Genomic DNA, 461,373 nt, shown 5'->3' with positions numbered 1-461,373 from the left:
TGACAGGGCAGGGCCGTTTGCCATTGCATATGCCCCGCCGGAACAGGCAGTATCGGCCTGACGAGAAGCGCCGCCTAAGGCGCCCGTCAAATACTCGGGAGGGAACTATGGCTGACGGTAAGAAACTGTCGTCGCTGGACGCGTCGTTTCTCTATCTGGAAACGCCGGAAATGCCGATGCATGTCGGGAGCATGGCGATCTTTCGCCTGCCGGACGACTACAAGGGCGACTTCTTCGAAGATTTCAAGGCGATGATCGTCTCGCGCCTGCACATCGCGCCGATCCTCAAAGCGCGGCTGGAGAAGGCGCCGCTCGACATCGATCATCCCTCCTGGGTCGAGGACGACCAGTTCGACATCGACCGTCACATCTTCCGCGCCAGCCTGCCGCAGCCGCGCGACCGCGCCACGCTCGAACGTATCGTGGGCTGGATGCACGCCAAGCTCTTGAATCGCGCCCGTCCGCTCTGGGAGTTCTACGTGTTCGAGGGCATGAAGGACAATGAGGTCGGGCTCTATTCGAAGATGCATCATGCCGCCATCGACGGCGGCGCCGGTGCGGCGCTGACCAACATGATCTACGATATCTCGCCGATCCCGCGGAAGGTCGATGCGCCGACCGCGGGAGCGAAGCCCGGGCAGGAGCCGCGCGACATCGCAGCGAACCTGGTCGATTCCTACCAGCAGCTTTTCACCCAGCCGCTCGATGCATCGGCGGCCGCGAAGAACCTGCAACTGCCGCGCACCGGCAAGAGCGACATCGGTTCGATCCTGTTCGACAATGCGATGTACCAGATCGAGAGTGCGGTGCGCTTTGCCGGCAACATCCCGACCATGGTCAAGAGCGTCTCGGACGTGCTCGGCAAGATATCCGATCCAAAATCGCGCGAGAGCCTTGCCAGCATGGTGTCGCCGCCGACCATGCTCAACAAGTCGATCTCGTCCGAGCGCAGTTTCGCCGGCGTTTCGATCTCGCTGTCGCGATCCAAGGCGCTGGCCAAGCAGGCCGGCGGCAAGCTCAACGACGTCGTGCTGGCGCTCGCCTCCGGCGTGGTCCGGCGCTACCTCCAGCAACACGGAACGCTGCCGGCGAAGTCCCTGACCGCTGCCGTGCCGATCTCGCTTCGCGAGGAGGGCAACACCGAGGCCAACAACCAGGTGTTCGGCATGATCTGTTCGATCGCGACCAACATCGACGATCCCAAAGCACGCCTGGAAGCCATTATCGCGCAATCGACCAAGTCCAAGGAGATGTCGCATCCGCTGCGGGCACTGATGCCGCAGATCTCCAACATCTCGATGCTGGGCGCGCCGATCGTCGTGCAGATCATGGCGTTGCTCTACAGCCGCTCCGATTTGTCGAATGTGCTGCCGCCGGCTGCGAACATCACGGTGTCCAACGTGCCGGGGCCGCGGCAGACGCTCTACGCCGCGGGCGCGGAGCTGTTGCACATCTTTCCGGTGTCGATCTCGACGCACGGACAGGCGCTCAACATCACCGTGCAGAGCTATCGCGACCAGCTCGATTTCGGCTTCATCGTCGGCGCCAACATCATTCCGCACGTGCAGGTGATGTGCGACATGCTGCCGGAAGAATTCGCCGCGCTGGAGGCGGCCTATGCTTTGCCCGCCGCGGACATCAAGGGCGCCGCTGAGTAGGAATGTTTCGATGATTGAAATGCCACCGCTCAAGTTCGTGCAGACGAACGGAATCCGCATGGGCTATTACGAGGCGGGCCCGGTCACAGACAAGCCGCCGATGGTGCTGTGCCATGGCTGGCCCGAACTCGCATTTTCCTGGCGCCACCAGATCAAGGCGCTGAGCGAAGCCGGCATCCGGGTGATTGCGCCAGACCAGCGCGGCTACGGCGCGACCGACCGGCCAGAGCCGGTCGAGGATTATGACATGGAGCATTTGACCGGCGATCTGGTCGGGCTGCTCGATCATCTCGGGATCGACAAGGCGATCTTCGTCGGCCACGACTGGGGCGGATTCGTCGTCTGGCAGATGCCGCTGCGGCATCCTTCGCGCGTCGCCGGTGTGGTCGGCGTCAACACGCCGCATTGGGACCGCGCGCCGATCGATCCGATCGCGCTGTTCCGCCAGCGCTTCGGCGATCAGATGTACATCGTCCAGTTTCAGGATCCCGCGCGTGAGCCGGACAGGATCTTCGGCAGCCGCGTCGAGCAGACGTTCGACGCGTTCATGCGCAAGCCGCTGGCGCGGCCGGCGGAGAAACCGGAGGGGCCGCCGATCGCGGGTGTCGGCGCCTCGTCGAAGACCAATCTGGCATTCCCGCAGATGATCGCAGCCTACGATGCAAAGCACGATCCGCGCACGCCGATCCTGTCGGCCGACGAGAAGAAGGTGTTCGTTGATACGTTCACGAAAACCGGCTTCACCGGTGGCATCAACTGGTATCGCAACTTCACCCGCAATTGGGAGCGCGCGAAAGGCCTGGACCATCACGTGCACGTGCCGTCATTGATGATCATGGCCGAGAACGATGCCGTGCTGCCGCCGTCTGCGGCCGACGGCATGGAGACGCTGATATCTGATCTGGAGAAACATCTTGTGAAGGACAGTGGCCATTGGACGCAGCAGGAGAAGCCAGAGGAGGTCAGCGCCAAGCTGATCGAATGGCGTAGAAGGCGGTTTGGCTAGCTGATCATTGCGAACTCGTCATTGCGAGGAGCGAAGCGGCGAAGCAATCCAGGGTGGCTCCAAGGATATATTTCTGGATTGCTTCGCTTCGCTCGCAATCACGACGTTGAAGCAGGGGGACTACATTTCGATGTCATCCAAGAACCGTCTGGACCCGATCCCGCAGCCGCCGACCAAGCCGGTGGTCGGCAATATGCTGTCACTGGATTCGGCTGCGCCGGTGCAGCATCTGACCCGGCTTGCCAAGGAACTGGGACCGATCTTCTGGCTCGACATGATGGGCTCGCCGATCGTGGTCGTCTCCGGCCACGATCTCGTCGACGAGCTCTCGGACGAGAAGCGTTTCGACAAGACGGTGCGCGGTGCATTGCGGCGGGTGCGCGCAGTCGGCGGCGACGGCCTGTTCACGGCCGACACCAGGGAGCCGAACTGGAGCAAGGCGCACAACATCCTGCTTCAGCCCTTCGGCAACCGCGCCATGCAGTCCTATCACCCGAGCATGGTCGACATCGCCGAGCAGCTCGTCGGTAAATGGGAACGGCTCAACGCCGACGACGAGATCGACGTCGTCCACGACATGACGGCACTGACGCTGGATACGATCGGCCTGTGCGGCTTCGACTACCGCTTCAATTCGTTCTACCGGCGCGACTACCATCCTTTCGTCGAGTCGCTGGTGCGCTCGCTCGAAACCATCATGATGACGCGCGGCCTGCCGTTCGAGCAGCTCTGGATGCAGAAGCGGCGCAAGACGATGGCTGAAGACGTCGACTTCATGAACAAGATGGTCGACGAGATCATTGCCGAGCGCCGCAAGGGAGGCGAGGCGACCGACGACAAGAAGGATATGCTTGCGGCGATGATGACGGGCGTCGATCGTTCGACCGGCGAGCAGCTCGACGACGTCAACATCCGCTATCAGATCAACACGTTCCTGATCGCAGGCCACGAGACCACCAGCGGCCTGTTGTCCTGCACGCTCTATGCGCTGCTCAAGCATCCCGACATTCTCAAGAAGGCCTATGACGAGGTCGACCGCGTGTTCGGTCCCGACGTCAATGTACGGCCGACCTATCAACAGGTCACGCAGCTCACCTACATCACACAGATCCTGAAGGAGGCGCTGCGGCTATGGCCGCCGGCGCCGGCTTATGGCATCTCGCCGCTGAACGACGAGACCATCGGCGCCGGCAAGTACAAGCTCAGGAAGGGTACGTTCACCACCATCCTGGTGACCGCGCTGCATCGCGATCCCTCGGTCTGGGGTCCGAACCCGGACGCGTTCGATCCGGAGAATTTCAGCCGGGAGGCGGAAGCCAAGCGGCCGATCAATGCCTGGAAGCCGTTCGGCAACGGCCAGCGCGCCTGCATCGGCCGCGGCTTCGCCATGCACGAGGCTGCGCTCGCGCTCGGCATGATCCTCCAGCGCTTCAAGCTGATCGACCACGAGCGCTACCAGATGCATCTGAAGGAAACGCTGACGATGAAGCCGGAAGGCTTCAAGATCAAGGTCCGTCCGCGCGCCGATCGCGAGCGCGGTGCCTATGGCGGACCTGTGGCGGCGTCGTCGGCGCCGAAGGCCCCGCGTCAGCCCACCGCGCGTCCCGGCCACAACACGCCAATGCTGGTGCTCTACGGCTCCAATCTCGGCACCGCCGAGGAGCTGGCGACTCGGATGGCCGATCTTGCCGAGATCAACGGCTTTGCCGTGCATCTGGGGCCGCTCGACGATTACGTCGGCAAGCTGCCGCGGGAGGGTGGCGTGCTGATCATCTGCGCCTCCTATAACGGCGCGCCGCCGGACAACGCGACGCAATTCGTCAAATGGCTCGGCGACGAGCTGCCGAAGGATGCGTTTGCCAATGTGCGTTACGCGGTGTTCGGCTGCGGCAATAGCGACTGGGCCGCGACCTACCAGTCGGTGCCGCGCTTCATCGATGAGCAATTGTCGGCGCATGGTGCGCGCGCGGTCTATCCGCGCGGCGAAGGCGATGCGCGCAGCGATCTCGACGGCCAGTTTCAGAAATGGTTCCCGGCGGCCGCCCAGGTCGCGACCAAGGAATTCGGCATCGACTGGAATTTCACCCGTACCGCGGAGGACGATCCGCTCTACGCGATCGAGCCGGTCGCGGTGACCGCCGTCAACACCATCGTCGCCCAGGGCGGCGCGGTGGCGATGAAGGTGCTGGTCAATGACGAGCTTCAGAATAAGGCCGGATCCAATCCGTCGGAGCGTTCGACGCGCCACATCGAGGTGCAGCTGCCGTCCAACATCAATTACCGCGTCGGCGACCATCTGAGTGTGGTCCCGCGCAACGACCCGACGCTGGTGGATTCGGTTGCCCGTCGCTTCGGCTTCCTGCCGGCCGACCAGATCAGGCTTCAGGTCGCCGAAGGCCGCCGCGCGCAATTGCCGGTCGGCGATGCCGTGTCGGTCGGCCGTCTGCTCAGCGAGTTCGTCGAGCTCCAGCAAGTGGCGACGCGGAACCAGATCAAGATCATGGCCGAGCACACGCGCTGCCCGGTGACCACGCCGAAGCTGCTGGCCTTCGTTGGCGAGGAGCCCGAGCCGCTCGAGCGCTATCGCAGCGAAATTCTGGCCAGGCGGAAATCGGTGTTCGATCTGCTGCTCGAATATCCGGCCTGCGAACTGCCGTTCCACGTCTATCTGGAAATGCTCTCGCTGCTGGCGCCGCGTTATTATTCGATCTCGTCTTCGCCGTCGGTGGACTCGGTTCGTTGCAGCGTCACGGTCGGCGTGGTTGAAGGGCCGGCCGCCTCGGGCCGCGGCACCTACAAGGGTATTTGCTCGAACTATCTCGCCAATCGACGCGCGGGCGACGTGATCCATGCCACCGTGCGTGAGACCAAGGCCGGCTTCCGGCTCCCGGACGATCCCTCCGTGCCGATCGTCATGATCGGCCCGGGCACGGGACTGGCGCCGTTCCGCGGCTTCCTCCAGGAGCGCGCTGCGCGCAAGGCGAAGGGCGCCGCGCTCGGCCCGGCCATGCTGTTTTTCGGCTGCCGGCATCCCGATCAGGATTTTCTTTACGCGGACGAGCTGAAGGCGCTGGCGGCGAGCGGCATCACCGAGCTGTTCACGGCGTTCTCGCGCGCGGAGGGCCCGAAGACCTATGTGCAGCACGTCCTCGCCGCGCAGAAGGACAAGGTCTGGCCGCTGATCGAGCAGGGCGCGATCGTCTATGTCTGTGGCGACGGCAGCAAGATGGAGCCCGACGTGAAGGCGGCGCTGGTCGCGATCCATCGTGAGAAGAGCGGCAGCGATGCCGCCACAGCTGCCCGCTGGATCGAGGAGATGGGCACGAAGAACCGGTATGTGCTGGACGTGTGGGCAGGTGGATAATCCAGCGGCCGATCGTGCTAAAGCTCTCGCATGATTCCCTGGGAAAAGATCGATACCGCCAAAATCCCCGGCTCCGATGAAGAGCTTCGCCTGATGCGGCGAGGCAAGGAGTTTTCCATCAAGCTCGGCACCAACGAGCTGATGAACAACCGCCTGTCGGGCTCGGAGGCCGCGCTCGCCACGCTCGCGGCGAAGCAGATCGAGACGGTCGCAAAACCTATCATCCTCATCGGCGGCCTTGGCATGGGTTTTACGCTGCGTGCGGCGCTTACCGTGCTGGGAGGCAAGGCGAAGATCGTGGTTTGCGAGCTCGTGCCGGCGGTCGTCGCCTGGGCGCGGGGCCCGATGGCGCAGGTGTTCGGCGACAGTCTCGATGACGTCAGGGTGAGCATCCGGGAAACCGACGTCGGCGAAACCATCCGGGCGCAGCGGTCGGCATTCGATGCCATCCTCCTCGACGTCGACAACGGGCCGGAAGGGCTGACCCGGAAGGGCAATGATGCGCTCTACAATGCGAGCGGACTGAAAGCGGCGAAGACGGCGCTGCGGCCCGGAGGCGTGCTCGCTGTTTGGTCCTCGGGGCCCAATCCGGCCTTCACCAAGCGGCTTGGCAGCGCCGGCTTCGACGTCAACGAAGTCAACATTCGCGCCACCGGAAGAGGCGGTGGCGCGCGCCACGTGATCTGGCTGGCCAGGAAGAGCTAGGCGGCTATTTGTAGCCCGGATGAGCGCAGCGAAATCCGGGACGGGCGATCCGCGCAAGAACCCCGATTGCGCTGCGTTCCATCCGGGCTACGGCTCCGAGCTAGAACATCGTGTTGTTGTTCGCCGGATTTTCCGGGATTGGTTGCACCACGTCCCAGTGTTCGACCACCTTGCCGTGCTCCAGCTTGAAGATGTCGACGATCGCGTTGCCCCTGCTGCCGGGCTCGCGAACCGCGTGAACGTGCAGGATGACGTAGTCCCCATCCACGAAGCTGCGCTTGATCTCGCTGTGCGAGTTCGGGAATTTCTCGCGCAGGAAGCCGATGAACTTTCGGAAGCCGTCCGGACCATCGGCTGCGTTTGGATTGTGCTGGACGTAGCGGTCGCCGACATGGGCGAGGGCTGCATCGGCGTCCTTCTGGTTGAGCCCCTTCTCATAGAACGCAAGCACAGTTTTGCGATTGGCTTCTTCTTGCGCGCTACCCGCCATCGCGGCGCCGCCGGCGAGGGACAGCGTGAGGACTGAAGCGGCGACGATTGCGGCTGATCGGACGATGAGATGCATGTGAACTCCGAGAGGCCGCAGCCTCTTTGGCGATTGAGGGTCTTGGCGATTGAAGGAAGCCTGTATAGCTTTCGCACCGGCTCGCGTTAAGAGAGTAACCGGCAGCTCACATGGTCACCGTGAGGAGACCTTCTGCGTCGGTTTACGCCGCCTGCGCTGCCGCGCCATGTGCGTGCTGGGCGATGGCGCCGATGATCTCCGGCCAGAACCGCATCGGCAGCGCGTGGCCCATGCCTTCGATCATCAGCAGCTTTGCGCCAGGAATTGACTCTGCCGTATCCTTGCCGCCCTCGGGGCGGACCAGCGGATCGACGGTGCCATGGATCACGAGCGTCGGTGTCTTGACGCCGTACAGTCGCTCCTTGCGGCTGCCGGAGGCGAGCACCGCCCGGAGTTGCCGGCCGACGCCGGCCGGATTGAGCCCGCGCGCGAACACGCGTTCGGCACGACCGGGATCGAGCGCCTCTTCCTCCGGGAAGGACCCGGCCCGCAACACGTTCCAGGTCTGGCCGTAGCGGACGATGAACTCCTCCTTGCTGCGCGGCGGCGGCGCCATCAGCATCGCGGCGGCCTCGCGTGTCGGGGGCGGCACGCGCGGATTGCCGGTCGTCGACATGATCGAGGTCAGCGAGCGCACGCGCTCGGGAAACGACAGCGTCACTTCCTGCGCGATCATGCCGCCCATGGACGCCCCGACCAGATGCGCCGACTTGATGCCGAGCGCATCCATCAGCCCGACCGTGTCTTTCGCCATGTCGATCAGCTTGTAGGTTGCGGCCACGGGAATCCTGAGAAACCGAAGCTTCAACAATTCGAGCGGCGTCAGACGCTTGCCGCCGGTGAGATGGCTCGACTTGCCGATGTCGCGATTGTCGAACCGAACGACGCGAAAGCTCTGCGCTGCGAGCTGCTCGCAGAACGCATCGTCCCAGTGGATCATCTGGGCGCCTAACCCCATGATCAGCAGCAGCGGCTCGGCACTGTCATTGCCGAAAGTTTCGTAACAGATGTCGATGCCGTTGGCGTGGACGGTTTGCGGCGGATGATAGGCGTTCACGGCTGCGTTCCCTCGGCTTTTGATCAATACTGTATCGCACGGTTTCCCCTCGCAATGAAGCCGCGTCCGCGACACCGGACCCGCTGCTTGCCGGTTGACCGACACCGCGCAACGGTGTGGTATGGCGAAAAAGGAAGGGCATCGAAGCTCTCGAGTTCAGGAGGACGCCGATGACCGACAAGAGCAACGATCCTATTGCCATGTGGCAGAAGATGGTTGGCGAGATGGAGAAGGGGTTCAACTCCTTCGCCAATCAGGCCATGTCGTCGCCCGAGTTTTCGCAAGCCGTGAACCGGGCCGGCGGCGTTGCTGCAGGTGCTCAGAAGCAGCTCGGCGACCTCATGGAAAAGTATCTGGTCTCCATGAATCTGCCGAGCCGGGACCAGGTCACCGGCCTTGCGGAACGGCTGCAGTCCATCGAAGGACAGATCGGTGAGATCAAGTCGATGCTGAGCCAGATGGCGGCGAGTTCCGGCATTTCTCAGGGCTCCGACACTGCATTGCGCCCCCCGCGCACCAAGCGCCCGCCGTCTGAAGGCGGAGAGCAGACATGAATGCACCCGCCGGATTAGACCTCGCAGGGATCCCGGAGCGCATCCAGTCCGAGGTGCAGCGCGCCATCCAGCGCAGCATCAAGGGCGTCGAATATTTTTCGACCTCCGGTCCCACGCTCGGCTCGACCCCGAAGGACGTGCTGCATTCGCGCGGCACGATGAGCCTCTACCACTATCGTCCGATGTCCGACGAGATCTACCGAATTCCGATCTTGATCGTGATGGCGACCACCAACCGCGGTTACATTCTCGACCTCGTGCCCGGCCAGAGTTTCATCGAGTTCCTGTTGAAGCGTGGTTACGACGTCTACATGCTCGACTGGAGCGCGCCGCGGCCGGAGGAGAAGAGCCTCCGCATGGAGGACTATGTCCTCGACTTCATCCCGGATTGCATCCGCCGCGTGCAGCAGGATTCCGGCGAACAGGACGTCTCCGTCATCGGCTATTGTTTCGGCGGCGTGCTGTCGCTGCTCTACGGCTCGATCCACAGGGACGGGCCGATGAAGAATTTGATCTGCTTCACCACGCCGATCGACTTTCGCGAGATGAAACTGTTCTCGAACTTCTCCGACCGTCGCTATTTCGACGTCGATCGCCTCGTCGACAGCGTCGGCAACGTGCCGCCCGAGATGATCCTGTCGTCATTCGAGATGCTGCGCCCGGCCTCGCGCACCGTCAGCCAGATCCAGCTCTGGGAAAACATCTGGAACGACGAGTTCGTTAAATCCTACCGGATGTTCGACCGCTGGGCGACCGACACGCTGCCGCTGGCCGGCGAATATTTCCGCACCATCACCAAGGACCTGATGTGGGACAATAAGCTGTTCAACGACACCATGTCGGTCGGCGGCCGTGCGGCGAAGCTCGACGACATCAAGGTGCCGTTCCTGCATGCGGTGGCGGAACACGACCACATCGTGCCGTATGAGGCGGCAAAGCACCTGATCGCCAAGATCGGATCGGAGGACAAGGAGGAGGTGATGCTGAAAGGCGGTCACGTCTCGCTCGTCGCCGGCGCCAATGCGGTGAAGCGGCTATGGCCGAAACTGGATTCCTGGCTGGGGAAGAGATCGACATGAGTGAGCAGCGTTCCTATCCGCGTCATGTGAAGACGGACGCGGGCGATATCGAGATCCGCCTGATGTCGCCGGCGGACGAAGCCGCGGTGCTCGCCTTCGGCAAGGGCCTGCCGACCCACGACCTGTTGTTCCTGCCGCGCAACATCAGTGAGCCGAAGGTGCTCTCCGCCTGGGTCAAGGAGATCGAGCGCGGCGCGATCAGGAGCCTGCTCGCGGTCAGGGGCGGCACGGTCGTCGGTTGCGGCACGCTGGTGCGTGACCCGCACTCCTGGTCGCCCCATGTCGGCGAGATCCGGATGGTGGTTTCGCTCGATGTGCGCGGAAAGGGGGTGGGTCGGACGCTGTCGCAGGAGACCTTCGCACTCGCGCTCGGCGCTGGCCTCGAGAAGCTCTCGGTCCAGATGACGGTCGATCAGCAGGCCGCGATCACGCTGTTCGAGAGCCTCGGCTTCAAGGCCGAGGCACTGTTGCGCGATCATGTCCGCGACATCGACGGCAAGACCCACGATATCGTCGTGCTCGGGCACAACATCGCGCAGGTCCAGGCCCAGATGGAGGCCTATGGGCTGCCTGGCGCCGTCCAGCATTGAGAACCGCTGGACGGGTGTTCGGGAACTGGATGGTCAGGGAGGCGCCAGAATGCCTCCCATTAAGGCTATTCACGGTTTCGTGATATCGCACTGCAATATCGATATTGCATCGCACAATTAACTATGCCATATAAGCCGTGCCCCGGGCCAAAACCGGACGGGGTGAGCCCATAGCTCAACCAATGAGGATGGAGAGACCCCAATGACCACCGAAACCAATACCGCTTTCGAAGGCTTCAAGGACGCGTTCAAGAACATCCAGAACCTGGAAGTTCCCGAGGCCGCTCGCGAGTTCGTCAAGAAGTCTGCCAATACCGCTAAGGACCGTGCTGCCGAAGTGTTCGCTGGCTCCGAGCGCGTGACCGCCGCCGTCGAGAACGCGGTGACCGAGTCCGTCACCGAAGCCGGCAAGATCAGCCGCAACATCCAGCAGGCGATCTACGAGGACGCCGAGGCGTTCTTCGCGGGCATCGACAAGCTCGCGTCCGCCAAGTCGTTCAGCGAAGCTGTCGAGATCCAGTCCGGCCTGCTCCGCTCCCGCGGCGAAGCGTTCGTCTCGCGCGCCAAGGCGACCACCGACTATTTCGGCAAGCTCGCCGCCAACGGTGCGAAGTCCGCTCAGGACAATTTTGCCAAGGTCTACAACAAGACCGCCTGATCTGCCTGAGACGAGAAACTGAATTTGAGGCCCGCTTCGGCGGGCCTTTTGTTTTTCCGCCGCAGCCGTCATTGCGAGCCAACGGGTCCGCGCGAAGCGCGGCCCGATGACAGGCTCCGCGAGGCAATCCAGTCTGCCTCCTTGGAAAGACTCTGGATTGCTTCGCTTCGTTCGCAATGACGGATAGTGTGATGCTGTGATGACTCCATCAGGCGCCTTCTCTTTCGACACTCCCGGCGACGCAGAACGCGCGGCCGAATTGCGCCGCGTGAAAGCGCTGGCGACCATGGTGCTGGGTTCGACGCTTGTCCTGTTCGTCGTCGCGAAATGGCTGCTGCCGGTGCATCCCGTGTTCGGATTCATCGCGGCCTTCGCGGAAGCCGCGACCATCGGCGGGCTCGCCGACTGGTATGCGGTGGTCGCGCTGTTCAAGCGGCCGCTGGGTCTGCCGATCCCGCACACCGCGATCATCCAGAGCAATCAGGCCCGCATCGCCGACAAGCTCGGCGAATTCATTCAGGTGCATTTCCTCGAGGCTGCTCCCGTCGAGGCCAAGCTGAACGAGATCGATTTCGGCTCCTTCGTCGCCGACTGGCTGCGTGATCGTAAGCGCAGTGACGACCTTGCGCGCTTTGCGCTGCGCCTGCTGCCGGAGGCCGTCTCCGCGACCGAGAGCTCCGGTCTGATGACCTTCATCATCCGGCGCATGTCATCGCAGCTCGAGGCGATCGACCTCGCGCCGCTCGCGGCCGGCACGCTGCGCGGCTTCGTTGCCGAGGGGCGTCACCAGATCCTGTTCGACGATCTCCTGCGCGTGATGCACGAGACGCTGAACCAGACCGAGACGATGGCGATGATCCGTGAGAAGGTGCGGGCGGAATTGCCGACCCTGCTCAGGCTCTATCGCGCCGACAAGTTTCTGGTGAACAAGATCGTGGCCTCCGCCACCGCGTTCTTCAATGAAGTGCGCAGCGATCCCAAACATCCGTTCCGCGGCGAGTTCGATCGCATGGTGCTGAGCTTCGTCGACCGGCTCGGCACCGACCAGGCCTATATCGACCGCATCGACGGTTTGAAACGCGATCTGCTCGCGCGTCCCGAGCTCGCCGATCTCGCCCGCACCGTGTGGGCCAACACGCGGTCCTTCATCGAGCGTAGCGCAAGCGGCGAGACGCAGGTGCTGCAGCATCATCTCGCCGGTATGTGTGTCGCGGCCGGCGAAGCGCTTGCCGGCGATGCCGAGCTGCGCGGCGAGATCAACAAGGGCCTGGTCGCGGTGCTGCGCAGTTTCGTCGCGGACCAGAAGAGCGGCGTTTCGACCTTCATTTCCGACCAGGTCAAATCGTGGGACATGGCGCAGCTGATTTCGCTGATCGAAATCAACATTGGCCGCGACCTGCAATACATCCGATTCAACGGTTCGCTGATCGGCGGGCTCGCGGGCCTTGCGCTTTACTCCGTAGAATTCCTGCTTCGATTGTTGTGACTTTTGCGTCACGGACGCCAGCATTAGCGCCCCGGCCTATTGTGGCCCGGTGTGTCTCCCGCTTGAATGTCGGGAACCCGCTGCCTAGCTGATTCATGCTGCGTTGCGGAACGATCAAGAAGCCGGCGTGTTGGAATCCCATACCCATTTGCCGGCAAACAACCGGTGGCCTTTTCAGCAATTCTCCCAAGGGGACCATTGATGACTGCTACTGCCCAGACGCTGAGCCCGCCGTCCCGCACCCTGATGTTCCTGGAAGGGCGAGCGATCCACGAGTTCGGCGCATTCCTTGGCGCGCTGCCGCTGCTCAGCCTCGCGCCGCGCGGTGATGGACATCCGGTGCTGGTACTGCCGGGCCTCGTGGCCTCAGACTCATCCACGCGCGCGTTGCGCACGTTTCTGTCGGGCAAGGGCTACGCGGTGAGCGGCTGGCGCCAGGGCCGCAATTACGGCCTGCGCGATGGTGTGCAGCACGCGATGGTGGATCTGGTTCAGGAGCTCAGCGACAGGCACAGCCGCAGGATCAGCCTGGTCGGCTGGAGCCTCGGCGGTCTCTATGCGCGCCAGCTCGCCAAGATGATGCCCGACCGCGTACGCCAGGTGATCACGCTCGGCAGCCCCTTTGCCGGCGATCCGCATTCGACCAATGCCTGGCGCGTCTATGAATGGGCGAGCGGGCGGAAGTCCGACGAGGTCGATCCGCAGTTCGGCGGCGATCTCGCCGTTCCGCCGCCGGTGCCGACCACGGCGATCTTCAGCCGCACTGACGGCGTCTGCGCCTGGCAGGGCTGCATGGAGAAGTCGGGCGCGCAGACCGAGAGCATCGAGATCGAGAGCAGCCATTGCGGCATGGGCCATCATCCCGCCGCTGTCTTCGCGGTGGCTGATCGCCTTGCGCAGAAGGAAGGCAGCTGGCGGCCCTTCGACCGCAGCGGCTGGCGCAGCGTGGTCTATCCCGATCCGCATCGGTAGGGCTCTTCTTCACCTCGCCCCGCTTGCGGGGAGAGGTCGGATCGCATCGGACATGCGATCCGGGTGAGGGGGACTCTCCGCGAGTCCAACTCCCACCGTTTCTGAGGAAGCAGCCCCTCACCCCAACCCTCTCCCCGTAAGGACGGGGAGAGGGAGAAGCAAGACCGTCGCACCCGTCCATTGTCGCGCCGGCACCAAACGCGCTATGCCTCGCACATGGCGCATCCGTTATCCCGCATCATCGAGCAGCTCAAGCGCGAGCCGTCGCGCACCGGCTCCATCGTCATCACGGTGTTCGGCGATGCCATCGTGCCGCGTGGCGGCTCGGTATGGCTAGGCACCCTGCTGGAATTCTTCGAAAGTCTGGACATCGACAGCGGCGTGGTGCGTACCGCGATGTCGCGGCTTGCCGCCGATGGCTGGCTGACGCGCGAGAAGGTCGGCCGCAACAGCTTTTATCGCCTGGCCGACAAGGGCCGCCAGATCTTCGAGGCCGCGACACGCCATATCTACGATCCGCCGCCATCCGACTGGACCGGCCGCTTCGAACTGCTTCTGATCGGCAATGGTGAGGATCGCGACGCCTCGCGCGAGGCGCTCCGCAATGCCGGCTTCGGCAGCCCGCTGCCGGGCGTGTGGGTCGCGCCGTCAGGCGTGCCAGTGCCGGACGAGGCCGCGGGCGCTATCCGTCTGGAGGTCTCGGCCGAGGATGACAGCGGTCGCCGGCTGCTCAGTGCGAGCTGGCCGCTGGATCGCACCGCGGACGCCTATCTGAAGTTCATGAAGACGTTCGAGCCGCTGCGCACCGCGATCGCGCGCGGCACGGAGCTGTCCGAGGCTGACGCCTTCACGGCGCGCATCCTCCTGATCCACCATTATCGCCGCGTTGTGCTGCGCGATCCGCTGCTGCCCGAAAGCCTGCTTCCGGCGAACTGGCCAGGCAAGGCCGCCCGCGCGTTGTGCGGCGACATCTATCGCGCGCTGCTTGCCCCATCGGAACAATGGCTTGATGGCCACGGAACAAATGAAAAGGGGTCATTGCCGCCGGCGCGAAAACTCCTGGAACGGAGATTCCAGACTTGATTATTATGTTACAGAAATATCTTGCATGATATAATTCTTGTTATATATTGCCTCTCAATAAAATGGGAGGATGCGCATGTATACCCAGGCGCTGAACACGACCGAGGCGGATGACCGCAGCCTCGAGGACGCAGCTAAGGCGGCGCAGTTTCAGGCCCGCATCGATGCCGAGGAGCGCATCGAGCCGAACGACTGGATGCCGGCGGCCTATCGCAAGACGCTGACCCGCCAGATCTCCCAGCACGCTCATTCCGAAATCGTCGGCATGCTGCCCGAAGGCAACTGGATCACGCGCGCACCGTCGTTGCGCCGCAAGGCCGCGCTGCTCGCGAAGGTGCAGGACGAGTGCGGCCACGGGCTTTATCTCTATGCCGCGGCCGAGACACTCGGCACCTCGCGCGAAGAGCTGGTCGACGCCATGCTCGCGGGCAAGGCAAAATATTCCTCGATCTTCAACTATCCGACGCTGACCTGGGCCGACATCGGCACCATCGGCTGGCTGGTCGACGGCGCCGCGATCATGAACCAGATCCCGCTGTGCCGCTGCTCCTACGGCCCCTATGCCCGCGCGATGATCCGCGTCTGCAAGGAGGAGTCGTTCCACCAGCGCCAGGGCTATGAGATCATGCTGACGCTGTGCCGCGGCTCGGACGAGCAGAAGGCGATGGCGCAGGATGCCCTGAACAGATGGTGGTGGCCGGTGCTGATGATGTTCGGCCCGCCGGATGCCACCAGCCAGCACAGCGACACCTCGACGAGATGGAAGATCAAGCGCTTCTCCAATGACGAGCTGCGGCAGAAATTCGTCGATGCCACCGTGCCGCAGGCGCAATATCTCGGCCTCACGATTCCCGATCCCGGCATGATTCAGGATGCGGATGGGCACTGGCGCTACAGCGAGATCGACTGGACCGAGTTCAAACAGGTGCTCGCCGGCAATGGCCCGTGCAACCGTGACCGGATGGCTGCGCGCCGCAAGGCGCACGACGAGGGCGCCTGGGTACGCGAGGCGGCAGCTAGCTATGCCGCGAAGCGGGCGCAGCGTCGAACTGCACAAGCGGCAGAGTAGGGAGATCACGATGGCCACGCCGAACACGCCGCTGTGGGAAGTCTTCATTCGCAGCCGCAACGGGCTCGCGCACAAGCATGTCGGCTCGCTGCATGCGAGCGACGCCACGATGGCCCTGCAGGCTGCCCGCGATATCTACACGCGTCGCGGCGAGGGTCTTTCGATCTGGGTCGTGCCGTCGACGGCGATCACCGCAAGCGATCCCGCCGAGAAGGGCATGATGTTCGAGCCAGCGGAATCGAAGATCTACCGGCACCCGACGTTTTACGAGGTGCCTGAAGAAGTGGGGCACATGTGATGGCGAGCGCCAACACCCAGGTCTCCGAAACGCCGCTGGTGCTCTACGCGTTGCGCCGCGCCGACGATGCGCTGATCCTCGGCCACAGGCTGTCGGAATGGTGCGGGCACGCGCCGATGCTCGAAGAGGATATGGCGCTCTCCAACATCGCGCTCGACCTCATCGGCCAGGCCCGCGAGCTCTACACCTACGCAGCCAAGGCCGAAGGCAAGGACAACGACGAGGACAAGCTCGCCTACCTTCGCGATGTCAGGCAGTATCGCAATCTGCTGCTCCTCGAGCAGCCGAACGGCGACTTTGCCCAGACGCTGGTACGGCAGTTCTTCTATTCCGCCTTCGCCGATCTCTACTGGCGCGCCATGATGATCTCGCGCGATACGACGCTCGCTGCGATTGCCGCGAAGTCGGAGAAGGAGAGTGCCTATCATTTGCGGCATTCCTCGGAGTGGATCATCCGACTCGGCGACGGCACCGACGAGAGCCATGCCCGTGCCCAGGCTGCGATCGATCATCTCTGGGCGTTCACCGGCGAGATGTTTGCCGTCGACGACGGCGAGCGCGCCTTGATCCATGCCGGTATCGCCGTAGACCCAGGGACCTTGCGGGGTCGCTGGCTGACGACACTCTCGGATGTGATCGGCGAAGCCACGCTCAAGCTGCCGCAGAACGACTGGATGCAGCAGGGCGGCCGCATGGGTCGGCACAGCGAGCACCTCGGCCAGCTTCTCGCAGAGCTGCAATCGATGCAGCGCACTTTCCCGGGGCAGACATGGTGACGGTGCTGGAGCCCCATAGCGAACTGCGCCAACGGGCCTGGGATGCCGCGGCGAGCGTGGTCGATCCCGAAATCCCGGTTTTGACCATCGCCGATCTCGGCGTGCTGCGTGATGTCGTACTCGACGGCGATCAGGTCGAGGTCGCGATTACCCCGACCTATTCGGGCTGCCCGGCCATGAACATGATCGCGCTGGAAATCGAGGTCGCGCTGGAGCGCGCCGGTTTCCGCAGTCCAAAGGTCCGCACCGTGCTGTCGCCGGCCTGGACCACGGACTGGATGAGCGAAGAGGGCCGCCGCAAGCTGCGCGCCTACGGCATCGCGCCGCCGCAGGCTTCGAATTCACGCCGCGCGCTGTTCGGCGAACAAGCCGTTGCGTGCCCGCAATGCGGCTCGGCGAATACCGAGTTGCTGTCCGAATTCGGCTCCACCTCCTGCAAGGCGCTCTGGCGCTGCAGGGCCTGCCGCGAACCCTTTGATTATTTCAAGTGTCATTGACCATGTCAGCAGCCGCACCACGCTTCCATCGCCTGGCCGTCAACGACCTCCGCCGCGAGGCGTCGGACGCCGTATCGCTGACATTCGCCATCCCGGCGGAGCTTGCGACCGACTACGCCTTCACGCCCGGCCAATACCTCACGCTCCGCACCATGCTGGATGGTGAGGAAGTGCGCCGCTCCTATTCGATCTGCTCCGGGCCCGACGACGGTGAGATACGCATCGCCGTCAAGAGGGTTGATGGTGGCGCGTTTTCGAGCTGGGCAGCGGACGATTTGAAGTGCGGCGACGCGCTGGACGTGATGACGCCCACGGGACGCTTTGGTGTGATCCCGCCGGCCGGCGCCGGGCGTATCCATGTCGGCTTTGCCGCCGGCTCCGGCATCACGCCGATCCTGTCGATCGTCAAGGGCACGCTTGCGCGCGAGCCGGACAGCCAGTTCTTCCTGTTCTACGGCAATCGCACCACCGACAACATCATGTTCCTCGAGGCGCTCGAAGAGCTCAAGGATCGCTTCATCGATCGGCTCTCGATCTTCCACGTAATCTCGGGCGAGGAGCAGGACATTCCGATCCTGCACGGCCGGCTCGACGGCGACAAGGTGAAGGTAATTGTTGCGTTCGCTGGTGCCGGCGGAAAGCGTCGATCACGTCTTCATCTGCGGTCCGTCCGGTATGAGCGAGGACATCGAGGCGACTTGCCGAGGGCTCGGCATCGCGGAAGAGCGTATCCATGTCGAGCGCTTCGTCTCCGAGTTCGGTGGCAAGCCGCGGCCGAAGAAGATGGTTGCGCCGGACGCGCCGCCGAAAGCGATCGCGTCGCTGATCATCGACGGCAAGCGCCGCGACGTGCCGGTTGCCGAGGACGAGGCGATCCTGGATGCCGCGCTACGCGCCGGCGTCGATCTGCCGTTCGCCTGCAAGGGCGGCATGTGCTCGACCTGCCGTGCAAAACTGGTGGAAGGCGAGGCGCCGATGGACATCAACTACTCGCTGGAACCTTGGGAGCTGAAGGCTGGCTTTGTCCTGACCTGTCAGGCCAAGCCATCGTCGGAGCGGGTCGTGGTCGACTACGACCACGTTTGACAGTTTTAGCCAGGCAGCAGAACATCGTGTCCAAACAATCGGACGGGAGAAGCGCGTGAACGTCAAAGCCGCCTTGTCGCCCGAGGATGTTGCCCGCGCCTGCGCCGATGCGATGTGGGCGGAGGACGATGCCTCCAAGGGACTCGGCATGGAGATTGTCGAGATCGGACCGGGCTATGCGACGCTGGCGATGAACGTGCGGCCGGACATGGTCAACGGTCAGCGCATCGCCCATGGCGGTTTCATCTTCACGTTGGCAGATTCCGCTTTCGCTTTCGCGTGCAACTCGCACAACGACCGCGTCGTGGCGGCGCAGGGCCAGATCACCTTCATCAAGCCGGGCAAGCTCGGCGATCGCCTCGTCGCAAGAGCGCGCGAGATCACGCGCGGCGGCCGCTCCGGCATCTATGACGTGCGCGTCACCGCCGGCGATACAGTCATCGCCGAATTTCGCGGGCATTCGCGGGTCATTCCCGGCAATTGGCTGCCGGCGCAGGATCAATAAAGAAAAGCAATGATGCGGGGAAACGAGGATGGCTCTGACGAGGCTCAAGGAAGGTGGTAACACCTATCGCGCCGAAATGGATGCGCATGAGCGCGCATCGCGCGACGAGATCAAGGCGCTCCAGACGGAGCGGCTGGCCTGGTCGTTGAAGCACGCCTACGACAACGTCGCGCACTATCGCAACGCCTTCGACGCGGCCGGCGTGCACCCGTCCGACTTTCGAGAGCTCTCGGACCTTGCGAAATTTCCGTTCACCGTGAAGACGGACCTGCGCGACAATTATCCCTTCAACATGTTTGCCGTGCCCCGTGAAAAGTTGGTGCGCGTGCACGCGTCCTCCGGCACGACGGGCAAGCCGATCGTGGTCGGCTATACACAACGCGACATCGACACATGGTCGGACGTGATGGCGCGCTCGATCCGCGCCGCCGGCGGTCGAACTGGCATGATCATCCACAATGCCTATGGCTACGGTCTCTTCACCGGCGGGTTAGGGGTGCACTATGGCGCCGAAAAACTCGGCTGCACCGTGGTGCCGATCTCCGGGGGCATGACCGAGCGGCAGGTGCAGCTCATCAACGACTTCCGGCCCGACATCATCACGGTGACGCCGAGCTACATGCTGGCGATCCTCGACGAGTTCAAGCGCCAGAAGCTCGATCCGCGTCAATGCTCGCTCAAGGTCGGCATCTTCGGCGCGGAGCCCTGGACCAATGCGATGCGCGGCGAGATCGAGGACGCCTTCGACATGGATGCGACCGACATCTACGGTCTTTCCGAGGTGATCGGGCCCGGCGTTGCGCAGGAATGTATCGAGAGCAAGGACGGCCTGCACATATGGGAAGACCATTTCTATCCTGAAGTGATCGACCCCGACACCGGTGCGGTGCTGCCTGACGGGGAGAAGGGCGAACTGGTGTTTACCTCGCTCACCAAGGAAGCCTTTCCGGTGATCCGCTATCGCACCCGCGACCTGACGCGGCTTCTGCCGGGCACGGCGCGGCCCGGCATGCGACGGATGGAGAAAGTGACGGGGCGCTCGGACGACATGATCATCCTGCGCGGCGTCAACCTGTTCCCGACCCAGATCGAGGAGGTTCTGCTCGCCACCGACTGGTGCGGAGGGCATTTCATTCTGGAACTGACCCGCGAAGGCCGCATGGACGAGTTGACCATCATTGCCGAGGCGCGGCCGGAGAGCTGGGACGGCCGGGGCCTTCTCGACCATGCGAGCCGGATCTCGACGCACATCAAGAACACCATCGGCATCAGCTCCAGGGTGAGCGTGGTTGCGCCGGCCACGCTGGAACGCTCGCTCGGCAAGGCCAAGCGCCTCTACGACAAGCGGCCCAAGGATTAGGTCCCCTCATGGTGAGGGGGCGCGTAGCGCCGTCTCGAACCATGCAGGCCAGGATGCTGCAACGCGGGCCTTCATCCTTTGAGACGCTGCTGGCGCGGCTCCTCGGGATGAGGGGAGGCAGGTTGACTTGGGTCTCTCCAAGGGCGACAAGGCCGGCGAGAAATCGCGGGTCTTTCCATGTCAATAGCCGATCCCAAAGCCGTCGATGCGCGCTGTGTGCGCCTCACCGCGAAGGCCGAGAACGCGGCTGCGGTTGCGCCGGTGGTTGAGCCTCACGCGCTTGTTCGCGGCCCTAACGATCTGCTGATCGAGGTGAAGGCCGCCGCCGTCAATCCGTCCGATGTCAAGGCCGCGACCGGGCTGATGCCCTATGCCGTCTTCCCGCGCACGCCGGGTCGCGATTACGCGGGTGTAGTGATTGACGGGCCGGCCGGTATGATCGGCCGCGAAGTGTTCGGCTCCTCCGGCGATCTCGGCATCCGTCGCGACGGCACCCACGCCAGCCATCTCGTCGTTGAATCTGACGCGGTTGTCGACAAGCCGAAAACCGTATCCTGGGAGGAGGCCGCCGGCATCGGCGTGCCCTTCGTCACCGCCATGGAGGGCTTTCGCCGCGCCGGCATTCCAAAGCCCGGGGAAACGGTGCTGGTATTCGGCGTCAACGGCAAGGTCGGTCAAGCGGCGGTGCAGATCGCGACCTGGCAGGGCGCGCGTGTCATCGGCGTGGTGCGCAAAGCGGAAGCTTATGAGGGCCATACCAACGCGGCCATCGAGGTGATCGACGCTTCCGCGACCGACGTCGCCACACGCGTGCGCGAGTTGACCGGGAGTAAAGGTGCCGACATCGTCTTCAACACGGTCGGCGATCCCTATTTCCAGGCGGCGCACAAGTCGCTCGCGCTTCGCGGCCGCCAGATCCTAATCGCCGCGATCGACCGCATCGTGCAGTTCAACATCCTCGAATTCTACCGCGGGCAACACACCTATGTCGGCATCGACACGCTCGGCCTCTCGTCGATCGCGACAGGCGCTGTGCTGCGTGACCTCGGCCCGGGCTTCGCGAGCGGGCACCTGAAACCGTTCGCGATCAAGGCGAACGCCGTCTATCCGCTCGAACGCGCGAAGGAGGCCTATGTCGCCGTTGCAGGCTCGTCGCGGGATCGCGTGATCCTGAAGCCTTGATCATGGAATCGTCCACCCAACTCGTCATCCTCGCGGGTCTCGTCATTGGCCTGGTTTACGGCGCCGTCGGCCTGCTCAGCGGCTTCTGCCTGATGAGCAGCATGCGCGGCTGGCTGGCGAAGGGGGATGGGCGGCTGGTACGCACCTACGCGTTGGCGATCGCGGTTGCGACCGCCGCGAGCCAATTCCTCGCCGGCAACGGCATGGTAGATCTCGGCAAATCGATCTACCTGCAACAGTCCTTTTCGGTGCCGGTGCTGTTTCTCGGCGGACTTCTGTTCGGCTACGGCATGGTGCTGTCGAACGGCTGCGGTTCGCGCGCGCTGGTGCTGCTCGGTCGCGGCAATCTCCGCTCCTTCGTCGTGGTGGTCGTGCTCGCGATCGCCGCGCAGATGACGCTCAAGGGCCTGATCGCGCCGGCGCGCATCGCGCTGGTCCAGGCCTCGCAAACCACGGTCAATTTGAATTCGCTGCCGTCACTGTTGGCGACGTTCGGTCCAGCAGAAGCGGTTTCGCGCGCGATGGCTGCTGCTGTCGTCGTCGTTGCGCTGATCCTGTTTGCTTTCGCGCACCCGGCGTTCCGGCGTTCGCCCGGCCAGATCGCAGCCGGTGTCATCGTCGGTCTCCTCGTCGCCGGCGGCTGGCTCGTCACTGGCTATCTCGGCGCGGACGATTTCAACCCCGTCCCAGTGACCTCGCTCACCTTCATCGCGCCGATCGCGGACAGCCTGCAATACGCCATGCTCTCGACCGGCCTGACGCTGAATTTCGGCATCGCGACAGTTGGCGGCGTCTTCGTTGGCAGTCTGGTCACCGCGCTTGCTACGGGCCGTTTCCATCTCGAAGGCTATTCCTCGCCACGCCACATGCTGCGATCGGCGGGTGGCGCCGCGCTGATGGGCATCGGCGGCGTGATGGCGTTCGGCTGTTCGATCGGGCAAGGGCTCACAGGCGTGTCAACGCTCGCGCTGGGCTCCTTCGTCGCCGTCGCCGGCATCCTGCTCGGCACGACGGCGGGCTTGCGCGGGGTCCTGCGCGTTCAGCCGTTCGCGGTAGCCTGACGGCGCAGCATACGATCGCCGAGCGTTGCAAAGCCAATGCCAGCGATGATCAGTCCGGCCGCAACGGCAAGACTAGTATCAATAGGCTCGCCCAGCAGGATCGCAGCGCAGGCGATCCCGACGAGCGGCGTTCCAGTGGTTCCGAGCGCCGTCGTCAGAGCCGAGATGCTCTTGTTGACCATCGACATGGCCCAATAAGCCAGCGCCGTCCCGATCAGACCGGAGTACAGGAACAGCAGGACGAGTTTCCATGACCATTCCGCGTGCGGCAGCCCCTCCACGATCATCGCAGCCGCTGACAGCACGATCGTGGCAACGAGCACTTGCCAGATTAGGAGCTGAAGTGGCGATGCGATCCAGCGATGGGCCCGAATATAGATGATATTCGCCGCCCATGAGATCGCGGCCAGGATCACCATGCCTGCGCCGAGCACGACGTTGGTGTTGGTCCAGTCGATCGATGCCGGATTCAGGATCACGGCAAGGCCGATCAGCCCGAGCAAGGCGCCGGCCAGCTTTGGCGCGGTCAGCGTGTCCTTCCCGAGCAGCGGCGCGGCGATCGCGACCCAGAGCGGCGTGGTGTAGCCCAGCACGATGGCCTTGCTCGCGGGCAGGAAGCGCACACCAGTCGCAACCAGCACCGAGAACACCGTCATGTGCAGCAGTGCGACGCTGAGGATTACCGGAACGTCGCGCCGCTCCGGGATCACCAGATTGTTGCTCAGTCCGAGGATCGCGAACAATCCGGCCAGCGCGATCCAGCTGCGGATTGCCGACGTCCACAGGGGTGGGAGGAACTGGACGAGCTGCTTCGTCACCGACCAGTTCACGCCCCAGGCCAGCACGACGATGAGAAACAGGCCGACGGCCGCGCGGGGTGAGAGGGAGTTCATCGCAAAATCCTTGAAGCAGTTCTATCAGGCGAATAGCATCCTGTTTGGCACCTGAAAAAGTGCCAGATCGGAAAGGATTAAGGTGCCAGTTCCGGACAGCATGATTTCCGCCCTGATCGACCTGAACCGGGCCGACGACGACGGACTGGTGGCTCAGCTGACGAGCCAGCTCCGAAGCTTGATCGCGACGGGCCGCCTCAGCAAAGGCCGCACGCTGCCGTCGAGCCGCCGGCTTGCGAGCGATCTCGGCGTCTCGCGCAACACCGTCAGCTATGCGTTCGAGCAGCTCGCCGCCGAGGGATATCTCGAGGCCTCGCACGGCCGCCGTCCGATGGTCACGGTCGAGGGCGGCGAGCGCATTGCAGAGGCGGGCGCCGTTGCATCTCGCATGCGCCTTGGCAGGCCGCGGCTTTCGCCTTGGGCTTCGAACCTCACGCAGACCGACTGGCCGATGTCTTATCAGGCGCGACTGAGACCCTTGCGTCCCGGGCACGGCGATTTCCGGGAGTTTCCGAACGAGGTCTGGGGCGCGTTGCCTGCGCCGCAGCGCCGTGCGCGCGGCGAAGCGCGAGCTCGGACCGGTCAACCGGACGCGCCTGCGCGAGGCGCTGGCGCATTATCTCGCGGCCAGCAGGGGCGTGCGCACGACGGCGGATCAGATCCTGATTCTGCCGAGCGCACAGGCGGCGCTGACCTTGATTGCGGCCGCCCTCATCACGCCCGGCGACGACGTCTGGGTCGAGGATCCCGGCTACCCCGGCGCCGCAGCCGCCTTCCGCGCGTCCGGTGCGCGCGTGACCGGGATCAGGTTGGACGAGCAGGGCATGCAGCGGATTCCGGGGATAGCGACCCCGACATTGATCTTCATGACGCCGTCGCACCAGCACCCGACCGGTCGCCTGATGTCGCTCTCGCGCCGCACGGAATTTCTTGGCCTGAGCAGGCCCGGCAAGACCTGGATCGTGGAGGACGATTACGACGGCGAATTCCACTATGATAGCCGGCCGGTGCCGGCCTTGCAGGGACTCGATGCCCATGGCCGCGTGTTCTATGTCGGCACGTTCTCCAAGGCCATGACCTCGGACATCCGGCTCGGTTACCTCGTCGTTCCGCCGGCGCTGGTCAACACCTTGGAGATCGCACAGCGGCACATCGGGCTGATCGCCCCGAGCCACGTCCAGGAAGCGCTGGCCGAGTTCATTGCCGACGGGCATTTCCTGGCGCACCTGCGCCGGATGCGCCGGATCTATCACGCTCGTCGCGATCACCTCGTCGACGGACTCGAGCGTCATCTCGGCGAGGTACTCTCTGCCGAAGTGCCCCCGGGCGGCATTCAGCTCGTCGCGCGTCTCAAGCGCGGTCGCGCCGACCAGGCGGCGGTCAAGCGGCTGGTCGAAGCGGGCGTCGAAACGCGCGCCCTGTCCGGCTTGGCAGTGGGCAGGCCGCGCGATCACGGCCTGCTGCTCGGCTTCGCGGCCTGGCGCGAGAGCGAGATCACCGCGGCGTTGCGAACGATGGCGTCGTGCTTCTAGCGCCAGCGTCCTAGGCCACAGCCCTGGTCACGATCCGGATTTCCGAGGTCAGCGTCCGGTGCACCGGGCATTTGTCGGCGATCTCCATCAATTTCTTGCGCTGCTCGGGATCGAGCGCGCCGTCCATCGCGATGTCGCGCTCGATCTGGTCGAGCATGCCATCGCGCGTCTCGCATTCCGCGCAGTCTTTTGCATAGATCTTGGAATGCTTCAGCGAGACGGTGACACGGTCGAGCGGCAGCGACTTGCGGTCGGCATAGAGGCGCATGGTCATGGAGGTACAGGCCCCGAGGCCAGCGAGCAGGAGATCGTAGGGACCAGGGCCGGCATCCTCGCCGCCGGCGGCGACCGGCTCGTCCGCGGTCAGGTGATGCGGACCGACGGAGATGGTCTGGTTGAACTTGCTCTTGCGGGTCTCCTGCACCACGACCCGGCGCTGTGCCTCGGGGAGATCCATTGCCTTCGCGGGTTTGGCTGTGTCGATGTACCGGCTTGCCCAGGCGGCGATCATGTCGGCTGCGTAGAGCGCATCGGCCGGCTTGGTCAGCAGATGATCCGCGTGATCGAGCGAGACGAAGCTCTTGGGATGCCGGGCTGCGACGAAGAGCTTCGTCGCATTGTCGATGCCGACGGTATCGTCGACCGGAGAATGCATCACCAACAACGCCTTGTGCAGGCCGGTGACGTCTTTCATCAGCTCGTGCTCGGCGATGTCGTCGAGGAATTCGCGCTTGATCCGGAACGGGCGTCCCGCAAGCGAGACTTCAACCTCACCTTGCGTGCGAATGTCGTCGAGATGCTCTTTGAACAGACCGGTGACGTGCGCGGGATCGGATGGTGCCGCAATGGTCACAACCGCCTTGGCTTCCGGGATTTGTCCTGCTGCCGCAAGGATCGCAGCGCCGCCGAGGCTGTGACCGATCAGGATCGACGGCGCCTTGCGAACGCTACGCAAATGATCGGCGGCGCGCACGAGATCGGCGACATTGGAGGAAAACGTCGAATTGGCAAAATCCCCTTCACTGGAGCCGAGCCCGGTGAAGTCGAAGCGCAGCACCGCGATGCCCTTGGCGGCGAGCGCGACCGAGATGCGTTTGGCGGCCAGAGTGTCCTTGCCGCAGGTGAAGCAATGCGCGAACAGCGCGAAGGCGGCAGGCTCGCCGTCCGGCAGTTCGAGCGCGGCCGAAAGCTGATGGCCGCCTTCGCCGGTGAATTGAAAGCGTTCCGTCGGCATGGGCATCCCCCCGTCCTTGCTTAAACCTAATCGCCCGAATAGCGCTGCTCGGCCCAGGGATCGCCGCGGTTATGGTAGCCGCGGACTTCCCAGAAGCCCGGCGCGTCCTCGGTCAGGAACTCGATGGCCTGGAGCCATTTGGCGCTCTTCCAGAAATACAGATGTGGCACCACCAGCCGCACCGGGCCGCCATGTTCGTCCGACAATGGCTCACCGGACCAGCTATGGGCGAGCAATGCATCCTCGGCGGCAAAGTCGTCCAGCGCGAGGTTGGTGGTGTAGCCGTCATGGGAATGCAGCACGACGAAGCGCGCGTCCTCGCGCGGCTGGCAGGCCGCGAGCAGCTCGCGCGTAGCGAGCCCCTCCCACTCATTGTCGTAGCGCGACCAGGTGGTGACGCAGTGGATGTCGGAGATGAACTGCGCCTGTTTCTGGGCGGCGAACTCGGCAAAGGTCCAGAACACGGGGTTCTCGATCGCGCCGTAGACGTCGAGCCGCCAGCGCTCGCGCGAAATCGGCGGCACGACGCCGAGATCGAGCACCGGCCAGTCTTTTGTCAGATGCTGGCCGGGCGGCAGGCGCTGATCTTCCGGGCGCGTGACCTTGCCGGTCAAAAAGCGGCCTTCGCGCGCCCATTTCTCCTTGGTGCGCGTCAGCTTGCTGTCGGGGCGCTCGTTGTCTTCGGCCATCGGCTACTCGTGTCGGTGCATCGCGGAGGCGTGCTTGGTGTCGCGCATGGTGGAATAGATGATCAGTGACAGGCAGATGATGCCGGCGAGATAGTAGTAGAACCACTCCTCATGCCCGATGCTCTTGAAATAGAGAGCGATCGCCGGCGCCGTGCCGCCGAACAGCGAGACGGTGATCGCATAGGGCAGACCGACGCCGAGGGCGCGGACATTGGTCGGGAACAGCTCGGCCTTCACCACGGCGTTGATCGAGGTGTATCCGGCGACGAACAGCCAGGCGCAGCAGATCAGGATGAACGCGATGAAGGGCGACTTGGTCTCCTTCAGCGTCATCAGGAGCGGCACGGTTGCGAGCGTGCCGGCGACGCCGAAGAAGATCAGCAGCGGCTTGCGGCCGATCTTGTCGGAGATGGCGCCATAGATCGGCTGCAGGATGGTCGCGAAGATCAGCGTGCCGAAGATCACGAACGTGGTCTGGTCCTCGGTCAACCCCACCGAAAGCTTGACGAAGGTCTGCATATAGGTGGTGAAAGTGTAGAACGCCGCAGTGCCGCCCGCGGTCAGGCCGACCACCAGGAGCAACTCGCGGGGATAGCGCAGCAAATTGGTGAGCGAGCCGGTCGGCTTCACCACCTTTCTGGCTTCTTCGAAGGCCTCGGTCTCGTGCAAGCCGCGCCGCATCACCGCAGCAAAGATCGCGAGCGCCGCACCGATCGCAAACGGGATGCGCCAGCCCCAGGCTCTCAGTTCCTCCGGCGTGAGGAAGATCTTTTGCAGAAGCAGCAGCACGATGATCGCGGTGAGCTGGCCGCCGATCAGGGTGACGTATTGGAAGCTCGAATAGAAGCCGCGGTGCTTGGGGTCGGCGACCTCGCTGAGATAGGTGGCGCTGGCGCCGTATTCGCCGCCGAGACTCAAGCCTTCGATGACGCGGGCGAGCGCCAGGATCACCGGCGCGGCGAAGCCGATCGTGGAGTAGGTCGGCGTCAACGCGATGATCAGCGAGCCGAAGCACATGAAGACGACCGACAGCGTCAGCGAGATGCGCCGCCCGTAATGATCGGCGATATAGCCGAACAGCCAGCCGCCCAGCGGCCGCATCAGGAAGGTCGCCGCGAAGACGACGGCGACATTCAATTGCTGCACGACGGGATCGTTGCCGGGAAAGAAGGCGGGAGCGAAATAGAGCGCAAACGCGGTGTAGGCGTAGAAGTCGTACCACTCGACGAGATTGCCGATCGAGCCGATGAAGATCGCCTTGATCCGGCGCTTGGCGTCGGCGACGTCAATGTGGTCGGAGGCCGGTCGGGTTATTTGTTCAGTCACGTCCGGCCTCTCCGTGTGTTTGGAGAGGTCTACATCGCCTTTCCAAGCAAAAATGGCAACTGGCGGGGGCCTCTGACGGTTCCCTGGGACCAGGTCACCGTGCCTGCCGGATCGAGGGCGAAGTCCGGAATTCGCTTCAGCCATTCCTCCAGCGCAACCTGCATCTCCATGCGCGCAAGGTTCGAGCCGACGCAGCGGTGGATGCCGAGGCCGAAGGCGGCGTGGCGGTTCTCGCGGCGGTCAATCACGACCTTGTCAGCATCCGGAAACATTTTCGGGTCACGGTTGGCGGCCGGGAAGGACAGCAGCACCATGTTGCCCGGCTTGACCGGGCAGCCTGAGATCGTGGTCTCCTTGACCACTTCGCGCGCCATCGTCACCGGCGAATAGGCGCGCAGCAGCTCTTCCACCGCGGTCGGGATCAGCCCGGGCTCGGCGACCAGGCGCTCGCGGTCGGCGGGCGTCCGGGCGAGGTGCCAGAGCGAGGAGCCGATCGCGCTCCAGGTGGTGTCGATGCCGGCAATCAGGAGCAGGCGCAGCGAGCCCAGCACGTGCGAATCCTCGAGTGGATTGCCGTCCTTGTCCCTTGCATTCATCAGATAGGAAATGAGGTCGTCGGTCGGCTTGCTCTTGCGCGCCTCGATATGGCCGCTGAAATAGACGGTCATCTCCTGCACCGCCTGAAGCAGCGTGTTTTCGTCCTTGATGCCAAGTTCCAGGATCATGTGGATCCAGCGGATGAAGAGATCGCTGTCTGTCTCGGGGATGCCGAGCATGTGGGCGATCGCGCGAACCGGAATGTGCTTGGTGTAGCGCTCTGCCGCGTCCAGTCGGCCTTCAGTGATAAAACCGTCGATCAACTCGTTGCAGATCGCGCGTACCCGCGGCTCCAGCTTCTTCATCGCGTCCGGCGTGAACGGCGGCAGCAGCAATTGCTTGGCTGGCTTGTGCACCGGCGGATCGGACGTGATCGGCGGGGCGGAGTTTCTGCTGGTGATCTCCGGCCGAACGTCGCGGACGATGATGCGACGCGAGGAGAAATGCTCGCTGTCGTTGGCGATCTGGCGCACCGCTTCATAGGTCGTCGGCAGGTAGCAGCCGAGGAAGCGGTCGGTATGCACGACCGGGCTTGCGGCGCGCAGCTCGTCCCAGATCGGGAAAGGATCTTCCGTCCATTGCGGATCGGTGTGGTCGAAATCGTGGACCCAGTCGGTCACGGGCGGATGGGCGGCGGGCTGGCTGACGTCGGACATCTCGAAATCCCTTGGGGCTCGTGTTCGCGGAAGGCTCGCGGGGCAGCGGCTGCGCTACTCCTCGATCACGTCGATCGCGATTTCCGGACAATTGGATTTGGCAAGCCAGGCCTTGTCTTCGAGGCCGGATGGGACGGTGCCGTCGCCTGCTTCGTGGGCGTTGCCGTATTCGTCCAGCTCGAACAGCTCCGGCGCCAGCGCCTTGCAGCGTGCGTGCCCTTGGCATTTGTCCGGATCGACGCGAACCCTCAGTCGCTCTGTCATGGCGGCTTCCTCGGTCGTATGCGCTCCGGCCCGAAGGCGGCGCGCGCTCCCATCTGAGTTCTTATTCAAGTTATAGGATATTACATTCGCGGCGGGCTTCCCCTGTCAAGCGCAAACTTATAGGCTCCGCGCAACATGCGTTCACAACTTTCCCGCAAGCCCGAGAATACCTACCACCATGGCGATCTCCGCGACGCCTTGATCAAGGCCGCGCTGCGCGAAGCCGAGCAAGGCGGGACGGAGGCGATCAGTATCAAGGCGCTGGCAAAGCACCTCGGCGTCTCGCAGCCGGCGCCCTACCGGCATTTTGCCGATCGCGAGGCGCTGCTTGCGGCGGTGACGGCGGAGGCGTTTCGGCAGCTCAGCGGGATCTTGCGGGCGGCGATGGCAAGGCCGTCGAAGCGGTCGAAGCTGTCGCTGCTGGCGCAGGCAACGCTGGATTTCGGCTTACGTCGCAACGGTGTCTATCGCTTGATGTTCGCCTCGCGCACGGTGTCGTGTGCGGCGAAAGGCAGCGAGCTGCATGAAGCGACCCGCGAAACCTTTGCGCTCGTGATCGAGGCGCTGGAAGCTCCGGCAGTTGATTACTTGCGCGAGCGGCAGGCGCTCAAGATCTGGGCGGCGGTGCACGGCGTGGTGATGCTGGCTGAGCAGGGACTGTTCACCGGCGAGGCGGCCCATGCCACGCGCGAAGACCTGGTCGAGGACTTTGTCAGCGAAACCAAGGCGGCGCTTGCGGCGGCGATCAAGGGCGCGCGGCACCGGAAAAGGGCCGGCGCTTAAGCCTTTGCCGCCAACAGCTTCCTCAGCTTCTCGACGGCGCTGTCAGGCGTGGTCACGACGGGGCGGCCGGTAGCTTCTCCCACGACGGGCGCCGTTGCTGCGATGCTGAACTGCGCGAGCGCGATGACGTCGCAATCGCGCAAATCGCGTGAGGCTTCCACGATCAGCCGGTCATGCGTAGCGCGGTCGCCGCGGTCCAGCGCGGCAAGCGCGCCTTCGGCTAGTTTCGGCACGACCTGGACGGAGGAAGGAAACTCCGGCGGCATCGAGGCCAGCGTCGGCGCGAAGGTCGAGAGCAGGCCGATGCGCCGGCCCATCGTCACCGCCCGTTCGATCATGGCTTCGTTCGGCTTCAGCACCGGCATCGGCGCATGCGCGCGCGCAACCGCCTCGATGCAGGGACCGAACGCCGAGCAGGTGAACAGGATCGCATCCGCGCCGGTCGCCGCGGCGTAGCAGCCGAGCGCAAGAAAGCGCTCGGTCATGGCATCGTTGAGCTTGCCGTCACGCGCCAGATCCGCCGACAGGCTGTCGTCGAGCAGGTTCATCAGCCGCGGTTCCGGCCACGCCTTCGCGAACGCAGCTTCGATCGGGGCGACGGAATGCTTGAGGGCGTGGATCAGGGCGATGCGCATTGGGTTCGGCGTTTCTTCTCCCTCTCTCCCGTTCTTACGGGGAGAGGGGTGGGGTGAGGGGCTCTATCCACGTTGGCGGTGAGAGTTGAACTCGCGGAGAGTCCCCCTCACCCGGATTGCTGTGCAATCCGACCTCTCCCCGCAAGCGGGGAGAGGTGAGGCGCCTTTTACTTGAAGGGCACCGCGTACATCAAGCCGCCCTTGCTCCAGAGGCCGTTGAGGCCGCGCTCGAGCTTGAGCGGGCTCGCCTTGCCGACATTGCGCTCGTAGATCTCGCCGTAATTGCCGGTGGCCTTGATGGCCGTGACCAGCCATTTGTTGTCGAGCCCGAGCCGCGAGCCGAGATCGCCGGAGGCACCGAGCAGGCGCTGGATCGCGGGCGTCTGCGACTTCGCCATCTCGTCTACATTACCTTGTGTGACGCCGAGCTCTTCGGCCTCGATCAAGCCGTAATGCAGCCAGGTGATGATGTCGCTCCAGACCTCGTCGCCATTGCGGGTGAAGGGGCCGAGCGGCTCCTTGCTGATGGTCTGCGGCAGCACGACGTAGTCGGCCGCGTTCGGCGCCGCGGTCGTCACGGCGCCGGCGAGCGCGGAAGCGTCCTGGGTCATGGCATCGCAACGCCCGCCGAAGAAGGTCTGGTACATGGTGTCGACGCGGTCGAACACCAGCGGCTTCCAGTCGATGCCGTTGGCGCGGCCGTAATCGCCGAGCGTGACCTCATGCGTGGTCCCCTGCGCGACACAGACGGTGGCGCCCTTGAGATCCCTGATCTCCTTCACGCCGAGGTCCTTCTTCACGACAAAGCCCTGGCCGTCGTAGAAGTTGACCGGTCCCTGCCGCAGGCCCAGCGTGACACCGCGCAGATAGGTCTGCGTCGAGTTGCGGTAGAGCACGTCGATCTCGCCGGACTGCAGCGCGGTGAAGCGGTTCTGCGCAGTCAGCGAGACGTAACGCACCTTGCTGGCATCGCCGAGCACGCCGGCGGCGAGCGCGCGGCAATAATCGACGTCGAGACCCTTGTAGTTGCCTTGCGAATCCGGCGCGGAGAAGCCGGCAAAACCGGCGCTGACGCCGCATATCAGCGTGCCGCGGCTCTTCACCGTATCGAGCGTTGCCGCCGACGCGACCACAGTCGATGCCGCGAGCACGCCGGCTACGATAACCACTTTCCTCATCATGCTATTCTCCCCTCAGTGATTGACACGACGCAATACGTTGTCGACAGCCGTGCCGAGCTTGTCGACGATCAGATCGATCTCCTCCGCGGAGGTGATATAGGGTGGCGCCAGCAGCACGTGGTCGCCACGGACGCCATCCACGGTGCCGCCGCCGGGATAGCAGCCGAGGCCGTTGGCGAGGGCCTCCGCCTTGATCTTCTGGTTCAGCTTCAGGGCGGGATCGAACGAGCTCCGGCTGGCGCGATCGGCGACGAGCTCGATCGCCCAGAACAGGCCGCGGCCCCTGATGTCGCCGACATGGCGGTGATTGCCGAAGCGCTCCGTGAGCCGCTGCTCGAGCTGCTTGCCGCGCTCCTTGACCCGGTCGAGCAGGCCGTCCTCGCGGATCACGTCCTGCACCGCGAGCGCAGCAGCACAAGCGAGGGGATGCGCGAGATAAGTGTGGCCGTGCAGGAAGGCGCCCGAACCTGAGCGGATTGTGTCGATGATCCTGCCGCTTGCCAGCATTGCACCGATCGGCTGGTAGCCGCCGCCGAGACCCTTGGCGATCGCCTGGATGTCGGGCGCGATCCCTTCCTGCTCCCAGGCGTGCGTGGTGCCGGTGCGGCCCATGCCGCTCATGACCTCGTCGAGAATGAGCAGCGCGCCGTGGCGGTCGCAGATCTCGCGCACCGCCTTGAAGTAGCCGTCCGGCGCCGTCACGGCACCTGCGGTGGCGCCGACGACGGGCTCTGCGAGAAACGCCGCGACCGTATTGGGACCGAGGCGCTGAAACTCGGCTTCGAGCTCGGCCGCGAGCCGGACGACGAATTGCGCGTCGGATTCACTCTCGTGCTTCTCGTGATAAGCGAAGGCCGGGGTCACATGGCTGAAGGCGTCGGAGAGCAGCGGCGCGTAGGGCGCGCGGCGCCAGGCATTGCCGCCGGCGGCCAGTGCGCCGAGCGTATTGCCGTGATAGCTCTGCCGCCGCGCAATGAAGTGCTGCCGCTGCGGCTCGCCGCGCTCGATGAAATATTGCCGCGCGAGCTTGATGCTGGCCTCGATCGCCTCCGACCCGCCGCTGACGAAATAGGCGTAGGCGAGGCCGCCGGGCTCATGACCGACCAGCCTCTCCGCCAGCGCCTCCGCCGGCTCGGACGAGAAGAAGGATGTGTGGGCATAAGCGAGGGTCGAAGCCTGCTTCGTGATCGCTGCGATCACGCGCGGATGCTGGTGGCCGAGACAGGAGACCGCAGCTCCGCCGGAGGCGTCGATGATGCGGCGCCCGTCCTCGGCGAAGAGATAGACGCCTTCGCCGCCGATCGCCTTCGGCGGCGTTTCGCGCAGCGAGCGATGCAGCACGCGGCTGGTGCGAGCGGGCATGGGTCAACCTTTCTCTGAAACGTAAGTTGAGGCCGCGGCCAGCCGCGCCTCGGTATTCTCCAGGCGCTTCTTGGCGGCCGTGCCGCCGAGCGAAAACGTCACTGCGGCGAGCGATTGCGCGATCGCAATGGCGCCGGTGAGACTGGGGAAAAAGCCGGGAGAGGAGGCCGCCTCGAACAGCAGCACGTGGTCGGCGCCTTCGGCCATCGGTGCCGAAGGGCTATCGGCGATCGCGATCAGGGCCGCGCCGGCACGATACGCGGCCTGCGCGACGCGGACGCTCGCATGGGTGTAGGGCATGAAGCCTATGACGATGACGGCCTCGCCAGGCCGGAACGCGCCCATGTCGAGATCATCGGGGCCGGACGCGCCGACGAGTTGCACCTGTTCGAGACGAAACAGCCGGAGCTCGTAGTTGAGCAGCTCCGCGACGCTGCGGCAGCTTCGGTAGCCGGTGATCCATACTCGCTTGGCATCGTGGAGCGCGAGTGCCGCCTCCGCAATCGGCAGGGCCTGGATGCGCGGAAGTCCGGCGGCCTCGGCCTCGAGCTTTTCGGTGACGAGGGCGACATCGGCGTTCGGGCCGTGACGGCGGCTCCTGGCGCGGCCGGAGAAGGGCGCTATCTGCGAGGGCCGCCGCGCCTCCGTCAGTGCCGCGCGCAATTCGTCCCAGCCGGAATAGCCGATCGCCTTGGCAAGCCGCGTGAAGGCGGCGGGATCGGCGCCGGCAACGGCTGCGAGATCGCGCATCGAACGCGTGGTGGCGTCGTAATCGTTGGCCGCGACGAAACGCCCGACCTCCTGCAATCGCATCGGAAGCGATGGCAATGCAATGCGCAGTTCGCTCAGCGGCGAGGATTTGGCGGGCTCGGCCATGAAACATTTGTTGCACGAAGTAGAGTTTGGTGCAACAGTTGACGTACGCTGCCGGAAATCGCCGTCTTGAGAAGGATTTTTGTGCTGTGACGTCAGACGCTCCGAGACCGCCGCCGCGCCGCCGCTTCTTGGGCGCTTTCGGACAACGCGAGCTGAAAGGCCTGTTCTGGCAGGCCCTGGTGGTCGGGATCGCAGTCGCGGTCATCGTCTTCCTCTGGTCCAACACGGTCACCAATCTCTCCACGCGCCGCATCACGACCGGTTTTGCCTTCCTCGGCCGGGAGGCCGGCATGCCCATCGCCGACAGCCTGCTCACCTACAATCCGAGAGACTCATATCTCTGGGCCTTCGTCGTCGGCATCGCCAACACCCTGCGCGTCGCCGTGATCGGAATCGTGCTTGCAACCATCCTGGGCACGGTGATCGGCATCTCGCGGCTGTCGGCCAACTGGCTGCTGTCGCGGCTAGCCGCGGTGTATGTCGAAATGCTCCGCGACATCCCGCTGCTGCTCCAGCTCCTGTTCTGGTACGTGCTGATGCAGGCGCTGCCGGCCGCGCGCGCGGCATGGCGGCCGATCGAGGGCGTGTTCCTGTCCAATCGCGGATTGATCCTGCCGGCGATTCCGATCGGGACGCCGCAGCTTTGGGTGCTCGGCACGGCGGTGCTCGGGCTTGTCGTGTTCTATGTCATCCAGCGGCGGCTCATCGCGCAGCAAATGCGCGACGGCAAGCCGCGGCCGGCCTGGCCGTTTGGACTCGGGTTGCTCGTTGGGCTGCCTGCGGCAGTGTCCGTGCTGCTCGGCGTATCCTGGACGATCGAATGGCCGGAGTTGCGCGGCTTCAACTTCGTCGGCGGGCTGACGCTCGCGCCGGAATATTTCGCGCTGCTGATCGCGCTCGTCACCTACACCTCGGCCTTCATCGCCGAAATCGTGCGCAGCGGCATCCAGTCGGTGCCGCGCGGGCAGTGGGATGCCGCCAATGCGCTCGGACTGCGCCGCAGCTTCATGCTGCGGCAGATCATCCTGCCACAGGCGCTACGTGTCATCGTGCCGCCAATGACGAGCCAGTACCTCAACCTGACCAAGAACTCCTCGCTCGCGGTGGCGATCGGCTATCAGGACGTGGTCTCGATCGCCAACACGACGCTGAACCAAACCGGTCAGGCGATCGAGGCCATTGCCTTGATCATGGCGGTGTTTCTGACCATCAGCCTCGGCATCAGCTTTTTCATGAATTGGTACAATTCGCGCATCGCGCTGGTGGAGCGCTGACCATGACGGCGATCGCCGACATTCCGGAAGTACCGCGCTCCGCCCGCCGCCCGCAGATCGGCAATCCGGTGCTGCGCTGGCTGCGCACCAATTTGTTCTCGTCGATCCCGAACGGCATCCTCTCGGTGGTGTTGCTGGCAGTGCTCGCAAAGGGCCTCTTCAGCTTCGCGCAATGGGGCATCGCCAATGCGGTCTGGCTCACCCCGGCGAACGATTCCAGCGCATGCCGCGCGGTGCGCGGCGTCGGTGCATGCTGGGCGATCATCCCCGAAAAATACCGCTTCATCCTGTTCGGCACCTATCCGTTCGACGAGCAGTGGCGGCCGGCGTTGGCGGTGCTGCTGTTCATCGCCCTGTTCTATCTCTCCAGCCGCCGTGCCTTGTGGCGGCGCGAACTGGCCTATCTCTGGATCGGAGCGCTCGCGCTGATCAGCGTGCTGATGTGGGGCGGCATATTGGGCTTGTCGTTCGTCTCGCAGGACCGCTGGGGCGGTTTGCCAGTGACGCTGATCCTGGCGACCTTCGGTCTGGCTTTCGGCTTCCCGCTCGGCGTCCTGGTCGCGCTTGGCCGGCGCTCAAAACTGCCGGCGATCCGCTCGCTCAGCGTGCTTTATGTCGAGCTGATCCGTGGCGTGCCGCTGGTCAGTCTGCTGTTCATGGCGAGCGTGATGTTTCCGCTGTTCATGCCGAACGGATTCAACATCGACAAGCTCCTGCGCGCGCAGGTCGCGATCATCCTTTTCGCGGGTGCCTATCTTGCCGAAGTCATTCGCGGTGGCCTCCAGGCCGTGCCCCGGGGACAATACGAGGCGGCCGACGCACTTGGTCTGTCCTACTGGCGCAAGAACCGGCTGATCGTCCTGCCGCAGGCGATCCGCCACGTCATCCCGCCGCTGGTCAACACCTTCATCGCCTTCTTCAAGGACACCAGCCTCGTCCTGATCATTGGTATCTTCGACCTGCTGACGACGGCCAAGACCGCGATCATCGATCCGGCGTGGCAGCAATTCTCCGTCGAAGTCTACATCTTCATCGCCGGTATCTATTTTGTCTTCTGCTTCGCGATGTCGCGGTATAGCCGGAGTCTGGAGGCGACGGACGGAAGGTGATGCTTCTTCACCTCGCCCCGCTTGCGGGGAGAGGTCGATCGCGAAGCGATCGGGCGAGGGGAAATCTCCGCGAGTTGAACTGCCACCGTCTTCACGGAAGCAGCCCCTCACCCCAACCCTCTCCCCGCAAAAGCGGGGCGAGGGAGTCTACCGAGCCCGCCGCGCCTTGTTCGTTCTAGCTCTTCACGCGCGGATCAATCGGCGTCGTGCCGCGCAGGCCCAAAATATCCTCCAGCACCTTGGCGCCGGCGATCACATGCGCATCCGCGCGTGGAGCCCCGACGACCTGCAGGCCGACCGGCAGTCCCGATGCGGTGAAGCCGCACGGCAGCGACAGCGCGGGACAGCAGGCGAGCGTGATCGCATAGACGATGCCGAGCCACTCGACGTAATTGTCGAACGTCGTGCCGGCGCATTCGGCGACATAGCGATGCTCGATCGGGAAGGGAGGCACGATCGTGGTCGGTACCAGCAGCAGATCGTAGCTCTTGAAGAACTCGACCGCACGCGCGGTCATGCCGACGCGCTGCGCCTCGGCGCGTTCGATCTGCTCGATCGTGAGCTTGAGGCCTTCTTCGATGTTCCAGATCACTTCGGGCTTGAGCAGGTCGCGCTTGGTGCGCAACAGATTGGCCTTGCTGATCGCAAAATCGAAGGCGCGCAACGTGTGGAAGCACTCGTGCGCCTCGCGCCAGTCCGGGTGCGCCTCCTCGACGATGGCGCCGGCTTCGGCGAAGCGCTCAGCCGCCTTGCGTGTGATCGCTTTGACTTCGGGATCGACCGGCGTGATGCCGAGATCGGGCGAGTAGGCGATGCGCTTCGGTTTCTTGCCTGATTGTGCCGCTGACAGGAATGAGGTCGCAGGCGCGGGAAGCGACAATGGATCGGCTGCATAGTCGCCACTCATGGCGTCGAGCAGCAGCGCGAGATCCTCGACGTTGCGTGCCATCGGACCGACGACGCCGAGATTACGATCGATGGCTGATTTTGGTGTATGCGCGACCCGGCCGATGCTCGGGCGCATGCCCACGACGCCGCAGAAAGCTGCCGGACTGCGCAGACTGCCGCCCATGTCGGAGCCTTGCGCGAGCCAGGCCATGCCGGTGGCGAGCGCAACGGCCGCGCCGCCTGACGAGCCGGCTGCCGACTTGGACGTATCCCAGGGATTGAGAGTTGCGCCGAACACCTCGTTGAAGGTGTTGGCGCCGGCGCCGAACTCCGGCGTGTTGGATTTGGCGTAGACGACCGCGCCGTTGGCCTCGAGATTTTCGACCAGGATGTCGGACGTCGCCGGGATGTTGTCCTTGAAGATCGGTGAGCCCTGGGTGTTCAGCACGCCAGCAACATCGGTCAGGTCCTTGATTGGCACCGGCAGACCGGCGAGCAATCCGCGCGCACCCGCCGGCTTCCGCATCAGCGCCTTTGCGCTATCCCGCGCGCGATCGAAGCACAGCGTCGGCAGCGCGTTGACCTTGCCATCGACTTCGCTGATGCGCTTCTCCAACACATCCAAGAGCTCCAGCGGCGAGACATCGCCGGACCGCAGCTTGTCGACGACGGTGCAAGCGGTTTCGCGGATCAGGTCTTGAGACAACTATTTTACTCCTGTGCTTGTTCTAGGCTCCGTCATTGCGAGGAGCGAAGCGACGAAGCAATCCAGACTTTTGCCGCAGACACATTTCTGGATTGCATCGCTTCGCTTGCAATGACGTGGACAGACCTAACCCCATCCCGCGCTGATTCCGCCATCCACCGTATAGATCACCCCTGACGTATAGCCGGCGCGATCCGACGCCAGGAACGCCATGAGGTCGCCGATCTCGCGCGCATGCGCAGGCCTGCCTAAAGGCAAGCTCTTCTGGAACTCCCTGTAGCGGCTCTCGTCGCCGAACTGGTGCTTTGCCCGGGTCTTCAGCAAGGTGACGTGGCGGTCGGTGCCCACAGGGCCGGGATTGATGCCGACCACGCGGATGTTGTCGGCGAGGCTCTTGCCCCCGAGCGCGCGGGTGAAGGCCATCAGCGCCGCATTGCCGGCACTGCCGCAAATGTAGTTGGCGTCGAATTTCTCGCCGGCGGCGCCGATGTCGTTGACGATCACGCCGCCGCCCTTCGCCTTCATCTGCGCATAGATCTGCCGCGTGAGGTTGATGTAGCCGAACACTTTCAATTCCCAGGCGTGCCGCCAGGTCGCCTCGTCGATCTTGTCGATGGAGCCGCCGGGAATGTCGCCGGCATTGTTGACGAGCACGTCGATGTCGGCGGCTTCCTTGGCGAGCCGCGTCAAATCCTCGCTCTTACGCAAATCGACGATGCTCGTGGCGGCATCAATCTGGTGCGCCGAGCGCAACCGCTCGGCCAAAGCCTTGAGCTGATCGCCGTTGCGGGCGGCGAGGAGGAGATGGCAGCCTTCCTCGGCAAAGGCCTCGGCGGCAGCTGCGCCGATGCCCTTGGACGCGCCCGTGATCAGGACGCGCTTGCCACGCAGATGCAGATCCATGGGAGTTACTCGCAGGAGAGGAACGGGAATAAAATCAGTAGGCGGTCGGCCGCGCCATGGTCAACATTGCAGTGCAGCGTTGCACTGCCGCCGCGTTTGGTCCATTGCAGTGCGGTCAAAAAGGCGGCGGCTGCCGGAGCAATCAAGGACGTTCTCGATGAGCAAGAAACAATACCGGATCGCGGTCATTCCTGGCGACGGCATCGGCAAGGAAGTGATGCCGGAGGGTCTGCGCGTTCTGGAGACCGCGGCGAAGAAGCACGGGGTGTCCCTTCATTTCGATCATTTCGACTTCTCGTCCTGGGACTATTACGAGAAGCACGGGCAGATGATGCCGGACGATTGGAAGGAAAAGATCGGCAAGCACGATGCGATCTATTTCGGCGCGGTCGGCTGGCCGGCCAAGATTCCGGATCACGTCTCGCTCTGGGGCTCGTTGATCAAGTTCCGCCGCGAGTTCGATCAGTATGTGAATCTGCGCCCGGTACGGCTGATGCCGGGCGTTCCGTCCCCGCTGGCAAACCGCAAGCCCGGCGACATCGATTTCTGGGTGGTGCGCGAGAACACCGAAGGCGAATATTCCTCCGTCGGCGGCCGCATGTTCCCGGACACCGACCGTGAGTTCGTGACGCAGCAGACGGTGATGACCCGCATCGGCGTCGATCGCATCCTGAAGTTCGCGTTCGAACTCGCGCAGTCGCGGCCGAAGAAGCACCTGACCTCGGCCACCAAGTCGAACGGCATCTCCATCACCATGCCCTATTGGGACGAGCGCGTGGAGGCGATGGCGAAGAAGTATCCAAGTGTGAAGTGGGACAAGTACCACATCGACATCCTGACCGCGAACTTCGTGCTGCATCCGGACTGGTTCGACGTCGTGGTCGGCTCCAACTTGTTCGGCGACATCCTGTCCGACCTCGGCCCGGCCTGCACCGGCACCATCGGCATCGCGCCGTCGGGCAACATCAACCCCGAGGGCAATTTCCCGTCGGTGTTCGAGCCGGTGCACGGCTCGGCGCCCGACATCGCGGGGCAGGGCATCGCCAATCCGATCGGCGCAATCTGGTCCGGCGCGATGATGCTCGAACATCTCGGCGAAAAGGAAGCCGGCAAGTCGATCGTCGATGCGATCGAGCGCACGCTGGCGGAGCGCACGCTCCGCACCAAGGATCTCGGCGGCAACGCTGACACCACGGCTTGCGGCAAGGCGGTTGCGGATATGGTGGATTAGAGCACTGCTTTCCCTCCCCCCTTGTGGGGGAGGGTGGTTTCGATGCGAAGCATCGAAGACGGGTGAGGGGTTGTCTCCGCGGAGACAGACCTCTCAATTGTGCATTTCTCTTCGCGGACAGAACCCCTCATCCGGCGCTCGCGCCACCTTCTCCCACAAGGGGAGAAGGGAAGAGCACCGTGCTCCGCCTCACTACCCCGCGATCTTCTCGATCGCCGCCTGATCCAGCCCGAATTTCTTCCCGGCCTCCAAGATCTCGTGCCAGGTGGTCGGATCGACCGGAATGCCTTCAGCCAGGCGCTTCTGCTTCGTCTCGCGCTCGGGCTCGCCGGCGATCTTCACCTTATCGACGCCGGCGGCCGGAGGTGAGCCGGTGTGCCAGGCGACGAAGCTCTCGACTTCGCGCGCGAGATTCTCCGCGGTGCCGAGCTTGGTCGGATCGATGATGATCGAGAGCATGCCGTTGAGGACGTTGTACTTGCCATCGGACGGGCCCTTGACCACCTGCCCGCCGGAGAGCGCGCCGCCGAGGATTTCGCACACCAGCGCGAGCCCTGAACCCTTGTGCTCGCCGAACGGCAGGATGGCGCCGTGCGGCGGAATCACGGTGTAGCGCGGGTTGGTGGTCGGCTTGCCCTCGTTGTCGATGATCGTGCCGGGCTCGAGCTCGACGCCCTTGTTGTGGGCGACGCGGGTCTTGCCCTGCGCGATCCTGCTGGTGGCGAAGTCGAGCACGATGGGGTCCTTACCCGCGCGCGGGATGCCGACGCAGAACGGGTTGGTGCCATGGCGCCCATCGCTGCCGCCCCAGGGCGCAACAATCGGACGCGAGATCACGTTGACGAAGTGGATCGACACCAGCCCGTGGTCGATGCATTGCTCGGCCCAGTGGCCGATCCGTCCGATATGGTGCGAGTTGGAGAGGCCGACGAGACACACGCCATTGCGCTTGGCGCGCTCTGCCGCCAGTTCCATCGCTTCATGGCCGATCACCTGGCCGTAGCCGGTGAGGCCGTCGAGGGTGAGCAGCGGACCGGTGTCGAGCACGATCTTGACGTGCTGGTTCACGGCGAGGCCGCCCGTGGTGACGCTCTGGACATAGCGCGGGATCATGCCGACGCCGTGGGAGTCGTGTCCCTTGAGATTGGCCTCGACCAGATTGGTGGATACGAGCTCGGCCTCGCGGTCCGTGGAGCCGCCGGCCTTGACGATGGCACTGATGGCTTCGATGAGCGGCTGTGCCTTGATGGTGCGATAGTCGGCCATTGTTGGTGCTCTTATCCCTTTACGATTCTGCGGCAGTGCTCCCACGCCGCATGAATGAGGTTCTCGCTCGCCTCCGGGGTCCGGAATGCCGAATGCGCCGACAACGTCACGTTCGGCAGTTTTGTCAGCGGATGATCGCCGGGCAGGGGCTCGATGTTGAAGACGTCGAGGCCGGCATGGCGGATGTGGCCTGACTTCAGCGCATCGATCATGGCGGCCTCATCGACCACGGCGGCGCGGGCGGTGTTGATGAGGATGACGCCCGGCTTCATCTTCGCGATCATCTCGCGGGTGATCATGCCGCGCGTCTCGTCGTTGAGCAGCAGATGCAGCGATACGACGTCTGCTCTCGCCAACACCGAATCGAGATCGACGAATTCCACGCCCGGATAGCTCTTCGGCGAGCGGTTCCAGGCGATCACCTTCATGCCGCTGCCCGATGCAATGCGCGCGACCTCCGCGGCAATACCGCCGAAGCCGATCAGGCCGAGCGTCTTGCCGGTGAGCTGCATGCCGTCCTCGCGCAGCCAGTTTCCGCCGCGCATCTCGCGGTCCATCATCGCGATGACGCGGCTCGAAGCCCACATCAGCGCGATCGCGCATTCCGCGACCGCCGTGTCGCCATAGCCCTTGATCAGGTGCACCGAGATGCCGAGCTCAGCGAGCTCCTCCGGGTTCATGTAACTGCGTGCACCGGTGCCGAGGAACACGACATGCTTCAGGCCTGTGCACTTCCTCGCGACTTCGGTCGGCAGCGCTGTGTGGTCGACGATCGCGATCTCGGCGCCGTCGAGGATTTCAGGATATTGCTCGGGCTTGATGTCGGGATCCCTGTGGATCCGCACCTTGGGATCGCCTGATAGCTCCAGCCGCTCCATGATCACGGCCAGGGCTTCGTTGGCGTCGACGAAAACTCCGCGCATGACTCTCTCTCCGGTCAGGATGCGACGCCGGCGATCGCCAGCACCGTGTGCATGAGGACATTGGTGCCCGCGGCACAATCGGGCTGCGTGGCGTCTTCCAGCTCGTTGTGGCTGATGCCGTCCTTGCAGGGCACGAACACCATTGCGGCGGGCATGATCGTATTGAGATTGCAGGCGTCGTGGCCGGCGCCGGAGGTGATGCGGCGAGAGGAGTAGCCGAGCGTCTTCGCCGCGTTCTCGACCGCCGCAATCAACTTGGGATCGAAATGCGTCGGCGGCTTGCGCCAGACCAGGTCGATCTTCACCTCGACCTTGCGGCGGGCGGCGATCTCGGCAATCGCGGTGCGCAGGTCGCGATCGAGCGCATCCATGATCGCGCCATCGGCGCTGCGGCAATCCATCGTGAAGGCGATCTCGCCGGGAATGACGTTGCGCGAGGGGTTTGCGATCACGGCCTCGCCGATGGTGCCGACTGCCTTCGGCCCGTGCTTGCTCGCGATGGCTTCCATCGCCAGCACGATCTCGGACAGCGTCGCCAGCGCATCGCGCCGCAGCGGCATTGGCGTCGACCCGGCATGGCTCTCGAAGCCGGAAATCTTGCCGTCGTACCAGAGCACGCCCTGGCCGGAATCGACCACGCCGATGGTCTTGCCTTCGGCTTCCAGGATCGGGCCCTGCTCGATGTGCAATTCGACGAAGCAGCCGAGCTTCTGGAAGCCGACCGGCTTGTCGCCGCGATACCCGATGCTATCGAGCGCCTGGCCGACGGTGGCGCCATCGGCGTCCTTGCGCGACAGGATGTCGTCCGTGGTGAAGTCGCCGACATAGGCGGCGGAGGCCATCATCGCGGGAGCGAAGCGCGAGCCCTCTTCGTTGGTCCAGTTGACGACGCAGATCGGCGCCTCGGTCTCAATGCCGGCGTCGTTCAACGTGCGGATCACTTCCAGTGCGCCGAGCGTTCCCAGAATGCCGTCATACTTGCCGCCGGTGGGTTGCGTGTCGAGATGCGAGCCGATGCCGACAGGCGGCTTCGACATGTCGCGTCCCTTGCGCAGGCCGAACTGCGAACCGAGCGCATCGGTGTGCACCTCCAAGCCGGCGTCCTCGCAGGCCTTGCGGAACCAGTCGCGCACCTGCTTGTCCTCCGCGCTCAGCGTCAGCCGCCGCACGCCGCCCTTGGCCGTCGCGCCGAACTGCGCGGTCTCGTGGATGGAGCCCCAGAGGCGGGCGGAATCGATTTGCAAATTGGTGGCGGCTCGGCTCATGCGGTCAGTCTCTCAATTGTCCGGCGCCTGTTTCAATGACGCGCCGGCGCGGGCGCGTCAACTGTAAGGCTGCCCTGCGCAATCTGACATGCAAGCTCTGCGACCCGCTCCACCGCCACGACGTCGGGCGAGGCGAGCCAGCTGGCGGTGAATGTCAGCGGCGCGATTTTGAGATCGGTGTCGAGCAGTTGCAGCCGCCCGTCTGCGAGCTCGCTCTCGACGATGGCGTCGGGGATCACGGCGATGCCGAGGCCCTCGACCGCCATGTGAATCACGGTCGCAAGCGAGGCGGAGGCATGCAGCCGGATCGGCGGCAGCTCCGGCCGGTCGAACACTTCGCGCACGACCTCGTAGGGCCGCGTCTTCCGCGGAAATGTAATGATCGGAAACCGCGCGAGCTCGGCCCGCGTGACCGGTCCATGGCCGAGGCCCAGCGAGGGGCTGGCGAGAAAGCCGATCGGATAGTCGGCGAGAACGCGATTGTGCACCCCGGAGGCCGAGAGCGGACCGACGACGAAAGCAAGCTCGATCTCCTGTGCGAGCAGGCGCGCGGTCAGGTTCGGCGTGATGTCGACCTCGATCTCCAGCGACAGGTTCGGGTAGACTTGGTTCATGCTCTTCACCAGCCGCGGCAGCCAGGTGTGCACGATGGTCTCGGCGACGCCGAGCCGCATCACGCCGCGCATTGCGGAGCGATCGCCGATCTCGGCGATCATCGCAGCGCGCAGGCCGATCAGCTTCTCCGCGTAGACCATCATCTGCCGGCCGCTCGGCGTCGGCGAGGCCACGCGGTGGTCGCGGTTCAGGAGCTTCACCCCCATCTCGCGCTCGAGCTGGGCGATGCGCTGGGAGATCGCCGGCTGGGTCGTGTTGAGGCGTGCTGCGGCGCCGCGAAAGCTGCCGAGCTTCACAACCCACAGAAACGTCTCGATCGATCTGAAGTCCAGCATTGGAAGGATTTTCCTGTCCGATAAATGAAATTTATCGATATTGATTAGAAAGGAAGATTAGACTTTATAGCACGCGTGGTGTTGGCTTGTCTTTGTCGAGTTTATAGGCAGGTCGATCCCATGACTGTTTTGGTGGCAGTGCAGCAAACTGAAACACCCGACACGCTCCCGAGCCGCAAGGCGCGGCTCGCCTACCGCGAAGGGCTGGTCGCCTCCACTGCCGGCGTCGCCCCGGGCTTCGTCCAGGGCAATCTGGCGATCCTGCCGGCCGAATATGCCGGCGCCTTCCACCGCTTCTGCCAACTCAATCCCAAGCCGTGCCCGATCATCGGCATGTCCGATGTCGGCAGTCCGCACATCCCGGCGTTGGGCGCCGATCTCGACATCCGCACCGACGTGCCGCGCTACCGCGTCTGGCGCGACGGCGAGGTCGTGGACGAGCCGACCGATGTGACAAAGCATTGGCGCGACGATCTCGTGACCTTCGTGCTCGGCTGCTCGTTCTCGTTCGAGGAGGCGCTGCTCGACGAGGGCATGCCGATCCGCCACATCGAACACAATGTGCGCGTGCCGATGTATCGCACCAACATCGCCTGCGGCGCGTCCGGTCCTTTCGCCGGCCCCATGGTGGTGTCGATGCGTCCGTTCAAGCCGGCGGATGCGATCCGCGCGGTGCAGATCACCTCGCGCTATCCGGCCGTGCACGGCGCACCCGTGCATCTCGGCCATCCGCACCTGATCGGTATCAAGGACATCGCCAAGCCCGACTACGGCGATCCGGTGCCGGTCGCCGACGACGAGATCCCGGTGTTCTGGGCCTGCGGCGTGACGCCGCAATCGGTCATCAATGCTGCAAAGCTGCCGTTCGCGATCACGCATTCGCCGGGTCTGATGCTGGTGACGGATCTCAAGAACAGGACCATGGCCGTGATTTAGTGGGCAGCGTTTGCTGCTTCTTCGAGCTTTACCGCATCCATCAATCGCTTCATTCGATCAGCCGAAATTCAGTAACAGGGGACTTTGCCATGACGATCACTCGCCGCGACGTATTGTTGGGAGCCACCGCTACGGCCGCGCTGGTACCGCTGGCCGCCCGCGCACAGACTTCGGAAGTCGTGATCGGCGTGATCTATCCGTTCTCCGGCGGCAGCGCGCAGCAGGGCGTCGATGCGCAGAAGGCCTATGAGACCGCGCTCGAGGTCATCAACAAGGCCACGGATTTCGACCTGCCGCTGGCCAAGGGCGAAGGCCTGCCGGGTCTCGGCGGGGCAAAAGTGCGCCTCGTCTTCGCCGACCACCAGGCCGATCCGCAGAAGGGCCGCGCCGAGGCCGAGCGCCTGATCACGCAGGAGAAGGTCTGCGCCATCATCGGCACCTATCAGAGCGCGGTCGCCGTCACCGTCAGCCAGATCTGCGAGCGCTACCAGATCCCGTTCGTCTCCGCCGACAATTCCTCACCCAGCCTGCACCGCCGCGGCCTCAAATATTACTTCCGCGCCTCCCCGCACGACGAGATGTACTCGGCCGCGATGTTCGACTTCTTCGATGCCTTGAAGAAGAAGGGCACCAAGATCGAGACGCTGTCGCTGTTCCACGAAGACACCATCTTCGGCACCGATTCCGCCAATGCCCAGGCCAAGATCGCCGGCGAGCGCGGCTACAAGATCGTCGCGGACATCAAGTATCGCGCCAACTCGCCCTCGCTCTCGGCCGAGGTGCAGCAGCTCAAGAGCGCGAACGCCGACGTGCTGATGCCCTCGAGCTACACCACCGATGGCATCCTGCTGGTGAAGACCATGGGCGAGCTCGGTTACAAGCCGAACGCGATCGTGGCGCAGGACGCCGGCTTCTCCGAGAAGGCACTCTATGACGCCGTCGGCGACAAGCTCGAAGGCGTGATCTCGCGCGGCACCTTCTCGCTCGATCTCGCGCAGAAGCGCCCGATGGTCGGCAAGATCAACGAGATGTTCAAGACGCGTTCGGGCAAGGATTTCAACGATCTCACCTCGCGTCAGTTCATGGGTCTGATCATCCTCGCAGACGCCATCAGCCGCGCCAAGTCGACCGACGGCGAGAAGATCCGCGACGCGCTCGCCGCTACCGACATCCCGGGCGAGCAGACCATCATGCCCTGGAAGCGCGTCAAGTTCGACGAGATGGGCCAGAACAACGATGCTGACCCTGTGCTGCTGCAATATGTCGGCGGCAAGTTCGTCACCATCTTCCCGCCACAGGCCGCCATCGCCGAGGCGATCTGGCCGATGAAGTAAGCGCTGCGGGAGCAGGGAAGCAAATCGAGATCGTCGCAAGAGCCTCGTCATTGCGAGGAGCGAAGCGACGAAGCAATCCAGACTGTCTCCGCGACGAGATTCTGGATTGCTTCGCTTCGCTCGCAATGACGGAGCAAACGATGATATTTCGAGCGGGGGACCACCGGTGACAGCCCAAACCATTATCCAAAGTCTCGCGAGCGGCCTTCTCATGGGCCTGCTCTACGGACTGATCGCCGTCGGCCTCGCGCTGATCTTCGGCTTGATGGACGTCGTGAACTTCGCCCATGGCGAGTTCCTGATGATCGCGATGTATGTGAGCTTCTTCCTGTTCACGTTCTTCGCCATCGACCCCTTGCTGTCGGCGCCGCTGGTGGCCGCCGCGCTGTTCGTATTCGGAGCGGTCGTCTATTTGTTGATCGTGCGCTTCGCCATGCGGGCCAAGGCCAATGCCGGCATGGTGCAGATCTTCTCCACCTTTGGCCTCGCCATCGTGATGCGCGGCCTCGCGCAATTCTTCTTCACGCCTGACTATCGCAGCGTTCCGCAGTCCTGGCTCGGCGGCAAGACGATCTCGATCGCCGGCGTCTTCCTGCCCGAGCCGCAGCTCATGGGTGCGCTGGTTTCGATCCTGGCCTTTGCCGGCCTTTACTTCTTCATCCACCGCACCGATTTCGGTCGCGCGCTGGAGGCCACCCGTGAGGATCCCGGCGCGGTGGCCCTCGTCGGCATCGACAAGAACCGCGTGTTCGCGCTCGGCTGGGGGCTTGGTGCCGCGCTGGTCGGCCTCGCCGGAGCGATCATGGCGAGCTTCTTCTATATCTATCCCGACGTCGGCGCGTCCTTTGCGTTGATCGCCTATGTCACGGTCGCGCTCGGCGGCTTTGGCAGCGTGTTCGGCGCTTTCGCCGGCGGGATCATCGTCGGCCTCGTTGAGGCCACCACCGCGCTGGTGCTGCCGCCGTCGCTGAAATCGGTCGGCATTTACGCCGTCTACCTGCTGGTCGTCTTCATCCGGCCGCGCGGCCTGTTCGGATCGATGTGATGGACAAGGATTTTGCCGCGCGGCGCCGCCGCGACCTCGTCATCGCCGCGGTGCTGACCGCTCTGGCGGCGCTCGCGCCGCTGTTCATCAAGGACGTCTACGTCCAGAACATCCTGATCCTGACCTTAATGTATGCGGCGCTGTCGCAGAGCTGGAATATTCTCTCCGGCTATTGCGGGCAGATCTCGCTCGGACATGCGCTCTATTTCGGCATCGGCGCCTACACCACCGAGTTGCTGTTCACCAAATTCGGCGTGCTGCCATGGTTCGGCATGCTCGCCGGCGGTGCAGTCGCGGCCGCGATCGCGATGGGGCTCGGCTATCCCTTCTTCCGTCTGCGCGGCCATTACTTCGTGATCGCGACCATCGTGATCGCCGAGATCGGGCTGCTGCTGTTCCAGAACTGGGAATGGGCGGGGGCCGCGATGGGAATCACCATTCCGGTGCGCGGCGACAGCTGGATGAAATTCCAGTTCATGCGCAGCAAGCTGCCGTACTTCTACTTCGCACTGGTGCTATGCAGCCTCGCCTGGTTCGTCACCTGGTGGCTGGAGGACTCCAAATGGGGCTTCTGGTGGCGCGCGGTGAAGGACAATCCGGAAGCGGCCGAGAGCCTCGGCGTCGTCGTGTTCAACTCCAAGATGGGCGCGGCCGCCGTCTCCGCCTTCCTTGTTGCCATTGGCGGCGCCTTCTATGCGCAGTTTCTGGCCTATATCGATCCTGAAAGCGTCATGGGCTTCCAGTTCTCGCTGTTGATGGCGTTGCCGGCCGTGCTCGGCGGCATCGGCACCCTCTGGGGGCCCGTGTTAGGAGCGGCCATCCTGATCCCGATGACGGAGCTGACGCGCTCCTATATCGGCGGCTCCGGCCGCGGCGTCGACCTGATCGTCTACGGCACGCTGATCGTGCTGATTTCGCTCGCCCTGCCGCAGGGTCTGGTGAGCCTGTTCTCTCGTGCGAAGCGGAAGGGAGCCACGCGATGACCCCGCTGCTTGAAACCCGCGGCGTCTGGCAGCGCTTCGGCGGCCTCGTCGCCAACAGCGACGTCTCGATCTCGGTCGGCCGCGGCGAGATCGTCGGCCTGATCGGGCCGAACGGGGCCGGCAAGTCGACGCTGTTCAATCTCATCGCCGGGGTGCTGCCGCCGACGCAAGGCTCGATCTGGTTCGATGGCGAGGATGTCACCAGCATGCCGGCCGCCGAGCGCTGCCAGCGCGGCGTCGGGCGCACCTTCCAGGTCGTCAAGAGCTTCGAGACCATGACCGTTATCGACAACGTCATCGTCGGGGCTCTCGTGCGCAACACCGTGATGCGCGAAGCACGCCGCAAGGCGCATGAGGTGCTGGAGTTCACCGGCCTTGCCGCGCGCGCCAACGTGCTCGCGAGCGACCTCGTGCCGGCCGAAAAGCGCCGCCTCGAAGTCGCGCGCGCGCTTGCAACAGAACCGAAATTGCTGCTGCTCGACGAAGTCCTCACTGGTCTTACGCCGACCGAAGCGCAGACAGGTGTGGCGCTGGTGCGCAAGGTGCGTGACGCCGGCATTACCGTCCTGATGGTCGAGCACGTCATGGAGATCGTGATGCCGCTGGTCGATCGTGCCATCGTGCTCGACCTCGGCAAGGTGCTGGTCGAGGGCAAGCCCACTGAAATCGTCCGCGATCCCAAGGTGATCAGCGCATATCTGGGAGATCGTCATGCTGTCGGTGCGTGAAGTCACGACCGCCTATCAGGGCCTGGTCGCGATCTCCGCGGTCTCGATCGAGGTCCAGAAGGGTGAGATCGTCTGCGTCGCCGGTGCCAACGGCGCGGGCAAGTCAACGCTGCTGAAATCCATCGCCGGCGCCGAGCGCCCGCGTTCGGGCACGGTGACGTTCGATGGCAAGCGCCTCGACGGCATGGCGCAGCACCACATCACAGCCACCGGCATCGCCTATGTGCCGGAGAACCGTCGCTTGTTTCCGCGCCTCTCCGTGCGCGACAATCTGCGCCTCGGCAGCTATCTCTACCGCGGCGAGGCCGATCGCGAGAGTCCGCTCGATCTTGTGTTCAAGCTGTTTCCGCGTCTCTCCGAGCGCCTGGAGCAGCGCGCCGAGACGCTAAGCGGCGGCGAGCAGCAGATGCTCGCGATCGGCCGCGCGCTGATGACGCGCCCGCGGCTGTTGATGCTGGACGAGCCCTCGCAGGGCATCATGCCGAAGCTGGTCGACGAGATCTTCCAGGCTGTGAAGCGCATCCGCGACGCCGGCATGACCGTCTTGATCGTCGAGCAGCGCATGGCGGAGTGCCTGGAAATCGCAGACCGCGCCTACATCCTGCAAACCGGCCGCGTGCTGATGCAGGGCGCGGCAAGCGAGATCAAGGGCAATCCGGACGTGCGCAAGGCCTATCTGGGGCTGTAGCTGCAAGCACACTACCGTAGCCCGGATGAGCGAAGCAATATCCGGGGCAAGTGGTCCCGCATGTCGCTTCGCTCATGCGGGCTACGATCGCGGGGGCTGTAGCGGCAATGACGAGGTTGGAGCCAGACTCAATGCTCGTGCCCGTGCTCCGGCACCGATACCCCAAACACCTTCACCAGATCCGTCACCTGCTCCGGCGACAAATACCGCGGGTTCATCCCGCGCAGCAGGAGATACAGCTTCGCCGTCTCCTCCAACTCCTCGGTCGCGAACACCGCTGCTTGCAGCGTGTCGCCCGCGACGACCGGGCCGTGATTGGCGAGCAGCACGGATGAGTATTTTCCCGCCAGTCCCCTGATCGCATCGGCGACCGCGGGATCGCCAGGGCGGTAATAAGGCACGAGCGCGGTGGCGCCGCATTTCATCAGATAATAGGCCGTCATCGGCGGCAGCGCGGCGCGCGGGTCGATCTCCGGCAGCATCGACAGCGCAACCGAATGGGTGGAATGCAGATGCACGATCGCCCTTGCGCTCCCGCGCGTGGCGTAGAGCGCATTGTGCAGCGGAACTTCCTTGGTCGGCGCATCGCCCGAAACCAGTCGGCCCTGATCGTCCAGCCGCGACAGTTTTGCGGGATCGAGAAAGCCGAGCGAGGCATTGGTCGGCGTCACCAGCCAGCCGCCACCGTCCAGCCTGACGCTGATATTGCCGGAGGAGCCGGGCGTCAGCCCACGCTCGAACAGCGACCGTCCGAAGCGGCAAATGTCTTCGCGCAGCAATGTCTCGTTGCTCATGGCCGTCATGTCCGTTTGTCTCACGCTTTGGCAGCGCGGCCAAGCCGTGTTATTCGGTTGCCAAGCTGCCGCAAAGGGTGGCCCTCCGGGAAACGTCGCAAGGATCAGTTGCATGTCCGCCTCCACGTCACAGAATCAGCGCATCGCCGTCATCGGGCTCGGCTCGATGGGGTTTGGCATGGCGACCTCGCTGAAGCGCGCCGGTCATGTCGTCACCGGCTGCGACGTCTCGGCTGATGCGGTCGCGCGGTTCGTGACCGAGGGCGGCGCGGGCGCCAAGACGCCGGCTGAAGCTGCCAAGGGCGCCGACATCGTCGTCAGCGTCGTCGTCAATGCCGCGCAGACCGAGACGATCCTGTTCGGCAAGGATGGCGTCGCCGAAACCATGGCCAAGGACAGCGTCTTCCTGTCGTCGGCGACCATGGATCCCGACGTGGCGCGGCGTCTCGCCAAGCAGTTGGAGGCGACCGGCCGGCACTATCTGGATGCGCCGATCTCCGGCGGGGCGCAGCGCGCAGCGCAGGGCGAGCTGACGATCCTCGCGTCCGGCAGTCCAGTTGCGTTCGAGAAAGCGCGGCCCGCGCTCGATGCTATGGCCGCAAAGCTGTACGAGCTTGGCGATGCCGCAGGCCAGGGCGCCGCCTTCAAGATGATCAATCAGTTGCTCGCCGGCGTGCATATCGCCGCCGCCAGCGAGGCAATCGCGTTCGCGGCCAAGCAGGGTCTCGACATCCGCAAGGTCTACGAGGTGATCACGGCGTCCGCCGGCAACTCCTGGATGTTCGAGAACCGCATGCCGCATGTGCTTGACGGCGATTACACGCCGCGCAGTGCGGTCGAGATCTTCGTCAAGGACCTCGGCATCATCCAGGACATGGCACGCAGTGCCAGATTCCCGGTTCCGGTCTCCGCCGCGGCGCTCCAGATGTTCTTGATGACGTCAGCCGCCGGCATGGGCCGCGACGACGATGCGTCGGTGGCGCGGATGTATGCGCAGGTCACCGGCGTCAAGCTGCCCGGCGACAAATAGACAAGAGGATTCCGATGCCCCGTTTTGCCGCCAATCTCTCGATGATGTTCACCGAGGTGCCGTTCCTCGACCGCTTCGACGCCGCTGCCGCAGCCGGCTTCACCGCAGTCGAGTTTCTCTTTCCCTACGAGCATTCGGCCGAGGCGGTCGGCGAGCGGCTCAAGCGCAACGGCTTGACTCAGGCGCTGTTCAACCTGCCGCCGGGCGACTGGAATGCCGGCGAGAAGGGCTTTGCGGCACTCCCGTCGCGATTCCCCGAGCTCAAGGCGAGCCTGGAGACCGCGCTGCCCTACGCCAAGGCGACCGGCGTCAAGCGGCTGCATTTGATGGCGGGCATCGCCAACCGCGGCGAGCGGGTTGCCATCGAGGCGTTCTACAAATCGGTGGCGTGGGCCGCCGAGTTCTTTGCGCCGCACGGCATCGACATCGTGCTCGAGCCGATCAATGCGCGCAACGTGCCCGGCTATTTCCTCAACGATTTCGGCTTCGCGCGCGACCTGATCCAGGAGCTGCGGCTTCCGAACCTGAAACTCCAGTTCGACATCTATCACTGCCAGATCATCCATGGCGACGTCACGATGCGGCTGCGCGATATGATGCCGGTGATCGGCCACATCCAGATCGCCAGCATTCCCTCGCGCAACGAGCCCGACGGCGAGGAGCTGAACTATCCGTTCCTGTTCGACGAACTCGACCGGCTCGGTTATGCCGGTTTCGTCGGCTGCGAATATAATCCGCGCGGCAAGACCACCGACGGCCTTGCCTGGTTCAAGCCTTATGCGGGAGTGAAGCCGTGACACTTGCAGCGAAAATATCTCTTGGCTGCATCGCCGACGACTATACCGGCGCCTCCGACCTCGCCAATACGCTGACGCGCGCGGGCCTGCGCACCGTGCAGACCATCGGCGTGCCCGCGGACGATCTCGCGCTGCCCGAGGTTGATGCGGTCGTGGTGTCCTTGAAGAGCCGCTCGATCGAGTCCGGCCTCGCCGTGTCGCGCTCGCGCGCGGCCGAGACATGGCTGCGCGGCCGCGGCGCTAGCCACGTGCTGTTCAAGATCTGCTCCACCTTCGATTCCACCGATGCCGGCAATATCGGCCCGGTGATGGACGCGCTTCGCGCCGATTGTGGCGAGGCGGCCGTGCTGGTGACGCCGGCGTTTCCGGAGACCGGCCGCACCGTCTACCAGGGCAATCTGTTCGTCGGTGCCGTGCCGCTGAACGAGAGCCCGCTGAAGGACCATCCGCTCAACCCGATGCACGATTCCAACCTGGTGCGGGTGCTGGCGCGCCAGAGCAAGACGCAAATCGGCCTCGTCGACCTTGCCACCGTCACGCGCGGCGCGGATGCCGTGCGGGCGCGGCTGGCCGAACTCGCGGGCAAGGGCATTGGCGCGGCGATCATCGACGCCGTGTTCGACCGCAACCTCGAGACCATCGGCCTCGTCGCTGCCCAGCATCGGTTGTCGGTCGGCGCCTCCGGCATGGGCCTTGGGCTAGCGCGGGCGCTGGTCTCGACAGGCAAGGTCACATCGAGCGCGGCAAGCAGCGAGGCGGGGGCAGCGGTCGGCGGACCGGCGGCGTGCCTGGCCGGAAGCTGCTCGCATGCGACGCTTCAGCAGATTGCCAATGCCGAGCGTGTCATGCCGGTGCTGCATCTCGATCCGGACCGTGTTACTACGGGCGAGGACGAGGCGCAGCGCGCACTGGCCTGGGCGAAGCCGCGACTGGCGGACGGTCCGGTCCTGATCGCATCGAGCTCGACGCCCGATCAGGTCGCCGAGCTCCAGGCGCGCCATGGTCGCGACGCGGCCGGTCACGCCATCGAGCAGGCGATGGCCGACATCGCCGAGGGTCTGGTGCGGGCCGGCGTCAAGCGCCTGGTCATTGCCGGCGGGGAGACATCCGGTGCCGTGGTCGACCGCCTGAAGATCCCCGGATTTCTCGTCGGAGTAGAGATTGCGGCGGGCGTCCCGGTGCTGCGCGCGGTCGGTGCTGAGAAAAGCGACATGTTGCTTGCCTTGAAGTCCGGAAATTTCGGCGGGCCCGAGTTTTTCTCCGATGCGCTTAGGCTCATGCGCTGAGCGCAGGGCATTTTTAGCGTCGTGTTCACTTATTTCAGGCTTCCGTACTCGTACGGAGTCGTCGTTAACGTCTGCTCAGGTGCTCTGGTGTTGGATGTCGGTGCTGCTCCCTTAGGTTGATTCGTAGATTTCCGGACGCGCCGCCGCGCCAGCACAAAGAGACTCCATATGCTCGCCACCATTTCCATCCGCGCCAAGATCATCAGTGTCGTGGCGTTCCTGCTGGTCGCGATGGCCGGCATGGGCCTGCTCGCCGTCGTGAAGATGCGGTCGATGAATGCCAACACCGTCGACATCACCACGAGCTGGATGCCCAGCGTGCGCGTGCTCGGCGACCTGCGTGCCGGCGTCATCACTTACCGCAACGTCATCCGAGAGCACATGCTGTCGGAAACGCTGGACGAGAAGCTCGCGGCAGAGAAGACGCTTGCGACCGTGATCGAGGCCAACACCAAATTCCGCAAAACTTACGAGGACATGATTACCTCGCCTGAAGAACGGGCACTCTACGGTGAATGGTCCAGGTTCTGGGACGATTACAAGAAGGGCACCCAGGAGGTCATGGCGCTGTCGCGCAAGGAGGCCGGCAAGGTCCCGCACGAGGCGCATGAGCTGAACACCAAGACGGTCAACAAGATCGGGCTTCAGGCCGACGAGGTTCTGCGCAAGGACATCGAGCTCAACACCAAGGGTGGCGACCAGGCCGCGCAGGATGCCGCCAACAGCTACTATTATGCCTTCATGCTGGTCGCGATCATTCTCGGCGCCGCCGTCCTTGTCGGCTCCGGCGTTGGCTTCTACCTGGTGCAGGACGTCTCGAACGGCATCAACTCGATTACCCAGCCGATGCAGGCACTCGGCAAGGGCGACCTTTCCGCCGAGGTTCCGCACCGTGGTGAGAAGACCGAGATCGGCGCCATGGCCGACGTGCTCCAGATCTTCAAGGACGCGCTGATCGCCAAGAAGGCCGCCGACGAGGCTGCCGCCGCCGATGCCGAAGCCAAGATCGAGCGCGGCCGCCGCGTCGACAACATCACCCGCGAATTCGAAACGATGATCGGCGAGATCGTCCAGACCGTGTCGTCGGCCTCGACCCAGTTGGAGGCCTCCGCCTCGACGCTGACCTCGACCGCCGACCGCTCCCAGCGGCTGGCGACCACGGTTGCCGGAGCGTCGGAGGAGGCCTCGACCAACGTGCAGTCGGTGGCCTCGGCCACCGAGGAGATGGCCTCATCGGTCGGCGAGATCAGCCGTCAGGTGCAGGAATCTGCGCGGATGGCGGGCGACGCCGTCGGCCAGGCGCGCACCACCACCGAACGCGTCAGCGAGCTCTCCAAGGCAGCCTCGCGCATCGGCGACGTCGTCGAGCTCATCAACACCATCGCCGGCCAGACCAACCTTCTGGCGCTGAACGCGACCATCGAAGCCGCACGCGCCGGCGAAGCCGGCCGCGGCTTTGCGGTCGTCGCCTCCGAGGTGAAGGCGCTCGCCGAGCAGACCGCGAAGGCGACCGGTGAGATCGGCCAGCAGATTTCCGGCATCCAGGCGGCGACCAACGACTCGGTCGGCGCCATCAAGGAGATCTCGTCGACCATCGAGCGTCTGTCGGAGATCTCATCGGCGATCGCGGCGGCCGTGGAAGAGCAGGGCGCGGCGACCCAGGAGATCGCCCGCAACGTACAGCAGGCGGCGCAGGGCACCCAGCAGGTCTCCTCCAACATCACCGACGTGCAGCGCGGCGCGACCGAGACCGGCACGGCCTCCTCGCAGGTGCTGTCGGCGGCGCAGATGCTGTCGAACGACTCGAACCGGCTCAAGACCGAAGTCAGCAAGTTCCTGACCAACGTCCGCGCGGCCTAGGCTGGCAGGCACGGAATTCCTGAAAGCGGCGTTCGCGGGCGCCGCTTTTTTTACGCGGGGAACAGCGGCTTCTGTCATCTTTCGGGCCTGAGCTGCATATCTGGAATGCGATTTCGCAGTGCGATAGCAGGGAAGTTACCGCAGGTGCCGCAGCGTCGTTGGCCATTTGTGCGGTCTTCAGGTAAATCAGCCGAGGAACCCGCGGGGGCGGTGTTTCCGGTCCCTGATCTGGAATTGCCCAACGAATGATTGCTCTGGTCCGTATTGCCCTGAGCCGGCCCTACACGTTTGTCGTGCTCGCGCTCCTGCTTCTGATCATCGGACCGCTGGCGGCGCTGCGGACGCCGACCGACATCTTCCCGGACATCCGCATCCCCGTGATCGGGGTGGTCTGGCAATACACCGGCCTGCCGCCCGACCAGATGTCGGGTCGCATCACCACGCCGTTTCAGCGCGCGCTGACGACGACGGTCAACGATATCGAGCACATCACCGCCAATTCCTATAACGGCTTTGGCATCATCAAGATCTTCTTCCAGCCGAACGTCGACATCCGCACCGCCAATGCGCAGGTCACCGCGATCTCGCAGACGCTGATCAAGCAGATGCCGCCGGGCGCGACGCCGCCTCTGATCCTGAACTACTCCGCCTCCACCGTGCCGATCGTCCAGGTGGCGCTGTCGGGTGACGGCCTGACCGAGCAGAACCTCGCCGATATCGGCATCAACCAGCTCCGTACTCCGCTGGTCACCGTGCCGGGTGCTGCGATCCCGTATCCGTTCGGCGGCAAGCAGCGCCAGATCCAGATCGACCTCGACCCGACCGCGCTCCAGGCCCGCGGCCTGTCCGGCCAGGACGTCGCCAACGCGCTCGCGGCCCAGAACCTGATCACGCCGGTCGGCACCCAGAAGATCGGGCAGTTCGAATACAACATCCAGCTCAACAATTCGCCGCTGAAGATCGAGGAGCTCGGCAATCTGCCGATCAAGACCGTCAACGGCGCGATGGTCTATGTGCGCGATGTCGCGACTGTGCGCGACGGCAACCCGCCGCAGACCAACATTGTCCATGTCGACGGCAACCGCTCGGTGCTGATGATGGTGCTGAAGGCGGGCGCGACCTCGACGCTCGACATCATCGCAGGCATCAAGCAGAAGGTGATCGACGTCAAGGACCAGCTGCCGGACGCGCTCAAGATCGGCTTCATCGGCGATCAGTCGGTATTCGTCCGCGGCGCCATCGAAGGCGTCGCGTTCGAGGGCGTGATCGCGGCGCTGCTCACCAGCGTCATGATCCTGCTGTTCCTCGGCAGCTGGCGCTCGACCGTGATCATCGCGGTCTCGATCCCGCTCTCCGTGCTCGGCGCCATCATCATGCTGTCGGCGATCGGCGAGACGCTGAACATCATGACGCTCGGCGGCCTGGCGCTCGCCGTCGGCATTCTCGTCGACGACGCCACCGTCACGATCGAGAACATCAACTACCATCTGGAGCAGGGCAAGCCGGTCGAGCAGTCGATCCTCGACGGCGCCAACCAGATCGTGACGCCAGCCTTCGTCTCGCTGCTCTGCATCTGCATCGTGTTCGTGCCGATGTTCTTCCTCACCGGCGTGGCGCGCTTCCTGTTCGTGCCGATGGCGGAAGCGGTGATGTTCGCGATGATCTGGTCGTTTCTGCTGTCGCGCACGCTGGTGCCGACCATGGCCAACTATCTGTTGCAGGCACATGTCCATCACGTGGACGGTCCGCCGAAGTCGCGCAATCCCCTGGTCTGGTTCCAGCGCGGTTTCGAGGCTCGCTTCGAGCGTATTCGCGGCGGCTACCACAATTTCCTCGGACTCGCGCTCGCGCACCGTCCGGTGTTCGTGATCGGCTTCCTCTGCGTGGTCGGCGCGTCCTTCGCGCTGGTGCCGTTCCTCGGGCGCAACTTCTTCCCCGCGGTCGATGCCGGCAACATCCTGATGCACGTCCGCACTCAGGTCGGCACCCGCGTCGAGGAGACCGCGAACCAGCTCGCCGACGTGCAGAAGGCGATCCGCAAGCTGATCCCGGGCGAGATCGAAACGCTGACCGACAACATCGGAATGCCGATCTCCGGTATCAACATGACCTACAACAACACCGGCGTGATCGGCCCGCAGGATGGCGACATCCAGATCAAGCTGAAGGAAGGCCACAAGCCGACCGAGGAGCATGTGCGCGTGCTGCGAGAGCAACTGCCGCGGCTGTTTCCCGGCGTCAGCTTCGCCTTCCTGCCGGCCGACATCGTCAGCCAGATCCTGAATTTCGGCGCGCCGGCGCCGATCGACCTGCAGATCCGTGGTGGCAATCTCAGCGCCAACTTCGCTTATGCCAACAATCTGCTGGCCAAGGTCCGCAGGATTCCCGGCGTCGCCGATGCGCGCATCCAGCAATCGCCGAACAATCCGACCTTCAACATCGACGTCGACCGCACCCGCGCGCAATATGTCGGCCTGACCGAGCGCGACGTCACCAACAGTCTCGTGGTCAACCTTGCTGGCTCCTCACAGGTGGCGCCGACCTACTACCTCAATCCGGATAACGGCGTGTCCTATTCGATCGTGATGCAGACGCCGCAATACCAGATGGATTCGCTCAGCGCGCTTCAGACGCTGCCGATCACGGCGGCCGGCAATTCGCAGTCGCCGATCCTCGGCGGCATCGCCGACATCAGGCGCTCGACCTCGAGCGCAGTGGTCTCGCAATACGACATCCAGTCGATGGTGCAGATCTTCGCCACGACCTCGGGCCGGGATCTCGGCGCGGTCGCGACCGACATCCGCCAGGTGATCGCCGACACCGCCAAGGACGTGCCGAAGGGCTCTTCCGTGGTCCTGCTCGGCCAGGTGCAGACCATGAACAGCGCCTTCACCGCGCCTGCTGTTCGGCCTGCTCGGCGCGGTCGTCCTGATCTATTTCCTGATCGTCGTGAACTTCCAGTCCTGGTCCGATCCGTTCGTGATCATCACCGCGCTGCCCGCAGCACTCGCCGGCATCGTCTGGATGCTGTTCGCCACCGAGACGACGCTGTCGGTGCCGGCGCTGACCGGCGCCATCATGTGCATGGGCGTTGCCACCGCCAACAGCGTGCTCGTGATCTCGTTCGCGCGCGAGCGCTACGAAGAGCTCGGCGATCCCATCGCCGCGGCGCTGGAAGCCGGCTTCGTCCGGTTCCGCCCGGTGCTGATGACCGCGCTCGCCATGATCATTGGCATGGCGCCCATGGCCCTTGGGCTCGGCGAGGGCGGCGAGCAGAATGCGCCGCTCGGCCGCGCCGTGATCGGCGGCCTGATCTTTGCAACCTTCGCCACGCTGATGTTTGTTCCCGTGGTGTTCAGCATGGTACACAAGAAGCAAGGCGCCAAAGCCGCCGCCCTCCCTGGAGACCCCGCATGTCGCCCACTGAATCCCGCTCCCCGGTGTCGCACCGGAAACTGGGCATCTTCGGCGTGGTGGCGCTGATCGCGGCGGGCCTGGTCGTGGGCACCGGCATCCGTGCCCGCGAGGAGCAGGGCTCCAAGCTGAAGGCCTGGACCGATGACCAGGCCATTCCCAGCGTCGCGGTGACGCTGCCCAATGCCAAGGCTCTCAATGCGACCATCGACTTGCCGGGCCGTCTCGAAGCCTATTATCGCGCGCCGATCTTTGCCCGCGTTCCCGGCTATCTCAAAAGCTGGAGCGCCGACATCGGTGCGCGGGTGAAAGCCGGTCAGGTGATCGCCGAGATCGAGGCGCCCGACCTCGACCAGCAACTGCTTCAGGCCCGCGCCGACCTCGCCAGCCAGCAGTCCAGCGCCAGGCTGTCGGAAGCCACCCTCAACCGCCGCAAGACGCTGGTCGCCTCCAACTTCGTCTCCGCGCAGGAGATCGACGAGCGTACCGCCGATCTCTCCAACAAGAACGCGGCGGTTCGCTCGGGCCAGGCCAATGTCGAGCGGCTCGAGGCGCTGGCCGGTTACAAGAAGATCACCGCTCCGTTTGACGGCGTGGTCACGGCGCGCGACACCGACGTCGGTGCGCTGATCAATTCAGGCGGCGGCTCGGGCCCGGCGATGTTCGTGGTCTCCGACATCACCAAGCTGCGCGTCTACATCAACGTGCCCCAGAACTACGTGCCCGCGATCAAGATGGGGGCCAAGGCCGCCATCGTGCTGCCGGAGTATCCGAACCGGACCTTCCAGGCGACGGTGGAGGCCTCCTCGCAGGCGGTTGACGTCGCCTCCGGCACGACGCGCATGCAACTCGGTCTCGACAATTCCTCAGGCGAGCTGATGCCCGGCGGCTACGCCAGCGTGAAGCTCAGCCTGCAGCGCGACTCCGCGCCGCTCAGCATTCCCGCCAGCGCGCTGATCTTCAACGGCAGCGGCCTGCGCGTCGCAACCGTCGGTCCGGACGACAAGGTGCTGTTCAAGCCCGTGACCATCGCCCGCGACCTCGGCCGCGAGATCGAGCTTGCCTCGGGAATTGCAGCGGATGATCGCGTCATCACCGCACCACCGGACGGCCTTTCCGACGGCGACCAGGTCCGCGTCACCGGCACCGGCGCCAAGGGCAAGCCGGCGACCGCGTCGGAGAAGCAGGCGCCGAAGGGGTAGGGCGAGTTTGTAGGGTGGGTTAGCGAAGCGTAACCCACCACTGTTCGTCTTCGCGCAAGCAAAAGAGGTGGGTTACGCCTTCGGCTAACCCACCCTACGAGACTACGCCACCCGCCACTCCGGCACGCCATCCGCAGCCATCGCGATCTCGCCGAGCGAGCCCACCGGCGTGCGGTCCATGTTCAGCAGATGCGCCAACGTCGCGGTATCGCTCGCGGGAATCCGCGCCAGTGTGCGCCTGTCATCTTCCGTCCGCAGCATCGCCACGCCGTGCTCGACATCGCCGGCCCGGCCGTAGAGCACCGTAAAGCTCTCGACCTTGCCTTTGCCCGAGACATCCGTGACGAACTCCGGCACCGCGCGCCTGTTGCCGTCCGCCGCCGCCTGCACGCTCGTCTCCTGTGCCAATGCTTCACGCGGCGGCACTTTCGACACCACCAGCGCATGATGCTTGGTGACGAAGCCGCCCTGGCCGTAGAGCAGGCCGAGCGTTGCGCCGTCGCGCACCCGCCGCACCATCGCGCAGGCGGCATGGGTCATGTAGGTGTTGAGCGGCGCACCGAAGAAGGTGAGGCCGCCTGTCACGGTCGGCTGCACGTCGGCACCCAGGCCCAGCGTCCGCCGCGCCATCTTGGGCACGCACGGGAAGCAGCTATAGAGCTCGATCGCATCGAACGTCTTGCCGTCGCCGCCGGCGAGATCCATCACGGCCTTCAAGACGGCATTCTGCGAATGGCTCTCGTAAAACTGGTCGCGCAAGAGATAGTCGCGCGGCTCCTCGGCCGAGGCGCCGCCGAGCGGGTAGACGAGCTTGTCCTCGGCGATGCCGGCCGCACGCGCCCTGGCGAGGCTGGTGAGCAGCAGCGCGCCGCCCATGTTGACGCCGGGGTTTGCGACCATGAGCTTGTTGTAGGGCCAGGCGATCAGGCGGTTGTCCGCGGTCGGCGTCGTGATTTCGTCGGGCGCATAGCGCCGCTTCAGCCAGGCATTTGGATTTTGCGCGGCGGCTTCCGAATAGCGCGACCACAGCACGCCTGACTCCGCCATCGCCTCGCGCGGCGTCTGGCCCCAATGGGCGGATGATGCCGCTTCATAGAACGGATACACCGTGACCGGCCGGAACACGCCGAGCTTCACGGCCAAGGGTTTCTGGAACGCTGCGCCGCGCTTCGGCTCCTCGACGTCATGGGCGAACGGCGTCCATGGCAGCTTCGTGCCGGCGCGCTCCGCCTTGGTCGCCGTCGACTGTGCCTCCGCGCCGCAAACTGCGGCAACACTGCATTCACCGCGCGCGATGCGCTTTGCGGCTTCGTGGATGTAGCGGATCGGGCTCTCGCCGCCGACCGGGCCGTAATAGCAATGCGACGGCGAGATGCCGAGCCGTTGCGCCAGCAGCTGCTCCGGATCGCGATATCGCCAGCTCAGGAAGTTGACGACGTCGAGCGACTGCACCTCGCCGAGCAGCTTTGCGCCGGCATCAGCTTCCGCGCGCAGCAAGGCCTGTTCGAGCAGATCGAGCGGCTCGAGGCCGTCGGTAATCTCCTTTGGACGGTCGACGATCTCGCCGATGCCGACGATGACGGGGATTCGGTCTGGGGGGATGCTGCTCTTGTCGGTCATGGCCTCAATTCACAATGTCAGTTGTTTCGTCATTGCGAGCACAGCGAAGCAATCCAGAATCTTTCCGTGGGCAGCAGTCTGGATTGCTTCGCTGCGCTCGCAATGACGGTGTGTGGCAATCACTCCGCCACCAGCGCATTCATGTGCTCGACGGCTTCGGCAAACTCTTCCTTGAACTCCTGCACCACCGCGCCGGCCGACTTCACGCTGTCGATCAGCCCGACGCCCTGGCCGACGAAGTAACTCACGAGATCGCGCGCTTTCGCGTTGCCGCCCGCAGCGGCGCGGTCGATCGCGTTGAAGGCGTCACGGCTGACGATGCTTTGCAACGGCATCGGCAATGCGCCGGGGCTCTCGGCTGCGCGGTCCCAGGCGTCGGTCCAGACCGAGCGAAGTTGCCGCGCCGGCTTTCCGGTGCGGCCCTTCGAGCGCACCGCATCGCGCGACGACGCCGCGATCATCTTCTCGCGAAAGATCTCCGTGGTCTCGGCCTCGACGGTGGCAAGCCACACCGAGCCGGTCCAGGCGCCCGCGGCACCCATCGCCATGCAGGCCGCCATCTGCCGTCCCGTCATGATGCCGCCGGCCGCCAGCACCGGCACGTCGCGGATCTTCTTGATCGCCTTGATCACCTCCGGCACCAGCACCATGGTCGAGACCTCGCCGCAATGGCCGCCGGCTTCGGTGCCCTGGACCACGAGGATATCGACACCGGCCGCGACCTGCCGCAGCGCGTGCTCCTTGGCGCCGACCAGCGCCGCGACCGGCACGCCGTGCTTTCTGCCCATCTCGATCATCGCCTTCGGCGGCACGCCGAGAGCATTGGCGATCAGGCGGATCGGGTGCTTGAACGAGACCTCCAGCAGCTCCAGCGCGGTCCTGCCATCGAACGGCTGCGGCTGGTTGTCAGCGACCTCGGTGGTCGTGAGTTCGATGTCGTATTTCTTCAGGAGATCGCGCGTGTAGTTGCGGTGCTCCTGTGGCACGCGTGCTTCAAGGCTCTTCCAGGTGACGTTCTTCTCGCCCGCAGTCGAGATGTTTTCGGGGATCAGAACGTCGATGCCGTAAGGCTTGCCGTCGACGTGCTCGTCGATCCATTTCAGCTCGCGCTCCAGCGTATCCGGCGTGTGCACGGTCGCACCCAACACGCCAAAGCCGCCGGCGCGGCTGACGGCGGCGACGACATCGCGGCAATGGCTGAAGGCGAGCAGCGGGAAATCGATGCCCAGCATGTCGCAGATCGGCGATTTCATCGTTCTCTCCCGGCGGCCTCGCGTTGCTGTCATTGCAATCTTGAGCGAAGGCTCATCGACGCTAGACCATCGTCTCGCGCCATGCCAATCCGGATTTGGCGTCGCATCTTGCGTGCACACGCCGTGTTGCGCGAAGCCGTACGCCTGGCTCGACAGATGCGGGCTCTGGTGCAGGTCGTCCGCGGCGATGTCGAATGCATGACGCGGTCGCGAGGCCCGCGCCGGACGCAGGGCCGGCAGGGCTTGCCATCGGCCGTCCGTGGGCTAATTAATGCAAGCGCATCTTTTTCGCCGGAGCCCTTCACATGACCGACACCCCCGCCTACGTGCCGCCCAAGGTCTGGACCTGGAACAAGGAGAACGGCGGACAGTTCGCCAGCATCAACCGTCCCATTGCCGGTCCCACCCATGACAAGGAGCTGCCGGTCGGCAAGCATCCCTTCCAGCTCTATTCGCTGGCGACGCCGAACGGGGTGAAGGTCACGGTCATGCTGGAGGAGCTTCTGGCGCTCGGCCACAAGGGCGCGGAATACGACGCCTGGCTCATCAAGATCGGCAACGGCGATCAGTTCGGCAGCGGCTTTGTCGACATCAATCCGAATTCCAAGATCCCGGCGCTGATGGACCGCTCCGGCCCGGAGCCGATCCGGGTGTTCGAGTCCGGCTCGATCCTGTTCTACCTCGCGGAAAAGTTCGGCGCCTTCCTGCCGAAGGACATCAGGAGCCGCACTGAAGCGATGTCGTGGCTGTTCTGGCAGATGGGCAGCGCGCCTTATCTCGGCGGTGGCTTCGGCCACTTCTACGCCTACGCGCCGACCAAGATCGAATACGCCATCGACCGTTTCGCGATGGAGACCAAGCGCCAGCTCGACGTGCTCGACCGCCGGCTCGCCGACAACGAATATCTCGCGGGCAGCGAATACACCATCGCCGACATGGCGGTGTGGCCCTGGTACGGCGCGCTCGCCAAGGGGCTGGTCTATGGCGCCGGCGAATTCCTCTCGGTGCAGGACTACAAGCACGTGCAGCGCTGGACCGACCAGATCGCCAAGCGCCCTGCCGTCAAGCGCGGCCGCATGGTCAACCGTGTCTCCGGCGATCCCGCCAGCCAGCTCCACGAGCGGCATGATGCCGGCGATTTCGACACCAGGACGCAGGACAAGGTCGGCGAGGCCGCCGCGTCGTAGTCCCTTCGCCTCTCCCCGGAATTTGCGCAAGCAAATTCCCGGTGAGGGGGACTCTCCGCGAGTCCGACTGACAGCATCCTCGCGGAGACTCCCCCTCATCCCAACCTTCTCCCCGCAAGCGGGGAGAAGGGGAAGAAGATCACCCCATGCTCAGCTCGTGTCGTCCCACCACCATCCAGTGCACCTCGTCCGGACCATCCGCAAAGCGCAGATGGCGGACGTCCTGGTACATTTCGGCGAGCGGGGTCCAGTGCGAGATGCCGGTGGCGCCGTGCATCTGGATCGACTGGTCGATGATCTTGCAGGCGCGCTCCGGCACCATGGCCTTGACCATGGAGACCCAGACGCGGGCCTCCTTGTTGCCGAGCACGTCCATGGCCTTGGCGGCCTTCAGCACCATCAGCCGCATCGCCTCGATCTCGCAGCGCGCCTGCGCGATGATCTGCATGTTGCCGCCGAGATGGGCGATCTTCTTGCCGAAGGCTTCGCGGGTGAGGCCACGCTGCACCATCAAATCGAGCGCCTTCTCGGCCTTGCCGACGGTGCGCATGCAGTGATGAATGCGGCCCGGGCCGAGCCGGAGCTGCGAGATCTCGAAGCCGCGGCCTTCGCCAAGCAGAATGTTCTCCTTGGGTACGCGGACGTTGTTGAAGCGCATGTGCATGTGGCCGCGCGGCGCGTGGTCCTGGCCGAACACGTACATGGGGCCGAGCACCTCGACACCGGGCGTGTCGCGCGGCACCAGGATCTGCGACTGCTGCTTGCTCGGCGCCGCATCCGGATTGGTCTTCACCATCACGATGAGGATCTTGCAGCGGGGATCGCCGACACCGGAGATGTAGTACTTCTCGCCGTTGATGACCCATTCGTCGCCGACGAGCTTGGCGGTGGTCGAGATGTTCTTGGCATCGGAGGAGGCGACGTTCGGCTCGGTCATGACATAGGCGGAGCGGATCTCGCCGTTCATCAGCGGCTTCAGCCACTTCTCCTTCTGCTCCTTGGTGCCGACGCGCTCCAGCACCTCCATGTTGCCGGTATCAGGCGCCGAGCAGTTCATGCTCTCCGAGGCCAGCGGGCTCTTGCCGAGCTCGGATGCGATATAGGCATAGTCGAGATTCTTCAGGCCCTGGCCGGTCTCGTCGTCGGGCAGGAAGAAGTTCCAGAGGCCTTCCTGCTTGGCCTTGTTCTTGGCCTTCTCCAGCACCTCGAGTTGCTTCGGCGTGAAGCTCCAGCGGTCTTCCTTGCCCTCGCCGGCCTTGGCGAACTCGATCGACATCGGCTCGACGGTGTCGCGGATGAACTTCCTGACGTGATCGTAGAGCGGCCGCACCTGGTCCGACATCCTGAGGTCGTTAAGCTCGTCGCCGGGATTGAGGGTGTAGTTGGTGGTGCGGGGAATATAGGTGTGTTTTGTCATTGTTCCTCCCGGGGTCGCTGAGCTCGTTGGAGCCGGAGAATAGTCGCAGCGTCGCCAAAGTGCGAGCGCGCATTTTCCAATCCGAGCCATGCCATGCGATGGAATATCGCGAGGGCGTTTGAAATGTTGTTTGAATGGGCTGTTGAGGAGCCGTAGCCCGGATGGAGCGCAGCGCAATCCGGGACAGAGCGAGCGTTGCGCAACCCCGGATTACGCTGCGCTCCATCCGGGCTACGACCGTGCGTGTGTGGCTAGTTCGCCATCCGATGCATCGCGCAGATCTTGTTGCCGTCGAGGTCGCGCAAATAGGCAATATAGAGGTTGACGCCGGGGCCCTGGCGGATGCCGGGAGGATCTTCGCAGGGAACGCCGCCAGCGGCGATGCCGGCCGTATGCCATGCATTGACCTGCTCGGGCGAGTTGGCGGCAAAGCCGATGGTGCCGCCATTCGCAGGCGTCGCCGCTTCGCCGTTGATCGGCTTCGTCACCGAGAACACGCCGGTCTTGGTGATGTAGAAGATGCGGTGGCCATCGACGCGCGCCGGCCGCACTTCGAGCGTGGACAGCAAATTGTCATAGAAGGCCTTGGCCTTGTCGAGGTCGTTGGTGCCGATCATGATGTGCGAGAACATTGCCCATTCCCCTCAGAGTTTGTAGCCCGGATGGAGCGAAGCGTAATCCGAGTCTTGCTTACTTTTGAAAATCCCGAATTGCGCTGCGCTCCATCCGGGCTACGAGACTCAAAACGCCGTATAGCCGCCGTCGATCACGAACGTATCCGCGGTGTGGTACGACGACGCCTTGCTCATCAGATATACCGCGATGCCGCCGAAATCGCTGGCCTCTCCGAAACGCCGCACCGGAATGCGCGGCATCACGTTGGCCACGAACTTCTCGTTGGCCATCAGGCCCGAGGTCATGTCGCTCTTGATCCAGCCGGGCAGGATCGCATTCGCGGTGACGCCGTGGCGCGCCAGCTCGACGCCGAGCGCGCGGACCAGCGCGTTGATTGCGGCCTTGGTCGCGGCATAGTGCTCGTTGCGCGCGGTGCCGAAGATCGAGGCGAGGCTCGAGGTCGCCACCAGCCGGCCGAAGGGATCGCCCGCCTCGGCGCGCTGGGTCATGTGTTTTGCGGCCGCCTGGAACGCGTGGAACACGCCGTCGAGATTGGTCGCAAACATCGTGCGCCATTCGTCCTCGGTGCGCTCGATGAAGGAGCGACGGCCGCCGCCGCCGATACCGGCATTGGCGAAGCAGCCGTCGACCCGGCCGAATGTGTCGAGCGTGGCCTTCATCGCGGCATTGACCGAGGCCGGGTCGGTGACGTCGCAGACCCGCGCGTCGACCTTGCCTGATAACCCCGCCAGGCTCGCGGCAGCGGCCTTGTTCTTGTCAGGATTGCGACCCCAGATCGAGACATTGCAGCCCTGGCCGGCGAGCGCGTGTGCGATGCCGAGCCCGATGCCGCCATTGCCGCCGGTGATCACGGCGACCCGGCCTGAAAGGTCGAAAAGGTTCATGGCGCGTTTCCTTGTTTTTGCTTGGCGCGCATCAGCCGCTGCGCGCAAGATTGCTTGCTATGCTCCGATCACCATGGACAAGACCGCGCCAAAAATCAAATATGCGCCCCGGCAAAAGCAATTCCGGTCTGCGAAACTGACACAGGCCGCAACTCACGAGGAAACCATGCGGTTCAAACACGTCACGCTCGATCTCGATGGTTCGGTCGCGATCCTCAAGCTCGACCATCAGGAGGTGATGAACGCGGTCTCCGTGGACATGCTGGGCGGTCTCGCGGAAGCGCTCGACGCGATCGAGGAGAAGAAGGACGAGGTGCGCTGCGTCGTGCTGACGGGCGCGGGGCGGGCGTTCTGCACCGGCGCCAATCTGCAGGGCCGCAACAACCAGTCGAAGAAGACCAAGGCCGGCCTGACGCTCGAGACCGGCTTTCATCCCTTCCTGCGCCGCATCCGCAATCTGCATTGCCCGATCGTGACTGCGGTCAACGGTCCGGCGGCCGGCGCCGGCATGAGCTTCGCGTTGCTCGGCGACATGATTTTATGCGCGCGCTCGTCCTATTTCCTGCAAGCCTTCCGCCGTATCGGCCTCGTGCCGGATTGCGGCTCGACCTGGCTCTTGCCGCGGCTGATCGGCAAGGCGCGCTCGATCGAATTGTCGCTGATGGGCGAGCGACTTCCCGCCGAGAAGGCGCTGGAATGGGGCCTCGTCAACCGCGTCTATGATGACGGCGTGCTGATGGAGGAGGCGATGAAGCTTGCGCGCGACCTCGCCAGCGGCCCGACGGTCGCGCTGTCGCTGATTCGCAAGCTCTATTGGGACAGCCCGGAGAATTCCTTCGAGGATCAGCTCAATCTCGAATTCCAGTGCCAGCTCCGTGCTGGCGACACGGATGATTTCCGCGAAGGCGTCGGCGCGTTCCTGGAGAAGCGCCCTGCGCAGTTCAAGGGCAAATGATCGAGGCTGAGCTTTCCCGCAGCGTTGCGCGCTGGTGCGAGGGGGCGACCGGCGTGACCGGCGCGGCCAAGCTGTCCGGCGGCGCCAGCCAGGAGACCTGGCGCTTCGACATCATGCATCCCGATGGGCCGATCGGTGCCATCTTGCGCCGCTCGCCGAAAGGTTATGGCGCGGCGCCGACGCGCGCGGCGGGTCTTGCCGCCGAAGCGCAACTGATGCAGCTCGCATTCGAGGCCGGCGTGCCGTCGCCGCGCGTGATGCATGTGCTGACGCCGGACGACGATCTCGGCACCGGCTTCATCATGCAGCGCGTCGAGGGCGAAACCATTGCGCGCAAGATCCTGCGCGACGACGAGTTCGCGGCAGCGCGGCCGCTTCTCGCACGGCAGATCGGCGGCGTGCTCGCGAAGCTGCACAGGCTGCCAGGCGACAAATTGCCCGAGCTGCGCAGCCGGTCCGCGACAGAGGAGATCTCTGAGTTCGAACGCGACTATCGCAGCCTGGACTGGCCCAAGCCTGTGTTCGAGCTGGCGCTGCGGTGGCTGCGCGACCACGATCCGGGCCCGTCGGCCGAGACCACGCTGGTGCATGGCGATTTCCGCAACGGCAATCTCATCATCGGTGCCGACGGCGTGCGCGCGGTGCTGGACTGGGAGCTCGCCCATCTCGGCGATCCCATGGAGGATCTCGGCTGGGTCTGCGTGAACTCCTGGCGCTTTGGCGAGATCGACAAGCCGGTCGGCGGCTTTGGCTCGCGTGAGGAGCTGTTCGCCGGCTATGAGGCGGCTGGGCGCAAGGTCGATTCATCGCGTGTCAAATTCTGGGAAGTGATGGGCACGCTGCGCTGGGGCATCATGTGCGGCGGCATGATGCAGCGCTTTCGCGAAAGTCCGGACCATTCGATGGAACGCGCCATGATCGGCCGTCGCGCTTCGGAGACCGAGATCGATCTGTTGCGGCTGCTGGCGCCGCGGGGGAGTTGACCATGCAGGACGAGCCGACCCCGATCGAGCTGACCAAGTCAGTCGCCGATTTCCTCCGCAACGACATCACGCCGCTGATCTCCGGCCACCAGGCCTTCAAGCTGCGCGTCGCCATCAACATCCTCGATCTCGTCACACGGCAGTTGACGCGGGAGGAGGGGAGCGAAGCTGCGGAGGTGGAGCGGCTGCGTGCTCTGCTCGGCCTGGACGGGTCGGTCACGGACCTGAACCGCGCACTCGCCGAGCGCATTGCCACGGGCGAGGTCGATCTCGCGACGCCGGGCCTTGCCGAGCATCTGTGGCAGACGACGATGGACAAGCTTGCGGTGGATCAGCCGAATTACGCGTCGTACAAGCGCGAGCTTTCAAGAGACGGGTAGGGCGCAGTCCCATCCTCCGTCATTGCGAGCGCAGCGAAGCAATCCAGAGTCGTTCCGCGGAGACAGTCTGGATTGCTTCGCTGCGCTCGCAATGACGAGGAGAGAGGAGGTCCTACTTCCCCATCCATTTCGGCGGCCGCTTCTCGGAAAACGCCTTCGGGCCCTCGATGTAGTCCTGCGAGGCCACCATCGCCTTCACCGCCGGATAGTCGCGCTGCTCCTCGATCGCCTGCTCCAGCGAGACGCCGAGGCCCTTCTGGATCGCCTGCTTCGAGGCGCGGATCGACATCGGCGAATTCTTGGTGATCATCTCGGCCCAGCGCAGCGCGGCCGCGAGCGCCTCGCCCTGCGGCACCACCTCGTTGACGAAGCCGAGTTCGAGACCCTCCTTGGCGCTGACATGGCGCGCGGTGAGGATCATGCCCATGGCGCGCTTCAGCCCGATCTGGCGCGGCAGCCGGTGCAGGCCTCCGGCGAGTGCGGCCAGCCCCACGCGCGGCTCGGGCAGGGCGAAGGTCGCGTTCTCCGAGGCAATGATGAGGTCGCAGGCGAGCGCGATCTCGAAACCGCCGCCCATGGCGACGCCGTTGACCGCGGCGATGATCGGCTTGTCGCAGTCGAAGCGCGCGGTGAGGCCGGCAAAGCCGCCCTTGTCCCAGCCGCGCTTGCCGCCGGCCGCCTGCCACTTCAGATCGTTGCCGGCGCAGAACGCCTTGTCGCCGCTACCCGTGACGATCGCGATCCACTGCTCGGGATCGGCGGAGAAATCGTCAAATACCTTTTGCAGCTCGAAATGCGCGTCGGTGTGCAGCGCGTTGTAGACCTCGGGCCGCGACAGCGTGACGATCGTGATCGCCCCCTTACGTTCCACCTTGGAAAATTTCAGCTCCATCGCGCGCTCCCGCAGTTTCTCGTGAAGGAATATCGCCGGAATACTACCGCGCCTCCGCGCTAGAGCACCATCGAATTGCGCAATGCGCCCTGCGCATTCGGCACGCCTCCCATTGCTTGACTTGCGCGCGCTCTTCTCACCTTAATCGTGCGAAGCAAAGCTGCGCCCAGCGCCTTAACGCAAAACGAAAAAACACCCGGGAGAGAGCCGTGGATTTCTCATTGCCTGCCGATCTCGTCGCCTATCTCGCGGAGCTCGACCGTTTCATCGAACGCGAGATCAAGCCGCTGGAAGAGGCCGATGATAATATCCGCTTCTTCGATCATCGTCGCGAATGGGCGCGCACCGATTTCGAGAATGACGGGCTGCCGCGCCACGAATGGGAAGCGTTGCTGCGCAAGGCCAAGGATCTCGCGGACGCCGCCGGTCATTTGCGCTTTGCGGTGCCGAAGCAATATGGCGGCAAGAATGGCTCCAACCTCTGGATGGCGGTGATCCGCGAGCACTTTGCCGCCAAGGGGCTCGGCCTTCACAACGATCTCCAGAACGAGCATTCCATCGTCGGCAACTTCCCCGTCGCGACCATGCTCGATCGCTACGGCCGCGAGGATCAGAAGGCGATGATCGACGGCTCGATCAAGGGCAAGTATCGCATCACCTTCGGCTTGACCGAGCCGCAGCACGGCTCGGATGCGACCCATATGGAAACGCGCGCGGTGCCGGCGACCCGCGACAACGTCAAGGGCTGGATCATCAACGGCGAGAAGATGTGGACGACCGGCATGCACGTTGCCACGCATTGCGCTCTGTTCGCGCGGACGTCAGGCAATGACGGCGACGCGCGCGGCATCACCTGCTTCCTGGTGCCGGCCAAGAGCCATGGCGTTAAGATCGAAGAGTACATGTGGACCTTCAACATGCCGACCGATCATCCCCGCGTCAGCTTCACGGACGTGTTCGTTCCCGAGGATGCGCTGTTCGGCGAGGTCGGCCGCGGCCTGTCGCTGGCGCAATGTTTTGTCCATCAGAACCGCATTCGGCAGGCGGCGAGTTCGTTGGGGGCAGCGGTCTACTGCATCAACGAGAGCGTAAAGTATGCGCGCGAGCGAAAACCGTTCGGCAAGGCGCTGGCCGAGAACCAGGCGATCCAGTTCCCGCTGGTCGAGCTTGCGACCCAGGCCGAGATGCTGCGGCTGCTGATCCGCAAGACCGCCTGGGAGATGGACAAGCTCACCGAGGAGCAGATCGAGCGCACGCTCTCCGACCGCGTCTCGATGTGCAATTACTGGGCAAACCGCCTCTGTTGCGAATCCGCCGACCGCGCCATGCAGGTTCACGGCGGCATGGGCTATTCACGCCACAAGCCGTTCGAGCACATCTACCGCCACCACCGCCGCTACCGCATCACCGAGGGCAGCGAGGAGATCCAGATCCGCAAAGTGGCGGGATTTTTGTTCGGCTATATGGGGCCGGGGAAGCATTGAGGGATTGTTGCGAACTATCTCTCCACGTCGGGCTATCTCTCCACGTCGTCCTGGCGAAAGCCAGGACCCATTACCCCAGGGAGAAGTGGTCGAGGCAGGCTGGCAACACGAGTCTTCGCCAAACCACTCCTTGGGGTAATGGGTCCTGGATCGGCGCTTCGCTGCGCTACGCTTGTCCAGGACGACGAGGCTAGCTAATTCACCCTTCTATCCTTCCCTGCCCAATACGGCTCCCTCAATTGCCGCCGCAGAATCTTGCCTGACGGATTCCTCGGCAGCGCCGGCAAAAACTCCACGCTCTTCGGCGTCTTGAAGCCGGCGATACGCTCGCGGGTGAAGTTGATGATGTCGGTGGCGGTCGCCTGCTTGCCGGGCTTCATCACCACGACGGCCTTCACCGCCTCGCCCCATTTGTCGTCGGGGATGCCGATCACGGCAGCTTCCGCGACGTCGGGATGATCGCACAGCGCGCTCTCGACCTCGGCCGGGTAGATGTTCTCGCCGCCAGAGATGATCATGTCCTTGATGCGGTCGTGGATGTAGAGATAGCCGTCTTCGTCCATGTAGCCGGCATCACCCGTGCGCAGCCAGCCGTCTTCGCGCAGCGTCGCGGCGGTCGCTTCCGGCAGGTTCCAGTAGCCGGCCATGTTGGAGCCCGAGCGCGTGGCGATCTCGCCGACCTCGCGCGGCGGCAGCGGCTTGCCGTCGACATCGAGGATCGCGATCTCGATGCCCGGCAGCGCCCTGCCGGCCGAGCGCATCCGCTCCAGCCCCTCGACATGATCTTCCGGCGGCAATGCGACGATGGTGCCGGTGGTCTCCGTCATGCCGTACATCTGCACAAAACCGCATTTAAAGATCTCGATGCATTCCTTCAGCAGCGCGGCCGGAATGGGGGAGGCGCCGTACAGCATGTATTTCAATCGGGAGAAATCGACAGTCCTCGCGCGCGGCTGCCGCACGACGAACTGCATCGCGGCGGGCACCATGAACAGCTTTGTGATGCCTGATAGCTCGAAGAAGTCCAGCACCTTGGTCGGATCGAACTCGCGCGCGATCACGCCGCGGGCGCCGTGGTAGAGTCCCATCACGCCCCAGCCGGAGCCGCCGATGTGGAAGATCGGCATCGCGACCAGCGACACGTCGTCGGTCGACCACCGGTTCCACTCGGGTTTGTCCTCGGCATTGCCGGTTTGCACGAGGTTGAGGAAGTTCGCATGCGACAGCATCGCGCCCTTCGGCTTGCCTGTCGTACCCGACGTATAGAGCTGGATCGCGATGTCCCGGGTCGCGATCGGCACCTTGGGATCGTCGCCACTCTGTGCATCGCGCCACGCCGCAAAGTCCTGCCATTCCGGTGCGCCGCCTTCGGTGGTGATGACGCTACGCACGCCCGGCAACTGGTCCTTGATCTGGCGGACCTGGGTGATGAACTCAGGTCCCACGAACAGCACCGGCGCCTTGCAATCGCTCACGATGAAGGCGACCTCGGGGCCCGCGAGCCGCCAGTTCACCGGCGCCATCACCATGCCGGCCTTCATCGCGCCCATCAGCAGCTCGAAATAGATGTCGCTGTTCTTGCCGAGATAGGCGATGCGCTCGCCCTTGTTCACACCCATCGCGATCAGCGCATTGGCGACGCGATTGGTCTTGATGTCGAATTCGGCGAAGCTGGTGACACGACCTTCGAACTCGAAGGCGATCGCATTGCCGCGGCTCTTGGCGCGCTCGCGCACCATGTCGGCGAGGTCAGCCAATGGCTGTGTGGTGGACATGTCTCTCCCGTGACGTCTTGTTTTTATGGTGCGGAGTGTGGCGTCATCCGCGGGCGATGACAAGACGGGAGAGGGTCGTTCGCTCTCTCAACATTGTCGTCCCGGCGAAGGCCGGGATCCATAGCCACAAAACGCAATTTGGCGAAGACTGGTCATGACCAATCTTCGCCAAAAAACATTCGGTGGTAATGGGTCCTGGCTTTCGCCAGGACGACTACGTCACCCCCGCTTCGCCCGATCCTTTTCATTCTGCGCCATGATGCTCTCGCGCGCGGTTTTCCAGTCGTCGTCGCTCCAGTCGCGGAGCTGGTAGAAATTGCCGCCCATGGCGAGCGCCTGTGCGCCGTCCATGGCGATGGTCTCGCCGCTGATCCAGTCGCAACCGCCGGAAATCAGGAACACCGCGACGTTCTGCAATTCCTCCATGGTGCCGACGCGGCCCATCGGGTTCATCGCCTTGGTGCGCGCGCCGGCCTCATCACCCGGCTTGATACGCTTGCTCATGCCCTCGGTCGGGATCTCACCCGGCGCGATCGTGTTCAGCCGGATGCCGTAGCGGCCCCATTCGGTCGCAAGCGACATCGTCATGGCATGGATCGCCGACTTGCTCATCGCCGACGGCACCACGTAAGGCGAGCCGTTGCGCACCCAGGTCGTGGTGATCGAGACGACGTTGCCGGGCTGCTTCAACGCGATCCAGCGCTTGCCGACCGCCTGCGTCACGTAGAACGTGCCGTGCATGACGATGTTGGCGACGGCGTCGAAGCCGCGCGGCGACAGCTCCTCGCTGCGCGAGATGAAATTCCCGGCGGCGTTGTTGATGAGGTCGGTGAGGGGGCCGTCGCGAAAGATGGTCTCGATCATCTCCTCGACCGCGAGCGCGTTGCGGATATCGACGCCGTGGCTGGTGACGCGGCCGCCATACTCGGCCATCAGCTCGGTCGCGGTTTCGTCGCAGACGATCTTGCGCCGGCCGCAGATGTGCACCTCTGCGCCGAGCTGCAGGAAGCGCGCCGCCATCGACTTGCCGAGCCCGGTGCCGCCGCCGGTCACGAGGATGCGTCGTCCCGCCAGAAGATTTTCCTTGAACATGGCTGTTTCCCCGGTCGCGATTGTCGGTTAATTGATCAATTGACTAAATCCGGCTGCCGTCGTCCTGTAAAGCGGCACCGAACAAGAACAGCAGGGAACCAGGGGAGAATTCATCCATGGAAGAGCGCGTCTCGATCTCGATCTCGGAAGGCGTCGCCGACGTGCGCCTAGTGCGCGCGGACAAGATGAATGCGCTGGATCAGGCCATGTTCGAGGCCCTTGTCGCCGCAACCGATCGGCTTTCGAAGGAAAAAGGTGTGCGCGCCGTCGTCCTGTCCGGTGAGGGCCGCGCCTTCTGCGCCGGTCTCGACATGGGGCGTTTTGCCGCCATGAAAGAGAAGGGCGGCAACGGAATTCCGGGTGGCGAAAATCGCGATCTCACCAAGCGCACGCACGGCCAAGCGAATTTTGCGCAACAGGCAGTGTGGGGCTGGCGACAGCTTCCCGTGCCGGTGATCGCCGCGATCCAGGGCGTCGCCTTCGGCGGCGGCTTCCAGCTCGCGCTCGGTGCCGACATGCGCTTCCTCACCCCGGATGCGCGGATGTCGGTGATGGAAATCAAATGGGGTCTGGTGCCCGACATGGCGGGCACGCCGATCCTGGCCTCGCTCGTGCGCGACGACGTCTTGCGCGATCTCACCTACACCGGCCGCATCTTCTCCGCGCAGGAGGCGATGGCTTACGGTCTCGCTACGCGCATCTGCGACGACCCGCGCGGGAGCGCCCTCGACGTCGCGCGCGAGATCGCGGGAAAAAGCCCCGATGCGATCCGCGCCGCGAAACGCATGCTCAACAATCTCTCGGTCGATCCGGGCCCCGCGCTACTCGCCGAGTCCGTCGAGCAGCAGAAGTTGATCGGCAGCGCGAACCAGACCGAGGCGGTGCGTGCCAATCTGGAGAAGCGCGCGCCGAAGTTTGCGGACTGACAAACTCTCCGTCATGGCCGGGCAAAAGCGCGAAGCGCGTCTTCGCGCTAGATGTCCCGGCCATCCACGTTCTTGGTACGAAGCGGCAAGCAAGAACGTGGATCACCGGGACAAGCCCGGTGATGACGACTAACGGACATCGTCGCTAAACAACAAAGAAAAACAAATGAGCGAAACGTCAAATTTCCTCGGCATCGTCTCCGGCGGGCGCAGCCGCTCCCATGCCGAGGTTGCTGATCGTGCCGACCGCATCGCGAGCGGTCTCAGCCAGATCGGCGTCAGGCAGGGCGATTGCGTCTGCATGCTGATGCGCAACGACATCGCCTTCGTCGAAGCCGCTTACGCCGCGATGCGGCTGGGCGCCTATGGCGTGCCGATCAACTGGCACTTCAAGCCGGAGGAGATCAATTACATCCTGAACGATACCGGCACCTCCGTGCTGATCGGCCATGCCGACATGCTGCATGCCTTGCGCGATGCGATCCCGAAAGGCGTCACCGTGCTCAGCGTGCCGACGCCTCCGGAGATCCTGTCCAGCTACAAGATCGATCCCGATCATCTGAAGACGCCGGACTTTGCGATCGATTTCGAATCCTGGCTTGCGCGATTCCAGCCCTATGACGGCCCGATCGTGCCGCAGCCCATGAACATGATCTACACCTCGGGGACGACAGGCCATCCCAAGGGCGTACGGCGCAATGCACCGACGCCGGAACAGGCGGCCGCCGGCGAGCGCATGCGCGCGATGATCTACGGGCTGAAGCCCGGCGCCCGCACGATCCTGCCGGGTCCACTCTATCACTCCGCGCCGAACTCGTTCGGCATCCGCGCCGGCAAGCTTGGCGGCGCACTGGTGCTGATGCCCCGCTTCGAGCCCGAGGAATTTCTCCAGCTGATCGAGCGCTTTGAGATCGACACCATCTTCATGGTGCCGACCATGTTCATCCGCCTGATGAAGCTGCCGGAGAACGTGCGCAAGCAATACGACGTCTCCTCGCTGCGCCACATCATTCACGCCGCAGCGCCTTGTCCGGCGGACGTCAAGCGCGCCATGATCGAATGGTGGGGGCCGGTGATCTACGAATTCTACGGCTCGACCGAATCCAGCGCCGTCACCTTCGCGACCTCCGAGGACGCGCTGAGGAAGCCCGGCACCGTCGGCAAGATATCGCCCGGCGCCGAGCTACGCTTCATCGGCGATGACGGACGCGTGCTGGGCGTGGGCGAGATCGGCGAGATCTATTCGCGCATGGCAGGGATGGCCGACTTCACCTACCACAACAAGCCGGAGAAGCGCGCCGAGATCGATCGCGACGGCTTCATCACCTCGGGCGACGTCGGCTATATCGACGAAGAGGGCTACGTCTTCATCTGCGACCGCAAGCGCGACATGGTGATCTCGGGCGGCGTCAACATCTATCCGGCCGAGATCGAATCGGTGCTGCATGCCGTCCCCGGCGTGCATGATTGCGCGGTGTTCGGCATCCCCGATGCCGAGTTCGGCGAAGCCTTGATGGCCGTGGTCGAGCCGCAGCCGGGAATCGCGCTCGACGCCGGTGATATCCGCGCGCGGCTGAAGGCGTCGCTCGCCGACTACAAAGTCCCAAAGCACATCGAGATCCGCGCCGGGCTGCCGCGCGAAGATTCCGGCAAGATCTTCAAGCGCCGCCTGCGCGATCCCTATTGGGAGCAGGCGGGGCGGAAGATCTGACGGTACGTAGTGCGTAGCCCGGGTGAGCGAAGCGATACCCGGGATAATAAGATCCGGATGTCGCTTCGCTCATCCGGGCTACACGAGCCCGCGAATACGTGAGCGGCTTCATGGACCGCAACCTCGCTCATCGTGCTATATAGACGGGATCATCGTCTCGCGGATCATCCCATGGCTCCCGTTTCCATCCTGCTCAACCTGCTCTGGATCCTCATCGGCGGCGCCTGGATGGCGCTCGGCTGGCTGGTCGCCGCGGTCATCATGGCGATCACGATCATCGGCCTGCCCTGGGCGCGGGCGGCGTTCAACATCGCAGTCTACACGCTGATGCCGTTCGGCTCGCGGGCGGTCAACCGCTATGAGGTCACCGGTGTCGAGGATATCGGCACCGGCCCGCTCGGGGTGATCGGCAACATCATCTGGTTCGTGCTGGCCGGCTGGTGGCTGGCGCTCGGCCATCTGCTCACCGCCCTGGCCCTCGCGATCACCATCATCGGCATCCCCTTCGCCTGGGCCCATCTGAAGCTCGCAGGCATCGCGCTCTGGCCGATCGGCAAGGTGATCGTACCGGCTTAGGGGAGCTTGTAAGCGTCCCTGCGGCACATCCTTCGAGACGCCCGCCGCTGGCGGGCCCTCAGGATGAGGGCGGAGCAGGTGGCTGCACCTGCAACGAATCCCGACGCAGCTCAGCCTCATCCTGAGGAGACCGCGAAGCGGTCGTCTCGAAGGACGAGGCGCTTGCTCAGCTCGTAGAATGGGTAGAGCGCCAGCGAAACCCATCAAGCCGGAAGCATGCTGAGTTTCGCAAGGGTCAAGCTATCCTGCCCGTGCTGCTTTCAACGTGGCATCAGTATCCCGCCCTCCGCAATGCGTTAAATTTCATTGCAACTTTTTCCCGGCTTCATTGTTGAAGAACGGGAGCGAACGCGGCCGTAATGTGCCGCGGCTGACTGGCCCTTGGTTTCATTCTTATCGGGAGGCGATTGCATGAAGTGGCTTTGCTTGGTCGGCGTTGTGGCGGGAGCCGTTGCTTCGATACCTTCACCTTCTGCTTCGGCGATGCCCGTTGCCAAGCCGGACGCACTGGGCGCGTCTCAGACTGACACCATCGAGGTCAAGGGCGGCCACGGACATGGCGGTGGCCACGGGTGGGGTCATCGCGGCGGCCGTGGTCATCATTACGGTTGGGGCAGAGGCCGAGGCCATCATTATGGCTGGCGGCACCATCACCACTGGTAAGCGTCAGTTTTGTCCCGAGATCGGAGTTGGTGATCACGTTTAATTCGGACCGCGAATCACATCCGGGAGCTTGATCACCAACTAAGCTCGCAGGATGGGTAGAGTGTCAGCGAAACCCATCACCGTCCGTCGATGCCGATGCGGGATGCTTTCGCAAGGGCTCTACCCGTCCTGGCCGTTGCGCCGGCTCATGACCCGAAACGGCCACAATACATCCTTCAACTCAGCGGCGGAACACGTGAGTTGCTGCATGTAAGGTTGCGAGGGTCGGTGGGCTCAATGAATATCGAACGATTGTCCTCATGTTCGTTCTAGCGGTGTTGCCGTCTGATATATGGGCCCAGTCATCGGATCACATCATACCGGAAACGTCGCCGCTTCTCTGGCGTGACGGTTATGTCAACTGGCGGGGCAAACTCGTAAAGCCGGATTGGCAGGTGATGAGCGCCGACGACGGCACTCAATTCGCAGTTGATTTGAGCAAGAAGGCCGCCCATTACGTCACCGCATACATCATGGACGGCGAAATTTTCAACAAGAGCAATCTGTTCGAGCTTCACTTTGACTGTGCCGCCAAGGTCTCCGAGGTAATGACCAATATGGACCTGAAGCGCGCTCAAGCCTTGCTATCGAAGGTGCATCAATTGGTCTGCGACGAAGCGCGAAAAACTCTCTGATGAGTTTTGCTTGAACGCCTGGGGAGCCAGTCCATTGAGAGCAGCTATTTTGATCTTGCTTCTGACGTTGTCGCCGCTGTTATCCGCGCAGGCGCACAGTGAAGAGCCGCCATCGGTTTCCGGCTTCCGCACTTGTGTGCGTAGCCATGCACATGATGCGCAAGCGGCGGGGGTTCGGACACTTGAGGACGCCGCAAGCTACGCGATGAGGGCGTGTCTGCCGCTGTTTGGGATTTTCCTTGACCCCAACGCCTCCTCGAAAGGAAAGGTCGCCGAGGAAGCGCTACCACCCGGAATCTTTCGCGCAGTCCTCAGGGAGGAATGGGGCAATTTTCTTGGGCAGAGAAACAGTCCATAGCCCGCTGGATGGGTAGGCGAAGCGAAACCTATCAGTCCGTTTGCCGATGCCGAAGCATGATGGGTTTCGCAAAGGCTCCAGATTAAGACGACGAGACGATCCCTTTTTCCAGCAACACTCTGGCTGCCTCGCGATTAGCCTGGACGATGGCGGGATCACGCGTTGACTGTGCGATCACGAGCGAGCCTTCAAACAGCGACAGGATCTGGATCACGGCCCTTTCGGGTTTGCTCAATGACAACGGCTCAATGAGTGACGCAACGAAGTCGTGCAACTTTGTAAAATACGCTGCGATGGTCCCCTCTACGCCCGGCGAGTTTGCCTCCGGGCCGAATTCGGCCATGCCTTTCGCGAACGGACAGCCGCGGAACGAAGGCGAAAGGAGCGGTTGTTCGAGTGCGTCGAAAACAGCGAGAACGCGTTCCACTGGCGTGAGACCGGCTCGCTCGGTGGAGGTCGAAAGCATCTGAAACCAGACGGCGCTCTTGTAGCGCAGGTAGGTGGCGATGAGGTCGGCCTTCGAGGGAAAGTGCTTGTAGAACGTCATCTTGGCCACGCCGCTTTCGGCGATGATCCGGTCGATTCCGACAGAGTTGATGCTGAACCGGTAAAACAGGTCTGACGCCGTCTTCAAAATGCGCTCGCGCGGGGCGAGCGCATCGAGCGGTTGAATATCCACGTCCACGAAATCAAGCACCGTGCCCATCGATGGTCCTTAACCCAGCCGTTTGCGTCACTGGACAGACTATTCTGTCAATTTAGAGATTGCAAAGACATACAGGTCTGTCTATAGCTTCCGTCGTCCATTGGATTTCAGAGAAAGATCGTGAGATGAGCGGAAAAGTTGTGGTCGTGACGGGTGCGAGCAGTGGTTTTGGAAAACTCACCGCCTTGGAACTCGCAAAGCGGGGTCACACGGTGATCGCTGCCATGCGCGAAGTCGCAGGGAGAAATAGCCGTGCTCGCGACGAGCTTGTCGAAGCGGCGAAGGCCGAAGGGGGTGCGCTCCAGGTCCTCGAGATGGACGTTGCCGACGAACAATCCGTCAACACCGCGATCGCGGCTGTCATCCGGCAGCACGGCAGGGTCGATGCCCTGGTCAACAACGCGGGAATGATGCCCGTCGGCGTCACGGAAGCTTATACCGTCAAGGATATCGAAGCGCAGTTCGCCGTGAACTTCTTCGGCGCCGTTCGCACCGATCGTGCCGTTCTGCCGCACATGCGGGCCGCCGGCAGCGGCGTCCTCATCCACGTCACGTCGCTCATGGGTCGGGTGGTCTTCCCATTCTTCGGTGTCTATTCCGCCAGCAAGTTCGCGCTCGAAGCCCTCGCGGAAGCCTACCGCTACGAGCTTTCGAGTTTCGGCGTGGATTCGGTCATCGTCGAGCCAGGCCCGTTCCCGAGCAACCTTCTTCCATCCAGCCCTGAACCATCCGACCAGGCCGTGCTGAAAACCTATGGCGGTGTTGCGGCGATCCCAGGTCAGATCAAGCAGCACTCCAACGATGGAAACGATCCGCAGAATCCGCCACAGCCCCAGCGCGTCGCGAATGCAATCGTGCAGCTGGTCGAGGCCACGGAACGGCGGCCTCTGCGGACGGTCGTGATGCCCGAAGGCATGGATTTCGGTGTCGAGCGCCTGAACGAGGCCGTCGCCCCGATCCAGAACGATCTCCTCCGCGCGCTCGGCATGGCGAGCATGATTTGACGGGAAGGCGATAAGCACACTGTCAGTTCGTAGGAAGGATAGAGCGTGAGCGAAACTCATCAATCCGTCCGCCGATGACGGGGCATGATGGGTTTCGCAACGGCTCAACCCACCCTACGCGCTGCAATTTCAACGAAACCCGACGTGGCTCAGCCTCATCCTGAGGAGACCGCGAAGCGGTCGTCTCGAAGGACGAGGCGCTTGCTCAGCTCGTAGGACGGGTAGAGCGCATGCGAGAACGTTCTACCTTGAACGACGCGCGACTTGGATTGCTGTATCGATCAGAGATGCTGCAACTTCCTTGCCGAACGTGTTGATGGTGATTGGACCGTCATCGGGCACGCTAACATCAAAGAGCACACCCCCGTCGTCCGAAAGGATTTCCATACGAATGCCGTCAAAGTCGACATCGCTCGCCCATCGATATTTCACAGTTCGGTTCTCGACTGTCAGCGTTCCCATGCTGAGTGCTTATCAAAATGCGCGATTCAAGCAAATCCGTGGGGGACGGGCCGCTTGGAAATGGCAGAGTGGGAGATTGCAGCTTCACAGTACCAGAGCCGACACACGCTCAGGCACCGCGTCCACCATCCCTCGCGCTGCCTGACGGGCAAAACACGCCACATGCAGGTCAAGCACAAGACCGTCTAATATTCTGATTGACCGAATTCATCTCTTCGGGTAAACCGCAAAGCATCCCGGCCCGCTAAAAAGGGCGTTTCGCGATCGTCACGATACGTGAGCCGGGACGCGATGGACGCGGCAGCGCCGGCGCGTGACGAGGTGGCAGGGCGGGCTATGCCCGTGAGCCATCGCGACCCGCGCGAACGACCCGGCGCGGTCACAGCGGTTCTTTTCGGCTTCGGTGGCGAGCACGCGCAAGCTTCCGGAGCTCCGGGGAGGGACGTCCGCGGACGGCAAAAGCGTGTGGTCCTGACGCCCGGGGGTCTGTGCGTCAAGGCTTGCGGTGATGTGCGGCCCGACCGGGTGCGCGCATCGATCATCCGCAAGGCGACGGGGGCAATAGTGCATCGCTCCCCGGGGAGAGCGCGCCATAAGCCGTAAAACCATTGCGCAGGGAAGGCCGGATGTTCCGGCATCACCTGTGGTCACCCCCGCGTGCGTTTTTCGCGTGCGGACCCTGGGTGCCAGCCGGCGCCCGGCCTTCCCTGCGCCCTTTCTTTGCGATGAGGGCGAAACGGACAGCAAAACTCGGGCGCTCGCGCCGCGAGACCGCGAATGTATGTCTGCGCCCGTCAGCAAGGCGCATTCCCGCCCATGATCGGTGATGTTGCCGCGCCGCCCCCAACTTCATCTTGCGCTGCGGCAAAAAACTTGCACACTCGGCTGAGCCGGGCAGTCAAGTGAGCTCGACAAGGGGAGCGAGCCAATGTCCCTCCAGACCATATCGTCCGACAGCGCCGACCAACGCCCCAACCGCCCCGAGGATGTCCTGGCGCTGGAGGCAGATGCGCGGCTGCGGGACGATATCCGCCTGCTCGGGCGCATCCTCGGCGACACCGTGCGCGACCAGGAGGGGCCTGAATTGTTCGATCTGGTCGAGCGCATCCGGCAGACCTCGATCCGATTCCACCGCGACGAGGACCGGCTCGCCCGCCGCGAGCTCGAGCAGATCCTCGACAGCATGTCGACCTCGGAGACGGTGCGGATCGTCCGCGCCTTCAGCTATTTCTCCCACCTCGCCAACATCGCCGAGGATCAGAACAACATCCGTCAGATGCGCGCCAACAAAGGCGGCGGCTCCGGCGTGCTGGCCGAGACGCTTGCCCATGCCAGGGCTGCGGGCATCGGCGCCGATGCCCTGCGCAACTTCTTCAAGAGCGCGCTGGTCAGCCCGGTGCTGACCGCGCATCCGACCGAGGTCCGCCGCAAGAGCACGATGGACCGCGAGATGGAGGTAGCTAGCCTGCTCGATCGTCGCGAGCGCGTCGCGTTGACGGCGGAGGAGGCCGCCGCAAGCGACGAGCAGCTCCGCCGCGAGGTATTGACGCTGTGGCAGACCAATCTGCTGCGCCGGACCAAGCTCACCGTGCTCGACGAGGTCGCCAACGGCTTGTCGTTCTACGATTACACGTTTCTGCGCGAGGTGCCGCGGCTGGTCAATACGCTGGAGGACCGGCTGGAGGAGGGCGGCGAGCCGGCGGCTGGCGAGCTCGCCTCGTTCCTGCGCATGGGCAGCTGGATCGGCGGCGACCGCGACGGCAATCCCTTCGTCACCGCCGACGTGATGCGCGGCACGCTGCGGCTGCAGTCGAGCCGGGTGATGCAGTTCTATCTCAATGAGCTGCACGTGCTCGGCTCCGAGCTCTCGATCGCGGCGCATCTCGCCGACGTCTCCGAGGAGCTGCGCACGCTGGCGGAGCGCTCGCCCGATACCTCGCCGCACCGGAGCGGCGAGCCCTATCGTCTTGCGGTCTCCGGCATCTATGCGCGCCTGACTGCAACGGCCGAAATGCTTCAGGTCGAGATCACGCGCCGACCGGTCGGCAAGGGCGCGCCGTATGACAGCGTCGGGGAGCTCAAGGCCGATCTCGACGTGCTGCACCGCTCGCTGATCTCCAACAACGCCGGCGTCATCGCCCGCGGCCGGCTGCGGCTGCTGCGGCGTGCGGTGGACTGCTTCGGCTTCCATCTGGCGCGGCTGGACATCCGCCAGAACTCTGCGGTGCACGAGCGCACCATCGCCGAGCTGATGGACGCCGCCAATCCCGGCATGTCCTATCTCGCGCTCGGCGAGGACGCGCGCATCTCGCTGCTCACCAACGAGCTGCGCTCGACGCGTTCGCTGGTGTCGCCGTTCGTCAAGTACAGCGACGAGACCATGGGCGAGCTCAATGTCTTCCATGCGGCCGCGGAGGCGCATGCGAAGTTCGGCTCGGATGCCATCCCCCAATGCATCATCTCGATGTGCAAGAGCATGTCCGACATGCTCGAGGTCGCGGTGCTCTTGAAAGAGGTCGGCCTCGTCCATCCCTCCGGGCGCAGCGCCATCAATATCGTGCCGCTGTTCGAGACCATCGAGGATCTGCAGGCGTCCTCCACCATCATGGACCGCATGCTGTCGCTGCATGATTACCGCCGGCTGGTCGACAGCCGCGGCAGCGTGCAGGAGGTCATGCTGGGCTATTCCGATTCGAACAAGGATGGCGGCTTCGTCACCTCGGGCTGGGAGCTCTACAAGGCCGAGATCGGCCTCGTCGACGTGTTCGAGCGCCACGGCGTGCGCCTGCGTCTGTTCCATGGCCGCGGCGGTTCGGTCGGCCGCGGCGGCGGCCCGAGCTACGATGCCATCATCGCCCAGCCCGGCGGCGCGGTGAACGGCCAGATCCGCATCACCGAGCAGGGCGAGATCATCTCGTCGAAATATTCCAACGCCGAAGTCGGCCGCAACAATCTGGAGATCCTTGCCGCCGCGACGCTGGAGGCGAGCCTGCTGCATCCGCGCCAGAGCGCGCCGCGCCGCGAATATCTGACCGCGATGGACGAGCTTTCAAGTCTCGCCTTCAAGGCCTACCGCGGCCTCGTCTACGAGACCGACGGCTTCGTCGATTATTTCTGGGCGTCCACCGTCATCAACGAGATCGCGACGCTCAACATCGGCAGCCGCCCGGCCTCGCGCAAGAAGACTCGCGCGATCGAGGACCTGCGGGCGATCCCCTGGGTATTCTCCTGGGCGCAATGTCGCCTGATGCTGCCCGGCTGGTACGGATTCGGCAGCGCGGTCGAGCAATGGATCGCGGAGCATCCCGACAAGGGCATGCCGTTCCTCAAGGAGCTCTACAAGGAATGGCCGTTCTTCCGCATGCTGTTGTCGAACATGGACATGGTGCTGGCGAAAAGCTCGATCGCGATCGCCTCGCGCTATGCCGAGCTCGTGCCCGACGAGGCGCTCCGCGAAAAGATCTTCGGCCGCATCCGCCGCGAATGGCATTCCTGCATCGAGACGCTGCTGGACATCATGGGCCAGGACCGGCTGCTTCAGGGCAACCCGCTGCTGGAGCGCTCGGTGCGTCACCGCTTCCCCTATCTCGACCCTCTCAACCACGTGCAGGTCGAGCTGCTGAAGGAGCACCGCGCGCAGAACCCGGACGAGCAGGTGCTGCGCGGGATTCAGCTCACGATCAACGGGATTTCGGCGGGGCTGAGGAATACGGGGTAGTTCACGGCGGCCACATCCTCAGCCGTCATGCCCGGGCTTGTCCCGGGCATCCACGTTCTCAGTGCTCCGCGTCAAGTCGTGGATGGCCGGGACAAGCCCGGCCATGACGCGTGGAGAGGGCGGTGTCCCCTCAACAGAAATGCGCGCCTTGCGTCTCCACATACACCGCATAGAGCGACTGGCTCGCGGTCATGAACAGGCGGTTGCGCTTCTTGCCCCCGAAGCAGACATTGGCGCAGGTCTCGGGAAGAAGGATCTGCCCGATGCGCGCGCCGTCGTTTGGCGCGAACACCTGCACGCCGTCATAGCCGGGTCCGACCCAGCCGGCGCCGACCCAGATGTTGCCCTCAGTGTCGACGCGCAGGCCGTCGGGGAAGCCTGACTTGCCGTCGAGCGTCATGTCGATCAGCTTCTTCGGGTTCGAAAGCTTCGCCCCATCGATGTCGTACGACCACACCACGTTCTTGGCTTCGGGATAATGCGTGATGCCGGTGTCGCAGACATAGAGCTTCTTGTAGTCGTGACTGAAAGCGATGCCGTTCGGCTTGAACGGCTCGTCGGCCACCTTCGCGACCTGGCCGCTCTGCGGATCAATGCGATAAACCGCTTCCTTCTGATGCGGCTGCAGCGAACCGGTATTGGCAAGCTTGCCCTCGTAGATACTGATCGCGCCGTAGCCGGGATCGGTGAACCAGATCGCCTTGTCGTTGGGATGCACCACCATGTCGTTCGGACCGTTGAGCGGCTTGCCGCCGGCCTGCTCGGCCAGCGTCGTCACCGAACCGTCGTGCTCGTAGCGGACGAGCCGGGTGCGCTCGGCGCTGAGCTGGCGCCCCTCGGTATCGAACGAATTGCCATTGGCCTCGTTCGACGGCTTGTGGAACTGCTCGGAGATGTGGCCGTCGTCGTCGAGGTAGCGCAGCTGCCGGTTGGCCGGGATGTCGCTCCAGACCAGATATTGCCCTTGCGCATTCCACGCCGGCCCTTCCGCCCACAGGCAGCCGGTATAGAGCCGCTTGATTGCGGTGTTGCCGACCTTGGCCTTGAAGCGCTTGGGATCGATGGCGATGATGTCAGGGTCGGGATAGCGCTGCGGCTCGGCGTTGGCGCCGAAGTCGCGGGCGTCCGCACGTGAGGCGAGCAGGGCGGATGCGGCGACGGTCGCGGCGCCCTTGAGCAGAGTGCGGCGGGCGAGGCCGCTGCTTGCAGTCGTGTCGTCGGAGTTGGTCAATATTCTTGTCATGGTTTCCTCCCAAAGTTGTGTTGGGAGGAAATGATCCGCCAGCAATCGGGCGTAAAGCGGAGCGATCTCCGGACTCAGATAGCCGGAGATCGCAGGGCAGAAATGCCGGAAATGCGGCCAGGCGGGATCCTTACACGGGATCCCACGGGAAGATGTCGGCGGAGCGGTCGAGCTTGTAGAACGAGCCCTTCAGCGCCGGCATGCCGTGTTCCGCGATCGATTGCGGCGTCCAACCTTCGCTCCGATGCACCGAGCGCAGCGGACGGTTCTGGCTGAACAGGAACAGCTCGTTCATGCGTGCGCCGAAGATCTGCCCGGAGACGTCCTTGGCGGCATCGGAGAGCAGATAGGCGCAGACCGGCGCGATCTTCTCCGGTCCCATCTGCTTGATCTTCTCGACCCGCGCCTTCTCGGCTTCGGTCTCGGTCGGGATGGTGCCGATCATGCGGGTCCAGGCGAACGGCGAGACGCAGTTGGAACGGACGTTGAAGCGACCCATGTCGAGCGCAATCGACTTCGACAGGCCGACGATGCCGAGCTTGGCGGCGGCGTAATTGGCTTGGCCAAAGTTGCCGATCAGGCCGGAGGTCGAGGTGAAGTGCACGAACGATCCGGACTCCTGCTCGCGGAAGATTCGCGCTGCGGCGTGGCTGACGTAGAACGAGCCCATCAAATGCACCTTGATGACGGCCTCGAACGCTTCCACGCTCATCTTGTGGAAGATCATGTCGCGCAGGATGCCGGCATTGTTGACCACGCCGTCGAGCCGGCCGAAATGATCGGTCGCGGTCTTCACGATCTTGCTCGCCGGGATGGCTTCGGCCACCGACTCGAAATTGGCGACGGCGGTGCCGCCGCGCTTCTTGATCTCCTCGACCACCTCCTCGGCGGGCGCGGCGCTGGTGCCGGCGCCGTCAGCGGCGACGCCGGGATCGTTGACGACGACCTTGGCACCCTCGCCAGCGCAGAGCAGCGCGATCTCCCGCCCGATGCCGCGGCCTGCGCCGGTGACGATGATGACCTTGTCTTGCAGTGATTTGCTCATGTGGATTCTCCTGTTGTCTTACCTCGCCCCGCTTGCGGGGAGAGGTCGGATCGCATCGAAGATGCGATCCGGGTGAGGGGGGGACTCTCCGCGAGTCAGAGTGTGTGGAAGCAGCCCCTCACCCCAACCCTCTCCCCGTAAGAACGGGGAGAGGGAGAGGCGAGCAGCTCATTACCTCTCGTTCGTAAACACGATCGTGCCCGACGCGGCGAACATGCCGCCGACGCCGTGGCACACCGAAATCTTCGCATTCGCCACCTGCGCCGGCGCAATGCCGCGCATCTGCCGGACACTCTCCTGGAGCGCGTACATGCCGTACATGCCCGAATGCATGTAGCTCAAGCCGCCGCCATTGGTGTTGAGCGGCAGCTTGCCGCCAGGCCGCGTGTTGCCGTCCGCGATGAACTTGCCGGTCTCCTCATGCGGCATGAAGCCGAGATCGCCGAGGCCGAACAGCGGCAGATGCGCAAACGCGTCGTAGATCATGAGATGGTCGACGTCCTTGTGCGCGATGCCGGCTTCCTTGAAGGCGAGAGGACCGGCGGTCTTGAACGCGCGCGAGGAATTAAAAGTCTCCATCTGGCTGACCATCGGCGTCTCCACGCTCTCGCCGGTGCCCATGATGTAGACCGGCTTGCGCGGGAAATCCTTGGCACGGTCGGCCGAGGTCAGGATCAGCGCGCCGCCCCCGTCGGTGACGAGGCAGCATTGCAGCAGGCGGAACGGATAGGCGATCATGCGCGAGTTGAGGACGTCGGCGACCGTGATCGGGTCCTTCATCATCGCGCGCGGATTCTTCGCCGCCCATTCCCGCTGCACCACCGCGACCGCGGCGAGCTGCTCGTGGGTGATGCCGTAGGTCTTCATGAAGCGCAGCACGGGGATCGGGAACATGCTAGGCGGTCCGTAGACGCCGAACGGCGCCTCGAACTGGCCTTGCAGGCTGTCGGCGGGAATCGAGCGCGGCGCCTTGCCGATCATCGACTTGCCGCTCTCGGCATGGGTGATCAGCACGGTCTTGCACAGGCCGGCCTCGATCGCCGCGGCGGCATGGCGGACGTGCAGCATGAACGAGCAGCCGCCGACCGATGTGCCGTCCACCCAGGTCGGCTTGATGCCGAGATAGTGGCAAACCTGTTGCGGCGTTTCGACCGCGGTGGCGAAGCCGTCGATGTCCGACAGCTTCAGTCCGGCATCGGCAATGGCATTGAGCGCCGCGTCCGCGTGAAGCTGGAGCTGCGAGGCGTTGGGGATGACACCGAGCTCGGTGGTCTCGGCCGCGCCGACGACGGCAACTTGGTTGCTGCGCATGGGCTTACCCCTTCGCCGGACGGAATACGGGAAGGGTGATCTTGTCGTCGAGGGCCTCGAAGGCGACCTCGAGCTTCATGTCGAGCTCGAGCGCCTCCGGCGTCTGCGGGCAGTCGATGATGTTGCTCATCATCCGCGGCCCCTCGTCGAGCTCGACCACCGCGATGGCGTAAGGCGGCGTGAAGCCGGGCGCGGCGGGACGGTGGTTGATCACGTAGCTGTAGAGAAAGCCCTTGCCGCTCGCTTTGAAGATGCTGACCTTGCGCGAGGCGCAGGACGGGCAGAACGGGCGAGGCGGGAAATAGACATGCGCGCAGGCGTCGCAGCGCTGCAGGCGCAACTCGCCCGCTCTGGTGCCGTCCCAGAAATGCTGGGTCTCGGGCGTCGGTTTCGGTCGCGCGCGCTGCGGTTCGGCCATCTCGGCAGGTCCTCCCAAGGCCAAGCTTAGCCCGGCTCTTGCGATCTTGATGCGACAATCGACCATGGCGCGTCAACGGTCCAGCAATGCGCATGCATGCCATCATGCGCACAATGCTTGTGTCGAAGTGAGGCAGCGCTATACATTGCGCGCAAATATTCCGTGAGACAGACATGCCTGATTTTTCGACACTGACGAAGCTCGCCGAAGACCTCGAAAGCGGCCGCACCAGCTCCCGCAAGCTGGTCGAGGCTTGCATCGCCAAAATCGCCGATCCGGCCGGCGAGGGGCAGCGCGCCTTCATCCACGTCGACAAGGATGCCGCGCTCGTGGCGGCGGATGCGATGGACGGTTTGCGCAAGGTGAAGGCGGCACCGTCGCGCTACGCCGGTATCCCGGTCTCGATCAAGGATCTCTTCGACATCAAGGGCCAGGTGACGCGCGCCGGCTCCCGCGCGCTCGACGATTCCTCGCCGGCCGAACAGGATGCCCCCACGGTGGCGCGGCTGCGCAAGGCCGGCTTCGTCGTGATCGGGCGCACCAACATGACCGAGTTCGCCTATTCCGGCATCGGCATCAATCCGCATTACGGCACGCCAAAGGGCGTCTGGAACCGGGCCGAGGGCCACGTGCCCGGCGGGTCGTCCTCGGGCGCCGCAGTGTCCGTGCTCGACGGCATGGCGCATGGCGCGCTCGGCACCGACACCGGCGGCTCCTGCCGGATTCCGGCGGCCTATAACGGCATCGTCGGCTACAAGCCGACGCAGCGGCGCGTGCCGCTCGACGGTGCCGTGCCGCTGTCGTTCTCGCTCGACAGCATCGGGCCGCTGGCACGATCGGTCAGTTGCTGTGCCATTCTCGATTCCGTGCTCGCGAACGAGCCGATCGCTCCGCTGAAGCCGCGCCCGGTCAAGGGCATGCGGTTGGCGGTGCCGACCACGATTGCGCTGGACGATCTCGACGCGGCCGTGGCCGCGACATTCGAGCGGGCGCTCAAGAGCCTTGCCGATCACGGTGCGATCATCGAGCGCATCGAGATGGCCGAATTCCACGACATCGGGCCGATGAACGCCAAGGGCGGCTTTGCGGCTTCCGAAAGCTATGCCTGGCATCGCTATCTCCTCACGTCCAAGGGCGACGTCTACGATCCCAGAGTCTTCGTGCGCATCATGCGTGGCGAGGCGCAGAGCGCGGCGGACTACATCGATCTCCTCCACGAGCGCCGCTCGCTGATCGCCCGCGTCAATGCGCGCGTCGCGCCCTATGACGCGCTGGTGCTGCCGACCACCGCCAACACGCCGCCGAAAATTTCGGACCTTGCCGACGACAAGGCATTTACCAGGGAAAACCTGCGGGCGCTCCGCAATTGCACCCTGATCAACATGATCGACGGCTGCGCCATCTCGCTGCCTGCGCATCGCGAGGGCGAGATTCCGGTCGGCCTGATGCTGGCGGGCGCGGGCGGATCGGACCGCCGTATCTTCGAGCTTGCTGCCGGCATGGAGGCTGTAATTCGTGTTTGACCTGACTTTCACCGTCGACGCCCAGGACACCACCACGCCGCTGACGCTGGCGATCGACCAGATGGTCATCGCCGGCTGGACCGGCCGCGATCCGGTCGCGCGCGACAAGCACATTGCCGAGCTGCAGGAGATGGGTATCGCCCCGCCGGCCTCGACGCCGATCTACTACCGTGCCTCGGCGCGGCGCCTGACAATGGAAGACAGCATCGAGTGCACTGGCGGCGATTCCAGCGGCGAGGTCGAATTCGTGCTGATCGGCTGGCAGGGCCGTATTTTCGTCGGTTGCGGCTCCGACCACACCGACCGCAAGGTCGAGGCCTACAGCGTCACGGTGTCAAAGCAGATGTGCGACAAGCCGATCGCATCTACACTGTGGGAACTCGAGGACGTCATCGGCCATTGGGACAGGATGATCCTGCGCTCCTGGGCCACCATCAAGGGCGAGCGCGTGCTCTACCAGGAGGGCACGCTCGACGCGATGCTGCCGGTCGCTGACTTGATCGCGCGTGGCTTCGAGGGAGGGAAATTTCCCGACGGCTGCGCCATGTTCGGCGGCACGTTTGCGGCGAAAGGCGGTATCCGCCCCGCCGACCGTTTCGATTTCGAGTTGGAAGACCCCGTGCTGAAGCGCACGATCAAGCACGGCTACGACGTGGTGACGCTGCCGGTGAGGGGCTGAAGTCTCTCCGCCGTCATTGCGAGGACCCCTTGCGACGAAGCAATCCAAACTGGTTCCGCGGACGGAATCTGGATTGCTTCGCTTCGCTCGCAATGACGGGGGGAGAGACGGGAATCGGGTGGTAGAGGACGGGGCGGTCCTGCGAAGGTCAGAACCATGACAGCAACAGCACGCAAATCGCCTCAATCCCCGACAGCCGACCTCGCCGCCCATGTCGATACCCTGGACTGGCCCCAGATCACCGCCGAACTCGACACCCACGGCTGCGCGCTCCTGAAGGGCCTGCTCACGCCGGACCAATGCCGCGCCGTCGCTGCGCTCTATCCCGGCGACGCCAACTTCCGCAGCCGCATCGTCATGGGCCGCCACGGCTTTGGCCGCGGCGAGTACAAATATTTCTCCTACCCGCTGCCCGACCTGATCGCGCAATTGCGCCCGGCGCTCTACGCGCATCTCCAGGGCATCGCCAATCGCTGGAACGAGGCGATGGGGATCGACATCCGCTATCCCGCCGAACACGCGGCGTTTCTGCAGCGCTGCCACCAGGCCGGGCAGGCGCGGCCGACGCCGCTGCTGCTGCAATACGAGGCGGGCGATTTCAACTGCCTGCATCAGGATCTCTATGGCGAGCACGTGTTCCCGCTCCAAGTCGCGATCCTCTTGTCCGAGCCCGGCCGCGATTTCACCGGTGGCGAGTTCGTGCTGACCGAGCAGCGCCCGCGCATGCAGTCCCGCGCCGAAGTGGTTCCGCTCGCGCAAGGCGACGCGGTTGCTTTTGCCGTGCATCATCGCCCGGTCCAGGGGACACGCGGCACCTACCGCGTTAATCTCCGCCATGGCGTCAGCCGGATTCGCTCTGGCCAGCGCCACACCCTGGGTGTGATCTTCCACGATGCGAAATAAACGCTGCCGCTGATGGCGGATTTGTTCGACAATGTCGCCGAAGCCCAGCCGTCGCGCGAGCAGATCGCCGACGGCGCTGTGCTGTTGCGCGGCTTCGTCAAGCCGATCGAGAGCGAACTGATCGAAGCCGTACGCGCCATCGTGGCGCAATCGCCGTTCCGCCGCATGACAACGCCCGGCGGGCATCTGATGTCGGTCGCCATGACCAATTGCGGCGAGCGCGGCTGGATCACCGATCATACCGGCTATCGCTATGATCCCATCGACCCGCGAACCGGGGCGCCGTGGCCGGCGATGCCGCCGGTGCTCCGCGATCTGGCGTTGCGCGCCGCGGAGCAGGGCGGCTTTACAGGCTTTGCGCCCGATGCCTGCCTCGTCAACCGCTACGAGCCCGGCACGCGGCTGTCATTGCATCAGGACAAGGACGAGCTGGATTATTCCGCGCCAATCGTCTCGGTCTCGCTCGGGCTGCCTGCGACCTTCCTGTTCGGCGGCCTGGCACGCAACGACAAGCCGCGCCGCTTCCGGCTGATCCATGGCGATGTCGTGGTCTGGGGCGGGCCGTCACGGCTCGCCTATCACGGCGTCGCGCCGCTCGCCGACGGCGAGCATGCGTTGCTGGGGCGGAAGCGGATCAATTTGACGTTCCGAAAGGTCCGCTGACGCGTTTCCTCGCAGCCGCCGCTCGTCTAAGCTTCCGGCGGGGGAGACGGCGATATGGCGACCACACAGCTCTCGGCCGGCACTGGCGCGGCCAACCGTACCGGCTTGTATCTGGCCGTGCTGCAACTGGCGTTCACGCTTGGCTGGACCACCTACGTCATCTATCTGCCAAAGCTCGCGGCTGAGGTCGGCATCGCGCCATCAGCCGTCATCCTCATCCTGATGCTGGACCAGGCGATCTTCACCATCGCCGACACCGCGATGGGGATCGCCGCCGACAAGATCGCTCCCCATCTCGGCAGGCTTGGCCTGTTCGTCGGGCTCCTGGCCGCGATCTCCTGCGGCGCGTTCGTCGCGCTGCCGTTCGTCGCAGGGCGCGGCGTGGCCGCGCAGGGGTGGTTCATTGCCCTGATCGTGGTCTGGTCGATCACCTCGTCCGCACTGCGCGCGCCGCCGCTGACCCTGCTCGGCAAATACCGCGCCCGGCCGCAGGTGCCGTTCCTCGCCGCGCTCGCGATGCTCGGCTATGGCGTCGCCGGCGCAGTCTCGCCCTATCTCGGTGTGGTGATGCGCGAGCACGATGCGCGGCTGCCGTTCGTGCTCTCCAGCGTCGTGCTGCTGCTCACGGCGCTGGGACTGTCTCGGATCGAACACGATGTTGTGCGGGACACGTCGTCGCCCCTGCCGGCCGAGGCGGCAAAGCCGCTCGGCATGACGTCCATTATTTTCATCGTCGCGATGGTCGCGCTGGCGCTCGGCTATCAGCTGCACTTCGCTCTGAACAGCGCGCCGTTCTATCTGCGCTTTGCCAAGCCGGATGAGCTGCAATGGCTGATGCCGGTGTTCTGGATCGGTTTCAACATTGCGATGTTTCCGGCAAGCCTCGTCGTCAAGCACCGTGGCGGCGTGATCGTGATGGGCGCGGCCGGACTGCTTGGTGCGGTCGCGATTGCTGCGGCCGAATTCGCCGGCAGCCTCAACACGCTGATCATCGCGCAGTTTCTCGCCGGAGCGGCGTGGGGCTGCATGCTGATGAGCGCGATCTCGGCTGCGTTGGCCATCGGCTCGACCGGCGCGGAGGGAAAGGTGACCGGCCTCGTTTTCTCGGCGCTCGCACTCGGAACCTTCGCGCGGATGGCGGCGGTCGCCGGCGGCTTGCAGAAAATGCCTGACTACGCGCCGCTGCTGCACTGGGCCCCGGTCGCCTGCTGGGCGGTCGCAGGCGCGGGCTTGCTGGTTATCGCGGCAGCGCGGCTACAGGGCGGCGTTCACCTCAAGGCTTCGGCGGGTGAATGAACGCCCACGGGCTGACTTCCGAGTCGCGCGTCACTTCCACCGAGATCAGATACGGCCCGCCATGCGCCAGCGCCTTCTCCATCGCCGCCTTGAACTGGTCCGGCGCGGTGACGCGCGCTGCCGCGACACCAAAGGACTCCGCGAGTTTGACGAAATCCGGATTGACCAGATCGGACGCCACCACGCGGCCGTCGAAGCGCTCGCGCTGGTCGCGGCGGACATTGCCGTAGGCGTTGTTGTTGAACACCAGCGTCACCACGCCGATGTTGAACTGCACGGCGGTGGCGAGCTCCTGCACGCCGAACATGAAGCCGCCGTCGCCGGTGATCGCCACCACCGGCTTGTCGGGATTGGCGACCTTGGCGCCGAGCGCGGTCGGGAAGCCCGAGCCGAGCGTGCCCTGATAGCCTGATGTGATGAAGGTGCGCGGCTCGTAGATCGGAAAACCGTACCAGGAGGCGAAACCGAACTGAGACAATTCATCTGTCACGATCGCGTTCGCCGGCAGCACCTCGCGCAGGATATTGAGATACGCCATCTGCGGCTGGATGCGCTGGATCTCGGCTTGCGCCGCCGCAGTCGCCTCGCGGATCTCTCCCCGCCGGCCGCTGGTCCTGGCATAGCCGGCCTTCTTCACGGCTGCGACGAGATCGGCCGTGCCGGCTTTGGCGTCGGCGACGATAGCGACATCGGAAGCGAGCCGGCGCATCTCGGCCGGATCGATATCGACACGAATGGATTTCAGCCCCTTCGGCTGATACGGCCAGCGGAAGCCCGACGCCGGCAGCTCGGCGCGCGTGCCGATTGCGATCATCAAATCGGTTGTCGGCCACAGCTTGTAAGCTGCCGCCATGGTCAGTCCAAGCTCATGTGCATTGGAGACGATGCCGCGGCCGCTGCGGAAGGCGACGACGGGCGCGTCGATCATCTCGGCCAGTTCGAGAATCTCCTCGCGCGCCTCGATTGCGCCGCTGCCGACGAAGATCATCGGCGCCTTGCTGTTCCTGATCAGCGCGGCCGCCTGCTTGATCATATCAGGGTCGGGCTGCGGCGCGGGCAAGGGCTCCAGCACCTTTGCGGCGGCCGTATCCGCGCGCTGGGTGAAGACGTCCCAGGGCATCTCGACCGAGGCGGGGCCACGCCGTCCGGATGTCATCTCCTGGAAGGCGCGCGCGACGGTGGTCGGCGCGTTGCCGGGATATTCGATCCGGTCCGCCCATTTCACATAGGTGCGCAAGGTCGCGAGCTGGTCCGGCATCTCGTGCAGATGGCCGCGGCCCTTGCCCAAAAACTGCGTCGGCACCTGGCCGGTGACGCACAGCACCGGCTCGTTGCAGCCGAAGGCGGTGAGCAGTGCGGCGCTGGCGTTGAGCACGCCGGGGCCGGGCACCACGCTGAACACGCCGGGCCTGCCGCTGGAACGCGCGTAGCCGAACGCCATGTAGCCGCAGGCCTGCTCGTGTCGCGCGCCGATCACTTTGAGTTGGGCCTGGTGGAACGCGTCGAACAGGCCGTAGACCTGCGCGCCGGGCAGGCCGAACACGGTGTCGACGCCATGGGCGACGAGGCCGCTTACGATCGCTTCGCCGCCGGTGAGGGTGGTCATGGCATTATTCCATTTCGATTATTGTTCAGGCTTCGTCGACGACGCCGTTGCGTAAAGATCCGATGCCCTCGGCCGCGACTTCGATAACATCGCCGGGCTTCAGATAACGCGGCGGGTCGAACCGCGCACCGGCGCCGGTTGGCGTGCCCGTGACGATGATATCGCCGGGAACGAGCGTCGCGAAGGTCGAGATATAGCTGATGAGATAGCGGAACGGAAACATCAATCGGCTGGTGCGGTCGTCCTGCCGCAGCTCGCCATTGACGTACGTGGTGAGGCGGATGTCGGCGACCTGCGATTCCTGCGTGTAGGGCACCAGCCACGGGCCGAGGCTGCCGCTGGAATCGAAGTTCTTGCCCTGCGTGACGTTGAACTTTGCATGGCGCAGCCAGTCGCGCACCGAGCCTTCATTGCAGAGCGTGAGCGCGGCGATGTGCTCGAGCGCAGAACTTTCCGCAATGTGCCGGCCGGCCTTGCCGATCACCAGCACGATCTCGCCCTCATAGTCGAGCTGCGCTGAGGCGCGTGGGCGCACCAGCGGCGTGTCGTGGCCGACGAAGGAGCGTGGGCTCCGCATGAACATGCTCGGATATTTCGGCGCGTCCTGGCCGTCCTTGTACTCGGCATTGCGGTCGGGGTAGTTGACGCCGATGCAGATGATCTTTTCCGGCGCCGGCACCGGCGGCAGCCAGATGATGTCACCGAGCGCGTGATCGGGCGTGCGGCCGGCGGCCTCCTCGGCGAGGCTCGCGAGCTTTCCTGCGGCGATCACCTCGCGCAGCGTCGGATAGTCTTTATCGTGGCGCGCGGAGAGATCGACAATGCCGCCGTCAACGACGGCGCCGTAGCTGATGGCGCCCCTGACGGAGTAGGTGGCGAGGCGAGGGAGGGTCATTGCTTAATCCGCCACCAGCACGTCGGCCACGAAGTTCGGCTCACGCACGGCTTGGCCAGCGAACGGCGAGCCCTGCTCGAACCAGGAGCGCGGGGCAGGCGCGCCCCACAATGTCTGGCGGCGCGGATCGCGCAGCGACCAGCGCAGCGGCTCGTGGTCGTGATCGCCGGTGAAATAGTCGCTGGTGTAGAGCTCGAGCCGGTGTCCGTCGGGGTCACGGACGTAGAGGAAGAACGCATTCGAGATGCCGTGGCGGCCGGGACCGCGCTCGATGTTCTTGACGAAACCCTGCGAGGCCATGACGTCGCAGAGGTGGATGATGTTCATCGCCGTCGGCGTCCAGTACGCGAAGTGGTGCAGCCGCGGGCCCTTGCCGTTGGTGATGGCAAAATCGTGGACATTGCCCTTGCGATGCATCCAGGCAGCGGCGATGCGCCCGTTCGGTCCGTCCTCCTCGGCGTATTCGGTGAGGCGAAAGCCGAGCCGGGCATAGAATTCAACGGTGTCCTGCACTTCGGCGGCGAACACGTTGAAATGGTCGAGCCGCTGCGGATGGCAGCCCCTGTAGAGATCGTAGCGGCGCAGCAGGTGCGGCCGCCGGTCCATCGACGCATATAGCTCGATCTGGAAGCCGAAGGGATCGGTGAACTGCAGCGTGCGGCCCTGGAAGGGCTGATCGACGAAGGCGTAGCCCAGGCCGTTCTCGGACAGAAACTTTGCAGCCTTGTCCAGATCCCCGTCATTGCCGACCTTGAAGCCGAGGCGGTTGCAGGCAGGCGCCGCCGCCTTGCGCAACACCAGCGAGTGATGCTGATGCTCCTCGGCGGCGCGCAAATAGACGACCTTGTCGTCGGCGTCCTCGACATGCAGGCCGACAACGCTTTCATAGAACTCGCGGCTGAGCTTCAGGTCGGTGACGTCCAGCACGGCGTGGCTGGAGCGGATGATGTTGAACGGCGGCTCGAAGATATGTTGCGGTACGGGCATTGCGGTTCCCCTCTCTAGACTCGGTCATTCCCCTTTGGCGCTTCGCGCGTCGAGGAACCGCGAGCGTTAGATTCCCAGCTTCTGAATCTTGTGCGTGCCCCGCGCCAGCGAGACGTGCTTGGTTTCCATGTAGAAGTCGAACGAGTAATCGCCGCCGTCGCGGCCGATGCCTGATGCCTTCATGCCGCCGAACGGCGTCGGCAGATGGCGGACGTTTTCCGAGTTCAGCCAGATCATGCCGGCCTCCAGCGCATCCGCGACACGCAGCGCGCGGCCGACATCGTTGGTCCAGACATAACCGGTCAGGCCATAGCGGATGTCGTTGGCGATCTCGATCGCGTCTGCTTCGTCCTTGAAGGGCAACACGGTCAGGAAGGGGCCGAACACCTCTTCCTGCGCCACGCGCATCTTGCCGTGTGCGCCGGTCACCAGGGTCGGCTCGACGTAATGTCCGCCGCCCGGGCCGTCATAGGCCTTGCCGCCGACCGCGATCGTCGCGCCGTCCTGGCGGGCGACGTCGAAATAGGAGCACACCTTCGCCAGATGACGCTCGTGGATCAGCGGCCCGATCTCGGTGGCGGGATCGAGGGGATGGCCGACCTTCAGGGCTTTTACGCGCGCCGTGAGTTTCTCGATGAATTTCTCGGCGATGCCGGCCTGGATCAGCAGGCGGCTCGACGACGTGCAGCGCTCGCCGTTGAGCGAGTAGATCATGAACACGACGGCATCGAGCGCGCGGTCGAGATCGGCGTCGTCGAACACGATCACCGGGTTCTTGCCGCCGAGCTCGAAATGCACGCGCTTCAAGGTGGGCGCGCCCTGAACCATGATCGCGGAGCCCGTCGAACTTTCGCCGACGAAGCCGATCGCCTTGATGGCGGGATGCTCGGTCAGCGCCTTGCCGGCCTCTTCGCCAAAGCCGTGGACGGTATTGAGCACGCCGTCGGGCACGCCTGCTTCCTTGACGAGCTTTGCAAGAATGGCCGCCGTGACCGGCGACCATTCCGCCGGCTTGTGCACGACGGTGCAGCCGGCGGCGAGGGCAGGGGCGATCTTCCAGGTCGAAAGCATGAACGGCGTATTCCACGGCGTGATCACGCCGACCGGGCCGATCGGCACGCGCGTCGAGACGTTCCAATGCTCGTCGCTCGGCGTGTTCTGGCCGTCGCGCGCCTCTCCGCATCTGTCGGCAAAGAAGCGGAAATTCTCTGCGGCGCGAATCGCGGCCTTGGCCATGAAGCGATAGGCCTGGCCGGTGTCGATGCATTCGAGCACCGCGATGTCCTCGGCATTGTCCTCGATGGCGTCGGCGACGCGATGCAGCAGCTTCTTCCGCATCGCTGGGCCCATGTCGCGCCAGGATTTGAAGGCCAGCGAAGCAGCGGTGGCGGCGCGATCGACATCCTCGGCGCTGCCGCGGGCGACGCTTGCGAGCGTGGCGCCGTCGACCGGCGACTTGGTCTCGAAGGTCTCGCCTGAGATCGACGGCACGATCTTGCCGTCGATCATGTGGCCGATACCGTCGGCCCGCAGCGTCTTCAGCAGCGGTGCGATGCGGTCGCGATTGGCCTGGAACACATCGGCTTTCGGCGTGGGCTTATCCATGGGCGGCCTCCGCTTTCAGGGCTTCGTGAATGTTGTTGCGCTTCCAGCTCGTGTCCTTGTCGTTGATCTGCATGTCGAACGAGAGGGCGAATTTCGAGCTTGCGAAGACGGGATCGAGATGGCGGGAGAGCGCCTGGAACACGTGTTCGCCGGCTTTCTTGCGGGTTGGCAGATCGCGGCCTTCGCCGATGCGCAGCACCATGTCGAGAAAGCCGTAGTCCTGCCGCGCGTCCGCAATCGCATAATGCTCGCATCTGACGGCGCGAACGCGGATGCCGCCGAGCGGGAAGATGCCGGTCTCGACCGCCGCCTTGCGCACCACCTCACACGCCGCGCCGATGTCGAGGCGCTCGTCGAGATTGGCCGAATATTCGATCGTGAAATGCGGCATCGCGGTTTCACTCCCTCTGTAGTCTTGTAGCGTGTTCTTGTTCGTCTAAGCGAAGTAGCAGCTGACCGAGCCGTAGGCGCCATAATCGGCTTGAATTGTGTCGCCCTTGCGGGTCTCGATCGGACGGATGAAGGAGCCGGCGAGCACGATTTGTCCGGGCTCGAGCGCTAGCCCAAGCGGCGCGATCTTGTTGGCGAGCCAGGCAACGGCCGTGGCGGGATGGTTGAGCACGCCGGCGGCAAGTCCGGTCTCTTCGAGCTGGCCGTTCTTGAAACACAGCGCGCCGATCCAGCGCAAATCAGCCTCCAGCGGGCGGATCGGCCGTCCGCCGAGCACGATGCCGGCGTTCGCCGCGTTTATCGGCAATGGTGTCGAAGATCTTTCGCGTCGCCTTGGTCCGAGGATCGACGCGCTCGATCCGCGTGTCCAGAATCTCCAGCGCCGGCACCACGAAGTCGGTGGCGTTGAGCACGTCGAATAGCGTGCAGTCGGGGCCCGCGAGGCGCTTGCTCATGACGAAGGCGAGCTCGGCTTCCACGCGCGTCGCAATGAAGCGCTCGGTCGGGACGAGGCCACCATCGGCAAAGAACATGTCGTCCAGCAACACGCCGGAATCCGGCTCGTTGATGCCAAGCGCGCTCTGCATCGCCTTCGAGGTCAGGCCGATCTTGTGTCCCCTGACGATGCGCCCCTCGGCAATCTTGACGTCGACCCAGGCCTTCTGAATCGCGTAGGCGTCAGCGATGCTGATGTCGGGAAAGTCCTGCGAGAGCTGCCGGATCTGTGTACGGGTCTTTTCCGCCTGGTGCAGACGGTTCGCGCAAGCTCGGATATCGTCGTTGGAAAGCGCCATTTGTGATCTTACAAATCGTGGTGCGGGAAGATACTTAACATGTTAAGTGAATGCGTCAATCGCAAATTGGCTTGCTGCACTGCAAACGTTTTGCGGCATGAAGGGGCGTCATGGTGAAGAGACCGGCTGATCCTGCGAACGGAAGCGAGCCCGCCGTGTGGCAGGTGCCGATGCGCGACTTCTCGCGCTCGCTACCGATGTCGCTGCTGCGGGCGCGCGAAGCGGTGATGCGGCAATTCCGTCCCTCGCTCCGCGAGCATGGCCTGACCGAGCAGCAATGGCGCATTCTGCGCGCGCTCGCGGCGATCGACACGGTCGAGGTCACGGAACTGGCGCGCACCGCATTCCTGCTCGGACCAAGCCTGTCGCGGATCCTGCGCGATCTGGAGGCGCGCAATTTGATCGAGCGCAAGACCGCGAAGGCGGACCAGCGCCGCAGCATGGTCTCGATCTCGGAAAAGGGCGTGAAGCTGATGGCCTCCGTGGCGCCGTCCTCCGAAGCGATCTATGCGGAGATCACGCGACGCTTTGGCGCACGCAAGCTCGTCGAGTTGCAGGAGATGCTCGGCGAGCTCGAACAAAGTCTCGCAGGGCTTGGCGCGGGCGAGGAAGCAAGTGCCGAGGAGTGAAAGCAGATATGCGCGAGCGCGTAGCGACAGCAATGGACATTGACGTGCTTTTTCGCTCAAAGTGCCGCCCGAGCCGATAGCTCGAAAATCGGCGCGCGGAACGGATAGCGCCGTCTTTGCCAAGTGAAACCTTGCGTCATCGCGAGCGTAGCGCGGCAGTCGGGTTCGCGCAAATAACGGCATCGTGCTGTCGCGGCGCTCGTCATGGTGACGAAGGTCCAAACAACAAAGAAGGAAGGCAACGTGGCGAACAAGGTCAAGGAAATCTGGAAATCGGGCAAGGCCGTGGTCAACGCGTGGCTCGCGATTCCCTCCGGCTTCTCGGCCGAGATGATCGCGCAATGCGGCTTCGACAGCGTCACCGTCGACATGCAGCACGGCGTGCAGGATTATCTGTCGATGGTGCAGTGCTTCCAGGCGATGGACAAGCATCCGATCACGCCGATGGTCCGCGTGCCCTGGAACGAGCCCGGCATCATCGGCAAGGTGCTCGATGGCGGCGCCTATGGCGTGATCTGCCCGATGGTCAACACCCCGCAGGAAGCCAGGAACCTCGTCTCCTATGCCAAGTACCCGCCGAAGGGCGTCCGCTCCAACGGCCCGATCCGCGCCGGCATGTACGGCACCGCGGGCTCCTACCAGAAGACGGCCAACGACGACATCGTCCTGCTGCCGATGATGGAGACCAAAACCGCGGTCGAGAACATGGAAGCGATCTTCGACGTCGAAGGCATCGACGGCGTCTATATCGGCCCGTCCGACCTCGGCTTCTCCTACGGCCTCGAGCCGAAGCTCGATCGCACCGAGCCGGAGATCCTGGCGATCTACGAGAAGATCATCAAGGAGTGCGGCAAGCGCGGCCTCAACCCGGGCATCCATTGCAGCGGCGCCGAAGGTGCCGCGCGCGCCATCAACATGGGCTTCAAGCTGGTGACGCTCTCGAACGAGGTCGGCCTGATGACGACCTACGCCAAGATGCAGGTCAACGCCACCCGGAAGGATTCCGGCGGCAAGGCCTGATCTCTTCCCTTTTCCCTCTCCCCGTTCTTACGGGGAGAGGGTTAGGGTGAGGGGCTCTCTCAACACGACTAATCCAACGATCGAGCGCGCCGCTTGCCCCTCACCCGGATCGCCCCGGACGATGCATCGCCGGGCGAGATCCGACCTCTCCCCGTAAGAACGGGGAGAGGTGAAGAAAGAAGACCAAGGAGACCTCCCATGACCATCAGCCCCGTCATTCGCCTGCATCCCGATGATGGCGTGCTGATCGCGCGCGCAAGCCTGCCGCCGGGAACATTGGTGGCCGACGGCGTGACGACGGTCGAGCGCATTCCTTCCGGCCACAAGGTCGCGGTCAAGCCGATCGCATTGGGCGAGCCGGTGATCCGCTACGGCCAGATCATCGGCTTTGCGACGGTGCCGATCGCGCCGGGCCAGCACGTGCACGTGCGGAATTGCGGCATGGGCGATTTCGCCAAGGACTATGCCTATTGCGCCGACGTCAAACCGACGCCGAATTTCGATCTGCCGGCAAGCTTCGAAGGCATCCGCCGCCCGGACGGCCGCGTCGCCACGCGCAACTACATCGGCATCCTGACCTCGGTGAATTGCAGCGCGCATGTCGCAAGCCTCGTCGCCGACGTCTTCAAGAAGAATCCGTTCACCGGCGACAATCCGCTGGCCGACTTCCCCAATGTCGACGGCGTGGTCGCGCTGACCCACAAGACCGGCTGCGGCATGACGCAGAACGAGCCCCTGGCGCTGCTCCGCCGCACGCTCGGTGGCTATGCGCGGCACGTGAACTTCTCCCACGTCATCGTGCTCGGCCTCGGCTGCGAAGTGAACCAGATCGGCGGCCTGATGGAAGAGCAGAAGCTCGCAGGACGTCTGCGTGCGATGGACATCCAGGAGGTCGGCGGCACCCGCAAGACGGTGGAAGCCGGCATCGCCTTCGTGCGCGAGGCACTCGCGGAGTCCAACAAGGTCAAGCGCGAGTCCGTTCCGGTCAGCGAATTGACCGTGGCGCTGCAATGCGGCGGCTCGGATGGCTATTCCGGCGTGTCCGCCAATCCGGCGCTGGGTGCGGCCAGCGATCTCATCGTGCGTCACGGCGGCACCGTGATCCTGTCGGAGACGCCGGAGACCTATGGCGCCGAGCATCTGCTCACGCGCCGCGCCGTCAGCCGCGAAGTCGGCGAGAAGCTGGTCGATCTCATGCGCTGGTGGGACGAATACACGACGCGCGAAGGCGCCGAGATGAACGCCAATCCGAGCCCGGGCAACAAGGCCGGCGGTCTCACCACCATTTTGGAGAAGTCGCTCGGCGCGATGGCGAAGGCCGGCACTACCAACCTCGTCGAGGTGCTGCGCTACGCCGAACCCATCACCAAGAAGGGTTTCGTGTTCATGGACACGCCTGGCTACGATCCCGTCGCCGCGACCGGGCAGGTCGCCGGCGGCGCCAATCTGGTCTGCTTCACCACGGGCCGCGGCAGCGTGTTCGGCTGCAAGCCGGCGCCCTCGATCAAGCTCGCCACCAACACGCCGATGTACAAGCGCATGGAAGAGGACATGGACGTCAATTGCGGCACCATCCTCGAAGGCGAGGAGAGCGTCCAGCAGTGCGGCCAGCGCATTTTCGATCTTATCCTCAAGACCGCGTCCGGACAGCCGACCAAGAGCGAGAGTTTTGATTTCGGCGGCGCCGAGTTCGCGCCCTGGGTGCTGGGCGCGACGATGTAATTCCTCGTTGCGCGTCGGCGGTAACCCTGCACGGCAAGCGACGCTCCTAAGTAATGATACGGAGCCGTCAAGTGAACACGGGGGTTCCCGCGGTCACACCTGATTAACATCTTCTGCCGTAATCCCAGGAGGGATGCGAGCTCCACTCATGTGGGGCGTTCGCCCTTCGTGAGGATTCGTCGACGATGACGCGTGCGATACGGCCGACCGGCGTGGAAAATCTCCTCGGAGAGGAGGAGCTGATCGTGTCGAAGACCGATCTCAAGGGCCGCATCACCTACGCCAACGATGTCTTCATCCGCATGGCGAAGTACTCCTGGAACGAGCTGATGGGCGCGCCCCACAGCCTGATCCGCCACCCCGAGATGCCACGCTCCGTCTTCAAGCTGCTGTGGGACACGCTTCAGTCCAGGCAGGAGATCTTCGCCTACGTCGTCAACCTCGCGAAGGACGGCAGCCACTACTGGGTGTTCGCCCACGTCACGCCGACATTCGACGAGCGTGGCAATATCGTCGGCTATCACTCCAACCGTCGCAAGCCCGATCCCGCGCAGATCGAGCGTATCAAGCCGATCTACAAGGCGCTGTGCGCGGAAGAGGCGCGGCATGCCAATGCCAAGGACGGCATGCATGCGGGCTTCGAGGCGATGGTCGGGCTGCTCAAGCAACAGGGTGTCGGCTACGATGAATTTGTGCTCTCTCTCTAAGGCGCAGGGAGCGACCGCGCTCGCATCCGTTCTTGCCCTCGTTGCGTTCGTGCTCTCGCTGACTGGGGCGACTGGAATTTCCGGTGCGGCGTTGCTTGGCGCGACGGTCGTGCTGCTCGCCTATGCCATCTGGTGCCAGCACCGCACGGCGGTGGCCGTCGACGAGGCGGCAGACGTGTGCTGCAAGGCGGCACGTGGCGATCTCGAGGCGCGCATCCTCAGCATCCGCCAGGCCGGACGGATCGGCGCCATTCAGAAGTCGGTCAACGACATGCTCGACATCACCGATGCCTATTTGCGGGAAGCTTCGGCGTCGATGGACTATGCGAGCCGCGGCAAATATTTCCGCAAGATCCTCGCGCGCGGATTACCCGGCTCGTTCCGCCGTTCAGCCACCGTCATCAATTCCGGCACCGACAGCCTCGGCCGTCGCGTGGTCGAGATCGCGGACCTCGCAAACCAGTTCGGCACGCATCTCGACCAGGTCGCGGGCACTCTGATGGGCGCGGCGACCGATCTTGAATCCGACGCCGGCCAGATGGCGGCGGCGGCCGAGAAGACCAGCCGGCAGACCTCCGGCGTGCTCAGTGCGTCCGACCAGGCCTCGCGCAACGTCGCCACCGTCGCGAGCGCCGCGGAGCAGCTCGCATCATCGATCGCCGAGATCAGCCGCCAGGTGGCGGGCTCGAGCACGAGCACGGGGCGGGCGGTGAACGAAGCCAATCGTGCCGGCAGCGAGATCCGCACACTCGCGGACGCGGCGATGCGGATCGGCGATGTCGTCAAGCTGATCAGCGCGATCGCCTCGCAGACCAATCTCTTGGCGCTCAACGCCACCATCGAGGCCGCGCGGGCAGGCGAGGCCGGCCGCGGCTTCGCCGTGGTCGCATCCGAGGTCAAGAGCCTCGCCAACCAGACCGCGAAGGCGACCGAGGAGATCAGCGCCAAGGTCGGCGAGATGCAGCAATCGACCACCAATTCGGTCGCCGCCGTCGAGGCGATCGCGCAGACCATCACTGAGATCAACGCCATCACCGCCTCGATCCCGACCTCGATCGAGCAGCAGGGGCTCGCCACCCGGGAGATCGCCCGCAACGTCCAGGAAGCCTCGGCCGGCACCTCGCAAATGTCCGCCAACGTCACCGGCATCAGCGAAGCCGCCGCCGACACCGGCCGCGTGGCAAGCCGCGTCAACAGCGCCTCCGAACGCGTCCATGGCGAGGTCGAGACGCTCCGGCGCGAGGTGACGCAGTTTTTGCAGCGGCTGACGTCAGCGGCGTAGGACATCGCGGAGAGGACGCGCATTCTTCCCCTCTCCCCTTGTGGGAGAGGGTGGCTCGCCGCGTTTGCGGCGAGACGGGTGAGGGGTCTCTCTCCGCGCGCACCTCTCACGCCGGAATTCGCGGAGACATACCCCTCATCCGGCGCTTCGCGCCACCTTCTCCCGCAAGGGGAGAAGGAAGAAAGCGACCGCCCGCACCTTGCGTAGGCACCCTTTGCCCGTTGTTAGTGCTTGATCGAGGTCACCAGCGGTGTTCTGCTCAAAAAAGCTGCTGGAGTACCGCACCCCGTGTCGATCTACGTCGCATTACACCACGTCACGCACTACAAATACGACCGCCCGATCGATCTCGGCCCGCAGACCATCCGTCTGCGGCCGGCGCCGCATACCCGCACGCCGATCCTGAGCTATTCGCTCAAGGTCACGCCGGCCAATCATTTCGTGAACTGGCAGCAGGATCCGCTGGGCAATTGGATCGCCCGTTACGTCTTCCCGGAGAAGACGACCGAGCTCAAGATCGAGGTCGATTTCACGGCGCAGATGACCACGGTCAATCCGTTCGACTTCTTCGTCGAGCCCTATGCCGACAGCTTTCCGTTCGAATATACGCAAGATCTCAAGACGGAGCTCGCGCCTTATCTCGAGACCGTCAAGCCCGATCGGCTGTTCGCGAAATATCTCGACACGATCCCGCACGAAGCCCCGAACACCGTCAACTTCCTGGTCGATCTCAACAGGGAGCTGCAGAAAAGGATCGGCTACGTCATCCGCATGGAAGCGGGCGTGCAGACGCCGGAGGAGACGCTCTCCTCCGCGGCCGGCTCGTGCCGCGACTCTGCCTGGCTCCTGATCCAGACCTTCCGGCACCTCGGTCTCGCCGCCCGTTTCGTCTCCGGCTATCTGATCCAGGTCCGTCCCGACATCGATCCGATCGAGGGGCCGCCGGAGGTCGAGAACGATTTCACCGATTTGCACGCCTGGGCCGAAGTCTATCTGCCGGGCGCGGGCTGGATAGGCTTCGACGCGACCTCGGGCATGCTTGCGGGCGAGGGCCACATCCCGGTCGCCGCGACGCCGCACTACCGCTCGGCCGCACCGATCTCCGGCGGCGCCGGTTTTGCCGAGGTCGAATTCGCCTTCGACATGAGCGTCAAGCGCATTCGCGAGGCGCCGCGCATCACAAAACCGTTCTCGGATGAATCCTGGATACGGCTCAACGATCTCGGCGAGCAGGTCGACGGCGATCTTGCGGCGCAGGACGTGCGCCTGACCATGGGCGGCGAGCCGACCTTCGTCTCCGTCGATGATCTCGAAGGCGCCGAGTGGAACACGGACGCCGTCGGTCCGACCAAGCGCGGGCTCGCCGACGATCTGATCCGCCGCCTGCGCGCGCGTTTCGGACCCGGGGGCCTGCTGCACTTCGGTCAGGGCAAATGGTATCCGGGCGAAAGCCTGCCGCGCTGGGCCTTTGGCCTGTACTGGCGCAAGGACGGCGTGCCGATCTGGAAGAATGCCGACCTCATCGCCAGCATCGAAAATCCGCGGCCGGCGCAGGCCAAGGACGTCCAGGCGTTCGTGGAGGGCACGGCGCTGCGGCTCGGGCTCGATCCTGGCTACATCATGCCGGCCTATGAGGACACCGCGTACTGGCTGCAGAAGGAATCGGAGCTTCCCGTCAACGTCGATCCGTCCGATTCCAAATTGTCCGATCCGGAGGCCCGCGCGCGGATGGCGCGGGTGTTCGAGCAGGGTCTCAACAACCCTCGCGGCTTCGTGCTGCCGGTGCAGCGCTGGAATGCGGCGCCGCGCTGGCGCAGCGAGCGCTGGCAGCTCCGGCGCAGTCATCTGTTCCTGATGCCGGGGGATTCGCCGCTCGGCTTGCGCCTGCCGCTGGACTCGCTGGGCTATGTCGCGCCCGATCAATATCCCTACATCGTCGAGCGGGATCCGATGGAGGCCCGCGGCAAGCTGCCGGTGTTCAGCCTTCCGGCGCGTCCGGACTCGCCGGAGCGGCTCGAGCCCGAAGAGCTCAACACCTCTGTCCCGGTCCGCACCGCGATGTCGGTCGAGGTTCGCGACGGCGTGCTCTGTGCCTTCATGCCGCCGGTCGAGCAGATCGAGGATTATCTCGAGATGATCGCGGCGCTCGAAGCCACGGCCGAGGAGATGCAGCTCCAGGTCCATGTCGAGGGTTATCCGCCGCCGTTCGATCCGCGTGTCGACGTCATCAAGGTGACGCCCGATCCCGGCGTGATCGAGGTCAACGTCCAGCCGGCAAAGAACTGGCGCGAGGCGGTCGACATCACCGTCGGGCTCTATGAGGATGCCGGCAAGACACGCCTCGGCGCCAACCGCTTCCTGGTCGACGGCCGCCACACCGGCACCGGCGGCGGCAATCATGTCGTGGTCGGCGGCTCTAGCCCGCAGGACTCGCCGTTCTTGCGCCGGCCTGATCTGTTGAAGAGCCTGGTGCTGCACTGGCAGCGGCATCCCGCGCTGTCCTATTTCTTCTCCGGCCTGTTCATCGGCCCGACCAGCCAGGCACCGCGCATCGACGAAGCCCGCCACGACAGCATTTACGAGCTCGAGGTCGCGCTCACGCACGTGCCGCCGCCGGGCGTTCAGGCGCCGCTGTGGCTGGTGGATCGCTTGTTCCGGCATCTCCTTGTCGACATCACCGGCAACACCCATCGTGCCGAGATCTGCATCGACAAGCTCTATTCACCTGATGGCACGACCGGCCGGCTCGGCCTGGTCGAATTCCGCGCGCTCGAAATGCCGCCCGATCCACGCATGTCGCTGGCGCAGCAGCTGCTGATCCGCGCGCTGATCGCGAAATTCTGGCGCGAGCCGCAACAAGGCAAGTTCGTGCGCTGGGGCACCGCGCTGCATGATCGCTTCATGCTGCCGCACTTCATCTGGGAGGATTTCCTCGAAGTGCTGACCGAGTTGAAGCAGTCCGGCTATCCGTTCGAGCCTGAATGGTATCTGGCCCAGCTCGAATTCCGCTTCCCCGCCTTCGGCCGCATCCATCATGGCGGCGTGACGCTGGAGCTGCGTCAGGCGCTGGAGCCCTGGCACGTGCTCGGCGAGGAGGGCTCGGCCGGCGGCACCGTGCGCTATGTCGACTCATCGGTCGAGCGGCTCCAGGTCAAGGCGGAAGGCTTCGTCGAGGGCCGCCATATCGTCACCTGCAACGGCCGCCGTCTGCCGATGACCGCCACCGGCCGCTCCGGCGAAGCCGTGGCCGGCGTCCGCTTCAAGGCCTGGCAGCCGGCCTCCGGCCTGCATCCGACCATTCCCGTTCACGCGCCCCTGACATTCGACCTGATCGACACCTGGAACGGCCGCTCGCTCGGCGGCTGCGTCTATCACGTCGCCCATCCCGGCGGCCGCAGCTACGACACCAAGCCCGTCAACACCTACGAGGCCGAGGCGCGGCGGCTGGCGCGCTTCCAGGACCACGGCCATACGCCGGGCCCGATGCAGCCGCCGCCTGAGGAACGCACAAATGAGTTTCCGCTGACCCTCGACTTGCGGTCCCCGCTCCTGCAATGAGTATGATGCGGGGGCAGGGAGAGGCGCATGGCCGAGGGCGCAGCCGAAGAGGACGACAAGGCAGGTAAGGCGCAAGGTCAACGCCAAGGTCAGCGCGAAGGCCAGCGCCGTTTCGCGCAATGGGTCCGCGACTACAGGCGCCTGCCCGGCATCCCCGACGAGTTTCTCGGCCCGGACGGCAAGCCCCGCGCGGTCTGGAGCCGCTTCTTCGATGCCTTCGGCGCGCTCGCGCCCGACGAGGTCGAGCGGCGGTTCGGCATGGCCGACCGTCATCTCCGCGAGGCCGGCGTCACCTATCGCGCGCCCGGCGAGAGCGCCGACCGGCCCTGGTCGATCAGCCATCTGCCGCTGCTGATCGACGAGGCTGACTGGAAGCAGCTGTCCGACGGCATCACCCAGCGCGCCGAGCTGCTCGAACTCGTGCTGCGCGACATCTATGGCGAGGGCCGCCTCGTCGCCGAAGGCGCGTTGCCTGCGGCCGCGATTGCCGGCAGCCCAGAATATCTCCGTCCGGTCTGCGGCGTGCCGCCGCCGGGCGGGCGCTATCTCTCGCTCTATGCCGCCGATGTCGGCCGGGGGCCTGACGGCCGCTGGTGGGTGCTCGGCGACCGCACGCAGGCGCCGTCGGGTGCGGGCTATGCGCTGGAGAACCGCCTGGTGCTCTCGCGCGCCTTCTCCGATCTCTACAAATCGATGAACGTGCCGCGCGTCGCGCCGTTCTTCGAGGCGTTTCGCGACAGTCTTCGCGCGCGCGCCGACCGCGACGAGCCGCGAATCGGCGTGCTCACGCCGGGCAGTTTCAGCGAGACCTATTTCGAGCACGCGACGCTGGCGCGCTATCTCGGCTTCCTGCTGGTCGAGGGTGACGATCTCGCCGTCAGCGACAACCATATCCACATCCGCACGGTTGCGGGCCTCAAGCGCCTCGACGTGCTGCTGCGCCGCGTCGATTCCAATTCGCTCGACCCGCTCGAGCTCGATGCCTCCTCGCGGCTCGGCGTCCCCGGCCTGATCGACGTGCTGCGCAAGGACGGCGTCGTCGTCGCCAACATGCCGGGCTCGGGCGTGCTGGAGGCGCGCGCGATGCTCGGCTTCCTGCCGGCGCTCAGCCGCCGCCTGCTCGGTGAAGAGCTGAAGATGCCGCACATCGCGACCTGGTGGTGCGGCCAGCGTTCGGCGCGCGACGAGGTGTTGTCGCGGCTCGACGAGGTTGCGATCGAAGGCGCCTATCGGCGCGGCGTCCCCGGTTTCGACAGCAACGGTCCGGTGCTGGCGAGCGAGCTCGATGCCGCCGGCCGCCGGCGCCTGAGCGACGCGATCGCTGCGCGCGGCATGGACTATGTCGGCCAGGAGGTGGTGCGGCTCTCGACCATGCCGGTATGGGAGCAGGGGCAGATCACGCCCCGTCCCTTCGTGCTGCGCGTGTTCGCAGCCGCGACGCCCGACGGCTGGGCCATCATGCCCGGCGGCTTCTGCCGGATCGCCGAGCAGCCGGATGCGCGCGCGGTGTCGATGGGCGACGGCGCGCGCTCCGCCGATGTCTGGGTGGTCTCGGACAAGCAGGTCTCGACCGCGACGCTGCTGCCGGCGGTCGACAAGGTGCGCATCCGCCGTATCGCTGGCGTGCTGCCGAGTCGCGCCGCCGACAATCTGTTCTGGCTCGGCCGCTATCTCGAACGCGCCGAGGCGACGCTGCGGCTGGTGCGGGCGCTGGGCTCGCCGAGCGGGCCCAACAAGGGCACCGCCGCCTCGCTGCAATCGGCCGAGCGTATCCAGCGCCTGCTGGTGACCTGGGGCGCGATCTCGCAGACCTCGCGGGCGGCGCCCGGCCGCATCGTCGCCGAAGCGCTGCAGAGCCCGGAGCGTTTCGGCTCGGCACTGTCGCTGGTCCGCGCGGCCCAGCGCACGGCGACCTCCTTGCGCGAGCGGCTGTCGCCCGATGCTTGGCAAGTCATCACCGAAATGGTCGAGCGGCTAGCCGTCGAGGTCGAGGACGACGACAGCGTGCTGAGCGCTGCCGAGCTGACCTTGCAGGAGCTCGCGAGCTTTGCCGGCCTTGCGCATGAGAACATGAACCGCGCCGCCGGCTGGCGCTTCCTCGATATCGGCCGCCGCACCGAGCGCGCCATCAACACCACGCGTTTTGCCCGGCAGTTTGCCTATGACGAGGCCGGCGACGAGGATCTCGATATTCTGCTGACGCTGGTGGATTGCCAGATCACCTACCGCTCGCGTTATCTGCTGGCGCCGATCCTGGCGCCGGTGCGCGACCTCGCCGTGCTCGACAGCTACAATCCGCGTTCGGTGGCGTTCCAGGTGACGGCGCTGAACGAGCATATCGCCGCGCTGCCGAGCCTGAAGGAGCACGGCCTCATCGAGAAGCCGCAGCGGCTTGCGGTCGCGCTGCAGGCGATGCTCGCGACCGCGGAGGCCGAGAGGATCGAGGTCAAGACGCTGTTCGCCCTGGAGCAGGATCTGCTCAGCCTCGCCGAGGCGGTCGGGCAGCACTACTTCCCGCACGGCCCCAATGCCAGCCGGCCGGAAAAGTTGACGGGGCTGGCGTGATCTACGATATCCGTCACGTCACCACCTACGAATACGAGAGCCCGGTCAGCTTCGCCCGCTGCACGCTGCGGCTGGAGCCGAGGAGCGGCCATGGCCAGGAGCTGATCTCGCACAAGGTCGAGATTCGTCCGCGCCCCGCGGAGCGTAGCGTCCGGCGCGATTTCTTCGGCACCCTGACCGAGAGCGTGGTGATCGAGGCCGCGCATCGCACTCTGCGCATCGATTCCCGCTCGCGCGTGAAGGTGTCGCGCCAGCCGCCGGCGCGCGCCGCTGCCAGTCCGGGCTGGGAGAGCATTCGCGACATCGCCTTCGAGGCGACGAGCCTCGGGCCGTCCTCGCCGGTCGGCTATGTCTTTGCGAGCCCGCTGGTGCCGGTGCTGGGACCCGTCAGCGCCTATGCCGCGGAAAGCTTCGCGGCCGGCGCGGGGATCCTCGCCGGGGCGGTCGATCTGATGCATCGCATCGGCACCGAATTTCGCTACGACCCGAAGGCGACGGTAATCTCGACGCCGCTCAACAGAGGTCTTCGTCAAGCGACATGGCGTCTGTCAGGATTTTGCCCATGTGATGATTGCGGGCTTGCGCGGGCTGGGCCTACCCGCGGCCTATGTCAGCGGATATTTGCGCACCATTCCGCCGGCGGGCCAGCCGCGCCTGCAGGGCGCCGATGCCACCCATGCCTGGGTGTCGCTGTGGTGCGGGGAGGAGCTTGGCTGGGTCGATTTCGATCCGACCAACGATCTTATGGTCGCCGGCGACCATATCGTGCTCGCGGTCGGCCGCGACTTTTCCGACGTTTCGCCGGTCGACGGCATCATTGTCGGCTCGCCGAAGCAGAAGCTCGACGTCGCCGTCGACGTGCTGCTGGTGGAATGATTGCCGTTTTTGCCGTCCCGGCGACGCCAGCCCGGGTGTGTCGGGCCGGCACCGCAACCGCGATACCGCGGGGCACAACCGCAACATATTTCCGTATTTTCGTTCCCGGGTTTGGCCAGTCGGCCCAAGATGGGCTAAGCTGGCCTTTGCGTCGAGGACATGAATGAGACGTCGGGAGTTGGCGTGGAACACCACCGACAAGCGGGGCTGCATCCATGATCACGTTACCGAAACTGGCGGCGGAGACCCTGGAGAAGTTGCTGGGCTCGTTCATGCGTCGTCGGTACGACGAGTCCTACGCCAGAGTGCTGGAAGGCTCGGCCCGCACGGCGATGGAATGCATCGGCAACAGCGACGCACTCTATCACAACATCGAGCATACGATGTTGGTGACGCTGGCCGCTCAGGCGATCCTGATGGGACGTAATCTCCACACGCATCTTGCGGCTGAGGACTACATCAACGTCCTGATCGCATGCCTTGCGCACGACATCGGCTATGTCCGCGGTCTGTTTCCGGAGGATGATGAAGACGGTTTCATCATCGATGATTCCGGCACCAAGGTGGCGCTGCCGCGTGGCGCTTCGGATGCCAGCCTGATGATGTATCACGTCGATCGCTCGAAACTGTTTGTGCGGCGGCGGCTGCCGCAGATCCGGGGCGTGGACAGTGAGCGCGTCGCCCGCGCCATCGAGGGCACCCGCTTCCCGGCCCGCGAAGGGCAGGAATACGACGACGACGCCTCGATCCTGCGCGCCGCCGACTTCATCGGGCAACTCGGCGATCCCAACTATCTGCGCAAGGCTAACGCGCTCTATTACGAGTTCGAAGAAGTCGGCATGAACCGCCAGCTCGGCTACGATTCGCCGGCCGACATCGTGAACCGCTATCCGCAGTTCTACTGGAACAGCGTCGCACCGCACATCCAGACCGAGATCGGCTATCTCAACAAGACCGAGATCGGTCGGCAGTGGATCGCCAACCTCTACAGCAACGTGTTCCGCGCCGAGCGTGAGATCACGTTGTCCGGGCCGCAAAAATAGCTTCGCCTCGTAATGCAACAAAAAACTGTCGCCACCGATATCCTCGATATCGCCTATCGCGAATACGGCGCGCCGGACGGCTGGCCCTGCATCATGGGCCACGGCTTTCCCTACGACGTGAACGCCTATGCCGAGACTGCGCCGATCATGGCGCAAGCGGGCGCGCGCGTGCTGGTGCCCTGGCTGCGCGGCTACGGGCCGACGCGGTTTCGCTCCGCTGCGACGTTGCGCTCCGGCGAGCAGGCGGCGCTTGGCGCCGATCTCCTGGCCTTCATGGATGCGCTTGGAATCTCGCGCGCGGTGGTCGGCGGTTACGACTGGGGCGGGCGCGCGGCCTGCGTGGTCTCGGTGCTGCATCCGGAGCGGGTGATCGGTCTCGTCTCGGGTAATTCCTACAACATCCAGAATATCGCGCGTTCGATGGAGCCGGCTTCGCCAACCGAGGAGGCGGCGCTCTGGTATCAATATCTCTTCCACAACGAACGCGGCCGCCGCGCTCTGGAGCGCAACCGGCGCGGTTTTGCGCGCCAGCTCTGGTCGATGTGGTCGCCGACATGGGCCTTCGACGACGCGACGTTCGAGACCAGCGCCATGTCGTTCGACAATCCCGATTTCGTCGATGTCGTGATCCACTCCTACCGACATCGTTACGCGCTGGTCGCGGGCGATCCCGCCTATGCCGCGATCGAGGCGAAGCTCGCCGCCCAGCCGCCGGTTCGGGTGCCGACCATCGCGATCGACGGCGACAGCGACGGCGTCAATTCCGGCACCGCGCACCATGCAGGCAAGTTCGAGGGCTTTTTCGAGCGGCGCGTCTTTGCAGGGGCCGGCCACAATTTGCCGCAGGAGCGGCCGGCCGAATGGGCGCAAGCCGTGCTCGACGTGCGGAAAGCGGCCGCATAGAGCCGGATTTCTCGTCCCGCTGTCTTGCCGCTCTCGCAGCTTCCAATTTTTCCTGATCCCGGGAACCTTTTCCAATCGCAGCCGTCCAAGCTGTGGGCCGCCTTCTGTCTGCGGTTCGTTGCAGGGGAGGTTCTCGATGAAGACGCAAACGCGCAGGCTGGAACGTGTCGCGGTCGCGCAGGCGCCGAGCGAGCGGCCTGAGAGGGCGGAGGTCGAGCAGGCGATCCGCACCATGATCCGCTGGGCCGGCGACGATCCCGCGCGCGACGGTCTGCGCGACACGCCGGACCGGGTCGCGCGCGCCTTCGAGGAGTATTTCTCCGGCTATGCGCAGGATCCGACCGAAATCCTGCAAAAGACCTTTGAGGAGATCGAAGGCTATGACGAGATGATCGTCCTGCGCGGTGTTCGCTTCGAAAGCCATTGCGAGCACCACATGGCACCGATCGTCGGCCGCGCCTGGGTGGCTTATATCCCGCAAGGGCGCGTCGTCGGCATCTCCAAGCTCGCGCGTCTCGTCGACATCTACGCCAAGCGGCTTCAGATCCAGGAGAAGATGACCGCGCAGATCGCCAACACGATCAACGATGTGCTGAGGCCCGAAGGTGTCGGGGTCATCATCAAGGCGACGCATCACTGCATGACCACGCGCGGCGCGCACAAGCCCGGGACCGATCTCGTCACCAGCCGCATGCTCGGCGTGTTCCGCGACAATGCGTTGACGCGCCAGGAGCTGCTGGGGCTGGCCAATTCGGACGATTGATCCGCGACGGCTCAAGGAGGCAACGCCATGACCGAAGACAAGAAGCCAAGCGGACCCGACTTGAGCCGAGGCGTGACGCTCGCCGAATTCAAGGACGGCAAATTGCTCGGCCATGTCGGCGAGGAAGACGTCCTGCTGGTGCAGGCCGGCAGCGAGATCTTCGCGATCGAGCCCGCCTGCAGCCACTATCACGGTCCGCTCGTCGAAGGACTGGTGGTGGGCGACACCATCCGCTGTCCCTGGCATCACGCCTGCTTCTCCTTGCGGTCAGGCGAGGCGACCCGTCCGCCGGCGCTGAATGCGCTGGCAGTGTGGGAGGTCTCGCGCGATCGGGACAAGATCGTCGTCCAGCGCAAGCACGAGGTGCCGAAGCCTTCGGTGTCTCACCGGACAGCGCCAACGCCGGAAAAATTCGTCATCATCGGCGGCGGCGCGGCGGGTTTCGCGGCGGCGCAGACGCTCCGTCGCGAGGGCTTTGCCGGCGCCATCACCATGCTCAGCAATGACAGCGCGATGCCGGTGGACCGGCCCAATCTCTCCAAGGACTACCTCGCGGGCAACGCGCCGGAGGATTGGCTGCCGCTGCGGGGCGAGGACTATTATCAGGGCGCCGGCATCGACCTCAGGCTCAACACGAATGTCGCCGCGATCGAGGCGAAGACGCGCAGCGTGACGCTGGGCAATGGCGACAGGCTGCCGTTCGACCGGCTGTTGCTCGCGACCGGCGCCGAGCCGGTCAGATTGCAGATTCCGGGTGCCGACCAGCCTCATGTCCACACGCTGCGCTCCGTCGCCGACAGCCGCGCCATCATCAAGGCGGCCGGCAGCGCCGAACGTGCACTGGTGATCGGCGCCAGCTTCATCGGCCTGGAAGTTGCGGCCTCCTTGCGGGCACGCAAGATCGAGGTGCACGTGGTCGCACCGGACGAACGGCCGATGCAGAAGGTGCTCGGTCCCGAGATGGGCGACTTCGTGCGCGCCCTGCATGAGGAGAATGGCGTCAACTTCCATCTCGATAACACCGTGGAAAAGTTGGACGGCACGCGCGCCACGTTGAAGAGCGGCGGCGTGATCGAAGCCGAACTGGTCGTGGTCGGCATCGGCGTCAAACCGCGCCTCGCGCTCGCCGAGCAGGCGGGGCTTGCGGCCGACCGGGGCGTCAGCGTGAGCGAGTATCTGGAGACCAGCATAGCCGGCATCTTCGCGGCCGGCGACATCGCGCGCTGGCCGGATCCGCATTCGCGGCAAACCATCCGCGTCGAGCACTGGGTGGTGGCGGAGCGGCAGGGCCAGACCGCGGCGCGCAACATGCTCGGCAAGCGCGAGCGTTTCGAGGCCGTGCCGTTCTTCTGGTCGCAGCACTATGACGTGCCGATCAACTATGTCGGCCACGCCGAGAGTTTTGACGATATCGCGATCGACGGCAGCATTTCCGGCAAGGACTGCCTGCTGAAGTATCGCAAGGGCGGCCGCATCCTTGCGATTGCTTCAATTTATCGGGATCTCGACAATCTCAAGGCCGAGCTGGAGATGGAGCGGACGCGCGGCTGAGGCGCCGCATCCGAACTTGATTGGCGTCAATGGTGCTGCCCGCGACGGCCACTGTGCACCGGCTGATCAGCAACTCGACGCAAGACCGCCTTGTGGAACTCCGCTGATCTGACGTGCTGGCAAAAAGCAGCACGTCGCGGCTTCCGAGTCGCGCGGCGATTATCACCGGGGAGAAACCATGAAAGCCGCTTTGGTCCTGGCTGCAGCCTTGGCTGCCTGCCTGTCCACGCCTGTCTCCGCGCAAAAATCCTACGGTCCCGGCGTCAGCGACACCGAGATCAAGATCGGCAACACCATGCCCTATAGCGGCCCCGCTTCGCCGCTCGGCATCACCGGCAGGGTGATCTCGGCCTATTTCGACGAGGTCAACGAGAAGGGCGGGATCAACGGCCGCAAGCTCAATCTCCTGTCGCTCGACGACGCCTTTTCGCCGCCGAAGACCATGGAAGCGGCGCGGCGGTTGGTCGAGGGCGACGGCGTCGCCTTCATCTTCGCGACCATGGGCACCGCGCCGAGCTCGGCGATCGCGAAATATCTCAACAGCAACAAGGTGCCGCAGCTGTTTCTGATCAGCTCGGCCTCGAAGTGGAACGACCCCGCCAACATGCCCTGGTCGATGGCGCTGCCGTGGGCGCCGAACTACACCAGCGAGGCCGCCATCGACGTCGCCTATGCCCGCGCCAAGAACCCGAATGCGCGCTTCGCGGTGCTCTATCAGAACGACGACGCCGGCAAGGAATATCTGCGCGGCGTCAAGGAGGCGCTTGGTGCCGACGCCGACAAGGCGATCGCGATGGCGTCGAGCTTCGAGGTCGCCGACCCCACCGTCGATTCCCAGGTGCTGACGCTCGCCAACACCAAGGCCGACGTCTTCATGATCTATTCGGTGACGCCGCGCGCCTGCGCCCAGGCGATCCGGAAAGCGCATGAGGTCGGCTGGCAGGCGACGCGCTTCCTCGCCTCGGGCTGCGCCAACAAGGCCACCGTGATGGTGCCGGCCGGCCTCGATGCCGGCAAGGGCGTGCTCTCGCTCGGCTCGCTCAAGCCGTTCGTCGAGGCGCCGAAGGACGATCCGGCGATGACGGCCTATATCGACTTCATGAAGAAGCGCCTGCCCAATGCCGACGTCAACAACGTCGCGGGTCTCTACGGCTACACCGTCGCCGAGGCACTGGTGGTCTTGCTGAAGCAGTGCAAGGACAATCTGACGCGCGAGAACATCATGGCGCAGGCGGCCAATTTGAAGAACGTGCCGCTGTCGCTGCTGATGCCCGGCATCACGCTCAACACCACGCCGCAGGATTTCCGCCCGATCAAGGACGGCTATATGCTCCAGTTCAACGGTAACGACTGGATCGTCGCGAGCGAGCTGCTGCGCGGCACGTGAGGGCAAGCGAGCGCCCGCTTTGGAGACACCGATGTCTCCACATCGTCATGGCCGGGCTTGTCCCGGCCATCCACGTCTTTCCCATGGCACGAAAGAACGTGGATGCCCGGGACAAGCCCGGGCATGACGACATCAGGTGTTGTGAACAGAGGAGACCGCCATGGACTTTCACCACTCCGAACGTTCGCTGGAGCTGCAGGAGCGGGTCCGTCGCTTCATGCGGACGCATGTCGAGCCGGTCGAGGAGCTCTATTACGAGCAGGTCAAGCCGGAAGCGACACGCTACAGGACGCCGCAGGTCCTTCAGGACCTGAAGCGGCTCGCGCGCGAGCAGGGGCTCTGGAACCTGTTCCTCTCCGGCGAGCACGGCCCGGGCCTCAGCAATCTCGAATATGCACCGGTGAAGGAGATCATGGGCCGCATCCTCTGGGCGCCGGAGGTGTTCAATTGCTCGGCGCCCGATGTCGGCAACATGGAGGTGCTGGCCAATTACGGCACGCCGGCACAGCAGGAGCGCTGGCTGAAGCCGCTTTTGGAGGGGCGCATCCGCTCCGGCTTCTCGATGACGGAGCCGCAGGTCGCCTCCAGCGATGCCACCAACATTCAATGCGAGATCAGACGCGACGGCGGCGACTACGTCATCAACGGCCGCAAATGGTTCACCTCCGGCGCGATGAACGAGGATTGCGAGATCCTGATCGTGATGGGCAAGACGGCGCCCGACGATCCCGACCGCCACCGCCAGCAATCCATGGTCCTGGTGCCGAAGGCGACGCCCGGCGTGCGCATCGTCCGCGACATGCTCACTTACGGCTACGACGACGCGCCGGTCGGCCATCCCGAGATTGTCTACGAGAACGTTCGCGTGCCCGCCGAGAACATCCTGCTGGGAGAGGGCCGCGGCTTCGAGATCGCGCAAGGCAGGCTTGGTCCCGGCCGCATCCATCATTGCATGCGGCTGATCGGCTGCGCCCAGCGCGCGCTCGAATTGATGTGCCAGCGTGCGGTCTCCCGCACAGCCTTCGGCAAGCCGCTTGCCGAGCAGGGCTCGGTGCGCGAGGACATCGCGCACTCGTTCTGCGAGATCGCGCAGGCGCGCTTGCTCACGCTGCAGGCCGCCGACAGGATGGACCGCGAAGGCAACAAGGCCGCGCGCGACCTGATCGCGGCCGCCAAGATCGTGGTGCCCAGCATGGCGGCCCGCGTCATCGACCGCGCCATCCAGATCCACGGGGCCGCCGGCGTCTCGCAGGATACTTTCCTCGCGCGCGCCTATGTCTACGCCCGCTTCATCCGCATCGGCGACGGGCCGGACCAGGTGCATCTGGCCGCGGTGGGGAAGGAACTGATCAAGCGCGGCGGGGTGATGGGCTGAGCAACGCCATCACTAACCGCCCTATTTCTTCTTTCCCGCGCCAAGCAAGGCGGCATGAACCCCTTGCCGGCGGCGTCCTTGACCACCGTCACTGGACCAAATGTGCGAGCCGAAGCGGCCTGAATGCGGCGCGCAGCTCGGCGGAGAAAAGCGCCGGCTGCTCCCAGGCAGCAAAATGACCGCCTTTGTCGACCTCGTGGAAGTAGGTCAGGTTGCGATAGGCCCGACGGGCCCACGTCTCCGGGGCTTGATAGCTCTCGCCCGGGAATACCGTGATGGCCACCGGCAGCGAGATCTCCGCGGTCTTCTCCGGACCTGCAAGGGCGGGACTGCGCCCGCTATATTCCCAGTAAAGGCGCGCCGAGGAGGTGGCGCTGTTCGTCAACCAGTACAGCGTGATGTCGTCCAGCACCTCGTCGCGGGACTTTTCGGAGTCGGTGTCGTCGAATTTCCAATGCGTGAAGCCGGGATGTCCGAGCATCCAGGCCGCCAGGCCCGCGGGAGAATCCGTCAAGCCGTAGCCGATCGTTTGCGGCCTCGTTCCCATCATCAGCGCGTAGGACCGGTTGCCCATCTTGCCCGCCGCACTGAATGCATCGAACGCTGCGCGTTCGCTAGCGGAAAGGTCTGCTGGGGCGGGCCCGCCGGCCGCGAGGATCGCGGCGATATCGGGCGGCACGATCGCCGGCAAATTGATATGGATGCCGAGCAAACCTGCCGGCGCCAGCCGTGCCATTGCACTCGAGACCGGCGAGCCCCAGTCGCCGCCCTGGGCGACATAGTGGGTGTAGCCCAGGCGCTTCATCAGTTCTGCCCAGATGCGCGCCGTGCGGTCAGGACCCCAACCGGTATCGACCGGTTTGCCGGAGAAGCCATAGCCGGGCATCGAGGGAATCACGACGTCGAACGCGTCTTCAGGCCGCCCCGCATGGGCCGTTGGATCGGTGAGTGGATCGATCAGCTTGAGCTGCTCGAAAACCGATCCCGGCCAGCCATGGGTTATGACGACAGGCAGGGCATTGGGATGTTTGGAGCGGACATGAATGAAGTGAATATCGATGCCGTCGATGTTGGTGATGAACTGCGGAAGTCGATTCATCCTCGCTTCGATCTTGCGCCAGTCGTAGGCCGTCCCCCAATAGTTGACGAGGGGCTGGAGCTTCGCCAGCGGGATACCTTGGGACTGATCGGAAACAGTCTCGCGATCAGGCCATCGCGTCGCCAACACGCGCCGCCGAAGCTCGACAAGGTCCTCCTCCGGCACGGCAATGTGGAAGGGGCGAATTGTGCTTTCGCCCGCGGCCGCCGCTCCACGCAGCGGAAACACGCTCGTGGAAATCACCGCTGCAATTCCAATCGCTGCGGTGCTCAAAAGCGCGCGCCGGCTTCTGTCGATGGTGTTCTCGGAATTGTATGGCATCGGCATGGGACACCTTCCTGGCTTCAGGCGATCGGAGCCTGCGGAGCAGGGCAGTCCTTCGTCTGGCTCTGCAACATGGCTCGGAAGCTGGCCAATGGCTCGTTAAGGCTTGTTAGATGCTGTGAGCAGTTGCGACTGATGCCGGGCAAGTGAAGGAAGACAAGTTCAGCATTTCTGTCCCATGTCCGCCGACAAGGACGGAGTGGACAAGCTGATCGGATCTGTGCGTCAGTTCGTTGTCCATGAACGCGTTCGGCAGCGGGCCTTGCTGCGCGAGGACATCGCAAACTCCCACTGCGACGTCGCGCAAGCAAGCTTCTCACGCTAGGTGGCGGCCTCCGTCGCTGCGACGATCGCTTCTGCAAAAACAACGCCGATGAGAATCAAACGGCGGTCAGGCAGGCGAGCGCACGGATTGTCTTGATTAGTGGCGCTGTGAGAATCATGTCGTCGCACTTATTTCACTGTCGCTCTCGTCGTCATGCTGTTGACGCAATGTCTGTCTTAGACGGCGACAAGTAAAACACGTGCTGGAACTGTTGGGGTTCCTACAAACGGTTCCGGAGCCAGGGGTTGGCTCGATCCGCAAAACGAATTGCGGCATCGGAACCAAACGATCGAAAATCACAGGAGATATAATGGTGTTCCGCTCGAGCGCCGCAATTTGCGGCGCCGTGATTGCGCTTGCTGTTTCGGTTTCTATTGCCCGATGTGAAGCTGGTGGGGTTCACTCAAACGCTGTCGACGATGCCGCTTCCGGGGAAGCGATCGTTGGCGCGGCATCCATGTACAATCCGTTCAAGCCGGGCAAAGAGGAGGGCGGCCCGAAGACGGCTTCCGGCGAGCGCTATGATCCCTCGGTCTGGTCGGCTGCCATCAAGACGAGCTTGCGTAAGAAATTCGGTGGGGTCCAATTTGGCGCGAAGCCGAAATACGCCCTCGTCGAAGCCGTCGGCAAGAAGGTCATCGTCAGGATAAATGATGTGGGACCGCTAAGGCCTGGCCGCATCATCGACTTCAATGAGCGGACCATGCGCCATTTCGATCCGAGCCTTGAGCGTGGGGTCATTCCTGACGTCAAAGTCCGGCCGCTTGCCGGCGGCGATTGGACCCCTGGACCGGTTGGCTGAACCGTCGCACTGGGAGGTCGCGCAGCACGGCCCTTCCAGAAGTTGAGAAGGCCTCGATGGCTCTCCATGCTGTCGGCAAGGCGTTGCTCGCCGGTGCGACGGTGGTCGGATGTTTTGGGAAAACCGACACACCTCCATGCTCGACCAAAGCCGAATAGCGGGTTGAAATCTGCGCGTCTAGATTGAAAGACGGAAAGGCAGGTGGGGCGGGCAGCCGTTGCTCCAGCGGTCTTCATCAACTTGCTTTTTCCGACGGTTTCTATCTGCGTTCTACGTCCACGCATGTTCGCCAATATCGTTGTCATTGCGAGGTCGTGCCGCTGGAGCGGTGTGCGATTGCACGTAACCATGGAGAACGCAGATGAGCAGCTTCCCTTGGCACTTCCCTTGGCGCTTGTGGCAAAAGCACAAGAACAAATCTCTGGACAATGCAAAGTCTCCTTCGGACAAGGCGGAGCCTTCTTCCGAACAGTTCGAAGGCAGGGGTCGGCGACACCTGCTGCAGGCGCTATCCGTCTTCGCCGCCGGTAGCGCGTTGGGGGAGATGTCAAACCCCGCCGAAGCAAAAGACTCCAGTGATTTGCCACCTCCAAGACGTGCATTGACCGGCCGCGATGCAGCCGGCAAGTCGGTGTTGAAGTCTTTTGAGGTGACTCCAAAGCTGGTGGAAATCGATGCCAATCCAGGACTGACTTTCTATGAGCTGTACATGACTGAGGGAGTGCCAGGACTGAGCGGACTGGAGCCGGATCCGATGTCGGCAGGAACGAAGGCCTTTCCAGGCCCTGAGGGGACCATCTTTCGATTGATCTCGTATCCGCCGAAGCGCCCGGAAGGTTGGAAGCCGCCGCCCGGAGTTACTTTCGAGAGTGGGCTTAGAGAAATGTCGGACAAGATCCCCGGCATGGGAGACCATTTTGAGCGCGGCGCCCCAGGGATGCACACATCGGATACCATAGACTACGGAGTCGTGGTTCGCGGCGAGATGACGCTGGAATTGGACGACGGACAGAAGGTCCATTTGCGTCAGGGTGATTGCATCGTGCAAAACGGAACGCGCCATCGCTGGCGCAACCCATTGCCCGAACCCTGTCTCATGGCGTTTGTCTCGATCGGCGGGAAGCGCGCCTGAGACGTGGAGACGCGGCCTCTTGGGCTGAAAGCAGCCACGTCTAGCGTACAAACTGCTAAGCGGCCGTGATCTTCGAAGCCGGGCCTTCGGCTCCAGTGCCAAGGGAGTCCACACCTGTCGCCTCTATGCAGAGTCTGAGCGCTCCGCCCAGAGTTGCAGCAGCCAGATCCGCCTTGGCACCTTCCCGCAGGCTTTCCAGCGCCGCTGGGTCGATGTCCTTCATCCAGCAACCCAGAATGATTGTAGCCTTCGGCAATTTACGGCGAAGCCGTCGCACCGAGTAACGCATATGAGCAGGACTACTTGCGTCCATATAGACAAGACAGGCAATGGCGACCCCGGCGGTCTCCAGCCGGAAGATATTCGCCGTCGATAATGCTCCCGCTGCTTCAACTCGCGCCGACAAGCCATGCGCATCCGTCAGTTGCGCCAGCATGATCGCAGCCGCTTCGTCGATCGGATTTCGTCCAGCCAAGCAGAGCACGGGATGATCGCCTTGCCATTCAGAAGGCAAGTCCTCCTTGCGCAGCACCCGCAGACTCTCATAAGGCGCGTCCTCAGCCACGCCCTCTATGGCAGATGTAGCTTCGACATCTGTGGTCGGGTTGACCTTCAGCGACGGACGCTCATCCTGCTCCGAAATGTTATTGGCAAATTCCTGGACCGCATCCCTGATTTTGGTCAGCCGGTCGGGAGCCAGAGCGCCGCGCTCGGCATCTGCTTGAGCCAGTTGCAGTCCTCGCAGGGCTACTTCGTCGTAATAGGAGCTAAGAGATCGCTCCTTCAAGAACTCCTCTGCTTTTGCCGAAGCTTCTGTCGGATCGCCGGCGAGCATCCGCTGATAGAATATCTCAGGCGGAGAGAGCGCTGGTCGGTCTCCAAACATGACGTCGAGGAACTCCAGGCGCTCGACATGGCGGCCCAGGACGACCAGACACACGGTAAGGGGTGTCGCCAGAACGAGGCCGATTGGACCCCAGAGCGCCGTCCAGAACGTCGCGGAAGCCACAACGGCCACCGGCGATAGTCCCGTGCTGTGTCCATAGACCATCGGCTCCAGCACATGGCCGACGATTGGTTCTACCACCACGAACAGCGCGATCGTCCAAAGCAGCATCGTCCAGGTTGGATCGACCGCAACCGCAAGAGCGAGAGGGAAGGCGGCGGCGATGACCGCCCCAATGTAAGGCACGAAGCGCAGCACTGCTGCCAGAATACCCCACAGGATCGCGCTTGGAACGCCGATCAGCCAAAGACCCATTCCGATGATGATGCCGAAGCCCCCGTTCACGAGAAGCTGGATAAGGAAAAGCCGGCTGAGACGGCTCGCCGCGTCATCAAGGGCAGCCGTGGTGCGCTGCAGGTCATCCGAACCGGCCAGCCTGATCAGGCGATTACGAAGATCCTCGCGCTGAAGCAAAATGAAGATCACGAATATGACGATGATCCCGGTCGTTGCGAGCGGATGAAGCAATGGTGAAATCAGTGTTTGCAAGCTCTCCAGCGCGCCCGGATCGGGCTGGAGCACTTCCACAGGAACGGGCTTCGGCGGGGCCGCTTTCGGAGCTGCTATGGTCCCCAACGAATTCGCGGCCTCCTTGGGCTTGTCGAGTTCTTTGCTGAGGTCCTTCAACATGCTGGAAGCCCGCTCGAGCGTGCCTCGACCGGCGGTCGTCTCACGGAAGGATTGGATCTTCTCGCTTATTGTGGACTGATATCGCGGCAAATCGCCGGCCAGCTGCGCGAGTTGGGTAGCGAGCAGGCTGCCCATCGCAAATATGAACGCGAAGGCGATCACGACCACGCTCACCACAGCCAAACTGCGTGGAATGCGCAGACGCTGAACCAGTCGAACCAGGGGCGCCAGCACGAAGCTGAGCAAGACGGCCAGCGCTATTGGAATGATGATCTCGCGACCGTAATAGAGCACCATGACAATGATCGCGGCGAGAATAGCCATCGCCACGGCGCTCAATAGCGAAATCAGTTCTTCCGGTGTTCGTGCTTTGAATGGCTGCCTGATCACAGCTCCTCGCTAGGCCGGGAAAAGCGGCGAGTTTGTTGAGGGTCCGGTGAGTTCGGACGGCACATCTTTGGGAAGGTCGTCCAGTCCTGACATGAAGCGAGCTGTCGAAGTCGGTGCATGAGCTTCAGGCCGGTTTGCGAGCCGGTCACAACTGACCAAGCCCGATCGGCTAGGGCTACGATCCCGACGGGTACGCATTGTTGCCATGAGCATCTGGAGCTAACGATGGTGCGCTAACGGCGGCATTGAATCGGGAGCGCCAAGCCACGTTGGGAATGAACATGTCACGCCGGGTTTAGTTCCGCGCGCTGCTCCAAGAGCGCGGTATGGCGCCCCGCTTCAGCTCGCGATAGCGACTCGGCGTGCGATCTTTCCGGCCTGCTTCCCGCCGAAAAGCCTGAGCATTCGGGCCGCTTCCAAGGATCACTGTCTCCTGCATCGCTTCCGCTAAAGCTAGATGGTGGCGATAGCAAAAAGCCGCGGACTGCTCCGCGGCTCTGGTTCACAGGGAGGCGGCCTCAGCCAGCCTTCGGCTTCTCACGATCTGCCGGCGCAGCGCGAAAGCTCCAACATTGACATCATGCCAGTGTTTTGCCCGACGAGTCAAATATCATTTCGTAAAATACGAATAGCTTTCGGCGTAGCCAAGCCATTGATATCGCTATCCCCGGCTACTGTGCATGGGGTTGTTTTCGCGCTTTTTGATGGAGCGACCCCAACGCCGGCGCCGCTGGCGATGGACGTGCTGCTACCCCGCCTTGGCGACGCGGCCGTCCGCCGCGCCTGAGCGCAGGTTCTGGAAGAACTTCTCCACCTCGCGCGACAGCGTCTCCGCCGTCTCGGTCACGCTGCTCGCAGCCGTCAGCACCGAGGAAGCCGCAGTATCGGTCTCGCCGATGGCATCGCGGAGCGAGCTGATGTTGGCGACGAGGGTCTCGTTGCCTTGGGCCGCCGATTGCGCGTTAGACGAGATCTCGCGCGTGGCGGCGTCCTGCTGGCCGATGGCGCCGGCGATCGCCGAGGTGACGTCGTTGATCTCGCGCACCGCGCCGCCGATCTCGCGGACGGCGTCGACCGCGTTGCGGGTCGAGGACTGGATCATCGAGACGTTCTCGCTGATGTCGGCGGTCGCCTTTGCGGTCTGGCCCGCGAGTGCCTTCACTTCATGCGCGACGACGGCAAAGCCGCGGCCGGCATCGCCTGCGCGCGCGGCCTCGATGGTGGCATTGAGCGCGAGCAGATTGGTCTGCTCGGCGATCGCCTGGATCAGGCTGAGCACGCCGTCGATGCGTTGCGTGGCTGCGGCCAGGCTCTCGATCTCGGCGATCGATTTCTCGGTGCGCTGGCCGGTCTGCTCGACCGCGCTGGCGGATTGCCGCACCTGCCGGCCGATCTCCACCACCGACGCCGACAGCTCCTCGGCCGCGCCTGCCACCGCCGTGACGTTGTGCGAGGCCTGTTCGGTGGCGTTCGCCGCCGTGCCGGCGCGGCTGCTCGCGTCCGCGGTGACGCGGGTGATGGTCTGCGCCGTCTCGCGCATCACGGAGGCGTTGTCGCTGAGGCCGCGCATGATCGCGCCGATCGCCTCGCGAAACGCGTCGACGGATTGCTCGATGTGGCGGGCGCGCTCCTCGCGCGCGGCGGAGTCCTGCGAGACCTGCGAGGCGAGATTGCGGTTACGCTCCATCGCGTCCTGGAAGATCTGGATCGCGCGTGCAAGTGCGCCGATCTCGTCGGCGCGGTCAGAGTGGGGCACCACGACGTTCTCGGCGCCGTCAGCGACCTGCTTGATGGTCGCGGTGATGGCGGAGAGGGGGCGTGCGATCGAGCGGGCGATGATGACGATGCCGATCACGACGAGGGCGAGCGCCACGCCGGCGAGGCAGGTCAGGACGAAGGACAGTGTGCGATTGGTCTCGGTCTCGTGCGCGATTTGCCTCGCGCGCTCGGCATAGACCTTGGACAGCGCCTCGAGATCCTTGTTCAGCGCCGAGCGCACGGCGCGGTTGGCGTCGTTGTCGCCCCATTCGCGGCCCGCGGCCGCATTGATCTCGACGCCGCGGCGCACCAGCTCCTTGCGAAACTCGACGAACTGCTCGATGCGCTTCTTGAAGGTGGCGAACTGCTCGGCATCGTCAGCCTTGACGATGGTCTCCCAGCGCTTCACGACGTCGAGGATCTGGGCGTTGAACTTGAGCAGGCCCTCGCCGTATTTCTTTACCACGGCGGGCTCGGTCGACATGTAGACGCCGCGCGATTCCATCACGACCGCATAGACCAGCGAGTTGACCCGCTCGACGTTCAGCGCGGCGGCGTTCGCGGTCTCGATCGCGGTGGTCAGCTCGGCACCGCGGCGGCTGTTGTAGTCGGACAGCATCGCGATCGCCGCCGTGAGCAGCGCGAACAGCGCGAAGATCGCGTAGAGCTTGTTGGCAAGCGTGAAGCGGCCGGCAAGGCCGGCGGCATTCCCAGATTGATCGGTTGTCATGGTTTTCAGGGGCCCGAATGGCCGGGAGCGGCCGGAGAGCGCGGTCGTGCAAACTATTGCAAAACTATGCAGAATGAAGATGGACGCAGCGTTAACGCCGGGTTTGGCCCGCTTTGCCCTCGGCCGAAGGAAAGGTAGATATTTCAGCGTCTTGATCTGAAGGTATAGTCTTGGGATCGCCCTGGAGTCGGCCTCTGGCCGACGAACCCCGGAGAGACCTTTGGTCTACCGCCACACCATCGACGCAACGACCTACACGTTCCCGGATTTGCGCGACCTGCTCGCCAAGGCGACGCCGCCGCGCTCCGGCGACCGGCTGGCCGGGATCGCCGCCGCCAGTGCCGAACAGATGATCGCGGCGCGGATGGCGCTGGCCGACGTCCCGCTCGGGCAGTTTTTGCAGGAAGCCGTCATCCCCTATGAGACCGACGAGGTCACCCGCCTCGTCATCGACAGCCACGACGCCAAGGCCTTCGTGCCGGTGGCCTCGCTGACGGTCGGCGCCTTCCGCGACTGGCTGCTGTCGGACGCCGCGACGCCCGAAATCCTGCGCAAGCTGGCGGGCGGCATCACCCCGGAGATGGCCGCCGCGGTCTCGAAACTGATGCGCAACCAGGATCTGATCCTGGCGGCGCGGAAATGCGAGGTCACCACCGCTTTCCGCAACACCATCGGCCTGAAGGGCCGGATGAGCACCCGGCTCCAGCCCAATCATCCCTTCGACGACGCCAGGGGCATCACCGCCTCCGTCCTGGACGGCATCCTGCTCGGCGCCGGCGATGCCTGCATCGGCATCAACCCGGCGAGCGACGACCCGGCCGTGATCGGCCAATTGCTGCGGCTGCTCGACGAGGTCATCGCGCGGCTGAAGATCCCGACCCAGGGCTGCGTGCTGACCCATGTCACCACCACCCTGTCGCTGATCGGGCAGGGCGTGCCGGTCGACCTCGTGTTCCAGTCGGTCGCCGGCACTGAGGCTGCCAACCGCAGTTTTGGCATCGACCTCGCGCTTCTCAAGGAGGCGCAGGAGGCTGGATTGTCGCAGAAGCGCGGCACGGTCGGGCAGAACGTGATGTATTTCGAGACCGGGCAGGGCTCGGCGCTGTCGGCCAATGCCCATCACGGCGTCGACCAGCAGACCTGCGAGGCGCGCGCCTATGCGGTCGCCCGCGCCTTTGCGCCCCTCCTGGTCAACAGCGTGGTCGGCTTCATCGGCCCGGAATATCTCTACGACGGCAAGGAAATCATCCGGGCCGGGCTGGAGGATCACTTTTGCGGCAAGCTGCTCGGCCTGCCGCTCGGGATCGACATCTGCTACACCAACCACGCCGAGGCGGACCAGGACGACATGGACAATCTGCTGACGCTGCTCGCCGCCGCCGGCGTCACCTTCATCATGGGCGTTCCCGGCGCCGATGACGTCATGCTGAACTATCAGTCCACGTCTTTTCACGACGCGCTCTATGTCCGCGACGTCTTTGGATTGCGCCGCGCGCCGGAGTTCGACGATTGGCTGGTGCGGTCCGGCATTGCGGGCGCTGACTTCCGTCTTGCCGGCGATGCAGGCCTGCTGCCCGATTTTGCGTCACGGCTGATCGCGTGACGCGGCGGAGCACCCGGCGGCCCGAGGAAACCATTGATGCCCTAGGGAATTAGGCTCATGCCACAATATTGAGAAATTCCGGCGGCAGCATTACGCTATGTGTCTGTCTGGCAATTTCCGCGGCTAAGTCGAGCGTGGCGGGGGAGCTTTGATGCGAGCTGAAAGTAACGGGACGTCCCGGCGGATTCTCTGCGTGTTTCCGCGATACACATCGTCGTTCGGGACGTTCGAGCATTCCTACCCCCTGACCGATGGCGTCCGCGCCTTCATGCCGCCGCAGGGACTTTTGCTGCTCGCGGCCTATCTGCCCGAGGAGTGGCAGGTCAAATTCGTCGACGAGAACCTTCGCCGTACGACAAGGGAAGAGTTCGAATGGGCGGAGGCGGTCTTCGTCAGCGGCATGCACATCCAGCGCCAGCAGATGAACGACATCTGCCGCCGTGCCCATGAATTCGACCTGCCGGTCGCGCTCGGCGGTCCCTCCGTCAGCGCCTGCCCGGATTACTATCCCTCCTTCGACTATCTCCATGTCGGCGAGCTCGGCGACGCCACCAATCAGCTGCTCGAGATCTTGTCGCGCGATACCTCGCGTCCGGAAGCGCAGGTGGTGCTGACCACCAAGGACCGCGTGCCGATGACGGAGTTTCCGATCCCGGCCTATGAGCTCGCCGACGTGAAGAAATACTTCCTCGGCAGCATCCAGTATTCCAGCGGCTGTCCCTATCAGTGCGAGTTCTGCGACATCCCCGGCCTTTACGGCCGCAATCCGCGCCTCAAGTCGCCGGAGCAGATCATCGCCGAGCTCGACCGCCTGCGCGAATGCGGCATGACCGACACGGTGTATTTCGTCGACGACAATTTCATCGGCAACCGCAAGGCGGCGCTGGACCTCCTGCCGCATCTGATCGAATGGCAGAAGAGGACCGGCTACATGGTGCGGCTCGCCTGCGAGGCGACGCTCAACATCGCGAAGCGGCCGGAAATCCTCGAGAAGATGCGCGAGGCCTATTTCGTCACCATCTTCTGCGGCATCGAGACACCCGACCCCGATGCGCTGAAGGCGATGCACAAGGACCACAACATGATGGTCCCGATCCTCGAGGGCGTGCAAACCATCAACTCCTACGGCATGGAGGTCGTGTCCGGCATCATCATGGGGCTCGATACCGACAAGCCGAACACGTCGGAGGCGCTGCTCGCCTTCGTCGAGGATTCCCGAATTCCGCTGCTCACGATCAACCTGCTTCAGGCGCTGCCGAAGACGCCGCTGTGGGACCGTCTGGAGCGCGAGGGACGCCTGGTCGAGGACGACGGCCGCGATTCCAACGTCAATTTCCTGTTGCCCTACGACGACGTCGTCGCGTCCTGGAAGCACGCCATGGCCGTCGCCTACGAGCCCGAGAAGGTCTACGCGCGCTTCCAGTATCAATGCGACCACGTTTACGTGCACCGCTTGAAGATGCCGAAACCGGACGAGATGAAGACCTGGCCCAACATCAGGCGCGGCCTCGTCATGCTGCGAAACATATTCTGGAAGGTCGGCGTGCTCGGCGACTACAAGCGCGTGTTCTGGAAGTTCGCGCTGGGCCGCATCAAGCACCGCGATCTCGAAGGCCTGATCGGCTGCACCCTGATCGCGCACCATCTCATCACCTTTGCGCGGGCGGCCTCGACCGGCCAGCAGAACGCCTCGAACTATTCGATCCGGCTACGCGAGGCCTCCGTCCCCGCCGAATGACACAACATGTCTGATCCGGCTATCCCGCGTCGTCCGACCCTCGATCTGCGGTCGCTCACGCCCGCGCGCGTCGCGCTCGGGCGCAGCGGCGCGAGCCTGCCGACGCGGGCACTGCTCGATTTCACGCTGGACCATGCCCGCGCCCGTGATGCCGTGCATGCCGTGTTCGATGCACCGCGGCTGGTCGCGGATCTCCGCGCGCTTGGCCTCGTCGTCACCGCGGCGAACAGCCGGGCGGTCGACCGCAGAGACTATCTGCGGCGGCCCGATCTGGGCAGACGGCTCGATGCCGGATCAGTCGAGGCCCTGACGCGGAGCGCCTCGGAGCCGTGCCAACTCGCGGTCGTGATTGGCGATGGGCTGTCGGCGGCGGCGGTCCACGCCCATGCGGTCGCGCTGGTGATGCGCCTGCTGCCGTTGCTCGCAGCCGACGATGGTGTCGCGATCGGCCATGTCGTCGTCGCCTCAGGCGCGCGCGTCGCGCTGGGTGACGAGATCGGCGCCATTCTCGGCGCGCGCATGGTCGTGATGCTGATCGGCGAGCGGCCGGGACTGTCGGCGCCCGACAGTCTCGGCGCCTATCTGACTTTCGCCCCGAAGCCTGATCGCACCGATGCCGAGCGCAACTGCGTGTCGAACATCCACAAGACCGGGTTGAGCTATGACGAGGCTGCCTTCAAGATCGCCTGGCTGGTCCGCGAGGGGCTCGCGCGGGAAGCGACCGGTGTGGCGCTGAAGGACGAGAGCGCGGACCGCGCGCCGCGTCGAATTGGCACGGCTTTGCCCGAATGAAGGGCATTAAGGCAAAATCGCCACATCTTGATCGATTCGGCCACACTCCGCCTGCTTGCGAGAAGGGTGATTGACCTGCTAAACCCCTCGCGGCGATTTTCTGCGCATTTTCAAAGGGCAAGCCTCCCATTGGTATGGCATTTTCAAGCCGTTCGCGGGGCGCGACAAGCTCACAGACCCGAGCTGATTTAGGAACTGGACAAGGCATGCTCGAAAAGCACAGCGAGAGTGAGGTTCATGTCGACAAGGTCGAGCAGGGACCTGCGTCCTCGATCGCCTTCGGGCTGGAGCGCATCGGGCTGTTCGCCGTCCGGGCGCCCATCGTCTCCTGCATCGTCCTGGTCGTCCTGATCGTCGGCGCCGTGTTCGGCATCCACCGGATCAAGATCGACGATTCGCTGTCGCAGCTGTTCCGGTCCAACACGCCGGAATTCCGCCAGTACGAAGCGGTGACCAAGAAGTTCCCAGCTGAGGAATTCGACGTCCTCGTCGTGGTCGAGGGCAAGACCCTGCTGGCGCGGAACAACCTCGAGAAGCTGCGCGACTTCGTCACCGACATGCAGCTGGTCGAGGGGACGCGCGGACTGGTCTCGCTGTTCTCCGCGCGTCAGGCGCCGGCGCCGGGCAAGCTTCCCGCCGCGCTGTTCCCGCCCGAGCTGCCCGAGGGCGCGGCCTATGACAAGTTCATCGAGGGCGTCAAAGCCAACGAGATCATCCGCGGCAAGCTGTTGTCCGAGGACGGCACGCTGGCGCTGATCGTGCTGTCGCTCGATCCGGAGGTGGTCGCCTCCAACAAGCTGACCAAGACCGTCGCCGACATCCGCGCGCTGATGAAGGAAGACCTCGGCGACACCGGGCTCAACGTGCAGCTTTCCGGCGTGCCGGTGATGCAGCTCGAGATCCGCAACGCGGTCGAGCGCGACGGGCTCACCTACAACATCCTCGGCATTCTCGCCGGCTGTGTCATCGCCATCATCTTCTTCCGCAAGATCTCGTTCATGGTGGCGGCGGCGTTCCCGCCGATGATCGCGATCCTGCTGGCGCTCGGTGCGCTCGGCTGGGCCAATTTCAATCTCAACATGTTCCTGAACGTGATGACGCCGCTTATCATGGTCATCAGCTTCTCGGACTCGATGCAGCTCACCTTCGCCGCGCGCGACCGGCTGATCGCGGGCCAGGACAAGTTCACGGCATTCAAAAACGCGGTGCTGGTGGTGGGACCGGCCTGCGTGCTGACGCACGGCACCGCCGGCATTTCCTTCATCGCGCTCCAGTTCTCCGACTCCGATCTGATCCGCAAGTTCGGCGAGGCGGGTCTCGCGGCCACCATCATCGCGCTGGTCGCGGTGTTGTCGCTGGTGCCGGTGTTCGGCGTGCTGTTGGTGCGCAACGAGAAGGTCTTTGCGACCAAGTTCCAGAGCGCGGATGCCGGCGTGCAGGCGCTGCGTAATTTCTGTTACTGGATCGCGGTGCGCATGGTGGGCCGTCCCGGCCTGTTCAGCCTGATCGCGGTGGTGTTCGTGGCGGGCCTCGGCGTCATCTACGCCAATCTGGAGCCGCGCTACCGGCTCGCCGACCAGGTGCCGGACAAGCGCCAGGCGGTCGCCGCTAGCGACCGGCTCGACGCCAAGCTCACCGGCGCCAACCCGGTCAACGTTCTGATCCAGTTCCCCAAGGGTGAATCGCTCTATTCGCCGGAGACGCTGCAGACCATCGCCGACGTGCACGCGACGGTGGAGAAGGCAGCCGGTGTCGGCAATGTCTGGTCGGTCGAGACCCTGCGCCGCTGGCTCGCGGACAAGGCCGGCAGCGCCGACGTGGCCACCCTGAAGGAATATGTCAGCGTCATTCCGGAGCATCTGGTGCGCCGGTTCATCGATGCCGAGCAGGACGCCGTCGTGGTCGCAGGTCGCGTGCCGGACAAGGATTCCAGCCAGCTCCTGCCGATCGTCGACAAGCTCGATACCGAGCTCGACGCCGTCCGCAAGAAGCATCCCGGTTATGAAGTAGCGGTCACGGGTCTTGCCGCGATTGCCGCGCGCAACTCGGCCGGCATGATCGAGAAGCTCAACCGCGGGCTCACCGTCGAATTCGCGCTGGTCGCGATCTTCATCGGCCTGGCCTTCCGCTCCTGGGTGGTGATGTTCGCCTGCATCCTGCCGGGCATCTTCCCCGTCGTGATGTCGGGAACGGTGCTGTGGGCGATGGGCGAGGGACTGCAATTCGCCAGTGTCGTGGCTCTGACCGTTTCGTTTGGCCTGGGCTTAAGCGCCACCATCCACTTCCTCAACCGCCTCAGGCTCGAGAGCAAGCCGGGCGTCGGCTCGGCGCTCGCGGTGGAGCGCGCGACCGTGCTGGTCGGCCCGGCATTGATCCTGACCACGCTGGTGCTCGCCTGCGGTCTCGTCGTCACGGTGTTCTCCGACCTGCCGTCGCTGCGGCTGTTCGGCTGGCTCAGCGCCTTCTCGATGGTGATGGCGCTCGTCGCCGACCTCTTCATCCTGCGGCCGACGGCAATGTGGCTGATCAATCTGCACGCCAAGCTTCAGGGCACCGACAAGCCGGCGATCTGAGCGGCTTCATTCATCAGGCATGAAGTCTGCACGGTCCGGGCGACTGCGCTGCGTCTCCGAAAAACAACAAAGCCCCGGTTCGCGAGAACCGGGGCTTGCTGCTTTCGAAGCGGTAAGAGCTGTCAGCCCTTTGTCATCGTGATGTTGACGCCGCGAATCTCGCCCTTGGATGAGATCTGCACCGTCTGCTTCGTGCCGTTGGTGCGCAGCGACAGATTGGCGGCAAAGCCGTTGGCCTCGACGAACACCTCGATCTGGCCGCCACCGGCGGTGCCCTGGAGATTGCCGAAAATGTTGCGGTTGGTCTCGCTCCAATTGCCGGAGATCCGCTCGCCCTGGCTGGTCACGTCGCTGGTGAGGTCGAACTTGTAGCTGTCGGACGCGCAGTGCAGCGCCTGCTTGAGGCTGAGACCGGTGCCGGCAACCTTGTAGTCAGCCTTGCAGCGGATGCGCTCGGTGGAGCCGTCGGACAGCGACACCGTACCCGTGCCGGTCCACGCGCCCTCGAAACCTGCAAACGGTCCGGACGACTGAGCCTGACTTGTCGAAACCGAGAAGAGCAGCACAGCGCCGATGCCGGCCGCCTTGATTGCCAGTTCAGATCGCCCAAAGAATTTCATCTTCAAAATATCCCGTTTTTGGAACGACGTCCGCTTATCACTAAGAACGTCTCGCCACATCGAAGGTTTAGTGTTCCGAGCCTGTGTCAGGTTCAATGGCCGGCCGCCCACATGTCGGCATCGCGAAGCGCGCTTGCCATGGTTGGCCTGCGGATTCTCTGCGTTTCGGCATGTTTCTGGCGGCCAAGGCGGGATGGAGAGATGCAGCTCTGCAACAGGTGCGCAGCAAAACGCGGCGCACCTGGATTATGACGTAGTATCAGTCTCTTACATTTGTCAGAGAAGGCGCAGGGAAGACCTGATTTGGTGGACGTGGCGCCAATTTGGCCGCATTTGCCAGTGCTTGTGCCTTCTCCGAGGCCGCTACTCCCGCGGCGACTTGCCATCAGAGCAATCCGTTCCGGTCGTCGCCCAGTGCTGCCCGGGATTGGTGCGATTCTGCCGTCAGAATGAAGGAATACAATGCGTAAGCTTCTCGTCGCTCTCACCTTGCTGTCGGCCTCACTCTCGACCGCAGCGTTCGCCCAGCAAGGGCGCGGCACCGACGCCGAGCAGAAGGCCTGCTCGCGCGATGTGCAGAAGCTCTGCCGTCCGGTCATCGACCAGGGCGATTTCACCATCCTGGCCTGCCTCAAGGAGAACCGGGCCAAGATCTCGCAGGCCTGCGACCAGGTCCTGAAGAACCACAACCAGTAAGCTCGGCCACTGGCCCACAAAAGGCGGCCCCTGGGGCCGCCTTTTCGGACCTGATTCGCAAAGGGCAGCCATCGAGAGACAGGATTGGTTTTGCGGCCGTATTCCCCTATATGGGGGCCGCGGCGGCACCGCCGGCACGGGCTAGCGAGCGAAAAAGCCCTTCCTGTCCAAACGATTGTAGACCAGCCCTCGATGACCTCTGCGAGCGAATTGCGATCCGGCAAGGGTGAGCGCGACGAGAATTTTCCCGTCGCGTCCTGGATCATTCATCCGCGTCATCGCGCGCTGATCCTGGCGTATTACAATTTCGTCCGCACCGCCGACGACATCGCCGACCACGCCACGCTGCCGCCAGACGAGAAGCTCGCTTATCTCGACCTGCTCGAGGCGGAATTGCTCGGCACGGGCGATACCCAGGCCGAGGCCGTCAGATTGCGGCACGCACTGGCCGAACGTGGCATGGCGCCGCGCCACGCGCTCGACGTGCTCATCGCGTTCCGTATGGACGTGACCAAGTTGCGCTACGAGAATTGGGACGAGGTCATCCATTATTGCCGCTACTCGGCGATGCCGGTCGGCCGCTTCATGCTCGACGTCCATGGTGAGAGCACCTCGACCTGGGCCGCGTCGGATGCGCTCTGCGCAGCGCTGCAGATCAACAACCACCTTCAGGATTGCGGCAAGGATTTCCGCGAGCTCAACCGGGTCTATCTGCCGCGCGATGCGTTGGCCGCCAGTGGCGCCTCGGTCGAGCAGCTCGGATTGGCGCAGTCGCCCCCGGCGATGCTGGCCTGCCTTCAGGCTCTCGCCGTGCGCAACGAAGCGCTGCTCAACGAGGGCAGGTCGCTAGCTGCGGAAATCCGGGATTTCCGCCTCGGCGTCGAGGTCTCGGTGATCCAGGCCTATGCCGACCGCATCGTGCGCCTGTTGAAGGTGCGCGATCCCCTGCGCGAGCGCGTGCACCTGAACAAGCTCGAGCTTCTCACCTTCAGCCTCGCCGGCATGATCGGCGAAGTCGGCCGCCGCGCGGTCGGACGCAAGGCCATTTCCAGACCGGGGACTGCACATGACGCTTGAGGCGACCTCGCCCAGCGCCAATTATGGCTCGACCGCATCCGGCAGTTCGTTCTACGCCGCGATGCGCATCCTGCCGCACGACCAGCGCGAAGCGATGTTCCAGATCTACAGCTTCTGCCGCCAGGTCGACGACATCGCCGATTCCGATGGTCCGCGCAACGAGCGGCTCGCCGCGCTTCAGGCGTGGCGCAACGACATCGATGCGCTCTACCAGGGCAATCCGCCGCCGCGGCTGAAGGACTACGTCGCCTCGGTGAAGACCTTCGGCCTCAAGCGCGAGGATTTCCTCGCGATCGTCGACGGCATGGAGATGGACGTGCCGCAGGACATCCGCGCGCCCGACATGGCGACGCTGGATCTCTACTGCGATCGCGTCGCGAGCGCCGTGGGGCGGCTGTCGGTCCGGGTCTTCGGCCTGCCGGAAGAAGACGGCATCGAGCTCGCGCATCATCTCGGCCGCGCGCTCCAGCTCACCAACATTCTGCGCGACATCGACGAGGACGCGGGCCTCGGCCGGCTCTATCTGCCGCGCGAAGCGCTGCTGCATGCCGGCATCACCTCCAACGATCCGGACCGCGTGATCGTCGAGCGCGCGCTGCCGAAGGTCTGCCTGCCGCTGGCGCAGCGCGCAAAGGTGTATTTCGAGAAGTCGGACGAGATCATGAACCGCAACCGCCGCCGCGCGGTGCGTGCGCCGCGGATGATGTCGAAATACTATCATGCCATTCTGGATCTCCTGATCGCGCGCGGGTTCAACGCGCCGCGCGAACCGGTGCGTGTGTCGAAGGTCACACGCATCGCCATCCTGCTCCGTCACGCTCTCATCTGATGCAAAAAACAGCTCACATCATCGGTGCTGGAATCTCCGGCCTTTCCGCCGCCGTGCGGCTTGCCAATGCCGGCTTCAAGGTCGCCGTGCACGAGGCGACGCAGCAGGCCGGCGGCCGCTGCCGTTCCTATTTCGACGGCGCCACCAATCTCACCATCGACAACGGCAACCATTTGCTGCTGTCCGGCAACAGCCATGCGCGCGCCTATGCGCGCTCGATCGGCACCGAGGCGGGCCTCGTCGGTCCGGCGCGCGCGCAGTTTCCCTTCGTCGATATCACGACCGGGCAGCGCTGGCAGATCGATCTCGGCGATGGCCGGCTGCCGACCTGGGTGCTCGACGAGAGCCGCCGCGTCCCCGACACCGGGCTGACCGATTACCTGAAGCTGGCGCCGCTGATCTGGGCCTCGGAAGAGACGCTGGTCGGCAAGTCCATTCCCTGCGAGGGCGTCCTCTATCAGCGCCTGGTGCAGCCGCTGCTGCTCGCGGCGCTCAACGTCGATCCACCCGAAGGCTCGGCGGGGCTTGCCGGCGCGATCGTGCGCGAGACGCTGCTCGCTGGCGGCCAGGCCTGCCGTCCCCTGATCGCGCGCGACGGGCTTAGCGCGGTGCTGATCGAGCCTGCCGTGACGTTCCTGCAGGAGCGCGGGCACACCGTTCAGCTCGGCCATGAGCTGCGCTCGTTTGCGACCCATGACGGCAAGGTCGGCGCGCTGAATTTCGGCGGCGAGGATGTGATCCAGATCGGCGCGGGCGACGTCGTCGTGATGGCGGTGCCGCCGCGCGCTGCCTCCAACCTGCTGCCGGGCTTGAAGACGCCGACCGAATTCCGCGCCATCGTGAATGCGCATTTCCGCGTCGAGCCGCCGGCGGGATCGGCTCCGATCCTCGGTGTGATCGGCGGCGTTGTGGAATGGCTGTTTGCGTTCCCGAACCGGCTGTCCGTCACCATCAGCAACGGCGACCGCCTGGTCGACATGCCGCGCGAGGAACTCGCGCAGGTGATCTGGAACGACGTCTGCAAGGCGGGCGGTGTGTCCGGCGAGCTGCCCCCCTGGCAGATCGTGCGCGAGCGCCGCGCCACATTTGCGGCGACGCCGGCGCAGAATGCCCTGCGTCCGGGGCCGGTCACTGCGCTGAAAAACCTGTTTCTTGCAGGCGATTGGACTGCTACGGGATTGCCTGCAACCATCGAGGGATCGGTCCGATCCGGTGATCGCGCCGCCGATCTGGTTCTGGCCGCCAAGGGATAGTGACAGGCGGCCCTGACGGGCATTTGTCCCGGTCAATTTCGGCCCATTCAATCGACTATCGGAGCAATCGAGCGAGATGGATTCCGTGAACGCGACCAGCCGCGAAGCCCAAGAATTCAGGAACTTGGAATCGAGCATTGCGTCGGCCACCGAAGGCGTCCTCGGCTTCCAGCAACCCGACGGCCATTGGGTGTTCGAGCTCGAGGCCGATTGCACGATTCCGGCCGAATACGTCCTGCTGCGCCACTATCTCGCCGAGCCGGTCGATGCCGTGCTCGAAGCCAAGATCGCCAATTATCTTCGCCGCGTGCAGGGTGCCCATGGCGGCTGGCCGCTGGTGCATGACGGCGAGTTCGACATGAGCGCGAGCGTGAAAGCGTATTTCGCGCTGAAGATGATCGGGGATTCCATCGATGCGCCGCACATGGTGCGTGCGCGCGAGGCGATCCATTCCCGCGGCGGCGCCATTCACAGCAACGTCTTCACGCGCTTCATGCTTGCGATGTTTGGCGTCGTGACCTGGCGCGCGGTACCGGTGCTGCCGATCGAGATCGTGCTGCTGCCGTTCTGGTCGCCGTTCCACATCAACAAGATCTCCTACTGGGCGCGCACCACCATGGTGCCGCTGATGGTCATCGCCGCGCTGAAGCCACGGGCGAGGAATCCCAAGGGCGTAGGCATCGACGAGCTGTTCCTGCAGGATCCGCGCTCGATCGGCATGACCGCCAAGGCGCCGCACCAGAGCATGGCCTGGTTCGTGCTGTTCCGCGCGCTCGACGGCATTTTGCGCGTGGTCGAGCCGATGTTTCCCAAGAGCCTGCGCAAGCGCGCCATCGACGCCGCGCTCGCCTTCACCGAGGAGCGGCTGAACGGCGAGGACGGCATGGGCGCGATCTATCCGCCGATGGCCAACATCGTCATGATGTACGACGCGCTCGGCAAGGACGAGAGTTATCCGCCGCGCGCGATCACGCGCCGGGGCATCGACAAGCTGCTCGTGATCAAGGACGACGAAGCCTATTGCCAGCCCTGCGTCTCGCCGGTGTGGGACACGACGCTGACCGCGCACGCGCTGCTCGAAGCCGGCGGTGACAAGGCGGTGCCGGCGGCCAAGCAGGGTCTCGACTGGCTGATCCCGAAGCAGGAGCTCGAGGTGAAGGGCGACTGGGCGGTGAAGCGGCCCGACGTGCGCCCGGGTGGCTGGGCCTTCCAGTACAACAATGCCCATTATCCCGATCTCGACGACACCGCGGTGGTCGTGATGTCGATGGACCGGATGCGCCGGGAGCACGGTGCGGCCGGCTATGACGCCGCGATCGACCGTGCCCGGGAGTGGATCGAGGGCATGCAGAGCGACGACGGCGGCTGGGCTGCCTTCGACGTCAACAACCTCGAATATTACCTGAACAACATCCCGTTCTCGGACCATGGCGCGCTGCTCGACCCGCCGACCGAGGACGTCACCGCGCGCTGCATCTCGATGCTGGCCCAGCTCGGCGAGACCGCGGAGACCAGCAAGCATGTCGCGGACGGGATCGCCTACCTCCGCAAGACCCAGCACCCGGAAGGGTCGTGGTACGGCCGCTGGGGCATGAACTTCATCTATGGAACCTGGTCGGTGCTGTGCGCCCTCAACATGGCCGGCGTCCGCCATGACGACCCCATGATGCGCAAGGCTGCCGGCTGGCTGGCCTCGATCCAGAACCAGGATGGCGGCTGGGGCGAGGATGCCGTCAGCTACCGGCTGGACTACCGGGGCTGGGAGGCCGCCCCCTCGACCGCCTCACAAACGGCATGGGCCTTGCTTGCCCTGATGGCTGCTGGCGAGGTTGATCACCCGGCCGTCGCCCGCGGGGTGGAGTACCTGATTGCAACACAGAACGAAAAAGGACTGTGGGATGAACAGCGGTACACCGCCACAGGCTTTCCCCGTGTATTCTATCTACGGTACCATGGTTATCCGAAGTTCTTCCCGCTGTGGGCGTTGGCGCGGTATCGGAACTTGCGGAACACCAACAGCAGGGTGGTAGGGGTCGGAATGTGACTTTGGGGACGGGGGACTATCTTACCGCGGGTCAAACCGTTGATCCGAGGCCGATATTGATCGTGACTGGACTGGTTCAGGAGGCCCGCATCGCGGCCGGCCCTGGCATGGCGGTCATCTGTTCGTCGAGCAGCCCGACCCAGTTGCGGGCGCTGTTGACGGTGCTGGATCCCGAGACGATTCGCGGTGTGATCTCCTTTGGCGTGGCCGGCGGGCTCGACCCGACGCTGCGCTCCGGCGACGTGGTGCTGGCGACCGAGGTGCTCGCGGGCGATACCCGCTGGGCCGCAGGGCTGTCGCTCGGCGACGACCTGATCGACCGCCTGACGTCCGGGCGCCGCCGCGTGGTGCGCGGCAGCCTCGCCGGTGCCGAGGAAGTGGTCACGGGGCGCTCCTGCAAGGCGGCGCTGCACTCGGAAACCGGAGCTGCCGCCGTCGACATGGAAAGCCACATCGCGGCCGCCTATGCCGCCGAGGCCGGCTTGCCGTTCGCCGCGGTCCGCGTCATCAGCGATCCCGCCCATCGCGCGCTGCCGGCGCTCGCCCGCGCCGCCATCAAGCCGAACGGCCAGATCGACGTGCTGGCCGTGCTGCGCGGCATCGCGCGCAACCCGACCGCGCTGCATGGGCTGGTCTCGACCGGCCTCGATTTCAACCGCGCGCTGCGCTCACTTCGCGGCTGCCGCGACTTCCTGATCGGCACCGAGCTCGTGGAGAGCGAGGCGCTGGTTTCAGAGGCGGCCTGAGCGGGTTCTATCGATCATTAAAAACAAAAGGCCCGGTCGCCATTGGCGATCGGGCCTTTTGTTTGATCTGCGTCACTCGGATGGAGCGGGGGCGCAATCGGGCCTTCAACGCGGAGGGACTGTCCCGGATTTCGCTTGCGCTCCATCCGGGCTACAGGGCACCTCGCGCTTACGCGGCGGTCGACGCCTTCCGTGCGGCCTTCTCCTGTGCGGCGGCTGCCTCGTCCTTGCGGATCTCCGACAGGCGCTTCTGCACTTCCGCCGAGAAGATGTACTGCGCCGGACGCTGCTTGCTCATGTCGATCTCGGGGGCCATCGGACCCGTGGTCCTGACGCCGCGCAGCGACACCCACATCGCCTTCAGCGGGTTGTTGATGGCTGCGGTTGCCGCCGTCGGCTCGTAGCCGCAATGGGCCATGCAGTCGGCGCACTTCTCGTACTTGCCGGTGCCGTAGGTTTCCCAGTCGGTGGTGTCCATCAGCTCCTTGAAGGTTTTGGCGTAGCCTTCACCGAGCAGGTAGCAGGGCTTCTGCCAGCCGAAGATGTTGCGCGCGGGCATGCCCCACGGCGTGCACTCGTATTCCTGGTTGCCGGCGAGGAAGTCGAGGAACAGGCCGGAATGCATGAAATTCCACTTCTTGCCCTTGCCCATCGCAAAGACGTCGCGGAACAGCTTCTTGGTCTTGGTGCGGTTGAGGAAGTGCTCCTGGTCCGGCGCACGCTCATAGGCATAGCCCGGCGACATCGAGACGCCGACACCGAGCTCGACGGTGAGGTCGAGGAACTTGGCGATCTCCTCGGCCGGGTGGCCGTCGAAGATGGTGGCGTTGACGTTGACGGTGAAGCCGCGGGCCTTGGCCGCCTTGATCGCGGAGACGGCGCGGTCGAACACGCCCTTCTGCGACACGGCCTTGTCGTGGTGCTCCTTCAGGCCGTCGAGATGCACGGAGAAGAACAGGTAGGGCGAGGGCTCGAACAGATCGAGCTTCTTCTCGAGCAGCAGCGCGTTGGTGCAGAGCGAGACGAACTTCTTGCGCGCGACGAGGCCGCGCACGATCTCGCCGATCTCCTTGTGGATCAGCGGCTCGCCGCCGGGAATGGCGACCATCGGCGCGCCGCACTCGTCGGCCGCGTCCCAGCACTCCTGTGCGGTCATGCGGCGGTTGAGGATCGCATCCGGATAGTCGATCTTGCCGCAGCCGACGCAGGCGAGGTTGCAGCGGAACAGCGGCTCCAGCATCAGCACGAGCGGATAGCGCTTGCGGCCAAGCAGCTTCTGCTTGATCAAATAGCCGCCGATACGCATTTCCTTGAAGAAGGGGATAGCCATTACAAGTTTCTTTCTGGGCTTGAAATTCGGGTGGGTCAGCTCGCAGCCAGTTGGGCCGGAAGCCGGAATTCGATGTTTTCCTCGCGGCCCGGAAGCACCGAGACCTTGACCGGTCCGATCCGCCGCATCGCTTCGATCACGTCATCCACGAGTACCTCGGGCGCCGAAGCGCCGGCCGTGACGCCGACGATCCTGGCATCTTTCAACCACTCCGGATTGAGCGCGCTGCCGTCGGCAATCAGATAACTCGCGACACCGGCCTCAGTGCCGATTTCGCGGAGCCGGTTCGAATTCGAGCTATTGGCAGCGCCCACCACCAAGATCACGTCGACCAGCTTGCTCAAGTCCCTTACCGCAGATTGGCGGTTCTGTGTCGCATAGCAGATATCCCGGATATCCGGGCCTTGAATATCTGTAAAGCGGGCCTGCAGGGCCGAAATGATGTCCTTTGTGTCATCAACAGACAGGGTGGTCTGGGTGATATAGGCCACTGGCGTATCCGCCGGCAGCTCAAGGGCCTTAACCTCTTCAACGCTTTGGACCAGCAGTACGGGGGCGGGAACCTGGCCCATCGTACCCTCGACCTCGGGGTGGCCGGCATGGCCGATCAGGATCAGCGTGCGGCCCCTGGCGATGTAGCGCTTCCCCTGATTGTGAACCTTCGTGACCAAGGGGCAGGTGGCATTGAGCACCGGAAGATCGCGCGCGGCCGCTTCTTCCTCGACGCTGCGGGCGACGCCATGAGCGCTGAAGACTGTCACGGCCTTGGGCGGCACCTCCGACAGTTCCTCGACGAAGATCGCGCCTTTGTTTTTCAGGCTCTCGACGACGTACTTGTTGTGCACGATCTCATGGCGCACGTAGACGGGCGGGCCGTACTTCTCCAGCGCCCGTTCCACGATCTCGATCGCACGCACCACCCCCGCGCAAAAGCCGCGCGGTTGCGCCAGATAAACTTCCATTGGACGCCCATCACGCAAGTTGCACCAATCCGGTCTCAAGTTCAGGGGACACCCCGATACGAACCAATGAGTTGCAATATCCGCACCATCGGTTTCGCGCACGCGGTAGCCGCCCACCCCTGCCGGGGCCCCGGTGCATGGAGGCGCAGTACTTTGTGTCAAAAAATCGGCAGTAAGGAAAGGTGGAATGAACTTTGGTTCCCTGCCCGATCAGCTTCGCGGTATTATAGTAGAGGGCGCCCGTGGCAGCAAGGTGGCGACATTTGTGCGCACGCTTCGTCACTTTCCCGCCTCAACTCCCCGGCTATACCGACGGCCCCGCATGATTTTGCCATGGTCTTCCGCCGTTTACCTCGAACCTTCTGACGGCGATAACCACTCAAAACAGCAATAGGTTTCGGCCGGGAACTCCGTTAAACAGCGGGCGTTTCCGGCAAGCTGTTAACCGCAGAAAGAAAAGTAGTGCTGCAAAGCGTCGTCGTTGCCATCGTCAGGGCCTGCACCCGGTTTGCCTCCCTCGTCGTCGTTCTCGGGCTCCTGCTGGCGGTGGGGGCGGGCTATTACACGTCCCAGCATTTCGCCATCAACACCGACATCAATTCGCTGATTGCCCAAAATCTGGACTGGCGCCAACGCGACCAGCAGTTCGATCGCGCCTTCGACCGCGATGCGACGATTACGGCGGTGGTGGAAGCCAAGACGCCGGAGATGGCGACCGCGGCGTCGGACGCGCTCTATGCCAAGCTGAAGGACAACAAGACCGACTTCCAGTCGATGCAGCAGCTCGGCACCGGCGAGTTCTTCGAAAAGAACGGCCTGTTGTTCCTGCCGACAGAGGAAGTCGCCAAGGTCACCGGCCAGTTCGAATCCGCAGCACCCCTGATCGAGATCATGGCGGGCGATCCCTCGATCCGCGGCCTGACCGGCGCGCTGGAAACCGGACTTGCCGGCGTCAAGCGCGGGCAGGTCAAGCTCGACAACACCGAACGGCCCTTCAACCAGATCGCGCAAACGGTCGAGACCGTGCTCAACAAGGGAAATGCGACGTTCTCCTGGCGCCAGCTCGTCAGTGACGAGCCGCTGACGGATTCGGACAAGCGCGCCTTCATCGAGTTCAAGCCGATCCTCGACTACAACGCGCTGGAGCCCGGCAAGGGCGCCACCGATGCGATCCGCAAGGCCGCAGCCGATCTGGATTTTGCCACCAAATACCAGGCGCGGGTCCGGCTGACCGGACCGGTCCCGATCGCCAACGAGGAATATGCAACCGTCCAGGAAGGCGCCGTCGTCAACGGCATCGGCACGGTCCTCGTCGTGCTGCTCATCCTGTGGCTGGCGCTGCATTCGGCGAAGATCATCTTCGCGGTGTTCGTCAATCTCTTCGTCGGTCTTGCGCTGACCACCGCCGCCGGCCTGATGATGGTGGGCTCGCTCAATTTGCTGTCGATCGCGTTCGCCGTGCTGTTCGTCGGCCTCGGCGTCGATTTCGGCATCCAGTACAGCGTCCGCTATCGCTCCGAGCGGTATAAGCACAACGATCTCTCGGGGGCGCTGATCCTGGCTGCCAAGCGCTCGGCAATTCCGTTGTCGCTGGCGGCAATGGCGACCGCGGCCGGTTTCCTCTGCTTCATCCCCACCGACTACAAGGGGATCGCCGAACTCGGCCAGATCGCCGGCGTCGGCATGCTGGTCGCGTTCCTCACCAGCATCACGGTACTCCCGGCGATGCTGAAGCTGTTGAACCCGCCCGGTGAGAAAGAGCCGGTCGGCTATGCCTTCCTGGCGCCGCTCGATCACTTCCTGGAGAAGCACCGCGTGCTGGTCGTCGGTGGCACGATGTTTCTGGCGGTCGCCGGCCTGCCGCTGCTCTATTTCATGAAGTTCGACTTCAACCCGATGAACCTGCGCAACCCGAAGGCAGAGTCGATCGCGACCTTCCTCGATTTGCGCAAGGATCCCAACACCGGCGCCAATGCCATCAACGTGATGACCACGTCGGAAGAGCAGGCAAGACAGGTGGAGGCAAAGCTGGAGAAGGTGCCGGAGGTGTTGCGCGTGATGTCGCTCAACAGCTTCGTTCCTGAAGACCAGCCGCCGAAGCTGAAGCTGCTCGCGCAGGGCGCCAAGGTGCTGAACCCCGCGCTCAATCCCGACCAGATCGACGCCGCGCCATCGGACAAGGAAAACGTCGATGCGCTGAAATCCTCGGTCGACAATCTGCGCCGGACCGCGGGCGATGCGAAGGGCCCGGGAGCGGTCGCCTCGCGTCGGCTCGCGGACGCGCTGGAAAAGCTCGCCAATGGCGACGAGGCCACGCGGAACAAGGCGCAGGACGTGTTCGTCGCGCCGATGAAGATCGTGTTCGACCAGCTCCGGAACGCGATGCAGGCCGAGCCGGTCACCCTGAAGTCATTGCCGGCAGATCTCGTCAGCGCCTGGAAGAGCAAGGACGGCATCATCCGGGTCGAGGCGCTGCCGAAGGGCGATCCCAACGACAACGACACGCTGCGCAAATTTGCGGCGGCGGTGCTCGTTGCCGAGCCGACCGCGATCGGCGGTCCGGTCTCGATCCTGAAATCCGGCGACACCGTGGTGAAGGCGTTCATCCATGCCGGAATCTATGCGCTGCTGGTGATCGGCCTGTTGCTGTGGGTGACGCTGCGCCGGTTCGTCGACGTGCTGATGACGCTGGTGCCGCTGCTGGTGGCCGGCGCGGTGACGCTCGAGATCTGCGTGCTGATCGGCTTGCCGCTCAACTTCGCCAATATCGTCGCGTTCCCGCTGCTGCTCGGCGTCGGCGTGGCCTTCAAGATCTACTATGTCGTGGCCTGGCGCTCGGGCAGGACAAACCTGCTCCAGACCAGCCTGACGCGCGCGATCTTTTTCAGCGCGCTGACAACGGCGACCGCCTTCGGCAGCCTTTGGCTGTCGAGCCATCCCGGCACATCCAGCATGGGCAAGCTGCTCGCGCTGTCGCTGGTGACGACGCTTGCCGCCGTGCTGCTGTTTCAGCCCGCCCTAATGGGCAAACCCCGCAATCTCAGGGAGTAGGCAGATGTCGCCGACCTGATCGGCGGCGCCCTTCTGACCGGGTTTGGCAGTGCCGGTGGCCTTCGGGGCTGCGGGCGCAGCCTGCGCCGCTGTAGCGCCCGTCGTTGCCGGGGCTTTCGGCGCCGCGCCGGTGGGCTTCGGCGCGCCCTTGGCCATGGCGTTGGCGGGGCTCAAGGGAATCGGGGGGCTGACCCGGGTCCAGGTCTCGCCACCGCACAGGAACCCCATCACGCAGCCCTTGATCTCGAGCTGGTCGGTGCCAACCGGCGTGATGGTCGCGCTGTAGAGCTGGCCGTCCTTGGCGTTGTAGACCTGACCTTCCCACTGATCGGCGCCGGGCTTCTTCTTCATGTCGATCAAGGTCGCCATGCCCAGCGTGGGGCGGGTCTTTTTCGACGCGTCCGGATTGTTCTCGTCGCGGCCGCCAGGCTGTTTTTCCCAGGAAACCGCGCCCCACATGCTGCCATTGCATTGGGCGACACGAATGTTGGCGACGCCGTCGGCAACCCGCCAGTCGCCGGTCGGATCGGCCGCGAGCGCCGGGTTCAGGCAGGTGTAACCGCCAGCCAGTATTAGTCCGGTGTAAAGGGCTAAACGCATGATAGTTCCTTGGCAGTGCAACATGGTCTAAAGCTCTGCTTGCGAAGATGGTCCGAAAAAGGGCAAAAGGCCGCACAGACCGTTTTCAGCGACGTTCCGTTTTCAGTTGACGAGACGGCCCTCAACCGAAGTATGTAGCGGATGCACAGCCCAAATCCAGACATGTCTCAGCTGTTCGCGGACCGCCAGGCCCAGCGCAGCGCCCTGCATAATCGGCATCTGAACGAGCAATTCGTTCGGGTCCTGAAGACCATCGGCTACGATGTCGGCTTCCAGAAGGGGCAGGGACAGTACCTTTACGACCGCGACGGGGCGCGCTATCTCGACCTCTTGTCCGGTTTTGGCGTGTTTGCGATCGGGCGCAATCATCCGGTCATGCGCGAGGCGCTCAAGAGCGTGCTCGATGCCGACCTGCCCAACCTCGTCCAGTTCGACGTCTCGGTGCTTGCCGGCGTGCTTGCCGAGCGGCTTTTGAAGTACGTTCCATATCTCGACAAGGCGTTCTTCGCCAATTCCGGCGCCGAATGCGTCGAAGCCGCGATCAAGTTCGCCCGCGGCGCCACCGGCCGTCCGGGGATCGTCTATTGCGCCCACGGCTATCACGGCCTGACCTATGGCGCGCTGTCGCTCACGGGTGATTCGAACTTCCGCACCGGCTTCGAGCCGCTGCTGCCGGGCTGCACCTCGATCCCGTTCAACGATCTCGCCGCGCTCGAAAAGGCGCTGGCCTCGCGCGAGGTGGCGGCCTTCGTCGTCGAGCCGATCCAGGGCAAGGGCGTCAACATGCCCACCGACGAGTTCCTGCCGGGTGCGGCTGCGCTCTGCAAGAAATACGGCACGCTGTTCGTCGCCGACGAGATCCAGACCGGCATGGGCCGCACCGGCCGCTTCCTCGCGGTCGAGCACTGGAATGTCGAGCCCGACATGGTGCTGCTGTCGAAGTCGCTGTCCGGCGGCCACGTGCCGGTCGGCGCGGTGCTGACGCGCAAGAGCATCTTCGACAAGATATTCAACCAGATGGACCGTGCAGTCGTGCACGGCTCGACTTTCTCCAAGAACGACCTGGCGATGGCTGCGGGCATCGCCACGCTCGACATCATGGAGTCCGAGAAGCTGATCGAGTCCGCCGCCAAGCGCGGTGCCGAGCTGCGCCTCGCGCTCACGCGCATGGTGCCCGGCTACGAGCTGTTGAAGGAAGTCCGCGGCAAGGGCCTGATGATCGGCGTCGAGTTCGGCCCGCCGAAATCGCTGCGGCTGCGAGCGTCCTGGAACGTGCTAGAGGCAGCCAACAAGGGCCTATTCTGCCAGCTCATCACCGTGCCGCTGTTCAAGGACCACAAGATCCTCACGCAGGTCGCCGGCCACGGCAGCCACACCATCAAGCTTCTGCCGCCGCTCACCATCACCGAGGAAGATTGCGGCTGGATCGAGCGCGCCTTCGACGACGTCATCGCCGGCAGCCACAAGGTTCCCGGCGCGATCTGGTCGCTCGGCAAGACGCTGGTGGACAACGCGGTGCGGCGGTCGGCGTGACCTGATCGCTCAGGCCGCCTTGGGCTTGTTCACAGTCTCGATGCGGTCGAGAGCCTTGCCGAGATCGCGTTTGGCAATCTGAATATCGTAGTCATTCTGAAGATTGAGCCAAAGCTCGGCCGTCGTACCGAGGGCTTTGGCGAGTCGAAGTGCTGTGTCGGCGGTGACCCCAGTCTGTTCGCTCGCGATTCGCTCGATTCGCGTGCGGGGAAGGCCGCATGTCTTGGCGAGCGCACCTGCCGATATGTCTAGCGGAGCCAGAAATTCCTCCCGAAGAACCTCACCAGGATGCATGGGCTTTAGTTTTTTGGCCATCCTCGCGTCTCCTAGTGATAATCCACAATCTCGACCTCGGCGGCGCCCTTCGCTGTCCAGACGAAGCACACTCGGAACTGATCGTTGATCCTGATCGAGTGCTGTCCCTTGCGATCGCCCGCGAGGGCCTCAAGACGGTTGCCGGGCGGCGCCCTTAAGTCGCTGAGTTCGCTGGCTGCGTGCACATAGCGCAATTTCCGACGCGCAACCTTCACCAGATCAGCCGGAAAGCCTTTAGGGCTTTCGCCGTCAAAGACTGCCTCAGTCGTCTTATCCCTGAAGGTCTTGATCACTCAGACAATGTATCACTATCTGATACACGGTTCAAGGTCCCGCGCATCAACGAGGCAGCTATCCCTCCACATTCGCTTTCATCGCCGCCTCGAACTTGTCGACGAATTCGGCGAGCTCGTCGGCGCCGAGATCGCTGACGGCCCAGAAGTTCAGGCCGCGATTGCCCCAGCGCCGGCAGTTGAAGCCCTGCATGGTTTCGGTCTTGGGCGCGCGGTATTCCGCGTTCGACGTCTGCGACACGAACAGATTGACCACGTGCTGCCGGCGTTTGTAGACGACCGCGCCGATGGCACGTGCGTCGATATAATCGAGCCTGCCGCCGACCAGCGTAAAGCCTTGTGCGGTGAGGTCGATCACGGGAGGGGCGACGTCGAGCTTGCCGTTGAACCACGGCTTCACCGTGTGCTGGTCGGTCGAGACCACGTCGATGAGGTGGCCGGCCTGGAGCGAGCGCAGATGCGCGGAGACGACCTCCGACAGGATGCGCTGCTGGTCGTCCTGGCGCAGCACCAATGCGACGACGCCGGAGGCGGCGAGCGCGGAGACTGCCGAGCCCATCGCAAAGCCGCGCAGCACGGAGCGGCGGCTCGGCTGTTGACGCTGCGGCTGCGGCAGCGAAGCCTCGATACGCGCACGCAGGCTCGCCGGTGCGGTGTAGCGCAAATCGGCGTCCGCGAGCACGCGCTGCATGTCGCGTTGGGCCGAAAGCTCCGCAGCGCAGGCCGGGCAGCTGGCGATATGGGCTTCGACCTCGCGCGCATGGCCGGCATCGAGCTCGTTGTCGAGCAGCGCGTGAAGCAGGATCCTTGCTTCGTCGCAGGTCATCTTGCTTGCTCCTCATCCGCCGTCCAGGCCGCGCGCAGCATGGCGCGGGCGCGGGCGAGGCGGGACATCACGGTGCCGACGGGCGCGCCGACGGCCTCGGCGATTTCACGATAGGACAGGTTGTTGATTTCCCGCAGCACGAATGTTTCCTTGAACGGCTCGGCGAGAGCGTCGATCAGCTTGCGGATCGCGCCCGCATCGCGGCTGCGCAGCACTTCGGTTTCCGGGCTTGCCTCGGTCTCTTGCCAGATCGGCGTCTGCTCGGCAGCGCCGGGCGTGTCGTCGATCGCGCTGTGTCTGTGCGCGCGCCGCGCATATTCGGCATTGCAGACGTTACGCAGGATCGCGAAAAGCCAAGGCTTCATCGCCGGCCCGCGATAGCTGTCGAAATGCTTCAGCGCGCGCAGATAGCACTCCTGCACCGCGTCCTCGGCATCGGAGGCGTCACGCAACAGATAGCGCGCGAGCGTGTAGACGTCGTCGAGATAGGGCAGCGCCGCCTCGCGGAAGCGTTGCGCCTTCTGCAAATCGTCGTTGGCGGGCATCGCTCCTCGCTTTGCCTCTTGTTCTGCTCGTTGCTTCGTTTCGTCGTTGTTCGTTTCGTCCCTGTTCGTCTTGTCTCTGTGTGTGACCGAAGGCACACGAGCCCGGCCGGCGTGGGACCACCGGCCGGGCAAGACGTTGATGCCTTGGTTCGAGATGTTACTCAACCTTGATCATCCCCGTCATGTGCGGGTGCAGAGAACAAAAATACTTGTAGTCGCCCGCATTGGTGAAGGTGAACGAGAACTTGTCGTCAGTGTCCAGCGTCTTGGACCTGAATTTGCCGGCCGACACGACGGTGTGGGGGATGTCGTCCCGGTTGGTCCAGGTCACGGTGGTGCCGACCTTGATCTTGAGCTCGGCCGGCTGGAAGACGAAATTGTCGATATGCACCTCCATGTCGTCGGCACGGGCGGTTGTGGCGGGTAGCAGCATGGCCGCGGCCCAAGCGAGACCGAAGGCGACACCGAAGTCGCGGCGATTGAGAGTCTTCATTGTCAGCTTCCGTTAGCCCTGCATCAACCCTGGAGCGGCGTGTCGATGATCGCGAGCCGCTGCTCGTTCTGCTTGAAGTTGATGCTGGCAACGCCGAGCATCGCGCGGAGCTTTGCGTCCTCGACCTTCATCGGTCCGGGCGAGGGGGCAGCTCCCGGCGCCGGCTGCGGAAAGGCGGTGGAGCGGGCGGTGTGGAAGGTGACGTTGCCTTCGACCTTCTGCATCACTTGGTGAATGTGGCCGTTGAGCACGGTGACCGAACCGAAGCCTTTCACCTGTTCCAGCGCGCGGGCGCCGTCCTCGGTGCCCCAGCCCCATTCGGGGTAGACGGTCCAGAGCGGGATGTGGGCGAACAGCACGATCGGCGTCGATTTCGACTTGCCGCGCAGATCGTCCTCGAGCCAGGCCAGCTGCTCGGCACCGAGATTGCCGAGGCCTCCGGCCTTGAGGTCGACGACATTGACGAGGCCGATGAAGTGCACGCCGCCGGCGTCGAACGAATACCAGCCTGCGCCCTTGGTACCGCGGCCGTAGCGCTCGCGGTAGAACTTCACGTCCTCGTCGAGGAAGTCATGCTCGCCGGGCACGTAATGCACGTCGAGCTTGCTCTGCGAGATGATGCGATCGGCATTGTCGAACTCGGCGGCCTTGGAGAGATGCGTGATGTCGCCAGTGTGGATCATGAAGGACGGCTTGACCGGCATCGCGTTGATCTTGTTGATGGCTTCCTCCAGCGTGCCGAGTGCGTTGGGATTGGCCGGCTTGTCGAAGCCGACATGGCTGTCGCTGATCTGGAGGAAGGTCATTCCGGGCGCGGCCGCGGTCGCAGCCTGCGCGGAATCGATGATGCCGAGCGAGCGCGGCACGCCACCGGTGATGGTCCAGAGCACCCCGGTGCCGGCCCAGGTCATGCATTCCAACACCTTGCGGCGGCTTAAGCCGTCCTCGCCGTGATCGTGTCCGCTCATCGCGCAGCTCCTCTTCGCCCGGAATTGGGCTTCGGGGAGGTGATTGGGGGAGCGGGGGTGTTATTCCCGGACGCGATGACGTTTTCGTGAGGTGGTTGGACGCGTAGCCATATGGAGCGTACCGGAATGCGGGACAAATCGAGCGTCCTCTCCCAGATTTCGCTACGCCCGATCGAGGTTACGCATTCACTTCGCATCCTCCAAAATCATCGCCGCGCCCTTCTCGGCGATCATCGCGGTCGGCGTGTTGGTGTTGCCCGACGTGATGGTCGGCATGATCGAGGCATCGACAATGCGAAGGCCGCCGAGGCCGTAGAAGCGCAGGCGTTCGTCGACGACCGCCATCGGATCGCTTGCCGCGCCCATCTTCGCGGTGCCGACGGGATGGAAGATGGTGGTGCCGATGTCGCCGGCGGCCTTCGCGAGCGAGGCATCGTCGTCGCCGACGCCGGGGCCGGGCAGATATTCGCTCGGGCGATATTTTGCCAGCGCCTTCTGCTGCATCAGGCGGCGGGTGGTGCGAATGGCATCGGCGCCGACCTGACGGTCGTCATCCGTTGAAAGGTAATTCGGCGCGATGATCGGCTTCTCGTCTGGGGCCGCCGAACGCAGACTTACGGTGCCGCGCGAGGTCGGCTGGAGATTGCAGGCGCTCACCGTGATCGCGGGGAAGCGGTGCAGGGGATCGCCGAACTTGTCGAGCGACAGCGGCTGCACGTGGAACTGGATGTTGGCGCGTGCGCGCGTCGCATCGGAGCGGGTGAAGATGCCGAGCTGCGACGGCGCCATCGTCAGCGGCCCGCGGCGGCGGAAGGCGTAGTCGAGGCCCATCAGGCCGCGTCGAACCAGATTGTAATAGGTCTCGTTCAGGGTGCGCACGCCCTCGACCTTGTAGATCGCGCGTTGCTGGAGATGGTCCTGCAGATTGCGGCCGACGCCCGGCTTATCCATCACGATGTCGATGCCGAGCGGTGACAGCCAGTCGGCAGGTCCGATGCCGGATCGATGCAGCACCTGCACCGAGCCGATCGCGCCCGCCGAGAGGACCACCTCGCGTTTGGCACGCGCCTCGATGATCTCGCCATTCTGGATGAAGCGCACGCCGACGGCGCGGCCCTGTTCGATGATCAGACGATCGACCAACACATGCTTTTCGAGCCGCAGGTTCGGGCGGTTCAGCGCTGGCTTGAGGAAGCCGCGCGCCGACGACCAGCGCCGGCCGCGCTTCTGATTGACGTGAAAATAGCTGGTGCCTTCGTTGTCGCCGGTATTGAAATCCGGGATGCGCTTGATGCCCATCTCCTCGGCTGCATCGCCCACGGCATCGAGGACCTCCCAGGACAGCCGCGGCGCCTCGATGCGCCAGCCGCCGCCGGCGCCGTGATGCTCGCTCGCGCCGAGGAAATGATCCTCGAGCCGTTTGAACAGCGGCAGCACGTCGTCATAACCCCAGCCGGTCATGCCGAGCTGGCGCCAGTGATCGTAATCGGCGGCCTGTCCACGCATCGAGATCATGGCGTTGATCGCCGAGGAGCCGCCGATCACCTTGCCACGGGGATAGGCGAGCGAGCGGCCGTTCAGCCCGGGCTCGGCCTCGGTCCTGAACATCCAGTCCGAGCGCGGATTGCCGATGGCGAAGAGATAGCCGACGGGAATGTGGAACCAGATCCAGTTGTCGTCGCCGCCGGCTTCGAGGACGAGGACGCGATTGCTGGAATTGGCGGACAGCCGGTTGGCGAGGATGCAGCCCGCCGTGCCGGCCCCAACGACAATGTAGTCAAACTCACCTTCGAGCCGCCTTGGCATGCTGCTTCCACCCAACAGGCGTCATGCCCGGGCTTGTCCGGGGCATCCACGCGCTTTCCGTTCTAATAGTCAGACGTGGATGGCCGGGACAAGTCCGGCCATGCCTGTGAGTCAGGGCTACACCCCGATCCCCGCCAGTTGGGTGGACTGGTGCTTGCATGGTAGACAGGCCTGCATTTTCAACAAAGCTTGAGACCCTCCATGCCCATCGTGAACCGCGTCGCCGACCTTCAACCCGATATTCAGGCCTGGCGCCGGGACATCCACCAGCATCCGGAGCTGCTCTATGACGTCCACCGCACCGCAGCATTCGTCGCGGACCGCCTGCGCGAATTCGGTTGCGATCAGGTCGTGACGGGGATCGGCCAGACCGGCGTGGTCGGCGTGATCAAGGGCAGCAAGCCGGCCGGCGAGGGCCTCAAGGCCATCGGCCTGCGTGCCGACATGGATGCGCTGCCGGTCGAGGAACAGACCAACCTGCCTTACGCTTCGAAGACTCCCGGCAAGATGCACGCCTGCGGCCATGACGGCCACACCGCGATGCTGCTCGGTGCTGCGCGTTATCTCGCCGAGACCCGCAACTTCGCCGGCGATGCCGTGGTGATCTTCCAGCCGGCCGAGGAGGGCGGCGCCGGCGGCTTGGCCATGGTCAAGGACGGAATGATGGAGCGCTTCGGCATCGAGCAGGTCTACGGCATGCACAACGGTCCTGGCATCCCGGTCGGCTCGTTCGCGATCCGGCCGGGTCCGATCATGGCGGCGACTGACGAAGTCGATATCATGATCGAGGGTCTCGGCGGCCATGCCGCGCGGCCGCACAAATGCGTCGATTCCGTTCTGGTCGGCGCGCAGGTGATCACGGCGCTGCAGTCGATCGTCGCGCGCAGCATCGATCCGCTGGAATCGGCCGTGATCTCGATCTGCGAGTTCCACGCGGGCAATGCCCGTAACGTGATTCCACAAACCGCGACACTGAGGGGCACCATCCGCACGCTGTCGCCGGAGGTGCGCAAGCTGGTCGAGAAGCGCGTGCACGAGGTTGTGGCGGGCGTGGCGCAGATCACCGGCGCCAAGATCGACTTGCGCTACCAGCGGAATTATCCGGTGGTGAACAATCACGCCGCGGAGACCGAGATCGCGCGTCGCATCGCGGGGCAAGTTGCGGGCGAGACCAACGTCCTCGAGATGTCGCCGCTGATGGGCGGCGAGGATTTCGCCTATATGCTGGAGGCGCGCCCCGGCGCCTTCATCTTCTGCGGCAACGGCGACAGCGCCGGCCTGCATCACCCCGCCTACAATTTCGATGACGAGGCGATCGTTTACGGCACGTCGTACTGGGTCAAGCTGGTCGAGCAATCGCTCGCGGCATCGTAAGGCCAAGCGCAACATCAAGCCGAAAGCACAAACGAAAAGGGCCCGCGCACCGCACGGGCCCTTTATCTTCGAGTGACGTGATCGGCTTCAGAAGATCCGCGAGAAGATCACGTACAGCGTGCCCGACAACAGGATGGCGACGGGCAAGGTCAGCACCCAGGCCATCACCATGTTCCTGATGGTGGCGACCTGGAGACCCGAACCGTTCGCGGCCATGGTGCCGGCGACGCCGGAAGACAGCACGTGGGTGGTCGAGACCGGCAGGCCGAATACGTCGGCGGCGCCGATCGTGGCGGCGGCGACGAGCTCGGCGGAGGCACCCTGCGCGTAGGTGAGATGGGTCTTGCCGATCTTCTCACCGACGGTGACGACGATGCGCTTCCAGCCGATCATGGTGCCGAGACCGAGCGCGATGGCGACCGCGACCTTCACCCAGGTCGGGATGAACTTGGTCGCGCTGTCGAGGCCGCCCTTGTAGGCGTTCAAGGTCGCGACCTCTTCCTTGCTAAGGTCGTTTTCCTTGTCCTTCATCAGGAAGCGGATCGCTTCCGAGGTCAGGTACATGTCGTTGCGGGTGTTGCCGACGACTTCCGCCGGCACCTTGTTCAGCGAACCGTATTTCGCGACCTGCTCGCCGACATCCTTCACCAGCACTGACAGCGAAGGATAAGTGCCTTCGCTGATGTGATGCGAGGTGACGTACTGCGTCACCGCAGGACGGGGATCGCCGATGATCGCATGGCCGGCGCCCTTGGCCGCAACCACCTTGGAGGCGGCTTCCGAAATCTTCGCGAACTGGGCGACCTGCGACTCCGGCAATGCGCGGTTGAGCGCATAGGCCGTGGGCACAGTGCCGATCAGGATCAGCATGATCAGGCCCATGCCCTTCTGGCCGTCGTTCGAACCGTGGGCGAAGCTGACGCCGGTGCAGGTCAGGATCAGCAGGCCGCGAATCCAGATCGGCGGGGCTTTGTTACCCTCAGGAGCGGCATAGAGCGCCGGGTTCTTGATCATCACCTTGAGCAGCAACAGCAGGCCGGCGGCGCAGACGAAGCCGACCAGCGGGGACAGCAGGAGCGCATATCCGATCTCCGTGGCCTTGCCCCAGTCCACGCCCGAGGTACCGTCGCGGCCGCGCATCAGCGCGTTCGCGACGCCGACGCCGATGATCGAGCCGATCAGCGTGTGCGAGGAGGAGGCCGGCAGGCCGAAATACCAGGTGCCGAGGTTCCAAAGGATCGCGGCGATCAGCAGCGCGAACACCATCGCGAAGCCGGCGCTAGAGCCGACCTGCAGGATCAACTCGACCGGCAGCAGTGAGACGATGCCGAAGGCCACGGCGCCGGACGAGAGCAGCACGCCGAGGAAGTTGAAGAAGCCCGACCACATCACCGCGACTTCGGCCGGCAGCGAGTGGGTGTAGATCACCGTCGCAACCGCGTTGGCGGTGTCGTGGAAACCGTTTACGAATTCGAAGCCGAGCGCAATCAGGAGCGCAACGATAAGGAGGATATAGGGTAGGTAGCTCGTGACCCTGGTACCGGTCGCATCGACATCGGAATAGATGCTGTAGGCCACATAGAGCAGGCCCGCGGCGAGGATGCCGAAGAATAAGATCATCGTCAGCGGATTGAAGCCCTTGTCGAGATTTGGCCGCGAGGCCGGCTGGATCGGCGCGGGATCTGCTACCGCGCGGTCGAATGCAACATCGGTCATGTCTGGACGCCCCTTAACTTTCTGTAAGGGCTATTGTCCCCGATGGATTTGAAGGCTGGATGACAGACGGCGCCTGAAAGGGGTTTTCCCGCCCGTATTCAGGCGGCGCGCGCCGCTTTCTTCTGCAAGCCGGCGGCGATCTTCAAATCTTCGACAAAGCGCTGATATTCCAGCACCTTGGCTTCCGGATCGGGCAACCGCAGCAGATAGGACGGGTGCACCGTCACCAGCGCCTTGCGGCCGTCGGGCAGGTCGATCAGCCGGCCGCGGTTCTTTCCGATCGGGGTGATCTTGCCGAACACGCTCTGTGCGGCGGTCGCGCCCATCGCGACGATGAGATCGGGCTGGATGACGGAGACCTCCCGCTCATACCACTGCCGGCAGGCCTTTATCTCCGGCGTATTCGGCTTCTGATGCAGGCGGATCTTGCCGCGCGGCACGAATTTGAAGTGTTTCACCGCGTTGGTGACATAGACCTTCTTGCGGTCGACGCCGGCCTCTTGCAGCGCCCGGTCGAGCATCTGGCCGGCCGGACCGACGAAGGGATGGCCCGCGAGGTCTTCCTTGTCGCCGGGCTGTTCGCCGACCAGCATGATATTGGCGGACTTCGGGCCCTCGCCGAACACGGTCTGGGTCGCGTCCTTGTAGAGATGGCAGGCGCGGCAGTGAGCGGCCTCCTCGCGGAGCGCTTCGAGATCGTCGGCAGCAAGCTTGCGTTTCATCGGAGCCTCCGGCCGCCTTTGAGGCTTGTGCGGATCGGTTGCGGCATTGGCGATCATGGCGCCGGTCATGCGCTCGGCGTCCTCGATCAGAGGCTTAATGATCGAAGCCTCGGGCAGGTTCCTCCAATATTTCTTCGGCATCTCGGCCTGCATCGCCTTCACCTTCAGGCGGGCCGGATTGAAGATGCTGGCGTAGTAACGCCGCCAGGTTTCCTCCAGCCGGTCTTCGCTCGGCGCCTCGCTCTTGCTGACGCCTGATGTGAACGAGAGAGCGTGGCCATCCCAATGCGCGCACAAATCTGGCGTCAGGATCGACCAGGGCATGTCGGCAAAGCGCTTGGCGAAGAACGGCGCGGCGAGCTCGACGATGTGATGCTCCGGCTCGAACCAGGCGACGTAGTGTGCTTCGCGTTCCCTGCCGATCTCGCGGAAGCGCACGAAGGCGTGCATCTTGTGCTCGTCGCGGTAGACCGCCTTTGCCATGGCCGTGACTTGCGCGACATCGAGATCGGTCGCGACCTCGATGAGGTCGTGATTGTCCTTCAGCCGAAACAGCAGGCGATAGAGGATCGCGAAACGCTCGGGATCGCGATGCAGGATCGCGGCCTTGGCGAGCTCGACGAATTTTGCAGGCACATTGAAGGTGCTATCGCCAGCCGCCGGCAGCGGAGACGGCGAGGGCGTCGCGAACAGCTCCGCTTCGCCGCCCTGCACGGCCCAAGTGACATCGGCCGGTTTCATTTGGTGAAGCACGAGGATACGTGCGGCTTTGCGCCAGCCATCGAAATCGGTTTCGTTCTCGAGTGTGATGTACTGCATCAGAAGCCAAATCCCAGTTGCGTTGCTTTCGGCTTGAACCGTTCGATCAGCCGTGCCTCGTCGAGGCGATGCGGCGGGGGCCGGTGATCGCTGAGGACGATGAACGGCAGCGCCTTGTTGCGGGGCACATGCAGCCGCGCGAGATCGGCGACGCGGATCGTGGTCGTGCGGCGCGCCGCGATGATGCGCTCGACGGCCTTGGTGCCGAAGCCCGGCACGCGCAACAATTCCTCGCGGCTGGCGCGGTTGACGTCGAGCGGGAAGCGGTCGCGGTGGCGTAATGCCCAGGCGAGTTTTGGATCGATGTCGAGCGGCAGCATCGCACTGTCGTCGACGATCTCGCCGACATCAAAACCGTAGAACCGCATCAGCCAGTCGGCTTGGTAGAGTCGGTGCTCGCGCAGCAAGGGCGGCGCGCGCAGAGGCAGCGCGCGGCTGGCATCGGGGATCGGGCTGAACGCGGAATAATAGACGCGCCTCAGCCTGTATGAACCGTAGAGATTGGCGCTGGTGTGGAGGATGGTGTGGTCGGAGGCCGCGTCGGCGCCGACGATCATCTGCGTGCTCTGGCCGGCCGGCGCGAAGCGCTGCGGCTTGGCTTTCGTGTTCGCGCTGCGGCTTTCCTCGGCCTCGTCCAGCTTCAGCCGCAGCCGGCCCATGGTGCGGCGGATCGCGCGCACGTCTTTCTCTGGCGCGAATTGCTGCAGGCTCGTCTCCTGCGGCATCTCGATGTTGATGGAGAGACGGTCGGCATATTTGCCAGCCTCGGAGATCAATGCATCATCGGCCTCCGGGATCGTCTTGAGATGGATGTAGCCACGGAAGTGATGCTCCTCGCGCAGTTTGCGCGCGACGCTCACCACCTGCTCCATGGTGTAGTCGGGGTTGCGGATGATGCCGGAGGAGAGAAACAGTCCTTCGATGTAATTGCGCCGGTAGAAGTCGAGCGTCAGCTTGACCACTTCGTCGATGGTGAAGCGGGCACGCGGCACGTTGGAGGAGGCGCGGTTGACGCAATAGAGGCAGTCGTAATTGCAGGCGTTGGTCAGCAGCACTTTGAGCAGCGAGATGCAGCGGCCATCCGGCGCGTAGGAATGGCAAATGCCCATGCCGGGCGCGGTCGAGCCCATGCCCTTGCCGTCGCTGGAATCCCGCCTCTCGGTGCCGCTGGAGGCGCAGGACGCGTCGTACTTGGCGGCGTCCGCCAGGATTTCCAGCTTGCGTTGCACGTCCATATTGGAATCCCTTTGATTCAGCTCATGAATCCCAAGGCCCGCCAATTCGATTGACTCCCGGGGCGTCGTTAGCTTTATATTAGAACATATCATGAACAAATGAGCTAGCCGCTGGTTCTCTTTTTGAGAGCCATCGGCAATCACCCTTGAGGAGCGGCGTATGAGCGGCGCACGAATAAGCGCGCTTGCAGCCTTGCGTGGCCAGATCGAGCGCATCGAGACGGCGGAGGTCGTGCATCATCGCGACCGTGTCGCGCTTGGCCATAGCGAGGCCGACAACGCGCTGAAGGGCGGGCTCGCGCGCGCGGCAATCCACGAGGTGTTTTGCGAAGGACGTCAGGGCGCAGCCGCGACGGGCTTTGTCACCGGACTTGCGGGGCGGGTGACGGCGCGCAAGCCGCTGCTGTGGGTGCGGCAGGATTTTTCAGACATTGAAACCGGTGCGCTGTCGATGAGCGGGCTCGCCGAGATCGGTCTCGATCCGCGCCGCATGGTGATGGTGCGCGCCGCCGACGTGGAGAGCGCGCTGCGCACGTCGGCTGATGCACTCGCCTGCGACGCGCTGGGCGCCGTCGTGCTCGAGCTCTGGGGCGAGACCAGGCAGTTCGATCTGGTGGCGAGCCGCAAGCTGACATTGGCTGCGCAATCTTCCGGTGTCACCGGCCTGTTGCTGCGGATGGCCGCGCAACCTTTACCCTCGACCGCCGAGACCAGATGGATGCTGCGCGCGGCGCATTCGCCGCCGGGCGCGATGTGGAGCGCTTGGGGCGCGCCGCGATTCGATGCCGAGCTCCTGCGCAATCGTCATGGCCCGTGCGGCCGGTGGATCATGGAATGGAAATGTGATGAGTGCCAGTTCTCTGAATCGTCGGCGTATCCTCAGCCTGTGGCTGCCGCGCCTGCCCATCGATCGGATCCAGCGGTTCTTCGGCAACGTCGGACTGCATGAAAATAATGCGCCCAGCATCGTCGTTGCCAAGGATAGCAACGCGCTGGTGATCCATGCGCTGGACGAGGCGGCCGAGCGCCTCGGTCTGTATATCGGCCAGCCTCTGGCCAATGCCCGGGCGATGTGTCCGGATCTAAAGGTGTTCGACGCCGATGCCGTGGCCGATGCCAAGACGATCAGCGACATCGCCGATTGGTGCGATCGTTTCACGCCGCTGGTGGCGCTCGATCCGCCGCACGGGCTGTTCCTCGACATCACCGGCTGCGCGCATCTGTTCGGCGGCGAGGCTGCGCTGTTGCAAACCCTTGTCCGTGCCCTCGACCGCCAGGGCTTTGCCGTCAGCGCGGCGATCGCCGGCACCTCGGTCTGCGCGCGCACGCTGACGCGGCAATCTTCAGGGACCATCGTTGCCGATGGCGGGGAGGCGGCGGCAATCAGCCGGTTTCCGGTGTCCGCGCTTGGCGCGGGTGAGGCTATCAGCACCGGCCTGCGACGCGCCGGCCTGAAGACCATCGGCGATGTGGCCTCGCGCACGCCGAGCGAAATCACGGCGCGGTTCGGTGCACGGTTCTCCACGTTGCTCGCCCATGCGCTGGGGCAGGGCGATGCACCGATCAATCCACGAAAGCCGCTGCCCGATTACATCGTGGAGAAACGCTTTGCCGAGCCGATCGCTACCGACACCATGATCGCGATGACGCTGTCGCGCCTGGCGGACACGTTGATCGCGTCGATGGAGAAGCAGGGCAAGGGCGCGCGACGATTAGAGGCTACCTTCTTCCGTACCGACGGCGCGGTGCGCGCGATCATGGTCGAGACCGGGCGGCCGGTGACGCAAAGCAAAGTCATCGACCGGCTGTTCCGCGAGCGCCTCGATGCGCTCGCCGATCCCCTCGATCCCGGCTTCGGCTTCGACATGGTGCGGCTGTCGGCAAGCCGCACCGAAATCGTGGTGCAGGAGCAGCGCGATCTCGACGCCCATGTCCACGACAATGACGAGCTTGCCGCGCTGATCGACCGCATCGCCGCACGCATCGGCGGAAAGCGCGTCGTCGTGCATCTGCCTGAGGATACCCATATCCCTGAATGTGCGGTGCTGGCGGCGCCGGCGCAGCATCATCTCGCCGTGGCGATGCAGGCCGAATGGCCCGCGCGCACCGAGACTGAGCCGCCACTGCGTCCGTTGCGGCTGTTCGACAAGCCTGAGCCGATCAATGTGCCGTTTGCGACCGTGCCCGACGGGCCGCCGCATCAATTCACCTGGCGCCGCGCGCAGCATGCGGTGGTGCGGGTGGAGGGCCCCGAGCGCATCGCCATGGAATGGTGGCGGCAGGACGGCAAGCAACTGACACGGGATTATTTCCGCATCGAGGATGCCGAGGGCCTGCGCTTCTGGATCTTTCGCGACGGTCTTTACGAGGGGGAGTGCTTCGACGGCGACGGCAAGCCCGCTCTTCCCGGTTGGTATGTGCACGGTCTCTTCGCATGAACACGCCCGCTTATGCCGAGATCGGCATCACCACGAATTTCTCCTTCCTGCGCGGCGGCTCGGATCCGCGCGCCTATGTGCACCAGGCCAGCAAGCTCGGCATTCCCGTGATCGGCATCGCCGATCACAACACGCTCGCCGGTGTGGTGCGCGCCTACAAGGAGCTCGACAATGACGAGGTGCTGCACAAGCCGAAGCTTCTGATCGGCACCCGCATCGTCTTCATCGATGGTACGCCCGATATTCTGGTCTATCCGCGTGACCGCGCCGCCTATGGCCGGCTGTGCCAGCTTCTTACCCGGGGCAAGCGCGGCGACGACATCACGCGGATCGCGAAGGGCGAATGCCATCTCACCTTCGCCGATCTCCTTGCGTTTTCCGAAGGCCAGCTCCTGATCCTGACGCTGCCGCATCGCTTCGATGCGGCGCAGACGCAGGACATCCTCGCCAAGCTGAAAGCAAGTCGTGCCAAGGGCGTGTGGCTGGCGGCGAGCCTAATCTATCGCGGCGACGACCGCCGCCGCCTCGCGCAGCTCGATGATCTCGCCGCAAAAGCAAAAGTGCCGCTGCTTGCGACCAACGAGGTGCTCTATCACCATCCCGCGCGCCGTCCCCTCCAGGACGTGCTGACCTGCATCCGGGAAAAGACCACGATCGAGGCGGTCGGCCGGAAGCTGGAAGCCAATGCCGAGCGGTTTCTGAAGGCGCCCAGGGAGATGGCGCGGCTGTTCCGCGATTTCCCTGAGGCTATCGCGGAGACCATGCGCTTTGCGGACAAGATCACCTTCTCGCTCGACCAGCTAAAATACCAGTATCCGGATGAGCCGGTGCCACCGGGGAAGACCGCGCAGGGGCATCTGGAGGATCTGACCTGGGCCGGTGTCGACAAATATTTTGGCGGCAAGATCGACGACAAGCTGCGCGCCACCCTGAAGAAAGAACTCGCACTGATCGCCGAGCTGAAATACGCGCATTACTTTCTCACGGTGCACGACATCGTGCATTACGCGCGCAGCCAGAACATTTTGTGCCAGGGGCGGGGATCGGCGGCGAATTCGGCGGTCTGCTACGTGCTCGGCATCACCTCGGTCGACCCCACCAAGGTCGATCTGCTGTTCGAGCGCTTCATCTCCAAGGAACGGCTGGAGCCGCCCGACATCGACGTCGATTTCGAGCATTCGCGGCGCGAGGAGGTGATGCAATATGTCTATCGGCGTTACGGCCGCCATCGCGCCGCGATCATCGCCACCGTCATTCATTATCGCCCGCGCAGCGCCATCCGCGATGTCGGCAAGGCGCTGGGCCTGACCGAGGACGTCACCGCCGCACTCGCCGACACCGTCTGGGGCAGCTGGGGCAAGGGCCTCAACGACATGCAGGTCAGGCAGGCCGGCCTCGATCCGCAAAATTCCATGATCAACCTCGCGGTCGAGCTCGCGACCGAGCTGATCGAATTCCCCCGTCATCTGTCCCAGCATGTCGGCGGCTATGTGCTCACGCAGGACCGGCTCGACACCTATGTGCCGATCGGCAATGCCGCGATGGACGATCGCACCTTCATCGAATGGGACAAAGACGATGTCGATGCGCTCAGCATGATGAAGGTCGACGTGCTCGCGCTGGGCATGCTGACCTGCATCCGCAAGTGCTTTGATCTGATCGAGCAGCACAAGGGCGAACGCTGGATGCTGGCGAGCGTCCCGCAGGATGATTCCAAAGTCTACGACATGCTGTGCGACGGGGAGTCGCTCGGCGTGTTCCAGGTCGAGAGCCGCGCGCAGATGAACATGTTGCCCCGGCTGAGGCCACGGACCTTCTACGATCTCGTGATCGAGGTCGCGATCGTGCGGCCGGGGCCGATCCAGGGCGACATGGTGCATCCCTATTTGCGGCGGCGGAACGGCTTGGAAAAAGTGAACTATCCATCGCCGTCACCGGAGCATGGCGACAAGGACGAGCTTTACAGAGTGCTGCACAAGACGCTCGGCGTGCCCTTGTTCCAGGAGCAGGCGATGCGGATCGCGATCGAGGCCGCGAAGTTCACGGCCGAGGAGGCCAACGGCCTGCGCCGTGCGATGGCAACGTTCCGCAATGTCGGCACCATCGGCAAGTTCGAAGACAAGATGATCGGCAACATGATCGCACGCGGCTATGCGCCTGATTTTGCCAGAAACTGTTTCGAACAGATCAAGGGTTTTGGCAGTTACGGCTTTCCGGAGAGCCATGCCGCAAGCTTCGCGCAGCTTGTCTATATCTCCTCATGGCTGAAGCATTATCATCCTGATGCATTCTGCTGTGGCCTCCTGAACTCGCAGCCGATGGGCTTTTACGCCCCGGCGCAGATCGTCAGCGACGCCCGCAAGAACGGCGTCGAGGTGCGCGATATCGATGTGTCCTACAGCTTTGCGCAGAACACGCTGGAAGAAGGAAGTGGCAAATATTGCGCCGTGCGCCTGGGCTTCCGCCAGATCGACGGTTTTCATTGGCTCGATGAGGATGAGGAAAGGCTGAAAAGAGGCGCGCCTCGGAATGAGTATGTGGAGAGAGCGCCCGACTGGGCCGACCGCATCGTCGCCGCCCGCAATCGCCGGCCCTTCACCTCGCTGGAAGACTTCGCACGCGACACCGGCCTGCCCAAGCGCGCGCTGATCCTGCTCGCCGATGCCGACGCCTTCCGTTCGCTCGGACTCGACCGCCGCGAGGCGCTGTGGCAGGTGCGGCGCCTGCCCGACGATGTGCCGCTGCCCCTGTTCGAGGTGGCCACCGCACGCGAGCAGCCGGACGAGCACGCCAGGCCGTTGCCGGTGATGCCGCGGGCCGAACAGGTGGTCGCGGACTATCAGACCATTCGGTTATCGCTGAAGGGGCATCCGATGGAATTTTTGCGCGAGATGTTTACGCGCGAACGCATCGTCGCCTGCAGGGACATCAATCATGAGAACGAGCGGCGCCGCGTCCGCTGTGCTGGCGTCGTGCTGGTACGGCAGCGGCCGGGCAGCGCCAGCGGCGTCGTGTTCATGACACTGGAGGACGAAACCGGCATCGCCAATGTCGTGGTGTGGCCGAAGATCATGGAGCAGTACCGGAAAGAGGTGATGGGCGCGCGCCTCATCCTGGTCGAAGGCTACATCCAGAGCAGCCCCGAAAAGGTGACGCATCTGATCGCCCAGCGGATGATCGACCGTTCGCACGATCTGGTCGGCCTCGCCAACAACGCCCTCGGCCGCAAGCGTCCGGTGCCGGCAGGCGCCACCGTGGTCGAACCGCTCAACGACGATCCCCGGGCGCATGCGGATGCGCCCGCGCAAAAACTTCGCCACCCCCGCAACGTCCGCATCCTGCCGCCGTCGCGGGATTTTCATTGAGGTTGTGGGACGCGCCCCTCTCGCACCGTCATTGCGAGCGTAGCGAAGCAATCCAGACTGTCGCTGCGGAGAGATACTGGATTGCTTCGCTGCGCTCGCAATGACGAGCATATTCTAAAAATTCACCCGGTTCGAGATCGCGCCGTCCACCACCAGATTGGAGCCCGTGGTGAACCCCGACACCGGGCTCGCCAGAAACACCGCTGCGCTCGCGATCTCCTGTGGCGTGGCCATGCGGCCGGTAGGGTTGCGCTTCATCGCATCATTGTAGCGCTCAGGCATGTTCTGCTCGATCATCTCCCAGACGCCACCCTTGAAATAGACCGTGCCAGGCGAGACCACGTTGACGCGGATCTTCTTCTTCGCGTACTGCCGTGCCAGCCCCTTGGCCATGTGGATCAATGCCGCCTTGATCGGGCCGTAGGAGCTCGCCGTGTCCGCTTGCGCCGCTGAAATCGAGGAGATGATGACGAAGGCGGCGTCGCCGCTGCTCGCACCGCTGGCCTCGAGGAACGGCCGCGCGGCATCGAACGCGTGGACGGCGCCGAGCAGGTCGAGCCGAAAATTCTGCTCCCACGATGCGGCATCATGGCCCTGTGCCATCGCGCCCGCGTTGGAGAACAGCATGTCGATGCCGCCAAGCTCCTTTGCAGCATTCTCGATCCAGGATTTCAGTGCCGCGCCGTCGGTGACGTCGACCGGGCCGCCGGTCGCGCGGATCCCGCTGGCCTTCAACTCCGTAACGGTGGCGGCAACCTGATCGGCGTTGCGTGCACACACCGCGACATTGCTGCCTTCGCCGGCCAGCGTCGCCGCAATCGCCCGTCCGATGCCGCGCGTGCCGCCAAGCACGACGGCGTTCTTGCCTTTGAGACCGAGATCCATTGTTTGGTTTTCCTTTTTGTTGGTCGCAGCGAGTGTAGCTGTTTCGAGAGACGCCCAAAAGCCTCCACATCGTCATTGCGAGGAGCTCTTGCGACGAAGCAATCCAGACTGCCACCGCGGAAAGACTCTGGATTGCTTCGCTTCGCTCGCAATGACCGTGTGGAAACAGCGGCCCTCACTCCGGTGCCGCCCCCACCGGCGGGCCGCCGGGCGGGCGGTGCAGGAATGTCAGTGAGACGTAGGCGCCGGCCCAGGAGCCGATCGCCGCGAAAGCCACATAGAACGCGTTTTCGGTGTAGCTGATCACTGCATAGGAGGAGAGCATGTACCAGACCGCGCTCCAGTTCGCCGCGGGCACGCGCTTGCGCGCAATCACGGCCGAGGTGAACATGACATAGACCGCGTCGGTGGCCGCCGTTGCGATGAACACGGCGCCTGCGGTGAGGGGATCGATGGCGGCCATTGCCTGTCCTTGTGTGCTAATGCGATGATTGCAAACTAAAGGGAGAGAAGGGTCATGCAAAGCCCCACCGAAATTCTCAGTGGCATCTGGACCTCCGCCGGCGGTGATGCCGCCGCGCTCGCGCGCGTGCGGCTGACGGGCGAGGAGCCGCAAATCCCGTCCTCGTTTCGCGTCGCAATTGCCGGCCAGACGACGATCGCCGCCGCCGGTCTTGCCGCCGCCGAAATCTGGAGATTGCGCAGCGGCGAGGCGCAGGACGTCAGCGTCGAGCTGCGCCATGCCGTCGCCGAATGCCGCTCCGAGCGCTATTTGCGCGTCGACGACAAGCCGCCGCCGCCCGCCTGGGACGCCATCGCCGGCGTCTACAGAACCGGCGACAACCGCTTCGTCCGCTGCCACACCAATTTCCCGCATCATCGCGACGCCGTCTGCAAGGTGCTCGGCTGCGAGCCCGAGCGCGAGAAGGTGCAGGCCGCATTGATGCAATGGAAGGGCGAGGATTTCGAGACTGCGGCCTATGCCGCGGGCGGCGTCGTTGCCCTGATGCGCTCCTACGACGAATGGTCGGCGCTGCCGCAGGCCCGCGCGCTCGCCGAATTGCCGCTGGTCTCGATCGAGAAGATCGGCGAGGCCCCGCCGAAGCCATGGCCGCAACGATTGCCAAAAGGCGATCGCCCGCTCGCAGGCCTGCGCGTGCTCGATCTCTCTCGCGTTATCGCGGGCCCCGTTGCCGGCCGCACGCTCGCCGTGCACGGCGCGGATGTGCTGCTCGTGTCAGGCCCCGAACTGCCGGCCATTCCGTGGCTGACCATCGACACCGGCCGGGGCAAGCTCACCACCTTCATCGAGCTGAAGAGCGAGGCGGGCAGAGCGCAGATGCGCGCGCTGTTGAAGGACGCCGACATCTTCTCGCAAGGCTATCGGCCGCGCGCGCTCGCCGCTCTCGGCTTCACGCCGGAGGACGCCGCGAAAATCAATCCCGGCATCGTCTACGTGACGCTGTCGGCCTATGGCCATGCCGGTCCATGGGCGGAACGGCGCGGCTTCGATTCGCTGGTGCAGACCACGACCGGCTTCAACCATGCCGAGGGACAGGCTGCTGGCATCGATGGACCGAAGGAATTACCGGCACAGATGCTCGACCACGCCACCGGCTATCTGATGGCGTTCGGCGCGATGATGGCCAAGGTCCGCCAGGCCCGCGAAGGCGGCAGCTGGCACGTCCGCGTGTCGTTGGCGCAGACCGGGCGCTGGCTGTGGAATCTCGGACGGCTCGAAAATGGCCTGAATACCCCGGATATTACGGGCGAGGCCGTACACGCTGCATTCATCGAGAGCATGCCATCTGGCTTCGGCACGTTGAAGGCGGTGCGCCATTCAGCGCTGCTGTCGAAGACGCCGGCGCAATGGAGCCGTCCGGCGATGCCGCTCGGCAGTCATCCGGCAGAGTGGCCGGTGACAAGCTGACGTGAAGCTGACGTGTCGCAAATTTTTAACGCAAACCGAAAGGCGCCCGGCGTTTTTTAGGTTGTTTGAAATCACAATTCGGCACTATTAGCGCGACCGATGACGCCGGCATCCGCCGCTATCATCGCAGACATGACCGGGCCCCATGGTAGTTGAAAATACCAAGCGATTGCAGGTGCTTACAAAACAACGGGTGATTACATCCGTAGTTTTACTAGCTCTTGCCGGTGCCGGGGCTTACGGCTTCCTCCATGCGGGAGCGAAGGAGAAGAACCACTCCGAGATCTCCAGCCAGTCGCGCAGGAATGCGCAGAACTTCACGCCGACGCCGTCGGAATGGGCGACGCTGACGATCGAGCCGGTCAAGGCCAAGACCTTCCGCGCCGAGTATGTCACCGAGGGCAAGGTCGCAGTCGACGAGGACCGTTCGACGCCGGTGTTTTCGCCCTATGCGGGCCGCGTGACCAAGCTGCTCGCCAAGCCCGGCGAGGTGCTGAAGCAAGGTCAACCGCTGTTCACGATCGAGGCCGCCGACACCGTGCAGGCCCAGAACGATTTCATTGCGGCGATGAGCTCGCAGAACAAGGCGAAGTCGGCGATCGATCTTGCCGACATCCAGTTCAAGCGCGCCAAGGACCTCTACGAGGGCCATGCCATCCCCCTGAAGGACTATCAGCAGGCGGAAGCGACTCAGGTTCAGGCGCAGAACGACATGCGCTCATCGGCGACGGCACTGGAAGCCGCGCGCAACAAGCTGCGTATCCTCGGCTTCACCGACGAGACCATCAAGGCGTTCCAGGACAAGGGCGTCATCAATCCGGAAGTCACGATCTATTCGCCGATTGCGGGCACGGTGGTGCAGCGTAAGATCGGCCCCGGCCAGTACGTCAATTCGGGCGCGAGCGATCCGGTCTTCGTCGTCGGCGACCTCTCCACGGTTTGGCTCACCGCCTTCGTGCGCGAGAGCGATGCGGCTGCCGTGTGCATCGGGCAGGACATCACCGTCAACGTGATGGCGCTCCCGGGCCGCCCCTTGACCGCCAAGGTCAACTACGTCGCCGCCGCGATCGATCCGAACACCCGCCGCCTGCTGGTCCGCGCCACCATCGACAACAAGGACGGTCTGCTGAAGCCGGAGATGTTCGCCAACGTCACGATCTATTCGTCCGGCGACCGCGCCGCGCCGGCGGTACCGAAGCAGGCCTTGATCTACGAAGCCGACAAGGTCCGCCTCTGGGTCGCACGCGAGGACAAGTCGGTCGAGCTGCGCGAGATCAAGATCGGTCTCATCAATGGCAACCTCGTCGAGGTCACCAGCAATCTGAAGCCCGGCGAGCAGGTGGTCACCAAAGGCAGCCTGTTCATCGATCGCGCGGCGTCCGGCAGCTGATCGACGGGCCGGGAAAAAGACAAGCTGAAGACCTGAATGGATCGCCTCGTCGCCCTTGCCGTCAACCGGCGCTTCCTGATGGTCGGGATGTTCGTCGCCGTGCTCATCGGCGGCCTGATCGCGTTCAACCAGCTCAACATCGAGGCTTATCCCGATCCGACCCCGCCGATGGTCGACATCGTGACGCAGAGCCCGGGCCTGTCGGCAGAGGAGATCGAGCGCTACATCACGATCCCGATCGAGACCCAGGTTGCAGGTCTGAAGAACGTGACGACCATTCGCACCATCTCGCTCTACGGCCTCTCCGACGTCAAACTGCAGTTCTCCTTCGCCTACACCTATGACGAGGCGTTGCAGCAGGTCTTGAACCGCCTGGCGCAGCTCGCGCCGCTGCCCGGCAACGTGCAGCCGCAGATCTCGCCGCTCAGCCCGATTGGCGAAATCTTCCGCTACCGTCTCGTCGGTCCGCCGAACTACAGCGTGCTCGACCTCAAGACGATCCAGGACTGGATCCTCCAGCGGCGCTTCCGTGCCGTGCCCGGCGTGATCGACGTCACCGGCTGGGGTGGCAAGAGCAAGACCTACGAGCTCCAGGTCGACTTCAACAAGCTGGTCGCCAACGGCCTAACGCTGCCGCAATTGCTCCAGGCGGTCGGCAATTCCAACGTCAATGTCGGCGGCAACACCGTCAATATCGGTCAGCAATCGGCCGTGGTGCGCGGCGTCGGCCTGATCCGCTCGATCGACGACCTCGCCAACACCATGGTCTCGCAGACCAACGGCAATCCGGTGCTGGTCAAGGACGTCGCCACTGTCACCGTCGGCCAGAAGCCACGTCTCGGCATTGCCGGCCTCGACGAGGCCGACGACATCGTGCAGGGCATCGTCCTGATGCGCCGTGGCGAGCAGAGCTCGCCAACCATCAAGCGCGTCCACCAGCTCGTTCAAACCATTAACGAGTCCAGCATCCTGCCGCCCGGCGTGCGCATCGAACGCATCTACGACCGCGGCGACCTGATCGAACTCACCACCCACACCGTGCTACACAACATGGTGGTCGGCATTCTCTTGATCGTGCTGCTGCAGTGGATCTTTCTCGGCGATCTCCGCAGTGCGCTGATCGTCGGCGCCACCATTCCGTTCGCGCTGTTCTTCGCGGTGATCATCCTGGTGCTGCGCGGGGAATCGGCGAACCTGCTGTCGGTCGGCGCGATCGATTTCGGCCTGATCGTCGATGCCACCGTCATCATGGTGGAGGCGATCTTCCGGCGCCTGACGCAGACCACGCCGATGTCGGAATCCGAGCAGATGTCGTCCGAGACGCTGTTCGGCATGAAAAGCCACGCCATCCTCAGCGCGGCGGCCGATGTCTCACGTTCGATCTTCTTTGCCGCGGCGATCATCATCGCGGCCTTCCTGCCGCTGTTCACGCTCTCCGGCGTCGAGGGCAACATCTTCGGGCCGATGGCGCGCACCTATGCCTACGCGCTGGCCGGCGGACTGCTTGCGACCTTCACCGTCACCCCGGCGCTGTCCGCGATCATCCTGCCCGCGCATGTCAGGGAGACCGAGACCAGGGTGATGCTGATCCTGCATCGGATCTACATGCCGGTGCTGCATTGGGCGGTCGCCAACCGCGGCGTCATGCTCGGTGGCGCGTTCGGCCTCGTGCTGATGACGGTTGCGCTCAGCCGGTTGCTTGGCCTCGAATTCCTGCCGAAGCTGGAGGAGGGCAATCTCTGGATCCGCGCCACGCTGCCGCCGACCATCTCGCTCCAGGAGGGCAACTCCTACGTCAACGAGATGCGCAAGGTGATCCGCGCACGGCCTGAAGTTGAATCCGTGGTGTCGCAGCACGGCCGCCCCGATGACGGCACCGACGCGGCCGGCTTCTTCAACGCCGAGTTCTTCGCGCCGCTCAAGCCCGCGAGCCAATGGCCCGGCACCCGCGACAAGGAAGAGCTGACCGCGCAGCTGCTCAAGCAGCTCGACGATCGCTTCCCCGGCGTCGAGTTCAACTTCTCGCAATATCTCCAGGACAACGTCTCCGAAGCCGTCTCCGGCGTGAAGGGCGAGAACTCGATCAAGCTGTTCGGCAGCGACCTCCAGGCGCTGACCGACACCGCCAACAAGATCAAGTCGGTGCTGGCAACCGTGCAGGGCGTCACCGATCTTGCGGTGTTCACCTCACTCGGGCAGCCGACCATCCAGATCGACATCAACCGCGCCAAGGCCGCGCGTTACGGCCTCGCGCCGGGCGACATCAACGCCACCATCAAGGTCGCGATCGGTGGCGACACCGCAGGCGACATCTACGAGGCCGGAAGCGACCGCCACTTCCCGATCATCGTTCGCCTCGCGCCGGAATTCCGCAGGAGCGCCGAAGCGATCCAGAATTTGCGGATCGGCGCGCCCGGACCGAACGGCACCGTCACGCAGATCCCCCTGAGCGAGGTCGCCACCATCAGCCTCGTCTCGGGTGCGGCCTACATTTATCGCGAGCAGCAGGAACGCTATCTGCCGATCAAGTTCTCGGTGCGTGAACGCGACCTCGGCAGTGCGATTCGCGAGGCGCAGCAGAAGATCGCCGATCAGGTGCAGCTGCCGCCCGGCGCGCACATGGATTGGGTCGGCGAATTCGGCAATCTCCAGGATGCGATCCGGCGATTGTCGATCGTGGTGCCGATCTCGCTCGCGCTGATCGGCGTCCTGCTCTGGTTCAATTTCGGCTCGATGACCGACACGCTGCTCGCCATGAGCGTGATCCCGATGGCGATCTTCGGCGGCGTGCTCGGTCTCTTGATCACCGGCACCGCCTTCAGTGTCTCGGCGGCGATCGGCTTCATCGCGCTGTTCGGTATCGCCGTGATGGACGGCATCATCATCCTGTCGCAATTCAACCAGCTGATCGAAGAGGGCATGGACCGCATGAGTGCGGTGATCCGCACCGGCGAATTGCAGCTTCGGCCGGTGCTGATGACCTGCGTCGTCGCCGGCATCGGTCTGTTGCCGGCCGCGCTGTCGGAAGGAATCGGCTCGCAGGTGCAGAAGCCGCTCGCGGTGGTCGTGGTAACAGGCATGATGCTCGCCCCGATCGTGATCCTGGTGACGCTGCCGGTGCTGATCTCCTTCTTCTCCCGCCGCGCACGCTGACGCCGCCGATCACAGCATTCGCTGCGCGATCCGCACCAGCATCATGGTGCCGAGGCCCAGCAGCATCAGGCTGGCCAACCGACTGCTCATCGACAGCATGCGCGGCGTCAGCCGTGACCGCGCCGTTGCCACGATCGTGCTGAGCACGGTCCACCAGATCGCGGAACCGACGAAGACGCCGGCGATCAGCGGGGCTGCCGCGGCTTGCATTGAAAAGGCGTGCAGCGCAGCCAGAAACAGGATGACGGTCAGCGGATTGGTGAACCCAAGCGCGATGGCGCTGAGATAGGCGCGCGCCAGACGTACGTTGTCGATGTCGTCGGTCGTCTGGAGCGCGACCGAGCCGCGATGGGTTCGGATCGCGAACCACAGCAGCGTGAGCGCCGAGACGATGCCGAAGCTGGCGGCATTGGCCTCGACCCAGGGCTGTGCAAGCGAGCCCAGGCCCAAAACCGCGAGGGCGCTGTAAGTGAGATGCACGGTCGCCGCGCCGAAGCCGGTTGCGAGGCCCGTGGCCATTCCTGATGCCAATGTGCGCTGAATGCACAGCATGCCCATCGGTCCGATAGGGGCGGCGACGGTGAAACCAATTCCAATGCCGGAAAAAAGCGCGGCAAGATAATGCGATAAAGGCATGCACCCGCACGAACAAATGAAATCTGTGCGTGTGCGTAGCCCCGAAAATGAATCGCCGCCTCAACCAGAAGGGTGAGAAACGAGCGAGAGCACAAACACGTTCGTGTGAGTCCAACGAGTTTGTGCCTTCGCGACAACAGTTCCACGCCTCACTGTGGAACCGTGTCGCGGTCGTTGAACCGAATTGCGCTTGGCGCGACTCAGAACCCGTAGAGTTGCGCCGGGTTGTCGACCAGGATCTTCTTGCGCACATCCGCATCCGGCGCCCATACCGGAAGCTGGTTGAGCAGGCGGCCGTCGTCGATCTGGTAGAGCGGCGCGATGTCGGTGGCTTTGCGTCCCTCGACACGGCTCGAATCCGGGTGCGGCCAGTCCGTACCCCAGACGACGCGGTCCGCATTCGCTGCGATCAGTGCGCGGGCATAGGGCACCATGTCCTGATAGTCGGGCGCGAGCTTCGAGGAGCGGTAGGCGCCGGAAATCTTGACATAGGCCTTGCCGGATTTCACCAGCGCGACCAGGTCGGAAAATCCCGGCTGCTCCAGCCCAAGCGAGGCCTCGAGGCCGCCGAAATGGTCGAATACAACGGGGACTGGCGCCGTCTCGACGAGGTCCTTGATCGCCGAGATCATGGGAAGCGTGGTGTAAAGTTGCACGTGCCAGCCGCGCGCCTTCATGCGCTCGACTGCGGCGGTGAAACGCGGCCGGCCGACATTGGGGTCGTTGACGCCGCCGGTCGCAAGATTGAGGCGGACACCGCGAAAGCCGTCTGCATGCATCGTGTCAAGCTGGGCCTCGGTCGTTTTGTCGTCGATCACGGCCACCCCGCGCGCGGCCGCGCCACGCGCTTTCATGCCGAACAGCGTCGACGAGTTGTCGGTGCCGTAGACGCTCGGCGTCACGATCACCACGCGCTCGATATGCAGCGCCTTGTGCAACGCGGCCATTTCTTCCGGCGAAGCCGGCTCCGGCGTGTAGACACGCCCCGCGAAAAACGGAAATTTTTCGACATCGCCATGGATGTGGGTGTGACAGTCGCAGGCATGCGCCGGGACGTCGAAATTGACCGGCGTCGCGGGCTGCGCCGCGCGGGCGTGGGCTTTGCTGGTCATGGATACTCCGGCGGCAAGAGAGGCAAGCAGAACGCTGCGTCGATTGAGCATGGTTTCTCCCCCTATTTTATTATTTGGCAGTGGCCTAGCGACAATAGCACATCAACCCGGCAGCCGCTGCGCTTCGCTGCATAGCTGCTCGACGAGGTCCGCAAGCGGGCGTGAGCCGTCGACGCGCACGACCGGGCAGGGCAGCTTCGCGAGCCACGCTTCATCTTTTGCGAGACTCGACCGTCGCGATCGCCGGCTTCGTAGTGCGAGGCCCAATCGACGAACGACTCCACCTCCTCATGACGCCAGCCGCCCTGTGCGACGGCATCCGCTCCGAAATGCGTAGCCTCGCGGTCATGCAGGCGCTGCAAGCGAAGCTCGCGCGGCGTCGTCACAAAGACGACGAGATCGAAGAATGGGACGAGCTCGTCGCCCCAACCGGTGACGGTTCCGCTCAGCACCCAATCGAGCCGCGGCAAGAACATCTCGCGCATCAGCCGCAAACGTTCGGCGGCAGGGCGTGTCGTCTGGTAGGGCGGCGCGGTCGGGAGCCAGAAATAATCATCGCTGTCGTGATGCGGCAGCGCAAGCCGGCCGGCGAGCGCACGACCGAGCGTCGTCACGCCGGAGCCTGAAGCTCCCATCAGATGGATGCGGCGGCTTTTCATATTCACATCCTAAGACTGACCGAGTCGGTTTGGCGCAGCGTCAGCAACTTCCGATTCTATAGAACGACCCGGACTTGGGCGAGCGCTGTCGCTGCGGACCGCCAATCGGAGCGAGGAGCGTTCAGTCGACTAGCCACCAATCCATGTTTGCGGCGGCATCAAACTTCCTCATCAGGCGGTCAACGAATGTGTTCATGTCGTCAACAGTGGCCATAGCCGCAGCGTAAGTGCCATCGCTCGCCATCGGAAGGATCAGAGGCAAGTTAGATTCTTGAATGTAGAGTCTGGCTGGCTCGCGTTGGCCCGACCATAGATAAGCTATGAAATTCTCAATCGCGACGAGCGCGTCCTTGTCATCGAACGCCAGTTCCGGCGTCAATGAGAACTGGCACCTGGTGGTGGTCCTGTAGTGGAGAGCGACTGGCACGGCGCCAACGTTCGAATGGAAGCTGAATGCCTCGCCCTCTTTTCCGAAGGCGCCGTGTGCCATGAAATTCCGGAGCTGACGCTTGATCGTTACCAGAGCGTCGAGGTGTTTTTTGGCGACGTTTTCCGTTATATCGAGGGCGGACTTGAATTTCTCCTTCCACTCCGTATCGACAAGCTTCGCGACTTCCTCGCCCGTTGTTATGCGTCCCTGCAAGATCGCGAGATGGATAAAAATATGCTCAGTCCAAGAGAAGAACGCATCGATTGTCGCCAGCGCAAGCCAACCCGAACGATCCTCCATATGCGCAAACGGGAACGTAAACATGGCGGCCAGCTCGGATGTCGTCGCGCTCGAACGGTCTTTGACGGAGTAGCCAGCGACAGGAAGCTCCCGCTGCTTCTGCGAGGCTTCGTGGTCGTGTTTGCTTTTCTCTGCGTCGACGGAGGCGGTTCTGAAACTGTCCCGAAAATAGATATATCGCGCGAAGAGCTTGCCCCCGACGTTCCTGACGTTGAATTTGGAGTCGCGGACCGCGTTGTCGGCCATCCACTTGAAAAAGGGAGCTGCGGCTTTGACGCCTTTTCTGATCAGGGCGACGATGCGCTCTGCCTGTTGCTTTTCTCCCGCGGCATCGTGCGCGAAAATCCCCACGCCGGATTTGCGATATTCGATCAGATAGGCTTGCCCTTCAAGATCAACCGGGATCGACCAATCGAGTTTTTCGAAGCGGCCGAGATTCCGAAAGCCAAGAAAATCGACGAGCAGGAAGTAGATCAGATAGTACGGGGGCAGATTGCGGCTCGCATCCGCGCGCTCGGCCGCAAACAAAAAGTTGGGGGCGGCTTGGCTGTTTGCGCCAGCCGGTTTGGACAGGCGCAAGGGCGCGCCTTGCCGCCTCCCGCACCCCCTCAAGCTCCGTCGGAAGAACAATCCCGTTCATGCCGTTGCTTTCAAAGCCCCGCTCGCGGGATGATCCTGCAACCATATTCTGCGCCTGCAAAGCCTTTTCGACGGGCCGAATTGACTGCATTTAAACTAGGATAGAACTTCACTGCATAAGCAGGGTTGGAGGAAAATGTCAGGCACGCCTTTACCGGATGGACTAATCGCGCTGCGCGGCGTGCTTCAGCTAAGTGAGGTGATGCGGCTCATCGAACATACGGCGCGTTGGGTTGATCCCGAAACCTTCCGGCTGTTGCCGCTATGGTATCCCGAGCACGCCAGGCGGACCTATTTCTACAAGAAAAATTGGTCCGAGCCATTGATGAACAAGAACCGGCAAACGGGTCACACGGAGCACAAGCGCGAGGGCAACGTCCACGCCAATAAGGCCCTTACTCACGCGCTGGGCCTGCGCTCCGATGACCGGCCGAACTGGTCCTGCTGCCACATCTGGGGGATTGATGACGCGCAGTATCAGGAAGCTAATGCGATCGTCCAGGATCGCCGTTATTTTTCATGCGTCGCCAATATGGTGCTGCTGCCGACGCCGCTGAAGGCTTTCACCGACACTATGCTGGAAGTGAAAGCCATGCTGCGGATTTGCGCGCGGTACCTCTATGGCTGGCACTGCGAGCATGAAGGCGCTGCCGATGGACTGGCCGCCGTCGAAGGATGGGCGGACTGGGGCGCGTATCCCGAGAGCTGGCCTAAAGCCGATCGAGCTTCGTTACCTATGGGCGTCATGAGGCTTGATGCCGGTATCCGCGAAAGCGCGGCGCTGCGGTTGAAGAATATCCGCAACGACCTGAAGCACGCCGGAAGTCACTATCCTCACGACGATGTCCGCAAGGTTCTGGCTTACTGGAAGATCGAAATATGACGGGGCAAGAGCCGATAGTCACGCCGAAGCTGCTGGCTGAATGTTCAAGGCACCAACTTGATCGCTTTCGCCAAATGGTCCTTGAAGCGGGAGAAGTCCAGGCAGCTGGATTTGACAACCGAATGGCGAGAGCCGAAATCCTGGTCTTTTTGCGGGTCGGCGGAGAGATTGTCGGCGTCGGCGCGTTAAAGAGACCTGGTCGCGAATATTCGCGAGGCGTCTTTAAGAATGCTGGCGCCAAGAAGCTGGCCGACGAGTTCGGCCTCGAACTAGGATGGGTAGTGGTCGAAAAGGCTCATCGGGGGCATTCATATTCGCGGCACGTTGCAGAGGCATTGGTCGCCTGCGCGAACGGCCGAAAGATTTTTGCCACTTCTATAACCACGCGAATCGCGATGCACAAGGCGCTGAACGGGTGTGGCTTGTCGGCGTCGGCGCGTTAAAGAGACCTGGTCGCGAATATTCGCGAGGCGTCTTTAAGAATGCTGGCGCCAAGAAGCTGGCCGACGAGTTCGGCCTCGAACTAGGATGGGTAGTGGTCGAAAAGGCTCATCGGGGGCATTCATATTCGCGGCACGTTGCAGAGGCATTGGTCGCCTGCGCGAACGGCCGAAAGATTTTTGCCACTTCTATAACCACGCGAATCGCGATGCACAAGGCGCTGAACGGGTGTGGCTTCGAACGCGATGGCGTGGATTGGCAGTCCAAGCGCCGCCCCGACGAGCATTTGTTCTTATTCGTTCACAACGGCCATTCTGGCTAACGCCAAACTTATGCTTTCGGCGTCGGACGATCGACTTGGAGGATGAAGCGCCACAGTGGTAGCCCGCCGCCGCGTTGATCATTACCTACCAACGGCGCAAACCAGTCGGGTGTTAGTTCCGCTTCAGTCTGCACAACTCCTTCTTCGGTCAACGTTGCGTCGCGTAGTAGCGCGAGAACATCGAACTAAGGGTACCGATTATTTCGAAATTCCCACGTTCATTTGCTCGTTCGCGTGGCGTCCACTCAAATTGGATCGCTCTCAATGCACTTCCGTTCATGTCGGCTTGCGGCTCTCCGCATTCCCAATCGCCGAACTCCATAAAGATCCATGCGATGTTCCGCTCAACTGGATCGGTAATTTCGATGTCGCCGCAGAACAAGGCGGCATGCGAGACGGTAAGGGAGGCCTCGCCCTCTTCTGAGATTGAGCGAGGTTTCGACTCGTCTGCGAAAAGGCGCAGCTTGAGCGGCGGTTTCGTTCCGATCATCCGGTCGCCAAGACGGGCCATCTCGTTCAAGGGCGAAGCTTTGAACATGTCGATGGTGAGCTTGCCTTCTATGAGGGCCAGATCGTCAGCATCGACCAGCGTCCATACGCGCCAGCGCGCCCAATACAGCGCGAATTTCAGCGGGCAGTTTATGGCCAACGCATAGTTCTTAAGGTGATCAAAATCCTGCTGCCGAATCCGGAAGCGCTGACGCCCCGGATCAGCATCATAAACATTCTTGACCTCGATCAACCACTGGGCGCCATCGTGCAGATGGACGCGAAAATCGGGAGCTGTGTACATGCCCCCCGGAGGCACGACGCCGATGTCTTCGCGCTTCAGCAGCTTGTAGTAACCAAGGCTGACGACGAGCGCCTCGAACATATTCTCGGTGCGCTGGCCATGAAGAAGAATGTCGTTATCTAAGGCTTCCGCCAATTTTGCAGTGGCCGCGCCCGTGAATGTCTCCGCGAACTTCGGATCGCGCAATGACATTCGTTGTTCGCGGCCGAAGCGCGCGACTGTGGCCAGCAAGTCGATGGGTGGTTTTGAGGTCACGGCTGAGCATCCAGCAACATACGATGCTGTTTCACCTCCTTCGACCGGAAGAGGTTAGGCTAGTCCTGTATGGAGAGGTTCCGCGGCTGTACCTCCCCACGCATCGCCATGATGACTTTGTGACCCTATTTTGCCCGACGCGTCAATAGATTCGTAAAATCCGTAGATGTATCGCTACGGGCATGGGGTTGTTTTCGACATTTTTGTTGGTGCCCGCCGGCAAGATACCCGGCGCTTTGCTTACGCGGCCAACGGCCTACTGCCCGGACGGCGTGCGCAGGCCGTGCCAGGCGTCGCGGACCTGCTGATAATGCACCTCGGGCAGATAGTCCGGCGTGTTCAGGCTCAAGGTCTTGACGTCGAGATGGCCGACGGCGCTGAGCAGCGTGTAGGAGGCGATCACGCGGTCGCGATTGGCGCCGATCAGGCGGGCCTTGGCCTGGATCAAATCGGCCTGCGAGTTCAGCACGTCCACCGTCGTGCGCTGCCCGCCGGCGGCTTCACGTTGTACGCCCTGGAGTGCGACGGTCGCCGCCTTCACTTCAGACTCCGAGGCCGAGACCGCGATCTTGGCGCCTTCGTTGGCAACCCAGGCGCTGACCGCCGCCGTGCGCGCCTGGTTGCGCACCTGGTCGAGCACGAGCCGGCTCTGCGCCGTGATTTCCTTGGCCTGCCGGGTCTGTGCGGCGGCTTGGCCGCCGTCATAGATCGGTACGGTGACATTGGCGACGATCGAGGCCTGATCTTCGGCGAAGGTGCCCAGCGTCGGGTCGTTGTTGCGGCTCTTGCTGGCGCTGCCCTGGACGCTGGCGCTCGGCAGCAGCGCGCCTTCGGCGACGCGGATGTTGGTGGAGGCGACATCGACGTCGAAGCCCGCCGCCATCACCGCCGGGTGCTGGCGGATCGCCATCGTCAGCGCGTCTTCGCGGCTCTTCGGCAGATAGCGGTCGACGACTTCGGCGGCCCGAAGCTGCGACGGCGCATTGCCGATCACCTGCGCGTAAACCGCCTGGCTCACCGCCAGTGCGACTTCCGCGGCGTTGAGATCGGAGAGCCCGCGGTTGAGCCGCGCCTCGGCCTGCGCGCTGTCGGTCGGCGTGACGTCGCCGGCGTTGAGGCGCCGCTGGGTGACCGAAAGCGTTTCGCGCAGGAAGGCGACGTTGGAGCGCTGCGCCTCGACCAGCGACTGGTTGGCGAGGACATTGGTGTAGGCGGTGACCGCGTCGAGCAGCACGCCCTGGCCGACGTTGCGCAGCGCCTCGCGGCCCGACTGCACCTGGAGTTCGGCGGCCCGCACGTTGTTGGCGGTGCGGAAACCGTTGAACAGGGTCTGCGACACGGTGACGCCGATGATCCATGGCTTCAGATTGGCGGTCTGGATGGTGTTGTCGGGCAGCAGATTGCGCACCGATTGCAGCCCGGCGCTGAGGCTTGCCACGATCTGGGGCCGGTAGCCGGCGAGCGCCTGCGGCACGTTCTCGTCGGTGGCGCGCTGCCGCGCACGTTCGGCATTGAGCTGCGGATTGGTCTGATAGGCCTTGGCGAGCGCCTCCGGCAGCGCTTCCGACCGTGCGGCGGAGGGCAGGGCGCAACAGAGTGCCAGCGTGGTCCATGTCGCGAGCACAGGAGCCACGCCCGATCGACGCCGCGTCATCACGCGACCAGCTCTGGCGGCACGCCCAATCATGTAATCCGCAAATCCCGGCTGTCCGCCCCCGCCGACGGCGGCTCTCTTAACTGTTTAACCAGCCAAGGTCTCGCAGGCAAACTGCCGCGGGGGAAACCCCCATGTATTCCGTGCTTGTTGCAGCTACATCACAGGGATTCTGCGGGAAGGGCAGAGTCTTACACCAGCCTGACCGCTCGCCTCCTTACCGGTTCTTGTTCACCGGCTTCCGCTTCTCGATGAACGCCGCCATGCCCTCGGAGCGGTCCTCCAGCGCGAAGGTCGAGTGGAACAGGTTGCGCTCGACGCTCATGCCCTCGGCGAGCGTGGTCTCGAAGGCGCGGTTGACCGCTTCCTTGGCCATCGCGACCGCGGGCCGCGACATCGCGGCGATCTTCTCGGCCGCGGCCATCACCTCGTCCATCAGCTTGTCGGCCGGCACGATGCGGCTGACGAGGCCGCTGCGCTCGGCTTCGGCTGCATCCATCATGCGGCCGGTGAGGCAAAGGTCCATCGCCTTGGACTTGCCGATCGCACGGGTCAGGCGCTGGGTGCCGCCGATGCCGGGGATGGTGCCGAGCGTGATTTCGGGTTGACCAAACTTGGCGGTGTCGGCTGCGATGATGAAGTCGCACATCATCGCGAGCTCGCAGCCGCCGCCGAGCGCGTAACCCGCGACTGCGGCGATCGTCGGCTTGCGGCAGCGTGCAATCCGATCGCCGCCGATCGCGGCAAAATCCTCCGAGAACATGTCGATGAAGCCTTTCGGCTGCATCTCCTTGATGTCGGCGCCGGCGGCAAATGCCTTCTCGCTGCCGGTCACGACGATGCAGCCGATGGCGTCATCGGCTTCGAGATCGTCGACGGCCGCGGCGATCTCGCGGAAGACGCCGAAGGAGAGTGCGTTGAGCAGCTTCGGCCGGTTCAGCTTGATGATGCCGACCGCGCCTTTGCTTTCGACGATGATGTGTTCGAACGTGCTCATGCTCCACCCACGCTTTTGGTTGAGCGGGCAATGTGCCCGCTGGCGCGGTGGGCTTCAAGAGGCGCTAAAGCCATCGGAGCAGGAACGGCCGGAACACGCGGTGAGATGCGCGTTCCGGCCGAGGTCCCGCGGACCGGAGATCAAGCCAAAGTCACGCCATGAACATGCGCGCGGCGGAGGCCAGCGTCAGCAGCGTGCCGACGCCGATGAAGATTTTTCCAATCAGGGAGCTCTGGTCCCAGGCCGAGCTCTGCTGGCTGCTTGCCATCACCGGTGCCGGACGCGGCTGCGCGTCGATCGCGGCAATTACCGCCTTCTGTACCGGCGCGTTGTCCTGTTGCAGGGCGCGGTCGATGTCGTTGAGCTGATCGGGTGGGACGACCTGGCCCTCGGCGTTCGGGGCGGCGGTATTATCGGCCGCGGCCTGGACGTTGTCGTTGGCGCGTCCCGTCATTGCGGAGGCGGCTGCCGCAGTCGGCGTATCGGCGGCGGCGAGCTGCGCATTGGCGTTGGCGACTTCCGGCGGCATCTGGCTTGAGGCCGGTATGTCACGATTGTCGGCCTTGGCCTCGTCGGCCGTCGCCACGGCGTCCTTCTTGTCGGCCTTGTCGTCGGATTTCTGCGCCGTCTTGGTGCTGTCGCGGTGGCGCGACGTGTGACGCCGCTGCTTGCTCGGCTTGACCTCGTCCGCCTGTTTGCCTGCATTGTCCGGCTTGCTGCTAGCGGCTGAACTCGGCGCCGCCTGTGCAACGCCCCCGAACAGCACGAAAAGCCCGGCCAGGAGAATCAGGGCCGCGCGCCCGCTGGCTTTCATCATGTTGACATCTCCCCAAGTCCGCCCGTCCCGGACCGAACAGAGACCCTGGGGCGTGACGACAGCGGGGCAGAAAATGGGAATCTTCGGGCCACACCGGGCAAAAGCGCGGCAAACCCTTGCCGTCTTGGCCGGCCGCGGGTGCGTACGGGACCGATCGGTGTTATGAGCCGTCGCAGATCCTGACGGCCGTATCGGTTGCGTGGCCAAGTATGATCACGAATTCGTGATCATACTGCCGCCGGCGTAACAAACTGAAAGAACGGCCGAATTGCATGGTGAGGGCGCGCGTGCGCGGACGTGAGGACGAGTGGACCGACCTGATGCGGTCGGCCATGGCAGGCGATGACGCGGCGTATCATCGTCTGTTGAAGGCGGTCACGCCTGTGCTGCGCGCTGCCGCGAGGCGCGGCCTGGCGCGGGCCGGGCAGCCTCCCGACCAGGCCGAGGATATCGTGCAGGAGATTCTGTTGGCGGTGCATTTGAAGCGGCACACTTGGGACAGCGAAGCCCCCTTCGCCCCGTGGCTGTTTGCGATCGGCCGCAACAAGCTGATCGACATGCTGCGGCGACGGGGCAGGCGGATTTTCGTCAACATCGACGATTTCGCCGAGATCCTGCCGGGCGAGGCGCCGCAGGAGACGGCCTCGGCGGGCGAAGTCGCCAGCCAGCTCAATACGCTGCCGCAACGCCAGCGCGACGTGTTGCAGTCGATCGCGGTCGACAGCACCTCGATCAAGGACACGGCGGCGAAATATTCGATGAGCGAGGGCGCGGTGCGGGTCGCGCTGCATCGCGGACTTGCGGCGCTGACAGCCAAACTGCGGGACCACTAGTCATGGATACCGATCAACTCATTCGCTCGCTCGCGGCCGACAACGCCCATCGCCCGCCGCGCGTCGGCGCGGTGCTGACCATGGCGCTGCTGGTCGCCGCGCCGCTGTCGATCCTGATCTTCGCCACCTTCCTCGGTGTGCGTCACGACGTGATGAGCGCGATGCACAACCCGTTCTTCGACATGAAGTTCGCGGTCACGCTGTCGCTCGCGATCCCGGCGATCATCGTCAGCCTGCATCTGTCGCGTCCCGAAGCCTTGCTGCGTGGCTGGGGCTGGCTGCTGCTGCTGCCCGTCGGGCTGCTCGCGGTGGCGATCGGCAGCGAGGCGATGATGGCGCCGGCCATGCCGGTGACGATGCGATTGATGGGCAAGAATTCCAGAGTTTGCCTGTTCGCAATCCCCGCGATGTCGCTGCCGCTGCTTGCGGGGGCCCTGTTCGGCCTGCGCCACGGCGCGCCGTCGCATCCCGCGCTCGCCGGTGCGCTCGCCGGCCTGGTGTCGGCGGGCCTTGCCGCGACCCTGTACGCCTCGCACTGCACCGATGACTCGCCGCTGTTCGTCGCGACCTGGTACACGCTCGCCACCGCGTTGGTGACGGCAATTGGCGCGCTGGTGGGGGCGAGGGTCCTACGCTACTAGCTCGCCGGCTTCACGCCACCGGCGCCGCGCCCTGCTGCATGCGGTGGAAGCGCAGCACCTGCTGCGCGGTCGAGCTGCGCAGCGCCTCGTAAGCGTCGCGCAGCGTCAGCATGTCGGTCTCCGGGCCGCCTGAGAGCTTCTCGCGCAGGGCGATGATGGCGCGGACGCTCGACCATTGCATGGCCGCGACCTTGGCGAGGATCATCACGCCCTCGACCCGGCTTTCGATCATCATGGTCTCGGCGGTCTCGACTGCGACGCCCGCAAGCGCCGCAAGCCCCGCATTGGTCTCGTCGAACTTGCCCTGCTCTGCGAAGGTGGCGACCTGGAGCTCGGTCAGGCGGCCGTCCTCGTGCAGCGACTTCACCAGCGCCCGCGCCATCTCGGTCTGCCGGGTCGTGGTGGCGGCGCGGATCCGCTGAGCCGCTTCCTGAACCACGCTGGACACGTCGTCCGCGAGTTCCGGATGCGCGGCCTCCAGCTTCCGGCGCACGGTCAAGGAAGCCTTCGCGACCAGCTTCAAATAATGATGGCGGGGCAGGTCGGCCCGCAGGCCGATGCAGCTGGCGAGGTCGTCGTCACGTTCGGCGCGGGTCACGAGGTCGGCGAGACTTCCCTCGGACAGTTGCGCGCCCGGATTGCTGACGGTCGATTGCACCACGTCCTCGTTGCCGCGGGTCACCAGCACGTCGCTCAGCGCTTCCGACAGCACACGCCGCAGCGAGATCGCCTTGAGATGGGCCTGGCCCCTGGTGCGCGCGATCTCCATCAGGGTCGCCTCGTCCAGCCGTTCGGATTTCGACAGCACCGGGCCGGAAACCTCGATCACCTCGTCGAGCGCGAGCGTGCGGATGATCTTCGGCGGCGCAGCCGCGATTGATGCGAGGCGGTCGGCGAGCAGCGCCCTGGCGGACGTCTCGATCCGCTCGATCAGGCATTGGAACACGTCGTCGAACACGCGGACGTGGTCGTCGGAATAATCCACCGCGTTGTTCACGAACAGATCGGTGACGCGGCGCAACGTCTCGACCCGGTGCGCAACGGTGCCGTGCGAGAGCGCAGTTTGCAATTCCTCGAGCAGACTCTCGGATGATTTTGCGGATTTGGATCTCATTGCCCTGTCCTGGAGCGTTCGGCCCGGCCGCGGCTTCTGTCGCGCCGGGAGAAAATGGATTGGTCAGATGGTTGCAATGCGGTTGCGCCCCTGTGCCTTGGCGGAATAGAGCGCGCTGTCGGCGCGCACGAGAAACGTGTCGGCAGTATCGTTGTCGCGCAGCGTCACGACGCCCGCGGAAATGGTCACGCGCATGCCCGGGGAGAATGCGCTCCAGTCCAGATCGGCGACGATGCCGCGCAGCCGATCGAGCATGCGCGACGCCGCATCGCCGTCCATCCCCGGCAGCAGCAGCAAGAATTCCTCGCCGCCGTAGCGGCCGAAGCAGTCGGCCGGGCGGATGTTGGCGAAAATGGTGATCGCGAAGGTGCGCAGCACCTCGTCGCCGACGGGATGGCCATGGGCGTCGTTGATGCGCTTGAACCAGTCGAGATCGATCAGCGCGATCGCGCAAGGGGTCGACGTCTGCCGCGATTTTTCGATCTCGTCGTCGAGAAGCCGCATGATGCAGCGGCGGTTGTAGGAGCCGGTGAGCTCGTCGAGCTCCGCCAGCTCCTCGATGCGCCGATAGGCGGCCTTCAGCTCGATGCTGCGCCGGTACAGGATCTTGCGCAGCGTGGCGCCGAACAGGCCGAGGAAGGCGCACTGGCCGATCACCAGCACGAAGCACAGCATCGATGCCGCCCGTTGCAGCTGGGTCGTAACCGGCAGTCCGATTGGCAAGTCCGAGGCGAGGAAGACAAGCGCGAGCCCGCAAGTGGTGAGACCCCAGGTGAGCATGGCCTGGCTCGATGTCATACGAAGCGTGCCGAAGGCGAAGATCAGAAACAGCACGGCCAGGAACGCGACTCCGACTGTCGGCACCGCGAGCAGGAACAGCAGCTGCAGCGTCATATGCGCCGAGATCTGGAAGACGGTGAGGTAATGATCCTCGAACCGGTCGCCGAAGCCCGCTTCCGACAGCACGGTGAAGGTCCCGATGATCAGAAGGCCGCCGAGCCAGAACAGTGACGGAACGCCCGCGGAGATCACGCCGTCAAAGGCGTAGAGCAGCAGGACGGAGGCGCCGAGCGAGTAGCTCGCCACCTGGCCGACATACATCTGGCGCCGCTGCCGGATCCGGCGCGCCAGGACCTCGGGTGCCGCTGCCTCGGTCGTCAAGGCGAGATCCGCGGCCTCAGCGGCATTCCTCTCGGGAAAGGACGTCGCAGCCGTGCTCATGGTCCCCGCCAGTGGTGGATGTCAGCCTAAAAATCTACGTCGCAAGCCTTTAGGTTTGGTATCCTTCGAAACCGAATCCACGCTGTGCAGCGCGGCAGCAGGGGACGTCGATCGCTCCAGGAATTTGCCGGCGATTAGGTATCGTGTGCGACGCGGTCGAGCCAAAGCAGGGCTTCGGAAGACATATGTCGTGCTAGGCTGCTAAGGTTCCATGCACGTCGGGCCGTCTCTACTGGGACGGCATTGCTCAGGAAAGTGCTTCATTACTATGTTACCGTTCTTGAGCGAAGCGCCCAGCCGCGGGTGGCAACAGGAAATTTCGCGTATGTGGGGTAGATCACACAGCCTCCCGTATGACTGCGGTAGGTTGAACAATTTTACCCCTCCCGTCGAACCGTCTGCCGCATCGACCCGACCAACCTTGCGAGACGGTCTTTGAGCGTGACACAAGCGGCTTCGGACGAGATCCTGATCGCCAGGATCGCTCAAGGTGACCGGCTCGCCATGCAGGTGCTGTACGGGCGGCACCATGTCAGGGTGTATCGGTTCGGCCTCCGGCTCGTGCGGGACGAGCAGGCGGCGGAAGACCTCATCAGCGAGGTGTTTCTCGACGTCTGGCGTCAAGCCGGCAAATTCGAGGGCCGATCCGCCGTTTCCACCTGGCTGCTGGCCATTACCCGATTTAAGGCCCTGTCTGCGCTTCGGCGCAGGAAGGATTTTGAGTTGGACGACGACGCCGCGAACGCGATCGAGGATACGTCCGACAATCCGGAAACGGCGGTGCAGAAGAAGGATACCAGTGAAGCGTTGCGGGAGTGTCTGACGGGCCTCTCGCCGGATCATCGGGAAATCGTCGATCTCGTCTACTACCACGAGAAATCCGTGGAAGAGGTGGCCGAAATCGTTGGCATCCCGGAGAACACTGTGAAGACGCGCTTGTTCTATGCGCGCAAGAAATTGGCCGAACTGCTGAAGGCAGCCGGCATTGAGCGAGGCTGGCCATGATGGCTTTGAGCAAGAAGATGCTGGAGCAAGAGCCCGGTGAAATTGAACTGCTGCTGCCGTGGCACGCCGCCGGCACGCTGAACCCGCGCGATGCGCGCCGCGTCGACGAGGCGCTGGCGCGCGATCCGGAGCTCGCGAAGCAATATGCCGCGATCCGCGGCGAGTATGAAGAGACCATCCATCTGAACGAGAGCCTGGGTGCTCCGTCGGCGCGTGCGATGCAGAAGCTGTTCGCCGCGATCGACGCTGAGCCCGCGCGGGCGGCCGGTTCGCTGCCGCTGTCGGCGCGCATCGCCAGCTTCTTTGCGAGCCTGTCGCCGCGCACTCTGGCCTGGTCGGCGAGCCTTGGCGCCATGGCGCTGGTGCTGCAGGCCGGAATCATCGGCGCCGTGTTGACGAAGACCCAGACTGCGACCTTCCAGACTGCTTCGCTCTCGACCAGCGCTCCGATCACCCGCGACCTCGGCACGACCGTCCCGCCAGCGCGCGCGCTGGTACGCTTCACGCCGGAGGCGCGCGTCGCTGACATCACGGCATTGCTCGACGGCTACCAGGCTTCGATCATTGGTGATGCCAAGGGCGGCATGTTCCGCCTCCAGTTCGACAAGGCGATGAGCCGGGACGAACTCGCCTCGCTGCTCGGCAAGATGCAGCGCGAGAAGTTCGTCAACCTCGCCGTCGCAGCGCCGTAAGGCGCTTCCAAACCAATGACGCGCAAGTTTGAAAGTAGAGTAAGAGCCGGGGCCTGCGCTTCGTCGGTCGCAGCCGCGCTTCTGCTCGCCGCCTGTCTCGGCGTCGAGGTTGCGCAGGCGCAGGCGATCATGCGCACGCCGACGATCAGCGTCCCCTCCCGAATGCCGACGATTTCTCCTGGCGTCGCCGCACGCGTCAGTCCCGGTGTTGCCGCCAGAGCGGTGGCCGTTGGCCGTGGTCCCGGTCCGATTGTGACGACGAGGATTTCGGCGCGGATGGGACCGACGCCGGTGCTGCCTTATGCGCGCTACTCCCCGAACCTCTATCCCGCCTGTACTGCGCCCGATCGCGACGCCGCCGGCGAGTGCCTGGCGCAGCAGAACGCAGGCGGCGATGGCTCGGGCAAATCCGGCAAGAAGACCGCTGGAAAGGGGCGCGGCAACAACACGCCCGTCGCCGCGGATTTGCGCACCTTCGCCGGCGAATTCGTCGCCGAAATCGACGGCGGGCTGTCGTTGAGCCAAGCCGACGAGCTTGCGCGCCGCCATGGCCTGACCCGCGTGTCCTCCGAGAATTTTCCGCTGATCGGGGCAACGTTCGGACTGTTCCGCATCACCGACGGCCGGCCCTCCGCGACGGTGCGGCGTGAATTCGCGGCCGACGGCAGCGTGCGCTCGGTCCAGCCGAACTTCCGCTACCTGCTCCAGGACCAGAAATCGTCGGTGCCGACCGAGGGTGATCCCGCGCAATATGCGCTGGCCAAGCTCCGCCTGCCGCAGGCACATACTCTCGCGCATGGCGCCAATGTGACGGTCGCCGTGATCGACTCTGGCATCGACGTCCAACATCCGGAACTTGCCAATTCCATTGCCGACAATTTCGATGCGCTTGGCAGCGCCGACGGCCCGCACATTCACGGCACCGGCATTGCCGGCGCCATCGTGGCGCATGCCAAGCTGATGGGCAGCGCGCCCGAGGCGCGCCTCATCGCCATCCGCGCCTTCGGCGGCACCACCGGCGGGGCCGAGAGCTCGTCCTACATCATCCTGCGCTCGCTGAATTATGCCGCCGAGCACGGCGCGCAGATCGTCAACATGAGCTTTGCCGGTCCCAAAGACGCGGTGATCGAGCGCGCTATCGCGGCGACGGCCGCGCGTGGCCTGGTGCTGATCGCGGCCGCCGGCAATGCCGGGGCGAAGTCTCCGCCGCTCTATCCGGCCGCCAATCCCAACGTGATCGCGGTCAGCGCGACCGACCAGCAGGACCGGCTATTCTCCGCCTCCAACCGTGGCAACTACATCGCGGTCGCGGCACCCGGCGTCGACATCTTCCTGCCGGCGCCTGACGGCAAATACCAGATGACGTCGGGCACCTCGTTCTCGGCCGCCTATGTCTCCGGCGTCGCGGCGCTGCTGCTCGAGCGCAACTACGCCTTGAAGCCGGAAGCGCTGCGCACGACGCTGGCGAAGACGGCGCGCGACCTCGGTTCACCCGGCCGTGATGATCTGTTCGGCGACGGTGAGGCAGACGCGTTTGCCGCGGTCATGGCCGTTCCTGCCGCCGGCGCGACGCCGGTCGCGGCCGCCTCCGGTACAACAAAACGTGAAGATATCGGGAAGCGTCGCGACGAGCCTGGCGTCCGCGCATTAGAGCAACCTTCGTTGTCGAGCACCGAGGATAAAGCCACGGTTTCTCAAGCGGATAAGCCGACGACGCGATAGCGGCTGCGACAACTTTGCGCGCGGCGCGAAGGTCGAAAAATCAAACGCCGCGTTGAACGTTCGGCCCGCTGCCACGACCAAATTATGTGGGAGCGGTTATCCCTCCCCATAAGTCATATTAGGCGCGAGCGCCCATCCACCCCAAGCGCCCATATGGCTCGACCCGTCCGGTTGTCCCCCCGGACGGGTCTTTTCTTTTTGGACGTCCAATTCCTCGAAGCCCTACGCGAGATCAGCTTCCGGTTGAGAGATCGTAGCTCACTCAGCGCGACCGCTCCGCCGGCACGCCGCAAGCGCGCTATGCTTGTGCGAAGCTTGACTCCAAAACCCCTTGAATCTCCGCACGACTACGGAGTTTGGTGACGAAAACATCGTCGTTGCTGGACAAGTCAAAACTTTTCCACAAAATATTCACGTCGCGTCTAAATTGATTCGTGTGCGTTGCGTCGCGTCCGTATTGTCTCCTGACGGGCTGATTTATGACACATCGCCAAGAAGCTATTCGCGACATTGCTATTGGCCGCGACGTTGCGGCACGCTGGTGCGCTCTCGCCGAGCAGCGGCTGGTGCATCTCTCCGAGATGTTCGAGACCGGGCGCTGGCGCCGCTACCACTCCGAGATCGCATTTCTCGAAAACATCCAGGAAGCCAAGCTCGCCGTTCAGACCTGGCGCGCGCTTGCCACCGGCGCCGATGTCGCCACGGCGGCCGCGAGCGTATCGCCCGCCTTCGGCTGGTCGCCGGCGACAATGCCCCGCATGTTTCCGCGCGAGCCCCAGGCGCAGACCGTGCAACCGAAGGCCGTGCACATCGCCCCGGAGAGCGCCGTGCCGGTCAGGCTCGATCCCAAGCCGGGCGTTCTCGCCGAAATCTCCGAAGCCCCGGCCGCGCCGGTCGCCGCGCCTGCCCCGATGGCACCGCTCAGAGTGCCGGCTGCCATGGCGCCGCCCACCGCGCCCGTCGCGATGACGGGGCCCAAGGTGCCGGCCGCGACGGCAGCGCCCAAGGCACTGGCCGCAATGGCGGCGCTTCTGCCGCAGTTCTCTCCGCCGGCAGCCGAAATTGTCGCAGCCCCCGAACGTCTGGTTGAGTTCACCTTCAGCCTCGACGGCCTCGAAGCGAAGTACCCGCTGCTGCGGAACGCGTTCTAGCGTTCGAGAGCCAGAGGCGAGGAACGGCACCTACCGCCGCACCGCATTCCCGCCGACGACCAATTGCGCAAACCGCTGAGCGCCGTCCGCCGACAGATCCGACGTTACCGCGCGCGCGTGGTCGAGCCCGACCACGGCGCCGCGCGGCGTTTCCGAGATCATGTTGTTGTTGACGAGCGCGGTGCCTGCGCCGGGCACGACGGACACCCCGACGCCGGCCAGTGCCTTGCGGATCACGTTGCCCGTGATGGCGACGTCGCGGAGATATTTGCCCCAGCCGGCGACGATGCCGTAGGACGGCGCGTTCTCGATCACGTTGCCGGTGACCGATGAATCCGCCTCGATGTAGATGCCGATGCCGGCATCGTCATCCGGCGCGGTGCCGATCGGCCGCTTCGGGATCAGATTGCGGATGATGTTGCCCTGGACCACGGCGATGCGGCCGCCTTCGTTGAAATTGCAGACGGAGACGCCGACGGCGGCGCCGTCCACAATGTTGTTGGCGATCACCGCGGCCTCGAACGCGAATTCCGAATAGAGCGCGACCTCGCGCACATCGCTGACGCTGTTGCCTGATATGTGGATGTTCGAGGCCGAGTTGCCGCGCACGGCGGAGTAATCGCAGTTCTTGATGCGATTGCCGCGCACGATGACATTGCCGGCGCGGAACGCGTTGATGGCGTTGCCGTACTGGCCGGAGCCGCCGGGACCGGCCTTGATGTCCTCGATGCGGTTATCAGTGACCAGCGTGCCATCATCGCCGATAGCCGTGCGCAGGATCTCGATGCCGTTGTCGTTGGTGCCGGTGATGGTGTTGTGGGAGACGCTGAGACCCCTGGCGTCGAACGACACCACTGCCGTCACCGCGATGTTGGTAAAGATGTTGCCCGAGATGTCGCCGGAGACCTGCTCGAGCCAGATGCCGCTGCCGCCGGACCTCGTGATTTCGCAATCGGTGATGCGGACGTCGCGTCCGCCGAGGATCTGGATCAGCCCGCGCCGCGTCGGCAGCGGAATGCCGCCGCCGTCGAAGGTGATGCCAGAAAGGCCGATTGCATCCGAGCCGTCGCTCTGGATCGCCGACGCCCCGCCGGTGAAGACGAATTTTGTCGCGCCGCGCACGCCGACCAGTTGCGCGCCATTTGGCAGGCGCAACAGTCCCGTGCGGTAGATGCCGGGTGGCAGCGCCAGCGGCATCTGCGCCCGCGTGGCCTCGTCGATCGCACGCTGGAGCGCGCGGGTCTGATCCTCGCTGCTGCCGGGCCGCACGCCATATTGCGTAGCATCGCGGCCGAGCAGCGACGTCAGCGGCGCTGCGCGCGCGGCGTCGGCTGGTATCGCGAGCGCGCCGGCGATGCCTGCGGTCGATGCTCCGATGAGATGGCGGCGATTGAGGTCCATGGACGCGTCCTCCGGCGGCCGCGGGGGTCCGCAGCGGTTAGGTAGCGCAGGGCGGCTGGTCGCGTGAGGATTGTTCGCGGTAGGGTTAAATGTTTACCGGAGAGACGGTCCGTAGGGTGGGCAAAGCGGAAGCGTGCCCACCATTCAGCGGCAGATCGGAACAAGTTGGTGGGCACGGCGCAAGCGCGCCTTTGCCCACCCTACGAAGTCGGTGTGTTGCGTCTCTTCCGTGCCAACTGCACCATCTCCATCAGCATCGCTTCCCCCGCATCCACCAGTTCCTCCAGCGTGATCCGCGGCGCGCCCTTGCGGCGCGCGGCGCCACTGCGCGCGAGCAGGGGAATATGGATGAACGCGGCGAGCTTTGGCCCGCCGGCCTTGACGTTTTCGATCGCGCGCCAGCTCAGATAGTTACAGAGATAGGCGCCGGCATCGCGCGAGGGACGCGCGTCGATGCCGGTGAGGCGCGCGGCGCGCAGCAGCCTGGCGGTGTGCGGACCGAAATTCATCGCGTCCGCATTGGCGGCGATGCCGCGCTTGCTCGAGCGGGTGTTGGCGGCATCGGGCCACAGCATGGTGACGGCGTTGCGCGCGCGGCTCTCGATGCGCAGATAGGGCGTGCGTGCGGCGAGGCCGAACATCAGCAGCGCATCGGGCTTCTCTTTCGCGAGCACCTCCGGCAATTGCCGGTCGACCGCGGCATAGGTGACCGGGAAGATGTGGCTGGAGATCGCGGCATCGTCGAGTGCGGGACGGCGCAATTGCGCCAGCCGGGCGACCAACGGCTGGGTCGGATTGTAGGGCGCGCCGGGAAACGGGCCGAAGCCGGTGAGGAGAATGCGGAGCTTATCGCTCATTGCAGCAACTCCAGGATCTTTTCGGCGGCGAGCGCCGGTGTAAGATGGCCGTCGGCGACCTCGGTCTCGATCTTCCGGACCTTGGTCCGCACCGACGCCTCGCTGCGCAACCGCGCTAGCATGCGCTGCTCCAGCATCGACCACATCCATTTCACCTGCTGCTCGCGCCGCCGTGCGGCGAAATCGCCGGATGCATTCATCGCCTTGCGGTGATCGAGGACCTTCTGCCAGATCTTCGCAATGCCGTCGCCGGTCAGCGCCGAATAGGTCTCGACCGGCGGATGCCAGTGCTCGGAGCGCGGCGTCAGGATGTGCAGCGCGCCGCGATAATCAGCGGCGGTGATGTTGGCGCGCTTGAGATTGTCGCCGTCGGCCTTGTTGATCGCGATCATGTCGGCGAGCTCGACCAGGCCCTTCTTGATGCCCTGCAATTCGTCGCCGCCGCCCGGCAGCATCAGGGCCAGGAAGAAATCGGTCATGTCGCAAACCGCGGTTTCGGACTGGCCGATGCCGACCGTTTCCACCAGCACGACGTCGAAGCCGGCCGCCTCGCACAGCAGCATCGCCTCCCGTGTCTTGGCCGCGACTCCGCCGAGCGTGCCCGAGGACGGCGAGGGCCGGATGAAGGCGTCGTCGGACGCCGAGAGCCGGGCCATCCGCGTCTTGTCGCCGAGGATCGAGCCACCGCTCCGCGCCGAGGACGGATCGACCGCGAGCACCGCGACCTTGTGGCCTTGCTCGATGAGATGGGTGCCGAGCGCGTCGATGGTGGTGGATTTGCCGACGCCGGGCGAGCCGGTGATGCCGACGCGGACTGCCCTGCCGGTATCGGGCAAGAGCATCTGCACCAGCTCGCGCGCCAGCGCCTGATGGTCGCTGCGCCGGCTCTCGACCAGCGTGATGGCCCGCGCCAGCGCCGCGCGGCTGCCGGCGCGGAGGTCTTGGGCGAGGGATTTGATGTCCAGTGAAGGCTTTTTCTCAACCATGCCCTGCTTTACAACGCCCGCGCGGGGCAGGCGAGGGCCGCTCGCCCGATATCACCGGGATGTCGCCGCCACCCCCGTCCGCACCGGTTTCAGCTTTCGCCACGCCCAGACCATCACCGGCCACAGCAGCGCCCCGATCGCCATGGCGGCGAGGATCGCGGCCACGGGGCGCTCGAAAAACGGCAGGATGCTGCCGTCGGACTTGATCAGCGAGGTCACAAAAGCCTGCTCGACCATGGTGCCCATGACGATGCCGAGCACCATGGCGGCGACGGGATAGCCGTTTGCTTCCATGACATAGCCGATCACGCCGAAGGCGGCGACGGTGACGACGCCGAACATGTTGTTGCCGATCGCGAACGAGCCGACCGCGCAGCACAGCATGATGATCGGCATGATGGCGGAGCGCGGTGCCAGCAGGATGTAGGCGGCAACCCGGATCATGGCGATGCCGAGCGGGATCATCAGAATGTTCGCGATGATGAACATCAGATAGATCGCGTACATGCTCGACGCTTTCTCGGTGAACAGCGTCGGCCCGGGGTTGAGTCCCTTCATGTAGAGCACGCCGATCGCGATCGCGGCGATGGTGTCGCCGGGGATGCCGAACAACAATGATGGCACCCAGCCCGAGGCGATGCTGGCATTGTTGCTGGCGCCGGCCTCGACCAGGCCCTCGACATGGCCGGTGCCGAATTTCTCCGGTTCTTTGGAGAAGCGCTTTGACATCGCGTAGGACACCCAGGCGGCCATGTCGGCGCCGGCGCCGGGCAGCACGCCGATGATGATGCCGACGATGTTTCCGCGCGTCATCTGCCAATGGTATTTCTTGGTCAGCTTCCACTGGCCGGCCATGATGCTTCCGAATTTGCGCCGCGGCAGCGGCGGCGGCTCGGGCGTCAGCATCGCGCGCATCACCTGGGCCACCGCGAACACGCCGACCAGCGCGGGGATCGGCTCGATGCCGCCGAACAGATCGGTGAAGCCGAAGGTGAAGCGCGGCACGCCGCCGGGATTTTCGATGCCGACGCAGGAGACCAGCAGGCCGAGGAACATGCCGGCGATTGCCTTTACCGGCGAGGAGCGCGCCACCAGCGTCGCGCACATCAGGCCGAGCAGCGCCAGCCAGAAATACTCGAAGGTCGAGAACGACAGCGCGATCTCGGCCAGCGGCGGCGCCAGGATCATCAGCGACAGCACGCCGGCGATACCGCCGACAGCGGAGAACCACACGCCGGCCCCGAGCGCCAGCTCGGCCTGTCCCTTGCGGGTCATGGCGTAGGCCTCATCGGCATAGGCGGCGGAGGCGGGTGTTCCCGGGATGCGCAGCAGCGCGCCGGGGATGTCGCCGGAGAAGATCGCCATCGAGGACGCGGCGACGATGGTCGCGATCGCCGCGATCGGCGAGAGATAGAAGGTGACGGGGACGAGCAGGGCGGTTGCCATCGTCGCGGACAGGCCCGGCAGCGAGCCGATCACGAGCCCGTACACGGAGGCTGCGAACATCGCGATGATGACCTCCCAGGTGGAGATCAGTGCGAACGCTTCAATCAGGGTTTTCAGCATGGGATCACCAGAGCGTCGGCAACAGGCCGGCGGGAAGCGGCACGCGCAGTAGCTTGCCGAAGATCAGGTGGATGGCGAACGGCGCCAGCGCTGCGAGCGGCAGCGCCAGCTTCCACTTCGCCCCCAACGCGGTCGAGGTGACGTAGACCATGATCGCCGCGGTGATGATGAAGCCGAGCCGGTCGGCCGCGGCCACGTAGAACAGCAGCAGGGCCGGCGGCAGCAGCGCGCGCAGGCCGTACAACTTTCCCTGCGGCGGCGGCGCAGCCGCTGCCTGGCCGTCCTCGAGCGGGATCAACTCTTCCGCCTCCTCGAAGGTGTGGCCGATCCCGAACACGATCGCGAGCCCGCACAGCGCAAGCCCGATGCCGATCACGAGCGGAAATACGTTGGGGCCGACCGGCTGTCCGGGCACCGGCGGCAGCAGCCAGCCGCCATAGGCGGCTGCTGTGCCGAGCACGACGAGAAACGATCCCGTGACGGAGTCGGGAAGGCGCATGGGAAAAGTCCTACAAGAGATGTTCTCCCTCTCCCCGCGCGCGGGGAGAGGGTCGGGGTGAGGGGGGCTCTCCGCGGGGGAGGTGAAAGCTGGATTCGCGGAGAGTCCCCCTCACCCGGAATCCGCGCTTCGCACGCATTCCGACCTCTCCCCGCAAGCGGGGCGAGGTGAATTGAGCGTGCGGACCGGCCACTTCAATCAACTATCGCCTCGCGTGATAGCCGCAGGAGATCACGCCTTGCTCAGACCCGCCGCCTTCATGGCTTCGCCCATCTGGGCGTCGCCCTTGTCCATGAAGCTTGCGAACTGGCCGGCATCGCCCCACACGGTGCCGAAGCCGCGATTGCCCATGAAGTCCTTGAACTCGGCGGAGTCGTAGACCTTCTTCAGCGCCGCGGTGAGCTTCGTTGCGATCTCCGGCGGCAGGTTCTTCGGCGCACCGATGCCGCGCCAGGCGCCGGTCGCGTAGTCGATGCCCATCGCCTCCTTCAGCGTCGGCACGTCCTTGAAGATCGGATTGCGCGCCGGCGCCATGATGGCAAGGCTCCTGGCCTTGCCGGCCTCGATGATGGCGCGGGCTTCCGGGACCGAGCAGGTGGTGAGGTCGAGGCCGCCGGCGGCGAGGTCCTGCATCGCGGGGGCGGCGCCGTTCGACGGCACCCAGGCGACCTGGTTGGCGGGCAGGCCCATCGCCTGCATCCAGCCGACCAGCGCGAGATGCCAGATGCCGCCCTGGCCGGTGCCGGAGGCCTTGAACTTGCCAGGAGGGGCCGCCTTGATGGCTTCGGCGAGTTCCTTCACCGTCTTGTAAGGCGAGGAGGAGGAGACCTGGATGCCCGGGGGATCTTCGTTCATCAGCGCCAGTGGGGTGTAGCTCTTCGGCGCCAGTTCGGTCAGCCCTTGCCAGTGCATCATCGAGATTTCGACGGTGAGCATGCCGATGGTGTAGCCATCGGGCTGCGCGGTCGCGATCGCGGTATGGCCGACGACGCCGGAGCCGCCGGTGCGATTGACCACGTTGAAGGGCTGGCCGAGATCCTTCTCCAGAAGCGCTGCGACAATGCGTGCAGTCGCATCGGTGCCGCCGCCCGCGCCCCAGGGCACGATCACGGTGACGGGCCGCGCCGGATAGGCTTGCGCAAATGCGGGTGTGAGGCCGAATGCGGCGGATGCCGCGACTGCGGCAGATGAAGCCGCAAAGCTGCGGCGCGTAATCTTGGACATCAATGCCTCCCAGCGGCGCCCATGATTTCGGGCGCTCTTGTCAATGGCGACATTCTAGTCGGCTTTGCAGCGCGGCTGCAAGGCAGCGCTACCAGCGCTCTGCGAGCAAGCTGTCGCTGTTCAACACGATCATTGCGGCTCGTCCGCGTCGCTCTTCGGCCGCGCGCCGAAGATGCGGGTGCCTTCCGCGGTGAGATAGGGTTTCAGCATTTCCCACGGCACGAACGCGACATATTCGCCCTCGGCGTAGGGTCCGACCACATAGGGCGGGTAGTGGAAAGTGAGGCCGGAACTCTTGCCCGCGTCGGTTGAAGGCGCGAGCGTCACCGCGCCGATCTTGAGCAGGCTCGGCTCCACGCTCTTGAACCATTCGTCGGTCGCGGTCTCGCTGGTATCGCGCTTCTTCTTCTCGATCTTCAACGATGCGATCACCGCCTTCACCATTGCCTTCATGGCCGGGCCGTTGTCGGCGGTCTCGGTGAAGAACGGGCGGATGGAGATGCGCTTGCTCTCGGCCTTGTCCCACAGGACCGTGTTCACGTCGGAATTGGGATGTGCGCCGTGGGTGTCCATGTAGTCGTTGCGGAGAATGCTGACATAGCGGTCGGCGACGACGGAGCGAACCGCATATTTGGGCTCAAAGTCCCAGCCGCCTTCCTTGAAGAACTGCGGATCCTCTTTGCGCGAGGCGGCGGCTTCTGCCGCGTTCTTGTCGAGCCACTTCTTGCCTTCAGTCAGGCAGTCGGCCGCCAGCGCCGCATCGACCTTGACCTTGTCGTCGAGGAAGACGCGGGCCTCGATGCTCTTGGTCTTGATCACCGCGTCGGGCTTGGGGTCGGCGGCATGGGCAGTAGCCAACAACGCGCTGCAGGCTGCGACCACAGCTAGCGCGCGCATGAACGCCGGCGCGGAAAATATCACGCACTATCCTTTCGAAGAGCGATGGCGAGCTACGCTGCCGCCTCGCTATGCCCGAGCCGGGCGTTCAGCTTGCGGATCAGCTCCTCGGCCGCGTCCGCAATCACCGTGCCCGGTGGGAAAATCGCTTCGGCGCCGGCGGCGTAAAGCGCATCGTAATCCTGCGGCGGCACCACGCCGCCGACGATGATCATGATGTCGTCGCGGCCCTGCTTCTTCAGTGCGGCCTTCAGCTCCGGCACGGCGGTGAGGTGGGCGGCCGCGAGCGAGGAGACGCCGAGGATGTGGACGTCGTTCTCGACAGCCTGGCGCGCGGCTTCGTCGGCGGTCGCGAACAGCGGCCCGATGTCGACGTCGAAGCCGATATCGGCGAAGGCCGATGCGATCACCTTCTGGCCGCGGTCGTGACCGTCCTGGCCAATTTTTGCGACCAGGATGCGCGGACGCCGGCCCTCGGCTTCCTCGAAGGCATCGATCAGCGCCTGAACCTTCTCGACCCGATTACCCATGCTGGACGCCTCCCGCTTGTAGACGCCGGTGATGGATTTGATTTCGGCGCGGTGCCGGCCGAACACCTTCTCCATCGCGTCCGAGATCTCGCCGACGGTTGCCTTCGCGCGCGCAGCGTCGATGGCGAGCGCCAACAGATTGCCGTTGCCTTCGCCGGCCGAGCGCGTCAGCGCGGCGAGCGCGGCCTCGAGGTCCTTCTGGTTGCGTTCGGACTTCAGCCGCGTCAGCTTGTCGATCTGGAGCCGGCGGACATTGGTATTGTCGACCTTGAGGATGTCGATCGGAGCTTCGTCCGTCGGCTTGTATTTGTTGACGCCGATCACCGCCTGCTTGCCGGCATCGATGCGGGCCTGGGTCTTGGCCGAGGCTTCCTCGATGCGCAGCTTCGGTACGCCGGCCTCGATCGCCTTGGCCATGCCGCCGAGCTCCTCGACCTCCTGGATGTGGCCCCAGGCCTTGGCGGCGAGGTCGCGGGTGAGACGCTCGACATAATACGAACCGCCCCAGGGGTCGATGATGCGGGTGGTACCGCTCTCCTGCTGCAGGAAGAGCTGGGTGTTGCGGGCGATACGCGCGGAGAAATCGGTCGGCAAAGCGAGCGCCTCGTCGAGCGCGTTGGTATGCAGCGACTGGGTATGACCCTGCGTCGCCGCCATCGCTTCCACAGTCGTGCGCATCACGTTGTTGAAGACGTCCTGCGCGGTCAGCGACCAGCCGGAGGTCTGGCAATGCGTGCGCAGTGACAGCGAGCGCGGATCCCTGGGGTTGAAGGGCTTGAGCAGCTTCGCCCAGAGCAGCCGCGCGGCGCGCATCTTGGCGACTTCCATGAAGAAGTTCATCCCGGTCGCCCAGAAGAACGACAGCCGCGGCGCGAAGCGGTCGACATCGAGGCCTGCCGCAAGGCCGGCGCGAAGATACTCGACGCCGTCGGCCAGCGTATAGGCGAGTTCGAGGTCCTGCGTCGCCCCGGCCTCCTGCATGTGATAGCCGGAGATCGAGATCGAATTGTATTTCGGCATTTTTTGCGAGGTATACGCAAAAATATCCGAGATGATCCGCATCGAGGGCGCAGGCGGATAGATATAGGTGTTGCGCACCATGAACTCTTTCAGAATGTCGTTCTGAATGGTCCCTGAGAGCTTCTCCGGCGGCACGCCCTGTTCCTCGGCAGCAGCGACGTAGAGCGCGAGGATCGGCAGCACCGCGCCGTTCATGGTCATGGACACGCTCATCTGGTCGAGCGGAATGCCCGCGAACAGCGTCCGCATGTCGTAGATGGAATCGATGGCAACGCCGGCCATGCCGACGTCGCCGCCGACGCGCGGATGGTCGCTGTCATAGCCGCGATGGGTGGCGAGATCGAAGGCGACCGAAAGGCCCTTCTGTCCGGCCGCGAGATTGCGGCGGTAGAACGCGTTGGAATCCTCCGCCGTGGAGAAGCCGGCATATTGCCGCACAGTCCAGGGCTGGTTGACATACATGGTCGGGTAGGGGCCGCGCAGATAAGGCGCGATGCCCGGATAAGTCTCGAGGAAGTCGAGCCCGGCCAGGTCGCCTTCACCATAGGCGGGCTTCACCAGAATGCCCTCGGGCGTCAGCCACGGCTCGGCGCTGCCTGATGGCGCGGCGCTCGTGGTGCGCTCGAAGGCGATGTCTGCGAAATCAGGAATGCGGCTCATGGTTTCAACCATATCATAGGCGCTCAATCATGATCCGGATGCTGATGGCTGACGATGGTCGCCATCTTCTCCGGGCCGTAATTCTGCTGCGTGGTCTGGCTTGGCAAATTGGCGATCCCGACCACCCAGCCGAGACGGGACTCGGTGCCGAACTGCCGCGTCGGCACCACGTGGTCGGGGCGGTCGAACGCGCCGGTCATGATCTCGATGCGGTCGCCGTCGATGCGGCCGAAGCTCAACGGCGTGCCGCAGGCGGCGCAATAGCCGCGCTCGGCGATGGAGGAGGAGCGGAAGAACGACGGCTGCCCCTTGGTCCAGGCAAAGTCCGTCTTGTTGATGTCGGCAAAAGAGGCGAACGGCGCGCCGCTGGCCTTCTGGCACATCCGGCAGTGACAGATCGAAACCCTGTTCGGCGCCGTCATGACTCCAAAGCGCACTGCCCCGCATTGGCAGCCGCCGGTGAGAACTGGTTTGCTGGCTTCGGTCATGCCTGCTCCATTCGTCGATAGGCGTCTTGCAATGTCGCAAGCGCGTCGCCTCCGGCGAAGACAAAACCGGTGACGCCGGCTGCACGCAGCGCCGCCTCGGCATCGGTCGGGCGGCCTGCCAGATAGATAAGTCGCGTCCCGGCAGTTTGCAGGGCCTGCGCCGCGGCTTCGGCGTGTTCCGCATAGACCTTGTCGCTGGAACAAAGGCAGGCGAGCCCGGCGCCGGAGGCCGTGAACGCGGCTACGAGCGTGGCCGGATCGGCAAAGCCCTCGCTGTCGACGGCCTGGATGCCGCCGGTCTCGAACAAGCTCTTGGCAAAGCTCGCGCGCGCCGTGAAATCGGCGGGTGTGCCGAGATTGGCCAAGAACACTTTCGGCCGCGCGCCATGTGCCTTCAACGCCGCATCGGATTTGTCGCGCAGCGCCTCGAACGGTTCCGCAAGCCGGATCGGCGGCAGCGCGTCGAACTTGTATTTTTGCTCGCCATAAGGCGCCAGCGCGATCGGCGTCGCCTCCAGCACCGCAGTCTCGTTCTCGTGCAGGTTCGGAAACTCACTGGCGCCGGTCAGCACGTCGCGGCGTTTTGCAATGTTGGCGTCGCGGGCTTTTCGCGCGGCCGCGACCTTGCTCTGGAACAGGCCCTGCTGAAGCGCTGTGAAGGCGCCGCCGGCTTTCTCGCTCTCCTGGAATAGCGCCCAGGCCGCGTCGCAGAGCTGGCCCGTCAACGTCTCGATGCCGCCAGCGCCCGCCGCGGGATCGCTGACCTTGGCGAGATTGCTCTCTTCCAGCAGCACGGCTTGCGTATTGCGCGCCACGCGCCGCGCGAACGGATCGGGCAGGCCGAGCGCCAGCGTATGCGGCAGCACGGTGATCGCGCTCGCGCCGGCGAGTCCGGCCGCAAACGTCGCCATGGTCGCGCGCAGCATGTTCACATAGGGATCGCGCTGCGTCAGCATGCGCCAGGCGGTATCGGCGGCGATGAACAGCGGTCTTGGCGTGAGCCCGCACGCCGTCTCGATACGCGCCCATAGCAGCCGCAAGGCGCGGAATTTTGCCATGGTGAGGAACTGATCTGCATCCGCGGCAAGCCGCGCATAGACCATGCCCTGCGCCTGCTCCAGCGGAACGCCCGCGCCCTCGATCGCGCGCAAATAGGCGATGCCGCAGGCGAGCACGAAGGCGAGCTCCTGCGCCTCCGAGCCACCGGCATCGTGGACGACGCGTCCGTCGGCTGATGCGAACGGTCCCTTGAAGCCGAGCGCGGCGAGGCCCTTGATGCCGCCGGTGACCGCCGGAACGATCTCGTCCCAGGTATAGGGGCTGTGGCCCCACACCGCGCCGGCCGCGAGCGGGTCGAGCCCGAAGCGGATGTCGCAGGCCGCGGGATCGATGCCGTTGCTCTTCACATATTCCGCGACGTGGATCGCCGCCATCCGCGATTGCGGACCGATCTCGAGCTCCAGCCCGATGCCGGCATCGAGATGGATATCCTTCAAGATCTTTGCGACTGCGTCCGCGGTCGGTTCCAGCCCGAAACCGTGAGCGGCATTGCCGCCGGCGAACACCAGCGCAAGCCCTGTCGCGCCATTTTCGAGATCGGTCAGTGCCTGCGCATTCGCCGCACTTGCATCGGGATGGTCGATCCGCTGCATGATCTGCCAGGGCGCCGCCGCCGGCCGACCCACCACGGGCGCAACGCCTTTGGCGCGCGGATAAAGCGGATCGATCCTGATTCCGTCATAGGTCTTGGCGACCAGCTTCTCGAATGGCGCGCCCTTCAGCACACCATCGACCAGCTTGCGCCAGTCTTCGACGGTAGCCTTGGGAAAATCCGCCGCCAGCGGCAGGTCGTCAGTCGCGGAGGTCATGCGGCGAAGGGCTCCCGAAAAATCTTGTTGTTCGCAGGCGAAATTGCCACGGCCGGCCGTCCCTGCAAACGGTTGTTTTTGGTTAACCGGTATCCGGAAGCCGCTCAATGCCTTGTGTCGAGACGCTGGCGAGACCGTCATGGACACGAATGCCTGCGATCACGCGGTCGGGCGCGATCTCGGCCAGCGGCACCAGCACAAAGGCGCGCTCAAACAGGCGCGGATGCGGCAGGGTCAGGTCAGGCTTCTGCATCGACACATCGTCATAGGCGATCATGTCGAGATCGAGCGTGCGCGGGCCCCAGCGCCGCTCTTTATCGCGGGTGCGGCCGAATTTCTGCTCGATCTTCTGCATCACGAACAGCAGCGCATGCGGATCGAGATCGGTCTCGATCTCGACGCAGGCGTTGATGAAGGGAGCCTGGTCCTCGTCGCCCCAGGGCGGCGTCGCATAGTCCGACGAGCGCGCGACCAACGCGGCCTGCGCCATGCCGCAGATATGGGCGATCGCCTTTCCGAATGTCGCACGGACATCGCCGACATTGCCGCCGAGTGCAATCAGCACGCTCGCCATGTCAGGGGTGCCGCGAGCGCGTCAGCATGATTCCGACGTCGTCGAAGATCGCGGCGATCGGCGCATGCGGCTTGTGCACGGTGATCTTGACCGCACGGATGCGCGGAAAGTGCGACAGGATGGCATCGGCCACCGCGCCGGCCGCGCGCTCCAGCAGCTTGTAATTGGTGTTCTTGAAAGCCGCGGTGGTCGTCGCCACGACGTCGGCGTAAGACACGGTGTCGGCGAGCCGGTCGCTGCGCGAAGGTTCCGACAGATCGGTATAGAGCTCGAGGTCGATGACAAAACGTTGGCCGACCTCGGTCTCGTGCTCCATCACGCCGTGGCGGGCATGGATCGACAGGCCGCTCACGAAGATCGTATCGGTCATGGCTTGCTCTCGATTGCGTGCGCCACTCGCAGGGCCTGCAAGGTCTCGGCGACGTCGTGGGTCCGGATGATTTTCGCGCCGCGCTGTGCGGCGATCAGATGCGCGGCGATCGAGCCGGCGAGCCGCTCTGTCGGCTCCGACGGCGACACCGAAGCGATGAAGCGTTTTCGCGAGGCACCAACGAGGATCGGCAGGCCAAACATGTCGAGCTCGCGAAGCCGCGCCAGCGCAATCATGCTCTGCTCGGCCGTCTTGCCGAAGCCGATGCCGGGATCGAGCACGATCCTGTCGCGGGCGATGCCCGCTTGTGCGGCGATATCCAGCGAGCGCTGAAAGAACGCCTTCATGTCCGCAATGATATCGATGCCGGGATCGACGCTGTCGCGGTTGTGCATGACGATGACAGGGACGCCTCGCGCGCCAATCAGCGGCGCCATGGCGGCATCGCGCTGCAGGCCCCAGACGTCGTTTGCAATCGCCGCGCCCTGATCGAGCGCGAAGGCCACCACCTCCGCCTTCATGCTGTCGATCGAGACCGGCACACCGAGCGCCACGATGTCCGATAGCACCGGCCTCAGCCGCGCCAGTTCGTCTTCCGCCGTGACCGGCCGCGCGCCCTTGTAGGGCCGGGTGGACTCGGCACCGATATCGATGATGTCGACTCCGGCCTCGATCATCGCCCTTGCCCGCGCGAGCGCCTGCGCGGGCGCGATGAATTCGCCGCCGTCGGAGAATGAATCCGGGGTGACGTTGAGCACGCCCATCACCGCCGGCATCGGCCGCTCCAGCAGCGTCCGCAGCACGTCAGGCCCGACTGAACCGGCCGTCGGAACAGATGGAGAGGGCGAGGCATTCATGCGGCCCGCTTTAGCGGTCGGGGAGGGGGGATTCAAGGCAGGATTGGGGGCGATCCAGTCGCCCAATGCACTCCGGGGCCCGTGAGGGCGCGATGCTCTTGCCCACACTCCGTCATTGCGAGCGTAGCGAAGCAATCCAGGCTGCCGCTGCGGAGAGACTCTGGATTGCTTCGCTGCGCTCGCAATGACGACCGGGTCGGAGCGGTGCTCTATCTGCCCAGCCTTGTCGCTGGATCAATACGAAATCTTCGGCGGCAGCTTTTTCGCCTTGGCGATGATGTCGCCGACCGACTTTTCCGAGGGCAGGATGCGGAGCAGCTTTTTCTTCTCGTTGGCGTCCCGCATGCTCTGGGCGAGCCTTGCTGGATTTCGGTAGGCGAGCTCGCGCACGGTGGTGACGCCGGCGGCGCGGACCAGGCCGACCTTGGCCCTGCCCATGCCGGGGATGCGCATGTAGTCGGAGACGTTGGCCCATTCCAGCAGCAACTGCTCGCTGATGCCGGTCTTGGCGGAGAGCGCCTTGCGGCCCTTCACAGTCGATGCCGCCTCGAGCAGCGCATCGGTGGTGCGGATACCCTGCGCCTTCAACTTGTTGGCGGCAAAGGCCGACAGGCCCTCAATCTCGGAGATCGGATATGTCATGATACTCGATGTGAAATGCGCAGGCGTCAGGCGAACTGGCTGAGGCCCGGGGTCCCCGCGATGATCTTGCCCATCTGATCCGCTCCGATTTTGTCTCGGCCGAAGCGAAAAAGTTCACGGGCGATGTTCTGAATCTCGGACATGCCGAGTCCCAGGCCCATCAGGCGCGTGCCGACCGCCATCAGGCCGCCGCCCATCAGCCGCGACAGTCCTCCGCCGCTACGGGACGCCTCGATTGCCGCTTCTGCACCCGGAATCTGGTCGATCAGGACCTGGACGCTGTCGGAAGGACCCTCGTTGCGGAGGAAGCCCAGGATAATGCCGACGGTCTTTTCGGCGACAGCACTATCTATGCTGGCGTTTGTCGCCAGCCGCCCGATCAGCTCGTCCATATGGCCGCCCCTCAGCCGGTTCACATGCCGGAGTATTGCTTTCGAAAATGATCTTGAGCCGGTGTGATGTGAAATACAAGCGATGAACGCCATCAACGTTCCGATTCATTCTCGAACGCGCGAGAAGTGTTGCAGCGATGCAAGGGCGGAGATGAAATCGGCAGAAAAATGCCGCGATGCGAATGCGTCGTTCCTACTTTCGGCGGATGTCACTCGCATGTTTCCGACGATGTCGCATGCCCGGAGCGCGTTGAATGGTTTCAATCAGCGCGCGATATGCGTTAAACTACGGAACTGGTGCATTCGAGTTTCGATATGCGAAACAGGGCAGAGAGATCAGGGAATAATGACCGCACAGGACAGCAAGCTCGGTGATACCGACGACAAGATCTTTGTCGGTAAAGGAAGCGAGCAGGCATGGCTGACGCTGGCGTTCGCCAATCGCCACGGCCTCGTCACGGGTGCAACCGGAACCGGCAAGACGGTCTCGCTGCAAGTGATGGCAGAAGGATTTGCGCGCGCCGGTGTTCCAGTGTTCGCGGCCGACATCAAGGGCGACCTCTCAGGCATCTCCGAGGTCGGCGAAGCCAAAGATTTCATCGTCAAGCGCGCCACCGAGATGGGACTGACGTTCCAGCCCGACCAGTTCTCGACGGTGTTCTGGGACGTGTTCGGCGAGCAGGGCCACCCGGTGCGGGCGACCGTCACGGAAATGGGCCCGCTGCTGCTCGCACGTATGCTCGACCTGAACGACGTGCAGGAAGGCGTGCTCAATGTCGCCTTCCGCGTCGCCGACGACAACGGGCTGACGCTGATCGACATGAAGGATCTGCGCGCGCTGCTCGATGCCATCGTGCCCGACGCCGGCAAGAAGGGGGCGGATGCCGAGGAGAGTCCGCTTGCCGAGATCAAGAAGGCGGCGCAGGGTTTTGGCAACGTCACCAAGGCCACTGTCGGCACCATCCAGCGCCAGCTTCTGGTGCTGGAGAACCAGGGCGCCACCAAATTCTTCGGCGAGCCGGCGCTGACGCTGAAAGACTTCATGAAGACCGACCGCGACGGCCGCGGCATGGTCAACATCCTCGTTGCCGACAAGCTGCTCCAGAGCCCACGGCTTTACGCGACATTCCTGCTGTGGATGCTGTCGGAGCTGTTCGAAGAGCTGCCCGAGGCCGGTGACCTGCCCAAGCCGAAGCTGGTCTTCTTCTTTGACGAGGCGCATCTGCTGTTCAACGACGCGCCCAAGGCGCTGATGGACAAGATCGAGCAGGTGGTGCGCCTGATCCGCTCCAAAGGCGTCGGCGTTTATTTCGTCACGCAAAACCCGGTCGACGTGCCCGACCGCGTGCTCGGACAATTGGGCAACCGGGTGCAGCACGCGCTCCGCGCCTTCACTCCACGCGACCAGAAGGCGGTCGCCGCCGCGGCCCAGACCTTCCGGCCCAACCCGAAGCTCGATACTGCCAAGGTGATCATGGAGCTCGGCAAGGGCGAGGCGCTGGTCTCGTTTCTCGAAGGCAACGGCACGCCGGCGATGGTCGAGCGGGTGATGATCCGGCCGCCATCGGCCCGGATCGGACCGATCACGCCGGAAGAGCGCAAGGCGATCATGGATGCAAGCCCGGTGAAGGGCAAATACGACACCGCCGTCGATGCAGAGTCCGCCTACGAGATGATTCAGAAGCGCATTGCCGGCACGGCTGCGACTGCCGATCCCGGCGCGGCTGGCGGAAATGGAGGCGGCGGCATCCTCGGCCAGATCGGCTCGATCGTCGGCACCATCTTCGGCACCAACGTCAAGCGCGGCCGCCTCTCGACGGGGCAGGTCATCGCGCGCGACATGACTCGATCGGTCACCAATCAGGTGATCGGGGGGATGGCCGCCAATATCGGCAAGTCTGTCGCCGGCCAGCTTGGTGGCTCGATCGGCCGCACGCTGGTCCGCGGCGCGCTCGGCGGCTTGCTGCGCAGGTAGGCAGAAAGCCTCGTTTGAGGCAATTCGTCCGCGGACCCGCCGCTTGTGCGCGGCGGGTACAAATTCGGGTGATCAGGACTCTCCAAGCGTCCGTTGGTCTGCTAGGTGCTATGGCCCCTGACTGGACCACATCGTGACCTCACCTGAATCTTTCGTGCGACCCGGCGCATTCCGAAACCTGTCGTTGCGTGCGCCGCTCGACCTGCTCTTCCTGCTCTGCTGCTTCATCCTGGCTGCCGATGTCCTCGGACCCGAGATCTTCGGGCACGGCAAAACCAAGGACTACGGCCTGTGGTACTGGGCCGGGCAGCAGGTCTTAAAGGGTGGGCCGCTCTATCCCGGCGACATCCGTGCGTACTTCGAGTTCATCTACCCACCGCTGCCGGCGATCCTGTTGGCGATCCCGAGCTGGTTCGGCAAGATCGCGCTCTACAGCCTGCTGTCGATCCTGAATATTGCGGCGTGGTGGTACACCGGGATGTTCTCCAACGCCATGACCGGTTCGGGCCGCACGCCTGGCCCCTGGCTGGAGGCGCTGCCGGCTCTCGTCACCGTGACCTTTGTGTTCGACATGTTCGATCTTGGCCAGCCGAACCTCGTGCTGCTGGCGATGATGCTCTACGGCTTCTGGAGCTTGCAGCATCAGCGCTCCTGGCTCGCAGGCTTCATGTTCGCGCTCGCCACCGCCATCAAGGTGTTTCCCATTGCGGTGCTGCCCTATCTGGTCTGGCGGCGAAACTGGGCAGCCGCCGTCGCTACGGTCGCCTTCACCGGCATGCTTCTCTATATCGTGCCGGCCCCCATTCGCGGCTTCGAGCGCAACGCCGCCGAGCTCAAGACGTGGTATCAGGGCATGGTCGGGTCGAGCTCGGAACAAGGATTTGGCCAGCGCGACGAGCAGAACTGGTCGTGGGTGAACCAGTCGCTCATTGCCGTCACGCACCGGCTGGTCCGGCCAATCAATTACAATCAGGAGGATCCCAACAAGCCGCCGCGCACGATGAATGTCATCGACGTCGATTACAGGACGGCGAACTGGATCGTGCTGGCGCTGTCGGCCTTGCTCGGATTGGGCTTCGTCGCGGTCATGCCACGGCAAGCGCGCCGTACGGCGCGCTCGGACGCCGAGGAGCTCGGCATCCTGTTCTGCCTGATGACGGTGGCATCGCCCCTGGCGCGGCAATACTACTTCATGTGGCTGTTCTTCCCGATGACGGTGCTGATGCATCGTGCCGCCTTCGACGAGCGGGCGAAGGTGCGCCTGGGAACCTGGCTTTCCCTTGGCGCCGCCGGCATCCTCATGCTGCTGGCGCTGCCGTGGTTTCCCAATGTCTTCCAGGCCTGGGGCAATAACCTCGTCGCCACAGCGGTCCTCGCAGCTAGTCTCGCATGGCACATCCGGCATCCGCCGGTTGCGGCTGGCCCCAACGCCGCGGCAGCGCTAAAAGCCGATAGTTCTTGAGAAGACAGCTTGAGCCCCGACGTCTTGGGATTCGAACGCAGGGAATACGACAATGGCAAATGCGCAGCTTCAATCCGTGCTCGACCACATCGACAAGGAGTTCGACAACAGCCTGGAGCGTCTGTTCTCGCTGTTGCGGATCAAGTCGATCTCCGCCGATCCGGCCTTCGCGGCCGATTGCAAGGCGGCGGCCGAGCATCTTGCCAGGGACATCGCGAGCCTCGGCGTTGCGACTGAAGTGAGGCCGACCGCCGGCCATCCCGCGGTCGTCGGCAAGAGCGTCGCGGGCGGCCGGCCGCATGTGCTGTTCTACGGCCACTATGATGTGCAGCCGGTCGATCCGATCGAGCTCTGGCACCGTCCGCCATTCGAGCCTGTTGTGACCGACCATGCCGACGGCCGCAAGATCATCGTGGCGCGCGGCGCCGAGGACGACAAGGGCCAGGTCATGACTTTCGTCGAGGCCTGCCGCGCCTGGAAGAAGGTGACGGGGTCGCTGCCGATCGACGTCACGTTCCTGATCGAAGGCGAGGAAGAAGTCGGCTCGAAGAACTTCGTGCCCTTCATCGAAGCCAACAAGGACGAGTTTAAGGCTGACTACGTGCTGGTCTGCGACACCGGCATGTGGGACCGCAACACGCCGGCGATCACGACCTCACTACGCGGCCTGCTCTATGAGGAGCTCAAGATCACCGCCGCCAATCGCGACCTGCACTCTGGCGTGTTCGGCGGCAGCGCGATGAACCCGATCCGGGTGCTGACCAAAATTCTCGGCGGGCTGTTCGACGATGACAACCGTATCACCATTCCGGGCTTCTATGACGGGGTGAAGGACACCCCACCGGACATTCTCGCGCAGTGGAAGAAGCTCGATTTCACACCGGACACGTTCCTCAAGCCCGTTGGGCTATCGATACCGGCCGGCGAGAAGGGCAGGCTCCTGGTCGAGCAGGCTTCCACGCGTCCGACCTGCGACGTCAACGGCATCTGGGGCGGTTATATCGGTGAGGGCTCGAAGACGGTGATCCCGTCGCACGCATCCGCCAAGGTCTCGTTCCGGCTGGTCGAAGGGCAGGATCCCGCGAGGATCCGCAAGGCTTTCCGTGAGTACGTGACGGCGCGCATTCCGGGAGACTGCAAGGTCGAGTTCGGCGACCACTCCGCCGGGCCTGCAATTGCGCTCGACTGGAACATGAAGCCGCTCGCCGCGGCCAAAACCGCGCTGACCGAGGAATGGGGCAAGGAGACCGTGCTGATGGGCTCGGGCGCGTCGATCCCGATCGTCGCGGACTTCAAGCGCACGCTGGGGCTCGATTCGCTGCTCGTGGGTTTCGGCCTCGACGACGACAATATCCACTCGCCGAACGAGAAGTACGACCTCCGCAGCTTCCAGAAAGGCATCCGTTCCTGGGCGCGCATCCTCGCGGCGCTGGCGGAGGTGAAGTAGCGGGCGCGGTGCGTAGGGTGGGCAAAGGCGCAAAGCGCCGTGCCCACCATCTGTCCCGGATCGCGATCGGTAATGGTGGGCACGCTTCGCTTTGCCCACCCTACGAGACCTTACAAATAAAAACGCCGCCCGGAATTGGGCGGCGTTTCATTCCAAAGGGCGTAGAGGTTAGTTGACCGCTACTCTACACCAAATCCCGAAAATCTCAAGACCGGTACCCCGGAAGCTCGCGGTCCAGCTTGCGCAGCAGCGGCGGCCACACCAGGTTGGTGGCGCGCAACTCGGCGCGGTCGCGGTTGGCGAGCAGCTCGGTATTCTTGTCGATCGCGACATCGTCGACCGGATAGACCGGCGTGCCCAGCGCGCGCGTACGCACCTGCATCGAGCAGGCCCGCTCGAGGTGATACATGCGCTCGAAGGCCGAGGCCACCGAACGGCCGACCGTCATCGTGCCGTGGTTGCGCAGCAGCATGTGGTTGTGGTCGCCGAGGTCCTTCTGCAGCCGCGGCCGCTCGTCGTGGTCGAGCGCGATGCCTTCGTAGTCGTGATAGGCGAGGTCGTGGGTGACGAGCTGAGCGGTCTGGTTCAGCGGCAGCAGGCCTTCGGCGCTGCTCGAGACCGCGGTGCCGTCGAGGGTGTGGAGATGCAGCACGCAGATGGCGTCCTCGCGCACCTCGTGGATCGCCGAGTGGATGGTGAAGCCGGCGGGGTTGATGCTGTACTCGCTCTCGGAGAGCTGGTTGCCGTGCAGATCGACCTTGACCAGGCTCGACGCCGTGATCTCGTCGAACATCAGCCCGTAGGGGTTGATGAGGAAATGATGGTCAGGGCCGGGCACGCGCGCGGAGATATGGGTGTCGACCAAATCGTCCCAGCCGTAGAGCGAGACGAGGCGATAGCAGGCGGCGAGATTGACCCGTTGCTGCCACTCGGCCTCCGTCATGTTCGACGGCACTTCCTTCAGGCGCGCTTCCGCTGGCGACATGGTTGATCTCTCCGAACATCGTTGTTGCGGGGAGGGAGGGTAGTCTTGCCGCGAGCTGCCAGCAAGGCACACAAAGCGCGGCAGTCCAGCGTAGCCCGCATGAGCGAAGCGACATGCGGGGCCGCTTGATAGACCCCGGATGTCGCTGCGCTCATCCGGGCTTACGGTCCGGAGGAGTTTATTACGGTGCCGGGATCGAGAGCAGGCTGGAAATGCTGCTGCCGCGGATGTCGTAGACGCGGGCGAATACCACGTCGTCGCGCTTGATCTCGACCAGCACGGGCGCGGTGAGGCCCTTGCAGTAGAATTCACCGAGCGTCATGGCGAAATCGGCGGCATTGGAATCCCAGCCGATGGTGAAGTCGGGGCCGAGCGCGACCTGGGCGGGGCGCTGCGGACCGCACACGGCGACCTTCCATTTGCGGTTGCGCGGCGGCACTTCCTGGCGTTCCACCAGCTGCTCGCGCAATTCGTCCGAGGCCTGCTTCAGCGCCAGGCCCCAATAATCCAGCATGAAGCGGTCGTCGGCGCCGCGTACGGTACCGGCGATGTGGTTGAAATGGGTGTATTGATAGGGATGCAGGCGGATCATCTCGGCCAGCGAGAGCGCCAAGCCAAAGCAGAAGGTGGCGAGCACGACCGGCTGCCAGGTGCGGTGATTGGCGCGCAGCCGCTCCATGGCCCAGCCAAAGGCGACGCCGCCCAGCACCGCCATCGGCGGGATCACGAACACGAAATGGCGGATGCCGTTGTACAGCGCCGGCCGCTTCACCATCGCGATCGCCAGCGGAAGCGTCGCCGCGAGCGTGAGCATCAGCATGATGGTCTTGCGGCGGGCGGGAACCTCGCGACGCGGCAGCAGTGCGAAGGTGCCGATCACGGCGCCGAACATCAGCACCAGCATCACCTCGGGCAACTGAAGCGCGAACAGCGTCGGCAGATAGGACCAGGGCATGTCGGGCACGGATACGATCGCACCGTCGAACATCTCCTTCCAGGGCTTCTCGAAGAAGTGCGAGAAGTAGGTCAGCGCCTCGAAGGGATTGCCGGGCTCCATGATCGACCACGGCCAGATCAGCCCCATCACGAGGTAGCCGAGCACGAGGCCGGGCAGCAGCACGTAGACGACATAAGCGAAGCGGCGGACCGACTCGCGCAGGCCCTCGCTGCGCAGTTCCTCCAGGAACAGCGGCATGAAGCCGATCACGGCATAGACCAGCGCAAGGCCGCCGAGGATGCGGGTGCCGAGCGAGAGGCCGGCACCAAGGCCGACGATCAGGATCGTGCGCGGCGAAGGCTGCGGATATTCCTCGGCGAGGCGGACGAGACCCAGCATCAGGATGATCATGGCCACCGCGAAGGGTGCATCCTTCGGGTTCATGAACATGTGGCCGTAGAAGATCGGGCAGAGCGCGAGCAGCAGGAGCGAGGCAAGTCCCGCAAGGGGGCCGCCGACACGGCGGCCGAGCCGCCACGTCACCGCAAGTCCGATCACGCCGACGACGGCGCCGACCAGACGGCGCGTCTCGAACAGTTCGAGCGGAATCACCTTGTGCAGGAGAGCCGCGACCATGTCGAAGCCGCCGCCATACATATAGAGGTTGGCGAAGGAGAGTGCCGCGGTGTCCTTGAAACCGGAACCGAACATGCGCAGCAGCAGGTCGGCATATTCGGCGTGGGTGTAGTCGTCCCAGCCGAGCCCGTAGTCCCGGAAGGTCAAGCCTGCAATGACGGCGACCGCAGCCAGCACCAGCATGGCGAGATCGTCGCAAGTCCGTTCAACCGAGCGCCGCAGAGGCGTGTCGATCGCCGAAGTCGTGATGGATGTCATGGCTATTGGTGACCCGGAATCCCCTCTTGGCCCTGCTGGTGCGCGCGGGCCTGCTCCCCGGAATCCCTATAGCGCAGTTCCATTACCAAGTAATTGGGCATTATGGCTAAATTCCTGATGCAACGCAGCAAATCCGACCACATCGAGAGCAGCTTAGAAGTAGCGAGCCGTAGCTGAAGGGAATGTGAATAAGTCCCTGATTTCCTTTCCTTTAGGAACGCAGGCTATAATTCGACGTTGGCGTGGAACACCGGATGACGGTATCGTGGCGTGACGAGTGTCGCGTGTGGCTGCGCGGCCGGGGGTGAGTTCGATGGCGTTGGCATTGTTGATCGCGGGGATTTTCGCCGTTTTGGCGGGCCTCCTTGCGATCCTGTTCGGCTTCACCGTCAGGGAATTCAGTCTCGGCAGTACCCTCATAATCTCCGGCACCATCGGCGTCTGCTCCGGAATGTTACTGGCCGGCCTCTACGTCGTGGTCGCGGAATTGAAGGGCATGGCCCGCCGGCTCGCTGGATCAATCGCCCCATCCGACGTTCGGGTCAGGCCCGTGCTGCCAGGTCTCGGGATGGCTGGAACGCCTGCCCCCGCGCCTGAGCCGGGCGCAGAGAAGATCGAGCCGGCGCCGCCATTGCCGGCCGCAGGACCGCCCCCTTGGCAGAACGAAGCAGCCGCGCGCGAGCGTCCGCGCGTCGAGCCTCCGCCACCGCCGGAAGCTCCGAGCCCGCCTGAGGTTCCCGAACCGCCGCGCCGGCGCAACCTGCTGTTCGCCTCGACCTCGCGCAAGGAGCGCGAGCGCGCGGAGGCGAAGACCGGCGAGAGCTTGCTGCCGCATGCCGAGCCGTCGGCGGAGCCTGCCGCCCCGGAGGCGCCGCCTGCGAGCTTTGACGACGCCTGGCCGAAGCCGGACCGCATGAGGCCTGCAGAGCCGCCGGCCGCCTCGCGGCGCCCGCCACCGCGCTCGCCGTCGACCTTCGCGGAGGCTGCTCCGCCGCCCGCACCGGAGCCGGCGGCCGCGGCCGAGCAGGCGCCCGTGACCGTGCTCAAATCCGGCATCGTCGACGGCATGGCCTATTCGCTCTATTCCGACGGCTCGATCGAAGCCCAGATGCCGGAGGGGATGATGCGCTTTGCCTCGATCGACGAGCTGCGCTCCCACCTTGACCAGCGGGGCGCTTGAGAGCTGGCGCAGGCAAATCTGGCGCAGCCAAGTAAAGCGCTGGCGTTCTTGTTGGTTCTCAGTAAATCGGCCCATATTCCTCAGTCGTCCCATTTCAGCCAAACGTATTGTTGACACGGAATACTCTGACGTCGTCTCTCCCGTGAGACGCAAGGTGGAGAAAGGCGGGGCTGATGTCGGATGCCGGGGCTAAGAATTTCATTGAGCTGACGGCGGGCATCGTGTCGGCCTATCTGAGCAATAATCCGACGCCTGCGGCTGAGATTCCGAACCTGATCAGCCAGGTGCATGGCGCGCTGGTGCGCGTTTCGTCGGGCCGCACCGAGACGGTGCCGCTCGAGCCCGCAAAGCCGGCGGTCTCGCTGAAGAAGTCGATCGCGCCCGATTATCTGGTCTGTCTGGAAGACGGCAAGCGCTTCAAGTCGCTGAAGCGCCATCTGCGCACCCAGTACAACATGACGCCCGAGCAATATCGCGAGAAATGGGGCCTGCCGGCCGACTATCCCATGGTCGCGCCGAACTATGCGGTGGCCCGCTCGCAGCTTGCGAAGCAGATGGGACTGGGACAGCAGCAGCGGAAGCGGAAGTAGCTTTCTACGACGCTTCCGCGAGCGCCTCTTTCGCGTCGGTCTTGATGCGCTCGACCATCGAGCGCAGGCCGTTGGAACGCTGCGGCGTCAGATGATCGCGAAAGCCGAACTCGTCGAATACGGCAATGGCGTCGGTCGCAAGTATCTCCTGCGGCGTGCGGCCGGAGTAAAGCGACAGCACGATCGCGACCAGCCCGCGCACGATATGGGCGTCACTGTCGCCGCGATATGTCAGGACCGGCGCGCCGCCATCGCGATGATCGATCAGCTTCTGAAGCCAAACCTGGCTGACACAGCCATTCACCTTGTTCTCGGCCGAATGCTCGGCCTCGGACATCGGTTCCAGGGTGCGGCCAAGTTCGATGACGTACCGGTAGCGGTCGTCCCACTCATCCAGAATCTCGAAATTATCCCTGATTTCGTCGATCGTCGTCATGCTGGCCCAAAGTTCCCGTTCAGGCCAATATAGGGACGCAAAGCGCCGAAATCGATAGGGTTTGGGCGCTAATTCGCCGGTGCGAGCGCCGGGCCGCGCCATTCCAGCGCGAGGTCGTCCTGGGACAGGGTGTCGCGCGGCGCCTCGCTCGTGGCAAGATCGCCTTCGCCGGCCAGCGCGATCGAGCCGGTGTGGTCGGGCGCCTTCTTGTCGGGCTTCTCGAGCTGCTCTTTCTTGTCGTTGATGATCTGGTAGATCTTCTTCGCGCCGTCCTGCGCGCGTTGGCCGATGATGGTCGCGGCCTGTCCGCCGACCTCGCAGGCCGCCGGCTGGCGCTTGCAGAACTGGGTCATGTCGGAGACGGCCGCGGTCGCAGCCTGCACCGCGTCGGCAGCGCCGATCTGCGGCAGCTTGTCCGATTCGGGCGTCTTGTCCCGCGGCAGGAGCACCAGCACCAGCCCGAGCCAGAATGTGATGCGAAGCAGAAAGCGCATCTTGCGACCTGTATGTTAGATCCCGCCGCGGCGATCTCCGCGGATGTCGGACCTAGCAACTCTCGATAAATCGCAAGTGATTGCCTTCCGCTTAATTCGCGGAAAATTGACTCAAGAATCTTTGCAATCGGCGGTGTCGTAAATTTTCGATTGACGTCCGTGCCGTGAGCTCTGCCGCCACGCCCGTCCACCATTTCGAAACCATGCGGATCACGGGGAAACCCTGTGTTCACCATCCTCGCCGATGACGTCGTCAAATCGTCTAAAAAGCCCTGCGATGACGGGGGAGCCGGCGGCGCGCCGCGCTGCCTTAGTGTTCGTTTAAGGTCGCTCTGACACGGTGGCTCAACGATAAGGAGGCGTTCCGGCGCGTCTTCCCGACGAATGAGCCGAAGCGCGAGACCCGTGACAGTTTTGAGTATCATCCGCGATTGTCTCGATGCGCTGCTGCATCCCTCCGCGCGTTACGACGCGCTGACGCGAGCGCGCCATCGTGCCTTCATGGCCCCGCGGCTGCTCGGCAGCCTGGCCGCCTTCGCCGCATTCCCGGTCTATCTCGCCATGCGCGGCGCGCCGAGCGCGATCGAGGTCGCGGCCTTCGCCTGGCTGATTGCGCCGATCCTGTTGTCCTGGTTCCTGTCGCGCACCGGCCGTTACGAAGGCGCGCATGTGCTGTCGTCGCTGGCGCTCTCGGGCCTGATCATGGCGGTGGCGGTGACGACCGGCGGCATCGAATCATTCGCCGCGATCTGGCTGGTCGTGGTTCCCCTCGAAGCTGCGCTGTCGGCCTCGCGCCGCGTCGCGGCCTTTGCCTCGCTGCTGGCGCTGTCCTGCGCCGGAATCCTGATCCTCGTCAGCCAGCTCGGCTGGCTGCCGATTGGCGACACCAGCGCTGCGGAACGCAGCGTGCTGATGGCGTTCGGCGTCGCCTCGGCGACGCTCTATGCCGCAGGTCTGGCCTTCGGTGCGGAATCGCTTGCGCGCACCAGCGTTGCGCTGCTGTTGCGTGAGGAAGAGCGTTACCGCCTCCTGGCGCGGAACATGAGCGACGTCATCTCGCGGCATCAGCGTAACGGCGCGGTGCAGTTCATTTCACCGGCGGTGGAAGCGATGCTCGGCGTGCCCGTCGCGCAACTGCTCGGCCACGGCCTGTTCGATCGCGTCCATGTCGCCGATCGGCCGGCGTATCTGACGGCGCTGTCCGATGCTGCGCGCGGCGACGTGCGCAGCGTCGAGTTCCGGTTGCGCCGGGAGCGGGCCGGCTCGGAGCGCGGCCAGGTTGATTTCATCTGGGTCGAGATGCGCTGCCGCCCGCTCGATCAGGATATGGGCCGTGATGCCACGCGCGAGGCCGATGTCGTCGCCGTGATGCGCGATGTCACCGACCGCAAGCTCTCCGAGCAGGCGTTCGATCAGGCGCGCAGCGCTGCAGAGGCGGCGGACGCCGCCAAGACGCGCTTCCTCGCCACCATGAGCCATGAGCTGCGCACGCCGCTCAACGCCATCATCGGCTTCTCCGAGATGATCACGCAGGAGCAGACCTTGATGCTGGGCGCGGCCCAGCGGAGGGAATACGCCCAGCTCATCAACGATTCCGGCCAGCATCTGCTCTCGGTCGTCAACGGCATCCTGGACATGTCCAAGATGGAATCGGGCAATTTCGAGATGGCGTCGGAACCGTTCGCGCCGCGTGCATCATTGATGCATTGCTGCAATCTGCTGGCGCTCAAGGCGCGGGAGAACGGCGTCGATCTCGTCACCGATGCGCCGCAGGACCTGCCTGTCATGACCGGCGATCCGCGCGCCTTCAAGCAGATCGTGCTCAACCTCGTCGCCAACGCCGTCAAGTTCACCGAGCGCGGCGGTCAGGTCACCGTCACAGCCGCGGTCTCGGGCTCGCAGCTTGCGCTGCGTGTCAGCGACACCGGTATAGGCATCGCGCCTGACGATCTCAAGCGCATCGGCGCGCCGTTCTTCCAGGCGGGCAAGACCTATCAGCGCCGTCACGAAGGCACCGGCCTCGGACTTTCGATCGTGAAGAGCCTGGTGGCGTTGCATCTCGGCGAATTGACGGTACAAAGCAGGCTCGGCGAGGGCACTGCAGTCACCGTCAAGCTGCCGCTCGTCTACATGCCGCAAGCCAAAACTTCTGATGGCAAGATGTCCGACAGCAGGGCGAGCAAGATCGCGACCTTGACGCCGGTGCTGCGCCAGGAACTTCAGAACCACGAACTTCAGGATCACGAACTTCAGGACCATCCTCACGATCAAGTTCAGGACCAACCCGCTCTGGTGAAGAAAAGTGCCTAAGAAGTCTGCCAAGGACCAAGCCGCTCCGCGCCGCCGTGGCGCCAAGGCCGCAGTCATCGATGTCGAGACCGAGCGCAATCTCGTGCTGCGCGTGCTGTTGCATAGCCCCAAGGATACGCTGGCCGGTCTCGTCGCCGTTGCCGCCATCGGCGCAATCGTTGCCAATGCGCTGTTCCTGCAGACCGGCCGACACCCGGCGCCGATGTTCGGCACCGTGATCAATCTTCCCGCACCGTCGTCCATGGCGCTGTCGAACCCCTTGCCCCGTCCGCGTCCCGTCGGCGCCGATACCTCGCCGCTAGAGCCGAGAGCGACGGAGTTTCGTGCCGAGCCCAGACCTGCCGAGCCCAGATCTGCAGACAAGCCGCCGGAGAGGCCCGTCGAGGCGACTGCATCGACGCCGCGCTCGGGCGATCCCATGACCAATCTGGTCAAGCAAACGATTTCGGCGCCGCCCTCCGTCGCGCGTCCGCCGGCGCCGATCCCCGTGCAGCAGGGCCCGGCCGCGCGGCGCATCGCCGGCGTGCAGCGCGCTCTCTCCGAATACGGCTACGGGAATTTGAAGATCACCGGCGCGATGGGCGCCGAGACCCAGTCCGCGATTCAGAAATTCGAGCGCGAGCACAAGATGCAGGTCACCGGCCAGCTGTCCGACCGCCTGCTCCGCGAGCTCGGCGCCGCGATCGGCCACCCCGTCGAATAGTCGTTAAGCTTCCCCGAGACGGAAGCCTGAAAGCTGGTGCTCATTGCCGCACTGGCTTATCGTGCGCCCATGCGTTTGAAATCAAACATCTGGGTCTCTGCTTATCTGCGCCGGTGCCAGACCGAGGGCGTGTACGGCGTGGTGCGTCGTCGCGGCGCGGAGGAGGCGGGTGCGGTGTTCGTGAAGGTCTCGTTGCTCGACGGCAACGCGATGCTCTATGTGCCCGCGCCGCAGACCTCTTATGACGACGGTCGGCCGGTCGATCGCTTCTTCGTGCCGCTTGCGCCGCAGCCGATGCCGGAGCCCGCGGTGGAGGAGCGTCTGACCAAGGAGATCCGCTTCGACTCCGACATCTGGATCGTCGAGACTGAAGACCGCGCCGGGCGGCATTTTCTCGAATTGGCGAAGGCCTAACGATCCGATCCGTCGGTCCCCGTCCGCACCGCGGGCGCGGAGCCGGGCTGCACGCCCGGGCGCGTCTGGCTTGCGCCCATGCGCGCGCGCTGGCGCTCGCTGTCGTGCAGCGACGGCTGGTACTTGGCACGGGTGACGGCAAGCGTCGAGCCGCGCCAGGCGGCCAGCATCACCAGCGCCGCGCGGTCGCTGAGGCGATCGTAAAGCCGCGACAGCCGGTACACGTCGGTCACGGAGTTGCCGATCTCCGGCTTGAAGAACAGCAGGATGCGCTGGAACACCGGGCTTGGCATGTCGAGTGCGCGCGCGGCGACCGCGAGCGCTTCGCCGCTTGCATCGTCGACGATCTGGGCTGCGACGCGCGAGGGCAGGATCAGGCTATCGCCGAGCTCGAAGGTGAAATTCTCGAAGTCGCCCGCGATCGCCGCCATCTCGAGGATCTGGATCGCGCGCTTGGCGCGCACTGTCGGAATCCGCGGCGCGGCCTTCAGCGGCGTCTCCGCCAGATTGTGCAGGATCAGCGCGCGCTCGGCGGCGCCGGCGCGGAAGAACATGTCGTGGATATCGGCCGCGTCCTTTGGCTGCATCGCCATGTTCGAGGCCATGCGCAGCTCGGCGTCGGTTGACGCGCGAACCGGCAAGGGGGCAGGAGCGGGAGCAGGGACGGGCGCCGGGATTTCGCGCGCAAGCGGAACCCTGCGACCCTCCTGCGCGGCCGACAGTCCGAGCTTCTGCATGATCGGGGCGGGCGTCGAGGGATAGATCGCAAGCCGCGCTTTGACAGCCGCGCGCGTCGCGTCGTCGACCTGGTCGATCAGTCGTGTGGCGAGTTCGACGAACTGGCGCTGCTCGTCGTCGCTATGGGTGCTCGACTGGACATAGAGGTCGGTCAGCACGCGCAGCAGCGTCGGACGAACATCGACGCCTTCGCGACGGGAGAGGGTCATCAGCCCGTCGAATCCTGGAAACAACGACTTGGTCATGGAGAGATACGCGACCTGGAAGAGATACTCGCCGCCAGCCTATCGCGGGCTCCTTTAAAGGCTCGTTAAGGAAAACGAGGCGTGAAGCCGAACGGGCAATTTGAAGCGTTCTCGTGCCGCAACGGGACGGCGGATCCCGCCCGTGCGGTTACGGTCCCGCCGGCACGTTTACACCCCGTTAACCATGAACTGATCTTAATGATCTCCATGTTGCAGAGGCGCGCCGGGTCGCGCGGCAATTGAAGAGAGCTGATATGGGGACCATCATCGAATTTCCGGCCGGTCGCCGGGTGAGCGCGTCGGGGGACGTGGCTCCGCGCGCGGACATGGGCACGATTTTGATCCTTCCCGTGATCCGCATCGAGCGCGAGAGCGACGAAACCAGCGGCGATCACGGGCCGGAGCAGGGCACAGCGCCGGGGCGCCGTCGTCGTCGCCGCTAGCCTTCGGCCTTTGCAATGCCGGAGAACCTCCGCCAGATCCGGCCCGTCGTAACGGCCATCATGCTCGCAGTGCTGGGCGCGACGCTTGCCGCCTGTAGCGGCGGCGATTTCGGCCGGACCCGCGCCGACATGCGCAGCGACGACATGCATCGCTGGCTGGGCGCGGAAGTCACCTCCAGCGTCGGGCTGAAGCCATCCCAGTTCCAGCTCACTGACGAGGAGCGCCAGCTTCGCGACCTCGCCTATCCGCTGATCGAGCCGCCGCTGTCGCGGCCCGCCTGGAAGAGCGTGTTCGGCGACTACAAGGCGCTGCCCTCGCCCTGGCGGCAAAAGATCGTGTTCGACCGCACCATGTACGGTCGCACGCTGATCGACGAGCCGCACCGTTCGCATTCTTCGCGCTATACGCAGCTGATGGAGGACGTGCGCAACGACATCACCCGCTTCGAGCCGTTCTTCGCCTCCGCGATCCGCGTCATCGACCTCGACAAGAAGCGCAATGCCAGCATGGCGCGTGTCTCCTCCCTCTCGCCGAAGGAGAAGGAGGACGCGGTCGAGCGCATGCAGGAGAATTCGCTGATCATTCAGTGGGTGCAGCAGTGCCTCGAGCAGCGCGTCTCGTCCTATCGCTGGGGGCTGGAGCGGCTGGTGATCCAGGCGCCCGACGGCATGGCCGCCGATGCCGACCGCCTGATCGGCGAACTCGCCGCCCAGACCGCCAACCCGCCGGTCGCGGCCCAGCCGCCCTACGGCCGCGCGGTGGTCTCGAAAGGCTGATCATCTTACGGCTGCGCACCGGGGCCTGATTGCGTCGGGTTGGCGCGCTGCTTCTGCGGCTTTCCGCAAAATTCTTCAGCGCATCGTGCGCCCGTCAGCGCTGTCCGTCGTGCACGGAGATAGCGGATGCCGCGAGGCCGCCGATGCGCGCGTGAGGGGCGGCCGCCGGTCGCCATCACGAGACCGAAGGCGATCTCGTCGCGCCGTGGTGAATCCCATAGCGTCATCTCGGCAGTGCCGAAATGGCTGCGGACATAGGCGGCGTGAATGTGCCCGAGCGGAACCATGAGCCGCGTGCCCGGACCGCCGATGGTCTTCGCCGCCGGGACGATCGCTTTGGGCTGACCGAGCACCTCGCGCATGCCCTGGCCGCCGGCCTCGTGCCAGACCGCGCCGTGCTCGAGCTCGCCGTCCTCGCCGACGATGATGCCCTTGCCATAGGCTTCGATCTGCGCGGCACCGCCGAGCTGCGCGATCAGCCGTGTCGCGAGCTCGCGCCCGAGCTCGCGCAAGGATGCCTGAAACGGCATCAGGTCAGGTTCGAAGCGGCCCGCGAAGGGATTGCGGATCACCGCAATGGCCGTTCCGACCAGCAGCGGCTTCTCCCGCCGGGGACCGCGCTCGTGCCAGATGGTCTCGACGCTGAGCGCGGTCTTGCGGATGTCATAGGACACGTCTTGGGCCACTTCTTGGGACGACAAGTCTTGGGACGACATGCGCAGGCTCTATGCTTCGTCGACGACGGGATTGCGCAGCACGCCGATGTTCTCGATCTCGACCTCGACCACGTCGCCGGGCTTGAGGAAAACAGGCGGCTTGCGGGTGAAGCCGACGCCGGCCGGCGTGCCGGTGGCGATGACGTCGCCGGGGACGAGATCGAAGATGGTCGAGCTGTACTCGATCAGCCGCGGGATCGAGAAGATCAGCATCGAGGTGTCGGAGGATTGCACCACCGCGCCGTTGACGCGCGTCTCGAGCTTCAATTTGGTGGGATCGCCGATCTCGTCCGGCGTCACCAGCCAGGGACCGAACGGGCCGGTGCCGACGAAGTTCTTGCCGGAAGCGATCTGCTGGGCGTGGCGCTGCCAGTCGCGCACGCTGACGTCGTTGTAGATCGAGTAGCCCGCCACGTGATCCCAGGCGTCGGCCTGGCTGATGTGACGGCCGCCCTTGCCGATGACGACAGCCAGCTCGCCCTCCCAGTCGAAATTGTCCGAGACTTTCGGCCGGATCACGGGCGCGTCGTGCGCGACCTGGGAGCGCCAGACCCGGAGGAAGATCGGCGGAAATTCCGTGATCTCGCGCTTCATGCCGAACGCCACGGCTTCATTGTGGTGGTCGAGATAATTGCGCACGGCGCAGACGATCTTCTCCGGACGCGGGATCACCGGAAGATATTTGACGTCACTGAGCGCCATCGTGGGCTTGTGCCCGGCGACGATGGCCTCGCGCCGCGCATAGTCGTCGCTGCCGAGGAAGTCCGCGAGAACAGGGTACTGGGGCAGGGCGCGACCGAGATCCACGACGCCATTTTCGACAACGGCGCCCCAGCTTTCCCGATTTCCGTCCAAGAACGACAGCAGCTTCATGGTCACGCCTCAAAGGTTGGCATTTTCGATCTTGTCTATTATTTTCGAAAATGGAGCGGCGCGCAAGCCCACGGCGGTAAAAAGCCGTTGCCGCCTATTCGATATCGAGCAGATGCGCGGCGTAGGTTGCCACGTTGTCGGCGGTCGAGCGGATATGCGTCTCGATCAGCTGCACAGCGAGATCCGGATTGCGCGAGATGGCGGCCTGCATGATCGCCTGGTGCTCGCCGGCCTTGTCGCGCGGACGCGGCCGGAAATTGGCCGAGAGATGCCGATAGCGCTCGGCGCGATCGAACAGCTCGGCGCGAATGGCGAGCAGTGTCGCCGAGCCGCAGGCGGAGACCAGCGCCTGGTGGAATTGGCGGTGGGCGATCTTCCATTCGGGATCGCGCAGCGGATGTTCGGGATCGCGCTGCTCGATTCGCTTCAATCTATGCAGTGTGGAGATGACGGCGATTTCCCAATCGTCGTCGCCCCGCTCGATCGCGCGGCGGATCAATTCCACCTCGATCAGCACCCGCGCATCGGTGACCTCCACCAGATCCTGGCGGCTGACGGGCGCTACGCGAAATCCGCGCTGCTCCTGCGCGTCGACCAGGCCTTCGGCCGTAAGCGCCGTCAGCGCCTCGCGCAGCGTCGTGAAACTTACGCCGAATCGTTCGCGCAGGACGTCGAATCGCAGCGGCTCGCCCGGCGCCAGGCCGCAGGCAATGATCTCCTCGCGCAGCCGATGGGTGATGTCGGCGGCAACGGTCTTGCCGAATTCCTTGCGGGGGCGAATGGCGCTGTCGGACATGGTTTCCGTCATTGAATCGATGGCTCAACATGCCGCGCTAACGAGCATCTTGCAATAATTTTCGTAATCGGTATGATTTTCGAAAATACGGCTTGGGAGGCGTGTGACATCATGAGAGCGGTGCTGGTGCGTCAGCCGGGTGGGCCGGATGCACTCGAACTGGTCGAGCTTCCGGTGCCTATGCCCGGACCCGGCCAAGTGCAGATCCGCGCCGAAGCATTCGGGGTGGGGCAGCCCGATGTGCTGATCCGGCGTGGCGTCTACAAATGGATGCCGCCGCTGCCGGCCAATCCCGGCAACGACGTCGCCGGCCGCATTGCCGCGCTCGGGTCGGACGTCGAAGGGTTTGCGATTGGCCAGAAGGTGCTGCTGAGCGCGCGCGACCTGTCGCAGCGCGGCGGCTGCTATGCCGACTATGTGGTCGCGCCCGCCGACGCCATTCACGTGCTGCCCGACAATGTCGATCTGCAAGCGGCCGTGTGCCTGTCGAACTACCAGGTGGCCTACGCGCTGCTGAACGAGTGCCGCCATCCGCGCGCACCGGCGAGCGTGCTGGTGATCGGGGCGGCGGGTGGTGTCGGCACCGCGCTGGTGCAGCTCGCCAAGCTCGCGCAGATAAATGTCATCGGCACGGTCTCCACCGAAGAGAAGGCCGCATTCGCGCGGGACAACGGCGCCGATGAGATCATCTTCTACCGCCGCGAAGACGTGGTGGCGCGGACCCGCGAGCTGACCAATGGCGAGGGCGTTGGCCTCGTGCTCGATCACGTCTGTGGGCCCGAGTTCACCGGCTATCTCGGCGCGCTCGGCAAATGGGGGACGCTGCTGTCGTACAACGCCTTCGCCGGATTGCCGGAAGAAAACCTGATGGCGGCGATGCGCGACCATCTCGACATCTGCCCGGCGATACGCTGCTTCTCCTTCCACATCTACGACCACGATCGCGACGGGCGTCGCGCGCTCATGCGCAACGTGATCGACGCGCTGAGCCGCAATGCGATCAAGCCGGCGATCTCGGCGGTCCTGAAACTCGACGAGGTCAGGCAGGCCCACACGCTGCTCGAGCAGGGCTCCGCGCTCGGCAAGATCATCATGACGCCATGAGGGGGTGGATTGCACGATGACGACACAAGCACCCATTGCACGCTTCACCCGGCTGCGGCATGCGAGCTTCGCCTCGCCCGATCCTGAGCGGCTGCTCGACTATTACCGCGCCGTGATCGGTCTTGGCCTCGTCGGCCGCGACGGCAACCGCATCTTCCTCGCCAACGATTCCGAGCAGCTTTCGCTGGTGATCGAACCCGGCGACGCGGCGCTGACGAGCATTGCCTTCGAGATATCTCCTGATGTCCAGATCGAGGCGCTGGGCGCCGCGCTGAAGCAGGCTGATCTGCGGCCCGAACTTCAGAGCGATCCCCTGCCTGGCGTTTCCAGGCTGCTGTCGTTCAGCGATCCCGAAGGCACACGCTTCGAGTTGATCCAGGGCTGGAAGCCGACGCCCGCGCAGGAGCGGATCGGTGCGCTTGCCGTCACCAAGCTCGGCCATGTCGCCCTTCGCACGCCCGATCCGCGCGCGGCCTCGGAGTTCTACGCGAACATGATGGGCCTGCGGGTCTCCGACTGGATCGAGGACCGCTTCGTCTTCATGCGCAGCGGCTATGAACATCACACGCTGAACTTCGCGCGCGCGCCCGGCCGCGGCCTGCATCATGTCGCGTTCGAGCTGCGGGGGCCGACCCACATGCAGCAGGCGTGCGACCATCTCGCCCGACATAAGCTCCCGGTGCTCTGGGGACCGGTACGTCACGGCCCCGGCCACAACACGGCGATCTATCATCGCAATCCCGACGGGCATCTGGTCGAGCTGTTCCACGACCTCGACCGCATGACCGACGAGGAGCTCGGCTATTTCGAGCCGCGTCCCTGGCATCGCGATCGACCGCAGCGGCCAAAAGTCTGGGTCGGTCTGCCGCGCGACGTCTGGGGCATGCCTCCATCGCCTGAATGCACGGAGTTCGCCCGCTAGCGGATTCAAACTCGACTTGAAGAACGCCGCCTCGTCGCGGCCAACGATAGAACAATCAAAAGGGGAGGACGCATCCATGCGAAGGATGAAGCGGCTTGCTGCGGCGATTTTTCTGTTTGGCGGTTGTCTCGCAACCACTTCGGCGTCGGCGGACAATTATCCGTCGCGCCCGATCCGGCTGCTTCATGGATTTGCCGCCGGCGGCGCGGCCGACACGCTGTCGCGCATCATCGCCGACGGGCTCTCGAAAAAGCTGGGGCAGCCGATCATCGTCGAGGCCAAGCCCGGCGCCGGCGGCAACATCGCCGCGGATGCCATCGCGAAAGCGGCGCCCGACGGCTACACGATCGGGCTCGTCACAGGCGCTCACGCCATTTCCGCGGCGACCTACAAGAGCCTCGCCTACCAGCCGGCCGAGAGCTTCGAGATGATCTCGACGCTGGTCTATTACGCGCTCGTCATTGCCGTGCGTAGCGATTATCCGGCGAAATCGCTGGGCGAGCTCGTCGCCATGGCAAAGCAGAAGCCCGGTGCGCTCTCCTTCGGATCGGTCGGTTTCGGCAGCACGCACCATCTTGCAGGAGAGCTGTTGAACGCGGCCGCCGGCGTCGAGATCGTGCACGTGCCCTATCGCGGCGATTCTCAAGCGGTCACCGCGCTGCTCGGCGGAGAGGTTCCGGTGATCGTCGGCACGCCGGTCCTGCTCGCCGCGCAAATCCAGGGCGGTGCGATCCGCGGTCTGGCGGTGACCTCGCCGACGCGCACCGCATTGTTGCCCGACGTGCCGACGGTTCAGGAAGCCGGGATCAAGGGATATGACGTGCGCACCTGGGCCGGCCTGCTGGCCCCGAAGGGAACGCCGCCCGCCATCATGGCTGCACTCAATGCGGCGACGCTGGACGCACTCAGGGATCCCGACCTCAAGCAACGTCTGGAGACCGCCGTCGGCGGCGAAGTCCGCGGCAGCTCGCCGGAGGAGATGAAGCAGCTGATCGAGACCGAGATCAGCAAATGGACCGGCGTGGTGGAGCGGGCGAAGATCCCGAAGATCTGATCCCGGCCCCGTAAGCCTATCGCGCTTCGACCACCTCGCCATCTTCCTTCACGAAGCGGCCGACGGGATTGTCCAGGAGATCGATCACGGCTTCCGAAGGCCGGCACAAGCGTGTGCCCTTGGGGGTCACCACGATCGGGCGGTTAATCAGGATGGGGTGCGCGAGCATCCGGTCGATCAGCTCGTCGTCGGACCATTTGGGGTCATCGAGGCCGAGCTCCTTGTAGGGCGTGCCTTTTTCGCGCAGCAGCGCGCGAACGGAGATGCCGAGGGCCTTGACCAGCTCGACCAGCGTTTCGCGGGATGGCGGCGTCTTCAGATATTCGATCACGACGGGTTCGACGCCGCTCTGCCGGATCATCGCCAGCGTGTTGCGCGAGGTGCCGCAGCCGGGGTTGTGATAGATCGTGACGGTCATCGGGTTGTCTCCACGATTGGGATGGGGCCGGCCGCGCGGGAGTGTCCGAGAAGCCAGTTCATCAACAGCATGCCAACAAGGGCTCCGCAGAGCTCCGCGACAATGAATCCGGGTAGGTCGGTGGGACGTATGCCCGTGAATGTGTTTGTCAGCGATCTCGCAATGGCCACGGCAGGATTGGCAAACGAGGTCGAGGCCGTGAACCAATAGGCCGCCGTGATGTAGAGGCCGACCAGCCAAGGGACGGCCGTGCGCTGAAACCGGATGCCGGCCAGGATCGTCGCAACCAGACCGAAAGCGGCGACGGCTTCGGCGAACCATTGCGGTCCTCCGGTTCGCACCTTCGCCGAGAGGTCGAGCAGGGGGAGTCCGAACATCAGATGCGCCGCCATCGTTCCCGAGATGCCGCCGGCGATCTGCGCAATCACATAGAGAGCGGCCTCGTTCACCGGCAGCTCGCGCTTGCCGGTGAAGACCAGCGTGACCGCCGGATTGAAGTGCGCGCCGGAGATCGGGCCCAACATCGTGATCAGGACAACCAGAATGGCTCCCGTCGGCAGCGTGTTGCAGAGAAGCGCAAGCGCGACATCCTTGGTCAAGGATTCCGCCATGATGCCGGAGCCGACCACCGTGGCGACGAGAATGCCCGTGCCGAGCGCCTCGGCCGCGAGGCGGCGCGGAAGATCGAATTGATCAGGCACGGCTTTTCTCCTTTCGTTTCGGAGAGCAGCAGGCTTGGAGGGTTTCGACGACCGGCTCGCAAACTTCCGGCCGCCCTCCGCAGCAATCCCGGAGCAGGAAGACCGCGACGTCCCGGAGTTCGACAAGGTTGGCGCGGTAGACGATCGAACGGCTGCGCCGGTCGGAGGTGACGAGGCGCGCGCGCGTCAAGATCGACAGATGCGCCGAGAGCGTGTTCTGGGGGACCTCCAGCAGCCGGGCGAGATCGCCGGCAGCGAGACCGTCAGGCTCGTGCCTGACCAGTGCCCGGAAGGCCTCCAGCCGGGTCGATTGGGACAGCGCGGCGAGCGCGAGAACGGCTTCTTCTGTTTCCATATATCCAGATTTATGGAAGTGTAGAAGCTCCGTCAATCCGAATCGGAAGCGCGTCGCCGGCTCACTATTTCGAATATTCTAGAAGTATAGTTGACGGCGCGGACCAGCAGGCGCATCATCGCGGCCATGAAGATTGCCGACGCAGCAGCACGTTTGGAGGCCCTGGGTAATCAGACCCGACTCCAGATCTACCGGGCCCTGGTCCGGGCCGGGCACTCCGGCATGCCTGTCGGCCGCTTGCAGGACAAGCTGAAGATACCGGCGTCGACGCTGTCGCATCATATCAAGACCCTGGTCTCGGTCGGGCTCGTCAGCCAGGTCCGGGAATCGACGAGCCTCGTCTGCCACGCAAACTTCGACGCGATGCGGGGTCTGGTCGATTTCCTGGCGGCGGAGTGCTGCGCAGACGAAGTCGGATGCAAGACGACGCAAACGGCGGCGTGATCTTTTTTGGCTCGTTTTGTTCGATGATTCTAGAAGCATGGGAGAAGCCGAATGAACGCTAGAACGGTCGCCATCATCGGGGCAGGGCCGGTCGGCCTCGCAGCAGCCGCGCACGTCCTGGAGCGTGGCATGTCCCCCACCGTGCTGGAGGCAGGACCCGAAGCGGGGCACGCGGTTCGCCAGTGGCAGCAGGTCCAGCTCTTCTCGCCGTGGGAGTACAATATCGACAAGGCCGCCGCGCGCATGCTCGCGCCGACGGGATGGAATTCGCCGGACCCGAGCGCCTATCCGACCGGCGGCGAGCTGATCGATCGATATTTGACGCCGCTTGCGACGCGAACGCCACTGCGCGAGGTGATCCGGACATCCAGCCGCGTCTCGGCCATCAGCCGCGTCGGCTTCGACAAGGCGAAGACGAAGGGACGTGAGCAGGCGCCGTTCGAAATCCGCTACCAGAACGGCAAAGGTCTCGAAGTGCTGTACGCGGATGCCGTGATCGATACGTCAGGCACATGGTTCTCGCCCAATCCCGCCGGAGGCAATGGTCTGCCCGCGATCGGCGAGCGTGAATGCGCCGGCCACATCGCCTATGGCATGCCCGATGTCCGTGGTGCCGGCCGCGCCAGATATGCCGGGAAGATTGTTGCGGTGCTCGGCGCCGGTCATTCCGCGGTGGGCACCCTGATCGATCTCGTGCATCTCGCGGACGAGGCGCCGGGGACGCAAGCGATCTGGCTGTTGCGCGGCGCCGATCCCGCCAAGGCGTTTGGCGGCGGCCGGAATGACAAGCTCGCTGCACGCGGAGAGCTCGGCAGCGCGTTCGCTGCGCTCGTTGTCGCCGGGAAGATCAGGGTCGAAACGGAATTCGCCGTCACGCATCTGTCGGACTCCGAAGGCCGCCTCGAGATCGCGGCCGGCTCGGGTTGCGGTGCGCGAAGCGTGATCGTGGACGAGCTGATCGTCTCGACCGGATTTCGTCCCGACTTTTCGTTCCTGTCCGAATTGCGCCTGCGGCTCGATCCCGCCATCGAAGCGCCGGTCGTGCTGGCGCCGCTGATCGATCCCAACGAGCACAGCTGCGGCACGGTCCGCCCGCACGGCGCGCGCGAGCTCGCGCACGATGAGCCAGGCTTCTACATGGCGGGCATGAAGTCGTATGGCCGCGCCCCAACCTTTCTCATGATGACAGGCTATGAGCAGGTGCGCTCGATTGCAGCCGATCTCGCCGGCGACAAGAAAGCCGCCGCAAGGGTGGAGCTCGTGCTACCGGAGACCGGCGTCTGCTCGCGCGGTGGCGTCGAAGCCGCCGGAGCCGCATCGGGATGTTGCGGTGGGCCGGCGAAGCAGCAACCGACGGCCTGTTGCGCCGACGACGAAGCGGCGAAGAAGGCCCGCGCTTCGGGGTGCGGTTGTTCATGAAGTTGGGTCTTGCAGCTGCAGCCGGAGAGTTGCCCATTGTGGTTGGTGCGCCGTGTCGGCTCGGGGGCGGGAGGACAGCATTCGTAACTTGAGCGGGCGGTCTCTGATCGCGGTGATGTGCATCGGCCAGGTCGGCAATCTGCTGCCGCATGTGACGTTGTCCGCAAATCTGGCGCAGCATCTGATGCCGGCGTGGGGACTGTCGGCGGCCGAAGGCGGCTTGATGGCGAGCGGTTACGCGTTCGGCTACATGCTCGCCGTGCCCGTGCTGACGACGTTGACCGACCGGATCGACGCGCGGCTCGTCCTGCTCTGGGGCTCGATCGTCAGCGGGCTGGCGACCGCAGCGTTCGGACTCTTCGCGCAAGGGTTTTGGTCCGCGACCGCGATCTGGTCCCTGGCAGGGCTTGGATTTGCCGGCGCCTACATGCCGGGCTTGAAGGCGCTGACGGACCGGCTTCCCCCCGGCGACACCTCGCGCGCCGTCACGCTGTACACGTCGAGCTTCTCGGTCGGCGTCGGCCTCTCGTTCCTGGTCGCGCAAGTGATCGCCGACCGCTGGGGATGGCGGACCGCCTTCCTTGTCACCGGCTTTGGACCTATCGCAATGGTCGTCGCGTGCCTTCTGATGCAGGCGCAGCGGCCCGCGCCGAAGACGGGACGCCTCTTGAACTTCGCGCCCGTCTTCGCCAACCGCGAGGCGCTCGGATACATCTTCGGCTACGGCGCTCATTGCTTCGAGCTCTACGGCATCCGCACCTGGCTGGTCGGGTTCTGGACCTTCGTCGTCGCCCACCAAGGCGCGCCGTCATGGTTGAGCCCCGTCGTGCTGAGCTTCTGCTTCGCGGTGATCTCGATGCCGGCCAGCATCCTCGGCAACGAGGCCGCGCTGAAGTTCGGCCGCCATCGCGCGATCACGGTCGTGATGATCGCGTCGGCCTGCGTCGCGCTCATCATCGGCCTCAACGCGACAGCGCCGGCATGGGTGCTCGCGCTGCTGCTGCTTGCCTATGGCCTGACCGTGCCGGCGGATTCGGGCGCATTGACCGCCGGCATGTCGGCCGCGGCTGTCTCCGAACATCGCGGCGCGACCCTGGCCCTGCATTCGACGGTCGGCTTCGGCCTGTCGGCGGTCGGCGCCTGGGGCACCGGCGCCGCGCTCGACGCAGCCGGCGGCCCGCAGAGCGCGGCCGGCTGGCTGCTGGCATTCAGCGTCCTCGCGGCCGGAATCGCGCTGGGCCCGCTGGCGCTGCTGTGGGCGCGGCGTCGAAGCAGCTCGGTCCAGCCGGAGCACGGCGCGAAGTGACGTGAGAGCGGCGATCCTCCCCCCTCACCACTTGAACGAGGCCGCGACCTCGTAGCTGCGCGGCGCTCCCAGGATGATCTGATCGGTATAGCCGGGGTCGCCCCAGGCGGCGTAGAGCTTATTCGTCAGGTTCCTCACGCGAAAGCTGATACGGGTCTGGTCGACGCCCGGGAAATAAGCCTTTGGGATATCGACGAACGCGAACGCGTCGAAGATCGTATAGGCGTTCATGGTCACCAGATTGTCCTGGAAGTTGAACCTGTCGCCGACGTGACGGACGAGGCCGCCGATCTCCACCGGCAATTTGGTGCCGAAGCGATAGGACGCCCCGGCATTGGCGATGAAGTTCGGGACGTTCGGCGGGGTCTTGCCCGAATAGGATTGGAAGTCGCCATTGCCGTCGACATAGTTGAAGTCAACGAAGCGCGATTGCACGAAGGCGACATTGGCCCACAGCTTCAGGCCGCCGACCGGGTTCACCGCCGCAGCGATCTCGACGCCCTTGGAGGCCATCTTGCCGGCGACGTTGAACACGATGCCGCTCTCGGGCACGTAGACGTTCTTGCGTTCGATGTCGAACGCCGAGAACGTCGCCTCGGCGCGCTTGTCGGATGATTGCAGCTTCACGCCGGTCTCGTAGGTCCGCGACGTCGTCAGCAGCAGCGGCACCTTTGGCGCGAGGATGAAGATGTTGGCCACCGTCGGGTCCGCCGCCGTCGCATATTGGCTGTACAGCATCACCCCGGGCGCGATGTCCCAGGTGTAGCCGATGCGCCCGGTGACCGGATTGAACTTGGTCGAGAACGGATAGCCTTTTCCGGACGCTAGCGAGCCGTCGGGATTGAAGCGCGTGCGCGATAGTTCGATATCCTCGAACCGGATGCCGCCGATCAGCGCGAAGGTCGAGGTCAGCTTGAGCCGGTCCTCGAACGACAGCGCCGTGGTGTCGAGATGGGTGTAGATCTTCTCGTCGCTGCGCGGGCCGTAAAGCCCGCGGTCCGGATTGATCAGCTCGACCGTGTCGGAGAAGAACTTTGTATCCTGCGAGACGTTGAATTGCGAGCTGCTTGCCGCAACCGTAGCGACGAAGCGGTTGTCCATTCCACCGAGGTTGGAATTGACGGTGAGGTCGGTGATGTTGCCATAGAGCCGTTGCGCGTGGTCCAGCGCCAGCCGCTCGCGATAGACGTTGTTCGGCCCGGAATCGTCGAACGAGCTGATCTCGTTGTTGAACCAGTGCCGATGCGCGTCGTAGCCGTAGACCTGGCTGCGCAGCGAGATGTTGTTGGTGATGTCCCACTGGAAGCCGCTGCGCAGCCAGAGCTCGTTGGCCCCGCTGTGATTGTCGAGCACGTTGTAGCTTGTCGTCAGCGTGCGCGCGTCGATGGTAACGGGATTGAGCGCCCCGGCATGGCCGTTGAGGTAGTAATTGGTCCACTGGCCCGAGACGATGCCTGACGTCGGCACGACGCCGGGCGCGTTCGCCGGCACCAGCGGCGTTCCCCAATAGAATCGGTCCTTGTCCTGCTTGTATTCGGCGGCGCCCCAGATCTTCAGGCTGTCGTTGACGCGGTAGTTCAACTGGCCCGAGACGTTGCTGAGCTTCGAATAGGTGTCGTCGATGAAGCTCTTGTCGTTGGAATGGCTGATGTCGAAACGGTAGTCGAGGCCATTGACCAGCGTGCTGCCGCCGGAACCGTAGCCGGCGCGATAGCCGTTGAAGGAATCGTAGGAGGTGAAGGCCTCGTTGATAATGGGCCCGGTGTGCGGCGCCTTGGTGACGTAGTTGATCGCACCGCCGGTGGATCCGAGTCCCGATACCAGGGAGTTGGGGCCCTTGATGATCTCGACCTGCTGCAGATTGGCGGTATCCATGGGCCGGCCCGTCATGGTCGACGGCCCGATCGGGATGCCGTTGTAGAGGGTGGTGAGCTGGTCGCCGCTAAAGCCGCGCATGGAGAAGATTGCGGGCGCGCCCGGCGCATCGCCGCCGGTGACGCCGACCGCGGCCTTGGCGACATCGGTAGTGGTCCTGATGCCCTGATCCTGCATGGTCTGCTGGTCAATGACCTCGACGGTCGCTGGCGTTTCCCGTGCCGTGATTCCGAGCCGGGAGCCGACATCGGTGACGGCGGCCGTGTTCAACGGCGTCTGCACCTGATAGCTCGGAGGCTGGGTTGTTGGGTTGGCAACCACCGGAGCGGCGCGATTACGCCCTACGTTGCGCCGGGCCGTGCGCGATCTCTGAGCGCCGGGGCTGACGGTTACGGCCGGTCTTGGAGTGGGCGGGGTGACGATCACCGGGCCGACCTCGCGGGAGGCGTTGTCGCGGACCGCGGTCTGCGCCATCGCCATGGAGGACAGGGATGTCGAGAGCAGCAAGGCGAGCAGGGCAGGTGTGGCGCGCCGAAAATTGCCGGCTCTTCCCTGAGAGATCTGGATAAGGACACGCGAATGTTCCGGCGCAACGCCCGGACCGAAATAAAGATTTTGCACGACAACGCTCTGCGGCGACGCAAACTAACCGTCACCGCGGTTGCCTTAGCAGTCTGCCTTCGCCCCTAGCGGCAGATGCACCGGCTACTCTTCCGACATCAGGGCACCCCGCCCAATGCGTTCGCGCGTGACCATGGCTGGTAGCAGGTTTCCTGGCTCGCGGGTCATCGCCTTCGACCACCTTCCCAGAGGCCCAAGCGGGGCTCCAGTGGTTCGTTTGGTCGTCGGCTATCCGCCTACAGTTGCGGGGGCAGCCGCGGAATTGCCCACTCGAGGTGGACGCACCGCATTCCCTTGGAGAGTCCTTGCGGACACTACCGCGCGGGAAACTGGCATTTGGCGATGAGCGCGTCAACATCCGCGTATGACCGGCGCCTCTGGCGGAGTGCCGCAGCACGAGATGCCGCGGCATTCTTGCTTAGGGCCTCCTGTCCGCCGATCCAGCCGGTTGCGTTTGCGAGAGCCGCTGCTTCACCGTCCTTGCGATCGCCGCCGGGGCCTCCTCGGGGATCGCGAAGCATGAACTCGCGTTGATCTCGCACAGGACGTAGGTGTCGGCACCGGCCGCGTCTTTCGGACCGTACAGGAAGTCCGCGTCCCAGATGACCGGAAGCGAGCCTGCGTCGATGTCCAGCGTCTTCATCATTCCCGGGGTCCACTCGTCTTCCATCAAGCGACGCAGCCGCTGGAAGCGCGAGTCTGCGTTCGAGGTATAGAGCCGCGGTCCGGCCTCGGAACGGGCATCCGGCGAGTCAACCAGGGCTTTGACTTTGTGAGAGCCGAAGCCGGCACAGCGATCGCCCGCCATATAGCAGCGCACCACGCCTTCGCTCAAGCGAGGCTGGAATGGCTGATCGACCACGCTGCCGTTCTCGAAATATTCCGTGCAGCGACCGAGAAAACTCTCCAACGTCAGTTCCTCGGAGACATCCTTGGTCGCGTCCAGCACCTTTATCATCGGGGAATTCGGCAGGCTCTCGACCTTCCACACGCCTTGGCCGCCGTTACCGCGGTTGCGCTTGATCACGCGCGGACCGGTGGCGAGCCGTGTCGGCAACTCGGCGCGCATGGCCTCGGCGGTTTGATATAAAGCCGTGTCGCATCCCCACCCCATCGAGCGGGTACGATAGAGTACCTCCTTGGTGCCCATCTTGAGAATGACGTCCGGATGAGCGCTGACCCACACGCCCCGCGCCGCTACGTCGCGAAGCAGGGGATCAAGCTCAACCCGCGTCTTGCCCTGGTGGATCGGATCGACCCAGACGAGCACGCCGTCCACCGCGAGCAACTGCTCGCGGACCTCTTCGGCGAGGCTTTCGTCGTAGATCGCCGGCCGGGCTTCGATGCCGACCGCCGCGAGTGCTCCGAAGACGCGGACGAAGCGGCTGTTTTGCGCCGTCGCATCCCGCCGCGCGGCAGCGTCGCCTCGCGAGAGGATGGCGACGGTGTGTTGGTGAGAAGGGTGTCGTTCGGTGTCCATGCGCAAGCTCCACGAATGGCGTGCTGCGCAGAGCTTGGACCGAGGCCTCACGGGGAGTCTGCTTTGTCCCCACGCAACGGAGACTAACGAGGTCGTCCGCGATTTTCAAGACGTGGCCGGCGCCGTTATGCGGAGCCTGTGAACCAAGGCAGATAGCGTGACCCTGTTCGATGATCTGACATATGGTGAGATCAAATAAGCGCTTGGTCACCTATGCCGGAGATTGCCATGAACGTTCGATCCCTGTCGGTCGCGACGGCCCTGCTGATTGCGTCCATCTACCCAGCACGGGCGGAGGAAGCTTTGGTCGCCTACAAATCGCTCGGTCCGGAACTGGCGCTCGATCTTGCGCGCGCTGCGTTGGCGAACTGCCGCACCCGTGGATACCAAATTGCAGTTGCCGTCGTCGATCGCTTCGGCGTCACGCAAGTGATGTTGCGCGACCGCTTTGCAGGCCCTCACACGCCCTCAACGGCAGCAGGCAAGGCGTGGACAGCTGCCTCGTTCAAGACCAGCACGACCGAGCTGAATGCGATCAGCCAGCCGGGCATGATGCAGGCGGGCATTCGCAACCTTCCCGGAGCGGTCGTCATCGCCGGCGGGCTGATCGTCGAAGCCGGCGGCTCCCTGGTCGGAGCGGTCGGCGTGTCCGGCGCGCCGGGCGGTGACGCGGACGAAGCGTGCGCGAAAGCCGGAATTGACGCCATACGCGACAAGCTGGACTTCTGAGAAGACGTCAAGATCGCAGTGAAAAGTTTTTCGGCCTTTTGCGAGCTTGGCGGCCGTCTGATCCACAGGGATAAGCAGACGCGCCGCCTGCGCACGCTCAGGTGTGGCCGCTCATCGAGTGGATATGACGATCACCGATCGTCGCGCCAACCCGAGAAGTAACACCGTCGAGCTTCCCCAACGATTGTTCTCGATAAGCCGACGTCCGCGAGAAGCCGGTCGTCCAATTCGAGAAGTTCGTCGTACTGGCGGCGCCGTGTGATGCCGTCCAGCAGCGCGAGCATTAACTTCCAGAACCATCCAGGATTTGGAGAAGGGACGAAGGCTGCGCTGGATGTGCCGATTGAGCCAGTGGTGCTGTCGCAAGACATGTTTCACCTCCGTAATGGAGCGAAACAACGCTTGGCTCGAAAGCTGGTCGGGCGGTTGTGTTTGACCCGATGGCTCCTGCTATCATGCTCGTCTCTGCCGCACAAGCGATCCGCCGATCTGGAAGCCGGAGGCGATAGGCCGATCGGAGACATTGCCGGCGCAATTGATCACCTCGTCCAGGGCAAACAACTGGGCGGGCAGATCAAAGCGGGCACGCGGGCTCATCGTTCGCGCCTTGGCTCGTTTGCTCTCGGTTGCACGCCAATGGCACCGGCGTTGGGGTGACGATTGTCGGCAGGCCCTCGCTGCCTCATGCCGTGGCCTCGCATCCGTCCATCAAAAAGGAAAGGCTGAGTTTCATACGCGCTGGCAGCGGCCGGCTCGTGCGATCGTCCGGACGCAGCATCTTGCGCGGTGGCAGAAGTCACAGAAAGTGCCGACATTAACACGATCGCTAATCTCGACATGACGGCCTCCTTGGCGGGGAGCAGGAACGCGCACTGCGATAACTCGGTCGAAATCGTCGAGAAGGAGCTGGGCACCAAGATGGCGGCGAGACTATGCCGAGACATGCAACCTCGAGAGGGGCCTGTTCGGCTACGCCATCCACCGAGGCAACCCTAGTTCTTCGTCAAGGGCTTAGGCGGCTCTTCCGCCATGGCCTCGACATTAATGGCAGGAAGCTCGCCGGTGCGGTCTCCCGAATTTCGAGAAAAGACGGGCCCCAGCTCGCGGGGCTATTGGGGGGCATGGAGCTGGGGCCACTCGGGGTCGCCCTTGGGGAAGGGCATCGGGAAAACTTGGCAATTGCAGGAATGTTCCTGTCTTTTTCCAAAGAGTGAGTGTGTACAACCGCACGGCCGCGACTTGAGACGTCTGACTTAACGTACGGGCCTTATTCGGACACCGCGAGAACGGTCAGGCCCCTGGTGCGCTTGTGGGGCGTCTCGAATTCGATCCGCTGTCCCGGCGATAGGCCGATCAAGGCCGCTCCAACAGGCGTCAGGACCGAGATCCGATTGAGCTCGATGTTTGCTTCATGCGGATACACCAGCACGATCTCTCGGCTCGCACCCGTCTCGTCGTCGCGATAGGTCACTTTCGATCCCATCCTGATCACGCCTCGCAAGTCGTTCTCGTCCGTCACCGTGGCACGTTCCATCTCTCGAGCCAGAAAATGGGCCACTCGCGGAAACAGATCCATGCTCGAATTGGCCAAGGAACTCAGGCGCCGCGATTCGTCCTCAGTGATCTTGATCGGCGGCAACGCCGGCTGTTCTCGCCGGCTCTCAGCTTCGAAATTGTGCATTGGTCGCTCCTATGCTGCAGTTGGTCCGGGATCGTCGTCGCACGGGTTGCCTGACCGCCTCGGCCCTCTCCGGAAGAGTGGGACGACCTTTGAATCCGATGGGGTCAGGCTTTGGACCCTGACGACATTCAGACATCCGGCGACGAAGTACGGCATCTGATCGCCGACCTGCAGTCCGATCAAAGCTGTACCCAGCGGGGTCAACACCGAAATGCAGGCGGGATCCGACCAGCACTCCTCGGGCCAGACCAGTTGCACAGTGCGACGCGGAACGCCCCAATTCGTGCAATGGGTGACCCATGATCCGATCGTCACGAAAGGACGGACGTTGTCCGCTTCGTCCGGGACGATATCGGCGCGGTTGATTTCGCCCATGAGGAATATCCCGTCCAAATCTCCTTTTTGGATGGAGAAGCGGGCGAGCTGTTCGAGCCGCGGATAGTCTGATGAGGTCAGTGCGATTTTTAGAAGAGGCAGCACGGCGCACTCCTTCTGCTTCAAGACGACCTCTCGAGTGGAGGTCACGAAAGCTGGAAAAGAGCCCGGACGGCGCGAACACCGTCCGGCTAACCGCCTGCTTGGAGGCGGCCGGCGTGAAGAGCAAAACGCGCGGTGTGCGCATCAATGTCGATGACGTAAGCCATGATGATCTGATTATAGGAGTTCATTTCCCGGAAACATTGCGACGAAACCGCACAGCACCTGTGCACGTGAAATATCGAGAGGGGACAAAGGAACTTCGTTGAAGTGAGACGATAGTGCTTCTCCGATCATGGCAACCTGCGCTCAACCCCATAGAAATGGGTGGCATCCGACTGAAGAGCGGTAGGATTGGCGAACACCGAGCGGCGAACAGAGCAACGCGCTAGCGACAGATCAGGGCTCCGACGCAAAGAACCAGCATCGTCAGGCTAAGCGCAACGGTAACGAGCGCGCGCTCGGCTTTGCTGGTCAGCTCCTCTTCGCTCACGACAACTCTCCCTGCCGCAAGGTCAACCTGCATGCCTTGACCTTGTTCCCCGCGCTAGCGGGACGCGATGCTTGGTGGCTCCGACCTGATCCATGTACATGCTGCAGGAGGAAGTGCCGCCAACGTGAACCGCTCTCTGCCGCTTGTGTGCACTAGTGCGCCGACGGAAGCTTCCACCAATATCTACGTTCCGACGTCACCGCCCGATCAGCGGCTGTTATCGGTGATGAGAACGCTGCTTGCGCTCCCGCCTCCTCCGGAACGGATCGTGCAGTGAGCCAGCGGCGCAAGTTCAATGAATCGCACGAAGAGGGGCTTGCAGAAATGGCCGCTCGTCTTCGCTCAGCCGCGAAACTGCTCCCGCCAGGGCCAGTGAGAGATGCCGCCCTCAGACGCGCACGCTGGGCCGAAACAAGCTTGTCCCTGGATCATTGGCTCAACTCGCCAGGGCTACAACCACCGACCTGAAGGGGCGCCGCGCTCCAGGAATTCAGGTCATCTTCGGTTTGAGGCACAAGCATGAAAAAACCCGCGGCGGATTGCTCCGCGCGGGTGAACTTTCGATGCTGCCATTCTGCCAGTGTTTTGCCCGACGAGTCAAAGCCGAACAGCGCGACGGGCAGGGATGTATCGGTCCGGCAAACGCCTATTTGGTGCAACAAAAATGGCTAACGATTTCAATGCCAACGCTACTGTGCATGGGGTTGTTTTTCGAGTTTTTGTTTTGCGGCTTGCCGAAGCCGCGTCTCAGCGCCGTCCGCGCGGCGCTTCCGCCTTGGCGGGCGGCTCGGTCTGCGGTCCGCAGCTCGCGGCCGCGAGTGAGCCTTGCGCCTGCGGCATCAGGCCGGGCTCGGGGGCGAGCGCCTTCATCACGATCAGGCCAGTGGTGCTGGGGGAATCGATGATTAGGCGATCGGCGGCGGTGATCTCTTCGTCCTCCGGCAGCTCGTTGTGCTGCGGCTCGGTCATCAGGTCGAGCTCGATCACCTTCTTGCCGGCCGAGCGGTCGTTGATGGCGTAATAGGCGATCTCGTTGCGGGTGTAGAACGACACCGAGGTGTAGGCCTGGCTGACGGGGACCGTCAGCTTGATTGGTCCGTTCGACAGATCGTAGCGGCAGATCGCCAGCGCAAAGGCCGGGTCCATGAACGGCATCGGCGAGGTCTGCGGATCGGCGAGCGGAAGCTGCGTGACGCCGTTGAGCTTGGTCATCGGCGTCAGCCGCGAATAGGCGTCCTGGGTCGCGATCCGCGGCAACGCCAGCACGCTGACGAGATGGACCACGAGGCCCAGCACCACGCCGGCAACGATGGTGAACAACAGCCGGATCATGAGCAGCCCGCCGTCGTGATCGTGGGCATCGGCGCATCGCGCTGGGTGCGGGTGGCAACGCCGACCGGGGTGTCGTAGAGCCGCAGCATCAGCGCGTAGCGCTCGATGCCGCCGGTCGGCAGCCAGTTGCCGGCGCGCGAGCGCGAGGCGATGCGGATCTCGAACGAGCCGTCGGACTGCCGCACGATCTCCTGGCTGGTGAAACCGTAGCGCTGCAGCGAATTCGGGACGAGATGACCCTTGCGGTCGTAAAGCGTCAGCGTCCAGAACCGCGCCGGCGGGGTCACGCCGGAGACCACGACGTCACAGCGGCCGTCGAGCACCTTCTTCTTGTCGTCGGCGGTCGCGGTGAAGGCAACGCCGTCGCCGGTGCCGATCGGCAGCTCGCCGTTGCGCACGATGGTGGCGCGCGAATAGGGGTCGACGTCGGCGGTGCCGGTGCGCGGACGCGCGGTCCACGGGCCGATGGTCAGCGCGCCGATCTCGGTGCCGCGCGTCGTCGTCATCCAGGTCGCGCCGACGCCCACCACGGTTGCGAGCAGAAGGGCCGTCAATGTGATCAGGATCAGCCGCACTTGTTTCGATCAGTTCTTGTTTCGATTAGTTCTTGCGCGGGGCGGATGCGTTCGCATTCTCTTCCGCATAGTTCTGCGGGAAGGCGAGCGCGCTCGTGGACGATGCCGGCTTGGCTTGCTTGGGGTCGCTGGCGGCCGATTTGGTCGCGGCCCTGGCCGCGTCATCGAGCAGTTTCTCGACGCGCACCAACACGTCGGCGCCGCGCTTGGTCAAGACCGGCGGCGGACCGGGCTTGGTCTCCAGCACCTTCGGCGCCGCATTGGCCTGCGCGTTGGCGATCCGCTCGGGCGGCAGCTTCTGGCCCATGCCGATGCCGGCGATTTCCCGCACCTCGACGCCCTGATGCGCCGCGAGCATGATGTCGTGCCAGGTCTGCGCCGGCAGCGAGCCGCCGGTCATGCGGTTGGTCGGCGAATAGTCGTCATTGCCGTACCAGACCGCGCAGGTGAAATTGCCGGTGTAGCCGACGAACCAGGCGTCGCGATAGGCATTGGTGGTGCCGGTCTTGCCCGCGGTCGGAATGCCGTCGAGCGCGGCGCGGCGCGCGGTGCCTTCGCTGACGACGTGGCTCATCATGCCAGCCATGTCGGCGGCCACGGAGGCGGGGATCGCCTGGCGCGGCTTCGGCCCGTCGCGGTCCCAGCGCCAGACCGGATCGCCGGCGCCGGTGCGCACTTCCAGCACGGAATGCGGCGTCACCGCCTTGCCGCGGTTGGGGAAAGTCGCATACGCCACCGCGTGCTCGAGCACGGTGACTTCGTCCGAGCCGATCGGCAGCGACGGCGTGTCGGGCAGCGGCGCCTTGAGGCCGAAGCGGCGCGCGACCTCGACGATCTTGGCGCGGCCGATCTTGGCCGGGTTCGGCGCCTTGGGCTGCTCCTTCTGGCCGATCGCGATCGACAGCTTGACCGGCACCACGTTGATCGAACGCGTGATCGCCTGCGTCAGCGTCACCGCGCCGGAATAGGAATGACCATAGTTCTGCGGGCACCAATTGCCGATGCAGACCGGGCCGTCCACCACGATCGAATTCGGCGTGAAGCCGTTGAGGAGCGCGGTGGTGTAGACGTAAGGCTTGAACGACGAGCCCGGCTGGCGATAGGCGTCGGTGGCGCGGTTGAACTGGCTGGCGCCGTAGTCGCGGCCGCCGACCATGGCGCGGATGCCGCCGTCGAGATCGGAGACGACGGTCGCGGCCTGGGTCGCGTGATAGTCGCGGCCGAACTGGCGCAGCTGGTTCTCGACTGCGTCCTCCGCGGCCTTCTGCACATTGGTGTCGATCGCGAGCCGGACCACGAAGACGCGCTCGGTGTAGGATTTCGGGAAGGTGTCGACCAGCTTGCGCATCTCGTCGAAGGCGTAGTCGAGATAGTAATTCGGCGACGCCTCGTAGCGGCGGTCGACCGCGAAGGCGGGATTGCGGCGGGCGCCGAACACCTGGCCCTCGGTCATGAAGCCGGCGTCGACGAGATTGTCGAGCACGACGTTGGCGCGGGCGCGGGCGGCGGGCAGGTTGATGTGGGGCGCGTATTTGGTCGGCGCTTTGAACAGGCCGGCGAGCATCGCGGCCTCGGCGAGCGTCACGTCGCGTGCCGATTTGTTGAAGTAGAAATGTGCGGCGCCGTCGACGCCGAAGGTGCCGCCGCCCATATAAGCGCGGTCGAGATACAGCTTGAGGATCTCGTTCTTGGTCAGGCGCCATTCCAGCCAGACCGCGAGGAAGGCTTCGTTGACCTTGCGCTCGATGGTGCGCTCGTTGCTCAGGAACAGGTTCTTGGCGAGCTGCTGCGTGATCGAGGAGCCGCCCTGGCGGACGCCGCCGGCCTGGGCGTTGGTGACGAGCGCGCGCGCGGTGCCGGCGATGTCGATGCCGAAATGCTCGTAGAAGCGGCGGTCCTCGGTCGCGAGCGTCGCCTTGATCAGCACGTCCGGAAAATCTTCCAGCGGAATCGAATCGTTGTGCTTGATGCCGCGGCTGCCGATCGGGTTGCCGTAGCGGTCGAGGAAGGTCACCGCGAGGTCGGACTTCTTCAGCCAGTCCTCGTCCGCGGTCTCGCGGAAGGCCGGGATGGCGAGGGTCAGCATCACAACCAGGCCGCCGAGGCCGAGGGTCGCAGCCTCCGACAGCGGCTCGATGAACACCCAGCGCTTCCACCGCCCGACATAGAAGCGGTCCATGAAGGTCGAGTAGCGCTCGTAGAGCTCGCGGATGCCCTTGGCCGAGGAGAACAGCGAGGAGTCGATGCGCGCATCGAGATCCAGGAAGAAATTCCGGATCCGGGCCTTCCAATGCGGTGGTATGATCTGGCGCACCTAGAACCCTTGCGGCTTGGTTCGAAAGCGTTCAAGCACCCGGCCGGGGCGGCATCGAGACGTCTTGCGGGAGTGTTGCGGCAAACCCAAGGCGCCCGGCCAGCGACGGTGGGGACTTGCTGTTCCTTCTAGCCGAGCAGGGCCTATAAACCAATGGTCACGCTTGCGATTTTGAACAACAGGCCTAATTGACCCCGGTTCATTACGGGCCTCACGCGGGCGTTGCTTGCAGCCCCAAGGCCGCACGCCCTAGATGGCACCAGCCGTAGCTCTTTCGAACTTTTGTTGAGGCGCATGACCGCAGCTCCCAAACGACCTTCAGGCCAGGAAGGATTCTTCTGGAAAACCAAGACGTTGGAAGAGATGTCGGGGCCCGAATGGGAGAGCCTGTGCGACGGCTGCGGCCGCTGCTGCCTGAACAAGCTCGAGGAAGAGGGCACCGGCGACATCTACTTCACCCATGTCGGCTGCAAGCTGCTCGATGGGGTGACCTGCGGCTGCAAGGATTATGCGAATCGTTCCGACAAGGTTCCGGACTGCGTCCGCCTGACGCCGGCCAATGTCCGTACCCTGAACTGGCTGCCGCCGAGCTGCGGCTACAAGCTCGTCGCGGAAGGCCGCGACCTCTATTGGTGGCATCCGCTGGTGTCAGGCGATCCCGACACTGTGCATGAGGCCGGCGTCTCCGTACGCGGACGGGTCGAAGGCAGCGAGGTGGAGATCCCGGACGATGAGCTCGAGAACCACATCGTGCAATGGCCGGCGCAGCTGCCGAGACGGGCCCGCCTGAAGCGACGTCCGAAGGACTGATCCGCTTGTGAGATCGAGGTCGGGCCGGAGCGGACGCCCAGCCCCTGGCGCAGCATTGATACAATCTGAGATTGTGATATGCTGGCGCCGTTTTACGGCTCATTTTTTTCTCTTGTCTTCTGTTTTCAGTCCCCCACCCGGGGGCGTAAATCTTTGGAGAGCCATATGGCAAAGTCGCAAAAGCAGGCGAAGAAATCTCCCGTGGTCAAAGGTCAGGCCCGGCCATTTTGTCAGAACGGCCCGAGAGTCCCGCCGCAGCTCAGTCCGGCTGTCATGGCCGACCCACTTCGCGCACGTGCGATTCTCTCGAGCCGATCCAAGTGGGTGAACGGCACGGTCCTGCACTACTGCTTTTTCACCTCGGGTCACTTTGAAGTTCCCAGGGCCCAGGCGGACGCAATACGCAAGGCTTTCGCGAAATGGAAGGCGGTAGGCATCGGCCTCGAATTCCAGGAGGTCTCCCAACTCGCTGAAGCCGAAGTGCGAATTGGCTATTCAGTGCCAGACGGATCGTCAGCCTCGCAGGTTGGCAGGGACGTGCTGCAGGTATCCCAGACCGAGCCGACCACCGTGTATGGTTGGGATCTGACCTCGCAATATGGCAGCGGCACTGCGCTGCACGAACTCGGACACGTGCTTGGCATGGAGCACGAGCATCAAAACCCCTTCGCCGGCATCAAGTGGCATGACGAGGCTGTTTACAAGTCGCTGGGCGCCCCGCCCAACAAGTGGAGCCGCTCGACGACGTTTCACAACATCCTGGAGAAGCTCACCCCGCAGCAGGTACAGGGTTCAACATGGGATCCGGATTCCATCATGGAATACGAGTTTGAGCCGGGGTTGATTGCGGAGCCGAAGCCTTACGAGACCAATGGTCTGGTTCCTCCGGGGACGCTCTCCGCCGGAGACAAGCAGTGGATCCGCCGCTGGTATCCGCCGCTACAGCCGGCCTTGACGACGCTTCAGCCCTTCCATCCGGCCGTGGTCGATCTCGCCGCTGGTCAGCAGATGGACTATGCGATCAAACCCAGCGCCTCACGCAAATATACCATCGAGACCAAAGGGCCGTCTGACGCAACGCTGGTCCTGTTCGAGGAGGTCAACGGAACGCCGCGGTTTCTCGTGGGTGACGATGATAGCGGCGAGGATCGAAACGCGAAGATTTCCTACAAATTGTTCGCCGGCCGAAGCTATATCGCCCGGCTGCGACTGGTGCATCCAGGCCCCTCGGGCAAGACGGCACTGATGTTTTCCTAAAGTTGCCCTGGGGCGTCGCAGGGCTGCCGGCAGCGACCGGGGTCCTGCGACTCTCACCTGGGTCCGTACGCCAATCGTCGCGATGGCCCGACTTTGGGATGCACCCATGCGCCGCGGTGCCTGCCTGGGAAGAACTTTGCTGTCTACATTGGAGTGCATAGAACGAATCCTTCGCGGCGTTGCGCCGCCTCATGGCTTCCGATCGAGATGAACAAGTTCGAGCGGCAGAGCAGTTCTGCCGACACCCAGACATTGCCCGACGATATCGCCGAGGAATTGTCCCGCCTTCCGAGCGAGGTCTTGAGCGTCGATGACGCTCCTTCGCTCGCGCCGCCGGCTCCGCTGTCGCAGGACGAGGTCCGCACCATCGTCATCAGCCTGATGCTGACGATGTTCCTGGCCGCACTGGACCAGACCATCGTCGCCACCGCGCTGCCGACCATCGGACGCCAGTTCCACGACGTCTCCAATCTCTCCTGGGTCATCACCGCCTATCTGCTCGCCTCGACCGCGGTCGCGCCGGTGTTCGGCACGCTCAGCGACATCTACGGCCGCCGCGTCATGATCATCATCTCGCTCAGCCTGTTCGTCGCGGGCTCGGTGCTGTGCGCGATCGCACCGAACCTGCCGATGCTGATTCTTGCACGCGGTCTCCAGGGGCTGGGTGGCGGCGGCATCATGCCGGTGGTGCAGACCGTGATCTCCGACGTCGTGAGCCCACGCGAGCGCGGCCAGTACCAAGCCTATTTCTCCAGCGTGTGGATGGTCGGCGGCATTCTCGGCCCGGTCATCGGCGGCGTGTTTGCCGAGCATCTGCATTGGTCGATGATCTTCTGGATCAATGTGCCGCTCGCGGCCGCGGCGATCGCGCTGCTGCTGCCCCGGATGAAAAAGATCCCGGTGTTCCACCGCAAGCGCAAGGTCGACTGGCTCGGCGGCGTGCTGCTGATGGCCTCCGCCGTCGTCTTCATGCTTGTGCTGACCTGGGGCGGCACGCGCTTTCCGTGGCTCTCGCCAACCGTGCTTGCGATGGTGGGCGGCGCGGTCGCACTCGCGGTCACTTTCGTGTGGCATGCGCGCCGCGCCGACGAACCGTTCCTGCCGCTGCCGCTGCTCGGAGGATCGGTTGTGCCGTTCGGGCTGACGGCCGGCGGCTGCGCGCTCGGTGCGATCACGGGCCTCACCGTGCAGCTGCCGCTCTATTACGAGGCGGTCTATCACCTCAGCGCCAGCGAAGCGGGCCTTGCGCTGATTCCGCTCGCGGCGGTCTCGACCGTCGGCGCGGCCGTCGCCGGTCGCACCATGGCGCGCGCCAAGCACTACAAGCGGGTCGCCATCGTCGGAACGTCCTGGGCCGCGCTGTGCGGCCTCGCCCTCACGTTGACGACGTTGCCGCTCTGGGCACTGCTGACACTGATGGCTGCGTTTGCGCTTGGCCTCGGCACTACCTTTCCGGTCTGCGTGGTCTCGGTGCAGAATTCGGTCGCCCGTCCGCAGGTCGGCACCATCACCGGCGCCTTGAACTTCTTCCGCTCGCTGATGTCCTCGTTCACGGTCGCGGCGTTCGCGGCCATCCTGCTCATCGCCCTCGGTGCCGACGTTCCGCTCGCCGGCGAGCATCACGGCGCCGTCAATGCGATCCCCGCCGACGACATGCGGCATGCGTTCCGCTACGTTTTCGGCGCCGCCACCGCGCTGATGGCTGGCGCCGCGCTCTGCTTGATCATGATGGAGGAGCGGCCGCTGGCCGGTCCGTCCACGACGCAACCCGTCGAGATGGCGGAATAAGAACCGCTAGCCGCGGCCTCCGCCCGGAAAGCTGCTGTTTCGCGGCAATCGAATCGTAAATTCCGTGAACGTGCCGGGCTCCGTCGCGACGTCGATGGTGCCGCCGTGCTGCTTGACCACGATATCGTGGCTCATCGACAATCCAAGGCCGGTGCCTTCGCCGGCCGGCTTGGTGGTGAAGAACGGATCGAACATCTTTTCCTTCACCTCGTGCGGAATGCCGGTGCCATTGTCGCGGATGCGGATCTCGATGCTGTCGCCCCGGTCGCGTGTCGCGGCGATCACCACCGGCTCGTAATCGGCGGCGCCGTCATCCGACTTGCGCTTGGCGACCGCGTGGAAGCCATTCGAGATCAGGTTCAGCAGCACCCGGGTGATCTCCTGCGGAAACACTTCCGCTTGCCCGGCCGCCGGATCGAGCTCGCGCTTCAGCGTCACGTCGAACTGCGGCTTCTCGGCGCGGGCGCCGTGATAGGCGAGGTTGAGGCTCTCCTCGACCAGCGCGTTGATGTCGCTCAGCCGATGCTCGCCGCCGCCCTCGCGGGAATGCAGCAGCATGTTCTTGACGATGGAGTCGGCGCGCCTGCCGTGCTGCACGATCTTCGCGAGATTGTCCTTCAGGAGCCCGGTCAGCTCGTCGACCTCGCTGCGGACGTTGTCAGCAAGCGGGACAGGCGCGAGCGCATCATTCAGCTCGTCCGTCAGCTCGGCGGAGAGCGATGCAAAATTGTTGACGAAGTTGAGCGGGTTCTTGATCTCGTGCGCAATCCCGGCCGTGAGCTGGCCGAGCGAGGCCAGCTTCTCGGTTTGCACCAGCCGGTCTTGGGCAGCACGCAAATCATCGAGCGATTTGGCGAGGTCCCGGGTGCGATCCTGCACCTCGTTGAACAGGCGCGTGTTCTCGATGGCGATCACGGCCTGGTCTGCAAAGGTCTTGAGCAGGGCGATCGCCTTGTCCGGGAAGGGACCGGCTTCCGGCCGCGTCACGCCGATGGTGCCGATCGCGACGCCGTCGCGGAGCATCGGGATCACGAGGATGCTGCGATAACCTCGCGTCCGCGCCAGCTCGCGCATGGCGTCGGTGAGGTCGGGCTCGTTCTGCATGTCGCTGCGGAATGCGAACTCTCCGCTTCTTGCCACGCGGCTGTGAATGCCGGACGCCGACAGCGGCGCCGGGAACGAGCTGAGCAGCTCTTCGTTGCCGGCTGCGTTGTCGGTGCTGAAGGCGGCCAGGTGCAGCAGGCCGTCGGTGACGCGCGTGACGGTGGAGGAATGTCCGCCGACCAGGGACTTGGCGCTATCGGAGATCGCCTGAAACACCGGCGTCACATCCGCGGGCGAGGCCGCGATCACCTTGAGGATGTCGGCGGTCGCGGTCTGCCGTTCCAGCGCCTCCCTCGTGGTATTGAACAGGCTGACATTCTTGATCGCGATCACCGCCTGGTCGGCGAAGGTCTGCAGCAGCCGCACATGATGCTCGCCGAATGCGCCGGTCGCGCGTCGCGTGGCGATGATGATTCCGATGGCCTCACCGTCGCTCATCAAGGGCGCGAACAACATGCTGCGGTAGCCGCGGGCGCGCGCGATATCGCGGGCTGCCGGTTCGACCTCGGTGTCGGGCAATTGCGCCGCCGCCCCATTGGCCACGAGCCGGTAGGGCGGGAACTGCGCGAATGGCACCGGGAACGAGGCCTGCAGCACGCGATCGCCGGCCGGATCGGTCGGCGTGAACGCCGCAAGGTGCGCGGCGCCGCCGATGTAGCGCAGCACCGCCGTGGAGAAGCCGCCAATCAGCCGGTTGGCATTGGCGGCGATGGCGTCGAACACCGGCTGTACGTCGGACGGTGAAGCGGCCATCACTTTCAGGATGTCGGCGGTGGCGGTCTGGCGTTCCAGCGTCTCGCGTGTCTCGTTGAACAGGCGCGCGTTCTCGATCGCGATCACCGCCTGGTCGGCAAAGGTCTGGAGCAGCTGGACGAGGTCGGTTGCGAACGCGCCGGGCTCGGCGCGCGTGACGCTGATCATGCCGACCGGCGTCCCCCGGTTCATCAACGGCATGAACAGCACGCTGCGGAAGCCGCGCAGCCGCGCGAGGTTCCGGTTCAGCTCCGGGACCTCCGCGGCTTCGCTATCTGGAAACTGGATCGTCTCGCCGCCACGCACCAGCGCGAAGGTCGGAAAGTCGGCAATCTTGCGCGGGAACGACGCCTTGAGCCCTTCGTCCGCCTCGGGGCTGGTTGGTGTGAACGCCACGAGGTGGAGCTCGTCCTCGATGAACTGAAGCACGGTGGCGGAGAAGCCGCCGAGCAAACGCCGGGAGCTGGACGCAATCGCCTCGAAGACCGGCCGGGCATCGGAGGGAGAGGCCGCGATGGTGCGCAGAATCCCGGCGCTGGCGCTCTGACGATCGCGCGCAATCGCGAGCTCGCTGCGAAGCTGCGCGTTCTCGGCTGTGGCCGCCTGTAACAGGCGCTCAAGTTCCGCGATGTCGTTGGAAGGGGCGGTCATTCGCAATCCGGCTTGATGCTGCGACAAGCGCGGCACCAGGGCGGATTATCACATCTCGTGCGGCCGGAGCCAGCGTCCGCGACGGCGAGTTTTGCTGCCAGAATCCGGCCAGCTTTATGTGCCCGGGCGCGACACCTCGGTCTCCTTGCTGGTGATGAATTCCAGCAGCACGGGAACGCCTTCCTGCGTCTTCTGGATGCCGCGCCTGATCGCGGGGATGATGTCCTCGGGTCTTGTCACCCGCTCGCCATAGCCGCCGAAGGCGCGCGCCATCGCGGCGTAGTCACCGGAAATGTCGGTCGAGCGATATTTCTCGGTCGAGACCGGCATCACCTTCAATTCGATCGCCATCGAAAAATTGTTCAGCAGGATCGACATGATCGGAATGCGCTCGCGCACCGCGGTCTCGAAATCCATGCCGGTGAAGCCGATCGCGGCATCGCCCCAGACATTGATGCAGAGCTTGTCGGGCTTTGCGAGTTTTGCGCCCATGGCCAGCCCAAGACCGTAGCCGAGTTGCGTCGTCTTGCCCCAGCCGAGATAGGTGAGGGGCTCGACCGACTTCCAGAACGGCGAGAGCTGGTCGCGCGGGCTGCCGGCATCGTGGGTGATGATCGTGTTGCCGATGTCGACGGTATGCTGCAGGTCCCACAGCACGCGATAAGGACTCAAGGGCGCATCATTGCTGGTGAGCTTCGGCATCCATTTCGCCAGCCACTCCTTGTGCGAGGCCGCGATCTCTGCGGCGACCGCCGAGGCGTCCCGATCCGCGGTGACGGTCTTGCCGATCTCCTCCAGCAGCGCATCGAGCACGAGCCCGGCATCGCCGACGAGGCCGATCCTGGCTTCGACGTCCTTGTTGAGATGGTTCGGATCGAGTGTGGAGTGGATGATGGTTTTGTCTTTCGGCATCGCGATGCCGAAGCTTGTTTCGGTGAAGGAGCAGCCGATGCCGAAAATGACGTCGGCCTCGGCCAGGAACTTCGGCACGGCGCGCGGCACCGCAAGGCCGCCGGAGCCGAGCGAGAGCGGATGCGTTTCCGGAAAGGACGATTTGCCTCCAAGGCTGGTCGTGACGGGAATGGCGAGCCGTTCGGCCAGCCGTTTCAGTTGCGGCCAGGCCTGCGCGTAATGCACGCCCTGGCCGGCATAGATCACCGCGCGCCTGGCATTCGTGAGGAGGCTGGCGGCTTCCTTCACATGTACGGGGTCGGCGCCGTAGCGCGTGCGCAGCACAGGCGTGTAGTTCAGCGGCTCCGGCACCTCCTCGTTCCACATGTCCGCTGGGATCTCGACGATGACAGGCCCGCCGCGGCCGTTCTTCAGCTTGGTGAAGGCGCGACGAAAAATGTTGGCGACCTCGGCGGCAAGGATGATCGGTTCGGACGATTTCGAAAACGCCTTCATCGCCTCGCTGGAATTGAAGTTCGGCTCGATATGCGCAAGCCTGCGCTGATAGCCCATCGGCAGCACCAGCACGGGAACGGATTCGCCGTAGCATTGCGCGACGCCGCCCATCGCGTTCTCCGCGCCGGGCCCATGCTGCATGCAGAACGCGCCGATCGAGCGTCCCGATGTCACCCGCGAGATCGCATCCGCCATGTGAATGCCGACGCGCTCCTGCCGCACCATCACCGGCCGGATATCGGCCTTCGCCGCATGCTCGATCAGATGGTTGACCGGATAGCCGCAGAGGATCTCGATCCCCTCGCGCTTCATGATTTCCGCAATCGCGGTGCCGAGCTTCATGGCGTCTCTCTCCCTGGGCGGGCCGGTTGCTCCGGCTGATTGGGGAGAGAGGATCAGGAAATTGGCGGAGGGTAAAGCGTGAGCGCGTGAGAGCTGCGGTAGGTCAGCTATGCAGCGAGCTGCCGTAGCCCGGATGGAGCGCAGCGCAATCCGGGCCGTTCCACCCGGATAGACCGGTGACCAATTTCGCCGCGCTCGATCCGCTACGACCGCTACTTGCAGCTTTGGCAGATCCTCAGCTTGCGTTTCAACGCCTCGTCTTCTTGATCGATCAATTGCTCAGCGGCGCCTTTAGCACCCGGGTCGGCCCTGGAGCCCGTCGCCGTGCGTGATCTCACAGGCGGGACCACCTGGGTCGAGGCGTCATTGTCGTCGCCGGTGCCTACGCTGAAGCCATCGTAGTCGGCGGCTGGGTTCGGCGCCGATGGAAGCCCGCCGATCACCGGCGGCGAAGCTCCTCTGATGGATGCTGCCGGCGGAGGTCTGGAATTTTTGGCGCCCGCGTGCGGCGGCGATCCATTGGGCGGAGAAAGCGAAACCGGCGGTGCGGCCGAAGTCTGTCCTCTCGCGCCGTCCTGCGACCAGACGCCGACAAAGACGAGGCTGAAAGCCAGGAGCATCACGCTTCTCATCCGCATCCTTGCAGCTGTGGTTGGTCGATTGACAGTATGAAGGGTATCAGGACCCGCATGGTCGTCAAAGCGCCGCAGCCCGGATTTCGCAGCTGGGAGTATGGTTCACAAAGCGTGACCGGCCCGCCGCGCGCTCCCCAGCCGCCGTGAACGTCAAAGAGGAATTTAACGCTTGCGCCCTAACTTGCGCTCGCCATGAGTGACCAGGTCGTCCACAGCGAGGTTCAACCGTTTTCGGCGCGTGCGGCGCTTCCCTGGCTGGTGAGCCTTGGCGTCTATGTCCTGCTGCTGATCCTAGGACCGCGGCTGCTCAATGATCCCGACACCTATTCGCACATCGAGGTCGGGCGCTGGATCATCGCGCACGGCACGCTGCCGGCGAGCGACCCATTTTCTTTTTCGAGGCACGGCGCCCCCTGGATCACCTTCGAATGGCTCTCGGAGATCATCTATGCCGGAGCCTACGCGCTTGCCGGCTGGCAGGGCGTCCTCGTCGTCGCCGCCGCGGCGATAGCGCTCGCGTTCGGCCTGTTCACGTTCTTCCTGCTGCGCGAGCTTTCGCCGGCCCAGACGCTGCTCATGGTGATCGCGGCCGTGATCCTGTTGGCGCCGCATATGCTGGCGCGGCCACATGTGCTGGTGCTGCCGTTGATGGTGACCTGGGCGGCTGCCCTGGTACGCTGCATGGATCGTGGAGGGCCTCCGCCGTATTGGGCCCTTCCGCTGCTGGTCGTGTGGGCCAATCTGCACGGCAGTGTGGTGCTGGCGCTTGGACTGATCGGCCCTGCGGGGCTCGAGGCGCTGCTGCGCGAGAAGCGCAGCGAATGGCCGCGCGTATTCCTGCGGTGGCTGCCATTCACCGCGCTTGCGGTCGCTGCGTCCTGCCTGACCCCCTACGGGCCGGAACCGCTGCTGATGCCGCTGACTACACTCGGCCTGGGCCCCGCGCTCGGTTGGATCGCGGAATGGCGGCCGCAGGATTTCAGCCACATAGGTATCTTCGAGTTGCTGCTGCTGGCCGGCATCTTCGCGCTCTCGCGTGGCGTGACGCTGCCGGTCGTGCGCACCTTGGTCGTGATCGGCTTGCTGCATTTCGCGCTGGCTCAGATCCGCAATGCGGATCTGCTGGCCATGCTGGCGCCGCTCTATCTGGCGGCTCCGCTGGGGCGGACGTTCGGCGGATCGATTGCGGAAGATGCTGCCGGCTCGTCACGCGGCCTGAACCTGGCCGTGCTGGGTGTGTTGATCGCGGTGAGCGGGGCGACGCTGGCCCGTGACATACGGCCGGCTCCTGCCATTACCCCTCAGGCTGCCATCCCTGAAGCCAAGCTCGCCACGGCGGGGCACGTACTCAACGATTATTCCTTCGGCGGCTATTTGATCTTTGCCGGCATTCCCACCTTTATCGACGGTCGCGGTGAACTGTACGGGGGAGCGTTGATCAACCGCTACAATCGCGCCCTGGCGCTGGTCGATCTCGGCGACTTTCTCAAGTTGCTCGACGAATACAATATCGGCGCGACGCTGCTCGCGCCGGGGACGCCGGCGATAGCGATGCTGGACCGGCTGCCCCAATGGCAGCGCGTCTACAGCGATGACGTGGCGGTCGTGCACAAGCGGCGAGATATGCCGCAAAGATAGATCAAGCGGTCCCGAAGGCGGCGTATTGGCCGCCAAGCGGCACGCCGCTCAGGGTCGCTTCGAGGCGCCGCGCGGGCTTGGTGTCCCAGGGCAGCAGCAGGAAATGGCGCGCACCGATCTCGCGCAAGCCGCCGGCAGCCATCAATTTTCGGGCTTTACCGGCCCCGAGCAAGACGGCGTCCCGGTCGAACTCACAACGCGCGACGGCAAGGCGCGTCAGCGGGTTGTATGGATTGTGCTCGATGACGCAGACGAGTCCCCCAGGGCGGGTCACGCGCCGCATCTCCGTGATGAATTGCGCCCACTCGGCCGGCACGACGTGATGCATCACGCAGACGGCCGTGACCAGATCGAAGCTGGCATCGTCGAAAGGAAAGGTGCGGCCGTCAAACTCACGGTAGTCGACCCTGCCATTGTCAGCGCGTGCCTGCGCCAGGCTGGCCGAAGAAACGTCGATGCCGCTCAAGCGGCCGACCATGCCGTGCAGCAGCGGATGAAGGCTGCCGACGCCGCAGCCGACGTCCAGCATGTCGGGCCTCTCCGTGTCGAGCCGCTGCGAGATCAGATTGCCCAGGAGATCGGCCTTGGCGCGCATGAAGAAATGATGCGGCAAACCGGAGAAGTCGATCGAGGATTGGACCACGTCACGGTAGTTGTCGTGATAACCGTCGAAGAGCTCGGTCATGCGCTGGATCACTCGTGGACGGCGTGAATCGCAGGCGCGGCCGTCGCCTCGTTGCGCTCGAAGCCGGCGCGTGTCTGCACCACGTAGAGCGGACGCCGTTTCACCTCGGCATGGATGCGACCGACGTAAAGCCCCACGATGCCCGTCATCAGCATGTTCATTCCACACAGCAGGGACACGACGACGATCGTCGAGGACCAGCCGGTCACGAGATGACTGTCGTTGCTGAGCCACAACACGATCACCCAGCCGCCATAGAGCAGTGCCAGACCCGAGACCGTCAATCCGCACCAGATCGCGAGGCGCAAGGGCAGATCGGAAAAGCCGAGCGCGGCGTTCGTCGCGAGCCGCACCATCTTGAACAGCGGATATTTGGTCTCGCCCGCCGCGCGCTCGAGGCGGTGGAAGGTGACCTCGGCCTGCCGGAAGCCGAGCCAGGCGATCATGCCGCGTACGAAGCGGTCCTGCTCCGGCATCTGCCGAAGCGCGTCGAGCACCTTGCGATCGATCAGGCGGAAGTCGCCGACATCGGCGGGGATGCCGACCGAGGACATCCTGCCGAGAAGCCGGTAGAACAGATGCGCGGTCGCGCGCTTGAATCGGCTTTCGCCGTCGCGCGACAGGCGGCGGGCGTGGACGATGTCGTTGCCTTCCTGCCATTTTGCGATCAATTGCTCGATCACTTCGGGCGGATCCTGCAAATCGGCATCCATGACGATGATCGCTTCACCCTGCGCGGCGTCCATGCCGGCGGTGATGGCGATCTGATGCCCGAAATTTCGCGACAGGCCGATATAGCGAAAGCGCGGGTCGCGCGTGGCGAGCGCCTGTAGCACGATCGAGCTGGAATCACTGCTGCCGTCGTCGACTAAGATTGCTTCTGCCGGCCCGTCGAGCCGGGACAAGACCAGGTCGAGCCTGCGCAGCAGCACCGGCAACACGGCTTCCTCGTTGAACACGGGGATGACGAGGCTGTAGCGGATCGACTGGAAATTGGCCGCCATGCGAGAGAGTCCAACTCGTTGCAGGAGCGGAAGTCTATGCCGGTGGTGGTTAAGGTCGCCTTGCCACAACCATTAAGGATATGGGGCGCCGTGGCCGCTTCCAATGAGGCGGGTGCGGATGGTGATACCCAATTAACCACGCTGGGCAGCGGCGGCTTTGGTCTAGGACTTGCGGCCTAGGACTTGCGGCGGATCTTGTAGAGAACAAATCGCTCCGAGGTGTCCAACGCTTCCAGCAGATCCGGCAGCGGGTTCGCGACCTTCGGCCCGAGGACGTAGAGATAGTCGTAATCCTGGTGCCAGGTGCTGACGAACGGCGGAACGCCAGCCGGCGGCCCGCTTGCCGCAATCGCCGCAAGCACGCCGAGCGGCACCGGGCCCCCGTAGGGAATGGCAAGACGGCGCACGTCCTCGCGGGCTCGCACGGGCTGCTTGCCCGCTTCCGTGAAGAGATTGGGCACGAACGCGCTGGCATAGTGCACGGCGAGCGTCGGCGCATAATACATCGGATATGAGGTGAGGTCGGCGAAGGGCGGGTCTCCATTGTCGTCCGTGCTGGCGACCAGGATGCGCGAGCCGCGATCGATCTTGTGGAACGACTGGACCATGGCCGCATAGTCGGTGCGGTAAGGCAGCCACACCGCCAGCACGACGGCGAGGTTGATCAGTATGACGCTACTGATCGCGGCGAGCGCCGCCATTCTCCACGCCCGGCTGGGCAGCGTCAGCGAGCAGAAGGCCGGCAGGATCAGAGCCGCAGCGGGAATCACGCGCAGGTCGACGAACGAGGTTCCGAACAGCTTCGAGGGAATGACGACATAGAGCAGAGCGAAGCCGATCGCGAGCCAGATTCCGGCTGCTTCGAGCTTGAGGACACCGCGCCTTGCGGCGAAGAACAGCGAGATCATCAGCGTCAGTCCGGTCGCCGCCGCGACCGTCAAATTGTAGCCGTTCATGATGCGCAACGGCCAGATCGGCTTGAATCCGAAGAACCAGTTCGTTCCTTCGCTTCCGATCGATCCCGCCGTCATGCGCATGATCCCAAACAGGGCAAGTGCCGGTATGGCCAACGCGGCGAGCCGCGCGGCGGCGACACCGTACGATGTTCGCCCATGGCGGATGCGCGAGAGCTCGTAAAGGCCGAGCGTCGCGCCGTAAATGCCGAGGGAGAAGAAATGCGCCGCAAACAGCGCAGCGACGAAGACCATGTTGACGACGAAACGCAGTGGCCATGGGCGTTCCGCGAGCATCAGATAGAGCGCGATGCCGCAGAGAGCGAGGCCCAGTCCGAACTCGAAATTCACGAAGCCCCAGCTGAACGGCAGACAGTAAAGGAAAGCGAGCGCCGCAAAGCCGGCGAGATGGACCCGTCCCTTCCGGGCCCATTCGAGCAAAAGCGCGCCTCCGACGATCAGCAATTGGCTCAGGAGCAGAAACAGCCGCGTGGCGTTCTCGACGCTGATCAGCCGCGCCATTTGCGGGACCAGCAGATCCATTCCAAGGTTGGGATAGAATGCCCAGGCCACTTCGTAATGCGGATTGGCGTTGGGCGTGCCGTTCTGGCTCAGAATATACATCCGGGCGAGGTGATTGGGATAGTCGACCATCGCGGGGATAGGGGTCAGCAGCACCGGAAGAAACGACAGGGCCGCCAGGACAGCAAGAACGGTGATCGCCACCGATCGGTCCGAGCCAAGGCGAGCCCGGATTGTCGAGGTCGGCTTGTCGGAAGGAATCATGTCATCGGGCCGCTGGAGTTTGAGCTTACGCTCTACGACGGCGCAACCGCACGACACAACGCCATAATGCGAACTTCGCGAAAATCAGGCTGGGGTCGCCGCCGCATCGGAAGGAGGAGTCCGTCATCCGGCGTGCCGCACGCGGACTCGTGCTGATGAGATTGCGGCGCGCCGGCTATGCCGGCTACTTCACCGCCGCGCTGATCGAGTTGAATTTGCCGCTCAGGAGTGCGCCGCCCGTGTTGTTCACGGCCGTGATGATCGCGAGCGCGATGCCCGTGGCGATCAGACAATACTCGATGGCGGTGGCACCATTTTCATTGGCAAGAAATGACTTGAGCAAAGTCATCGTCAACTCCTGTTCATCCGTCCAACCTAGGCTGGTGCCGTTTTCGGAATGGTAAATTGATTCACTAATTTTTCGCGGGCGCGTCAAAACGCAGCTGGGTGGTCCTCACCTGCCGTCTGATATGGTGTCATCGATTGACTTAAGGTTTCGTCACCCAATTCGGACGCATTTGGCGATGTCGTCATCCCGTCTCAGGACGAGATCTGACGTTCCGGCGCGATCTTGCCGGGGCGTTTCAGCACCGCTGCCACGCGTCCGACCAGATAGCTCACCGCGCACGGCTGCGCCCGCGCGGAGCTGCCGGCGAGGCTTTCTTCCTCGGCCGCGTCGTTGACGATGCCGATGTAGTTCTTTCTGGCGTCCTGCTGCTGCACGAGCCTGCAAATCCCGGGTTCAATCGAGGGGCGACCATGCTGCGCTGAGCGAGAAGCGTCGGTTAATTTTGTCTTCCGTAGGATTACGTGCCGCCCCCGCGACTGCGGGCAGACGCTGAAAGCGCGGGCTTGGCTTAACGGATTGTTGAGCCTGTTCTCGACCGGGGTGCAAAGCTCAGTCGCGCCGAGCGTCCGCATTCAGCGCCCGCAACACCGCGATGCGGGCGAACATCGTCCAGCCGCCGCCGGTCTCGGCCGCGTTGATCAGGGTTTCGATCGCGGTCTGCCAGTGGCTGGCATGCTGCGTATCCTCGGGCAGTCGCATGATGTGATCGGCAGCTTCTTGCAGCGTCCGGAGCTTGCGCCCGCCATGTAACGAAATGGGGTCGTCGAACGCGGTCGACCAGGGCATGTCAGGTCGGCCGATCGACGAGGGGAGGCATCACGGCGTCGTCGCTGTGCGATGGTTCTAGCCGGCCTTCTTCGCCCGCGCCGGCGCGCGCACTGGCTTGTCGGCCTTCTTGGGAGCGGCTTTCGCAGCGGCGTCCTTGCCGCCCTTGCCGGCGATCGGCAGCAGCATCTCGCGCTGGCCTTCGACGCGTTTCTTCGGCTTCTTGCCCTTGACGACGTCCTTGCTCGCGTCCTTGGCCACCTTCGCCGCGGGGCTTGCGTCCTTCTCGTTCGCGATGCTCTTCTTCAGCGCGTCCATGAGGTTGATGACGTTGCCGCCGGTCTTGGGCGCGGCCTTTGCTGCGATGGGCGCGCCGCTGCGCTTCTTGTTGATGAGGTCGATCAGCGCGGTCTCGTAATGGTCCTCGAACAGCTCGGGCTCGAACGCGCCGGACTTCTTCTCGACGATGTGCTTAGCAAGGTCGAGCATGTCCTTGGTCAGCTTCACGTCCTGGATGTCGTCGAAATAGTCCTTCTCGCCGCGCACCTCATAGGGGTAGCGCAGCAGCGTCCCCATCAGGCCGCTCCCGAGCGGCTCCAGCGCGATGATGTGCTCGCGGTTGGTCAGCACCACGCGGCCGATCGCGACCTTGTCCATGCTCCGGATCGTCTCGCGGATCACCGCAAAGGCGTCATGGCCGACCTTGCCATCGGGCACGAGATAATAGGGGCGGATCAGATAGCGGCTGTCGATGTCGGTCTTCGGTACGAACTCGTCGATCTCGATCGTGTGGGTGGAGTCCAGCGCGATGTCGTCGAGCTCGTCCTTGGTGACCTCGATATAGGTGTCGGTGTCGACCTTGTAGCCCTTGACGATGTCCTCCGAGGTCACCTCGTCACCGGTCTCGGCGTCGACCTTGAGGTACTTGATCCGGTGGCCGGTCTTGCGGTTGATCTGGTTGAACGAGACCTTCTCGGTATCCGAAGTGGCCGGATAGAGCGCGACCGGGCAGGTCACGAGCGACAAACGCAGAAAACCCTTCCAATTGGCGCGGGGGGCCATGGGCTACTCCAAACGCAACGGGGACAGAAGACGAAGATACCATCGGGGAACAACGAATCATAGCAAGGCGGATCGCTGAATCTTGCAACTGCGTTAACCGGCCGCCCGGTGCGCGGTTGCAACCTGATCAGGCCGCAAAGGCCGGAACATCATATCCCATCATGCGTTGGCACGAGACATTCCGCCGCGAGCAGTCGCGGCCATCCGACGCGACAGTCAGAATTGAGGTCACCATGGCAACCACGCGAGACCAACGTCAGATCGTGGAAACTCCGACCGAGGCGCGCCAGGGCGAGCCTGGGCCGTCGGTGGCGGCGCTGCTCGCCATATCCACCGGGCTTGCGATCCTGATCCTCGCGGTCATCTGGTTCGTGTTCTTCCGGACCTGATCGGCAGATCGAGCGGACGGTTCGCACCTTCCGACTCGCCGCGTAACGCGGCACATTGCGCCCGCCAGGCCGCCGGTTCGTCCGGTGGCCTGGCGGGCGCAATGCGTTTTGCGCGAACAGGTCGGATATGACCAAAAAGTAACGCGGCCGGTTCCCCGTGTTCATATCCAGTTCACGCCGGAATTGCTCATCTGTGCGGGTGTTCATGCGGCCTAATTCTGGAGAGAAGCGTGCGCCTGCTCGTCGTTGAGGACGACCCCGATCTCAATCGCCAGCTTACCAAAGCGCTGACCGACGCCGGCTATGTCGTCGATCGCGCCTTCGACGGGGAGGAGGGGCATTATCTCGGTGACAACGAGCCCTACGATGCCGTGGTGCTCGACATCGGCCTGCCGAAGAAGGACGGCATCTCGGTCCTGGAAGCCTGGCGGCGCAACGGCCGCACCATGCCGGTCCTCATCCTCACCGCGCGCGACCGCTGGAGCGACAAGGTCCAGGGCTTTGATGCCGGCGCCGACGACTACGTCGCAAAGCCGTTCCACCTGGAGGAGGTGCTGGCGCGCATCCGCGCGCTGCTGCGCCGCTCCACCGGCCATGCCCAAAGCGAGCTGAGCTGCGGACCCGTCACGCTCGATACCAGGACCGGCCGGGTCAGCGTATCGGGCAATCCCATCAAGATGACGTCGCACGAATATCGGCTTCTGGCCTACCTGATGCATCATTCGGGGCGCGTCGTGTCCCGCACCGAGCTGGTCGAGCATCTCTACGACCAGGACTTCGACCGCGACTCCAACACCATCGAGGTCTTCGTCGGCCGCATCCGCAAGAAGCTCGACGTCGACATCATCCAGACTGTCCGCGGCCTCGGCTATCTCCTGACCCCGCCGCCCCCCGGCGCATGAATCGTGGTCTCTCGAACGGTCTTGTCTAGACGTATCTTGGCTTGACGGGCGGCCCGGCAGAGGCCTTGTTCGGGTCATGAGTTCCGACGCCATGCCACCCCGCGCCTCCGGGATCATTCCGATGCCCGCCAGCTCGCTCGCGAACCGCCTGTTCCTGTCGGCGACCGCGTGGCTCGTGGTGATCCTGGCCATCACCGGCGTAGTGCTGTCGTCGGTCTACAAGAACGCCACCGAGCGCGCCTTCGATCGCCGGCTCAATCTCTATCTCCGCACACTGATCGCCGAGGTTGCCACCCCCGACGAGCCCCCGGACCGCCAGTTCCAGTCGCTCGGCGAGCCTCTGTTCGAACTGCCGTTGTCCGGCTGGTACTGGCAGATCACGCGGACCGACACCGAAAAGCCGGAGGTGCGCTCGTCGCGCTCGCTCTGGGACAAGAAGCTGCCGAAGCTTGAAGAGCAGGGCACCGAGCTTACCGCCGCCGGCATCCGGATCGCTTATGTCGACGGTCCCGAGGGACAGAACCTGCGCATGGTGGAGCGGCCGGTCGATCTCGGCGCGGACGGCAAATTTCTCGTCAGTGTCGCCGGCGACGACACCGAGATTTTCGACGAGACGCGCAGTTTCGACTACTATCTCGGCGGCACCTTCACCGCGCTCGGCATCGTGTTGCTGCTGACAACCGTGTTCCAGGTCCGCTTCGGTCTCGCGCCGCTCAAGCGCATCTCCGAATCCATCGCCGACATCCGGTCCGGGAGGGCCGAGCGGCTCGAGGGCGAGTTCCCGGTCGAGATCGCGCCGCTGGCGCGTGAGACCAACGCGCTGATCGACGCCAATCGCGAGATCGTCGAGCGCGCCCGCACCCATGTCGGCAACCTTGCCCACGCCATCAAGACGCCGCTCTCGGTCATCGTGAACGAGGCTGGCGCGCATGCCGCCGATCCGTTCGCGGCAAAGGTGATGGAGCAGGCCGACGTGATGCGCGACCAGGTCGCCCATCACCTTGAGCGCGCGCGCATCGCGGCGCGGGTCTCGGTCGTCGCGACGGTGACGGAGGTTGCACCGGCCATCGAGGCATTGCGGCGGACCATGGAGAAGATCCACCGCGGCCGCGGCGTCGTGGTCGAGGCCGAGGCCGATCCGTCGGCGAAATTTCGCGGCGAGCGGCAGGATCTGGAGGAGATGGTCGGCAATCTCGTCGACAACGCCTGCAAATGGGCGGCCTCGCGGGTCTTCATCGAAGTTCTGGTGGAGGCGCCGCATCAGGCGAGCGCCGGTCCGCGGCTGCATATCATCGTCGACGACGACGGCCGCGGCCTATCGGAGGCCGAGCGTACCCAGGTCTCACGGCGCGGCCAGCGGCTCGACGAGTCCAAGCCCGGATCGGGGCTGGGGCTGTCGATCGTGACCGAGCTCGCTGCGCTCTACGGCGGCAGCCTCTCACTCGGCCGCGCGCCGACCGGGGGCCTGCGGGCGGAGCTGGTCCTCCCCGGAATATAATCCCTTGTTCCGACGCGACTATTTGACCTGCAGCAGCACACCGATCCGGACCAAACCAGGGGTATTCGGAGCGACTTCCTAAACGGCTTCTTAAGCGGCCCCACCTATGATCGAGCAGGACGGATCCCACGTCCGCCATTTTACCGTTCATTACCCGGACGCATGAGCCAGACATCGATCGAGCGGCTGAGGGAATATCTCGCGCAGCTCCCGCCGCAGGCGCAGGCACTGCTGATGCGGGAGTTCGAGCGCGCGCTCGAGCGCGGCCAGGACACGGCAGTGGCGACTCTCGTGCTCGACCAGCTGCGCAAGATTGTCCGCAAGACGGAAGCCGAGGAAGCAACACCGCCGCGCACGGACGATCTGTCGCGGCTACTGTTCCAGGTGCTGGAACCCTTCCTGGTCGAGGCAGGCGCCCCGATCCGGGCCGGGCAGATCCGCCGCTCCTCGCTGGCTCCGATCTGGCAATGGCTCGGCCGCGACGGTGCTCCGGCCAAGCTGAGCGAATTCGAGGCGGCGCTGGCGCGCATGCCGGCCGACAGCGCAGGGCAGGTCGAAGCGCTGGCCTCGAAGCTCCAGGCGGTCGCCGCGGATGCCATCTTCGAGCTGACGGGGCCGGGCGGGGGTGACAAATCGCGTGCGCTCGCACGCGTTGGTCCGCCCAACGTGATCGAGGATCTCTATTCGACCGGGGCGGTGCTCGCGGTCCGCGACGCCATCGCCACCTTGAACGAGAAGCTGCCGCGCTCTTTGCGCGCCTTCGGCGATGCTCAGATCGCCTCGGTGACTGCCGCGCTCAACATTCCCGTCCTCCAGACGCCGCAGATGCTGCCCTTCGCGCTCTCCATCGTCGTGCAGCGGATGACCGCGCCGTGGCAGATCATCCGCCTCGCCATCAAGATTGCCGCGTCCGACGACGAGATCCGTGTTGCGGCAACGCCCTATGGCGTTGCCGTCACGATGGCGCTGCATGATCTGTCTTGCGTGGCCGCCATCCTGCGCATGGACATCAAGCGCGGCCATTTCGACAATGTCGCCGGCAATCTCAAGACGCTGCACGACGGCGTCCGCGGCCTGCGTACCGAGCTCGACCTGCGCAACGATTCCGCTTGGGGCAAGCAGTTGACCTCGATCCGGGCCGACATCTCCAACGCGCTGCAATCCGAGATCGACAGTGTTCCCGGCCGCGTCCGCCGCATCCTGCGCCAGCGCGCCGAGAAGGACATTCCGCCGGGCGCGCGGATCGACAGCACCGAGGTCGAGGAAGCCGTGGCGCTGATCGATTTCGTCGCGACCTGTCGCAACTATGCGAGCGAGCTTGCGATCAACGAGGTGACACTGCGCACCTATTCCGACCTCCAGCAATATGTCGAGCGTTCAACCGAGCAGCTGGTGCAGTCGCTGCGCGGCGCCGATCACAAGGTCCGCACCTATCGGCAGCAGCAGGTGCAGGCCGCGATCCGCTTCTGCCAGGTGCTGTTCGGCGATGATTATGCCTCGCTGATGAGCCGCGCCGCGGAGAACGCGGCCACGGGCGAGCGCAAATCGTCGCGCGCGAGCTGATCCAGGCGCATATTTCAGTAGTCACAATTTCAGGTTGACGGTGCCGATGTCGGGCCCTACGGTCGCCGTGCAAATGTTGATATTTCTATCTGTGGGCGCATGAAATCCGTTATCAGTTCCATCGAAATTGAAAATCGCGTCGTCGTTGCCAAATATCAAAGGCTGATGGTCGGCGCGAAGGTGGTGCTGGTCGAAAAGGCAAGCGGTCGGCAGCTTCCTGAGACCGTCACCAGGGTTGCATCGCCCGTTCCGGTCGGGGCGTTGCGCATCAGATTGCCCGACGCTATCGAGCCGGGAACATACTTCCTGAAGGCCTTCAACGGGCATGGCGAGGACGCCGCCCAAAGCGCGGACTTCGAGATCAGCTAAGCCGTTGGATTTCCACCATTTCGGGACCGTGCGCGGTCGCGCCGAATTGACAATTGCCGCATCGTCCGGCCGTGGTGTAAAGCCACCTGTGGGCGCGGCTTGCGCGCTGCCGGAAGCTTGCCAGATGACGCTATGGTTCGTGTTCGCGCTGATGACGGTCGCGGCGATCTTCGCCGTGCTTTTGCCGCTCGGCCGTAGCGGACGCACGCAAAATCAGGGCAGCGAGGTCGCGGTCTACAAGGACCAACTCGCCGAGATCGAGCGTGATCTTGCCGCAGGGCTGATCGCAGCGCCCGAAGCTGAGGCCGCGCGCGTCGAGGTCAGCCGCAGGCTGCTCGCCGCAGCCGGCAGCGAGCCCGCAACGGCGCCGAAATCCAGCCTCAAATGGCGCCGCGCGGCGGCCGTGTTGGCGCTTGCCGGCCTGCCGCTGGTTGCGATCAGCGTCTACGTGCCGCTCGGCTCGCCCAGGCTTCAGGACTTTCCATTGGCGCAGCGGGAGCGCGGATCCGGGTCCGGCATGGCGCAGTCGCTCGAGAATCTGGTCGTCCAGGTCGAGCAACATCTGGAAAAGAATCCGACCGACGGGCGCGGCTGGAACGTGATCGCGCCCGTGCTGGAGCGGCTTGGCCGCTTCGACGACGCCGTGCGCGCCTATCGCAACTCGCTCACCTACAACGGCGAGAGCGCGGAGCGCCGGTCCGATCTCGGCGAAGCGATCTCGGCCGCCGCCGGCGGCGTCGTGACCGCCGAGGCCAAGACCGAGTTCGAGCGCGCGCGGGCGCTCAGCGCCGACGACCCTAAGGCGAACTATTTTCTCGGTCTCGCCGCCGAGCAGGACGGCCGCAAGGACGATGCCGCCAATATCTGGCGCGCGCTGCTGGCGAAAGCGCCGGCGGATGCGCCGTGGCGCCCTCTGGTGCAGACCTCGCTCGCCCGGGTCGGCGGCGGTGGCGCGACGATGCCGGCGCTGTCGGATGAAACCCTCGCAGCTTCCAAGGACATGAAAGAGGGCGATCGCAACGCGATGGTTCGCGGCATGGTCGAGCGGCTCGCCACGCGCCTCAAGCAGAACGGCGACGACGTCGAGGGTTGGCTGCGCCTGGTGCGCGCCTATCTCGTGATGGGGGATCGCGACAAGGCGGTGGGGGCATCGACCGATGCCCGCCAGGCAGTTGCCAACGATGCAGCGCGGTTGCGCCAGCTCGATGAAGGCCTCAAGACACTCGGGCTCGACGGATGACGATGTCACGACGAGACGGGCAGGGAATGGATACGCCATGACGCGCAAGCAGCGACGTATGACCATCATCGGCGGCTCGCTTGCCGTGCTCGCGCTCGCGGCCGGGCTGGTGCTCAACGCACTGCGCGACTCCATCGTGTTCTTCTCGACCCCGACCATGGTCGCCGAGAAGCACGTCGCGCCCGGCAAGCGGTTTCGCCTCGGCGGCCTGGTGCAGCCCGGCTCGCTCCAGCGCGGCGACAATCTCGCAGTGACCTTCGAGGTCGCCGACGGCGGCGCCAAGCTTCCGGTCGCCTTCAAGGGCATTTTGCCTGATCTGTTCCGCGAAGGGCAGGGCGTCGTCGCCGAAGGCGCGCTCGACGCCGATGGCGTGTTCAAGGCCGACACGGTGCTCGCCAAGCACGACGAAACCTACATGCCCAAGGACGTTGCCGATGCCCTGAAGAAGCAGGGGCACTGGAAGGATGACTACGGCGCCAAGGCTTCCGATGGCGTCAAGGCTTCAGATAGCGTCAAGCCTGGGGCCACGACTGCGCAGGGCAATCCGCAGGGAGCAATTCGGTGATCGCGGAGTCAGGACATTACGCGCTGGTGCTGGCGCTCGGACTGGCACTGATCCAGTCCATCGTGCCCCTGATCGGCGCGCGGCTGCGCGATGACGCGCTGATGAATGTAGCGCGCTCCACTGCGCTGGCGCAGCTTCTGTTCGTCGGTGCGTCGTTCATCGCATTGGTGATGCTGCACGTAGAGTCGGATTTCTCGGTTGCCAACGTCTACGAGAATTCCCACTCCATGAAGCCGCTGCTCTACAAGATCACCGGCGTGTGGGGAAACCATGAAGGTTCGATGCTGTTGTGGGTGTCGATCCTCGCGCTGTTCGGCGGATTGGTCGCGGCCTTCGGCAATAATCTGCCGCTGTCGCTGCGCGCGCATGTGCTGGCCGTACAGGCGTGGATCGCCAGCGCCTTCTATCTCTTCATCCTGGTGACCTCCAACCCGTTCCTGCGCATCGCCAACCCGCCGATCGAGGGACGCGATCTCAATCCGGTGCTTCAGGACATCGGTCTCGCCGTGCATCCGCCAATGCTCTATCTCGGCTATGTCGGCTTCTCGATCTCGTTCTCCTTCGCGATCGCGGCGTTGCTGGAGGGGCGGATCGATGCCGCGTGGGCGCGCTGGGTGCGGCCGTGGACACTGGTTGCCTGGATCTTCCTGACCCTCGGTATCGCCATGGGCTCGTACTGGGCCTATTACGAACTGGGCTGGGGCGGCTGGTGGTTCTGGGACCCGGTCGAGAACGCCTCGCTGATGCCGTGGCTTGCCGGCACCGCACTGCTGCATTCGGCTCTGGTGATGGAGAAGCGCAACGCGCTGAAGGTCTGGACCATCCTCTTGTCGATCCTGACCTTCTCGCTATCGCTGCTCGGGACCTTCCTGGTGCGCTCGGGGGTCATCACCTCGGTGCATGCCTTCGCGACCGATCCAACCCGCGGCGTGTTCATTCTCCTGATTCTCTGCCTGTTCATCGGGGGCAGCCTGTCGCTGTTCGCGGGGCGCGCGACGTCGTTGAAGCAGGGCGGCTTGTTTGCGCCGATCTCGCGCGAAGGTGCGCTGGTGCTGAACAATTTGCTGCTCACGGTCGCCTGCGCGGTGGTGCTGTTCGGCACGCTCTATCCGCTGGCGATGGAGATGCTCGCCGATTTCAAGATGTCGGTCGGTGCTCCCTTCTACAATCTCACCTTCGCCCCGCTGTTCACGCTGTTGCTGCTCGCCGTGCCGTTCGGTCCGATGCTGGCATGGAAACGCGGCGATCTGCTTGGCGTTACGCAACGGCTGCTCGCGGCCGGCGTTGCCGGGCTTGTCGCCGTTGCCATGGTCTGGGGCTGGGCGCGCGGCGGCAGCGCGCTGGCGCCATTGGCAATCGGACTTGGCGTCTTCGTCATTGCCGGCGCCGCGACGGATCTGGCCGAACGAACCGGCTTGTTCCGCCTGCCGTTCGCGACGACGCTGCATCGTGCCCGCGGTTTGCCGCGCTCGGCCTGGGGCTCGGTATTTGCGCATGCCGGCCTCGGCGTCGCGCTGATCGGAATCGTCTGCGAGACCACCTGGAACAGCGAATATATCGCAACGATGAAGCAGAATGACATCGCCCATGTCGCCGGCTATGACGTCAAGCTGGATGGCCTGTTTCAGCGCCAAGGGCCGAACTTCCACGAGATGATCGCCGAATTCAACGTCAGCAGTGACGGCGAGAAGCTCAGCGTGATGACGCCATCCAAGCGCAGCTTCACCACCCGCGGCTCCTCGACCACCGAGGCCGCGCTGCTGACGCGCGGCGCCAGCCAGCTCTACATCTCGCTCGGCGACGCCACTGCCGAGGGCGCCATTGCCGTGCGCATCTATCACAAGCCGCTGGTGCTGCTGATCTGGTGGGGGCCGGTGCTGATGGCGTTCGGCGGCGTGCTGTCGCTGTCGGACCGGCGCCTGCGGGTGGGTGCGCCAAAACCGGCGCGGACAAAGCAGCGCCTGCAGCCGGCGGAGTGATCTGATGCGCCGAATGATGGTCGCGTTCATCGCGCTGATGCTGCTGGCCTTGCCTGCGGCGCATGCCGTGCAGCCCGACGAGATCATGTCGGACCCTGCGAAGGAGTCGCGTGCACGCGACTTGTCGCGCGAGCTGCGCTGCATGGTCTGCCAGAACCAGTCGATCGACGATTCCGATGCGCCGCTCGCGCGCGATTTGCGGCTCCTGGTGCGCGAGCGCATCGCGGCCGGCGACAGCAATTCGCAAGTGCTCGATTTCCTGGTTGCGCGCTACGGCGAGTTCGTGCTGCTCAAGCCGCGCTTCGAGCGCCAGAACATGCTGCTGTGGCTGCTCGCGCCGCTGCTGCTGCTTGGCGGCGGCCTGGCGCTATGGCTTCAAATCCGCCGGCGCTCGCGAAATGGTGCAGACCTACCGGCTCCGCCGCTCACGCCCGACGAGGAAGCGCGGCTCGCCGCATTGATGGCGGATGAAGCCAAGTCTCACTAGCTACGTTGCTGCGCGCAGCAGCCGGCGCTGCGCGGGCGTTCCCGGAACTTCGTTAAGTTCCTACAGGTTCACTACTTTCGGCCGCGATAAACTGCCGCATCCGCATTCCGCGTTCATTACAAAAGTTTAACCCCGCCGCCAGCGCACGGTAAGGCGGCAGCCCCCATCTTCAGGTCCGTAAGGTGCCGCCGTCAGGCGCCAAATGGATTTCAAGGCCCTGGAGATCTCTGCATGACCGACCGTTCCGACCTCTCGAACCTTCCGTCCTACCGGCAGCCCCGCCGGTCCGTTTTCTCGGCCCGCAAGATCGCGCTGATGGCCTCGGTTGTCGCCGGCCTCGGCGCCGCCGTCTACGGCTTCGGCACGTCGACCTCGCCGGCCGACCTGTTCTCGAGCCCGGCGCATGCACAGGTCAACAACGAGGTCCGCAAGGTCGAACGCCCGATTGGTTTCGCCGACATCGTCGAGCGCGTGAAACCGTCGGTGATCTCGGTGAAGGTCAACATCAAGGAAAAGACCGCGAGCAATGACGACGGTGATGACGCGCAGTCGCCGTTCCAGCCGGGCTCGCCGATGGAGCGGTTCTTCCGCCGCTTCGGTGGTCCGGATGGCATCCCGGGCCTTAAGGGTGGTGGCGGTCGTGGCCGCGTCGTGCAGGGCCAGGGCTCCGGCTTCTTCATCTCGGCTGATGGCTTCGCCGTGACCAACAACCACGTGGTCGACGGCGCCGACAAGGTCGAGGTCACGACCGACGACGGCAAGACCTACACCGCCAAGGTGATCGGCACCGATCAGCGCACCGACCTCGCCTTGATCAAGGTCGAGGGCAGCTCGAACTTCCCGTTCGCGAAGCTTGCCGACGGCAAGCCGCGGATCGGCGACTGGGTGCTCGCGGTCGGCAACCCGTTCGGCCTCGGCGGCACCGTGACTGCTGGCATCGTTTCGGCCAGCGGCCGCGACATCGGCAACGGCCCCTACGATGATTTCATCCAGATCGACGCGCCCGTGAACAAGGGCAATTCCGGCGGTCCGGCCTTCGACACCAACGGTGAGGTGATGGGCGTCAACACCGCGATCTACTCGCCTTCCGGCGGCAGCGTCGGCATCGCGTTCTCGATCCCCGCCAGCACCGTGAAGAGCGTGGTGGCGCAGCTCAAGGACAAGGGCTCGGTCAGCCGCGGTTGGATCGGCGTGCAGATTCAGCCGGTGACATCCGACATCGCCGACAGCCTTGGCATGAAGAAGGCCGAAGGCGCGCTGGTTGCCGAGCCGCAGGCGAATGGTCCGGCGGCCAAGGCCGGCATCGAGTCCGGTGACGTGATCACGTCGGTCAACGGCGAATCGGTCAAGGACGCCCGCGAGCTCGCCCGCACCATTGGCGGCCTGGCGCCCGGCGCGACCGTGAAGCTCAACGTGCTGCACAAGGGCCAGGACAAGGTCGTGAACCTCACCCTCGGCCAGCTGCCGAACACGATCGAGGCCAAGGCCGACATCGACAAGGACAGCGGCAAGGGCGCGAGCCGCGGCACCGACGTGCCCAAGCTCGGCATGACCGTGGCGCCCGCCGATTCCGTGGCCGGCGCCGGCAAGGAAGGCGTCGTGATCACCGAAGTCGATCCAAAGAGCGCCGCAGCCGAGCGCGGCTTCAAGGAAGGTGACGTGATTCTCGAAGTCGGCGGCAAGAGCGTGAGCACCGCCGGTGAAGTCCGCGACGCCATCAACACGGCGCGGACCGACAACAAGAACAGCGTCCTGATGCGGGTGAAGAGCGGCGGCCAGTCGCGCTTCGTCGCCGTGCCCATCGCCAAGGGTTAACCAAGGGCCAGGCCTCAGGAGGCCTCCGAGATGAAGGGTGTCGCCGGCATCAGTCGCCCCCGCCGACGGCGCCCTTCGGGGGAGCAGCGCAACGTTTGCTTCCCCTGTCTACCTTCCGGTGGAATACGCCCCCCTCCGTCGGAAGGCCTAGGGCGGTGAAGTCCCCCCAGCTTCACCGCCCGCCTTTTTCTCGATGCCAGAGTCTCTCACTCGGCTTGCATGCGATTGCCGCTCGCGCCATGTTTAGAGAAGGTTCACTCCCTTGACCGTTGCCGAACGCACGATGCGCCTCCTCATCATCGAAGACGACCGCGAATCCGCCGACTACCTCGTGAAGGCGTTTCGCGAGGTCGGGCACATTGCCGACCACGCCGCCGACGGCGAGGAAGGCCTCGCCATGGCCGAGAACGGCGACTACGACGTGCTGGTGGTTGACCGCATGCTGCCCAAGCGCGACGGCCTGTCGGTGATCGGCGCGCTCCGCGACAAGGACGATTCGACGCCGGTGCTGATTCTCTCCGCGCTCGGCCAGGTCGACGATCGCATCAAGGGCTTGCGCGCCGGCGGCGACGACTATCTGCCGAAACCCTATTCCTTCGCCGAGCTGTTGGCCCGGGTCGAGGTGCTGTCGCGCCGCCGCGGCGGTCCGGCCGAGGACACACTGTACCGCGTCGGCGATCTCGAGCTCGACCGGCTCTCCCATCGTGTCGCGCGCGGCAAGGACGAGCTGACGCTGCAGCCGCGCGAATTCCGCCTGCTCGAATATTTGATGAAGCATGCGGGCCAGGTGGTGACCCGCACCATGCTGCTGGAGAACGTGTGGGACTATCATTTCGATCCGCAGACCAACGTGATCGACGTGCACATTTCACGGCTGCGTTCCAAGATCGACAAGGGTTTTGAGCGGCCGCTGCTGCACACGATCCGCGGCGCGGGATACATGATCCGTGACGGCATTCGGTAAACTCGTCCGCACCACGGCATTCCGGCTGACGCTGGTCTATTTGCTGTTGTTCGCGATGTTCGCGGCCTCGCTGCTGGCCTATTTCGCCTGGAATACGCGGCGGCTGATCACCGAGGAAATCACGCAGACGGTCAATGCCGAGACCTCCGAGATCAACGAGATCTACGGCCGCCGCGGCTTGGTCGGCCTCGTGCGCGCGATTGAGTACCGGGCGCTGCGGCCGGGGGCCAACCTCTACCTCGTGACCACGCCGACCGGGCAGGCGATCGCCGGCAATGTCGGCTCGCTGGCGCCCGGCGTGATGGCGACGCGCGGCTGGTCGGAGACGGCGTATCGGCGCATCGAGGATGCGGACGAGCGCGACCATCGCGCCCTGGTGCGCGTCACCGAGCTCGAGAATGGCTTCCGGCTTCTGATCGGCCGCGACCTCGCCGAGCGGCGGCGCCTGTTCGGCATCGTCGCCAAGGCCGCGCAATGGTCGGTGCTGATCGTCGTGGTGCTTGGCCTGGGCGGCGGGATCTTCGTCGCGCGCAGGGTGCTCAGGCGCATCGACGCCATGTCCGGGACGGCCCATCGCATCATGACCGGCGATCTCAGCGAGCGCCTGCCGGTAGGACGCAGCGGTGACGAGCTCGACCGCCTCGCCGAAAACCTCAATGCCATGCTGGAGCGCATCGAGGCGCTGATGGCGGGGCTGAAGGAGGTCTCCGACAACATCGCCCACGATCTCAAGACGCCGCTGACACGCTTGCGCAACCGCGCCGAGGAGGCGCTGGCGAAATCAGGCAGCGAGGCTGACTACCGCGCCGCGCTGGAGCGGACCATAGAGGAATCCGACGGCCTGATCCGTACCTTCAACGCGCTGCTGATGATCGCGCGCGCCGAGTCCGGGCAGGCGCGCGGCAACATGGACGATTTCGACGCGGCCGATGTCGCCAACGGCATCCACGAGCTCTACGAGCCGCTGGCTGAAGACGACGGCATGACGCTGAAGGTCAAGGCCGATCCGACGCCAGTGCACGCCAACCGCGAACTGATCAGCCAGGCGCTCGCCAATCTGGTCGAGAATGCGATCAAATACGGCAAGCCGGTCGCGCTAACAGGTGGAACCGTGGTCAGCCTCGATTCAAGGCAGATCACGATCGAGGCGAAACGCGAGGGCGACCAGGTGCTGCTCAGCGTCACCGATCGCGGCCCCGGAATCCCCGAGGCCGACCGCAAGCATGCCGTCGAGCGATTCGTGCGGCTGGAAGCCAGCCGCACGCTGCCTGGATCCGGCCTCGGCCTCAGTCTCGCCTCGGCGGTCGCGACATTGCATGGCGGTGAGTTGAGGTTGGGTGACGCCCAGCCCGGGCTTGTCGCCACGCTTGTGCTGCCGGCGCGCGCGGGGGCCGGCGACAGGGTTGCTCCGCCAATGCAGGATGTGCCACAGAAGGTGGCATGAACCATTCCGCGCCGGGAAACGCGGACAAGCATGGTGAGAGACTTGCCGCACGCTTCGCGGAGGCTCCCCATATTGCCGCTTCCGCCACCGACCAAGGACGTTTTGAAAGCTGGCTGGCCGAGCTCGAGCCCGCGCAATTCACCCGTCTTCAAGCGCTGCTGGCTCACCGCTTCGCGCGGGACATCCTGGCTGGCATCGCGGAATTCTCGCCTTATCTGTTCGAGCTGCTGCGCGCTGATCCGCAGCGCCTGATCCGGCTGCTGGAATGCGAACCGGATGCGCATCTCGCCACGCTGGTCGCGGAGGCGAACGGCGCGGTGCTCGCGGCATCCGACGAAGCCGAGGTGATGCGGCTGCTGCGCCGCATGAAGGCGGAGGCCGCGCTCCTGATCGCACTGTGCGACATCGGCGGGGTCTGGCCGGTAACGCGGGTGACCGCAGCGCTTACCGATGTCGCGGTGTCCTCGGTGCGGGCGACGCTTCAATACCTGCTGCGGCAGGAAGCCGCACGTGGCAAGCTCTCGCCGCCCAATCCCGAGGCGCCGGAGGAGGGCTGCGGGCTGATCGTGCTTGCGATGGGCAAGATGGGCGCAGGCGAGCTGAACTATTCCAGCGACATCGATCTCATCGTGTTTTTCGATCCCGACAATACGACGCTGGCCGCGGATATCGAACCCCAGCCCTTCTTCGTGAGGGTGACGCAGGGGATGGCACGCATTCTCCAGCAGCGCACCTATGACGGTTACGTCTTCCGCGTCGATCTGCGCCTGCGTCCCGATCCATCCTCGACGCAGGTGGCGATTTCGCGCGACGCCGCGCTGAACTACTACGAGCGGGAAGGGCGCACCTGGGAGCGCGCCGCGATGATCAAGGCGCGCGCCTGCGCCGGCGATCCCAGGGCAGGCGAGGCGCTGCTCGCGGAGATCGCGCCCTTCGTCTGGCGCAAGCATCTCGACTTTGCCGCGCTTGCCGACGTTCACGACATGAAGCGGCAGATGCAGACCTATCGCGGTCAGAGCGAGGTCGCGGTCGAAGGCCATAACGTCAAGGTCGGGCGCGGCGGAATCCGCGAGATCGAGTTCTTCGCCCAGACCCAGCAATTGATCGCCGGGGGACGACATCCCGAACTGCGCGTGCGGCCGACGCTCGCCGCACTCGGCGTGCTTGCTTCCAGCAACTGGATCACGATTGCGGCGCGTGACGAGCTGACCACGGCGTACCAATTCCTGCGCCGGGTCGAGCATCGCCTCCAGATGATAGCCGACGAGCAGACCCACACACTGCCCGAGGACAAGGAGGCGGTCGAGCGTTTCGCCTGGTTCTTCGGCTATCCGGATCGCGAGGCCTTTGCCCGCGATCTCTTGCGCCAGCTCGAGATCGTTCAGGGCCACTACGAAAAACTGTTCGAGGGCGACGATCCGACCGGCACGGCCAAGCTGCCGGCGCTCGACTACAGTGCGGGTCCCGATGATCCGCGGCTGCTTCAGTATCTGGCCACGCTCGGCTTCAAGAAGCCTGCCGCCGTCGCGCAGACCGTGCGTGACTGGATCATCGGCGAGTACCGCGTGTTCCGCGTCGAGGCGACGCGAAATGCTTTCGTCGAATTCGTGCCGGCCCTGATCGACGGTCTCGCTCATGCCGAGGAGCCGGATCGGGCCGTCGTGGCGTTCGACCATTTCCTTGGAGCGCTTCAGCGCGGCGGCCGGCTGATCACGCTGCTCGGTCAGAACCGCGATCTCGTCGCGCTCGTGGCTCTGGTGCTGGGCGCGGCGCCCCGGCTCGGCGAGATGCTGGCGCGGCAGCCGCAGCTCATGGACGGCCTGATCGATCCGCGCTTCTTCGGCGCCATGCCCGACCGGCAGGAATTGTCGGGGCGGCTTGCGACCACCGTGCAGGATGCCGGCTCTTACGAAGAGTTCCTCGACCGCCTGCGTCTGTTCGGGCAGGAGAGCCTGTTCCTGATCGGCACGCGCATTCTCTCCGGCACCGTCTCGGCGCAGCAGGCGAGCACGGCCTTTGCCGACGTCGCCGAGGGCATCGTCCATACCGTGCATGGTCTCGTCGCCGACCGTTTCGCCGCCCAGCATGGCCGGATCAAGGGGCAGGAGAGCGCAATCATCGCGATGGGCCGGCTCGGCAGTCGCGAGATGACCGCGTCGTCCGATCTCGACCTGATCCTGCTTTACGATTTCGACAGCGACAATCCGGACTCCGACGGTGCGAAGTCACTGCAAGGTGCGCATTACTTCGCCCGCTTCACCCAGCGCCTGATCAGTGCGTTCACGACGCGCACCAATTACGGAGTGCTCTACGAGATCGACATGCGGCTGCGCCCCTCGGGGCGTGCCGGCCCTGTGGCCTCGAGCCTCGTCTCGTTCGCGGACTACCAGGCCAACGAGGCCTGGACCTGGGAGCACATGGCGCTGACGCGCGCGCGCGTCGTGTCGGCTTCGCCCGAATTCCGGGAGCGGATCGAACACGTCATCCGCGATGTCCTGACCCGTCGCCGCGATCCCGCAATCACCGCCAACGATGTTGCCGACATGCGGCGCGCGATCGCCCAAGAGAAGGGCGAGGCCGATTGCTGGGATCTGAAATATGCTGCCGGCGGCATGGTCGACATCGACTTCATCGCGCAATATCTCCAGCTCGTGCATGCGCACGAGAAACCGGAAATTCTCGACGTCGGCACCACGCAGGTGCTGGACAATGCATGCAGGCTCGGCGTGCTCGCACAATCGGAGACCGAGATATTGCGGGCCGCGGCGCGGCTCTATCACGACCTGACGCAGATCCTGCGGCTCTGCGTCAGTGACCGGTTCAAGCCGGAGACCGCCGGCACGGACCTCCTGCGCGTGATGGCACGCGCCGGCGATGCGCCGCATTTCTCCTCGCTGGAGGCGCGCGTGAAGGAGACGCAGAGCGAGGTGCGCCGTGTCTTCAGGGCGCTGCTGGAAGGGACGTCGTCGGCCTCAGCGAGGTGAGCGCCTCCCGCACGTTCGGCTCCAGGCCCGCGCCGCCGGCATCGAGATGGGCGAAGATCGCGCGCTTCATCCGCGGATCCCAGAACTTCTTGATGTGGTCGGCGATGCCCGGCACGGCCTTGTCGTGGCCCTGGCTCCGGAAGAACGTGCCGATCTGGTTGGCCATGTAGATCAGGCGGTCAGGCGACATCGGCAACCTCCGTGGCATGACGGGCGACAACCCGGCCGCCATGCGAAAACACTTCGAACCCGTCCTGGCGGGCAATGGCAATCAGCGTGATGCCGGCGGCCTCCGCGGTGCGCACCGCAAGGGCAGTCGGCGCAGAGACGGCGACCATCACCGGCGCGCCGATGGCGGCGGTCTTCTGCACCATCTCGATCGAGACGCGGCTCGTCAGCAGCACGATGCCGCCGCTTGCAGCCGTACGGCTGCGCGCCAGCGAACCGGCGAGCTTGTCGAGCGCGTTGTGGCGGCCGACATCCTCGCGCAGCGCGACGATACCGCCGGCAGGCGACCAGAACGCGGCGGCATGAACGGCGCGGGTCTGCAGATTGATCGATTGCAGCGGGGCGATGGCCTGCATCGCCGCCATGATTTGCTCGGGCGTAAACGTCTGCCCCTGCGGCACGACGGCCGCAGGCCGTACGGCTTCGGCAATCGAGTCGATGCCGCAAATGCCGCAGCCGGTCGGACCGGCGATGTGCCGGCGGCGCTCGCCAATGCGCGCGGCATCTTCCGAGGCCAGCCACATGCGCAGCTCGATGCCGTCGTCGAGGCGGACCATCTCGAGCGACTTGATGTCATCGACGGATTTGATGATGCCTTCGTTCAGGCTGAAGCCGACCGCGAAATCTTCGAGGTTCTGCGGCGTTCCCATCATGACGCCGTAGGTGCCGCCATTGTAGGTCAGCGCCAGCGGCGTCTCCTCCGGGATCAGCCGCGCTCCTTCGGACGCGACACCGTCGCGCCAGATATCGCGGTCGATGGCCTGGATCGGCACGTGCACGCCGCTACTCCGCGGCCTCGGCCGGCGCGATGCGGCGGGAATGCCGCGCCTGGGCGTCGTAGGCCTTCTGCCAGTCGGACGGGCCGTTCGACGGCGAGATCTGCACCGCCGTGACCTTGTATTCGGGGCAGTTGGTCGCCCAGTCCGAATAGTCGGTCGTGATGACGTTGGCCTGCGTGTCCGGATGGTGGAACGTGGTGTAGACGACGCCCGGCGCGACGCGATCGGTGATCTCCGCACGCAGCGTGGTCTCGCCGGCGCGGCTCTTCAGCCGCACCCAGTCCCCGTCGCGCACGGCGCGCTGTTCGGCATCGTGCGGATGGATCTCCAGCCGATCCTCGGCATGCCAGACCACGTTCTCGGTGCGCCGGGTCTGCGCGCCGACATTGTACTGGCTGAGGATGCGGCCCGTGGTGAGCAGCAGCGGATAGCGCGGGCCGGTGCGTTCGTCGGTCGCGACATATTCGGTGACGACGAACTTGCCCTTGCCCCGGACAAAGCCGTCGATATGCATCACCGGCGTGCCCTCGGGCGCCTTGTCGTTGCAGGGCCACTGCACCGAGCCGAGCTCGTCGAGCTTGGTATAGGAGACGCCGGCGAAGGTCGGGGTCAGCGCCGCGATCTCGTCCATGATCTCGGAAGGATGGCTGTAGCTCATCTCGAAGCCCATGGCCTTGGCGAGGCCGATGGTGACCTCCCAATCGGCGAGGCCGTTCTTCGGCGTCATCACCTTGCGGACACGCTGGATGCGGCGCTCGGCATTGGTGAAGGTGCCGTCCTTCTCGAGGAAGCTGGAGCCCGGCAGGAACACATGGGCGTAGTTCGCGGTCTCATTCAGGAAGAGGTCGTGGACGATGACGCATTCCATCGCCGAGAGTGCCGCCACCACATGCTTGGTGTTGGGATCGGATTGCAGGATGTCCTCGCCCTGCACGTAGATCCCCATGAAGGTGCCTTCGACCGCGGCGTCGAACATGTTGGGAATGCGCAGGCCCGGCTCGGGGTTGAGCTTGACATTCCACAGCGCCTCGAACTGGTCCCGCACGGCATCGCCCGAGATATGGCGATAGCCGGGCAGCTCGTGCGGGAACGAGCCCATGTCACAGGAGCCCTGCACGTTGTTCTGGCCGCGCAGCGGATTCACGCCCACGCCGGGACGACCGATATTGCCTGTGGCCATCGCGAGGTTGGCGATCGCAATCACGGTGGTCGAGCCCTGGCTGTGCTCGGTGACGCCGAGACCGTAGTAGATCGCGCCGTTGCCGCCGGTGGCGTAGACGCGGGCTGCTTCGCGCAGATCCTTCGGATCGACGCCGGTGAGGATGGCGGTGGCTTCCGGGCTGTTGTTCGGCTGGGCAACGAAGGCCGCCCATTCCTCGAACTCGCTCCAGTCGCAGCGCTCGCGCACGAAGGCCTCGTCGACGAGGCCTTCGGTGACGATCACATGCGCCAGCGCCGTCATCACCGCAACGTTGGTGCCGGGCATCAACGGTAGGTGCAGCGCCTTCACATGCGGCGATTCCACCATCTCGGTGCGGCGCGGATCGATCACGATCAGCTTGGCGCCCTGGCGCAGCCGCTTCTTCAGGCGGGAGGCGAACACCGGGTGGGCCGAAGCGGGGTTGGCACCGATGACGACGACGACGTCGGTGTCCTCGACCGAGTCGAAATCCTGCGTGCCGGCAGAGGTGCCGAACGTGGTCGAGAGGCCATAGCCGGTCGGGGAGTGGCAGACGCGAGCGCAGGTGTCGACGTTGTTGTTGCCGAACCCGGCGCGGATCAGCTTCTGCACCAGATAGGTTTCTTCATTGGTGCAGCGGGACGACGTGATGCCACCGATGGCGTCGCGGCCGTATTTCTTCTGGATGCCGCGCATCCTGTCGGCGGCAAACGAGAAGGCCTCGTCCCACGACACTTCGCGCCAGGGATCCTCGATCCGCTCGCGGATCATCGGGTTGAGGATGCGTTCCTTGTGGTTGGTGTAGCCCCAGGCGAAGCGGCCCTTGACGCAGGAATGGCCGCGATTGGCCTTGCCGTCCTTGTACGGCACCATGCGGACGACTTCCTCGCCGCGCATCTCGGCCTTGAAGGCGCAGCCGACGCCGCAATAGGCGCAGGTGGTGACGACCGAGTGTTCGGGCTGGCCGATCTCGATCACGGATTTCTCGGTCAGCGTCGCAGTCGGGCAGGCCTGCACGCAGGCGCCGCAGGAGACGCATTCGGAGCCGAGGAAGCTCTCGCTCATGCCAGGCGACACGCGGCTGTCGAAGCCGCGGCCGGAAATCGTCAGCGCGAAGGTGCCTTGCACCTCCTCGCAGGCGCGGACGCAGCGCGAGCAGACGATGCACTTGGAGGGATCGTAGGTGAAGTACGGGTTGGACTCGTCCTTCGGCATCCAGGCGGCGTTGATCTCGCCGTGGGATTTCGCGAAGACGTGGTTCTCCCCGTCATAGCCGTAACGGACGTCGCGCAGGCCCACGGCGCCGGCCATGTCCTGCAACTCGCAATCACCGTTGGCACCGCAGGTGAGGCAGTCGAGCGGATGGTCGGAGATGTAGAGCTCCATCACGCCCTTGCGCAGCTTCTTGAGCCGTTCGCTCTGGGTGTGCACGATCAGGCCGGGCATGACAGGCGTGGTACAGGAGGCCGGCGTGCCGGCGCGGCCCTCGATCTCGACGACGCAAAGGCGGCACGAGCCGAATGCGTCGACCATGTCGGTCGCGCAGAGTTTCGGGATCTGGTGGCCGGCATCCATCGCCGCCCGCATGATCGAGGTGCCCTCGGGCACCGTGACCTGGTTGCCGTCGATGGTCAGCGTCACCATCGTTTCCGATTTCGAGCGCGGCGTGCCGAAGTCGATTTCTTCGATCAGAGACATTGTCGTTCTCCTATTCCGCGGCCTGAAGCGTGGTCGGGGCCGGGACGAAATCCTCCCGGAAGTGCTTCAGTGCGCTGAGCACGGGGTAGGGCGTGAAGCCGCCGAGCGCGCAGAGCGAGCCGAATTTCATGGTGTTGCAGAGGTCTTCGACGAGTGCGAGGTTTTCACTCACGCGCTCGCCCTTGATGATCTTCTCGATCGTCTCGACGCCGCGGGTCGAGCCGATCCGGCACGGCGTGCACTTGCCGCAGGATTCGATGGCGCAGAATTCCATGGCGAAACGCGCCTGCTTGCGCATGTCGACGCTGTCGTCGAACACGACGATACCGCCATGGCCGATCAGGCCGTCGCGCGCGGCGAAGGCCTCGTAGTCGAACGGGGTGTCGAACAGCGCGCGCGGGAAGTAGGCGCCCAGGGGACCGCCGACCTGCACCGCGCGGACCGGGCGGCGCGTGAACGTGCCGCCGCCGATGTCATCGACGAGCTCGCCGAGCGTCACGCCGAACGCCGTCTCGAACAGCCCGCCGTGGAGAATGTTGCCGGCGAGCTGGATCGGCATCGTACCGCGCGAGCGGCCCATGCCGAAATCGGCATAGGCCTTTGCGCCTTCGGCCAGGATGAAGGGGATGGCGGCGAACGACAACACGTTGTTGATCACGGTCGGCTTGCCGAACAGGCCGTGATGCGCGGGCAGTGGCGGCTTTGCGCGCACGAGGCCGCGGCGGCCTTCGAGGCTTTCCAGCAGCGAGGTCTCTTCGCCGCAAACGTAAGCGCCGGCGCCGACGCGCACCTCAAGATCGAAGCTGTATGTTGAGCCGCCGATGTTCGCGCCGAGATAGCCGTCGTGCTTCGCAGCCTGGATGGCCGCGTTCATCGCCTCGACCGCGTGCGGATATTCGCTGCGGATATAGATGTAACCCTTGGTCGCGCCGACGGTGATGCCGGCGGTCGTCATGCCTTCGATGACGAGGAAGGGGTCGCCTTCCATGATCATGCGGTCGGCGAAGGTGCCGCTGTCGCCTTCGTCGGCGTTGCAGACGATGAACTTGCGATCCGCTTTCGTCTGAGCGACCGTCTTCCACTTGATGCCGGTCGGGAAGCCCGCACCGCCGCGGCCGCGCAGGCCCGACGCGGTGACCTCGGTGAGGATCGCATCCGAGCCAAGCGAGAGCGCGCGCTCCAGGCCCTTGTAGCCGCCATGGGCGCGGTAGTCGTCGAGCGAGCGCGGGTCGATCACGCCGCAGCGCGCGAAGGTGAGGCGGGTCTGGCGCTTGAGCCAGGGGATCTCGTCGGTAGCCCCGAGCCGCAGCAGATGTGGCGTGTTGCTCGCGAGCGCGTCGAGTAGGGAGGGCACATCGGTCTCGGTCACAGGGCCGAACGCGATCCGGCCCTGCGGTGTCGCGACCTCGACCAGCGGCTCGAGCCAGTAGAGGCCGCGCGAGCCGGTCCTGACGATCTCGACGGCGATGCCACGCTTCGCTGCAGCCTGCTCCAGCGCCAGCGCGACCTCGTCGGCGCCGACCGCAAGCGCGCCCGCGTCGCGAGAGACATATAGACGGATGCTCATCGCTGCGCCTCCGCAACGAGAGCATCGATACGCTTTTCATCGAGCCGGCCGATGAGCCGGCCGTCGAGCATCGCGGAGGGCGCGGTCGCGCACAATCCGAGGCAGTAGATCGGCTCCAGCGTGACGCGATCGTCGGCCGTGGTGTGGCCGAGCGATACGCCGAGTTTTGCCTCCGCACGTGCCGCCAGCGCGTCGCCGCCCGCCGCCTGACAGGCCTCCGCACGGCAGAGCTTCAGCACGTGGCGGCCGGCCGGCTTGTGGCGGAAGTCATGATAGAACGTGAACACGCCATGCACTTCGGCGCGGGACAGATTGAGCGCCTGCGCCACCATGGGAATGGCTGCCCCCGGCACGTAGCCGAACGCCTCCTGGAGTGCGTGCAGGATCACCAGCGTCGCGCCTTCCTGCTCGCTGTGTTCGGCGATGATCTCGGCGCCGCGCGTTTCGTCCCAAGGCTCAAAAACCGCTGTCATTCTTCGTTCTCAACCAGAGCGTCTACTGATCGCAAACTATTTGGAATCGTTCGAAGATCAATAAAGCTGTCTCATGCTGCGATTGCGGATTCCGATCGATTTGCGATGGCAATCACTCGATTTGAAATTGAAATTGAAGCCGTCCGCCGGGCGGTTTTTGCGTGTTGGACGGGGGCGAGCATGCTAGCTTGCATGCCACCACACAATTCGAGGGGATGACCGGTTGCTCGACAAGCTTGAACTGTTGCTGGCGCTGGCGAAGGAGCGGCATTTCGGCCGGGCCGCTGAGGTGTGCGGCGTGACGCAACCGACGATGTCGACCGGGCTGAAGCAGCTCGAGGAGATCCTCGGCGTCATGCTGGTCCAGCGCGGCTCCCGCTTCCAGGGTTTTACGCCGGAAGGCGAGCGGGCGCTGGATTGGGCCCGGCGTATCGTCGGCGATGCCCGCGCGATGCGTGACGAGATCAACGGGCTGAAGCATCAGCTCTCCGGCGAGATCCGTATTGCCGCGATCCCGACCGTGCTCGGCATGGTCGCTGCGTTGACGACGCCGTTCCGCGCCAGGCATCCCGAGGTGCGCTTCAGTATCCGCTCCACGACCTCGTCCGAGGTGCTGGGGTTGCTCGAGAATCTCGAGGTGGATGCGGGGCTGACCTATATCGAGAACGAGCCGATCGGCAAGGTGCGCACCATCCCGCTCTACAGCGAGAGCTATCGTCTGCTCACCGCGCCGGATGGCATGTTCGGCGATCGCGAGACGGTGACGTGGAAGGAGGTCGGACAGGTGCCGCTGTGCCTGCTGACGCCCGACATGCAGAACCGCCGCATCATCGATCGCGCGTTACGTTCGGTCGGCGCGGAGGCGACGCCGACCTTGACGTCGAATTCGCTGCTCGTGCTGTTCACGCATGTGAAGACGGGGCGCTGGGCCAGCGTGATGCCGGCCAAACTCGCCGAGACGCTCGGCCTGTCCGATACGGTGCGCTCGATCCCGATCACCGATCCCGATGTCAATTACAGCATCGGCATGGTGATCCCGCAGCGTGATCCGATGACGCCGCTGATCGCGGCGCTGGTCAACGTCGCGCGGGAAGTCGCACCGTCGTTGCAATCGTAGGATTCAGGCCGCGGCCGATATTCCTGACGCCGACTTGATCGCGTCGCGGGGCAGGGTGACGCGCACGACGGTGCCGACCTCGAGCTTGGAGCGCAGCCGCATCGAGCCGCCATGGAGCTGAGCGAGCGAGCGGGCGATCGCCAGCCCCAGTCCCGAGCCATGATAGGTCTTGGTGAGCTGGCTCTCGACCTGCTCGAACGGGCGGCCGAGCCGCGTCAGTGAATGCGGCGCGATGCCGATGCCGGTGTCGGCGATCATCAGCACGATCCTGTCGTCGAGCTGCCGGCTGCGCACCACGATGCGTCCGCCGTCGGGCGTGAACTTCACGGCGTTGGAGAGCAAATTGACGATGATCTGTTTGGTGGCGCGGCGGTCGGCGACGACGGAGATGGATTTCGCGATGTCGGCGTCGAGCGTCAGGTGCTTGTCCTGCGCGCGGCCGGTGACGACCCGCAGGGATTCCGCCAGCGTCTGCGCCAGGTCGAGCTCTTCCATGTCGAGCTTCATGCGGCCGGCCTCGATCTTGGACATGTCGAGGATGTCGTTGATGACTTCGAGCAGGTAATGCCCGCTGGTCAGGATGTCGTGGCAGTATTCCTGGTACTTCTCCGAGCCGAGCTCGCCGAACATGCCCGAGCCCATGATCTCGGAGAAGCCGATGATCGCGTTCAGCGGCGTGCGCAGCTCGTGGCTCATATTGGCGAGGAATTTCGACTTGGTCTGGTTGGCTTCCTCGGCGCGGGTCTTCTCGCGCTGGTATTTCTCGGCGAGATCGGCCAGTTCGCCCGCCTGGCGCTCCAGGGCTGCCTGCGAGCGCTTGAGGTCGATGACAGTGGCGCGCAGGCGTAGATCGTTGTCGACCAGCTTCTGCTCGTGCTCCTTGATGCGGGTGATGTCGGTGCCGACCGAGACGTAGCCGCCGTCCTTGGTGCGGCGCTCGCTGATGTGCAACCAGCTGCCGTCGTCGAGCTGCGCCTCGAAGGTGCGCGCGCCGGGGCCCTGGCTCGCCGTCTCGTTATGCCGGGTGCGGACCTCGGGCATGCGGCCGACCTCGAGCACGGTCTCGTAGGAGGTGCCGGGGATGACGGCGCTGTCGGGCAGCTTGTGCAGGCGCTGGAAGTGCGAATTGCAGAGCACCAGGCGGTCGCTGGCGTCCCACAGCACGAAGGCTTCGGGAATGGTCTCGATGGCGTCGCGCAGGCGCAAATCGGCTTCGACAGTTCGCTCGGCGAGGCTCTTCTGCTCGGTGATGTCGACGGCGATCCCGATCAGGTGAACACTGGAGTCCGTCGCGCCGCTGGTCTTTTCGCAGCGGACGCGCAGCCAGATCCAGTGGCCGTCGACATGCTGCATGCGGAAGGTCTGGTCGATGTGGTCGATCTTCTCGGAGATGAGCTGGTCGGCGATCTCGAACAGGTCGATGTCGTCGGACTTCACCAGCGCGTTGACCTCGCCGAAGGTGAGGAGCTCGTTGCGGCCGTCGAGGCCGAGCATCGAAAACATCGACTGCGACCAGAAGATGCGGCCGCGCGACAGGTCCCAGTCCCACAGCCCGCAGCGACCGCGGTTGAGCGCGGTGTCGATCCGGCCGCGCACGGCGTCGTTGATCAAATCGCCCTCGCGGGCACGGGTGGACTGCCAGTGGAAGGCGAAGCCGAGGATCAGGACCACGAAGCCGGTGGTGGCCGACAGCGTCACCGACAGCGCGGCGTCCGAGCCCCAGATCGGCTCGTTGCGCTCCTGGATCACGGTGACGAAGCCGGGCAGCGACTTGATCTGCCGCGAGGTCGCCATCGCGGCGTTGCCGTTCGGCAGCGTCATGTCGGAGATGTTGCCGTCGCGCGGCGGCGCCGCCAGCAGTTGCGCCGTCGTGATTGCGTCGAGCAGGCGGTCGTTGCCCGAGGGATCGCTGTCGACCGGGATGCGGGCGAGGATGCGGCGGTCGAGTCCGGCCGAGGTGACGATGACGTGCCGGCCCGAGGCGGTGCCCCAGGATGGAATGAGGTCAGGCAGCAGCGCCGGCAGGCTCTCGATGTTCTTCAGCCGCTCCTGTCGCGCGGAGGTGAGGCGGTCGATGCGCTCGGCGAGCAGGTCAGCGAGCGCCGAGATGTCGTGGCGGATCACCAGCCGCTTCTGGCGCGTCTGGTCGACGACCTGCACGAACGCGCCGAGGCAGATCGTGATCAGGAACGCGATGATGAGCGTCGGCACGGCACGGCGCAGCGCAGGCTCCGCGATCAGGAGCCGATGATAGGCAGGTTTCGCGATCGATTGCGCCAATCCTTTGATCGAATCGGATTGGACGCACGCGTTCGCGGCGTCTGCACGCGACATGCCTAAAGCCCCCTGGAACCTGCTTGCAACTTGATTTTGGAAGCAGCCCCACATCGCTTCCGAATCATGGTCGATTTGAATCCAGATTTCGCGGGCTGTCGAGAGTCAACGAATCGTTAACGCGAATTTATTCTTATCCAACGCGCAGTTTGTGCGTCGCGCGTCCGCAAACTTACGTGCGCGGCGAGTCCGAAACGAGAACGTGTGACTCCTCGCACATTCTCTGTCACGCACGCGGCGGTTCGGCGTGACTGATGACGCGCTTCACGCTCGGGAACGCGCGCCGCAACGCGCGCTCGATCGCGTCGACATGCTCGTGCACTCTGATCACGCTCATCGACGGCTCGGCGCGGCAGTGGAAGTTGACGATCTCGCCGGCGTCGGTGTTGCGGACGCGGACATTGTGGATGTCGTGGATCTCGCCGCCGGCGGCATACTCTGTCAGGGCGGCGGCGATGGCCTGCACCCGTTCCGACGCGGCATCGACCCCGAACGGCAGTTCCGGTTCCAGCGGCTCGATGTGGACGTCGACCTCGACGTCCGCGCCGAACTCTTCCTGGATGTTGCGTTCCAGCGTGTTGGCGACCTCATGGGCGGCGTCGAGCTGCATCCCGGCGTCGACCTCGAGGTCGATGCTGACGATCAGCTTGGCGCCGAGATCGTGCACGGTGACGTGGTGGATGGCGAGGCCCGAATTGTGGGCGATGACCATGATGCGGTCGCGCACGGTCTCGTTGTCGCGCGCCACGGGGACTGCGGTGAAGGTGAGGTCGGTATCGCCGAAGGCCTTCTCGACGGCTGCTTGCGCGTTGCGCTTGATGTCCTCGACCCGGTCGATGGGGTAAGTCCGCGGCACCTTTGCGATCGTGTCGATGAACGTGGTGGCCCCGACCATGCGCACGCGGAGCCGCTCGACGCCAATCACACCCGGCACGCTGCGGATCGCAGCCGTGGCCGTCTCATGCGCGCCTTCCGGGGCGCGGTCGACCAGCGTCTGCACGGTCGAGCCGGCCATGCGCAGGCCGAGCAGGGCGATCATCACGGCCACGGCGGCGGCGGCGGCCGCGTCGCCCCACCAGAAGCCGAGACCGGCGAGGATCAGGCCCACGATCACGGCGAACGAGCCCATCACGTCGGAGGCGAAATGCAGCGCATCGGCGGCGAGCGCCTGGCTCCTGGTCTCCCGCGCGGCACGGTGCAGGGCACGGGCGCGCCAGAGATTGACGACGATGTCGATCACCAGCACCACGAACGGCACGGCCGAAATGGTCGGCGGTGCGGTTCCCTCGCGCAGCCGGCTGTAGGACTCGACCAGGATGCCGCCGGCGAGCACGTAGAGCAGGGCCGTGACGCCCAGTGCCGAGACGCTTTCGAGCTTGCCGTGGCCGTAATGATGCTCCTCGTCCGCCGGCTTGTCGGACACCCGCACCACCGCCCAGGTGATGATGGTGGCGACCAGGTCGATCGAGGAATGCAGCGCCTCGGAAATCAGCGCCAGCGAGCCGATCGCGATCCCGACCGCAAACTTGGCCGCCGCCATGCCGCCACTGGCGAAGATCGAGATCGCTGCGACCGAGGTCTTGTTGTGTTGGGAGCTCATGGCGGGGGATGTAGCAGGCCGCGGGTGAACATCAAGCGACGATCCACAGGCGTAGACGCTAGTGAGTTGCAGGAGCGGGATCCGCCTGGTTTTGTAGGGTGGGCAAAGGCGCGGAGCGCCGTGCCCACCATCTTTCGGGGACGCTGACGCATGGTGGGCACGCTTCGCTTTGCCCACCCTACTAGACCTAGGTCTTTGGCCCCAGGAATGTTACGGCACCGTCACGACGATCTTGCCCAGGTGCTTGTTCGCCTCCATGTGCTCGAACGCCTTGTCGATGTCGTCGAAGGCAAACACCTTGTCGATCGGCAGCTGCAGTTTTCGCGACTCGACCGCGCCCCATATGTCCTTGCGGACCTCCTCAAAAATCTCGCGGACCTCCTCGATGCTGCGGGTGCGGAAGGTGACGCCGACATAGTCGATGCGGCGCGCCGCGTGCAGGTCGAAGTTGAAATCGGCATGGGTGCCGCCGAGCCGGCCGACATTGACGATGCGACCCTTGACCTTGGTCGCCGCGAGGTTCTGGCTTGCGACCTTGCCCGAGACCTGGTCGACGATGAGATCGACACCTTCGCCGTTCGTCGCCTTCAGCACCTCGTCGACCCATGCGGGGTCGGAGGAATCGACCGCGAGGTCGGCGCCATACTCCTTCAGCCGGCCGCGGCGAGTGGCATCAGTCGAGGAGCCGATCACGAGCTTGGCGCCCTTGAGCTTCGCAATCTGCATCGCCATCAGGCCGACGCCGGAGCTTGCGCCCTGGATCAGCACGGCCTGCCCGGGCTGCACGCCGCCGATGGTGACGACGGCGTTGTGCATGGTCGCGAGCGCGACGGGCAGGGTGGCGGCTTCCTCGAAGTTCATGTTCGAGGGCGCGCGGAACAGCCGGCCGTGATCGGCCAGCGTGTATTCGGCAAACGCCGCGCCGCCCGAGCCCATGATACGGTCGCCGACCTTGACGCCCTTGGCATCCGGTCCGAGCGCGGCGACCTCGCCGGCCCATTCCATGCCGAGCACGGTGCCGGCGCCGCCGGCCGCACCATGGGCGTGGCCCTTGCGCATGCCGGTGTCGGCGCGATTGAGGCCACAGGCGCGGACCCGGACCAGCACCTGCGTGCCTTCAGGCTTTGGTTGAGCGACGTCAGAAATCGTAGCGCCACCAGGGCTGTAGACATAAGCCTTCATGAATTGCTCTCGCTTCTTGCAGTGATTATTCCGCGGCCTGCGCCGTCGGATGAATGATCATGCCTTCGAGCCGGCTGCGGATGATCGCCTCGGCTTCGCGCACGATGCGGGAGATCAGTTCGGCGCAGGTCGGGATGTCCTGGATCAGGCCCTGGACCTGGCCCGCCGACCAGATGCCTTCGTCCGAGTTGCCGGTCGCGTAGACCATCTTGCCGCGGGCGCCTGCGACGAGCTCGCGGATATCCTCGAACTTGGCGCCTTCCTTCTCCATCGCGACGACCTTGGTCGAGATCTCGTTCCTGGCGACGCGGGAGGTGTTGCGCATGGTGCGGAAGATCAGCTCGGTCTCGCGCTCGTCATTGGCGACGATCTTCTCCTTGATGAGCTGATGAATGGGGCTCTCTTGGGTCGCCATGAAGCGCGTGCCCATGTTGATGCCTTCGGCGCCCAGCGCCAGTGCGGCGACCAGGCCGCGGGCGTCGGCAAAGCCGCCGGAGGCGATCATCGGGATCTTGATCTTGTTGGCGGCAGCCGGGATCAGGATCAGGCCGGGGGTGTCGTCCTCGCCGGGATGGCCGGCGCATTCGAACCCGTCGATCGAGATGGCGTCGACGCCCATGCGCTCGGCCGAGAGCCCGTGACGGACGCTGGTGCATTTGTGCACGACCTTGACGCCGTGCTTCCTGAACTCGTCGACATGCTCCTGCGGCTTGTTGCCGGCAGTTTCGACCACCTTGATGCCGCTCTCGATGATGGCGGCGCGATATTCGGCATAAGGCGGCGGCTTGATCGCGGGCAGGATGGTGAGGTTGACGCCAAACGGCTTGTCGGTGAGATCGCGGCAGCGGGCGATCTCCTTCCTGAGGTCCTCCGGTGTCGGCTGGGTCAGCGCCGTGATGAAGCCGAGCGCTCCGGCATTGGCGACGGCGGCGACCAGCTCGGCGCGCCCGACCCATTGCATGCCGCCCTGGACGATCGGGTGCTCGACACCGACGAGCTTGGTGAACCGTGTCTGCAGCATGATCTGTTTCCTCCGCCTGTGTGGCGCTCTGTTATCGTTTGATGGCGGCAGGATGCCGCCGGGGTCGGGAAAAGTCTATTGCGCCGGCGTGCGGTGGAGGCGGGGCGATCATGCGAGGAGTGGGGGGATTCCGCAGGGCGGATAATTGAGGTGGTAGCACCGGGTGGCGCGAGGTTTTTTGTGCGCCGCTGCTTCAACACCGACGGAGGATGAGGAGCTTTCGGAGACCATCAACTTGCATTTCCGTCGCAAGGCATGCCTCCGCCCTCTCGCGGCGCATTCGCCCGAGCTTTGCCTGGTCGCATTACCCTTGCGGTAACAAGGGCGCAGGGAAGGCCGGGCGCCGGCTGGCACCCGCAGGTCCGTGCGCGACAGAAATGCACACGGGGTGGACCACAGGTTCGCCGGATCGCCCGGCCTTCCCTGCGCGATGGTTTTAACGTGTCCTTCGTGCTCTCCCCGGGGAGCGATGCACTATTGCCCCCGTCGCCATGCAGATGACTGATGCGCGCGCCCGGTTGGACCGCCACATCACCGCAGGACTTGACGCACAGACCCCGGGCGTCAGGACCACACGACTTGTTCGTCCGCGCACGTCCTCGCTGGGCCTTCGGGAGCTGGCGTGTGCTCACACCCGAAGCCATGCGAAGACGCTTTCGGCATCGTGTCGTAGGCACGAAAGCCATTGCTCACAGCCGAAGCCGCCCTGCAATGCCGCTCGCGCCCGACGCCGTCGCGTCCATCGCTGCCCAACCCGCGGTTCGTGACGATCGCGATCCGCCCCTTGTCCCGGGTCAGGGTATCGCGTACGTACGACAAATCCGAATTTCGGTAAAGTGGAATATTTTGGCGAACTGGGATTGACAGGCGGGTGGGAAATTTGTGCGGGTGTTTTGCCCGACGGGCACTCCGCCAATCCATCGTGCCCAATTGCTTCGGCATCGTCATTGCGAGCGCAGCGAAGCAATCCAGACTTTACCCGTGGAGGGACTCTGGATTGCTTCGCTGCGCTCGCAATGACGGCGTCGCGTGGTGCGCCCTGGCGGGCTCTACTCCGCCGACAGCCGCACCATCTGGCGGCCGCCGTTCATTTCCTTGAGGCTGTTGACGAAGTTTTCCGGCCGCTGCCAGCGGTAGGGGACCTTCAATCCCATGTACTCGGCGATGTCGCCGATGAAGCCGGTGCAATTGGTGGTCTCGGCATTCCAGACCGGCGAGCTTGCCTGCAATTTCTTGATATAGGCAAACACGCGCTTGGCGTCGGCTTCGTTCAGATAGACGCGGTAGTTTGCGGTCAGGTAGTCCGGGTCGAGATCGCCGTAGCTTGCGCCGGTCTCCGCCGGCACCCAGGTCAGGTGGCCGAGCACGTAAGCCCAGGTGTCGCCGGACGGCGTCAGGCCCGCGACCTCGACGGCGCGCTCGCTGGTCTTGCCGTACCAGACGAAGGCGTGGCCCCAGCTCGCGGCCGTGCGGGCGCGGAAATCGACGTAGTACGGACCTTTCTCCGCGCGCGCGACCGCGCGCCTAGTCGCTTGCGGCGCCGGCCGTGATACGGCGTCGGTCGTGGCAAGCGCGTTTGCCTCAGCAACGCGCTTGTTCGCTTCGTGGGCCGAGGCGGAGGGTGTCGTGCACGCGAGCATGGCCGCGAGCGCGAATCCCGCAAGGATGCAGGGTCCCGATCGATCAGGTTTGTTCGTCACGCTATGCCCCTCGACTGTCAGCCACTCACGCAGAGTCTACGCTTGCTTCTGCCCGTATTTCGCTGCGCGTCAGTAGCGCGCCGCGACGGGGCCGGGCGCCTTGCCGATCGGGGCCTTTCCAACCGGGCTCTTGCCAATCGGCATCTTGCCGATCGGCGCCTGCTCGGAATAGACGGGAACGGGCTGGCGGCGCGGCAGATCCGCAGCATTCGCAGCCGTCACCAGAGTAAGCGTAGCACCCACGACAAATACAATCTTCTTCACAGTCATACCCCTAGAAGGTTTGGTCCAAACACGGCACCGCCGTGCCCCCAGACACGCCCCACAGAAGGGCGGCCGAATGCGTCCACAGTGCGGCATCCGCGCGACATGTTGGCGGCATCTGCCGGGCGCGCGGAGACGTGATGTGTCTGAATGTTTGGCCTTCGCGCCCCTCGTTGGTCAGTGATCGGCGCTGAGGCGGAAATGCATCTCGATCTTCGCCGGTGACGCATCGCCCGCCACGCGCCAGGGCGAAAAGCCAGGGGTGGGATCAGGATCGGAGGGGAGATCGATCGGCCAGCTCTGCGTCGGCGAACCCGGAAGCGTCAGGCTGACGGCGCGGTGACGCGTTTTGTACGTCAACGACGTGGAGGCAATGATCGCTTTGTGCTCGCCTTCATGCGCGCGCCAGTTCGGAGGCAAATCGGCATTGGCATACCCTGTCGCTTCCTCGACCTCGATGTGCACATCCTCCGCCTTGTCCGGCAGCGTCATACCGGCGGGAAGGCGAAACTCGATGTGGAGCGTCATGTAGCCGTGACTGAGATAGGGCGAGCGGATGAGTTCGTACCAGCCCCAATAGCCAAGGATTGCCGCGATGAGCAGTACGGTGAGAGCAAAGGGCGCAGAGAGCCGCGTGGTGTGATGAGGCGTAGTGTCGGAGGTTTCCGTGGGCGGCTGTGGCGTTGCATTCCGGACCAGGCCGAAGCGCACGAACAGCCAGATGCCGGCGATCAGGCCAACCACACCGCCGATCGGACCGATGTCGAAGAAGGCGCCCATGGCTATGCCGCCATCGCGGTCTGGCCCGGCCAGCGCGATCACCAGTGCGGCAAGGGCGGACCAGCCGGCGAGCGCGCCGAGCAGGGCGGAGAGGAGGCCGAGGATCAAGCGCATGTCCGGATTGGTCGCGCGGATCGGGATCGCGGTTCGAACCATCCCGAAGGATCGGGTGCCTTCACCCGATCTTGTTCAGGCTGTTCCGGATCGTCGAGAAGATGCCGCCGATGTCTTTTCGCAAGCCGTCGAGCGCGTTGAAATTGTCGAAGATGCGGGCGAGGCGGTCTTCGACCTCGCGCTTGCTCTTGGTCAGCGCGTCGACGCGCGAGGCGAGGCTGACGTCGCCGCTCGCCTCGATCTCGCCGACGGTTTTGGCGAGGAGGTCGCGCGTGGTGCCGACGTCCGCGATCAGGGCCTCGATGCCGAACACGGGAGCCTTCAGCGGGACGAGGTCGGCCTGGGACTTCGACAGCTCCGTCTTGAAGGCGTTCAGCGTCGCCAGCGTCTCCTGTAACGCGCCGAGGCGCTGGCGCGACTGGAGAACAAAATCGTTCAGCGCATTCTGGCGGTCGGCAAGCGTCTTTCCGTCGGCGTCGGTCTCGACACCGGCGAGTGAGCGTTCGAGCTGGGCCTGGCGCTGGCCGAGCTCTTCGAAGTCGAGCCCGATGCCTTTCAGGATGTGGAAGCTGTCGTCGATGCGGGCCAGGCGCTGCTCGATCTCCATCTTGTTCTTCGACAGCGTCTCGACCCGGATGCCGAGTGGCGCTTCGCCGCCGGTTTCGAGCTCGTCGACGCTCTTGGCGAGGCGCTCATGACTGAGGCCCAGCTCGCCAATCAAGGCATTGAGGCCGGCGTCCGACGCGCGCAGCGGCACCAGCTCGGCGTGGGACTTCGCCAGATCTTCCTTGTACTGGTTCAGGGTCGCAAAGGTGCCCTGGACGGTGCCGACCCGCGACAGCAGCGTCGCTACGTCGCGCGCGATGTCCTTGAGCCGGTCGGCGAGATTGTTCTTGCGGTCGTCGGTCTCGAGGTCGTGCAGCGAGCGTTCGAGCTGGTTCTGGCGGTCGCGGATCTCGGTGAAAACCGGCTCGACCGCGCGGCGCTGCTCGGCGACCTTGCCGACCATGTCGCGCAGCTCCTGCTGGCGGCGGCGGATTTCGGCGAGCTGGTCGTGCATGTCGGTGGATTCGTTGCGGCCCCGCTGCAGCAGGGCGCGCTGCTCGGTCTCGCCCAGCTTGTCGTGGAGGGCGGAGACGGCCTCCCGGGGATCGCTCTCGATCAGGTGCTGGACGGTGGCGTCGAGGTGGTTCTGCAGGGCGTGGGCGACGACGACGTCCTCGCGGGTCTTCTTGAGGCGGTCGCGCAATGTGTCGAGGCGCCGGTCCTGGCGCGAGAGCCGCCAGGCGGAGGCGCCGATCAGTGCCAGCGCCAGGGCCAGGATCGCGCCGGTCGCAAACCGCTGCGGGACAGGCAGGCCTCCGAACCAGGCAGGCAGGTGGCCGACATCGTAACCGAGCGCCTGCTGGGCGAAGATCCCGATGGCGGTGAGGAGAACAAACCAGGCAACCAGGAAAAACAGCCACATCGTGACTTCCTCACGCCGGCACACATTATCGCCATAATTGCTATTGGAGAGCGGAACCGAGATCAAGGGCGGCGGGGGCTTGCTGGATAGGTCCGGTCGCACGATCCACGGCTGAATGCGTCAGCCGATCGGCGGACGGGCGGTGGGTGCCGGGGGTCCAAGGTTGGACGGAGTGTTCCGTAGCTTGGATGGAGCGAAGCGCAAGCCGAGTTCTGCAAGCCTTGAGGGCCGGCCCCGGATTTCGCTTCGCTCCATCCGGGCTACCGCACCGCTTTGGTGGCTACAGCCGAAACTCGTTGGTCAGCTCGCCGATGCCGTCGATCGCGACGGTCACAATGTTCACCGGCTCTTTCATTACGCCGACGCCGACCGAGGTGCCGACGGCAATGAGGTCGCCGGGGAGCAGGGTCATGTCGTGGGAGATCCTGCTGACCAGCTCCTGCACGGAGAAGATCATGTCCGATAGCGGATAGTTCTGCCGCTCCGCGCCGTTGAGGATGGTGCGGACCACCAGCTTTGCCGGATCGAGACCGGTGGCGATGACGGGGCCGAACGGGCCGTAATCGTCGATGCCCTTGGCCCGCGCCCATTGCGGGAACGTGGGATCGCTGGTCAGGATGTCGTTGGCAGTGATGTCGTTGACGCAGGTGTACCCGAAGATGAAGCTGTCCGCCTCCGCCGGAGACACCCGGGCGCAGGTCTTGCCGATGACGATGCCGAGCTCGCCTTCATACGTGGTCTTACCGTCGTAATAAGAGGGACGGCGGATCACCGCGCCTGGCGTCGTAATGCTGGTGGTGGCCTTCAGGAGGTAGAGCGGCTCCGGCGGCTCGGGCTGGCTGAGCTTGGCCGCGAGCGCGTGAAAATTGTTCCAGAGCGCGACGATCTTGCTGGGCGCGCAGGGCGCGAGCAGCTCGACCTCGGACAGCGCCAGCGTCTTGCCGGTTGCGGCATGACGGCCGAACATCTCGCCCTCATGCACGCTGATGCCTGACGAATTCAGCGTGCCGAAGCCGGTCGCACCGCTATTGCGGAAGCGGAGCCATTGTTTGATCTCGCCAGCCATCACGCCACCGCCAGTGCGCGCGGATCCGATCGTGTCGAGATGCCGTCGTAGAGACCGGCGATGCGGGCGCGCTGGGTCACCATCGCCAGCACTGAATCGAGCGCGGGAGTGGCGATGCCGGTGAGGCGGCCCATCTCCTGCACGACGGTGACGAGCGGGTCGATCTCCATCGGGCGGCCGCGCTCGAGATCCTGGAGCATCGAGGTCTTGTGCGCGCCGACCTTGCGGGCGCCTTCGATCCGGCGCTCGACGTCGACGCGGAATTTGACGCCGAACGTCTCGGCGATGCCTTGCGTCTCCATCATGATCGCGCGCGACAGCGCGCGGGTGGCCGGATCGGTGCAGATCACGTCGAGTGTTGCATGGGTGAGTGCGCTGATCGGGTTGAAGCAGACATTGCCCCACAGCTTGAGCCAGATCTCGTCGCGGATGCGGTCGAGCACCGGCGCTTTCAGCCCGGCTGCGACGAAGAGATCGGCGAGGCGTTGCACGTCCGGGGTGGTCTCGCCGGAGGGCTCGCCGAGCGGAAAATTGTTGCCGTAGACGTGACGGATCACGCCGGGCGCCTCGATCTCGGTGGCGGGATAGACGATGCAGCCGATGGCGCGCTCGGCGCCGATTTCGCGCCACTGCCGTCCGCCGGGGTCGATGCTCTCCAGCGTCGAATTCTCGTATTGGCCGCCATGCTTGTAGAAGTACCAATAGGGGATGCCGTTGACGGCGGTGACGATGCGGGTGTGGGGTCCGAGCAGCGGTTGCATTGTCTCGATCACGCCGGTGATCGAGTGCGCCTTCAGCGTGATGATGATGTAGTCCTGCACGCCGAGCTCGGCCGGATTGTCTGTGCAGCGCGGATGCACGGTGTGCTTCTCCTCGCCCGCGAGCAGCGTCAGGCCGCGCTCGCGCATCGCGGCAAGGTGCGCGCCGCGTGCGACCAGGCTGACGTCGGCGCCCGCGCGCGCGAGCTGAACCCCGAGATATCCGCCGATTGCGCCGGCGCCGTAGATGCAGATCTTCATGGAATCCTCGCGGAGCAGCGGAAGCCGGATTTCGGGACGAAAGATCCGGTCCGGCTCGGAAGGGTCCGAGCCGGGGCCGGTAGTCGCAGGGGAAGTGAGGCGCTTTAAGCTGCTTGCGGCGTGCCGTTGAGTGCTTCGTCGATGACGGCCGCGATGTCGCGCATGCTGATGACCGAGACGAGGCTGTAATCGTCGATGACAGGCAGGTGCCGGATGTGATTCCGGTTCATCAGATGGCGGACGTGCTCGATCGTGTCGCTCGAGGTGCAGGACACGAGTTGCTGCACCGAGACGAGCTGCGAGACCTTGACGTTGACGGCATTGGCGCCGTGCTCGGCAACCGCGCGCACGACGTCGCGTTCGGTGAACATGCCGACCGCGGTATTGCCCTCGGAGCGGACCACGTCCTTCACGACCAGTGCGCTGATATTGTTGGCGCGCATCAGCTTGGCGGCGATACCCACCGTTTCGTTCATTCGCACCGTGACAACGCGCGGTGTCTTCTTGCGCAGAATGTCTCCGACCAGCATTGCAACCTCCCTGGGTGAATGATGAGGCGAGTGTGGTATACATAATGCCAATCGTCAAGCATTCGGTTTGGCTGATCCGAAAATTCTTGCGGCAGCAATGCTGACATTTGTCGTGAGCCAAAAAGAAAGGGGCGCATCGCTGCGCCCCTGTCTCACCCGTGCAAGGTGCGGGTTCGTTATGCCGTCTCGGTCTTGGCGTTCCCCGTCGCGGCGTTGGCGCTCTCGGCTTCCTTGCCGAGAATGAAGGAGCGGCGCATCGGCTTGATCACGAACAGTGCCATCAGGGCCGCCGTCGCGTTCAGCGCCACCGCGACCACGAACACGGCCTTCCAGCCATAGGTGGCCGAGATCACGCTCGCGAGCGGAACGAGCAGGGACGCCGTCCCCTTCGCCGTGTAGAGCATGCCGTTGTTGGTGGTTGCGAACTTCGAGCCGAAGGTATCGCCGCAGGTCGCGGGGAACAGCGAGTAGATCTCGCCGAACACGCCGAAATAGACCGCGGTGGCGAGCACGAAGACGACGGGCACGTGGCCATAGGCCGACAGCGTCAGCAGCATCAGCGCGGCGGTGCCGAAGGCGATGAACATGGTGTGTTCGCGGCCGATCGTGTCGGAGACGAAGCCGAAGAAGGGCCGTCCGAAACCGTCGAAGATGCGGTCGAGCGAGATCGCGAACGTCAATGCCGCCATCTGGAAGCCGGCAAGCGTGACCGGCGTGTCGGCGATCTTGAAGTCGTGCGCGATCGGAGCGATCTGCGCCGCGGTCATCAGGCCCCCGGAGGCGACCATGACGAAAACGAGATACATGACCCAGAAAATAGGGGCGCGCAGCACCTGGGGCGGGGTGAAGTCGATCTTGGTCTGCGGCAGATTGAGCTGCTTCTTCTTCGGCGGGATCGAGATCCGCGGCGGCTGGATGAAGAAGGCGAGCACGAAGACGATCACGCCCTGGCCGATGCCGAAGGTGAGAAACGCGTGCTGATAGCCGCTCGTCGCGATCATGGTCGCGATCGGCACGACGGTGAGTGCAGCGCCTGCGCCGAAGCCGGCGGCGGTCGCACCGGCGGCAAGGCCCCGGCGATCGGGAAACCATTTCAGCGCGTTGCCGACGCAGGTGCCGTACACCGCGCCCGCGCCCATGCCGCCGATGATCGCGGCCGCGTAGAGCAAGGTGAGGCTATCGGCGTAGGAATTGAGAATCCAGGACAGCGCGATCATGACGCCGCCGAACATGATGACGATGCGCGGGCCGTATTTGTCGACGAACCAGGCCTCGATCGGCACCAGCCAGGTTTCGGTGACGACGAAGATGGTGAAAGCGAGCTGGATCGCGGCGCGTCCCCAATGGTGCGCGTGATCGATCGGATCGACGAACAACGTCCAGCCATATTGCAGGTTGGCGATCATCGCCATGCAGACGATGCCCATGACCAGCTGGAGCCAACGGAAACCTGTGCGGAGAGGCGCGGCCGTGACAGCGCCATCGGTGCTGGAAATCATCAAGAACCTCCCAAGCGCCTGTCTGTTTCGACACCGGTCGCAAGATGACCTGATGTCGCAATATTGTGGCGTATCGTCGCAAGCGCGGTGGCGAGCTTGGTATACCATATTCCAGATTGCAAGCCCTATCTTGGCGCGCCACTGACAAAATATGCGGGGTTCCGCTTGGGAACGGCGGACTCGTGAAAACTTCGCGCACAACGAAAACGCCCGGCCGCGAGGCCGGGCGTTTTGCACGAGAAGGCGCTTTTGGAGTGCGTCAGACGGTCGATTGCGCGACCACCACCTTGCGCCAGGGCTTGAGCACCGCGATCGCCAGCGCCGAGGCCAGGATGTTGGCGCCGGCCGCGATGATGAACACGTTGTCCCAACTGCCCGACGATTGCTGCATGTAGTTGCCGATCGGGACCAGCAGCGCGGCCGTACCCTTCGCGGTGTAGAGCAGGCCGGCATTGGTGGTCGCGAACTTGGCGCCGAACGTGTCGGTGCAGGTCGAGGGGAACAGCGAGTAGATCTCACCCCAGGCGAAGAACACGAAGCCCGAGAGCAGCACGAACCAGAGCGGATCGTGGCCCCAGAGGTAGAGCATCCAGATGCCAATACCTTCCATGCCGAAGGCGATGAACATCGTGTTCTCGCGGCCGATCATGTCGGAGATCCAGCCGAAGAACGGACGCGTCAGGCCGTTGAGCACGCGGTCGATCGTGGCCGCGAAGGTCACCGCGGTCATTGTCACCGCCATCAGCGTGACCGGCACGTTGTCGATCTTCCAGTCGGCCGCGATCGGCTTCAGATTGGCCGTCACCATCAGGCCGCCGGCACCGACGATCACGAACATGAAGTACATCAGCCAGAAGATCGGCTGACGCAGCACTTCGGTCGGCTGATAGTTGCGGCGGGTCTGCTGCAGATTGGCGTTCACGACCGCGTTCGGCACCTGACCTGCTTTCGGCGCGAGCAGGAAGAAGGCGAGAATGCAGATGATGATGCCTTGTCCGAGGCCGAAATAGAGGAAGGTGGTCTGGAAACCGCTGTCCTTGATCATGGCCTGGATCGGCGCGACGGTCAGCGCGGAGCCTGCACCGAAGCCCGCGGCCGTGATGCCCGCGGCAAGACCGCGCTTATCCGGAAACCACTTCAGCGCGTTGCCGACGCAGGTGCCGTAGACGCCGCCGGCGCCGATGCCCGCGATGATCATGCCGAGATAGTAGCCGTTGAGCGTGGTCGCCTGCGCGTTGATCGCCCAGCCGGCGGCGCAGAGCACGCCGCCGACCAGGACGACGAGGCGCGGACCGTATTTGTCGACGAACCATCCTTCGATCGGCACGAGCCAGGTCTCGAACAGCACGAACAGCGTAAAGGCCCATTGGATCGACGCACGATCCCAGCCGAACTTCTTCTGAATGTCGGGGACGAAGAACGTCCAGCCGTATTGATAGTTGGCGATCATCACCATCGCCGCGACACCGACTGCCAATTGCGCCCAGCGATACGTGTCGCTAACGCGCGCGGCTGTCGGGGCGGTTGCTTGCACCATGTCCGTCATAAAGCCTCCCGTGGCGCCTCTCATTTTTCTGCGAGCGCTGGAACGGCATTCTTGTATGCATTATGCCAAGCTTCAAGCGCTGGTCCGGTCACCGTGCGCAAATGCCGCAGGACCTTGCCCGGTTGCGGCTGTGACTCAGGACAGCACAAGTAGAAATGGCCCCGTCATCCGGGGCCATTCATCAAAAGTCGTATGCGGACTGATCTAAAACCGTCTCCCGCTGCGCGCGCAGGCGCGGGAGGCTGCCCGGCCTACAGGCCGAAGCGCGGCAGGTCGCCGTTGTGATTCGAGATCTTGGCGCTCGCCATCAGGAGGCGGTCGATCGTGGCCATCAGGCGGGCGAACAGCGAGGAGGAGGGCGCGAGAGCGACGGAAGCGGTCTTGGACATCGGAAATCCCTTTCTTGAGACGGTCAGTAGTGCTGTCTCATTTCGAAAGGGAATTTATGTATACCAGATGCCAATGTCTATGCATGCCATTGCATAGCAGCATTTAGCTCTTCGCATTGCAGCATAATGATCCGTTAAATGGGCCGATTTGAGCGGGATATGCCCAAAACCGGCCGAAACTGAACCATTTGACCGTCGATGTCCACAAACGGAGCCTTGGCAGCGGGGCACGAAGCCGTTAGTGGTCTGCCCCTTCCAATCATCTGTCAGAGTGGTTCATGTCGAGCGCCTCGCCCGCCGTCTCGATCGGCATCGATTTTGGGACCAGCAACACGGTCGTGGCCCTTGCGGCGGACGACCGCCGGGTTGAGGCCATCCGCTTCGACCATGGCGGACAGCGCCACAGCGTCTTCGTGTCGGCGCTGTGCTTCTGGGAGGACCGGCCGGGCGCCGGCGCCCAGGCCGAAGGCGGCCCGTGGGCGATCGAGCAGTTCCTCGAAGGCCGCCATGTCTACCGCTTCCTCCAATCGTTCAAGACCTTCGCCGCGAGCTCCAGCTTCAACACCACCCAGGTGTTCCGGCAGCGCTACAAGTTCGAGGATATTTTGGCGGCGTTCCTGCGGACGCTGGCGCGCCATGGCGGCGATAAATTCGGCTTCGAGACGTCCACCGTCACGGTCGGTCGCCCCGTCCGCTTCGCCGGCGGCAATCCCGACGAAGCGCTGGCGATGCAGCGCTACCGCGCCGCGTTCGAGCGCCTTGGGGCCGGCCACGCCCGCTACGTCTACGAGCCTGTCGGAGCCGCGTTCTCCTTCGCCCGCCGGCTGGAGCGCGATGCGACCGTACTGGTCGCGGATTTCGGCGGCGGCACCAGCGATTTCTCGGTGATGCGGTTCTCGCGTGCCGGCGGCGCCTTGCGCGCCGAGCCGCTCGGCCATGCCGGCATCGGGATTGCGGGCGACACGTTCGATTACCGCATCGTCGATCACGTCGTCTCGCCGCGGCTGGGCAAGGGCTCGAGCTTCCGCTCGTTCGACAAGGTGCTGCCGATCCCCACGGGCCACTACACCAACCTCGCGCGCTGGCATCAGCTCGCGATGATGAAGAGCAACGGCGACCTGCGCGAACTCAGGGAGCTTGCGCGCACCGCGGTGAAGCCGGCTCTGCTCGAGGATTTCATCACCATCGTCGATCTCGACCTCGGCTTTTCGTTGTACCGCGCGGTGTCCGACGCCAAGGTCGCACTGTCGGCGCAGGATCAGGTGGAGTTCCGCTTCAAAGGCGGCGGCGTCGACATCGGCTCGACCATCACGCGGAAGAATTTCGAAGCCTGGATTGCCGACGACATCGCGAGGCTCGGGGCTACCGTCGACAAGGTGCTTGGCGAAGCCGGCATTACCGCGCGCGAGATCGAGAAGGTGTTCTTGACCGGCGGCACGTCCTTCGTGCCCGCCGTTCGAAAGCTGTTCGCCGAGCGGTTCGGCAACGAACGGCTGATGTCAGGCGACCAGTTCGAGTCGATCGCCTATGGCCTTGCGTTGATCGGACATAGCCCGGATCCCGACCGCTGGACCGCAAGCGGCGGGATTGCGCCGAAGGCAGGACCGTAGCCTACGGTCACGCGGCCGCCCCTAAATCCCGTCCGGTCGCTATTGCTTGATCTCAGGCTCGACGAGCTTCGCCAGATTGCGCAGCGATTCCTGCCAGCCGAGATAGCAAGCCTCCGGCGGGATGACGTCGGGGATGCCGGCCTGCGTGATATCCAGCTCGGTGCCGACGGATACTTTCTTCAGGATCACGGTGACCTGGATCTCGCCCGGCAGATTGGGGTCGTCGAACCTGTCGGTGTAGCGGAGACGTTCGCCGGGGACGAGCTCGAGATATTCGCCGCCGAAGGCGTGGTTGTTGCCCGTCGTGAAGTTGCGGAACGACATCTTGAACGTGCCCCCGACCTTCGGCTCGAAATGATGGACGGTGCAGGTGAAGCCGTTCGGCGGAAGCCATTTCGCCAGCGCATCCGCCTCCAGGAAGGCGCGATAGACTTTCTCCGGGCTGGTCGTGAGAACGCGGTGCAGGCGGACAGTGCTGGGCATGATCATTTTCCTCATGAATCGCCGGGCTCGACGTCAGCGTCTATTGCCCGTTCATGTCTAGATGACGGACGAGATACCCCCGATCCGACAGGGCGTTTCGAATTTTTTGATGGATGAGGGGCAGACTGCCGCCACGTCCTGCGGCGTCATGGTGAATGCCAGCTTTGTAACAGCGGATCGTCGGATTGTTCCGTCGGCCTGCGGCGTGAGGCGCGACGGCGAAAGCTGGCGGGCGATCACGCGCTCGACTGCATCGGTTGCACTTATTGATCGAGCCGAATCTGCGCGGCTTTGACAATGTCCTGCCAGCGCGCGATCTCTTCGGTCATCCGCCGCTTGAGCGGTTCGGGGCCTCGCTGGTCCGGCGGTGGCAGGATCAAGCCTACCAGTTCGAGCCGTCTCCGCACGCCGTCATCGTCGAGCGCTGCGCGAAGCGCATCCGAGAAGCGGTCGCGAATGGCGTCGGGAGCGCCTTTCGGCAGGTAGAACGCGAACCAGCTCGATGCGACAAACTGTGGAAGTCCTGCTTCCCTCGCCGTCGGCGTGTCCGGCAGTTGCGGAACCCGTGCGGGCGCCGAAACGGTCAGAAAACGCAGATTGTTGTCACCCAGGAAGGGAAGAACGTCGCCCAATAGTCCACAGCTGAAGTCGCTGCGGCCCGCGATCAGGTCGGTCATCGCCAGCGCTGATCCGCGATATGGCACCTCCACCGGCTTGAATCCGATCACGGAGGTGAACAGCAGACAGCTGATGTGGCTGATCGAACCGACACCCGCATGGCCCAAGGTGAGGTCCGGGCCACGCGCCTTGGCGATCGCGATGAACGACGCCATGCTTTCGGCGCCGAGGTCGCGGCGAGCGACGACCAGGATCGGCGTTTCCGCGACCAGACCGATCGGCGTGAAATCAACCAGCGGATCGTAACGGAGATTCGGATACAGCGCGACCGATGCAGCATGCGTCCCGACGTGACCGCTGACGAGCGTATAACCGTCGGGCGCGCTTTTCGCGACGCGCGTTGAGCCGGTCGTGCCGCCCGCCCCGGCGACGTTCTCGACAATGATCGGCTGCCCAAGTTTTCGCGCCATGTGTTCGGACACGATCCGGCTCATCACGTCGTTGGGGCCGCCAGCCGCGAACGGGACGATCAACGTGATTGGCCGTGACGGGAACGGCGACTCGGCCTGTGCCGCATTCAACATTGTCAGCACCGCAGCTGCGACGAGGCCCATGCGCTTGCGCTTCAAAATCATATGGCCTCACTCCGCATCAATGGCGTCGCCTTGCACCGCCGCGAGAACACGATCGACCTCACGGCCGGACAGGCCGATGTATCGGGCCGGATCCGCAGCCGCCTCGATCTCATGGGGCGCGATGTGGGCCGTCACGGCCGGATCGCGCGAAAGGCTCTGGGCTAGTGTCAGCCCCGAGGCGATGGCGTGCGTGCATGCCGCACTCACCATTTCGTGCGCATGATGGCGCCCGACGTGCGGAGCCAGCGCCATCATGACGGCCTCGGCGGCGATGAGACCCTGCGTCCGCCCGAGATTGGCCTGCATCACATCGGGCCTGACGACCAGTCCGCTGCAGAGGCGAACAGCGTTATCCATGGCCCGGGAGACCAACGCGAACGCTTCCGGCAGCAGCAACCATTCGGCTTGCCACGGTCCCGTCGCCCGCTCGTGGTCGTGGACCGAAGCGTCGAGCATGGCGCTTGCGAGCCGGCGCAGCGACGGTCCGGTGCTGAGAATTTGCTCGCAGATGATCGGGTTACGCTTGTGCGGCATGGTGCTGGACGCGCCATGGCCCTGACCGCCTGGCTCCAGCAGTTCGCCGACCTCAGTCTGCGCCATCAAGACGACATCGGTCGCGATCTTGCTCAGGGTCGCCGAGATCAGCCCAAGCAGGCAAACCGTCTCGGCCAAACCATCGCGCGCGGCGTGCCATGCCACCAGGGGCTCGCCGAGTCCGAGCTCGCTGGCCAGCGCAGCGCGGACGCTGTCGCCATCATCGCCGAGTGATGCGAAAGTGCCGACCGCACCGCCGAACTGGACCTGGAGGACTCTTGGTTTGAGTTCGGCGAGACGTTGCCTGTGGCGCAGTAGGCCCGACAGCCAGACGGAAACCTTGAACCCGAAGGTGATCGGGATCGCGTGTTGAAGCTTGGTCCTGCCGACCATGGGCGTATCGCGGTGGGTCCGCGCCAGATCCGCAAGCGTCGATATCAGCCGCTCCAGATCGCGGTGGATGAGCTCGAGCGCGTCGCGCATCTGCATCACGAGCGCGGTGTCCATGATGTCCTGACTCGTGGCACCCCAATGGACGAATTCGCCATGGGGTTTGCCGGTGAGCCGGATCAGCTGCTCGACCAGATTCACGACAGGCAAACCAGCGCGCAAAGTGCCCGCGGCCAATTCGTCGAGATCGAGTAGTTCAGCGCGTGCAGCGGAGGCGATCGCAGCAGCAGCCTCGGCAGGAATCACGCCAAGCTGCCCTTGAACCTTGGCCAGCGCGACCTCGACCAGAAGCATGGACTCAAGCGAATTGCGCTCACCGAAAATAGTGCGCATGGGGGCGGTGCTGAAAATATCGGCGAGGTGACGGCTGCTGAGGACCGTTCCGGGCTCGAAACTCAGCATGGCCGTGTCGCGATCATGGATGAGCGAACGCGCGCGCGTTCAAACCAGTCGGCAAGCCTCAATCCGAGCTCATGAATGGCGACTCTTACCTTGCGGGCGTATGGCGACGTCTGAGTAAAAAATAGCCGCATCGGTCGGTATCGGTCCCTCCGTCGTCGCGCTCCATTGCGCGCCGTACGGCTTGGCATCGATCAAGCCTAGGTTACCCCCTCGTTTTGTAAAAATGCATTATTGCGATACATGCGTTCTGAATTGGAGAACGCCGTCGAGCGCGCCGGAATTCGGATATGGCCAAGCGCGCTCATGTCGGGTTGCAGATCGTCGCCGAGAAGATCAGAGCCGCTAACGCGAGCTTCTCCGACGGAAGCGTCCTGTACCTACCGCCGAGCTCCTGAGACGTCGAATCGGGCAAATGCCAAGCCTTGCAAATAGCGAGGATGTGGTATACGTTGAGGCTGTTCGTTCAGCCGCTGTGCCTTGTTGAATGCGCCCGCGGGCTCCTTTTCCATAGACATCGACGAATAGAATTTGTTCTGCGTGACGAGCACGCGGAACCTGCGCGTATGCGCTTTGGAGAAGAAAATGACGACAGGTACTGTGAAGTGGTTTAACGGCCAGAAGGGCTTTGGATTCATTCAGCCGAACGACGGCGGCAACGATGTGTTCGTTCACATCAGCGCGGTCGAGCGGGCTGGTCTTGCAGGTCTCGCTGAAGGCCAAAAGGTCAACTTCGAGCTCAAGACCGACAAGATGCGGGGCAAGGTCAGCGCTGAGAATCTCTCGCTGGCCTAAAGCCTTGGTGCCGTTTCACGGATGTGCTGAAACGGCCATGCCACCCGCTCGATCCCAGGATTGAGCGGGTTTTTGTCCGTTGCAGAGCAGGGTGAATAATGAGCGCCAAGAGACCGGCCGAACCGTCACCCGAAAGCATCGCGCGTACTAACCGTCAGCGTTTGGCCGCAGAGGAAGGCGCTCGGGCGATGGTGGATGTTGGAAAGCAAGCCGTCGATGTTCGCAAGAACATGGCGCGGCTTCGAGAGCTGCGCGAAGCCAAGGAAGCGGCAGACGCCGCCCTTCAGGCATCATTGCCCGCCGCCACCCCGACGAAGCGCAAGAAGAAGGTGACGCCATAGCTGGCTTCCATTGCACCGACGACAATTGGGAGAGGGCCGATCACATGCCAAAGAGTGCGGGTCGTGCCTAGAATCAAGTCGGATGGCGGTGGCACCATCACCTTCTTTCTCGCGCTTGGCGCGGGACGACAGATGTGCCGTCTTGCGACGACGTTCCTGACGCAGAAGCAGGCTTTTAGTTATCTTCGCAAGAACCGAACCGAGTTCGAGCGCATGGCGCGGGCGCAGCTCGCTTCTGGTGCAGTCGAAGACGGAATCGTCGTGCTATCGATGCTGTAGGGCAGGCGCAGATTTCAGTGCCGCGCCTTCAGCGCAATCCGCGATCGGAGTCTGGGACCGACGCTCTTATTCGGAGCCGCTTCCCGGCTTCGCCTCCCGGGCCAATCGCTCCGCTTTCAGCCGTTCGCGATTCTCGTTGAAGGAGTTCTGGTCCTTCGCATAGTCATTGATCGGCTTCTGCGTTGTCGCAGGCTTGAACGCCTTGTTGGCTTCACGCTTGGCGCGATCAGAGGATTGATCTTTCGACATTTAAGCCCTCAATTTGATCAATGAGCGTGGTCCTGGCGAGTGCCGGACGCGACGCCACCTGTGCCCGAACTGAAAGGCCGACTTGCCATCCTCGGAAGCGAAGGCGACCAGTTCTTCAGCGTGGGGCAGGGTCTTTGCGAGGCGTGCTGCACTCGCCGTGGAGATTGCATGCTGGCATTTCCGGGCATGCTCGCATTTCCGGGAGCACGCCGGTCGAGGGAGTAACGGCCGGCCACCGCGTCTGTTCCTCGCGAACCAATCTTTAATCCAGCCTTGGCGGCGCGGCAAGCGCGCCGATCGTGCGATGCAGCCTTTGCGCGCCAACAAAAAGGCCGCCGAAGCCGGCGGCCTTTCGCGTCGTGAGATGAGCCCGCTTACTCGGCGGCCTGCTTTTGCGGCGGATCGAGCGCGCCGGACTTGTGGATATCGGCGACCTGATGGTCCGAGAAGCCAAGCACGGTGCGCAGGATCTCGTCGGTGTGCTCGCCGAGCAGCGGGGAGCGCTCCACCTCGCTCGGGGAGTCCGACAGCTTGATCGGGTTGCCGACCGAGATGTACTTGCCGCGGGTGGGGTGGTCGACCTCGACCACGGTGCCGGTCGCGCGCAGCGACTGGTCCTCGGCGATCTCCTTCATCGACAGGATCGGGCCGCAGGGGATGTCGTCCTTGTTGAGGATTTCCATCGCCTCGAACTTCGTCTTCGTCATCGTCCACTGTTCGATGCGGCCGAAGATCTCGTTGAGGCGCGGCAGGCGAACGGCGGGCTTGGCGTAGTTCGGATCGGTCTTCCAGGAGGGCTCGCCGATCACGTCGCAAATCTTCTCCCAGACCGGGGCCTGCGTGATGAAGTAGATGTAGGCGTTGGGATCGGTCTCCCAGCCCTTGCACTTCAGGATGCGGCCGGGCTGGCCGCCGCCTGAATCGTTGCCGGCGCGCGGCACGGCATCGCCGAACGGAATGCCTTCGCCGAACTGGCTGTATTCCTTGAGTGGACCATGGGCGAGGCGCTGCTGGTCGCGCAGCTTGACGCGCGCGAGGTTGAGCACGCCGTCCTGCATCGCTGCCGTGACCTTCTGGCCCTTGCCGGAATGGGTGCGCTGATAGAGTGCAGTGACGATGCCGAGCGCCAGATGCAGGCCGGTGCCGCTGTCGCCGATCTGCGCGCCGGTGACGAGCGGCAGGCCGTCGCGGAAGCCAGTAGTGGAGGCGGCGCCGCCGGTGCACTGCGCGACGTTCTCATAGACCTTGCAGTCTTCGTACGGTCCGGGACCGAAGCCCTTGATCGAGGCGACGATCATCTTCGGGTTGATCGCCTGGATCTTCTCCCAGGGGAAGCCCATGCGGTCGAGCACGCCGGGACCGAAATTCTCGACCAGTACGTCGCACTTCTTGATCAGCTCGGTGAGGACTTCCTTGCCCTTGGGGTTCTTGGTGTCGAGCGTGATCGAGCGCTTGTTGTGGTTGAGCATGGTGAAATACAGGCTGTCCACGTTCGGGATGTCCTGCAGCTGGCCGCGGGTGATGTCACCCACGCCCGGACGTTCCACCTTGATCACGTCGGCGCCGAACCATGCGAGCAACTGCGTGCAGGTCGGCCCGGACTGGACGTGGGTGAAGTCGAGAATGCGAACGCCCTCGAGCGCTTTTGTCATCGTGTTGCTCCGTACTCTGATCTACCCCTGCACCCGCAGGGACCTAATGGGTTGAAGGGGAGTGCTTACTTCTTCTTCTGCAGAACGCTTTGCGGATTGAGGTTGCCGATGCGGCCGCTTTCGGAACCGGCGGCGGGATCGATCACGGCGTTGATGAGCGTCGGCTTGCCCGAAGCCATGGCTTCGTTGACGGCGCGCTTGAGCTCGTCCGGCGAGGTCGCGTTCACGCCGACGCCGCCGAAGGCCTCCATCATCTTGTCGTAGCGGGCGCCCTTGACGAACACCGTCGTTGCCGGATCGGCGTTGGCGCCGTTGACGTCGGTGCCGCGATAGATGCCGTCATTGTTGAAGATGACGACGCAGATCGGCAAATTGTAGCGGCAGATGGTCTCGACCTCCATGCCGGAGAAGCCGAAGGCCGAGTCGCCCTCCACCGCGAGCACGGGATGGCCGGTCTCGAGCGTAGCCGCGATCGCCTGGCCCATGCCGATGCCCATCACGCCCCAGGTGCCGACGTCGAGACGCTTGCGCGGCTTGTACATGTCGATGACGCCGCGGGCGAGGTCGAGCGTGTTGGCGCCCTCGTTGACGAGGATCGCCTCGGGATGATCCTTGATGACGTTCTTCAGCACGCCGAGCGCGCCGTGATAGTCCATCGGCGATTTGTTGTTCATGAGCTTCGGCGCCATCTTGGCGACGTTCTCTTCGCGCTTGGTCGAAATCGCCTTGGTCCACTCGGCCGGCGGGGCGGTCCAGCCCGAAGCCATCGCCTGGTTGAAGGCGGAGACGACCGAGCCGATGTCGCCGACGACGGGCGCGACGATCTCGACGTTGGAGTCCATTTCCCTGGGTTCGATGTCGACCTGAATGAACTTCTTGGGCGCTTCGCCCCAATTCTTGCCCTTGCCGTGCGAGAGCAGCCAATTCAGCCGGGCGCCGATCAGCAGCACGACGTCAGATTCTTTCAGCACCGTGGAGCGGGCAGCGCCCGCGCATTGCGGATGCGTGTCGGAGAGCAGGCCCTTGGCCATGCTCATCGGCAGGAAGGGGATGCCGCTCTTCTCGACGAAGGTTTTGATCTCCTCGTCGGCCTGCGCGTAGGCCGCGCCCTTGCCGAGGATGATGAGCGGGCGCTTTGCGCTCTTCAAAACATCAAGCGCGCGCTTGATCGACGCGGGCGAGGGGATCTGCGCGGGAGCCGCGTCGATCACCTTGACCAGCGACTTCCGGCCGGCATCGGCGTTCATCACCTGGCCGAACAGTTTTGCCGGCAAGTCGAGATAGACGCCGCCCGGACGGCCGGAGACGGCGGCACGGATGGCACGGGCGAGCCCGATGCCGATGTCCTGGGCGTGCAGCACGCGATAGGCCGCCTTGCACAGCGGCTTGGCGATCGCGAGCTGGTCCATCTCTTCGTAGTCGCCCTGCTGGAGGTCGACGATCTCGCGCTCGGAGGAACCCGAGATCAGGATCATTGGGTAGCAGTTGGTGGTGGCGTGCGCGAGCGCGGTGAGACCGTTGAGGAAGCCGGGCGCGGAGACGGTGAGACAGATGCCGGGCTTCTTGGTGAGGTAGCCGGCGATGCCCGCCGCATAACCGGCGTTCTGCTCGTGGCGGAACGAGATCATGCGAATACCGGCCGCCTGCGCCATGCGGCCCAAATCCGTGATCGGGATGCCCGGCACATTATAGATGGTGTTGATGCCGTTCAGCTTGAGCGCGTCGATGACGAGATGAAAACCATCCGTCAATTCCTGCTCGGTGCCCGGTGCTTCGGACTTGGTCGCGGTATTCAGCATGGGCCTTGTCTCCCTGGTCTCAAGATGCCGTTTCAGGCTTTAGGGGCGATGCCTCGCCCTTCTGGTGAACGTTGCTGGCTAGAAGAGTTCCTGACCATGCGCTTCGACGTAAGCGGCAAGGCCAAGGGTGTGATCGCGGGCGCGCTTCTCGGCGAGTTCGGTATCGCGCGCCTCCAGGGCTTCGATCATGCCGAGATGCTCGGGGAGCGACGTCGCGGTGCGGTCCTTGCGTCCAATGGTCAATTGCCGATAGCCGCGCACGTGCAGCAGCAGGTCGTTGGTGAGATCGACCAGCACCGGTGATTCCGACAGCGAGATCAGCGCCTGGTGGAAGGCGATGTTGGCGCGCGAATATTCCTCGACATGATCCTCGGGGAGGCGGTCTTTGCCAAAATCCTTGAAGTAGTCGCGCAGCGCCGTGATGTCTTTCTTGCGCGCGGTGGCGGTGATGAGGCGGGCCGCCATGCTCTCCAGCGCCGCCCAGGCGCGGATCATGTCGACGATCTCGCTCTTGGTCCTTCGCACCACCATGATGCCGCGGCGCGGAACCGTCTTCACGAAACCGTCCTGCTCGAGCATCGCTATGGCTTCGCGGATCGGCGTGCGGCTCACACCCAGGCGCTCGGACAACGCGCGCTCGTCGAGCATCACCGGCTCGGGCGTCGAGTAGATGTCCATCTTGAGGATGGCTTCCTTCAAGGCGTCATACGCCTTGTTCTTGAAGCTACTCTCCGGGGCAATACGAACGATTGCGATATCTGCCTCGGCCATGTTCGGCAACGCCTTGGTTGGTTTCCGCAGTGACACGACGAATCTCCTCCAGTGGGAGTCGTCTTTTACAGGATTATTAACGGGAAAGTTTTTGGCATACCAAATACCAGAATGTCAAGCTGCCTATTTTTTGCAGCGTTCTAAGGTGCGCTGCAGCTTGACAAGTTGGCTTCTGGCATACCAAATGCCATCGCCAGCCATTTTTGATCCAAGCCGGCGGAGCAATCTCGGCTTTATGCCACTCCGTTCCGCGACATGGAACAGAGCGCGGCGAATGGAAAAGCATCACGGGCAGCCGCAACACGCGCGCGCTTTGAGAACGCAAGAACCAAGGTCAAGGGAGAAGCCACATGTCCAATTCCAAAGATGCCGTCCGCAAGGTGCTTGACCAGGTCAAGGCGGACAAGCGCACCAGCCTGACCGCGCCGGAAGGCAAGCTGGTCTGCGACGCCTATGGCATTGCGGTGCCGAAGGAGGGGGTGGCGAAGTCGGCCGGTGAGGCCGGCAAGATGGCCGCCTCGATGGGCTTCCCGGTGGTGATGAAGATCGTCTCGCCGGACATTCTCCACAAGACCGAAGCCGGCGGCGTCATCGTTGGCCTCAAGACGGCCGAAGACGCCGAGAAGGCCTACGAGACCATTCTCGGCAACGCCAGGAAGTACAAGTCCGACGCCAAGATCGAGGGTGTCCAGGTGCAGCAGATGCTGGCCGGCGGCACCGAAGTGATCGTCGGGTCGATCACCGACGCCTCGTTCGGCAAGCTGGTGGCCTTCGGTCTCGGCGGCGTGCTGGTCGAAGTCCTGAAGGACATCACCTTCCGCCTCGCGCCCGCGACCAAGCAAGACGCACTGTCGATGCTCGACGGCATCCAGGCGCATGAAATTTTGAAGGGCGTTCGCGGCGGCGAGCCGGTGAACCGCACGGCGCTGGCCGATGTCATCGTCAAGGTGTCGCAGCTCGTCACCGATTTCCCCGAGATCGTCGAGCTCGATCTCAACCCGGTGTTCGCGACGGCCAAGGACGCGATCGCGGCCGACGTCCGCATCGTCGTCGACTTCGCTTACGTGCCCAAGCCGAAGCCGCGCCCGACCGAAGAGATCGTCGCGGCCATGAGCCGCATCATGCAGCCGAAGGCGGTTGCCGTGGTCGGTGCTTCGGCCGAAGACGGCAAGATCGGCAATTCCGTGATGAAGAACCTCATCAACGGCGGCTACAAGGGCGACATCTACCCGATCCATCCCAAGGCCGCCGAGATCCTCGGCTACAAGGCCTATAAGAGCGTCAAGGACGTGCCCGGTGTGATCGACACCGCGGTGTTCGCAATTCCCGCGAAGTTCGTGGCCGCGGCGCTCACCGAATGCGGCGAGAAGAAAATTCCCGGCGCGGTTCTGATCCCGTCGGGCTTCGCGGAAGCCGGCGCGCCGGAACTCCAGGCCGAGATCGTCGAAGTTGGCAAGAAGTACGACATCCGCCTGATGGGACCGAACATCTACGGCTTCTATTATACGCCTGCCAATCTCTGCGCGACCTTCTGCACCGCCTATGACGTCAAGGGCCACGCGGCACTGTCTTCGCAATCGGGCGGCATCGGCATGGCCATCATCGGCTTCTCCCGTTCGGCCAAGATGGGCGTTTCCGCCATCGTCGGCCTCGGCAACAAGTCCGACATCGACGAGGACGATCTGCTCGCCTTCTTCGAGCAGGATCCGAACACCAACCTGATCGCGCAGCACTGCGAAGACCTTAAGGACGGCCGCGCCTTCGCGGAAGCGGCAAAGCGCGTTTCCAAGAAAAAGCCGGTCATCGTGCTCAAGGCCGGTCGCACCTCGGCCGGTGCGAAGGCGGCCTCGTCGCACACCGGCGCGCTCGCCGGCAACGACAAGATCTACGAGGATGTCCTGGCGCAGTCCGGCGTGATCCGCGCCCGTAGCTTGCGGCAGCTGCTCGAGTTCGCGCGCGGCGTGCCGGTGCTGCCGACGCCGAAGGGCGAGAACGTGCTGATCATCACCGGTGCCGGCGGCTCGGGCGTGCTGCTGTCGGACTCCTGCGTCGACAACGGCCTGTCGCTGATGGCGATGCCGGCGGATCTGGATGCAGCCTTCCGCAAGTTCATCCCCCCGTTTGGCGCGGCCGGAAATCCCGTGGACATCACCGGTGGCGAGCCGCCGATCACCTACGTCAACACGGTGAAGCTCGGCCTGACGGACGAGCGCATCCATTCGCTGATCCTCGGCTACTGGCACACCATCGTCACGCCGCCGATGGTGTTCGCCCGCAACATGGTCGAGGTGAAGAAGGAGATGGAGGCCAAGGGCTTCGTGAAGCCGATCGTCGCCTCGCTCGCCGGCGACGTCGAGGTCGAGGAGGCCGCCGAATATCTCTACCAGAATGGCATCCCGGCCTATGCATACTCGACCGAGCTGCCGGTCGAGGTCCTGGGCGCCAAGTACAAATGGGCGCGCGGGGCAGGGCTGCTCTGAGTCGACGATGCCGCTTCGCCTCTCCTCGCGCGCGGGGAGAGGCGAGAACAGTCAGGTCGCGATGAGCAGGAACGTGATCCGGCGTAAACCGCTCGAGCCCCGCTCGCCGTCGGAGGCCGACAACGAGGTGCGCGACGGCGGCGTGCAATCCGTCGATCGCGCGCTGTCGATTCTCGAGACTTTGTCCGAGGACGACGAAGGCTATCGCCTCAGCGATCTCGCTGTTCGCACCGGGCTCTCCGCCTCGACCGTGCATCGCCTGCTGGCGACGCTGGAAAGCCGCCGCTTCGTGCAATTCGACCGCGCCGAATCCAAATGGCATGTCGGCGTGCGCAGCTTCACGGTCGGCGCGAGCTTTGCGCGGCGGCGCAATTTCAGCGCCCAGGCCATCCCCTATTTGCGCAAGCTGCGTGATCTTACCCGCGAGACCGCCAATCTTGCCATGGTCGACGACGAGTTCATCATCGTGCTGACCCGCATGGAGAGCCGCGAGATCATGCGCTCGCTGACCCAGGTCGGCGGCCGCGTCCCCATGGTGACTTCCGGCGTCGGCAAGGCGGTGCTCGCGACCTATTCCGACGAGGACGTCGGTGCCGTCATCCGCCATCACGGCATGCCACGCCTGACCGAGAAATCCATCGTGCGGCCGAGCGACCTGTTCAAGGAGCTCGAAAAGATCCGCAAGCAAGGCTACGCGCTGGATGATGAAGAGGCCTGCATGGGCCTGCGCTGCGTTGCCGCGGTGGTCTACAACGATTGCGCCGAGCCGCTCGCGGCGATTTCGGTCTCCGGCATGACCAGCCGGCTGACCGATCAGCGGTTACCGGAAATCGGGCAGATCGTCCGCGATGTTGCTGCCGAACTGACGGCCGCGCTCGGCGGGGCAGTTCCGACACCCCGCTAATCGGAAACCCGGGGTATGTCACTGGACAGTGTCGGCCGTTTTGGCTGATATGCGACCAAACGACACGATGCGGCAAACGTCCGCATGAGCCCGGAGACGTCCCATGTTTCAACTTCCCGCGCGCCTCGTCGGCGCAGCCGTCGCGCTGACCCTTGCGGCAGCCACGCCGGCTTTTGCCCAGCAGCTCGAGCTCAAGCTGATGGCACCGGCGGCGCCGGGCGGTGGCTGGGACCAGACCGCGCGCTCGATGCAGCAGGCGCTGGTCGCCGCCGGCGTTGCGCGCAGCGTGCAGGTCACAAACGTTCCCGGCGCAGGCGGCAGTGTCGGCATCGCGCAGTTCGTCAACGGCGCCAAGGGTGACGGCAACCAGCTGATGGTCAACGGCTTCGTCATGGTGGGCGCGCTCGCCATGAACAAATCACCCGTCACGCTCGAGCAGGTGACGCCGATCGCCCGCCTCACCGAGGAAATCCAGGTGATCGTGGTGCCGGCAAATTCGCCGATCAAGACCGCGCAGGATCTGGCCGCAGCCGTGAAGGCGGACATCGCCAAAGTGACCTTCGCCGGCGGCTCGGCCGGTGGCGTCGATCATGTGATGGCGGCATTGTTCGCCGGCGCCGTTGGCGCCGACGCGAAGAAGATCAACTACATTCCGTTCTCGGGCGGCGGCGAGTCGCTCGCCGCCATTCTCGGCGCGAAGGTCACTGCCGGCATTTCCGGCCTCAGCGAATATGATGGGCAGATCAAGTCCGGCAAGCTGCGCGCGATCGGCGTGACCTCGGAGAAGCGCATTCCAGGGAGCGACATCCCGACCTTCAAGGAGCAGGGCATCGACCTCGTGATCGCCAATTGGCGCTCGGTGGTCGCGCCTCCCGGAATCACGCCGGAGCAGCGCAAGATGCTAAGCGACGCGGTCGAGAAGATGGTGAAGTCGGACGCCTGGAAAGACATCCTCAAGCAGAAGGGCTGGGAGGATGCCTATCTCGGCGGCGACGCCTTCGCCGACTTCCTGAAAAAGGAAACCGTGCGCGTCACCGACGTGCTGAGATCAGTTGGCCTGGTCAAGTCATGACCACAGGCGATCCAGCCCAGCCACCGCGGCGCGTCGATCGCGCCGGCATCGTCATCGCCGCGTCGCTCGCGCTACTTGCCGCGGTGCTGGTCTGGGACGCGCGCGGCCTGCAATCGACCACGATGTACGGGATGGGGCCGGAGGCGATGCCGGTCGTGATCGCCACCGGTCTCGCGCTGCTCGCGATCGGCAATCTCGTTGACGCGCTGCGCGGTCATTTGCCGGCGCGCGAGAGCGCCGATCCCGTACCGGTGGTCTTGATCCTCGCGGGCCTTGCGCTGCTGATCGGCATCATCGGCTTCGGCGGCGGGTTCATTCTGGCGACGTCGGCGCTGTTCGTCACGACCTCGGCAGCATTTGGGCGTCGCGCCGTCCTCGTCGATTCCGCCATCGCCCTCGTGATGTCGATCCTCATTTACCTCGCGTTCGACCGGTTGTTGACGTTGAGCCTTCCGGCCGGCCCCCTGGAGCGACTGCTGTGATGGACACCTTCGCCGCGCTGGCGCATGGCATGGCGGTCGCCGTGCAGCCGATGAATCTCCTCTACGCCCTGATCGGCGTGTTCCTCGGCACCGCCGTGGGCGTGCTGCCCGGCATCGGTCCGGCGCTCACGGTCGCGCTGCTGCTGCCGGTGACGTACAAGCTCGATCCCGGCGGTTCGCTGATCATGTTTGCCGGCATCTACTACGGCGGCATGTATGGCGGATCGACCACCGCCATCCTGATCAACACGCCCGGCGAGAGCGCCTCGATGGCGACGGCGCTCGAAGGCAACAAGATGGCCAAGGCCGGCCGCGGCGGGCCGGCGCTCGCGACCTCCGCGATCGGCTCCTTCGTCGCGGGCACGATCGCCACTATCGGGCTTGCCTTTCTCGCGCCGTGGCTGGTCGATTTCGCCGTGCGCTTTGGCCCGGAGGATTATTTCGCGCTGATGTGCGTCGCCTTCGTCACGGTGTCGGCGACCTTCGGCGATTCCCCGATCCGCGGCCTGACCAGCCTGTTCATTGGTCTGACGTTGGGCCTCGTCGGCATCGACAAGCTGACCGGTCAGGCGCGGCTTGCGTTCGGCGTGCCCGAGCTGCTCGACGGCGTCGAGGTGACGACGCTCGCGGTCGGCCTGTTCGCGGTGGGCGAGGCGCTCTACGTCGCATCGCGCCGCCACCACACTGAGGAGAAGCTCGAGCCGGTGCGCGGCTCGCTGTGGATGACCAAGGAAGACTGGAAGCGATCGTGGAAGCCATGGCTGCGCGGCACCATGTTCGGCTTCCCGATCGGTGCGCTGCCCGCCGGCGGCGCGGAAATCCCCACCTTCCTGTCCTATTCCTGCGAGAAGCGGCTGACCAAACACCCCGAAGAATTCGGCAAGGGCGCGATCGAAGGCGTTGCAGGACCGGAGGCCGCCAACAACGCTTCGGCTGCGGGCACGCTGGTGCCGCTCCTGACGCTGGGATTGCCGACCTCGGCGACGGCCGCGATGATGCTGGCGGGCTTCCAGCAATACGGCCTCAACCCGGGGCCGCTGCTGTTCGCCGAGCGGCCTGACCTCGTGTGGGGCCTGATCGCGAGCCTGTTCATCGCCAATTGCATGCTGCTGGTGCTCAATCTGCCGCTGGTCGGTCTGTGGGTGCGGCTGCTGGCGATCCCGCAGCCGTGGCTCTATGCCGGCATCCTCGTGTTCGCGACCATGGGCACCATCGCCGCAAAGCCGTCGGTGGTCGAACTGTCGATGCTGGCCGGCTTCGGCGTGCTCGGCTTTCTGATGCGGCGGTTCGATTTTCCGATCGCACCCGTCGTGGTTGGCCTGATCCTCGGCCCGATCGCCGAGAGCCAGCTGCGTCGCGCGCTCGCGATCAGCCTCGGCGATCCCATGACGCTGCTCCAGAGCCCGATCTCGGCGACGCTGCTTGCGCTGGCGTTGATCGCGCTGCTGGCACCCTTCGTGCTGAAAGGGATGGGACGCTTCAAGGCGAACGAGGACTAGCCATCCCGAGGCGAGCGTCTTCTAATGTTACCTCCATCTCGTGGGAAAAGTCATGCCGTCAGAGCTCCGTTCGCCCCGTCTCGCTGTCCTGATTGATGCCGACAATGCTTCGGCAAAGATCGCCGATGGACTGTTCGAGGAGATTGCCAAGATCGGTGAGGCCAGCGTTCGCCGCATCTACGGCGACTTCTCCAATGCCAGGTCGAGGGGTTGGGCCGACATCCTGTCGAAACACGCCATCATCCCGCAGCAGCAGTTCGCCTATACGACCGGAAAGAATGCGTCGGACATCACCCTGGTCATCGACGCGATGGACCTGCTTCACAGCGGCCGCTTCGACGGCTTTTGCCTGGTGTCGTCGGACAGCGATTTTACACGTCTCGCCGCCCGGATCCGGGAGCAGGGCATCGATGTCTTTGGATTCGGCGAACAGAAGACGCCCGAGAGCTTCCGGCAGGCCTGTCGAAGGTTCGTCTACACGGAGAACCTGCTTCCCGCGTCGGCGAACACCCAGGACGCCGCCTCGCGATCGACGTCGCTTCAGCCGCTTGATGCCGCAACCCCCATCATCAAGAAGGTCATCACCCAGATGGAGAGCGAGGACGGCTGGGTGACGCTCGGGGAGGTCGGTCGCCAACTTGCCAATCTCGCGTCCGATTTCGATCCGAGAACGTTCGGCTTCCGCAAACTGAGCGACCTCGTGCGCAAGACGAATTCCTTCGAGATCGACGAGCAGAACGGGAGGTCGATGCGGATTCGGGTCAAGGCCGCTGCCGCAGCGGCCCCGAGACGACGGAACTCGCGCAGACCCGCGAGGCCGGCGGCGGCAGGCGGTTCGCCGCCTAAGGCGTAAGCAGGGCGTGCCGTTATATTTGCGCTTGCCCGGTCCGGCGCGGAGCGTAACCATCGCAGGGCCATAACGCCACGCGAGGGTCCTGATGACCAGACTTACCCGCTTCGCCGTCGCACCGCTGCATTCGATGACCCGCCGTCTCGCCGATGTGGCCTCGGCGCGTGTCGCGCCGGATCTCGTCGTCACCGGCGCGCGGGTGCTCTCGACCTATTCGGAGCGTATCCACGCGAGCCGCGAGGTCTGGATCACCGGCGGCCGCGTTGCTGCGGTGAAGCCGGCCGGTGCTGCGAAGAAAGTCTTCGGCCACGTGCCGGTTTACGATGCCGCCGGCGGCATTATCGCGCCGGGCCTGGTTGATCCGCACATCCACATCGAATCCTCGATGGTGACGGCCTGCGCCTACGCCGAGGCCGCATTGCTCAACGGCACCACTACGATCTTCTGCGACAGCCACGAGATCGGCAACGTCATGGACGTCGCCGGCGTCGAGGCGATGCTGGAGGACGCGCGCGAGGCGCCGTTGTCGATCTTTTTGACTGTGCCAAGCACGGTGCCGGCCACCTCAGCCGCACTCGAGACCGCGGGCGGCGACCTCACGCCGGACAAGATCGCCGGCCTGTTCGACCGTTGGCCGGAGGCTGTCGGGCTCGGCGAGAAGATGGATTTTGTGCCCGTCACCATGGGGGACGAGCGCAGCCATGCGATCCTCGCCGCCGCCCTGAAGCGCGGGCGGCCTGTATCCGGCCATGTCTATGGCCGCGAGTTCGTTGCGGCCTATGCGGCGAGCGGCGTCACCGATACGCACGAGGCGATCGACCGCGACATCGCTGACGATTTGCTCGATGCCGGCGTCTGGGTGTTCCTGCGCGGGGGACCGCCGACCACACCGTGGCACTCGCTGCCGCAGGCGATCCGCACTATCACCGAGCTCGGCGCTTCGCACAAGCGCACCGCCGTGTGCACCGACGATCGCGACGCCGATGATCTCCTGCTGTTCGGTCTCGACTGGGTGGTGCGGGAGGCGGTGAAGGCGGGAATGTCGCCCGAGCAGGCCTGGTCAATGGGCTCGCTGCATGGCGCCACGCGCTTCAACATGGACAGCGATATCGGCGGGCTCGGGGGCGGGCGCCGGGCCGATCTGGTGCTGATGGACGACAATTTGAAGCCGCAATGCACCTGGTATGGCGGCGAACTCGTGGTCGAAAACCGCAAGATCACGCCGAAGCTCGATCAGGCGCTGTCGCAGCGCTATCAATACCCGCAGGCGGCCTACGCGACTGTGAAGCTGCCGGAGAAGCTGAAGCTGACGCCGGAGCTGCCGCTGAAGGCCTGCACCGTCAACGCCATCAAGACCGCGTTGCCCGGCATCACGCTGATCCATGAGAAGATCGAGATCGAGCCGGCCAAGGATTGGCCGGAATTGTTCGCGCGCTACAGCCTGTGCTTTGTCACGGTGGTCGAGCGCCATGGCAAATCGGCCGGCAATGTCGCCTATGGCCTGTTGAAGGACTTTGGCCTGAAGCGCGGCGCGGTCGCGTCCAGCGTCGGCCATGACAGCCACAACATCATTGTTGCCGGAACCAACGAGGCCGAGATGCAGGTTGCGGTGGCCGCCATCAAGGAGCAACAGGGCGCCGTCTGCCTCGTCGCCGAGGGCAAGGTGAGGGCGCTGGTGCCGCTGCCGATCGCCGGCCTCCTCTCCGACAAGCGCGTCACCGAGGTGGCCGAAGAGGTCAAGGTGCTGAAGAAGGAATGGGCGGAAGCCGGCTGCACCATCCCCTACATGGGCTTCAATTTGATTCCGCTATCGGTCATTCCGGAAATTCGTATCACCGACAAGGGTCTCGTGCTGGTGCCGCAGATGGAGCTGGCGCCGCTGTTCGAGTGATCGCTTTCACGCGTGTCTCGATCTAACTGACTGAAGCTGCCGCGATTTTTCCGCGGCTGCCGCATCGTGGAAAATAAAATCGATCTCGTTGAGTGCAGCCCTCGCGGGCCTGATGATCTCGCTCGAGCCAATGCAACTCAAGCGAGGTCCGATATGGCGAAGATGCGAGCCATCGATGCTGCCGTGCGAATTCTGGAGAAGGAAGGCATCTCGACTGCCTTCGGCGTTCCCGGGGCCGCGATCAATCCGCTCTACTCGGCGCTGAAGAAGCGCGGCTCGATCCGCCACATCCTGGCGCGCCATGTCGAGGGCGCCTCGCACATGGCCGAGGGCTACACGCGGGCCAAGGCCGGCAATATCGGCGTCTGCATCGGAACTTCGGGGCCGGCGGGCACCGACATGATCACCGGGCTCTATTCGGCGATCGCCGACTCGATCCCGATCCTCTGCATCACCGGGCAGGCGCCTCGGGCGCGGCTCTACAAGGAGGATTTCCAGGCCGTTGACATCGAATCGATCGCAAAGCCCGTGACCAAATGGGCGGTGATCGTGCGCGAGCCCGGGCTGGTGCCTCGCGTGTTCAGCCAGGCCTTTCACATCATGCGCTCGGGAAGGCCCGGCCCGGTGCTGATCGACATGCCGCTCGACGTGCAGCTTGCGGAGATCGAGTTCGACGACGAGACCTATGAGCCGTTGCCCATCTACAAGCCCACCGCGACCCGCAAGCAGGTCGAGAAGGCGCTGGAGATGCTCAATGCCGCCGAACGGCCGCTGATCGTCGCGGGCGGCGGTGTGATCAATGCCGACGCGTCCGACCTTCTGGTCGAGTTCGCCGAGATCGCCAACGTGCCGGTCGTGCCAACGCTGATGGGCTGGGGCGCCATCCCCGACGACCACGTGCTGATGGCCGGCATGGTCGGTCTTCAGACCAGCCATCGTTACGGCAATGCCACCATGCTCGAATCCGATTTCGTACTCGGCATTGGCAACCGCTGGGCAAACCGCCACACCGGCTCGGTCGAGACCTACACCAAGGGGCGCACCTTCGTGCATGTCGACATCGAGCCGACGCAAATCGGGCGCGTGTTCAATCCCGATCTCGGCATCGTCTCGGACGCGAAGGCGGCGCTCGAACTGTTCGTCGCCGTCGCCAGAGAGTGGCGCCGGTCAGGCAGGTTGCGCGAGCGCCAGGCATGGCCCGCTTCCTGCCGCGACCGCAAGAAAACGATGTTGCGCAAGAGCCATTTCGATAACGTCCCGATCAAGCCACAGCGCGTCTACGAGGAGATGACTAAGGCCTTTGGCCGTGACACCTGCTACGTCTCCGTGATCGGCCTTTCGCAAATCGCCGGCGCGCAGTTTTTGGGTGTCTACAAGCCGCGCAACTGGATCAATGCCGGGCAGGCGGGACCGCTCGGCTGGACGCTGCCCGCGGCGCTCGGCGTGCGCGCGGCGTGCCCGGATCGCGATATCGTCGCGCTCTCGGGCGACTACGACTTCCAGTTCCTGATCGAGGAGCTCGCGGTCGGAGCGCAATTCAACCTGCCCTACATCCACGTCGTCGTGAACAATTCCTATCTCGGCCTGATCCGCCAGGCCCAGCGCGGCTTCGACATGGATTATCACGTCCAGCTCTCCTTTGAGAACATCAACGCGCCCGAGCTCGGCGGCTACGGCGTCGATCACGTCGCCGTCGCCGAAGGGCTCGGCTGCAAGGCGATCCGCGTCACCAATCCCAAGGACGCGCAGGCCGCGTTCGCCACCGCACGCGAATGGATGGCGAAGTACCGCGTGCCTGTGATGGTCGAGTTCATCCTCGAACGCGTCACCAACATCGCGATGGGCACGGAGATCGACAACATCGTCGAGTTCGAGGAGGTGCTGGATCTGCCGCTCGACGAGGTCGCGACCGCGCGGCCCGGCGTGCTGCAGCCGGCGGAATAGGGAACAGCAACATGCCGAAATTCGCTGCGAACCTCACCATGCTCTTCAACGAGATGCCGTTCGTGGACCGCTTCGGCGCGGCCAAAGCGGCGGGCTTTTCCGGGGTCGAGTACCTCTTCCCCTATGAATTCGACAAGGCGCAGCTGCGCGAGCAGCTCGACAGCCACGGGCTGACGCAGGTGCTGCACAATCTGCCGGCCGGCAATTGGGCGGCAGGCGAGCGCGGCATCGCGGTCCTGCCTGATCGTGTCAGCGAGTTCAGGGACGGCGTGTTTCGCGCCATCGACTATGCCAAGGCGCTCGATTGCGAGCAGCTCAACTGTCTCGTCGGCATCGCGCCTGTCGATGCCGATCCGCGTGATCTCAACGAAACGCTGGTCGGGAATCTGCGCTTTGCGGCGTCGACCCTGGCGCGCGAGAACATCAAGCTTCTGGTCGAGCCGATCAACACGCTCGACATTCCCGGCTTCTTCCTCAACGGCACCGAGCAGGCCGTGCAGCTGATCTCGGAGGTGCGCTCGAACAATCTGTTCATCCAGTACGACATCTATCACATGCAGATCATGGAGGGCGATCTCGCCCGCACCATGCAGGAATATCTGCCGCAGATCGCGCACATCCAGCTCGCCGACAATCCCGGTCGCAACGAGCCCGGCACCGGCGAGATCAACTATCCCTTCCTGTTCCGCCATCTCGACGCGATCGGCTATCGCGGCTGGATCGGTTGCGAATACAAGCCGCGCACCACGACGCTGGACGGCCTGTCCTGGCACGCGGCGCAGACTTTCGAGACCTGAGGAAACTTTGACATGATCGACATCGGCTTTATCGGACTTGGCACCATGGGACGGCCGATGGCCGGTCATCTTTTGGCTGCAGGCCATCGCGTTCTCCTGCACGATGTCGGGCCGGTCGCACCCGAGCTGATCGCCGGCGGCGGCGTTGCCTGCAAGTCAAGCAAGGAGGTTGCGGAGGAGGCGGATGCGGTCATCATCATGGTGCCGGATACCCCGCATGTGGAGGCCGTGCTGTTCGGCAAGGACGGCGTCGCGGGCGGCATTTCCAAGGGCAAGATCGTGGTCGACATGAGCTCGATCTCGCCGCTGGCAACCAAGGAGTTTGCGAAGAAGATCGAGGCGCTCGGCGCGGATTATCTCGACGCACCGGTGTCAGGCGGGGAGGTCGGTGCCAAGGCGGCAAGCCTGACCATCATGGTCGGTGGCCCCGAGCGCGCCTTCAACACCATGAAGCCGATCTTCGACCGGATGGGAAAGAACGTCACCCGGGTCGGCGCCAATGGCGACGGCCAGACGACGAAGGTAGCTAACCAGATCATCGTCGCGTTGACGATCGAGGCGGTCAGCGAAGCGCTGCTGTTCGCGTCGAAAGCCGGTGCGGATCCGGCACTGGTGCGGCAGGCCTTGATGGGCGGCTTTGCGTCGTCGCGGATTCTCGAAGTGCATGGCGAACGCATGGTGAAGCGCAATTTCGATCCCGGCTTCCGCATCGAGCTGCACCAGAAGGATCTCAACCTCGCGCTTGAAGGCGCCCGCGCGCTCGGCCTGTCGCTGCCGAGCACGGCAGTGGCGCAGCAACTGTTCTCGTCCTGCGCCGCGCATGGCGGCAAGGGCTGGGACCACTCGGCGATGGTGCGCGCGCTGGAACTGATGGCGGGCCACGAGATCGCTGCGGCCTGAACTGTTACCGGGTAACAGTCTCCGGTTTTGGTGCGGTCTAGATCGGGCGGGGAACCGGAACAATGATCCGGCCCCGCGGTTGAAGGCGCACAACAATCACTGGAGACATAAGCACATGAAAACCCGTCTTGCGATTTCGTTGGCTGCCGCGTCGCTGCTGGCGTCGAGTGCGGCCTTTGCTCAGTCGACGACCGAAGAGGGCGCCAGGAACGGCGCACGCGCGGGCGGCGACATCGGCGGCCCGGTCGGAGCAATGGTCGGTGGTACCGTCGGTGCAGCCGTGGGCGCCGGCCTTGAAATTCCGAACGCGATCCTGGGCGGAATTCCGCGCGATGATTCCGTCGTGGTTCACGAGCGCGTCGTGGTCGGCGAGCCACTGCCGCCGACCGTGGTGCTGCGGCCCGTGCCGAACTACACCGAATACCGTTATGCGGTCGTGAACGATCGCCGCGTGATCGTGGAGCCGCGCACGCGCCGCGTCGTCAAGATCATCGACTGACCGATCGGAGCGAGAGCTTTGAAGAGACGGGCCCTGCGGAGCATCACTCCGCGGGGCCTTGGCTCGTCAGGGCCGAATTTGCGCGAAACCGCGTCATGGCCCGATCGGCGACGGCCGCCAGCGCAAAGCCGATGCAGGTAGTGCCGGCATCGACCAGAAAGTCCTCCAGCCGCGCATGCCGTCCCGGTGCCCAGAATTGCATCAGTTCGAGCAGGCCGATCAGCACCACCGCGATGGCTGTGGCCGACAGGCGGCGGCGCGGATAGGCGAGGCCGAAGGCTAGTCCCACCAGGACGAAGGCAAGGGCATGTTCGCCGTCCTGGCCGAGGTCGGAATGGGGCCGCAGGCCGGGCGGGCCAAGGGTTGCAAAGGCGACGGCGGCGGCAAGCAGCCAGGCAGAGGAGCGAACGAAAATGGACATCCGCACCGCTTAGCACGGATTGCAGCAGGCTGCCGAGCCGCCAGGATCAGATCGCCGTGTAGTTAATGACGAAACGTTAAAGTGGCTCGCGCACGCCAAGGCCGTGCATGAAGCGTTCCCGGATTTGTACGGGATCGCGTCGGGTGGCGCCGGCGCCCGGCTTGTCATCGATACGAACGGCGATCAGGCTCGGCTCGCCAGCGGACATGGCTTTCTCAATCAGACGCTCGAAATCCTCCTCGTCCGCGGCCCAGGCGCTGTTGGCAAGCCCGGAGCCGGTCGCGATGGCAACGATGTCAGCCACGTTCGCGGCCGGTGTCGGCTGCGCGCCGGTGATCTGATAGATGCCGTTGTCCATTACGATCATGGTGAGGTTCTTCGGCTTCAACGCCGCGATCGTCGAGAGCGCGCCGAGCTGCATCAGCAGCGAGCCGTCGCCTTCGAGCGCGAAGACGCGCCGGTCCGGCTGCGCCAGCGCCACGCCCAGCGCGATCGGGAAGGCGAGCCCCATGCTGCCGAGCATGTAGAAATTCTGCGGACGGTGGCCGGCGGCCCAGAGGTCGAAATTGGTATTGCCGATGCCACCGATCACGGCTTCCTCGTGCTCGAGTTTCGCGATCAGGCGCGAGGTGACGTCGAAGCGGTTCATCACTTTGGTGTTGCGCGCGTCTGTATTCATATGCGCCGGCCTCACTTGTCGAACACCTTGCCGCCCGTGAGCAGCGGGTTGAGGATCAGGGCCACCGGGGCCTGCGTCGTGACGGCCTGCTTGATCGAACGGTCGGCAATGAATTCGAGCTCGTCGAGCCGAGTGATGGTGTGATGCTCCAGCGCCAGCGAATCCAGCACCGGACGCATGGTGCGGCAGACCAGTGACTGGCCGTAGTTGAATTCGCCGAGCGTGCCGCGCTCGGACACGAACATGATCAGTGGAATCTGGTAGGGCACCGCGAGCGAGGCCAGCACGTTGGCGAGCGTCGCAAAGCCCGAGGTCTGCATCAGCACCGCGCCCCGCCGTCCGCCCATCCAGGCGCCCGAGATGATGCCGACGGCCTCCTCCTCGCGGGCGGTGGCAAAGGTGGTGAAGAAGGGATCGGCGTGCAGGTTCTTGATCAGCGGCGTCAGCACGCGGTCGGGCACGTAAGGGACGAGGCTGATCTCGTTCCGCTTCAGGGTTTGCAGGACGATGCCGTGCCAGCTGTTGTCACTGGAGGTCTGCGCCGCCTCGGACGAGGCTTGTTGCTCCGCAATCGCCATTGCGTTCTCCCTTCGGCCGCGCAGCTTCTTGATGTTTTGCCTTTGTCGTGGCCATCGTCTTGGCCGTCGCGGCGGTCTGCCGAACTTGACGCAGGCAGCGGGATTGTCAACATGTCCGGGCTGCACCGTGATCTGCGCCAGACGACCTGCCGCGGCCGGTGCCGCCGTGTCATAAGCGGCAAAACAAGAGAACGGAGGAACGCATGACAGGAGCGCGCGAAGCGCTGGCCCTGCGGATCTCCTGGAGAGAGCCGGAAGGGTCCTGATGTCCGTCAACAGCAAGCGCGTCTTCTACGTCAAATATCTGGCCAACCCGATCTACATCGACATCCTGAAGGCGCGGCCCGACGTCCGGCTCGATCGCATCGAGAACGAGAGCCCCGCGGAATATTTCGCGCCGATCATCGAAGCGGCTCATGTCTACCAGATCGGCGCCGCCCGTGACGAACTGGCCCCGCACTTCCATGTCGATGCTGCCTTCCTGAAGCGCGCGCCGAACCTGCTGCTGGTCTCCAGCAACGGCGCGGGATTCGATCCTGTCGACGTTGAGGCCTGCACCGATGCCGGCGTGCTGGTCGTCAACCAGTCCGGCGGCAACGCCCATTCCGTCGCCGAGCATGCGCTGGCGATGATGCTGACGCTGTCCAAGCGCATCATCCAGTCCGATCGCAAGCTCCGCAGGGAGTCCAACGTCAACCGCAACGAACTCGTCGGCAACGAGATCGAGCACAAGACCGTCGGCATCATCGGCCTCGGCAATGTCGGTCGCCGCATCGCCGCGCTGTGCAAGGGCCTGTTCGGCATGAAGGTGCTGGCCTACGATCCTTACCTGACGGCCGAGGTGATGGCCGAGCGGGGCGGCGAGAAGGTCGAGCTCGACGAGCTCTTGCGCCGCGCCGATTTCGTCTCGATCTCCTGTCCGCTCGACAAGGGCAGCCGCAACATGATCAGCGTGCGCGAGTTTGGATTGATGCAGCCGCATGCGTACTTTATCACCACGGCGCGCGGATTCATTCACGATGAAGATGCGCTGCTCCAGGCCTTGCGTGACAAGCGCATTGCGGGTGCCGGTCTCGACGTCTGGTCCAAGGAGCCGCCGCCGCCGGAGCATCCGCTGCTCCAGCTCGACAATGTGCTGGCGAGCCCGCATACCGCCGGCGTCACGATCGAGGCGCGGCAGAACATGGGCCGCATCGCGGCCGAGCAGGTGCTGGATACGCTGGACGGCAAGCGCCCGCCGCGCATCATCAATCCGGAGGTCTGGCCACGCTATGCCGAGCGTTTCAAGCAGGCGTTTGGTGTGACGCCGGCGTAGTCGGCAGTCGCTTTGTCCTTCCGTGGGCGGCGCTCCTGCTGCCTAATGATCGGCGGACGGGAACCGCGCCCGACTTTGATCCGCGTCAAAATCTCCCTCCCGGATTCCGCCTAAATGGGATTAGAGTGAGCGCCGCCGGGGCAGGCAGGAGGTCCCATGTCAACTTATGTGGTCAGGTTCATGAAGGACGTGCTCGGCCAGTACGGCCGGCAGATCGAGGTGTGCCAGGGCACGCTCGAGATCGACGCTTCCGACGAGGACGAAGCCAGAGAGCGGGCGAAGGCAAGGTTTTGCGAGGACCAGGCGTTGCACCACTGGTCGTTGCATGCCGACCGCATCCAGGTCAGACCGGCTGACTTTCCGTCGTGAGCGCCTAGCGCCGGGGCGCCGTGACAGGTGGCGCAGTGACGCCAGCGCCGAGCGAGCGCTGTACCATGACGGTGTCGGACCAGTGACCGTGGCGATAGGCGACACCACACAGAAGGCCGGCGCGCGCGAAACCGAACTTCTCGTGCAACGCCAGCGAGGGCGCATTGTCGGCATCGATATAGCCAATCATCTGGCGGAAGCCGGCGGCTGCACAAGCATCGATCAATTCCTGGAGCAACAGCCGTCCGACCCCGCGGCCAAGATGCTCGTGGTGGACGTAGATCGAATGCTTGGCGGTGTAGCGATAGGCTGGACGCTTGCGGAACAGCACGGCGTAGGCATAGCCCACGACTTCGCCGCGGTAGGCCGCGACCAGATGCGGCAGGCGGGTCTGCTTCAGGTTCTTGCGCCGGTCGCGCAGATCGTCCGGCTCGGGCGCACCGGTTCCCTCGACGTCGCGCGGCACGCCGTTGCGGACGTGATGGCGGTAGATCGCCAGCATCGCCTCGACATCGCTCTCGCGTGAGGGCCGTACCAGGACCGGCCCGTCATCCGGGCGCGCAATCGCAGTTTCGTTCATCGGCACCTACTCGGTAACGACGTAAGTATAGAGCCCGATGCGCCCCTGCGCATCGATCTCCTTGTAGACGCCCTGGATTTCCACGTCGAAGCCCGGGAACGTGTTGAAGCAGGTCTCGAACATCTTGAGATAATCCAGCATGGGCTTGGCCCGTTCCGTCAGCCGCTCGCCGGGCACGATGGTGGCGATGCCGGGGGGATAGACCACGAAGGGTGTGGTGGCGATACGGCCCGTGATCGCCTCGATCGGCAGATAGTCGACATCGTTGCGGAACAGGTAGCGCGCGGCATCGCGGGGCGACATCACGATGTCAGGCATATGCTCGGGCATGAACTGTCGCGCCTGAAGCGCGCTGACGTCGGCGGCGCGAAAGAAGCGGTGCATCTCGCCGCAGAGGTCGCGCAGCCGCACGCCGGCATAGCGCGCCTGCCGCCGCTGGGAGAACTCCGGGATAACGTCCGCAAGCAGCGCATTGTCGTCGTGCAGCCTCTTGAAGGCGACGAGACCAGAGATCAGCGTGCCCGCCTTGCTTGCCTCGACGCCCGGGGTAAGCAGGAAGAGCAAGGAGTTGAGGTCGTTCTTCTCGGGGACGATGCGGTTCTCGCGCAGATATTGCGCGACGACCGGGGCGGGGATGCCGTGATCGACATAGCCGCCGGTGATGCGATCGAAGCCGGGCGTGAGCAGCGTCAGCTTGTTCGGATCGGTCATGGCGAAGCCCTCGCTGAGGCCAGGGAAGCCATGCCAGGCGCTGTCGGGGGAGAGCTGCCACAGCGCAGGATTGGTGGCGAGCTCGTCGGTGGAGAGTGTTTCCCAGGCGACGTTGTGCGAAGCGCCGGCGTGGCTGACATCGGGAATGGCGACGCGATCGGGGACGAAGGGTTCGAAGAACCAGCGCCTGTCCGGATTCTGCTCCTTCTCCTCGAACTCCCTGCGCATCGCGCGGATCTTCTTGCGCAGCTCGACGCCGAGCCGGATGGTGTCGTCCCACAGCACTTCGCCGGAGCGGCCCTTCATCATCTGCGCGCCGACGTCGAGCGAGGCGAACAGCGGGTAGAATGGCGACGTGGAAGCGTGCTGCATGAAACTTTCATTGAAGCGGCGGTGCTCGACGCGTCGCTTCTGGCCGCGGATGTGACGATCCTTGATGTGGATTTGGGATGCCTGCGAGAAGCTCGCGAGCTGCTTGTGGGTCGACTGCGTCGCGATGATCCCGGGTGCCTCGGGGGGAAGGTTCGCCAGCCCCATGGCGAAGCGGCCTGCATAGAGCGGGTGGAACTTCATGAAGCCTGCCCAGGCCTCGTCGAACAGGATATACTCGCAGAGATGGCCGATGCGCTTCAAGATCATCTCGGCGCTGTGGATGGTGCCGTCATAGGTGCACTGCTCGACCACGGCGACGCGGAACGGCCGCTCCTTGCGCCAGGCGTCCTTGTCCGTGACCAGGGGATGATTGCGGATTGCCTCGCGCAAGGCTTTTTCGTCGAGCATATCCCAGCGCATCGGGCCGATCAGGCCCCAGGCATTGCGGATGGTCGGCACGTAGACCGGGACGCCGCCATTGATCATCAGCGCGCCGTGATGGGCAGCCTTGTGGTTGTTGCGGTCGAACAGTACGAGATCGCCGTCGGTGACGAGGGCGCCGAGCGCAACCTTGTTCGAGGTCGAGGTCCCGTTGAGCACGAAATAGGTCTTTTCGGCGCCAAAGATCTGGGCGGCTTCCTTCTGTGCCTTCAACGCCGGTCCTTCATGGGTGAGGAGGTCACCGAGGTCGAGCACGGAATTGTCGAGATCGTCGCGAAATACGGACTCGCCGAGATGTTCGACGAAGACCCGTCCGATCGGGCTGCGGTTGTAGAACACGCCGCCATTGTGGCCCGGACAGGTCCATAGCTGGTTGCCCTCCTCGGCATAGTCGACCAGCGCGCCGAAGAACGGCGTCTTCAGCGTCTCTGCATATTGCTTCAGACGGCTGATCAGGTTCTTGGCGATGAAGGTCGGTGTCTCCTCGGACAGGAAGACATAACCGTCGATGAAGTCGAGCACCTCGACCGGGAGATCCTCGAACCGCTTGCGCCGGATCAGGAGGATGATCGGGAAATCGAGGCCGCGCCGCCGCATCAAGTTGATCAGCGCCGAGGTCTTGCCCTCCAGGCCCTTCTTGCCCCAATCCACCACCATGCAGCCGATCGCGGCATCGGTCTGCACCGCCATCTCCGCGTCCTCCAGCTTGCGGGCGCGAACGACCTCGAAGCCGGAACGCTGGATCTCCTCGATGATCTGGTTGAAGCGCACGCCTTCGAGGTCGTCGGCGTCGAACACAGGTGCGGCAAACAGGAAGTTGAAGCGCTTGAAATAATCCATTGTCCATCCCGAATGTGCGAGACCGACAGGTCTCGACACATTTGATGACAGCTGGATGACAGCGGGCGCGATCCCGAGCGGGCCGGTCGGATGACCGGCGTCTCAGTCGAGAAGCTTGTCCAATGTGATGGGGAAGCGGCGGATGCGCTTGCCGGTGGCGTGATAGACGGCGTTTGCGATCGCCGCGGGGACGCCGACAATGCCGATTTCGCCAATGCCCTTGATGCCGAGCGCGTTGATGTGCGCGTCCGGCTCGTCGACGAAGATCACGTCGATGTCGCGAACATCTGCATTCACCGGGATGTGGTACTCGGCGATGTTCGCGTTCATGATCCGTCCGAAGCGGTGATCCATCACCGTCTCCTCGTGCAGGGCCATCCCGATCCCCCAGACCACGCCGCCCATGATCTGGCTGCGGCCGGTCTTGGTGTTGAGAATCCGTCCGGCCGCGACGGCGCTCACGACCCGCGTCACGCGAATGACGTTTAGCTCCTCGTCCACCTTGACCTCGGCAAAGACGGCCGAATGGGTATTGCGCGCGTGCTTCTTGTCCTCATCGAACTGGTTGAGCTTCTCCTTCTCGATACGTTCGACGCCGCCATGGCGCATCGCGTCGGCGATCGAGACTGCGCGGCTGTTGTCGCTGGCGCTGGCAATGCTGCCGTCGATCAGGACCGTATCGGCCAACGCGGTGCCGGCGAGCGGCGAGCCAGGGATTTTCCCGGCCAGACCTAACACCTCCTTGCGCACCTCCTCGGCGGCTGCGAGCACCGCATGTGCGCTCGAGGCAGCCATCCAGGAGCCGCCCTCGACAGGCGCCTGCGGCAGGGTGGAATCTGCGAGCCGGACGCTGATGTTCTCGATCGGCAGGCCGAGTGCGTCGGCCGCGACCTGCGCCACAATGGTGTAGGTGCCGGTGCCGATGTCGGATGCGGCACATGACACCTCGGCATGTCCGTTCGACGTCAGCACGATACGGACGGCAACCGGCATCTGCAGTGCTTCCCACACGCCTGTCGCCATGCCCCAGCCGACCAGATCCTTGCCGTCGCGCATCGAGCGCGGCGCAGGATTGCGGCCGCTCCAGCCGAAGGCGTCCGCGCCGCGCGCGTAGCATTCGCGCAATTGCTTGCTGGTGTAAGGGAGGTTTTCGCTCTGATCGCGGTCCGAGTAGCACTTCAGCCGCAGTTCGACCGGATCGAGCTTGAGAGCAACGGCAAGCTCGTCCATGGCACATTCGAGCGCGCAGACGCCCGACGCCGCGCCCGGTGCGCGCATGTCGCAGGGCGTGGAGACGTCAAGGTGAACCAGCTTGTGGGAGAAGCGGCTGTTCGGGCTCTTGTAGAGCTGTTCGGCCCAGCCGGTATCGTTGCGGGCAAAATCCTCGTAGCGCGAGGTGACGGCAATGGCCTCGTGCGTGACCGCGTCGAGCGTACCGTCCGATTTTGCGCCGAGCCCGACGCGCTCGATGGTCATCGGCCGGTAGCCGAGCCCGTACATCTGCTGGCGCGTCAGCACGACGCGAACGTTTCGCTTCAGCGCGAGCGCGCCGAGCGTTGCCAGCACCACCTGATATTGCGGCCGCAAGCCGGAGCCGAAGGCGCCGCCGACGTATGGCGAGACCACGCGAATGTCATCCGGCTTCTTGTCGAACACGCCGCATAGAAACTTGTGGACGTTCTGGACGCCTTGGGTCTTGTCGTAGATCGTGAGCTTGCCATTGCTGTCCCAGACCGCCGTGGTCGCGTAGAGCTCCATCGGGTTGTGATGCTCGGTCGGTATCACGTAGTCCGCCTCGTGGCGCACATCAGCTTCCGCAAGGGCGGCTACGGCGTCGCCCCGCGGCTTGTGCGGCTTGTCTTTTTCGGCCGCGTTGCTGCGCTCGCCTTCGAGGTCGGTCGCAAAACCATGCTGCTCATATTCGACCCGCACGAGCGTCGCTGCAAATTTCGCGGTTTCCCAGTCCTCCGCGACGACCAGTGCGATCGGCTGGCCGTTGAACTTGATCTTGTCATCATAAAGCGGACGGAAAGGCGAGCCTTCCTCGGGCGCAACCTCGTCCTTCCACGCCTCGTCCTTGTCGGCCAGCGGCGGACGGTTCGCATGCGTGAGCACCTCGAGCACGCCCTCGACCTGCTGTGCCGCGCCGGTGTCGAGGCGGACAATGCGCCCGCATGGAATGGTGGCCTCGACAACGAAGCCATGGAGGAGCCTGTCGGCCGGAAATTCGCCGGCGTATTTAGCGGCCCCGGTGACCTTGGCCCGGCCGTCGACACGCGACGTCGGCGTTCCCACATAAGCGTTCATAGGGTCCTCACGCGATCTTCTTGTGGGCCTGGGATTGCGGCGTGGCGTTCGCCGCCTGTGTCAGCGTCCGCACGATGGCGCGGCGTGCGAGCTCGATCTTGAAGCCGTTATGTGAGCGGGCCGTTGCTCCCTGGAGCAAGAGATCCGCGGCATGCGAGAAGTGATCGGGCGTCGCGGCCTGGCCGCGCAGGCCCGCTTCGGCCTCGAGGCTGCGCCATGGCTTGTGAGCCACGCCGCCGAGCGCCACGCGCGCCCCGCTGATCGCGTTGCCTTCCAATTCGAGCGCGGCCGCAACCGAGACCAGAGCAAAGGCATAGGACATGCGGTCGCGAACTTTGAGATAGCTGTAGTTCTGGGCAAAGCCCCGCGGCGGCAGCTCGATCGCCGTGATGATCTCGCCGGTGCCGAGGTTGGTATCGACATGAGGCTTGTCGCCGGGCAGCCGGTGGAAATCGGTCAGCGCGATGGTGCGTTCGCCGGAGGGACCCGCGATGTGCACGAGCGCATCCAGCGCGGCCAGCGCCACGCTCATATCGGATGGATTGGTCGCGATGCAGACGGCGCTCGTGCCCAGGATCGCATGATTGCGGTTCAGCCCGTCCATCGCCGAGCAGCCGCTGCCGGGATGCCGCTTGTTGCAAGGCGTAGCCGTGTCATAGAAATAGGCGCAACGCGTTCGTTGCATCAGATTGCCGCCAACGGAGGCCATGTTGCGCAATTGCGCCGAGGCGCCGGCCAGAATGGCGCTGGCGAGCAGGGGGTAGCGCTGCTCGATCAATGGATGGTAGGCGAGGTCCGAGTTCGGCACCAGGGCGCCGATGCGCAAGGACCCGTCGGTCGTCTCCTCGACCTTGCGCAGCGGCAGGCGAGAAATGTCGATCAGCCGGGAGGGGCGTTCGACATTCTCTTTCATCAGGTCGATCAGATTGGTGCCCCCGGCGATCAGCTTGGCGCCGGGATCGGCGGCGAGCAGGCGGATCGCGTCGGCGACATCAGTGGCTCGGGCATACTGGAAATTGTTCATGGCTGGCCCATTGCCTGCTGGATGGCGGCGACGATGTTCGGATAGGCGCCGCAGCGGCAGAGATTTCCGCTCATGAGCTCCCGGATCTCGTCGGCCTCCCGGGCACGGCCTTCGACGAGCAGTCCGGCTGCCGAACATATCTGTCCCGGCGTGCAATAGCCGCACTGGAAGGCGTCATGGTCGATGAAAGCCTGTTGCACGGGATGCAGCGCGCCGTCCTTGCCAAGGCCTTCGATGGTCGTGATCTCCGCGCCGTCCTTCATGACGGCGAGCGTGAGGCACGAATTGACGCGCCGGCCATCCACCAGCACCGTGCAGGCGCCGCACTGACCATGATCGCACCCCTTCTTGGTGCCGCTCAGCGCGAGATGGTCCCGCAAGGCGTCGAGCAGCGTGGTCCATGGCACGAGATCGAGCGTGTGACTGACGCCGTTGACGACAAGATGGATCGGAATGCGTTCGGAAATCTGATGCGTGACATCGCCCATGTCCTGCTCCCTGCGACGGCGACCGTGCCGGACGTCAGCCGTGTTGACGCGGGGCACGCCTCCGCCGGCCAATAGCGCCCAACGGACCACCGACCGGTTGGTTCCTTTTGATTCCCTTGCCGGCAGTTCGCCTTTCCGAGAGGTCGCGGTCAGCGTTTTGCTTCGCCGAACACCACATTCGGCACCGCGCGGTTGACGACCTCGCGCAGCGCGAAGCTCGATTGTACCCGCGCCACGCGCGGCAGGCGCGACAGCTCCATGCGGTGGATGCGCTCGAAATCCTGGATGTCGCGGGCGAGCACGATCAGGATGTAGTCGTCGGTCCCCGACATCAGGAAGCAGCGCACGACGGACGGGCATTTCACCACTTCCGCCTCGAACGCCTTCAACGCCTCGTCGCTTTGGCTCTCCAGCGCGATGCGGACCAGCACCGTGGTGGTGAGGCCGAATTGGGCGAGGTCGAGCGCGGCTTGATAGCCCTGGATGTAGCCGTCGTCCTCGAGCGCCTTCTGGCGCCGCGCGAGCGCGGTGCTTGATAGCCCAACCTTGTTGGCGAGCTCGGTGTGGCTGGCCCGCGCATTGGTCGTGAGTTCCGCGAGGATGGCGAGATCTTTCCGGTCCAGGGCCAAAGTTTCGTTTCCAGCGTGAAAGGGCGTTTGGGCGCCGGAAACCGGCGCAGGGAGGCCAAAGCTAGCGGATATTTGCACGAAACCAAACCGGGCAGGTCGCTACGATCATGAGGTGAATCAAAAGGAGGCCAGGGATGCGCGTCGGTGTGCCCAAGGAAATCAAAGTGCAGGAATATCGCGTCGGGCTCACCCCGGGTGCGGTCCGCGAATATGTCGCCGCGGGGCACGAGGTGACGGTCGAGACCGGTGCGGGCGGCGGCATCGGCGCGTCCGACGAAGTCTATAGGCGGGCAGGGGCCGCCATTGCCGACGGCGCGCGCGACATATTCGCGAACTCCGACATGATCGTGAAGGTGAAGGAGCCGCAGAAAAGCGAGTGGGCGCAGCTCCGCGAAAGCCAGATCCTGTTCACTTATCTCCATCTCGCGCCGGATCCCGAACAGGCCAGGGGTTTGCTCGCCTCCGGCTGTACTGCGATCGCCTATGAAACCGTCACCGACGCGGCCGGTCACCTCCCCCTGCTCGCGCCGATGAGCGAAGTCGCCGGCCGCCTCGCCATCGAGGCTGCCGGCGCCGCGCTTAAGCGTTCGGCCGGCGGCCGCGGGCTGCTGCTGGGCGGCGTTCCTGGTGTGCAGCCGGCGCGGGTCGTCGTGCTCGGCGGCGGCGTAGTGGGAACGCAAGCCGCGCGCATGGCCGCGGGCCTTGGCGCCGAAGTCACCGTGATCGACCGCTCTATTCCTCGGTTGCGGGAGCTCGATGATCTCTTCGCCGGGCGTGTACGCACCCGCTTCTCCACCATCGAATCAGTTGAGGAGGAGGTGTTCGCTGCCGACGTCGTGATCGGTGCGGTGCTGGTGCCGGGCGCAAGCGCGCCCAAGCTCGTCACCCGTGCGATGCTGACATCGATGCGACCGGGCGCGGTGCTGGTCGACGTCGCGATCGATCAGGGCGGCTGCTTCGAGACCTCGCACCCGACCACGCATGCCGATCCGACCTATCTGGTCGACGGCATCGTGCATTATTGCGTGGCTAATATGCCCGGCGCGGTGCCGGTGACGTCGAGCCAGGCGCTGAACAACGCGACGTTGCCGTTCGGCTTGATGCTCGCGAACAAGGGTTTTGCTGCGGTGCTGGAAAATCCACATCTCCGCAACGGACTGAATGTGCATCGCGGCCGCATCACCAACATGGCGGTAGCGGAGAGCCTCGGGCTGGAGTTTGCTCCGGTGGGGAGCGGGCTGGCGGCGTAGCGTTGCTGCTCATACCGGCTTGCGATGACGGCTGCCGAGCGCGGCCTCGATCGTCTCAGGCTTCTCGATGCGTTCGATCAACGTGTCGATGCGGTCGCCGCCCCAGAACAGCTCGTCGTTGAATACCATGGTCGGCACGCCGAACACGCCGAGCGCTTCGGCCTCGTCGATGATGCGGTCGTGTTCGGCGCGGGCAGGGCCGTGGACGTAAGCTTCGAACTCACTGGCTGAGCCACCGCAGGACGTGATGACGTCGGTGACTGCGGCGAGATCGTCGATCTCGAGCTCATGGCTCCAGAACCGACGAAACACCGTGTCGTGATAAGGCCGGAAGAAGCCGTGCTGTTGGGCGAACAGCATGCCGACGCTGGAATAGAACGCGTCGTAGATCCGCCGGGGCCCTTTCATGACGAGCCCCTGCGCATTGGCATAGCGCCGAGCGTCCATATAGGCGTAGCGCACCTTGCGCCAGAAATGAGGCGTGCGCTCTTCCACGGTCCCCATGAATTCGGCAACGCGCAGCGTATAGGGCAGCCATTCGAGCTCGACGCCGTGCGTCTCCTGCAGTTCGAATAGGCGCTTGTTGGCCACGAACGCGTAGGGGCTCTTGTAGTCGGTGTAGACGCGCACGCGGGGGTTTGGCATTGGCAGATTCCTTTCATACCCGCGGCGCTACCTGCTCGCCGTGGCGCCGGTGCTAAAATAGGCCGGAAGAAGAAAACTATTGCCCCGGGTCCGTCCGGCGGAAGGAGTTTCCCCTCCGGGAGTTAAAAAAGCCAATCGCTTCCATTGCTGTTTGGGGCCGAAACGACGACATTTCCATCAGAAATTGATGGATTGACTGCTATGGAACGCACCAGGTTTGAGCCTTTCGGCGAGCAATTGGTGTCCGCAACGGACACCCAGCCGCGCTCGCGCGGGTCAAAGCTGCTGCTGCGGGTCGGCACTGGCCTGTTCTGGTCGCTGGTCGCTGGCATCGTGCTCGCGCGTGCGGCCTTTTTCGAGCCCGGCGTCTATGACGGCTTCAGCCGCGTCGCCTCGCTGGCCAAGAGCCTTATCTTCTAAGGGCGCCTGATCTTCTAAGGCGCGCCTGACCTTCTAAAGGGCGCCTGGCCTTCCGAGCCGGATTATTCGGGCGAAGGATAGAACTTCCCTCGGCCCTGATATGTCGAAAACTTATTTCCCAATCGGATGGCGCTGCGTATAAATCCTTCTCCTTGGGGAGAGATTTGTGTCGCAGAATCAAGCATCCAGCCCGGCCGACGCCAAGCCGACCACGGCCACTGGCCGCATCGTCGCGCTGATTCCCGGGATCCTCCTCTGCATCGCCGTGGCCGGTGTTTCGGCCCTGCTCGAACGGGCGGAATTGGGCGTCTTCGAGCATCCCTACGTCGAGGCGCTGGTGATGGCGATCTTGCTCGGCATGGCCGTGCGCAGCTTCTGGAAGCCCGCGCCGCGCTGGCAGTCCGGCATCGCCTTCAGCGCCAAGCAGCTGCTCGAAGTCGCCGTCATGCTGCTGGGGGCCTCGATCAGCTTTGCTGCTATCGCGGCGTCCGGCGTCGCGCTGTTGGCATCGATCGCGGCCGTCGTCGTGGTCGCGCTCTGCGTTTCCTTCGGCATCAGCCGCCTGCTTGGTCTCTCGACGCGGCTCTCGATCCTGATCGCCTGCGGCAACTCGATCTGCGGCAACTCGGCGATTGCGGCGGTGGCGCCGATCATCGGCGCCAACAATGACGAGATCGCATCCTCGATCTCCTTCACCGCCATCCTCGGCGTGATGATGGTGCTCGGCCTGCCGCTGCTGATCCCGCTGCTGCAGCTATCGGCCACGCAATACGGCATCCTCGCAGGCCTCACCGTCTATGCCGTGCCGCAGGTGCTTGCGGCGACTGTGCCGGCGGGGCTCGTCTCGACGCAGATCGGCACGCTCGTCAAGCTGATGCGCGTCCTGATGCTCGGGCCGGTCGTCGTCGGCCTCTCGCTGACGGCTTCGCGCTGGCACAACGAGGCCAAGAAGACCAATGTCGGCTTTTTCCGCCTGGTCCCGTGGTTCATCCTCGGCTTCCTTGCGCTGGCGACCCTGCGCTCGCTCGAGATCGTGCCGTCCACGGTGGTTGCGCCGATCACGCGGATCACGGGTTTTCTCACGGTGGTGTCGATGGCCGCGCTTGGCCTGGGTGTCGATGTGAAGGTGCTTGCCAATGTCGGGGGGCGGGTGACGGCGGCCGTAACGTTGTCGCTGCTGCTCCTGCTCGGCATCAGCATCGCACTGGTGCACTGGTTCAAGTGAGGGAAGCAAGGTGCCGCACACTCCGCTTCCTTCTCCCGCAAGGGGAGAAGGGAAGTAAGAGGGTAAGCGTCGAGAAATCGCTAAATCACATCGGCGAGTGAATGCCCGTGCAGCTCGATGTTCAGCCCCTGCATGCCCATGTCGTTGAGCTCGCCGCCCATCGCCTTGATGCTCTCCTCGCGGATCAGCGACATCAGTCCGCGGCGCAACGCCAAAAACTCCGATGACATCATCATCGACTGCTGCCGCGGCCGCTCCAGCGGGATCGGAATCTCCGCCTTGATCGAGCCGGGCCGTGCGGTCATGCAGTAGACGCGGTCGGATAGGAAGATCGCCTCGTCGATGTCGTGGGTGACGAACAGCACCGATATCTTCAGCCGCTGCCACATGTTGGTAAGTATCTGCTGCATGATGACCCGGGTCTGCGCATCGAGCGCGCCAAAGGGTTCGTCCAGCAGCAACACTTTGGGTCCCGTCGCGAGCGCGCGGACGATGCCGACGCGCTGCTTCATGCCACCCGAGAGTTTCTCGGGGTAATGCTTTTCGAAGGCTTCGAGGCCCGCGAGTCCCAGCAGGGTGCGGGCGGCGCGCTCGCGCTGCGAGCGCGGCATGCCGCGCATCTTCAGGCCGAACTCGACGTTCTCCCGCACGGTCTTCCAGGGAAACAGCGAATATTGCTGAAACACCATGCCGCGCTCCGCGCTGGGGCCGTTCACCTTCTCGCCGTCGACGGTGACGATGCCCGTCGTCGGCTTGAGGAAGCCGGCGACCGCGTTGAGCAGCGTCGACTTTCCGCACCCGGAGGGACCGACGATCGAGACGAACTCGCCAGGCTTTACATGAATCTGCGTATCGGTGACGGCTTCGACCGGCCCCTCGATGCTGTCGTAGCTGAGGGAGAAGTTCTTGACCTCGATATGGCCCTGCGGTGCCTTGACAACGATCTCGCTCATTTCAGCCTCCACGGCATCACCAATTGTCCAGCCCCCCGGATCAGCATGCTCGATCCGAGGCCGAGCACGCCGATCGCGATCATGCCGAGCGCGATGTCGGCATACTGGACCAGCGAATAGGCCTCCCAGGTGAAATAGCCGATGCCGTACTGCCCCGAGATCATCTCGGCGGCGATCAGCGACACCCAGGCCACGCCCATGCCGACGGTGAGGCCGGTGAAGATGTGCGGGAGCGAGGCCGGAAAATACACATCGCGGAAGATCGAGCGCTCCCGCGCGCCGAGACATTGCGCGGCGCGCACCAGCACGGGATCGACCAGGGACATGCCGTGCAGCGTATTGACCAAGATCGGGAAGAACGAGCCGAGGAACGTGATGTAGACGATGCTCTGCTCGTTGGTCGGCCACAGCATGATCGCCATCGGCACCCAGGCGATCGCCGGGATCGGCCGCAGCACCTCCGCCACGGGGAAGATGATCTCGTGGACAAGCTTGAAGCGGCCCATGATCAGGCCGAGCGGCACGGCGACGATTGCCGCGAGCGAGAAGCCGAAGAAGATGCGCCGGCAGCTCAAGAGTACGTGCAGCAGGAATTTCGGATCGTGGATCGCCTTGGTGAAGCTCGCATAGACCGCGAGCGGCGAGGGCACGTTGGTGAAGCGCACGAAGAACACGACGCGATAGGTCGTCAGCAGATGCCAGACCAGCAGAAAGGCGAGCAGTGAGATGATGCCGATCGCGGTTGCGCGCAGCCCGCCCCGGTTGAGCCGGTACCAGCGCAGTGCGAGCGTGCCGAAGGAGGGTGGGGAGGCGGGTGGCGTGGAGGCGGGCATGGCGCTTGCCTCCACGATTGCACTTGCCGGCATGCTGTCCTCGGGATGTCTGAGGAGGGCGGGACTGCTCACGTCTTGCCCCCGCTGACCGCCGCCTTTACCGCGTCGTCGAAGCCGAGCACCTTGCCGCTGATCTTGATGGCATAGGCTTCGGCATCCTTCTTCAACAGGAACGGCGCAACCTCGCCATTGCCGACCGCGAAGAAGGCCTGGTCGGCGAACAGCTTGATGCCGCGGGTGGTATCGAAGACGTAGGCGACGTTGATCTTCTTGCCCTTGGCCTTGTAGTCGGCATAGGCACCGAGCGTGCAGCTGGCTGACGAGAAGGGCATGATGCCGGAATCGTCGACCCAGACCTCGCCGGCCTTGCGCGGATCTGCGATCGGTTTCTTGCAGAAGGAATCGTCGCCGGAGATCTCGTAGTTCTTGGTGCTCGCAAGCTGCCCGTCATAGTCGAGCTTCATCTCGGCATAGGCTTTGCGGATGTAGCTGTCGTCGACCCATTTCTTCGGGTCGAACTCCTTCATGCGGCCGAGGTTCTGCAGAACCTTGACGTCGGCGGTAGCGGCGTCGATCAGAGCCGGCTTGACCGAGGGATCGGTGGTCATGTTGCCGCTGGGGCCGAGGAAGATGTAGACGACCTCCTTGTTGATGCCGGTCCATTCCTGGATCTTCTCGGCGGCGAGCTTGGGATCATCGCGCAGCCATTGATTGGCGGCGATCAGCGCCTTGAAGTAGGCAACAACAACTTCGGGGTATTTCTCGGCGAAATCGGTGCGCACGACGATGCCGTGGAAGGTCGGCAGATTGGTCTCGACGCCGTCAAAGATCTTTCGCGCAAAACCGCGGAACGGCAGCAACTCGGCGAACGGAACGAAGTCGGCATGCGCGTCGATCTTCTTCTCCTGGAGATTGGTCGAGCCGACCTCCGGGCTCTGGCTGACCAGCTGGAAGAAATCCGATGCATAACCGCGGTCCTGCATCGCCTTCAACACCATGCCGTGCGCAGCAGAGCCGAACGGCACGCTGACGAGCTTGCCCTTGAGATCGGCGAGATCGTAGTAGGGCGAATCCTTGTGAACGACGATGCCGTTGCCGGAGCCCGACAGGCTGTAGGCGGCGATGCCGATCAGCCGGCTCTTGCTCTCCGGATTGCTGTCGAAAGTGAAGCCGTTCACGATCAGCGGATAGTCGCCCATCATGCCGATCTGCAGCTTGTTGGCCATCATCGCGTTGGTGACTGGCGGACCGGAGGTGAAGTTCTGCCACTCCAGCTCGAATTTGATGTTGGCGTATTTGCCGTCCTTCGGCAGATATTTCTCGAGGAGATGGAGCTGGCGGATGACGACGCCGGCGGTCACCGTGTTGGTCGTGGTGTCCTGCGTTCCAATGCCGAGCGTAACGGTTTCCGCCGCGGCCGGCTGCGCGAGGAGAAGCGCCAGCGACGTCACCGACATCGCGATCGAGAGCGTGGGAAGATGGCGGACCATTCTCATCCTCATTCGGTTGGATGTGCTGTGGTTGCCATGATTGGGTGAGGGCGTGGGCAGGGCAAATCCGGAATGAGCGCCACAGTCGATTAGTTGCCGGGAAAAGTCGATTGCATACTCCTTGGGCAGTCCTGCACTATAAAGCCGCTTGCATGGGCACCGGCCCTAGTCAGACCCTTGCCCTCGCATCTCTTCCAGCACGTCGGGCCGGCAGACCACGATCTGCGAACGCTTGGTCAGCACGATTCCCTTCTCCTGCATGCGCTTCAGGCTGATCGTGACCCATTGCCTGGTGGCGCCGACCATGTGGGCGATATCCGCATGGGTGAAAGCTGCGGCGATCACACGGCCGTCGGCGTCCTCGACGCCGTAGAGATCGACGAGATGCAGCAACAGATGCGCAAGGCGCTGTGTGATCGAGCGCGTTCCCAGCATCTGGGCCAGCGCCGAATAGCACTTCCCCTTGAAGGTCAGGCCTTCGATCAGGCCGATCGCGAGGTTCGGGATCTCGACCGCAAGGGATCGCAGCTCCTTTCCGGGCAGATGCACCACGCTGCAATTGCTGGATGCAACGCCGGACCATTGATGCACGGTACCTTCGAACACTTCGGGGCCGCCGACGAAATTGCCGACATGCCAATAGGCCAGCGTGATCTCGCGGCCGAGCGGAGAGGTGTAGAACACCCGGATACGGCCGCTCTCGATCAGCCAGATACCGTCATGCTTGCCACCCTGGCTGAACAGCGTCTGGCCACGGTTGAGGACTTTTCGGCGGCCCTGCTTCAGCACCAGCTCCCGCTCGCGCTGGCTGAGCTTGTCCATCAACGCCGGCGGTCCGCCGATCCATTGCTGGTTCTCGGTGAGCAGCAGCGAGGAACCGCCGGCAGGCCGGATCGTGGCGGGAACCGTCCCGCGAACCACATTGGCCGCCGCCTGCAACATCATCTGCCTCCAGAACGTTCAAACCGTTCTAAAGAGGAGCAATGTCCGTGCCAGATTCACTCCGCTGTCATCGCCCGGCTTGACCGGGCGATGACAGCGGAGTTTGGACGACGACCTGTCGCGTCTACCGCCCCGCCAGGCTCAACAAATACGGCTTCGGGTAAATCCCCCGATTGTGCCCATCCGAAAAAGAGATGTTCAGCCCGTAACCGAGATCGCCGATCTCGGTGATCGCGATGCCTGGAAACCGCTCGGGGAAGCGGCCTTCGAAGCGGGCGCGGGTTGCAGTGGGCGCATTTGCAGGAGAGGCGGAGCGTCTCCGCCGGCAAGTCCAGCGTGTCGTCCTCAGCGGTGCGGACGCGGAGCGTCGCGAGGTCGGCGCTTGCTTCGTAATCTGCCACGGTCGGTGCCACCAAGGTCATGACGTGTCTCCGACCCTTCTCTACGTTGCCGCAGCGCTGCCGCGCTAGCAACTAATTGCCAGGCGCAGGTGCGCGACGCTGATCTTCGCTGCCTGCTGTTCGATCATCGCCCACGAAATGTGAAACTAATCGACCGGGAATTTCAGTTCGGCGTTGCCGGATTCCAGTCTCTCCGAAACCTTGTGCGCAATCGAGGTCAGGAGAGACAATGAGCGCATTTCAGAAGGAAACGGTCCTGTCGGTCAGGCACTGGACCGATAGCCTGTTCAGCTTCACCGCGACGCGCGATCCGGGCTTCCGCTTCCAGAACGGCCAGTTCGCGATGATCGGGCTGGAAGTCGAGGGCAAACCGTTGCTGCGGGCCTACAGCATGGCGAGCGCCAATCACGAGGAGGCGCTCGAGTTCTTCTCGATCAAGGTGCAGGACGGTCCGCTGACCTCACGCCTTCAGAAGATCAGGGAGGGTGACGTCATCCTGGTTGGCCGCAAGGCCACCGGCACGCTGATCACCGGCAATCTCATTCCCGGCAAGCGCCTGCTGCTGCTCTCGACCGGAACGGGGCTCGCGCCGTTCGCCAGCCTGATCAAGGACCCCGACGTCTACGAGAATTACGAGACCATCGTGCTCGCCCATGGTTGCCGCCAGGTCTCCGAGCTCTCCTATGGCGAGCACCTCGTCGAAGGGCTGCGCAATCACGAGTTCTTCGGGCCGCTGATTCGTGACAAGCTCGTCTACTACCCGACCGTCACCCGCGAGCCGTTCAGGAATCGCGGCCGCATCTCCGACCTGATCGCGTCGAACCAGCTGTTCGACGACATCGGTCTGTCAGGCCTCGATATCGAGACCGACCGCATCATGCTGTGCGGCAGCCCGGCGATGCTGGAGGAACTTCCCGCGATGTTGTCCGCACGTGGCTTTGTCGAGGGCAATCACAGCCGGCCCGGCCATTTCGTGATCGAAAAGGCCTTTGTCGAGCGCTGAGGCGCAAATCGCACCCCGGCGACAACTAATTGCTATCGCCGGGACGCCTGCTGAACAAATCTGATGCAAAGGCGCCGGATCTGCCGGCGGACCAGGAGCAAGCGATGTCACTAGATCAGATCGTCGACGGACTTTCGGAGGTTTCCTGCGACGTGCTCGTTATCGGCGGCGGTACTGCCGGCCCGATGGCGGCGTTGAAGGCGAAGCTGAAGAATCCGAAGGCCAACGTCGTCCTGCTCGAAAAGGCGAACGTCAAGCGCTCCGGAGCGATCTCAATGGGCATGGACGGCTTGAACAATGCCGTCATTCCCGGCTACGCGACGCCGGAGCAGTACACCAAGGAAATCACCATCGCCAATGACGGCATCGTCGATCAGAAGGCGGTCTACAAATACGCGCAGAAGTGCTACTCGATCATCGAGGAACTCGACAGTTTCGGCATCCGCTTCCTGAAGAACGAGAACGGCGACTACGCCGTCAAGAAGGTGCACCACATCGGCACCTACGTGCTGCCGATGCCGAACGGCGAGACCGTGAAGAAGGCGCTGTATCGCCAGCTCCGGCGTGCCCGCATCCTGATCTCCAACCGCTATATGGCGACGCGGCTGCTCAAATCCACCGATGGCCGCATCGCCGGCGCGATCAGCGTCAACACCCGCACCGCCGAGATGCTGGTGATCAAGGCCAAGGCCGTTATCCTGTGCATGGGCGCCGCCGGCCGTCTTGGTCTGCCGACCTCCGGCTACATGTTCGGCACCTACGAGAACGCGGCCAATTCCGGTGACGGCTATTCCATGGCCTATCACGCCGGTGCGGCACTGGCGAATCTCGAATGCTATCAGATCAATCCGCTGATCAAGGACTATAACGGGCCGGCCTGCGCCTACGTCGCCGGTCCCTTCGGCGCCTTCACCGCCAACAACGAGGGATCGCGCTTCATCGAATGCGACTACTGGTCCGGCCAGATGATGCTGGAGTTCTACAACGAGCTGCTGTCCGGCAAGGGCCCGGTGTTTCTCCAGCTCAAGCATCTCCATCCCGACACCATCTCGGAGATCGAATCCACGCTGCACAAGGTCGAGCGTCCCACGCGCGGCCTGTTCCAGCAGGGGCGCGGGGTCGACTACCGCAGCGAGTCGATCGAGATGCATATCTCCGAGATCGGATTCTGCTCCGGTCACAGTGCGTCGGGCGTGTTCGTCGACGACAACGCGCGCACCACCGTGCCGGGCCTTTATGCCGCCGGCGACATGGCGAGCGTGCCACACAATTACATGCTCGGCGCCTTCACCAACGGTTCGGTCGCCGGCATCGACGCGATGGAATTCGCTGACAATCACGACTTCGCGGAATTCGACGCGGCCGAGGTTGCCAGCGAACGTGACCGCGTCATGGCGCCGACCAAACGCGAGGACGGCATTCCGCCGAACCAGATCGAGTACAAGACCCGGCGTCTCGTCAATGACTATCTCCAGCCGCCGAAAGTCACGCGCAAATACGAACTCGGTATGCGCCGGCTCGCCGAAGCGAGGGAAGACATGCAGGAGCGCATGATCGCGCGCAATGCGCACGAACTGCTGCGCGCGCTCGAAGTCCAGTCGATCATGGACTGCGCGGACATGGCAGTGCATGCCTCGCTCTACCGCGAGGAAAGCCGCTGGGGCCTCTATCACTGGCGGACGGATTTCCCCGAGAAGGACAACGAGAACTGGTTCTGCCACACGCTGCTGAGCAAGCAGGACGGCAAGATGACCAGCGAGAAGCGTGCCGTGGAGCCCTATATCGTGCCGATCGCTGACGATGAGAAGGATCTCTACGACAAGCAGCGCATCCGCGCGACCGCCTGACCCGCCGCACAAATAACAGGAGACATACGATGCCTCTCGCTTCTTATCAGACATCGGTTCCGGTGGTCGTCGACGACGCCAAATGCATCGCGGACAAGGGCTGCACCGTTTGCGTCGACGTCTGCCCGCTGGACGTACTGCGGATCAGCGATATGACCAACAAGGCCTACATGGCCTATGACGAATGCTGGTACTGCATGCCCTGCGAGGCGGATTGCCCGACCGGCGCCGTCACCGTCAACATTCCCTATCTGCTGAGGTAGTCATGTCGAGCCCGTTCGAATCCTACGACGATCTCGAAGATGCCGACGAGCGGCTCCAGGCCGCCGATCCAGGGGAGCGCCGCGTCGCCATCATCGCGCTCGGCCATTCCGGCGATCCCGCAGCGGTTGGCCATCTCGCCAAAATGGTCGCCGATCCCGATGCCGGCGTCCGCCAGCAGGTCGCGATGGCGCTCGGCGAGTTCGACGGGCCGGAGGCCGCGAGCGCGCTGGTGAAGCTGCTGGTCGATCCTGAGAGAATCGTCGCGTCCGCCGCGGCCGACAGCATGGCGGAGTTCAAGGATCCCGCCTGCGCCGAGATCATCCTGCCGCTGGTCAAGCATGCCCACGCCTTCGTCCGCATGGGCGCGCTGCGTGCGCTGAAGGAGCTGCGCTGCAAGGATACGCTGAAACCGGCGCTGGAAGCGCTCCAGGATTCCGATGCTGCGGTGCGGGTGCAGGCGATCGGCGTGATCGGGTTCCTCAAGCTGGAGGAATCAATTCCGGCGCTGACCGCGCTGATCAACGATCCCGACGCGCATGTGCGCCGTGCCGCCGTCAGCGCGCTCGCCTTCTCGCAGATGAAGCCTGCGGCCGAGATGATCACGCGCGCTCTGAAGGATTCGGACTGGATGGTGCGGGAGATGGCCGCGGAAACGCTGGGCCTCAACGTCAACGGTTCGATCGCCGCCGAACAGCTCATCGCTTCGCTCAGTGACGAGTTCTGGCAGGTGCGCCTGAAGGCAATCCGCAGCCTTGGCCGGATGAAGATCGAGCGCGCGGTTCGCCCGATCGGCAATTGCGTCAACCACGACCAAGCTAATTTGCGGAAAGAGGCGGCTGCCGCGCTCGGCGAGATCGCCCACCACGACGGCGAAGCCTTCCTTGCCGTCATCGCCGACGATCCCGATCCCGAGGTGCGCAAGAACGCGCGCTGGGCGCTTCAGCAGATTGCGGCCCGAAAAGCGCGGGCGGGGGCATAGAAGCGCGGCGGGCTGCCGCGCTGGACTTCCCGTCCCAGACGTTTATTGGTCTTCGCCAATGTGATAGGCCTCCGCCAGCGAGGCCGATCCGAAAAGAGCGAGGATGCGCCCATGACTACATTGACGGTTAAGGACCTTCTCCCCGAGGACGGCACGCGGGGAACGCTCGTCGGCCGCGTCTGGCTGCCGCAGGCGAATGGCCCGGCCGTGGTCGCCGTGCGCGGCGATGGTGTGTTCGACGTCACCGCAAAATTCCCGACCGTCAGCGCACTCTGCGAGGAAGACAATCCGGCGAAGGCGCTTGCCGCGATCAAGGGCGAGCGCATCGGCGACCTCGAGGTTATCGTCGCCAACACGCCACCTGATCAGCGCGATACGAAAAAGCCGTGGCTGCTCGCGCCGGTCGATCTCCAGACGCTGAAGGCAGCCGGCGTCACCTTTGCCATCTCGATGCTGGAGCGCGTGATCGAGGAGCGGGCGAAAGGCAATCCGGCCTCGGCCGAAGCGATCCGGACAGAAGTGACGCGGCTGATCGGCGATGATCTGTCGAAGCTCAAGCCGGGCTCGGACCAGGCGATGCATCTGAAGCAGGTGCTGATCGATCAGAATGCCTGGAGCCAGTATCTCGAGGTCGGCATCGGCCCCGATGCCGAGGTCTTCACCAAGGCGCCGACCTTGTCGTCGGTTGGCACCGGCATGGATGCGGGGTTGCATCCGAAGTCGACCTGGAACAATCCCGAGCCGGAGCTGGTGCTCTTCGTCTCGAGCCGCGGCAAGATCGTCGGGGGCGCGCTCGGCAACGACGTCAATCTGCGCGACTTCGAAGGCCGTTCGGCGCTGCTGTTGTCGAAGGCCAAAGACAACAACGCCTCGTGCTCCATCGGGCCGCTGCTCCGTCTGTTCGACGACAGCTTTACCCTCGACGACGCTCGCAAGCTCGACATCAGCCTGAACGTGAAGGGGCAGGATGGTTTCGTCCTCGACGGCCATTCATCGATCAGCATGATCAGCCGCGATCCGACCGATCTGGTTGGGCAGACCATCGGCAAGGTGCACCAATATCCTGATGGCTTCGTGCTATTCCTCGGGACCATGTTCGCGCCGGTCAAGGATCGCGACGCGCCGGGACAGGGGTTCACCCACAAACGCGACGACATCGTCACGATCTCGGCGCCCCAACTCGGCAAACTCGTCAACCGCATGCGGACCAGCGACGAGTGCGAGCCCTGGACATTCGGCATCGGCGCGCTGATGAAGAATCTGGCGCAGCGGAAGCTGATCTAGCGCCGACCTTCTTCACCTTGCCCCGCTTGCGGGGAGAGGTCGAGTTTGCGCAAAGCGTAAATTCGGGTGAGGGGGACTCTCCACGAGTCCGTCTGTCACCGGTTGAGCGGAGAGAGCCCCTCACCCCAACCCTCTCCCCGTAAGATCGGGGCGAGGGAGCGCACCGTCGCTCTCGCAACAGCCCGTATCATTTTCTTCATCTCCGCGTTGCATCGCTGGAACAAAATCGCGCTAGGCGTGTCATACCCGGGCCCTGCTGCAAGCCCGTCGCGTCCGACCCAAATAGTCAGATAATATGACTAGTCGGAACCAAACTTCCGTGAAATAGTCCCTCCCGCCGCCTCAAAGGTCGGCCTGTGGGTGCGATGCTACCGATCGGCGCCCCGGATAACATTTTGGGAGATACGCCTGATGATCCTCAAAGCCCTCTTTGCGGCCAGCGCCACTGCTGCGTTGCTGCTCGCGCTGCCGGCGAATGCCGCCGAGCTCACCATCGGCTTCTCGCAGATCGGATCGGAATCCGGCTGGCGCGCGGCCGAGACCTCGGTCTCCAAGCAGGAGGCCACCAAGCGCAAGGTCAATCTCAAGATCGCCGACGCGCAGCAGAAGCAGGAGAACCAGATCAAGGCGATCCGCTCCTTCATCGCGCAGAACGTCGATGCGATCTTCCTCGCGCCCGTCGTCTCGACCGGCTGGGACTCGGTGCTGAAGGAAGCCAAGGAGGCCAAGATTCCGGTCGTGCTGCTCGACCGCGACATCGATCCCTCCGGCAAGGAACTCTATCTCACCGCCGTGACCTCAGACAGCGTGCATGAAGGCGAGGTCGCCGGCGACTGGCTGGCCAAGACCGTCGGCGCCAAGGCCTGCAACATCGTCGAATTGCAGGGCACGGTCGGCGCCAGCGTCGCCGCCAACCGCAAGAAGGGTTTTGACACCGCCATCGCCAAGCATGCGAACCTGAAGGTGGTGCGCAGCCAGACCGGCGACTTCACCCGCGCCAAGGGCAAGGAAGTGATGGAAAGCTTCATCAAGGCCGAAGGCGGCGGCAAGTCGATCTGCGCGGTTTATGCGCACAACGACGACATGATGGTCGGTGCGATCCAGGCGATGAAGGAAGCCGGCCTCAAGCCGGGCAAGGAGATCCTCACCGTCTCGATCGATGCGGTCCCCGACATCTTCAAGGCGATGGTCGCCGGCGAAGCCAATGCCACGGTCGAGCTGACGCCGAACATGGCAGGCCCCGCGCTCGATGCCATCGCGGCCTTCAAGGACAAGGGCACCGTTCCGCCGAAATGGATCCAGACCGAGTCGAAGCTCTACACGCCCACCGATGATCCGCAGAAGATCTACGACAGCAAGAAGGGCCTCGGTTACTGAGCCGAGAGTGTCGCCGGACGGTCGTATTTCGGCAGTCCGGCGATCCCGCTCGCAACCGCCGCGCGAACGAACAGGCTCCGCGTCCGCATCGTCAGCGGGCGCCGCTGGGAGTGAATTTGTCATGGAGAACAGCCCGGATTCCGCTGCTTCCCTGCTGGAGGTGCGCGGGATCAGCAAGAGCTTTGGCGCCGTGCATGCGTTGCAGGAGGTCGACTTCACGCTGCGCGCCGGCGAGATTCATGCGTTGCTTGGTGAGAACGGCGCCGGCAAATCCACGCTGATCAAGGTGATCACGGGCGTGTTCCCGCGCGATGCCGGCATCGTCAGGATCAGCGGCGAAGAGGTCGCGCCGCGCTCGGCCAAGGCGGCGGTTCAGGCCGGCATTGCCACGGTCTACCAGGAGGTCAATTTGCTGCCGAACCTCTCGGTGGCGCAGAATTTGTTTCTCGACCGGCAGCCGATGCGCTTCGGCATCGTGCGTGAAGGCGAGATGCGGCGTCGCGCGAAGTCGCTGCTCGCGGATTTCGGTCTCGACATCGACGTATCAGCGCCGCTTGGCAATTATTCGGTGGCGATCCAGCATGTCACCGCGATCGCGCGCGCCGTCGATCTCTCGGCTCGCGTGCTGATCCTGGACGAGCCGACCGCGAGCCTCGATCGCCATGAGGTCGAGATCCTCTTTCGCATCATGCGTCAGCTTGCCAAGCGCGGCATTGGCATCGTCTTCGTCAGCCATTTCCTCGACCAGGTCTATGAGGTCTCCGATCGTATCACCGTTTTGCGAAATGGTCGCCTGGTCGGCGAGCGCGAGACCGCGTCGCTGTCGCGGCTCGAGCTGATCCGGATGATGCTCGGCCGCGAGCTGGCCGAGACCACCAGCGCGCGGGCCGCGACGCGCGAGCATCAGGCCCGCGAAGTCTGCGCGAGCTTCGAGAACTATGGCAAATCAGGCTATGTCGCGCCGTTCAATCTCGAGCTGCGCCATGGCGAGGTCGTCGGTCTCGCCGGCTTGCTCGGCTCGGGCCGGACCGAGACGGCCCGGCTGGTGTTCGGCGCCGAGCGCGCCGATCGCGGGCAGGCGAGGGTGGAAGGCGCGCCTGTCGGGCTTCACTCGCCGCGCGACGGGGTGCGTCACGGCTTTGGCTATTGCCCTGAGGAGCGCAAGACCGACGGTATCGTCGCCGAGCTCACCGTCCGCGAGAACATCGTGCTCGCGCTTCAGGCCAAGCGCGGTCTGCATCGGCCGCTGTCGCGGCGCGAGCAGGACGAGATCGCGAGCCGTTACGTCAAGGTGCTCGACATTCGTCCGCCCGATCCGGAGCGTCCCGTCGGCCTGCTGTCTGGCGGCAATCAGCAGAAGGTGCTGCTGGCACGGTGGCTCGCGACCTCGCCGCGGCTCCTAGTGCTGGACGAGCCGACGCGCGGCATCGACGTCGGCGCGCATGCCGAGATCATCCGCCTGATCCGCGAGCTCTGCGACGACGGGCTTGCGCTGCTCGTGATTTCCTCCGAGCTCGACGAGATCGTGACCTATTCCGATCGCGTGGTGGTGCTGCGCGACCGCGCCCATGTCGAGGAGCTCGCGGGCGAGGCGATCGACGTCGGCAACATTCTCGCCGCCATTGCCGCCGATAGCGTCGCCGTTGCGCTTGAGGCTCACACATGACAGCGCTGCTGCCGCGCCGCGGCCTTGCCCAGATCCTCGCATTGATCGTCATCCTCGCGGTCGATCGCGTGGTGTCGCCGCAATTCTTCGATTTGCGCCTCCAGGACGGCCGGCTGTTCGGCAGCATGATCGACGTGCTCAACCGCGGTACGCCGGTGGCGCTGCTCTCGCTCGGCATGGTGCTGGTGATCGCCACGCGCGGCATCGATCTGTCGGTCGGTGCTGTCATGGCGATCTCCGGCGCGATCGCGGCGAGCCTCGCCGACAGCCACAGTCTGGCCGTGGTGCTGGCGGCTGCGCTCGGTGCGGGCCTGATCTGCGGATTGTGGAACGGATTTCTCGTCGCGGTGCTCGGCATGCAGCCGATCGTGGCGACCTTGATCCTGATGGTGGCGGGACGCGGCATCGCCCAGCTCATCACCGAAGGCCGCATCGTGACCTTCTCCTCGCCCGATCTGGTCTGGCTCGGCAATGGGTCCATCCTCGGCCTGCCGGTGCCGGTCGCGATCGCGCTGGGGATGCTGATCCTCACCGGCGCGGTGGTGCGCGGCTCCGCACTCGGATTGCTGATCGAGGCGACCGGCGGCAATGCGCGGGCGAGCGAGCTTGCCGGCGTCGGCACGCGCGCGATGATTTTGGCGGTCTATGTCTGGTGCGGCGTTTGCGCTGCGCTTGCCGGCGTGATCGCAGCGGCCGACATCATGGGCGCGGATGCCAACAATGCCGGCCTCTGGCTCGAGCTCGACGCCATCCTTGCGGTGGTGATCGGCGGCACCTCGCTGTTCGGCGGCCGCTTCAGCCTCGTGCTGGCCGTACTCGGCGCGCTGATCATCCAGACGATGAACACGGGCATTCTGCTGTCGGGCTATCCGCCGGAGTTCAATTTGCTGGTCAAGGCGGTGGTGGTGCTCGCCGTGCTGCTGCTGCAATCGCCGAAGCTGTCCGGCTTTGCCGGAATCGTGATGCGGCTGCGGGGGACCAAGGCATGAAAGGCCTGCCGCCCGTCCTCATCACGGCGATCGTGCTCGTCGCGGGATTCGCACTCTGCGCGATGCAGTTTCCCAACATCGCCTCCACCCGCGTGGTCGGCAATCTGCTGACCGACAACGCCTTCCTCGGCATTGTCGCGACCGGCATGACCTTCGTCATCATTTCCGGCGGCATCGATCTCTCGGTCGGTTCGGTGATTGGCTTCACCACGGTGTTCGTCGCGCTGGCGATTGAGCGCTGGGGAATGCCGCCTCTGGTCGCCTTCGTCGCCATTCTCGCACTCTCGGCGGCCTTCGGCGCGGCGATGGGCGCGGTGATCCATGTCTTCGATTTGCCGCCTTTCATCGTGACGCTCGCCGGGATGTTTTTGGCCCGAGGTGCCAGCTTCCTGCTCTCGACGGAATCGGTGCCAATCACGGCACCGGTCTATTCGATCGTGTCGGACTTCGCACTGCGACTACCCGGCGGTGGACGGCTGACGGCGGTCGCGATCATCATGCTTGCGATCGTGATCGGCGGCGCATTGCTGCTGCAGCTCACCCGGTTCGGCGCCAATGTCTATGCGCTCGGTGGCAGCCGGGCGACCGCGAGCCTGATGGGCGTTGCCGTCGGCAGCATGACGGTGAAGATCTACATGCTGTCGAGCCTGCTCGCTGGCATCGCCGGCATCGTCTTCTCCTTCTACACCAGCGCCGGCTACTCGCTCTCCGCCGTCGGCGTCGAACTCGATACCATCGCGGCCGTCGTGATCGGCGGCACGCTGCTCACGGGCGGGCAGGGCTCGGTGATCGGCACCTTCCTCGGCGTGCTGATCCAGGGCATGATTCAGACCTACATCAATTTCGACGGGACGCTGTCGAGCTGGTGGACCAAGATCGCGACCGGGGTGCTGCTGTTCGCCTTCATCGCCTTGCAACAGGGTTTGGTCGCGCTCGCGCGCCGGCCCGTGGCAAAGCGCGCGGGAGCAGTCTCATGACCACCTCGCGCATCCTCGTCATTCCGACGCGCCGGGCGCACTCAAATCACGCGGAAGTGGCCCGCTCGATCGGCGTTGACATCATCGCCGGCCGATATGCAGAAGGGACGCGGCTGCCGGGCGATGCCGAGATGATCGCGATGTTTGGCGTGTCGCGACCGGTGCTGCGCGAGAGCGTGAAGACGCTGGTGGCCAAGGGCCTGCTTACTACCAAGGCGCGCGTCGGCACCGTCGTGCGCGAGCGCGTCGCCTGGAACATGTTCGACGCCGACGTGCTGGCCTGGCACCTGGATGCCGGGATCGACAAGCGTTTCCTCAACGACCTCGCCGAGATCCGCCTCGCGGTCGAGCCGCGCGCGGCGATGCTGGCGGCGGCGCAGCGGTCGGAGCAGGATCTGTCCGAGCTCCGGCGCTGCATGGAGCGGATGCGGCTTGAAGCCTCCGACTCCGTTGGCTTCGCCGATGCCGACCTCGCGCTCCATGTCGGTGTGGCGCGCGCCTCCGGAAATCTGTTCATGCGCTCGATCGGGCACGTCATCGAGGCTGCGCTGCGCGCCTCATTCCTGCTCAGCGCACCGGTCGAACCGGAGGACCGCGACACCGTTCTGCTCTGGCATCAGAAGATCGTCGATGCCATCGCGGCCGGTGATGCCACGACTGCTTCGGAGGCGATGGTCTACGTCATTCACAACGGCATGCGCCGCCACGAGGGTACAGTGATCGAGACTGTATCGGCCGAAGCGCTGCCGTCCGCGGAAGCTGGAGAAAGATCGTGACTGAACTTCGAATCGCCATCGTCGGCTTCGGCAAGATCGCGCGGGATCAGCATGTCGGCGCCATCGCAGCGGTTCCCGGCGCGACGCTGGCCGCCGTCGCCAGCCGCAATGCCTCGTTGCCGGATCTGCCGCATTTCGCGACTATCGAGGAGCTGCTGGAAAAAGGTCCGCCGATCGACGCGGTGTCGCTCTGCACGCCGCCTCAAGTGCGCCGCGCCCAGGCGGTCGCAGCGCTCAAAGCCGGCAAGCATGTCATGCTGGAGAAGCCGCCCGGCGCCGGAGTTGCCGAGCTCGATCCGTTGATCGCGATGGCGGGTGAGGCCAAGCGAACGCTGTTTGCGACCTGGCATTCGCGCCATGCGCCGGCAGTCGAGCCGGCGCGCGAGTGGCTCGCCGCGCGCCGCATCCGTTCCGTGCACATCAACTGGAAAGAGGACGTCCGCGTCTGGCATCCCGGGCAGGCGTGGATCTGGGAGCCGGGCGGGCTCGGGGTGTTCGATCCCGGCATCAATGCGCTGTCGATCCTGACCAGGATCCTGCCGCAGCCCGTGTTCGTCACCGCAGCCGAGCTCGCCTTCCCCGCCAATTGCCAGGCGCCGATCGCCGCGAAGCTGACGCTGACCGACATCGAAGGCCTGCCTGTGACCGCCGAGTTCGATTTCCGCCAGACCGGGCCGCAGAGCTGGGATATCCTGGTCGAAACCGACCAGGGCCGGATGACGCTATCCCGCGGCGGCCGGATCATGGCGATCGACGGCAAGACCGTTGCCGAAGCGCCCGATGAGGAATATCGGGAGCTTTACCGGCGCTTCGTCACGCTCGCCGCGACAGGGGCGAGCGATGTCGATCTGGCGCCGCTTCGTCTCGTTGCCGACGCCTTCCTGCTCGGCAGGCGCACGATCGTCGAACCGTTTGTGGATTGATCATGGCTGGATCGAAAATAGAAAAAGATGTCTTCGGAACGCTGCCGGACGGCCGCAAGGTGGACCGCATCGTGCTGCGCGGCGAGGGCGGGTTCGAGGCGCGCATCATCACCCATGGCGCGGTGATCCAGGCGCTGATCGCGCCGGACGCCAAAGGCTGCTACGACGACGTCGTGCTCGGCCATGATGGGTTCGCCGGCTATCTCGCTGAACGAAAGTTCTTCGGCGCCACCGTCGGCCGCTACGCCAATCGCATCGCCAACGGACAATTTTCGCTGGACGGCGAGACGGTGCAGCTTCCCGTCAACAACGGTCCGAATGCGCTGCATGGCGGCCTCGACGGCTTCGACCGCAAGCTCTGGGACATTGCGGAGATCGACGACGGCGCCGAGCCCGCGGTCACACTGACCTACACGAGCCCGCATGGCGAGGAAAACTATCCCGGTCGGCTCGATGTGCGCCTGACCTATCGCGTCACCGGCTCGGCCGAGCTATCCCTGATCATGGAGGCGCGGACCGACCGGCCGACCATCGTCAACCTGACCAACCACAGCTTCTTCAATCTGGAGGGCGCGACATCAGGCACGCCCATTCTCGATCACAAGCTAACGGTCGCGGCCGCGCATTTCCTCGCGATCGACCCCACGGCCATTCCGTTGCCCGAGCCGCCGCGCAGCGTTGCCGGCACGCCGTTCGACTTCCGCGAGCCGCGGGCGATCGGCGAGCGCATCCGCGAGAGCGACCAGCAATTGCGCAACGGCAAGGGCTACGATCACACCTACTGTCTCGCGCGTGACGGCAAGCTTGCGCTCGCGGCGCGGCTGGAGGCGCCGCGCTCGGGGCGCATCATGGAGCTGTTCACCGATCAGCCCGGTCTGCAGGTCTATTCGGGTAATTATCTCGACGGCACGATTTCGGGCAAGGGCGGCAAGCTGTACCGGCAGTCGGACGCCATGTGCCTGGAGCCGCATATCTGGCCGGACGCACCGAACCGGCCGGATTTCCCGAGCCCGCGCCTAGCGCCCGGCGAGGTCTATCGCCATCACACGGTCTATCGCTTTGCGGTGAGGAGGTCCTGATGGAACAGGTGCCGACCTCGGTTCTTTCGAACGATCCTTGCCATCTCGGCGAGGGACCGACCTATGACGTGACCACCGACACCGCCTGGTGGTTCGATATCCGCGAGGGACGACTGTTCGAGGCGCAGCTCGGCAGCGGCGGCATTCGCGTTCATGCGCTGGGCCGGATGGCGAGCGCACTTGGGCGGATCGATGCCGAGCGGCAGTTGATCGTCGCGGAAGACGGCCTCTATGTCCGCAAAATTGCCGACGGTGCGATGACGCTGCTCTGTCCGCTCGAAGCCGACAATCCCGCGACCCGCTCCAACGATGCCCGCGTGCATTCCTCCGGCACGTTCTGGATCGGCACCATGGGCCGCAAGGCGGAAGCAGGGGCAGGCGCGATCTACGCGTTTCATCGCGGCGAGATCTCGATGCTGTTTCCGCGCATCAGCATTCCCAACTCAATCTGCTTCTCGCCCGATGGCGCCACCGGCTACTTCGCCGACACTGCGCGCGCGGTGCTCTACGCGGTGCCGCTCAATCCCACGACCGGCCTGCCGCGCGGCGAGCCGGAAGTGCTGCTGCGCCACACCGGCATCGGCGGTCTTGACGGTTCGGTGTGCGACGCCGACGGAAACATCTGGAACGCCTGCTGGGGCGCTGGCCGTATCGACGTCTACTCTCCGCAAGGCGAGCGCCTGCGCTCGCTCAGCGTGCCGGCAAAGCAGGCGAGCTGCCCCGCTTTTGTCGGCCCTGATCTGTCGCGTCTCCTCGTCACCTCGGCCTGGCAGGACATGGATGCGGCGGCGCGTGCCGCCGATCCGCAAGCCGGCTACACCTTCCTGTTGGAGGCCTCCGCGCGCGGTCGCGCGGAGCCTGACGTCAAGCTCGCATAGGAGGCTCGAAGCCGCACACGACCAAATTTCTCGACGACACCAAAAAACAGTCTGACATCCAAGGGAGAGAAACATGTTGAAACTGAAGACGACCTTCCTCGCGCTGGCGCTGGCCGGCGCTGCGACGATGGCCGCGGGCGTCACCGCCTCGGCCCAGGACAAAGCAACAGTCGGCATCGCCATGCCGACCAAATCGTCGGCGCGCTGGATCGACGATGGCAACAACATGGTCAAGGTGCTGAAGGAGCGCGGCTACAACACCGACCTGCAATATGCCGAGGACGACATTCCGAACCAGCTCTCGCAGGTCGAGAACATGGTGACCAAGGGCGCGAAAGCGCTGGTGATCGCCGCGATCGACGGCACCACGCTGTCCGACGTGCTCAAGCAGGCGAAAGCAAAAGGCATCACCGTGATCGCCTATGACCGCCTGATCCGCGGCACGCCGAACGTCGACTATTACGCGACCTTCGACAATTTCCAGGTCGGCGTGCTCCAGGCCGAGTCGATCGTGCAGGGCCTCGGCCTCAAGGATGGCAAGGGTCCGTTCAACATCGAGCTGTTCGGCGGCTCGCCCGACGACAACAACGCCTACTTCTTCTACAACGGCGCGATGAGCGTGCTGAAGCCGTACATCGACAGCGGCAAGCTCGTCGTCGTCTCCGGCCAGATGGGGATGGACAAGGTCGCGACCTTGCGCTGGGACGGCGCCACCGCGCAGGCCCGCATGGACAATCTGCTCAGCGCCTACTACGGCAACAAGAAGGTCAACGCGGTGCTGTCGCCGTATGACGGCCTGTCGATCGGTATCATCTCCTCGCTGAAGGGCGTCGGGTATGGCAGCGCCGGCCAGCCGATGCCTGTCATCTCGGGCCAGGATGCCGAGGTGCCCTCGATCAAGGCGATGCTGCGCGGCGATCAGTATTCGACGATCTTCAAGGACACCCGCGATCTCGCCAAGGTGACCGCCGACATGGTCGACGCTGCGCTTGCCGGCAAGCAGGTCACCGTCAACGACACCAAGACCTACGAGAACGGCGCCAAGACCGTGCCGTCCTATCTGCTCAAGCCGGTCGTGGTCTACAAGGACAATTGGGAGAAGGTCCTGGTGGAGAGCGGCTACTACAAGAAGTCGCAGTTCCAGTAAGAGGTCTACTCCCTCTCCCGACCTGCGGAGAGGGAGTTCTTTAGGGTTAGAGCGAAGCGCATGTTTATCAACTCGTCATGCCCGGGCTTGTCCCGGGCATCCACGTCCCTCTTCGCAAGCGGCTGCACGTGGATGGCCGGGACAAGCCCGGCCATGACGATTGTGGAAGCCCCGGGGAGAATGAATCGATGACCGCAATGCTGGAGATGCGTAACGTCAGCAAGAGCTTTTCCGGCGTGCAGGCGCTGCGCGATGTCAACTTCATGGTTGAAGCCGGGCAAATCCACGCCCTCGTCGGCGAGAACGGTGCCGGCAAGTCCACGCTGATGAAGGTGCTCAGCGGCGTCTACCCGGCCGGCAGCTACGAGGGCACCATCATCTTCGATGGCGAGGAGCGCCGCTTCCGCGACATCAACGATTCCGAGGCGCTCGGTATCATCATCATCCATCAGGAGCTGGCGCTGATCCCGCTGATGTCGATTGCCGAAAACATCTTCCTGTCGCATCCGCCGTCCAAGCTCGGCGTGATCGATCGCGACGAGGTGTATCGGCGCACGCGCGACCTGCTCGCGCAGGTCGGCCTCAAGGAATCGCCGGATACGCTGATCACCGATCTCGGCGTCGGCAAGCAGCAGCTCGTCGAGATCGCCAAGGCGCTGTCCAAGCGGGTGCGGATGCTGATCCTGGACGAGCCCGACCGCGAGTCTCAATGAGGCCGACAGCGCCGCGCTGCTCGAACGTCTCATGGCCTTCCGCGAGCAGGGCATCGGCTCGATCCTGATCTCGCACAAGCTGAACGAGGTCGCCCGCGTCGCGGACCACATCACCGTCCTACGCGACGGCCGCACCGTCGACGGCATCGACTGCCGCGCCGAGCCGATCCAGGAGGACCGCATCATCCGCAGCATGGTCAACCGCGATCTCGCCCATCGCTTTCCCGAGCGCAGCGTGAAGATCGGCGAGCCGGTCCTGACCGTCGAGAACTGGTCGGTCTATCACCCCATCCATCCCGAGCGGCAGGTGATCAAGAACGTCAATTTCGGCGTCAAGCGCGGCGAGGTGGTCGGCATTGCCGGATTGATGGGCGCTGGCCGCACCGAATTCGCCATGAGCCTGTTCGGCCGTTCCTGGGGCACCACGATCAGCGGTCGCATCCGGCTCGAGAGCCATGAGATCGTGCTGCCGAACGTCGCGGCCGCGATCGACGCCGGCCTTGCCTATGTCACCGAGGACCGCAAGCAGCTCGGGCTGATCCTCGCCGACGACGTCCGCAAGAACATCACGCTGGCAAGCCTGGACCAGGTCGCCCCCAATCGGGTGATCGACGACATCGCCGAGCTGAAGGTCGCCAGCGATTACCGCAACCGGATGCGCATCCGCTGCTCCGACGTCTATCAGGAGACCAGCCAGCTCTCGGGCGGCAACCAGCAGAAGGTCGTGCTGTCGAAATGGCTGATGACCGACCCCAAGGTCTTGATCCTGGACGAGCCGACCCGGGGCATCGACGTCGGTGCCAAGTACGAGATCTACTGTATCATCAACGAGCTCGCAGAGGCCGGCCGTGGCGTGGTGGTGATCTCCTCGGAGATGCCCGAGCTGCTCGGCATCTGCGACCGCATCTGCGTCATGAATGACGGCGCCTTCGTCGGCGAGTTCAAGGGCGCCGACGCAACGCAGGAAAAGATCATGCGCGCCATCATGCGCAACGACAGAAATTATGGAAGCCGCGCCCTGGCGGATGCCGAGATGGGAGGATCGCAGCCATGACCGACAAGACGGTTTCGCTGCCCGAGGAGCGCCGGAACGGCAGCTTCATCAAGAACAATTTGCGCAACTACGGCATGCTGATGTCGCTGATTGCGATCATGCTGTTCTTCCAGGTCATGACCGGCGGCACGCTGCTGCAGCCGCTCAACCTGACCAATCTGGTGCTCCAGAACAGCTACATCGTCATCATGGCGCTGGGTATGCTGCTCGTCATCGTTACCGGCCATATCGACCTCTCGGTCGGTTCGGTCGCGGGTTTCGTCGGCGCGGTGGCCGCCGTGCTGATGGTGACATACAAGGTCGACTACACGCTCGCCTTCATCGCCTGCCTGCTGCTGGGCGCGGCGATCGGCGCCGCGCAGGGCTATTGGGTGGCCTATTTCAAGATCCCGTCCTTCATCGTGACGCTAGCGGGCATGTTGGTGTTCAAGGGGCTTGCGCTCGCGGTGTTGCAGGGCCAGTCGCTCGGACCGTTCCCGGCGACCTTCCAGAAACTGTCCTCCGGCTTCATTCCGGAGCTCTTGCCGGAGGCCGGCACCCTGCATCCGACGTCCATGCTGATCGGTGCGGTGCTCGCGCTCGGCCTCGTCTACGCCAGCGCCAGGGGAAGGTCGCGCGAGCAGTTGCACGGCATCGAAGTCGAACCCTACGCGTTCTTCCTCGGTAAGAGCATTCTTCTGGCCTGTGCCGTGCTCTATTTCACCTATCTGATTGCCTCGCATCGCGGCCTGCCCAACGTGCTGGTGATCATGGGTGCGTTGATCGCGCTCTACGGCTTCGTCACCCGCCGCACCGTGATCGGCCGGCAAATCTATGCTGTCGGCGGCAACGCCAAGGCCGCAAGTCTGTCGGGCATCAAGACGGAACGGTTGACCTTCCTCACCTTCGTCAATATGGGCGTGCTCGCCGCGCTCGCCGGCCTCGTCTTCGCCGCGCGCCTCAATACCGCAACGCCGAAGGCGGGTCTCGGCTTCGAGCTCGACGTCATCGCGGCCTGCTTCATCGGCGGCGCCTCGGCCTATGGCGGGGTCGGCCGCGTCGGCGGTGCCGTGGTCGGCGCCATGATCATGGGTGTGATGAACAACGGCATGTCCATCCTCGGCATCGGCATCGACTATCAGCAGGTCATCAAGGGCCTGGTCCTGCTCGGGGCAGTGTGCATCGACGTTTATAATCAGCGGCGGTAACCACGTCGGCAGTGCAGTAGGGTGGGCAAAGGCGCAGCGCGCCGTGCCCACCATCCTTCCGCAATTGCGCGAGCAGTGTGGTGGGCACGCTTCGCTTCGCCCACCCTACGGGAGCGGTTACTGCGTCGTGAACAGCACCGCCGCGATCGCGACGGAGATGCTCACCGCCGACACGGTGGCTACGGTCGATAGCACGCCGATTCGCCGGAGCGCGATGGCGAAGACGATGATGATGGGCGTCGCGGTCATCAGCCCGATTTGTGCATCGCTCATGTTATCGCTCGCAGCTCCACGGAACCCTGGGGCGTTTGGTACCGCGACCCGGCCGGCCGGACGTTGCGACGGCGCAAACAAATTGATCGGCATCCCCCAAGTTTGTCCGGCAACAAACTCGGATCGGCACGGCTGAGCTAAGTCTGGCTGGTGTCCTGATCCGGAAGAGCAGATGTCGGCAGCCGATTGCGAACCACAGGGAGCCGGCTGGGGAATTCTGGACGATCTTCCCGGCGATCCCATGATCTGGGTGCTGATCTTCAGCGAGCTCGCCGCCTTCGGTCTGTTTCTCGGTACCTTCACGGTCGCCCGCGCGATCCATCCCGCCGTGTTCGCCGCGGGGCAGGCGGCACTTGATCCGGGTCTCGCCGGATTGAACACTGTCGTGCTGGTGACGAGCGGTTGGGCCGCAGCCCGGGCTACGAAGTCCGCGCGGGCCAGCGAGAGGCGGGCGACACGATACTGGCTCCTCACAGCCATGGGGCTTGGCAGCCTGTTCGTGGCGATCAAGCTCGGCGAATATGCCGAAGAGATCGGACGCGGCATCGGACTCGAGACCAGTCCATTCTTCACACTCTACTTCCTCCTGACCGGCTTCCATCTCCTGCACGTCTGCCTCGGCATCATCATCCTAGCCGTGGTCTGCCGCCGCGCCCAGGCGTTCGGCGTCGAGACGGGAACGGCCTTCTGGCACATGGTCGATCTGGTCTGGATCGTGATGTTCCCGATTCTTTATCTGGTGCGGTGACGATGCCGGATCGCCTGGACTTCACCTGGCTCGCGCTGATCGGCCTCGCACTCGCGACCGTCCTGGTGCCGCCGTTGATGCCGCGGCCGCTGCTCGGCAACGCCCTGCTACTGGCCTTGGCCGGCGTCAAGGGCCGCCGGATTGTACTCGACTTCCTCGATCTTCGCGCGGCGCCTGCGCTCTGGCGCGGCCTCGTCAGCGCCTGGATCCTCATCGTGGTGCTGTTCGCCTGGCTCACATCCGCCGTTGCCGCCCTGATCTGACCCACTCCTTGCGCCCTGACAAAGAACGGGACGTGCCAATCGGCAATAAATCGCATCACCGATTTACGCGACGGGACTCAATTGAAAGGATTGGCAATGGCTGAACGCCTGACCAAGTCGGCCGCTCGAAACGTCTTCTACGGCGGCTCGGCTTTTTTCTTCGCCATCTTCATCGGGCTGACGGCGCACAGCCACTACTACATGGCCACGACCTCGACGGACGCGGCGACGCTGACGTCGTCGGTCGCCCGCGGCAAGCATGTCTGGGAGAAGAACTCCTGCATCAACTGCCACACGTTGCTCGGGGAAGGCGCCTATTTCGCGCCCGAAGTCGGCAACGTCTGGGATCGATGGGGCGGCAAGGAAGATCCGGCCGGCGCGCGAGAGACGCTGAAGGCCTGGATGCAGTCGCAGCCCTCGGGCGCGGAGGGCCGGCGGCAGATGCCGCAATTCAACCTCACCGACCAGGAGCTCAACGATCTCGCCGATTTCCTGCAATGGGTGAGCACGATCAAGCGCCAGGATTGGCCCCCGAACAAGGCCGGCTGAGCCCGCCGCTTTCCTCTTTCAAGACAGAGAGAATCCGAGATGAAATATCAGACCCAGAAAGTCGCGATGCTGTATTTCTACGGCGCGCTGACCCTGTTCCTGGCCCAGGTCCTGTTCGGCCTCCTCGCCGGGACCATCTACGTCCTGCCCAACACGCTGTCGGTGCTGCTGCCGTTCAACATCGTCAGGATGATCCACACCAACGCGCTGATCGTGTGGTCGTTGATCGGCTTCATGGGCGCAACCTACTTCCTGCTGCCTGAGGAAACCGAGACCGAGCTGTACAGCCCGCTGCTCGCAAAAATCCAGTTCTGGATGTTCTTTGGCGCGGCGGGCGTGGCGGTGGTGGGCTATCTCTTCCACTACCACGAGGGCCGCGAGTTCCTCGAACAGCCCTTCATCATCAAGGTCGGCATTGTCGTCGTCTGCCTGATGTTCCTGTTCAATGTGACCATGACTGCGCTCAAGGGACGCAAGACCACTGTCACCAACATCCTGCTGTTTGGCCTGTGGGGCGTTGCGATCTTCTTCCTGTTCGCCTTCTACAATCCGGCGAACCTCGCCGTCGACAAGATGTACTGGTGGTACGTCGTCCATCTCTGGGTCGAGGGCGTCTGGGAGCTGATCATGGCCTCCGTGCTCGCCTATCTCATGATCAAGCTCAATGGCATCGATCGCGAGGTGGTCGAGAAGTGGCTCTACGTCATCATCGGCCTCGCGCTGTTCTCGGGGATTCTCGGCACCGGCCACCATTTCTACTGGATCGGTGCGCCCGGCTACTGGCAGTGGATCGGCTCGCTGTTCTCGACGCTCGAGGTCGCGCCGTTCTTCACGATGGTGATCTTCACGGTGCAGATGACCTGGAAGGCCGGCCGCAAGCACCCGAACCGCGCCGCGCTGCTGTGGTCGGTCGGCTGTTCGGTGATGGCGTTCCTGGGCGCCGGCGTCTGGGGTTTCCTGCACACGCTGTCCTCGGTGAACTACTACACCCACGGCACCCAGGTCACCGCCGCGCACGGCCATCTCGCCTTCTTCGGCGCCTATGTGATGCTCAATCTTGCCGTGATGGCTTACGCGATCCCGCAGATCAAGGGACGCGCGCCCTATAACCAGTGGCTCAGCATGACGAGCTTCTGGATCATGTGCACGGCCATGATGACCATGACGTTCGCGCTGACCTTTGCCGGCGTGGTCCAGGTCCATCTCCAGCGCGTGCTCGGCCAGGGCTACATGGACGTGCAGGACCAGCTCGCCTTCTTCTACTGGGTGCGGCTCGGCTCCGGCGTGTTCGTCGCGATCTCCGCGCTGATGTTCGTCTGGGCCGTGCTGGTGCCCGGCCGCGAAAGGCAGGCGACCATTCCCGCCGCGCTGCAGCCGGCCGAGTAAGCATGAAGGCGGCCGCGTTTCATCGCGGCCGCCGCTTCAGACATTTTCGGAGAGAGATCATGAAAGCAGCTCTTCACGCCTTGGCCGCGCCGGCACCTGCGCTACCGGCCTATGTCGCAAGCGGCAACGAATGCGCGCTGTTCGAGCATGCCTGGCGGCACCGGCTTCCGGTCCTGCTGAAGGGGCCGACCGGTTGCGGCAAGACGCGTTTCGTCGCGCATATGGCGGCACGGCTGGGCTTGCCGCTCCATACCGTCGCCTGCCACGACGATCTCACCGCCGCCGATCTCACGGGGCGCCATCTGCTGAGCGGCGGCGACACCGTGTGGACCGACGGTCCGTTGACGCGCGCGGTCCGCGAGGGCGGCATCTGCTATCTCGACGAGGTGGTGGAAGCCCGCAAGGACGTCACCGTCGTGCTGCATCCGCTCACCGACGACCGCCGTATCCTGCCGCTGGAGCGAACCGGCGAGGAGCTCGTTGCTCCCGCGAGCTTCATGCTCGTCGTCTCCTACAATCCCGGTTACCAGACCCTGCTCAAGGCGTTGAAGCCGTCGACGCGGCAGCGCTTCGTCGCCATCGAGTTCGGCTTCCTGCCCGCCGAGCAGGAGATTGCGGTGGTGTCGGCCGAGAGCGGGCTGCCGCCGGATCGCGTACGGCCGCTGGTTGCGCTTGCCGGACGTCTGCGGGCGCTGAAGGGGCATGATCTGGAGGAGGGCGTCTCGACCCGGCTCGTGGTGTATTGCGCGACCTTGATTGCGGCGGGAGTCTCGATCGCCGACGCCGTGCTCGCCGGCATGATTGAGCCGCTGACCGACGATTCCGACGTCAAGGCGGCGCTGCTGGATGTCACGCGCGCTGTGATTGGGTGAGGCAGATTCCATGCTCGACTTCCTCGAATTGGAGGAGACGGTCGGCCGTGCCTGGCACCGGATGGTCGGCGGCACCGCGAGCTATCCGGTTCACGATGATCACGCGGTCGCGCTCGCGGAGGTAAGAGGCCGGCTCGCGGTGATGTTCCGTGCGCTTGGGGGCGAGACGGGTGTTCAGATCGCAAGCGCAGGCGCACGCAGAGCGGGCCATCGGCTCGGCTGGCGGCAGCGCATCGGCCTTGGAGACGAACGTCTCGAACAGCCGGGCCGCGACGCCGCGACCGTCTTCCTCCCCGATCGCATCGCGATATTTGCCGACCGCGGCCTCAACGCAAACCTCTATCGCTGGCTTGCGGCGTGGTTCGCGGTCGCACCGATCGAGACGATCACGGAGGATGATCCGCTGCGGCGGGACCTTCTGGTCCTGCGCCGGGCGAGCGAGACGGCGGTCTTCGTGCTCACGCAGTTTCCCGGGCTCGCCGCCGATTACGCGCAGCTCGCCGCAGCAATGGCCGAGGCCCGGCCGCGACGAAGGTTGCCGCGTCTCGAGCAGGAGATCGAGCAGATCGCTCTCGCCTTGCTCGGGGCCGGAAAGGCGCCTTCGGGCCGGCTATGGCCGGCGGTGATGGGAACAGGTCCGCTGCCGGACAAGGCGCCGCCGGGCTATCGCTCGGTCCTGCCGTGTCCGCTCTGGGGCGATTGCTGGATGCGCGAGCTTTCGCCCGCGCATGCGGGCGACGACGCGTGCGCACCGGGCGCGGGGGCCGCGGCCCAGGACAATCGCAAGCGCTTTGCCGTGCGCGAGCGCGACGACAACGCCAACCGCCGCGATCCCTTCGTGCTCAACCGCTTCGAAAAAATTCTCGCAATGGCCGAGATGGTCAATGTCGACCGTCCGGCTGACGACAGCGAGGACGAGGACGCGCAGAAGGCCGCCGACGATCTCGAGGAGATCACGCTCAGCCGCCGCAGCGGCAAGCCGGCGAGCCGGCTCAAATTCGATCTCGACCTTCCGCCGGAAGCCCTCGATGCCTCGCCGTTGAGCGCAGATCTCACCTATCCCGAATGGGACTACCGCAGCAACTCCTACCTGCCCGATCACTGCCACGTGCTCGCGGGCGCCGCGTCCGAGACCGGCGAGACCTGGTCGCCCGACGAAACCATGCGCCGGCATATCCATCAGGTGCGGCGACGCTTCGAGATCTTGCGGCCACGCCGCGAATTGATGCGCGCCCAGGCCGATGGGCACGACCTCGACCTTGACGCGCTCGTGCGCGCGCGGTGCGATCTTCGCGCCGGCAGCAGCGGCGGTCTCGAACGTATCCATGTCGCGATGCGCCCGCAGGGGCACGATCTCGCCGTCACGCTGCTCGTCGACGTCTCGCTCTCGACGGACGCTTGGGTCGAAGGCCATCGCGTGCTCGACGTCGAGAAGGAGGCGCTGCTCGTGCTCGCGCACGGCCTGTCGGCCTGCGGCGACCACCACAGCATCCTGACCTTTACGTCCCGCCGGCGGTCCTGGGTGCGGCTCGAAACCGTCAAGGCCTTCGGCGAGCCGATGAGCGGAACAGTGGAGCGTCGTATCGGCGCGCTGAAGCCCGGCTATTACACGCGGATCGGCGCGGCGGTGCGCCACGCCTCGGCCGAGCTCGCCCGTCAGCCGCAGCGCAAGAAGCTGCTGCTCGTCCTCACCGACGGCAAGCCGAACGATGTCGATCATTACGAAGGCCGCTTCGCGGTCGAGGACACCCGCAAATCTGTGCAGGAGGCGCGCCGGCTCGGCATCGCCGCCTTCGGCATCACGGTGGACGCAACCGCGCAATCCTATTTCCCGACGCTGTTCGGGCGTGGCGGCTACGCCATCGTCGGTAATATCCGCCGACTGCCCGCGGCGCTGCCGGCGATCTACCGGCAGGTGGCGCACTGATCTGGAAAGGGTGTGGCGTTCCGGCCCTGGGTGAGCTATTGCCCACCAATTGGGTATATGATCGAATGCTGGGATGGACCAGGGCCGGCCGAAACTCGATCTGATCATCTTCGACTGCGACGGCGTGCTGGTCGACAGTGAGCTGTTGAGCTGTCGGTGCCTGTCCGACGTGCTGGCCGAATGCGGCATCGCGCTGACCCCGGAGCAGGCGCTCGAGCTCTTTCTCGGACGCAGCACTAAAGCGGTCGAGCGGCATTATCGGGATCTCGGGCAGGTCGTGCCGGACGGCTTTCTGCCGCGCTTGAAGTCGCATGTGTTGAGCACGTTCGCCGGATCACTCCAGCCGATCGCGGGTGTTGCCGCCGTGATATCGGAATTGCGGACACCATTCTGCGTGGCCTCGTCCAGCGACATCGACCGTGTCGCGCTCTCCCTTGACGTCACCGGCTTGCGGGCGCATTTCGGCGACCGGATCTACACCGCGCAGATGGTCAGGCACGGCAAGCCGGCGCCCGATCTCTTTCTCCACGCGGCCGAGCAGATGGGCGCGCAACCTGCGCGCACGCTGGTGATCGAGGACAGTGCGAGCGGCGTGCAGGCGGGTAAGGCGGCCGGCATGATGGTCTGGGGATTTGCCGGCGGCAGCCATTATCGCGGACGCGACGGGCACGCTATACTCTCGGATGCGGGGGCCGACCGGGTCTTCGCGCGCATGATCGATTTCTGGAAGGACGCCTGACGCCTGCCATGGCTGCCGAGAACGAAAAGACCAGGCTCGATGACGCCGCGCGTGCCGGCTGGCTGTATTTCATTGCCGGTCACACCCAGGACGAGATCGCGAAGATGCTTCAGGTGTCGCGCGCCTCGGCGCAGCGGCTGGTGTCGCTATGTCTTGCGGAACGGCTCATCACCTTCCGGCTCGAACATCCCATCGCCGCGTGCATGGAATTGGCGGCGCGTCTGAAGGAGCGTTTTGAGCTTACCCATTGCGAGGTGGTTCCGGCGGATTCCGCCGCGCCCCAGGCCACCGCGGGCATTGCCGAACGCTGCGCCAACCTGCTCGATTCCACCCTGCGTTCGGAGACCCCCGTCATCGTCGCGCTCGGGACGGGACGGGCGGTACGCGCCGCGGTCGAGCGCGTCACGCCGATCGACCGGCCCAATCACCAGATCGTCTCGCTCGTTGGCAACATCTCCGCCGACGGTTCGGCGAGCTTCTACGACACCGTCGGCCGGCTCGCCGACCGCACCGGCGCACGGCACTATCCGATGCCGCTGCCGTTCCTGATGTCGTCCGAGGACGAGCGCAACAAGATGGTCCGGATCGAGCCGATCGCGAAGGTGAAGGCGGTCGCGGCCAAGGCGGATTTGCGCCTCGTCGGCATCGGCCAGATGGACCAGAAGGCGCAGGTCCATGTCGACGGCTTCGTCACCCGCGACGAATTGTTCGAGATGATGCGGCAAGGGGCAATCGGCGAGATCACCGGCTGGGCGTACGACGCCAAGGGCCGCCTGCTGAAGGCCGGCACCAACAAGCGCCTGACCAGCATCCCGCCGGAGGTCCCGGCGAAGACCACCACGATCGGCGCCGCGGTCGGCGCAGCCAAGGTGCCGGCGATCGCTGCCGCGCTGAATGGCCGGTTGATCAACGGGCTGATCACGGATGAGGCGACCGCAAGAGCGATTCTGGAGCGGTAGGGCGGCGATCGCGCTCCTCGCACTGCTGTCATCATCCGCGAAGGCGGATGATCCAGTACGCCGCGGCCTCGCTTAGGGCAAATCAACAGGCGGCACGGATTACTGGATGCCCCGCTTTCGCGGGGCATGACAGCTGAGTGCGAGGCGGCAACTCCCATCTCCTCCCGCACCGCAGCACTCATAAGTTGCGCGAACATCTTTGCGCCTGCTTGACAACGGCGCGCCCTCAGTCGAACATACGCCCAACGCGTGGGCATATGCTCAAAAGCGCGATCCTAGGGAGGTCACCGTGAAACACGTCCTCGGCGCCGTCTGCGGCGCGTCTTGCCTGTTGCTGGCCGTCCCCGCGATGGCCGAAACCACCTTGACGATCGCCACCGTGAACAACGGCGACATGATCCGCATGCAGGGGCTGACGGCTGAATTCACCAAGAAGAACCCCGATATATCGGTCAAATGGGTGACGCTTGAGGAGAACGTGCTGCGCCAGCGCGTCACCACCGACATCGCCACCAAGGGCGGCCAGTTCGACGTCCTCACCATCGGCACCTACGAGGTGCCGATCTGGGCCAAGAAGGGCTGGCTGGTGCCGCTCGCGAATCTCGGCGCCGACTACGACGTCGCCGACCTCCTGCCCAAGATCAAGGATGCGGTCTCCGTCGACGGCAAGCTCTACGCCGCGCCGTTCTACGGCGAGAGCTCGATGGTGATGTACCGCACCGACCTGTTCGACAAGGCCGGCCTCAAGATGCCGGAAAAGCCGACCTGGGATTTCGTCGTCGACGCCGCCAAGAAGCTCACCGACAAGAGCACCGGCGTCTATGGCATCTGCCTCCGCGGCAAGGCCGGCTGGGGCGAGAACATGGCGTTCCTCTCCGCCATGGCCAATTCCTATGGCGCACGCTGGTTCGACGAGAAGTGGCAGCCGCAGTTCAACACCCCGGAATGGAAGGCGACGCTCACGACCTATGTCGACCTGATGAAGCAGGCTGGCCCTCCCGGTGCGAGCTCGAACGGCTTCAACGAGAACCTGGCGCTGTTCAATGCCGGCAAGTGCGCGATGTGGATCGATGCCACCGTCGCAGCCTCCTTCGTCACCAACCCGAAGGACTCCAAGGTCGCGGACAAGGTCGGCTTCGCGCTGGCGCCCAACACGGGCCTGGGCAAGAATGCCAACTGGCTGTGGGCCTGGAATCTCGCGATCCCCGCGGGCTCCAAGAAGACGGAAGCGGCCGAGAAGTTCATCGCCTGGGCGACGAGCAAGGATTACACCAAGACAGTCGCCGCGAAGGATGGTTGGGCCAACGTGCCGCCGGGCACCCGAACCTCGCTCTACCAAAACCCTGAATATCTGAAGGTCGCCCCGTTCGCGAAGCTGACGCTGGCCTCGATCGATGCCGCCGATCCGAACAAGCCGACGGTGAAGCCGGTGCCTTACGTCGGCGTGCAGTATGCGGCGATCCCCGAATTCCAGGGCATCGGCACGCAGGTGGGCCAGCAATTCTCGGCCGCGCTTGCGGGATCGATGACGGTCGATGCCGCGCTCACCGCGGCGCAATCCTCAACCGAGCGCGAGATGAAGCGCGCGGGTTACATCAAGTGAGCTCGAGCTCTCCCTCCTGAGCTCAGACTTGCGGCCATCCACTGCTAAGGATGGATGGCCGCCTTCTTCCCGCAAGCGGAGAAGCCAACAATGGCGACCCGGCAGACGCAGCTTCTCGCACGGACGCTCCTGACGCCGGCCGTCGGGCTGCTGTTCATCTGGATGATCGTCCCGCTCGCGCTGACGATCTATTTCTCGACGCTGCATTACAGCCTGCTCGATCCCGGCTCGGAATCATTCGTCGGGCTGGAAAATTTCCGCTACTTCCTCACCGATCCCGCGTTCCTCGCCTCGCTCCAGAACACGCTGGTGCTGGTCGGCTCGGTGCTGGCGCTGACTGTCCTGCTCGGGATTCCGCTGGCGCTGCTGCTCGACCAGCCCGTGATCGGCCTCAACATCGTGCGGCTGATGGTGATCGCGCCGTTCTTCGTCATGCCGACGGTGAGCGCCTTGGTCTGGAAGAACCTGTTGATGCATCCGGTGTCCGGGCTGTTTGCCTGGATCGCCTCGCTGTTCGGGTTGACGCCGATCGACTGGTTCACCGACGCGCCGCTGCTCGCCGTGATCCTGATCGTGTCATGGCAATGGCTGCCGTTCGCGACGCTGATTTTGCTCACCGCGATGCAGTCGCTCGACGAGGAGCAGAAGGAAGCCGCCGAAATGGATGGTGCCAGCGCAGTCTCGACCTTCATCTACATCACCCTGCCGCACCTCGCGCGTCCGATCACAGTGGTGATCCTGATCGAGACGATCTTCCTGCTCACCGTCTTTGCCGAGATCTACGTCACCACGGGCGGTGGCCCGGGACTGTCGACCACCAACATCGCTTTCCTGATCTATTCGCAGGCCCTGATCCAGTACGATGTCGGCACCGCCTCGGCGGGCGGCCTCGTCGCTGTCGTGATCGCCAACGTCGTAGCGTTCTTCCTGGTCCGCATCGTCGGCCGCAATCTGGAGGCATGAGACATGGCGCGGATGGCGACGAGGCAGCGGGTGGTGGTCTCGACCATCGGCGCGTGGTTCTTCGGCTTCCTGATCTTCTTCCCGATCCTCTGGATGGTATTGGCGAGCTTCAAGACCGAACTTGAGGCCTTCGCGATTCCGCCGTCCTTCCTGTTCTTCCACTGGACCACGGAGAACTACGCAACGGTCCAGGAGCGCAGCGACTATTTCCTCCACGCGATGAACTCGATCATCATCGCCGGCGGCTCGACCTTGATCGCGCTTTTGATCGCGATCCCCGCCGCCTGGTCGATGGCGTTCTCGCCGACCAAACGCACCAAGGACATCCTGCTCTGGATGCTTTCGACCAAGATGATGCCGCCGGTCGGCGTGCTGGTGCCGATCTACCTGATCTACAAGTCCTTCGGCTTGCTCGATTCCCGCATCGGCCTCGTCTTCATCCTGTGCCTGGGAAACTTGCCGATCGTGATCTGGATGCTCTTCACCTATTTTAAGGAAATTCCGCGCGACATCCTGGAAGCCGCGCGCATGGACGGCGCCACCATCGGCCGCGAGCTGGTCTATGTCCTGACGCCGATGGCAATCCCGGGACTCGCATCGACCATGCTGCTGAACCTGATCCTGGCCTGGAACGAGGCGTTCTGGACGCTCAATCTGTCGACCTCGAACGCTGCGCCGCTCACCACGTTCATCGCGTCCTATTCGAGCCCGGAAGGGCTGTTCTGGGCAAAGCTGTCGGCGGCGTCGACGCTGGCGATCGCGCCCATTCTCGTCCTCGGTTGGTTCAGCCAGAAGCAGCTCGTGCGCGGGCTCACCTTTGGCGCGGTAAAGTAGGAAGGGCTGCCGGATCATGGGTCAGATCACACTTCAGGACGTGCAGAAATCCTTCGGCCCCGTGCACATCATCAAGGGCGCGGACCTCGAGATTGCCGACGGCTCCTTCGTGGTGTTCGTAGGTCCCTCAGGCTGCGGCAAGACCACGCTGTTGCGGCTGATCGCGGGGCTCGAGGACGTCTCCGGCGGCAAGATCCTGATCGACGGCAAGAACGTGGTCGACACGCCACCCGCCAAGCGTGGGCTGTCGATGGTGTTCCAGTCCTATGCGCTCTATCCGCATATGAGCGTGCGCGGCAACATCGGCTTCGGCCTGAAGATGGCGGGCCTTTCCAAGGACGAGATCAACCGCAAGGTCGAGGCCGCCGCCGCGACGCTGAACCTCGCACCCTATCTCGACCGTAAGCCGCGCGAGCTCTCCGGCGGCCAGCGCCAGCGCGTCGCGATCGGGCGTGCCATCGTCCGCGAGCCCAAAGCGTTTTTATTCGACGAGCCGCTCTCCAACCTCGACGCGGCGCTGCGCGTCCAGATGCGCATCGAGGTGACGCGGCTCCAGAAGCAGCTCGGCACCACCGCGATCTATGTCACCCACGACCAGGTCGAGGCCATGACCATGGCCGACAAGATCGTGGTTCTCGACGGCGGCAAGATCGAGCAATACGGCTCGCCGCTGGAGCTCTACGAGAAGCCGGCCAACCTTTTCGTCGCCGGCTTCATCGGTTCGCCCAAGATGAACTTCGTCACCGGCGAGCACGCTCTGCAGAAGGGCGCGGCAACGATCGGCGTACGGCCGGAGCATCTCAAGATCGAGCGCGACGGTGCCGGCGGCTGGCAGGGAACGATCGCGGTGGCCGAGCATCTCGGCAGCGACACCTTCCTTTATGTCGATGCCGGTCAGCTCGGCATGCTGACGGCGCGCTACATCGGTGAATTGAGCCTGCACGCCGGCGACCATGTATCGCTGGTGCCGGAGCCCGCGCGCGTCCATCGCTTCGACGCGAGCGGTAACGCCATTCGGAACTGACAAGAAACGGCAAGAAAACCGGAAAGACCAAAATGTACCTGGAAAAATTCAAGCTGAACGGCAAGACCGCGTTCATCACCGGCGGCGGGCAGGGCATCGGGCTCGCCTGCGCCGAAGCGCTGGCTGAAGCCGGCGCCAGCGTCATCATCGGCGATCGTGACAGCAAAGTCGCCGATAGTGCGAAAGCCAGCCTGAAGGCGAAGGGCTTCGACGCTGAGACGGCGATCATGGATGTCACCGACACCAAGCGCGTGGCGGAGGTGGCGAGCGACCTCGTTGCCCGCCACGGCAAGGTGGACATCCTCGTCAACAATGCCGGCATCGCCCGCAGCGAGACGCCGGCGGAGACCGTGACCGACGAGCATTGGCTCAATGTGATCGACGTCAATCTCAATGGCACCTTCTGGTGCTGCCGCGAGTTTGGCAAGCACATGCTGAAAGCGAAGAGCGGCGCCATCGTCAATGTCGGATCGATGTCCGGTTTCATCGTCAACAAACCGCAGGAGCAGTGCTTCTACAATGCGTCCAAGGCCGGCGTGCACCATCTCACGAAATCGCTCGCGGCCGAATGGGGAGCGCGCGGCATCCGCGTCAACGCGGTGGCGCCGACCTATATCGAGACGCCGCTCAACGCCTTCGTGAAGAGCAATCCGAGAATGTACGACGCCTGGATCGGTGGAACCCCGATGGCGCGGATGGGGCAGGTCGAGGAGATCGCCTCGGTGGTGCTGTTCCTCTCGTCCGAGGCCGCGAGCCTGATGACCGGCAGCATCGTGCTGGTGGATGGCGGCTACACTTGCTGGTAGGCTTGCGTCAAAACTGACGAGAGCTTCCGGGGGCGACAATGCCGCGAGCGTATATCGGCGTCGATGTAGGGACCACGAGCACGCGGGCAGGGGTGTTCGACGAGGCGGGCACCTTGCTGGCGATCGCGCGGCATCCGATCAGGATATGGCACGAGGCCGGCGACATCGTCGAACAATCGTCCCAGGATATCTGGGACGCTTGCACGGCGTCGGTGCGGGCCGCGATGGCGGAAGCGGCCATCGCGCCTGACAGCGTCGGCGGTATCGGATTCGATGCCACCTGCTCCCTCGTGGTGCTCGACCGGCAAGGCGAGCCGCTCACCGTCAGCGCCTCCGGCGAGGCGCAACGCAACGTCATCGTCTGGATGGATCACCGCGCCACGGCCGAGGCGCGGCTGATCAACGAAACCGGTGATGCCGTGCTGCGCTATGTCGGCGGCTCGATCTCGCCCGAGATGGAGATGCCGAAACTGCTGTGGCTGAAGCGGCATATGCGCGCGAGCTTCGATGCTGCAGGGCACTTCTTCGATCTGGCGGATTACCTGACCTGGCGCGCAACCGGCTCGCTTCAGCGCTCGACCTGCACGGTCACCTGCAAATGGAACTATCTCGCCCACGACGGCGGCGGCTGGAGCGCGCCATTCTTCAAGCGCATCGGCCTGTCGGATTTCGTCAACGAGAAATATGCCCGGATCGGCACCGAGATCGTCGCCCCCGGTACGCGCCTGGGTGCAGGTCTCTCCCGCACTGCCGCGGCCGATCTCGGCCTGTCAGCGGGCACACCGGTCGGAGCGTCCCTGATCGATGCGCATGCCGGCGGCATCGGGGCGATCGGCGGGCGCGACGAATCGGACGGCGCGACAGATGTCTCCGACCGCCTTGCCTACATCATGGGAACGTCTGCTTGCATCATGGCGACGACGAAAGAACCGTGCTTCGTGCCGGGCGTGTGGGGTCCTTATTACTCCGGCATGGTACCAAATTTCTGGCTCAACGAGGGCGGGCAGTCGGCTGCGGGCGCTGCGATCGACCATCTTCTCAAGTCGCACCCCGGCCACGCCGAGGCGAGCGCGGCGGCGCGCATCGAGAGCCTCGACCTCATCGAATTCCTCGAGCGCCGCATCATCGCGCGCGCAGGCGGCGCCAGCCGTGTCGCGCTGCTGGCCAGCGACGTCCATGTACTTCCTGAATTCATCGGCAACCGCTCGCCCTACGCCGACCCTGACACGCGCGCGGTGATCGCAGGCCTCGATCTCGACACCGGCATCGCCTCGATGGAACGGCTGTTCGTCGCCGGTCTGTGCGGGCTCGCCTATGGGCTTGCCGAAGTGATCGAGGCCTTTGCCGCGCATGGCGTCCATGCCGGCATCATGATCATGGGCGGCGGCGCCAGCCGCAGTCCGCTGGTGCGGCAGGTCATGGCTGATACCACCGGCCTCACGGTCGCGCTGCCGCAGACCAAAGAACCTGTGCTGCTCGGCGCCGCCATGCTAGGCGCCGTCGCCGGCGGCGCCTATGCCTCGATCGGCGAGACCATGGCAAAGATGTCGGCGCTGGGACGCAAGAGCGAGCCGACCACGCCCGACATCGCCGCCTTTCACGCCCGCAAGCGCGAGGTCTACAAGCTGCTGCGCGAGGTCGATCGCGGCAGCCGCGTCGCGATGCGCGATATCGCGAGAGGTTGAGACGGATGCTGATTTCCTGCGGCGATGCGCTGATCGATTTCGTCCCGACGCGAAACGCCGACGGGCGCGAAGCCGTGATGCCGGCGGTCGGCGGCTCCTGCCTTAACGTCGCAATCGGCATGGCGCGGCTCGGCGCGCCGACCGGCTTTGTCGGCGGGATCTCGACGGACATGTTCGGGCGCATGATCGCCGCCCACGCCGCTGCATCCAATGTCGAGCTCGCGCTCGCCACAAGCAGCGATCGCCAGACCACGCTCGCTTTCGTTCGTATCGTCGCGGGCGAGTCGCATTACGCGTTCTACGACGCCGAGACGGCTGCGCGGAACTGGGCCTACCGGCGCGGCTCCATTCCCTTCGATACGGTCGAAGTTCTCCATGTCGGCTCGACCACGCTCGTCAATGACCAGGGCGCGACCGAGACCAGGGCCCTGATCGCGGACGCACGAGCGTCCTCGACGATCTCCTTTGATCCGAACTGCCGGCCCAACCTCGTGAAGGACAAACCGGCTTATCTCGCCCGCATGACCGCGTTTGCGGCCAGCGCCGATCTCATCAAGATGTCGGATGTCGATTTTGCCTATTTGTTCGCCGACGAGCCGTATCACCAGCGTGCGAGCACGCTGCTCGCAGGCGGCGCGAGCCTGATCGTCATCACCCGCGGCAACAGCGGCGCGATCGCGTGGCACGCGGGGGCAGGGCAGATCGAGGTCGCCGCGCCCAAAGTCGTGGTCGCCGACACCATCGGCGCGGGCGACAGTTTTCAGGCGGCGTTGTTGTTCGCCCTGCACAAGCAGGGACGTCTCGCCCGACAGCAACTGAAGGATATCGTTGCCGACGAGCTCCGCCGCGCGCTGTCCTTTGCCGCCAATTGCGCTGGGCTGACCTGCACCCGTCCGGGCGCCGATCCGCCCTGGAGTCATGAGGTCACCTGGAGCTGGTAGCTAGCGCGTCAGACCTCGCCCCGCTTCCGAATTGTTTCGGTGGACACCGGCCATGCGCAAGCCGAAATGGACAGGATCCGTGCACGCTGGCAAGGTCCGCGCGTCCTGACGCGAGCCGGTCCTTCCATGAACGATGATCTCTGTTTCCTGTCCGCCACCGAATTGCGTGCGCGCATCGACCGCAAGGAGATCTCGCCCGTCGAGCTCACCCGCGCGGTGCTCGCCCGTGCCGAGGCGCTCCAGCCTGAGCTGAACTGCTTCATCACGATCTGCGGCGACGAGGCGCTTGCCGCCGCGCGCGAGGCCGAGCGCAAGGTGATGGCCGGCGAGCCGCTCGGCCTGCTGCACGGCATCCCCGTCACCGTCAAGGACATCGTCAACACCAGGGGCGTGAAGACCAGTTTCGGCGCCATTCCCTACAAGGACAATGTTCCGAACGAGGATGCCGTCGCGGTTGCAAGGCTGCGCGCACAAGGCGCGACCCTGATCGGCAAGACCACGACGCCGGAATTCGGCAGCAAGTGCCTGACCGACTCGCCGCTGTTCGGCCGCACCCGCAATGCGTGGAGCGCCGAGCGCTCGTCGGGCGGCTCCAGCGGCGGCGCGGCGGTGGCGGTGGCGAGCGGCATCGCGCCGCTTGCGATCGCGACCGATGGCGGCGGCTCGACACGGATTCCCGCCGCCTGCAACGGCGTGGTCGGGCTGAAGCAGGGCAACGGCGTGATCCCGCACAGCCAGGCGCTGGACGTGTTCGGCAACCAGACCTATGTCACGCCGATGACGCGAACCGTCGCCGACACCGCGCTGATGATGCAGGCGATGGCCGGCGAGGATCCTTGCGATCCCTGGTCGATCGGCGTTCCCGTGCCCGACTTCATCGGCACGGCCGCGCCGCGCGGCGATCTGCGTGGGCAGAAAATCCTGTATTGCCTGTCGTCGCCCGGGCGCCCTGTCTCTGCCGATGTCGCAGCCGGCTTCAAGGCGAGCCTCGATCGACTCGCCGGCCTGGGTGCCGAGCTCGAGGAATTTTCCGGCGAGGGGTTCGACATCGAGCCGATCTGGCGTGCCATCAACCACACGGTCTGGCGGACGCGCTTTGCAAAACTCGCGGCCGAGCATGGGGACGCGCTGAGCGAGGCCTTCCTCAGGCAGCTTGCGCTTGCCACCGACGTCAGCGGCGTCGCCTATCAGGAGGCGATGTTCGCGCGCACGGCGCTGTTCCGCCGGGTGCAATCCCTGCTTGCGCGCGGACATCTGCTGGCGATGCCGACCATCACCCGCACCGCCCTGCCGATCGATCAGGACCTGTTCGGCACCATCGAGATCGACGGCAAGCACTTTGACAGCGTCCGGCCGCACTGGTTCCCCTGGACCATGCCGTTCAACATGACCGGACACCCCGCGATCAGCCTGCCCTGCGGCTTCGGCCGCGACGGCCTGCCGATCGGATTGCAACTCGTGGGCCGCTTCCGCGCTGATGCGGACTTGCTGCGCGTGAGTGCGCTGTTCGAGGCCTCGCAAGGCCTTCTGTCCCGCTGGCCCGGCTGAGGGTGAGGGGCATGCAAAGGACCTATTTGCAAAGCACTTGCCTCCGGTGCCCGGACATGTTGATCGTGCAACGGATGAACCCTGAATCCGAGCGCGCATGAGCGTATTTGTCCCAATACGGCATGGCGCCCGCAATTCCCTCGGTGTCGTCCTGGCGAAAACCAGGACCCATACCGCGGAATTGATCGGGGACGGGCAGTGCCAGTACCGAACGACCAGTCTTCGCCAAACTGCTCCCTGGGGCTATGGGTCCTGGCTTTCGCCAGGACGACGTCGGAGCTCGTGAGCGCATGAGCGTATTTGTCCTCCGACGTGTGCTGACCTTGCTGGCGACGCTGGTCGGCGCATCCGTGATCATTTTCCTGGTGCTGGATGCTCTCCCGGGCAACGCTGCGCAGATGCTGATGGGCGCCGACGCCTCGCCAGATGCGGTCCGCGCGCTCACGGTCAAGCTCGGGCTCGATCAGCCGCTGGCGGTTCGCTATCTGCAATGGATCAAGGGGCTGCTCGTCGGCGATCTCGGCAACTCCTACGTCTACGGCACGCCGGTTGCCGCCTTGATCGCGGAGCGGCTGGTGCTGACCATTCCGCTCGCGATGATGTCCATGCTGATCACGGTGACGCTGGCGCTCTCGGCCGGCATCTACACCGCCGCCAACCACAACAAGCTCGGCGACGTCGGCGTGATGTCGCTGACGCAGGTGGGCATCGCGCTGCCGAATTTCTGGTTCGCGATCCTGCTGGTGCTGTTGTTCTCGGTGCGGCTGCAATGGCTGTCCGCGGGCGGCTTTCCCGGTTGGGAGGACGGCATCTGGGCCGGCATCAAATCGCTCCTGCTGCCGGCGGTGTCGCTCGCGGTGGTGCAGGCCGCGATCCTCGCACGCGTCACGCGCTCGGCGGTGCTGGAAGTGCTGCGTGAAGACTTCGTCCGCACGGCGCGCGCAAAAGGGCTCGGCAAGCGCGAGGTGCTGTGGAGCCATGTGCTGCGCAACGCCATGATCCCGGTGATGACGGTGATGGGGCTGCAATTCGCCAATCTGCTCGCCGGCACCATCGTGATCGAGAACGTGTTCTATCTGCCGGGCCTCGGCCGCCTGATCTTCCAGTCGATTGCCAACCGCGACCTCATCGTGGTGCGCAACTGCGTGATGCTGCTCGCAACCATGGTCGTCATCGTCAATTTCGTGGTCGACGTGCTCTATGCCTTCGTCGATCCCCGCATCAAGGTCCACGATCTGTGAGCGCGCCGCTGACCACCCTCGTCGACGCGCCGGCCATGGCGCGCCCTCTGCCGGCCCGGACCTTCTGGCGTCGCGCGCTGCGTCATCGCAGCTTCGTGCTCGGTGGTGCGCTGAGCTTGCTGGTTCTCGCCTCGGCGCTGCTGTCGCTGCTGTGGACGCCCTGGTCGCCCTACGAGATCGACATCGCCTCAAAGCTCCGGCCGCCCTCGGCCGCGCACTGGCTCGGCACCGACGTCTTCGGCCGCGACATCGTCTCGCTGCTGCTCGCCGGCGCCCGCTCCACCATCATGGTCGGCATCATCGCGGTCAGCATCGGCCTCACCTTCGGCGTCTGTCTCGGCCTGATCGCCTCGGCCAGGCGCGGCTGGACCGAAGAGATCATCATGCGCTTCTCCGATTTCACCTTCGCCTTTCCGGCCGTGCTCTCCGCTATCATGCTGGCTGCGGTGGCCGGTCCGGGCATGGTGACCTCGATCGTCGCCATCGGCATCTTCCAGATCCCGACACTGATCAGGCTGACGCGCGGCTCGGCCAACGCGATCTGGGCGCGCGAATTCGTGCTGGCCGCGCGCGCGGCAGGCAAGGGCAAGTTTCGGATCACCATCGAGCACGTGCTGCCCAACATCCTGTCGATCCTGATCGTGCAGGCGACCATCCAGTTTGCGCTCGCGATTCTTGCCGAGGCCGCCTTGTCATATCTCGGTCTCGGCACGCAGCCGCCGCAGCCGTCCTGGGGACGGATGCTGAACGACGCGCAGACGCTGCTGTTCCAGTCGCCGATGCTCGCGGTCTATCCGGGCGCTGCGATTGCAATCGCGGTGCTCGGTCTCAATCTGCTCGGCGACGGACTGCGCGATCTGCTCGATCCACGACTGGCGCGGGAGCGATGAGGATGGGCGAGCGCTCGACCATGCCGTTGATCGAGGTCGAAAATCTCGGCGTGCGCCTCAACACCAGCCGCGGGCCGGCACAGGCCGTGCGCGGCGTCAGCTTTGCCCTGAAGCGCGGCGAAACGCTCGGGCTGGTCGGCGAATCCGGCTGCGGCAAGTCGGTGACGGCGTTGTCACTGATGGGGCTGCTGCCGGACAGCGCGTCCGTCACCGGCAGCATCAAGCTGGATGGCGGCGAACTCGCTGGATTGTCGGACGCGGACTATTGTCAGTTGCGCGGCAACCGCATCAGCATGATCTTCCAGGAACCGATGACCGCGCTCAACCCGATGCACACGATCGGCCACCAGGTCGCCGAGCCGCTGCGGCGTCACAGGAAATTTTCGGCATCGCAGGCGCGTAAGGAAGCGATCGCCTTGCTCGACCGCGTTGGATTGCCCGATCCGGCGAGGCGCGTCGACGCCTATCCGCACCAGTTTTCCGGCGGCCAGCGTCAGCGCGTCACGATTGCGATGGCGCTCGCCTGCGAGCCCGACCTGCTGATCGCGGACGAGCCGACCACGGCGCTCGACGTCACCATTCAGGGCCAGATACTCGACCTCATCGCCGATCTCGTCGAAGAGCGCGGCATGTCGATGATCCTGATCTCGCACGATCTCGGCGTCATCGCCGAGAACGTGCAACGCATGATGGTGATGTACGGCGGCACGATTATCGAGAGCGGGCTGACCGACGAAGTGTTCCGCCGGATGGGCCATCCCTACACGCAGGGCCTGTTCCGGGCCCGACCGAAACTCGGCGCGCGCAAGGGGACGCGGTTGACGACGATATCGGGCTCGGTGCCGGATCTCGCCGATCTGCCGTCCGGTTGCACCTTCGCCGATCGGTGTCCGCTCGTGATCGAGCAGTGCCGGGCCGCGCTTCCACCGATGGTGGACGTCGGACCCGGCCATTTCGTGCGCTGCATCCGGACGGACGTCTCCATGGCCGAACGCGTCGGAGCGCTGACCGTATGAGCACGGCGCCTCTTCTCGACGTGAAGGATCTCGAGCAGCGCTATACGCTGCCGCGCGAAAGCGTGTTTCGCCCGCCGGGGCAGGTGCGCGCGCTCAACGGTGTCAGCGTGCGGGTCGACGCCGGCAAGAGCCTCGGCATCGTCGGCGAATCCGGCTCGGGCAAGTCGACCTTTGCGCGGGTGGTGATGGCACTGGAACGGCCGACATCGGGGCAGGTCGCGCTGCTCGGCCGCGACCTCAACCGCATCTCCGCGGACGAGCTGCGCCGCGCGCGCCGCGATTTCCAGATGGTGTTCCAGGATCCCTATGGATCGCTCGATCCGCGCCAGACCATCGCGCGCATCGTGGCCGAGCCGCTCACCGTGCTTGATGGCGCCGACCGCAATACGTTCCGCGCCCGCGTCTCCGCAGTGCTGCGGCAGGTGGGCCTGCGCGATGCCGACATGGAGAAATATCCGCATGAGTTCTCCGGCGGCCAGCGCCAGCGCATCGCCATTGCGCGCGCGCTGATCACCCAGCCGAAGCTGATCGTCGCCGACGAGCCGGTCTCCGCGCTCGACGTTTCCGTGCAGGCGCAAGTCTTGAACCTGATGCAGGACCTCCAGGAACAGTTCGGCCTCAGTTACGTCCTGATCAGCCACGACCTCGCCGTCGTCGACTATCTCTGCGACGAGGTCGCGGTGATGTATCTCGGCCGCATCGTCGAGCAGGGCCGTCCCGAGGATCTGTTCGAGCGCTGCGCCCATCCCTACACGCGAGCGCTGCTGGAGGCCGTGCCGCGGGTGCGCGCCGGCGGCGGCCGGCGCCGGCGCGGGGCCCAGGCGATCGCCTCGCAATCGGCGGCCGCGACCGGCTGTCCCTATGTCTCGCGGTGCGCGCTTGCCGACCAGCATTGCCGCGAGGTTCTGCCTGAGCTACGCAAGGTGGGCGAGACGCATCTGGCCGCCTGCCATAAGGCGGAAGCCGTGATGGCGTTGCCGCAATTGCCCGTGGAAGGTTAGCGTCCGCGGCGGGATTGGCGTAGGCTTGAGACAAGAGAAGGCCGGGGAGTTACGCATGTTCAGGAAACTATCGATCATTGCATTCGCCGCCGCGTTTGCCGCGGCACCGTTGCCGGTGCTGGCGCAGAGCAAGAAGGACAGCGTCGTCATGGCCATGGCGCTGGAGCCGCCGGGGCTCGATCCAACCAACGCCGCCGCCGCCGCGATCGCCGAGGTCACGCTCTACAACATCTATGAGACCCTGACCAAGATCAACGAGGACGGCACCACGTCGCCCCTGCTGGCGGAGAGCTGGACCGCATCGCCCGATCTGAAGACCTATACGTTCAAGCTGCGCAAGGCCGTCAAGTTCCACAATGGCGAGCCGTTCGACTCCGCAGCCGTGAAGTTCTCGTTCGAGCGCAATGCTGTCGCCACCAGCACCAACAAGGACAAGAGCCTGTTCCAGAGCTTCGAGAAGGTCGACGCGCCCGATGCCGACACGGTCGTGATCAGCCTCAAGAATTCGGAGCCGAACCTGCCGTTCCTGCTGGGGCAGGCGAGCGGCTCGATCGTCGAGCCGAAGAGCGCTGCCACCAATATCACGCAGCCGGTCGGGACCGGGCCCTATCAGCTGGGTGCCTGGGCCAAGGGCTCCTCCATGACCCTGACCAAATGGGCCGACTATCGCAACGCTGCCGCGATCAAGCTCTCGAAAGTGACGATCCGCTTCATCTCCGATCCGTCGGCGCAAACGGCGGCGCTGCTGTCCGGTGACGTCGATGCGTTTCCCCGGGTGTCGGCCCAGCGCACCATCGCGCAGTTCAAGGCCGATCCGCGCTTCAACGTTATGGTCGGCGGCTCCAGGGCGAAGACCATCGTCGGTATCAACCATCGCAAGAAGCCGCTCGACGATGTTCGCGTGCGCCGTGCGATCCTTGCCGCGATCGATCGCAAGGCGATGATCGACGGCGCGGTCGATGGTTTCGGCACGCCGATCGGCAGCTTCTACGTCCCGACCGCGCTCGGCTATGTCGACACCACAGGCATCAACCCCTACGATCCCGAGAAGGCCAAGAAACTGCTCGCCGAGGCCGGCGTTACCACTCCGCTCGAGTTGTCCTTGAAGCTGCCGCCGCCATCCTATGCGCGGCAGGGCGGCGAGATCCTCGCAGCCCAACTCGCCAAGGTCGGCATCATCGCCAAGATCGAGAACGTCGAATGGGCGCAATGGCTGTCGCAGGTATTCGCCGGCAATGGTCCGCACAATTTCGACCTCACCATCGTCAGCCATGTCGAGCCGTTCGATCTCGTCAAGATCACCGAGCCGGACTACTATCTCGGCTACAACAACGAGGCGTTCAACGCGCTCTACAAGCAGATCGTGTCGACGCCGGAGGAAGCCGCCCGTGTCAAGCTTCTCGGCGACGCCCAGCGCATGCTGGCCACTGACGCAGTCTCGGGCTATTTGTACCAGCCGCAGCTGATCACCATCACCAACAAGAAGCTGAAGGGCGTCTGGAAGGACGTGCCCCAATACGAGAACGATTTCTCGACTTGGGCGTGGGAGTAGGGTCGCGCAGGTCGATTGTGCGATGTCGGTGACGATCTCTCCCACTGGCAGAGATCGTCACAACACCGGTCCAAACAAAAAACCTGAAAAACAACCCCATGCACAGTAGCCGGGGGTAGTCATTTCAATGACTTGCTCGTCACGCGTTCGATGGCTTGCGCGTCGCGCCATGGCGTTGACGCGTCGGGCAAAACACTGGCATGATGGCATCATCGAAGAAGTCGTCGGGCGCCGTCACGGCAACATGCCAAGTTCATCGCGACGATTGGGCTGGACGTCTCGATTGCGCCAGCAAACCTTGCGGGCGCGCCGTCGCCAAGACCTGGTGGCGAAGACCTGCTGGTCAACACCTGATCCAAGACCTGATGGCCAAGCGCACCATACACAAAGCCTAGTCCTCCAGGCAGCGTCTTTCGCTTCTTTCCCGCTGGCTCACAACAGACCGGCGGCTTCGCGTCCGTCCGAGCCGGAGCGCTGCTGTTGAAAACGCCGCCCCGAATTTGCTGCGGCAATCCCGTAGTCACACGATAGTCTGTAGTTAACTTTCATCAACCAACTCGAACAAGGATGCTGGGCGTTTACTTAACCCTTTGCTTGCCGGAGCAAACATGCGCCTGACCGTTAAAGCCTCACTACTTGGAATCGTCTCCATTCTCGTTGTTCTGTTAGTCGGACAGGCATGGGCCGCGCTTTCTCGCGCCGCAGCAATCAACGCGAACGCTGAAGATCTTGCCACCAGCTGGCTTCCTTCGACGAAGGCGCTGGGGGAGGTAAAGTACTGGGCCACGCGTGTTCGGGTGGTCGGCGCACGGCTCCTCATGACTACTGATGCCTCAGAGCGCAGGACAGCGGAGACGCAGCTGATTCAGTATCAGGCGAATCTCAACAAAGCAGAGAAACTCTACCTGCCGACGATAGTGTCGGCTGAGGAGAGGGCGCTGTGGGACACCTTTCAGGAGAAGTGGAAGCTATACACTGGCGAGCAGGAGCGGATTCTCAGGATCTATGTGACTGATCCAGCGAAGGCCGTGAGTGAATTCAACGGGACCGGGAATGCCGCATTCGGCGAAGCGCAGAACGCGATCGACGCGGATGTCACGTTCAACGAGAAGGGCGCAGCGCAGGCCGTTTCGGATGCACGCAACAGCTACACGCTGGCCAAGGTGGTGACCTTCTCCGTTGCCGCGGTTGCGCTCCTCATCGGCCTTGTTTCTGCTTTTCTTGTGTTGATGCGGATCACTTCGCCGCTCCAGCGGCTGAACGGCACGATGCGGACCATCGCCGACGGGAACCTCGATACCGAAGTCGTCTATACGACGCGCAACGACGAAATCGGCGATATGGCCAAGGCACTCCTCGTTTTCAAGGAGAACGGCTTGCGCGTGCGCCAGATGGAGGACGAGCAAAAGGCCAACGAGCAGGCGGAAGCAAGGCGTCGCAAGCAGGAAATGGAGAAGCTTGCCGACGAATTCGAGCACGCCGTTGGCGAGATCGTGGATGCCGTGGCGTCCGCTTCTACCGAGCTGGAAGCCTCCGCCAATACGTTGACCCATTCCGCCACGCGGGCTCAGGAGGTGACCACGACCGTTGCCGCCGCCTCGGAGCAGGCTTCGGCCAACGTTCAGTCGGTTGCGAGCGCAACGGAGGAACTGTCCGGGTCGGTCAACGAAATCGGACGGCAGGTTCAGGAATCGGCCCGCATGGCAGGCGAAGCCGTCGGCCAGGCCCGCAACACAATGGCCCAGGTCAGCGAGCTATCGAGGGCCTCGACCCGCATTGGTGACGTGATTGAACTGATCAACACGATCGCCGGACAGACCAACCTGCTGGCGCTGAACGCGACCATCGAGGCAGCGCGGGCCGGCGACGCGGGCCGCGGTTTTGCAGTGGTTGCCTCCGAGGTGAAGGCGTTGGCCGAACAGACCGCACGGGCAACCGGCGACATCGGACAGCAGATCACCAGCATCCAAGCCGCAACCCAGGAATCCGTTACGGCCATCAAAAGTATCAGCGGTACGATCGAGCGACTTTCTGAAATTTCGTCGACCATTGCGGCAGCAGTTGAGGAACAGGGCGCGGCGACTCAGGAGATCGCCCGCAATGTCCAGCAGGCCTCACAGGGCACCCAGCAGGTTTCCTCCAACATCGTCGACGTTCAGAGGGGAGCGACCGAGACGGGCGGGGCGTCCAGCCAGGTGCTGTCCTCCGCGCAATCACTGTCCTCCGACAGCAACAGGCTGAAAGCTCAGGTACAGCGGTTCCTCTCCACCGTACGCGCCGCCTGATCTGAAACGGAGGTGGCGCCTGGTGAACGCCATGCGCCACCTCGTTCCCTCGAGCATCGATTGTCAAAGATGTCGAACGTCACAATCTTGCACCTTAGTGAGCCTGTGTTGAAGCAGCGTCTCATCGCAGCCGATCTCATTGCGCAAAGCGAGGAGACCAGGCAGAAGGCGGCGAAATTCGCACAGTGCTTCGCCGAACTGGAATCGATCATCGAAGCCTTGAACGGTGCGAAGCGGCACGGTTATCGCATACGCTTTCGAGGGCTTCAGAGCCAGCTGAAAGCTGCCGTCGAGGAGCTGATGGTGCTGGAGAAGCAGCTCTGCGACATTCGCCGATACTTTGCGCGCCAAGCCGTGGCCGAAAGCAAGGGACCGCTTTCACCGGCTTTCTTTGAACTTTCGGAGGTCGCTGGGCAAAATTCCATAAGCTCTTTTGAATGATCGGCTAAAGTGGGTCAGGTCCGAAAATCCCCAGCCGAGAGCGATGTCACTGACTGAACGGTGTATTTGTCTTGGGTCTTCCAGGGCGTGGCGGCATCGAGCCAGCCGCTTGGTTTGGACGAGCCGCATAAGTGAGCTGCCCTGCGTTCCGAGCAATCTGTTGGCTTGGCGAACGCTAATTCCAACACGTTCGGCGATCCGCTCGGGCGTGATGTCGGTATTCTGCAATCTCGCGTCGATGACGCGGTGAATGTGCCAGACGAGGCGCGATTTGCTTGCCGGAAGTTGCGTTGGCCTATCGACCGCGTTGCCGATGGAGAGCGCAATCAAGTCGATTGCCTGCGTCGAGATGGTTTCTTCGCTTGACCTATCGAGCGTACCGCTCAGCTTTCCCAGCTCGGCTGCAAAGAACAGGGTTAGGCGATCCTGCGGACCCAACGGAGCGATGCGGCAGGCCGAAATATCGAAGTTGGTACCGAGCCTTGCTTCAAGTTCCGTTCGCGGAACTTTGATAATCAATGTGGACGACTGACCGAGAAATTGCATCGTGTGGGCGAGCCGCGGGTCCACACATGCGAGTGAGCCTGCGTCCAAAGACACCCTGCGATCGCTTTGTTCCAGCAGGATTCGACCAGCGAGCAAACAGAATAACAGGACTTCGCTGGGGTCCGAGCGGGCCGCATGCCGGCTTGTGGAGGCGACCTGAATATCGGAGTTACTTGATCTAACCAGGTCTAGCGAGCCTACGCGTCCGACCGACAGCTCTGCTTTGAAGCTGTCGCGAGACGGAGTCGAGGAGTCGTGGTCGGCGATCCGCTCGCGCGTGGCAGCTTGCCAATAGTCGAAACGGTCCCGCGGATGCACGTCTGCGGTGGAGAATGCGACCTCCATAAATCTGCTCCCAATTCCCCCTTGGCCGATTGATTGGACCCAATAAGCCGAGCGAATGAACCGCGCGTGTTTAAGCGTCGATGCAAAGCCTCGCGCGATTCGGCGAGCATCAACACTGATCTTTTGGCATACAGCATATGAATCACGCGAGACGTAATTGTACGGGTAGTCCTTCCGTTCAAGTACCTGCCGGACCTGTTCTGGTGCTGGATGACGAACCCGCGGTCTGCCAGACGGTCTCGCTGGTGCTCACCAGGGCGGGGTTCGATGTGATCGGCTGCAGCGATCCGAAGTCATTCTTTGCCTTGTGCCTCGACTCCAATCCTTCCTGCGTGCTCGTCGATGTCGTTCTGAATGACCTCTCTGGGTTGGAAATACTGATGGAACTCCGGAACCGGGGTTTTGATCGGCCCATCATCATGGTGTCCGGCCGTAGCGACGTCGTGACGGCTGTCCGCGCCATCAAGCAGGGCGCCTTTGATTTCATCGAGAAGCCGTTTCGGGGCAACGACCTTGTTGCGCGGGTTGCAGCAGCTTTGAAACCTGGGGAGTCCAGGAGTTCGCGGGCCGTCTTTCACTTTCCCGGACGGCCGCCGCTCACGCTTCGCGAGCGGGAAGTTCTGTTCGAACTGATTGGCGGGAGCTCGACCAAGGAGATCGCGAACCGCATGAATCTGAGCCCACGGACCGTCGAGAGCCACCGGGTCAATATCATGCAGAAGGTCGGCGCGAAAAATCCCGCCGAGCTGGTGCGCCTTGCGATCACGGCGAAGCTCGAGCCATGAACAGGATCGCTGCTCAAGCATGATCGCAAGTCGTCCGGCCATCCATTCTTGGCCGGGGATTACCTTCGCACCGCAGTGAAATTGCCACCGATTCCCGCTTATGCGTGCTGGAGCAGCCCGAACTGGAAAAGTCCGGATGTCGCGTATTGGTGTAGTTCCACCGCCGAGAACCCGCCATCCAACTTCGTCACCACTACGGTTGTTGCCGCTTTTTCCTGCAATTTGTATTTGCGGGTTTGCCGAAAATCGATACTCGATTGGCTAGGGCAACAATTTTATTTTAACGATCTGCCTCTATTTTCATCACGCCAGAAGGGCGGTGCATTGCCTCGAAGGTTTTCCAGTGTGTCGCGAATGACACCCTCTCGAGGGACATTGCATGCCGATGTTCGGCTCCTCACGTTACACCATCTTCGCCACCGTAGTCGCATCGACCGGTATTGGCGTTATCGGCTTCAGCACGATCGGTTTCGGCGCAGCCGTCGTCGGCGAAAGCCGCAAGGTCGAGATCACACAGAAGGCGCCGGGCGGGCTCGACGCGCTAAAGGCGCTGTATCGCAGACCCTCGACAATCCCGTTCCCGAAAGAAAATCCGTACACGCCTGAGAAAGCAGCGCTTGGCAAGAAGCTGTATTTCGACACCCGCCTTTCGGTGACGTCGGCGCAGTCCTGCGCGAGCTGCCACAGTCCCGGGTTCGGCTGGGGCGACGGGCTGGCAGTCGGCGTCGGCCACGGTATGGCGAAGCTCGGTCGTCATTCGCCGACCATCGTCAACGCAGCCTGGAGCGCCATCTTCATGTGGGACGGCCGTCTTCCGACACTGGAGGAGCAGGCGCTCGGCCCGATCCAGTCCCCCGGCGAAATGAACATGAAGCTCGACGAGCTCATGCAGCGGCTTTCCGCCGTTCCCGAATATAAGCCGATGTTCGAGGTCGCCTTTCCGGGCGAGGGCATCAAGGCGAAGACGCTTGGCCAGGCGATCGCGACCTATGAGCGTACCGTCGTTTCCGAACGGGCGCCGTTCGACGGCTGGATCGACGGGGACGAGAAAGCGATCTCGGAAGACGCCAAGCGGGGCTTCGCGGTCTTCAACGGCAAGGCGCAGTGCGCGGCCTGTCATGAAGGCTGGAACTTCACCAATGAAGGTTTTCAGGACATCGGACTGCCGAGCCGCGACGTCGGCCGCGGCGAATACCTTCCCGGCGTCATCAAGATGAAGCACGCCTTCAAAACCCCGGGCCTTCGCGAGATCAGCCGCCGCAGCCCCTTCATGCACGACGGCTCGCTCGCAACACTCGAAGACGTCATCGAGCACTACGATCACGCGGGTGTCGATCGACCTAGCCGCTCGGACCTCATGCGGCCGCTCGAACTGACAGCGCAGGAGAAGGCCGATCTCGTTGCGTTCCTCAAGACATTGACCAGCGAACTCGCCCCGACGGCTGTGCCGGTCCTGCCGCGCTAGATTTGAAAGGATATCCCATGCGTACACTTGCTCTGTTCACTTGCGTCATCGTCAGCGGGCTTTCGGTAGGCGCTTATGCGGCCACCGAAGTCATCCACCAGCAGGGGCGCGTCTTCTCAGCCGAGAACATCTCGGTCAAGAAGGGCGCTGCCGTCACGTTTTTGAACGATGACACGGTGCCTCACAACATCATGTCGGCAAGCAAAGGCAACGAATTCAACCTCGGATCGCAGGCGCCCGGTACCTCGACGGACGTCAGCTTCAAGGATGCCGGCGAGGTCCTGGTGATCTGCGCCATCCATCCCCGCATGAAGATGATGGTCAAGGTAACTGACTAACCACCACGTGGCGCCGGAGATTGATGATGTCGATACGCTACAAGATATTCGGTGCCTTCAGTGTCGTGATCCTGCTGGCCTGCGGGATCGCATTCTACGGCATACGCGCCATCGGCAATTCCGGCGACCTGGTGATCCGTCTCTATGACGGGCCGCTGATGGGGATCAACCACGCGCGGGCCGCCCACGCGGCGCTGCATGAGGCCCGCCTCGTGCTCCAGCGAAACCTGCTGGCGGGCAGCTCAGGCGAACAGGTCAAGAAGTTCGAGGATCTGGTGCGCAGCAGCTTCGAAGATCTGAAAGTCGTGCGCGAACGCACCTCATCGCCGAATGTCACGACGGTCCGCGAGAAGGTCGAGGGCCAGCTCAAGGAATGGTCCAGCGGCGCGCTGAAGATTCTCAAGTCGTCCGCCGGCGGTACGACGGAGATTCCGACCAGCTTCCTGCTTGCGCAACAGGGCGACCGGCTGATGACGTCGATCGACGATCTCGTCGAGCTTGTCGCCGCTTATGGCTATGAGTATCGCACGGAGGCGGAAGCAGCGGTCGGCTCGGCCCGCAAGACGATGATGTCAGTGGCGGTCGGGACGGCGCTGATCGGACTCGTCATCGCGCTCGCCTTCACTTACTCGATGAGCCGGCCGATTTCGGCGGCAGTCCGGATCGCCGAACGCGTGGCAGCCGGCAACTTCATGGATGACATATCCGTCCGTCGTCGCGACGAGCTTGGGCGGCTCCTGAAGTCTCTGGCCGTGATGCAATCCAGCCTGAAGGCCCGCGCCGATGAAGACCTAGCCTTGATCGCCGCCAAAGATCAGAGCAGCGCCGCGCAGATCGGCCGCCGGCAACGGATGGAGGCCGAGATCGATGCCTTCCGCGCCGCCTTCACCTCCGTGCTCAGCCACACCGACCGCATGACCGGGGAGTTGACGAACACGGCCCAGAACTTGGCATCGACAGCGCGCAACGCTGGTACGCAGTCCAGCGAGGCGGCTTCGACTGCCAAGGAAACGTCGAGCAACGTCCAGACGGTTGCGAGCGCCGCGAGCGAACTCGGTCAATCGGTGCAGGCCATTACCTCGCAGCTTGCCGATGCAACCGTAATCGTCCAGCGCGCCTCCGGCATGGCGGAGTCCGCCAATCAAACCATCGGCAGGCTCGCAAGCGCGGCGCAGCAGATCGACGAGGTGGTCGGCTTCATCCGCACCATCGCCGGCCAGACGAACCTGCTTGCGCTCAACGCTACCATCGAAGCCGCGCGGGCCGGCGAGGCGGGTCGGGGCTTTGCCGTCGTCGCGTCGGAGGTCAAGGCGCTTGCAACCCAGACTGCGAAAGCAACCGAGGAGATTTCGTCGCAAATCAACGAGGTACAGTTGGCGACACGGCAGGCAGTCGACAACGTCGGAGCCATCGCCTTGATCATTGGCGACATCGACAGTTTTACAGGCCGGATCGCCGCGGCCGTCAGTCAGCAGAATGCGGCGGCGGGAGAGATCTCCAGAAATATCGGTCAGGCCGCCACTGGTACGGCTCAGGTTGCCCGCAGCATTGCCGGAACAGCCGAAGCCACCGACAATGCCAACCGTTCCGCCGACATGGTTCTGGCAACCGCCCACGATCTCTCCAGCCAGGCGGCGCAGCTGCGTTCGTCGGTGGATCGCTTCCTCGCCAACGTGGCGGCTTGAACGGCCCTTGCGTGGATTTGGGTTGGCGTGGCGGTCCGCTATTCAGCGCGGGTCTGCCAAGCAAACGCACTGAACGTTTGGAACCCTCAGACGTTAACCCGGTGGATGGCAGCCGAATGAACCATCCGGCGTGACGACGTAGCCACGGGGTCCGGTTCCTTGCTCAAGCTGTACAGGTGGCCATCCGACGACTGGCAGAAGATCGGCGCGGAAATGCCGTCCGAGATCATTTGGGCTGATCTTTTGGACGCGACGGCAGAAGAAAAGCAGTTCGTCGAGCGATTGCTCGGGATACGCGTTCCGTCCGAGGATTCGCTCAGCGAGATCGAAGCGTCGAGCCGCCTGATCCTCGACAACGGGACGCTCTATCTCAGCTCGCCGGCGGTCCGGCTCAACGAGGACAACGAGGCCGAGATCACGCCGGTGGGATTCGTCATCGGCCCGCGCGTGCTGGTGACGGTGCGCTTCGCGCAGCTGCCGATCTTCGACGACATCGGCAAGCGCATCGGTTCCGATGACAGCCTGGAGAACGGCATGTGCGTGTTCACCAGCCTGGTCGAGGCCATGGTCGATCGCGGCGCCGATGTCCTGGAGCATCTCGGCGCGAAGGTCGACAGGCTCTCGCGGGGCGTCTTCAAGGGCGGGCTCGTTCGCACCAAGCGGCCGGTCCGCTCCAGCCGCAGGATGCGCGAGGCGTTGGAGAACATCGGAGAGCTGGCCGATCGGCTCGCCAAGGCGCGCGATGTCCTGCTTGGCGTCGGCCGCGTCGCCTCGTTTGCCGGCGATGTCGGGAGCGAGTGGATCACGCCTGCGTCGAAGAAGCGCCTCGAAGCCGTCTCCAAGGATGTCGCTTCGCTCGGCGATTATGAGACGCGATTGTCGGACAAGATCCAGCTTCTGCTCGATGCCGTGCTCGGCTTCATCAACATCCAGCAGAACGAGCTGTTCAAGATATTGACGATCGTCTCGGTCGTCGGCGTGCCGCCCACGATTCTGGTCGGAATCTGGGGCATGAACTTCAAGCACATGCCGGAGCTGGACTGGACGTTCGGCTATCCGCTGGCGTGGCTCGCCATCATTGCCAGCGGCGTGCTGCCGCTGATCTGGTTCAAGCGGCGCGGCTGGTTCGAATGAAGCCGCGGCGCACCGTTCGGCAACGATGCGCCGCTTTTTCCGGATCAGGCGACTTCGGCGGCGAATTTGCCGATCCAGTCGCGGGCGAGCGTCACATCCGCTTGCGACAATTGATGGCCCGCCGGCAGAACCTTGTGTTCGACCCGTGCTCCGGCTTCAGACAACAACGAGGCAAGCTTCGCCGAATTGCTCGCCGCAACGATCGGATCAGCCTGCCCTGACAGAAGCATGACGGGCTTGCCGCCGAGCTCAGCCTTCGGCGGATCCGACAGCGGCACCATGGCGCGGAGCAGGATCGCGCCCGCCAGCACGTTCGGCTCCAGCAGCAACAGCGCGGCTGCGATGTTGGCGCCGTTGGAGAAGCCGACCGCGACCGGCGCGGCGATGCCGTAGCGCTGCCGTGCCTCCGCGACGAAGCCGCCGAGTTCGTGCGCACGGCGGCGCACGTCGTCCTCGTCGAACACGCCCTCGGCAAGGCGGCGGAAGAAACGCGGCATGCCGTGCTCGAGCACGCGGCCGCGCGGCGAGAGCAGGGCCGAGCCGGGCGAGACCATCTTGCCAAGCCCGAGCAGATCGTTCTCGTCGCCGCCGGTGCCGTGCAGCAGCAGGAGCGGAGGGGAGCCCGCGCCGGTCGCGGGCTCGAAGCGATGGACGAATGAACTCTCGGTCACGACACCCTCTCTTCCAAATTCGGCAGAACACCCTCGATCTGCTTGCGCTGCGCTTCGAGGAAGCTCGGCAGCTTCAGGTCGCGTCCCAGCGTCGCGACGGGCTCGTCGACGGCGAAGCCGGGGATATCGGTCGCGATCTCGAACAGCACGCCGCCAGGCTCGCGGAAGTAGATCGAGCGGAAGTAGTTGCGGTCCCTCTGCTCGGTCGGATGCAGGCCGTGATTGCTCACGAGCCTTTGCGCCATCTTGCCCTGCTCGGCGTCATCGGCTGCGCGGAAGGCGATGTGATGCACCGAGCCGCCACCTTGGTGCCCGCGCAAAAAGCCCTTGGCCTCGTAGATGTCGACGACGCTGCCTTCGACATCGCCCGGTGCCTTGAAGCGGATCACGGAGCCTTCGCGCGCCGTTTCCTCGAACCCGAACACGTCGGTGAGGACGGCAGCCGTCTTTGCCGCGCTGTCGAGCAGCAAGGTCACGCCGTGGAAGCCGCGGATCGCATGTTCGGCCGGCACGTCGCCATTGCTCCAGCCGGGCTCGCTCTCGGCACCGGGAATGCCGACCAGCGCGAGGGCCATGCCATCAGGGTCTGTGAACGGCAGCACGGACTCGCCAAAGCGCTTCTCCAGCGCCTCGTAGGCGATGCCCTTCTCGACGAAGCGCTGCGTCCAATAGCCGAGCGAGCGTTGCGGCACGCGGAAGGCGGTCTGGTGGGTCTCGCCGACGCCGCGCCGCCCGACCGGCACACCGGCCCAGGGAAAGAAGGTCAGGATGGTGCCGGGGCGGCCGGTCTCGTCGCCATAGTAGAAGTGATAGGTGCCGGGATCGTCGAAATTGACCGTCTTCTTGACGAAGCGCAGGCCGAGATCACGGGTGTAGAAGCCGAAATTCCTGATCGGGTCGCCGGCGATCGCGGTCACGTGGTGCAGTCCAGACATTGTCGTCCTCCAAAGCTCGGGGAGCGGTCTTGCTCGGACCGGAAATATCGTTCCGCTTTGGATTGGAGACAATCCATGCAAATATGACGTCTATGTCTACGATTTGGAAACAATCGCCGGCGCCGGCCCATGGATAAGGTCGCCAGTCTCCGGGCCTTCGTAAAGGTGGTCGAAAGCGGCAGTTTTGCCGAGGCGGGCCGGCAGTTGCGGCTGTCACGCTCGGCGATCAGCAAATACATCGCCGACCTCGAAGAAAGCCTCGGCGTTCAGCTCCTGAACCGGACCACGCGCCATGCGAGCCCGACCGAGAACGGCCAGCGCTATTTCGAGCGCGCGGTCGTGATCCTGTCGGAGATCGAGGCGGCCGACCAGGCCGTGGCGCAAGCGCAATCGGCGCCGCGCGGCCTGTTGCGCGTCAACGCGCCGATGTCGTTCGGCACCCTGCGGCTCGGGCCGGTGCTTGCCGATTTCATGGCGCGATATCCCGAGCTGCAGCTCCAGCTCGTGCTCAGCGACGACCTGCTCGATCCCGTCCAGGACGGTTTTGACGTGACCTTGCGGATCGCGGAATTGGAATCGTCGAGTTTGATCGCGCGAAAAATCATGCCGGTGGGGCGCATGATCTGCGCTTCACCCGATTATCTCGCACGTCACGGCACACCGAAACATCCACAGGATCTGCGCGGGCACGCCTCGCTGACATATGGCTTCCTGCTGACGGGCAATCAGTGGAAGCTCACCGGCACCGACGGCGATCACTGGATTCAGCCGGCCTGGTCGCTCTGCGTCAACAATGCCGAAGTGCTGCGCGATGTCGCGATCAAGGGCAGGGGGCTCGCGCTGCTCCCGGAGTTCATCGCCGCCGACGCCTTGAGGAAAGGCGAACTGCGAACGGTGCTGAACGATTATTCCGCGCCGCCGCTGGCGCTCTATGCGGTCTATCCGCCGACCCGGCATCTGTCGGTGAAGGTGCGGCTGTTCATCGATTTCCTGGTGGAGCGTTTTGGCCGGGAGGGCGACGAAGCCGGCGGGAGCAGACATACAGAGGCCAGGCTATAGATCCATGGATCTGCCGGCAGGAGGGTTTGCGAGAGTCCGTCCGAGACCAAACGTCGCGAGCATTGTGAGCTGGTTCACAACCGCTCGTCAGTGTTTCTGGCAATGTGACGCGTAGTGCGGCTGTGCGAATGGATTCAGCCGATTGCAGATGCCTTATTGTTTTGGAGGCACGCTATGATCGATCAATTTTTCACAACAATCCACCTCGACGCCGCGCACCTTGTGGCGGGAGTGTTGACGGCCTTTTACGCCGGACATCGTTTTGCCACGCCTAGGACGCTCAGGTCAGAGACAACCCGCTTTCAATATTACAGCAGTTACGTGATGTATGTCATTTCGTGCATCGGGCTTCTGATGTTCTTGAGCTGGACCCTTGCCCACAAGCCGGAATTGCTTGGTCTCCTGTACTCGCCAAGTCCCATTCCTGAAGGATTGAAGAGCCTTGATGCACCACTTGTGGCCGCGCTTATCCTAACGACGTTGCTGCCATCGGTTCCTGTTCTGCGGGATATTGATGGTGCCATGCTGCGTTTTTTTCACCGTATGGGCGCGATCCCGCTTGGAGCTGTTCGCTGGGCGCAGCGGATCAACATGACGCAGCTTACGATTTCTGAAAGATTGGTCGCAGACACCAAGTTTTATATCGCCAACAGCACGCTTCTGCCTGACTCTCTGGCCGCCCAGCTGCAGCCCGATTTCACGTTGGATAGCGTGCGCTTTCGGTTTACGCGATGTCTGGCGCTCTACGTTGCCTTGAGCAATCTGCCCGGTTGGACTGCTTATTCCGCCGACTTTCCCGAAGAGCGAGCCACTTTCGAGAAGAAGATGAGCAGCTTCTTCGCTCAGTCCGTGGCGTTTTTCACTCTCACAAGTCAGATCGCTCAGCGTCAGCTTGAGCCAGCGGCGGAGCCGGTTGACCAATTTCGTTCTTACGCACTCGAAGCCTACGAGGACATTCGGTTGATGCTTGCCAGAGTGCTCCTTTACAGTTGCAATAGCGACAGCGAAGTCGCTCACCAGTTTGCAAGGATTGGCTTTTCCATTCAACGGCCGTCTCTGATCCGCCTGCCGTTAAATCTGCTGAGCTTGGACTTCGCCGGGGTCGTCGCGCTGTTCGTCATAGTGACGATTTCCCTGGCCGGCGGCGATTTGGGCAGGGCATTAGGCATCGGGATGCTTGTGGCGGTCAATCAGTCAATCGCGGCGGTGTGTGCCCTCGCACCGAAGCAGTTGTGGAACTTTGCCGATTATCGTTGCGTCAGGGAAAGGCCTACTCTGTCTTATCTGATCTCCGGCGCATGCACCCTCACGATAACGCTGCCGATTTCGTTTTGCTTCTATCTGCTCCGGGCGCATTTTCCAGTCGATGCCGTTCATCCGGTCCTGCCGTTCGTGGCCCAAGCCAAATGGCTGCTGCTCCCCACCGTGCTTTCAATGGCATTGGCTTTTGCGTGTGACGATACAATCGAAGCGGATCACGAACCGTGGTGGCTCAGGTGGGCGGAGAGCGCCGGGCTGGCTGTACTCATGGGCTTTTCGGGCTTTCTCGTGATGCACTGGTTGAGCGTGAACCAGCCGACAGTACAGCACCTGCTGTTGATACCGTGCCTGCTCAGCGCCTCAATCGGTGCGCTCTTTGGCGTCACGATTCCGTACTGGTATCGAAAAACCATGAGGGGGGGAGAGTTGGAGGCGACAAAGCCGGTGCAGTCGAGTGCGGAAAAGGTCGCCCCGGCAGTCTGATGGAAGGCGCCTGCCTTGATCTGGACTGATAAGGCTCCGCCAGATTTTTCTTCGGGCCCAAAATGAAGAACTCGAGCGCATCTAGCTGATCGTACGCTGCTCCGCCGGCCGGAGCAGATCGTCCAGCGCGCTCATCGAGGCCTCTCGAAGCGCGGCGAGCTCGCGGGCGGCGCTCTGGGATTCGGGCGAGGACATCGAGGCTGCTGCCAGCTCGACCTCGCGGCTGCGCTCGAACAGGCGGACGAGGCCGAGCGCGCTCGCGCCGCTGCCGAGTTGGTGTGCGGATCGCGCGAGCTGCGCGGGATCGCCAATCACTGCTGCCTTGGCGATGTCCTTGATCAGTTTTTCGCTGGTCTCTTCCAGCAGGTCGTGGAGTTTTGCGATCTGCGTCGCGCCCAGCAGCTCCTTCTGGTCGTCGAGGAAATGCCGGTCGATCAATGCGCCTGCGACGAGTTGAGGCGGGGCTGGCTGGTTCTGGGCATCGTCCTCGATCGCCTCGCGCAGCGCATTGATCAGGATCGGCTTGCTGACGATCCTGGCAATGCCTGCCCCCGCGAGCCGCTCGCGGGCGCGGCGCGACATGTCGGCGGTTACCGCGATGATACGCGGCATGGTCGGCAGACCGAGCGTTCGAATCCGCGATGCCGCCTCGACGCCGTCCATATCGGGCATATGCAGATCCATCAGAATGATGTCGAAGGCTTGATCGCGAGCGAGTGCAACGGCGGCCGCGCCGTTCGTGGCGATGGTGGCGTGGTGGCCGAGCCTCTTCAACATCGCTTCGCCGACCTCGCAATTGACGGGGTCGTCGTCGACCAGCAGCACGCGAAGCTGCCGCGATGGCGGCTGGTCCGCGCCTTGCGCGATGCCGTTCGCGGCGAGGCCAAGCGGGACCTCAAGCATGAACGAGCTGCCCGTACCCGGCGTGCTCGCCACCGTCAACTCGCCGTGCATCAGGCGGGTGAGGCGCCGCGCGATCGCCAGTCCAAGGCCGGTGCCGCCGAACCGTCGCGCGATGCTGTCGTCGGCCTGGACGAAATCCTCGAAAATCCGCTCGTGCATGTCGGGCGCGATGCCGATGCCGGTATCGCGAACGGTGATGCGCAGCAGGACATGATCGTCATGTGCCTCGGCGGCCGCGCTCAAGCCGATGCCGCCGCGCGGGGTGAACTTGATCGCGTTGCCGATCAGATTGAGCAGAATGCGATTGAGCCGCACCGGGTCGCCGTGCACGGAGGTATTGACCGTCGCAGCGCAGGCCAGATCGAAGGAGAGACCTTTGTGAGAGGCCTGCGGACGCATCAGATCGGCCGCCGTTTCGACGAGCTGGTCGAGGCGGAAATCGCGGGTCTCCAGAGTCTCGGCGCTGGCCTCCAGGCGCGCATATTCGAGGATGCCGTCGACCAGCGCGATCAACGTTTCGCCCGACGCGGCCGCGGTCGTGAGGTGGCGCCGCTGCGCTTCGCCGAGGCTGCCGTCGTCGAGCAGTTGCAGCACCCCCATGACGCCGTTCAGCGGCGTGCGCAGCTCGTGGCTGACGACCGCGAGAAAGCGCGATTTGGTCTCGTTGGCCGCGACCGCCGCGCTGCGCGCGCGCTCGGCGGCATCGTGCTCGGCAAGGGCCTGGTCGCGGGTCTTTTCCAGTTCGGAGGTGCGCTCGATCACTTTGCGCTCGAGGGTCGCATAGGATTCGCGCAAGTGAGCGGCCATCCGGTTGAACTGATCGCCGAGCGCCTCCAGCTCGTCACCGGTCTTGATCGCGAGCCGCAGGCCGAGGTCGCCGCTGCCGATCCGCCGCGCGCCCTGCGTCAGGATCTGGATCGGCACGGTCATGCGCCGGCTCAGAAAGAGAGAGACCAGCACCGCACATGCCAGCAGGATGACCAGGAGAAAAGTCGAGCGTCCGATCGACGCATAGATCGGCGCATAGGCCTCGGTGAGCGGCAGCTCGACGAACACCAGCCAGCCCAGCGAGGGGACCGTCGCATAGGTCGAGAGCACGCGTTGACCGGACAGATCCTCCTTGACCAGGCCGCCGGAGGGCGGCCCGACGCCATCGAGCGCGGCGCGGACGTCGGCATGGCCGGAGAGATCGCTGCGACGCAGTGCCGGCCACAAATCGGGATGCGCGATCAACAACCCCATCCGATCGACCACATAGGCCTTGCCGGTGTTGCCCACCCTGATCCCGGCGACGAGGTCCCAGATGAAGCGAAGATTGACCTCGGCGACAATGACATCGGGCGTGAGGCCGGTTCCGCGCGTGGCGAGCGTCATGAACGGCTCGGTGTCGCCGAGGAAGTAGACCGGTCCGTAATAGGCGCGGCTTTCATTGGCGCCGCGGAAGGCCTGCGAAGCGGAGAGATCGGCCTTGCTGCCGATCCTGTCCGCGACACGGCGCGACACGCGCACCTGCTCGCGGCCTTGGGCGTCGAGCTCGGCGATTTCCGCGACCGCGGGCGAGAGGCGCAGGAGGCGGATGGCGTTCAGACGCTGGTCCTCGTTCGTGGACAGCTCCGGGGGCAGGCGCGACAGCCATCTGATCTGGTTTTCGATCTGGCCAATGAACTGGCCGATCTGGATGGCGGCGCTTGCTGCCTGCTCGCGCTGGATCGCCGCCAGCAGCTGCTTTTGCTCGCGATAGGAGAACCAGACGTCGAAGCCGGTGTTGATGGCGAGCGCGGCGAAAGCGAGCGCGACGATCGAGTAGAGGTATTTGCGGAACAGCCGGCCGGGAGGTGGCCGCAAATCTCCCTGGTCGATCGTCTCGTTCACTCGCGGATCTCGTCGGCGCGCGCGAGCAGCGTGAATGGGATCGTCAAATCCAGCGTGCGGGCGACCGTGCGGTTGATCAGGAGCTCGTACTTCCGCGGCGATTGCACCGGCAGGTCGCCGGCCTTGGTGCCGCGCAGGATGAGATCGACATAGTCAGCCGAGCGCACTTCGAGCGTCGGCCCGTAGCTCATCAGGCCGCCCGCATCCATGAAATAATAGAACGGGTAAATCGTAGGCACGCGATATTTGGCCGCCGCGGCCACCGCAGCCTGTCGGTGGACCACCAGGAAGCTGTCGACCAGCGCAATCATCGCCGCCTTGGGCGGTTCGGAGAAGGGCCTGACGGCTTCGTCGATCTCCGTTGGCGCGCTGACGGGGGCGGGGACCACGGACACGCCGCCCAGTGCTGCCTCTTGCTCGATGGAATCGAGGAAGAAGCGGCCGCCGCGAGGCGTGGTCGCCGGATTGTACAGGATACCGACGCGCGCAAGATCCGGCACCGCCTCCCGGATGAGCTGAAGCCATTTGCCGCCCATCTCGGCGCTGCTGTTGGTGAAGCCGGTCACGTTGCCGCCGGGATGGGCGAGGCTTTCGACGAAGCCGTTGCCGACGGGATCGTTGGCGGTCGCGAACACGATCGGGATGGTTTTGGTGGCCGCCAGGACTGCTGCGGTTTCGACCGTCGAGCCAGTCAGGATCACATCCGGCTTGAGCGCCAGCAATTCCTGGACCGCGGTTTTCAGTCTGTCCGGCGCGCCGAAGGTCGAACGGAGTTCGAGGCGGAAATTGACGCCTTCGACCCAGCCTCGCTGCCTCAAGCCCACGATGAGGCCGCCCAGGCGGGAGGTCGGGCTGTCGATCATGCTCCTTCTGGTCAGTTCGTCGTCGAGCGGCAACGCCGTCAGCGATGCGACGACGCGCATGCGATCAGATGTCGCGCCGAGCGCCAGCCAGCCCGCGGCGGTCGTGCCCACAAGGCGAATGAACCCGCGGCGATCGACCGCGAGAGCGGAAGGCCGTTCGGTCATGGATGTCTTTGCATGATGGTGTGCCCCAACCCGATGCTTAGCGCGAACGGCCGGCATCCACAATTGATGAAAAAATGCGTTTGTGACTGCTCATTCGCAGCGTTTGGCGGCCCGATACCGTATTCCTACGCCGCCAAAGAGTCGCTGTTTCGAACCTTGTCTCCTCCGTGACACCTTGTAACGCACTGCAGCGTTGCAACATTTTCCGTCTCGGTCCTGATGACGGTTCGGGGAGCCCGATTTCGTAGCTGCCGATTTTTGAAGCGTTGTTTCAAATTTTTTCGAAGGTTTTCGATGCGCAAAATCTATCTCATTCCGGCCCTCGTTGGCCTGCTCACCTTCGTTGCAGCGGGGCCCCTTGCGGCCCAGGGCGCCGTGCCGAAGCAGAAAGCGGCGCCGGCACCGAGAGCCGCCGCCGGTGCAGCTCCCGCAGCAGCCGGGACGCCGGTCGCTGCCGGCGCGACGTCGGCGGCCGAGACCGCGGCCGCGGACGACAGGTCCAAGGCGATCGACTCCAAGGCGATCGACGGCTTCCGCTCCGCGAAGTTCGGAATGAACGAGGCCGACGTGCGCGCGGCGATAGCCAAGGATTTCAGCGCGAAGCCCGACGCCGTCAGGGCGCAGGACAATGCATCCGAGCTGACACACAGCCTGCTCTATTCGGCGCCCGAGCTGCTGCCGAACGGCGGCACCGCCGAGCTCTCCTACGTGTTCGGCTACAAGTCGAAGTCTCTGATCCAGATCGGGGCGGTCTGGTCGAAGGGCACCGACACGACGATCACGCCGGAGAAGCTGTTTTCCAACGCCAACATCCTGCGCGCCCATTTCCTCAGCGAGGGCTTCAAGCCCGATTCCATCGCGGTCAACATGCCCGTCAACGGCGGCATCGTGATGTTCCGCGGCAGCGACGCCAAGGATCGCTCGGTCATCCTGCTTCTCCAGGGCACGTTCGAGAACAAGGACAACAACCAGCGAGTGCTGACGCCGACCAGCCTGCTGCTGTTCTACGTCGCCGACGCCAAGAGCCCGGACATCTTCAAGCTGCCGCCCGGCCAGTTCTGATGCCGCGCTGCCACGACATTCTCCCACCCGGTTGTGGATCGGCCCCAGTGCCGATGAAGAGGATCTGAAATGCGCCGACCATCTGCAAGGCGAGACAATGACGAGCTGACGCTGCGGGGGCTCGCGCGTTTCCGTTCGATGTCACTGCTCTGCGCGATGCAGATGGTCTTCCTGCCGGTGTTCAGCGTCCGCCTGCAGGCGCAGCCGGCGAACGTGATCACGCCGGACGGCCGCACCGGAACCAGCCTGCAGACGTCCGGCAGCGTCACCAACGTCACGACGTCGACCGTCTCCGGCACCAGTGCCTTCAACTCGTTCTCGCAGTTCAGCGTCGGGCAGGGCAACACGGTCAATTTGCAACTGCCGACCGGCACGCAAAATCTCGTCAACATCGTTCGCGACGCACCGGTCTACGTCAACGGCACACTGAACTCCTACATGAATGGCGCGATCGGCGGTAACGTCTATTTCGCCGACCCCAAGGGCTTCGTGGTCGGCCGCAGCGGCACGGTCAATGTCGGCAGCCTCAACGTCTCGACGCCGACGCGCGAGTTCACCGACAGCCTGATCGGCGCGCAGGGGCAGATCAACGGTTCGGCCGTCGCCAATCTGATGGCGGGCTCGTTCCCGGTCTCGCCGGACGGCAACATCCGGATCTACGGCCGGGTCAATGCCATCGATGGCGTGCGCCTGACCGGGCAGAACGTCCTTGTCGGTGGTGCCAGCCAGCGCGACATTGCCAATCTCGATCATGCCGCGAAGTTCGCGGCCTCGGTCAATTCCAAAGGGCTGCGGAGCGCCGCCGCGATTTCCGTGCGCAACGGCTCGATCCACATCGGCGCCGTCAACAACGCAAGCGTCAACGGACGGCTAACCGCGCGCAGCAAGACCACGACGCCGAGCAACATCACGGTCGTGGCCGGCAACCAAGCCGAACTCGGCAAGAATGCGCGCTTGAGCACCGCGAGCAGAACCGCGGATGCCGGCGGCGTCCTCGTCAAGGCCGGCAACGACGTGACCGTGAGGAGCGGCGCGAAGATCAATGCCAGCTCGAAGACCGGCAATGCGGGCCTGGTCGAGCTGAGCGGAAACGGCATCATCGACGTGGGCAGCGGCGTTACCATCAACCTTGCCGCACCGAGCGGCCGGGCCGGCACGCTGCTGATCGACCCGACCGATGTGGTGATCGGCGACGCCAGCCAGGGCGACGTCGGCGTAACCCTCAACAACACGTCCGTCGCCAACGCCATCGCGGCGCTCAGCGCTGGTGGCACCTATCTGGTTCAGGCCGACAATTCGGTCACGCTGGCCGCGCATGCGGTGATCGATGCCCGCAACCTCGACGCCACCAAGACTCATTCCGTCGGCAACGCGATCAATGTCGAGATCGACGCGCCCACCATCAGCATCGTCAACGGAGCACAGATCCTCGCCCTGGCGATCAATACTGGTGGAACGACCTACAGCAGCGGTAGCGTCACGCTTGCAGCCACGGCGAGCCAGATTCTGATGTCCGGCCACGCCCATGCGACCACGGGCATTACCGTTGACGGCACGATCACCGGCGGCGCGATCTCGATCAGCGCGAGCTCCACGGCGGTCGCGAGCTTCACGAGTTCGCTCGCTTCGACGTTCGCGCTGATCGGCGAGTCGGTCCCCGGCATGATCCTGGGCCTCAACGGAGGCTATGTCGCGGCGAGCTCAACCGCGGCCGTGAACATCAACGGCCATGCCAATATTTCCGGCAGCGGCAACGTCTCGATCAGCGCTTACGGGTCGGAGAGGGCCGAGGATCCCGTTATCGCCGCGTCGCTCTTCGGCGTATCGCCGGTCGGCGCGGCGGTCGTGGTCGGGAACATCGCCGGCAACGTCACCACCAATGTCGCAAGCAACGCGACGATCAGCGCGGGCGGTACCCTCGACATCAAGGCCACCAACGATGCCACGATGAACGTCACTGCCGTATCGCTGACCTCGAGCGCGATTCTCGTGGCGACGGTGGCCTATTCGACGGCGTCGGTGACGACCACGGCAAACGTCGCGACCGGCGCCCACCTGAGCGTCGGCACGGCGATCGGATCGACCGGTGGATTCGCGGTGCGCGCGCTGAATAACAACAGCTTCTCGACGTCTGCGACCTCCGTGGGACTGGATAATCCGGCCTTGAACGGCGGCGTCGGCGGTGCCGTCGCGATCAGCAACGTCAACACCGCGGCGACCGCGACCCTCGGCTCGTCGCTGGGGTCCAGCACCTCGAACCGGATGACCGGCTCGGTGACGGTCGAGGCGACCTCGAACACCACATCGAATTCGACGATGTCCTCGACCATTACCGGCACGCCGGCGCTGATCGCCGGTCTGCAAGGGGCATTGGTCGTGGGCACGATGGATCCAGGCCTGTTCTCGCAGCAGTTCAGCACGCTGTTCACCGCGGATCTGAACCTGAAGGCGGCGGCGGCCTTGACGATCGCGCGCAGCACGGAGAGCGCGACGGCGGCGATTGCGCAAAACCCCAGCGGCGGCGCGCCGTCGATCTACACGTCGGGCAACGTCGCCGTCATCAGCAACGTGATCGACGTGGGCGTGCGCAGCATTGCGACGGCCTCGGCGATCAGCTCGAGCCCGGTCGATGGTCAGTCGACGGCCGTCGCCGCCGCGGTCGCATGGGGCGATTTCACGCACAATTCGAACGCCTATATCGGCGGCGGGACCCTGATCAATGCGCCGGAGATCGGCGTCTCGGCAAACACCTATATGCCGATTACCAACACCTGGTTGCAATGGGCCTCGCTGACCGACGTGCTGAGGCATCTCAACGGAAATCTCGGCGTCGGCGGCAGCATCCTGACCAGCTACGCCAATGCGACTGCTGACGCAGGCGACACCGTCGGCATCTCGGGGTCGCTGAACAATTTCATGGTTCACAACAACACCACGGCATGGGTTGCGACCGGCGCCAGCCTGACGTCGACCTGCGCCGTTGCGAGTTGCGGCAGCGGCGCGTGGACGGCCGCGCTGGACAGCGGGGCGACGCAGGCCTTCGACGCGACGCTCGCCATCGCGGCGACGGCCTATTCGGCCTCGATCGACGCCGCCGGCAATGTCGGCACGCTCGGCTTCCTTCCCGGCAACACCTCGGGCGGCTCGTCGCTGGGCGGCGCGCTCAATCTGGTCCAGTTCTGGAACAACACGATCGCCGGCGTGGCGTCCGGCGCTTCGCTCGGCGCGACCGACAACGTCTCCGTCACTGCATCGACGACCGACCAGTTCTTTGGCGTCGCGCCGACGTCCGGCAAGGCGGCCGGCGCCCTGGCGCTGAACGGCATCACGTCGATTGCGCTCGTGAACAACACGACCCATGCCTCGATAGGCATCGGCGCGACGGTGTCGGCTCCGACCGTGAATGTGCTCGCCCAGCAGGATCTGTCGATGCTGTCGGTTGCCGGCGCGGTGTCCGCCGGCGGTAACTCTGCCGTCGGCCTCGCCGTCGCCTATCTCGGCGCGACCACCGACACCGCCGCCTATGTCGGTGACAATCACAGCGACATCCGCCCGGGCCCGTTCAGTTCGGACGATCCGTTCTCGGGAACTGGCAGCGGTAACGGGTCGGTCACGGCCGACCATCTGGCGATTTCCGCGACGACCGCGGGCCGGATCACCGCAGCGTCGATTGCGGCTGCGATCTCGGAACCGTCGGTTTCGGACTTCGGCACCAAGGCCGGTGCCGTCGGCGCAGCCGCGACCGGCGGAGCGGGCGGGATTTCAACCGCGCTGGCCAAGGTTGGGTCGTCGTCAGGCGCCTCCAGCAGCGGCTTCACGATTGATCTTGCCGGCAGCTCCTCCATCAGCGATGTGAGCCTTGGCACGACCGCCTCGATCACCGGCGTCACGATCAACCGCTACTCGCCGAGCCCAACGGCCACCTTGTTGGTCCAGGCGCTCAACGACACCATCCTCAACAACGGCTCGGGCGGCGCCGCCGCCAATCTGGGAGGCAGCGCCGGCTCGACGAGCGTGGCCGTCGACGGCACCATCGCCGCGGCGATCTCGAACAATGTGACCAAAGCCTTCATCTCCAACTCCACGGTCAACAACCAGCAGTCCGTGACCGTGCAGGCCTTGAACGGCGGATCGGAAACGGTCGTGGCGATCGGCCTGGCCGCGTCAACGCGGTCCAACGCCGCCTCGATCGCGCTGTCCGTCGGCATCATCACCGACAGTGCGCAGGCCTACATCGAAAATTCGACGATCGCCGGCGGGAGCACAGGCGTCCTGCGGGCTCTCGAGGTCGATGCTTACCAGACCAGCAACATCGCGGTCGGCGGCGGTTCGCTCTATATTTCCGGCGGACAGGGCGGCTTCGGCGTCGCCATGACGTATGCTTCGATCGGCGATCCCTCCGGCGGCAACGCGACTGACGCGCACATCAAGTCCACCTCGATCAGCAATTACGACTCGCTTTTGGTGCTCGCCGACAATGCCAGCATCATCGCGGCCGGTGCCGCGTCGGCCGGGGCAGGGTCGAACGGCCTGTCGGGTTCGATCGTCGTCGACGAAATCACGTCCACGACAACGGCCTATATCAGCAGCAACTCGACGGTGAACATCAATGTCGGCCGTGTGACGGTGCTGGCGGACAGCGGCGCTGTGTCGGACCTCGATACGGCGCTCGGCAATCTCGTCAAGAAGTCGAACAACAATCATTTGGCATCGGACACCTGCACGGCCGCCGCCGGCGGTGGCACGCAGAACTGCATCGATTTTAGCGCGGCGGCGCTCAACGGCGGCGCGGCCAACGGTCCGGGCGCCGGCATCATCTCCGTTGCGGGCATTATCCAGGCCGGCAAGAACAATGTCGGCGCCTCGATGGTGTACGATACCATCGCGACGACGCATTCGGCCTATATCGCCAACGTGCGGATGTCGACGATCGGCAGCGTCAGTGTGAATGCGGTCGACACCACGAAGATCCAGTCGGTCACGATTGGCTTCGGCCTGGCGACCGGCCAGTTTGCCGGCGTCGGCGGCATGACGATCAGCTCGATCGCCAATAGTGTTTCGGCGGCAATCGGCAATAACCAGTCCGACACGACACAATCGACCGTGACGGCCTCCAATATCTCCGTCACCGCGACCGACAATTCGAGCATCACCGGAGCCGCCGCCGTCGCTGGCGCCTCGACGCAAGGCAGCGCAGCGGGCTTGGCCCTTGTCTACAGCAGCATCGCCAACAATGTCAGTGCCGGCGTCACCGGCTCCAAGCTGACCGCCTCCGGCAATGTCGCCGTCAACGCGAACTCGAATGCCGATATCTCGACGGTTGCCGTCGGTATTGCGATTTCCTCGCAGATCGGCCTTGCCGGTTCGGTCGCCACCAATCTGATGGGAACCAACGTCACCGCCAGCATTGCCGGCGGGGCCGACGTCACCGCGAACGACAACGTTGCCGTGATTGCCGGCAATAATGACAAAGCGGGTGTTTTTGCCGGCGCCGTGTCCATCAGCAAGGGCGCGGCCGGCGGCGCGGGCTCGATGGTCACGAACAAGATCACCGGCACCACCGCGGCCTATATCAGCGGGACGACGACGAAAGTGGATGCGCTCGGAACCAGCACGAGCGACGTGCTTTCGGTCAACAGCGGCACGCTCGCGCACGCGATCGATCTCGGCGGCTTCAGCGCGCCCACTGACACCACGCCCGATCTGAGCGAGACCCAGGAGAGCGTACGCGGCCTCGCCGTCGTTGCCAGCTCGCACCAGGCCGTCGTCACCAACGTCGCCACCCTGTCTGCGGGCTCGGGCATCTCCATCATGATCAATCCGATCACCAATGTGATGAGCGGATCCACCAAGGCCCATATCGATGGCGCGGCAATCGATACGCGGCTCGCAAGTTCGACGCTGGACCCGCAGATCGACGTGGCCGCCAGCAGCTTCTCCTATTCGGGCGCGTTCGGCGCTGGCGTGGTGCCGCCAACCGGGAGCGGGGGCGGCGGTGCGACCATTCTCAGCACGACGATGTCGCGTGACACCGAGGCGTACATCACCAATGCGACCGTTGGTGGCGTGCAGTCGGCGAGCGCAACGGTGGGCGCCGTCACCGTGAAGGCCAATGCCGAGCAGGACGCGTCATCGATCGCGGTCGGTTTCGGCACCGGCTCGGTCGGGCTGAACGTCTTCGTCGCGACTACCGAGGCCTATGTCGACGGCGGCTCCCTCACGGCGTCCTCGCTCACGGTCAATGCCTACGACGCCACGGGTATCGCGTCGGCGAACGGCTCGGGCGCCTATGGCAGCCAGGCCGCGATCGGCGCGGCGTTCCTGGTTCAGGTCTCGGCGAACCGGACCGAGGCCTATGTCGGCGACGAGTTCCACTACCAGGGCAACGGCGCGGCGCACACGACCGCGGTCAATCTGAGCGGCGCGCTCGACGTCGAGGCAACGACGAAGAACCGCTTCCAGGCCTATTCAATCGGCGGGGCGCTTTCGACCGGCACGGCGGCGATCGCCGGCATGGCCAACATCGAGATCGCCAACAACACCACCATCGCGGGCGTCTACGACACCACGCTGCAATCGCCCACGGGCGGCGCGGCTGGCGCGGTCACGATCAACGCCACCGAAGACGTCGCGATCAAGGAGATCGCAGGCGCGCTTTCGATTGCCGCCAGCGGGTCCGGCGTCGGCGTCGGCGCGGCGGCCAACGTCATCGTCTTCAAGAGCCAGACCATTGCGGAAAGCCGCAACAGCAACCTCAATTCGTCCGGCGCAATCAATGTCGGCGCGCTCAGCACCAAGGAAGTGTTGTCCTATGCGGTCACCGCCGGCATCGGCGGCAGTGTCGGCATCGGTGCGACCGTCGGCGTCATCATCGTCGGCACCAACACCGCTGATCCGGATACGCAGGGCGAGCAGACCGGCCAGCTCAACCAGGGCAACAACGGCACCCTCGCGTCGGTGAACGCCGGCACCAATTCCTCGCACGGCAGCGACGCGGTCGCGAGCGGCACCTCGGGCAATCCGGGCAACGCCAACGCAACCTCGACCTACGACGTCAGCACCGTTCTGACGGGCGGTAATGACGGTGTCACCGCCCAGATCACGGGCGGCAACGTCACCGGCACCCAGGTCAACGTCGCTGCTACCAGCGCCAACGCGACCAAGATGTTCCTGCTCGGCGCCGGCTTTGCCAAGAATGTCGGGATCGGTGCCGGCATCGGCTACACCAGCGTCAACAGCAGCGTGCTCGCCAATCTGAGCGCGATCGTTGCGGCGCCTTCCGTGACGGTCGCCGCCCGGGTCAAGGACGCCGACACCGGCCCTTATTCGGGCAAGACCGTCGACAGCGAGGCGATTGCCGGCGGTGCAGCGCTCTACTTCGGCGCGGATGCTGCCGTGGCGGTCGGCAACGTCGCCAACACCGTGACAGCCCAGCTCGGCGGCTCCGTCACCGGCACGGGCGGCACCGGCGTCGCCGTCATGGCGATGGACAGCTCGACCCAGAGCGTGACCGCGGGCGGCGGCACCGGCGGCCTTGCGGCCATCGGGGTGTCGATCGCCACCACGGGACGATCCAGTTCGGTCGCGGCAAAGGTGCTCTCGAACGCGACGGTGAACAGCTCGACCCTTGCGGTTGGCGCAGGCGAGGCCGGCGCAATGTCGGCGTCCGCGACCGCGGTTGCCGGCGGTATCGTCGCCGGCGACGGCGCAGTTGCGACGGCAAAGGAAAATTCGACTGTTCTGGCCGAGATTGGTTCCAGCGCCTCGATCACCACCTCCGCGGCCGGCGTCGGCACGCTGGTGTCGGCATCGCTCACCCCCAATCTTTCGAGCGAAGCGATCGGCGTCGCGGTCGGCGGCGGCGCCATCGGCGTGTCGGTCGCGGAATCGATGGTGACGGCCACCGTCACGGCCGATGTCGGCGACAACACCACCTTCTCGGGCGGTGCGCTCGCCGTGACCGCGATGGCGCTGGTTCCGACGAGCGGCACGACGACCTACGCCTGGTCGCTCGCGGGCGGCGGTGGCTCGCTGATCGGCGCACAGGGCAGCTACGCCAGGGCGTCCGAGAACGCGACGGTGAGCGCGTATGGCGGCACCGGGATAACGCTCCCCAACGCCGACGTGGTCATCACGGCCCAGAACGACAGCAGCCAATACGCCCAGGCGACCGGCCTTTCGACCGGCTTCCTGGCAGTGGGTGCGACGGTCGCCCAGACGTCGTCGAGCGCGCACACTTACGCTTATCTGGGCGCCCCCGACGATATGGACGAGACCCATCTGAATCACGCCGACTACACCGGCATCCTCCAGATCACGGCGACCGGCAAGGACATCAACGTCTCCAACGCGACGGTCGGCGCGGGTGGCACTTATGCCGGCGCTGCCGCGGTCGCAACGACCAGCTCGACCGCGGTGACCAATGCGCGGTTCGACGGCGGCACGACGGATGACACGCTGTTCTTCGGCGGCCTCAACATCCAGGCCAAGCACACCACCAACTATGCCGCCAGCGGCGATGCGTACCAGGCGTCTACGGCCGGCGTCTCCGGAGGCAGCACGCAGAACGACGTCAACGCGATCACGACCGTCGACATTGGACCTCATCTGATCATCAACTCGGCCGGCGGCGACATGGTCGTCATCGCCAACGACATCGTCAACCAGGCCGGTGGCGGCGCGCGGTCGGGCTCCGGTGGCGTGTTCGCGGGTGCTGCGGCACTGAGCAGCACGCATGTCACCCAGACCGTCACCACCGATATCGGCGCCGGGACGGTGCTGAGCCTCAACGGCGATCCGCGGACATCGGCGGCGGTGATCAACATCGAGGCCTACAACACGCTGAATACCAACGACACGGCGAGCCTGGCCACAGCCGCCTTCTTCGCCGGCGGTGGAGCCGAATCCAACACGACGGCGAACGCCACGCTTGCGGTCAACATCAATGCCCGCGAACTCTTCAGCGCCGGCAAGATCTATATCGGTACGGCCGCCAAGATGGCGGCGGCCAACAACGCCAATGCCAGTCTCTACGGCGCGATCGCCGGCGTCGGCGCCAGCACCAACAGCTGGGTTCATGCCAACCAGGCCGTCACCGTCGGCAACAATGCCAAGGTCGAGGCCTGGGGCCAGATCAACATCTATGCCGGCATGTCGGGCGACACCATCATCTTCAGCAGCGTTCAGGCTACCGCGACGACGGTCGTCTACAACAACACCGCCATTCCGATCTCGACGCTCTACCGCGGCACGGCCAATGCCGATGACACCACGAGCCTGACGCTCGCCAACACCTCGAGCGTGCTCGGCGTCCAGAACATTTCCCTGGGAGCGACCCAGGGTCAGGTTACGGCCTCCGGCAATGGCAGCAACTACAATCCGTATCTGGACATCTTCAGCGCCAAGAACAGCGACAACCATAGCCACACCAGCGGAACCGGCGATGTCGCGCTCAATGGCCTGGTGGTCGCGGGCATCAACAACGATATCACCATTACGATCGACGTTGGTGGAGGCACACCGACTGCGAGCACGACGAGTCCCTACTCGTCACTGCTGTCCGGCGGTTCGTCGACGCCCACCCTCGAATATGTCGCCGACGTCGATCACTTCAACCCGATGATGAGCTGGAACCACCAGGTGGTCCAGTACACCATCGTCGGCGGCTTCAATCCCTATCAGAGCGTCGTCAACCAGCTCGCCGCGCTGACCGGCCTGACCGCGACGCAGATCCGCACACAGCTCGCGGCGGCGACGCCCGCGGCCCCCGCCACGATGTCGCCGTCCGGCACCGATCCGACCGGCGACTTCCAGCGCCAGATCAACGCGCTGATCCAGCAGGCGCCGTATACCTCCGACGCCGCCGGCAACGCCTTCGCGTTCGGCGATATGCTGGTGTCCGCCGGCAACGTCTCGATCCTGGCGCAGAAGCTGACCGGAAACAGCGGCACGAATCCGATTGCGCCGGCGGTCATCGCGCGCAGTTCGCCGATGATCAAGATCGAGAACAGGGGTCTCGACTTCATGGACCTGGCCAACCTCACGGTCACCAATATCACCGGAGGAAACATCACCTACCGCCAGATCGACCATGTCGACCCGGATTCGCACTCCAATGTGACCTTCACCGCCACGCCGAGCGCGACGCCGATCATCGACATCTCGGCCACCTACAACCGCCTGGATCCCTCCAGCGGGCTCGGCGTCGACCAGAACGGCAACCAGCTGACCCGCACGCCCGACATCTATTTCGACGGCGTCGTCAACAACGAGAACGGCCTGCTCAAGATCACCAACAATCTCGGCAGCATCGTCGCCTCGCAGTCGCTCAACGCCGCGACCGTCCAGATGGTGGCGCCCAACGGCTCGTTCGTCTTCCTCGGCGGCATCGGCAGCTTCTACACCTCCAACCACGATGTTCTCTCGCAATGGTCGGGTGTCGAGTTCAAGCCGGGTGACGACGACACGCTGACGGCGGTGATGGCGGCGGCGACCTATCTCGGCGCCTATGGCGACTACGCGAACAGCCCGCACATCGGCGCGGGCGGCGGTCACCCGTATTCCTACTATTGCTGCGTCGACGGCAATAACGGCGTTCAGCAAACGGCGAGCAACAGCACCATCTTCACCGCGCGCATGCTGGATTTGTATTACGACGGCCTGTCGCTCTATTCGGCGATTTTCCTGCCGATGGGCCAGGGCGCGCCCGGCAGTGGTAACCCGAACGCCGGCGGCGTGCCGAACGCTGCTACGCTCGCAATCATGGAGGGGCCGACGGTTCAGACCATCTCCACCGCGCCGTGGGAGCGGAATACCTATACTGGCCAAGGCGTCTACAGCAACTCGACCTACGACTACACCACGACCTCGACAGATGCGCAGGGCAACACCACGACCACCAACCACACGGCCACGTATTACTCGCCATTCAATTGCGCGGGGTGCTCTGCCTACTTCCAGGTCGTCAATATCCAGCCCGACGTGATCACGCCGAAGACTGCGTCTTCGAACTCAGCCGCGAACTCGAGCACGGGGACCAACCCGCCGGCTAACGCGCCCTTCATCTTCGGCAAGGCGATCATCATCTCGGCGGGGGTCATCAACATCAACGGCACCATCCAGAGCGGCACGAGCAGCGATTACTCGGTCGACATCGGCGGCTCCACGTTGACCGCCATCAACGACCTCAAGAGCCGCAATGCGGGCGCGGACTTTGCCCAGGCCCAGGTCAACGCCCGGAACGGCAGCTATTACGACATCACGGCGTCTGCGACGACGGAGGCCGCCGGCGACATCAAGATCGGGGTGAAGTACAACGCTCTCACCGACCAGATCCTCGTAAACGGCGTGGTGCAGGGCTCGGGCGGCTACGTCTATCTGAACGGCAGGATCATCTCGACCTCAACTCAAGATGGTGTCTCCCAAGGCACGATCGCGGTCAAAGGTGGCGCCGGCTCGATCACGGTCAACAACACAACCGGCCTGCAGCTCGTCACCAACACCATCAATACCGGCGTCAGCGCGCCGAGCGTGATCGAGATCGTCGATCAGCTCAAGCAGCAGACGACGTGGTACGTCTACAATCCTTCCGCCGCGGGCGGCCAGCAGGTGTCGACGTATCAAACGAGCGGCGTCAATGCGAGCCAGTACACAGATACGATGCTGACCAGCCTCAGCGGCACGGCAGGCATCCAGTACGCGACCAAGGCAAACATGTTCTACCAGTGGGTCGATACGGCTACGCTGGATCGTCCGACGAGCTCGACGCAGTTCGACTACGGATGGCACTATACGCCCAACTCGGCCACCGGGCAGAACTGGACCCGCACCATCAGCCTGGTTTCGGACGTGCAGCAGGCCCAGGGCGGCGGCGGCAGCACTGGCCCACAGACATCGAACTTCCAGGAAGTCGTCACCGCGACCGGTTCCTATCACACCGGTGGCGGCAACACCCATCCCGAGAAGTGCTGCGGCACGGACAACCAATACAACTGGTACCAGAATATCTATGATCACCTGACCCTGACGCTGACCAATACGGTCAAGGCGTCGAACCCAATCAACATCTCGTTCAGCGGCGGCGGCAACAGCACGGTTCTGGTCACTTCCAACTCCGGCATCGTCGTCAACGGTCCGATCAACAACCTCTCGGGCACGACCACGGTCAGCGCCACCGGGGCAAATTCGGCCATCACCAGCGGCACGAACGCGAACAACCCGATGATATCGGGCCGGAGCGTCATTCTGTCGGCGGATGGCGGCATCGGCACGATCGGTGCGAACGGTGTTCCCGTCCAGGTGCAGGTCTATGGCGGCAGCCTGACGGCCAGTTCGATCGACCACGACATCGCGATCGCGGCCGTCGGCTCGCTTTCGATCAACCAGGTGAAGGTGAACTCGGCAGGCAGCACGCCGCAGGGCAGCGTCTTTATCTCGGCGACCGGCGACATCAACTCGGCCTCGCCCTACGACGTCACCAACCCCGTCGTGATCGGCAAGAACGTCGAGATCAACTCCACCGCCGGCGCGATCGGCGCGACGAGCGCCGTCATCAACGGCGCGAGCACCCTGACCAATATCAATCCGCTGGTGATCCAGGCGACGGGCACGATTCAGGCCGGCGGCACCGTCGACGGCGGGGTTCTCGACAGCGCATCGGCGACCGGCACCTACATCGTGCAGTCCAAGGGCGATCTGCGTCTCGGCACGGTCCAGTCGAGCGGCGGCCCGGTGTTCCTCGAGGCGGCCGGCTCGGACGGCAACCAGGCCAGTATCCTGAACGGAAGGGCGGCGGTTGGTCTCACCCAGGCGCAGAGCCAGCATCTCCAGGACGTCTGGACCAGCCTCGACCTGCTCAGCGGCAACGCCGCGACCAACGCCGTCAACAGCTACCAGTCGATGGTGACGTCGGCCTATAACGACTACTTCCAGCTCAAGAACATCGCCTTCGCGAACGGCAGCACCTACAACCCGACTTCGGTGGGATTGACGGTGCTACGGGCGCAGGTGGCGGCCAAGCTCGGCATCGATCCCGCGAACGTCTCGACGACGGACATGAAGGTCGAGGCCACGACGCGGTTCCTGAGGGACCAGTTCCTGCTCGGCAAGATCACGACCGACGAGCTCAAGACTTCACTGACGACATTGCTCGGCACGGCACCGGCAGATCCGCTGGGGACCGTGTTCGGCAGCTCGTTGTCGTCGACGCTGTTCACGAAGCTGTTCGACGGCGTAACGACAGCCAATCAGCGCCTGCCGAGCAATACGGCGCTGCAAATGGCGCTGAACACTTACAATGCGAACTACGCCTATACGCTCGCATCGACCGAGCGGGTCTACGGCATCATCACCGCGGGCGCGCAGTGGACCCAGAGCCAGCTTGCCTACACCGTCTCGTCGTCGGCCGTCGGCGCGGCACCGCCGCCGATCGACGAGAACGTCGTGGCCAATGTCAGCGCCAACCAGATCATGCTCTACGCGCCGCACGGCTCGGTCGGCAATTCGGCAGCGCCTCAGACGTTCACCTTCACCAGCGTCGATTCCTCGTCGCTGACGCCGGCGCAGAGGGGATTGCTCGCGACGGCCGGTCCGGGTCAGCTCACCGTCGGCGCGGTCACGGATCCGACCACCCACATCGTGACCTATACGGTCGCCCTGTCGCAGCAGAACCTCGTCGTTGTCGACAACCCGATCGCGATCTCGGCCAAGGCGCTGACCAACGTCTACCTCGGCAGCAAGAACAGCCTCACGCTCGGCGGCATCACCGCGAACTACGGCCCGATCGCGGCCGCGCAGGCCAACGGCATCGAGGTGACCGGCCGCGGCGACGTCAAGCTCGACGCCGTGACCAGCATCACTGCCGCCGCCGGCGTGACCGGTACGCCCGTGATCTCCGGCGATATCGGCAATCTGACTCTGATCGCCGAGCACGGCAATGTCGGTGCCCCCGGCGCTGCCGGAAGCAATCCCGCGACCAACGCAAACGCGATCCAGATCGCGTTCGCCGATCCGAGCAACGACCAGCTCGACCAAGTCTCGTCGGCGCAGGGCATTTATGTGAAGCAGACCACCGGCGATCTCATTCTCGGCAACATCGCCGCCGGCAATGCAATCCAGCTCGCGGCGACCGGCAGCATCTACGCCGAGTCCAACTTCACGGATCGTAGCGCGATCCATATTCTCGGCACCGACCTCGATCTGCGCGCCGGCGGCAGCATCGGCTTCAACGGCTCGACCTTCCAGCCGGTGCAGGTGAATATCTCCGGCGCCGTGATCGGCTCGGCGGTCGGCGATTTCAGCATCCTCGCGGTCACCGGCGATCTCGTGGTCGGCACCAGCGGCGCCTATGGGACGCTGACATCCGGCGGCGCACTGACGCTGAACGTTGCGCGCGGCGCGCTCACCATCAATGCTGACCTCGCCAGCGGCGGCTTGATGCAGCTCCTCGCCAACCGTGGCATGACCTTCGCGGCCGGCACCGGCACGGCCCCCGTGACGGCGACCAGCAGCGCCGGCGGGGTGACGCTGGTAGCCGCGACACTGTCGATGGGAGCTTACTCCGCCATCAACGCGGCCGGCGTGATCTCCGTGACCACCACCGGCGACGCGAGCATCGGCCAGCTGAATTCATCGCTGTCCTATGCGGCGGCCTCGAATGCAGCTTCGATCATCGTCACCGCCGGCGGTGTCGCCTCGCTCGGAGCCATCATCGACAATGGCGACGGCCAGACCAAATTCGTCGCGTCCGGCTCCGGGGCCGAAGTTTCGCTGGGCGCATCCAACGGCATCGGCAACGCGACGAGCCGGTTCATCCTCAGCGCCGCGCGGTTGTCGGCAAGCACGAGTGCCGGCGACATCTATCTGAAGTCTCTGACCGACACCGAGGCGAGCCTGCTCTCGGCGGTCAAGGGCAGCGTGGACATCCTCGGCACCGGCGGCCTGACGTTCGACCAGGTGCTGGCAGGTACGGATGCAGGCGCAAGCGGCTCCTTCAGCGCCGTCGCGAGCAATGGCAGCATCGTCATCGGCACCGCCGACAGCAGCGGCTCGCAGACGGTCCATGCCACCCAGAACGTGACGTTCAAGTCGCTCACGTCCACCGGCTACACCGGCGATGCCGGCAGCATCAACGTCAATGCGGACAACGGCTTCATCCTGGCGCAGACGGTGATGTCGGGCGGCGTGACCACGCTCGGCTCGGTCTCCGCCCACGGATCCGCAAGGCTGATCGCGGCGGGCAGCAACACCGGTCATAACCTCACGGCGACGACCGGCACCGCGGTCCTGAGCGGCACCGTGGTCCATTGGGATAATCTCACGGCTGGCGGCACACTCGACGTCACTGCGACCGCCGGGGGGATTACCGTTGGCACCGCCATCAGCGGCGGCACACAGACCTTGCACGCCGTCAACGACATCGTCTTCAGCCAACTCACCACGACAGGCATCCCGGGCGACGCCGGCGACCTCAACGTCAAGTCCGACACCGGCTCGCTCCGTGGCGGATCGATCTCGGCCAGCGGAGATACGCATTTCGATGTGGCCGGATCGGTCTCGCTCGACCGGGTCAGCGGTAATGTGATCAAGCTGACTTCGTCGGGCGACCTGACCATCGATTGGGTCAGCGTGGTCAGGGAACTCGATCTCGCCGCCGATACCATCAACGTCAAGGGCGAGCAGGTCCGCTCGAACCCGTCGGTTCCGCTGATCATGAACATCACCGGCCATAACGGCGGCACCGCGACCTCGGCCAATATCTCGATCGATCCGGACAGCATCATCATCAACCAGTTCAGGGTGGTGGATGCGAACTTCTGGACCGACGCCCACGCGGTCGCGATCCTGAACGGCTATGTGCCGGGTCAGCTGATGCTGACCACGGCAACCCAGCAGGTGCTGCTCAACAACCGTACGCCGGCGCCGTCCAACTGGCCGTCGCTCCAACTCTACCAGCCGGGTGGCGTGTTCACGATGAGCCAGGTCGGGAATGCCAATGTCAGCAACGCGTATGTGGTGTTCTACACCGGCGACGTCTCCGCGACCGTCACCAATTACGGGCCGACCCACACCTGCTGCAACGACTTCACCGGCGCCAGCATGGTCCGCAACATCTCCGTCGACGGCGAGGGCACCGAGAGCATCGAGACCTGGCTCGCGAAGAAGGACGGGGGGACGTTCTACCTGCTCGGTCTCTCCGGCAAGGCGCGGCTCGATGCCCTGCTGACGCCGCTGCCGGTCGAAACCATCGGCGCCGGTCCCGCCGTCAACATCGAGGGGCTGAGCGACATGCGCAAGCTGCGCCGGCAGGGCCAGCGCGTGGGACGCGTCGGCTGGAAGGACGCGGCGATCGAGGCGGCGAAGCCGGCCATCGGCCGTCTCGCACAGGCATGGTAACGGAACCAGGGATGCGGATTTGGGGGGCAGCGTTAGGGCTTGGGCTGGCAGCGTCGTGCATCGCCTCCGCGCGGGCGCAGATTCCGTCGATCAATCCCGGCGTGATCCAGAACGATGTCGACCGGCAACGCCGGCAGCTCGAACAGCAGAGCGCGCCGCCCAAGCTCAAGGGGCCGGCGGTGATCGGCGGTGAGCGGGAGAAGTCCCAGCTCCTGAAGCCGGGCGGGCCGAAATTCCGCCTGCGCAAGGTCGAGTTCGACGCCTCCAAGTTCATCACGCCGGCCGAGCTCGACGAGATCGCGAAGAAGTATGTCGGCAAGAACGTCGACATCGCCTCGCTGCTGCAGCTCGTCGCCGACATCAACGCCGTCTATACCGAGCGCGGCATCGTCACGGGCATCGCGACGCTGCCCGAGCAGGATGCCAAGGGCGGCATCGTCCGCGTCAAGCTGACCGAAGGCCGGCTGCAGAAGACGACCATCGAGGGCAACAAGCAGACCCGCACCGAGTACATCCTTCAGCGCGTGAAGGAGCCCGAAGGCGAGGTCCTCGACGTTCCAAAGCTCAATCGCGATGTGATCTGGTTCAATCGTACCAACGACGTGCAGATCAAGGCGCTGCTGCAACCCGGCACGAGCTTTGGCCTGACCGATCTCCAGTTCGCCGTGATCGAGCCGCCGGTCGACACCTTGCAGCTCTTCACCGACAATCAGGGCGCGGAAAACACCGGGCGTTGGGAGGGCGGGGCCTTCTACAAGCGCCACGGCCTGTTCGGCGTCGACGACCGCTTGACCTTCTACGGCGTCCGTTCCGACGGCAACCTCAACGGCAACGTCGCCTACAGCATCCCGGTCAATCCCTGGGGCGGCCGCGCCGGCGTCAGCTATACCGAAGGCAAGATCAAGATCATCCAGGGACCGTTCGTCGCGCTCGACGTCACCGGACGCTCGAGCCAGGCCGCGGTCAATTTCAGCCAGCCGGTCTGGGTGACGCAGAACTGGCTGGTGCTGCTCAACGCTGCGGAGACCGAGGGCAAGACGGTCAGCCGCTTCGCCACGGTCGCCGTGACCCAGGATCATTACGACAAGGCCACGGCCGGCCTCTCGGTGACCAATTCCGGCAACACCTATTCGATCACGGTCTCACCGGCGGTGAACTACATCACGTGGCAAGACCACGTGCTCGGCAATAATCGCACGTTCAACACCTATACCGGCTCCATGTTCGCGACCAGCGCCGCAGGGCCGGCAAATTTCAGCACCAATGTGCTGGCGAGCTGGCAGTACACGCAGGAAAAGCTGCTGCCGGGCGACCAGATCTTCTCGATCGGCGGCCCCACCACCGTGCGCGGTTATCCCTCCAACTCGGCGTCCGGCGACAGCGGCTATTATTTCAATGCCGAGCTGCACTACAACTGGTCGCAATGGCTCAGGGGTTTCGACACCTATATCTTCACGGACTGGGGTGCGGTGTATTCGACGTTCCCCGGGATCACCGAGCTGGGCTCGGTCGGCGTTGGCTTCTCCTGGACCTACGCCTCGTTCATGACCTTCGAGGCCAATTACGCGACACCGCTCAAGATGGCGGTCTCGACCCAGCACCACTACGAGGCCTATGGCCGTGTCATTCTCCGGCCGTTGTTGATGTTCCAGAAGCAGGAAAGCCCCGCGCCTTTGGCGGCGGTTGCTGGCAGGAGCAAGTCGTAGTGATTTCGGCGGAGTGGTTCGGGCAGCACCTGGCCGCCCGGATCAGCATTCCGGGGTTGATTAAATCGACGCCTTGCGGTTGCATAGGCCAGTTCCGCTACTGGACGGGCGAACGCAGATGGCCGCCACAGAACCAACCGAGCCGGTCGTGCAGAGCCTGGAGCGCTATCGCCTGCGCCTCGGCTTCTGGCAGGCCATCTGGGGCACGCTGATCAGTGGCGGCGTGGCTGTCGCCATTCCGGCCGCGGTCGAAGCCTACAAAGCGCGGCTCGATCTCAGGAAAGCCGAGCAGGAGGTTGCTCTCAAGCAAAAAGAGATCGAGGGCAAGGCCCAGGATCTACACCAAACCTACATCTCGAAATTCATCGACACGGCTCTGAACCAGGACATCGAACTGCGTCTGCGCTTCTCGGAATACTTCTCCTATGTCTCGGACAAGGAGAGCAGAGACCAATGGAGGCTGTATCATGACGAGCTGGAGAAGCGGCGCGACGCGATAAGAAAGAGCATCAATGACAAGGAGATGGACGCGGCGCATCTGAGCGCGCTTCCTAAACCGAGCGAGGCCGAACAGATCAAAATGGCGGCCTTGCGAAGAGAGCTCTATTGGAATTATGCGGAGGTCGGATACGCAAGGCAGGACAGCAATATCACTGTGCCGAGCCTACCGGCCGTTGCCCCGCGGTTCGATTCGAAAGCCATTCAATCGGAGGCTGAGCAACTCTTTGACCAGGCCATCATTGATCCTCAGCGCATGTCCGATGTCGATAAGATGGTTGGGCGCATCCAGGCCAACAAGGAGCGATACCAAGCCATTGAAACCAAGACCAGTGTGCCATGGTACGTCGTGGCGTTGCTTCACGGTGACGTCAATTTCGATTTTTCGCGTCATTTGAACGGCGACCCGCTGTCCGCCAGAACTGTGAATGTGCCGAAGGGGCATCCTTCGCAGGGTGATCCGCCGTTCCCTTGGGAGGATAGCACAATCGACCTCCTAACCCTCGTTGGTTGGCAAGGCATCGATTGGTCCGGCGTCGGAACTGTCCTATTCCGGCTGGAAACCTACAACGGGCTCGGTTATCGGAATCACAATGCCAGATCGCCGTATATCTGGGGGTGCACCAATTTGTACGTTTCCGGAAAGTTCGGACGTGACGCTACGTATGATCCAAATCTGAAAGATACGCGATGTGGTGTGGGTGCGGCGTTGAAAGTGCTCACGCAACGCAGAATCGTTGAGCTACCGTAGCGGATATTGAGTCGTCTAGCGCTTCAGGGTGAACGCGTCCGCGCCGCGCCGATGCTCCCATTTCGCCAACTCGAGCTCAGGCTGCTCGCATTCAACTTCCGGATAGCCGATGCAGAGATAGGCGATGAATTTCCAGGTGTCGGGCACGTCGAGAATGGCGTGGATGCGATCCGGATGGAGGATCGAGACCCAGCCAAGCCCGATGCCATCGGCGCGCGCGGCCAGCCACATCGCGGTGATCGCCGCGACCACGGAATATTCCGTCGTCTCCGGCATCGTCGCGCGGCCGAGGCCGTGACCGACGTCGCTGGCCTTGTCCGCAAACACGGCGAGGTGGCCGGGGGCCTGTTCGAGACCCGAGAGTTTCAGCGTAGCATAGCGCGCTGCGCGCTCACCGGCATAGGCATTCAGCGCGTCGGCGTTGCACGCTTTGAAATCGTCGATCACGGCGCGACGCCGCGCGTCGTCGTCGACGATGACGAAGCGCCAGGGCTGGCTGAGGCCGACCGAAGGCGAGAGACAGGCCGTCTCGATCAGGCGATCGATGGCGCCGTCAGGCAACGGATCGGCGCGAAAGCGGCGCACGTCGCGGCGCCACACGAACAGCTCGCGCAAGTGCTGGCGGAAGGTGTCGTCGAATTCAACCATCGCGTCACCCTCCGATCTGGAAAGCTGCGGCAACCAGCAGGATCAGAATCTCGCCAGTCTGCTCAAACGCGCCGAGGATGTCGCCGGTCTGCCCGCCAATCTGGCGGATGGCAAGTCGCGCCAGCATCAGGCCGGCGAGGGAGAGCAGGATCAGGCTCACCAGCGCCTTGCCGGGCCCCAGCGCGAGCGTGAGCGTGAGGATTCCAACAGCGAATGCGATCGCAACGCTGCGGCCCGGCGGTGATCCGGCGCTCGCCGACAGGCCGTCAGGTCGCGCAGGCGCGACCTGCGACATGAAGGCCGGCAAGCCCGCGCGGGCCGCAGTATGCGCAGCGCACAGCGCGAGCGCGACGGCCCACGGATTGGCGATCGCCGCGAGCGCGCTCCAGCGCAGGCCGAACGACAGGATCAGCGCGCAGACGCCATAGGTGCCGATCCGGCTGTCGCGCATGATCTCGAGCTTGCGCTCGCGGGTGCGGCCGCCGCCGAGCCCGTCGGCAGTATCGGCAAGGCCGTCCTCGTGCAGCGCGCCGGTGACGAGGGCGGTCGCGGCCAGCGCGAGCAGCGCGGCAAGGTTCGGTGCCAGACCGAACCGGCTCGCGACCTTGTAGACCAAGGCGCCGGCAAGGCCGACCAGCAGTCCTGCGACGGGCAACGCCCAGGTCGCGCGTGCGACAGCGCCGTCGGCTGCGGGCTTCGACGATGCGACGGGGAGGATCGTCACGAACGATGCCGCCATCCTGAGATCGGCGATGACGTCTCGCAAGAGTTGGTCGCGCGGCATCATTTCAGTTTCATCGGCAGGCCGGCGACGACGAATTCGACTTCGTCGGCGACTTCAGCGATGACCTGGTTCATGATCCCGGCGGCGTCGCGAAAGCTGCGCGCCAGCGCGTTGTCGGGCACGATGCCAAGGCCAACTTCATTGGTGACGAGAACGACGGGGCTTTTCAACCGGGGCAGGGCGCCGGCAAGCTCCTCGATCTCGCGTTCCCAGTCGCGCTCCGAATGCATCAGGTTGGAGAGCCACAGCGTCAGGCAATCGACGAGCCGCGCGCCGCCGCCGTCCGTGGCGAGCAGCGCGGGCACGAGACCGAGCGGCACTTCGCGTTCGATCCAGTCGGTTCCGCGGCGCGCGCGATGTCTGGCGATGCGCGCCTCCATTTCGGCATCGAGAGCCTCGGCCGTCGCGAGATAGACCGGCTGCCCGGGAAAGGCGCGCGTGCGCATCTCCGCGCGCTTGCTCTTGCCCGATCGCGCTCCGCCGGTGATCAAAATGACGGCCATAAAGTCTCCTGTCGGCCTGCACTAATCACCAAACGCGGCCAAAAACAAAGCCGAAATCCGCCAATCAGGGGCTTGCGCTCCGGCCACCCTTTGCGCAACAGGGGCAGGACAGGAGGCGGGTGTGGGTTTTGCGGGTGCGATGGCGGTTGCGATGGTGGTGGATGCCCTGGTGGGCTGGCCGTCGTGGTTGTTCGCGCAGATCGGCCATCCCGTCACCTGGCTGGGCTGGCTGATTTCTGCCATCGACAAGGCCTGGAATCGACCGTCTGATCCGCCGGCATTCCGCCGCGCCGCTGGTCTCGCCGGAGCGCTCGCGGTGATCGGACTCTCGGTCGCGCTCGGCTGGGCACTTCAGTCTCTGCTTCCGTTGGGTTCGATCCAGATCGTGCTGGTCGGCGTCGTGGCCTGGCCGCTGGTCGCCTTGCGTTCGCTGCACGACCACGTTGCTGCCGTCGCAAATCAGATGCGGGCCGGTGACATCCCCGCCGCGCGCGACGCGGTCTCGCGCATCGTCGGCCGCGATCCCCTGACGCTCGACGAGGCCGGGATCGCGCGCGCGGCGATCGAGAGCCTCGCCGAGAATGCGTCCGACGGCATCGTCGCACCGGTGTTCTGGGGCGCGATGTTCGGTCTTCCCGGCATTTTGGGCTACAAGGCGATCAACACGCTGGACTCCATGATCGGCCATCGCTCCGAACGCCACGAAGCCTTCGGCTGGGCCGCGGCGCGCATCGACGATGTTGCCAATTTCATCCCGGCGCGGCTGACCGGATTTCTGTTCGTGCTGCTGGCGCCCCAGCGATCCGAGGCACTGTCGTGCATGATGCGCGATGCACGCCGACACCGTTCGCCCAATGCGGGCTGGCCGGAGGCAGCCATGGCGGGTGCGCTTGGCGTGCGGCTCAGCGGTCCGCGAATCTATCACGGCAGCACCACCAACGAGCCCTGGCTGAACGAAGGTGCGCGCGATCCGCTTGCCGCCGACATCGATCGGGGATTGACGGTTTACCGTCGCGCCATGCTGCTGCTCGCCGGCCTCCTTGCGATCCTGGCCTTCGCGTGAAAGAACAGCGCATGCGCGAGCACGGTGGAAATCTCGATCAGGCCCAGCAACGTTTCGGCGGTCGCGCGGAGGACTGGATCGATCTGTCGACCGGGATCAACCGCCTGCCTTATCCCGTGGGCGAGGTGAGCTCGCGCGCGTGGAGCGCGTTGCCGTCGCGCGCCGAGATCGAGGCGCTGCATCAGGCGGCGCGGCACGCTTACCGCACGAGTGCGGCGGTTGTCGCACTTGGCGGCGCCCAGGCCGCGATCCAACTGCTGCCGCAACTTCCGCCGGCAGGCCGCGCGTGCATCCTCGCGCCGACCTACAATGAATATGCGGGGGTCCTCTCGGCCGCGGGCTGGGAGGTCCAGGAGGTCGGGGAGCTCGACGCGCTGGCGGGCGCGGACGTCGCCATTGTCGTCAATCCCAACAATCCTGACGGCCGATGCCATCCGCGAAAGGATTTGCTGGCGCTGCTGCCGCGCGTCGGCCGTCTCGTCATCGACGAGAGTTTCGCCGATGCGGCCCCGCAGCTGTCACTTGCATCCGAGGACCGGCCGGGGCTGCTGATCCTGCGCTCCTTCGGAAAGTTTTACGGCCTTGCCGGCCTGCGGCTCGGTTTCGCTCTCGGCAATGCGTCCGACATCGCCAGGATCGCCGCGATGTCGGGACCTTGGCCGGTCTCGGGAGCGGCAATCGCGATCGGTTGCCGCGCTCTGTATGACGATGCCTGGGCCGAGGCCACCTCCGCGCGGCTCGCGCGTGACTGCGCTCGCCTCGATGGCATGGTGCAGTCGCAAGGCTTGACGGTCATTGGCGGGACGCAGCTGTTTCGTCTCTACGCGACGCCTGACGCGCTTGCCGCGCAGGAAAAGCTGGCGCGTCGCCATATCTGGTCTCGCGTGTTCGCGCGGGAGCCGGCATGGCTGCGCCTCGGGCTTCCGGGCGGCGAACCCGAATGGTCGCGCCTGGCCGAGGCGCTAGCGCGCTAGCGCGAGCAGGCCTTCGACGTCGAGATGGGCTTCGATGTGATCGGCAAGGGCATCGAGCGCGCTCTCGACCCTGGCGTGATAGGGCTCGTCGCCTGCGGGAATGTCGAGCTTCGCCAAAAACGCCTTGCGAAAATCGTCCGACGTGAACAGACCGTGCAGATAGCTGCCCTGCACACGTCCGTCGCGCGAGATCGCGCCTTCCGGTTCGCCGTTCAACCTTGCGAATGGACGCGCGCGATCCGGCCCATCAGTGCGGCCGATGTGGATTTCATAAGCCTCGATCGGCTGATCCGTCGCGGCAATGCACGGCCGCGACACGCGTCAGCGTCTTCTCCGAGCTCATCACCGTTTCCACATCCAGAAGTCCGAGACCCGGTGTGTCGCCGGCGGGTCCCTCGATCCCATCGGGATCAGTGACGCTGTGTCCGAGCATCTGATAGCCGCCGCAGAGGCCGAGCACATGGCCGCCTCTGCGGGAATGCGCCAGCAGATCAATGTCCCAGCCTTGCGCGCGCAGAAAGGCGAGATCGCCGCGCGTGGATTTTGAGCCGGGGATGATGACGAGCCTGACGTCGCCGGGAATGGCCTCGCCCGACCGCACCATCACGAGATCGACGCCGGGCTCGAGCTTGAGCGGATCGAGATCGTCGAAATTGGCAATCCGCGACAGCGCGAGACAGGCGATCTTGCATTGGCCCGGCTTGCGCGCATCGCTCAGGCCGAGCGCATCCTCGGCGGGCAGCTCGCCGGCGCGCGCGAACCAGGGCAGCACGCCAAAGCCGCGCCATGCGGTCTTTTCTTCGATCAGTCTGTAGCCGTCGTCGAACAGCGTGGGATCGCCGCGGAACTTGTTGATGACAAATCCCTGGATCATCGCGGCATCATCCGGGTCGATTACCGCCTTGATGCCGACGAGTTGCGCGATGACACCGCCGCGGTCGATGTCGCCGACCAGCACGACCGGCACGTCGGCCTTGCGCGCAAAGCCCATATTGGCGATGTCGGCCTTGCGCAGGTTCACCTCGGCCGGGCTGCCGGCGCCTTCCACCAGCACGAGATCGGCGCGCGCCTTCAGCCGCTCGAAGCTCTCCAGCACGGCGCCCATCAATGACGGCTTCATCGCCGCATATTCACGCGCACGCGCGGTCGCGATGCGTTTTCCCTGCACGATCACCTGCGCGCCGACATCGGTCTCGGGCTTGAGCAGCACCGGGTTCATGTCGGTGTGCGGCTCGACGCCAGCGGCGAGCGCCTGGAGCGCCTGGGCGCGGCCGATCTCGCCGCCGTCGACCGTGACGGCCGCATTGTTCGACATGTTCTGCGGCTTGAACGGGAGCACGCGCAGGCCGCGTCGCACAAAGGCGCGCGCGAGGCCGGCGACGATGAGCGACTTGCCCACGTCCGAGCCGGCCCCCTGGATCATCAATGCGCGCGCCATCGCGAGTTTCTTAGAACTCGACGCCGGCTTGCGCCTTGATGCCGGAGCGGAAGGGATGCTTGACCAGCGTCATCTCGGTGACGAGATCGGCGATCTCGATCAGCTCGTCCTTGGCGTTGCGCCCGGTAAGCACGACATGCGTCATCGGCGGCTTCGAGGTCGCCAGGAAATCGACAACCTCCGCGATGTCGAGATAGTCGTAGCGCAGCGCGATGTTGATCTCGTCGAGCACGACCATGCGGAGATTCTGGTCGAGGATCAGCTCCTTGGCCTTCTCCCAGCCGGCGCGGGCGGCCGCGATGTCGCGGGCGCGGTCCTGCGTCTCCCAGGTAAAGCCTTCGCCCATGGCGTGGAATTGGCAGAGGTCGCCGAAATGGCCGGTGAGCATGCGGCGCTCGCCGGTATCCCAGGCGCCCTTGATGAACTGCACGACCGCACAGGGAAAGCCATGGGCGACGCAGCGGACGATCATGCCGAAGGCCGAGGACGACTTGCCCTTGCCGGCGCCGGTGTGGACGATGATGAGGCCCTTTTCGCCGCTCTTGGTCGCCATGATCTTGTCGCGGGCGACCTTCTTCTTCGCCATTTTCGAGGCGTGACGGGCGTCGGTTTCGTCGGCCGTCTGGGTATCCGGTTCTGACGTCATCGGACGGGGTCCTTCGGCTTGACAAGAGGCGGTCGGGGGCAAATGGTGGCCCGACGTTGGTTCCTGTCCTACGACAGGCGAAGAGGGAATGCGATAGGGTCCGAATCGGCAAGATTTGGTTCCAAAATGCAGCCGCCCCCGCGACCGTGACCGGAGAGATGCCCGAAGCCACTGATCCCCATGAGATCGGGAAGGCGGGGATCGAAGGGGAAACCCTGCTCCGGAAGCCGGGAGACCTGCCAACGCGGACGATTTTGGACCGGCGGACGGGGTGTTCCGCGACGGGGAAACGGGCCTTCGCAAGAACGGTTCGTGGGCCTCTTCGCTTCCCGCTGTTTATTCTGGAAGAAGCGATGACCGTCACACTTCATGTCTGCATCACCTGCCGCGCCGGCGAGACGCTTGGCGAGGGCGAGACGACGCCCGGCAAGCGCCTGCATGGTGCGATCCTCGAGGCCGGCGTGCCCGAGGGCGTCAGCGTGGTTCCCGTCGAATGCCTGTCTGCATGCAACCAGGGTTGCTCGGTCGCGCTCAGCGCGCCCGGCCGCTGGTCCTATGTCTATGGTCGCCTCTCGGATGCGCATGCGAGCGACGTGGTCGCGGGCGCCGCGGCCTATGCGGCCGCGCCCGACGGCCTCGTGCCCTGGCGCAGCCGCCCGGAGATCTTCCGCAAGCAATCGCTTGCCCGCATTCCCCCCATTCTCCCCTTGGCCGTCGTGCCGGAGGCTGCCGAATGAATTCGCTCGCAAAAGTCCCGGTCACGGTCGTCACGGGCTTTCTCGGCTCCGGCAAGACCACGCTGATCCAGCATCTGCTCGCCAACGCCAACGGCAAGAAGCTCGCGGTGCTCGTCAACGAGTTCGGCAGCGAAGGCGTCGATGGCGAGATTCTGAAATCCTGCGCCGATGCGAATTGCCCGGAAGAGAACATCATCGAGCTCGCCAATGGCTGCATCTGCTGCACTGTCGCCGACGATTTCATTCCGACCATGGAGAAGCTGCTGTCGCGGCCGGTGCGGCCCGATCATATCCTGATCGAGACCTCGGGCCTGGCTCTGCCCAAACCGCTGCTGAAGGCGTTCGACTGGCCGGAGATCCGTTCGCGCATCACGGTCGACGGCGTGATCGCGCTCGCCGACGCCGAAGCTGTTGCTGCCGGCCGTTTCGCGCCCGACCCAATTGCCGTCGAAGCGCAGCGCGCGGCGGACGGCAATCTCGACCATGAGACGCCGCTGTCGGAAGTGTTTGAGGACCAGATCGCCTGCGCCGACATCGTGCTGCTGACCAAGGCGGATCTTGCGGGCGCGGCAGGGCTCGAGACAGCCAAGGCGGCGATCACCGCCGAGATGTCGCGCCGCGTGCCGATGCTGGCGATCACCGACGGCGCGATCGACGCGCGTGTCATCCTCGACCTCGGCGCTGCCGCCGAGAATGATCTCGCCGCGCGGCCCTCGCATCACGACGGCGAGGAGGATCATGAGCACGACGATTTTGCGTCCGTCGTGATCGATCTTCCTGAGGTCACCGACATCGACGTGCTGGTCGCATCCGTTCAGCGGCTGGCGCGCGAGCAGAACGTGCTGCGCGTCAAGGGTTACATCGCGGTGGAGGGCAAGCCGATGCGCCTCTTGCTGCAAGCGGTCGGCGAGCGCGTGCGGCACCAGTTCGACAAGCCCTGGGGCGCGGGTGCGAGGCGGTCAAAGCTCGTCGTGATCGGCGAGCACGGAAACATTGATGAAGCCGCGATCAAGGCGGGACTTGGTCTTTCAGGATCTGGTATCTAATGCACGTAGTCTTCCGCGAGAGCCGCGGTCTCGAGGAGACCGCGATACCAAGGGACATCGGCCAGGATCCGGCCGATCTCGTGGTGCTCTCGTATTCAGATTCCGATCTTGCCGCGTTCGCGGCCGGCTGGCGCCGTGGCCGCGACAGCCTGCCGTCGCTACGGCTCGTCAATCTCGCAGAACTCCGTCATCCGCTCTCGGTCGACACCTATATCGAGCGCACGCTGGCGCAGGCGCGCGGCATCCTCGTGCGTCTGATCGGGGGTGAGTCCTATTGGTCGTATGGGCTCGCGGCCCTGCAGCAACTGGCGAAGGAGCGCGGCATCGTGCTGGCCGTGCTGCCGGCCGACGGCCGCGACGATACGCGGCTGGATGCATATTCGACCCTGCCGGTCTCGACGCTGCGGCGGCTCAAGGTGCTCTGCGACACCGGCGCGCCCTGTCGCATCGCAAGCCGCGATCGCGCAGCTTGCGTTGGCTTCGGGCCTCTATGCGGGACCTGTTATCGGCGAGATGACCGTGCCCGAGATGGGCTTTTACGATCCCGCGCGCGGTGTCATTGCCGCGCCGGCGTTGGGTGAGGGCAGGCGGCGCGCGCTCGTGATCTTCTATCGCTCCTATCTCACCGCGGCCGACACTGGCCCGGTCGATGCCCTGATCGGCGCATTGCGCGAGAAGGGATTCGACGCGCATGGTGTGTTCGTCACCTCGCTGAAAGCCGCGGGGGTTGCGGATTGGTTGCGCGAGTATCTGGCGCATAATCCTCCGGCCGCGATCGTCAATGCGACGGCATTCTCGGCGATGGGCGACGACGGCACGACGCCGTTCGATGCCGCATCCTGCCCGGTGTTCCAGGTCGCGCTCTCCACGGCGCGGCGCGAGGATTGGGCGAGCTCGCTCCGCGGCCTGTCGCCCGGCGACCTCGCGATGCATGTGGTGCTGCCCGAGGTCGACGGTCGCCTGTTTGCGGGCGTGGTCAGCTTCAAATCGGCCGCGATGCGCGATCCCGATTTGCAATTTTCGCATCTGGCACACAGGCCCGACGACGAGCGCGTGAAGGCCGTCGGCGCGCGCGTTGCGGCCTGGCATCGCCTTGCGGAGAAGCCGGCCGCCGAAAAGCGGATGGCACTCGTACTCTCGAACTATCCGGGCCGTCCGCATCAGATTGCGCATGCGGTGGGTCTCGATGCGCTGGCCTCGGTCGAGGCCCTGGTGTCCGATCTCGCGGAGGCCGGCTTCGATGTTGCGCCGGTCCATGGACTCGGCGACACGCTGCTCGAGCAGACCTTGAGCTGGAGCGTTGCCGATTACCGCGCTGCGCTGTCGCGCCTTCCGCAAGTGTTGCAGGATGATCTCGCGCAAGCCTGGGGCGCGCCGGAGACCGATCCGGGTTGTCGCAACGGCGCGTTCCATTTCGCCGCGATTCAATGCGGCCGGTCGATCATCGCGGTTCAGCCGGAGCGCGGCGATGCGACCACGCGCGATGCCGACTATCACGATCTCGCCCGCACGCCGCGCCACGCCTATGTCGCGTTCTATCTCTGGCTCCGGCAGCAGGGCCATGATGCCGTCGTGCACATGGGCGCGCACGGCACGCTGGAATGGCTGCCGGGAAAATCCGTGGCACTGTCGCAGGCGTGCTGGCCGGAAGCCCTGATCGGCGATCTGCCCGTCATCTATCCCTTCATCGTCAACGATCCCGGCGAGGCCGCGCAGGCCAAGCGGCGCCTGGGTGCCGTCACGATCGGCCATCTGCCGCCGCAGCTCGCCGCATCAGCGGTGCCGGACGGGCTACGCAGGCTCGAACAGCTCCTCGACGAATACTCGACGGCTGATGGCCTCGATCCCGCCCGCCGCCAGCGTCTGATTGCCGCGATCCGCGATGAGGCACGCGCGGCTGGCCTGGAAGACGATCTTGGCCTCGATGCAGCCGCCGCACCGGCCGAAGCGATCCCGCGGATCGACCGCTTCGTCTGCGATCTCAAGGAAAGCCAGTTCGGCGACGGCCTGCACGTGTTCGGCCGCGGCGCCTGCGGCGACGCGGAGCGCGACGCTTTGCGGGCCGCGCTTGCAGGACAGCGCGTTGCGCCGGGTCCGTCAGGCTCACCCTATCGTGGCCGGCAGGACGTGCTGCCGACCGGGCGTAATCTCTTTGCCGTCGATCCGCGCGCGGTGCCGACGCCGTCGGCGCATGCGCAAGGCATTAAGCTCGCCGAAGAATTGCTACGTCGTCATCTGCAGGATCACGGCGACTGGCCAAAGGGCCTCGTCGTCGATCTCTGGGGCTCGGCGACGATGCGCACCGCGGGCGAGGAGTTTGCCATGGCGTTGCATCTGGCCGGCCTCGCGCCGCGCTGGGATCACGCCTCCGGCCGTGTGACCGGCTACGCCATCATCGCGCCTGCCGAGCTTGGCCGGCCCCGCATCGACGTCACGCTGCGTGTCTCGGGCCTGTTCCGCGACGTCTTCTCGGGCCTTGCGCAATTGTTCGAGGCGGCAGCCGAGGCGCTGTCGGCCCGCGAGGACGAGGGCGACGAAAATCCATATCGCCATCGCACATCGCGCGTGTTCGCGCCGCGTCCCGGACAATACGGCGTCGGCCTCTCGGCAATCCCGGACGCCTTCACGCCCGAGACGCGCGAAGCCGCCGGCGAAGCATGGCTCTCGGCATCGTCATGGGCGTTCTCGGCCGACGGCGAGATCAGGCTCGATCGTGCCGGTATCGAGAAGCGGCTCTTATCGGCCGATGCTTTTGTTCACGTGCAGGATTTGCCTGAAACCGATCTTCTGCTCGCGGCCGACTATGCCGCGCATGAGGCCGGCATTGCGGCTGCCGCAGCCTATCTCGGTGCGGCCGGACCATCGCTCTATCATCTCGACGCGACGCGCCCCGAGCAGCCGCATGCGCGTACGCTGACCGAGGAAATCTCCCGTGTCGTCCGCGCGCGCGCGGCCAACCCAGCCTGGATCGCCGGCATGATGCGCCACGGTTTTCGCGGGGCGGCCGAGATCACCGCAACGCTCGAGCATATGGCCGCCTTCGCGCATCTGGCCGCCGCGGTGCCGCCGCATCTGTTCGACCTTTACTACGATGCGACGCTCGGCAGTGAGGACGTCCGCGCCTTCATGGCCCGCGAGAATCCGGCGGCACTGGCGGCGATGGAGACGTGTTTCACGCGCCTGCATGAGGCCTCACTCTGGCGAACGCGCCGCAATTCGATCGCGGCTGCGCTGCGGGAGGCGTCATGAGCGCTTCCGTGGTCAAGGGCTGGTGTCCCGGCGCGCTGCGCCCGATGCAATCGGGCGACGGACTCGTGGTCCGCGTGCGTCCGTTCGGCGGACGGCTCGACGCGGCGCAGATCTCCGGACTGGCCCATCTCGCCGAGCGCCATGGCAATGGCCTGATCGACGTGACCAGCCGGGCCAATCTCCAGATCAGGGGCGTCAACGAGACCAGCCACAGGCTGCTGCTCGACGGCCTTTCGCAACTGGCGCTGCTCGATCCGGACGCTGAGACCGAATCCCGTCGCAACATTCTTGTGACGCCGTTCTGGCGTGCCGGCGACGCGACTCAATCGCTCGCCGCCGAACTCGAGGAGGCGCTCGCCGACAGCCAACTCGAGCTTCCAACCAAGTTCGGCTTCGCGATCGATGACGGCACCTCACGCGTGCTTGCGGGCGATTCCGCCGATGTGCGGATCGAGCGCGATGGTTCCGGCGGACTGCTGGTGCGGGCTGATGGCGACAAGCTTGGCCGCTCCGTCGCGCGTGGCGAAGCCGTGACCACCGCGCTGGCATTCGCTAAATGGTTCGTGATCTCTGGCGGCGCCAGAGGCGGGCGAGGGCGGATGGCGGCGCATCTTGCCGCCGGTGCAATCCTGCCGGTGGCATTGCGCGGCGAGGCCGAGCCGGCGCCGATCATGGCCGCGGCGCGCCCCGGCCTCTATGCGCAAGGTGCGATGGTCGGCGTCGCCTTCGGGCAGATGGCGCATGCGACGCTCGACCAGTTCGCCGGTTGCGGGCATGCGCTGCGCATGACGCCATGGCGGATGGTTTTGAGCGAAGGCAAGCGCGCGATGCCGAACGCGACCGGTCTCATCACCGAGGCCTACGATCCTGCGCTGCGCGTCATCGCGTGCAGCGGCGCGCCACGCTGTCGCGAGGCGCATGCCGATACCCGCGGTCTTGCTGCGGCCCTGGCGCCGAACATCGGCGCGGCCGCACGGCTCCACGTCTCCGGCTGTGCCAAGGGCTGCGCCCATTCCGGTCCCGCCGCCATCACTCTGGTTGCGACCGGCGCCGGCTTCGACCTCGTGCGCGCCGGGTCGACGCGCGATGAGCCCATCCTGCGGGGGCTGAACCGCGACGACATCGTCAGAGATCCCTCCATCCTGATGGGAGGGCACTGATGCCGCACACTTACGAGACCGACGGCGCGGCGATCTACCGGCAGTCCTTTGCGACCATCCGGGCCGAAGCCGATCTTGCGCGCTTCACGCCTGACGAGGAGCAGGTGGTGGTGCGGATGATCCATGCGGCCGGCATGGTGGGCCTCGAAGCGCATATCCGCTTCACATCAGGTATGGCGGTCGCCGCGCGCGCGGCCCTGCAGAGGGGCGCACCGATCCTGTGCGACGCGCGCATGGTCTCCGAAGGAATTACGCGGGCGCGGCTTCCCGCGGCCAACGCTGTCATCTGCACGCTGGGCGACGAGACTGTTCCCGCGCTCGCGCGGTCCATGCGCAACACCCGTTCGGCTGCGGCCCTGGAGCTATGGCGCCCGCATCTCGACGGCGCGATCGTGGCGATCGGCAACGCGCCGACCGCGTTGTTTCATCTCCTCAACATGCTGGACGACCGTGACTGTCCGCGGCCCGCGGCGATCATCGGCTGTCCGGTCGGCTTCGTCGGCGCGGCGGAGTCCAAGGCGGCGCTGATGGCCGATCCGAAGGTCCCCGCGCTCACGGTCGAGGGCCGCCTCGGCGGGTCCGCGATCACAGTCGCCGCCGTGAACGCACTGGCGAGCCGGAGCGAATAGCGATGGGACGCATCATTTGCTGCGGTCTCGGCCCCGGTGATCCTGACATGATGAGCGTGCGCGCCGATCGCACGGTGCGCGGCGCAAAGCATGTCGCCTATTTCCGCAAGAAGGGCCGGCCCGGCCAGGCGCGCCGCATCGTCGAGGGCATGCTGGCTGCCGACGTCACCGAATATCCGATGGAATATCCTGTTACGACCGAGATCGCCTTCGACACGCCTGAATATGTCCAGCTGCTTGCCGGATTCTACGATGAATGGTCGGAACGTCTGGCGCGGCTGGCGCGCGCGGTCGACGTCGTCGTGCTTTGCGAGGGCGATCCTTACTTCTACGGCTCCTTCATGCATCTGCACACGCGCCTGCAGGGCCGTGTCGAGATCGAGGTGATCGCCGGCATTCCCGGCATGGTCGGCTGCTGGAATGGCGTGGGACAGCCGATCGCGCTTGGCGACGATGTGACGACGGTGCTCATGGGCACGCTCGCCGAGGCCGAGCTCGAACGCCGAATGCGCGATTCCGATGCGCTCGTGATCATGAAGACCGGGCGCAATCTCGCAAAGGTCCGCCGCGCGCTCGCTGCCGCCGGACGGCTGGACGATGCCTGGCTGGTCGAGCGCGGCACCATGCCGGGCGAGCGCGTGGTGCGGCTCGCGGAGATCGATGCCGCCGATTGCCCCTATTTCGCGATCGTACTCGTGCACGGCAAGGGCCGGCATCCGGACGCCGCCGAATGACGGGCACGCTGACCATCGCAGGCCTCGGGCCGGGCAGCGATGCGCTGGTGACGCCCGAAGTCTCCGCCGCGCTTGCCGCCGCGACCGACATTCTGGGCTACGCGCCCTATGTCGCGCGCGTGCCGCCGCGACCGGGACTCAAGCTGCATCCCTCCGACAATCGCGAAGAGCTGCAGCGCGCGAGCGAGGCGCTGCGGCTTGCGGCCGAAGGCGGGCAAGTCGTCATCGTGTCCTCCGGTGACCCCGGCGTCTTCGCAATGGCCTCCGCCGTGTTCGAGGCGCTCGAACACGCGCCGCAATGGCAGGAACTGCCGATCCGTGTGCTGCCCGGCATCACCGCGATGCTGGCGGCTGCCGCGCGCGCCGGCGCGCCGCTCGGCCATGATTTCTGTGCGATCAATCTCTCCGACAATCTCAAGCCGTGGGCGCTGATCGAGAAGCGCCTGCGGCTCGCCGCGGAAGCCGATTTTGCCATTGCGATGTACAATCCGCGCTCAGTGAGCCGACCGGAAGGATTTGGCCGTGCGCTTGCGGTGCTGAACGAGGCCGGCTGCGGCGAGCGCCTCGTGATCTTCGCGCGCGCGATCAGCGCCGCCGATGAAAGGATCGAGACCGTCAGGCTGAATGAAGCGATACCCGAGATGGCCGACATGCGCACGCTGGTAATCGTCGGCAACTCGCAGACGCGCCGCGTCGGCCGCTGGGTCTATGCGCCGAGGCAGGCCCGATGACCGAGCCACTGCATGATCTCGGCCACGCTCTCGACCCGAAACCGTTCCGGCAATTGCGGTCGCGCGATCATGATCACGGGCAGGCCGAGTACCCGCGCAGCGTCGATCTTGGCGCGCGCGCCGTCGCCACCCGAATTGCGGGCGACGATCCGGGTGATGCCTCGCGCGCGCAGCATCTCCAGCTCGCCCTCGAGCGTGAACGGCCCACGCGACACGATGACATCCGCGGCAAAGGGCAGCGGCGCTTCGGCCGGATCGACGAATCTCAGCGTGTAGGCGTGCTGCGGCCTGGTCGCGAACGGCGCGATGTGCTGGCGGCCGATGGCGAGGAACACATTTGCCGGCGCCTCGGGCAGTGCGGCGACCGCGGCATTGACATCAGGTATGTCGATCCAGTCGTCGCCGGGCGCTTTGGTCCAGGGCGCACGCTCGAGAGCGATCAGCGGCGTACCGGTTTCCGCGCATGCCGCGACCGCATTGCGGCTCATTTCGGCGGCAAAGGGATGCGTAGCGTCGATCACATGCGTGATGTCTTGCCGGCGAATGTAATCGGCAAGACCGCTGACGCCGCCAAAACCGCCGATACGCGTCGGCAACGGCTGACCGGCCGGCGCACGGGTGCGGCCGCCGTAGGAATAGACAGCGTCAATGCCGGCGCGCGCGATCTCCGCCGCGAGCAGGCTCGCGTCGGCCGTCCCGCCCAGAATGAGGGCGCGCGTCATGGCTGATCCCTGGCTGACCATCATCGGTATCGGCGAAGATGGCCTTGCCGGGCTATCCGAGGCAAGCCGAAAGGCGCTCGATGATGCCGAAACTGTCTTTGGCGGTGAACGGCATCTTGCACTGGCCGGCGTGACGGAGCGCGGACGCCCGTGGCCGGTGCCGTTCGATGCAGAGATCGTGCTGAGCCGCCGCGGGCGTCCCACGGTGGTGCTCGCCTCCGGCGATCCGTTCTGGTTCGGCGCCGGCGCGAACCTCGCTGAAAAGCTCCATAGCGACGAATGGATCGCGTATCCGGCTCCCTCGACATTCTCGCTCGTTGCTGCGCGGCTTGGCTGGCGTCTGGAATCCGTTGCGTGTCTCGGTCTCCACGGCGCGCCATTCGAGCGTCTCGTGCCGCATCTGGCGCACGATGCGCGCATCATTTGCCTCGTACGCGACGCGAAGGCGGCTGGTGATCTCGCAAAATGGCTGACGACGCGCGGATGGGGTGCCTCGGCATTCTGGACGCTTACCGCGCTTGGCGGGCCGCGCGAAAGTATCAACGCGCATCGCGCCGACAGCTTCACAGGCGATCTTGCGGGAAGCCTGGTCACGGTGGCCGTGGAGGCGAGAGGAGCGCAGGGCCTTCCTCGCAGCTCGGGACTGTCGGACGATCTCTTCGTCCATGACGGCCAGATCACCAAGCGTCCGGTCCGTGCGCTCGCGCTCTCGGCGCTGGCGCCGCGTCCCGGCGAACGGCTGTGGGACATCGGCGCGGGCTCGGGTTCGATCTCGGTCGAGTGGGCGCTGTGCGGCGGGACGGCGATCGCCGTCGAGGCGCGCGAGGATCGCGTTGCGAGCATCCGCAACAATGCGGCGGCGTTCGGATTGGCGCATCGAATCACAGTCATCACGGGAAAGGCGCCTGAGGCCCTTGCTGCGCTGGACGGGCCTGACGCCGTCTTCATCGGCGGCGGGCTCGACATCGCGATGTTCGACGCCATCTGGTCGCGGCTCTCGCCCGGTACGCGGCTGGTTGCGCATTCGGTAACGTTGGAAACGGAAGCGCTGCTGGGTGAGCTGCACCAGCGCCACGGCGGCGACTTGATGCGGGTCGAGATTGCGCACGCCACTCCGCTCGGCCGCTACCGCTCCTGGGAGACGGTGCGGCCCGTGGTGCAATGGAGCACGGTCCGATGAAGGTCGCCGGGCTCGGATTCAAAAAGGATGTCACGCTGGGCTCGCTGCGCGAGGTGCTGATGGCGGCGGGCGGTCCCGAAGGCCTTGCTGCGGTCGCGACCGTGAGTGATAAAGCGGACGCGCAGGCGCTGAAGCAACTTGCGCGCGAATGCGGCGTGCCGATCAAGGCGATCGCCGCCGAAATGCTTGTTAGCATCGACACGCCGACAAAATCAAAACTCGTCGCCGAAAAATTCGGAACAGGATCGGTCGCCGAGGCCGCAGCACTCGCGGCAGCTGGACCTGGCGCGCGGTTGATCGCGACGCGGGTGGTCTCGCGGGATCGCACCGCGACCGCGGCGATCGCGGAAGGAGATGGTGCATGACGGTGCATTTCATCGGTGCAGGACCGGGCGCGCCTGACCTGCTGACGTTGCGCGGCCGCGACCTCATCGCCGCCTGTCCGGTCTGTCTCTATGCCGGCTCGCTGGTGCCTGAGGGCGTCTTGGCGCATTGCCCGCCCGGCGCGCGCATCGTCAACACCGCGCCGCTGTCGCTCGACGAAATCGTCGCGGAGATCGCCGCCGCACATGCTGACGGCAAGGACGTTGCGCGGCTGCACTCGGGCGACCTCTCGATCTGGTCGGCGATGGGCGAGCAGCTCCGCCGCCTGCGCGCGCTCGACATTCCCTACACGGTCACGCCCGGCGTTCCCTCTTTCTCGGCCGCCGCGGCTGCGCTGGAGGCTGAGCTGACGCTGCCCGGCCTTGCCCAGACGGTGGTGCTGACGCGCACGCCGGGCCGCGCCAGTGCGATGCCGGAAGGCGAGAAGCTCGCCGCCTTCGCCGCCACCGGCGCGGTGCTCGCGATCCATCTGTCGATCCATCTGCTCGACAAGGTCGTCGCCGAGCTGACGCCGCATTATGGCGCGGACTGCCCGGTCGCGATCGTCTGGCGTGCGAGCTGGCCCGACCAGCGCATCGTCCGCGCCACGCTCGCAACGCTCGACGTTGCCGTCGGCAGCGAGATGGAGCGCACCGCGCTCATCCTGGTCGGCAGGACGCTGGGCGCGGCGGAATTTTCCGAGAGCCGTCTCTATGCCGGCGACTATGATCGCCGCTATCGGCCGGTCGGCGCCGAACCGCGTTTTCCGGAGGTGTCGTGATGGCGGCAGGGCTCGTCATCTCCGCGCCGGCCTCCGGCGTCGGCAAGACGACGCTGACGCTGGCGCTCGCGCGCGCCTGGCGCAACAGCGGATTGCGGGTGCAGTGCTTCAAGAGCGGCCCCGATTACATCGATCCCGCGTTTCATGCGGCCGCGACGGGGCGCGCCTCGGTCAACGTCGACAGCTGGGCGATGGATCGCGGGACGATCTCGCATCTCGTCAGTCGCGGCATTGACGCAGATGTCGTGCTGGCCGAAGGCTCGATGGGCCTGTTCGACGGCGTTGCCGCGCGCGGCGTCTGCGGCACCGGAGCGACCGCCGATATCGCGGAGATGCTGGACTGGCCAGTGCTGCTGGTGATCGATCCCTCGGGCCAGGCCCAAACGGCGGCCGCGATTGCCGCGGGCCTTCGCGATTACCGTCCCGGCTTGCGCCTTGCGGGCGTCGTGCTCAATCGCGTTGCGAGCCCGCGCCACGAAGCCCTCGTGCGGCGCGCGCTGTTGGATGCCGGCATCGCCGTGTTCGGCGCGCTGCCGCGCCATGCCGAGATCAGCCTGCCGAAACGGCATCTCGGACTGGTCCAGGCCGAGGAGCAGGCGGAGATCGGCAAGCTGATCGACGAGGCCGCCCGCTTCGTTGCCGAACATGTCGATCTCGACGCGGTGCTGCGTTCGGCTGCCACCTGGTCGCCGCAACCTGCCGCGAGCGGCGTGAACGTAACGCCGCCCGGCCAGCGCATTGCGCTCGCCCGTGACGCTGCATTCTCCTTCGTCTATCCGCATATGCTGGAAGCGTGGCGCGCGGCGGGTGCGGAGATATCGACATTCTCGCCGCTCGCCGATGAAGGCCCTGATCCGGGCGCCGATGTGTGCTGGCTGCCCGGCGGTTATCCCGAGCTGCAGGCCGGCAGGATCGCGGCCAATGCGCGCTTCCGCAGCGGATTGCGCGCCTTCGCCGAAACGCGCCCGGTGCATGGCGAGTGCGGAGGCTATATGGTGCTGGGCACCGCTTTGACCGACGCCGATGGCATCCGCCACGAGATGACGGGCCTGCTCGGCCTGGAGACGAGTTTTGCCAAGCGCCGCATGCATCTGGGCTATCGTCTGGCCGAGCTCGCCGCGCCGATGCCGGGTCATCAGGCGGGTGCACGCCTGCGTGGCCACGAATTCCACTACTCGACGATCGTCGCGCAGCCCGACACGGCGCTGGCGGTCGTGCACGACGCGACAGGCGCGGTCATCGCCGAGACCGGCTCGCGGCGGGGACAAGCCACCGGCACGTTCTTCCACCTGATCGCGGAGGACCGGTGAGCGGTTTTGTCTCCTTTGTCTCTGCCGGCCCCGGCGATCCCGAGCTGCTCACGCTCAAGGGTGCCGCGCGGCTGCGCGAGGCCGACGTCGTGCTCTATGACGATCTTGCTTCAGGCGCGATCCTCGATCTGGCCCGGCCCGGCGCCAATCTCGTCGCGGTGGGAAAGCGGGCAGGACGGGCCTCGACCAAGCAGCACCACGTCAATCGATTGCTGGTCGACTACGCCGCAACAGGCGCGCGCGTGGTGCGATTGAAGTCGGGCGATGCCGGCATCTTTGGCCGGCTCGAGGAGGAGCTCGAGACGCTGCGGGAAGCGGGCATCGGCTACGAGATCATTCCCGGTGTCACCACGGCCTGCGTGGCTGCGGCTCAGGCCGGGATTCCCCTGACCCGGCGCCATACCTCGCGCCGGGTGCAATTCATTACCGGCGCGGACGTCACCGGCGAGCTGCCGCCAGACCTCAACTGGGTAGCGCTGGCCGATCCCGAGGCGACGACCGTGGTCTATATGGGTCGCCGCACGTTTCCGGCGCTTGTCGCGAAATTGATCGAGCATGGCCTCGCCCCAACCACTCCGGCGTTGCTCGCCGAATCGCTCGGCCGTCCCGATGAGCGGCTGGTCCGCACCACCATTTCGGAACTTGCCGAGCAGGTTGCGCGAGGCGGAGCGGCCTCCACGGCGGCCGTCATCCTGTTCGGCGCGCTGGCCGGGGATTATCCGTCATGACGCTCTCGGCCGCCCTTCGCCCCTTGACGCCCGGCTGGCGAAAGGGGCACACAGGAGACGCATGGTGCTCGACGCGGCGCAAAGCGCCGGAGCATAATCGGGAATGGGGATGGGCGGACCCAGTTGCGGCGCCCAAAACCCCAGCCGCCCCCGCGACTGTAAGCGGTGAGGGACTTCGATCAGCCACTGGGCCGCAAGGCTCGGGAAGGCCGGAGACTCCCAGTGAACCGCGAGCCAGGAGACCGGCCGTGCACGTTTTGAGGCCAAGGCCGTCGGGTGTGACGGCAAGAAGGATCTGAGCCATGCATATCGAACCCGGACTAGTCTCGGACGCCAAGCTCGTGCTGAGTTACGCAACCGGCATCGCCGTGGGCGGCGTTGCCTTGAAGCTCGCGGTCGAGACCGTGCGCGAGCAGGGCATCATTTCGTTCGCGGCGCGGACGCTCGCCACCACGGGACTCGTGTTTATCTTCTTCGAGATCCTGCCGCACTTCCCGGTCGGCGTCTCCGAAGTGCACTTCATCCTCGGCTCGACCTTGTTCCTGCTGTTTGGAGCTGCGCCTGCGGCCTTCGGCCTCGCGTTCGGCCTGCTGTTCCAGGGCTTCTTCTTCGAGCCGCCCGACCTGCCGCAATATGGCATGAACGTCACCACGCTGCTGGTGCCGCTGTTCGGGATCCAGGCGATCGCCACGCGGATCATTTCGAGCAACACGGCCTATGTCGATCTGAAGTACCGCCAGGCGCTGGCGCTTTCGACGACCTATCAGGCCGGCGTCATCGCCTGGGTGGCGTTCTGGGCGCTCTATGGCGCCGGTTTTGGCGCGACCAACCTCGTCAACATCGCGACCTTCGCGGCGTCCTATGCGCTCGTCATCGTGATCGAGCCGCTCGCCGATCTCGGGGTGCTGGCGCTGGCGAAGTCGCTGCGCGGCGTCACCGCGGCCGGCCTCGTCACACCGCGTTTGCACAACGCGGCCTAGAGACAAGCGAACGGGCGGCCGTGATGCCGCCCTTCGCAGCCACGATGCTCACGCTCTCCCTGATAGGCATCGGTTGCGGCGATCCCGAGCAGCTCACGCGCGCCGCGATCACTGCCATCAACGCGGCCGATCTCGTCCTGATCCCGCGCAAGGGGACTGCAAAGTCCGATCTCGCCGATCTCAGGCGGACGATCTGCGCGGATGTGCTCACCAGTGACACGACGCGCATCGCCGAGTTCGATCTGCCCGTCCGTGATGCCGCTGAAGCGGATTATCGCAAGGGCGTGGACGATTGGCACGATGCCGTCGCCGCTGCCTGGTCGCAGACGATCGCAGATCATCTCGAAGGCGAGGGCAGAGTCGCGCTGCTGATCTGGGGCGATCCCTCGCTTTATGATTCCTCGCTGCGCATTGCGCGGCGGCTCAATCCCTCGCCAAAGATCGAGATCGTTCCCGGCATCACCTCGATCCAGACGCTGTGCGCGGCGCATGCGCTGCCGCTCAATGACATCGGCGAGCCCTTTCTGGTCACGACGGGACGTCGCTTGCGTGAGGGCGGCTGGCCGGCAGGCGTCGATACCGTGGTGGTGATGCTCGACGGCGGCACGGCGTTCCAGTCGCTCGATCCGAAAGGCCTGCACATCTGGTGGGGCGCCTATCTCGGCATGCCCGATCAGATCATCATGTCCGGCGCGCTGGCCGAGATCGGCCCGCGTATCGTCGCGGTGCGGCAAGAGGCGCGCGAACGACACGGTTGGATCATGGACAGTTACATCCTCAAGCACAGGCTGTGAGGCAAGCGAGGCAGCATGCTCCCCGAATGGGTCACTCAACAATGCCCCGATATCTCCGCAGTCCATCGCGAGGCGGCGGTGGCGCGGCAGGCGCAACTGACGAAACCGACCGGCGCGCTTGGCCGGCTCGAGCAGCTCGCGATCGAGCTTGCGGGCCTCCAAGCAACCGAGCAACCGCGCGCGGCGCGGGTGCCGATCGTTATCTTCGCCGGCGATCATGGCATCGTCGCCCAGGGCGTCTCGGCCTATCCGCAGGAAGTGACGATCGCGATGCTGGCGAACTTTGCCTCCGGCGGTGCCGCGATCTCGGTGCTCGCGCGTGAGCTGGGCTCCAGCCTGGAGGTCGTCGATTCCGGCACGCTGGCGCAGGAGGAGATGGCTGGAATCGTGACCGACAAGCCGCGCAGCGGCACGCGCGATTTCAGTATCGAAGCTGCGCTCACCCCCGCAGAGCTGGCATTTGCGTTCGAAGCCGGCCGACGTGCGGTGACGCGCGCGCAGGCCGGGCAGCCCGATCTTCTGATCTTCGGCGAGATGGGAATCGGCAACACCACGACATCGGCGGCGATCGCGGCCGGCTTGCTCGGTGTGAGCGCTGAGGAGATCGCGGGCAGCGGGACCGGCGTTGACGCGGCCGGCCGTGTGCACAAGGCGCGGGTGATCGACGCTGCGATCGCACGCCATGGCATTGCGGGCGCTTCGCCCGAAAAGATCCTGTGCGCCGTCGGCGGTCTCGAGATTGCGGCCATCTGCGGTGCAATTATCGCGGCTGCACAGCTCCGCATCCCCGTGTTGATCGACGGCTTCATCGTGTCGGTGGCGGCGCTGGCGGCGGCGCGGCTCAACCCCTCGTGCCAGCCGTTCCTGCTGGCCTCGCATCAATCCGCCGAGCAGGGCCATCGGCTGGTGCTTCGCGCGCTGAATCTGCAGCCGCTGATCAGCCTCGATCTCAGGCTCGGCGAAGGATCGGGCGCGGCCATCGCGCTGCCGCTGGTGCGGTCGGCCTGTGCGCTCCACAACGGCATGGCGACCTTTGCGCAGGCCAATGTGCCGGATCGTCCGGCCTGATCAAATCGTCCGCTGATTGACGGAGACGACGCGCCAGCCGGTCGCGAGCCGGTCGATCCGGGTCAGCGACAGCGGATCGATCACAAACCGGAGCGCCGCTTGAGGCGTCAGATCCAGCGCGATGCACAGCGCCGCGCGGATCGTGCCGGAATGCACGACGAGCGTCGCGGCCCCGGCGCCGATCCTCGACAGACCCAGCCGGACGCGCGCGACCTGTTCCTCGAAGCTTTCGCCGCCCGGTGGCCGTCCGCACGCAGGATCGCTCCAGAACTGTGCATAGGCCTCGCCACCGGTCGCGGCGAGCTCGTCGTGCCGACGGCCGGTCCAGTCGCCAAAGTTCTGCTCGCTGAATTCGTCCAGCTGCAGCGGCTCGAGCCCCAGCGCGCGGGCCGTCTCGACCGTGCGCCGCGACGGACTCGCATAGCTCGCGGCGTCGCGCGGCAGGCGCTGCCGCAGCGCCTCCAGCTGCGCCCGAGCGCCGAGATCGGCCGGTGCGTCGGCTGCATGGATCGTCCCCGCGACGCCATCGACGGGCGCGTGCCGTATCAGCCAGAGGAAGGTCTCGCCTCCCATGCTTATCTCCAAGGAAACTGGTCGTTGTGGCAATAACGCCGCAACTGGCACATTGACTCTGTCTGGATCGTAATCCTAGATGCTCGCGACGGTTTCCCCGAGAGGGGATGAAAAGGGAATGCGGTGCGGGGACATTGTCCCCAATGCCGTGGCTGCCCCCGCAACTGTAAGCGGCGAATCTTGCATCACATGCCACTGGGTATCTCGGTCCCGGGAAGGCGACGCAAGGTATTGACCCGCGAGCCAGGAGACCTGCCGTCAGCCGTGGTCACACGCGAAGATGTCGGTCGGGGAGTACAGACATTCGGCTTCATCGGAAGGCTTATAAGCCGGAAGATGGGACCTTGGTTCGCGGTGACGTGCCACTGACGTCATACCGAGGTCCAAGACCGTGTCTCCTGTTCACATGATACGACGGCGTGCGCTTCTGCTTGCATCCGCCGCACTCACATCCTTTGTCGTTCTTGATCCCTCCGCCGCGCTGGCGCAGCAGGCTCGCGAACCTCTGCCGCCGGTCGAGGTAACGCCTGCCCAATCCCGCAAGCAGGCCAAGCCCGCCGCGCGGGAGGCGCAGGGCCCACGCCGCGCAGCAGCGCGCCGGCCGGAGACTGCATCCGCAGTGCCCAAGCCTGTCGTGCCGACTGCGGCAGCACAGACGCCGCTCAATACCAATGCCGTCGCCGAAAGCGCCTCGCGCCTTGGCCTGACCGTGCGCGAAACGCCCGCGACCGTGGAGGTGATCTCGGCCGCAACCATGCGCGAGCAGGGCTATCGCACCGTGTCCGACGTCGCGCAGGGAGCGGTTGGCGTCACAGCCGGCGACAATCCGGCCGAGCCGTCGGCTTTCTCCATGCGCGGCTTCACCAATAGCCAGATCAACACGCTCTACAACGGCATCAAGATCGGTCCGCAGAACATGACCTCGCGGATCACCGACACGGCCAACCTGGAGGCCGTCGAATTCCTGAAGGGGCCGGCGTCGCTGATGTCGGGCGAGGGCGCCGCCGGCGGCGCGATCAACTTCGTCACCAAGCAGCCGCACACCGGTCCGATCCGGAACGAGGCGGATTTTTCCTGGGATTCGCTGAACTCGTTCCGCGCGCATTACGGCTCGGGCGGCAGCACCAATGTGCAGGGACTGGACTACCGTTTCGACGTCAGTCGTTCCTCGCTCAACGGCTTTGCCGACGACACCAACACCAAGACGCTCGATGTGTCGGGCCAGCTCAACTACCGCATCTCCGATAGCCTCAAGGTCTGGGGCGCGATCGAATACCGCGAGGATCGTTCGAAAGCCTATTGGGGGGCGCCGCTGGTGCCGATTGCCTTCAGCGGTTCGCATGCGACGACGGGAATCGTGTCCGGCAATTATTTCAACAAGACTGATCTTGGGGCCGTCACGATCGACGACCGCACCTTCAACACCAACTACAACGTCCTCGACAACAAGAACGTGGCGAAGGAAGTGTGGCTGCGCGGCGGCTTCGAGCTGAAGCTCGCGCCCGACCTGACGTTGAAAAGCCAGGCCTATGGTTATGGCGCAGAGCGCACGTGGCTCAACAACGAGGTCGAGGCGTTCAATTCCGGCACGAACATGGTCGACCGTGGGCGCTTCTATGTCGCGCACAGCCAACGCTTGGTCGGCAACATCACCGACCTGGTCTGGGATGCGAATATCGCCGGCTTTGACAACCGCTTGGTCACGACGCTTTCCTCAAGCTACCTTGATTTCGTGAGGCCGGGCGCCGCAAATTTCCCCGATGATTCCGTCTCGCTGGTCAATCCCGATCGCGGCTATTACGGCTTGCTCACGACCAAGCAGCAGACCGCGCGGATCGACAACGAGGCACTGTCGTTCGAGGACCGGTTGAAGTTGACACGGACCTTTGCGGTGGTCGGCGGCCTCCGCGCCGAGCATATCGGGCTCGACCGCAACTCGACCGACAAGACCGGGCTCGTGAACGTTGGCTTTCCGTTCTCGCAATCCTGGGTCCCGACCACGGGTCGCATCGGCTACACGTGGGAAGCCGTTCCGGGCCTGACCTTCTTCAGCCAATATGCGACCGGCGCCGACATCTCGGCCAACAACATCTTCCTGCTCAATCCGACCGATCCGCTCAACCTGACCACCGCGCGCACCTACGAGACCGGCGTCAAGCACCTGTTCTGGGACAACCGGGCGGAGTGGTCGTTCTCGGCCTATGACATCCTGCGCAAGAACGTCTATGCCGCGGCCGGCGGCATGCAGCTCAACCTCGCCGGGCGGCAGGAGTCGAAAGGCGTCGAGCTGGCCGCATCCGTGCGGCCGATCGAGCCTCTGCGTCTCTGGGGCAACATCGCCTATGTCGATGCGCGCTACGCCGATTACGATTTTGTCGGCGGCTCGTTCTCCGGCAACACGCCGCCGAACGTGCCGCGCGTCGTCGCCAATGCCGGCGCGTCGTACCGGTTCTTCACGCCCTGGGCGGTCGAGCTCGGCATCACCGGCCGCCATGTCGGCGACCGCTACAACGCCGATGCCAACACCGTGACGCTGAAGGCCTACACCGTGGCCGATGTCTACGCCTTCGTCGACATCCCCAAGACCGTGTTCAATGCGGTCGATCAGGCCCGCCTGACATTCCGGGTGCGCAACATCGCCGACAAGCGTTATGCGATCTGGGGCGATCCGTTCTATCCCGATCAGATCCTGCTGGGCGCGCCGCGCACCTATGAAATCTCGGCCGCGTTCAAATGGTAGGACGCTGATCGATGATGCGCGCGATCGTCCTGCTGCATCGATGGCTCGGGGTCGCGTTCTGCCTGCTGTTCGCGATGTGGTTCGCGACGGGAATCGTGATGCACTTCGTTCCGTTTCCATCTCTGACGGAAACGGAACGCTTTGCCGGGCTCGTGCCGCTGGCTAGCGCTGAGACGAGGCTTGCGGTCGCCGATGCCGTGGCCGCAAGCGGCATCGCGGATGCGACGCGCGTTCGCCTGATCCAGCGCAGCGATGGACTGGTCTATGTCGTCTCAGGGCCGTCGCGCGCGGGCGCAGTCCGCGCCTCCGATGGGGCCGACGCGTCGATCACGTCTTTCGGCGTCGCGCTGGCCATCGCGCGAGATCACGCACGCAGCCGTGGGCTTGATGCCGCGCGGGCCGCGATCGTTGCGCGTTCGGACTACGACCAATGGAGCGTGCCGAACGGCTTTGACCGCCATCGGCCCTTGTTTCGGGCTGCCCTGGGCGATCCCGCCGGAACGGAGGTCTATGTCTCCTCGCGCACCGGCGAGATCGTCCTGGATACGACGCGCAGCGAGCGCGGATGGAATCTCGTCGGGAGCGTGCTGCACTGGATCTATCCAACAGTCCTGCGAAGCAACTGGTCGCTGTGGGATCGCGTGGTCTGGACCTTGTCGCTGCTGGCCCTGATCGCAGCTTTGCTTGGCGCTGTGCTCGGGCTTGCGCGGATCAAACCTCGGCGCGGTCTGATCGGCTCGCCCTATCGTGGCTGGCATGCCCTGCATCATCTCATCGGCCTCGCTGCGATGGTCTTCGTGCTGAGCTGGATATTCAGTGGCTGGCTCTCCATGGATCACGGCCGGCTGTTCTCGCGTGGGCAATTGACCTCGGCTGAATCCAGCGTGATGAACGCTTCACCGAACTGGGCAGCGGCTGCATCGCTCGATCGGCAGCCTGTATCGCCGTCGGCCCGTGAGATCGAATGGTTTGCCTTCAACGGCAATCTCTATCGGCGGGACCGGACCGGGCTTGCCGGTCAGACCTTGACCAAGGCAGGCGACGCGCCCCGCGATGGACCAACGGGATCTCTGGATGTTCATGAGGTCCAAGAGCTGACCGCGCGCCTCGCGGCCGGCTGCGGCGTAACGTCGGTCCTTGCCGTCAACAACAGCTATCCCGCGCAGTCCACCGTCCCAGGCGCCCCGGTCTACCGCTCCTACTGCGGCGACCTCTGGTTCGACATCGACGGCGCCGACGGCAATTTGCTGCAAAGGCTGGATTCGTCGCGACGGGCTTATCGGTGGTTCTACGGCGCGCTGCACACGCTGGATTTTCCGGTCCTCGTCGCGCGTCCGTTGCTGCGCGACGGCTTGGTCGTCGGACTCTGCGCCCTCGGCTTTCTGTTCTCCATCACGGGCATCATCATCGGCTGGCGCCGCTTGGTCGCGATGCGTTGAGCGGGCAAAACCACGCTTACTGATCGTACAATAAAGAGAGGCTGAGCCGACTGCCATGCATAGCTCATAAGCAATCGCATGGCCCGTAGCGCCAGTCGATCGCCTGCAAATTAGACAGCGCGTGCGCGGCGCATGGATTGCAGTGCAGCGGATGTGGCGTTTCGTCCGAGGAAATACGTGGTGCGCTGCACTTATCCCGCGTGGAACGATCCACAGGAATTTGCACTCCCCGCGGGCAGCGCTGCACTAAAATGTGCCTTGGCGCGCCGCGCCGGTCGCGGGCTGCTCCAGTGCGTTGCGACAACGCTGACCCTATCCCGAGCCCATCGCTCTGTCGCACGCTCGCAAGCGGTGGCATGACAGGGGATGACGATGAGCGCGCTCGGCTTGGGATTGAATTTCGCGACGGACGGGAACCACCCGGCGTCCGGTTCGAATGTCGTCCGCAGCTGACCCACACATGAGCGCTGACGAAAATCACTGGGAAGTCGGCACCGATATCGGTGGCACCTTCACCGACATCATCGCGATCCGGCACTCCCCCGCGGAGGCGCGGATCGCGAAAGTGCCATCGCGCCCGCAGGCGCCGGTTCAGGCGATGCTGGAGGCGATCGAGGCGGTGGGCCTGCGCAAGAGCGAGGTCAAGCGCTTCGTCCACGGCACCACGCGCGTGACCAACGCCATCGTCGAAGGACGGCTGCCAAAAGTGGCGCTGGTGGCGACCGAAGGCTTTGCCGACGTGCTAGAGATCGCGCGCTATCGTCGGCGCGATCTCTACCGTCTCGACGTCCCGCCAAAATCGCCGCCGCTGGTGCCGCCCGAACGATGTTTTGGCCTGGCCGAGCGCCTCGACCACGAGGGCCGGGTGCTGAAGGCGCTGGATGAAGCGGAGATCGAGCGCTTGGTGGCCTGGCTGAAAATGACTGGCGTGCAGAGCGTCGCGGTCGCGCTGCTTCATGCCTACGCCAATCCGGTGCACGAGAAGATGCTCGGCGAGCGGCTCAAGGGCGTCGTCGCCCACGTCTCGCTGTCGCACGAGGTCAATCCCGAGGCGCGCGAATATGAGCGGACGTCGGCGACCGTGTTCAATGCGGCCGCGATGCCGATTGCCGTCGAATATCTCAGCGAGCTGGAGCAGCGGTTGCCGATCGGCCCCGGCCTGCAGGTGTTTCATTCGGCCGGCGCCATGGTCCCGATCTCGGCGGTAAAGCGGCGGCCGCTGGTGATGGCGATGTCGGGCCCGGCGGCCGGCGTCTCGGCATCGGTCAGCATCGCGCGTCAGCTCGGCACATCGCGCATGCTGACGTTCGACATGGGCGGCACCACGACCGACGTGTGCCTGATCGTCGACGGCCAGGCCGAGATGACAGACGGCCGCATGCTCGGTGACAAGCCGCTGCGTCAGCCGATGCTTGCGGTTCATTCGATCGGAGCGGGCGGCGGATCAATCGTGCGCCATGGTCCCGGCAGCCTGACCGTCGGACCGGAAAGCGCCGGCTCCGAGCCGGGACCGGCCTGCTACGGCCGCGGTGGTACCGAGCCGACCATCACCGACGCCAACGCCGTGCTCGGCTATCTCAATCCCGAAACCAGGCTCGGCGACCGGATCGGAATCAATATCAAGGCAGCCAGTGATGTCATCGCGCCGATCGCGCGCACTCTGGGGCTGAGCCTGACCGAAACCGCGCTCGGCATCATCAAGGTCGCGAATGCGACAATGGCGCGTGCGCTCCGCCGCGTCACGGTCGAGCGCGGCATCGACGGACGCGATTGCACGCTGCTCGCCTTTGGCGGTGGCGGCCCAATGCACGCCGCGGGGCTTGCCGATCTCTACGGGATTGCCGAGGTGGTCGTTCCCAGCGCGTCGAGTGCGTTTTCGGCGCTGGGCTGTCTCACTGCCGATTTCAGCTTCCTCCAGCAGCAAACCTTGCGTGCTGCGCTTGACGGCATCGACCTCGCCCGTGTGTCGGAGCGGATCGGGGTGCTGATTGACGATGCTTCGGCGCCGCTCGTCGCCAACGGCGTGGCCACGACCGAGATTCAGATCGAGCTGGTGGCCTTGATGCGCTACGCCGCGCAGAACGACGCCATTCCGGTGCCGTTCGCGCGACCGCTCGACGTGGTCACGCTGAAGAAGGATTTTCTGGCCCGGCACCACGAGCTGTTCGGCTATGCGACGGGCGAGAGCTGCGTCATCGAGTCCGTGCGGGTGCAGGCACGCCGTCCATCGACGACCGTCGTGAATCGGCCGGCCGTCGCAGTCAGGGCGGTATCCAAAGGCGAGCGCACCTGCTCGTTCAACGGCTTTCACGACATTGCCACACGCATCATCGACCGCGCCTCGCTGACCGAGATCGTCAGCGGCCCGGCCATCATTGAAGACGCATGGTCGACCGTGGTGGTTCCGCCCCGCTGGCAGGCGAGGCCTGATGTTTCAGGCAATCTGTTCCTGACGCGGGGGACGGCATGAAGCTCGATCCGTTCGTCGTCGAGGTCATCAGGCACGGGCTCTCGGCCGCGGCCGAGGAGATGAGCCTGGTGATGACGCGCTCGGCGCGCTCGCCGCTGCTGCGCGAGGCCGGCGACCTGTCGTCGGCGATCACGGACGGCCGCGGCGACCTGGTCGGGCAGGGCCGCGACATCCCGATCCATCTCGGCGCGATGGCCTATACGGTCCTCGAATTGCTGAAAGTGGTGCCGCGGGACAGCCTGAACGACGGCGACGCACTGATCTACAATGTCGGCCCGCTCGGCGGCAATCATCTCAACGACGTCAAGGTCGTGCGGCCGGTCTTCGTCGATGGCGAGATCGTCGCGTTCGCGGTCAGCCTCGCGCATTGGCCCGATATCGGCGGCACCTGGCCCGGCAGCTATTTTGCGAAAGCCATCGACACCTTCCAGGAAGCGATGCGCATTCCGCCGGTTCTGATCGCCACGGCAAGCGGCGTCAATACGCCGATCGTGCAGCTGCTCAAGGCCAATGTTCGCGATCCCGACTCCTGCGAAGGCGATCTGCTCGCCCAGATCGCCGCAACGAAAGCCGGCGAGAAGCGCATCGTCGAGCTCTGCCGCGAGCACGGCAAGGCGGTCTTCACGGCGGCGCAGTCGCGCCTGCACGATCTCTCCGAAATCGAGATGCGCGAGGCGTTGCGCGATCTGCCTGATGGCGTCTACGAGGGCGAGGATTATCTGGACGACGGCGGCGTCGATGACGCGCCCGCGCGCATTCATGTCAAGATCACCATCGCAGGCGACGAAGCGACCTTCGACCTTTCGGGAAGCTGCGACCGCGTCTCGAATTTCTGCAACACCACGCCGTTCATGGCGCGTTCGGCGGTAGCCTATGCCGCGCGCATCATGAGCGGGCGCGACATGAACCAGAACGCGGGCGCGCTGCGGCCGCTGACCATCATCACGCGCCCGGGTTCGATCCTGGAACCGGGGTGGAATGCCTCGGTTGCAGCCGGCAACCACGAGACCTCGATGCGCATCGTCGATGCGATCTTCCGCGCCATGCAGCACACCATTCCCGAACGTCTGTCGGCCGGCGGGGCGACCACGGCAGGTGTCCTCTTCTTCGCCGAGCCGCGACAGAATGGTTCATGGAAGATGCTCTACGAGGTCCACGGCGGTGGCGAGGGCGCGCGGCATGATCGGGCCGGCATCTCGGCGACGCGGGTGCATCTGTCCAACACCTCGAACACGCCGGTCGAGGTGATCGAGGCGAATTACGCCATCCGCATCGAGCAGCAGGCCATTCGCTGGCAGTCCGGCGGCGCGGGCGCCCATCGCGGCGGGGACGGCGTCATTCGTACCTATCGCATCCTGGCGCCGTCGATGCATCTGACCACCTGCATCGAGCGCATGGTGATGGCGCCGTTCGGCATGCAGGGCGGCGAACCCGGCAAGGCCTGCCGCATTTCGCTGATCCGGCAGGGTGCGAGCGTCGCGATCGACGGCAAGTCGAACCTGGTGCTGCAGCAAGGCGATCTCGTCACGATCGAGACCTGCGGCGGTGGTGGCTACGGCGTCGAGGCCGCGGAATGAAGGGATTGCAATGAGCAGATTGTTGCGAACCGGGCTCAATGCCGGCGACAGTGCGCCCATGGCCGTGGTCGGCGGCGAGGGCGTCTATTTTCATCTGTCGGATGGTCGCAAGCTCATCGACGGCAGCAACACCGGCGGCGGCCTCGGACATCGTCATCCCGCGATGGTGGAGGCGATCCGCCGCGCCGCGGATACGCCCGTCGTGAACGAGGGCTGGACCTGGGTCGGCCGCGAGCAGGCCGCTGACGATTTGATGGCCACGGCGTTCAGCGGCGAAGAGGATTGGGTCGGCGCGGTGCGCTTCTGCATCAGCGGCAGCGAGGCCAACGACATGGCGCTGTCGCTCTGTCAGGCGCTGACGCAGCGATCCGCGCTGGCAACGCGCGAACGCGCCTATCACGGCATTACGGGCCTGTCGCGCAGCATGACCGTGCAGCCGCAATGGCATGGCGGCCTTGCGGTGCACTCAGGCGGCTCAAAGCTGCCGGCGCCGATGGCGCCGGTGCGGATATTGCCGGCACCGCACGGCGCGATCTACGGCGCGCCCGCCAACAACACCCCGCCCAGCGAATATCTGGCCGATGCCACGCGCCTGCTTTCGGATACGGCAGCGACGATCATCGACTACACGCAAGGCGGCATCTACTACGATGGCGCCTACCAGGACGAGGTGGCGCGGTGCGCGCGGCAGGTTGGCTCATACTGGATCGCCGACGAAGTGGTGACCGGAGCAGGCCGCGCCGGGCGCTGGTTCGCGTTCCAGGGCGCCGAGAGCCGTCCTGACATCGTGACGCTTGGAAAATCGCTAGGTGGCGGCGCGGCGGCGGTTGCCGCGGTGGTGGTGTCGAAAGCCATCGTCGAGCGGCTCAAAGGCACGAGCTGGCAGAATTACGGCACGCTTCGCGGGCATCCCATCAGCATGGCCGCCGTCAGCGCATATCTGAAGGTCGTCAACGAAGACAAGATTTTGGAGCACGTGAGGGGCCTGGAAAAGCTGTTCGCCCGGCGCCTGCTCGCCATCGCGCAGAAACATCCGAGCGTGCGGCGCGTGGCGGGGCAGGGCCTGCACTGGACCGTCGAGCTGCACGGGCCGGACTGGCGCTCCTGGCATGCCGACACCACCGAGGTGCCGATCGCCTCCCGCGTCGCGGAGCGGGCCCTGGACGCAGGCGCTGTGATCGGGACCAGCGGCGAGCAGACCTCGCTGTTCCTCGCACCGCCACTCGTGATCTCCGAGCATGAGGCCGGGCAGCTTCTGGATGCACTCGACCATGGCCTGGATGTTGCCGATGCGGAGCAGAAATGAGCGTGCAGCGCACACCATGCCGATCGGCAGCCACCGGCTGGAAAGTCCGGGCGATGCTGCGTTATGCTGCGCGCGCCGGCACGTGATTGAAACTGTTGCTTCACACAAGACATCACCAGGAAATCGCCGATGCGTACCGTCAATGTTGCCGCCGCCCAGATGGGCCCGATCCAGAAAGCCGACAGCCGCGAGGCCGTGGTCGAGCGCATGATCGCGCTGATGGATGAGGCCAAGAGCAAGCGCGCCGACCTGATCGTCTATCCGGAACTGGCGCTCACGACCTTCTTCCCGCGCTGGTATGTGGAGGACCGGGCCGAGTTCGACAATTGGTTCGAGCGCGAGATGCCGAACGCGGCGACCCGGCCGTTGTTCGAGCGCGCGGCGCAGCACCAGATGGCGATGAATTTCGGGTATGCGGAGCTGACGCCGGACGGGCATCACTTCAACACCGCGATCCTGACCGACAAATCCGGCAAGATCGTCGGCAAATATCGCAAGATCCATTTGCCCGGCCATGTGGAATACGACACCAAGCGCTCGCATCAGCATCTGGAGAAACGCTATTTCGAGCCGGGCGATCTCGGCTTCAATGTCTGGCGCGAGCTCGGCGGCATCATCGGTATGGCCATCTGCAACGACCGGCGCTGGCCGGAGACCTATCGCGTGATGGGCTTGCAGGGGGTCGAGATGGTACTGATCGGCTACAACACCCCGTCCGTGAATGCGGAGAGGAGCGATGAGGGCGTCGAGAAACGCCTGTTCCACAACCGCCTCTCGGCGCAGGCCGGCGCCTATCAGAACGCGACCTGGGTGGTCGCGGTGGCCAAGGCCGGTAACGAGGACGGACACCCGCTGTTCGGCGGCAGCCTGATCGTCGATCCCAATGGCCAAATCGTCGCCGAAGCGAAGACGGAGGAGGACGAACTGCTGGTCCACCCTTGCGACCTCGATGCCACAAACTTCGGCAAGACCACGATCTTCAATTTCGCGCAGCATCGCCGTATCGAGCATTACGGTCTGATCACGAGCCAGACCGGCGCTGTGCCGCCGCCGGAGAAGTGATGTCGATGGCGGATAAGGGCACATCAGGTATTCCCCTGCGCGAGCTCGATCCGCGCGACCGCTACAAGCTGCTCTGCGGCGTGGTGGTGCCGCGGCCGATTGCGCTGGTGACGACGCTCGACGCGAACGGTGCGGTCAATGCCGCGCCGTTCAGCTTCTTCAACGTGTTCTCGGAGAGTCCGGCGCTGATCGTGCTCGGTCTCCAGCACAAGCCGGATCACAGCCCGAAGGACACCACCCGCAACATCCATCGCGACGGCGAGTTCGTCGTTCACATGGTGGACGAGGCGCTGTCGGGGGCGATGAACGACTGCGCGGTCGACTTTCCGTCCGGTGACAGCGAGGTCGTAGCGGCAGGCCTGGCGACCCTTCCCTCGATCGACGTGAAGGTGCCGCGCCTTGCCGCAGCACCCTTTGCGCTCGAATGCCGGCGCCACGTCGTGCTCAATTTTTCGCCCGATCGCGAGCTGCTGGTCGGCGAAGTGCTCCGGGTTCACGCCCGCGAGGGCCTCGTGGACGAGGCCAACATGTATGTCGACCTCGACGCCTACCGGCCGATCGGCCGCATGTTCGGCAATCTCTACACGACGCAGCGGGATACGTTTGCGCTTGTCCGCGAGAGCCACGCGCAATGGCTCGCGCGGCAGGACGCCAAAGAGCTGAAGGACGCCTAGTGATTCGAGAACTGCACCGTACCCAGCGCCATCGTGACGGCCGCCTGTGTCGGGTCGATCACGGCAATGCCGAGCGCGTCTTCCAGCGGGCGGCGGTGCCGCGCCATGCCGGCGCAGCCCATCACGATGGCACGGGCGCCGTCCTCGTCGCGCAGCGCGCGGCCGACATCGATCATTTTGGCGAGCGTGCCTTCGCCCGAGGCGGTTTCCGCGACGCTCATGTTGAGCGGCCGCTCGCCGGCGAGGCGTTCGGTCAGTCCCATTTGCCTGAGATAGCGCATGTGACGCGGGATCGAGCGCTGGGCGATCGCGATGACGCCAAACGTTTCTGCGCGGGCCAGCGCGGTCAGCACGCCGCATTCGGCGATGCCGAACACGGGCCGGTCGGTGCCTTCGCGGCAGACCTGAAGCCCGGGATCGCTGTAACAGGCGATGACAAAGGCAGCCGAGCTGTTGTCGCCCTCGACCAGCCGGCGCAACGGCATGGCGACGCCGTCGACATCGGCCTGGCTTTCAATGCCGAACGGGCCCTCGGCCAGCGTCTGGCAGACCAGCTCCGGCCCGCCTTCGAAGCCGAGCGGCTTCAGCGCGTCCTCCAGCCCCTGTGTGACAGCAGGGTTGGAGTTCGGATTGATGACGAGAATGCGCGGTCGGGACATGCTGGTCTTCCTGCAAAATTTCGATCACTTGGCTTGAGCCTATCATGGAGTGCCTCATGACTGAACCCGCTTACGATCTGATTATTCGCGGTGGGCGCGTCGCGACGACGACCGATGTCTTTGACGCCGATGTCGCCATCTCCGGCGAGACCATCGCCGCGATCGGGCGCGGGCTTCCGCCGGCGAAGCGCGAGATCGACGCGCGCGGGAAGCTCGTTCTACCCGGCGGCGTCGACAGCCACGCTCATATCGAGCAATTGTCCGCTGCCGGCATCATGAACGCCGACACCTTCGAGAGCGCGACCGTCTCGGCTGCCTTCGGCGGTACGACGACGGTGATCCCGTTTGCCGCCCAGCATGTCGGCATGAAGCTGCCGCAGGTGGTGGAGGATTATCACGCCCTCGCCAAGAAGGGCGCCGTGATCGACTACGCCTTTCACATGATCATTGCGGATGCGACCAAGGAAACAGTCGAGGAGCACATTCCGGCGCTGGTGAAGCAGGGCCACGCCTCGATCAAGATCTTCATGACCTACGACCGGCTCAAGGTCGACGACGAGCCGCTGCTGGACATTCTTCTGGCCGCGCGCCAGTCCGGCGCGATGCTGTGCGCCCATGCCGAAAACCACGGCATCATCGCCTGGATGGTGAAGCGGCTGCTCGCGCGCGGCTACACCATGCCGAAATATCACGCCGTCAGCCACGCCCGCGTCTCGGAGGCGGAGGCCTTCACCCGGCTGATCGGCATGGCGGCACTGATCGACCAGCCCATCATGATCTTCCACGTCTCGACAGCCGAGGGCGCCAAGGTGATCCGGGATTCGCGTGGGCAGGGGTTGAAGGTGTTTGCCGAAACCTGTCCGCAGTACCTGTTCCTGACCGCAGCGGATCTCGACAAGCCCGGTGCCGAGGGCGCCAAGTGGATGTGCAGCCCGCCACCGCGGACGCATGCCGACCAGGAGGCGCTGTGGCAGGCGCTGTCGCTCGGCGATCTCCAGACCATCTCGTCGGATCACGCGCCGTATCGTTACGACGAGACCGGCAAGCTGCGCGCCGGCCCAAATCCCAATTTCAAGCAGGTCGCCAACGGCCTGCCGGGACTGGAGCTGCGCCTGCCGCTGCTGTTTGACGCGATGGTCTCGAAAGGACGGTTGGGTCTGGAAAAATTCGTCGAGCTGACCTCGACCGCGCCGGCCAAGATCTACAATCTGCATCCGCGCAAGGGCTCGATCGCGATCGGCGCCGATGCCGATATCGCGATCTGGGATCCCGATCGCGAGACCGTGATCGCCGATGAGATGATGCACGACCTCGCCGGCTACACGCCGTTTGCGGGACGGAAGCTGAAGGGTTGGCCGGTGTCGGTGCTGTCGCGCGGCCGGGTGATCATCGACGGCAACAAGTGCCTCGCGAGCGCCGGCAGCGGCCAGTTCCTGGCACGCAGCGGCGGCGAGGCGGCCAAGCCCACCGGCCGGCTCGTGGCCGACATGGATCCTGAACGTAATTTCGGAGCGAAGCTACTGTGATGGCGGATCGCGCGCGATGAAAATCGTCATCTTCGGCGGCACCGGCTTTGTCGGCCTCAATCTCGCCGAGGTGCTGCTCGCGCGTGGGCATGACGTCACGCTGTATGATCGTGCAGAGTTGCCGCCATCCGCGCGGCGGTCTCTTGCCGGCTACGGCGCACGGCTCAAAGCCGTGCAGGGCGATATCACCGACGCCGATGCCATCGATGCCCTCATCGCCGAAGGCGTTGATGCGATCGTGCTTGGAGCCGCGATCACCGCCGGTGATGAATTGGAGAGAGCATCGACTGCGCGCGTTCTCGAAATCAACGTGATGGCGCAGATCCCGATCCTGCTCTCCGCGATCCGTCGTGGCGTGCGACGGGTCGTCAATCTCTCCTCGGCATCGGCCTATGGTGCTGCGGGTGCGCGGGTCGAGATTCTGGACGAGGACACGCCTTGCGATCCGGTCTCGTTCTACGCCATCAGCAAGTTTACCTCGGAGCGATCGGTGGCGCGTCATGCCGAGCTCTTCGGCGGCGATTTCCTGAGCGTGCGGCTGAGCGCGCTGTTCGGACCGTGGGAGCGACCAAGCTCTGTGCGCGACACGCCAAGCCTCCAGTTCCAGATCTTGGCCGCGTTCGCCCGCGGCGAGCCGGCGATCATGCCCGAAGTGGGCATGCGGGACTGGATCTACGCGCCGGATGCCGCCGAAGCCGTTGCACGGCTGATCGAGGCCGAGCGGCCGCGCCACCGGCTCTACAACGTCTCCAGTGGAGGGCTTTGGCCTGCGCTGCAATGGGGCGAGGCCTTTGCGGCGTTGCATCCCAGCCTGGAGTGCCGGCTCGCGGCGCCCGGCGAGAAGACCCTCATCAAGCTGCATGGGCCCCATCGCGCGCCGCTGTCGGTGAACCGGATGGCGGATGAATTCGGCTGGCGCGCGAGGTTCGGCTGCGCCGAGTCGGCGGTCGCGATGAGCGCCTGGTTGACGCAGCACAAGGAGTGGATCTGAGATGCGGCTGCAGGGGCGCACGGCCATCATCACAGGCGCAGGCTCCGGCATCGGCCGCGCCAGTGCAAAGCTATTCGCGGAAGAGGGCGCGCATCTCGCTCTGGTCGATCGCGATCCCGCGGGCCTTCAGGAAACGTTGAGCCTTGTGGGCGGAGCGACGGCGTATGTCGGTGACGTCGGCGACGCCAGCTTTGCCGAAACCGTCGTCGGAGACGTCATGGCGCGGCACGGTCGGCTCGATGTCATCATGACCGCCGCCGGCTTCTCCTGCGGCGGCACCGTGTTGACGACGAGCCCGGACGACTGGGATGCGGTGTTCCGCACCAATGTCGGCGGCACCTGGCTGTGGGCGCGGGCGGCCGTGCCGCAGATGCAGCGGCAGAACAGTGGCTCGATCATTACGCTGGCATCGCAGCTTGCGATTGCCGGCGGCAAGGACAACAGCGCCTATATTGCGGCCAAGGGCGCGATTATCAGCCTGACGCGGACGATGGCGGTGGATTTCGCGGCGGACGGCATTCGCGTCAACGCGATTGCGCCCGGTGCGATCGACACGCCGATGCTTCGCCGCAGCTTTGCCCGTCACGCCAATGCGGATGAGGTGCGGGAAACCTCCCGCAATCGCCACGCCATGAAGCGGTTCGGCCAGGCCGAGGAGATCGCGCAGACTGCGCTGCACCTCGCCAGCGATGCGTCCTCGTTCAC

General features: G+C 64.5%; 389 protein-coding genes, 11 pseudogenes and 4 riboswitches (2 of these 404 running past the window's edge). Of the genes and pseudogenes, 231 read left to right on the top strand and 169 right to left on the bottom strand.

Annotated features, from left to right (window positions below):
- The 5 genes from ACVIN2_RS08895 to ACVIN2_RS08875 form a co-directional block, all read left to right on the top strand.
- A protein-coding gene (locus ACVIN2_RS08895; RefSeq protein ID WP_456765319.1) for an esterase/lipase family protein crosses the window boundary here: on the top strand, window positions 1-61 show its 3' portion. It extends 740 nt beyond the left edge of the window; 61 of the gene's 801 nt are visible here — the last part of the coding sequence; the start codon falls outside the window, past its left edge; the stop codon is at window positions 59-61.
- Between the two features lie 46 nt (window positions 62-107).
- Window positions 108-1,658: a WS/DGAT/MGAT family O-acyltransferase gene (locus ACVIN2_RS08890; RefSeq protein WP_456765318.1), complete on the top strand. Its 1,551-nt coding sequence runs from the start codon at window positions 108-110 to the stop codon at window positions 1,656-1,658.
- A gap of 10 nt (window positions 1,659-1,668) precedes the next feature.
- Window positions 1,669-2,664 carry an alpha/beta fold hydrolase gene (locus ACVIN2_RS08885; protein WP_456765317.1) on the top strand — a complete coding sequence of 332 codons (996 nt, stop codon included), beginning with the start codon at window positions 1,669-1,671 and terminating at the stop codon, window positions 2,662-2,664.
- A gap of 130 nt (window positions 2,665-2,794) precedes the next feature.
- Window positions 2,795-6,028, top strand: a complete 3,234-nt coding sequence (locus tag ACVIN2_RS08880; RefSeq protein WP_456765316.1) for a bifunctional cytochrome P450/NADPH--P450 reductase — start codon at window positions 2,795-2,797, stop codon at window positions 6,026-6,028.
- A gap of 30 nt (window positions 6,029-6,058) precedes the next feature.
- Complete coding sequence (locus tag ACVIN2_RS08875) at window positions 6,059-6,733, top strand: spermidine synthase (RefSeq protein WP_456765315.1); 675 nt, start codon at window positions 6,059-6,061, stop codon at window positions 6,731-6,733.
- Window positions 6,734-6,833: 100 nt separating this feature from the next.
- Here the strand turns inward: ACVIN2_RS08875 and ACVIN2_RS08870 are convergent, their stop codons facing one another.
- Window positions 6,834-7,298: a nuclear transport factor 2 family protein gene (locus ACVIN2_RS08870; RefSeq protein WP_456765314.1), complete on the bottom strand. Its 465-nt coding sequence runs from the start codon at window positions 7,296-7,298 to the stop codon at window positions 6,834-6,836.
- Window positions 7,299-7,440: 142 nt separating this feature from the next.
- Entirely contained in the window at window positions 7,441-8,355 is a 915-nt protein-coding gene (locus tag ACVIN2_RS08865; protein ID WP_456765313.1) for an alpha/beta fold hydrolase, read from the bottom strand.
- 170 nt (window positions 8,356-8,525) lie between these two features.
- Between ACVIN2_RS08865 and ACVIN2_RS08860 the strand changes: the two genes are divergently transcribed.
- The 16 genes and pseudogenes from ACVIN2_RS08860 to ACVIN2_RS08785 all read left to right on the top strand — a co-directional run bounded on the left by ACVIN2_RS08860 (window position 8,526) and on the right by ACVIN2_RS08785 (window position 22,611).
- Window positions 8,526-8,909 carry a hypothetical protein gene (locus ACVIN2_RS08860; protein WP_247425902.1) on the top strand — a complete coding sequence of 128 codons (384 nt, stop codon included), beginning with the start codon at window positions 8,526-8,528 and terminating at the stop codon, window positions 8,907-8,909.
- Window positions 8,906-9,988 carry a PHA/PHB synthase family protein gene (locus tag ACVIN2_RS08855; protein ID WP_456765312.1) on the top strand — a complete coding sequence of 361 codons (1,083 nt, stop codon included), beginning with the start codon at window positions 8,906-8,908 and terminating at the stop codon, window positions 9,986-9,988. The genes ACVIN2_RS08860 and ACVIN2_RS08855 overlap by 4 nt, the downstream gene beginning before the upstream one ends.
- On the top strand, window positions 9,985-10,578 hold the full coding sequence (locus tag ACVIN2_RS08850; protein ID WP_456765311.1) for an N-acetyltransferase family protein: 594 nt from the start codon (window positions 9,985-9,987) through the stop codon (window positions 10,576-10,578). The genes ACVIN2_RS08855 and ACVIN2_RS08850 overlap by 4 nt, the downstream gene beginning before the upstream one ends.
- Before the next feature lie 202 nt (window positions 10,579-10,780).
- The gene (locus tag ACVIN2_RS08845; protein WP_007607904.1) at window positions 10,781-11,236 is read left to right on the top strand and encodes a phasin; all 456 of its coding nucleotides are present in this window, start codon (window positions 10,781-10,783) and stop codon (window positions 11,234-11,236) included.
- A gap of 199 nt (window positions 11,237-11,435) precedes the next feature.
- Entirely contained in the window at window positions 11,436-12,722 is a 1,287-nt protein-coding gene (locus ACVIN2_RS08840) for a DUF445 domain-containing protein (RefSeq protein ID WP_456765310.1), read from the top strand.
- Between the two features lie 201 nt (window positions 12,723-12,923).
- Window positions 12,924-13,694 (top strand): esterase/lipase family protein, encoded by a 771-nt coding sequence (locus tag ACVIN2_RS08835; RefSeq protein ID WP_456765309.1) that lies wholly within the window; start codon window positions 12,924-12,926, stop codon window positions 13,692-13,694.
- Window positions 13,695-13,910: 216 nt separating this feature from the next.
- A complete protein-coding gene (paaX, locus tag ACVIN2_RS08830) occupies window positions 13,911-14,777 on the top strand; it encodes a phenylacetic acid degradation operon negative regulatory protein PaaX (RefSeq protein WP_456765308.1) in 867 nt (288 codons plus the stop codon).
- Between the two features lie 76 nt (window positions 14,778-14,853).
- Window positions 14,854-15,846 (top strand): 1,2-phenylacetyl-CoA epoxidase subunit PaaA, encoded by a 993-nt coding sequence (paaA, locus tag ACVIN2_RS08825; protein ID WP_456765307.1) that lies wholly within the window; start codon window positions 14,854-14,856, stop codon window positions 15,844-15,846.
- Between the two features lie 10 nt (window positions 15,847-15,856).
- Window positions 15,857-16,144, top strand: a complete 288-nt coding sequence (gene paaB / locus ACVIN2_RS08820) for a 1,2-phenylacetyl-CoA epoxidase subunit PaaB (protein WP_008136594.1) — start codon at window positions 15,857-15,859, stop codon at window positions 16,142-16,144.
- Window positions 16,144-16,920, top strand: a complete 777-nt coding sequence (gene paaC / locus ACVIN2_RS08815) for a 1,2-phenylacetyl-CoA epoxidase subunit PaaC (RefSeq protein WP_456765306.1) — start codon at window positions 16,144-16,146, stop codon at window positions 16,918-16,920. Before paaB ends, paaC begins: the two co-directional genes overlap by 1 nt.
- Complete coding sequence (gene paaD / locus ACVIN2_RS08810; RefSeq protein WP_456765305.1) at window positions 16,914-17,417, top strand: 1,2-phenylacetyl-CoA epoxidase subunit PaaD; 504 nt, start codon at window positions 16,914-16,916, stop codon at window positions 17,415-17,417. Before paaC ends, paaD begins: the two co-directional genes overlap by 7 nt.
- Window positions 17,418-17,419: 2 nt before the next feature.
- Window positions 17,420-18,503, top strand: a pseudogene (gene paaE / locus ACVIN2_RS08805) (1,2-phenylacetyl-CoA epoxidase subunit PaaE).
- Window positions 18,504-18,558: 55 nt separating this feature from the next.
- Window positions 18,559-19,008, top strand: a complete 450-nt coding sequence (paaI, locus tag ACVIN2_RS08800; protein ID WP_456765304.1) for a hydroxyphenylacetyl-CoA thioesterase PaaI — start codon at window positions 18,559-18,561, stop codon at window positions 19,006-19,008.
- A gap of 28 nt (window positions 19,009-19,036) precedes the next feature.
- Window positions 19,037-20,368: a phenylacetate--CoA ligase PaaK gene (gene paaK / locus ACVIN2_RS08795; RefSeq protein WP_456765303.1), complete on the top strand. Its 1,332-nt coding sequence runs from the start codon at window positions 19,037-19,039 to the stop codon at window positions 20,366-20,368.
- 177 nt (window positions 20,369-20,545) lie between these two features.
- Window positions 20,546-21,550 carry a quinone oxidoreductase family protein gene (locus tag ACVIN2_RS08790; RefSeq protein WP_456765302.1) on the top strand — a complete coding sequence of 335 codons (1,005 nt, stop codon included), beginning with the start codon at window positions 20,546-20,548 and terminating at the stop codon, window positions 21,548-21,550.
- A 2-nt stretch (window positions 21,551-21,552) separates the two neighbouring features.
- On the top strand, window positions 21,553-22,611 hold the full coding sequence (locus ACVIN2_RS08785) for a YeeE/YedE family protein (protein ID WP_456765301.1): 1,059 nt from the start codon (window positions 21,553-21,555) through the stop codon (window positions 22,609-22,611).
- Here ACVIN2_RS08785 and ACVIN2_RS08780 read toward each other — a convergent pair.
- Entirely contained in the window at window positions 22,590-23,504 is a 915-nt protein-coding gene (locus tag ACVIN2_RS08780) for a DMT family transporter (RefSeq protein WP_456765300.1), read from the bottom strand. The genes ACVIN2_RS08785 and ACVIN2_RS08780 overlap by 22 nt on opposite strands.
- A gap of 100 nt (window positions 23,505-23,604) precedes the next feature.
- On the opposite strand from ACVIN2_RS08780, the pseudogene pdxR reads away from it, so the two are divergent.
- A pseudogene (gene pdxR / locus ACVIN2_RS08775) lies at window positions 23,605-25,036 on the top strand (MocR-like pyridoxine biosynthesis transcription factor PdxR).
- Window positions 25,037-25,046: 10 nt separating this feature from the next.
- Here pdxR and ACVIN2_RS08770 read toward each other — a convergent pair.
- Genes ACVIN2_RS08770 through ACVIN2_RS08750 form a run of 5 tightly spaced genes read right to left on the bottom strand, consistent with a single transcriptional unit; the run spans window position 25,047 to window position 29,802 of the window.
- Window positions 25,047-26,270, bottom strand: a complete 1,224-nt coding sequence (locus ACVIN2_RS08770; RefSeq protein ID WP_456769674.1) for a bifunctional alpha/beta hydrolase/OsmC family protein — start codon at window positions 26,268-26,270, stop codon at window positions 25,047-25,049.
- 26 nt (window positions 26,271-26,296) lie between these two features.
- On the bottom strand, window positions 26,297-26,959 hold the full coding sequence (locus ACVIN2_RS08765; protein WP_456765299.1) for a sulfite oxidase-like oxidoreductase: 663 nt from the start codon (window positions 26,957-26,959) through the stop codon (window positions 26,297-26,299).
- 3 nt (window positions 26,960-26,962) lie between these two features.
- Window positions 26,963-28,285, bottom strand: coding sequence for an MFS transporter (locus ACVIN2_RS08760; RefSeq protein ID WP_456765298.1), 1,323 nt, complete (start codon window positions 28,283-28,285; stop codon window positions 26,963-26,965).
- Window positions 28,286-28,314: 29 nt separating this feature from the next.
- Window positions 28,315-29,538: a cytochrome P450 gene (locus ACVIN2_RS08755; RefSeq protein ID WP_456765297.1), complete on the bottom strand. Its 1,224-nt coding sequence runs from the start codon at window positions 29,536-29,538 to the stop codon at window positions 28,315-28,317.
- A 54-nt stretch (window positions 29,539-29,592) separates the two neighbouring features.
- The gene (locus ACVIN2_RS08750; protein WP_027516766.1) at window positions 29,593-29,802 is read right to left on the bottom strand and encodes a ferredoxin; all 210 of its coding nucleotides are present in this window, start codon (window positions 29,800-29,802) and stop codon (window positions 29,593-29,595) included.
- A gap of 135 nt (window positions 29,803-29,937) precedes the next feature.
- Here ACVIN2_RS08750 and ACVIN2_RS08745 point away from each other — a divergent pair, with 135 nt between their 5' ends.
- Entirely contained in the window at window positions 29,938-30,585 is a 648-nt protein-coding gene (locus tag ACVIN2_RS08745; RefSeq protein ID WP_456765296.1) for a TetR/AcrR family transcriptional regulator, read from the top strand.
- On the opposite strand, the gene ACVIN2_RS08740 is transcribed toward ACVIN2_RS08745, so the two are convergent.
- The 4 genes from ACVIN2_RS08740 to ACVIN2_RS08725 form a co-directional block, all read right to left on the bottom strand.
- Window positions 30,582-31,220: an aspartate/glutamate racemase family protein gene (locus ACVIN2_RS08740; RefSeq protein ID WP_456765295.1), complete on the bottom strand. Its 639-nt coding sequence runs from the start codon at window positions 31,218-31,220 to the stop codon at window positions 30,582-30,584. The two genes, ACVIN2_RS08745 and ACVIN2_RS08740, sit on opposite strands and share 4 nt — an antisense overlap.
- A 167-nt stretch (window positions 31,221-31,387) precedes the next feature.
- The gene (locus ACVIN2_RS08735; protein ID WP_247467233.1) at window positions 31,388-32,401 is read right to left on the bottom strand and encodes an amino acid ABC transporter substrate-binding protein; all 1,014 of its coding nucleotides are present in this window, start codon (window positions 32,399-32,401) and stop codon (window positions 31,388-31,390) included.
- Window positions 32,402-32,413: 12 nt separating this feature from the next.
- On the bottom strand, window positions 32,414-33,763 hold the full coding sequence (locus ACVIN2_RS08730) for an aspartate aminotransferase family protein (protein WP_456765294.1): 1,350 nt from the start codon (window positions 33,761-33,763) through the stop codon (window positions 32,414-32,416).
- A 3-nt stretch (window positions 33,764-33,766) separates the two neighbouring features.
- Complete coding sequence (locus ACVIN2_RS08725) at window positions 33,767-34,639, bottom strand: MurR/RpiR family transcriptional regulator (RefSeq protein WP_456765293.1); 873 nt, start codon at window positions 34,637-34,639, stop codon at window positions 33,767-33,769.
- An 86-nt stretch (window positions 34,640-34,725) separates the two neighbouring features.
- Between ACVIN2_RS08725 and ACVIN2_RS08720 the strand changes: the two genes are divergently transcribed.
- Window positions 34,726-35,913, top strand: coding sequence for an amino acid ABC transporter permease (locus ACVIN2_RS08720; protein WP_456765292.1), 1,188 nt, complete (start codon window positions 34,726-34,728; stop codon window positions 35,911-35,913).
- A gap of 2 nt (window positions 35,914-35,915) precedes the next feature.
- Entirely contained in the window at window positions 35,916-37,022 is a 1,107-nt protein-coding gene (locus tag ACVIN2_RS08715; protein ID WP_456765291.1) for an amino acid ABC transporter permease, read from the top strand.
- A gap of 175 nt (window positions 37,023-37,197) precedes the next feature.
- Here the strand turns inward: ACVIN2_RS08715 and ACVIN2_RS08710 are convergent, their stop codons facing one another.
- Together ACVIN2_RS08710 and ACVIN2_RS08705 are read right to left on the bottom strand one after the other, a co-directional pair.
- The gene (locus tag ACVIN2_RS08710; RefSeq protein ID WP_456765290.1) at window positions 37,198-38,616 is read right to left on the bottom strand and encodes an amidase; all 1,419 of its coding nucleotides are present in this window, start codon (window positions 38,614-38,616) and stop codon (window positions 37,198-37,200) included.
- 126 nt (window positions 38,617-38,742) lie between these two features.
- On the bottom strand, window positions 38,743-39,519 hold the full coding sequence (locus ACVIN2_RS08705) for an SDR family oxidoreductase (protein WP_456765289.1): 777 nt from the start codon (window positions 39,517-39,519) through the stop codon (window positions 38,743-38,745).
- Between the two features lie 157 nt (window positions 39,520-39,676).
- On the opposite strand from ACVIN2_RS08705, the gene ACVIN2_RS08700 reads away from it, so the two are divergent.
- Window positions 39,677-40,750, top strand: a complete 1,074-nt coding sequence (locus ACVIN2_RS08700) for a tartrate dehydrogenase (protein WP_456765288.1) — start codon at window positions 39,677-39,679, stop codon at window positions 40,748-40,750.
- Window positions 40,751-40,942: 192 nt separating this feature from the next.
- On the opposite strand, the gene ACVIN2_RS08695 is transcribed toward ACVIN2_RS08700, so the two are convergent.
- Genes ACVIN2_RS08695 through ACVIN2_RS08680 form a run of 4 tightly spaced genes read right to left on the bottom strand, consistent with a single transcriptional unit; the run spans window position 40,943 to window position 45,154 of the window.
- Complete coding sequence (locus tag ACVIN2_RS08695; RefSeq protein WP_456765287.1) at window positions 40,943-42,016, bottom strand: malate/lactate/ureidoglycolate dehydrogenase; 1,074 nt, start codon at window positions 42,014-42,016, stop codon at window positions 40,943-40,945.
- Window positions 42,017-42,027: 11 nt separating this feature from the next.
- Window positions 42,028-42,939: an NAD(P)-dependent oxidoreductase gene (locus ACVIN2_RS08690; RefSeq protein ID WP_456765286.1), complete on the bottom strand. Its 912-nt coding sequence runs from the start codon at window positions 42,937-42,939 to the stop codon at window positions 42,028-42,030.
- Between the two features lie 14 nt (window positions 42,940-42,953).
- Entirely contained in the window at window positions 42,954-44,204 is a 1,251-nt protein-coding gene (locus tag ACVIN2_RS08685; protein WP_456765285.1) for an allantoate amidohydrolase, read from the bottom strand.
- Between the two features lie 32 nt (window positions 44,205-44,236).
- Window positions 44,237-45,154 carry a LysR family transcriptional regulator gene (locus tag ACVIN2_RS08680; protein ID WP_247288607.1) on the bottom strand — a complete coding sequence of 306 codons (918 nt, stop codon included), beginning with the start codon at window positions 45,152-45,154 and terminating at the stop codon, window positions 44,237-44,239.
- Window positions 45,155-45,274: 120 nt separating this feature from the next.
- Here ACVIN2_RS08680 and ACVIN2_RS08675 point away from each other — a divergent pair, with 120 nt between their 5' ends.
- The 6 genes from ACVIN2_RS08675 (at window position 45,275) to ACVIN2_RS08650 (ending at window position 50,868) form a co-directional block, all read left to right on the top strand.
- Window positions 45,275-46,090, top strand: coding sequence for a putative hydro-lyase (locus ACVIN2_RS08675; protein WP_456765284.1), 816 nt, complete (start codon window positions 45,275-45,277; stop codon window positions 46,088-46,090).
- Between the two features lie 89 nt (window positions 46,091-46,179).
- On the top strand, window positions 46,180-47,424 hold the full coding sequence (locus ACVIN2_RS08670; protein WP_456765283.1) for an ABC transporter substrate-binding protein: 1,245 nt from the start codon (window positions 46,180-46,182) through the stop codon (window positions 47,422-47,424).
- Window positions 47,425-47,590: 166 nt separating this feature from the next.
- The gene (locus ACVIN2_RS08665) at window positions 47,591-48,469 is read left to right on the top strand and encodes a branched-chain amino acid ABC transporter permease (protein ID WP_026233279.1); all 879 of its coding nucleotides are present in this window, start codon (window positions 47,591-47,593) and stop codon (window positions 48,467-48,469) included.
- The gene (locus ACVIN2_RS08660; protein ID WP_456765282.1) at window positions 48,469-49,452 is read left to right on the top strand and encodes a branched-chain amino acid ABC transporter permease; all 984 of its coding nucleotides are present in this window, start codon (window positions 48,469-48,471) and stop codon (window positions 49,450-49,452) included. The genes ACVIN2_RS08665 and ACVIN2_RS08660 overlap by 1 nt, the downstream gene beginning before the upstream one ends.
- Window positions 49,449-50,180 (top strand): ABC transporter ATP-binding protein, encoded by a 732-nt coding sequence (locus ACVIN2_RS08655; RefSeq protein WP_007593737.1) that lies wholly within the window; start codon window positions 49,449-49,451, stop codon window positions 50,178-50,180. Before ACVIN2_RS08660 ends, ACVIN2_RS08655 begins: the two co-directional genes overlap by 4 nt.
- Complete coding sequence (locus tag ACVIN2_RS08650) at window positions 50,164-50,868, top strand: ABC transporter ATP-binding protein (RefSeq protein WP_456765281.1); 705 nt, start codon at window positions 50,164-50,166, stop codon at window positions 50,866-50,868. The genes ACVIN2_RS08655 and ACVIN2_RS08650 overlap by 17 nt, the downstream gene beginning before the upstream one ends.
- Before the next feature lie 128 nt (window positions 50,869-50,996).
- Here the strand turns inward: ACVIN2_RS08650 and otnC are convergent, their stop codons facing one another.
- Complete coding sequence (gene otnC / locus ACVIN2_RS08645; RefSeq protein WP_456765280.1) at window positions 50,997-51,671, bottom strand: 3-oxo-tetronate 4-phosphate decarboxylase; 675 nt, start codon at window positions 51,669-51,671, stop codon at window positions 50,997-50,999.
- A gap of 103 nt (window positions 51,672-51,774) precedes the next feature.
- Between otnC and ltnD the strand changes: the two genes are divergently transcribed.
- From ltnD to ACVIN2_RS08615, 6 genes and pseudogenes are all read left to right on the top strand, one after another.
- The gene (gene ltnD / locus ACVIN2_RS08640; protein WP_456765279.1) at window positions 51,775-52,692 is read left to right on the top strand and encodes an L-threonate dehydrogenase; all 918 of its coding nucleotides are present in this window, start codon (window positions 51,775-51,777) and stop codon (window positions 52,690-52,692) included.
- A 14-nt stretch (window positions 52,693-52,706) separates the two neighbouring features.
- Window positions 52,707-53,489 carry a 2-oxo-tetronate isomerase gene (gene otnI, locus ACVIN2_RS08635; RefSeq protein WP_456765278.1) on the top strand — a complete coding sequence of 261 codons (783 nt, stop codon included), beginning with the start codon at window positions 52,707-52,709 and terminating at the stop codon, window positions 53,487-53,489.
- Window positions 53,486-54,775 carry a 3-oxo-tetronate kinase gene (gene otnK / locus ACVIN2_RS08630; protein WP_456765277.1) on the top strand — a complete coding sequence of 430 codons (1,290 nt, stop codon included), beginning with the start codon at window positions 53,486-53,488 and terminating at the stop codon, window positions 54,773-54,775. Before otnI ends, otnK begins: the two co-directional genes overlap by 4 nt.
- A 168-nt stretch (window positions 54,776-54,943) precedes the next feature.
- Window positions 54,944-56,635 carry a methyl-accepting chemotaxis protein gene (locus ACVIN2_RS08625; RefSeq protein WP_456765276.1) on the top strand — a complete coding sequence of 564 codons (1,692 nt, stop codon included), beginning with the start codon at window positions 54,944-54,946 and terminating at the stop codon, window positions 56,633-56,635.
- Between the two features lie 245 nt (window positions 56,636-56,880).
- Window positions 56,881-60,062: pseudogene (locus ACVIN2_RS08620) on the top strand (efflux RND transporter permease subunit).
- Window positions 60,049-61,251, top strand: coding sequence for an efflux RND transporter periplasmic adaptor subunit (locus ACVIN2_RS08615; protein WP_456765275.1), 1,203 nt, complete (start codon window positions 60,049-60,051; stop codon window positions 61,249-61,251). Before ACVIN2_RS08620 ends, ACVIN2_RS08615 begins: the two are co-directional and overlap by 14 nt.
- 102 nt (window positions 61,252-61,353) lie before the next feature.
- Here ACVIN2_RS08615 and ACVIN2_RS08610 read toward each other — a convergent pair whose 3' ends face one another.
- Window positions 61,354-62,871 (bottom strand): acetyl-CoA acetyltransferase, encoded by a 1,518-nt coding sequence (locus tag ACVIN2_RS08610; protein WP_456765274.1) that lies wholly within the window; start codon window positions 62,869-62,871, stop codon window positions 61,354-61,356.
- Between the two features lie 119 nt (window positions 62,872-62,990).
- Complete coding sequence (locus ACVIN2_RS08605; protein WP_456765273.1) at window positions 62,991-64,124, bottom strand: nitronate monooxygenase; 1,134 nt, start codon at window positions 64,122-64,124, stop codon at window positions 62,991-62,993.
- A 305-nt stretch (window positions 64,125-64,429) separates the two neighbouring features.
- Here ACVIN2_RS08605 and yghU point away from each other — a divergent pair, with 305 nt between their 5' ends.
- A complete protein-coding gene (gene yghU, locus ACVIN2_RS08600) occupies window positions 64,430-65,311 on the top strand; it encodes a glutathione-dependent disulfide-bond oxidoreductase (protein ID WP_456765272.1) in 882 nt (293 codons plus the stop codon).
- A 139-nt stretch (window positions 65,312-65,450) separates the two neighbouring features.
- Here yghU and ACVIN2_RS08595 read toward each other — a convergent pair whose 3' ends face one another.
- The 3 genes from ACVIN2_RS08595 to ACVIN2_RS08585 form a co-directional block, all read right to left on the bottom strand.
- Window positions 65,451-66,728: an acyl-CoA dehydrogenase family protein gene (locus ACVIN2_RS08595; protein WP_456765271.1), complete on the bottom strand. Its 1,278-nt coding sequence runs from the start codon at window positions 66,726-66,728 to the stop codon at window positions 65,451-65,453.
- 251 nt (window positions 66,729-66,979) lie between these two features.
- Window positions 66,980-67,360, bottom strand: a complete 381-nt coding sequence (locus tag ACVIN2_RS08590) for a VOC family protein (RefSeq protein ID WP_456765270.1) — start codon at window positions 67,358-67,360, stop codon at window positions 66,980-66,982.
- A gap of 108 nt (window positions 67,361-67,468) precedes the next feature.
- Complete coding sequence (locus ACVIN2_RS08585) at window positions 67,469-68,248, bottom strand: SDR family NAD(P)-dependent oxidoreductase (protein WP_456765269.1); 780 nt, start codon at window positions 68,246-68,248, stop codon at window positions 67,469-67,471.
- A gap of 166 nt (window positions 68,249-68,414) precedes the next feature.
- On the opposite strand from ACVIN2_RS08585, the gene ACVIN2_RS08580 reads away from it, so the two are divergent.
- The 3 genes from ACVIN2_RS08580 to ACVIN2_RS08570 are packed head-to-tail and all read left to right on the top strand — an operon-like array spanning window position 68,415 to window position 70,566.
- Complete coding sequence (locus ACVIN2_RS08580) at window positions 68,415-69,203, top strand: enoyl-CoA hydratase/isomerase (protein ID WP_456765268.1); 789 nt, start codon at window positions 68,415-68,417, stop codon at window positions 69,201-69,203.
- Complete coding sequence (locus ACVIN2_RS08575; protein WP_456765267.1) at window positions 69,200-70,186, top strand: phosphotransferase family protein; 987 nt, start codon at window positions 69,200-69,202, stop codon at window positions 70,184-70,186. Before ACVIN2_RS08580 ends, ACVIN2_RS08575 begins: the two co-directional genes overlap by 4 nt.
- 2 nt (window positions 70,187-70,188) lie before the next feature.
- Entirely contained in the window at window positions 70,189-70,566 is a 378-nt protein-coding gene (locus tag ACVIN2_RS08570) for a DUF6285 domain-containing protein (RefSeq protein ID WP_456765266.1), read from the top strand.
- A 112-nt stretch (window positions 70,567-70,678) separates the two neighbouring features.
- Here the strand turns inward: ACVIN2_RS08570 and ACVIN2_RS08565 are convergent, their stop codons facing one another.
- Entirely contained in the window at window positions 70,679-71,458 is a 780-nt protein-coding gene (locus ACVIN2_RS08565; RefSeq protein ID WP_456765265.1) for an enoyl-CoA hydratase-related protein, read from the bottom strand.
- Window positions 71,459-71,667: 209 nt separating this feature from the next.
- On the opposite strand from ACVIN2_RS08565, the gene ACVIN2_RS08560 reads away from it, so the two are divergent.
- The gene (locus ACVIN2_RS08560) at window positions 71,668-72,942 is read left to right on the top strand and encodes an acyl-CoA dehydrogenase family protein (RefSeq protein WP_456765264.1); all 1,275 of its coding nucleotides are present in this window, start codon (window positions 71,668-71,670) and stop codon (window positions 72,940-72,942) included.
- A gap of 194 nt (window positions 72,943-73,136) precedes the next feature.
- Here ACVIN2_RS08560 and ACVIN2_RS08555 read toward each other — a convergent pair whose 3' ends face one another.
- Window positions 73,137-74,717 carry a fatty acid--CoA ligase gene (locus ACVIN2_RS08555; protein WP_456765263.1) on the bottom strand — a complete coding sequence of 527 codons (1,581 nt, stop codon included), beginning with the start codon at window positions 74,715-74,717 and terminating at the stop codon, window positions 73,137-73,139.
- A gap of 219 nt (window positions 74,718-74,936) precedes the next feature.
- A complete protein-coding gene (locus ACVIN2_RS08550) occupies window positions 74,937-75,809 on the bottom strand; it encodes an SDR family oxidoreductase (protein ID WP_456765262.1) in 873 nt (290 codons plus the stop codon).
- Between the two features lie 116 nt (window positions 75,810-75,925).
- Between ACVIN2_RS08550 and ACVIN2_RS08545 the strand changes: the two genes are divergently transcribed.
- The 3 genes from ACVIN2_RS08545 to ACVIN2_RS08535 all read left to right on the top strand — a co-directional run bounded on the left by ACVIN2_RS08545 (window position 75,926) and on the right by ACVIN2_RS08535 (window position 79,022).
- Window positions 75,926-76,735 (top strand): crotonase/enoyl-CoA hydratase family protein, encoded by an 810-nt coding sequence (locus ACVIN2_RS08545; RefSeq protein ID WP_456765261.1) that lies wholly within the window; start codon window positions 75,926-75,928, stop codon window positions 76,733-76,735.
- Between the two features lie 166 nt (window positions 76,736-76,901).
- Window positions 76,902-78,446, top strand: coding sequence for an acyl-CoA synthetase (locus tag ACVIN2_RS08540; RefSeq protein ID WP_456765260.1), 1,545 nt, complete (start codon window positions 76,902-76,904; stop codon window positions 78,444-78,446).
- Between the two features lie 171 nt (window positions 78,447-78,617).
- The gene (locus ACVIN2_RS08535; protein ID WP_275170561.1) at window positions 78,618-79,022 is read left to right on the top strand and encodes a YccF domain-containing protein; all 405 of its coding nucleotides are present in this window, start codon (window positions 78,618-78,620) and stop codon (window positions 79,020-79,022) included.
- 296 nt (window positions 79,023-79,318) lie between these two features.
- Here the strand turns inward: ACVIN2_RS08535 and ACVIN2_RS08530 are convergent, their stop codons facing one another.
- Complete coding sequence (locus ACVIN2_RS08530; protein ID WP_456765259.1) at window positions 79,319-79,519, bottom strand: hypothetical protein; 201 nt, start codon at window positions 79,517-79,519, stop codon at window positions 79,319-79,321.
- A gap of 59 nt (window positions 79,520-79,578) precedes the next feature.
- On the opposite strand from ACVIN2_RS08530, the gene ACVIN2_RS08525 reads away from it, so the two are divergent.
- Both ACVIN2_RS08525 and ACVIN2_RS08520 read left to right on the top strand, forming a co-directional pair.
- Window positions 79,579-79,728 carry a hypothetical protein gene (locus tag ACVIN2_RS08525; protein WP_456765258.1) on the top strand — a complete coding sequence of 50 codons (150 nt, stop codon included), beginning with the start codon at window positions 79,579-79,581 and terminating at the stop codon, window positions 79,726-79,728.
- A gap of 259 nt (window positions 79,729-79,987) precedes the next feature.
- Window positions 79,988-80,362: a hypothetical protein gene (locus ACVIN2_RS08520; protein ID WP_456765257.1), complete on the top strand. Its 375-nt coding sequence runs from the start codon at window positions 79,988-79,990 to the stop codon at window positions 80,360-80,362.
- A 440-nt stretch (window positions 80,363-80,802) separates the two neighbouring features.
- Here ACVIN2_RS08520 and ACVIN2_RS08515 read toward each other — a convergent pair whose 3' ends face one another.
- Complete coding sequence (locus ACVIN2_RS08515) at window positions 80,803-81,426, bottom strand: TetR/AcrR family transcriptional regulator (protein WP_456765256.1); 624 nt, start codon at window positions 81,424-81,426, stop codon at window positions 80,803-80,805.
- Window positions 81,427-81,551: 125 nt separating this feature from the next.
- Between ACVIN2_RS08515 and ACVIN2_RS08510 the strand changes: the two genes are divergently transcribed.
- On the top strand, window positions 81,552-82,430 hold the full coding sequence (locus tag ACVIN2_RS08510; protein ID WP_456765255.1) for an SDR family oxidoreductase: 879 nt from the start codon (window positions 81,552-81,554) through the stop codon (window positions 82,428-82,430).
- A 243-nt stretch (window positions 82,431-82,673) separates the two neighbouring features.
- Here ACVIN2_RS08510 and ACVIN2_RS08505 read toward each other — a convergent pair whose 3' ends face one another.
- A complete protein-coding gene (locus ACVIN2_RS08505) occupies window positions 82,674-82,892 on the bottom strand; it encodes a hypothetical protein (RefSeq protein WP_027516815.1) in 219 nt (72 codons plus the stop codon).
- A gap of 928 nt (window positions 82,893-83,820) precedes the next feature.
- Between ACVIN2_RS08505 and ppc the strand changes: the two genes are divergently transcribed.
- Window positions 83,821-86,610: a phosphoenolpyruvate carboxylase gene (gene ppc / locus ACVIN2_RS08500; RefSeq protein WP_456765254.1), complete on the top strand. Its 2,790-nt coding sequence runs from the start codon at window positions 83,821-83,823 to the stop codon at window positions 86,608-86,610.
- A 130-nt stretch (window positions 86,611-86,740) separates the two neighbouring features.
- Here the strand turns inward: ppc and ACVIN2_RS08495 are convergent, their stop codons facing one another.
- The 4 genes from ACVIN2_RS08495 to ACVIN2_RS08480 all read right to left on the bottom strand — a co-directional run bounded on the left by ACVIN2_RS08495 (window position 86,741) and on the right by ACVIN2_RS08480 (window position 90,627).
- Window positions 86,741-87,853: an SMP-30/gluconolactonase/LRE family protein gene (locus ACVIN2_RS08495; protein ID WP_456765253.1), complete on the bottom strand. Its 1,113-nt coding sequence runs from the start codon at window positions 87,851-87,853 to the stop codon at window positions 86,741-86,743.
- A 130-nt stretch (window positions 87,854-87,983) separates the two neighbouring features.
- A complete protein-coding gene (locus ACVIN2_RS08490; protein ID WP_247288650.1) occupies window positions 87,984-88,898 on the bottom strand; it encodes an SDR family oxidoreductase in 915 nt (304 codons plus the stop codon).
- 171 nt (window positions 88,899-89,069) lie between these two features.
- Complete coding sequence (locus ACVIN2_RS08485; RefSeq protein WP_456765252.1) at window positions 89,070-90,209, bottom strand: thiolase C-terminal domain-containing protein; 1,140 nt, start codon at window positions 90,207-90,209, stop codon at window positions 89,070-89,072.
- A 4-nt stretch (window positions 90,210-90,213) separates the two neighbouring features.
- Window positions 90,214-90,627 (bottom strand): Zn-ribbon domain-containing OB-fold protein, encoded by a 414-nt coding sequence (locus ACVIN2_RS08480; protein WP_456765251.1) that lies wholly within the window; start codon window positions 90,625-90,627, stop codon window positions 90,214-90,216.
- Between the two features lie 173 nt (window positions 90,628-90,800).
- On the opposite strand from ACVIN2_RS08480, the gene ACVIN2_RS08475 reads away from it, so the two are divergent.
- The 5 genes from ACVIN2_RS08475 (at window position 90,801) to ACVIN2_RS08455 (ending at window position 95,691) form a co-directional block, all read left to right on the top strand.
- Window positions 90,801-92,150 carry an amidase gene (locus tag ACVIN2_RS08475; protein ID WP_456765250.1) on the top strand — a complete coding sequence of 450 codons (1,350 nt, stop codon included), beginning with the start codon at window positions 90,801-90,803 and terminating at the stop codon, window positions 92,148-92,150.
- Entirely contained in the window at window positions 92,143-92,829 is a 687-nt protein-coding gene (locus tag ACVIN2_RS08470) for a DUF2848 domain-containing protein (RefSeq protein ID WP_456765249.1), read from the top strand. Before ACVIN2_RS08475 ends, ACVIN2_RS08470 begins: the two co-directional genes overlap by 8 nt.
- Before the next feature lie 156 nt (window positions 92,830-92,985).
- The gene (locus ACVIN2_RS08465; protein ID WP_456765248.1) at window positions 92,986-93,732 is read left to right on the top strand and encodes a 2OG-Fe(II) oxygenase; all 747 of its coding nucleotides are present in this window, start codon (window positions 92,986-92,988) and stop codon (window positions 93,730-93,732) included.
- A gap of 9 nt (window positions 93,733-93,741) precedes the next feature.
- Window positions 93,742-94,395 (top strand): DNA oxidative demethylase AlkB, encoded by a 654-nt coding sequence (gene alkB, locus ACVIN2_RS08460; protein ID WP_456769673.1) that lies wholly within the window; start codon window positions 93,742-93,744, stop codon window positions 94,393-94,395.
- Window positions 94,396-94,449: 54 nt separating this feature from the next.
- Window positions 94,450-95,691, top strand: coding sequence for an MFS transporter (locus tag ACVIN2_RS08455; RefSeq protein ID WP_456765247.1), 1,242 nt, complete (start codon window positions 94,450-94,452; stop codon window positions 95,689-95,691).
- On the opposite strand, the gene ACVIN2_RS08450 is transcribed toward ACVIN2_RS08455, so the two are convergent.
- From ACVIN2_RS08450 to hpaH, 6 genes and pseudogenes are all read right to left on the bottom strand, one after another.
- Window positions 95,669-97,297, bottom strand: a complete 1,629-nt coding sequence (locus tag ACVIN2_RS08450; RefSeq protein WP_456765246.1) for a thiamine pyrophosphate-dependent enzyme — start codon at window positions 97,295-97,297, stop codon at window positions 95,669-95,671. The genes ACVIN2_RS08455 and ACVIN2_RS08450 overlap by 23 nt on opposite strands.
- A 25-nt stretch (window positions 97,298-97,322) precedes the next feature.
- A complete protein-coding gene (locus ACVIN2_RS08445) occupies window positions 97,323-98,192 on the bottom strand; it encodes a fumarylacetoacetate hydrolase family protein (protein WP_456765245.1) in 870 nt (289 codons plus the stop codon).
- Between the two features lie 3 nt (window positions 98,193-98,195).
- Complete coding sequence (gene hpaD, locus ACVIN2_RS08440) at window positions 98,196-99,179, bottom strand: 3,4-dihydroxyphenylacetate 2,3-dioxygenase (RefSeq protein WP_027568982.1); 984 nt, start codon at window positions 99,177-99,179, stop codon at window positions 98,196-98,198.
- 66 nt (window positions 99,180-99,245) lie between these two features.
- Window positions 99,246-100,784, bottom strand: coding sequence for a 5-carboxymethyl-2-hydroxymuconate semialdehyde dehydrogenase (hpaE, locus tag ACVIN2_RS08435; protein ID WP_456765244.1), 1,539 nt, complete (start codon window positions 100,782-100,784; stop codon window positions 99,246-99,248).
- Entirely contained in the window at window positions 100,777-101,175 is a 399-nt protein-coding gene (locus ACVIN2_RS08430) for a 5-carboxymethyl-2-hydroxymuconate isomerase (protein WP_456765243.1), read from the bottom strand. The genes hpaE and ACVIN2_RS08430 overlap by 8 nt, the downstream gene beginning before the upstream one ends.
- A 45-nt stretch (window positions 101,176-101,220) precedes the next feature.
- Window positions 101,221-102,028, bottom strand: a pseudogene (gene hpaH, locus ACVIN2_RS08425) (2-oxo-hept-4-ene-1,7-dioate hydratase).
- Window positions 102,029-102,138: 110 nt separating this feature from the next.
- On the opposite strand from hpaH, the gene hpaR reads away from it, so the two are divergent.
- The 14 genes and pseudogenes from hpaR to ACVIN2_RS08355 all read left to right on the top strand — a co-directional run bounded on the left by hpaR (window position 102,139) and on the right by ACVIN2_RS08355 (window position 121,409).
- Window positions 102,139-102,657, top strand: coding sequence for a homoprotocatechuate degradation operon regulator HpaR (hpaR, locus tag ACVIN2_RS08420; protein ID WP_456765242.1), 519 nt, complete (start codon window positions 102,139-102,141; stop codon window positions 102,655-102,657).
- Between the two features lie 243 nt (window positions 102,658-102,900).
- Window positions 102,901-103,677, top strand: a complete 777-nt coding sequence (locus tag ACVIN2_RS08415; RefSeq protein ID WP_018456947.1) for an HpcH/HpaI aldolase family protein — start codon at window positions 102,901-102,903, stop codon at window positions 103,675-103,677.
- Between the two features lie 198 nt (window positions 103,678-103,875).
- A complete protein-coding gene (locus ACVIN2_RS08410; protein ID WP_456765241.1) occupies window positions 103,876-105,399 on the top strand; it encodes a UxaA family hydrolase in 1,524 nt (507 codons plus the stop codon).
- Between the two features lie 185 nt (window positions 105,400-105,584).
- Window positions 105,585-106,106, top strand: coding sequence for a PAS domain-containing protein (locus tag ACVIN2_RS08405; RefSeq protein ID WP_456765240.1), 522 nt, complete (start codon window positions 105,585-105,587; stop codon window positions 106,104-106,106).
- Window positions 106,084-107,388: a methyl-accepting chemotaxis protein gene (locus tag ACVIN2_RS08400; RefSeq protein WP_456765239.1), complete on the top strand. Its 1,305-nt coding sequence runs from the start codon at window positions 106,084-106,086 to the stop codon at window positions 107,386-107,388. Before ACVIN2_RS08405 ends, ACVIN2_RS08400 begins: the two co-directional genes overlap by 23 nt.
- 288 nt (window positions 107,389-107,676) lie before the next feature.
- Complete coding sequence (locus tag ACVIN2_RS08395) at window positions 107,677-110,946, top strand: transglutaminase family protein (RefSeq protein ID WP_456765238.1); 3,270 nt, start codon at window positions 107,677-107,679, stop codon at window positions 110,944-110,946.
- Between the two features lie 27 nt (window positions 110,947-110,973).
- On the top strand, window positions 110,974-113,511 hold the full coding sequence (locus ACVIN2_RS08390) for a circularly permuted type 2 ATP-grasp protein (RefSeq protein ID WP_456765237.1): 2,538 nt from the start codon (window positions 110,974-110,976) through the stop codon (window positions 113,509-113,511).
- Window positions 113,508-114,387: pseudogene (locus tag ACVIN2_RS08385) on the top strand (transglutaminase family protein). Before ACVIN2_RS08390 ends, ACVIN2_RS08385 begins: the two are co-directional and overlap by 4 nt.
- 215 nt (window positions 114,388-114,602) lie before the next feature.
- Entirely contained in the window at window positions 114,603-115,430 is an 828-nt protein-coding gene (locus tag ACVIN2_RS08380; RefSeq protein ID WP_456765236.1) for a metal-dependent phosphohydrolase, read from the top strand.
- Window positions 115,431-115,442: 12 nt separating this feature from the next.
- Complete coding sequence (locus ACVIN2_RS08375) at window positions 115,443-116,333, top strand: alpha/beta fold hydrolase (protein WP_456765235.1); 891 nt, start codon at window positions 115,443-115,445, stop codon at window positions 116,331-116,333.
- 136 nt (window positions 116,334-116,469) lie between these two features.
- A complete protein-coding gene (gene folE / locus ACVIN2_RS08370) occupies window positions 116,470-117,096 on the top strand; it encodes a GTP cyclohydrolase I FolE (RefSeq protein WP_018456940.1) in 627 nt (208 codons plus the stop codon).
- Between the two features lie 27 nt (window positions 117,097-117,123).
- The gene (locus ACVIN2_RS08365; RefSeq protein ID WP_456765234.1) at window positions 117,124-118,647 is read left to right on the top strand and encodes an FAD-dependent oxidoreductase; all 1,524 of its coding nucleotides are present in this window, start codon (window positions 117,124-117,126) and stop codon (window positions 118,645-118,647) included.
- A gap of 178 nt (window positions 118,648-118,825) precedes the next feature.
- The gene (locus tag ACVIN2_RS08360) at window positions 118,826-120,034 is read left to right on the top strand and encodes an ABC transporter substrate-binding protein (RefSeq protein WP_247288685.1); all 1,209 of its coding nucleotides are present in this window, start codon (window positions 118,826-118,828) and stop codon (window positions 120,032-120,034) included.
- A 160-nt stretch (window positions 120,035-120,194) separates the two neighbouring features.
- Window positions 120,195-121,409 (top strand): acyl-CoA dehydrogenase family protein, encoded by a 1,215-nt coding sequence (locus ACVIN2_RS08355; protein ID WP_456765233.1) that lies wholly within the window; start codon window positions 120,195-120,197, stop codon window positions 121,407-121,409.
- 88 nt (window positions 121,410-121,497) lie between these two features.
- On the opposite strand, the gene ACVIN2_RS08350 is transcribed toward ACVIN2_RS08355, so the two are convergent.
- Window positions 121,498-122,835, bottom strand: coding sequence for an epoxide hydrolase family protein (locus tag ACVIN2_RS08350; RefSeq protein WP_456765232.1), 1,338 nt, complete (start codon window positions 122,833-122,835; stop codon window positions 121,498-121,500).
- Between the two features lie 632 nt (window positions 122,836-123,467).
- On the opposite strand from ACVIN2_RS08350, the gene ACVIN2_RS08345 reads away from it, so the two are divergent.
- A complete protein-coding gene (locus tag ACVIN2_RS08345) occupies window positions 123,468-123,959 on the top strand; it encodes a septal ring lytic transglycosylase RlpA family protein (protein WP_456765231.1) in 492 nt (163 codons plus the stop codon).
- A 361-nt stretch (window positions 123,960-124,320) separates the two neighbouring features.
- A complete protein-coding gene (locus tag ACVIN2_RS08340; protein WP_456765230.1) occupies window positions 124,321-125,091 on the top strand; it encodes a cupin domain-containing protein in 771 nt (256 codons plus the stop codon).
- Window positions 125,092-125,146: 55 nt separating this feature from the next.
- Here the strand turns inward: ACVIN2_RS08340 and ACVIN2_RS08335 are convergent, their stop codons facing one another.
- Both ACVIN2_RS08335 and ACVIN2_RS08330 read right to left on the bottom strand, forming a co-directional pair.
- Complete coding sequence (locus ACVIN2_RS08335) at window positions 125,147-127,117, bottom strand: AI-2E family transporter (protein WP_456765229.1); 1,971 nt, start codon at window positions 127,115-127,117, stop codon at window positions 125,147-125,149.
- A gap of 748 nt (window positions 127,118-127,865) precedes the next feature.
- Window positions 127,866-129,605: a methyl-accepting chemotaxis protein gene (locus tag ACVIN2_RS08330; RefSeq protein ID WP_456765228.1), complete on the bottom strand. Its 1,740-nt coding sequence runs from the start codon at window positions 129,603-129,605 to the stop codon at window positions 127,866-127,868.
- 220 nt (window positions 129,606-129,825) lie between these two features.
- On the opposite strand from ACVIN2_RS08330, the gene ACVIN2_RS08325 reads away from it, so the two are divergent.
- The 4 genes from ACVIN2_RS08325 (at window position 129,826) to ACVIN2_RS08310 (ending at window position 136,311) form a co-directional block, all read left to right on the top strand.
- The gene (locus ACVIN2_RS08325; RefSeq protein WP_456765227.1) at window positions 129,826-131,208 is read left to right on the top strand and encodes an ethanolamine ammonia-lyase subunit EutB; all 1,383 of its coding nucleotides are present in this window, start codon (window positions 129,826-129,828) and stop codon (window positions 131,206-131,208) included.
- A 151-nt stretch (window positions 131,209-131,359) separates the two neighbouring features.
- Entirely contained in the window at window positions 131,360-132,946 is a 1,587-nt protein-coding gene (locus ACVIN2_RS08320; protein WP_456765226.1) for a B12-binding domain-containing radical SAM protein, read from the top strand.
- A gap of 6 nt (window positions 132,947-132,952) precedes the next feature.
- Window positions 132,953-133,738, top strand: a complete 786-nt coding sequence (gene eutC, locus ACVIN2_RS08315) for an ethanolamine ammonia-lyase subunit EutC (RefSeq protein WP_456765225.1) — start codon at window positions 132,953-132,955, stop codon at window positions 133,736-133,738.
- A gap of 206 nt (window positions 133,739-133,944) precedes the next feature.
- Window positions 133,945-136,311 (top strand): efflux RND transporter permease subunit, encoded by a 2,367-nt coding sequence (locus ACVIN2_RS08310; protein WP_456765224.1) that lies wholly within the window; start codon window positions 133,945-133,947, stop codon window positions 136,309-136,311.
- A gap of 122 nt (window positions 136,312-136,433) precedes the next feature.
- On the opposite strand, the gene ACVIN2_RS08305 is transcribed toward ACVIN2_RS08310, so the two are convergent.
- Window positions 136,434-136,931, bottom strand: coding sequence for a hypothetical protein (locus tag ACVIN2_RS08305; protein ID WP_027516853.1), 498 nt, complete (start codon window positions 136,929-136,931; stop codon window positions 136,434-136,436).
- Window positions 136,932-137,393: 462 nt separating this feature from the next.
- Here ACVIN2_RS08305 and ACVIN2_RS08300 point away from each other — a divergent pair, with 462 nt between their 5' ends.
- The 6 genes from ACVIN2_RS08300 to ACVIN2_RS08275 all read left to right on the top strand — a co-directional run bounded on the left by ACVIN2_RS08300 (window position 137,394) and on the right by ACVIN2_RS08275 (window position 143,576).
- A complete protein-coding gene (locus tag ACVIN2_RS08300; RefSeq protein WP_007593627.1) occupies window positions 137,394-137,627 on the top strand; it encodes a hypothetical protein in 234 nt (77 codons plus the stop codon).
- A 192-nt stretch (window positions 137,628-137,819) separates the two neighbouring features.
- Window positions 137,820-138,704: a squalene synthase HpnC gene (gene hpnC, locus ACVIN2_RS08295; protein ID WP_456765223.1), complete on the top strand. Its 885-nt coding sequence runs from the start codon at window positions 137,820-137,822 to the stop codon at window positions 138,702-138,704.
- Complete coding sequence (hpnD, locus tag ACVIN2_RS08290; protein WP_456765222.1) at window positions 138,694-139,533, top strand: presqualene diphosphate synthase HpnD; 840 nt, start codon at window positions 138,694-138,696, stop codon at window positions 139,531-139,533. Before hpnC ends, hpnD begins: the two co-directional genes overlap by 11 nt.
- Complete coding sequence (hpnE, locus tag ACVIN2_RS08285) at window positions 139,533-140,786, top strand: hydroxysqualene dehydroxylase HpnE (protein WP_456765221.1); 1,254 nt, start codon at window positions 139,533-139,535, stop codon at window positions 140,784-140,786. The genes hpnD and hpnE overlap by 1 nt, the downstream gene beginning before the upstream one ends.
- 76 nt (window positions 140,787-140,862) lie before the next feature.
- The gene (shc, locus tag ACVIN2_RS08280) at window positions 140,863-142,830 is read left to right on the top strand and encodes a squalene--hopene cyclase (protein WP_456765220.1); all 1,968 of its coding nucleotides are present in this window, start codon (window positions 140,863-140,865) and stop codon (window positions 142,828-142,830) included.
- Entirely contained in the window at window positions 142,827-143,576 is a 750-nt protein-coding gene (locus ACVIN2_RS08275; RefSeq protein ID WP_247359916.1) for a phosphorylase, read from the top strand. Before shc ends, ACVIN2_RS08275 begins: the two co-directional genes overlap by 4 nt.
- Window positions 143,577-143,745: 169 nt before the next feature.
- On the opposite strand, the gene hpnH is transcribed toward ACVIN2_RS08275, so the two are convergent.
- Complete coding sequence (hpnH, locus tag ACVIN2_RS08270; protein ID WP_027569013.1) at window positions 143,746-144,906, bottom strand: adenosyl-hopene transferase HpnH; 1,161 nt, start codon at window positions 144,904-144,906, stop codon at window positions 143,746-143,748.
- A 35-nt stretch (window positions 144,907-144,941) separates the two neighbouring features.
- The gene (ispH, locus tag ACVIN2_RS08265) at window positions 144,942-145,868 is read right to left on the bottom strand and encodes a 4-hydroxy-3-methylbut-2-enyl diphosphate reductase (RefSeq protein ID WP_027516858.1); all 927 of its coding nucleotides are present in this window, start codon (window positions 145,866-145,868) and stop codon (window positions 144,942-144,944) included.
- Between the two features lie 462 nt (window positions 145,869-146,330).
- Between ispH and hpnN the strand changes: the two genes are divergently transcribed.
- Entirely contained in the window at window positions 146,331-148,919 is a 2,589-nt protein-coding gene (hpnN, locus tag ACVIN2_RS08260) for a hopanoid transporter HpnN (RefSeq protein ID WP_456765219.1), read from the top strand.
- On the opposite strand, the gene ACVIN2_RS08255 is transcribed toward hpnN, so the two are convergent.
- On the bottom strand, window positions 148,887-149,519 hold the full coding sequence (locus tag ACVIN2_RS08255; RefSeq protein ID WP_247426047.1) for a DUF2147 domain-containing protein: 633 nt from the start codon (window positions 149,517-149,519) through the stop codon (window positions 148,887-148,889). The two genes, hpnN and ACVIN2_RS08255, sit on opposite strands and share 33 nt — an antisense overlap.
- A 141-nt stretch (window positions 149,520-149,660) precedes the next feature.
- Here ACVIN2_RS08255 and hpnO point away from each other — a divergent pair, with 141 nt between their 5' ends.
- Window positions 149,661-151,052 carry an aminobacteriohopanetriol synthase HpnO gene (gene hpnO, locus ACVIN2_RS08250; protein ID WP_026233264.1) on the top strand — a complete coding sequence of 464 codons (1,392 nt, stop codon included), beginning with the start codon at window positions 149,661-149,663 and terminating at the stop codon, window positions 151,050-151,052.
- Between the two features lie 9 nt (window positions 151,053-151,061).
- Here the strand turns inward: hpnO and ACVIN2_RS08245 are convergent, their stop codons facing one another.
- The 7 genes from ACVIN2_RS08245 to ACVIN2_RS08215 form a co-directional block, all read right to left on the bottom strand.
- The gene (locus tag ACVIN2_RS08245) at window positions 151,062-151,367 is read right to left on the bottom strand and encodes a HigA family addiction module antitoxin (protein ID WP_456765218.1); all 306 of its coding nucleotides are present in this window, start codon (window positions 151,365-151,367) and stop codon (window positions 151,062-151,064) included.
- A gap of 11 nt (window positions 151,368-151,378) precedes the next feature.
- Entirely contained in the window at window positions 151,379-151,660 is a 282-nt protein-coding gene (locus ACVIN2_RS08240) for a type II toxin-antitoxin system RelE/ParE family toxin (RefSeq protein ID WP_456765217.1), read from the bottom strand.
- Between the two features lie 58 nt (window positions 151,661-151,718).
- On the bottom strand, window positions 151,719-152,486 hold the full coding sequence (locus ACVIN2_RS08235; protein ID WP_456765216.1) for an anti-sigma factor family protein: 768 nt from the start codon (window positions 152,484-152,486) through the stop codon (window positions 151,719-151,721).
- The gene (locus tag ACVIN2_RS08230; protein WP_247288712.1) at window positions 152,483-153,031 is read right to left on the bottom strand and encodes a sigma-70 family RNA polymerase sigma factor; all 549 of its coding nucleotides are present in this window, start codon (window positions 153,029-153,031) and stop codon (window positions 152,483-152,485) included. The genes ACVIN2_RS08235 and ACVIN2_RS08230 overlap by 4 nt, the downstream gene beginning before the upstream one ends.
- 157 nt (window positions 153,032-153,188) lie before the next feature.
- A complete protein-coding gene (locus tag ACVIN2_RS08225) occupies window positions 153,189-153,524 on the bottom strand; it encodes a cupredoxin domain-containing protein (protein WP_456765215.1) in 336 nt (111 codons plus the stop codon).
- A gap of 23 nt (window positions 153,525-153,547) precedes the next feature.
- Window positions 153,548-154,492 (bottom strand): metallophosphoesterase family protein, encoded by a 945-nt coding sequence (locus tag ACVIN2_RS08220; protein WP_027569020.1) that lies wholly within the window; start codon window positions 154,490-154,492, stop codon window positions 153,548-153,550.
- A 186-nt stretch (window positions 154,493-154,678) separates the two neighbouring features.
- On the bottom strand, window positions 154,679-156,298 hold the full coding sequence (locus tag ACVIN2_RS08215) for a GMC family oxidoreductase (RefSeq protein WP_456765214.1): 1,620 nt from the start codon (window positions 156,296-156,298) through the stop codon (window positions 154,679-154,681).
- 201 nt (window positions 156,299-156,499) lie between these two features.
- On the opposite strand from ACVIN2_RS08215, the gene ACVIN2_RS08210 reads away from it, so the two are divergent.
- Entirely contained in the window at window positions 156,500-157,672 is a 1,173-nt protein-coding gene (locus ACVIN2_RS08210) for a M20 aminoacylase family protein (protein ID WP_456765213.1), read from the top strand.
- Window positions 157,673-157,759: 87 nt separating this feature from the next.
- On the opposite strand, the gene ACVIN2_RS08205 is transcribed toward ACVIN2_RS08210, so the two are convergent.
- The 3 genes from ACVIN2_RS08205 to ACVIN2_RS08195 all read right to left on the bottom strand — a co-directional run bounded on the left by ACVIN2_RS08205 (window position 157,760) and on the right by ACVIN2_RS08195 (window position 162,164).
- Window positions 157,760-159,388, bottom strand: coding sequence for an inorganic phosphate transporter (locus ACVIN2_RS08205; protein WP_456765212.1), 1,629 nt, complete (start codon window positions 159,386-159,388; stop codon window positions 157,760-157,762).
- Window positions 159,389-159,486: 98 nt separating this feature from the next.
- Window positions 159,487-160,929, bottom strand: a complete 1,443-nt coding sequence (locus ACVIN2_RS08200; protein ID WP_456765211.1) for a UdgX family uracil-DNA binding protein — start codon at window positions 160,927-160,929, stop codon at window positions 159,487-159,489.
- Entirely contained in the window at window positions 160,929-162,164 is a 1,236-nt protein-coding gene (locus tag ACVIN2_RS08195; protein WP_456765210.1) for a putative DNA modification/repair radical SAM protein, read from the bottom strand. Before ACVIN2_RS08195 ends, ACVIN2_RS08200 begins: the two co-directional genes overlap by 1 nt.
- Window positions 162,165-162,324: 160 nt before the next feature.
- Between ACVIN2_RS08195 and ACVIN2_RS08190 the strand changes: the two genes are divergently transcribed.
- The 3 genes from ACVIN2_RS08190 to ACVIN2_RS08180 are packed head-to-tail and all read left to right on the top strand — an operon-like array spanning window position 162,325 to window position 167,967.
- Window positions 162,325-163,113: an ImuA family protein gene (locus ACVIN2_RS08190; RefSeq protein ID WP_456765209.1), complete on the top strand. Its 789-nt coding sequence runs from the start codon at window positions 162,325-162,327 to the stop codon at window positions 163,111-163,113.
- Window positions 163,010-164,602: a Y-family DNA polymerase gene (locus tag ACVIN2_RS08185; protein WP_456765208.1), complete on the top strand. Its 1,593-nt coding sequence runs from the start codon at window positions 163,010-163,012 to the stop codon at window positions 164,600-164,602. Before ACVIN2_RS08190 ends, ACVIN2_RS08185 begins: the two co-directional genes overlap by 104 nt.
- Window positions 164,599-167,967, top strand: coding sequence for an error-prone DNA polymerase (locus ACVIN2_RS08180; RefSeq protein ID WP_456765207.1), 3,369 nt, complete (start codon window positions 164,599-164,601; stop codon window positions 167,965-167,967). The genes ACVIN2_RS08185 and ACVIN2_RS08180 overlap by 4 nt, the downstream gene beginning before the upstream one ends.
- Before the next feature lie 114 nt (window positions 167,968-168,081).
- Here ACVIN2_RS08180 and ACVIN2_RS08175 read toward each other — a convergent pair whose 3' ends face one another.
- Window positions 168,082-168,852 (bottom strand): SDR family NAD(P)-dependent oxidoreductase, encoded by a 771-nt coding sequence (locus ACVIN2_RS08175; protein WP_456765206.1) that lies wholly within the window; start codon window positions 168,850-168,852, stop codon window positions 168,082-168,084.
- A 175-nt stretch (window positions 168,853-169,027) separates the two neighbouring features.
- On the bottom strand, window positions 169,028-169,315 hold the full coding sequence (locus ACVIN2_RS08170) for a hypothetical protein (RefSeq protein ID WP_007593600.1): 288 nt from the start codon (window positions 169,313-169,315) through the stop codon (window positions 169,028-169,030).
- 54 nt (window positions 169,316-169,369) lie between these two features.
- Between ACVIN2_RS08170 and ACVIN2_RS08165 the strand changes: the two genes are divergently transcribed.
- The 3 genes from ACVIN2_RS08165 (at window position 169,370) to ACVIN2_RS08155 (ending at window position 175,325) form a co-directional block, all read left to right on the top strand.
- Window positions 169,370-170,782 (top strand): CoA transferase, encoded by a 1,413-nt coding sequence (locus ACVIN2_RS08165; RefSeq protein WP_456765205.1) that lies wholly within the window; start codon window positions 169,370-169,372, stop codon window positions 170,780-170,782.
- A gap of 145 nt (window positions 170,783-170,927) precedes the next feature.
- Window positions 170,928-172,172, top strand: a complete 1,245-nt coding sequence (locus tag ACVIN2_RS08160) for an efflux RND transporter periplasmic adaptor subunit (RefSeq protein ID WP_247467430.1) — start codon at window positions 170,928-170,930, stop codon at window positions 172,170-172,172.
- 36 nt (window positions 172,173-172,208) lie between these two features.
- A complete protein-coding gene (locus ACVIN2_RS08155) occupies window positions 172,209-175,325 on the top strand; it encodes an efflux RND transporter permease subunit (RefSeq protein WP_456765204.1) in 3,117 nt (1,038 codons plus the stop codon).
- Between the two features lie 9 nt (window positions 175,326-175,334).
- On the opposite strand, the gene ACVIN2_RS08150 is transcribed toward ACVIN2_RS08155, so the two are convergent.
- The 4 genes and pseudogenes from ACVIN2_RS08150 to ACVIN2_RS08135 form a co-directional block, all read right to left on the bottom strand.
- Window positions 175,335-175,961, bottom strand: a complete 627-nt coding sequence (locus ACVIN2_RS08150) for a LysE family translocator (protein WP_456765203.1) — start codon at window positions 175,959-175,961, stop codon at window positions 175,335-175,337.
- A 200-nt stretch (window positions 175,962-176,161) separates the two neighbouring features.
- Window positions 176,162-177,124, bottom strand: coding sequence for an amidohydrolase family protein (locus ACVIN2_RS08145; protein ID WP_456765202.1), 963 nt, complete (start codon window positions 177,122-177,124; stop codon window positions 176,162-176,164).
- Between the two features lie 51 nt (window positions 177,125-177,175).
- Window positions 177,176-177,732, bottom strand: a pseudogene (locus ACVIN2_RS08140) (hypothetical protein).
- 121 nt (window positions 177,733-177,853) lie between these two features.
- Entirely contained in the window at window positions 177,854-179,041 is a 1,188-nt protein-coding gene (locus ACVIN2_RS08135) for a hypothetical protein (RefSeq protein WP_456765201.1), read from the bottom strand.
- A gap of 196 nt (window positions 179,042-179,237) precedes the next feature.
- Here ACVIN2_RS08135 and ACVIN2_RS08130 point away from each other — a divergent pair, with 196 nt between their 5' ends.
- Genes ACVIN2_RS08130 through ACVIN2_RS08120 form a run of 3 tightly spaced genes read left to right on the top strand, consistent with a single transcriptional unit; the run spans window position 179,238 to window position 180,747 of the window.
- On the top strand, window positions 179,238-179,984 hold the full coding sequence (locus tag ACVIN2_RS08130; RefSeq protein WP_456765200.1) for a hypothetical protein: 747 nt from the start codon (window positions 179,238-179,240) through the stop codon (window positions 179,982-179,984).
- Complete coding sequence (locus ACVIN2_RS08125) at window positions 179,981-180,427, top strand: hypothetical protein (protein WP_456765199.1); 447 nt, start codon at window positions 179,981-179,983, stop codon at window positions 180,425-180,427. The genes ACVIN2_RS08130 and ACVIN2_RS08125 overlap by 4 nt, the downstream gene beginning before the upstream one ends.
- Window positions 180,400-180,747, top strand: a complete 348-nt coding sequence (locus tag ACVIN2_RS08120) for a hypothetical protein (RefSeq protein WP_456765198.1) — start codon at window positions 180,400-180,402, stop codon at window positions 180,745-180,747. The genes ACVIN2_RS08125 and ACVIN2_RS08120 overlap by 28 nt, the downstream gene beginning before the upstream one ends.
- Window positions 180,748-180,895: 148 nt before the next feature.
- Here the strand turns inward: ACVIN2_RS08120 and ACVIN2_RS08115 are convergent, their stop codons facing one another.
- From ACVIN2_RS08115 to ACVIN2_RS08100, 4 genes are all read right to left on the bottom strand, one after another.
- On the bottom strand, window positions 180,896-181,795 hold the full coding sequence (locus ACVIN2_RS08115; protein WP_456765197.1) for a hypothetical protein: 900 nt from the start codon (window positions 181,793-181,795) through the stop codon (window positions 180,896-180,898).
- Between the two features lie 256 nt (window positions 181,796-182,051).
- The gene (locus tag ACVIN2_RS08110) at window positions 182,052-183,482 is read right to left on the bottom strand and encodes a TolC family outer membrane protein (RefSeq protein WP_456765196.1); all 1,431 of its coding nucleotides are present in this window, start codon (window positions 183,480-183,482) and stop codon (window positions 182,052-182,054) included.
- A 184-nt stretch (window positions 183,483-183,666) separates the two neighbouring features.
- Window positions 183,667-184,446, bottom strand: a complete 780-nt coding sequence (locus ACVIN2_RS08105; RefSeq protein WP_456765195.1) for an enoyl-CoA hydratase — start codon at window positions 184,444-184,446, stop codon at window positions 183,667-183,669.
- Window positions 184,447-184,597: 151 nt separating this feature from the next.
- The gene (locus ACVIN2_RS08100; protein WP_456765194.1) at window positions 184,598-185,263 is read right to left on the bottom strand and encodes a hypothetical protein; all 666 of its coding nucleotides are present in this window, start codon (window positions 185,261-185,263) and stop codon (window positions 184,598-184,600) included.
- Between the two features lie 287 nt (window positions 185,264-185,550).
- Between ACVIN2_RS08100 and ACVIN2_RS08095 the strand changes: the two genes are divergently transcribed.
- Together ACVIN2_RS08095 and ACVIN2_RS08090 are read left to right on the top strand one after the other, a co-directional pair.
- Window positions 185,551-186,096 carry a sigma-70 family RNA polymerase sigma factor gene (locus ACVIN2_RS08095; RefSeq protein ID WP_027516883.1) on the top strand — a complete coding sequence of 182 codons (546 nt, stop codon included), beginning with the start codon at window positions 185,551-185,553 and terminating at the stop codon, window positions 186,094-186,096.
- A 2-nt stretch (window positions 186,097-186,098) separates the two neighbouring features.
- Window positions 186,099-186,737, top strand: a complete 639-nt coding sequence (locus tag ACVIN2_RS08090; RefSeq protein ID WP_456765193.1) for an NrsF family protein — start codon at window positions 186,099-186,101, stop codon at window positions 186,735-186,737.
- A 10-nt stretch (window positions 186,738-186,747) separates the two neighbouring features.
- Here the strand turns inward: ACVIN2_RS08090 and ACVIN2_RS08085 are convergent, their stop codons facing one another.
- Together ACVIN2_RS08085 and ACVIN2_RS08080 are read right to left on the bottom strand one after the other, a co-directional pair.
- Window positions 186,748-187,851, bottom strand: a complete 1,104-nt coding sequence (locus ACVIN2_RS08085) for a DUF2336 domain-containing protein (protein ID WP_456765192.1) — start codon at window positions 187,849-187,851, stop codon at window positions 186,748-186,750.
- A gap of 63 nt (window positions 187,852-187,914) precedes the next feature.
- Entirely contained in the window at window positions 187,915-189,072 is a 1,158-nt protein-coding gene (locus ACVIN2_RS08080; protein WP_456765191.1) for a GGDEF domain-containing protein, read from the bottom strand.
- A 435-nt stretch (window positions 189,073-189,507) separates the two neighbouring features.
- Between ACVIN2_RS08080 and ACVIN2_RS08075 the strand changes: the two genes are divergently transcribed.
- From ACVIN2_RS08075 to ACVIN2_RS08060, 4 genes are all read left to right on the top strand, one after another.
- Window positions 189,508-190,077 carry a sigma-70 family RNA polymerase sigma factor gene (locus tag ACVIN2_RS08075; protein WP_007593582.1) on the top strand — a complete coding sequence of 190 codons (570 nt, stop codon included), beginning with the start codon at window positions 189,508-189,510 and terminating at the stop codon, window positions 190,075-190,077.
- A complete protein-coding gene (locus tag ACVIN2_RS08070) occupies window positions 190,074-190,769 on the top strand; it encodes a hypothetical protein (protein WP_456765190.1) in 696 nt (231 codons plus the stop codon). The genes ACVIN2_RS08075 and ACVIN2_RS08070 overlap by 4 nt, the downstream gene beginning before the upstream one ends.
- A gap of 15 nt (window positions 190,770-190,784) precedes the next feature.
- A complete protein-coding gene (locus ACVIN2_RS08065) occupies window positions 190,785-192,491 on the top strand; it encodes a S8 family serine peptidase (RefSeq protein WP_456765189.1) in 1,707 nt (568 codons plus the stop codon).
- 509 nt (window positions 192,492-193,000) lie between these two features.
- Window positions 193,001-193,642, top strand: a complete 642-nt coding sequence (locus ACVIN2_RS08060) for a TIGR03809 family protein (RefSeq protein WP_456769672.1) — start codon at window positions 193,001-193,003, stop codon at window positions 193,640-193,642.
- Between the two features lie 30 nt (window positions 193,643-193,672).
- Here ACVIN2_RS08060 and ACVIN2_RS08055 read toward each other — a convergent pair whose 3' ends face one another.
- The 15 genes from ACVIN2_RS08055 to ACVIN2_RS07985 form a co-directional block, all read right to left on the bottom strand.
- Window positions 193,673-195,043, bottom strand: a complete 1,371-nt coding sequence (locus ACVIN2_RS08055; protein WP_456765188.1) for a TIGR03808 family TAT-translocated repetitive protein — start codon at window positions 195,041-195,043, stop codon at window positions 193,673-193,675.
- Between the two features lie 200 nt (window positions 195,044-195,243).
- Entirely contained in the window at window positions 195,244-195,900 is a 657-nt protein-coding gene (locus ACVIN2_RS08050) for a pyroglutamyl-peptidase I family protein (RefSeq protein WP_456765187.1), read from the bottom strand.
- Window positions 195,897-196,886 (bottom strand): methylmalonyl Co-A mutase-associated GTPase MeaB, encoded by a 990-nt coding sequence (gene meaB, locus ACVIN2_RS08045; protein WP_456765186.1) that lies wholly within the window; start codon window positions 196,884-196,886, stop codon window positions 195,897-195,899. The genes ACVIN2_RS08050 and meaB overlap by 4 nt, the downstream gene beginning before the upstream one ends.
- 51 nt (window positions 196,887-196,937) lie before the next feature.
- A complete protein-coding gene (locus ACVIN2_RS08040) occupies window positions 196,938-198,452 on the bottom strand; it encodes a tripartite tricarboxylate transporter permease (RefSeq protein ID WP_456765185.1) in 1,515 nt (504 codons plus the stop codon).
- 4 nt (window positions 198,453-198,456) lie between these two features.
- Window positions 198,457-198,951: a tripartite tricarboxylate transporter TctB family protein gene (locus ACVIN2_RS08035; protein WP_456765184.1), complete on the bottom strand. Its 495-nt coding sequence runs from the start codon at window positions 198,949-198,951 to the stop codon at window positions 198,457-198,459.
- A gap of 231 nt (window positions 198,952-199,182) precedes the next feature.
- Window positions 199,183-200,175, bottom strand: coding sequence for a tripartite tricarboxylate transporter substrate binding protein (locus tag ACVIN2_RS08030; protein ID WP_456765183.1), 993 nt, complete (start codon window positions 200,173-200,175; stop codon window positions 199,183-199,185).
- 129 nt (window positions 200,176-200,304) lie between these two features.
- Entirely contained in the window at window positions 200,305-201,072 is a 768-nt protein-coding gene (locus tag ACVIN2_RS08025) for an RsiV family protein (RefSeq protein ID WP_456769671.1), read from the bottom strand.
- Between the two features lie 53 nt (window positions 201,073-201,125).
- Complete coding sequence (scpA, locus tag ACVIN2_RS08020; RefSeq protein ID WP_456769670.1) at window positions 201,126-203,282, bottom strand: methylmalonyl-CoA mutase; 2,157 nt, start codon at window positions 203,280-203,282, stop codon at window positions 201,126-201,128.
- A gap of 23 nt (window positions 203,283-203,305) precedes the next feature.
- Complete coding sequence (locus ACVIN2_RS08015; protein WP_456765182.1) at window positions 203,306-203,770, bottom strand: GFA family protein; 465 nt, start codon at window positions 203,768-203,770, stop codon at window positions 203,306-203,308.
- Window positions 203,767-205,638 (bottom strand): methylmalonyl-CoA mutase family protein, encoded by a 1,872-nt coding sequence (locus tag ACVIN2_RS08010; RefSeq protein ID WP_456765181.1) that lies wholly within the window; start codon window positions 205,636-205,638, stop codon window positions 203,767-203,769. The genes ACVIN2_RS08015 and ACVIN2_RS08010 overlap by 4 nt, the downstream gene beginning before the upstream one ends.
- A gap of 82 nt (window positions 205,639-205,720) precedes the next feature.
- Window positions 205,721-206,212, bottom strand: a complete 492-nt coding sequence (gene folK, locus ACVIN2_RS08005; RefSeq protein WP_456765180.1) for a 2-amino-4-hydroxy-6-hydroxymethyldihydropteridine diphosphokinase — start codon at window positions 206,210-206,212, stop codon at window positions 205,721-205,723.
- A gap of 1 nt (window position 206,213) precedes the next feature.
- Window positions 206,214-206,582 carry a dihydroneopterin aldolase gene (gene folB / locus ACVIN2_RS08000; RefSeq protein ID WP_027516901.1) on the bottom strand — a complete coding sequence of 123 codons (369 nt, stop codon included), beginning with the start codon at window positions 206,580-206,582 and terminating at the stop codon, window positions 206,214-206,216.
- Window positions 206,579-207,439 (bottom strand): dihydropteroate synthase, encoded by an 861-nt coding sequence (folP, locus tag ACVIN2_RS07995; protein ID WP_456765179.1) that lies wholly within the window; start codon window positions 207,437-207,439, stop codon window positions 206,579-206,581. Before folP ends, folB begins: the two co-directional genes overlap by 4 nt.
- A 234-nt stretch (window positions 207,440-207,673) precedes the next feature.
- Complete coding sequence (locus ACVIN2_RS07990) at window positions 207,674-208,081, bottom strand: DUF4332 domain-containing protein (RefSeq protein ID WP_007608193.1); 408 nt, start codon at window positions 208,079-208,081, stop codon at window positions 207,674-207,676.
- A gap of 26 nt (window positions 208,082-208,107) precedes the next feature.
- The gene (locus ACVIN2_RS07985; RefSeq protein ID WP_247399217.1) at window positions 208,108-208,473 is read right to left on the bottom strand and encodes a DUF2267 domain-containing protein; all 366 of its coding nucleotides are present in this window, start codon (window positions 208,471-208,473) and stop codon (window positions 208,108-208,110) included.
- A 346-nt stretch (window positions 208,474-208,819) separates the two neighbouring features.
- On the opposite strand from ACVIN2_RS07985, the gene ACVIN2_RS07980 reads away from it, so the two are divergent.
- From ACVIN2_RS07980 to ACVIN2_RS07970, 3 genes are all read left to right on the top strand, one after another.
- Window positions 208,820-210,448, top strand: coding sequence for a helicase HerA-like domain-containing protein (locus ACVIN2_RS07980; RefSeq protein ID WP_247359878.1), 1,629 nt, complete (start codon window positions 208,820-208,822; stop codon window positions 210,446-210,448).
- 133 nt (window positions 210,449-210,581) lie between these two features.
- On the top strand, window positions 210,582-211,910 hold the full coding sequence (locus ACVIN2_RS07975; protein ID WP_456765178.1) for a glycosyltransferase family 87 protein: 1,329 nt from the start codon (window positions 210,582-210,584) through the stop codon (window positions 211,908-211,910).
- Between the two features lie 52 nt (window positions 211,911-211,962).
- Window positions 211,963-213,357: a M20/M25/M40 family metallo-hydrolase gene (locus ACVIN2_RS07970; protein ID WP_456765177.1), complete on the top strand. Its 1,395-nt coding sequence runs from the start codon at window positions 211,963-211,965 to the stop codon at window positions 213,355-213,357.
- A 205-nt stretch (window positions 213,358-213,562) separates the two neighbouring features.
- Here the strand turns inward: ACVIN2_RS07970 and ACVIN2_RS07965 are convergent, their stop codons facing one another.
- Window positions 213,563-214,342, bottom strand: a complete 780-nt coding sequence (locus tag ACVIN2_RS07965; RefSeq protein WP_007593534.1) for a class II aldolase/adducin family protein — start codon at window positions 214,340-214,342, stop codon at window positions 213,563-213,565.
- A 181-nt stretch (window positions 214,343-214,523) separates the two neighbouring features.
- Window positions 214,524-216,173, bottom strand: coding sequence for a glycosyltransferase family 39 protein (locus ACVIN2_RS07960; RefSeq protein ID WP_456765176.1), 1,650 nt, complete (start codon window positions 216,171-216,173; stop codon window positions 214,524-214,526).
- Window positions 216,174-216,486: 313 nt separating this feature from the next.
- On the opposite strand from ACVIN2_RS07960, the gene ACVIN2_RS07955 reads away from it, so the two are divergent.
- Both ACVIN2_RS07955 and ACVIN2_RS07950 read left to right on the top strand, forming a co-directional pair.
- Window positions 216,487-217,353: a DUF308 domain-containing protein gene (locus ACVIN2_RS07955; protein ID WP_456765175.1), complete on the top strand. Its 867-nt coding sequence runs from the start codon at window positions 216,487-216,489 to the stop codon at window positions 217,351-217,353.
- Between the two features lie 173 nt (window positions 217,354-217,526).
- Window positions 217,527-217,943, top strand: coding sequence for a MucR family transcriptional regulator (locus tag ACVIN2_RS07950; RefSeq protein WP_027569063.1), 417 nt, complete (start codon window positions 217,527-217,529; stop codon window positions 217,941-217,943).
- 4 nt (window positions 217,944-217,947) lie between these two features.
- Here ACVIN2_RS07950 and ACVIN2_RS07945 read toward each other — a convergent pair whose 3' ends face one another.
- Window positions 217,948-218,379 (bottom strand): SufE family protein, encoded by a 432-nt coding sequence (locus tag ACVIN2_RS07945; protein WP_456765174.1) that lies wholly within the window; start codon window positions 218,377-218,379, stop codon window positions 217,948-217,950.
- A gap of 68 nt (window positions 218,380-218,447) precedes the next feature.
- Complete coding sequence (locus ACVIN2_RS07940) at window positions 218,448-218,873, bottom strand: DUF5330 domain-containing protein (RefSeq protein WP_456765173.1); 426 nt, start codon at window positions 218,871-218,873, stop codon at window positions 218,448-218,450.
- A gap of 384 nt (window positions 218,874-219,257) precedes the next feature.
- On the opposite strand from ACVIN2_RS07940, the gene ACVIN2_RS07935 reads away from it, so the two are divergent.
- From ACVIN2_RS07935 to ACVIN2_RS07925, 3 genes are all read left to right on the top strand, one after another.
- Window positions 219,258-221,183 (top strand): PAS domain-containing sensor histidine kinase, encoded by a 1,926-nt coding sequence (locus tag ACVIN2_RS07935; protein WP_456765172.1) that lies wholly within the window; start codon window positions 219,258-219,260, stop codon window positions 221,181-221,183.
- Window positions 221,176-221,886, top strand: a complete 711-nt coding sequence (locus ACVIN2_RS07930; protein WP_456765171.1) for a peptidoglycan-binding protein — start codon at window positions 221,176-221,178, stop codon at window positions 221,884-221,886. The genes ACVIN2_RS07935 and ACVIN2_RS07930 overlap by 8 nt, the downstream gene beginning before the upstream one ends.
- 69 nt (window positions 221,887-221,955) lie before the next feature.
- Window positions 221,956-222,300 carry a DUF1491 family protein gene (locus tag ACVIN2_RS07925; protein WP_456765170.1) on the top strand — a complete coding sequence of 115 codons (345 nt, stop codon included), beginning with the start codon at window positions 221,956-221,958 and terminating at the stop codon, window positions 222,298-222,300.
- Here the strand turns inward: ACVIN2_RS07925 and ACVIN2_RS07920 are convergent.
- Window positions 222,297-223,283, bottom strand: coding sequence for a DUF2336 domain-containing protein (locus tag ACVIN2_RS07920; RefSeq protein ID WP_456765169.1), 987 nt, complete (start codon window positions 223,281-223,283; stop codon window positions 222,297-222,299). The two genes, ACVIN2_RS07925 and ACVIN2_RS07920, sit on opposite strands and share 4 nt — an antisense overlap.
- Before the next feature lie 254 nt (window positions 223,284-223,537).
- On the opposite strand from ACVIN2_RS07920, the gene ACVIN2_RS07915 reads away from it, so the two are divergent.
- Both ACVIN2_RS07915 and ACVIN2_RS07910 read left to right on the top strand, forming a co-directional pair.
- Window positions 223,538-223,726 carry a hypothetical protein gene (locus ACVIN2_RS07915; protein WP_027516916.1) on the top strand — a complete coding sequence of 63 codons (189 nt, stop codon included), beginning with the start codon at window positions 223,538-223,540 and terminating at the stop codon, window positions 223,724-223,726.
- Window positions 223,727-223,741: 15 nt separating this feature from the next.
- A complete protein-coding gene (locus tag ACVIN2_RS07910) occupies window positions 223,742-224,503 on the top strand; it encodes a hypothetical protein (protein WP_085395547.1) in 762 nt (253 codons plus the stop codon).
- Between the two features lie 94 nt (window positions 224,504-224,597).
- Here ACVIN2_RS07910 and ACVIN2_RS07905 read toward each other — a convergent pair.
- The 3 genes and pseudogenes from ACVIN2_RS07905 to ACVIN2_RS07895 form a co-directional block, all read right to left on the bottom strand.
- Window positions 224,598-225,177: pseudogene (locus ACVIN2_RS07905) on the bottom strand (amino acid synthesis family protein).
- Between the two features lie 51 nt (window positions 225,178-225,228).
- Complete coding sequence (locus ACVIN2_RS07900) at window positions 225,229-226,092, bottom strand: fumarylacetoacetate hydrolase family protein (RefSeq protein WP_456765168.1); 864 nt, start codon at window positions 226,090-226,092, stop codon at window positions 225,229-225,231.
- A gap of 94 nt (window positions 226,093-226,186) precedes the next feature.
- On the bottom strand, window positions 226,187-226,888 hold the full coding sequence (locus ACVIN2_RS07895) for a GntR family transcriptional regulator (RefSeq protein WP_456765167.1): 702 nt from the start codon (window positions 226,886-226,888) through the stop codon (window positions 226,187-226,189).
- 111 nt (window positions 226,889-226,999) lie between these two features.
- Here ACVIN2_RS07895 and ACVIN2_RS07890 point away from each other — a divergent pair, with 111 nt between their 5' ends.
- From ACVIN2_RS07890 to ACVIN2_RS07880, 3 genes are all read left to right on the top strand, one after another.
- Window positions 227,000-227,992, top strand: coding sequence for a zinc-dependent alcohol dehydrogenase family protein (locus tag ACVIN2_RS07890; RefSeq protein WP_456765166.1), 993 nt, complete (start codon window positions 227,000-227,002; stop codon window positions 227,990-227,992).
- 16 nt (window positions 227,993-228,008) lie between these two features.
- Complete coding sequence (locus ACVIN2_RS07885) at window positions 228,009-228,914, top strand: VOC family protein (protein ID WP_456765165.1); 906 nt, start codon at window positions 228,009-228,011, stop codon at window positions 228,912-228,914.
- Between the two features lie 76 nt (window positions 228,915-228,990).
- The gene (locus ACVIN2_RS07880) at window positions 228,991-229,968 is read left to right on the top strand and encodes a tripartite tricarboxylate transporter substrate binding protein (protein WP_456765164.1); all 978 of its coding nucleotides are present in this window, start codon (window positions 228,991-228,993) and stop codon (window positions 229,966-229,968) included.
- A gap of 16 nt (window positions 229,969-229,984) precedes the next feature.
- Here ACVIN2_RS07880 and arsC read toward each other — a convergent pair whose 3' ends face one another.
- From arsC to ACVIN2_RS07865, 3 genes are read right to left on the bottom strand one after another with little or no spacing between them, the layout of a single operon-like run.
- Window positions 229,985-230,386 (bottom strand): arsenate reductase (glutaredoxin), encoded by a 402-nt coding sequence (gene arsC / locus ACVIN2_RS07875; protein WP_456765163.1) that lies wholly within the window; start codon window positions 230,384-230,386, stop codon window positions 229,985-229,987.
- On the bottom strand, window positions 230,383-231,087 hold the full coding sequence (locus ACVIN2_RS07870) for an aquaporin (protein WP_456765162.1): 705 nt from the start codon (window positions 231,085-231,087) through the stop codon (window positions 230,383-230,385). Before ACVIN2_RS07870 ends, arsC begins: the two co-directional genes overlap by 4 nt.
- Entirely contained in the window at window positions 231,080-231,442 is a 363-nt protein-coding gene (locus tag ACVIN2_RS07865; protein WP_456765161.1) for an ArsR/SmtB family transcription factor, read from the bottom strand. The genes ACVIN2_RS07870 and ACVIN2_RS07865 overlap by 8 nt, the downstream gene beginning before the upstream one ends.
- A 126-nt stretch (window positions 231,443-231,568) precedes the next feature.
- Here ACVIN2_RS07865 and ACVIN2_RS07860 point away from each other — a divergent pair, with 126 nt between their 5' ends.
- The 3 genes from ACVIN2_RS07860 to ACVIN2_RS07850 all read left to right on the top strand — a co-directional run bounded on the left by ACVIN2_RS07860 (window position 231,569) and on the right by ACVIN2_RS07850 (window position 234,611).
- The gene (locus tag ACVIN2_RS07860; protein ID WP_456769669.1) at window positions 231,569-231,886 is read left to right on the top strand and encodes an ArsR/SmtB family transcription factor; all 318 of its coding nucleotides are present in this window, start codon (window positions 231,569-231,571) and stop codon (window positions 231,884-231,886) included.
- A gap of 51 nt (window positions 231,887-231,937) precedes the next feature.
- The gene (locus ACVIN2_RS07855; protein ID WP_456765160.1) at window positions 231,938-233,305 is read left to right on the top strand and encodes an NAD(P)-binding domain-containing protein; all 1,368 of its coding nucleotides are present in this window, start codon (window positions 231,938-231,940) and stop codon (window positions 233,303-233,305) included.
- Between the two features lie 115 nt (window positions 233,306-233,420).
- On the top strand, window positions 233,421-234,611 hold the full coding sequence (locus ACVIN2_RS07850; protein WP_456769668.1) for an MFS transporter: 1,191 nt from the start codon (window positions 233,421-233,423) through the stop codon (window positions 234,609-234,611).
- 24 nt (window positions 234,612-234,635) lie between these two features.
- Here the strand turns inward: ACVIN2_RS07850 and ACVIN2_RS07845 are convergent, their stop codons facing one another.
- Window positions 234,636-237,107: a TonB-dependent receptor gene (locus ACVIN2_RS07845; protein ID WP_456765159.1), complete on the bottom strand. Its 2,472-nt coding sequence runs from the start codon at window positions 237,105-237,107 to the stop codon at window positions 234,636-234,638.
- 125 nt (window positions 237,108-237,232) lie between these two features.
- A riboswitch (cobalamin riboswitch) is annotated at window positions 237,233-237,441 on the bottom strand.
- A gap of 84 nt (window positions 237,442-237,525) precedes the next feature.
- Window positions 237,526-238,587: a Cj0069 family protein gene (locus tag ACVIN2_RS07840; protein ID WP_456765158.1), complete on the bottom strand. Its 1,062-nt coding sequence runs from the start codon at window positions 238,585-238,587 to the stop codon at window positions 237,526-237,528.
- Between the two features lie 228 nt (window positions 238,588-238,815).
- Here ACVIN2_RS07840 and ACVIN2_RS07835 point away from each other — a divergent pair, with 228 nt between their 5' ends.
- Window positions 238,816-239,316: a GlcG/HbpS family heme-binding protein gene (locus tag ACVIN2_RS07835; RefSeq protein WP_456769667.1), complete on the top strand. Its 501-nt coding sequence runs from the start codon at window positions 238,816-238,818 to the stop codon at window positions 239,314-239,316.
- Between the two features lie 131 nt (window positions 239,317-239,447).
- Here the strand turns inward: ACVIN2_RS07835 and ACVIN2_RS07830 are convergent, their stop codons facing one another.
- The 7 genes from ACVIN2_RS07830 to ACVIN2_RS07800 all read right to left on the bottom strand — a co-directional run bounded on the left by ACVIN2_RS07830 (window position 239,448) and on the right by ACVIN2_RS07800 (window position 246,188).
- Window positions 239,448-239,600, bottom strand: coding sequence for a DUF1127 domain-containing protein (locus ACVIN2_RS07830; protein WP_456769666.1), 153 nt, complete (start codon window positions 239,598-239,600; stop codon window positions 239,448-239,450).
- A 169-nt stretch (window positions 239,601-239,769) separates the two neighbouring features.
- Complete coding sequence (locus ACVIN2_RS07825; protein ID WP_456765157.1) at window positions 239,770-239,913, bottom strand: hypothetical protein; 144 nt, start codon at window positions 239,911-239,913, stop codon at window positions 239,770-239,772.
- Between the two features lie 670 nt (window positions 239,914-240,583).
- On the bottom strand, window positions 240,584-240,997 hold the full coding sequence (gene rnk, locus ACVIN2_RS07820) for a nucleoside diphosphate kinase regulator (protein ID WP_456765156.1): 414 nt from the start codon (window positions 240,995-240,997) through the stop codon (window positions 240,584-240,586).
- Between the two features lie 9 nt (window positions 240,998-241,006).
- Complete coding sequence (locus tag ACVIN2_RS07815; protein WP_456765155.1) at window positions 241,007-241,498, bottom strand: GreA/GreB family elongation factor; 492 nt, start codon at window positions 241,496-241,498, stop codon at window positions 241,007-241,009.
- 1,216 nt (window positions 241,499-242,714) lie between these two features.
- Window positions 242,715-243,299, bottom strand: coding sequence for a DUF1254 domain-containing protein (locus tag ACVIN2_RS07810; RefSeq protein WP_007593446.1), 585 nt, complete (start codon window positions 243,297-243,299; stop codon window positions 242,715-242,717).
- The gene (locus ACVIN2_RS07805; RefSeq protein WP_007593444.1) at window positions 243,296-243,874 is read right to left on the bottom strand and encodes a DUF1214 domain-containing protein; all 579 of its coding nucleotides are present in this window, start codon (window positions 243,872-243,874) and stop codon (window positions 243,296-243,298) included. Before ACVIN2_RS07805 ends, ACVIN2_RS07810 begins: the two co-directional genes overlap by 4 nt.
- A gap of 25 nt (window positions 243,875-243,899) precedes the next feature.
- The gene (locus ACVIN2_RS07800; protein ID WP_456765154.1) at window positions 243,900-246,188 is read right to left on the bottom strand and encodes a transglycosylase domain-containing protein; all 2,289 of its coding nucleotides are present in this window, start codon (window positions 246,186-246,188) and stop codon (window positions 243,900-243,902) included.
- A 294-nt stretch (window positions 246,189-246,482) separates the two neighbouring features.
- Here ACVIN2_RS07800 and ACVIN2_RS07795 point away from each other — a divergent pair, with 294 nt between their 5' ends.
- The 3 genes from ACVIN2_RS07795 to ACVIN2_RS07785 all read left to right on the top strand — a co-directional run bounded on the left by ACVIN2_RS07795 (window position 246,483) and on the right by ACVIN2_RS07785 (window position 250,043).
- Entirely contained in the window at window positions 246,483-246,998 is a 516-nt protein-coding gene (locus tag ACVIN2_RS07795; protein WP_456765153.1) for a YcgN family cysteine cluster protein, read from the top strand.
- Between the two features lie 78 nt (window positions 246,999-247,076).
- On the top strand, window positions 247,077-248,255 hold the full coding sequence (locus ACVIN2_RS07790; RefSeq protein WP_456765152.1) for a M12 family metallopeptidase: 1,179 nt from the start codon (window positions 247,077-247,079) through the stop codon (window positions 248,253-248,255).
- A gap of 207 nt (window positions 248,256-248,462) precedes the next feature.
- Window positions 248,463-250,043 carry an MDR family MFS transporter gene (locus ACVIN2_RS07785; RefSeq protein ID WP_027516953.1) on the top strand — a complete coding sequence of 527 codons (1,581 nt, stop codon included), beginning with the start codon at window positions 248,463-248,465 and terminating at the stop codon, window positions 250,041-250,043.
- Between the two features lie 6 nt (window positions 250,044-250,049).
- Here ACVIN2_RS07785 and ACVIN2_RS07780 read toward each other — a convergent pair whose 3' ends face one another.
- From ACVIN2_RS07780 to ACVIN2_RS07770, 3 genes are all read right to left on the bottom strand, one after another.
- On the bottom strand, window positions 250,050-252,551 hold the full coding sequence (locus tag ACVIN2_RS07780; RefSeq protein WP_456765151.1) for a GAF domain-containing protein: 2,502 nt from the start codon (window positions 252,549-252,551) through the stop codon (window positions 250,050-250,052).
- Between the two features lie 114 nt (window positions 252,552-252,665).
- A complete protein-coding gene (locus ACVIN2_RS07775) occupies window positions 252,666-254,354 on the bottom strand; it encodes a thiamine pyrophosphate-requiring protein (RefSeq protein ID WP_456769665.1) in 1,689 nt (562 codons plus the stop codon).
- Between the two features lie 158 nt (window positions 254,355-254,512).
- On the bottom strand, window positions 254,513-254,932 hold the full coding sequence (locus tag ACVIN2_RS07770) for a hypothetical protein (protein WP_456765150.1): 420 nt from the start codon (window positions 254,930-254,932) through the stop codon (window positions 254,513-254,515).
- Window positions 254,933-255,127: 195 nt separating this feature from the next.
- Between ACVIN2_RS07770 and ACVIN2_RS07765 the strand changes: the two genes are divergently transcribed.
- Window positions 255,128-256,573 (top strand): hypothetical protein, encoded by a 1,446-nt coding sequence (locus ACVIN2_RS07765; RefSeq protein WP_456765149.1) that lies wholly within the window; start codon window positions 255,128-255,130, stop codon window positions 256,571-256,573.
- Window position 256,574: 1 nt separating this feature from the next.
- On the opposite strand, the gene ACVIN2_RS07760 is transcribed toward ACVIN2_RS07765, so the two are convergent.
- The 7 genes from ACVIN2_RS07760 to ku all read right to left on the bottom strand — a co-directional run bounded on the left by ACVIN2_RS07760 (window position 256,575) and on the right by ku (window position 262,177).
- Window positions 256,575-257,258 carry a class I SAM-dependent methyltransferase gene (locus tag ACVIN2_RS07760; protein ID WP_456765148.1) on the bottom strand — a complete coding sequence of 228 codons (684 nt, stop codon included), beginning with the start codon at window positions 257,256-257,258 and terminating at the stop codon, window positions 256,575-256,577.
- A gap of 8 nt (window positions 257,259-257,266) precedes the next feature.
- Window positions 257,267-258,262 (bottom strand): glycosyltransferase family 2 protein, encoded by a 996-nt coding sequence (locus ACVIN2_RS07755; RefSeq protein WP_456765147.1) that lies wholly within the window; start codon window positions 258,260-258,262, stop codon window positions 257,267-257,269.
- A gap of 176 nt (window positions 258,263-258,438) precedes the next feature.
- Window positions 258,439-260,001, bottom strand: coding sequence for a hypothetical protein (locus ACVIN2_RS07750; RefSeq protein WP_456765146.1), 1,563 nt, complete (start codon window positions 259,999-260,001; stop codon window positions 258,439-258,441).
- A 184-nt stretch (window positions 260,002-260,185) separates the two neighbouring features.
- Window positions 260,186-260,350 carry a Flp family type IVb pilin gene (locus ACVIN2_RS07745; RefSeq protein ID WP_456765145.1) on the bottom strand — a complete coding sequence of 55 codons (165 nt, stop codon included), beginning with the start codon at window positions 260,348-260,350 and terminating at the stop codon, window positions 260,186-260,188.
- Window positions 260,351-260,541: 191 nt separating this feature from the next.
- Window positions 260,542-260,724 (bottom strand): hypothetical protein, encoded by a 183-nt coding sequence (locus tag ACVIN2_RS07740; RefSeq protein WP_456765144.1) that lies wholly within the window; start codon window positions 260,722-260,724, stop codon window positions 260,542-260,544.
- A 175-nt stretch (window positions 260,725-260,899) separates the two neighbouring features.
- The gene (locus tag ACVIN2_RS07735; protein WP_456765143.1) at window positions 260,900-261,136 is read right to left on the bottom strand and encodes a hypothetical protein; all 237 of its coding nucleotides are present in this window, start codon (window positions 261,134-261,136) and stop codon (window positions 260,900-260,902) included.
- 57 nt (window positions 261,137-261,193) lie between these two features.
- Entirely contained in the window at window positions 261,194-262,177 is a 984-nt protein-coding gene (gene ku / locus ACVIN2_RS07730; RefSeq protein WP_456765142.1) for a non-homologous end joining protein Ku, read from the bottom strand.
- Between the two features lie 233 nt (window positions 262,178-262,410).
- Between ku and ACVIN2_RS07725 the strand changes: the two genes are divergently transcribed.
- The 13 genes from ACVIN2_RS07725 (at window position 262,411) to ACVIN2_RS07665 (ending at window position 278,376) form a co-directional block, all read left to right on the top strand.
- Complete coding sequence (locus ACVIN2_RS07725; protein ID WP_007593402.1) at window positions 262,411-262,566, top strand: hypothetical protein; 156 nt, start codon at window positions 262,411-262,413, stop codon at window positions 262,564-262,566.
- Between the two features lie 230 nt (window positions 262,567-262,796).
- Window positions 262,797-263,468, top strand: coding sequence for a response regulator transcription factor (locus ACVIN2_RS07720; RefSeq protein WP_027569117.1), 672 nt, complete (start codon window positions 262,797-262,799; stop codon window positions 263,466-263,468).
- Between the two features lie 121 nt (window positions 263,469-263,589).
- The gene (locus tag ACVIN2_RS07715) at window positions 263,590-264,966 is read left to right on the top strand and encodes an ATP-binding protein (RefSeq protein WP_456765141.1); all 1,377 of its coding nucleotides are present in this window, start codon (window positions 263,590-263,592) and stop codon (window positions 264,964-264,966) included.
- A gap of 162 nt (window positions 264,967-265,128) precedes the next feature.
- Window positions 265,129-266,529, top strand: a complete 1,401-nt coding sequence (locus tag ACVIN2_RS07710) for a hypothetical protein (protein ID WP_456765140.1) — start codon at window positions 265,129-265,131, stop codon at window positions 266,527-266,529.
- Between the two features lie 99 nt (window positions 266,530-266,628).
- Window positions 266,629-266,898: a hypothetical protein gene (locus ACVIN2_RS07705; protein ID WP_456765139.1), complete on the top strand. Its 270-nt coding sequence runs from the start codon at window positions 266,629-266,631 to the stop codon at window positions 266,896-266,898.
- 124 nt (window positions 266,899-267,022) lie between these two features.
- Window positions 267,023-268,138, top strand: coding sequence for a c-type cytochrome biogenesis protein CcmI (gene ccmI, locus ACVIN2_RS07700; protein WP_456765138.1), 1,116 nt, complete (start codon window positions 267,023-267,025; stop codon window positions 268,136-268,138).
- A gap of 37 nt (window positions 268,139-268,175) precedes the next feature.
- Window positions 268,176-268,703 carry a cytochrome c maturation protein CcmE gene (gene ccmE / locus ACVIN2_RS07695; RefSeq protein WP_456765137.1) on the top strand — a complete coding sequence of 176 codons (528 nt, stop codon included), beginning with the start codon at window positions 268,176-268,178 and terminating at the stop codon, window positions 268,701-268,703.
- Complete coding sequence (locus ACVIN2_RS07690) at window positions 268,700-270,682, top strand: heme lyase CcmF/NrfE family subunit (protein ID WP_456765136.1); 1,983 nt, start codon at window positions 268,700-268,702, stop codon at window positions 270,680-270,682. Before ccmE ends, ACVIN2_RS07690 begins: the two co-directional genes overlap by 4 nt.
- A 4-nt stretch (window positions 270,683-270,686) precedes the next feature.
- The gene (locus ACVIN2_RS07685; RefSeq protein ID WP_456765135.1) at window positions 270,687-271,169 is read left to right on the top strand and encodes a cytochrome c-type biogenesis protein; all 483 of its coding nucleotides are present in this window, start codon (window positions 270,687-270,689) and stop codon (window positions 271,167-271,169) included.
- Window positions 271,170-271,400: 231 nt separating this feature from the next.
- A complete protein-coding gene (locus ACVIN2_RS07680) occupies window positions 271,401-272,984 on the top strand; it encodes a Do family serine endopeptidase (protein WP_456765134.1) in 1,584 nt (527 codons plus the stop codon).
- A 283-nt stretch (window positions 272,985-273,267) separates the two neighbouring features.
- Complete coding sequence (locus ACVIN2_RS07675; protein ID WP_035969420.1) at window positions 273,268-273,948, top strand: response regulator transcription factor; 681 nt, start codon at window positions 273,268-273,270, stop codon at window positions 273,946-273,948.
- The gene (locus tag ACVIN2_RS07670) at window positions 273,932-275,392 is read left to right on the top strand and encodes an ATP-binding protein (protein WP_456765133.1); all 1,461 of its coding nucleotides are present in this window, start codon (window positions 273,932-273,934) and stop codon (window positions 275,390-275,392) included. Before ACVIN2_RS07675 ends, ACVIN2_RS07670 begins: the two co-directional genes overlap by 17 nt.
- Window positions 275,389-278,376 (top strand): bifunctional [glutamine synthetase] adenylyltransferase/[glutamine synthetase]-adenylyl-L-tyrosine phosphorylase, encoded by a 2,988-nt coding sequence (locus ACVIN2_RS07665; protein ID WP_456765132.1) that lies wholly within the window; start codon window positions 275,389-275,391, stop codon window positions 278,374-278,376. Before ACVIN2_RS07670 ends, ACVIN2_RS07665 begins: the two co-directional genes overlap by 4 nt.
- Here ACVIN2_RS07665 and ACVIN2_RS07660 read toward each other — a convergent pair.
- From ACVIN2_RS07660 to ACVIN2_RS07640, 5 genes are read right to left on the bottom strand one after another with little or no spacing between them, the layout of a single operon-like run.
- Window positions 278,333-278,566 (bottom strand): formate dehydrogenase subunit delta, encoded by a 234-nt coding sequence (locus ACVIN2_RS07660; RefSeq protein ID WP_456765131.1) that lies wholly within the window; start codon window positions 278,564-278,566, stop codon window positions 278,333-278,335. The genes ACVIN2_RS07665 and ACVIN2_RS07660 overlap by 44 nt on opposite strands.
- On the bottom strand, window positions 278,556-279,383 hold the full coding sequence (fdhD, locus tag ACVIN2_RS07655) for a formate dehydrogenase accessory sulfurtransferase FdhD (protein ID WP_456765130.1): 828 nt from the start codon (window positions 279,381-279,383) through the stop codon (window positions 278,556-278,558). Before fdhD ends, ACVIN2_RS07660 begins: the two co-directional genes overlap by 11 nt.
- 4 nt (window positions 279,384-279,387) lie before the next feature.
- The gene (gene fdhF, locus ACVIN2_RS07650) at window positions 279,388-282,261 is read right to left on the bottom strand and encodes a formate dehydrogenase subunit alpha (protein ID WP_456765129.1); all 2,874 of its coding nucleotides are present in this window, start codon (window positions 282,259-282,261) and stop codon (window positions 279,388-279,390) included.
- Window positions 282,262-282,271: 10 nt separating this feature from the next.
- Entirely contained in the window at window positions 282,272-283,828 is a 1,557-nt protein-coding gene (locus ACVIN2_RS07645) for a formate dehydrogenase beta subunit (RefSeq protein WP_456765128.1), read from the bottom strand.
- Window positions 283,825-284,301 carry a formate dehydrogenase subunit gamma gene (locus tag ACVIN2_RS07640; protein WP_456765127.1) on the bottom strand — a complete coding sequence of 159 codons (477 nt, stop codon included), beginning with the start codon at window positions 284,299-284,301 and terminating at the stop codon, window positions 283,825-283,827. Before ACVIN2_RS07640 ends, ACVIN2_RS07645 begins: the two co-directional genes overlap by 4 nt.
- A 223-nt stretch (window positions 284,302-284,524) precedes the next feature.
- On the opposite strand from ACVIN2_RS07640, the gene ACVIN2_RS07635 reads away from it, so the two are divergent.
- Complete coding sequence (locus tag ACVIN2_RS07635) at window positions 284,525-285,418, top strand: LysR family transcriptional regulator (RefSeq protein WP_247433008.1); 894 nt, start codon at window positions 284,525-284,527, stop codon at window positions 285,416-285,418.
- 3 nt (window positions 285,419-285,421) lie between these two features.
- Here ACVIN2_RS07635 and ACVIN2_RS07630 read toward each other — a convergent pair whose 3' ends face one another.
- The 14 genes from ACVIN2_RS07630 to ACVIN2_RS07565 all read right to left on the bottom strand — a co-directional run bounded on the left by ACVIN2_RS07630 (window position 285,422) and on the right by ACVIN2_RS07565 (window position 301,930).
- Window positions 285,422-287,752: a PAS domain-containing sensor histidine kinase gene (locus ACVIN2_RS07630; RefSeq protein ID WP_456765126.1), complete on the bottom strand. Its 2,331-nt coding sequence runs from the start codon at window positions 287,750-287,752 to the stop codon at window positions 285,422-285,424.
- 226 nt (window positions 287,753-287,978) lie between these two features.
- Window positions 287,979-289,352, bottom strand: a complete 1,374-nt coding sequence (locus ACVIN2_RS07625) for a cation diffusion facilitator family transporter (RefSeq protein WP_456765125.1) — start codon at window positions 289,350-289,352, stop codon at window positions 287,979-287,981.
- A gap of 210 nt (window positions 289,353-289,562) precedes the next feature.
- Window positions 289,563-290,534, bottom strand: a complete 972-nt coding sequence (locus ACVIN2_RS07620; protein WP_456765124.1) for a zinc-binding dehydrogenase — start codon at window positions 290,532-290,534, stop codon at window positions 289,563-289,565.
- 25 nt (window positions 290,535-290,559) lie between these two features.
- Window positions 290,560-291,555 (bottom strand): NAD(P)H-dependent flavin oxidoreductase, encoded by a 996-nt coding sequence (locus ACVIN2_RS07615; protein WP_456765123.1) that lies wholly within the window; start codon window positions 291,553-291,555, stop codon window positions 290,560-290,562.
- Window positions 291,556-292,604: 1,049 nt separating this feature from the next.
- Window positions 292,605-293,255 carry a hypothetical protein gene (locus tag ACVIN2_RS07610; RefSeq protein ID WP_456765122.1) on the bottom strand — a complete coding sequence of 217 codons (651 nt, stop codon included), beginning with the start codon at window positions 293,253-293,255 and terminating at the stop codon, window positions 292,605-292,607.
- Between the two features lie 69 nt (window positions 293,256-293,324).
- Window positions 293,325-293,525 carry a hypothetical protein gene (locus ACVIN2_RS07605; protein WP_456765121.1) on the bottom strand — a complete coding sequence of 67 codons (201 nt, stop codon included), beginning with the start codon at window positions 293,523-293,525 and terminating at the stop codon, window positions 293,325-293,327.
- A gap of 171 nt (window positions 293,526-293,696) precedes the next feature.
- Window positions 293,697-294,455, bottom strand: coding sequence for a hypothetical protein (locus tag ACVIN2_RS07600; RefSeq protein WP_456765120.1), 759 nt, complete (start codon window positions 294,453-294,455; stop codon window positions 293,697-293,699).
- Between the two features lie 19 nt (window positions 294,456-294,474).
- On the bottom strand, window positions 294,475-295,881 hold the full coding sequence (locus tag ACVIN2_RS07595; protein ID WP_456765119.1) for a hypothetical protein: 1,407 nt from the start codon (window positions 295,879-295,881) through the stop codon (window positions 294,475-294,477).
- A gap of 280 nt (window positions 295,882-296,161) precedes the next feature.
- Entirely contained in the window at window positions 296,162-296,947 is a 786-nt protein-coding gene (locus ACVIN2_RS07590; RefSeq protein WP_456765118.1) for a fumarylacetoacetate hydrolase family protein, read from the bottom strand.
- Window positions 296,947-297,966, bottom strand: a complete 1,020-nt coding sequence (locus ACVIN2_RS07585) for a 2-dehydropantoate 2-reductase (protein ID WP_456765117.1) — start codon at window positions 297,964-297,966, stop codon at window positions 296,947-296,949. Before ACVIN2_RS07585 ends, ACVIN2_RS07590 begins: the two co-directional genes overlap by 1 nt.
- A gap of 104 nt (window positions 297,967-298,070) precedes the next feature.
- The gene (locus tag ACVIN2_RS07580; RefSeq protein WP_027569141.1) at window positions 298,071-298,496 is read right to left on the bottom strand and encodes a CBS domain-containing protein; all 426 of its coding nucleotides are present in this window, start codon (window positions 298,494-298,496) and stop codon (window positions 298,071-298,073) included.
- Window positions 298,497-298,672: 176 nt separating this feature from the next.
- Window positions 298,673-299,995, bottom strand: coding sequence for an oxalate/formate MFS antiporter (gene oxlT / locus ACVIN2_RS07575; protein WP_007608345.1), 1,323 nt, complete (start codon window positions 299,993-299,995; stop codon window positions 298,673-298,675).
- A gap of 259 nt (window positions 299,996-300,254) precedes the next feature.
- Window positions 300,255-301,541, bottom strand: a complete 1,287-nt coding sequence (gene oxlT, locus ACVIN2_RS07570; protein WP_211394180.1) for an oxalate/formate MFS antiporter — start codon at window positions 301,539-301,541, stop codon at window positions 300,255-300,257.
- A 251-nt stretch (window positions 301,542-301,792) separates the two neighbouring features.
- Window positions 301,793-301,930: a hypothetical protein gene (locus ACVIN2_RS07565; RefSeq protein WP_007608347.1), complete on the bottom strand. Its 138-nt coding sequence runs from the start codon at window positions 301,928-301,930 to the stop codon at window positions 301,793-301,795.
- A 278-nt stretch (window positions 301,931-302,208) separates the two neighbouring features.
- Here ACVIN2_RS07565 and ACVIN2_RS07560 point away from each other — a divergent pair, with 278 nt between their 5' ends.
- Entirely contained in the window at window positions 302,209-303,540 is a 1,332-nt protein-coding gene (locus ACVIN2_RS07560; protein WP_456765116.1) for an Hsp70 family protein, read from the top strand.
- 39 nt (window positions 303,541-303,579) lie between these two features.
- Here the strand turns inward: ACVIN2_RS07560 and ACVIN2_RS07555 are convergent, their stop codons facing one another.
- The 3 genes from ACVIN2_RS07555 to pcaB all read right to left on the bottom strand — a co-directional run bounded on the left by ACVIN2_RS07555 (window position 303,580) and on the right by pcaB (window position 306,662).
- On the bottom strand, window positions 303,580-304,023 hold the full coding sequence (locus tag ACVIN2_RS07555; RefSeq protein WP_456765115.1) for an SRPBCC family protein: 444 nt from the start codon (window positions 304,021-304,023) through the stop codon (window positions 303,580-303,582).
- A 263-nt stretch (window positions 304,024-304,286) separates the two neighbouring features.
- On the bottom strand, window positions 304,287-305,276 hold the full coding sequence (locus ACVIN2_RS07550) for a Bug family tripartite tricarboxylate transporter substrate binding protein (RefSeq protein WP_456765114.1): 990 nt from the start codon (window positions 305,274-305,276) through the stop codon (window positions 304,287-304,289).
- 6 nt (window positions 305,277-305,282) lie between these two features.
- The gene (gene pcaB / locus ACVIN2_RS07545) at window positions 305,283-306,662 is read right to left on the bottom strand and encodes a 3-carboxy-cis,cis-muconate cycloisomerase (RefSeq protein ID WP_456765113.1); all 1,380 of its coding nucleotides are present in this window, start codon (window positions 306,660-306,662) and stop codon (window positions 305,283-305,285) included.
- Window positions 306,663-307,244: 582 nt separating this feature from the next.
- Here pcaB and ACVIN2_RS07540 point away from each other — a divergent pair.
- The 3 genes from ACVIN2_RS07540 to ACVIN2_RS07530 all read left to right on the top strand — a co-directional run bounded on the left by ACVIN2_RS07540 (window position 307,245) and on the right by ACVIN2_RS07530 (window position 308,074).
- Window positions 307,245-307,454, top strand: coding sequence for a cold-shock protein (locus ACVIN2_RS07540; protein WP_007593324.1), 210 nt, complete (start codon window positions 307,245-307,247; stop codon window positions 307,452-307,454).
- 98 nt (window positions 307,455-307,552) lie between these two features.
- Entirely contained in the window at window positions 307,553-307,795 is a 243-nt protein-coding gene (locus ACVIN2_RS07535) for a hypothetical protein (RefSeq protein WP_007593322.1), read from the top strand.
- A 54-nt stretch (window positions 307,796-307,849) separates the two neighbouring features.
- Complete coding sequence (locus ACVIN2_RS07530) at window positions 307,850-308,074, top strand: hypothetical protein (protein ID WP_026233616.1); 225 nt, start codon at window positions 307,850-307,852, stop codon at window positions 308,072-308,074.
- Window positions 308,075-308,140: 66 nt separating this feature from the next.
- Here ACVIN2_RS07530 and ACVIN2_RS07525 read toward each other — a convergent pair whose 3' ends face one another.
- From ACVIN2_RS07525 to ACVIN2_RS07510, 4 genes are all read right to left on the bottom strand, one after another.
- Window positions 308,141-308,323, bottom strand: a complete 183-nt coding sequence (locus ACVIN2_RS07525) for a hypothetical protein (RefSeq protein ID WP_007608360.1) — start codon at window positions 308,321-308,323, stop codon at window positions 308,141-308,143.
- Between the two features lie 374 nt (window positions 308,324-308,697).
- Window positions 308,698-309,975, bottom strand: coding sequence for a formyl-CoA transferase (frc, locus tag ACVIN2_RS07520; RefSeq protein ID WP_007608365.1), 1,278 nt, complete (start codon window positions 309,973-309,975; stop codon window positions 308,698-308,700).
- Window positions 309,976-310,040: 65 nt separating this feature from the next.
- Window positions 310,041-311,774, bottom strand: a complete 1,734-nt coding sequence (gene oxc, locus ACVIN2_RS07515) for an oxalyl-CoA decarboxylase (RefSeq protein ID WP_456765112.1) — start codon at window positions 311,772-311,774, stop codon at window positions 310,041-310,043.
- Window positions 311,775-311,852: 78 nt separating this feature from the next.
- Complete coding sequence (locus tag ACVIN2_RS07510) at window positions 311,853-312,545, bottom strand: GntR family transcriptional regulator (RefSeq protein WP_197031202.1); 693 nt, start codon at window positions 312,543-312,545, stop codon at window positions 311,853-311,855.
- A gap of 350 nt (window positions 312,546-312,895) precedes the next feature.
- On the opposite strand from ACVIN2_RS07510, the gene ACVIN2_RS07505 reads away from it, so the two are divergent.
- From ACVIN2_RS07505 to ACVIN2_RS07455, 11 genes are all read left to right on the top strand, one after another.
- Window positions 312,896-315,025 carry an acetate--CoA ligase family protein gene (locus ACVIN2_RS07505; RefSeq protein ID WP_456765111.1) on the top strand — a complete coding sequence of 710 codons (2,130 nt, stop codon included), beginning with the start codon at window positions 312,896-312,898 and terminating at the stop codon, window positions 315,023-315,025.
- A gap of 61 nt (window positions 315,026-315,086) precedes the next feature.
- On the top strand, window positions 315,087-315,929 hold the full coding sequence (locus ACVIN2_RS07500) for an IclR family transcriptional regulator (protein ID WP_456769664.1): 843 nt from the start codon (window positions 315,087-315,089) through the stop codon (window positions 315,927-315,929).
- A 103-nt stretch (window positions 315,930-316,032) separates the two neighbouring features.
- Window positions 316,033-317,001 carry a Bug family tripartite tricarboxylate transporter substrate binding protein gene (locus ACVIN2_RS07495; RefSeq protein WP_456765110.1) on the top strand — a complete coding sequence of 323 codons (969 nt, stop codon included), beginning with the start codon at window positions 316,033-316,035 and terminating at the stop codon, window positions 316,999-317,001.
- Window positions 316,998-317,483, top strand: a complete 486-nt coding sequence (locus ACVIN2_RS07490) for a tripartite tricarboxylate transporter TctB family protein (RefSeq protein ID WP_456765109.1) — start codon at window positions 316,998-317,000, stop codon at window positions 317,481-317,483. Before ACVIN2_RS07495 ends, ACVIN2_RS07490 begins: the two co-directional genes overlap by 4 nt.
- Window positions 317,483-318,982: a tripartite tricarboxylate transporter permease gene (locus tag ACVIN2_RS07485; protein ID WP_027569151.1), complete on the top strand. Its 1,500-nt coding sequence runs from the start codon at window positions 317,483-317,485 to the stop codon at window positions 318,980-318,982. The genes ACVIN2_RS07490 and ACVIN2_RS07485 overlap by 1 nt, the downstream gene beginning before the upstream one ends.
- A gap of 52 nt (window positions 318,983-319,034) precedes the next feature.
- Complete coding sequence (locus tag ACVIN2_RS07480) at window positions 319,035-319,835, top strand: NYN domain-containing protein (protein ID WP_456765108.1); 801 nt, start codon at window positions 319,035-319,037, stop codon at window positions 319,833-319,835.
- An 85-nt stretch (window positions 319,836-319,920) separates the two neighbouring features.
- On the top strand, window positions 319,921-321,723 hold the full coding sequence (locus ACVIN2_RS07475; protein WP_456765107.1) for an adenine deaminase: 1,803 nt from the start codon (window positions 319,921-319,923) through the stop codon (window positions 321,721-321,723).
- 153 nt (window positions 321,724-321,876) lie between these two features.
- Window positions 321,877-323,667 (top strand): glyoxylate carboligase, encoded by a 1,791-nt coding sequence (gene gcl / locus ACVIN2_RS07470; protein ID WP_456765106.1) that lies wholly within the window; start codon window positions 321,877-321,879, stop codon window positions 323,665-323,667.
- Between the two features lie 11 nt (window positions 323,668-323,678).
- Complete coding sequence (hyi, locus tag ACVIN2_RS07465; protein WP_456765105.1) at window positions 323,679-324,464, top strand: hydroxypyruvate isomerase; 786 nt, start codon at window positions 323,679-323,681, stop codon at window positions 324,462-324,464.
- 12 nt (window positions 324,465-324,476) lie between these two features.
- Complete coding sequence (locus tag ACVIN2_RS07460) at window positions 324,477-325,364, top strand: 2-hydroxy-3-oxopropionate reductase (protein WP_456765104.1); 888 nt, start codon at window positions 324,477-324,479, stop codon at window positions 325,362-325,364.
- 115 nt (window positions 325,365-325,479) lie between these two features.
- Complete coding sequence (locus ACVIN2_RS07455; RefSeq protein WP_007593296.1) at window positions 325,480-325,863, top strand: DUF1236 domain-containing protein; 384 nt, start codon at window positions 325,480-325,482, stop codon at window positions 325,861-325,863.
- A gap of 43 nt (window positions 325,864-325,906) precedes the next feature.
- On the opposite strand, the gene ACVIN2_RS07450 is transcribed toward ACVIN2_RS07455, so the two are convergent.
- The 3 genes from ACVIN2_RS07450 to ACVIN2_RS07440 all read right to left on the bottom strand — a co-directional run bounded on the left by ACVIN2_RS07450 (window position 325,907) and on the right by ACVIN2_RS07440 (window position 327,541).
- On the bottom strand, window positions 325,907-326,284 hold the full coding sequence (locus tag ACVIN2_RS07450) for a VanZ family protein (RefSeq protein ID WP_456765103.1): 378 nt from the start codon (window positions 326,282-326,284) through the stop codon (window positions 325,907-325,909).
- 76 nt (window positions 326,285-326,360) lie between these two features.
- Window positions 326,361-326,963 carry a thiamine pyrophosphate-dependent enzyme gene (locus ACVIN2_RS07445; protein WP_456765102.1) on the bottom strand — a complete coding sequence of 201 codons (603 nt, stop codon included), beginning with the start codon at window positions 326,961-326,963 and terminating at the stop codon, window positions 326,361-326,363.
- Between the two features lie 11 nt (window positions 326,964-326,974).
- On the bottom strand, window positions 326,975-327,541 hold the full coding sequence (locus ACVIN2_RS07440) for a thiamine pyrophosphate-binding protein (RefSeq protein ID WP_456765101.1): 567 nt from the start codon (window positions 327,539-327,541) through the stop codon (window positions 326,975-326,977).
- Between the two features lie 265 nt (window positions 327,542-327,806).
- On the opposite strand from ACVIN2_RS07440, the gene ACVIN2_RS07435 reads away from it, so the two are divergent.
- Window positions 327,807-328,856: a hydroxyacid dehydrogenase gene (locus tag ACVIN2_RS07435; RefSeq protein ID WP_456765100.1), complete on the top strand. Its 1,050-nt coding sequence runs from the start codon at window positions 327,807-327,809 to the stop codon at window positions 328,854-328,856.
- 156 nt (window positions 328,857-329,012) lie between these two features.
- Window positions 329,013-329,225: a hypothetical protein gene (locus ACVIN2_RS07430; protein WP_007608382.1), complete on the top strand. Its 213-nt coding sequence runs from the start codon at window positions 329,013-329,015 to the stop codon at window positions 329,223-329,225.
- Window positions 329,226-329,229: 4 nt separating this feature from the next.
- Here ACVIN2_RS07430 and ACVIN2_RS07425 read toward each other — a convergent pair whose 3' ends face one another.
- The 6 genes from ACVIN2_RS07425 to ACVIN2_RS07400 all read right to left on the bottom strand — a co-directional run bounded on the left by ACVIN2_RS07425 (window position 329,230) and on the right by ACVIN2_RS07400 (window position 336,617).
- Complete coding sequence (locus tag ACVIN2_RS07425; RefSeq protein WP_456765099.1) at window positions 329,230-329,805, bottom strand: N-acetyltransferase family protein; 576 nt, start codon at window positions 329,803-329,805, stop codon at window positions 329,230-329,232.
- A 6-nt stretch (window positions 329,806-329,811) separates the two neighbouring features.
- Window positions 329,812-332,169, bottom strand: a complete 2,358-nt coding sequence (locus tag ACVIN2_RS07420) for an Orn/Lys/Arg family decarboxylase (RefSeq protein ID WP_456765098.1) — start codon at window positions 332,167-332,169, stop codon at window positions 329,812-329,814.
- Window positions 332,170-332,271: 102 nt separating this feature from the next.
- On the bottom strand, window positions 332,272-334,476 hold the full coding sequence (locus ACVIN2_RS07415; protein WP_456765097.1) for a xanthine dehydrogenase family protein molybdopterin-binding subunit: 2,205 nt from the start codon (window positions 334,474-334,476) through the stop codon (window positions 332,272-332,274).
- A gap of 7 nt (window positions 334,477-334,483) precedes the next feature.
- Complete coding sequence (locus ACVIN2_RS07410) at window positions 334,484-335,500, bottom strand: FAD binding domain-containing protein (protein WP_456765096.1); 1,017 nt, start codon at window positions 335,498-335,500, stop codon at window positions 334,484-334,486.
- A complete protein-coding gene (locus ACVIN2_RS07405) occupies window positions 335,497-335,988 on the bottom strand; it encodes a (2Fe-2S)-binding protein (protein ID WP_456765095.1) in 492 nt (163 codons plus the stop codon). The genes ACVIN2_RS07410 and ACVIN2_RS07405 overlap by 4 nt, the downstream gene beginning before the upstream one ends.
- A 149-nt stretch (window positions 335,989-336,137) precedes the next feature.
- A complete protein-coding gene (locus ACVIN2_RS07400; RefSeq protein ID WP_456765094.1) occupies window positions 336,138-336,617 on the bottom strand; it encodes an Lrp/AsnC family transcriptional regulator in 480 nt (159 codons plus the stop codon).
- Between the two features lie 134 nt (window positions 336,618-336,751).
- Between ACVIN2_RS07400 and ald the strand changes: the two genes are divergently transcribed.
- Window positions 336,752-337,867, top strand: a complete 1,116-nt coding sequence (gene ald, locus ACVIN2_RS07395; protein ID WP_456765093.1) for an alanine dehydrogenase — start codon at window positions 336,752-336,754, stop codon at window positions 337,865-337,867.
- Between the two features lie 9 nt (window positions 337,868-337,876).
- On the opposite strand, the gene ACVIN2_RS07390 is transcribed toward ald, so the two are convergent.
- Window positions 337,877-338,512, bottom strand: a complete 636-nt coding sequence (locus tag ACVIN2_RS07390; RefSeq protein ID WP_456765092.1) for a DsbA family protein — start codon at window positions 338,510-338,512, stop codon at window positions 337,877-337,879.
- 240 nt (window positions 338,513-338,752) lie between these two features.
- On the opposite strand from ACVIN2_RS07390, the gene ACVIN2_RS07385 reads away from it, so the two are divergent.
- Both ACVIN2_RS07385 and ACVIN2_RS07380 read left to right on the top strand, forming a co-directional pair.
- Window positions 338,753-338,932, top strand: coding sequence for a hypothetical protein (locus ACVIN2_RS07385; RefSeq protein WP_231171117.1), 180 nt, complete (start codon window positions 338,753-338,755; stop codon window positions 338,930-338,932).
- Between the two features lie 166 nt (window positions 338,933-339,098).
- The gene (locus ACVIN2_RS07380; RefSeq protein WP_456765091.1) at window positions 339,099-340,157 is read left to right on the top strand and encodes a YeiH family protein; all 1,059 of its coding nucleotides are present in this window, start codon (window positions 339,099-339,101) and stop codon (window positions 340,155-340,157) included.
- Between the two features lie 80 nt (window positions 340,158-340,237).
- Here ACVIN2_RS07380 and ACVIN2_RS07375 read toward each other — a convergent pair whose 3' ends face one another.
- The 5 genes and pseudogenes from ACVIN2_RS07375 to ACVIN2_RS07355 form a co-directional block, all read right to left on the bottom strand.
- A complete protein-coding gene (locus ACVIN2_RS07375; RefSeq protein ID WP_027517023.1) occupies window positions 340,238-341,110 on the bottom strand; it encodes an ABC transporter ATP-binding protein in 873 nt (290 codons plus the stop codon).
- Window positions 341,107-342,015 (bottom strand): ABC transporter permease, encoded by a 909-nt coding sequence (locus ACVIN2_RS07370; protein ID WP_456765090.1) that lies wholly within the window; start codon window positions 342,013-342,015, stop codon window positions 341,107-341,109. Before ACVIN2_RS07370 ends, ACVIN2_RS07375 begins: the two co-directional genes overlap by 4 nt.
- Window positions 342,012-343,433: an ABC transporter substrate-binding protein gene (locus ACVIN2_RS07365; RefSeq protein WP_456765089.1), complete on the bottom strand. Its 1,422-nt coding sequence runs from the start codon at window positions 343,431-343,433 to the stop codon at window positions 342,012-342,014. Before ACVIN2_RS07365 ends, ACVIN2_RS07370 begins: the two co-directional genes overlap by 4 nt.
- A gap of 165 nt (window positions 343,434-343,598) precedes the next feature.
- Window positions 343,599-344,378 carry a Crp/Fnr family transcriptional regulator gene (locus ACVIN2_RS07360; protein WP_456765088.1) on the bottom strand — a complete coding sequence of 260 codons (780 nt, stop codon included), beginning with the start codon at window positions 344,376-344,378 and terminating at the stop codon, window positions 343,599-343,601.
- Window positions 344,379-344,499: 121 nt separating this feature from the next.
- Window positions 344,500-344,797 (bottom strand): annotated as a pseudogene (locus tag ACVIN2_RS07355) (gamma-butyrobetaine hydroxylase-like domain-containing protein).
- Between the two features lie 208 nt (window positions 344,798-345,005).
- On the opposite strand from ACVIN2_RS07355, the gene ACVIN2_RS07350 reads away from it, so the two are divergent.
- The 16 genes and pseudogenes from ACVIN2_RS07350 to mmsB all read left to right on the top strand — a co-directional run bounded on the left by ACVIN2_RS07350 (window position 345,006) and on the right by mmsB (window position 362,919).
- Complete coding sequence (locus ACVIN2_RS07350) at window positions 345,006-345,779, top strand: ferredoxin--NADP reductase (RefSeq protein ID WP_456765087.1); 774 nt, start codon at window positions 345,006-345,008, stop codon at window positions 345,777-345,779.
- A gap of 104 nt (window positions 345,780-345,883) precedes the next feature.
- Window positions 345,884-347,626, top strand: a complete 1,743-nt coding sequence (locus ACVIN2_RS07345; RefSeq protein ID WP_456765086.1) for a fumarate reductase/succinate dehydrogenase flavoprotein subunit — start codon at window positions 345,884-345,886, stop codon at window positions 347,624-347,626.
- A 29-nt stretch (window positions 347,627-347,655) separates the two neighbouring features.
- Window positions 347,656-347,889 (top strand): 4Fe-4S dicluster domain-containing protein, encoded by a 234-nt coding sequence (locus ACVIN2_RS07340; protein ID WP_007593252.1) that lies wholly within the window; start codon window positions 347,656-347,658, stop codon window positions 347,887-347,889.
- A gap of 2 nt (window positions 347,890-347,891) precedes the next feature.
- Window positions 347,892-348,869, top strand: coding sequence for a HEAT repeat domain-containing protein (locus ACVIN2_RS07335; RefSeq protein ID WP_456765085.1), 978 nt, complete (start codon window positions 347,892-347,894; stop codon window positions 348,867-348,869).
- Between the two features lie 111 nt (window positions 348,870-348,980).
- Window positions 348,981-350,153, top strand: a complete 1,173-nt coding sequence (locus tag ACVIN2_RS07330) for a fumarylacetoacetate hydrolase family protein (RefSeq protein ID WP_456765084.1) — start codon at window positions 348,981-348,983, stop codon at window positions 350,151-350,153.
- 411 nt (window positions 350,154-350,564) lie between these two features.
- The gene (ytfQ, locus tag ACVIN2_RS07325) at window positions 350,565-351,530 is read left to right on the top strand and encodes a galactofuranose ABC transporter, galactofuranose-binding protein YtfQ (RefSeq protein ID WP_007608422.1); all 966 of its coding nucleotides are present in this window, start codon (window positions 350,565-350,567) and stop codon (window positions 351,528-351,530) included.
- A 121-nt stretch (window positions 351,531-351,651) separates the two neighbouring features.
- Entirely contained in the window at window positions 351,652-353,196 is a 1,545-nt protein-coding gene (locus ACVIN2_RS07320) for a sugar ABC transporter ATP-binding protein (protein WP_456765083.1), read from the top strand.
- Window positions 353,193-354,185 (top strand): ABC transporter permease, encoded by a 993-nt coding sequence (locus ACVIN2_RS07315; RefSeq protein ID WP_456765082.1) that lies wholly within the window; start codon window positions 353,193-353,195, stop codon window positions 354,183-354,185. Before ACVIN2_RS07320 ends, ACVIN2_RS07315 begins: the two co-directional genes overlap by 4 nt.
- Entirely contained in the window at window positions 354,182-355,162 is a 981-nt protein-coding gene (gene yjfF / locus ACVIN2_RS07310) for a galactofuranose ABC transporter, permease protein YjfF (protein WP_456765081.1), read from the top strand. Before ACVIN2_RS07315 ends, yjfF begins: the two co-directional genes overlap by 4 nt.
- Window positions 355,159-355,938 (top strand): FadR/GntR family transcriptional regulator, encoded by a 780-nt coding sequence (locus tag ACVIN2_RS07305; RefSeq protein WP_456765080.1) that lies wholly within the window; start codon window positions 355,159-355,161, stop codon window positions 355,936-355,938. The genes yjfF and ACVIN2_RS07305 overlap by 4 nt, the downstream gene beginning before the upstream one ends.
- Complete coding sequence (locus ACVIN2_RS07300; protein WP_456765079.1) at window positions 355,935-356,861, top strand: Gfo/Idh/MocA family protein; 927 nt, start codon at window positions 355,935-355,937, stop codon at window positions 356,859-356,861. Before ACVIN2_RS07305 ends, ACVIN2_RS07300 begins: the two co-directional genes overlap by 4 nt.
- Window positions 356,862-356,863: 2 nt before the next feature.
- The gene (locus ACVIN2_RS07295; RefSeq protein WP_456765078.1) at window positions 356,864-357,940 is read left to right on the top strand and encodes an aldose epimerase family protein; all 1,077 of its coding nucleotides are present in this window, start codon (window positions 356,864-356,866) and stop codon (window positions 357,938-357,940) included.
- On the top strand, window positions 357,940-358,818 hold the full coding sequence (locus ACVIN2_RS07290; protein WP_456765077.1) for an SMP-30/gluconolactonase/LRE family protein: 879 nt from the start codon (window positions 357,940-357,942) through the stop codon (window positions 358,816-358,818). The genes ACVIN2_RS07295 and ACVIN2_RS07290 overlap by 1 nt, the downstream gene beginning before the upstream one ends.
- 73 nt (window positions 358,819-358,891) lie before the next feature.
- Entirely contained in the window at window positions 358,892-359,965 is a 1,074-nt protein-coding gene (gene chvE, locus ACVIN2_RS07285; protein ID WP_275167653.1) for a multiple monosaccharide ABC transporter substrate-binding protein, read from the top strand.
- Window positions 359,966-360,153: 188 nt separating this feature from the next.
- Window positions 360,154-361,732, top strand: a pseudogene (mmsA, locus tag ACVIN2_RS07280) (multiple monosaccharide ABC transporter ATP-binding protein).
- Window positions 361,729-362,919: a multiple monosaccharide ABC transporter permease gene (gene mmsB / locus ACVIN2_RS07275; protein ID WP_027569186.1), complete on the top strand. Its 1,191-nt coding sequence runs from the start codon at window positions 361,729-361,731 to the stop codon at window positions 362,917-362,919. The pseudogene mmsA and the gene mmsB overlap by 4 nt, the downstream one beginning before the upstream one ends.
- Window positions 362,920-363,036: 117 nt before the next feature.
- On the opposite strand, the gene ACVIN2_RS07270 is transcribed toward mmsB, so the two are convergent.
- Window positions 363,037-363,192, bottom strand: coding sequence for a hypothetical protein (locus tag ACVIN2_RS07270; protein ID WP_247288921.1), 156 nt, complete (start codon window positions 363,190-363,192; stop codon window positions 363,037-363,039).
- A gap of 172 nt (window positions 363,193-363,364) precedes the next feature.
- Here ACVIN2_RS07270 and ACVIN2_RS07265 point away from each other — a divergent pair, with 172 nt between their 5' ends.
- The 23 genes from ACVIN2_RS07265 (at window position 363,365) to ACVIN2_RS07155 (ending at window position 388,465) form a co-directional block, all read left to right on the top strand.
- Entirely contained in the window at window positions 363,365-363,940 is a 576-nt protein-coding gene (locus tag ACVIN2_RS07265) for a cytochrome c oxidase subunit 3 family protein (RefSeq protein WP_456765076.1), read from the top strand.
- 2 nt (window positions 363,941-363,942) lie between these two features.
- Window positions 363,943-364,203 carry a cytochrome C oxidase subunit IV family protein gene (locus ACVIN2_RS07260; RefSeq protein ID WP_456765075.1) on the top strand — a complete coding sequence of 87 codons (261 nt, stop codon included), beginning with the start codon at window positions 363,943-363,945 and terminating at the stop codon, window positions 364,201-364,203.
- A 96-nt stretch (window positions 364,204-364,299) separates the two neighbouring features.
- Complete coding sequence (locus ACVIN2_RS07255; RefSeq protein ID WP_007608447.1) at window positions 364,300-364,752, top strand: c-type cytochrome; 453 nt, start codon at window positions 364,300-364,302, stop codon at window positions 364,750-364,752.
- A gap of 39 nt (window positions 364,753-364,791) precedes the next feature.
- On the top strand, window positions 364,792-366,138 hold the full coding sequence (locus ACVIN2_RS07250) for a cbb3-type cytochrome c oxidase subunit I (protein WP_247288925.1): 1,347 nt from the start codon (window positions 364,792-364,794) through the stop codon (window positions 366,136-366,138).
- 59 nt (window positions 366,139-366,197) lie between these two features.
- Window positions 366,198-367,010 (top strand): AAA family ATPase, encoded by an 813-nt coding sequence (locus tag ACVIN2_RS07245; protein ID WP_456765074.1) that lies wholly within the window; start codon window positions 366,198-366,200, stop codon window positions 367,008-367,010.
- A gap of 10 nt (window positions 367,011-367,020) precedes the next feature.
- Window positions 367,021-368,937 (top strand): VWA domain-containing protein, encoded by a 1,917-nt coding sequence (locus ACVIN2_RS07240; RefSeq protein WP_456765073.1) that lies wholly within the window; start codon window positions 367,021-367,023, stop codon window positions 368,935-368,937.
- Between the two features lie 73 nt (window positions 368,938-369,010).
- Complete coding sequence (locus tag ACVIN2_RS07235) at window positions 369,011-369,676, top strand: HAD family hydrolase (RefSeq protein ID WP_456765072.1); 666 nt, start codon at window positions 369,011-369,013, stop codon at window positions 369,674-369,676.
- A gap of 8 nt (window positions 369,677-369,684) precedes the next feature.
- Complete coding sequence (locus ACVIN2_RS07230; RefSeq protein ID WP_456765071.1) at window positions 369,685-370,635, top strand: sugar-binding transcriptional regulator; 951 nt, start codon at window positions 369,685-369,687, stop codon at window positions 370,633-370,635.
- A gap of 289 nt (window positions 370,636-370,924) precedes the next feature.
- A complete protein-coding gene (locus ACVIN2_RS07225; protein WP_456765070.1) occupies window positions 370,925-372,238 on the top strand; it encodes an ABC transporter substrate-binding protein in 1,314 nt (437 codons plus the stop codon).
- A gap of 90 nt (window positions 372,239-372,328) precedes the next feature.
- Window positions 372,329-373,201, top strand: a complete 873-nt coding sequence (locus ACVIN2_RS07220; RefSeq protein WP_247288934.1) for a carbohydrate ABC transporter permease — start codon at window positions 372,329-372,331, stop codon at window positions 373,199-373,201.
- Window positions 373,202-373,204: 3 nt separating this feature from the next.
- Window positions 373,205-374,035, top strand: coding sequence for a carbohydrate ABC transporter permease (locus ACVIN2_RS07215; RefSeq protein ID WP_007608460.1), 831 nt, complete (start codon window positions 373,205-373,207; stop codon window positions 374,033-374,035).
- A gap of 16 nt (window positions 374,036-374,051) precedes the next feature.
- Entirely contained in the window at window positions 374,052-375,059 is a 1,008-nt protein-coding gene (locus tag ACVIN2_RS07210; protein ID WP_456765069.1) for an ABC transporter ATP-binding protein, read from the top strand.
- A 32-nt stretch (window positions 375,060-375,091) separates the two neighbouring features.
- The gene (locus tag ACVIN2_RS07205) at window positions 375,092-375,865 is read left to right on the top strand and encodes an SDR family NAD(P)-dependent oxidoreductase (protein WP_456765068.1); all 774 of its coding nucleotides are present in this window, start codon (window positions 375,092-375,094) and stop codon (window positions 375,863-375,865) included.
- A gap of 38 nt (window positions 375,866-375,903) precedes the next feature.
- On the top strand, window positions 375,904-377,550 hold the full coding sequence (locus ACVIN2_RS07200; protein ID WP_456765067.1) for an FGGY-family carbohydrate kinase: 1,647 nt from the start codon (window positions 375,904-375,906) through the stop codon (window positions 377,548-377,550).
- A 5-nt stretch (window positions 377,551-377,555) separates the two neighbouring features.
- The gene (locus ACVIN2_RS07195) at window positions 377,556-378,491 is read left to right on the top strand and encodes a carbohydrate kinase family protein (RefSeq protein WP_456765066.1); all 936 of its coding nucleotides are present in this window, start codon (window positions 377,556-377,558) and stop codon (window positions 378,489-378,491) included.
- A 126-nt stretch (window positions 378,492-378,617) separates the two neighbouring features.
- Complete coding sequence (locus ACVIN2_RS07190) at window positions 378,618-380,039, top strand: amidase (RefSeq protein ID WP_456765065.1); 1,422 nt, start codon at window positions 378,618-378,620, stop codon at window positions 380,037-380,039.
- A 290-nt stretch (window positions 380,040-380,329) separates the two neighbouring features.
- Window positions 380,330-381,280, top strand: a complete 951-nt coding sequence (locus ACVIN2_RS07185; protein WP_456765064.1) for an ABC transporter permease — start codon at window positions 380,330-380,332, stop codon at window positions 381,278-381,280.
- The gene (locus tag ACVIN2_RS07180; protein ID WP_456765063.1) at window positions 381,277-382,170 is read left to right on the top strand and encodes an ABC transporter permease; all 894 of its coding nucleotides are present in this window, start codon (window positions 381,277-381,279) and stop codon (window positions 382,168-382,170) included. The genes ACVIN2_RS07185 and ACVIN2_RS07180 overlap by 4 nt, the downstream gene beginning before the upstream one ends.
- Before the next feature lie 2 nt (window positions 382,171-382,172).
- Window positions 382,173-383,186: an ABC transporter ATP-binding protein gene (locus tag ACVIN2_RS07175; RefSeq protein WP_456765062.1), complete on the top strand. Its 1,014-nt coding sequence runs from the start codon at window positions 382,173-382,175 to the stop codon at window positions 383,184-383,186.
- Window positions 383,183-384,187: an ABC transporter ATP-binding protein gene (locus tag ACVIN2_RS07170; protein ID WP_456765061.1), complete on the top strand. Its 1,005-nt coding sequence runs from the start codon at window positions 383,183-383,185 to the stop codon at window positions 384,185-384,187. The genes ACVIN2_RS07175 and ACVIN2_RS07170 overlap by 4 nt, the downstream gene beginning before the upstream one ends.
- 55 nt (window positions 384,188-384,242) lie before the next feature.
- Complete coding sequence (locus tag ACVIN2_RS07165; RefSeq protein WP_456765060.1) at window positions 384,243-385,739, top strand: ABC transporter substrate-binding protein; 1,497 nt, start codon at window positions 384,243-384,245, stop codon at window positions 385,737-385,739.
- A 608-nt stretch (window positions 385,740-386,347) separates the two neighbouring features.
- Entirely contained in the window at window positions 386,348-388,024 is a 1,677-nt protein-coding gene (locus ACVIN2_RS07160; RefSeq protein WP_456765059.1) for a methyl-accepting chemotaxis protein, read from the top strand.
- A gap of 108 nt (window positions 388,025-388,132) precedes the next feature.
- Entirely contained in the window at window positions 388,133-388,465 is a 333-nt protein-coding gene (locus tag ACVIN2_RS07155; protein WP_456765058.1) for a hypothetical protein, read from the top strand.
- On the opposite strand, the gene ACVIN2_RS07150 is transcribed toward ACVIN2_RS07155, so the two are convergent.
- Complete coding sequence (locus tag ACVIN2_RS07150; RefSeq protein WP_456765057.1) at window positions 388,403-389,356, bottom strand: helix-turn-helix domain-containing protein; 954 nt, start codon at window positions 389,354-389,356, stop codon at window positions 388,403-388,405. The two genes, ACVIN2_RS07155 and ACVIN2_RS07150, sit on opposite strands and share 63 nt — an antisense overlap.
- A gap of 203 nt (window positions 389,357-389,559) precedes the next feature.
- On the opposite strand from ACVIN2_RS07150, the gene ACVIN2_RS07145 reads away from it, so the two are divergent.
- The 5 genes from ACVIN2_RS07145 (at window position 389,560) to ACVIN2_RS07125 (ending at window position 394,763) form a co-directional block, all read left to right on the top strand.
- Entirely contained in the window at window positions 389,560-390,141 is a 582-nt protein-coding gene (locus tag ACVIN2_RS07145) for a response regulator transcription factor (RefSeq protein WP_456765056.1), read from the top strand.
- Between the two features lie 379 nt (window positions 390,142-390,520).
- Window positions 390,521-391,606, top strand: a complete 1,086-nt coding sequence (locus ACVIN2_RS07140) for a cytochrome-c peroxidase (RefSeq protein ID WP_456765055.1) — start codon at window positions 390,521-390,523, stop codon at window positions 391,604-391,606.
- Window positions 391,607-391,623: 17 nt separating this feature from the next.
- Window positions 391,624-391,944 carry a plastocyanin/azurin family copper-binding protein gene (locus tag ACVIN2_RS07135; RefSeq protein WP_456765054.1) on the top strand — a complete coding sequence of 107 codons (321 nt, stop codon included), beginning with the start codon at window positions 391,624-391,626 and terminating at the stop codon, window positions 391,942-391,944.
- Between the two features lie 23 nt (window positions 391,945-391,967).
- Complete coding sequence (locus ACVIN2_RS07130; protein ID WP_456765053.1) at window positions 391,968-393,629, top strand: methyl-accepting chemotaxis protein; 1,662 nt, start codon at window positions 391,968-391,970, stop codon at window positions 393,627-393,629.
- A 159-nt stretch (window positions 393,630-393,788) separates the two neighbouring features.
- Window positions 393,789-394,763, top strand: a complete 975-nt coding sequence (locus ACVIN2_RS07125) for a magnesium transporter CorA family protein (RefSeq protein WP_456765052.1) — start codon at window positions 393,789-393,791, stop codon at window positions 394,761-394,763.
- A gap of 44 nt (window positions 394,764-394,807) precedes the next feature.
- Here ACVIN2_RS07125 and ACVIN2_RS07120 read toward each other — a convergent pair whose 3' ends face one another.
- Together ACVIN2_RS07120 and ACVIN2_RS07115 are read right to left on the bottom strand one after the other, a co-directional pair.
- Window positions 394,808-395,434: an alpha/beta hydrolase gene (locus ACVIN2_RS07120; RefSeq protein WP_456765051.1), complete on the bottom strand. Its 627-nt coding sequence runs from the start codon at window positions 395,432-395,434 to the stop codon at window positions 394,808-394,810.
- On the bottom strand, window positions 395,431-396,369 hold the full coding sequence (locus tag ACVIN2_RS07115) for a ring-cleaving dioxygenase (protein ID WP_456765050.1): 939 nt from the start codon (window positions 396,367-396,369) through the stop codon (window positions 395,431-395,433). The genes ACVIN2_RS07120 and ACVIN2_RS07115 overlap by 4 nt, the downstream gene beginning before the upstream one ends.
- Before the next feature lie 129 nt (window positions 396,370-396,498).
- Between ACVIN2_RS07115 and ACVIN2_RS07110 the strand changes: the two genes are divergently transcribed.
- Together ACVIN2_RS07110 and ACVIN2_RS07105 are read left to right on the top strand one after the other, a co-directional pair.
- On the top strand, window positions 396,499-397,428 hold the full coding sequence (locus tag ACVIN2_RS07110) for a LysR substrate-binding domain-containing protein (RefSeq protein WP_456765049.1): 930 nt from the start codon (window positions 396,499-396,501) through the stop codon (window positions 397,426-397,428).
- A gap of 174 nt (window positions 397,429-397,602) precedes the next feature.
- Window positions 397,603-399,171, top strand: coding sequence for a hypothetical protein (locus ACVIN2_RS07105; RefSeq protein ID WP_456765048.1), 1,569 nt, complete (start codon window positions 397,603-397,605; stop codon window positions 399,169-399,171).
- A gap of 81 nt (window positions 399,172-399,252) precedes the next feature.
- Here the strand turns inward: ACVIN2_RS07105 and ACVIN2_RS07100 are convergent, their stop codons facing one another.
- Together ACVIN2_RS07100 and ACVIN2_RS07095 are read right to left on the bottom strand one after the other, a co-directional pair.
- Window positions 399,253-401,946, bottom strand: a complete 2,694-nt coding sequence (locus ACVIN2_RS07100) for an ATP-binding protein (protein ID WP_456765047.1) — start codon at window positions 401,944-401,946, stop codon at window positions 399,253-399,255.
- The gene (locus ACVIN2_RS07095; RefSeq protein ID WP_456765046.1) at window positions 401,943-402,974 is read right to left on the bottom strand and encodes an ABC transporter substrate-binding protein; all 1,032 of its coding nucleotides are present in this window, start codon (window positions 402,972-402,974) and stop codon (window positions 401,943-401,945) included. Before ACVIN2_RS07095 ends, ACVIN2_RS07100 begins: the two co-directional genes overlap by 4 nt.
- A gap of 294 nt (window positions 402,975-403,268) precedes the next feature.
- Here ACVIN2_RS07095 and ACVIN2_RS07090 point away from each other — a divergent pair, with 294 nt between their 5' ends.
- The 4 genes from ACVIN2_RS07090 to ACVIN2_RS07075 all read left to right on the top strand — a co-directional run bounded on the left by ACVIN2_RS07090 (window position 403,269) and on the right by ACVIN2_RS07075 (window position 423,383).
- Entirely contained in the window at window positions 403,269-404,036 is a 768-nt protein-coding gene (locus tag ACVIN2_RS07090) for a hypothetical protein (RefSeq protein WP_456765045.1), read from the top strand.
- Window positions 404,037-404,105: 69 nt separating this feature from the next.
- Window positions 404,106-420,428 (top strand): leukotoxin LktA family filamentous adhesin, encoded by a 16,323-nt coding sequence (locus ACVIN2_RS07085; RefSeq protein WP_456765044.1) that lies wholly within the window; start codon window positions 404,106-404,108, stop codon window positions 420,426-420,428.
- Window positions 420,429-420,439: 11 nt separating this feature from the next.
- The gene (locus tag ACVIN2_RS07080) at window positions 420,440-422,134 is read left to right on the top strand and encodes a ShlB/FhaC/HecB family hemolysin secretion/activation protein (RefSeq protein WP_456765043.1); all 1,695 of its coding nucleotides are present in this window, start codon (window positions 420,440-420,442) and stop codon (window positions 422,132-422,134) included.
- A 118-nt stretch (window positions 422,135-422,252) separates the two neighbouring features.
- A complete protein-coding gene (locus ACVIN2_RS07075) occupies window positions 422,253-423,383 on the top strand; it encodes a hypothetical protein (protein WP_456765042.1) in 1,131 nt (376 codons plus the stop codon).
- Window positions 423,384-423,398: 15 nt separating this feature from the next.
- On the opposite strand, the gene bluB is transcribed toward ACVIN2_RS07075, so the two are convergent.
- Genes bluB through cobU form a run of 3 tightly spaced genes read right to left on the bottom strand, consistent with a single transcriptional unit; the run spans window position 423,399 to window position 425,318 of the window.
- On the bottom strand, window positions 423,399-424,031 hold the full coding sequence (gene bluB, locus ACVIN2_RS07070; RefSeq protein WP_456765041.1) for a 5,6-dimethylbenzimidazole synthase: 633 nt from the start codon (window positions 424,029-424,031) through the stop codon (window positions 423,399-423,401).
- A gap of 4 nt (window positions 424,032-424,035) precedes the next feature.
- A complete protein-coding gene (cobS, locus tag ACVIN2_RS07065) occupies window positions 424,036-424,818 on the bottom strand; it encodes an adenosylcobinamide-GDP ribazoletransferase (RefSeq protein WP_456765040.1) in 783 nt (260 codons plus the stop codon).
- The gene (gene cobU, locus ACVIN2_RS07060) at window positions 424,815-425,318 is read right to left on the bottom strand and encodes a bifunctional adenosylcobinamide kinase/adenosylcobinamide-phosphate guanylyltransferase (RefSeq protein WP_456765039.1); all 504 of its coding nucleotides are present in this window, start codon (window positions 425,316-425,318) and stop codon (window positions 424,815-424,817) included. Before cobU ends, cobS begins: the two co-directional genes overlap by 4 nt.
- Window positions 425,319-425,439: 121 nt before the next feature.
- On the opposite strand from cobU, the gene cbiB reads away from it, so the two are divergent.
- Together cbiB and cobD are read left to right on the top strand one after the other, a co-directional pair.
- Window positions 425,440-426,381, top strand: coding sequence for an adenosylcobinamide-phosphate synthase CbiB (gene cbiB / locus ACVIN2_RS07055; protein ID WP_456765038.1), 942 nt, complete (start codon window positions 425,440-425,442; stop codon window positions 426,379-426,381).
- Window positions 426,382-426,392: 11 nt separating this feature from the next.
- Window positions 426,393-427,355, top strand: coding sequence for a threonine-phosphate decarboxylase CobD (gene cobD / locus ACVIN2_RS07050; protein WP_456765037.1), 963 nt, complete (start codon window positions 426,393-426,395; stop codon window positions 427,353-427,355).
- Here cobD and ACVIN2_RS07045 read toward each other — a convergent pair.
- A pseudogene (locus ACVIN2_RS07045) lies at window positions 427,344-428,793 on the bottom strand (cobyric acid synthase). The gene cobD and the pseudogene ACVIN2_RS07045 sit on opposite strands and share 12 nt — an antisense overlap.
- 10 nt (window positions 428,794-428,803) lie before the next feature.
- Window positions 428,804-429,439, bottom strand: a complete 636-nt coding sequence (gene cobO / locus ACVIN2_RS07040) for a cob(I)yrinic acid a,c-diamide adenosyltransferase (RefSeq protein ID WP_456765036.1) — start codon at window positions 429,437-429,439, stop codon at window positions 428,804-428,806.
- 40 nt (window positions 429,440-429,479) lie between these two features.
- Window positions 429,480-429,697: riboswitch (cobalamin riboswitch) on the top strand.
- Between the two features lie 95 nt (window positions 429,698-429,792).
- Here cobO and ACVIN2_RS07035 point away from each other — a divergent pair.
- The 7 genes and pseudogenes from ACVIN2_RS07035 to cobJ all read left to right on the top strand — a co-directional run bounded on the left by ACVIN2_RS07035 (window position 429,793) and on the right by cobJ (window position 437,725).
- Window positions 429,793-430,176 carry a DUF1636 family protein gene (locus tag ACVIN2_RS07035; protein WP_456765035.1) on the top strand — a complete coding sequence of 128 codons (384 nt, stop codon included), beginning with the start codon at window positions 429,793-429,795 and terminating at the stop codon, window positions 430,174-430,176.
- Complete coding sequence (cobW, locus tag ACVIN2_RS07030) at window positions 430,173-431,222, top strand: cobalamin biosynthesis protein CobW (protein WP_456765034.1); 1,050 nt, start codon at window positions 430,173-430,175, stop codon at window positions 431,220-431,222. The genes ACVIN2_RS07035 and cobW overlap by 4 nt, the downstream gene beginning before the upstream one ends.
- A pseudogene (cobN, locus tag ACVIN2_RS07025) lies at window positions 431,222-434,471 on the top strand (cobaltochelatase subunit CobN). Before cobW ends, cobN begins: the two are co-directional and overlap by 1 nt.
- The gene (gene cobG / locus ACVIN2_RS07020) at window positions 434,468-435,631 is read left to right on the top strand and encodes a precorrin-3B synthase (RefSeq protein ID WP_456765033.1); all 1,164 of its coding nucleotides are present in this window, start codon (window positions 434,468-434,470) and stop codon (window positions 435,629-435,631) included. Before cobN ends, cobG begins: the two are co-directional and overlap by 4 nt.
- A complete protein-coding gene (locus ACVIN2_RS07015; RefSeq protein WP_456765032.1) occupies window positions 435,631-436,260 on the top strand; it encodes a precorrin-8X methylmutase in 630 nt (209 codons plus the stop codon). Before cobG ends, ACVIN2_RS07015 begins: the two co-directional genes overlap by 1 nt.
- Window positions 436,261-436,262: 2 nt before the next feature.
- A complete protein-coding gene (locus ACVIN2_RS07010; protein WP_456765031.1) occupies window positions 436,263-436,994 on the top strand; it encodes a precorrin-2 C(20)-methyltransferase in 732 nt (243 codons plus the stop codon).
- Window positions 436,991-437,725 carry a precorrin-3B C(17)-methyltransferase gene (gene cobJ / locus ACVIN2_RS07005; protein WP_456765030.1) on the top strand — a complete coding sequence of 245 codons (735 nt, stop codon included), beginning with the start codon at window positions 436,991-436,993 and terminating at the stop codon, window positions 437,723-437,725. Before ACVIN2_RS07010 ends, cobJ begins: the two co-directional genes overlap by 4 nt.
- On the opposite strand, the gene ACVIN2_RS07000 is transcribed toward cobJ, so the two are convergent.
- Complete coding sequence (locus ACVIN2_RS07000) at window positions 437,701-438,447, bottom strand: cobalt-precorrin-6A reductase (RefSeq protein WP_456765029.1); 747 nt, start codon at window positions 438,445-438,447, stop codon at window positions 437,701-437,703. The two genes, cobJ and ACVIN2_RS07000, sit on opposite strands and share 25 nt — an antisense overlap.
- Between ACVIN2_RS07000 and cbiE the strand changes: the two genes are divergently transcribed.
- The 8 genes from cbiE (at window position 438,446) to cobT (ending at window position 445,651) form a co-directional block, all read left to right on the top strand.
- Window positions 438,446-439,627: a precorrin-6y C5,15-methyltransferase (decarboxylating) subunit CbiE gene (gene cbiE / locus ACVIN2_RS06995; RefSeq protein WP_456765028.1), complete on the top strand. Its 1,182-nt coding sequence runs from the start codon at window positions 438,446-438,448 to the stop codon at window positions 439,625-439,627. The two genes, ACVIN2_RS07000 and cbiE, sit on opposite strands and share 2 nt — an antisense overlap.
- Entirely contained in the window at window positions 439,624-439,992 is a 369-nt protein-coding gene (locus tag ACVIN2_RS06990) for a cobalamin biosynthesis protein (protein WP_456765027.1), read from the top strand. The genes cbiE and ACVIN2_RS06990 overlap by 4 nt, the downstream gene beginning before the upstream one ends.
- Complete coding sequence (cobM, locus tag ACVIN2_RS06985) at window positions 439,989-440,771, top strand: precorrin-4 C(11)-methyltransferase (RefSeq protein ID WP_456765026.1); 783 nt, start codon at window positions 439,989-439,991, stop codon at window positions 440,769-440,771. The genes ACVIN2_RS06990 and cobM overlap by 4 nt, the downstream gene beginning before the upstream one ends.
- Window positions 440,771-442,081 (top strand): cobyrinate a,c-diamide synthase, encoded by a 1,311-nt coding sequence (locus tag ACVIN2_RS06980; RefSeq protein WP_456765025.1) that lies wholly within the window; start codon window positions 440,771-440,773, stop codon window positions 442,079-442,081. The genes cobM and ACVIN2_RS06980 overlap by 1 nt, the downstream gene beginning before the upstream one ends.
- Window positions 442,078-442,809, top strand: coding sequence for a uroporphyrinogen-III C-methyltransferase (gene cobA, locus ACVIN2_RS06975; RefSeq protein ID WP_456765024.1), 732 nt, complete (start codon window positions 442,078-442,080; stop codon window positions 442,807-442,809). Before ACVIN2_RS06980 ends, cobA begins: the two co-directional genes overlap by 4 nt.
- A 45-nt stretch (window positions 442,810-442,854) precedes the next feature.
- Window positions 442,855-443,074: riboswitch (cobalamin riboswitch) on the top strand.
- A 37-nt stretch (window positions 443,075-443,111) separates the two neighbouring features.
- Entirely contained in the window at window positions 443,112-443,789 is a 678-nt protein-coding gene (locus ACVIN2_RS06970; protein ID WP_456765023.1) for an energy-coupling factor ABC transporter permease, read from the top strand.
- A gap of 44 nt (window positions 443,790-443,833) precedes the next feature.
- The gene (cobF, locus tag ACVIN2_RS06965; RefSeq protein ID WP_456769663.1) at window positions 443,834-444,583 is read left to right on the top strand and encodes a precorrin-6A synthase (deacetylating); all 750 of its coding nucleotides are present in this window, start codon (window positions 443,834-443,836) and stop codon (window positions 444,581-444,583) included.
- A gap of 15 nt (window positions 444,584-444,598) precedes the next feature.
- Window positions 444,599-445,651 carry a nicotinate-nucleotide--dimethylbenzimidazole phosphoribosyltransferase gene (gene cobT, locus ACVIN2_RS06960; RefSeq protein WP_456765022.1) on the top strand — a complete coding sequence of 351 codons (1,053 nt, stop codon included), beginning with the start codon at window positions 444,599-444,601 and terminating at the stop codon, window positions 445,649-445,651.
- On the opposite strand, the gene ACVIN2_RS06955 is transcribed toward cobT, so the two are convergent.
- Window positions 445,652-446,224 carry a histidine phosphatase family protein gene (locus ACVIN2_RS06955; protein WP_456765021.1) on the bottom strand — a complete coding sequence of 191 codons (573 nt, stop codon included), beginning with the start codon at window positions 446,222-446,224 and terminating at the stop codon, window positions 445,652-445,654.
- A gap of 72 nt (window positions 446,225-446,296) precedes the next feature.
- Window positions 446,297-446,498: riboswitch (cobalamin riboswitch) on the top strand.
- Window positions 446,499-446,630: 132 nt separating this feature from the next.
- Between ACVIN2_RS06955 and ACVIN2_RS06950 the strand changes: the two genes are divergently transcribed.
- From ACVIN2_RS06950 to ACVIN2_RS06920, 7 genes are all read left to right on the top strand, one after another.
- Complete coding sequence (locus tag ACVIN2_RS06950) at window positions 446,631-448,964, top strand: TonB-dependent receptor domain-containing protein (RefSeq protein WP_456765020.1); 2,334 nt, start codon at window positions 446,631-446,633, stop codon at window positions 448,962-448,964.
- Window positions 448,965-448,975: 11 nt separating this feature from the next.
- Window positions 448,976-450,403: a PepSY domain-containing protein gene (locus tag ACVIN2_RS06945; RefSeq protein ID WP_456765019.1), complete on the top strand. Its 1,428-nt coding sequence runs from the start codon at window positions 448,976-448,978 to the stop codon at window positions 450,401-450,403.
- A 460-nt stretch (window positions 450,404-450,863) separates the two neighbouring features.
- On the top strand, window positions 450,864-452,873 hold the full coding sequence (locus ACVIN2_RS06940) for a hydantoinase/oxoprolinase family protein (RefSeq protein ID WP_456765018.1): 2,010 nt from the start codon (window positions 450,864-450,866) through the stop codon (window positions 452,871-452,873).
- Window positions 452,870-454,450, top strand: a complete 1,581-nt coding sequence (locus ACVIN2_RS06935; RefSeq protein ID WP_456765017.1) for a hydantoinase B/oxoprolinase family protein — start codon at window positions 452,870-452,872, stop codon at window positions 454,448-454,450. The genes ACVIN2_RS06940 and ACVIN2_RS06935 overlap by 4 nt, the downstream gene beginning before the upstream one ends.
- A gap of 10 nt (window positions 454,451-454,460) precedes the next feature.
- The gene (locus ACVIN2_RS06930; RefSeq protein WP_456765016.1) at window positions 454,461-455,756 is read left to right on the top strand and encodes an aminotransferase class III-fold pyridoxal phosphate-dependent enzyme; all 1,296 of its coding nucleotides are present in this window, start codon (window positions 454,461-454,463) and stop codon (window positions 455,754-455,756) included.
- A gap of 129 nt (window positions 455,757-455,885) precedes the next feature.
- On the top strand, window positions 455,886-456,818 hold the full coding sequence (locus ACVIN2_RS06925; protein ID WP_456765015.1) for an N-carbamoyl-D-amino-acid hydrolase: 933 nt from the start codon (window positions 455,886-455,888) through the stop codon (window positions 456,816-456,818).
- 5 nt (window positions 456,819-456,823) lie between these two features.
- Window positions 456,824-457,492, top strand: coding sequence for a flavin reductase family protein (locus ACVIN2_RS06920; protein ID WP_456769662.1), 669 nt, complete (start codon window positions 456,824-456,826; stop codon window positions 457,490-457,492).
- Here ACVIN2_RS06920 and ACVIN2_RS06915 read toward each other — a convergent pair.
- Window positions 457,489-458,151 carry an aspartate/glutamate racemase family protein gene (locus ACVIN2_RS06915; protein WP_456765014.1) on the bottom strand — a complete coding sequence of 221 codons (663 nt, stop codon included), beginning with the start codon at window positions 458,149-458,151 and terminating at the stop codon, window positions 457,489-457,491. The two genes, ACVIN2_RS06920 and ACVIN2_RS06915, sit on opposite strands and share 4 nt — an antisense overlap.
- Window positions 458,152-458,207: 56 nt before the next feature.
- Between ACVIN2_RS06915 and hydA the strand changes: the two genes are divergently transcribed.
- The 3 genes in view from hydA to ACVIN2_RS06900 are tightly spaced (at most 16 nt apart) and all read left to right on the top strand, a layout consistent with a single transcriptional unit that may run on beyond the window.
- Window positions 458,208-459,677: a dihydropyrimidinase gene (hydA, locus tag ACVIN2_RS06910; RefSeq protein ID WP_456765013.1), complete on the top strand. Its 1,470-nt coding sequence runs from the start codon at window positions 458,208-458,210 to the stop codon at window positions 459,675-459,677.
- A gap of 16 nt (window positions 459,678-459,693) precedes the next feature.
- A complete protein-coding gene (locus ACVIN2_RS06905; protein ID WP_456765012.1) occupies window positions 459,694-460,668 on the top strand; it encodes an NAD-dependent epimerase/dehydratase family protein in 975 nt (324 codons plus the stop codon).
- Window position 460,669: 1 nt separating this feature from the next.
- Window positions 460,670-461,373, top strand: the 5' portion of a protein-coding gene (locus ACVIN2_RS06900) for an SDR family oxidoreductase (RefSeq protein WP_456765011.1). 46 nt of this gene lie beyond the right edge of the window; 704 of the gene's 750 nt are visible here — the first part of the coding sequence; it begins with the start codon at window positions 460,670-460,672; the stop codon falls past the right edge of the window.

The sequence above is a fragment of the Bradyrhizobium sp. USDA 3650 genome (assembly GCF_054057395.1).
Note: the sequence above shows the minus strand (reverse complement) of the source record. Positions and strands in the feature narration are given on the sequence as shown.

Coding starts and splice junctions, on each gene's coding strand:
- ACVIN2_RS08890 (WP_456765318.1), top strand. CDS start 108: ATGGCTGACGGTAAGAAACTGTCGTCGCTGGACGCGTCGTTTCTCTAT.
- ACVIN2_RS08885 (WP_456765317.1), top strand. CDS start 1,669: ATGATTGAAATGCCACCGCTCAAGTTCGTGCAGACGAACGGAATCCGC.
- ACVIN2_RS08880 (WP_456765316.1), top strand. CDS start 2,795: ATGTCATCCAAGAACCGTCTGGACCCGATCCCGCAGCCGCCGACCAAG.
- ACVIN2_RS08875 (WP_456765315.1), top strand. CDS start 6,059: ATGATTCCCTGGGAAAAGATCGATACCGCCAAAATCCCCGGCTCCGAT.
- ACVIN2_RS08870 (WP_456765314.1), bottom strand. CDS start 7,298: ATGCATCTCATCGTCCGATCAGCCGCAATCGTCGCCGCTTCAGTCCTC.
- ACVIN2_RS08860 (WP_247425902.1), top strand. CDS start 8,526: ATGACCGACAAGAGCAACGATCCTATTGCCATGTGGCAGAAGATGGTT.
- ACVIN2_RS08855 (WP_456765312.1), top strand. CDS start 8,906: ATGAATGCACCCGCCGGATTAGACCTCGCAGGGATCCCGGAGCGCATC.
- ACVIN2_RS08850 (WP_456765311.1), top strand. CDS start 9,985: ATGAGTGAGCAGCGTTCCTATCCGCGTCATGTGAAGACGGACGCGGGC.
- ACVIN2_RS08845 (WP_007607904.1), top strand. CDS start 10,781: ATGACCACCGAAACCAATACCGCTTTCGAAGGCTTCAAGGACGCGTTC.
- ACVIN2_RS08840 (WP_456765310.1), top strand. CDS start 11,436: ATGACTCCATCAGGCGCCTTCTCTTTCGACACTCCCGGCGACGCAGAA.
- ACVIN2_RS08835 (WP_456765309.1), top strand. CDS start 12,924: ATGACTGCTACTGCCCAGACGCTGAGCCCGCCGTCCCGCACCCTGATG.
- paaX (WP_456765308.1), top strand. CDS start 13,911: ATGGCGCATCCGTTATCCCGCATCATCGAGCAGCTCAAGCGCGAGCCG.
- paaA (WP_456765307.1), top strand. CDS start 14,854: ATGTATACCCAGGCGCTGAACACGACCGAGGCGGATGACCGCAGCCTC.
- paaB (WP_008136594.1), top strand. CDS start 15,857: ATGGCCACGCCGAACACGCCGCTGTGGGAAGTCTTCATTCGCAGCCGC.
- paaC (WP_456765306.1), top strand. CDS start 16,144: ATGGCGAGCGCCAACACCCAGGTCTCCGAAACGCCGCTGGTGCTCTAC.
- paaD (WP_456765305.1), top strand. CDS start 16,914: ATGGTGACGGTGCTGGAGCCCCATAGCGAACTGCGCCAACGGGCCTGG.
- paaK (WP_456765303.1), top strand. CDS start 19,037: ATGGCTCTGACGAGGCTCAAGGAAGGTGGTAACACCTATCGCGCCGAA.
- ACVIN2_RS08790 (WP_456765302.1), top strand. CDS start 20,546: ATGTCAATAGCCGATCCCAAAGCCGTCGATGCGCGCTGTGTGCGCCTC.
- ACVIN2_RS08785 (WP_456765301.1), top strand. CDS start 21,553: ATGGAATCGTCCACCCAACTCGTCATCCTCGCGGGTCTCGTCATTGGC.
- ACVIN2_RS08780 (WP_456765300.1), bottom strand. CDS start 23,504: ATGAACTCCCTCTCACCCCGCGCGGCCGTCGGCCTGTTTCTCATCGTC.
- ACVIN2_RS08770 (WP_456769674.1), bottom strand. CDS start 26,270: ATGCCGACGGAACGCTTTCAATTCACCGGCGAAGGCGGCCATCAGCTT.
- ACVIN2_RS08765 (WP_456765299.1), bottom strand. CDS start 26,959: ATGGCCGAAGACAACGAGCGCCCCGACAGCAAGCTGACGCGCACCAAG.
- ACVIN2_RS08755 (WP_456765297.1), bottom strand. CDS start 29,538: ATGTCCGACGTCAGCCAGCCCGCCGCCCATCCGCCCGTGACCGACTGG.
- ACVIN2_RS08750 (WP_027516766.1), bottom strand. CDS start 29,802: ATGACAGAGCGACTGAGGGTTCGCGTCGATCCGGACAAATGCCAAGGG.
- ACVIN2_RS08745 (WP_456765296.1), top strand. CDS start 29,938: ATGCGTTCACAACTTTCCCGCAAGCCCGAGAATACCTACCACCATGGC.
- ACVIN2_RS08740 (WP_456765295.1), bottom strand. CDS start 31,220: ATGCGCATCGCCCTGATCCACGCCCTCAAGCATTCCGTCGCCCCGATC.
- ACVIN2_RS08735 (WP_247467233.1), bottom strand. CDS start 32,401: ATGATGAGGAAAGTGGTTATCGTAGCCGGCGTGCTCGCGGCATCGACT.
- ACVIN2_RS08730 (WP_456765294.1), bottom strand. CDS start 33,763: ATGCCCGCTCGCACCAGCCGCGTGCTGCATCGCTCGCTGCGCGAAACG.
- ACVIN2_RS08725 (WP_456765293.1), bottom strand. CDS start 34,639: ATGGCCGAGCCCGCCAAATCCTCGCCGCTGAGCGAACTGCGCATTGCA.
- ACVIN2_RS08715 (WP_456765291.1), top strand. CDS start 35,916: ATGACGGCGATCGCCGACATTCCGGAAGTACCGCGCTCCGCCCGCCGC.
- ACVIN2_RS08705 (WP_456765289.1), bottom strand. CDS start 39,519: ATGGATCTGCATCTGCGTGGCAAGCGCGTCCTGATCACGGGCGCGTCC.
- ACVIN2_RS08700 (WP_456765288.1), top strand. CDS start 39,677: ATGAGCAAGAAACAATACCGGATCGCGGTCATTCCTGGCGACGGCATC.
- ACVIN2_RS08695 (WP_456765287.1), bottom strand. CDS start 42,016: ATGGCCGACTATCGCACCATCAAGGCACAGCCGCTCATCGAAGCCATC.
- ACVIN2_RS08690 (WP_456765286.1), bottom strand. CDS start 42,939: ATGCGCGGAGTTTTCGTCGACGCCAACGAAGCCCTGGCCGTGATCATG.
- ACVIN2_RS08685 (WP_456765285.1), bottom strand. CDS start 44,204: ATGAGCCGAGCCGCCACCAATTTGCAAATCGATTCCGCCCGCCTCTGG.
- ACVIN2_RS08680 (WP_247288607.1), bottom strand. CDS start 45,154: ATGCTGGACTTCAGATCGATCGAGACGTTTCTGTGGGTTGTGAAGCTC.
- ACVIN2_RS08675 (WP_456765284.1), top strand. CDS start 45,275: ATGACTGTTTTGGTGGCAGTGCAGCAAACTGAAACACCCGACACGCTC.
- ACVIN2_RS08670 (WP_456765283.1), top strand. CDS start 46,180: ATGACGATCACTCGCCGCGACGTATTGTTGGGAGCCACCGCTACGGCC.
- ACVIN2_RS08660 (WP_456765282.1), top strand. CDS start 48,469: ATGGACAAGGATTTTGCCGCGCGGCGCCGCCGCGACCTCGTCATCGCC.
- ACVIN2_RS08655 (WP_007593737.1), top strand. CDS start 49,449: ATGACCCCGCTGCTTGAAACCCGCGGCGTCTGGCAGCGCTTCGGCGGC.
- ACVIN2_RS08650 (WP_456765281.1), top strand. CDS start 50,164: ATGCTGTCGGTGCGTGAAGTCACGACCGCCTATCAGGGCCTGGTCGCG.
- otnC (WP_456765280.1), bottom strand. CDS start 51,671: ATGACGGCCATGAGCAACGAGACATTGCTGCGCGAAGACATTTGCCGC.
- ltnD (WP_456765279.1), top strand. CDS start 51,775: ATGTCCGCCTCCACGTCACAGAATCAGCGCATCGCCGTCATCGGGCTC.
- otnI (WP_456765278.1), top strand. CDS start 52,707: ATGCCCCGTTTTGCCGCCAATCTCTCGATGATGTTCACCGAGGTGCCG.
- ACVIN2_RS08625 (WP_456765276.1), top strand. CDS start 54,944: ATGCTCGCCACCATTTCCATCCGCGCCAAGATCATCAGTGTCGTGGCG.
- ACVIN2_RS08615 (WP_456765275.1), top strand. CDS start 60,049: ATGTCGCCCACTGAATCCCGCTCCCCGGTGTCGCACCGGAAACTGGGC.
- ACVIN2_RS08610 (WP_456765274.1), bottom strand. CDS start 62,871: ATGACCGACAAGAGCAGCATCCCCCCAGACCGAATCCCCGTCATCGTC.
- ACVIN2_RS08605 (WP_456765273.1), bottom strand. CDS start 64,124: ATGAAATCGCCGATCTGCGACATGCTGGGCATCGATTTCCCGCTGCTC.
- yghU (WP_456765272.1), top strand. CDS start 64,430: ATGACCGACACCCCCGCCTACGTGCCGCCCAAGGTCTGGACCTGGAAC.
- ACVIN2_RS08595 (WP_456765271.1), bottom strand. CDS start 66,728: ATGACAAAACACACCTATATTCCCCGCACCACCAACTACACCCTCAAT.
- ACVIN2_RS08590 (WP_456765270.1), bottom strand. CDS start 67,360: ATGTTCTCGCACATCATGATCGGCACCAACGACCTCGACAAGGCCAAG.
- ACVIN2_RS08585 (WP_456765269.1), bottom strand. CDS start 68,248: ATGAACCTTTTCGACCTTTCAGGCCGGGTCGCCGTGATCACCGGCGGC.
- ACVIN2_RS08580 (WP_456765268.1), top strand. CDS start 68,415: ATGCGGTTCAAACACGTCACGCTCGATCTCGATGGTTCGGTCGCGATC.
- ACVIN2_RS08575 (WP_456765267.1), top strand. CDS start 69,200: ATGATCGAGGCTGAGCTTTCCCGCAGCGTTGCGCGCTGGTGCGAGGGG.
- ACVIN2_RS08570 (WP_456765266.1), top strand. CDS start 70,189: ATGCAGGACGAGCCGACCCCGATCGAGCTGACCAAGTCAGTCGCCGAT.
- ACVIN2_RS08565 (WP_456765265.1), bottom strand. CDS start 71,458: ATGGAGCTGAAATTTTCCAAGGTGGAACGTAAGGGGGCGATCACGATC.
- ACVIN2_RS08555 (WP_456765263.1), bottom strand. CDS start 74,717: ATGTCCACCACACAGCCATTGGCTGACCTCGCCGACATGGTGCGCGAG.
- ACVIN2_RS08550 (WP_456765262.1), bottom strand. CDS start 75,809: ATGTTCAAGGAAAATCTTCTGGCGGGACGACGCATCCTCGTGACCGGC.
- ACVIN2_RS08545 (WP_456765261.1), top strand. CDS start 75,926: ATGGAAGAGCGCGTCTCGATCTCGATCTCGGAAGGCGTCGCCGACGTG.
- ACVIN2_RS08540 (WP_456765260.1), top strand. CDS start 76,902: ATGAGCGAAACGTCAAATTTCCTCGGCATCGTCTCCGGCGGGCGCAGC.
- ACVIN2_RS08535 (WP_275170561.1), top strand. CDS start 78,618: ATGGCTCCCGTTTCCATCCTGCTCAACCTGCTCTGGATCCTCATCGGC.
- ACVIN2_RS08525 (WP_456765258.1), top strand. CDS start 79,579: ATGGCGGTGGCCACGGGTGGGGTCATCGCGGCGGCCGTGGTCATCATT.
- ACVIN2_RS08520 (WP_456765257.1), top strand. CDS start 79,988: ATGTTCGTTCTAGCGGTGTTGCCGTCTGATATATGGGCCCAGTCATCG.
- ACVIN2_RS08515 (WP_456765256.1), bottom strand. CDS start 81,426: ATGGGCACGGTGCTTGATTTCGTGGACGTGGATATTCAACCGCTCGAT.
- ACVIN2_RS08510 (WP_456765255.1), top strand. CDS start 81,552: ATGAGCGGAAAAGTTGTGGTCGTGACGGGTGCGAGCAGTGGTTTTGGA.
- ACVIN2_RS08505 (WP_027516815.1), bottom strand. CDS start 82,892: ATGGGAACGCTGACAGTCGAGAACCGAACTGTGAAATATCGATGGGCG.
- ppc (WP_456765254.1), top strand. CDS start 83,821: ATGTCCCTCCAGACCATATCGTCCGACAGCGCCGACCAACGCCCCAAC.
- ACVIN2_RS08495 (WP_456765253.1), bottom strand. CDS start 87,853: ATGACAAGAATATTGACCAACTCCGACGACACGACTGCAAGCAGCGGC.
- ACVIN2_RS08490 (WP_247288650.1), bottom strand. CDS start 88,898: ATGAGCAAATCACTGCAAGACAAGGTCATCATCGTCACCGGCGCAGGC.
- ACVIN2_RS08485 (WP_456765252.1), bottom strand. CDS start 90,209: ATGCGCAGCAACCAAGTTGCCGTCGTCGGCGCGGCCGAGACCACCGAG.
- ACVIN2_RS08480 (WP_456765251.1), bottom strand. CDS start 90,627: ATGGCCGAACCGCAGCGCGCGCGACCGAAACCGACGCCCGAGACCCAG.
- ACVIN2_RS08475 (WP_456765250.1), top strand. CDS start 90,801: ATGCCTGATTTTTCGACACTGACGAAGCTCGCCGAAGACCTCGAAAGC.
- ACVIN2_RS08465 (WP_456765248.1), top strand. CDS start 92,986: ATGACAGCAACAGCACGCAAATCGCCTCAATCCCCGACAGCCGACCTC.
- ACVIN2_RS08455 (WP_456765247.1), top strand. CDS start 94,450: ATGGCGACCACACAGCTCTCGGCCGGCACTGGCGCGGCCAACCGTACC.
- ACVIN2_RS08450 (WP_456765246.1), bottom strand. CDS start 97,297: ATGACCACCCTCACCGGCGGCGAAGCGATCGTAAGCGGCCTCGTCGCC.
- ACVIN2_RS08445 (WP_456765245.1), bottom strand. CDS start 98,192: ATGACCCTCCCTCGCCTCGCCACCTACTCCGTCAGGGGCGCCATCAGC.
- hpaD (WP_027568982.1), bottom strand. CDS start 99,179: ATGCCCGTACCGCAACATATCTTCGAGCCGCCGTTCAACATCATCCGC.
- hpaE (WP_456765244.1), bottom strand. CDS start 100,784: ATGGATAAGCCCACGCCGAAAGCCGATGTGTTCCAGGCCAATCGCGAC.
- ACVIN2_RS08430 (WP_456765243.1), bottom strand. CDS start 101,175: ATGCCGCATTTCACGATCGAATATTCGGCCAATCTCGACGAGCGCCTC.
- hpaR (WP_456765242.1), top strand. CDS start 102,139: ATGGTGAAGAGACCGGCTGATCCTGCGAACGGAAGCGAGCCCGCCGTG.
- ACVIN2_RS08410 (WP_456765241.1), top strand. CDS start 103,876: ATGACCATCAGCCCCGTCATTCGCCTGCATCCCGATGATGGCGTGCTG.
- ACVIN2_RS08405 (WP_456765240.1), top strand. CDS start 105,585: ATGACGCGTGCGATACGGCCGACCGGCGTGGAAAATCTCCTCGGAGAG.
- ACVIN2_RS08400 (WP_456765239.1), top strand. CDS start 106,084: ATGAATTTGTGCTCTCTCTCTAAGGCGCAGGGAGCGACCGCGCTCGCA.
- ACVIN2_RS08390 (WP_456765237.1), top strand. CDS start 110,974: ATGGCCGAGGGCGCAGCCGAAGAGGACGACAAGGCAGGTAAGGCGCAA.
- ACVIN2_RS08380 (WP_456765236.1), top strand. CDS start 114,603: ATGATCACGTTACCGAAACTGGCGGCGGAGACCCTGGAGAAGTTGCTG.
- ACVIN2_RS08375 (WP_456765235.1), top strand. CDS start 115,443: ATGCAACAAAAAACTGTCGCCACCGATATCCTCGATATCGCCTATCGC.
- folE (WP_018456940.1), top strand. CDS start 116,470: ATGAAGACGCAAACGCGCAGGCTGGAACGTGTCGCGGTCGCGCAGGCG.
- ACVIN2_RS08365 (WP_456765234.1), top strand. CDS start 117,124: ATGACCGAAGACAAGAAGCCAAGCGGACCCGACTTGAGCCGAGGCGTG.
- ACVIN2_RS08360 (WP_247288685.1), top strand. CDS start 118,826: ATGAAAGCCGCTTTGGTCCTGGCTGCAGCCTTGGCTGCCTGCCTGTCC.
- ACVIN2_RS08355 (WP_456765233.1), top strand. CDS start 120,195: ATGGACTTTCACCACTCCGAACGTTCGCTGGAGCTGCAGGAGCGGGTC.
- ACVIN2_RS08350 (WP_456765232.1), bottom strand. CDS start 122,835: ATGCCGATGCCATACAATTCCGAGAACACCATCGACAGAAGCCGGCGC.
- ACVIN2_RS08345 (WP_456765231.1), top strand. CDS start 123,468: ATGGTGTTCCGCTCGAGCGCCGCAATTTGCGGCGCCGTGATTGCGCTT.
- ACVIN2_RS08340 (WP_456765230.1), top strand. CDS start 124,321: ATGAGCAGCTTCCCTTGGCACTTCCCTTGGCGCTTGTGGCAAAAGCAC.
- ACVIN2_RS08330 (WP_456765228.1), bottom strand. CDS start 129,605: ATGACAACCGATCAATCTGGGAATGCCGCCGGCCTTGCCGGCCGCTTC.
- ACVIN2_RS08320 (WP_456765226.1), top strand. CDS start 131,360: ATGCGAGCTGAAAGTAACGGGACGTCCCGGCGGATTCTCTGCGTGTTT.
- eutC (WP_456765225.1), top strand. CDS start 132,953: ATGTCTGATCCGGCTATCCCGCGTCGTCCGACCCTCGATCTGCGGTCG.
- ACVIN2_RS08310 (WP_456765224.1), top strand. CDS start 133,945: ATGCTCGAAAAGCACAGCGAGAGTGAGGTTCATGTCGACAAGGTCGAG.
- ACVIN2_RS08305 (WP_027516853.1), bottom strand. CDS start 136,931: ATGAAATTCTTTGGGCGATCTGAACTGGCAATCAAGGCGGCCGGCATC.
- ACVIN2_RS08300 (WP_007593627.1), top strand. CDS start 137,394: ATGCGTAAGCTTCTCGTCGCTCTCACCTTGCTGTCGGCCTCACTCTCG.
- hpnC (WP_456765223.1), top strand. CDS start 137,820: ATGACCTCTGCGAGCGAATTGCGATCCGGCAAGGGTGAGCGCGACGAG.
- hpnD (WP_456765222.1), top strand. CDS start 138,694: ATGACGCTTGAGGCGACCTCGCCCAGCGCCAATTATGGCTCGACCGCA.
- hpnE (WP_456765221.1), top strand. CDS start 139,533: ATGCAAAAAACAGCTCACATCATCGGTGCTGGAATCTCCGGCCTTTCC.
- shc (WP_456765220.1), top strand. CDS start 140,863: ATGGATTCCGTGAACGCGACCAGCCGCGAAGCCCAAGAATTCAGGAAC.
- hpnH (WP_027569013.1), bottom strand. CDS start 144,906: ATGGCTATCCCCTTCTTCAAGGAAATGCGTATCGGCGGCTATTTGATC.
- ispH (WP_027516858.1), bottom strand. CDS start 145,868: ATGGAAGTTTATCTGGCGCAACCGCGCGGCTTTTGCGCGGGGGTGGTG.
- ACVIN2_RS08255 (WP_247426047.1), bottom strand. CDS start 149,519: ATGCGTTTAGCCCTTTACACCGGACTAATACTGGCTGGCGGTTACACC.
- hpnO (WP_026233264.1), top strand. CDS start 149,661: ATGCACAGCCCAAATCCAGACATGTCTCAGCTGTTCGCGGACCGCCAG.
- ACVIN2_RS08245 (WP_456765218.1), bottom strand. CDS start 151,367: ATGGCCAAAAAACTAAAGCCCATGCATCCTGGTGAGGTTCTTCGGGAG.
- ACVIN2_RS08235 (WP_456765216.1), bottom strand. CDS start 152,486: ATGACCTGCGACGAAGCAAGGATCCTGCTTCACGCGCTGCTCGACAAC.
- ACVIN2_RS08230 (WP_247288712.1), bottom strand. CDS start 153,031: ATGCCCGCCAACGACGATTTGCAGAAGGCGCAACGCTTCCGCGAGGCG.
- ACVIN2_RS08225 (WP_456765215.1), bottom strand. CDS start 153,524: ATGAAGACTCTCAATCGCCGCGACTTCGGTGTCGCCTTCGGTCTCGCT.
- ACVIN2_RS08220 (WP_027569020.1), bottom strand. CDS start 154,492: ATGAGCGGACACGATCACGGCGAGGACGGCTTAAGCCGCCGCAAGGTG.
- ACVIN2_RS08215 (WP_456765214.1), bottom strand. CDS start 156,298: ATGCCAAGGCGGCTCGAAGGTGAGTTTGACTACATTGTCGTTGGGGCC.
- ACVIN2_RS08210 (WP_456765213.1), top strand. CDS start 156,500: ATGCCCATCGTGAACCGCGTCGCCGACCTTCAACCCGATATTCAGGCC.
- ACVIN2_RS08205 (WP_456765212.1), bottom strand. CDS start 159,388: ATGACCGATGTTGCATTCGACCGCGCGGTAGCAGATCCCGCGCCGATC.
- ACVIN2_RS08200 (WP_456765211.1), bottom strand. CDS start 160,929: ATGCAGTACATCACACTCGAGAACGAAACCGATTTCGATGGCTGGCGC.
- ACVIN2_RS08195 (WP_456765210.1), bottom strand. CDS start 162,164: ATGGACGTGCAACGCAAGCTGGAAATCCTGGCGGACGCCGCCAAGTAC.
- ACVIN2_RS08190 (WP_456765209.1), top strand. CDS start 162,325: ATGAGCGGCGCACGAATAAGCGCGCTTGCAGCCTTGCGTGGCCAGATC.
- ACVIN2_RS08185 (WP_456765208.1), top strand. CDS start 163,010: ATGAGTGCCAGTTCTCTGAATCGTCGGCGTATCCTCAGCCTGTGGCTG.
- ACVIN2_RS08180 (WP_456765207.1), top strand. CDS start 164,599: ATGAACACGCCCGCTTATGCCGAGATCGGCATCACCACGAATTTCTCC.
- ACVIN2_RS08175 (WP_456765206.1), bottom strand. CDS start 168,852: ATGGATCTCGGTCTCAAAGGCAAGAACGCCGTCGTGCTTGGCGGCACG.
- ACVIN2_RS08170 (WP_007593600.1), bottom strand. CDS start 169,315: ATGGCCGCCATCGATCCCCTCACCGCAGGCGCCGTGTTCATCGCAACG.
- ACVIN2_RS08165 (WP_456765205.1), top strand. CDS start 169,370: ATGCAAAGCCCCACCGAAATTCTCAGTGGCATCTGGACCTCCGCCGGC.
- ACVIN2_RS08160 (WP_247467430.1), top strand. CDS start 170,928: ATGGTAGTTGAAAATACCAAGCGATTGCAGGTGCTTACAAAACAACGG.
- ACVIN2_RS08155 (WP_456765204.1), top strand. CDS start 172,209: ATGGATCGCCTCGTCGCCCTTGCCGTCAACCGGCGCTTCCTGATGGTC.
- ACVIN2_RS08150 (WP_456765203.1), bottom strand. CDS start 175,961: ATGCCTTTATCGCATTATCTTGCCGCGCTTTTTTCCGGCATTGGAATT.
- ACVIN2_RS08145 (WP_456765202.1), bottom strand. CDS start 177,124: ATGCTCAATCGACGCAGCGTTCTGCTTGCCTCTCTTGCCGCCGGAGTA.
- ACVIN2_RS08130 (WP_456765200.1), top strand. CDS start 179,238: ATGTCAGGCACGCCTTTACCGGATGGACTAATCGCGCTGCGCGGCGTG.
- ACVIN2_RS08125 (WP_456765199.1), top strand. CDS start 179,981: ATGACGGGGCAAGAGCCGATAGTCACGCCGAAGCTGCTGGCTGAATGT.
- ACVIN2_RS08110 (WP_456765196.1), bottom strand. CDS start 183,482: ATGATTGGGCGTGCCGCCAGAGCTGGTCGCGTGATGACGCGGCGTCGA.
- ACVIN2_RS08105 (WP_456765195.1), bottom strand. CDS start 184,446: ATGAGCACGTTCGAACACATCATCGTCGAAAGCAAAGGCGCGGTCGGC.
- ACVIN2_RS08100 (WP_456765194.1), bottom strand. CDS start 185,263: ATGATGAAAGCCAGCGGGCGCGCGGCCCTGATTCTCCTGGCCGGGCTT.
- ACVIN2_RS08090 (WP_456765193.1), top strand. CDS start 186,099: ATGGATACCGATCAACTCATTCGCTCGCTCGCGGCCGACAACGCCCAT.
- ACVIN2_RS08085 (WP_456765192.1), bottom strand. CDS start 187,851: ATGAGATCCAAATCCGCAAAATCATCCGAGAGTCTGCTCGAGGAATTG.
- ACVIN2_RS08080 (WP_456765191.1), bottom strand. CDS start 189,072: ATGAGCACGGCTGCGACGTCCTTTCCCGAGAGGAATGCCGCTGAGGCC.
- ACVIN2_RS08070 (WP_456765190.1), top strand. CDS start 190,074: ATGATGGCTTTGAGCAAGAAGATGCTGGAGCAAGAGCCCGGTGAAATT.
- ACVIN2_RS08065 (WP_456765189.1), top strand. CDS start 190,785: ATGACGCGCAAGTTTGAAAGTAGAGTAAGAGCCGGGGCCTGCGCTTCG.
- ACVIN2_RS08055 (WP_456765188.1), bottom strand. CDS start 195,043: ATGGACCTCAATCGCCGCCATCTCATCGGAGCATCGACCGCAGGCATC.
- ACVIN2_RS08050 (WP_456765187.1), bottom strand. CDS start 195,900: ATGAGCGATAAGCTCCGCATTCTCCTCACCGGCTTCGGCCCGTTTCCC.
- meaB (WP_456765186.1), bottom strand. CDS start 196,886: ATGGTTGAGAAAAAGCCTTCACTGGACATCAAATCCCTCGCCCAAGAC.
- ACVIN2_RS08040 (WP_456765185.1), bottom strand. CDS start 198,452: ATGCTGAAAACCCTGATTGAAGCGTTCGCACTGATCTCCACCTGGGAG.
- ACVIN2_RS08035 (WP_456765184.1), bottom strand. CDS start 198,951: ATGCGCCTTCCCGACTCCGTCACGGGATCGTTTCTCGTCGTGCTCGGC.
- ACVIN2_RS08030 (WP_456765183.1), bottom strand. CDS start 200,175: ATGTCCAAGATTACGCGCCGCAGCTTTGCGGCTTCATCTGCCGCAGTC.
- ACVIN2_RS08025 (WP_456769671.1), bottom strand. CDS start 201,072: ATGCGCGCGCTAGCTGTGGTCGCAGCCTGCAGCGCGTTGTTGGCTACT.
- scpA (WP_456769670.1), bottom strand. CDS start 203,282: ATGAGCCGCATTCCTGATTTCGCAGACATCGCCTTCGAGCGCACCACG.
- ACVIN2_RS08015 (WP_456765182.1), bottom strand. CDS start 203,770: ATGACCGAAGCCAGCAAACCAGTTCTCACCGGCGGCTGCCAATGCGGG.
- ACVIN2_RS08010 (WP_456765181.1), bottom strand. CDS start 205,638: ATGACCTCCGCGACTGACGACCTGCCGCTGGCGGCGGATTTTCCCAAG.
- folK (WP_456765180.1), bottom strand. CDS start 206,212: ATGGCGAGCGTGCTGATTGCACTCGGCGGCAATGTCGGCGATGTCCGT.
- folB (WP_027516901.1), bottom strand. CDS start 206,582: ATGACCGATACGATCTTCGTGAGCGGCCTGTCGATCCATGCCCGCCAC.
- folP (WP_456765179.1), bottom strand. CDS start 207,439: ATGAATGCCTCGCCCTCTCCATCTGTTCCGACGGCCGGTTCAGTCGGG.
- ACVIN2_RS07990 (WP_007608193.1), bottom strand. CDS start 208,081: ATGACATATCCGATCTCCGAGATTGAGGGCCTGTCGGCCTTTGCCGCC.
- ACVIN2_RS07985 (WP_247399217.1), bottom strand. CDS start 208,473: ATGGACGAGCTGATCGGGCGGCTGGCGACAAACGCCAGCATAGATAGT.
- ACVIN2_RS07980 (WP_247359878.1), top strand. CDS start 208,820: ATGACCGCACAGGACAGCAAGCTCGGTGATACCGACGACAAGATCTTT.
- ACVIN2_RS07970 (WP_456765177.1), top strand. CDS start 211,963: ATGGCAAATGCGCAGCTTCAATCCGTGCTCGACCACATCGACAAGGAG.
- ACVIN2_RS07965 (WP_007593534.1), bottom strand. CDS start 214,342: ATGTCGCCAGCGGAAGCGCGCCTGAAGGAAGTGCCGTCGAACATGACG.
- ACVIN2_RS07960 (WP_456765176.1), bottom strand. CDS start 216,173: ATGACATCCATCACGACTTCGGCGATCGACACGCCTCTGCGGCGCTCG.
- ACVIN2_RS07955 (WP_456765175.1), top strand. CDS start 216,487: ATGGCGTTGGCATTGTTGATCGCGGGGATTTTCGCCGTTTTGGCGGGC.
- ACVIN2_RS07950 (WP_027569063.1), top strand. CDS start 217,527: ATGTCGGATGCCGGGGCTAAGAATTTCATTGAGCTGACGGCGGGCATC.
- ACVIN2_RS07945 (WP_456765174.1), bottom strand. CDS start 218,379: ATGACGACGATCGACGAAATCAGGGATAATTTCGAGATTCTGGATGAG.
- ACVIN2_RS07940 (WP_456765173.1), bottom strand. CDS start 218,873: ATGCGCTTTCTGCTTCGCATCACATTCTGGCTCGGGCTGGTGCTGGTG.
- ACVIN2_RS07935 (WP_456765172.1), top strand. CDS start 219,258: ATGAGCCGAAGCGCGAGACCCGTGACAGTTTTGAGTATCATCCGCGAT.
- ACVIN2_RS07925 (WP_456765170.1), top strand. CDS start 221,956: ATGCGTTTGAAATCAAACATCTGGGTCTCTGCTTATCTGCGCCGGTGC.
- ACVIN2_RS07920 (WP_456765169.1), bottom strand. CDS start 223,283: ATGACCAAGTCGTTGTTTCCAGGATTCGACGGGCTGATGACCCTCTCC.
- ACVIN2_RS07915 (WP_027516916.1), top strand. CDS start 223,538: ATGGGGACCATCATCGAATTTCCGGCCGGTCGCCGGGTGAGCGCGTCG.
- ACVIN2_RS07910 (WP_085395547.1), top strand. CDS start 223,742: ATGCCGGAGAACCTCCGCCAGATCCGGCCCGTCGTAACGGCCATCATG.
- ACVIN2_RS07900 (WP_456765168.1), bottom strand. CDS start 226,092: ATGAAGCTGCTGTCGTTCTTGGACGGAAATCGGGAAAGCTGGGGCGCC.
- ACVIN2_RS07895 (WP_456765167.1), bottom strand. CDS start 226,888: ATGTCCGACAGCGCCATTCGCCCCCGCAAGGAATTCGGCAAGACCGTT.
- ACVIN2_RS07890 (WP_456765166.1), top strand. CDS start 227,000: ATGAGAGCGGTGCTGGTGCGTCAGCCGGGTGGGCCGGATGCACTCGAA.
- ACVIN2_RS07885 (WP_456765165.1), top strand. CDS start 228,009: ATGACGACACAAGCACCCATTGCACGCTTCACCCGGCTGCGGCATGCG.
- ACVIN2_RS07880 (WP_456765164.1), top strand. CDS start 228,991: ATGCGAAGGATGAAGCGGCTTGCTGCGGCGATTTTTCTGTTTGGCGGT.
- arsC (WP_456765163.1), bottom strand. CDS start 230,386: ATGACCGTCACGATCTATCACAACCCCGGCTGCGGCACCTCGCGCAAC.
- ACVIN2_RS07865 (WP_456765161.1), bottom strand. CDS start 231,442: ATGGAAACAGAAGAAGCCGTTCTCGCGCTCGCCGCGCTGTCCCAATCG.
- ACVIN2_RS07860 (WP_456769669.1), top strand. CDS start 231,569: ATGAAGATTGCCGACGCAGCAGCACGTTTGGAGGCCCTGGGTAATCAG.
- ACVIN2_RS07855 (WP_456765160.1), top strand. CDS start 231,938: ATGAACGCTAGAACGGTCGCCATCATCGGGGCAGGGCCGGTCGGCCTC.
- ACVIN2_RS07850 (WP_456769668.1), top strand. CDS start 233,421: ATGTGCATCGGCCAGGTCGGCAATCTGCTGCCGCATGTGACGTTGTCC.
- ACVIN2_RS07840 (WP_456765158.1), bottom strand. CDS start 238,587: ATGGACACCGAACGACACCCTTCTCACCAACACACCGTCGCCATCCTC.
- ACVIN2_RS07835 (WP_456769667.1), top strand. CDS start 238,816: ATGAACGTTCGATCCCTGTCGGTCGCGACGGCCCTGCTGATTGCGTCC.
- ACVIN2_RS07830 (WP_456769666.1), bottom strand. CDS start 239,600: ATGCTCGCGCTGCTGGACGGCATCACACGGCGCCGCCAGTACGACGAA.
- ACVIN2_RS07825 (WP_456765157.1), bottom strand. CDS start 239,913: ATGAGCCCGCGTGCCCGCTTTGATCTGCCCGCCCAGTTGTTTGCCCTG.
- rnk (WP_456765156.1), bottom strand. CDS start 240,997: ATGCACAATTTCGAAGCTGAGAGCCGGCGAGAACAGCCGGCGTTGCCG.
- ACVIN2_RS07810 (WP_007593446.1), bottom strand. CDS start 243,299: ATGATCCGGCTGTTGTTCACCATCGTTGCCGGCGTGGTGCTGGGCCTC.
- ACVIN2_RS07795 (WP_456765153.1), top strand. CDS start 246,483: ATGACCGCAGCTCCCAAACGACCTTCAGGCCAGGAAGGATTCTTCTGG.
- ACVIN2_RS07790 (WP_456765152.1), top strand. CDS start 247,077: ATGCTGGCGCCGTTTTACGGCTCATTTTTTTCTCTTGTCTTCTGTTTT.
- ACVIN2_RS07785 (WP_027516953.1), top strand. CDS start 248,463: ATGAACAAGTTCGAGCGGCAGAGCAGTTCTGCCGACACCCAGACATTG.
- ACVIN2_RS07780 (WP_456765151.1), bottom strand. CDS start 252,551: ATGACCGCCCCTTCCAACGACATCGCGGAACTTGAGCGCCTGTTACAG.
- ACVIN2_RS07770 (WP_456765150.1), bottom strand. CDS start 254,932: ATGAGAAGCGTGATGCTCCTGGCTTTCAGCCTCGTCTTTGTCGGCGTC.
- ACVIN2_RS07765 (WP_456765149.1), top strand. CDS start 255,128: ATGAGTGACCAGGTCGTCCACAGCGAGGTTCAACCGTTTTCGGCGCGT.
- ACVIN2_RS07760 (WP_456765148.1), bottom strand. CDS start 257,258: ATGACCGAGCTCTTCGACGGTTATCACGACAACTACCGTGACGTGGTC.
- ACVIN2_RS07755 (WP_456765147.1), bottom strand. CDS start 258,262: ATGGCGGCCAATTTCCAGTCGATCCGCTACAGCCTCGTCATCCCCGTG.
- ACVIN2_RS07750 (WP_456765146.1), bottom strand. CDS start 260,001: ATGATTCCTTCCGACAAGCCGACCTCGACAATCCGGGCTCGCCTTGGC.
- ACVIN2_RS07745 (WP_456765145.1), bottom strand. CDS start 260,350: ATGACTTTGCTCAAGTCATTTCTTGCCAATGAAAATGGTGCCACCGCC.
- ACVIN2_RS07735 (WP_456765143.1), bottom strand. CDS start 261,136: ATGCCCTGGTCGACCGCGTTCGACGACCCCATTTCGTTACATGGCGGG.
- ku (WP_456765142.1), bottom strand. CDS start 262,177: ATGGCCCCCCGCGCCAATTGGAAGGGTTTTCTGCGTTTGTCGCTCGTG.
- ACVIN2_RS07725 (WP_007593402.1), top strand. CDS start 262,411: ATGGCAACCACGCGAGACCAACGTCAGATCGTGGAAACTCCGACCGAG.
- ACVIN2_RS07715 (WP_456765141.1), top strand. CDS start 263,590: ATGCCCGCCAGCTCGCTCGCGAACCGCCTGTTCCTGTCGGCGACCGCG.
- ACVIN2_RS07710 (WP_456765140.1), top strand. CDS start 265,129: ATGAGCCAGACATCGATCGAGCGGCTGAGGGAATATCTCGCGCAGCTC.
- ACVIN2_RS07705 (WP_456765139.1), top strand. CDS start 266,629: ATGAAATCCGTTATCAGTTCCATCGAAATTGAAAATCGCGTCGTCGTT.
- ccmI (WP_456765138.1), top strand. CDS start 267,023: ATGACGCTATGGTTCGTGTTCGCGCTGATGACGGTCGCGGCGATCTTC.
- ccmE (WP_456765137.1), top strand. CDS start 268,176: ATGACGCGCAAGCAGCGACGTATGACCATCATCGGCGGCTCGCTTGCC.
- ACVIN2_RS07685 (WP_456765135.1), top strand. CDS start 270,687: ATGCGCCGAATGATGGTCGCGTTCATCGCGCTGATGCTGCTGGCCTTG.
- ACVIN2_RS07680 (WP_456765134.1), top strand. CDS start 271,401: ATGACCGACCGTTCCGACCTCTCGAACCTTCCGTCCTACCGGCAGCCC.
- ACVIN2_RS07675 (WP_035969420.1), top strand. CDS start 273,268: ATGCGCCTCCTCATCATCGAAGACGACCGCGAATCCGCCGACTACCTC.
- ACVIN2_RS07665 (WP_456765132.1), top strand. CDS start 275,389: ATGAACCATTCCGCGCCGGGAAACGCGGACAAGCATGGTGAGAGACTT.
- ACVIN2_RS07660 (WP_456765131.1), bottom strand. CDS start 278,566: ATGTCGCCTGACCGCCTGATCTACATGGCCAACCAGATCGGCACGTTC.
- fdhF (WP_456765129.1), bottom strand. CDS start 282,261: ATGTCTCTGATCGAAGAAATCGACTTCGGCACGCCGCGCTCGAAATCG.
- ACVIN2_RS07645 (WP_456765128.1), bottom strand. CDS start 283,828: ATGAGCATCCGTCTATATGTCTCTCGCGACGCGGGCGCGCTTGCGGTC.
- ACVIN2_RS07640 (WP_456765127.1), bottom strand. CDS start 284,301: ATGACAGCGGTTTTTGAGCCTTGGGACGAAACGCGCGGCGCCGAGATC.
- ACVIN2_RS07630 (WP_456765126.1), bottom strand. CDS start 287,752: ATGTCGCGTGCAGACGCCGCGAACGCGTGCGTCCAATCCGATTCGATC.
- ACVIN2_RS07625 (WP_456765125.1), bottom strand. CDS start 289,352: ATGAGCTCCCAACACAACAAGACCTCGGTCGCAGCGATCTCGATCTTC.
- ACVIN2_RS07620 (WP_456765124.1), bottom strand. CDS start 290,534: ATGAAGGCTTATGTCTACAGCCCTGGTGGCGCTACGATTTCTGACGTC.
- ACVIN2_RS07615 (WP_456765123.1), bottom strand. CDS start 291,555: ATGCTGCAGACACGGTTCACCAAGCTCGTCGGTGTCGAGCACCCGATC.
- ACVIN2_RS07605 (WP_456765121.1), bottom strand. CDS start 293,525: ATGACTGTGAAGAAGATTGTATTTGTCGTGGGTGCTACGCTTACTCTG.
- ACVIN2_RS07600 (WP_456765120.1), bottom strand. CDS start 294,455: ATGGTTCGAACCGCGATCCCGATCCGCGCGACCAATCCGGACATGCGC.
- ACVIN2_RS07595 (WP_456765119.1), bottom strand. CDS start 295,881: ATGTGGCTGTTTTTCCTGGTTGCCTGGTTTGTTCTCCTCACCGCCATC.
- ACVIN2_RS07590 (WP_456765118.1), bottom strand. CDS start 296,947: ATGGCTGGCGAGATCAAACAATGGCTCCGCTTCCGCAATAGCGGTGCG.
- ACVIN2_RS07585 (WP_456765117.1), bottom strand. CDS start 297,966: ATGAAGATCTGCATCTACGGCGCCGGCGCAATCGGCGGATATCTCGGG.
- ACVIN2_RS07580 (WP_027569141.1), bottom strand. CDS start 298,496: ATGCTGGTCGGAGACATTCTGCGCAAGAAGACACCGCGCGTTGTCACG.
- oxlT (WP_007608345.1), bottom strand. CDS start 299,995: ATGATTTCCAGCACCGATGGCGCTGTCACGGCCGCGCCTCTCCGCACA.
- oxlT (WP_211394180.1), bottom strand. CDS start 301,541: ATGACGGACATGGTGCAAGCAACCGCCCCGACAGCCGCGCGCGTTAGC.
- ACVIN2_RS07565 (WP_007608347.1), bottom strand. CDS start 301,930: ATGTCCAAGACCGCTTCCGTCGCTCTCGCGCCCTCCTCCTCGCTGTTC.
- ACVIN2_RS07560 (WP_456765116.1), top strand. CDS start 302,209: ATGTCGAGCGCCTCGCCCGCCGTCTCGATCGGCATCGATTTTGGGACC.
- ACVIN2_RS07555 (WP_456765115.1), bottom strand. CDS start 304,023: ATGCCCAGCACTGTCCGCCTGCACCGCGTTCTCACGACCAGCCCGGAG.
- ACVIN2_RS07550 (WP_456765114.1), bottom strand. CDS start 305,276: ATGATTTTGAAGCGCAAGCGCATGGGCCTCGTCGCAGCTGCGGTGCTG.
- pcaB (WP_456765113.1), bottom strand. CDS start 306,662: ATGCTGAGTTTCGAGCCCGGAACGGTCCTCAGCAGCCGTCACCTCGCC.
- ACVIN2_RS07540 (WP_007593324.1), top strand. CDS start 307,245: ATGACGACAGGTACTGTGAAGTGGTTTAACGGCCAGAAGGGCTTTGGA.
- ACVIN2_RS07535 (WP_007593322.1), top strand. CDS start 307,553: ATGAGCGCCAAGAGACCGGCCGAACCGTCACCCGAAAGCATCGCGCGT.
- ACVIN2_RS07525 (WP_007608360.1), bottom strand. CDS start 308,323: ATGTCGAAAGATCAATCCTCTGATCGCGCCAAGCGTGAAGCCAACAAG.
- frc (WP_007608365.1), bottom strand. CDS start 309,975: ATGACAAAAGCGCTCGAGGGCGTTCGCATTCTCGACTTCACCCACGTC.
- oxc (WP_456765112.1), bottom strand. CDS start 311,774: ATGCTGAATACCGCGACCAAGTCCGAAGCACCGGGCACCGAGCAGGAA.
- ACVIN2_RS07510 (WP_197031202.1), bottom strand. CDS start 312,545: ATGGCCGAGGCAGATATCGCAATCGTTCGTATTGCCCCGGAGAGTAGC.
- ACVIN2_RS07505 (WP_456765111.1), top strand. CDS start 312,896: ATGTCCAATTCCAAAGATGCCGTCCGCAAGGTGCTTGACCAGGTCAAG.
- ACVIN2_RS07500 (WP_456769664.1), top strand. CDS start 315,087: ATGAGCAGGAACGTGATCCGGCGTAAACCGCTCGAGCCCCGCTCGCCG.
- ACVIN2_RS07495 (WP_456765110.1), top strand. CDS start 316,033: ATGTTTCAACTTCCCGCGCGCCTCGTCGGCGCAGCCGTCGCGCTGACC.
- ACVIN2_RS07490 (WP_456765109.1), top strand. CDS start 316,998: ATGACCACAGGCGATCCAGCCCAGCCACCGCGGCGCGTCGATCGCGCC.
- ACVIN2_RS07485 (WP_027569151.1), top strand. CDS start 317,483: ATGGACACCTTCGCCGCGCTGGCGCATGGCATGGCGGTCGCCGTGCAG.
- ACVIN2_RS07480 (WP_456765108.1), top strand. CDS start 319,035: ATGCCGTCAGAGCTCCGTTCGCCCCGTCTCGCTGTCCTGATTGATGCC.
- ACVIN2_RS07475 (WP_456765107.1), top strand. CDS start 319,921: ATGACCAGACTTACCCGCTTCGCCGTCGCACCGCTGCATTCGATGACC.
- gcl (WP_456765106.1), top strand. CDS start 321,877: ATGGCGAAGATGCGAGCCATCGATGCTGCCGTGCGAATTCTGGAGAAG.
- hyi (WP_456765105.1), top strand. CDS start 323,679: ATGCCGAAATTCGCTGCGAACCTCACCATGCTCTTCAACGAGATGCCG.
- ACVIN2_RS07460 (WP_456765104.1), top strand. CDS start 324,477: ATGATCGACATCGGCTTTATCGGACTTGGCACCATGGGACGGCCGATG.
- ACVIN2_RS07455 (WP_007593296.1), top strand. CDS start 325,480: ATGAAAACCCGTCTTGCGATTTCGTTGGCTGCCGCGTCGCTGCTGGCG.
- ACVIN2_RS07450 (WP_456765103.1), bottom strand. CDS start 326,284: ATGTCCATTTTCGTTCGCTCCTCTGCCTGGCTGCTTGCCGCCGCCGTC.
- ACVIN2_RS07445 (WP_456765102.1), bottom strand. CDS start 326,963: ATGAATACAGACGCGCGCAACACCAAAGTGATGAACCGCTTCGACGTC.
- ACVIN2_RS07440 (WP_456765101.1), bottom strand. CDS start 327,541: ATGGCGATTGCGGAGCAACAAGCCTCGTCCGAGGCGGCGCAGACCTCC.
- ACVIN2_RS07435 (WP_456765100.1), top strand. CDS start 327,807: ATGTCCGTCAACAGCAAGCGCGTCTTCTACGTCAAATATCTGGCCAAC.
- ACVIN2_RS07430 (WP_007608382.1), top strand. CDS start 329,013: ATGTCAACTTATGTGGTCAGGTTCATGAAGGACGTGCTCGGCCAGTAC.
- ACVIN2_RS07425 (WP_456765099.1), bottom strand. CDS start 329,805: ATGAACGAAACTGCGATTGCGCGCCCGGATGACGGGCCGGTCCTGGTA.
- ACVIN2_RS07420 (WP_456765098.1), bottom strand. CDS start 332,169: ATGGATTATTTCAAGCGCTTCAACTTCCTGTTTGCCGCACCTGTGTTC.
- ACVIN2_RS07415 (WP_456765097.1), bottom strand. CDS start 334,476: ATGAACGCTTATGTGGGAACGCCGACGTCGCGTGTCGACGGCCGGGCC.
- ACVIN2_RS07410 (WP_456765096.1), bottom strand. CDS start 335,500: ATGAACAATTTCCAGTATGCCCGAGCCACTGATGTCGCCGACGCGATC.
- ACVIN2_RS07405 (WP_456765095.1), bottom strand. CDS start 335,988: ATGGGCGATGTCACGCATCAGATTTCCGAACGCATTCCGATCCATCTT.
- ald (WP_456765093.1), top strand. CDS start 336,752: ATGCGCGTCGGTGTGCCCAAGGAAATCAAAGTGCAGGAATATCGCGTC.
- ACVIN2_RS07390 (WP_456765092.1), bottom strand. CDS start 338,512: ATGCCAAACCCCCGCGTGCGCGTCTACACCGACTACAAGAGCCCCTAC.
- ACVIN2_RS07375 (WP_027517023.1), bottom strand. CDS start 341,110: ATGAGCGAGATCGTTGTCAAGGCACCGCAGGGCCATATCGAGGTCAAG.
- ACVIN2_RS07365 (WP_456765089.1), bottom strand. CDS start 343,433: ATGGTCCGCCATCTTCCCACGCTCTCGATCGCGATGTCGGTGACGTCG.
- ACVIN2_RS07360 (WP_456765088.1), bottom strand. CDS start 344,378: ATGATGTTGCAGGCGGCGGCCAATGTGGTTCGCGGGACGGTTCCCGCC.
- ACVIN2_RS07350 (WP_456765087.1), top strand. CDS start 345,006: ATGAGCGCATTTCAGAAGGAAACGGTCCTGTCGGTCAGGCACTGGACC.
- ACVIN2_RS07345 (WP_456765086.1), top strand. CDS start 345,884: ATGTCACTAGATCAGATCGTCGACGGACTTTCGGAGGTTTCCTGCGAC.
- ACVIN2_RS07340 (WP_007593252.1), top strand. CDS start 347,656: ATGCCTCTCGCTTCTTATCAGACATCGGTTCCGGTGGTCGTCGACGAC.
- ACVIN2_RS07335 (WP_456765085.1), top strand. CDS start 347,892: ATGTCGAGCCCGTTCGAATCCTACGACGATCTCGAAGATGCCGACGAG.
- ACVIN2_RS07330 (WP_456765084.1), top strand. CDS start 348,981: ATGACTACATTGACGGTTAAGGACCTTCTCCCCGAGGACGGCACGCGG.
- ytfQ (WP_007608422.1), top strand. CDS start 350,565: ATGATCCTCAAAGCCCTCTTTGCGGCCAGCGCCACTGCTGCGTTGCTG.
- ACVIN2_RS07320 (WP_456765083.1), top strand. CDS start 351,652: ATGGAGAACAGCCCGGATTCCGCTGCTTCCCTGCTGGAGGTGCGCGGG.
- ACVIN2_RS07315 (WP_456765082.1), top strand. CDS start 353,193: ATGACAGCGCTGCTGCCGCGCCGCGGCCTTGCCCAGATCCTCGCATTG.
- yjfF (WP_456765081.1), top strand. CDS start 354,182: ATGAAAGGCCTGCCGCCCGTCCTCATCACGGCGATCGTGCTCGTCGCG.
- ACVIN2_RS07305 (WP_456765080.1), top strand. CDS start 355,159: ATGACCACCTCGCGCATCCTCGTCATTCCGACGCGCCGGGCGCACTCA.
- ACVIN2_RS07295 (WP_456765078.1), top strand. CDS start 356,864: ATGGCTGGATCGAAAATAGAAAAAGATGTCTTCGGAACGCTGCCGGAC.
- ACVIN2_RS07290 (WP_456765077.1), top strand. CDS start 357,940: ATGGAACAGGTGCCGACCTCGGTTCTTTCGAACGATCCTTGCCATCTC.
- chvE (WP_275167653.1), top strand. CDS start 358,892: ATGTTGAAACTGAAGACGACCTTCCTCGCGCTGGCGCTGGCCGGCGCT.
- mmsB (WP_027569186.1), top strand. CDS start 361,729: ATGACCGACAAGACGGTTTCGCTGCCCGAGGAGCGCCGGAACGGCAGC.
- ACVIN2_RS07270 (WP_247288921.1), bottom strand. CDS start 363,192: ATGAGCGATGCACAAATCGGGCTGATGACCGCGACGCCCATCATCATC.
- ACVIN2_RS07265 (WP_456765076.1), top strand. CDS start 363,365: ATGTCGGCAGCCGATTGCGAACCACAGGGAGCCGGCTGGGGAATTCTG.
- ACVIN2_RS07260 (WP_456765075.1), top strand. CDS start 363,943: ATGCCGGATCGCCTGGACTTCACCTGGCTCGCGCTGATCGGCCTCGCA.
- ACVIN2_RS07255 (WP_007608447.1), top strand. CDS start 364,300: ATGGCTGAACGCCTGACCAAGTCGGCCGCTCGAAACGTCTTCTACGGC.
- ACVIN2_RS07250 (WP_247288925.1), top strand. CDS start 364,792: ATGAAATATCAGACCCAGAAAGTCGCGATGCTGTATTTCTACGGCGCG.
- ACVIN2_RS07245 (WP_456765074.1), top strand. CDS start 366,198: ATGAAAGCAGCTCTTCACGCCTTGGCCGCGCCGGCACCTGCGCTACCG.
- ACVIN2_RS07240 (WP_456765073.1), top strand. CDS start 367,021: ATGCTCGACTTCCTCGAATTGGAGGAGACGGTCGGCCGTGCCTGGCAC.
- ACVIN2_RS07235 (WP_456765072.1), top strand. CDS start 369,011: ATGGACCAGGGCCGGCCGAAACTCGATCTGATCATCTTCGACTGCGAC.
- ACVIN2_RS07230 (WP_456765071.1), top strand. CDS start 369,685: ATGGCTGCCGAGAACGAAAAGACCAGGCTCGATGACGCCGCGCGTGCC.
- ACVIN2_RS07220 (WP_247288934.1), top strand. CDS start 372,329: ATGGCGACCCGGCAGACGCAGCTTCTCGCACGGACGCTCCTGACGCCG.
- ACVIN2_RS07215 (WP_007608460.1), top strand. CDS start 373,205: ATGGCGCGGATGGCGACGAGGCAGCGGGTGGTGGTCTCGACCATCGGC.
- ACVIN2_RS07210 (WP_456765069.1), top strand. CDS start 374,052: ATGGGTCAGATCACACTTCAGGACGTGCAGAAATCCTTCGGCCCCGTG.
- ACVIN2_RS07205 (WP_456765068.1), top strand. CDS start 375,092: ATGTACCTGGAAAAATTCAAGCTGAACGGCAAGACCGCGTTCATCACC.
- ACVIN2_RS07200 (WP_456765067.1), top strand. CDS start 375,904: ATGCCGCGAGCGTATATCGGCGTCGATGTAGGGACCACGAGCACGCGG.
- ACVIN2_RS07195 (WP_456765066.1), top strand. CDS start 377,556: ATGCTGATTTCCTGCGGCGATGCGCTGATCGATTTCGTCCCGACGCGA.
- ACVIN2_RS07190 (WP_456765065.1), top strand. CDS start 378,618: ATGAACGATGATCTCTGTTTCCTGTCCGCCACCGAATTGCGTGCGCGC.
- ACVIN2_RS07185 (WP_456765064.1), top strand. CDS start 380,330: ATGAGCGTATTTGTCCTCCGACGTGTGCTGACCTTGCTGGCGACGCTG.
- ACVIN2_RS07175 (WP_456765062.1), top strand. CDS start 382,173: ATGGGCGAGCGCTCGACCATGCCGTTGATCGAGGTCGAAAATCTCGGC.
- ACVIN2_RS07170 (WP_456765061.1), top strand. CDS start 383,183: ATGAGCACGGCGCCTCTTCTCGACGTGAAGGATCTCGAGCAGCGCTAT.
- ACVIN2_RS07165 (WP_456765060.1), top strand. CDS start 384,243: ATGTTCAGGAAACTATCGATCATTGCATTCGCCGCCGCGTTTGCCGCG.
- ACVIN2_RS07160 (WP_456765059.1), top strand. CDS start 386,348: ATGCGCCTGACCGTTAAAGCCTCACTACTTGGAATCGTCTCCATTCTC.
- ACVIN2_RS07150 (WP_456765057.1), bottom strand. CDS start 389,356: ATGGAGGTCGCATTCTCCACCGCAGACGTGCATCCGCGGGACCGTTTC.
- ACVIN2_RS07140 (WP_456765055.1), top strand. CDS start 390,521: ATGCCGATGTTCGGCTCCTCACGTTACACCATCTTCGCCACCGTAGTC.
- ACVIN2_RS07135 (WP_456765054.1), top strand. CDS start 391,624: ATGCGTACACTTGCTCTGTTCACTTGCGTCATCGTCAGCGGGCTTTCG.
- ACVIN2_RS07130 (WP_456765053.1), top strand. CDS start 391,968: ATGATGTCGATACGCTACAAGATATTCGGTGCCTTCAGTGTCGTGATC.
- ACVIN2_RS07115 (WP_456765050.1), bottom strand. CDS start 396,369: ATGTCTGGACTGCACCACGTGACCGCGATCGCCGGCGACCCGATCAGG.
- ACVIN2_RS07110 (WP_456765049.1), top strand. CDS start 396,499: ATGGATAAGGTCGCCAGTCTCCGGGCCTTCGTAAAGGTGGTCGAAAGC.
- ACVIN2_RS07105 (WP_456765048.1), top strand. CDS start 397,603: ATGATCGATCAATTTTTCACAACAATCCACCTCGACGCCGCGCACCTT.
- ACVIN2_RS07095 (WP_456765046.1), bottom strand. CDS start 402,974: ATGACCGAACGGCCTTCCGCTCTCGCGGTCGATCGCCGCGGGTTCATT.
- ACVIN2_RS07090 (WP_456765045.1), top strand. CDS start 403,269: ATGCGCAAAATCTATCTCATTCCGGCCCTCGTTGGCCTGCTCACCTTC.
- ACVIN2_RS07085 (WP_456765044.1), top strand. CDS start 404,106: ATGCGCCGACCATCTGCAAGGCGAGACAATGACGAGCTGACGCTGCGG.
- ACVIN2_RS07080 (WP_456765043.1), top strand. CDS start 420,440: ATGCGGATTTGGGGGGCAGCGTTAGGGCTTGGGCTGGCAGCGTCGTGC.
- ACVIN2_RS07075 (WP_456765042.1), top strand. CDS start 422,253: ATGGCCGCCACAGAACCAACCGAGCCGGTCGTGCAGAGCCTGGAGCGC.
- bluB (WP_456765041.1), bottom strand. CDS start 424,031: ATGGTTGAATTCGACGACACCTTCCGCCAGCACTTGCGCGAGCTGTTC.
- cobS (WP_456765040.1), bottom strand. CDS start 424,818: ATGATGCCGCGCGACCAACTCTTGCGAGACGTCATCGCCGATCTCAGG.
- cobU (WP_456765039.1), bottom strand. CDS start 425,318: ATGGCCGTCATTTTGATCACCGGCGGAGCGCGATCGGGCAAGAGCAAG.
- cobD (WP_456765037.1), top strand. CDS start 426,393: ATGCGCGAGCACGGTGGAAATCTCGATCAGGCCCAGCAACGTTTCGGC.
- cobO (WP_456765036.1), bottom strand. CDS start 429,439: ATGACGTCAGAACCGGATACCCAGACGGCCGACGAAACCGACGCCCGT.
- ACVIN2_RS07035 (WP_456765035.1), top strand. CDS start 429,793: ATGACCGTCACACTTCATGTCTGCATCACCTGCCGCGCCGGCGAGACG.
- cobW (WP_456765034.1), top strand. CDS start 430,173: ATGAATTCGCTCGCAAAAGTCCCGGTCACGGTCGTCACGGGCTTTCTC.
- cobG (WP_456765033.1), top strand. CDS start 434,468: ATGAGCGCTTCCGTGGTCAAGGGCTGGTGTCCCGGCGCGCTGCGCCCG.
- ACVIN2_RS07015 (WP_456765032.1), top strand. CDS start 435,631: ATGCCGCACACTTACGAGACCGACGGCGCGGCGATCTACCGGCAGTCC.
- ACVIN2_RS07010 (WP_456765031.1), top strand. CDS start 436,263: ATGGGACGCATCATTTGCTGCGGTCTCGGCCCCGGTGATCCTGACATG.
- cobJ (WP_456765030.1), top strand. CDS start 436,991: ATGACGGGCACGCTGACCATCGCAGGCCTCGGGCCGGGCAGCGATGCG.
- cbiE (WP_456765028.1), top strand. CDS start 438,446: ATGGCTGATCCCTGGCTGACCATCATCGGTATCGGCGAAGATGGCCTT.
- ACVIN2_RS07000 (WP_456765029.1), bottom strand. CDS start 438,447: ATGACGCGCGCCCTCATTCTGGGCGGGACGGCCGACGCGAGCCTGCTC.
- ACVIN2_RS06990 (WP_456765027.1), top strand. CDS start 439,624: ATGAAGGTCGCCGGGCTCGGATTCAAAAAGGATGTCACGCTGGGCTCG.
- cobM (WP_456765026.1), top strand. CDS start 439,989: ATGACGGTGCATTTCATCGGTGCAGGACCGGGCGCGCCTGACCTGCTG.
- ACVIN2_RS06980 (WP_456765025.1), top strand. CDS start 440,771: ATGGCGGCAGGGCTCGTCATCTCCGCGCCGGCCTCCGGCGTCGGCAAG.
- ACVIN2_RS06970 (WP_456765023.1), top strand. CDS start 443,112: ATGCATATCGAACCCGGACTAGTCTCGGACGCCAAGCTCGTGCTGAGT.
- cobF (WP_456769663.1), top strand. CDS start 443,834: ATGCTCACGCTCTCCCTGATAGGCATCGGTTGCGGCGATCCCGAGCAG.
- cobT (WP_456765022.1), top strand. CDS start 444,599: ATGCTCCCCGAATGGGTCACTCAACAATGCCCCGATATCTCCGCAGTC.
- ACVIN2_RS06955 (WP_456765021.1), bottom strand. CDS start 446,224: ATGGGAGGCGAGACCTTCCTCTGGCTGATACGGCACGCGCCCGTCGAT.
- ACVIN2_RS06950 (WP_456765020.1), top strand. CDS start 446,631: ATGATACGACGGCGTGCGCTTCTGCTTGCATCCGCCGCACTCACATCC.
- ACVIN2_RS06945 (WP_456765019.1), top strand. CDS start 448,976: ATGATGCGCGCGATCGTCCTGCTGCATCGATGGCTCGGGGTCGCGTTC.
- ACVIN2_RS06940 (WP_456765018.1), top strand. CDS start 450,864: ATGAGCGCTGACGAAAATCACTGGGAAGTCGGCACCGATATCGGTGGC.
- ACVIN2_RS06935 (WP_456765017.1), top strand. CDS start 452,870: ATGAAGCTCGATCCGTTCGTCGTCGAGGTCATCAGGCACGGGCTCTCG.
- ACVIN2_RS06930 (WP_456765016.1), top strand. CDS start 454,461: ATGAGCAGATTGTTGCGAACCGGGCTCAATGCCGGCGACAGTGCGCCC.
- ACVIN2_RS06925 (WP_456765015.1), top strand. CDS start 455,886: ATGCGTACCGTCAATGTTGCCGCCGCCCAGATGGGCCCGATCCAGAAA.
- ACVIN2_RS06920 (WP_456769662.1), top strand. CDS start 456,824: ATGGCGGATAAGGGCACATCAGGTATTCCCCTGCGCGAGCTCGATCCG.
- ACVIN2_RS06915 (WP_456765014.1), bottom strand. CDS start 458,151: ATGTCCCGACCGCGCATTCTCGTCATCAATCCGAACTCCAACCCTGCT.
- hydA (WP_456765013.1), top strand. CDS start 458,208: ATGACTGAACCCGCTTACGATCTGATTATTCGCGGTGGGCGCGTCGCG.
- ACVIN2_RS06905 (WP_456765012.1), top strand. CDS start 459,694: ATGAAAATCGTCATCTTCGGCGGCACCGGCTTTGTCGGCCTCAATCTC.